General features: G+C 65.8%; 399 protein-coding genes, 1 tRNA gene, 1 other RNA gene, 1 pseudogene and 3 riboswitches (2 of these 405 only partly in view). Of the genes and pseudogenes, 175 read left to right on the forward strand and 227 right to left on the reverse strand.

Translation table 11 applies throughout. From position 1 onward, the window contains the following. From ssrS to PDM29_RS03275, 6 genes are all read left to right on the forward strand, one after another. A non-coding RNA gene (gene ssrS / locus PDM29_RS03250) (6S RNA) lies at positions 1–68 on the forward strand; it begins 117 nt to the left of the window's first position. Between the two features lie 81 nt (positions 69–149). Further along, on the forward strand, positions 150–725 hold the full coding sequence (locus PDM29_RS03255) for a 5-formyltetrahydrofolate cyclo-ligase (protein WP_311192461.1): 576 nt from the start codon (positions 150–152) through the stop codon (positions 723–725). Between the two features lie 7 nt (positions 726–732). After that, positions 733–1,209: an EVE domain-containing protein gene (locus PDM29_RS03260; protein WP_311192462.1), complete on the forward strand. Its 477-nt coding sequence runs from the start codon at positions 733–735 to the stop codon at positions 1,207–1,209. A 34-nt stretch (positions 1,210–1,243) separates the two neighbouring features. Beyond that, positions 1,244–1,891, forward strand: a complete 648-nt coding sequence (gene rpiA, locus PDM29_RS03265) for a ribose-5-phosphate isomerase RpiA (RefSeq protein ID WP_311192463.1) — start codon at positions 1,244–1,246, stop codon at positions 1,889–1,891. Positions 1,892–1,913: 22 nt separating this feature from the next. After that, positions 1,914–2,375: a DUF192 domain-containing protein gene (locus tag PDM29_RS03270; protein WP_311192464.1), complete on the forward strand. Its 462-nt coding sequence runs from the start codon at positions 1,914–1,916 to the stop codon at positions 2,373–2,375. 85 nt (positions 2,376–2,460) lie between these two features. Then, positions 2,461–3,306, forward strand: coding sequence for a SirB1 family protein (locus tag PDM29_RS03275; RefSeq protein ID WP_311192465.1), 846 nt, complete (start codon positions 2,461–2,463; stop codon positions 3,304–3,306). Here the strand turns inward: PDM29_RS03275 and PDM29_RS03280 are convergent. Next, positions 3,303–3,494, reverse strand: coding sequence for a rubredoxin (locus PDM29_RS03280; RefSeq protein ID WP_282296754.1), 192 nt, complete (start codon positions 3,492–3,494; stop codon positions 3,303–3,305). The genes PDM29_RS03275 and PDM29_RS03280 overlap by 4 nt on opposite strands. 72 nt (positions 3,495–3,566) lie before the next feature. On the opposite strand from PDM29_RS03280, the gene thiE reads away from it, so the two are divergent. Both thiE and hemL read left to right on the forward strand, forming a co-directional pair. Next, entirely contained in the window at positions 3,567–4,214 is a 648-nt protein-coding gene (gene thiE, locus PDM29_RS03285) for a thiamine phosphate synthase (RefSeq protein ID WP_311192466.1), read from the forward strand. Further along, positions 4,211–5,500: a glutamate-1-semialdehyde 2,1-aminomutase gene (gene hemL, locus PDM29_RS03290; protein ID WP_311192467.1), complete on the forward strand. Its 1,290-nt coding sequence runs from the start codon at positions 4,211–4,213 to the stop codon at positions 5,498–5,500. Before thiE ends, hemL begins: the two co-directional genes overlap by 4 nt. A gap of 43 nt (positions 5,501–5,543) precedes the next feature. Here the strand turns inward: hemL and azu are convergent, their stop codons facing one another. Both azu and PDM29_RS03300 read right to left on the reverse strand, forming a co-directional pair. Next, positions 5,544–5,990, reverse strand: coding sequence for an azurin (azu, locus tag PDM29_RS03295; RefSeq protein ID WP_311192468.1), 447 nt, complete (start codon positions 5,988–5,990; stop codon positions 5,544–5,546). A gap of 112 nt (positions 5,991–6,102) precedes the next feature. Further along, on the reverse strand, positions 6,103–7,332 hold the full coding sequence (locus tag PDM29_RS03300; RefSeq protein ID WP_311192469.1) for an acetylornithine transaminase: 1,230 nt from the start codon (positions 7,330–7,332) through the stop codon (positions 6,103–6,105). Between the two features lie 65 nt (positions 7,333–7,397). Here PDM29_RS03300 and PDM29_RS03305 point away from each other — a divergent pair, with 65 nt between their 5' ends. Continuing rightward, positions 7,398–8,270, forward strand: a complete 873-nt coding sequence (locus PDM29_RS03305) for an ion transporter (protein WP_311192470.1) — start codon at positions 7,398–7,400, stop codon at positions 8,268–8,270. Between the two features lie 824 nt (positions 8,271–9,094). Continuing rightward, positions 9,095–9,442 (forward strand): SymE family type I addiction module toxin, encoded by a 348-nt coding sequence (locus PDM29_RS03310; protein WP_311192471.1) that lies wholly within the window; start codon positions 9,095–9,097, stop codon positions 9,440–9,442. 286 nt (positions 9,443–9,728) lie between these two features. Here PDM29_RS03310 and PDM29_RS03315 read toward each other — a convergent pair whose 3' ends face one another. Continuing rightward, positions 9,729–10,703, reverse strand: coding sequence for a YiiG family protein (locus tag PDM29_RS03315; protein ID WP_311192472.1), 975 nt, complete (start codon positions 10,701–10,703; stop codon positions 9,729–9,731). Positions 10,704–10,857: 154 nt separating this feature from the next. On the opposite strand from PDM29_RS03315, the gene PDM29_RS03320 reads away from it, so the two are divergent. Next, entirely contained in the window at positions 10,858–11,181 is a 324-nt protein-coding gene (locus PDM29_RS03320; protein WP_311192473.1) for a hypothetical protein, read from the forward strand. Positions 11,182–11,461: 280 nt separating this feature from the next. Here PDM29_RS03320 and PDM29_RS03325 read toward each other — a convergent pair whose 3' ends face one another. Then, positions 11,462–12,280 (reverse strand): SDR family oxidoreductase, encoded by an 819-nt coding sequence (locus PDM29_RS03325; protein ID WP_311192474.1) that lies wholly within the window; start codon positions 12,278–12,280, stop codon positions 11,462–11,464. Between the two features lie 200 nt (positions 12,281–12,480). Here PDM29_RS03325 and PDM29_RS03330 point away from each other — a divergent pair, with 200 nt between their 5' ends. Then, a complete protein-coding gene (locus PDM29_RS03330; RefSeq protein ID WP_311192475.1) occupies positions 12,481–12,663 on the forward strand; it encodes a hypothetical protein in 183 nt (60 codons plus the stop codon). 320 nt (positions 12,664–12,983) lie between these two features. On the opposite strand, the gene PDM29_RS03335 is transcribed toward PDM29_RS03330, so the two are convergent. Further along, the gene (locus tag PDM29_RS03335) at positions 12,984–13,646 is read right to left on the reverse strand and encodes a serine/threonine-protein kinase (RefSeq protein WP_311192476.1); all 663 of its coding nucleotides are present in this window, start codon (positions 13,644–13,646) and stop codon (positions 12,984–12,986) included. A gap of 99 nt (positions 13,647–13,745) precedes the next feature. Here PDM29_RS03335 and PDM29_RS03340 point away from each other — a divergent pair, with 99 nt between their 5' ends. After that, positions 13,746–15,752: a bifunctional DedA family/phosphatase PAP2 family protein gene (locus PDM29_RS03340; protein ID WP_311192477.1), complete on the forward strand. Its 2,007-nt coding sequence runs from the start codon at positions 13,746–13,748 to the stop codon at positions 15,750–15,752. Between the two features lie 39 nt (positions 15,753–15,791). Here the strand turns inward: PDM29_RS03340 and PDM29_RS03345 are convergent, their stop codons facing one another. From PDM29_RS03345 to PDM29_RS03355, 3 genes are all read right to left on the reverse strand, one after another. Next, positions 15,792–16,370, reverse strand: a complete 579-nt coding sequence (locus PDM29_RS03345) for an LON peptidase substrate-binding domain-containing protein (RefSeq protein WP_311192478.1) — start codon at positions 16,368–16,370, stop codon at positions 15,792–15,794. 5 nt (positions 16,371–16,375) lie between these two features. After that, positions 16,376–17,740, reverse strand: coding sequence for a UDP-N-acetylmuramate:L-alanyl-gamma-D-glutamyl-meso-diaminopimelate ligase (gene mpl / locus PDM29_RS03350; protein ID WP_311192479.1), 1,365 nt, complete (start codon positions 17,738–17,740; stop codon positions 16,376–16,378). Positions 17,741–18,028: 288 nt separating this feature from the next. Beyond that, positions 18,029–18,592 carry an adenylate kinase gene (locus PDM29_RS03355; protein ID WP_125359806.1) on the reverse strand — a complete coding sequence of 188 codons (564 nt, stop codon included), beginning with the start codon at positions 18,590–18,592 and terminating at the stop codon, positions 18,029–18,031. Between the two features lie 142 nt (positions 18,593–18,734). On the opposite strand from PDM29_RS03355, the gene PDM29_RS03360 reads away from it, so the two are divergent. Then, positions 18,735–19,991 carry a 6-phosphofructokinase gene (locus PDM29_RS03360; protein ID WP_311192480.1) on the forward strand — a complete coding sequence of 419 codons (1,257 nt, stop codon included), beginning with the start codon at positions 18,735–18,737 and terminating at the stop codon, positions 19,989–19,991. An 80-nt stretch (positions 19,992–20,071) separates the two neighbouring features. Here PDM29_RS03360 and PDM29_RS03365 read toward each other — a convergent pair whose 3' ends face one another. After that, the gene (locus PDM29_RS03365) at positions 20,072–20,578 is read right to left on the reverse strand and encodes a hypothetical protein (RefSeq protein WP_311192481.1); all 507 of its coding nucleotides are present in this window, start codon (positions 20,576–20,578) and stop codon (positions 20,072–20,074) included. Between the two features lie 227 nt (positions 20,579–20,805). Between PDM29_RS03365 and PDM29_RS03370 the strand changes: the two genes are divergently transcribed. Then, positions 20,806–22,833 carry a sodium-translocating pyrophosphatase gene (locus tag PDM29_RS03370; protein WP_311192482.1) on the forward strand — a complete coding sequence of 676 codons (2,028 nt, stop codon included), beginning with the start codon at positions 20,806–20,808 and terminating at the stop codon, positions 22,831–22,833. A gap of 3 nt (positions 22,834–22,836) precedes the next feature. Here the strand turns inward: PDM29_RS03370 and PDM29_RS03375 are convergent, their stop codons facing one another. Beyond that, positions 22,837–23,199 carry a YbaN family protein gene (locus PDM29_RS03375; protein ID WP_311192483.1) on the reverse strand — a complete coding sequence of 121 codons (363 nt, stop codon included), beginning with the start codon at positions 23,197–23,199 and terminating at the stop codon, positions 22,837–22,839. A gap of 16 nt (positions 23,200–23,215) precedes the next feature. Next, positions 23,216–23,806, reverse strand: coding sequence for a biliverdin-producing heme oxygenase (locus tag PDM29_RS03380; protein ID WP_311192484.1), 591 nt, complete (start codon positions 23,804–23,806; stop codon positions 23,216–23,218). Between the two features lie 162 nt (positions 23,807–23,968). On the opposite strand from PDM29_RS03380, the gene PDM29_RS03385 reads away from it, so the two are divergent. Continuing rightward, positions 23,969–24,214, forward strand: a complete 246-nt coding sequence (locus PDM29_RS03385; RefSeq protein ID WP_311192485.1) for a DUF2789 domain-containing protein — start codon at positions 23,969–23,971, stop codon at positions 24,212–24,214. Positions 24,215–24,301: 87 nt separating this feature from the next. On the opposite strand, the gene PDM29_RS03390 is transcribed toward PDM29_RS03385, so the two are convergent. The 6 genes from PDM29_RS03390 to PDM29_RS03415 form a co-directional block, all read right to left on the reverse strand. After that, positions 24,302–27,226, reverse strand: coding sequence for a TonB-dependent receptor (locus PDM29_RS03390; protein ID WP_311192486.1), 2,925 nt, complete (start codon positions 27,224–27,226; stop codon positions 24,302–24,304). Between the two features lie 156 nt (positions 27,227–27,382). Further along, positions 27,383–28,357, reverse strand: a complete 975-nt coding sequence (locus PDM29_RS03395; RefSeq protein ID WP_311192487.1) for a FecR family protein — start codon at positions 28,355–28,357, stop codon at positions 27,383–27,385. Between the two features lie 105 nt (positions 28,358–28,462). After that, positions 28,463–28,963 (reverse strand): RNA polymerase sigma factor, encoded by a 501-nt coding sequence (locus PDM29_RS03400; RefSeq protein ID WP_311192488.1) that lies wholly within the window; start codon positions 28,961–28,963, stop codon positions 28,463–28,465. Positions 28,964–28,998: 35 nt separating this feature from the next. After that, positions 28,999–29,658: an NHL repeat-containing protein gene (locus PDM29_RS03405; RefSeq protein WP_311192489.1), complete on the reverse strand. Its 660-nt coding sequence runs from the start codon at positions 29,656–29,658 to the stop codon at positions 28,999–29,001. Between the two features lie 43 nt (positions 29,659–29,701). Beyond that, on the reverse strand, positions 29,702–30,910 hold the full coding sequence (locus PDM29_RS03410; RefSeq protein WP_311192490.1) for a helix-turn-helix domain-containing protein: 1,209 nt from the start codon (positions 30,908–30,910) through the stop codon (positions 29,702–29,704). A 24-nt stretch (positions 30,911–30,934) separates the two neighbouring features. Next, positions 30,935–31,471 carry a hypothetical protein gene (locus PDM29_RS03415; protein ID WP_311192491.1) on the reverse strand — a complete coding sequence of 179 codons (537 nt, stop codon included), beginning with the start codon at positions 31,469–31,471 and terminating at the stop codon, positions 30,935–30,937. Positions 31,472–31,673: 202 nt separating this feature from the next. Here PDM29_RS03415 and ppa point away from each other — a divergent pair, with 202 nt between their 5' ends. Then, positions 31,674–32,210 carry an inorganic diphosphatase gene (ppa, locus tag PDM29_RS03420; RefSeq protein WP_311192492.1) on the forward strand — a complete coding sequence of 179 codons (537 nt, stop codon included), beginning with the start codon at positions 31,674–31,676 and terminating at the stop codon, positions 32,208–32,210. A gap of 152 nt (positions 32,211–32,362) precedes the next feature. Beyond that, entirely contained in the window at positions 32,363–33,484 is a 1,122-nt protein-coding gene (locus PDM29_RS03425) for an HDOD domain-containing protein (protein WP_311192493.1), read from the forward strand. A gap of 232 nt (positions 33,485–33,716) precedes the next feature. Here the strand turns inward: PDM29_RS03425 and PDM29_RS03430 are convergent, their stop codons facing one another. The 5 genes and pseudogenes from PDM29_RS03430 to thiC form a co-directional block, all read right to left on the reverse strand. Then, positions 33,717–36,593, reverse strand: a complete 2,877-nt coding sequence (locus PDM29_RS03430; protein ID WP_311192494.1) for a TonB-dependent receptor plug domain-containing protein — start codon at positions 36,591–36,593, stop codon at positions 33,717–33,719. Positions 36,594–36,661: 68 nt separating this feature from the next. Beyond that, the gene (locus PDM29_RS03435; protein WP_311192495.1) at positions 36,662–37,543 is read right to left on the reverse strand and encodes a helix-turn-helix transcriptional regulator; all 882 of its coding nucleotides are present in this window, start codon (positions 37,541–37,543) and stop codon (positions 36,662–36,664) included. Positions 37,544–37,666: 123 nt separating this feature from the next. Continuing rightward, positions 37,667–39,949 carry a winged helix-turn-helix domain-containing protein gene (locus tag PDM29_RS03440; protein ID WP_311192496.1) on the reverse strand — a complete coding sequence of 761 codons (2,283 nt, stop codon included), beginning with the start codon at positions 39,947–39,949 and terminating at the stop codon, positions 37,667–37,669. A 272-nt stretch (positions 39,950–40,221) separates the two neighbouring features. Further along, positions 40,222–40,899, reverse strand: coding sequence for an ion channel (locus PDM29_RS03445; protein WP_311192497.1), 678 nt, complete (start codon positions 40,897–40,899; stop codon positions 40,222–40,224). A 66-nt stretch (positions 40,900–40,965) separates the two neighbouring features. Next, positions 40,966–42,741: pseudogene (gene thiC, locus PDM29_RS03450) on the reverse strand (phosphomethylpyrimidine synthase ThiC); the annotation flags it as partial. 113 nt (positions 42,742–42,854) lie between these two features. After that, positions 42,855–42,956: riboswitch (TPP riboswitch) on the reverse strand. 111 nt (positions 42,957–43,067) lie between these two features. Between thiC and PDM29_RS03455 the strand changes: the two are divergent. Further along, the gene (locus PDM29_RS03455; protein WP_311192498.1) at positions 43,068–44,639 is read left to right on the forward strand and encodes a BCCT family transporter; all 1,572 of its coding nucleotides are present in this window, start codon (positions 43,068–43,070) and stop codon (positions 44,637–44,639) included. A 184-nt stretch (positions 44,640–44,823) separates the two neighbouring features. On the opposite strand, the gene ggt is transcribed toward PDM29_RS03455, so the two are convergent. After that, a complete protein-coding gene (ggt, locus tag PDM29_RS03460; RefSeq protein WP_311192499.1) occupies positions 44,824–46,542 on the reverse strand; it encodes a gamma-glutamyltransferase in 1,719 nt (572 codons plus the stop codon). A 495-nt stretch (positions 46,543–47,037) separates the two neighbouring features. Here ggt and ilvC point away from each other — a divergent pair, with 495 nt between their 5' ends. The 8 genes from ilvC to leuB are packed head-to-tail and all read left to right on the forward strand — an operon-like array spanning position 47,038 to position 55,776. Then, the gene (ilvC, locus tag PDM29_RS03465) at positions 47,038–48,012 is read left to right on the forward strand and encodes a ketol-acid reductoisomerase (protein WP_311192500.1); all 975 of its coding nucleotides are present in this window, start codon (positions 47,038–47,040) and stop codon (positions 48,010–48,012) included. Positions 48,013–48,051: 39 nt separating this feature from the next. After that, positions 48,052–49,788 carry an acetolactate synthase 2 catalytic subunit gene (ilvG, locus tag PDM29_RS03470; RefSeq protein ID WP_311192501.1) on the forward strand — a complete coding sequence of 579 codons (1,737 nt, stop codon included), beginning with the start codon at positions 48,052–48,054 and terminating at the stop codon, positions 49,786–49,788. Beyond that, positions 49,772–50,026: an ACT domain-containing protein gene (locus tag PDM29_RS03475; protein WP_125360476.1), complete on the forward strand. Its 255-nt coding sequence runs from the start codon at positions 49,772–49,774 to the stop codon at positions 50,024–50,026. Before ilvG ends, PDM29_RS03475 begins: the two co-directional genes overlap by 17 nt. Next, positions 50,016–51,137, forward strand: coding sequence for a threonine dehydratase (locus PDM29_RS03480; protein WP_311192502.1), 1,122 nt, complete (start codon positions 50,016–50,018; stop codon positions 51,135–51,137). The genes PDM29_RS03475 and PDM29_RS03480 overlap by 11 nt, the downstream gene beginning before the upstream one ends. After that, the gene (locus tag PDM29_RS03485; protein WP_425508711.1) at positions 51,134–52,687 is read left to right on the forward strand and encodes a 2-isopropylmalate synthase; all 1,554 of its coding nucleotides are present in this window, start codon (positions 51,134–51,136) and stop codon (positions 52,685–52,687) included. Before PDM29_RS03480 ends, PDM29_RS03485 begins: the two co-directional genes overlap by 4 nt. Positions 52,688–52,728: 41 nt before the next feature. Beyond that, positions 52,729–54,147, forward strand: coding sequence for a 3-isopropylmalate dehydratase large subunit (gene leuC / locus PDM29_RS03490; RefSeq protein ID WP_311192503.1), 1,419 nt, complete (start codon positions 52,729–52,731; stop codon positions 54,145–54,147). Then, a complete protein-coding gene (gene leuD / locus PDM29_RS03495; RefSeq protein WP_311192504.1) occupies positions 54,147–54,725 on the forward strand; it encodes a 3-isopropylmalate dehydratase small subunit in 579 nt (192 codons plus the stop codon). The genes leuC and leuD overlap by 1 nt, the downstream gene beginning before the upstream one ends. Next, positions 54,715–55,776 carry a 3-isopropylmalate dehydrogenase gene (leuB, locus tag PDM29_RS03500; protein WP_311192505.1) on the forward strand — a complete coding sequence of 354 codons (1,062 nt, stop codon included), beginning with the start codon at positions 54,715–54,717 and terminating at the stop codon, positions 55,774–55,776. The genes leuD and leuB overlap by 11 nt, the downstream gene beginning before the upstream one ends. 70 nt (positions 55,777–55,846) lie before the next feature. Here the strand turns inward: leuB and PDM29_RS03505 are convergent, their stop codons facing one another. Both PDM29_RS03505 and PDM29_RS03510 read right to left on the reverse strand, forming a co-directional pair. Then, positions 55,847–59,005 carry an efflux RND transporter permease subunit gene (locus PDM29_RS03505; protein WP_311192506.1) on the reverse strand — a complete coding sequence of 1,053 codons (3,159 nt, stop codon included), beginning with the start codon at positions 59,003–59,005 and terminating at the stop codon, positions 55,847–55,849. A 4-nt stretch (positions 59,006–59,009) separates the two neighbouring features. Next, a complete protein-coding gene (locus PDM29_RS03510; RefSeq protein ID WP_311192507.1) occupies positions 59,010–60,143 on the reverse strand; it encodes an efflux RND transporter periplasmic adaptor subunit in 1,134 nt (377 codons plus the stop codon). Between the two features lie 125 nt (positions 60,144–60,268). On the opposite strand from PDM29_RS03510, the gene PDM29_RS03515 reads away from it, so the two are divergent. The 3 genes from PDM29_RS03515 (at position 60,269) to PDM29_RS03525 (ending at position 63,107) form a co-directional block, all read left to right on the forward strand. Beyond that, entirely contained in the window at positions 60,269–60,934 is a 666-nt protein-coding gene (locus PDM29_RS03515; protein ID WP_311192508.1) for a TetR/AcrR family transcriptional regulator, read from the forward strand. 144 nt (positions 60,935–61,078) lie between these two features. Continuing rightward, the gene (locus PDM29_RS03520; protein ID WP_311192509.1) at positions 61,079–61,726 is read left to right on the forward strand and encodes a protein-L-isoaspartate O-methyltransferase family protein; all 648 of its coding nucleotides are present in this window, start codon (positions 61,079–61,081) and stop codon (positions 61,724–61,726) included. Between the two features lie 16 nt (positions 61,727–61,742). Further along, positions 61,743–63,107 carry a TolC family outer membrane protein gene (locus PDM29_RS03525; RefSeq protein ID WP_311192510.1) on the forward strand — a complete coding sequence of 455 codons (1,365 nt, stop codon included), beginning with the start codon at positions 61,743–61,745 and terminating at the stop codon, positions 63,105–63,107. 58 nt (positions 63,108–63,165) lie between these two features. Here PDM29_RS03525 and PDM29_RS03530 read toward each other — a convergent pair whose 3' ends face one another. Next, the gene (locus PDM29_RS03530) at positions 63,166–64,086 is read right to left on the reverse strand and encodes an LpxL/LpxP family Kdo(2)-lipid IV(A) lauroyl/palmitoleoyl acyltransferase (protein ID WP_311192511.1); all 921 of its coding nucleotides are present in this window, start codon (positions 64,084–64,086) and stop codon (positions 63,166–63,168) included. Positions 64,087–64,160: 74 nt separating this feature from the next. Between PDM29_RS03530 and waaA the strand changes: the two genes are divergently transcribed. After that, positions 64,161–65,459 (forward strand): lipid IV(A) 3-deoxy-D-manno-octulosonic acid transferase, encoded by a 1,299-nt coding sequence (waaA, locus tag PDM29_RS03535; protein ID WP_311192512.1) that lies wholly within the window; start codon positions 64,161–64,163, stop codon positions 65,457–65,459. A gap of 107 nt (positions 65,460–65,566) precedes the next feature. Here waaA and PDM29_RS03540 read toward each other — a convergent pair whose 3' ends face one another. The 4 genes from PDM29_RS03540 to PDM29_RS03555 all read right to left on the reverse strand — a co-directional run bounded on the left by PDM29_RS03540 (position 65,567) and on the right by PDM29_RS03555 (position 68,842). Beyond that, complete coding sequence (locus PDM29_RS03540) at positions 65,567–66,001, reverse strand: REP-associated tyrosine transposase (RefSeq protein ID WP_311192513.1); 435 nt, start codon at positions 65,999–66,001, stop codon at positions 65,567–65,569. A gap of 208 nt (positions 66,002–66,209) precedes the next feature. Then, positions 66,210–67,535, reverse strand: a complete 1,326-nt coding sequence (locus PDM29_RS03545) for an O-antigen ligase family protein (RefSeq protein WP_425508742.1) — start codon at positions 67,533–67,535, stop codon at positions 66,210–66,212. Continuing rightward, positions 67,516–68,628, reverse strand: coding sequence for a glycosyltransferase (locus tag PDM29_RS03550; RefSeq protein WP_311192514.1), 1,113 nt, complete (start codon positions 68,626–68,628; stop codon positions 67,516–67,518). Before PDM29_RS03550 ends, PDM29_RS03545 begins: the two co-directional genes overlap by 20 nt. A 16-nt stretch (positions 68,629–68,644) precedes the next feature. Then, positions 68,645–68,842, reverse strand: coding sequence for a zinc-finger domain-containing protein (locus PDM29_RS03555; RefSeq protein WP_057497568.1), 198 nt, complete (start codon positions 68,840–68,842; stop codon positions 68,645–68,647). A gap of 326 nt (positions 68,843–69,168) precedes the next feature. On the opposite strand from PDM29_RS03555, the gene PDM29_RS03560 reads away from it, so the two are divergent. Continuing rightward, on the forward strand, positions 69,169–72,522 hold the full coding sequence (locus PDM29_RS03560) for a GH92 family glycosyl hydrolase (RefSeq protein WP_311192515.1): 3,354 nt from the start codon (positions 69,169–69,171) through the stop codon (positions 72,520–72,522). Between the two features lie 314 nt (positions 72,523–72,836). Here PDM29_RS03560 and PDM29_RS03565 read toward each other — a convergent pair whose 3' ends face one another. Together PDM29_RS03565 and PDM29_RS03570 are read right to left on the reverse strand one after the other, a co-directional pair. Next, positions 72,837–75,131, reverse strand: coding sequence for an NADP-dependent malic enzyme (locus tag PDM29_RS03565; protein WP_311192516.1), 2,295 nt, complete (start codon positions 75,129–75,131; stop codon positions 72,837–72,839). Positions 75,132–75,358: 227 nt separating this feature from the next. After that, positions 75,359–76,708: a dicarboxylate/amino acid:cation symporter gene (locus PDM29_RS03570; RefSeq protein WP_311192517.1), complete on the reverse strand. Its 1,350-nt coding sequence runs from the start codon at positions 76,706–76,708 to the stop codon at positions 75,359–75,361. A gap of 263 nt (positions 76,709–76,971) precedes the next feature. On the opposite strand from PDM29_RS03570, the gene PDM29_RS03575 reads away from it, so the two are divergent. Both PDM29_RS03575 and PDM29_RS03580 read left to right on the forward strand, forming a co-directional pair. Further along, a complete protein-coding gene (locus tag PDM29_RS03575) occupies positions 76,972–78,144 on the forward strand; it encodes an OprO/OprP family phosphate-selective porin (RefSeq protein ID WP_311192518.1) in 1,173 nt (390 codons plus the stop codon). Positions 78,145–78,202: 58 nt separating this feature from the next. Further along, positions 78,203–80,857: a hybrid sensor histidine kinase/response regulator gene (locus PDM29_RS03580; protein WP_311192519.1), complete on the forward strand. Its 2,655-nt coding sequence runs from the start codon at positions 78,203–78,205 to the stop codon at positions 80,855–80,857. A 91-nt stretch (positions 80,858–80,948) separates the two neighbouring features. Here PDM29_RS03580 and PDM29_RS03585 read toward each other — a convergent pair whose 3' ends face one another. Then, positions 80,949–81,416 (reverse strand): hypothetical protein, encoded by a 468-nt coding sequence (locus PDM29_RS03585; protein ID WP_311192520.1) that lies wholly within the window; start codon positions 81,414–81,416, stop codon positions 80,949–80,951. A 221-nt stretch (positions 81,417–81,637) separates the two neighbouring features. Between PDM29_RS03585 and PDM29_RS03590 the strand changes: the two genes are divergently transcribed. After that, on the forward strand, positions 81,638–82,114 hold the full coding sequence (locus PDM29_RS03590) for an HIT family protein (RefSeq protein ID WP_311192521.1): 477 nt from the start codon (positions 81,638–81,640) through the stop codon (positions 82,112–82,114). 151 nt (positions 82,115–82,265) lie between these two features. Here PDM29_RS03590 and PDM29_RS03595 read toward each other — a convergent pair whose 3' ends face one another. Further along, entirely contained in the window at positions 82,266–82,811 is a 546-nt protein-coding gene (locus PDM29_RS03595; protein ID WP_311192522.1) for a SymE family type I addiction module toxin, read from the reverse strand. A 297-nt stretch (positions 82,812–83,108) separates the two neighbouring features. Continuing rightward, the gene (locus tag PDM29_RS03600; RefSeq protein WP_311190592.1) at positions 83,109–84,368 is read right to left on the reverse strand and encodes an IS256 family transposase; all 1,260 of its coding nucleotides are present in this window, start codon (positions 84,366–84,368) and stop codon (positions 83,109–83,111) included. A gap of 158 nt (positions 84,369–84,526) precedes the next feature. On the opposite strand from PDM29_RS03600, the gene PDM29_RS03605 reads away from it, so the two are divergent. Continuing rightward, on the forward strand, positions 84,527–84,859 hold the full coding sequence (locus PDM29_RS03605; RefSeq protein WP_311192523.1) for a hypothetical protein: 333 nt from the start codon (positions 84,527–84,529) through the stop codon (positions 84,857–84,859). A 55-nt stretch (positions 84,860–84,914) separates the two neighbouring features. Here PDM29_RS03605 and PDM29_RS03610 read toward each other — a convergent pair whose 3' ends face one another. From PDM29_RS03610 to PDM29_RS03625, 4 genes are all read right to left on the reverse strand, one after another. Continuing rightward, positions 84,915–85,568, reverse strand: coding sequence for a LuxR C-terminal-related transcriptional regulator (locus tag PDM29_RS03610; protein ID WP_311192524.1), 654 nt, complete (start codon positions 85,566–85,568; stop codon positions 84,915–84,917). A 153-nt stretch (positions 85,569–85,721) separates the two neighbouring features. Further along, positions 85,722–86,780, reverse strand: a complete 1,059-nt coding sequence (locus PDM29_RS03615) for an ABC transporter substrate-binding protein (RefSeq protein ID WP_311192525.1) — start codon at positions 86,778–86,780, stop codon at positions 85,722–85,724. Beyond that, on the reverse strand, positions 86,777–88,159 hold the full coding sequence (locus PDM29_RS03620) for a sensor histidine kinase N-terminal domain-containing protein (RefSeq protein WP_311192526.1): 1,383 nt from the start codon (positions 88,157–88,159) through the stop codon (positions 86,777–86,779). Before PDM29_RS03620 ends, PDM29_RS03615 begins: the two co-directional genes overlap by 4 nt. Continuing rightward, positions 88,146–88,835, reverse strand: coding sequence for a response regulator (locus PDM29_RS03625; protein WP_311192527.1), 690 nt, complete (start codon positions 88,833–88,835; stop codon positions 88,146–88,148). The genes PDM29_RS03620 and PDM29_RS03625 overlap by 14 nt, the downstream gene beginning before the upstream one ends. 173 nt (positions 88,836–89,008) lie before the next feature. Here PDM29_RS03625 and PDM29_RS03630 point away from each other — a divergent pair, with 173 nt between their 5' ends. From PDM29_RS03630 to phbB, 3 genes are read left to right on the forward strand one after another with little or no spacing between them, the layout of a single operon-like run. Next, positions 89,009–90,190 (forward strand): OprO/OprP family phosphate-selective porin, encoded by a 1,182-nt coding sequence (locus tag PDM29_RS03630; RefSeq protein ID WP_425508712.1) that lies wholly within the window; start codon positions 89,009–89,011, stop codon positions 90,188–90,190. A gap of 27 nt (positions 90,191–90,217) precedes the next feature. Beyond that, complete coding sequence (locus PDM29_RS03635) at positions 90,218–91,543, forward strand: CitMHS family transporter (RefSeq protein ID WP_311193715.1); 1,326 nt, start codon at positions 90,218–90,220, stop codon at positions 91,541–91,543. Between the two features lie 19 nt (positions 91,544–91,562). Further along, the gene (gene phbB / locus PDM29_RS03640) at positions 91,563–92,303 is read left to right on the forward strand and encodes an acetoacetyl-CoA reductase (RefSeq protein ID WP_311192528.1); all 741 of its coding nucleotides are present in this window, start codon (positions 91,563–91,565) and stop codon (positions 92,301–92,303) included. 92 nt (positions 92,304–92,395) lie between these two features. Here the strand turns inward: phbB and PDM29_RS03645 are convergent, their stop codons facing one another. Beyond that, positions 92,396–93,652 (reverse strand): flavohemoglobin expression-modulating QEGLA motif protein, encoded by a 1,257-nt coding sequence (locus PDM29_RS03645; RefSeq protein WP_311192529.1) that lies wholly within the window; start codon positions 93,650–93,652, stop codon positions 92,396–92,398. 112 nt (positions 93,653–93,764) lie between these two features. Here PDM29_RS03645 and PDM29_RS03650 point away from each other — a divergent pair, with 112 nt between their 5' ends. Then, positions 93,765–94,217, forward strand: a complete 453-nt coding sequence (locus PDM29_RS03650; RefSeq protein ID WP_311192530.1) for an antitoxin Xre/MbcA/ParS toxin-binding domain-containing protein — start codon at positions 93,765–93,767, stop codon at positions 94,215–94,217. Beyond that, entirely contained in the window at positions 94,214–94,690 is a 477-nt protein-coding gene (locus PDM29_RS03655) for an RES family NAD+ phosphorylase (RefSeq protein ID WP_311192531.1), read from the forward strand. The genes PDM29_RS03650 and PDM29_RS03655 overlap by 4 nt, the downstream gene beginning before the upstream one ends. Here the strand turns inward: PDM29_RS03655 and rsgA are convergent, their stop codons facing one another. Further along, positions 94,691–95,785: a ribosome small subunit-dependent GTPase A gene (gene rsgA / locus PDM29_RS03660; RefSeq protein WP_425508713.1), complete on the reverse strand. Its 1,095-nt coding sequence runs from the start codon at positions 95,783–95,785 to the stop codon at positions 94,691–94,693. A 131-nt stretch (positions 95,786–95,916) separates the two neighbouring features. On the opposite strand from rsgA, the gene PDM29_RS03665 reads away from it, so the two are divergent. Genes PDM29_RS03665 through PDM29_RS03675 form a run of 3 tightly spaced genes read left to right on the forward strand, consistent with a single transcriptional unit; the run spans position 95,917 to position 98,504 of the window. After that, complete coding sequence (locus PDM29_RS03665; protein WP_311192533.1) at positions 95,917–97,188, forward strand: pyridoxal phosphate-dependent aminotransferase; 1,272 nt, start codon at positions 95,917–95,919, stop codon at positions 97,186–97,188. A 3-nt stretch (positions 97,189–97,191) separates the two neighbouring features. Next, positions 97,192–97,815: an SGNH/GDSL hydrolase family protein gene (locus PDM29_RS03670; RefSeq protein WP_311192534.1), complete on the forward strand. Its 624-nt coding sequence runs from the start codon at positions 97,192–97,194 to the stop codon at positions 97,813–97,815. A gap of 56 nt (positions 97,816–97,871) precedes the next feature. Continuing rightward, a complete protein-coding gene (locus PDM29_RS03675) occupies positions 97,872–98,504 on the forward strand; it encodes a methyltransferase domain-containing protein (protein WP_311192535.1) in 633 nt (210 codons plus the stop codon). A 261-nt stretch (positions 98,505–98,765) separates the two neighbouring features. Here PDM29_RS03675 and PDM29_RS03680 read toward each other — a convergent pair whose 3' ends face one another. Next, a complete protein-coding gene (locus PDM29_RS03680) occupies positions 98,766–99,602 on the reverse strand; it encodes a polysaccharide deacetylase family protein (RefSeq protein ID WP_311192536.1) in 837 nt (278 codons plus the stop codon). 57 nt (positions 99,603–99,659) lie between these two features. On the opposite strand from PDM29_RS03680, the gene grxD reads away from it, so the two are divergent. Beyond that, a complete protein-coding gene (gene grxD, locus PDM29_RS03685; RefSeq protein WP_311192537.1) occupies positions 99,660–100,586 on the forward strand; it encodes a Grx4 family monothiol glutaredoxin in 927 nt (308 codons plus the stop codon). A 71-nt stretch (positions 100,587–100,657) separates the two neighbouring features. Here the strand turns inward: grxD and PDM29_RS03690 are convergent, their stop codons facing one another. The 3 genes from PDM29_RS03690 to PDM29_RS03700 all read right to left on the reverse strand — a co-directional run bounded on the left by PDM29_RS03690 (position 100,658) and on the right by PDM29_RS03700 (position 105,515). Then, positions 100,658–101,197, reverse strand: a complete 540-nt coding sequence (locus PDM29_RS03690) for a DUF924 family protein (RefSeq protein ID WP_311192538.1) — start codon at positions 101,195–101,197, stop codon at positions 100,658–100,660. Positions 101,198–101,250: 53 nt separating this feature from the next. Then, entirely contained in the window at positions 101,251–102,027 is a 777-nt protein-coding gene (locus tag PDM29_RS03695) for an AMP nucleosidase (protein WP_311192539.1), read from the reverse strand. Positions 102,028–102,137: 110 nt separating this feature from the next. Continuing rightward, positions 102,138–105,515 carry an autotransporter domain-containing protein gene (locus PDM29_RS03700; protein WP_311192540.1) on the reverse strand — a complete coding sequence of 1,126 codons (3,378 nt, stop codon included), beginning with the start codon at positions 105,513–105,515 and terminating at the stop codon, positions 102,138–102,140. Between the two features lie 280 nt (positions 105,516–105,795). Between PDM29_RS03700 and PDM29_RS03705 the strand changes: the two genes are divergently transcribed. The 7 genes from PDM29_RS03705 to PDM29_RS03735 all read left to right on the forward strand — a co-directional run bounded on the left by PDM29_RS03705 (position 105,796) and on the right by PDM29_RS03735 (position 111,522). Next, on the forward strand, positions 105,796–107,205 hold the full coding sequence (locus tag PDM29_RS03705) for an amidohydrolase (RefSeq protein WP_311192541.1): 1,410 nt from the start codon (positions 105,796–105,798) through the stop codon (positions 107,203–107,205). Further along, positions 107,202–108,461, forward strand: a complete 1,260-nt coding sequence (locus tag PDM29_RS03710) for an amidohydrolase family protein (protein WP_311192542.1) — start codon at positions 107,202–107,204, stop codon at positions 108,459–108,461. Before PDM29_RS03705 ends, PDM29_RS03710 begins: the two co-directional genes overlap by 4 nt. 183 nt (positions 108,462–108,644) lie before the next feature. Next, positions 108,645–109,589 carry a DegV family protein gene (locus tag PDM29_RS03715; RefSeq protein WP_311192543.1) on the forward strand — a complete coding sequence of 315 codons (945 nt, stop codon included), beginning with the start codon at positions 108,645–108,647 and terminating at the stop codon, positions 109,587–109,589. A gap of 63 nt (positions 109,590–109,652) precedes the next feature. Beyond that, positions 109,653–109,997: a hypothetical protein gene (locus PDM29_RS03720; RefSeq protein WP_311192544.1), complete on the forward strand. Its 345-nt coding sequence runs from the start codon at positions 109,653–109,655 to the stop codon at positions 109,995–109,997. A 27-nt stretch (positions 109,998–110,024) separates the two neighbouring features. Beyond that, complete coding sequence (locus PDM29_RS03725; protein ID WP_311192545.1) at positions 110,025–110,435, forward strand: hypothetical protein; 411 nt, start codon at positions 110,025–110,027, stop codon at positions 110,433–110,435. 5 nt (positions 110,436–110,440) lie between these two features. Beyond that, entirely contained in the window at positions 110,441–110,932 is a 492-nt protein-coding gene (locus PDM29_RS03730; RefSeq protein ID WP_311192546.1) for a GNAT family N-acetyltransferase, read from the forward strand. 5 nt (positions 110,933–110,937) lie between these two features. Next, on the forward strand, positions 110,938–111,522 hold the full coding sequence (locus tag PDM29_RS03735) for a DUF3916 domain-containing protein (protein ID WP_311192547.1): 585 nt from the start codon (positions 110,938–110,940) through the stop codon (positions 111,520–111,522). A 32-nt stretch (positions 111,523–111,554) separates the two neighbouring features. On the opposite strand, the gene PDM29_RS03740 is transcribed toward PDM29_RS03735, so the two are convergent. Continuing rightward, positions 111,555–112,985: a GGDEF domain-containing protein gene (locus PDM29_RS03740; RefSeq protein WP_311192548.1), complete on the reverse strand. Its 1,431-nt coding sequence runs from the start codon at positions 112,983–112,985 to the stop codon at positions 111,555–111,557. A gap of 181 nt (positions 112,986–113,166) precedes the next feature. On the opposite strand from PDM29_RS03740, the gene PDM29_RS03745 reads away from it, so the two are divergent. The 3 genes from PDM29_RS03745 to PDM29_RS03755 are packed head-to-tail and all read left to right on the forward strand — an operon-like array spanning position 113,167 to position 115,670. Beyond that, entirely contained in the window at positions 113,167–114,141 is a 975-nt protein-coding gene (locus PDM29_RS03745; RefSeq protein WP_311192549.1) for a L,D-transpeptidase family protein, read from the forward strand. Positions 114,142–114,145: 4 nt separating this feature from the next. Then, entirely contained in the window at positions 114,146–114,805 is a 660-nt protein-coding gene (locus PDM29_RS03750) for a M23 family metallopeptidase (RefSeq protein WP_311192550.1), read from the forward strand. Positions 114,806–114,809: 4 nt separating this feature from the next. Beyond that, complete coding sequence (locus tag PDM29_RS03755) at positions 114,810–115,670, forward strand: PA4780 family RIO1-like protein kinase (RefSeq protein ID WP_311192551.1); 861 nt, start codon at positions 114,810–114,812, stop codon at positions 115,668–115,670. Between the two features lie 97 nt (positions 115,671–115,767). On the opposite strand, the gene fghA is transcribed toward PDM29_RS03755, so the two are convergent. From fghA to PDM29_RS03770, 3 genes are read right to left on the reverse strand one after another with little or no spacing between them, the layout of a single operon-like run. Then, the gene (fghA, locus tag PDM29_RS03760; protein WP_311192552.1) at positions 115,768–116,598 is read right to left on the reverse strand and encodes an S-formylglutathione hydrolase; all 831 of its coding nucleotides are present in this window, start codon (positions 116,596–116,598) and stop codon (positions 115,768–115,770) included. 1 nt (position 116,599) lies between these two features. Continuing rightward, positions 116,600–117,709, reverse strand: a complete 1,110-nt coding sequence (locus tag PDM29_RS03765; RefSeq protein ID WP_311192553.1) for an S-(hydroxymethyl)glutathione dehydrogenase/class III alcohol dehydrogenase — start codon at positions 117,707–117,709, stop codon at positions 116,600–116,602. 53 nt (positions 117,710–117,762) lie between these two features. Further along, positions 117,763–118,038 (reverse strand): metal/formaldehyde-sensitive transcriptional repressor, encoded by a 276-nt coding sequence (locus tag PDM29_RS03770; protein WP_311192554.1) that lies wholly within the window; start codon positions 118,036–118,038, stop codon positions 117,763–117,765. A gap of 154 nt (positions 118,039–118,192) precedes the next feature. Between PDM29_RS03770 and PDM29_RS03775 the strand changes: the two genes are divergently transcribed. From PDM29_RS03775 to PDM29_RS03795, 5 genes are read left to right on the forward strand one after another with little or no spacing between them, the layout of a single operon-like run. Next, positions 118,193–118,753, forward strand: a complete 561-nt coding sequence (locus PDM29_RS03775) for a hypothetical protein (protein WP_311192555.1) — start codon at positions 118,193–118,195, stop codon at positions 118,751–118,753. A gap of 9 nt (positions 118,754–118,762) precedes the next feature. Further along, positions 118,763–120,142: an Nramp family divalent metal transporter gene (locus tag PDM29_RS03780; RefSeq protein WP_311192556.1), complete on the forward strand. Its 1,380-nt coding sequence runs from the start codon at positions 118,763–118,765 to the stop codon at positions 120,140–120,142. Then, entirely contained in the window at positions 120,139–120,525 is a 387-nt protein-coding gene (locus PDM29_RS03785; protein WP_311192557.1) for a cupin domain-containing protein, read from the forward strand. Before PDM29_RS03780 ends, PDM29_RS03785 begins: the two co-directional genes overlap by 4 nt. 5 nt (positions 120,526–120,530) lie before the next feature. Further along, the gene (gene mqo, locus PDM29_RS03790; RefSeq protein WP_311192558.1) at positions 120,531–122,027 is read left to right on the forward strand and encodes a malate dehydrogenase (quinone); all 1,497 of its coding nucleotides are present in this window, start codon (positions 120,531–120,533) and stop codon (positions 122,025–122,027) included. Next, positions 122,020–123,270, forward strand: a complete 1,251-nt coding sequence (locus PDM29_RS03795) for a threonine/serine exporter family protein (RefSeq protein WP_311192559.1) — start codon at positions 122,020–122,022, stop codon at positions 123,268–123,270. Before mqo ends, PDM29_RS03795 begins: the two co-directional genes overlap by 8 nt. 14 nt (positions 123,271–123,284) lie before the next feature. Here the strand turns inward: PDM29_RS03795 and PDM29_RS03800 are convergent, their stop codons facing one another. The 3 genes from PDM29_RS03800 to PDM29_RS03810 all read right to left on the reverse strand — a co-directional run bounded on the left by PDM29_RS03800 (position 123,285) and on the right by PDM29_RS03810 (position 124,307). Beyond that, positions 123,285–123,536 carry a hypothetical protein gene (locus PDM29_RS03800; protein ID WP_311192560.1) on the reverse strand — a complete coding sequence of 84 codons (252 nt, stop codon included), beginning with the start codon at positions 123,534–123,536 and terminating at the stop codon, positions 123,285–123,287. Between the two features lie 10 nt (positions 123,537–123,546). Then, positions 123,547–123,816, reverse strand: coding sequence for a DUF2845 domain-containing protein (locus tag PDM29_RS03805; RefSeq protein WP_311192561.1), 270 nt, complete (start codon positions 123,814–123,816; stop codon positions 123,547–123,549). A gap of 74 nt (positions 123,817–123,890) precedes the next feature. After that, entirely contained in the window at positions 123,891–124,307 is a 417-nt protein-coding gene (locus PDM29_RS03810) for a hypothetical protein (RefSeq protein WP_311192562.1), read from the reverse strand. Between the two features lie 84 nt (positions 124,308–124,391). Here PDM29_RS03810 and PDM29_RS03815 point away from each other — a divergent pair, with 84 nt between their 5' ends. Then, positions 124,392–124,799 (forward strand): VOC family protein, encoded by a 408-nt coding sequence (locus PDM29_RS03815; RefSeq protein WP_311192563.1) that lies wholly within the window; start codon positions 124,392–124,394, stop codon positions 124,797–124,799. A gap of 60 nt (positions 124,800–124,859) precedes the next feature. Continuing rightward, positions 124,860–125,720 (forward strand): DUF3658 domain-containing protein, encoded by an 861-nt coding sequence (locus PDM29_RS03820; RefSeq protein WP_311192564.1) that lies wholly within the window; start codon positions 124,860–124,862, stop codon positions 125,718–125,720. Here PDM29_RS03820 and PDM29_RS03825 read toward each other — a convergent pair. Together PDM29_RS03825 and PDM29_RS03830 are read right to left on the reverse strand one after the other, a co-directional pair. Continuing rightward, positions 125,669–126,073 carry a glutaredoxin family protein gene (locus tag PDM29_RS03825; RefSeq protein WP_311192565.1) on the reverse strand — a complete coding sequence of 135 codons (405 nt, stop codon included), beginning with the start codon at positions 126,071–126,073 and terminating at the stop codon, positions 125,669–125,671. The two genes, PDM29_RS03820 and PDM29_RS03825, sit on opposite strands and share 52 nt — an antisense overlap. A gap of 61 nt (positions 126,074–126,134) precedes the next feature. Further along, positions 126,135–127,019: an AraC family transcriptional regulator gene (locus tag PDM29_RS03830; protein WP_311192566.1), complete on the reverse strand. Its 885-nt coding sequence runs from the start codon at positions 127,017–127,019 to the stop codon at positions 126,135–126,137. 117 nt (positions 127,020–127,136) lie between these two features. Between PDM29_RS03830 and PDM29_RS03835 the strand changes: the two genes are divergently transcribed. Next, entirely contained in the window at positions 127,137–128,210 is a 1,074-nt protein-coding gene (locus PDM29_RS03835; protein ID WP_311192567.1) for an aldo/keto reductase, read from the forward strand. Positions 128,211–128,225: 15 nt separating this feature from the next. Here the strand turns inward: PDM29_RS03835 and PDM29_RS03840 are convergent, their stop codons facing one another. Both PDM29_RS03840 and PDM29_RS03845 read right to left on the reverse strand, forming a co-directional pair. Beyond that, entirely contained in the window at positions 128,226–128,870 is a 645-nt protein-coding gene (locus PDM29_RS03840; protein ID WP_311192568.1) for a hypothetical protein, read from the reverse strand. Positions 128,871–128,887: 17 nt separating this feature from the next. Next, positions 128,888–129,778: a LysR family transcriptional regulator gene (locus PDM29_RS03845; protein WP_311192569.1), complete on the reverse strand. Its 891-nt coding sequence runs from the start codon at positions 129,776–129,778 to the stop codon at positions 128,888–128,890. Between the two features lie 104 nt (positions 129,779–129,882). On the opposite strand from PDM29_RS03845, the gene PDM29_RS03850 reads away from it, so the two are divergent. Then, positions 129,883–130,935: an NAD(P)-dependent alcohol dehydrogenase gene (locus tag PDM29_RS03850; RefSeq protein WP_311192570.1), complete on the forward strand. Its 1,053-nt coding sequence runs from the start codon at positions 129,883–129,885 to the stop codon at positions 130,933–130,935. Positions 130,936–131,330: 395 nt separating this feature from the next. Here PDM29_RS03850 and PDM29_RS03855 read toward each other — a convergent pair whose 3' ends face one another. Continuing rightward, a complete protein-coding gene (locus PDM29_RS03855) occupies positions 131,331–132,695 on the reverse strand; it encodes a glutamate--cysteine ligase (RefSeq protein WP_311192571.1) in 1,365 nt (454 codons plus the stop codon). Between the two features lie 178 nt (positions 132,696–132,873). Here PDM29_RS03855 and PDM29_RS03860 point away from each other — a divergent pair, with 178 nt between their 5' ends. Beyond that, entirely contained in the window at positions 132,874–133,710 is an 837-nt protein-coding gene (locus PDM29_RS03860; protein ID WP_311192572.1) for a helix-turn-helix transcriptional regulator, read from the forward strand. Between the two features lie 99 nt (positions 133,711–133,809). Continuing rightward, complete coding sequence (locus PDM29_RS03865) at positions 133,810–134,796, forward strand: MBL fold metallo-hydrolase (RefSeq protein ID WP_311192573.1); 987 nt, start codon at positions 133,810–133,812, stop codon at positions 134,794–134,796. Between the two features lie 70 nt (positions 134,797–134,866). Here the strand turns inward: PDM29_RS03865 and yihA are convergent, their stop codons facing one another. After that, positions 134,867–135,490 (reverse strand): ribosome biogenesis GTP-binding protein YihA/YsxC, encoded by a 624-nt coding sequence (gene yihA / locus PDM29_RS03870; protein WP_311192574.1) that lies wholly within the window; start codon positions 135,488–135,490, stop codon positions 134,867–134,869. Positions 135,491–135,644: 154 nt separating this feature from the next. On the opposite strand from yihA, the gene PDM29_RS03875 reads away from it, so the two are divergent. The 4 genes from PDM29_RS03875 to PDM29_RS03890 all read left to right on the forward strand — a co-directional run bounded on the left by PDM29_RS03875 (position 135,645) and on the right by PDM29_RS03890 (position 138,915). Beyond that, complete coding sequence (locus tag PDM29_RS03875) at positions 135,645–136,427, forward strand: c-type cytochrome (protein WP_311192575.1); 783 nt, start codon at positions 135,645–135,647, stop codon at positions 136,425–136,427. 103 nt (positions 136,428–136,530) lie between these two features. Then, positions 136,531–137,181 carry a thiol:disulfide interchange protein DsbA/DsbL gene (locus PDM29_RS03880; protein WP_311192576.1) on the forward strand — a complete coding sequence of 217 codons (651 nt, stop codon included), beginning with the start codon at positions 136,531–136,533 and terminating at the stop codon, positions 137,179–137,181. 109 nt (positions 137,182–137,290) lie between these two features. Continuing rightward, positions 137,291–138,121 carry a thiol:disulfide interchange protein DsbA/DsbL gene (locus PDM29_RS03885; protein WP_311192577.1) on the forward strand — a complete coding sequence of 277 codons (831 nt, stop codon included), beginning with the start codon at positions 137,291–137,293 and terminating at the stop codon, positions 138,119–138,121. A 26-nt stretch (positions 138,122–138,147) separates the two neighbouring features. Beyond that, the gene (locus PDM29_RS03890) at positions 138,148–138,915 is read left to right on the forward strand and encodes an endonuclease/exonuclease/phosphatase family protein (RefSeq protein ID WP_311192578.1); all 768 of its coding nucleotides are present in this window, start codon (positions 138,148–138,150) and stop codon (positions 138,913–138,915) included. Between the two features lie 28 nt (positions 138,916–138,943). Here the strand turns inward: PDM29_RS03890 and PDM29_RS03895 are convergent, their stop codons facing one another. Both PDM29_RS03895 and PDM29_RS03900 read right to left on the reverse strand, forming a co-directional pair. Further along, positions 138,944–139,813 carry an EamA family transporter gene (locus PDM29_RS03895; RefSeq protein ID WP_311192579.1) on the reverse strand — a complete coding sequence of 290 codons (870 nt, stop codon included), beginning with the start codon at positions 139,811–139,813 and terminating at the stop codon, positions 138,944–138,946. A gap of 120 nt (positions 139,814–139,933) precedes the next feature. After that, positions 139,934–140,416, reverse strand: coding sequence for a VOC family protein (locus tag PDM29_RS03900; RefSeq protein WP_311192580.1), 483 nt, complete (start codon positions 140,414–140,416; stop codon positions 139,934–139,936). Positions 140,417–140,688: 272 nt separating this feature from the next. On the opposite strand from PDM29_RS03900, the gene fhuE reads away from it, so the two are divergent. After that, positions 140,689–142,860: a ferric-rhodotorulic acid/ferric-coprogen receptor FhuE gene (fhuE, locus tag PDM29_RS03905; protein ID WP_311192581.1), complete on the forward strand. Its 2,172-nt coding sequence runs from the start codon at positions 140,689–140,691 to the stop codon at positions 142,858–142,860. A 206-nt stretch (positions 142,861–143,066) separates the two neighbouring features. Further along, positions 143,067–144,575, forward strand: a complete 1,509-nt coding sequence (locus tag PDM29_RS03910; RefSeq protein WP_311192582.1) for an arylsulfatase — start codon at positions 143,067–143,069, stop codon at positions 144,573–144,575. A gap of 38 nt (positions 144,576–144,613) precedes the next feature. On the opposite strand, the gene PDM29_RS03915 is transcribed toward PDM29_RS03910, so the two are convergent. Beyond that, positions 144,614–147,484, reverse strand: coding sequence for a TonB-dependent receptor plug domain-containing protein (locus tag PDM29_RS03915; protein WP_311192583.1), 2,871 nt, complete (start codon positions 147,482–147,484; stop codon positions 144,614–144,616). Between the two features lie 196 nt (positions 147,485–147,680). Further along, positions 147,681–148,091 carry an ExbD/TolR family protein gene (locus tag PDM29_RS03920; RefSeq protein WP_311192584.1) on the reverse strand — a complete coding sequence of 137 codons (411 nt, stop codon included), beginning with the start codon at positions 148,089–148,091 and terminating at the stop codon, positions 147,681–147,683. Positions 148,092–148,265: 174 nt separating this feature from the next. Here PDM29_RS03920 and PDM29_RS03925 point away from each other — a divergent pair, with 174 nt between their 5' ends. Together PDM29_RS03925 and PDM29_RS03930 are read left to right on the forward strand one after the other, a co-directional pair. Further along, complete coding sequence (locus PDM29_RS03925; protein ID WP_311192585.1) at positions 148,266–150,239, forward strand: transglycosylase SLT domain-containing protein; 1,974 nt, start codon at positions 148,266–148,268, stop codon at positions 150,237–150,239. Between the two features lie 34 nt (positions 150,240–150,273). Next, positions 150,274–151,503, forward strand: a complete 1,230-nt coding sequence (locus PDM29_RS03930; protein WP_311192586.1) for a multifunctional CCA addition/repair protein — start codon at positions 150,274–150,276, stop codon at positions 151,501–151,503. On the opposite strand, the gene PDM29_RS03935 is transcribed toward PDM29_RS03930, so the two are convergent. The 6 genes from PDM29_RS03935 to PDM29_RS03960 form a co-directional block, all read right to left on the reverse strand. Next, positions 151,491–154,469 (reverse strand): autotransporter family protein, encoded by a 2,979-nt coding sequence (locus PDM29_RS03935; protein ID WP_311192587.1) that lies wholly within the window; start codon positions 154,467–154,469, stop codon positions 151,491–151,493. The genes PDM29_RS03930 and PDM29_RS03935 overlap by 13 nt on opposite strands. A 130-nt stretch (positions 154,470–154,599) precedes the next feature. Continuing rightward, positions 154,600–155,676 (reverse strand): acyltransferase family protein, encoded by a 1,077-nt coding sequence (locus tag PDM29_RS03940; protein ID WP_311192588.1) that lies wholly within the window; start codon positions 155,674–155,676, stop codon positions 154,600–154,602. Then, positions 155,673–156,821, reverse strand: a complete 1,149-nt coding sequence (nagA, locus tag PDM29_RS03945) for an N-acetylglucosamine-6-phosphate deacetylase (RefSeq protein ID WP_311192589.1) — start codon at positions 156,819–156,821, stop codon at positions 155,673–155,675. The genes PDM29_RS03940 and nagA overlap by 4 nt, the downstream gene beginning before the upstream one ends. Further along, complete coding sequence (locus PDM29_RS03950; RefSeq protein WP_311192590.1) at positions 156,821–157,849, reverse strand: SIS domain-containing protein; 1,029 nt, start codon at positions 157,847–157,849, stop codon at positions 156,821–156,823. Before PDM29_RS03950 ends, nagA begins: the two co-directional genes overlap by 1 nt. 7 nt (positions 157,850–157,856) lie before the next feature. Further along, positions 157,857–158,924 (reverse strand): LacI family DNA-binding transcriptional regulator, encoded by a 1,068-nt coding sequence (locus PDM29_RS03955; RefSeq protein ID WP_311192591.1) that lies wholly within the window; start codon positions 158,922–158,924, stop codon positions 157,857–157,859. A 42-nt stretch (positions 158,925–158,966) separates the two neighbouring features. Further along, complete coding sequence (locus PDM29_RS03960; protein ID WP_311192592.1) at positions 158,967–160,259, reverse strand: sugar MFS transporter; 1,293 nt, start codon at positions 160,257–160,259, stop codon at positions 158,967–158,969. 270 nt (positions 160,260–160,529) lie between these two features. On the opposite strand from PDM29_RS03960, the gene PDM29_RS03965 reads away from it, so the two are divergent. The 6 genes from PDM29_RS03965 (at position 160,530) to PDM29_RS03990 (ending at position 169,223) form a co-directional block, all read left to right on the forward strand. Continuing rightward, positions 160,530–161,549 (forward strand): glucokinase family protein, encoded by a 1,020-nt coding sequence (locus PDM29_RS03965; RefSeq protein WP_311192593.1) that lies wholly within the window; start codon positions 160,530–160,532, stop codon positions 161,547–161,549. 119 nt (positions 161,550–161,668) lie between these two features. Continuing rightward, on the forward strand, positions 161,669–164,332 hold the full coding sequence (locus tag PDM29_RS03970; protein WP_311192594.1) for a TonB-dependent receptor: 2,664 nt from the start codon (positions 161,669–161,671) through the stop codon (positions 164,330–164,332). Positions 164,333–164,426: 94 nt separating this feature from the next. Then, positions 164,427–166,763, forward strand: coding sequence for a family 20 glycosylhydrolase (locus PDM29_RS03975; RefSeq protein ID WP_311192595.1), 2,337 nt, complete (start codon positions 164,427–164,429; stop codon positions 166,761–166,763). Positions 166,764–167,832: 1,069 nt separating this feature from the next. Continuing rightward, entirely contained in the window at positions 167,833–168,186 is a 354-nt protein-coding gene (locus PDM29_RS03980) for a HigA family addiction module antitoxin (RefSeq protein ID WP_311192596.1), read from the forward strand. After that, a complete protein-coding gene (locus PDM29_RS03985) occupies positions 168,180–168,572 on the forward strand; it encodes a hypothetical protein (protein ID WP_311192597.1) in 393 nt (130 codons plus the stop codon). The genes PDM29_RS03980 and PDM29_RS03985 overlap by 7 nt, the downstream gene beginning before the upstream one ends. Before the next feature lie 321 nt (positions 168,573–168,893). Further along, the gene (locus PDM29_RS03990) at positions 168,894–169,223 is read left to right on the forward strand and encodes a hypothetical protein (protein ID WP_311192598.1); all 330 of its coding nucleotides are present in this window, start codon (positions 168,894–168,896) and stop codon (positions 169,221–169,223) included. Positions 169,224–169,434: 211 nt separating this feature from the next. On the opposite strand, the gene PDM29_RS03995 is transcribed toward PDM29_RS03990, so the two are convergent. After that, on the reverse strand, positions 169,435–169,821 hold the full coding sequence (locus PDM29_RS03995) for a VanZ family protein (RefSeq protein ID WP_311192599.1): 387 nt from the start codon (positions 169,819–169,821) through the stop codon (positions 169,435–169,437). A gap of 7 nt (positions 169,822–169,828) precedes the next feature. Next, on the reverse strand, positions 169,829–171,013 hold the full coding sequence (locus tag PDM29_RS04000) for a class I SAM-dependent methyltransferase (RefSeq protein WP_311192600.1): 1,185 nt from the start codon (positions 171,011–171,013) through the stop codon (positions 169,829–169,831). Between the two features lie 54 nt (positions 171,014–171,067). On the opposite strand from PDM29_RS04000, the gene PDM29_RS04005 reads away from it, so the two are divergent. Then, a complete protein-coding gene (locus PDM29_RS04005; protein ID WP_311192601.1) occupies positions 171,068–171,805 on the forward strand; it encodes a pteridine reductase in 738 nt (245 codons plus the stop codon). A gap of 79 nt (positions 171,806–171,884) precedes the next feature. Here the strand turns inward: PDM29_RS04005 and folK are convergent, their stop codons facing one another. Beyond that, a complete protein-coding gene (folK, locus tag PDM29_RS04010) occupies positions 171,885–172,400 on the reverse strand; it encodes a 2-amino-4-hydroxy-6-hydroxymethyldihydropteridine diphosphokinase (protein ID WP_311192602.1) in 516 nt (171 codons plus the stop codon). An 84-nt stretch (positions 172,401–172,484) separates the two neighbouring features. On the opposite strand from folK, the gene PDM29_RS04015 reads away from it, so the two are divergent. After that, entirely contained in the window at positions 172,485–173,240 is a 756-nt protein-coding gene (locus tag PDM29_RS04015) for a proteasome-type protease (RefSeq protein ID WP_311192603.1), read from the forward strand. 60 nt (positions 173,241–173,300) lie between these two features. On the opposite strand, the gene PDM29_RS04020 is transcribed toward PDM29_RS04015, so the two are convergent. The 3 genes from PDM29_RS04020 to PDM29_RS04030 all read right to left on the reverse strand — a co-directional run bounded on the left by PDM29_RS04020 (position 173,301) and on the right by PDM29_RS04030 (position 176,034). Then, entirely contained in the window at positions 173,301–174,812 is a 1,512-nt protein-coding gene (locus PDM29_RS04020) for an ATP-binding response regulator (protein ID WP_311192604.1), read from the reverse strand. 264 nt (positions 174,813–175,076) lie between these two features. Next, a complete protein-coding gene (locus PDM29_RS04025; RefSeq protein WP_311192605.1) occupies positions 175,077–175,295 on the reverse strand; it encodes a hypothetical protein in 219 nt (72 codons plus the stop codon). Positions 175,296–175,644: 349 nt separating this feature from the next. Beyond that, entirely contained in the window at positions 175,645–176,034 is a 390-nt protein-coding gene (locus tag PDM29_RS04030) for a BON domain-containing protein (protein ID WP_311192606.1), read from the reverse strand. 168 nt (positions 176,035–176,202) lie between these two features. On the opposite strand from PDM29_RS04030, the gene PDM29_RS04035 reads away from it, so the two are divergent. Beyond that, positions 176,203–177,243, forward strand: coding sequence for an oxidoreductase (locus tag PDM29_RS04035; RefSeq protein WP_311192607.1), 1,041 nt, complete (start codon positions 176,203–176,205; stop codon positions 177,241–177,243). A 41-nt stretch (positions 177,244–177,284) separates the two neighbouring features. Here PDM29_RS04035 and gnd read toward each other — a convergent pair whose 3' ends face one another. The 7 genes from gnd to PDM29_RS04070 all read right to left on the reverse strand — a co-directional run bounded on the left by gnd (position 177,285) and on the right by PDM29_RS04070 (position 184,685). Continuing rightward, the gene (gene gnd, locus PDM29_RS04040) at positions 177,285–178,190 is read right to left on the reverse strand and encodes a phosphogluconate dehydrogenase (NAD(+)-dependent, decarboxylating) (RefSeq protein WP_311192608.1); all 906 of its coding nucleotides are present in this window, start codon (positions 178,188–178,190) and stop codon (positions 177,285–177,287) included. A 3-nt stretch (positions 178,191–178,193) separates the two neighbouring features. Next, positions 178,194–179,399 carry a hypothetical protein gene (locus tag PDM29_RS04045; protein WP_311193716.1) on the reverse strand — a complete coding sequence of 402 codons (1,206 nt, stop codon included), beginning with the start codon at positions 179,397–179,399 and terminating at the stop codon, positions 178,194–178,196. Positions 179,400–179,460: 61 nt separating this feature from the next. Beyond that, positions 179,461–180,132, reverse strand: a complete 672-nt coding sequence (locus tag PDM29_RS04050; RefSeq protein WP_311192609.1) for a DUF2242 domain-containing protein — start codon at positions 180,130–180,132, stop codon at positions 179,461–179,463. 183 nt (positions 180,133–180,315) lie between these two features. Next, positions 180,316–182,493 carry a carboxy terminal-processing peptidase gene (locus PDM29_RS04055; RefSeq protein ID WP_311192610.1) on the reverse strand — a complete coding sequence of 726 codons (2,178 nt, stop codon included), beginning with the start codon at positions 182,491–182,493 and terminating at the stop codon, positions 180,316–180,318. Positions 182,494–182,679: 186 nt separating this feature from the next. Continuing rightward, complete coding sequence (gene lipA, locus PDM29_RS04060) at positions 182,680–183,690, reverse strand: lipoyl synthase (RefSeq protein WP_311192611.1); 1,011 nt, start codon at positions 183,688–183,690, stop codon at positions 182,680–182,682. Positions 183,691–183,708: 18 nt separating this feature from the next. Next, positions 183,709–184,419, reverse strand: coding sequence for a lipoyl(octanoyl) transferase LipB (gene lipB / locus PDM29_RS04065; RefSeq protein WP_311192612.1), 711 nt, complete (start codon positions 184,417–184,419; stop codon positions 183,709–183,711). Then, positions 184,407–184,685 (reverse strand): DUF493 family protein, encoded by a 279-nt coding sequence (locus tag PDM29_RS04070; RefSeq protein WP_311192613.1) that lies wholly within the window; start codon positions 184,683–184,685, stop codon positions 184,407–184,409. Before PDM29_RS04070 ends, lipB begins: the two co-directional genes overlap by 13 nt. Positions 184,686–184,877: 192 nt before the next feature. On the opposite strand from PDM29_RS04070, the gene PDM29_RS04075 reads away from it, so the two are divergent. Next, a complete protein-coding gene (locus PDM29_RS04075) occupies positions 184,878–185,942 on the forward strand; it encodes a lipid A deacylase LpxR family protein (protein ID WP_311192614.1) in 1,065 nt (354 codons plus the stop codon). A gap of 92 nt (positions 185,943–186,034) precedes the next feature. On the opposite strand, the gene PDM29_RS04080 is transcribed toward PDM29_RS04075, so the two are convergent. The 8 genes from PDM29_RS04080 to PDM29_RS04115 all read right to left on the reverse strand — a co-directional run bounded on the left by PDM29_RS04080 (position 186,035) and on the right by PDM29_RS04115 (position 196,176). Beyond that, positions 186,035–187,246 carry a D-alanyl-D-alanine carboxypeptidase family protein gene (locus PDM29_RS04080; protein WP_311192615.1) on the reverse strand — a complete coding sequence of 404 codons (1,212 nt, stop codon included), beginning with the start codon at positions 187,244–187,246 and terminating at the stop codon, positions 186,035–186,037. Between the two features lie 112 nt (positions 187,247–187,358). Then, positions 187,359–188,567 (reverse strand): septal ring lytic transglycosylase RlpA family protein, encoded by a 1,209-nt coding sequence (locus tag PDM29_RS04085; protein WP_311192616.1) that lies wholly within the window; start codon positions 188,565–188,567, stop codon positions 187,359–187,361. Then, positions 188,564–189,709, reverse strand: coding sequence for a lytic murein transglycosylase B (mltB, locus tag PDM29_RS04090; protein WP_311192617.1), 1,146 nt, complete (start codon positions 189,707–189,709; stop codon positions 188,564–188,566). Before mltB ends, PDM29_RS04085 begins: the two co-directional genes overlap by 4 nt. Positions 189,710–190,435: 726 nt before the next feature. Then, positions 190,436–191,548 (reverse strand): rod shape-determining protein RodA, encoded by a 1,113-nt coding sequence (rodA, locus tag PDM29_RS04095; protein ID WP_311192618.1) that lies wholly within the window; start codon positions 191,546–191,548, stop codon positions 190,436–190,438. Next, positions 191,545–193,620: a penicillin-binding protein 2 gene (mrdA, locus tag PDM29_RS04100; RefSeq protein ID WP_311192619.1), complete on the reverse strand. Its 2,076-nt coding sequence runs from the start codon at positions 193,618–193,620 to the stop codon at positions 191,545–191,547. The genes rodA and mrdA overlap by 4 nt, the downstream gene beginning before the upstream one ends. A gap of 1 nt (position 193,621) precedes the next feature. Continuing rightward, positions 193,622–194,107, reverse strand: coding sequence for a rod shape-determining protein MreD (mreD, locus tag PDM29_RS04105; protein ID WP_311192620.1), 486 nt, complete (start codon positions 194,105–194,107; stop codon positions 193,622–193,624). Beyond that, positions 194,104–195,117 (reverse strand): rod shape-determining protein MreC, encoded by a 1,014-nt coding sequence (gene mreC, locus PDM29_RS04110; RefSeq protein ID WP_311192621.1) that lies wholly within the window; start codon positions 195,115–195,117, stop codon positions 194,104–194,106. The genes mreD and mreC overlap by 4 nt, the downstream gene beginning before the upstream one ends. Before the next feature lie 12 nt (positions 195,118–195,129). Then, complete coding sequence (locus PDM29_RS04115; RefSeq protein ID WP_102947251.1) at positions 195,130–196,176, reverse strand: rod shape-determining protein; 1,047 nt, start codon at positions 196,174–196,176, stop codon at positions 195,130–195,132. A gap of 275 nt (positions 196,177–196,451) precedes the next feature. Between PDM29_RS04115 and PDM29_RS04120 the strand changes: the two genes are divergently transcribed. Next, complete coding sequence (locus PDM29_RS04120) at positions 196,452–197,390, forward strand: carbohydrate kinase family protein (protein ID WP_125359906.1); 939 nt, start codon at positions 196,452–196,454, stop codon at positions 197,388–197,390. Between the two features lie 137 nt (positions 197,391–197,527). On the opposite strand, the gene PDM29_RS04125 is transcribed toward PDM29_RS04120, so the two are convergent. The 4 genes from PDM29_RS04125 to ubiE all read right to left on the reverse strand — a co-directional run bounded on the left by PDM29_RS04125 (position 197,528) and on the right by ubiE (position 201,872). Further along, positions 197,528–198,193: a hypothetical protein gene (locus PDM29_RS04125; RefSeq protein WP_311192622.1), complete on the reverse strand. Its 666-nt coding sequence runs from the start codon at positions 198,191–198,193 to the stop codon at positions 197,528–197,530. Beyond that, entirely contained in the window at positions 198,190–198,921 is a 732-nt protein-coding gene (locus tag PDM29_RS04130) for a hypothetical protein (protein WP_311192623.1), read from the reverse strand. The genes PDM29_RS04125 and PDM29_RS04130 overlap by 4 nt, the downstream gene beginning before the upstream one ends. 94 nt (positions 198,922–199,015) lie before the next feature. Then, complete coding sequence (locus PDM29_RS04135; RefSeq protein ID WP_311192624.1) at positions 199,016–200,971, reverse strand: M1 family metallopeptidase; 1,956 nt, start codon at positions 200,969–200,971, stop codon at positions 199,016–199,018. Positions 200,972–201,110: 139 nt separating this feature from the next. Further along, positions 201,111–201,872 carry a bifunctional demethylmenaquinone methyltransferase/2-methoxy-6-polyprenyl-1,4-benzoquinol methylase UbiE gene (ubiE, locus tag PDM29_RS04140; protein ID WP_311192625.1) on the reverse strand — a complete coding sequence of 254 codons (762 nt, stop codon included), beginning with the start codon at positions 201,870–201,872 and terminating at the stop codon, positions 201,111–201,113. 97 nt (positions 201,873–201,969) lie between these two features. Here ubiE and PDM29_RS04145 point away from each other — a divergent pair, with 97 nt between their 5' ends. The 3 genes from PDM29_RS04145 to PDM29_RS04155 all read left to right on the forward strand — a co-directional run bounded on the left by PDM29_RS04145 (position 201,970) and on the right by PDM29_RS04155 (position 203,456). Next, positions 201,970–202,422 carry a nucleoside deaminase gene (locus PDM29_RS04145; protein ID WP_311192626.1) on the forward strand — a complete coding sequence of 151 codons (453 nt, stop codon included), beginning with the start codon at positions 201,970–201,972 and terminating at the stop codon, positions 202,420–202,422. Positions 202,423–202,562: 140 nt separating this feature from the next. Continuing rightward, positions 202,563–202,997 carry a hypothetical protein gene (locus tag PDM29_RS04150; RefSeq protein WP_311192627.1) on the forward strand — a complete coding sequence of 145 codons (435 nt, stop codon included), beginning with the start codon at positions 202,563–202,565 and terminating at the stop codon, positions 202,995–202,997. 69 nt (positions 202,998–203,066) lie between these two features. Next, positions 203,067–203,456, forward strand: coding sequence for a low affinity iron permease family protein (locus PDM29_RS04155; protein ID WP_311192628.1), 390 nt, complete (start codon positions 203,067–203,069; stop codon positions 203,454–203,456). A 68-nt stretch (positions 203,457–203,524) separates the two neighbouring features. On the opposite strand, the gene PDM29_RS04160 is transcribed toward PDM29_RS04155, so the two are convergent. From PDM29_RS04160 to smeD, 3 genes are all read right to left on the reverse strand, one after another. Beyond that, positions 203,525–204,913: an efflux transporter outer membrane subunit gene (locus PDM29_RS04160; RefSeq protein ID WP_311192629.1), complete on the reverse strand. Its 1,389-nt coding sequence runs from the start codon at positions 204,911–204,913 to the stop codon at positions 203,525–203,527. Positions 204,914–205,016: 103 nt separating this feature from the next. Further along, positions 205,017–208,142, reverse strand: a complete 3,126-nt coding sequence (smeE, locus tag PDM29_RS04165) for a multidrug efflux RND transporter permease subunit SmeE (RefSeq protein ID WP_311192630.1) — start codon at positions 208,140–208,142, stop codon at positions 205,017–205,019. Positions 208,143–208,154: 12 nt separating this feature from the next. Then, positions 208,155–209,324, reverse strand: coding sequence for a multidrug efflux RND transporter periplasmic adaptor subunit SmeD (gene smeD, locus PDM29_RS04170; protein ID WP_311192631.1), 1,170 nt, complete (start codon positions 209,322–209,324; stop codon positions 208,155–208,157). A gap of 233 nt (positions 209,325–209,557) precedes the next feature. Between smeD and PDM29_RS04175 the strand changes: the two genes are divergently transcribed. Beyond that, on the forward strand, positions 209,558–210,226 hold the full coding sequence (locus PDM29_RS04175; protein WP_311192632.1) for a TetR family transcriptional regulator: 669 nt from the start codon (positions 209,558–209,560) through the stop codon (positions 210,224–210,226). Positions 210,227–210,809: 583 nt separating this feature from the next. On the opposite strand, the gene hslU is transcribed toward PDM29_RS04175, so the two are convergent. The 7 genes from hslU to PDM29_RS04210 form a co-directional block, all read right to left on the reverse strand. After that, positions 210,810–212,150, reverse strand: coding sequence for an ATP-dependent protease ATPase subunit HslU (hslU, locus tag PDM29_RS04180; protein WP_425508743.1), 1,341 nt, complete (start codon positions 212,148–212,150; stop codon positions 210,810–210,812). 35 nt (positions 212,151–212,185) lie between these two features. Then, positions 212,186–212,737 carry an ATP-dependent protease subunit HslV gene (gene hslV, locus PDM29_RS04185; protein WP_311192634.1) on the reverse strand — a complete coding sequence of 184 codons (552 nt, stop codon included), beginning with the start codon at positions 212,735–212,737 and terminating at the stop codon, positions 212,186–212,188. A 61-nt stretch (positions 212,738–212,798) separates the two neighbouring features. Then, positions 212,799–213,689, reverse strand: coding sequence for a tyrosine recombinase XerC (xerC, locus tag PDM29_RS04190; RefSeq protein ID WP_311192635.1), 891 nt, complete (start codon positions 213,687–213,689; stop codon positions 212,799–212,801). 19 nt (positions 213,690–213,708) lie between these two features. Then, positions 213,709–214,386: a DUF484 family protein gene (locus PDM29_RS04195; protein ID WP_311192636.1), complete on the reverse strand. Its 678-nt coding sequence runs from the start codon at positions 214,384–214,386 to the stop codon at positions 213,709–213,711. After that, positions 214,383–215,234 (reverse strand): diaminopimelate epimerase, encoded by an 852-nt coding sequence (gene dapF, locus PDM29_RS04200; protein ID WP_311192637.1) that lies wholly within the window; start codon positions 215,232–215,234, stop codon positions 214,383–214,385. Before dapF ends, PDM29_RS04195 begins: the two co-directional genes overlap by 4 nt. Then, positions 215,227–215,466, reverse strand: a complete 240-nt coding sequence (gene lptM, locus PDM29_RS04205) for an LPS translocon maturation chaperone LptM (RefSeq protein ID WP_311192638.1) — start codon at positions 215,464–215,466, stop codon at positions 215,227–215,229. Before lptM ends, dapF begins: the two co-directional genes overlap by 8 nt. Before the next feature lie 85 nt (positions 215,467–215,551). After that, the gene (locus PDM29_RS04210; RefSeq protein ID WP_311192639.1) at positions 215,552–217,675 is read right to left on the reverse strand and encodes a S9 family peptidase; all 2,124 of its coding nucleotides are present in this window, start codon (positions 217,673–217,675) and stop codon (positions 215,552–215,554) included. 110 nt (positions 217,676–217,785) lie between these two features. Here PDM29_RS04210 and PDM29_RS04215 point away from each other — a divergent pair, with 110 nt between their 5' ends. Next, entirely contained in the window at positions 217,786–218,973 is a 1,188-nt protein-coding gene (locus PDM29_RS04215) for a pyridoxal phosphate-dependent aminotransferase (protein ID WP_311192640.1), read from the forward strand. Positions 218,974–219,117: 144 nt separating this feature from the next. Here the strand turns inward: PDM29_RS04215 and PDM29_RS04220 are convergent, their stop codons facing one another. Together PDM29_RS04220 and PDM29_RS04225 are read right to left on the reverse strand one after the other, a co-directional pair. Further along, entirely contained in the window at positions 219,118–221,211 is a 2,094-nt protein-coding gene (locus PDM29_RS04220; protein WP_311192641.1) for a prolyl oligopeptidase family serine peptidase, read from the reverse strand. A 33-nt stretch (positions 221,212–221,244) separates the two neighbouring features. Beyond that, positions 221,245–221,601, reverse strand: coding sequence for a hypothetical protein (locus PDM29_RS04225; protein WP_311192642.1), 357 nt, complete (start codon positions 221,599–221,601; stop codon positions 221,245–221,247). A 161-nt stretch (positions 221,602–221,762) separates the two neighbouring features. On the opposite strand from PDM29_RS04225, the gene PDM29_RS04230 reads away from it, so the two are divergent. Then, positions 221,763–222,368: a lipocalin family protein gene (locus PDM29_RS04230; protein WP_311192643.1), complete on the forward strand. Its 606-nt coding sequence runs from the start codon at positions 221,763–221,765 to the stop codon at positions 222,366–222,368. Positions 222,369–222,372: 4 nt separating this feature from the next. Here PDM29_RS04230 and PDM29_RS04235 read toward each other — a convergent pair whose 3' ends face one another. The 5 genes from PDM29_RS04235 to PDM29_RS04255 form a co-directional block, all read right to left on the reverse strand. Then, a complete protein-coding gene (locus PDM29_RS04235) occupies positions 222,373–222,675 on the reverse strand; it encodes a HigA family addiction module antitoxin (protein WP_311192644.1) in 303 nt (100 codons plus the stop codon). A 10-nt stretch (positions 222,676–222,685) separates the two neighbouring features. Next, complete coding sequence (locus tag PDM29_RS04240; protein ID WP_311192645.1) at positions 222,686–222,964, reverse strand: type II toxin-antitoxin system RelE/ParE family toxin; 279 nt, start codon at positions 222,962–222,964, stop codon at positions 222,686–222,688. A gap of 137 nt (positions 222,965–223,101) precedes the next feature. Next, complete coding sequence (locus tag PDM29_RS04245) at positions 223,102–223,794, reverse strand: methionine ABC transporter permease (protein ID WP_311192646.1); 693 nt, start codon at positions 223,792–223,794, stop codon at positions 223,102–223,104. Beyond that, a complete protein-coding gene (locus tag PDM29_RS04250; protein WP_311192647.1) occupies positions 223,791–224,798 on the reverse strand; it encodes a methionine ABC transporter ATP-binding protein in 1,008 nt (335 codons plus the stop codon). The genes PDM29_RS04245 and PDM29_RS04250 overlap by 4 nt, the downstream gene beginning before the upstream one ends. A 132-nt stretch (positions 224,799–224,930) precedes the next feature. Continuing rightward, positions 224,931–225,827 (reverse strand): DMT family transporter, encoded by an 897-nt coding sequence (locus PDM29_RS04255; RefSeq protein WP_311192648.1) that lies wholly within the window; start codon positions 225,825–225,827, stop codon positions 224,931–224,933. Between the two features lie 78 nt (positions 225,828–225,905). Here PDM29_RS04255 and PDM29_RS04260 point away from each other — a divergent pair, with 78 nt between their 5' ends. The 3 genes from PDM29_RS04260 to PDM29_RS04270 are packed head-to-tail and all read left to right on the forward strand — an operon-like array spanning position 225,906 to position 227,744. Next, the gene (locus tag PDM29_RS04260; RefSeq protein ID WP_125360636.1) at positions 225,906–226,388 is read left to right on the forward strand and encodes a YajQ family cyclic di-GMP-binding protein; all 483 of its coding nucleotides are present in this window, start codon (positions 225,906–225,908) and stop codon (positions 226,386–226,388) included. Between the two features lies 1 nt (position 226,389). Then, a complete protein-coding gene (locus PDM29_RS04265) occupies positions 226,390–226,953 on the forward strand; it encodes a DUF1415 domain-containing protein (RefSeq protein ID WP_311192649.1) in 564 nt (187 codons plus the stop codon). Then, positions 226,944–227,744, forward strand: a complete 801-nt coding sequence (locus PDM29_RS04270) for an SDR family oxidoreductase (RefSeq protein ID WP_311192650.1) — start codon at positions 226,944–226,946, stop codon at positions 227,742–227,744. Before PDM29_RS04265 ends, PDM29_RS04270 begins: the two co-directional genes overlap by 10 nt. A gap of 79 nt (positions 227,745–227,823) precedes the next feature. Here PDM29_RS04270 and PDM29_RS04275 read toward each other — a convergent pair whose 3' ends face one another. Further along, complete coding sequence (locus PDM29_RS04275; RefSeq protein ID WP_311192651.1) at positions 227,824–229,854, reverse strand: M3 family metallopeptidase; 2,031 nt, start codon at positions 229,852–229,854, stop codon at positions 227,824–227,826. A gap of 154 nt (positions 229,855–230,008) precedes the next feature. On the opposite strand from PDM29_RS04275, the gene PDM29_RS04280 reads away from it, so the two are divergent. Beyond that, positions 230,009–230,404: a hypothetical protein gene (locus PDM29_RS04280; RefSeq protein WP_311192652.1), complete on the forward strand. Its 396-nt coding sequence runs from the start codon at positions 230,009–230,011 to the stop codon at positions 230,402–230,404. Positions 230,405–230,470: 66 nt separating this feature from the next. Here the strand turns inward: PDM29_RS04280 and PDM29_RS04285 are convergent, their stop codons facing one another. After that, positions 230,471–231,586 (reverse strand): PLP-dependent cysteine synthase family protein, encoded by a 1,116-nt coding sequence (locus tag PDM29_RS04285; protein ID WP_311192653.1) that lies wholly within the window; start codon positions 231,584–231,586, stop codon positions 230,471–230,473. A 102-nt stretch (positions 231,587–231,688) separates the two neighbouring features. On the opposite strand from PDM29_RS04285, the gene gloA reads away from it, so the two are divergent. The 5 genes from gloA (at position 231,689) to PDM29_RS04310 (ending at position 236,664) form a co-directional block, all read left to right on the forward strand. Continuing rightward, positions 231,689–232,213, forward strand: coding sequence for a lactoylglutathione lyase (gloA, locus tag PDM29_RS04290; protein ID WP_311192654.1), 525 nt, complete (start codon positions 231,689–231,691; stop codon positions 232,211–232,213). A 145-nt stretch (positions 232,214–232,358) separates the two neighbouring features. Next, a complete protein-coding gene (locus PDM29_RS04295) occupies positions 232,359–232,787 on the forward strand; it encodes a VOC family protein (protein WP_311192655.1) in 429 nt (142 codons plus the stop codon). Positions 232,788–232,856: 69 nt separating this feature from the next. Continuing rightward, positions 232,857–234,155, forward strand: a complete 1,299-nt coding sequence (locus PDM29_RS04300; RefSeq protein ID WP_311192656.1) for a putative DNA modification/repair radical SAM protein — start codon at positions 232,857–232,859, stop codon at positions 234,153–234,155. 1 nt (position 234,156) lies between these two features. Further along, a complete protein-coding gene (locus PDM29_RS04305) occupies positions 234,157–235,590 on the forward strand; it encodes a UdgX family uracil-DNA binding protein (RefSeq protein WP_311192657.1) in 1,434 nt (477 codons plus the stop codon). A gap of 384 nt (positions 235,591–235,974) precedes the next feature. Then, positions 235,975–236,664, forward strand: coding sequence for a hypothetical protein (locus PDM29_RS04310; protein ID WP_311192658.1), 690 nt, complete (start codon positions 235,975–235,977; stop codon positions 236,662–236,664). Positions 236,665–236,745: 81 nt separating this feature from the next. On the opposite strand, the gene PDM29_RS04315 is transcribed toward PDM29_RS04310, so the two are convergent. The 3 genes from PDM29_RS04315 to PDM29_RS04325 form a co-directional block, all read right to left on the reverse strand. Next, positions 236,746–238,968: a TonB-dependent siderophore receptor gene (locus PDM29_RS04315; protein ID WP_311192659.1), complete on the reverse strand. Its 2,223-nt coding sequence runs from the start codon at positions 238,966–238,968 to the stop codon at positions 236,746–236,748. A gap of 785 nt (positions 238,969–239,753) precedes the next feature. After that, positions 239,754–240,671: a hypothetical protein gene (locus PDM29_RS04320; RefSeq protein ID WP_311192660.1), complete on the reverse strand. Its 918-nt coding sequence runs from the start codon at positions 240,669–240,671 to the stop codon at positions 239,754–239,756. A 225-nt stretch (positions 240,672–240,896) separates the two neighbouring features. Continuing rightward, a complete protein-coding gene (locus PDM29_RS04325; protein ID WP_282297064.1) occupies positions 240,897–241,328 on the reverse strand; it encodes a CBS domain-containing protein in 432 nt (143 codons plus the stop codon). 229 nt (positions 241,329–241,557) lie between these two features. Here PDM29_RS04325 and PDM29_RS04330 point away from each other — a divergent pair, with 229 nt between their 5' ends. Together PDM29_RS04330 and PDM29_RS04335 are read left to right on the forward strand one after the other, a co-directional pair. Then, positions 241,558–242,238 carry a hypothetical protein gene (locus PDM29_RS04330; protein ID WP_311192661.1) on the forward strand — a complete coding sequence of 227 codons (681 nt, stop codon included), beginning with the start codon at positions 241,558–241,560 and terminating at the stop codon, positions 242,236–242,238. 450 nt (positions 242,239–242,688) lie between these two features. Beyond that, complete coding sequence (locus PDM29_RS04335; protein WP_311192662.1) at positions 242,689–243,006, forward strand: hypothetical protein; 318 nt, start codon at positions 242,689–242,691, stop codon at positions 243,004–243,006. Between the two features lie 179 nt (positions 243,007–243,185). On the opposite strand, the gene glmS is transcribed toward PDM29_RS04335, so the two are convergent. Further along, positions 243,186–245,027: a glutamine--fructose-6-phosphate transaminase (isomerizing) gene (gene glmS, locus PDM29_RS04340; protein WP_311192663.1), complete on the reverse strand. Its 1,842-nt coding sequence runs from the start codon at positions 245,025–245,027 to the stop codon at positions 243,186–243,188. 205 nt (positions 245,028–245,232) lie between these two features. Here glmS and PDM29_RS04345 point away from each other — a divergent pair, with 205 nt between their 5' ends. From PDM29_RS04345 to PDM29_RS04370, 6 genes are all read left to right on the forward strand, one after another. Beyond that, on the forward strand, positions 245,233–246,501 hold the full coding sequence (locus PDM29_RS04345; protein ID WP_311192664.1) for an efflux RND transporter periplasmic adaptor subunit: 1,269 nt from the start codon (positions 245,233–245,235) through the stop codon (positions 246,499–246,501). Positions 246,502–246,532: 31 nt separating this feature from the next. Beyond that, positions 246,533–247,252, forward strand: a complete 720-nt coding sequence (locus PDM29_RS04350) for an ABC transporter ATP-binding protein (protein ID WP_311192665.1) — start codon at positions 246,533–246,535, stop codon at positions 247,250–247,252. 8 nt (positions 247,253–247,260) lie between these two features. Then, on the forward strand, positions 247,261–248,562 hold the full coding sequence (locus tag PDM29_RS04355) for an ABC transporter permease (RefSeq protein WP_311192666.1): 1,302 nt from the start codon (positions 247,261–247,263) through the stop codon (positions 248,560–248,562). A 16-nt stretch (positions 248,563–248,578) separates the two neighbouring features. After that, on the forward strand, positions 248,579–249,799 hold the full coding sequence (locus PDM29_RS04360; protein ID WP_311192667.1) for an ABC transporter permease: 1,221 nt from the start codon (positions 248,579–248,581) through the stop codon (positions 249,797–249,799). A gap of 122 nt (positions 249,800–249,921) precedes the next feature. Continuing rightward, on the forward strand, positions 249,922–251,265 hold the full coding sequence (locus tag PDM29_RS04365; RefSeq protein ID WP_311192668.1) for a sigma-54-dependent transcriptional regulator: 1,344 nt from the start codon (positions 249,922–249,924) through the stop codon (positions 251,263–251,265). After that, entirely contained in the window at positions 251,262–252,617 is a 1,356-nt protein-coding gene (locus tag PDM29_RS04370; protein ID WP_311192669.1) for a sensor histidine kinase, read from the forward strand. Before PDM29_RS04365 ends, PDM29_RS04370 begins: the two co-directional genes overlap by 4 nt. Positions 252,618–252,861: 244 nt before the next feature. Here PDM29_RS04370 and glmU read toward each other — a convergent pair whose 3' ends face one another. From glmU to PDM29_RS04420, 10 genes are all read right to left on the reverse strand, one after another. Continuing rightward, complete coding sequence (gene glmU / locus PDM29_RS04375; RefSeq protein ID WP_311192670.1) at positions 252,862–254,226, reverse strand: bifunctional UDP-N-acetylglucosamine diphosphorylase/glucosamine-1-phosphate N-acetyltransferase GlmU; 1,365 nt, start codon at positions 254,224–254,226, stop codon at positions 252,862–252,864. Between the two features lie 119 nt (positions 254,227–254,345). After that, positions 254,346–254,768 carry a F0F1 ATP synthase subunit epsilon gene (locus PDM29_RS04380; RefSeq protein WP_311192671.1) on the reverse strand — a complete coding sequence of 141 codons (423 nt, stop codon included), beginning with the start codon at positions 254,766–254,768 and terminating at the stop codon, positions 254,346–254,348. A 2-nt stretch (positions 254,769–254,770) separates the two neighbouring features. Next, on the reverse strand, positions 254,771–256,177 hold the full coding sequence (gene atpD, locus PDM29_RS04385) for a F0F1 ATP synthase subunit beta (RefSeq protein ID WP_311192672.1): 1,407 nt from the start codon (positions 256,175–256,177) through the stop codon (positions 254,771–254,773). 38 nt (positions 256,178–256,215) lie between these two features. Further along, positions 256,216–257,079, reverse strand: coding sequence for a F0F1 ATP synthase subunit gamma (gene atpG, locus PDM29_RS04390; RefSeq protein ID WP_311192673.1), 864 nt, complete (start codon positions 257,077–257,079; stop codon positions 256,216–256,218). A gap of 76 nt (positions 257,080–257,155) precedes the next feature. Continuing rightward, complete coding sequence (gene atpA, locus PDM29_RS04395; RefSeq protein WP_311192674.1) at positions 257,156–258,703, reverse strand: F0F1 ATP synthase subunit alpha; 1,548 nt, start codon at positions 258,701–258,703, stop codon at positions 257,156–257,158. 44 nt (positions 258,704–258,747) lie between these two features. Beyond that, entirely contained in the window at positions 258,748–259,275 is a 528-nt protein-coding gene (locus PDM29_RS04400; protein WP_311192675.1) for a F0F1 ATP synthase subunit delta, read from the reverse strand. Between the two features lie 3 nt (positions 259,276–259,278). Next, positions 259,279–259,749, reverse strand: a complete 471-nt coding sequence (locus tag PDM29_RS04405) for a F0F1 ATP synthase subunit B (protein ID WP_125361394.1) — start codon at positions 259,747–259,749, stop codon at positions 259,279–259,281. Between the two features lie 111 nt (positions 259,750–259,860). After that, positions 259,861–260,169: a F0F1 ATP synthase subunit C gene (atpE, locus tag PDM29_RS04410; protein WP_311192676.1), complete on the reverse strand. Its 309-nt coding sequence runs from the start codon at positions 260,167–260,169 to the stop codon at positions 259,861–259,863. A gap of 63 nt (positions 260,170–260,232) precedes the next feature. After that, positions 260,233–261,027, reverse strand: coding sequence for a F0F1 ATP synthase subunit A (atpB, locus tag PDM29_RS04415; RefSeq protein ID WP_311192677.1), 795 nt, complete (start codon positions 261,025–261,027; stop codon positions 260,233–260,235). 36 nt (positions 261,028–261,063) lie between these two features. After that, complete coding sequence (locus tag PDM29_RS04420) at positions 261,064–261,432, reverse strand: hypothetical protein (protein WP_311192678.1); 369 nt, start codon at positions 261,430–261,432, stop codon at positions 261,064–261,066. Positions 261,433–261,907: 475 nt separating this feature from the next. Here PDM29_RS04420 and PDM29_RS04425 point away from each other — a divergent pair, with 475 nt between their 5' ends. Then, positions 261,908–262,726 (forward strand): hypothetical protein, encoded by an 819-nt coding sequence (locus tag PDM29_RS04425; protein ID WP_311192679.1) that lies wholly within the window; start codon positions 261,908–261,910, stop codon positions 262,724–262,726. Positions 262,727–262,804: 78 nt separating this feature from the next. Here PDM29_RS04425 and lpdA read toward each other — a convergent pair whose 3' ends face one another. From lpdA to PDM29_RS04445, 4 genes are all read right to left on the reverse strand, one after another. After that, on the reverse strand, positions 262,805–264,604 hold the full coding sequence (gene lpdA, locus PDM29_RS04430; RefSeq protein WP_311192680.1) for a dihydrolipoyl dehydrogenase: 1,800 nt from the start codon (positions 264,602–264,604) through the stop codon (positions 262,805–262,807). Positions 264,605–264,621: 17 nt separating this feature from the next. Beyond that, positions 264,622–265,230, reverse strand: a complete 609-nt coding sequence (locus tag PDM29_RS04435) for a hypothetical protein (protein ID WP_311192681.1) — start codon at positions 265,228–265,230, stop codon at positions 264,622–264,624. Between the two features lie 35 nt (positions 265,231–265,265). Beyond that, positions 265,266–266,990, reverse strand: coding sequence for a dihydrolipoyllysine-residue acetyltransferase (gene aceF, locus PDM29_RS04440; RefSeq protein ID WP_311192682.1), 1,725 nt, complete (start codon positions 266,988–266,990; stop codon positions 265,266–265,268). Between the two features lie 200 nt (positions 266,991–267,190). Beyond that, positions 267,191–267,712, reverse strand: coding sequence for a DNA-deoxyinosine glycosylase (locus PDM29_RS04445; protein ID WP_311192683.1), 522 nt, complete (start codon positions 267,710–267,712; stop codon positions 267,191–267,193). Positions 267,713–267,903: 191 nt separating this feature from the next. Here PDM29_RS04445 and PDM29_RS04450 point away from each other — a divergent pair, with 191 nt between their 5' ends. From PDM29_RS04450 to glpK, 3 genes are all read left to right on the forward strand, one after another. After that, positions 267,904–268,536, forward strand: coding sequence for an OmpW/AlkL family protein (locus PDM29_RS04450; RefSeq protein ID WP_311192684.1), 633 nt, complete (start codon positions 267,904–267,906; stop codon positions 268,534–268,536). 128 nt (positions 268,537–268,664) lie between these two features. Further along, complete coding sequence (gene glpD, locus PDM29_RS04455) at positions 268,665–270,143, forward strand: glycerol-3-phosphate dehydrogenase (RefSeq protein ID WP_311192685.1); 1,479 nt, start codon at positions 268,665–268,667, stop codon at positions 270,141–270,143. Between the two features lie 13 nt (positions 270,144–270,156). Beyond that, complete coding sequence (glpK, locus tag PDM29_RS04460; RefSeq protein WP_311192686.1) at positions 270,157–271,656, forward strand: glycerol kinase GlpK; 1,500 nt, start codon at positions 270,157–270,159, stop codon at positions 271,654–271,656. Here glpK and PDM29_RS04465 read toward each other — a convergent pair whose 3' ends face one another. After that, positions 271,657–272,451 carry a MetQ/NlpA family ABC transporter substrate-binding protein gene (locus tag PDM29_RS04465; protein ID WP_311192687.1) on the reverse strand — a complete coding sequence of 265 codons (795 nt, stop codon included), beginning with the start codon at positions 272,449–272,451 and terminating at the stop codon, positions 271,657–271,659. Between the two features lie 78 nt (positions 272,452–272,529). Next, positions 272,530–273,495 carry a helix-turn-helix transcriptional regulator gene (locus tag PDM29_RS04470; RefSeq protein ID WP_311192688.1) on the reverse strand — a complete coding sequence of 322 codons (966 nt, stop codon included), beginning with the start codon at positions 273,493–273,495 and terminating at the stop codon, positions 272,530–272,532. Between the two features lie 95 nt (positions 273,496–273,590). On the opposite strand from PDM29_RS04470, the gene PDM29_RS04475 reads away from it, so the two are divergent. Further along, positions 273,591–274,196, forward strand: a complete 606-nt coding sequence (locus PDM29_RS04475) for a hypothetical protein (RefSeq protein ID WP_311192689.1) — start codon at positions 273,591–273,593, stop codon at positions 274,194–274,196. Positions 274,197–274,310: 114 nt separating this feature from the next. Then, the gene (locus PDM29_RS04480; protein WP_311192690.1) at positions 274,311–275,087 is read left to right on the forward strand and encodes a DUF481 domain-containing protein; all 777 of its coding nucleotides are present in this window, start codon (positions 274,311–274,313) and stop codon (positions 275,085–275,087) included. Positions 275,088–275,170: 83 nt separating this feature from the next. Here PDM29_RS04480 and hemC read toward each other — a convergent pair whose 3' ends face one another. From hemC to PDM29_RS04565, 17 genes are all read right to left on the reverse strand, one after another. Beyond that, positions 275,171–276,082 carry a hydroxymethylbilane synthase gene (gene hemC / locus PDM29_RS04485; RefSeq protein WP_311192691.1) on the reverse strand — a complete coding sequence of 304 codons (912 nt, stop codon included), beginning with the start codon at positions 276,080–276,082 and terminating at the stop codon, positions 275,171–275,173. Positions 276,083–276,173: 91 nt separating this feature from the next. Then, the gene (locus PDM29_RS04490; RefSeq protein ID WP_311192692.1) at positions 276,174–276,902 is read right to left on the reverse strand and encodes a LytR/AlgR family response regulator transcription factor; all 729 of its coding nucleotides are present in this window, start codon (positions 276,900–276,902) and stop codon (positions 276,174–276,176) included. A 10-nt stretch (positions 276,903–276,912) separates the two neighbouring features. After that, positions 276,913–277,959 (reverse strand): sensor histidine kinase, encoded by a 1,047-nt coding sequence (locus PDM29_RS04495; RefSeq protein ID WP_311192693.1) that lies wholly within the window; start codon positions 277,957–277,959, stop codon positions 276,913–276,915. Beyond that, positions 277,956–278,624: an alpha/beta hydrolase gene (locus PDM29_RS04500; protein WP_311192694.1), complete on the reverse strand. Its 669-nt coding sequence runs from the start codon at positions 278,622–278,624 to the stop codon at positions 277,956–277,958. The genes PDM29_RS04495 and PDM29_RS04500 overlap by 4 nt, the downstream gene beginning before the upstream one ends. A gap of 61 nt (positions 278,625–278,685) precedes the next feature. Continuing rightward, positions 278,686–278,994 (reverse strand): hypothetical protein, encoded by a 309-nt coding sequence (locus PDM29_RS04505; protein ID WP_311192695.1) that lies wholly within the window; start codon positions 278,992–278,994, stop codon positions 278,686–278,688. Then, entirely contained in the window at positions 278,991–279,353 is a 363-nt protein-coding gene (locus PDM29_RS04510; RefSeq protein WP_311192696.1) for a hypothetical protein, read from the reverse strand. The genes PDM29_RS04505 and PDM29_RS04510 overlap by 4 nt, the downstream gene beginning before the upstream one ends. A gap of 705 nt (positions 279,354–280,058) precedes the next feature. Then, positions 280,059–281,966: a glucans biosynthesis glucosyltransferase MdoH gene (gene mdoH, locus PDM29_RS04515; RefSeq protein WP_311192697.1), complete on the reverse strand. Its 1,908-nt coding sequence runs from the start codon at positions 281,964–281,966 to the stop codon at positions 280,059–280,061. Between the two features lie 248 nt (positions 281,967–282,214). Continuing rightward, positions 282,215–282,394: a hypothetical protein gene (locus tag PDM29_RS04520; protein ID WP_311192698.1), complete on the reverse strand. Its 180-nt coding sequence runs from the start codon at positions 282,392–282,394 to the stop codon at positions 282,215–282,217. A 134-nt stretch (positions 282,395–282,528) separates the two neighbouring features. Further along, positions 282,529–283,995: a SulP family inorganic anion transporter gene (locus tag PDM29_RS04525; protein ID WP_311192699.1), complete on the reverse strand. Its 1,467-nt coding sequence runs from the start codon at positions 283,993–283,995 to the stop codon at positions 282,529–282,531. 219 nt (positions 283,996–284,214) lie between these two features. Beyond that, positions 284,215–286,158 (reverse strand): response regulator, encoded by a 1,944-nt coding sequence (locus PDM29_RS04530; RefSeq protein WP_311192700.1) that lies wholly within the window; start codon positions 286,156–286,158, stop codon positions 284,215–284,217. Next, positions 286,145–287,011, reverse strand: a complete 867-nt coding sequence (locus tag PDM29_RS04535; protein ID WP_311192701.1) for a sensor histidine kinase — start codon at positions 287,009–287,011, stop codon at positions 286,145–286,147. Before PDM29_RS04535 ends, PDM29_RS04530 begins: the two co-directional genes overlap by 14 nt. Next, positions 287,008–288,024 (reverse strand): ATP-binding protein, encoded by a 1,017-nt coding sequence (locus PDM29_RS04540; protein ID WP_311192702.1) that lies wholly within the window; start codon positions 288,022–288,024, stop codon positions 287,008–287,010. Before PDM29_RS04540 ends, PDM29_RS04535 begins: the two co-directional genes overlap by 4 nt. Next, a complete protein-coding gene (locus PDM29_RS04545) occupies positions 288,015–288,416 on the reverse strand; it encodes an anti-sigma regulatory factor (RefSeq protein ID WP_311192703.1) in 402 nt (133 codons plus the stop codon). The genes PDM29_RS04540 and PDM29_RS04545 overlap by 10 nt, the downstream gene beginning before the upstream one ends. Beyond that, positions 288,413–288,781, reverse strand: coding sequence for an STAS domain-containing protein (locus PDM29_RS04550; protein ID WP_311192704.1), 369 nt, complete (start codon positions 288,779–288,781; stop codon positions 288,413–288,415). The genes PDM29_RS04545 and PDM29_RS04550 overlap by 4 nt, the downstream gene beginning before the upstream one ends. A 1-nt stretch (position 288,782) precedes the next feature. Beyond that, a complete protein-coding gene (locus PDM29_RS04555) occupies positions 288,783–289,637 on the reverse strand; it encodes an STAS domain-containing protein (RefSeq protein WP_311192705.1) in 855 nt (284 codons plus the stop codon). A 142-nt stretch (positions 289,638–289,779) separates the two neighbouring features. Then, positions 289,780–290,760 carry a glycoside hydrolase family 43 protein gene (locus tag PDM29_RS04560; protein WP_311192706.1) on the reverse strand — a complete coding sequence of 327 codons (981 nt, stop codon included), beginning with the start codon at positions 290,758–290,760 and terminating at the stop codon, positions 289,780–289,782. A 158-nt stretch (positions 290,761–290,918) separates the two neighbouring features. Further along, the gene (locus tag PDM29_RS04565; RefSeq protein WP_311192707.1) at positions 290,919–291,872 is read right to left on the reverse strand and encodes an alpha/beta fold hydrolase; all 954 of its coding nucleotides are present in this window, start codon (positions 291,870–291,872) and stop codon (positions 290,919–290,921) included. Positions 291,873–292,130: 258 nt separating this feature from the next. Between PDM29_RS04565 and PDM29_RS04570 the strand changes: the two genes are divergently transcribed. Both PDM29_RS04570 and PDM29_RS04575 read left to right on the forward strand, forming a co-directional pair. Beyond that, the gene (locus PDM29_RS04570) at positions 292,131–292,403 is read left to right on the forward strand and encodes a type II toxin-antitoxin system RelE/ParE family toxin (protein ID WP_311192708.1); all 273 of its coding nucleotides are present in this window, start codon (positions 292,131–292,133) and stop codon (positions 292,401–292,403) included. Then, positions 292,400–292,738: a helix-turn-helix domain-containing protein gene (locus PDM29_RS04575; protein WP_311192709.1), complete on the forward strand. Its 339-nt coding sequence runs from the start codon at positions 292,400–292,402 to the stop codon at positions 292,736–292,738. The genes PDM29_RS04570 and PDM29_RS04575 overlap by 4 nt, the downstream gene beginning before the upstream one ends. Positions 292,739–292,767: 29 nt before the next feature. Here the strand turns inward: PDM29_RS04575 and PDM29_RS04580 are convergent, their stop codons facing one another. From PDM29_RS04580 to dtd, 4 genes are all read right to left on the reverse strand, one after another. Further along, entirely contained in the window at positions 292,768–292,968 is a 201-nt protein-coding gene (locus tag PDM29_RS04580; RefSeq protein WP_311192710.1) for a type II toxin-antitoxin system Phd/YefM family antitoxin, read from the reverse strand. A 132-nt stretch (positions 292,969–293,100) separates the two neighbouring features. Further along, a tRNA-Ile gene (locus PDM29_RS04585) sits at positions 293,101–293,176 on the reverse strand. 235 nt (positions 293,177–293,411) lie between these two features. Continuing rightward, entirely contained in the window at positions 293,412–295,268 is a 1,857-nt protein-coding gene (gene rpoD / locus PDM29_RS04590) for an RNA polymerase sigma factor RpoD (protein ID WP_311192711.1), read from the reverse strand. 91 nt (positions 295,269–295,359) lie between these two features. Continuing rightward, complete coding sequence (dtd, locus tag PDM29_RS04595; RefSeq protein ID WP_311192712.1) at positions 295,360–295,800, reverse strand: D-aminoacyl-tRNA deacylase; 441 nt, start codon at positions 295,798–295,800, stop codon at positions 295,360–295,362. 96 nt (positions 295,801–295,896) lie between these two features. On the opposite strand from dtd, the gene PDM29_RS04600 reads away from it, so the two are divergent. The 4 genes from PDM29_RS04600 to PDM29_RS04615 all read left to right on the forward strand — a co-directional run bounded on the left by PDM29_RS04600 (position 295,897) and on the right by PDM29_RS04615 (position 300,201). Continuing rightward, on the forward strand, positions 295,897–296,814 hold the full coding sequence (locus PDM29_RS04600) for a lauroyl acyltransferase (RefSeq protein WP_311192713.1): 918 nt from the start codon (positions 295,897–295,899) through the stop codon (positions 296,812–296,814). 87 nt (positions 296,815–296,901) lie between these two features. After that, a complete protein-coding gene (ribA, locus tag PDM29_RS04605; protein ID WP_311192714.1) occupies positions 296,902–298,017 on the forward strand; it encodes a GTP cyclohydrolase II RibA in 1,116 nt (371 codons plus the stop codon). A gap of 88 nt (positions 298,018–298,105) precedes the next feature. Further along, entirely contained in the window at positions 298,106–298,645 is a 540-nt protein-coding gene (locus PDM29_RS04610) for a PH domain-containing protein (protein WP_425508714.1), read from the forward strand. Further along, positions 298,642–300,201, forward strand: a complete 1,560-nt coding sequence (locus PDM29_RS04615) for a PH domain-containing protein (protein WP_425508715.1) — start codon at positions 298,642–298,644, stop codon at positions 300,199–300,201. The genes PDM29_RS04610 and PDM29_RS04615 overlap by 4 nt, the downstream gene beginning before the upstream one ends. A gap of 87 nt (positions 300,202–300,288) precedes the next feature. Here the strand turns inward: PDM29_RS04615 and PDM29_RS04620 are convergent, their stop codons facing one another. Next, positions 300,289–301,347 carry a CDP-glycerol glycerophosphotransferase family protein gene (locus PDM29_RS04620; protein ID WP_311193719.1) on the reverse strand — a complete coding sequence of 353 codons (1,059 nt, stop codon included), beginning with the start codon at positions 301,345–301,347 and terminating at the stop codon, positions 300,289–300,291. Between PDM29_RS04620 and PDM29_RS04625 the strand changes: the two genes are divergently transcribed. After that, positions 301,346–302,164 (forward strand): glycosyltransferase family 2 protein, encoded by an 819-nt coding sequence (locus PDM29_RS04625; protein ID WP_311192715.1) that lies wholly within the window; start codon positions 301,346–301,348, stop codon positions 302,162–302,164. The genes PDM29_RS04620 and PDM29_RS04625 overlap by 2 nt on opposite strands. Positions 302,165–302,208: 44 nt before the next feature. Next, entirely contained in the window at positions 302,209–303,330 is a 1,122-nt protein-coding gene (locus PDM29_RS04630) for a glycosyltransferase (protein WP_311192716.1), read from the forward strand. Between the two features lie 2 nt (positions 303,331–303,332). Here PDM29_RS04630 and PDM29_RS04635 read toward each other — a convergent pair whose 3' ends face one another. From PDM29_RS04635 to def, 5 genes are all read right to left on the reverse strand, one after another. Continuing rightward, positions 303,333–304,538, reverse strand: a complete 1,206-nt coding sequence (locus PDM29_RS04635) for an O-antigen ligase family protein (protein WP_311192717.1) — start codon at positions 304,536–304,538, stop codon at positions 303,333–303,335. Between the two features lie 183 nt (positions 304,539–304,721). Beyond that, the gene (locus tag PDM29_RS04640) at positions 304,722–306,446 is read right to left on the reverse strand and encodes an ArnT family glycosyltransferase (RefSeq protein WP_311192718.1); all 1,725 of its coding nucleotides are present in this window, start codon (positions 306,444–306,446) and stop codon (positions 304,722–304,724) included. Positions 306,447–306,470: 24 nt separating this feature from the next. Next, positions 306,471–307,811, reverse strand: coding sequence for a 16S rRNA (cytosine(967)-C(5))-methyltransferase RsmB (gene rsmB, locus PDM29_RS04645; protein WP_311192719.1), 1,341 nt, complete (start codon positions 307,809–307,811; stop codon positions 306,471–306,473). Further along, entirely contained in the window at positions 307,811–308,734 is a 924-nt protein-coding gene (fmt, locus tag PDM29_RS04650) for a methionyl-tRNA formyltransferase (RefSeq protein ID WP_311192720.1), read from the reverse strand. Before fmt ends, rsmB begins: the two co-directional genes overlap by 1 nt. An 11-nt stretch (positions 308,735–308,745) precedes the next feature. Then, positions 308,746–309,258, reverse strand: coding sequence for a peptide deformylase (gene def, locus PDM29_RS04655; protein ID WP_282296991.1), 513 nt, complete (start codon positions 309,256–309,258; stop codon positions 308,746–308,748). Between the two features lie 126 nt (positions 309,259–309,384). On the opposite strand from def, the gene PDM29_RS04660 reads away from it, so the two are divergent. The 9 genes from PDM29_RS04660 to PDM29_RS04700 all read left to right on the forward strand — a co-directional run bounded on the left by PDM29_RS04660 (position 309,385) and on the right by PDM29_RS04700 (position 319,020). After that, a complete protein-coding gene (locus tag PDM29_RS04660; RefSeq protein ID WP_311192721.1) occupies positions 309,385–310,515 on the forward strand; it encodes a LysM peptidoglycan-binding domain-containing protein in 1,131 nt (376 codons plus the stop codon). A gap of 105 nt (positions 310,516–310,620) precedes the next feature. Further along, positions 310,621–311,760 (forward strand): DNA-processing protein DprA, encoded by a 1,140-nt coding sequence (gene dprA, locus PDM29_RS04665; protein ID WP_311192722.1) that lies wholly within the window; start codon positions 310,621–310,623, stop codon positions 311,758–311,760. 42 nt (positions 311,761–311,802) lie between these two features. Beyond that, positions 311,803–312,276 carry a DUF494 family protein gene (locus PDM29_RS04670; RefSeq protein ID WP_311192723.1) on the forward strand — a complete coding sequence of 158 codons (474 nt, stop codon included), beginning with the start codon at positions 311,803–311,805 and terminating at the stop codon, positions 312,274–312,276. Between the two features lie 39 nt (positions 312,277–312,315). Beyond that, entirely contained in the window at positions 312,316–313,098 is a 783-nt protein-coding gene (locus PDM29_RS04675) for a pilin (RefSeq protein ID WP_311192724.1), read from the forward strand. A 34-nt stretch (positions 313,099–313,132) separates the two neighbouring features. Next, on the forward strand, positions 313,133–314,038 hold the full coding sequence (locus PDM29_RS04680; RefSeq protein ID WP_311193720.1) for an RDD family protein: 906 nt from the start codon (positions 313,133–313,135) through the stop codon (positions 314,036–314,038). A 192-nt stretch (positions 314,039–314,230) separates the two neighbouring features. Then, positions 314,231–316,720 carry a DNA topoisomerase I gene (locus tag PDM29_RS04685; RefSeq protein ID WP_311192725.1) on the forward strand — a complete coding sequence of 830 codons (2,490 nt, stop codon included), beginning with the start codon at positions 314,231–314,233 and terminating at the stop codon, positions 316,718–316,720. 151 nt (positions 316,721–316,871) lie between these two features. Beyond that, positions 316,872–317,432, forward strand: a complete 561-nt coding sequence (gene tsaC, locus PDM29_RS04690) for an L-threonylcarbamoyladenylate synthase type 1 TsaC (RefSeq protein ID WP_311193721.1) — start codon at positions 316,872–316,874, stop codon at positions 317,430–317,432. Between the two features lie 49 nt (positions 317,433–317,481). Further along, positions 317,482–318,267: a DUF4124 domain-containing protein gene (locus PDM29_RS04695; RefSeq protein WP_311192726.1), complete on the forward strand. Its 786-nt coding sequence runs from the start codon at positions 317,482–317,484 to the stop codon at positions 318,265–318,267. 24 nt (positions 318,268–318,291) lie between these two features. Beyond that, entirely contained in the window at positions 318,292–319,020 is a 729-nt protein-coding gene (locus PDM29_RS04700; protein ID WP_311192727.1) for a hypothetical protein, read from the forward strand. Here PDM29_RS04700 and PDM29_RS04705 read toward each other — a convergent pair. Further along, positions 319,017–319,793, reverse strand: a complete 777-nt coding sequence (locus tag PDM29_RS04705) for an SDR family oxidoreductase (RefSeq protein ID WP_311192728.1) — start codon at positions 319,791–319,793, stop codon at positions 319,017–319,019. The genes PDM29_RS04700 and PDM29_RS04705 overlap by 4 nt on opposite strands. 128 nt (positions 319,794–319,921) lie before the next feature. On the opposite strand from PDM29_RS04705, the gene PDM29_RS04710 reads away from it, so the two are divergent. Next, positions 319,922–320,140 (forward strand): hypothetical protein, encoded by a 219-nt coding sequence (locus PDM29_RS04710; RefSeq protein WP_311192729.1) that lies wholly within the window; start codon positions 319,922–319,924, stop codon positions 320,138–320,140. A gap of 107 nt (positions 320,141–320,247) precedes the next feature. On the opposite strand, the gene sppA is transcribed toward PDM29_RS04710, so the two are convergent. The 4 genes from sppA to PDM29_RS04730 form a co-directional block, all read right to left on the reverse strand. Next, on the reverse strand, positions 320,248–322,152 hold the full coding sequence (sppA, locus tag PDM29_RS04715) for a signal peptide peptidase SppA (RefSeq protein ID WP_311192730.1): 1,905 nt from the start codon (positions 322,150–322,152) through the stop codon (positions 320,248–320,250). Between the two features lie 98 nt (positions 322,153–322,250). Continuing rightward, positions 322,251–323,621: an MATE family efflux transporter gene (locus PDM29_RS04720; protein WP_311192731.1), complete on the reverse strand. Its 1,371-nt coding sequence runs from the start codon at positions 323,619–323,621 to the stop codon at positions 322,251–322,253. Positions 323,622–323,729: 108 nt separating this feature from the next. Further along, positions 323,730–324,272, reverse strand: coding sequence for a DUF3106 domain-containing protein (locus tag PDM29_RS04725; protein WP_311192732.1), 543 nt, complete (start codon positions 324,270–324,272; stop codon positions 323,730–323,732). Next, complete coding sequence (locus PDM29_RS04730; RefSeq protein ID WP_311192733.1) at positions 324,259–325,260, reverse strand: hypothetical protein; 1,002 nt, start codon at positions 325,258–325,260, stop codon at positions 324,259–324,261. Before PDM29_RS04730 ends, PDM29_RS04725 begins: the two co-directional genes overlap by 14 nt. 436 nt (positions 325,261–325,696) lie before the next feature. Between PDM29_RS04730 and PDM29_RS04735 the strand changes: the two genes are divergently transcribed. Then, on the forward strand, positions 325,697–327,943 hold the full coding sequence (locus tag PDM29_RS04735) for a primosomal protein N' (protein ID WP_311192734.1): 2,247 nt from the start codon (positions 325,697–325,699) through the stop codon (positions 327,941–327,943). Between the two features lie 87 nt (positions 327,944–328,030). Here PDM29_RS04735 and PDM29_RS04740 read toward each other — a convergent pair whose 3' ends face one another. Together PDM29_RS04740 and PDM29_RS04745 are read right to left on the reverse strand one after the other, a co-directional pair. Beyond that, the gene (locus PDM29_RS04740) at positions 328,031–328,651 is read right to left on the reverse strand and encodes a glutathione S-transferase family protein (protein ID WP_311192735.1); all 621 of its coding nucleotides are present in this window, start codon (positions 328,649–328,651) and stop codon (positions 328,031–328,033) included. Between the two features lie 25 nt (positions 328,652–328,676). Then, complete coding sequence (locus PDM29_RS04745) at positions 328,677–329,438, reverse strand: NYN domain-containing protein (protein WP_311192736.1); 762 nt, start codon at positions 329,436–329,438, stop codon at positions 328,677–328,679. A 164-nt stretch (positions 329,439–329,602) separates the two neighbouring features. Here PDM29_RS04745 and PDM29_RS04750 point away from each other — a divergent pair, with 164 nt between their 5' ends. Further along, positions 329,603–330,877 carry an NAD(P)/FAD-dependent oxidoreductase gene (locus tag PDM29_RS04750; RefSeq protein WP_311192737.1) on the forward strand — a complete coding sequence of 425 codons (1,275 nt, stop codon included), beginning with the start codon at positions 329,603–329,605 and terminating at the stop codon, positions 330,875–330,877. 66 nt (positions 330,878–330,943) lie between these two features. After that, positions 330,944–331,714: a hypothetical protein gene (locus PDM29_RS04755; protein ID WP_311192738.1), complete on the forward strand. Its 771-nt coding sequence runs from the start codon at positions 330,944–330,946 to the stop codon at positions 331,712–331,714. A 134-nt stretch (positions 331,715–331,848) separates the two neighbouring features. Here the strand turns inward: PDM29_RS04755 and PDM29_RS04760 are convergent, their stop codons facing one another. From PDM29_RS04760 to PDM29_RS04785, 6 genes are read right to left on the reverse strand one after another with little or no spacing between them, the layout of a single operon-like run. Beyond that, entirely contained in the window at positions 331,849–332,178 is a 330-nt protein-coding gene (locus PDM29_RS04760) for a hypothetical protein (protein WP_311192739.1), read from the reverse strand. A gap of 39 nt (positions 332,179–332,217) precedes the next feature. Further along, the gene (locus PDM29_RS04765; protein ID WP_311192740.1) at positions 332,218–332,649 is read right to left on the reverse strand and encodes a nuclear transport factor 2 family protein; all 432 of its coding nucleotides are present in this window, start codon (positions 332,647–332,649) and stop codon (positions 332,218–332,220) included. A 56-nt stretch (positions 332,650–332,705) separates the two neighbouring features. Then, positions 332,706–333,125, reverse strand: coding sequence for a hypothetical protein (locus tag PDM29_RS04770; protein WP_311192741.1), 420 nt, complete (start codon positions 333,123–333,125; stop codon positions 332,706–332,708). Between the two features lie 29 nt (positions 333,126–333,154). Next, entirely contained in the window at positions 333,155–333,553 is a 399-nt protein-coding gene (locus PDM29_RS04775) for a DUF2750 domain-containing protein (protein WP_311192742.1), read from the reverse strand. Continuing rightward, positions 333,546–333,995 (reverse strand): hypothetical protein, encoded by a 450-nt coding sequence (locus PDM29_RS04780; protein WP_311192743.1) that lies wholly within the window; start codon positions 333,993–333,995, stop codon positions 333,546–333,548. The genes PDM29_RS04775 and PDM29_RS04780 overlap by 8 nt, the downstream gene beginning before the upstream one ends. Positions 333,996–334,038: 43 nt before the next feature. Beyond that, entirely contained in the window at positions 334,039–334,335 is a 297-nt protein-coding gene (locus PDM29_RS04785) for a GIY-YIG nuclease family protein (protein WP_311192744.1), read from the reverse strand. Positions 334,336–334,361: 26 nt separating this feature from the next. Further along, positions 334,362–334,456: riboswitch (glycine riboswitch) on the forward strand. Positions 334,457–334,464: 8 nt separating this feature from the next. Further along, positions 334,465–334,555, forward strand: a riboswitch (glycine riboswitch). 84 nt (positions 334,556–334,639) lie between these two features. Here PDM29_RS04785 and PDM29_RS04790 point away from each other — a divergent pair. The 4 genes from PDM29_RS04790 (at position 334,640) to PDM29_RS04805 (ending at position 342,762) form a co-directional block, all read left to right on the forward strand. Continuing rightward, positions 334,640–335,257, forward strand: a complete 618-nt coding sequence (locus tag PDM29_RS04790; RefSeq protein ID WP_125359370.1) for a trimeric intracellular cation channel family protein — start codon at positions 334,640–334,642, stop codon at positions 335,255–335,257. Positions 335,258–335,456: 199 nt separating this feature from the next. Next, complete coding sequence (locus PDM29_RS04795; RefSeq protein WP_311192745.1) at positions 335,457–336,605, forward strand: MdtA/MuxA family multidrug efflux RND transporter periplasmic adaptor subunit; 1,149 nt, start codon at positions 335,457–335,459, stop codon at positions 336,603–336,605. Continuing rightward, positions 336,602–339,706 carry an MdtB/MuxB family multidrug efflux RND transporter permease subunit gene (locus PDM29_RS04800; RefSeq protein WP_311192746.1) on the forward strand — a complete coding sequence of 1,035 codons (3,105 nt, stop codon included), beginning with the start codon at positions 336,602–336,604 and terminating at the stop codon, positions 339,704–339,706. Before PDM29_RS04795 ends, PDM29_RS04800 begins: the two co-directional genes overlap by 4 nt. Then, positions 339,703–342,762, forward strand: a complete 3,060-nt coding sequence (locus PDM29_RS04805; RefSeq protein WP_311192747.1) for an efflux RND transporter permease subunit — start codon at positions 339,703–339,705, stop codon at positions 342,760–342,762. Before PDM29_RS04800 ends, PDM29_RS04805 begins: the two co-directional genes overlap by 4 nt. Positions 342,763–342,811: 49 nt before the next feature. Here PDM29_RS04805 and aroG read toward each other — a convergent pair whose 3' ends face one another. Then, positions 342,812–343,885 (reverse strand): 3-deoxy-7-phosphoheptulonate synthase AroG, encoded by a 1,074-nt coding sequence (aroG, locus tag PDM29_RS04810; RefSeq protein WP_311192748.1) that lies wholly within the window; start codon positions 343,883–343,885, stop codon positions 342,812–342,814. A gap of 344 nt (positions 343,886–344,229) precedes the next feature. Between aroG and PDM29_RS04815 the strand changes: the two genes are divergently transcribed. After that, positions 344,230–345,381 (forward strand): serine hydrolase domain-containing protein, encoded by a 1,152-nt coding sequence (locus tag PDM29_RS04815; RefSeq protein ID WP_311192749.1) that lies wholly within the window; start codon positions 344,230–344,232, stop codon positions 345,379–345,381. Positions 345,382–345,489: 108 nt separating this feature from the next. On the opposite strand, the gene groL is transcribed toward PDM29_RS04815, so the two are convergent. Both groL and PDM29_RS04825 read right to left on the reverse strand, forming a co-directional pair. Continuing rightward, positions 345,490–347,136, reverse strand: a complete 1,647-nt coding sequence (gene groL / locus PDM29_RS04820; protein WP_311192750.1) for a chaperonin GroEL — start codon at positions 347,134–347,136, stop codon at positions 345,490–345,492. A 34-nt stretch (positions 347,137–347,170) separates the two neighbouring features. Then, positions 347,171–347,458 carry a co-chaperone GroES gene (locus PDM29_RS04825; RefSeq protein WP_125359377.1) on the reverse strand — a complete coding sequence of 96 codons (288 nt, stop codon included), beginning with the start codon at positions 347,456–347,458 and terminating at the stop codon, positions 347,171–347,173. A gap of 317 nt (positions 347,459–347,775) precedes the next feature. Here PDM29_RS04825 and PDM29_RS04830 point away from each other — a divergent pair, with 317 nt between their 5' ends. The 6 genes from PDM29_RS04830 to PDM29_RS04855 all read left to right on the forward strand — a co-directional run bounded on the left by PDM29_RS04830 (position 347,776) and on the right by PDM29_RS04855 (position 357,606). Then, the gene (locus tag PDM29_RS04830; protein ID WP_311192751.1) at positions 347,776–349,572 is read left to right on the forward strand and encodes an endonuclease; all 1,797 of its coding nucleotides are present in this window, start codon (positions 347,776–347,778) and stop codon (positions 349,570–349,572) included. 95 nt (positions 349,573–349,667) lie between these two features. Beyond that, positions 349,668–350,006: a divalent-cation tolerance protein CutA gene (gene cutA, locus PDM29_RS04835; protein WP_311192752.1), complete on the forward strand. Its 339-nt coding sequence runs from the start codon at positions 349,668–349,670 to the stop codon at positions 350,004–350,006. Then, complete coding sequence (locus PDM29_RS04840; protein ID WP_311192753.1) at positions 350,006–352,372, forward strand: protein-disulfide reductase DsbD domain-containing protein; 2,367 nt, start codon at positions 350,006–350,008, stop codon at positions 352,370–352,372. The genes cutA and PDM29_RS04840 overlap by 1 nt, the downstream gene beginning before the upstream one ends. A gap of 29 nt (positions 352,373–352,401) precedes the next feature. Next, positions 352,402–352,935, forward strand: a complete 534-nt coding sequence (locus PDM29_RS04845) for a TlpA family protein disulfide reductase (protein WP_311192754.1) — start codon at positions 352,402–352,404, stop codon at positions 352,933–352,935. 130 nt (positions 352,936–353,065) lie between these two features. Further along, entirely contained in the window at positions 353,066–355,165 is a 2,100-nt protein-coding gene (locus PDM29_RS04850; protein ID WP_311192755.1) for a TonB-dependent receptor, read from the forward strand. Between the two features lie 83 nt (positions 355,166–355,248). Beyond that, on the forward strand, positions 355,249–357,606 hold the full coding sequence (locus tag PDM29_RS04855; protein ID WP_311192756.1) for a PepSY domain-containing protein: 2,358 nt from the start codon (positions 355,249–355,251) through the stop codon (positions 357,604–357,606). A 24-nt stretch (positions 357,607–357,630) separates the two neighbouring features. Here PDM29_RS04855 and PDM29_RS04860 read toward each other — a convergent pair whose 3' ends face one another. The 7 genes from PDM29_RS04860 to PDM29_RS04890 form a co-directional block, all read right to left on the reverse strand. After that, a complete protein-coding gene (locus PDM29_RS04860; protein ID WP_425508744.1) occupies positions 357,631–360,198 on the reverse strand; it encodes a methyl-accepting chemotaxis protein in 2,568 nt (855 codons plus the stop codon). A 138-nt stretch (positions 360,199–360,336) separates the two neighbouring features. Then, positions 360,337–361,125 carry an SDR family oxidoreductase gene (locus PDM29_RS04865; RefSeq protein WP_311192757.1) on the reverse strand — a complete coding sequence of 263 codons (789 nt, stop codon included), beginning with the start codon at positions 361,123–361,125 and terminating at the stop codon, positions 360,337–360,339. Between the two features lie 20 nt (positions 361,126–361,145). Continuing rightward, positions 361,146–362,153, reverse strand: coding sequence for a bestrophin family protein (locus PDM29_RS04870; protein ID WP_311192758.1), 1,008 nt, complete (start codon positions 362,151–362,153; stop codon positions 361,146–361,148). Positions 362,154–362,167: 14 nt separating this feature from the next. Continuing rightward, entirely contained in the window at positions 362,168–362,707 is a 540-nt protein-coding gene (locus PDM29_RS04875; RefSeq protein ID WP_311192759.1) for an Ohr family peroxiredoxin, read from the reverse strand. Continuing rightward, the gene (locus tag PDM29_RS04880) at positions 362,700–363,455 is read right to left on the reverse strand and encodes an SDR family oxidoreductase (RefSeq protein ID WP_311192760.1); all 756 of its coding nucleotides are present in this window, start codon (positions 363,453–363,455) and stop codon (positions 362,700–362,702) included. Before PDM29_RS04880 ends, PDM29_RS04875 begins: the two co-directional genes overlap by 8 nt. Positions 363,456–363,567: 112 nt before the next feature. Then, entirely contained in the window at positions 363,568–364,602 is a 1,035-nt protein-coding gene (locus tag PDM29_RS04885; protein WP_311192761.1) for a LysR family transcriptional regulator, read from the reverse strand. Beyond that, complete coding sequence (locus PDM29_RS04890; RefSeq protein ID WP_311192762.1) at positions 364,593–364,796, reverse strand: hypothetical protein; 204 nt, start codon at positions 364,794–364,796, stop codon at positions 364,593–364,595. The genes PDM29_RS04885 and PDM29_RS04890 overlap by 10 nt, the downstream gene beginning before the upstream one ends. A 262-nt stretch (positions 364,797–365,058) precedes the next feature. On the opposite strand from PDM29_RS04890, the gene PDM29_RS04895 reads away from it, so the two are divergent. Together PDM29_RS04895 and PDM29_RS04900 are read left to right on the forward strand one after the other, a co-directional pair. Further along, positions 365,059–365,463 (forward strand): cupin domain-containing protein, encoded by a 405-nt coding sequence (locus tag PDM29_RS04895; protein WP_311192763.1) that lies wholly within the window; start codon positions 365,059–365,061, stop codon positions 365,461–365,463. Between the two features lie 33 nt (positions 365,464–365,496). Next, complete coding sequence (locus PDM29_RS04900) at positions 365,497–366,414, forward strand: RNA polymerase sigma-70 factor (RefSeq protein WP_311192764.1); 918 nt, start codon at positions 365,497–365,499, stop codon at positions 366,412–366,414. Here the strand turns inward: PDM29_RS04900 and PDM29_RS04905 are convergent. After that, positions 366,400–366,975 carry a M23 family metallopeptidase gene (locus tag PDM29_RS04905; protein WP_311192765.1) on the reverse strand — a complete coding sequence of 192 codons (576 nt, stop codon included), beginning with the start codon at positions 366,973–366,975 and terminating at the stop codon, positions 366,400–366,402. The two genes, PDM29_RS04900 and PDM29_RS04905, sit on opposite strands and share 15 nt — an antisense overlap. After that, on the reverse strand, positions 366,972–369,206 hold the full coding sequence (locus tag PDM29_RS04910) for a CocE/NonD family hydrolase (RefSeq protein WP_311192766.1): 2,235 nt from the start codon (positions 369,204–369,206) through the stop codon (positions 366,972–366,974). The genes PDM29_RS04905 and PDM29_RS04910 overlap by 4 nt, the downstream gene beginning before the upstream one ends. 176 nt (positions 369,207–369,382) lie before the next feature. On the opposite strand from PDM29_RS04910, the gene PDM29_RS04915 reads away from it, so the two are divergent. Continuing rightward, positions 369,383–369,646, forward strand: coding sequence for a hypothetical protein (locus tag PDM29_RS04915; protein ID WP_311192767.1), 264 nt, complete (start codon positions 369,383–369,385; stop codon positions 369,644–369,646). Here PDM29_RS04915 and PDM29_RS04920 read toward each other — a convergent pair whose 3' ends face one another. Both PDM29_RS04920 and PDM29_RS04925 read right to left on the reverse strand, forming a co-directional pair. Further along, complete coding sequence (locus PDM29_RS04920; RefSeq protein ID WP_311192768.1) at positions 369,647–370,549, reverse strand: LysR family transcriptional regulator; 903 nt, start codon at positions 370,547–370,549, stop codon at positions 369,647–369,649. Positions 370,550–370,693: 144 nt separating this feature from the next. Beyond that, entirely contained in the window at positions 370,694–371,611 is a 918-nt protein-coding gene (locus PDM29_RS04925; RefSeq protein WP_311192769.1) for a bifunctional helix-turn-helix transcriptional regulator/GNAT family N-acetyltransferase, read from the reverse strand. A gap of 231 nt (positions 371,612–371,842) precedes the next feature. Between PDM29_RS04925 and PDM29_RS04930 the strand changes: the two genes are divergently transcribed. Next, a complete protein-coding gene (locus PDM29_RS04930; RefSeq protein WP_311192770.1) occupies positions 371,843–374,446 on the forward strand; it encodes a TonB-dependent receptor plug domain-containing protein in 2,604 nt (867 codons plus the stop codon). A 627-nt stretch (positions 374,447–375,073) separates the two neighbouring features. Here the strand turns inward: PDM29_RS04930 and PDM29_RS04935 are convergent. Next, positions 375,074–376,201, reverse strand: a complete 1,128-nt coding sequence (locus PDM29_RS04935) for a Fic family protein (protein WP_311192771.1) — start codon at positions 376,199–376,201, stop codon at positions 375,074–375,076. A gap of 177 nt (positions 376,202–376,378) precedes the next feature. Between PDM29_RS04935 and PDM29_RS04940 the strand changes: the two genes are divergently transcribed. Continuing rightward, positions 376,379–377,443, forward strand: a complete 1,065-nt coding sequence (locus tag PDM29_RS04940) for a hypothetical protein (RefSeq protein WP_311192772.1) — start codon at positions 376,379–376,381, stop codon at positions 377,441–377,443. 22 nt (positions 377,444–377,465) lie between these two features. Here the strand turns inward: PDM29_RS04940 and PDM29_RS04945 are convergent, their stop codons facing one another. From PDM29_RS04945 to PDM29_RS04960, 4 genes are all read right to left on the reverse strand, one after another. Next, complete coding sequence (locus PDM29_RS04945; RefSeq protein ID WP_311192773.1) at positions 377,466–378,146, reverse strand: type 1 glutamine amidotransferase domain-containing protein; 681 nt, start codon at positions 378,144–378,146, stop codon at positions 377,466–377,468. Positions 378,147–378,223: 77 nt separating this feature from the next. Next, entirely contained in the window at positions 378,224–379,456 is a 1,233-nt protein-coding gene (locus tag PDM29_RS04950; RefSeq protein WP_311192774.1) for an NHL repeat-containing protein, read from the reverse strand. 103 nt (positions 379,457–379,559) lie between these two features. Further along, on the reverse strand, positions 379,560–380,795 hold the full coding sequence (locus tag PDM29_RS04955; protein ID WP_311192775.1) for an NHL repeat-containing protein: 1,236 nt from the start codon (positions 380,793–380,795) through the stop codon (positions 379,560–379,562). A gap of 91 nt (positions 380,796–380,886) precedes the next feature. Next, positions 380,887–385,515 (reverse strand): ATP-dependent helicase, encoded by a 4,629-nt coding sequence (locus PDM29_RS04960; RefSeq protein WP_311192776.1) that lies wholly within the window; start codon positions 385,513–385,515, stop codon positions 380,887–380,889. 158 nt (positions 385,516–385,673) lie between these two features. Here PDM29_RS04960 and PDM29_RS04965 point away from each other — a divergent pair, with 158 nt between their 5' ends. Beyond that, positions 385,674–386,249: a metal-dependent hydrolase gene (locus PDM29_RS04965; RefSeq protein ID WP_311192777.1), complete on the forward strand. Its 576-nt coding sequence runs from the start codon at positions 385,674–385,676 to the stop codon at positions 386,247–386,249. A 28-nt stretch (positions 386,250–386,277) separates the two neighbouring features. On the opposite strand, the gene PDM29_RS04970 is transcribed toward PDM29_RS04965, so the two are convergent. After that, a complete protein-coding gene (locus tag PDM29_RS04970) occupies positions 386,278–386,769 on the reverse strand; it encodes a GNAT family N-acetyltransferase (RefSeq protein WP_311192778.1) in 492 nt (163 codons plus the stop codon). 120 nt (positions 386,770–386,889) lie between these two features. On the opposite strand from PDM29_RS04970, the gene PDM29_RS04975 reads away from it, so the two are divergent. Then, positions 386,890–387,546: a hypothetical protein gene (locus tag PDM29_RS04975; protein ID WP_311192779.1), complete on the forward strand. Its 657-nt coding sequence runs from the start codon at positions 386,890–386,892 to the stop codon at positions 387,544–387,546. A gap of 676 nt (positions 387,547–388,222) precedes the next feature. Continuing rightward, positions 388,223–388,507, forward strand: a complete 285-nt coding sequence (locus tag PDM29_RS21030) for an XVIPCD domain-containing protein (RefSeq protein ID WP_484606903.1) — start codon at positions 388,223–388,225, stop codon at positions 388,505–388,507. A 19-nt stretch (positions 388,508–388,526) separates the two neighbouring features. Here PDM29_RS21030 and PDM29_RS04985 read toward each other — a convergent pair whose 3' ends face one another. Then, positions 388,527–389,396, reverse strand: a complete 870-nt coding sequence (locus PDM29_RS04985) for an SDR family oxidoreductase (protein WP_311192781.1) — start codon at positions 389,394–389,396, stop codon at positions 388,527–388,529. 100 nt (positions 389,397–389,496) lie between these two features. Here PDM29_RS04985 and PDM29_RS04990 point away from each other — a divergent pair, with 100 nt between their 5' ends. Next, positions 389,497–390,387 (forward strand): LysR family transcriptional regulator, encoded by an 891-nt coding sequence (locus PDM29_RS04990; RefSeq protein WP_311192782.1) that lies wholly within the window; start codon positions 389,497–389,499, stop codon positions 390,385–390,387. 472 nt (positions 390,388–390,859) lie between these two features. On the opposite strand, the gene PDM29_RS04995 is transcribed toward PDM29_RS04990, so the two are convergent. After that, positions 390,860–392,032 carry an ATP-binding protein gene (locus PDM29_RS04995; RefSeq protein WP_311192783.1) on the reverse strand — a complete coding sequence of 391 codons (1,173 nt, stop codon included), beginning with the start codon at positions 392,030–392,032 and terminating at the stop codon, positions 390,860–390,862. A 295-nt stretch (positions 392,033–392,327) separates the two neighbouring features. Here PDM29_RS04995 and aroQ point away from each other — a divergent pair, with 295 nt between their 5' ends. The 3 genes from aroQ to accC are packed head-to-tail and all read left to right on the forward strand — an operon-like array spanning position 392,328 to position 394,667. After that, positions 392,328–392,765: a type II 3-dehydroquinate dehydratase gene (gene aroQ, locus PDM29_RS05000; protein ID WP_311192784.1), complete on the forward strand. Its 438-nt coding sequence runs from the start codon at positions 392,328–392,330 to the stop codon at positions 392,763–392,765. Positions 392,766–392,809: 44 nt separating this feature from the next. After that, positions 392,810–393,289, forward strand: a complete 480-nt coding sequence (gene accB, locus PDM29_RS05005; RefSeq protein WP_311192785.1) for an acetyl-CoA carboxylase biotin carboxyl carrier protein — start codon at positions 392,810–392,812, stop codon at positions 393,287–393,289. Between the two features lie 10 nt (positions 393,290–393,299). Then, on the forward strand, positions 393,300–394,667 hold the full coding sequence (accC, locus tag PDM29_RS05010; RefSeq protein ID WP_311192786.1) for an acetyl-CoA carboxylase biotin carboxylase subunit: 1,368 nt from the start codon (positions 393,300–393,302) through the stop codon (positions 394,665–394,667). Positions 394,668–394,713: 46 nt separating this feature from the next. Here accC and PDM29_RS05015 read toward each other — a convergent pair whose 3' ends face one another. The 4 genes from PDM29_RS05015 to PDM29_RS05030 all read right to left on the reverse strand — a co-directional run bounded on the left by PDM29_RS05015 (position 394,714) and on the right by PDM29_RS05030 (position 398,067). After that, positions 394,714–395,901 (reverse strand): hypothetical protein, encoded by a 1,188-nt coding sequence (locus PDM29_RS05015; protein WP_311192787.1) that lies wholly within the window; start codon positions 395,899–395,901, stop codon positions 394,714–394,716. Next, positions 395,813–396,628, reverse strand: coding sequence for a hypothetical protein (locus tag PDM29_RS05020; RefSeq protein ID WP_311192788.1), 816 nt, complete (start codon positions 396,626–396,628; stop codon positions 395,813–395,815). The genes PDM29_RS05015 and PDM29_RS05020 overlap by 89 nt, the downstream gene beginning before the upstream one ends. 81 nt (positions 396,629–396,709) lie before the next feature. Beyond that, a complete protein-coding gene (locus PDM29_RS05025) occupies positions 396,710–397,108 on the reverse strand; it encodes a hypothetical protein (RefSeq protein ID WP_311192789.1) in 399 nt (132 codons plus the stop codon). After that, positions 397,105–398,067: a hypothetical protein gene (locus tag PDM29_RS05030; RefSeq protein ID WP_311192790.1), complete on the reverse strand. Its 963-nt coding sequence runs from the start codon at positions 398,065–398,067 to the stop codon at positions 397,105–397,107. The genes PDM29_RS05025 and PDM29_RS05030 overlap by 4 nt, the downstream gene beginning before the upstream one ends. 174 nt (positions 398,068–398,241) lie before the next feature. Here PDM29_RS05030 and prmA point away from each other — a divergent pair, with 174 nt between their 5' ends. The 3 genes from prmA to fis all read left to right on the forward strand — a co-directional run bounded on the left by prmA (position 398,242) and on the right by fis (position 400,380). Next, positions 398,242–399,162: a 50S ribosomal protein L11 methyltransferase gene (gene prmA / locus PDM29_RS05035; RefSeq protein ID WP_311192791.1), complete on the forward strand. Its 921-nt coding sequence runs from the start codon at positions 398,242–398,244 to the stop codon at positions 399,160–399,162. 29 nt (positions 399,163–399,191) lie between these two features. Continuing rightward, complete coding sequence (locus PDM29_RS05040; protein ID WP_311192792.1) at positions 399,192–399,974, forward strand: DUF3426 domain-containing protein; 783 nt, start codon at positions 399,192–399,194, stop codon at positions 399,972–399,974. A gap of 130 nt (positions 399,975–400,104) precedes the next feature. Beyond that, positions 400,105–400,380: a DNA-binding transcriptional regulator Fis gene (gene fis, locus PDM29_RS05045; protein WP_311192793.1), complete on the forward strand. Its 276-nt coding sequence runs from the start codon at positions 400,105–400,107 to the stop codon at positions 400,378–400,380. 116 nt (positions 400,381–400,496) lie between these two features. Here the strand turns inward: fis and PDM29_RS05050 are convergent, their stop codons facing one another. From PDM29_RS05050 to PDM29_RS05075, 6 genes are read right to left on the reverse strand one after another with little or no spacing between them, the layout of a single operon-like run. After that, positions 400,497–401,474 (reverse strand): phosphatidate cytidylyltransferase, encoded by a 978-nt coding sequence (locus PDM29_RS05050; RefSeq protein ID WP_311193723.1) that lies wholly within the window; start codon positions 401,472–401,474, stop codon positions 400,497–400,499. After that, positions 401,474–402,106 carry a lysophospholipid acyltransferase family protein gene (locus PDM29_RS05055; protein ID WP_311192794.1) on the reverse strand — a complete coding sequence of 211 codons (633 nt, stop codon included), beginning with the start codon at positions 402,104–402,106 and terminating at the stop codon, positions 401,474–401,476. Before PDM29_RS05055 ends, PDM29_RS05050 begins: the two co-directional genes overlap by 1 nt. A 39-nt stretch (positions 402,107–402,145) precedes the next feature. Beyond that, positions 402,146–402,565 carry a hypothetical protein gene (locus tag PDM29_RS05060; RefSeq protein WP_311192795.1) on the reverse strand — a complete coding sequence of 140 codons (420 nt, stop codon included), beginning with the start codon at positions 402,563–402,565 and terminating at the stop codon, positions 402,146–402,148. Beyond that, positions 402,562–403,893, reverse strand: coding sequence for a phosphatase PAP2/dual specificity phosphatase family protein (locus tag PDM29_RS05065; protein ID WP_311192796.1), 1,332 nt, complete (start codon positions 403,891–403,893; stop codon positions 402,562–402,564). Before PDM29_RS05065 ends, PDM29_RS05060 begins: the two co-directional genes overlap by 4 nt. Continuing rightward, a complete protein-coding gene (locus tag PDM29_RS05070; protein WP_311192797.1) occupies positions 403,886–405,643 on the reverse strand; it encodes a bifunctional alpha/beta hydrolase/class I SAM-dependent methyltransferase in 1,758 nt (585 codons plus the stop codon). The genes PDM29_RS05065 and PDM29_RS05070 overlap by 8 nt, the downstream gene beginning before the upstream one ends. 37 nt (positions 405,644–405,680) lie before the next feature. Beyond that, positions 405,681–406,286, reverse strand: coding sequence for a CDP-alcohol phosphatidyltransferase family protein (locus PDM29_RS05075; protein WP_311192798.1), 606 nt, complete (start codon positions 406,284–406,286; stop codon positions 405,681–405,683). Positions 406,287–406,363: 77 nt separating this feature from the next. Here PDM29_RS05075 and purH point away from each other — a divergent pair, with 77 nt between their 5' ends. From purH to purD, 3 genes are all read left to right on the forward strand, one after another. After that, positions 406,364–407,947, forward strand: coding sequence for a bifunctional phosphoribosylaminoimidazolecarboxamide formyltransferase/IMP cyclohydrolase (gene purH, locus PDM29_RS05080; RefSeq protein WP_311192799.1), 1,584 nt, complete (start codon positions 406,364–406,366; stop codon positions 407,945–407,947). A gap of 77 nt (positions 407,948–408,024) precedes the next feature. After that, positions 408,025–409,062, forward strand: coding sequence for a RhuM family protein (rhuM, locus tag PDM29_RS05085; protein ID WP_311192800.1), 1,038 nt, complete (start codon positions 408,025–408,027; stop codon positions 409,060–409,062). A gap of 42 nt (positions 409,063–409,104) precedes the next feature. Beyond that, on the forward strand, positions 409,105–410,391 hold the full coding sequence (purD, locus tag PDM29_RS05090; RefSeq protein WP_311192801.1) for a phosphoribosylamine--glycine ligase: 1,287 nt from the start codon (positions 409,105–409,107) through the stop codon (positions 410,389–410,391). 132 nt (positions 410,392–410,523) lie between these two features. Here the strand turns inward: purD and rpoH are convergent, their stop codons facing one another. From rpoH to PDM29_RS05120, 6 genes are all read right to left on the reverse strand, one after another. Next, the gene (gene rpoH, locus PDM29_RS05095) at positions 410,524–411,399 is read right to left on the reverse strand and encodes an RNA polymerase sigma factor RpoH (protein ID WP_125360172.1); all 876 of its coding nucleotides are present in this window, start codon (positions 411,397–411,399) and stop codon (positions 410,524–410,526) included. 315 nt (positions 411,400–411,714) lie between these two features. Continuing rightward, entirely contained in the window at positions 411,715–412,020 is a 306-nt protein-coding gene (locus PDM29_RS05100; RefSeq protein ID WP_311192802.1) for a hypothetical protein, read from the reverse strand. After that, complete coding sequence (locus tag PDM29_RS05105; RefSeq protein ID WP_311192803.1) at positions 412,017–412,361, reverse strand: hypothetical protein; 345 nt, start codon at positions 412,359–412,361, stop codon at positions 412,017–412,019. Before PDM29_RS05105 ends, PDM29_RS05100 begins: the two co-directional genes overlap by 4 nt. A 949-nt stretch (positions 412,362–413,310) precedes the next feature. Beyond that, positions 413,311–416,937: a TonB-dependent receptor gene (locus tag PDM29_RS05110; protein ID WP_311192804.1), complete on the reverse strand. Its 3,627-nt coding sequence runs from the start codon at positions 416,935–416,937 to the stop codon at positions 413,311–413,313. A 10-nt stretch (positions 416,938–416,947) separates the two neighbouring features. Further along, positions 416,948–427,963, reverse strand: coding sequence for an Ig-like domain-containing protein (locus tag PDM29_RS05115; RefSeq protein ID WP_311192805.1), 11,016 nt, complete (start codon positions 427,961–427,963; stop codon positions 416,948–416,950). Between the two features lie 108 nt (positions 427,964–428,071). Beyond that, positions 428,072–430,057 carry a hypothetical protein gene (locus tag PDM29_RS05120; RefSeq protein ID WP_311192806.1) on the reverse strand — a complete coding sequence of 662 codons (1,986 nt, stop codon included), beginning with the start codon at positions 430,055–430,057 and terminating at the stop codon, positions 428,072–428,074. A gap of 532 nt (positions 430,058–430,589) precedes the next feature. Between PDM29_RS05120 and PDM29_RS05125 the strand changes: the two genes are divergently transcribed. Next, positions 430,590–430,940, forward strand: a complete 351-nt coding sequence (locus tag PDM29_RS05125; protein WP_311192807.1) for a helix-turn-helix transcriptional regulator — start codon at positions 430,590–430,592, stop codon at positions 430,938–430,940. An 80-nt stretch (positions 430,941–431,020) separates the two neighbouring features. On the opposite strand, the gene ung is transcribed toward PDM29_RS05125, so the two are convergent. The 5 genes from ung to rhlB form a co-directional block, all read right to left on the reverse strand. Continuing rightward, on the reverse strand, positions 431,021–431,725 hold the full coding sequence (gene ung, locus PDM29_RS05130; RefSeq protein ID WP_311192808.1) for a uracil-DNA glycosylase: 705 nt from the start codon (positions 431,723–431,725) through the stop codon (positions 431,021–431,023). Next, positions 431,722–432,564 (reverse strand): response regulator, encoded by an 843-nt coding sequence (locus PDM29_RS05135; RefSeq protein WP_260341658.1) that lies wholly within the window; start codon positions 432,562–432,564, stop codon positions 431,722–431,724. The genes ung and PDM29_RS05135 overlap by 4 nt, the downstream gene beginning before the upstream one ends. A 7-nt stretch (positions 432,565–432,571) precedes the next feature. Further along, on the reverse strand, positions 432,572–433,522 hold the full coding sequence (gene ftsX, locus PDM29_RS05140) for a permease-like cell division protein FtsX (protein ID WP_311192809.1): 951 nt from the start codon (positions 433,520–433,522) through the stop codon (positions 432,572–432,574). Beyond that, positions 433,519–434,205: a cell division ATP-binding protein FtsE gene (gene ftsE / locus PDM29_RS05145; protein WP_260341656.1), complete on the reverse strand. Its 687-nt coding sequence runs from the start codon at positions 434,203–434,205 to the stop codon at positions 433,519–433,521. The genes ftsX and ftsE overlap by 4 nt, the downstream gene beginning before the upstream one ends. A gap of 92 nt (positions 434,206–434,297) precedes the next feature. Beyond that, positions 434,298–435,992: an ATP-dependent RNA helicase RhlB gene (gene rhlB / locus PDM29_RS05150; protein ID WP_311192810.1), complete on the reverse strand. Its 1,695-nt coding sequence runs from the start codon at positions 435,990–435,992 to the stop codon at positions 434,298–434,300. Between the two features lie 527 nt (positions 435,993–436,519). Between rhlB and trxA the strand changes: the two genes are divergently transcribed. The 5 genes from trxA (at position 436,520) to PDM29_RS21035 (ending at position 440,396) form a co-directional block, all read left to right on the forward strand. Then, positions 436,520–436,849, forward strand: a complete 330-nt coding sequence (trxA, locus tag PDM29_RS05155; RefSeq protein ID WP_311192811.1) for a thioredoxin — start codon at positions 436,520–436,522, stop codon at positions 436,847–436,849. A gap of 225 nt (positions 436,850–437,074) precedes the next feature. After that, positions 437,075–438,829 (forward strand): transcription termination factor Rho, encoded by a 1,755-nt coding sequence (gene rho / locus PDM29_RS05160; RefSeq protein WP_311192812.1) that lies wholly within the window; start codon positions 437,075–437,077, stop codon positions 438,827–438,829. A gap of 470 nt (positions 438,830–439,299) precedes the next feature. Next, complete coding sequence (locus PDM29_RS05165; protein ID WP_311192813.1) at positions 439,300–439,848, forward strand: hypothetical protein; 549 nt, start codon at positions 439,300–439,302, stop codon at positions 439,846–439,848. Further along, positions 439,826–440,191 carry a DUF6036 family nucleotidyltransferase gene (locus tag PDM29_RS05170; protein WP_311192814.1) on the forward strand — a complete coding sequence of 122 codons (366 nt, stop codon included), beginning with the start codon at positions 439,826–439,828 and terminating at the stop codon, positions 440,189–440,191. Before PDM29_RS05165 ends, PDM29_RS05170 begins: the two co-directional genes overlap by 23 nt. Next, positions 440,094–440,396 carry a DUF6036 family nucleotidyltransferase gene (locus PDM29_RS21035; RefSeq protein WP_425508718.1) on the forward strand — a complete coding sequence of 101 codons (303 nt, stop codon included), beginning with the start codon at positions 440,094–440,096 and terminating at the stop codon, positions 440,394–440,396. Before PDM29_RS05170 ends, PDM29_RS21035 begins: the two co-directional genes overlap by 98 nt. A 75-nt stretch (positions 440,397–440,471) precedes the next feature. Here the strand turns inward: PDM29_RS21035 and PDM29_RS05175 are convergent, their stop codons facing one another. Then, the gene (locus PDM29_RS05175; RefSeq protein WP_311192815.1) at positions 440,472–442,994 is read right to left on the reverse strand and encodes a glycoside hydrolase family 3 protein; all 2,523 of its coding nucleotides are present in this window, start codon (positions 442,992–442,994) and stop codon (positions 440,472–440,474) included. A gap of 313 nt (positions 442,995–443,307) precedes the next feature. Between PDM29_RS05175 and PDM29_RS05180 the strand changes: the two genes are divergently transcribed. Beyond that, positions 443,308–444,315 carry a LacI family DNA-binding transcriptional regulator gene (locus PDM29_RS05180; RefSeq protein ID WP_311192816.1) on the forward strand — a complete coding sequence of 336 codons (1,008 nt, stop codon included), beginning with the start codon at positions 443,308–443,310 and terminating at the stop codon, positions 444,313–444,315. A gap of 4 nt (positions 444,316–444,319) precedes the next feature. Here PDM29_RS05180 and PDM29_RS05185 read toward each other — a convergent pair whose 3' ends face one another. After that, entirely contained in the window at positions 444,320–445,591 is a 1,272-nt protein-coding gene (locus PDM29_RS05185) for a sugar MFS transporter (RefSeq protein ID WP_311192817.1), read from the reverse strand. Positions 445,592–446,022: 431 nt separating this feature from the next. On the opposite strand from PDM29_RS05185, the gene PDM29_RS05190 reads away from it, so the two are divergent. The 3 genes from PDM29_RS05190 to PDM29_RS05200 all read left to right on the forward strand — a co-directional run bounded on the left by PDM29_RS05190 (position 446,023) and on the right by PDM29_RS05200 (position 451,783). Then, positions 446,023–449,034, forward strand: coding sequence for a TonB-dependent receptor (locus tag PDM29_RS05190; protein WP_311192818.1), 3,012 nt, complete (start codon positions 446,023–446,025; stop codon positions 449,032–449,034). Between the two features lie 80 nt (positions 449,035–449,114). Further along, a complete protein-coding gene (locus tag PDM29_RS05195; RefSeq protein WP_311192819.1) occupies positions 449,115–450,131 on the forward strand; it encodes a cupin-like domain-containing protein in 1,017 nt (338 codons plus the stop codon). 68 nt (positions 450,132–450,199) lie between these two features. Then, positions 450,200–451,783: a sensor domain-containing diguanylate cyclase gene (locus tag PDM29_RS05200; protein ID WP_311192820.1), complete on the forward strand. Its 1,584-nt coding sequence runs from the start codon at positions 450,200–450,202 to the stop codon at positions 451,781–451,783. Between the two features lie 46 nt (positions 451,784–451,829). Here the strand turns inward: PDM29_RS05200 and PDM29_RS05205 are convergent, their stop codons facing one another. The 9 genes from PDM29_RS05205 to PDM29_RS05245 form a co-directional block, all read right to left on the reverse strand. Next, entirely contained in the window at positions 451,830–452,699 is an 870-nt protein-coding gene (locus PDM29_RS05205; protein ID WP_311192821.1) for an energy transducer TonB, read from the reverse strand. A 60-nt stretch (positions 452,700–452,759) separates the two neighbouring features. Continuing rightward, the gene (gene aceK / locus PDM29_RS05210; RefSeq protein ID WP_311192822.1) at positions 452,760–454,484 is read right to left on the reverse strand and encodes a bifunctional isocitrate dehydrogenase kinase/phosphatase; all 1,725 of its coding nucleotides are present in this window, start codon (positions 454,482–454,484) and stop codon (positions 452,760–452,762) included. A gap of 91 nt (positions 454,485–454,575) precedes the next feature. Beyond that, positions 454,576–454,935 (reverse strand): hypothetical protein, encoded by a 360-nt coding sequence (locus tag PDM29_RS05215; RefSeq protein WP_311192823.1) that lies wholly within the window; start codon positions 454,933–454,935, stop codon positions 454,576–454,578. Positions 454,936–454,967: 32 nt separating this feature from the next. Then, positions 454,968–455,402 carry a roadblock/LC7 domain-containing protein gene (locus tag PDM29_RS05220; protein ID WP_425508719.1) on the reverse strand — a complete coding sequence of 145 codons (435 nt, stop codon included), beginning with the start codon at positions 455,400–455,402 and terminating at the stop codon, positions 454,968–454,970. After that, the gene (locus PDM29_RS05225) at positions 455,395–455,943 is read right to left on the reverse strand and encodes a GTP-binding protein (RefSeq protein WP_311192824.1); all 549 of its coding nucleotides are present in this window, start codon (positions 455,941–455,943) and stop codon (positions 455,395–455,397) included. The genes PDM29_RS05220 and PDM29_RS05225 overlap by 8 nt, the downstream gene beginning before the upstream one ends. A 2-nt stretch (positions 455,944–455,945) precedes the next feature. Further along, complete coding sequence (locus PDM29_RS05230; protein ID WP_311192825.1) at positions 455,946–456,911, reverse strand: hypothetical protein; 966 nt, start codon at positions 456,909–456,911, stop codon at positions 455,946–455,948. A gap of 293 nt (positions 456,912–457,204) precedes the next feature. Next, a complete protein-coding gene (locus PDM29_RS05235; RefSeq protein WP_311192826.1) occupies positions 457,205–459,436 on the reverse strand; it encodes an NADP-dependent isocitrate dehydrogenase in 2,232 nt (743 codons plus the stop codon). Between the two features lie 159 nt (positions 459,437–459,595). Beyond that, a complete protein-coding gene (locus tag PDM29_RS05240; RefSeq protein WP_311192827.1) occupies positions 459,596–460,093 on the reverse strand; it encodes a hypothetical protein in 498 nt (165 codons plus the stop codon). 39 nt (positions 460,094–460,132) lie between these two features. Then, positions 460,133–460,429: a LysM peptidoglycan-binding domain-containing protein gene (locus PDM29_RS05245; protein ID WP_311192828.1), complete on the reverse strand. Its 297-nt coding sequence runs from the start codon at positions 460,427–460,429 to the stop codon at positions 460,133–460,135. Between the two features lie 154 nt (positions 460,430–460,583). On the opposite strand from PDM29_RS05245, the gene queF reads away from it, so the two are divergent. Then, on the forward strand, positions 460,584–461,373 hold the 5' portion of the coding sequence (gene queF, locus PDM29_RS05250; protein WP_311192829.1) for an NADPH-dependent 7-cyano-7-deazaguanine reductase QueF. The gene runs 29 nt beyond the window's last position; the window shows 790 of its 819 coding nt (coding positions 1–790); the start codon lies at positions 460,584–460,586; the stop codon falls past the right edge of the window.

Below are 461,373 nucleotides of genomic sequence, written 5' to 3' on the forward strand. Positions count from 1 at the left end.
GTCCCAGCGTACCCACTTGAACCCCGGGTTCAAGGTCGTTTCGCACGCATCGTCACCGCGGAGAATGCAGTATTCCTGCAAGAGCGACGTTCCACCGGAGCGTCGCTCTTGTTTTATCCGCCGCCCTGCACCGCTGCCCGGACCCTGGCATGACCGACCCGCGCTCCGCACTGCGCCAGCAGCTGCGCCAACGCCGCCGCGACATTCCCGCCGCACAGCGCATTGAAGCGGCCGAACAGCTCGCCGATGCCCTGTTCGCCCTGCCCTTCGCCCCCCCCCATGGACCGGTCGCCGGCTATTGGGCGCTGGATGGCGAAATCGCCCTGCACCGCTGGCAGATGCGCCTGCCCGATGCCCTGACCTACTGCCTGCCCGTGCTCAGCGGCGAGGTGCTGCGCTTCGCGCCATGGCGGCCGGGCCAACCGCTGACCGCCAACCGCTACGGCATTCCCGAACCCGATGTGGCTGCCGGCGACACCCTGGCTGCCGAGCAGATGGCACTGGTGGTCGCTCCGCTGGTGGGCTTTGACGCGCAGTGCCGGCGGCTGGGCATGGGGGGCGGCTGGTATGATCGCAGCTTCGCATTCCGTCAGGCCCGCCCGGCTCCGCCGTGGCTGGTCGGCGTCGGCTTCGCGGCCCAGCAGGTCGAAGACCTGCCGGTGCAGGCCTGGGACGTCGGCGTGGATGCGATCTGCACCGAAACCACCACGTTCATTCCCCGATAGACACCGCATGACCTCACGCAAGCGCTACTGGCTGATGAAGTCCGAACCGGACGCCTTTTCCATCGATGACCTGCAGCGCGTGGGCCAGGAGCCCTGGAACGGCGTCCGCAACTACCAGGCGCGCAATTTCATGCGCGACGGCATGAAGGTCGGCGACGGCGTGCTGTTCTACCACTCCAATACCAAGGTGCCCGGCATCGTCGGCACCGCCACGGTGGCCACCGAAGCCTACCCGGACGAGACCCAGTTCGACCCGAAGTCGGATTACTACGACCCCAAGGCCACCCGCGAAGAACCGCGCTGGCTGCTGGTCGATGTGGCCTTCGATCGCAAGCTGCGCGACACCATTTCGCTGGACGAGATCAAGCTGCACGCCGACGCGCTGGGCGAGGGTTTTCCCTTGATCGCGCGGGGCAACCGGCTGTCGATCCTGCCGGTGACCGCTGCGCAGTGGAAGCTGCTGCTGTCGCTGGAAAAGCACTGACCCCTTTCCTTCTGTCTTTCACGAGTACTGCCCCATGTCCGAAGCCAAGCGCCTGGCCGCCGAAAAAGCCCTGGAATACGTTCAAGACGGCATGATCGTCGGGGTCGGCACCGGTTCCACCGTGGCCTACTTCATCGACGGCCTGGCCCGCATCAAGCACCGCATCAAGGGAGCCGTGTCCAGCTCCGAGCAGAGCACCGCGCGGCTGAAGGAACACGGCATCGAGGTGATGGAGCTCAACCACACCGGCACGCTGTCGCTTTATGTGGACGGGGCCGACGAATGCGACGTCAACAAGTGCCTGATCAAGGGCGGCGGTGCCGCGCTGACCCGCGAGAAGATCATTGCCGAAGCCAGCAAGCAGTTCGTCTGCATCGTCGACCCGAGCAAGCAGGTGCCGGTGCTGGGCAAGTTCCCGCTGCCGGTGGAAGTGATTCCGATGGCGCGCAGCCTGGTCGCCCGCCAGATCATGGACATGACCGGCGGTCAGCCGGCCTGGCGCGAGGGCGTGGTGACCGACAACGGTAACCAGATCCTGGATATCCACCACCTGCAGATCACCGACCCGGTGAAGCTGGAGCGCGACCTCAACCAGCTGCCCGGCGTGGTCTGCGTGGGCCTGTTCGCGCGCCGCCCGGCGGACGTGGTGATTGTCGGCGGCGAGCCGCCGCAGGTTCTGTAACTTCCCCCTGAGGACACCCGGTATGCGCTCTTCGTCGTTGCTGCGTCTGTTGTTGCCGTTGTTGCTGCTGGTCTCGCTGAGCGCCTGTGCCAGCAGCGGTACCCGCCATTGGGTCGAACTGGCCGGTACCCGTTACCAGGTGGAGCTGGCCACCGATGACGCCAGCCGCGCGCGCGGGCTGATGTTCCGCGACCAGATGGCCGAGGACCACGGCATGCTGTTCATCCACGACCGTCAGGAACTGCAGGCGTACTGGATGAAGAACACCCGCATCGCGCTGGACATTCTGTACTTCGACGCGGAGCGCAAACTGGTCAGCCAGCAGCGCGACGTGCCGCCGTGCTCTGCCGGCGACCGCTGCCCGCCCTACCCCAGCAGCGGCCCGGCCAAGTACGTGCTGGAGCTCAACGCCGGCCAGGCGCAGAAGCTGGGCCTGCAGGATGGCGCGCTGCTGACCTTCGGGCCGGGCATCGAATCCAACTGAACGCGGCCACGCCGGGCCCGCCCCGGCGTTGCGTTTTCACAGCGCGGCGCTTGAATCGTGGCGCGTTTGTCGCCAGTCTGTGGTCATGCAGGGGAAGATCACATTGCCGGCGTGGGACAGCCTGGCCGAGCTGGACGACGAGGCGCTGCCGCTGTTGCCCACCGCCCTGCTGATCGCACGCGACGAATACCCTGATCTGGACCCGGCCGCGTACGACGCCCTGGTGCAGAGCCACGCCGACCACCTGCGCACCGAGGTGGACACCCTGGACCACTTCCCGCTGAAGATTGCCGCGGTGAACCGGCACCTGTTCGATGAACTGGGCTACGGCGGCGACCACGGCGAGTATTACGACCCGCGCAACAGCTACCTCAACCAGGTGCTGGACCGCCGCCTGGGCAACCCGATCTCGCTGGCCCTGGTGCAGATGGAGGTCGCGCGCCGGTTGGGTATTCCGCTGGACGGTGTTTCCTTCCCCGGGCACTTCCTGGTGCGGTTGCCGGTGGACGACGGCATGCTGGTGATGGACCCCTTCAACGGCGGCCGCCCGCTGGATGTGGACGAACTGCGCGAACGCGCGCGTTCGCACCTGGGCGGCGAAGTACCCGATGACCAGGTGCTGGCGCAGATTCTGGACGCCGCACCCACCCGGGCCATTCTGATGCGGATGCTGCGCAACCTGCACGGCGTGTATGCCGAGCGCGGCGAATGGGACCGCGCTGCACGCAGTGCCGATCGGTTGCTGAAACTGGCCCCGGAACAGGAAGACGCATTGCGCGACCGGGGCTTGGCCTACTTACAGCTGGACCATCTGGCCGGGGCGCGGCATGACCTGGGGCTGTATCTCAAGCGCAATGCGCAGGCCAGTGATGCGCAATGGGTGCGCGAGAAGTTGATCGAGTTAGGCGCGGGCGCGCCGCGGTTGCATTAATCGATCTCAACCATCTCAAAATCATCCTTGGTCACCCCACAATCCGGGCACGTCCAGGTATCGGGCACGTCTTCCCACGCGGTGCCGGGCGCAATGCCCTCTTCCGGCAGGCCATCAACCTCCTTGTAGATGAAACCGCAGACAACGCACATCCAGGTGCGGAAGGTGGTGGCAGCAGTGTCGCTCATTGGATAATCAGGGGCTGGGCAGTACGGTTGACCGGCATTGTCCCACTCCCGTCGCGCTGCTGGTAGCCATTGATGAACACCCCTGTTGCCCCGACCACGCCCCCGCGTGGCGTCTATCTGATCACGCCCGACGAAAGCGACACCGCGCGCCTGCTGGCCCGCGTGGAGCCGTTGCTGGCCAACGGTGCCACCTGCCTGCAATACCGCAACAAGACCGCCAGCCCCGCCCTGCGCCAGGCCCAGGCGGCGGCGCTGCAGCCGCTGTGCGCCGCCCACGGCGTGCCGCTGATCATCAACGACGACGTCGCCCTGGCCCAGGAGGTGGGCGCGGCCGGTGTGCACCTGGGCGCGGAGGACGGCGACATCGCCGCCGCCCGCGCCCTGCTCGGCGCGCAGGCCATCATCGGCACCTCCTGCTACGACAGCCTCGAGCGCGCCCAGGCCGGAGCCGCCGCCGGGGCCAGCTACGTGGCCTTTGGGGCCTTCTTCCCCACCACCACCAAGGTCACCAAGAGCCGCGCCAGCGTCGACCTGCTGCGGCAAAGCGCCGCACTGGGTGTGCCGCGGGTGGCGATTGGCGGCCTGACCCCGGACAATGTGGGCCCGATCATCGCCGCCGGGGCCGACCTGGTCGCCGTGGTCAGCGGCATCTTCGCCGCCCCCGACCCGGTCGCCGCCCTGCGCGCCTGCCTTGCCCGTTTCCAGGACCCCATCGCATGAACCACGACAATTCCCACGCCCTGTTCACCCGCGCCCAGGCGCTGCTGCCCGGCGGCGTCAATTCGCCGGTGCGCGCGTTCAAGTCAGTCGGCGGCGAGCCGTTCTTCGTGGAGCGCGCCGATGGTGCGTACCTGTATGACGTGGACGGCAACCAGTACATCGACTACGTCGGTTCCTGGGGCCCCATGATCGTCGGCCACAACCACCCGGCGGTGCGCCAGGCGGTGAAGCACGCGATCAACAACGGGCTGTCGTTCGGTGCGCCGTGCGCCGCCGAAGTGACCATGGCCGAAACCATCACCCGGCTGGTGCCGTCGTGCGAAATGGTGCGCATGGTCAACTCCGGCACCGAGGCCACGCTGTCGGCGATCCGCCTTGCCCGCGGCGCGACCGGCCGCAGCCGCATCGTGAAGTTCGAGGGCTGCTACCACGGCCATGGCGACTCGTTCCTGGTCAAGGCCGGCAGCGGCATGCTGACCCTGGGCGTGCCGACCTCACCGGGCGTGCCGGCCGGCCTGAGCGAACTCACCCTCACCCTGCCCTACAACGACTTCGACGCCGCCACCGCGCTGTTCGCCGAACAGGGCGAGCACATTGCCGGCCTGATCATTGAACCGGTGGTGGGCAATGCCAACTGCATTCCGCCGCGCGAGGGCTACCTGCAGCACCTGCGTGCGCTGTGCACCCAGTACGGCGCGTTGCTGATCTTCGACGAAGTAATGACCGGCTTCCGCGTCGCCCTCGGCGGTGCGCAGGCGCACTACGGCATCACCCCGGACCTGACCACCTTCGGCAAGATCATCGGTGGTGGCATGCCGGTGGGGGCTTATGGTGGCCGTCGCGACCTGCTGTCGCAGATTGCCCCGGCCGGCCCGATCTACCAGGCCGGCACGCTCAGCGGCAATCCGGTGGCGATGGCCGCGGGCTTGGCGATGCTGGAGCTGGTGCAGGAGCCGGGCTTCCATGAGCGCCTCTCGGCCGCGACCGCGCGTTTGTGTGCGGGGCTGGAAGCCGCTGCCGCTGAAGCCGGTGTGGCGGTGACCACCAATCAGGTGGGTGCGATGTTCGGGCTGTTCTTCACTGATCAGAAGGTGGAGACGTATGCGCAGGCGACTGCGTGCGATACGGCGGCGTTCAATCGCTTCTTCCATGCGATGTTGGAGCGTGGCGTGTTCCTGGCACCGTCGGCGTATGAGGCCGGATTCCTGTCGAGTGCGCACGATGATGCAGTGATTGATGCCACGATTGCGGCCGCGCGTGAAGCGTTTGTGGTGGCGCGCGGGTAACGACCAACGGTCGTTACCTACCCGGCCGTTTGGTTTTCGGTTTTCAACCGAAAATCAAACGGCCTTTCATCATGGCGAAATGCCCGGGGAACGAACAGAAAAACGTGTAATCCCCACCCTTCACCAGCTTCGCGGTGCTGAACGTCACCGACGTACTCTGCCCACCGCCAATTACCGCCGTATGCGCCAACACCCGCGCATCACCCTTCGGCACATACGCGTCGGCCAGCTTCATCCGCATCCCCGCCATCGCCACCGGCTGGTAATCCGCCGTTTTGGTCAGCACCCAGTTGTGCCCCATCGCGGTGGCCGCCAGCTTGCCGGTGTGGCGCAGGGTCAGCTTCACCTGGGTGCAGTCGCCGGCCACTTTGATGTCCTTCTGGGTGAAGGTCATCTGGTCGGTGCTGTCCACGTTGACCGCGCAGACGCGGGCGTAGGCGGACGGGGCGAAGGCCAGTGCGGCCAGGAACAGGGGGGCGAGCAGTTTCACGGTGATCTCCTTGCGGGTACACCGTGAATTCTAGAGAGCATGCTGCGATGGCACCTGCGACGGGGTGTCGCAGGTGTGCGCCAAAAGCAGCCGGGCAAGCCCGGCTCTACGGTCAGCGCGTGGCGATGAACGATTGGATCGCCGCCCGCAACCGCTTCAACCCCTCGGCCACTTCCTCATCGCTGATGTTCAACGACGGCACGAACCGAAGCACATCGGGCCCGGCCTGCAAGGTCAACAGACCATGCTCGGCGGCGTGATCCAGAATCGGCCCCGCCTGCCCGGCAAAATCCTTGTCCAGCACCGCGCCCAGCATCAGGCCGCGACCGCGCACCTGGCTGAACACCTTGAACTCGTCGTTGATCTTCCCCAGCCCCTCGCGCAGCGCCTGCGACTGCCGGCCCACGTTATGCGCGATTTCCGGCGACGACAGCTTGCGCAGCGCGACCCGGGCCACTGCAGCGGCCAGCGGATTGCCACCAAAGGTGGTGCCATGTGCGCCGAACTGCATCGCCTCGGCCACCTTCGGGCCGGCCAGCATCGCGCCGATCGGGAAACCGCCGCCCAGCGCCTTGGCCAGGGTCACGATGTCCGGCTTGATGCCGTCCTGCCAGTGCGCGAACAGGGTGCCGGTGCGGCCCATGCCGGCCTGGATTTCATCCAGCACCACCAGCGCGTTGTGCTGGTCGCACAGCTCGCGCACGCGCTGCAGGAAGCCGGACTTGGCCGGCATCACGCCGCCCTCGCCCTGGATCGGCTCCAGCATCACCGCGGCGACGTCGCCGGCGGCCATCGCCGTTTCCAGCTGTACCTCGTCGTTGAAGTCCACGTAGCGGAAACCACCGGGCAGCGGCTCGTAGCCTTCCTGGTACTTCGGCTGGGCGGTGGCGGTCACCGCGGCCAGGGTGCGGCCGTGGAAGCTGCCACGGAAGGTCACGATGACCCGCTTGTCGGCCGGGCGGCCCTGCGAGGACGCCCACTTGCGCACCAGCTTGATCGCCACTTCATTGGCTTCCGCGCCGGAATTGCACAGGAACACCCGCTCGGCGAAGCGCGACGCGGTGACCAGCTCTTCGGCCAGGCGCAGCGGCGGCTCGCTGTAGAACACGTTGCTGGTGTGCCACAGCTTGCCGGCCTGCTCGATCAGGGCGGCCTTCAGGTCCGGGTCGTTATGGCCCAGGCCACACACCGCGATGCCGGCGGCCAGGTCGATGAACTCGCGGCCGTGGTTGTCCCATACGCGCGCGCCCTGGCCGCGTTCCAGCACCACCTGGCGCGGCTTGTACACCGGCAGGTAGTAGTGCGACAGGGACAGAAGCGGGTCGGTGGCAGCGGCGGTCATGGCGGTCAAGGGTTCCGGGAAAGGTCTCATTCTCCCCCTACCCCGGCTGGGGCACAATGCGCCGCATGCGACCCTTCAGTGCCCCCCAGCTCAACCCCGCAACCGAATCCGGCTGGCGCCGGACCTGGTTCGACATCATCTACCGCCACGACACCCGGCCCTCGCGCAATTTCGACCTGCTGCTGGTCTACGCCATCATCGCCAGCGTGCTGGTGGTCATGTTCGACAGCGTGCAGCGCTTCCACCTGGCCCATGCCAGCTGGCTGTACGTGGTCGAATGGGGCTTCACCATTCTGTTCACCGCCGAGTACCTGCTGCGGCTGGTGGTGGTGAAGCGGCCCCTGCGCTATGCGTTCAGCATCTGGGGCATCATCGACCTGGCCTCGATCCTGCCCACCTATCTGTCGCTGTTCATCCCTGGCGCACAGAGCCTGCTGGTGGTGCGCGCGCTGCGCATCCTGCGCGTGTTCCGCATTCTCAAGCTGACCCGCTACATCGAAGAAAGCGGCGTGCTGATGGAATCGCTGTGGCGCAGCCGGCGCAAGATCCTGCTGTTCCTGTTCACGGTGATCACCATCACCATCATCGCCGGCACCATGATGTATGTGATCGAGGGGCCGAATCATGGCTTCACCAGCATTCCCAGTGCGATGTACTGGGCGGTGGTGACCATGGCCACGGTCGGATTTGGCGACATCGTGCCGCAGACGGTGCTGGGGCGGTTTGTGACCTCTGTTTTGATTCTGATTGGTTACAGCATCATTGCGGTGCCTACCGGGATCTATACCGCCGAGCTCGCCAACACCATGCGCGACGCCGAGCGGGCGTCGCGGCGCGATGCGCGCGGGTGCCCGCATTGCGGGCTGGAGGGGCATGAGACGGATGCGCGGCATTGCCGGGGGTGTGGGGAGAAGTTGCCTGAGGTGTTCAATCAATGAATTCCCGCGTGGAGACACGTGTGGGACGGGCTCGGCCATCGGGTGTGGGGACGGGCCATGCCCGTCCGCTCTTCGTTCCGGGGTCATGAACGCCTGATGCGTTTCTTCGGCTGGCTCTAAACATCGGCCACGCACCGCCGCCGTGTTGCCCCGCCTTCGGATGCTTGCGCCGCGCTGCGCGCGGTTGACGCGCATGACGTGTCGCTACAGGCATCCCGCGTAGGGACGGGCCATGCCCGTCCGCTCTTCGTTCCGGGGTCATGAACGCCTGATGCGTTTCTTCGGCTGGCTCTAAACATCGGCCACGCACCGCCGCCGTGTTGCCCCGCCTTCGGATGCTTGCGCCGCGCTGCGCGCGGTTGACGCGCATGGCGCGTCACTACGAATTGCTACGTGCGCAGGACGATTGCGCTGTTCGCCGGGCGCACGCCCGGCGGAGCTCCGGTTGGCATTTGCGTCATCCACCAGAAAAACGCGCGGCATAGGAATCTGTGCAATCACGGATTCCAGAACGCCCATTCTGCGTACCAAGTCTCAAAAATCCCGGGCTGAAAACGTCATTCCGTCAGTGAAACCGCATGACGGCGAAAACACGTCGGAAATGGCTCTATCCATTCGAAGGCGATCGGCGCATTGTCCGCCCCGGGTGTAGCAACCCGCTCGTTGATAGTAAATTTTTGTGCGTCCCTTAGTCGGGAGGGTGGTTAATACAACACCCTCGTGAGGGGGAAATATGCCACACCGTCTAATCAACGAGCGGTTGCTAACCTCCCGACCCCCTCGCCCTTCCGGCGAGGGGCATTCCCCGATGCTGGAGACTTAGCATGAGTAAGCGCAAGGCCAACAGGCCGCACCGTAGTGCCCACACCTCTGCAGTCCAACCGATGTATCAACGCTGCCAGTGCTGCAACAGCGTCCTGCAGCCGCCGGTGCTCAATCACCACCCCGTTCCTTTCATCATCCTGCATGGCACGTGGCTGCGTGAGATGGGCATGGACGTGGGCGATCGCCTGATCGTCGAGGCCGGTCGCGGCCTGCTCACCGTTGCCCTGGTCGGCCCGCGTGATCGCGTGGATGCGGTCATGCCGAATGGACCGGACGGCGTGATTCACCAGATGCATTTCACCGAGGTGCATGCAGACCCGATCCGGCAGATGTCGGCGGTAGCGTAAGGCCCCGCGTCCGACCGGCCGGCGGACGCCCTCCCCTTCGCAAAACCGTAGAGCCACGCCCTGCGTGGCGGCTCTCCGCTCCGACGTCATGAACGCCTGACGCGCATCTTCGGCCGCCTCTAAACGTCGGCCAAGTCCAGGCACCGTATTGCATCGCCTTCGGACGCTTGTGCCGCGCTGCGCGCGGGTACCACGCATGGCGTGGTACCTACGAATTGTTACGTGCGCAGGTCGATTGCGCTGTAAAGCGCGGCGGTCGTTGTTCCGCCGCGCCTGGGACCGCTGTTTACATCCGGTTGCTGCGCTGGACCAGATCGTTGTATTTCGCCAACAGCTTGGTCGACGAACCGCTTGGGGCCAGCGTCGGGTCGTTCATCCACTGGATTTCCAGCTTGCTGTAAGGCTTCTTGTCGCGCACACGGGCCACGCGTTCCTTGCTCTCGCGGCGGAACGCTTCGGCCGACATCTCGAACGTGCTCCACTTGGTGTCGCCCTGCGTCGGCTTGACCTTGGCGTGCGCCTCGTCCGACAACGCATTGAAGGCCGCCACGCGCTTTTCGCCTTCGGCGATGTCAAAGCCATCCTCGCCCATGAAATCCACCAGGCTTTTGGCTTCCAGCATCAGCGACAGACGATAGAACTCCATCGTGCGGCCTTCAGCCTTCTCCAGCGCGGCCAGCTGCTCACGCTGGGCCTGGTCGTTCTGCTTTTCCAGCTCGTCGCTGAAGGTCTCGCTGGCGTCGACAAACCCGCCCCAGGCCGCCATGAACGGCGCATGCAGCTGCTTGCCCTTGGCGAAGTTGTCGTCTTCATAGTCTTCGCGGGTGTAGTAGTCGCTGGCTTCCTTGGCCAGCGGCTCCAGTGCGTGCAGCTGCGCCAGATAGTTCTTGGCGGCGGCATCCAGCGCCGGCAGCTTCGGCTCGGCGGCCAGCGCGCGGTTGACCGTCTCGTCGCACTTCTTCAGACCGTAGCCATCCACCGTCCGGGGGCCGATGGGACGCGATTCCTTGCCGGTCGGGCCCGCTTCCGGATCCTTGATCCAGCTCAGGTAGTTGTCGATGCCCCGGTGCTGGTCCGAATCGATGGCGTTGTAGCAGTCAATGTAGTCATTGAGCTTGACGGTCAGCGCTTCCTGCGCGTCCAGCTGTTCGCTGGCGGCCGCCGCCTCGGCCTTGGCCGGATCGGCCGACTTGTTGCCACAGGCACTCAGGGCCAGGGCGATCGAAACGGCCATCGTGGCCGTGCGTACTGCATGCTTCATCCAACCTCTCCGTGTTGAAAACGTTTCCAGAGAGGGGATTCTAGCAAACAGGAAGGTGGGGAGCAGCAGTTGGTACAGGTCGGGATCGAATCATGAAAGCCGTGGAGGGCGATTTACACCACGCTTCTGCGCTCCTCACAGAGTAACCCCACTCATGATTCCCAACGGCCTTCCGCCCGCGTCCTCCATCTCCACCACTTTCAAAGCACCGTCGACCACTCCCGCTTCAAACGAGAACCGTGGTCCGGACGGCGTCACCAATGCCTACATCAGTTTCGGCTTGCAGGAATACCATGCACCTGCATGTGCAAGGCTGGCAGGTATTGACCACGAAGCCGAGCAGACGCGGCAGAAGCAAGAGGTATCTGCGCAGGCGCACGACCAGTTGGTGAACTTCGCTACGAACTTCTTCACGATCAAGAACACGTTGGCGCAGAAAGCTGTCGATGCCGACAAGCCCTTCATCACGGGCTTGTGATGACGGCTCCCGCTCAGCTCCGAATGATTGACCTGAGCGGGAACTGACACATCTGCAGGGTTCAGAGCCCATAGAGTGAATCGCAGAACTCCCTCCAAAGCCGCGTCGCGCGTTCACGTGCCCCTCGCCCGAGGAGAGCCGCCACGGTTGCAGCCAACGCACACGCCAGCACTACCCCGCCGACCAACAGGCCGGTCCATCCCGGCAATGCGTAGCAACTCCACACGCCAAGTGCGGTCACGATCACGACCAGCAGCACAGAGCGGATGGGGCCCATGCCTCAATCCAGGAACAGATCCGGCAGCAGCGGCCGCGAGGGATCCACCGCATACCCGCTGAGATCGGTAACACCGGCTTCGGCCAACACTTCATCGTCCAGCAGGAAGTTGCCGTGGAAGCCAGCCGCTTCGCGGGTCAGCACCGCATACGCAGCATCCGCCATGACCTGCGGCGTACGGCAACCGGCGGCGTCCACGCCTGGAATCATGTTGATCGCATCGGTGGCGATGACCGTGCGCGGCCACAGTGCATTCACCGCCACGCCCTGCGGGCCGAACTCGGCGGCCAGCCCCAAGGTGACGAAGCTCATGCCCATCTTGGCCAGGGTGTAGCCGGTGTGCGGGCCCCACCACTTCGGGTTGAGGCTGGGCGGCGGAGCCAGGGTGAGAATGTGCGGGTTGGCGGCCTGCAACAGGTGCGGCAAGCAGGCCTGCGCGCACAGGAAGCTGCCACGTGAATTGACCTGCTGCATCAGGTCGAAGCGCTTCATCGGCGTATCCAGCGTGCCACGCAGCCAGATCGCGCTGGCGTTGTTGACCAGGATGTCGATGCCGCCAAAGGTGTCGACGGTGGCGGCGACTGCTGCATGCACCTGGTCTTCTTCGCGGATGTCGCACTTCAGGGCCAGCCCTTGGCCGCCCACAGCGTTCACGGCTTCGGCAGCGCTGTGGATGGTGCCGGGCAGCTTGGGGTTCGGGACCGACGATTTGGCCGCGATGGCCACGTTGGCCCCTTCGCGCGCGGCGCGCAGGGCGGTGGCCAGGCCGATGCCGCGCGAGGCACCGGTGATGAACAGGGTTTTACCTTGCAGGCTCGTCATAGCAGGGGCCGAAGAGCGAATGTAGAACTGGATTATGCGCGCTACGTGCGTGAATTCGACAGATCCCGATGCTGCGCTGCTTGCCGACGAAACACGACATTAGCGACATTTCCGAGGTCATGCTCGGTGGAATAACGCGACACGACACCCGGAGCCCTGCGCTACAGTGCACTAATCATGTAACACATATGAGCAGCGTCATGATGCGCAAGTTCGTGCAACAACAGAAGGAGGCCACCAAGCATGACGCCGCGTTCCGCCGCCAAGTGAAGATCGGCCTGGATTCGGCCAACGCCGGCAATCTGATCCCAGCGGCCGAAGTCAAAGCAAGGTTCGCAGCCAAGCGGGGAGCAACACGCCGTAAGCTTGAAGCCTCTGAATGAGGGAGCTGTTCTGGACGCCAGAGGCGATACAGGACCGCGACGAAATCCATGCCTTCATCGAGGCCGATTGGCTTGTTTGAATCCTCGAGCGCGCCTTCGTTTTGGGTCATGCCCTAATGGGGTGATCGCCGTTATCGGCGGTCGACTGTCGTGCGACCCTACCGAGCCCATCCAAGTCCCCATCCGATCCAACATCCAAGTCCCCGCCCAGGATCCCGTTCCCGTTCCCATCAAGCACCGCACACCCCGAATCGCGCATCAAGCGTCACGCATCTCGTAGCGGCATCGGCGACGGCGACGGCATCCAACGGTTTGCCCTCTCAGGGCTTCGGCCCCTGACCTTCGTTGTCTTCCCAGTGCAGGATCTTGCGGGTGACGAAGCGGTACACCGGCTTGCCGGTGCGGAACCACAAATCGCGCACCCACGAGTGACGCTTGAGCAATCTCTTCTCCACCGGAGTGAGGTACTCACGGCAATACATGCGCTTGTGTTTGAGCAGGTGGCGCAGGTCTTCGCGGGCGAGCAGGCGCATCCAGCGTGAGCGCGGGTTACCTATCACGGCCAGCTGGAAGTCGATCAAGGCCGGGCGGCCGTCTTCGCGGACCAGCCAGTTGGCTTCCTTTGCCAGGTCGTTGTGGGCGATGCCGTGGCGGTGCACCTGCTGCAGCAGCCGGCGCGCGGCGCGGAAGTAGGCCAGGTCGCCGCGCGGGGGGCGCTGGTACATGGCGTCGCCTTCCATGAAACTGCGGTCCAGCCAGTGGCCGTCCCAGGCCAGCAGCCGGGGGGTGTCGGGCATGCCGTCCAGATGGGCCAGCGCGCGGGCTTCGCGGCGGGCCAACCACCACGCGGGCAGGCGCAGCCACCAGGGGGTGGCCCCGAGGTCACGGCGCACGAAGCGCTGGCCGTCCTGCTCGATCAGCAGGATGCGGCCGAAGCTGTCGGCCTTGAGGGCGTGCGGGGCGGTGGGCGGCGATGACGTCATGCCGCCATTCTAGGCGGTTCACGTTCATTGCCGGCAGATGACGTCGTTTCGGAGCACAGCGGTGGCAGCCAGTCAGTGTTGGCCCCCTATAATCCGACGATGGACTCTTCATGGATCGATGCCACGCTTGCGTGGATCGCAGCTCACCCCGTGCTTGCCGGCGCGGTCGTCTTCCTCATCGCCTTCTGCGATGCGGTCATCATTCTGGGCGCGATCGTGCCGGCGTTGCCGTTGCTGTTCGCGGTGGGTGTGCTGATCGGCCTGGGCCAGATCTCCGGCCCGTATGCAGTGGCCTGCACCGCGCTGGGTGCGCTGGCGGGCGATGCGTTGAGTTACTGGATCGGCCGCCGCTGGGGTGACCGGCTGCGCGGCATCTGGCCGTTCAGCCGTTACCCGCAGCTGCTGGACCGCGGCGAAATCATGTTCCGCCGCAATGCGTTCAAGAGCATCCTGGTGGCCCGCTATGTAGGTGCGATCCGCCCGTTCGTGCCGGCCATTGCCGGCATGATGAAGATGCCGGTCCCGCGCTACCTGCAGGCCAGCAGCATCGCGGCCATCAGCTGGGCGCTGCTGTTCCTGGCCCCGGGCTGGGTGCTCGGCGAAGCCTATGACGCAGTGGCGGCCGTGGCCGGCCGGCTGGTGATGGTGCTGGCGCTGGTCGGCGTGGTGCTGGGCGTGGTCTGGGCGATCGTGCTGTACGGCTACCGCTGGTCGGCTGCGCGCATGGATTCGTGGCTGGCCGGGTTGCTGCGCTGGTACCAGCGCCACCCGACGCTGGGCCGCTATTCGGTGGCGGTGTTCGACCCGAGCCGCCGTGAATCGGTGCCGCTGGCAATGCTGGCGCTGATGCTGCTGTTGCTGGGCTGGTGCTGGTTCGCGCTAATGATGGTGGTGGTGGCGCACGGCGAGCCGCTGGCATTGGATCTGGCGGTGCACGAAGCCATGCTGGCGCTGCGCAACCCGCTGGCCGACTACCCGATGGCGGCGCTGGCCTCGCTGGGCGCGTGGCAGGTGCTGATGCCGGCCACGGCGGCGGGCATGGCCTATCTGATCTGGCGGCGGCGCTGGATGGCGGCCGGGCACTGGCTGGCGGCGCTGGCGTTCGGCTACGCGCTGACCGAACTGCTGGGTACCACCGTGGACGTAGTGCGCCCGCCGAATGCCAGCAGTGGCTTCGGCTTCCCGTCGGTGTCGGTGACCATGGCCACCATCACCTTCGGTTTCTTCGCAGTGCTGATCGGGCGTGAGCTGCCCGGCCGCACGCGGGTATGGCCTTACCTGCTGTCGGGCATCATCGTCAGCCTGATCGGCTTCGCCCGCATCTATCTGGGCGCGCATTGGCTCAGCGACGTGATCGGCGGCATGTTGTTCGGCATCTTCTGGCTGCTGGTGCTGGGCATCGCCTACCGCCGCCGCTTCAACCGCTCGTTCTGGGTCAAGCCGGTATCGTGGCTGTTCTACGGCACCTTCGCGGTGACGGCGCTGTGGTACGGGCCGCGCAACATCCCGGTGAAGCTGGAGCGGTTCGAACCGGCGCAGCCGGCCCCGGTCACCCTGACCGTGCAGGCGTGGTGGGATGGCAGCTGGCGCGACCAGCCGGCGCGCCGCAATGAATTCGATGACGACCAGCGCTGGCCGCTGGACGTGCAGGTGGCTGGGCCGTTGGACCCGCTGCGCGAGCGCCTGGAGGCGCAGGGCTGGCATGTGCAGTCGCAGGCGGGCTGGGAACAGGCGCTGTTGATGCTGGACAAATCCGCCGCGCCGGAAGAAGTGCCGGTGCTGCCGGCGACGCTGGACACCAAGGTGGAGTCGCTGCTGATGATCCGGGCCGGGAATGCGCCCGAGGAAATCTATGCGCTGCGCCTGTGGCCGGCGCAGGCGGTGTTGATGCCGGGGCAGCAGCCGCTGTGGCTGGGCAGTGCGCAGACGCTGCGCTACGAACAGCACTTCAGCCTGATCGGCATGTGGCACCCGATGCGCGGGATTGATCCGTCGTTGAATGCGGTGCGTGAGGCGGTGGACGGATTGCCGCATGCGGTTGAACAGCATCCGGAATCGAAGACGCCGGTGTTGCGCGTGCGCACTGATCACGACCAACGGTCGTGATCTACCGGTAGTGTCACGACCGTTGGTCGTGACACGGGCTCAGGGAATCCACCCCAGAAGATCATCCAGCCGCTGATGCGGATCATCGCGCTGCAATAACTGCAGCCGCTGCGATTCCTCCAACGGCATCAGCTCGGCCAGCTTCCAACCGACCCAGGCGGCCTGGTCGAGCAGCATCGGCACCTTGGGCGCATACGGATTGCCGGCCTGCTCGATGATGTGTTCCAGCACGGTAGACAGCAGCGCATGCTCGGGCCGCAGCTCGTCGTCGCTGTCCGGTTCGGCCCACTGCACCTCGGCCACGATCAGACCGTTGTCGCGTACGCGCACCTGCTCCACGTGGAAGCGATCGTAGCCGCGCAGGGTCAGCACCAGAATGCCGTCCGGCCCCACATCGAAATCGACGATGCGCGCTTCCACACCGTGTGCGGCCGGCGTCGCCGGAGCCCCCACTTCCTCGCCCTGCAGGATCAGGCAGATGCCGAAGCCGGTTCCATTGCGGCTGCATTCGCGCACCATGTCCAGATAACGCGGCTCGAACACCCGCAGGGTCAACGACGCACCGGGCAGCAGCACCGAATGCAGCGGAAACAATGGCAGCGTAGTGATCTCGCTCATACCGCTCAATCCTGCTGCAGCTGGGCCAGGAAGCGACGCGGTGCGCCGTCGAAGCCGCCGTTGGACATGAACACCACATGGTCACCGGGTCGGGCGATAGCACCCAACTGCGTCAGCAGCGCATCCGTGTCCGGCACCGCATGGGCTTCACCCTGCACAGCACCGATCACCTTGGCGGCATCCCAGGCCAGTTCCGGCCGGTGCAGGAACACCACCGCATCGGCCCCGTCCAGCGAAGGAGCCAGCGCGTCGGCGTGCGCGCCCAGGCGCATGGAATTGCTGCGCGGCTCCATCGCCACCACGATGCGGGCGGTGCCGACCTTGGCGCGCAGCCCTTCCAGCGTGGTGCGGATGGCGGTCGGATGATGGGCGAAATCGTCGTACACGGTGATGTCGCCAGCGTTGCCGATCACTTCCAGGCGGCGCTTCACGCTGCGGAACTGCGCCAGCGCGGGGATCACGGTGACCGGATCCACACCCACCGCATGTGCGGCGGCCAGTGCCGCCAGCCCGTTGAGCACATTGTGCCGGCCCAGCAGCGGCCAGTTCACCTGGCCCACGGCCACGCCACGGTGGTGGACGATGAAGGCGCTGCCGTCGGCATGCACCAGTTCGGCGTGCCACTCCAGCGCCGGGTCGAAGCCGAAGCGCTCCACCGGGGTCCAGCAGCCCATCGCCAGCACTTCGGCCAGATAGGCGTCTTCACCGTTGACGATCAGGCGGCCACGCGCCGGCACCGTGCGCACCAGATGGTGGAACTGGCGCTGGATTGCGGCCACGTCCGGGAAGATGTCGGCGTGGTCATACTCCAGGTTGTTCAGGATGGCCACCAGCGGCCGGTAATGCACGAACTTGCTGCGCTTGTCGAAGAAGGCGGTGTCGTACTCGTCGGCCTCGACCACGAACTCCCGGCCCTGCCCGGCCCGGGCAGACACGCCGAAGTCCTCAGCGACGCCGCCAATCAGGAAGCCCGGTTCGCGACCGGCGGCCTGCAGCAGCCAGGTCAAGATGGTGGTGGTGGTGGTTTTGCCATGGGTGCCGGCCACGGCCAGGGTGTCGCGGCCCGGCAGCACCTGCTCGGCCAGCCACTGCGCCCCGGAAATGTAGCGCTGGCCGGCATCCAGCACCGCTTCCACGGCCGGGTTGCCACGCGAAAGCGCATTGCCGATCACCACCTCGTCGCAGTCAGCGGCCACGCTGTCGGCGCGGTAGCCGGGGTCGAGGGTGATGCCCAGCTGTTCAAGCTGAGTGGACATCGGCGGGTAGATCGCCTGGTCGCTGCCACGGACCGTATGGCCCAGTTCCCGCGCCAGCGCGGCCACGCCGCCCATGAAGGTGCCGGCAATTCCAAGGATATGAATCGTGCTCATCAGCCGATTGTCGCCGATCATCAGCGCGGATGGTGGCTGCGTAAGGGAATTCTGACTCGTGTCAGGGAATCCCCTATACCGCTGTACTGTGAAGACGGACACAATTCACGTCGCCAGCCGCAATACCCCCATCGGTCCTACTCCCCAAGAGGCCAATCCCCAGGGGGGCTCATGTTGTGGGGCCCTGAGCAAGCCCGCTCGCTGGTTCTACACCGCACGCCCGGCTCTTCCCCGAGCTGGGCGTGCAGGTGTAGGACGTTGGCGCTGCCGAAGCAGCGCCCCGTCGCATCAAGCCTTGATGGCCTTGTGAATGCGCGCTTCCACTTCGTCCAGCTCACCCACGCCGTCCACACGCTCCAGCGTGCCGCGACCGGCATAGAAGTCCACCACCGGCGCGGTCTGCTCGTTATAGACGTTCAGACGGTTGCGCACCGATTCCGGATTGTCATCGGCGCGGCCCTGTTCGGCGGCACGGCCGGCAATGCGCTGCACCAGCAGGTCGGTGGCCACATCCAACTGCACCACGGCATCCAGCGGCTGGCCGATCTTGGCCAGCAGGGCGTCCAGCGCGTTGGCCTGGGCCACGTTGCGCGGGTAACCGTCGAGAATGAAGCCCTTGGCCACATCGGCCTGGGACAGGCGCGATTCCAGCATGCCCAGCAGAATCTCGTCGGAAACGAGATTACCCGCGTCCATCACGGCCTTGGCCTGCTTGCCCAGTTCCGAACCCGCCGAAATTTCCGCGCGCAGCATGTCGCCGGTGGAAATATGGGCCAGGCCCAGCTTGTCCTTCAGGCGCGTCGCCTGTGTCCCCTTGCCCGAACCGGGCGGTCCCAACAGAACCAATCGCATCAACCTGACTCCAACTTGGTAAAAAAGGAAGGGTAAGCGCGCCGTGGGAAAGCCCACGTTCACGCTGCACCGCAATACACGCACTTTACCTCATCCGGGTAATGTCCCTGCAATGTCCTCCTCCCCCGACCAAGGTCGCACCATGTCCAAAGGCACCCTGCTGTACGCCCAGTCCGGCGGCGTCACCGCCGTCATCAACGCCACCGCCTCGGCGGTGATCAGCACCGCAAGAGCCAAGGGAATCAAGGTCTTGGCCGCGCGCAACGGTATTCTGGGCGCGCTGCGCGAAGAGCTGATCGACACCTCGAAGGAATCGGCGGCGGCTATTGCTGCGCTGGCCCACACCCCGGGCGGGGCATTTGGCTCCTGCCGCTACAAACTGAAGTCGCTGGACGCCGACCGGGCCCGCTACGAGCGCCTGCTGGCGGTGCTGCAGGCCCATGACGTGCGCTGGTTCCTCTATAACGGCGGCAACGATTCCGCCGACACCGCATGGAAGGTGTCGCAGCTGGCCAAGGCGTTCAACTACGACCTGACCTGCATCGGGGTACCCAAGACCATCGACAACGACCTGGCGGTGACCGACACCTGCCCGGGCTTCGGTTCGGCGGCCAAGTACACCGCCGTCTCCGTGCGCGAAGCGGCGCTGGACGTGGCGGCCATGGCGGAAACCTCGACCAAGGTGTTCGTCTACGAGGCCATGGGCCGGCACGCGGGCTGGCTGGCCGCGGCGGCCGGGCTGGCCGGTGAAGGTCCTGACGATGCCCCGCACATCATCCTGCTCCCGGAGCGCGCCTATGACGAGGCGGCCTTCCTGGCCAAGGTGAAGCAGGTGGTGGAGCGCGTGGGCCATTGCGTGGTGGTGGCGTCGGAAGGCATCCAGACCGCGGATGGCACCTTCGTCGCCGATGCCGGCGGCGGCAAGGACGCGTTCGGGCACTCGCAGCTGGGTGGCGTGGCCTCGCTGCTGGCTGGACGGGTGAAAGATGCGCTGGGCTACAAGGTGCACTGGACCCTGCCGGATTACCTGCAGCGTTCGGCACGGCACATTGCCTCGAAGACCGACTGGGAACAGGCCCAGGCGGTGGGCAAGGCGGCCGTGCAGTACGCGTTGAAGGGGCACAACGCGGTGATGCCCGTGATCGTGCGCAGCAGCGACAAACCGTATCGATGGAAGATCGAACCGGCACCGCTGCACAAGGTGGCCAACCATGAGAAAAAGATGCCGGCCGGATTCATTCGTCGTGATGGTTTCGGCATCACCGAAAAGGCGCGTGCGTATCTGTCGCCGTTGATCAAGGGTGAAGCGCCGTTGCCCTATGGGGCGGATGGTTTGCCGAAATACGTCACGCTGAAAAATGTGGCGGTGAAGAAGAAATTGCCGGCGTTCGAGGCCTGACGCGCGACCTGGCACCTCGTGGACGCGCATGGCGCGTCCCTACGGGGTGTTTGCGATCACGTCCGGCGTGGCGGGGGCGGTTACCGGCAGGCTTTTCCCTGCACCTCCGCCTTTGCCGCAAACATCGGCACCTGCGCGGTTTTGCCGGCGGCGGCCTGCTTCTTCGCATCTTCCAGGTAGATCCGCGACTGGCCCTGCCCGTCCAGCTCGGGCTTCTTGTCCACCGGCAGCCGCCACACGCTGACCACCGCCTGCTGCGAGGGGCAGGCCGCGCTGGGCACGCGGATCACGTCATTGAGCTTCCAGCCCTTGGCAGCGCTGGGTTGCGCCTTGTCAAAGTCTACGAAGCCCGAGCGCGGCTGGCATTGCTCGCTGGTGCGCACGACATTGAAGCGATACGGCTGTGCGGCATCGCCGCTGAAGGTGCCCTCCAGCCGCGCACAGGCTTCGGGAATCTGACGGAGGGTGTGGGTGGCACCGTTGGCCTGCGGGCTGCCGGTGGGGCGATTGATCTCGGGCGCATCGGCGGCGGATGCGGCGAAGGTGGTGGCCAGCAGGGCCAACGGAACAAGGTAGCGCGGGAGCATGAACGCCTCCGATGGGACTTGGGATGGACGGAGGCTGGCAGGAAAGTGATGAACGGGGTGGGAAGGTGGGGCATACTCGTAGCCGCACCAGGATTGCTGAACAAAGCCACACGCAGGAGGACCGGGCACGGTCTGATCGGGTTGGTCCATCGTTGCAGCCCGTTGTGCCCTTTACGTGGTGAGGTTCGTCCATCCGCTGGATGCCAATCCATCACCCGGGAGGGGACATGCTGGAACGTTACGGGCTTTCTCTGGCGCTGCTCTGCGCCATTCTCGCGATTCTCTTCGGCATCATTTCAGCGCGCTGGATCCTGCGGCAACCCGCCGGCAATGCCCGCATGCAGGAAATCGCCGCCGCCATCCAGGAAGGCGCGCGCGCCTACCTCAACCGTCAATACCTGACCATCGGCATCGCCGGCGCAGTGCTGTTCGTGCTGGTCGGCATCTTCCTCAGCTGGTACACCGCGATCGGCTTTGCGATCGGCGCGGTGCTGTCCGGTGCGGCCGGCTACATCGGCATGAACGTGTCGGTGCGCGCCAACGTACGCACCGCCGAAGCGGCCCGCAACGGCCTCAGCGCGGCGATGGACGTGGCGTTCCGCGGCGGCGCGATCACCGGCATGCTGGTGGTGGGCCTCGGTCTGTTGGGCGTGGCCGGCTACTACGCGCTGCTGCTGCGGTTGGGGCTGGCCCAGGACCAGGCTCTGCACGCACTGGTCGGACTGGCGTTCGGCTCCTCGCTGATCTCGATCTTCGCCCGGCTGGGCGGCGGCATCTTCACCAAGGGGGCTGACGTCGGCGCGGATCTGGTCGGCAAGGTCGAAGCCGGCATTCCCGAGGACGACCCGCGCAACCCGGCGGTGATCGCCGACAACGTCGGCGACAACGTGGGCGACTGCGCCGGCATGGCGGCCGACCTGTTTGAAACCTACGCGGTCACCGTCATCGCCACCATGCTGCTGGGCAGCCTGATGCTGGCCGAGGCTGGACGCAACGCGATCCTGTACCCGTTGGTGCTGGGCGGCGTGTCGATCATCGCGTCCATCATTGGCGCGCTGTTCGTCAAGGTGAAGCCCGGCGGCTCGATCATGGGCGCGCTGTACAAGGGCGTGATCGTGTCCGGCGTGCTGGCCGCGATAGCGTTCTACCCGATCACCCAGCAGCTGATGCCGGACAACGCACACGGGTCGTTCAACCTGTACATCTGCGCGCTGATCGGCCTGATTCTGACCGGGTTGATCGTGTGGATCACCGAGTACTACACCGGCACCCAGTACAAGCCGGTGCAGCACGTGGCGCAGGCCTCGACCACCGGGCATGGCACCAACATCATCGCCGGGCTGGGGGTTTCGATGAAATCCACGGCGCTGCCGGTGATCGCCGTGTGTGCTGCCATCTGGCTGGCGCATCTGCACGGCGGCCTGTACGGCATTGCGATTGCAGCCACCTCGATGCTGTCGATGGCGGGCATGATCGTGGCGCTGGACGCCTACGGCCCGATCACCGACAACGCCGGCGGTATTGCCGAGATGGCGGAACTGCCGTCGGAAATCCGCGACATCACCGACCCGCTGGATGCGGTGGGCAACACCACCAAGGCGGTGACCAAGGGCTATGCAATCGGCTCGGCGGCGTTGGCCGCGCTGGTGCTGTTTGCCGACTACACGCACAACCTGCAGGCGGCGCACCCGGGCGAGGTGTTCACCTTCGATCTGTCCGACCACACGGTGATCATCGGCCTGCTGATTGGTGGCCTGATCCCCTACCTGTTCGGCGCGATGGCGATGGAGGCGGTCGGCCGTGCCGCCGGTGCGGTGGTGGAAGAAGTGCGCCGCCAGTTCCGCGAGATCGCCGGCATCATGCAGGGCACCGGCAAGCCGCAGTACGACCGGGCGGTGGACATGCTGACCCGCTCGGCGATCCGCGAGATGATCGTGCCTTCGCTGCTGCCAGTGGCGGTACCGGTGGTGGTGGGCCTGCTGCTGGGGCCACGCGCGCTGGGCGGGCTGCTGATCGGCACCATCGTCACCGGGTTGTTCGTGGCCATTTCGATGACCACCGGCGGCGGAGCCTGGGACAACGCCAAGAAGTACATCGAGGATGGGCACTTCGGCGGCAAGGGCAGCGAAGCGCACAAGGCGGCGGTGACCGGCGATACGGTGGGTGATCCGTACAAGGACACCGCCGGCCCGGCGATCAATCCGTTGATCAAGATCATCAACATCGTGGCGTTGTTGATGGTGCCGTTGTTGTAGGGGTTACGGCACGGGTGTGGGGCGTGACAGCACGTAAATCGCGCTGGCCAGGAAAAACGCCCCCACCCCCAACAGCAACGGCCACGACGGCCGCGCGCCCCAGCAGAACATCACGAACCCGAACGCCATGCCGCCCGCCGCAAAGGCCTTGCCTTTGCGGCTCACCGCGCCCTGCTCACGCCAGGCCCGCAGCGACGGGCCGTACTTCGGGTGCTCCAGCAGCTTGCGTTCGAACTTCGGCGAACTACGCGCGAAGCAGCCCACCGCCAGAATCAGGAAGATGGTGGTTGGCATCACCGGCAACAGCGCGCCGATGACGCCCAGCGCCACCATCACCCAGCCCAGTGCGAACCACATCCAGCGCATCAGCGGCCCCTTTCCCTCATCGCCCGAATTCCTGTTCCACGTGCCCATGCACGCTGCGGAACGCGGCGTCGGCGGCGTCGATCACCTGCTGCTCCTGTTCGGCGGTCAGCGCCACGCTGTCCAGCGCGGCGGTGAACGCGCGCCAGTGGCGCGCGGCCCCGTCCGGATGCGCGGCAAGATGACGGGCACCGAAGTCGGCATCCAGCCCCAGTTTAGCCGCCATCTTGTACAGCACGGTACCGCCCAGGTTGGAGCCCTCGGCCACGTACAGCCAGCCCAGCGCGGCAGCCAGCGGCAGGTCGGACGGCAACGGCGCGGACAGCGCTGCCGGAAGTGTCTGCTCCAGGTCCTGCAGGTCCTGGGTGACCTGGTTCAGGCGGCGACGCTCGGCCAGGTCGGGCAACAGCGCATCAAGCGCGGTGCTGGCATACAGTGCGTCCACGTCGCGGTGGAAGCGGTACTGCACACGCAGGAAACGTGCGAAATGGTCGCGGCTGGCGAAGATGTCGCCGGCCATGATGCGCGCATCCAGTGCGCCGTGGCTGTCACGGGTGGCGGCCTTGAGGCGCTGGCTGCGGGTGGCGTCGGGGGAGTCGAAAGCAAGCATGCGGTTCAATTCTGAGTGGGCATTACCTGGGTTAGGACGTACGAGGGGCCGCGACCCCCAAAGCCAATTGCAGCACAGCGGGCGGCTCCCCCATTCCGGCGATGCCATCCTCACCTGCTGTTGTCGATAATGCCAGCCTGACCGCCCCACGAGGACATCCCTATGGACACCACAGAATCCCGCATGACCACCCTGTTCGAGCAGTTGGGGCTGGATGCGAGCAAGGACGGCATTGCCGCGTTCATTCTCAAGCACCAGCTGCCGGCCGACGTGGCGGTGGCCGAGGCACCGTTCTGGAACGATGGCCAGCGCCAGTTCCTGTCCGAGCAGCTGAAGTCGGATGCGGACTGGGCGATCATCGTGGATGAGCTCAACGAGGCATTGCACGCGGATGCGATGGCGCGCTGAAACGCGCGCAGCCGGGCAAGCCCGTCTCTACAGGACACCCCGCGTAGTGACGGGCCATGCCCGTCACGGCAGGCCCGTCACCCCGGTTCAATACCGGTACGTCAACGCCAACCGCATCACCCGCCCCGGTGCGGGCATCACACCCAGCGCCAGCGGATCCAGGTAATACCGATCTGTCAGGTTGTCCACGTTGAAGTCCAGCGCCAGTTTCTGACTGGCCTGCCAGCTGGCAAACACGTCCACGATCGTCGCTGGCTGATACAGCTGCTGGATCGCCGACAACCCCACGTTCCATTCCTTGTCCAGCTTGCTGATCGGACCGGCGTTGTGCACCACGCGGGTACCGAAGCTCAACCGTTCGTCGAACAGGCGCGAGCCCAGGGTGAAGTTCACCGTGTACTTCGGCGGGTTCTGGGTGTTGCTGTACGACCCCTCGAAACCACCGTCCACGCAGTCCGGGGTCGCCGCCAGCTCGGCGATCTTGCGCTGCACGCCATAGGCACGGCGCTCGGCGGCGATGTCCGGCGCGCAGGTCTTGGCTTCGAAGTAGTAGTGGCCTGACAGGTCGGCAAACACCTTGCCGGCGTCGTAGGTGCTCTGGAATTCCAGCCCCGACACCTTGAAGCGGTCGATGTTGCGGATATATCCGGCCGACAGCGTGCGGTAATCGCGGGTGATCAGGTCATCGATTCGGGTGTTGAAGTACGCCAGCTTGAATGCAGCATGGTCGCCATCCGCGAACACCCCGTGCAGCACCGTGCTCGCCCCCACTTCCCAGGTGGCGGCGCGTTCGGGCTTTAGCTCGCCGTCCACCGGCTTGGCCGCGGTGAACAGGCCCAGCGTGCTTTCAAACAGACTGGGCAGCTTCACGCCTTCGGCGTACTTCACGTACACCAAGGTGTCCTCGTTGAAACGATAGGTCACGCTGGCGGTCGGCATGAAGGCGTTGTCGGTGCGCTTGATCGGCTGCGACCAGCTCCACGCGGTGGGCACGATAAGGTCTTCGGTGTCCGGGTTGTCGTGGAAGTTCCAGCCGGTGATGTCGGCCACGGTGCCCTTTTCGTAGGGTGAGGCCAGCAGCGAGGCTTCGGTGAACTGCCCGTTCGCATCCGGATACCAGTTGAGCATGGCAATGCGCTTGGCGCGCCACGCCGGCAGTGCCGGGTTGCCGTTGAGCAGCTGGGTGTAGCGGTACTCACCGATCACCGATTCCTCGGTCACCGTGGCCAGGCGATTGCGGTCGTAGATGCTCACACGGTTGAAGCGCCCGCCCAGCAGCACGTCCCAGTGGTCGTCCGGCTGCCAGCGCATCGAGGCCACCGCGCTGTACTCCTTGCGCTGCGCATTGCGCAGGAAGCGGTTGTTGATCAGGTCATCGAACATGATCGGCGCATTCTTGCCCGGGCCCACGTCCTCATTGCTGAAGGACAGCCCGTAGTCGAAGGTGAACAACCCGGCGGCGTCGGTCAGCAGCAGCGTGGTGTTGGACACGTCCAGGCCGAACCGCTCCTGGTTCATGCTGTTGCGATACGCGTCCTTGTAGCCCGGGTTTTCATTGAAGGTCGGGCCGTCATACCACTCGGTGCGACGGTCGAAGTACCACGGGGTGATGCCGGTCAGCCCGTTGTACATCAGGCTGTCGGCATTGGTGTACCAGAGGTTGGCTTTCAGATCGACGGCGTCATTGCCCGGGGCGAAGCGGTAACGCAGGTTGTAGGCATCCAGGTCCACGCTGCCCGGCTCCCACTGCGGCACGCGGTCGCGGTTCACGCGGATGACCTGCGAGGCCATGATTTCGCCCTGGCGGCCGCTGTAGTTGCGGTAGCCCATTTCCAGGGTCTGCGCGTCATCGATGCGCCAGGTGCCTTTCAGCAGCACCGAATTGGACTTGGATGAGGTGTTGAAGACTTCGGTGTTCGGCGGATTCAGCGGGGCCAGCGTGCGCCGGGTCTGCGGGAAATCGTCATAACCGTGCTTGCCGGCGTAGTAATTGCCGGTGTCGCGCCAGGCGTAGGCGGCCACCAGGTCGAAACTGTCCCAGTGCTTCGCACCGGCGATGTTGAAGAACTGCCCACCCAGGCTGTTGCGGTTGGTGCCCGGCTCGCCTTCATAGGCCGGCAGATCGCGCGCGCTGCCGCTGGAGATGCCGCTGCGCACGCGCAGGCCGCTGTCCTGGCCTTCGCGCACCACGTCGTCCAGTTTCAGCGTATCCATTTCCACCACGCCGCCAATGCCGCCAGAGGCATTCGCGCCGAGACTGGGGCCCTTGGTGACGGTGAAGCTGCTGATCAGGTCCGGGTCCAGGTAGGTGCGCTGCGACTGCCCGGCGTAGCCACGGTAGGTATCCATGGTGGACTGGCCGCCATCGATGATCACTGGAATGCGGCTCTGGCCCTGGATGCCGCGGATGTTCAGATCCAGCGCATTGGCGGTACGCGGATCACCGGCGGTCACGCCGACCACGCCCTTGACGATATCGGCGGTGGAAGTGCCACGGAAGCGTTCGATGGTGGCACGCGGCACGTATACGCTGGAACCGGTGGCGCGATAGGTGTCCAGCGTGCGCGCCGTGTCCAGCGCACTGCCGGCCGGCAGGGTGTCGCCGGCCACGCGCAGCGGCTGGGTCACGGTCACGCCGTCGGTGCGGGTGGCCTGCGGTGCGCGTTCGAGCGTGACCGCACCTGCGCCAACCGAACGCGGAGCCAGCCCGCTGCCCAGCAACAGCTGCGCAAGCGCCGACTGCGCATCCAGCTCGGCGTTGACCGCGTTCGAGGTGATGCCATTGGCCAGCGCGGCCGGGTAAGCCACCTGCACGCCGGACTGGCGCATGTAGCTGCGCAGCGCGTCCGCGAGCGGCTGGGCCGGAATGTCGAAGCGGTGGGTGGCGGTCAACGCGGACGTGTCAGACGACTGCGCCAGAGCCGGGTATGCCACGGTGGTGATCAAGCCGGCGGCAAGCAACGCACTGCAGAGTCGGGACGGACGCAGGCCCCGGCGGGAAACAAGAGACATGTTGAAACCTGTAAATGAGACAAGCCGCTCAGGCGGCATTCCCGCAGGAAGGGCGGGCGCTGCGAAGTACGTGGCGGCGGCGGGTACGTTCGGGAGGTAAGACGCACGACGATGCAGGTTCCCCAAGGGGAATCGCGCCCGATGCGCGCGGTGGGCTCACTGCGCCGGTTTTTCAGCCGGCGTGCCCACCCGCACGATCACCGCGCCCAGCGGCAACCGGGTCAGCTGCAATCCGGCTGTCGCGGCCAGCGCGTCCAGCGCCTGCTCAGGCTGGTCCACGCGCAGCGCGGCGTTCACCGCAGGCAAGGCGGAAAGATCGCCCTGCACAAAGGTGGCCCCGTCGCGGTAGCGCGCAATCTGCGTGACCGCTTCGGCCACCGGCGTGGCATCGAGCAGCAGTTCGCCCTCGCGCCAGGCGGCGATGCGGTCCGGTGCCAGGTCCGGCTGCCGCTGCACCACGCCGCCACGGGTAAAACCGGCACGCTGTCCGGCCAACAGGTAGGTCCATCCCGCGTCGGTCTGCGCGGCCACTCTTACCTGGCCCTGCTCCACTTCGGTGTGCACGCCGCCGGCACCCGTGGTGACCGCGAACGCAGTAGAGATGTCTTCCACCACGCCGCCCTGGGCCAGCACACGGAACGGCTGCGGATGACCGGGAGCCACCTTGAACCAGACCCGCCCGCGCAGCAGGCGCACGGCGCGCTGGCTGTCGCTGTAGTCCACGGCAATGGCCGAATCGGCGTCGAGCACGGCCGCACTGCCATCAGGCAACGCCACCGTGGCAATCGTGGTGTCGGTACGGTGGTCGGCGCGCAGGCGCAACCAGGCTTCCGGCGACACCCACAGCAGCGCCAGCGCAGCTGCGGCGGCCATCGCCCAGCGCGCGCGACGGCGGCCCGGGCGTGCAGCGGCGTGTGTGTCTTCCGCAGCAGGCGGCCCCAGCACCCGCCACAACTGGCGTTCGTATTCAAACGCACGCCGGTGCCCGGGTACCGCCAGCCAGCGTTCGAAGTCCTCCATCCGCGGCGCGTCCACCGCGCCGGACGCCAGCCACGCAATCCAGGCCCGCGCCTGTTCGGCAGGCGGGTCGGAGGCAAGCGGCGGTGCGGCTGTCGGTTCGGGCGGGCGCATGGCTGGCAGTAGCGGCGGTGTCAGTCGCGATCCGGCATGGTAGCCGGCACGCGGGCTCTCGTCTCATGACGTTTGCGCCGGCGCATTCCCCAAGGGGACATCGGCTCAGCGCCCTTGCCGCGCCCAGGCCAGCCGCTGCAGCGCCGCGCGCACATGGTTCTCGACGGTGGTGACCGACACCCCCTGCCGCCGTGCGATCTCCGCCTGGGTCAGGCCCTGCAGGCGGTTGAGACGGAAAATGGTGCGGGTGGGTTCGGGAAGGTGTTCGGCCGCTGCCAACACCCGCTGCAGTTCGTCCTGGGCCATGGCCTGCTCCTCCGTGGAGAGCACTTCGTCGGGCCCCCACAGATGCTGCTCGGCCAGCAGCCGCGCGCGCCGGGTGCGCTCGCGGCCGTGATCAGTGGCCAGGTTGCTGGCCAGCCGGTACAGGTAGGCACGCGGGTTGTCGATGCAGAGGTCGTTGCCGACCCCGCGCGCCTTGAACCACACCGACTGGATCACGTCCTCGGCGCTGCCATCACCGCCGAGGATCCGCTGTACCAGACGCAGCAGCGCGGGCCGTTCGCGGATCAGCAGTTCGGTCAGGGTCGAGGCATTGGAAGACATGCCGCATGGTAGCGTCCAAATGCGAATGCGTCACGTTAAGCGCCCGGGCGACGCACCGCACGCACTTTGCCACTGCGCCCGCCGCCAGCGTAGAACACCTGCCCGCCATCCGACTCCAGCCCGCTGACATGCATGCCGTCCGGCATCACCAGCCGCTCCAGCACCGCGCCACTGGCCGGGTCGATGCGGCGGATGTCGCTGCGTTCGCCGTCGTCGGTGCCGTGCCAGAGCTCACCGTCCACCCAGGTGACGCCAGTGACGAAGCGGTCGGACGCGATGGCGCGCAGCACCTGGCCGGTGGCCGGGTCGACCTGGTGGATGCGGCGCTCGCGGTACTGCCCCACCCACAGGTAGCCTTCGGCCCAGGCCATGCCCGAATCGGTGCCGCCGCCCGGTGCAGGGATGGAGGCCAGCACCTGGCCGCTGTGCGGGTCGATCTTGTCGATGCGGGCTTCGGCAATCTGGTACAGGTGGGTGCCATCGAAGGCGGTACCGGCGTCGCAGGGCACCGGCAGCGAGCGCACCGGGGTACCACTGGCCGGGTCGAAGGCCACCAGCGCCGGGCCGGTGGCGGCCCACACCTGTTGACCGTCGAAGCTCACGCCGTGGATGGCGTCGGCACCGTCGAAGGGGCCGTACTGGCGAAGCACTTCAGCGTCATGCACGGCGGTGGCGGATGGGGTGGCACGGTTCATGGCATCGCTCCTGGTCCCTCGGAATGGGGGCCTGCTGCGGACACTAGTCCCCTGGCAGCAGCCTGGGGAGTAACAAGATCGTCGTGAATCCGGTCAGCGGCATCGCTCGCCAGCGTTGCGTGCGGCCCTGTCCGCTGGGGCGTACCCGCCCCTGCGCCTGCAGGTCGGCCAGCGCCCGCTGCACACCGCGCTGGCTGATACCCAGCGCCAACGCCAATGCCGAGCTGGACCAACCCGCGCCGTCAGACAGCAGTGCCGCCACCGTAGCGGATGCATCGTCAAAGGGGGGATCCAGCACCGACACGCGCCTGCCTTCACCCACCTCCAGCCGGTAGCCTTCGCGCGTGCTGGCCACGGTCACGCCCTCAGGCAGCAGCTTCCGCAGCCGCCCGATCTCAACCCGCAGGCGTACGCGATGGGTGTCATCTCCATGGCGGGTGCAGAACACCGACGCGATGAGCGCATCGCGTGACAGATCCTCGGGCCATGCCGTCCCCAGCGCGCACAGCAATGTAAAGAGCAGTGGTCGGCGCGCCAGCGATTGCCAGCGTCCGGCGTTCCACACGCCTCGGCGGCAGCCGTCCACCACACAGTGCGGCCCATCCAGCAGCACGCGCACCTGCTGCAGGTCCAGCGCTTTCCCAGCGCAGCGCGCGGCAGGCTTGCGCAGTTCGGCGCTGGCCTGCGACACCTCTTCCTGCAGGGCAGCGATGCCCGACTGCTGCGCTGCCTGCGTGGCCTCCTGCAACGCCTGCTCCGCCAAGGGAATCTGCAGGGCCCGCGCCGCCAGCGTGGTCCGGGTCAGCGCCGCCATGGCGGCCAACGCGGGCGGCAGTGGCTGGCCCTGCACACGGTCCAAGGCGACCGTTGCGTCCGCGCCGCGCCCCAGCAGCAGGGCCCGTCGCGCAAGGATCAGCCACGCCTGCAACGCGTTGGCGCTGTCCTGCGCGGCCTCCAGCCGTCGGGCAGCGGCCAGCAGCGCAGCGGATGACCCGCTCAGCTCGCGCAGGGCCAATCCAATCTCGGCGTCGGCGACCACGCAGCGGGCACGGGCGACTCCCTCGGTGCGGGCAAACGCCGCGTGTGCCTGCCGCAGCAGCACGCGGGCACGGGCCAGCTCGCCCAGCTGGGCCATGGCGATACCGCGCAGCGCCAGCGCCGGTGGGTCCGAACGCAGGGACACCTTGCCCAGGGCGGCCAGTACATCGCCAGCCGCCAGGTTCCGCGCCGCAGCAGTCAACAAGGCATCCATGCCGACAGGCTAACCGGCCTGCCCCTACTCTGCCGCGCGGCTGCGATCGCCCGTCCCACCCAGGCATTCGGAAACCGACTCAAACACGGACTGCGACGCCCCGGGCAGCTGCTGGAAGATGGCCCGCGGGCCCGCCAGCGCCGCGAAGAACGCCGGTACCGTGGTGCCGGCCGGAATCGGCAGCGCGCAGAGCCAGCGCGGCTGTTGGCCGCCCACCCGCCCATTGGTCGGGTCCACCTCCAGCTCGCTGGCGGCGAACGCCCAGCGGCACTCGGTCACCATGCCGCTGGCCGTCTCCACCGCACAGCGCATTTTCAGGGCCTGGTAGTCGGTGAATTCGCCCTCGCAGATGGTGTCCATGCAGACATCGTCGAAGCCGGCGCGCAGCCGCCGGCGCAGGTCATGGAACGCGGCCCCCTGGGCGTAGTAGGTCGGGTAGTCGACCAGGTCGACGAACGCCGGACCGGAGTGGCCCTCGGCCGCCGTGGCGTGGCCCGCCAGCAGCGGGGACAGCAGCAGGCCAGCAGCAACAGCAAGCAGCGGGTGGTGGAATCGGGTCATGACAGGCTCCTTGGCCATCCGGCGCATCAGTGCGCCCGCGCTCAGGGTGCGCGCCCGGGCTGCCCCGGCGCGATCAGAGCAGGCCGAATTCGCGCCCCGGGAAAATCCGGAGCGGCGGGTCGGCCGGGGCCTACCTGCACGGCGGCCGGCAAAGGCATAAAATGGGCGGTCTTACGCCAACATCCCCCTCTCGGAGCACACCATGGGTCTGGAACTCGTCTCGCCCGGCAAGAACCCGCCGGAAGAAATCAACGTCATCATCGAGATCCCGAAGGATTCCGAGCCGGTGAAGTACGAAGTGGACAAGGAAACCGGCGCGATCTTCGTCGACCGCATCCTCTCCACCCCGATGCGCTACCCCTGCAACTACGGCTATGTGCCGAGCACCCTGTGCGGCGACGGCGACCCGGCCGACGTGCTGGTGGTGCTGCCGCTGCCGCTGGTTCCGGGTTCGGTGGTGCGTTGCCGTCCGGTTGGCGTGCTGAAGATGAGCGACGAAGCCGGCAGTGACGAGAAGATCCTGGCCGTGCCGGTCGCAAAGATCTTCAGCGGCTACGCCCACGTGGAAGACATCGAGCAGGTGTCCAGCCACTGGCTGGAGCGCATCGGCCACTTCTTCGAGCACTACAAGGACCTGGAAAAGGGCAAGTGGGTCAAGCTGGATGGCTGGGGCGGCGCGGCCGAAGCCAAGCAGATCCTGATCGAGGCCCACCAGCGTTACCTCGACGGCCAGGCCTGAGCCTGAACAGCCACGCTCCGGTGTCCGTCACCGGAGCGATGGCCATCACGTTTTCTGCATGCGGCACATCACTATTTGCGCCGGATTAGGTACATTGCGTCAGATACACCGTCCACGGTGCGTTTCACCGTGGTCAATCAGGGGATTGTGTCGTGCGTATTCTGCTTGTTGGGGACGAAGCCAGCCTGTCGGCTGAGCTGACCGAATTCATTGCCGATCTTGGGGAAGAATGGCAGCCGGTGACCGCGGCCGACGGCCAGTCGGCCATGAGCATCGTGGCCTCCACGGCGGTGGACGCTGTGATTGCCTGCCCGGCCCTGCCCGACCTCACCGCCACCACGCTGCTGGGCCAGATCCGCACGCTGCGACCGGAAACCATCCGCATCGCGCTGGTGGAAGCGCCCCAGGGCAACCGCCCGCCGCCGGCCCGCCTGATCGGCGTGGCACATCGCTTCCTGCCGCTGCCGCTGGCCCCGGAAGTGCTGCTGGAGGCACTGACCAGCCTGGAAGAACTGCGTGAACTGCTGGACAGCGAGCGCCTGCGCAGCGCCATTGGCCGGATCGAAAAGCTGCCGTCGCCGCCGCACCTGTACCTGAGCCTGACCCAGGCGCTGGAACACGACGACGACACCGATACCGCAGACATCGCCAAGCTGGTGTCGGCCGACCCGGCCATCGCCGCCAAGGTGCTGCAGCTGTCCAATTCGGCGTTCTACAACAGCGGCCGCACCATTTCCGACCTGCGCTCGGCGGTGAACCGTCTGGGGCTGTCGACCCTGCGCGACCTGGTGCTGGCCAGCGAGGTGTTCTCGGCCTCGCCGCTGTCGGTGGGCGAACGCAACTCGCTGCAGCAGCGCGCGCTGATGGCCTCGCGCCTGGCCGCCAAGCTGCTGCCTGAATCCAGCGCCGAACTCGGTGCCACCGCGGCGCTGCTGGCCGACATCGGCCTGCTGCTGCCGGGCGTGCGCAATGAGCGTACCGAACCGGCCAGCGACGGCGACCTGCGCCCGGGCCATGCCGAAGCCGGTGCCTACCTGCTGGGCCTGTGGGGCCTGCCGATGCCGATCATCGAAGCGGTGGCCTTCCACCTGCAGCCGCAGCGCTCCAACACCCGCAGCTTCTGGGTGACCGGCGCGGTGCACGTGGCGCTGGCGCTGGTCAACGGCGACCCGGTGGACGAGGAATACCTGCAGCGTGCCGGCGTGCTGGCCAAGCTGCCGCAGTGGCGCGACCACGCCAACGGCCTGATGGGCCTGGTGGCGGCGGAAGCGTAATCGCACCGCGATCAGGCGGGTAGGTGCCGACCGTTGGTCGGCACTCATCAGCGATTACGCGGGCAGGTACCGACCGTTGGTGGGTACACCTTGATTGAAAATGGCGTGCCGCAAGGCGCGCTTTTTTTGTTTGTGGCGTCCGCAAAGAGCAGCCGGGCAAGCCCGGCTCTACGAAAAAAGGGCGGACCTCGCGGCCCGCCCTTCTCTTTCAACTTACCAAAGCTTCAAAGGATCAGAAGCGCTGGGTGTACTTCATGTACAGGAAGCGGCCGATATCGAAACCGCCGTAGTAGGCGAAGCTCGAGTTCTGCTGCGAGTACATCAGCGGACCCTTGTGGTCGAACACGTTGTTCGCGCCCAGGGCGATGGTGGCATCCCACGGAGCCTTGTAGCTGACCTGCAGGTCGTGGAAGGTGTTGGCACCGGTCTTGCGGAGCGGAGCCTTCTCACCGTACGCGTAGCGATCCGGATCGGTGCAGCCGATCGAGATGCAGTCTTCGTTCAGACCCGAGTAGTAACGGGCGGTGTAGTTGACCGAGAAGTCACCCAGTGCCCAGTTGACGTTGAAGTTCGAACGCACGCGGAACAGCGCATCCTGACCGACCATGCCCATCATGATGTTGTCGCCGGCAGAGTTCTGGTTCTGCTCGTCGTACTTGGACAGGTAGCTGGTCTGCCAGTCGATGTTGAACTGACCGATGGCCAGCTCCGGCAGACGGTACTTGATGCCCAGGTCGTAACCTTCGGTTTCCATCTTGCCGAGGTTGGCGGTGCCGTAGGTGATGGCGCTGATGTGGCCGTCGGCGGCACGGGTCACGCTGCTGCAACGGTCGGTGTTACCCAGCACGTAGCAATCACGCAGGATGCGATCGACGGAGTCGTCGATGATCATGTCGCTGATTTCGTAGCGGTACCAGTCCAGCGAGACGTCCAGACCCTGCACCCAGCGCGGGCTCCAGACCAGACCGAAGGTCGTGCTCTTGGAGGTTTCCGGCGACAGGTCCGGGTTCGCACCCGAGATGAACTGGTCGCCCGACTGGCACGGCAGGGTGCCGCAGACGGCACCGGCCTGACCCAGCTGGGTGTAGTTGGCCGGCGCGCCGCCGTTGATGCAGGCGGCATTGCCTGCCACGCTGCCCGGAGCGGTGATGCCGCACGGATCGATGTAGGACTCGAAGCTCGAGCTCAGGCCACCGTACAGGTCAGCGATGGTCGGAGCGCGGAAGCCCTCGGCATAGGTGCCGCGGACCAGCAGCTCGTCCATCGGACGCCAGGTCAGACCGAACTTGCTGTTGGTGGTGCCACCGAAGTTGCTGTAGTCCGAATAACGGCTGGCAACGTTCAGGGTCAGTTCCTTGGCGAACGCCATGTCGGCCAGGATCGGCACGTTCAGTTCGAGGTAGACCTCGTTCAGATCGTACTCACCACGGGTCGGCTTCTGGCCCAGGCCGGTGGACATGCCCGACTGTGCGAAGGCGTCCGGCACGTAGCTGCCTTCTTCCTTGCGGTGCTCCACGCCCACGGCGAAGCCGAGGTCGCCGGCCGGCAGGGTCACGATGGAACCGGCCAGGTTGGCGGTGAAGCTGGTGGTCTTGGTCACGCCGCGGGTGGTGTAGACCGGGAACAGGAAGTCCTGCAGGTCCTGGTCAGCCAGCGAACCGGCACCGGCAACGCCGTACGGCAGCAGCGGGTTCCACGGACGGCAGTCACCCAGCGCGACCGGGTTGGCAGCGGTACCGCACTGTGCCACGCCGTTGGCGTTGATGAACGATGCGCCCAGCGCCTGCTCGGCGGCGATCAGGCTCATGTCGCCGTGATTGGACTTGATCGACTCGTTGCGGTTCCACAGCGCGCCGACGTCCCAATCGAAGGTCTTGCCAGCGAACTCGAAGTAGCCGCTGACGGTCGGCGCAAAGCGCAGGGTCTTCAGCTGGCTTTCGGTGGTGCGCGGCACTTCCCACAGACGACGACGGAACTGCACGTCGCTGCCACCCACGCCATTGACGGCGGTCGGGTTGAAGGCGCTGTCAGCCGACAGCGGGGTGCTGAACGACGAGGACTGGAACGGGTAACCGGCAATCTGCTGATCCGTGTTGCGCTCGTTGTAGAGCACGTCGGTGTTCAGGCTGATGGTGTCGGTGAAGTCGTAGGTGCCGTTGACGTACAGCGACTTGCGCTCGGTACCGGTCAGCACGCTCATCTGCTCGTTCGAGTTGGCGTACTCGGCCGGGGTCAGCAGGTGGTAATCGGCCGGGTTGTTCGGGTTGCCACCTTCATTGAGGGTCTTCCACTCCGGCTGGGCCTGGCCCTGCGGACGCGCCTTGCAGTCGCCCCACACGCGCGGGTCGCACCAGGTGCTGTTCTGGCTGACAGCGCTCCAGTCAGCAGTGGTCGAATTCGGACCCTTGCCGCCGTCACGGCTGAACCAACGATCCTTCGCCCACACCGGATCCTGCTTGGAGTATTCGGCCGACAGGGTCAGGCTGCCGCGTTCGCCGGTAGCACCCAGGGTCATCGAGTACTGCTGGTTTTCGCCGTCGCCCTGGTCGTACTGACCGAAGTAGACGTTGACTTCGCCGCCGTCGATGTTCTTGCGGGTGATCACGTTGACCACGCCGGCAATGGCGTCGGAACCGTAGATCGAGGAAGCGCCGTCCTTCAGGACTTCAATGCGCTCGATGGCCGACATCGGGATCTGGCCCAGATCCTGGTAACCGGCAGTGGTGGCGCCCAGGCGCTTGCCGTTCATCAGGACCAGGGTGCGCTGTGCGCCCAGGTTGCGCAGGTCGACGTAGTAGCCGCCCACGTTTTCGCCCGAGGACAGCGAGTCCGAACGCGAGATGGCCGGCGAGCCGGCCGAGGTCAGGTTGTTCAGCACGTCGGCGACGCTCGAGAAGCCCTGCTTTTCCAGGGATTCACGGGTCATCGTCAGGATCGGCTGCTGGGTCTCCATGTTGGCACCGCGAATACGCGAGCCGGTGACCGAGATGCGATCCAGGTCAGTGGTGCCCGCTGCAGCTTCCTGCGCCGAGGCAAAGCTCGGCGCGAGCGCCAGGGCAATGCCGGCCGGCAGCAGGCCGAGGCGCACTGCGGGAGTACGGAAATTCATTCTTCTCTCCAAGGTACGTTAGTAGCGTGTTAAACCGCCTCGGAAAGTTACGATTGCGTTGCCGTTAATTATTTGCGCGATGCCACCGAAGACTTTGCTGACTTTGGCGGGACAATTCCGCCGGTCTCGCGAAAGCCGGACGCGGACTGGCCATAACGCGCGCGGAAAGCGCGTGCGAAGCTGCAGCAGTTGTCGAAACCGCTGGCCGCAGCGACTTCGCCGATCATCATGTCGGTATCACGCAGCAGGTCAGCGGCACGCTCCAGGCGCAGCCGCGCCGACAGCGACTGCGGGCTTTCCTCGTACAGGCTCTGGAAGGTCTTGGACAGATACCAGCTGCTGAAGTTGGTCAGCTCGGCCAGCTCGCCGATGCGCACCACGCGGTGGCTGTTGCCTTCCAGGTACAGGCGCGCGCGCTGCATGCGGCCGAACACCTGGCGCTTGCGGATGCGCGAGCGCCCCGGGCAACGCTGCACACCATTGGCCAGCGCGCGCTGCAGCGACGCCAGGTGCAGCAGCACCGGGCGCAGCGCCTGCGCCGGCTGGCCGCTGGCCAGGGCGTCGCGCCACAGGCGCAGGGCCACGCGCACTTCGCTGCGGCTCATGCTGCCGCGGCCGGCATACAGGCTGCAGTCGGCCAGTTCACCCAGCGCGCGCAGTGCGTCCGGAGTCAGGCTGAGACCGATGCACAGGCCATCGCGGCCGGCCTGGATCATCGGCTTGGATTCCTTCTCGAAGGCGATCCACTCACGCTGGCGCAGACGGAACTTGCCTTCCTTCGATTCCACCCAGGCGCTGCCACGCAGCTGCATCCACACGGTGAAGGTGGTGCCGGCGGTCTGCAGGCTGCCCAGCCGGGCCACGCCCAGGCAGGTCGGCAGCGGACCGTCGTCGACGATCTTGTCCAGGTTGAGCGATTGGCCTCGATCGGCCAGGGAAAGCTGACGCATGACTGCACCGGGGGTTTGCCGTTACGGGGCCACCGTTTTGCCAAGTCAGGCGCTTTGCGTCAGGAAGGATCAACGAGTTTCATCCGAAATCGTCACGACGCCCTCACGAAAGAACTACGAAAGCTACTTTCCCTTCCAGAACAACAGGTTGGAAACCGAGAGGAACATCGGCCTGGGGCTTTCCGGCAGTGTCATCACCCCGATATCGGCCCCATCGGCGACCGCCAGCGGCAGGTACAGCGCGCTGCCATCGGGCTGCGCACTGAAGCCGTTGCTGGTGCTCAGCCGGTCGGGGTCCAGGCAGTACTCCTTGCCTGGACCATTGCCAGTGATACGGGCGAAGCCGGTCGCGCAGTCGGCGCGGTTGGACAGGTAATCCAGGCTGCCATCACGCGCCACGGCCCAGGCGCGGTAGCGCCAACGGGTGGGCCGGTCTTCACTGACCTGGCGAATGCTGTCCGGGGTCAGCCGGCTGTCGGCCGACCAGAGGCCGCCGGCCGACAGCCGGGTGAACAGCACCCGTTGCCCGGCCGGGTCGAAGCGCGCCTGTGACACGCCGTCAATCTGCCCCAGCAATCGCCACGGCGTTGGACGCCGGTCGAACAATGAAAGCCGCAGCTGCTCGTCGCGGTCGCGCTCGACCACCAGCACATGGTCGCTGTCGTCGGCGTACAACGCCTGCAGCGGCTGCGCGACCGGCACTGGTAGCGCCACCACCTGCTCGTCGCGCGGTGACACCTCGTAGATCACCGGCCGCGCCTGGGCATCGCGGCCCGACACCAGCAAGCGGGTGCTGTCGGGCGACCAGTCGGGGGCTTGACGGGTTTCCGGGCGCAGCCCATCCACCGGCCGCAGCGAATCCGGCCGGGTCAGGTCGGCCCACCACAGGCCGAAGCTGCCGGAGCGATCCGAGGTAAACACCAGTTGCTTGCCGTCCGGAGCCAGCATCGGCTGGGCATCGCGCCCGCTGGACGGGAACAGGCGTTCCGGGGTTCCCGGCTTGCCGTTCGCGATCGGCACGCGGAACAGACCAAACTGCGGTCGGCGGTGCACGAACGCCAGCATGTTGGTGTGCCGGGCCAAGGCAGGCGATTCGGCATCGTCCACGCCCACATCGCGCAGCGTGCGGGTCTGGGTATCCAGTTCGTACAGGCGCGATTCGCTGTCCACGCGGCGCCCGAACACGATGTGCCGGCTGTCGCCGCGCCACGCCCAGCCCCGGATCTCGGCCAGGTCATTGGTGAGCTGCTCCGGCGTGCCGCCAGTGGCGGGCATGCGCCATAGGTCGCCGATCTGAGGGTTGCGAACGAACACGATCCAGCGCCCATCGGGCGAGAAGCGCGGCGCGTAATCGAAGCTGTCGGCAGCGACGGGGTACTGCAGGGCCGTCCATTGCCCGCTGGCGATATCCAGCACACGGATGCCGCGATGGGCATAGCGACCCGCCATCGAGCCGAACACCATGCCGCGCCCGTTCGGGGTCCAGTCAAAACTCAGCAGCTCGGTGCCGTCGCAACGGGTCAGGTGCCGGATTGCGCCGCCGGTGGCGCTGGCCAGCAGCACCTCGCAGCTGCCCGCCGGGCCAAACCGCGCGAAGGCAATCTCACGGCCATCCGGCGACCAGTTGGGGAAGCGGTCGGCATGACCGGCGGGGGTCTCGGTCAGCAGGCGTGCGGGCGCGTTGCCCGAGGTCTGCAGGCGGATGTTGCTGCCATCCTGGTTCGCATTCTCGGCCTCGTAGGCCACCTGCGAACCGTCCGGGGAGACCGTGGGATAGGTTTCAAAGCCCGCGGTGGCAGTGATCAGGCGGTACGGGCGCGGCGGGCTGCCGACCACGCGGCTGCCATCCTCCAGCACGCCGCCGCTGGCCGTCGGCGCGCTGCGCTGACTGAGCAGTGCAGCCATGACCATCATTGCGATGAACATCGCCAGGCCGATCGCCAGATAGACATAGCGCCGGGTGCGCCGCCACAGGCTGCGCGGGCGCGGCACCCAGGCCGACGCCGGGGCCGCATCGGACGTCGTAGCATCGCTTTCGTCCGCCGCCACCGGCAGCACGTCGCTGACCGGCTGCACCAGCCGATAGCCGGTCTTGGCAATGGTTTCGATGTAGACCGTGCCACCCTCGTCATCACCCGAGAAGGCCTTGCGCAGCTGGGTGACCGCCTGGGTCAGCACGTCGTTGGTCGGTAACGTATCCGGCCATACCTCGGCGAACAGTTCGTCGCGGCTGACCACTGCGCCAGGGACCCGCATCAATGCCTTGAGTACGCCCAGCGCCTTCGGCGTGAGACGGCGCGGACGTCGCGCGCCGGGCACGACCACTTCACGCAGCGACAGCGTGACCGTGCAGTCGCCGATCAGGATCACATCGGCAGGGGTTGTCTCACTCGCGGGGCTGATCATTCCAGTAGTACGCAAAACAACTGTGACAACAGGAACGCAGCCTTCATTCAATCATGTGCTGATCAACGAACCGCCAGATTCCGCAAACGGCATAGCTGCATCACGCAAATACACCGAAGGGCGCGAATACTAGCCTATGCCGGTTAACTGCGCCTGTGCGTGCGGACAACATCAGGCTCTCTCTCGCCGACGAAAATCCATAATTTGCTGCACTATTCGCGCCTTCGGGCGCGAAATTTTTATGTGGCATTCAGTTTGTTATTAACGTGGATTCAGCTTCGTGCACGCCGAAGCATGGTCAAACCGACCAGCCGCGAGACCACCAGCGCTACGTACATCACGCCTGCGAACTGTTCCAGCATCACCAGTGCACGCGCCTGCGGATGTACCGGCACCACGTCACTCAAGCCTACCCCTGACAACAAGCTGAAGCTCAGATAAAGCAGCTCCATCCAGGTGCGCAGTTCGCTTTCGCTGGTGGCGAGAAAGCTGCCAGGGAACCACTGCTGGCAGACCGCAAATGCGAAAGCGAAACCCCACGCGAGCAAGGTGAAGGTGGCACCGGCTGCGAACAGCTCGTCGCGGGTCACCTTATGGTCCTGCAGCATGTAGGCGATCAGGCTGCCGGCGGTATAGAAGTACAGCAGCGACTCCAGCAGCTGTGCAGTGGTGACCAGCGCAGGTCGCCCCAGCAGCGCACCGGTGACCGAGAAGATCACCGATGGAACGGCAAGCAGCAGCGCCAGCCACATGCCGAGCGGGCTGCGCCGCACGACCCACAGGGCCAGCCCCAACACGGCGATCCCGAACGCACCGAACAGCGCGCGACTGGCACCGGACTCGTCCATGGCTGGATACAGCAGCACCCCGAGCAGCTGCACGGCGAGCAGCCAGGCGGAGGGGTGCCGGCGGGCGATGGCCAGCCATTTGGTGGTCCGTGCAATGCCCATCGCCCCTCCGCCCCGGTGTGTATGGGCCGGAGATTAGCCCGGAACCAGCCCCGGTGGCATGACGGCCGCGTGGTCGCGCACATCCTGGCTGATCTTCATCGAGCAGAAGTGCGGCCCGCACATGGAGCAGAAGTGCGCCTCCTTGTGCGCGTCCTTGGGCAGGGTCTCGTCATGAAATTCGCGGGCCTTGTCCGGGTCCAGCCCCAGATTGAACTGGTCTTCCCAGCGGAACTCAAAGCGCGCCTTGCTCAGTGCGTTGTCGCGCACCTGCGCACCGGGGTGACCCTTGGCCAGATCGGCGGCGTGGGCGGCGATCTTGTACGCCATCATGCCGTCGCGTACGTCCTCGCGGTTGGGTAGCCCGAGGTGTTCCTTGGGTGTCACATAGCAGAGCATGGCGGTGCCGTACCAGCCGATCATGGCCGCACCAATCGCACTGGTGATGTGGTCGTAACCTGGCGCGATGTCGGTGGTGAGCGGCCCCAGTGTGTAGAACGGGGCCTCACCGCATTCGCGCAGCTGCTTGTCCATGTTTTCCCTGATCAGGTGCATCGGCACATGGCCTGGCCCTTCGATGATCGTCTGCACGTCGTGTTTCCAGGCGATCCTTGTCAGCTCACCCAGTGCTTCCAGCTCACCGAACTGGGCAGCGTCATTGGCGTCGGCAAGGCAGCCCGGGCGCAGGCCATCACCGAGCGAGAAGCTGACATCGTACGCCTTCATGATCTCGCAGATCTCTTCGAAGTGCGTGTACAGGAAGTTCTCACGCTGATGCGCCAGACACCACCTGGCCATGATGGAACCGCCGCGCGACACGATGCCGGTCACACGCTGCGCGGTGAGCGGCACCAGATCCTTGAGCACACCGGCATGGATGGTGAAGTAGTCCACGCCCTGCTCGGCCTGTTCGATCAGCGTGTCGCGGAACACCGCCCAGTTCAGTTCCTCGGCGCGGCCGTCCACCTTCTCCAGTGCCTGGTAGATCGGCACCGTACCAATCGGCACCGGCGAATTGCGGATGATCCACTCGCGGGTCTCGTGGATGTGCTTGCCAGTGGACAGGTCCATCACGGTGTCCGCGCCCCAGCGGATGGCCCATACCAACTTCTCTACTTCCTCCGCAATACCAGAAGACACCGCGCTGTTGCCGATGTTGGCATTGACCTTGGTCAGGAAGTTGCGCCCGATGATCATTGGCTCGAGTTCGGGATGGTTGATGTTGCACGGTAGAACAGCACGACCACGCGCGATCTCCTCGCGTACGAATTCCGGCGTGATCCGCGGCGGCAGCGACGCGCCGAATGACTGCCCCGGATGCTGGCGGCGCAGCGCCGCATCGGTCACCGCTTCCAGCCGCTGGTTCTCACGGATGGCAACAAACTCCATTTCCGGCGTGATGATGCCGCGTCGCGCGTAGTGCATCTGGGTGACGTTCATGCCGGGCAGTGCGCGCCGCGGCGTAGTGCGGGCCGGGAAGCGCACCGCGTCCAGACGCGCATCCAGCGCGCGCGACTGGCCGAAGGCCGAGCTCAGCCGGTCCAGCGTCGCGCTGTCGCCCCGCTCCGCCACCCAGCCGGCGCGCAGCGCGGCCAGTCCGCTGGACAGGTCGATATGTGCGTGCGGGTCGGTATATGGCCCGGAGGTGTCATACACCGTGAGTGGCGCGTTCTCTCCGCCGCCAAAGCTCGTGGGCGTGCAGGCCTGCGCGATCTCGCGCATCGGTACCTGCAGGTCCGGCCGCGAGCCGGCTACGTGGACCTTGCGCGAGCCGGAGATCGGCTGGGTGACCGATTCGGAAAGCGCCTGGGTCTGCTGCTGAAGGGGGGATGGTTGTGCGTTCATGGGCCTCGTCCGGATCTGTTTCCGCGCGGGAATGCGCGGAAAGGACGAAGCGGCGGCGCACGGCCGACGCAACGCGGATGGTCTTCGGGTGCGGGGACCCTACGGCGCGATGCATCGGCAGATACGAAGCTTCCCTACGCCGGTATGAGCCGGATCAGGTTCGATGGGACTGTCTCAACCGTGGCCGGATGGCCGCGGTACCCCCGCTTCAGGGCGTATTGGACCACACCTGCCCGGCGGCGTGAACAGGCCGCTGACGTGGGGCTGGCTAGACTGCCTGCGCCCGCCCGGACACGGCGGCTCGCCTTCTGTACGGAGATTCCGCCATGGTGTTCCGCATCTCCATCGCCCTGGTGCTTGCCCTCGTCCTGCTCGCCGGCCTCCTGCCCGGTCCTTTCAACGACGTGGTGCAGGGCGGCGTCGCGCAGATCATCAAGAGCGCCGGCTGGCTGTATCTGCTGATCGTGTTCATCACCCTGTCCTTCCTCATGTATCTGGCGTTCGGACGGCTCGGCTCGCTGCGCATTGGCGGTGAGGATGCCGAACCCGAGTTCTCCAACGCCAGCTGGATGTCGATGCTGTTTGCCGCCGGCATGGGTATCGGCCTGGTGTTCTGGGGTGCGGCCGAGCCGATCTCACATTTCGTCAAACCGCCCGAGGGCTTGCCGCCGCAGAGCATGGAATCGGCGCGCGCCTCGATGCGCTACGCGTTCTTCCACTGGGGTCTGCATCCGTGGGCAATCTATGCGCTGATCGGGCTGGCGATGGCGTGGTTCCAGTTCAACCGTAATGGCCGCGGCCGCATCAGCGATCTGCTGCAGCCGCTGATAGGCGCACACCATCGTGGCTGGATCGGCACCGTGGTCGATGTGGCGGCGGTGGTGGCAACGGCGATTGGCGTGGCCACCACGCTGGGCTTCGGCACCGTGCAGATCGCCGCCGGGCTGGAGCGCGTCTTCGGCATCCAGGCCTCACCCGCCGTGCAGTTGACCGTGATCGCGGTGGCGTTCGTGCTGTACATGGCGTCCACCACCACCGGCGTGCATCGTGGCATCAAGTGGCTGTCCAACATCAACCTGGGGCTGGCGGCACTACTGCTGGCACTGGTGCTGGTGTTGGGGCCCACCGGTTTCATCTTCGATACCTTCACCACCACGGTGGGTTCCTATCTGAACCAGCTGGTGACCATGAGCCTGCGCATGTCGCCGTTCTCCGGCAGCACCTGGGTGGCGGACTGGACCATCTTCTACTGGGCCTGGTGGATCGCCTGGGCTCCGTTCGTGGGATCGTTCATCGCGCGCGTGTCGCTCGGTCGCAGCATCCGCGAGTTCGTACTGGGCGTGGTGATCGCGCCGAGCATTCTGGGTTTCCTGTGGTTCTCGGTGTTCGGCGGCACCGCACTGTGGTCGCAGATATTCGGCCATGTAGATCTGGCGCAGGCGTTGAGCAACGGCTATGAAACCGTGTTGTTCACCATGTTCGACAGCCTGCCGATGCCCGCGGTGCTCTCGGTGGTGGCGCTGATCCTACTGATGATTTTCTTTGTGACGTCGGCCGACTCGGCGGTGCTGGTGCTGGCGACGTTGTCCACGGATGAGGCGGGTGACCCGCCGTTGTCGCGCAAGGTGACCTGGGGTGTGTGCATCGCGCTGATTGCCGGCGCACTTCTGTTGGCAGGTGGACTGGATGCATTGCAGGGGATGATCACCATCAGCGCCCTGCCCTTTGCAATCCTGATGCTGCTGGTGATGGTGTCGCTGTATCGCGTGTTGGATATGGAATACAACCTGCAGCGGCGCCGGGCGCAGCGTGCACGGCGGATGATGGATGCGTGGATCGAGCGGGAGATTGCCGCGCAGGAAGAGACGAGGGATGAGGCGGCGCGGGCGGATTCGTGAGGGTTTTTTGGGTCCGCATCACGCGATCCATCGGGGAAGGGGCCGGATGTCCTCCGGAGGGACACTCCACGGCATGGATGCCGTGGAGTAGCCTACATGGACGTACTTGCGGCGTGTCCCGGAGCGAGGGCATCCGGCCCCTTCCCGCACGTAGCATTCGAGACGCTGCTGTACGCGCTGTCGATCAGTACCCCGCAGCCTGACCGTCCTTGCGGCTTTCGGACGCGCCGTAGTACACGCCGGTTTCCGGGTCGCGCAGGATGGCCTGGTAGCCGCCGTACGGGCCGTCGGCGAAGGTGACCTTGTGGCCCTTGCGCATCAGTGCGCGCACGGTTTCATACGGGAAGCCGGTTTCCAGGTTGATCTCGCCGCCATCGCTCATTGCCGTCGCCTGGCCGGTCGGCTCGGTGGAACCTTCGTGCTGGATGCGCGGTGCGTCACCCGCTTCCTGCAGGTTCATGCCGAAGTCGACCATGTTCATCACGATCTGCGCGTGACCCTGCGGCTGCATTGCACCGCCCATCACGCCGAAACTCATCCACGGCTTGCCATCCTTGGTCACGAAGCCCGGAATGATGGTCTGGAACGGACGTTTGCCCGGTGCATAACCGTTCGGATGATCCTTCTGAAGCACGAACATCTCGCCGCGGTCCTGCAGGATGAAGCCCAGCCCCGGCGGAGCCATGCCGCTGCCCATGCCGCGATAGTTCGACTGGATCAGCGACACCATCATGCCGTCCGCGTCGGCCACCGTCATGTAGATGGTGTCACCTTCCTGCAACTGCTTCGGCGTGCCCGGCTGCACTTCCTTCAGCGCCTTGTCCATCGAGATCAGCTTGCGACGCTCGGCCGCATATTCTTTCGACACCAGCTTGGCCACCGGCGCCGGGTGGAAGGCCGGGTCGGTGTAGAAGCGCGCGCGGTCGGCAAACGCCAGCTTCTTCGCCTCGGTGAACAGATGCACATGTTCAGGCGAGCCGAAGGCGATCTTCGAGAAATCGTAGCCTTCCAGCACATTGAGGATCTGCAGCGCGGCAATGCCCTGGCTGTTCGGCGGCAGCTCCCACACGTCGTAGCCGCGGTAATTGCTGCTGACCGGCTCCACCCACTCGCCATGGTGGCTGGCCATGTCGTCGTAGCTCAGGTAACCACCATTGGCCTTGAAGTAGCTGCCGATGGTGCGGGCGATATCCCCCTTGTAGAACGCGTCGCGACCGCCCTGGGCAATCTGCTCCAGCGTGTTGGCCAGGTTCGGGTTCTTCCACAGCTCGCCCTTGCGCGGGGCATGCCCGTTGATCGTGAACTGCTCGCCGAATCCCGGGTACTTCGACAGGCGCGGCACGGAGCGATCCCAGTAATAGGCGATGACTTCCGCCACCGGATGGCCTTCGCGCGCGTAGCGGATCGCCGGCGCGAGATTCTCGGCCATCGGCTTGCGGCCAAAGCGCTCGTGCAGCGCGAACCAGCCATCCACCGCACCCGGCACCGACACCGGCAGCGGACCGGTCGCCGGAATCTCCTTCAGGCCACGGCGCTGGAACTCAGCCAAGGTCAGCGACTTCGGCGAGCGGCCCGAGCCGTTGTAGCCGTACAGCTTCTGCGTCTTCGGGTCCCAGACGATCGCAAACAGGTCACCGCCGATACCATTGCCGGTCGGCTCCATCAGCCCCAGCGCCGCATTGGCGGCAATGGCGGCGTCCATGGCCGAGCCACCGCCCTTCATCACGTCCAGCGCGATCTGGGTCGCCAAGGGCTGCGAGGTCGCGGCCATCGCATGTGGGGCGATCACTTCGGAACGGGTGGCGAAGTCGCGGCCGGTGACGCGGTCAGCGGCAGTAGACAACGTGGGCAGGGCGCACAGCAGGGCAGCGGCCAACAGGCCGCGGGCAAGAGGTCGGGACACAAGAGATTCCTGAGGGTGGTTGCCCCTGAATAGTCGCCGCAGCGTGCCCGTACGCACATCCGACAATGGTCATGTACGAAACGCGCGATGCGTCCAAATCCGCGCGGAAACCCACCTTCAATACTTGAATCTGCATTCACCGGAACACTTTCACCCGCAACCATCGTTACGCAACAAGGGTTTGCGCTGGATACAGGCGAAACTGTTGGAAATTGCGTCACCACGGTTGACACCGCCAAAACCGCTGTGGTTTTCTCGATCACATGTTGCGACGCCACACGCCCATCCGCGAATCCATCGAGCACGCCAGCCCTGGCGCGGCCTCGATCCGTTCGCTCCTTGTACTCGTACTTATTACCCAGCCCACAGGTGCGGGACGGATCGGCGTGTAAGCAGTACTGCCAGCAATCCATCAAAACCCGCACCGGTCCCGGCGCGGGTTTTTTCGTTTCAGAACCCTTCGTTTTTGTTTCCCCCTCCCAAAGGACCACCCCGATGAGCACCAACGACCTGCCCCAGATCAAGATCGCTGTAGTCGGCTACGGCAGCCAGGGCCGCGCCCACGCACTGAACCTGCGTGAATCCGGCTTCGACGTGGTGATTGGCCTGCGTCCGGGCGGTCCGACCGAGGTCAAGGCGCAGGCCGACGGCTTTACCGTGAAGGCCCCGGCCGAGGCCGTGAAGGACGCCGACCTGGTTGCCGTGCTGACCCCGGACATGGTGCAGAAGAAGCTCTACGAAGAGGTGCTGGCCCCGAACATGAAACAGGGCGCAGTGCTGCTGTTCGCGCACGGCTTGAACGTGCACTTCAACATGATCGCCCCGCGCGAAGACCTGGACGTGGTGCTGGTTGCGCCCAAGGGCCCGGGCGCGCTGGTGCGCCGCGAGTACGAGATCGGCCGTGGTGTGCCGTGCATCTGGGCGGTGTACCAGGACAAGAGCGGCAAGGCCGCCGAGTATGCGCTGGCCTATGCGGCGGGCCTGGGCGGCGCACGCGCCAACCTGATCCAGACCACCTTCAAGGAAGAAACCGAAACCGATCTGTTCGGCGAGCAGGCCGTGCTGTGCGGCGGTGCCTCGGCGCTGGTCCAGGCCGGCTTTGAAACCCTGGTGGAAGCCGGGTACCAGCCGGAAATCGCCTATTACGAAGTGCTGCACGAACTGAAGCTGATCGTCGACCTGTTCTACGAAGGCGGCATCACCCGCATGCTGGAATTCATCTCCGAAACCGCGCAGTACGGCGATTACGTGAGCGGCCCGCGGGTGATCGATGCCGGTACCAAGGAGCGCATGAAGGCGGTGCTGGCCGACATCCAGGACGGTACCTTCACCAAGAACTGGGTCGCCGAGTACGAAGCGGGCCTGCCGAACTACAACAAGTTCAAGCAGGCCGATCTGGAACACCCGATTGAAAAGGTAGGCAAGGAACTGCGCGCCAAGATGGTCTGGTTGCAAAGTCAAGCCGCGTAACCGCGCGGCTTCCCCCACCGCTTCAGAAAGGTTCCCCGCATGAACACCTCCGCACACAGCAGCGCGCCCCGCAACGGCGCACGCTGGTTGACGCAGGCCCTGGAAGCCGAAGGCGTGGACACGCTGTTCGGCTATCCGGGCGGCACCATCATGCCCTTCTACGACGCCCTGGTGGATTCCAGGCTCAAGCACATTCTGGTCCGCCATGAGCAGGGCGCGGCGCTGGCCGCCAACGGCTACGCCCGCGCCAGCGGCAAGGTCGGCGTGTGCGTGGCCACCTCCGGCCCGGGTGCGTCCAACCTGGTTACCGGCATTGCCGACGCCATGCTCGACTCGGTGCCGATGGTCTGCATCACCGGTCAGGTCGCCACCCCGCTGCTGGGCACCGACGCGTTCCAGGAACTGGACGTGTTCGGCCTGACCCTGCCGATCGTCAAACACAGCTGGCTGGTGCGCTCGGTCGATGACCTGCCGCGCGTGGTCCGCGAAGCTTTCCGCATTGCCCGCGAAGGCCGTCCCGGCCCGGTGCTGATCGATCTGCCCAAGGACGTGCAGGTGGCCGATGCCAGCCACCTGCCGGTGCATGTTCCCGAAACGGTGAACCCGCCGGCAGCGCCGCGCAACGAGGCCCTGGCCGAGGCGTTGGCCGCCATTGCCGCGGCCGAGAAGCCGGTGATCTATGGCGGCGGCGGCATCGCCCTGGGGGATGCGGTCGAGGACTTCCGCACCTTCGTCGACACCACTGCCATTCCCACCGTGCTGACCCTGCGCGGCCTGGGCGCGCTGCCGGCGCAGCATCCGCATTACCTGGGCATGCTGGGCATGCACGGCACCCGCGCCGCCAACATGGCGGTGCAGGAAAGCGACCTGCTGGTCGTGGTCGGTGCGCGCTTCGACGATCGCGCCACCGGCAAGCTGGCCGAGTTCGCACCGTTCGCACGCGTGATCCACATCGACGCCGACGCGTATGAGATTTCCAAGTTACGCAGCGCTGACGTCGCCGTCCCGGGCAATGTCGGCACCGCCCTGCGCACGCTGACCGCCGGCGTGGAAAGCACACCGACCAGCCAGCAGGCGTGGCGCAAGCGCTGCGCGGGCAACCGCGAACGCTTCGCCGCCCGCTACGATGCACCGGGCAACCATATCTACGCCCCGGCCCTGCTGAAGCGCCTGAGCGAAGTGGCACCGGCCAACGCGATCATCGCCTGCGATGTCGGCCAGCATCAGATGTGGGTGGCCCAGCACTGTCGTTTCAATCACCCGCGCAATCACCTGACCAGTGGTGCGCTGGGCACCATGGGCTTCGGTCTGCCGGCGGCGATGGGGGCACAGTTCGCCTGCCCCGACCGCACCGTGGTGCTGGTGTCCGGTGATGGCAGCTTCATGATGAACGTGCAGGAGCTGGCCACCATTGCGCGCTGCCGGCTGCCGGTGAAGATCGTGCTGCTGGACAACAGTTCGCTGGGCATGGTGCGGCAGTGGCAGGAACTGTTCTTCGCTGAGCGTTACAGCGAGATCGACCTGTCCGACAACCCCGACTTCGCAGCGCTGGCCAAGGTATTCGGTATTCCGGCCACCCGCATCGAAGCGCGCGACGACGTCGAAGGTGGCCTGGCCGCACTGCTGGCCGAGCCGGGCCCGGCCCTGCTGCACGTGGCCATTGATGCCCGCGCCAATGTCTGGCCGCTGGTTCCGCCGAACAATGCCAACAGCACCATGCTGGACAGCAACCCTGCTCACCAGACCCAGGAGATTCCCAATGCAATACCGGCTTGACCTGGTGCTGGTTCCCGCCGAGGGCGCGCTGCTGCGCGTGATCGGCATGGCCGAACGCCGCGGCTTTGCGCCGCGCGCGATCGCTGGCGCGCCCAATGCCGCCGACGATGGCCGCTGGCACCTGCAGCTGGTGGTGGACGGCAGCCGTCCGCCGGAAACGCTGTGCCGCCAGATCGAGAAGATCTACGACTGTGTTTCGGTGCGGATCAGTGCGCTGGGGGAGAGCAATGCGGGCTAGCCGCGCCCCGCAGGAACCGGATGTAGGCGACGTAAGCGTCGCCGATGTGCTGGCCGCGCAGGCGCGGCTGCGTCGATTCCTGCCGCCTACGCCGCTGCATTATGCCGAGCGGTTTGGTACCTGGCTGAAGCTGGAGAACCTGCAGCGCACCGGTTCCTACAAGGTGCGCGGTGCGTTGAACGCGCTGCTGGCCGGGCGCGAGCGCGGCGACGAGCGGCCGGTGATCTGCGCCTCGGCCGGCAATCATGCGCAGGGCGTGGCGTGGTCGGCCTATCGCCTGAATATTCCGGCGATCACGGTGATGCCGCATGGCGCGCCGGCGACCAAGATCGCAGGCGTTGCGCACTGGGGGGCTACGGTCCGCCAGCATGGCAACAGCTATGACGAAGCGTATGCCTTTGCCCGGCAGCTGGCCGAACAGAACGACTACCGCTTCCTGTCTGCGTTTGACGATGCCGACGTGATCGCCGGCCAGGGCACGCTGGGCATCGAACTGGCCGCGCATGCGCCGGATGTGGTGATCGTGCCGATTGGCGGCGGTGGCCTGGCCTCGGGCGTGGCACTGGCGCTGAAATCCCAGGGCGTGCGCATTGTCGGGGCCCAGGTCGAAGGCGTGGACTCCATGGCCCGTGCCATCCGGGGCGACGTGCGCGAGATTGCCCCCGTGGCCACCCTGGCTGACGGCGTGAAAGTAAAGATTCCTGGTTTCCTGACCCGTCGTCTGTGCAGCGCGCTGCTGGATGACGTGGTGATAGTGCGCGAGGCCGAGCTGCGCGAAACCCTGGTGCGGTTGGCACTGGAAGAGCATGTCATTGCCGAAGGTGCCGGTGCGTTGGCGCTGGCCGCCGGCCGCCGCGTGGCCGGCAAGCGCAAGTGCGCGGTGGTGTCCGGCGGCAACATTGATGCAGCTGTGCTCGCACAACTGCTTTGCGACGTGCGCCCGCGCGCGCCGCGCAAGCCGCGACGGCGCAGCGCCGAGCGCCCCCGACTATCGACGGGGTCGGACCGCGAGACCGTGTTGGCCGGCCAACGGCCGGCGCTACCGACCCCCACCCCTTCTTCTTCCCTTCCTACCCATTCCGGCACCCCCGTCGAGGAGACTTCCTGGTGACTACGCCCAACTCCCCCCGCATTCGAATTTTTGACACCACCCTGCGCGACGGCGAGCAATCGCCCGGCTGCAGCATGAGCCCGCAGCAGAAGCTGGTGATGGCCCGCGCCCTGGACGAACTGGGCGTGGACGTCATTGAAACCGGCTTCCCGGCCAGCTCGCAGTCCGACCGTGACGCGATGGCACTGATCGGCCGCGAAGTGCGTCGCCCGACCCTGGCGGTGCTGTCGCGCTGCCTGCAGGCCGACATCGAAACCTCGGCCAAGGCGCTGGAAGCAGCCGCCAATGCGCGCCTGCACGTATTTCTGTCGACCAGCCCGCTGCACCGCGAGCACAAGCTGCGCATGACCCGCGAGCAGGTGCTGGAGTCGGTACACCGCCACGTCAGCCTGGCCCGCAGCTATGTGGACGATGTCGAGTTTTCCGCCGAAGACGCGACCCGCACCGAAGAAGACTTCCTGATCGAGGTCGCTCGCGTGGCCGCCGCCGCCGGTGCCACCACCATCAACCTGCCGGATACGGTCGGCTTCACCACCCCGGAAGAGATCCGCGGCATGTTCCAGCGGGTGATCGCCGGCGTGCCGGACAGCGACCGCATCATCTTCAGCGCGCACTGTCACAATGACCTGGGCCTGGCCGTGGCGAATTCGCTGGCCGCCATCGAAGGCGGTGCCCGCCAGGTGGAATGCACCATCAATGGCATCGGCGAGCGCGCCGGCAACTGCTCGCTGGAAGAGCTGGCGATGGTGCTGAAGGTCCGCAACGCCTTCTACGAAGAAGACACCCGCATCAACACCCCGCGCATCGTGTCCACCTCGCAGCTGCTGCAGCGTCTGGTCGGGATGCCGGTGCAACGCAACAAGGCGATTGTGGGTGCCAACGCATTTGCGCACGAATCCGGCATCCACCAGCACGGCATGCTGCGCCACCGTGGCACCTACGAGATCATGCGTCCGGAAGACGTGGGCTGGGAGAACTCGCAGATGGTGCTGGGCCGACACAGTGGTCGCGCCGCCGTGGAAGCCCGCCTGCGTGCACTGGGCTTCTGGCTGGAAGAGGAAGAGCTGAAGCTGGTGTTCGAGCAGTTCAAGGCGCTGTGCGAGCAGCAGCGGGTGGTGACCGATGCCGACCTGCAGGCGCTGATGCAGGGCAGCAGCACCCAGAACGGCTACCGCCTGGCCTCGATGACCATCAGCGATGTCGGCAGCCGCGCCAACGCGCTGGTCGAACTGTCCGACCCGGATGGAAACCGCGTGGCCGAAACCGCGCAGGGCGACGGCCCGGTGGATGCGCTGTTCGGGGCGCTGTCGGCGGCGACCGGCGTGCAGCTGCACCTGGACAGCTACCACGTGCACAGCGTGGGCATCGGCGCCGATGCGCGCGGCGAAGCCAACCTGAGCGTGCGCCATGAGGGTGTGGAGTACGAAGGCACCGGCACCAGCCGTGACATCATCGAGGCCTCGGCACTGGCCTGGCTGGACGTGGCCAACCGCCTGCTGCGTCAGCGCCAGGCCACGGCCGAACAGCCCGCCGCCACCGCTGTTGCCTGACCCCCAATTTCTGCAAGGCCACGCTCCAGATGAACGAGCCCATGAACCCAGCACCCCGCACCCTGTACGACAAACTGTGGGACGCCCACGTGGTCGTACCCGAATCGGACAGCGCGCCCGCCGTGCTGTACATCGACCTGCACCTGATCCATGAAGTGACCTCGCCGCAGGCCTTCACCGAGCTGCGCGAGCGCGGTCTCTCGCCGCGTCGCCCGGACCGTACCAAGGCCACCATGGATCACTCCACCCCGACCCTGCCGGCCCGCAGCGACGGCAGCCTGCCGTACGCCAGCGCTGCCTCCGAGGCGCAGGTGGAAACCCTGGCGCGCAACTGCGCCGAGTACGGCATCGAGCTGTTCGACATGCAGTCGGCCAACCGCGGCATCGTGCATGTGATCGCTCCGGAACAGGGCTTCACCCAGCCGGGCATGACCATTGTCTGCGGCGACAGCCACACCTCCACCCACGGCGCATTCGGCTCATTGGCGTTCGGCATCGGCACCAGTGAAGTCGGCCATGTGCTGGCCACCCAGTGCCTGCTGCAGCGGAAAGCGAAAACCATGGCCATCACCGTGGACGGCCCGCTGCCGCGCGGCGTAGGAGCCAAGGACGTGGTGCTGCACATCATCGGCGTGATCGGCGTCAACGGTGGCACCGGTCACGTACTGGAGTTCCGTGGCAGCACCATCGAGGCGATGGACATGGAACAGCGCATGACCCTTTGCAATATGTCGATCGAGGCCGGCGCACGCGCCGGCATGGTCGCGCCCGACCAGGTCACCTTCGACTGGGTCGCCGCCACTCCGCGTGGACCGAAGGGTGCCGAATTCGACGCCGCCGTGGCCGCCTGGTCGCAGCTGCGCAGCGATGTCGGCGCCCGCTTCGACAGCGAAGTGCAGATCAGTGCCGCCGACATCCGCCCCACCTTGACCTGGGGCACCCACCCCGGCACCGCGCTGGCGGTGGACCGGCCGATCCCGGCCGCCAACGACGCGGCTGACCAGAAGGGCCTGGACTACATGCAGTTCCATGCCGGCCAGACCCTCGCCGGCACGCCGGTCGACGTGGTCTTCGTCGGCTCCTGCACCAACGGCCGCCTGAGCGACATGCGTGAAGTGGCAGAGGTGTTGCGCGGTCGCCATGTCGCCAGCGGCGTGCGCATGCTGGTGGTGCCCGGCTCGGAGATCGTCAAGCGCGAGGCCGAAGCCGAAGGCATCGACGTGATCGTGCGCGAGGCTGGCGCGGAATGGCGCGAACCCGGCTGCTCGATGTGCATTGCCATGAACGGCGACCTGGTCGCCCCCGGCCAGCTGGCGGTGAGCACCAGCAACCGCAACTTCGAAGGTCGCCAGGGCCCCGGTTCGCGCACCCTGCTGGCCTCGCCGATGACCGCCGCCTGGGCCGCTGTGAACGGCAAGGTCGCCGATACCCGCGAGCTGTTCGCGCAGGAGGTCGCGTAATGAGCGGCTTCCGTACCCTGACCTCGGCCAGCGTGGTGCTGCGCCAGACCAACATCGACACCGACCAGATCATTCCGGCGCGGTTCCTGTCCACCACCGAACGCGCCGGCCTCGGCCGCAATGCCTTCAATGACTGGCGCTGGCAGGCCGACGGCAGCCCGGTCGCCGACTTCCCGTTCAACCAGCCGCACAATGCCGGCCGCAGCATCCTGCTGGCCGGGCGCAACTTCGGCTGCGGCTCCTCGCGCGAGCACGCGCCGTGGGCGCTGACCGACCTCGGTCTGCGCGCCATTGTCAGCAGCGAGATCGCCGACATCTTCCGCGGCAATTCGCTGAAGAATGGTCTGCTGCCGATCGTGCTCGCCGAAGCCGATGTACAGTCGCTGATGCAACGCCCCGACGACGAGCTGACGATCGATGTGGCCGCGCGCGAACTGCGCACCCCCGATGGCCGGGTCTTCTCTTTCCCGCTGGACGGCTTCTCGCAGACCTGCCTGCTGGAAGGCGTGGACCAGTTGGGGTATCTGTTGGGCCGTGTCCCTGAAATCGAACGTTACGAGAGTGAGCATGCACGCTGAGATTGTTGTACTGCCCGGTGATGGCATCGGCCCGGAAGTTGCCGCCGCCGCTGTTGCCGTTCTGAAGTCCATTGCCGAGCGCTTCAACCACAGCTTCACCTTCAGCGAGCACGACATCGGCGGCATTGCCATCGACCGTCACGGTGAGCCACTGCCGGCCAGCACCCTGGCCGCCTGCCAGTCCGCCCAGGCCGTGCTGCTCGGCGCGGTCGGCGGACCAAAGTGGTCGGACCCGAATGCAAAGGTGCGTCCGGAGCAGGGCCTGCTGGCCATCCGCAAGGCGCTGGGCCTGTACGCCAACCTGCGCCCGGTGCGCACCCATGAGGCCGCCCTCGGTGCCTCTCCGATCAAGGCCGAGCTGCTCAAAGGCGTGGACTTCGTGGTAGTGCGCGAACTCACCGGCGGCATCTATTTCGGCGACAAGACCCGCGACGCCGACAGCGCCAGCGACCTGTGCCGTTACACCGTCACCGAGATCGAACGCGTGCTGCGCAGCGCCTTCACCCTCGCCCGCCAGCGCCGCGGCAAGGTCACCTCGGTGGACAAGGCCAATGTGCTGGAAACCTCGCGCCTGTGGCGCGATGTCGCCGCGCGGATCGGCCGCGAAGAATTCCCGGATGTTGCGCTGGAGCACCAGCTGGTGGATTCGATGGCCATGCACCTGCTGGCCAAGCCGCGCGAGTACGACGTGATCGTGACCGAAAACATGTTCGGCGACATTCTGACCGACGAGGCCTCGATGCTGGCCGGGTCGTTGGGGTTGTTGCCGTCGGCGTCGCTGGGTGCGCCGGGTGCCGTGGGCATTTACGAGCCGATTCACGGGTCTGCGCCGGATATCGCCGGCAAGGGCATTGCCAATCCGTACGCCACCATTTTCAGTGCCGCGATGTTGTTGCGGCATTCGTTGGGGTTGGAGGCAGAGGCGGCCGCGGTTGAGGCCGCGGTGCATGCGGCGTTGGATGATGGGGTGTTTACCGCGGATCTGGCTGCGAAGGGCCAGGCCGTGAGTACTGCGCAGGCGACCGAGGCCGTGTTGGCGCGATTGGGATGACATGAGGTACCGACCAACGGTCGGTACCTACCGGTAGGTCACGACCGTTGGTCGTGACCTGGGCGCGTCATCATTCCGCCTCGCTGGGTTTCACCCGGAACCAGGCCGCGTACAGCGCTGGCAGGAACACCAGGGTCAGCACGGTGCCGACGATCAGGCCGCCCATGATCGAGATCGCCATCGAGCCGTAGAACGCGCTGCGCGACAGCGGAATCATCGCCAGCACCGCCGCCAGCGCGGTCAGCACGATCGGGCGGAAGCGGCGCACCGTGGCGTCGATGATCGCGTGCCAGCGGTCATGCCCCGCATCGATATCCTGCTGGATCTGGTCGATCAGGATCACCGAGTTGCGCATGATCATGCCCGCCAGCGCGATCGTGCCCAGCAACGCCACGAACCCGAATGGTGCGCGGAACAGCAGCAGGAACAGGGTTGCCCCGATGATCCCCAACGGGGCCGTCACCAGCACCATCGCCGCCCGCGAGAAGCTGCGCAGCTGCAGCATCAACAAGGTCGCCACCACGATCAGGAACAGCGGCATGCCCGCCTTGATCGAATCCTGGCCGCGTGCCGAATCCTCCACTGTGCCGCCCGTCTCCAGCAGATAGCCGTGCGGCAGTTCCGCGCGGATGCCGTCCAGCGTCGGCAGGATCTGCTGCACCACGTCCAGCGCCTGGCTGCCATCGCCGATGTCCGCGCGCACCGTCACCGTCGGCAGACGATTGCGGTGCCAGATGATGCCGTCCTCGAACACGTACTCCAGGCGCGCCACCTGTGACAGCGTCACCGAGGTGCCGCTCTGGGTGGGAATCGCCAGGCTGCCCAGCATGTCCAACCGGATGCGCTCGTTATCCGGCCCGCGCAGCAGCATCTCGATCAGGCGGTTGCCCTCACGGTAGGTGCTCACGCTGGTGCCCGACAGCGACGTGCCCAGCAGCTGGCTCACCTGCGCACTGGTCACCCCCAGCGCGCGCGCACGGTCCTGGTCGATCACCAGCCGCACCACCTTGCTCGGCTCGCTCCAGTCCAGGTTGACGTTCATCACGTGCGGGTTCTCGCGGACCTTGGCTTCCACCTTGCGCGCAATCGCCTGCACCTGCGCGATGTGTTCGCCGGAAACACGCAGCTGCACCGGGTAGCCCACCGGCGGCCCGTTCTCCAGCCGGGTCACGCGCATCTGCACGTCCGGGAACTGCGGAATGACCTCTTTCAGCAGCCAGTCGCGGGTTGCTTCACGTGCTTCCGCGTTCTCCGTCAGCACCACGAACTGCGAGAAGTTGGTCGCCGGCAGTTGCTGGTCCAGCGGCAGGTAGAAGCGCGGGGAGCCGGTGCCCACGTAGGCCACATAGTTCTGGATGCCCTCGCGGCCTTTCAGCAGCTTCTCCAGCTTGCTCGCCTGTGCCTGGGTCGCCTGCAGCGATGCGCCCTCGGCCAGTTCGATGTCCACCATCAGTTCCGGCCGGGTCGAATCCGGGAAGAACTGCTGCGGCACGAAGCGGAAGATCAACAGCGAGAACACGAACAGCGCGGCGGTCGCCGCAATCACCCACCAGCGATGACGCAGGCACATGTCCAGGAACCGGCGGAAGCGCGTGTAGAACGGCCGCTGGTACGGATCGTGGTCGTGCCCGTGCTGCTTGGGCACGATGAAGCGGCCCAGCGCCGGGTGACGGTCCGCCCACGCCTGACGGCGCGCCAGCCAGCGCCCGGCCAGGCTGTCGGGCCTCGGCGGTTGCGGGTTGAACAGGTCCGGCAGCATCTTGTCGCCGAGGTACGGAATGAACAGCACGGCGGCAATCCACGACACCACCAGCGCGATGGTCACCACCTGGAACAGCGAACGGGTGTATTCGCCCGTGCTCGACGCCGCGGTGGCAATCGGCAGGAAGCCGGCGGCGGTGATCAACGTGCCGGTCAACATCGGGAACGCGGTCGATTCCCAGGCGAAGCTGGCGGCGCGCAGGCGGTCGTAGCCCTGCTCCATCTTGGTGGCCATCATCTCCACCGCGATGATCGCATCGTCCACCAGCAGGCCCAGCGCCAGCACCAGCGCGCCGAGCGATATCTTGTGCAGGCCGATGTCGAAGTAATGCATGACGAAGAAGGTCATCGCCAGCACCAGCGGAATGGTCACGCCCACCACCAGGCCCGTACGCAGGCCCAGCGAGAAAAAGCTGACCAGCAGCACGATCACCACGGCCTCGGTGAGCACCTGCACGAACTCGCCCACCGATTCTTCCACCGCATGCGGCTGGTCGGAGACCTTGCGCAGCTGCATGCCCACCGGCAGGGTCTTCTGCAGGCGTTTGAACTCGGCATCCAGCGTGGACCCAAGCTTGAGGATGTCGCCGCCGTCCTTCATCGCCACCGCGATGCCGATGGCGTCCTCGCCCATGAAGCGCATCTTCGGCGACGCCGGGTCGGCAAAGCCACGCTTCACCTCGGCGATATCGCCCAGGTGGATCGTGCGTTCGCCGGCCTGGATCGGGAAACGACGGATGTCGTCCACGCTCTGGAACTGACCGGTCACGCGCAGCTGCACGCGGTCGGTGGGGGTTTCAAAGAAGCTGGTCGCCGCCATCACGTTCTGGTCGGCCAGCGACTGCTGCACCTGCTGCAGGGAAACACCCAGCGTGGCCAACTTGGTGTTGGACAGTTCGATCCAGATCTTTTCGTCCTGCAGACCTTCCAGCTCGATCTTGCCCACATCGGGCACCCGCTGCAGCTCCAGCTGGATGCGGTCGGCGTAGTCGCGCATCACCGCGTAATCGAAGCCTTCGCCGGTCAGTGCGTAGATGTTGCCGAAGGTGTCGCCAAATTCGTCGTTGAAGAACGGCCCGACAATCTCACGCGGCAGGGTCGGCTTGATGTCGCCCACCCGCTTGCGTACCTGGTACCACAGGTCCGGAATGGCCTTGGAGCGCAGGCTGTCCTTGGCCGCGAAGATCACCTGCGACTCGCCGGGGCGAGAGTACGAGCGGATGAACTCGTACTGCCCGGTGTTGAGCAGGGCCTTCTCGATCGGCTCGGTCACCTGGCGCGAGACCTGTTCGGCGGTGGCACCGGGCCACTGCGTGCGCACCACCATCACCTTGAAGGTGAACGGCGGGTCCTCGGACTGCCCCAGGTGCTTGTACGACCACGCACCGATGATGGCGAAGGCGAGCATCGCGAACAGCACCAGTGGCCGGTTGCCCAGCGCCCATTCGGAAAGATTGAAGCGGCGCACGGGCTCAGTTCCCCTTGGCCGCAGCGGGTGCCGGCTTCGCCGCCGGGTTCAGCAGCGGACGGTTCTGGCGATCCACCGGAGCCACCACCTGGCCTTCACGCAGCAGATGCCCACCGGCGGCCACCACCCAATCCTGCGCGGACACGCCGCTCAGCACCGGCACCGCATCCGGTCCGTACGCGCCCACCGTCACCGGGGTCGCCTTCAGCGCGCCGTTGGCCGGGTTGACCACCCACACGCTGGCCTTGCCGTCCGCCCCGCGCAGCACTGCGCCCAGCGGCAGCTGCAGGATGCCGCTGCGGCCTGCGCCGGCGAACACGCGTGCGCTCTGGCCCAGCTCCACATCTTTCAAGGCTTCCTCGGCCAGGCTGACCCGCGCCGCATAGGTGCGGGTCTGAGCATCGGCGGCCGGTGCAATTTCGCGGATGGAACCCGGCAGCAGCTGGCCCGGCGTGTTCCACAGTTCCACCTGAACCTCCTGGCCGACCTTGTAGTCGCGGATATGGCTTTCCGGCAGCGCGATGAGCACCTCGCGGCCGCCGTCGGCGGCCAGGGTGAAGATGGTCTGGCCGGCACTGACCACCTGCCCGGCTTCAGCCTGACGGCTGGCGATCACGCCGTCGGCGGGTGCGCGCAACTGCGCATACGCCGCCTGGTTGCGGGCCACGGCCAGGTTGGCGCGGGCGGCATTGGCCTGGCCCTGCGCGGCCTTGAACGCCGCGGTCTGCGCATCCAGCGTGGACTGACTGACAAGCTGCTGTTCGGCCAGCTTGGCGTAGCGCTTCTGGTCGTCGCGGGCGCGCACCAGGTCGGCTTCGGCGGCGGCCAGCTGGGCCTGGCTGGCACTGGCCTGGGCGGCATAGTCGGACACGTCCAGTTCGGCCAGCACATCGCCCTTGCGCACGCGCTGGCCGGCATCGACATGGCGGCGGATCAGGTGCCCGCCGACCTGGAACGACAGCGTGCTTTCCTCGCGCGCATGCACCTCACCCGGATAGGCCGCCACTTCCTGGCCGGCCACCGTGCCCGGCTGCACCACCAGCACCGGTAACGGCGCTGCCGGCTCTGCGTCCTGCTTGCCACACGCTGCCAGCATCAACGCCAGCAGCCCACCGCCCATCCATCGCATGTTGTTCATGAGGTCCTGGACCTTGAAGAAACCGGGGGAAGACGACACCGACGAGACACTCTATATCGGCATCGAAATTATTGAACCGACCGGTATAGTATAAATATCGAACCGATTGGTCTAGTATTCAATCAATGACCGATCCGACCACTTCCTCTGCGCCGCCCAAGCCCTCTGCCAAGGCCGCCGGACCCGGGCGTCCGAAGGACCTGGGCAAGCGGGCCGCGATCCTCGACGCCGCCAAGGCGCTGTTCGTCGAGCAGGGCTACACCGGCGTCAGCATGGACAGCATTGCCGCCCAGGCCGGTGTGTCCAAGCTGACCGTTTACAGCCATTTCGGCGACAAAGAGACGCTTTTCACCGAAGCTGTGCAGTCCACCTGCATGGAAATGCTGCCCGACGCCCTGTTTGTAACGGATGCGGAAGGGCCGCTGCGTGAACAGCTGCTGGGCATTGGCCGGGCGTTCTTCGCGATGATCACCTCGCCGGCCGCGGTCGCGGTGCAGCGGGTGATGATGGCCCCGGATACCGACGACCGTATCCGCGAGATGTTCTGGGTGGCCGGCCCGCAGCGCACCAGCGCGGCCCTGGCCGAGTTCCTGCGGGGCCGTACCGCCGCCGGTGAACTGGAGATTTCGGACTTCCAGACCGCGGCCCTGCAGTTCTTCACCCTGATCAAGGGCGAGCTGCATACGCATATGATGTGCGGCATGCGCCCGGCCCCGGCCGAGTGCGATGCCGATGCCCATGTGCACGCCAGCGTCGACTTCTTCCTGAGGGCGTACGCTACCCGCCCCTAGGCTCGTTTTCACAACCTGAATGGACCGGAGGTCGCGGTGACTTCCGGCACTGCGTCTCCCACATGTCGGCAGCGATGCTTTGATCGCGCCGCCGGCTCCCGGCACCGGTAAAATGGCCGGCCCACTGCGCTGGATTAGAACCTCATGACGATCGATTACGCCCACGCCCGCGAACTGATGGTTGAACAGCAGATCCGTCCCTGGGACGTGCTGGACATCCGTGTGCTCGATGTTCTGGCAAAACTGCCGCGGGAGGCGTTCGTCGCTGAAGCGCACCAGAAGCTGGCCTACACCGACGTGGAACTGCCGCTCGGTTTCGGCCACAAGATGATGAAGCCGGTGATTGAAGGCCGCACCCTGCAGGCCCTGGATCTGCAGCCGGGTGACGAAGTGCTGGAAATCGGCACCGGCAGCGGCTACCTCAGCGCCTGCATCGGCGCGCTGGCCCGTGAAGTGCTGAGCCTGGAGATCCAGCCGGAGCTGGCCACCAGCGCGCGCGCCAACCTCGACCGTACCGGCCTGGGCACCAACGTGCGCATTGAAACCGCCGATGCCCTGAGCTGGTCGAGCGAGCGTCGTTTTGATGTCGTCGTGGTGACTGCGGCAGTCGATACCATCCCGTCACATTTCGTCTCGCTGCTGCGTCCGGGTGGTCGTCTGTTCGTCATCCGCGGTACCTCGCCGGTGATGGAAGCGGTGCTGGTGAAGGCCGATGGCAGCATCGAATCGCTGTTTGAAACCGATATTGAATACCTGCGCGGTGCCGCCCCGGCACCCCAGTTCCAACTCTGAGTCCAAGGAAGCCGCAATGATCCGCCGATCCCTCGCACTTGCGCTGGCCGCCGCACTGCTGCCGATGACCGCCTCTGCCGCCGACCTGCTGCAGGTCTATGAAATGGCGCGCAACGGCGATCCGCAGCTGGCCGCGGCAGAGTCCACCCGTCTGTTCGACAAGGAAGGTGCCGTCCAGGCCCGCGCCGCGCTGCTGCCGCAGATCAACGGCCAGGCTACGCTGGGTCGCAACCGCACCACGCCGAACCACGACGTGGACACCACCTCGTTCACCACCAAGAGCCGCAACTACACGGTGGATGGTTCGCAGACCCTGTTCAACTGGACCCAGTTCTCGAACCTGCGTTCGCAGCGCGAGCTGAGCAAGGCGGCGGATTTCACCCTGGATTCGGCCAACGACGATCTGATCGTGCGCACCTCGGCCGCGTACTTCAACGTGCTGGTGGGCATCGAGTCGCTGTCGGCCGCGCAGACCAACGAAGCCGCTGCCAAGAAGCAGTTCGACTTCGCTGACAAGCGCCTGGAAGTGGGCCTGGCCCCGATCACCGACGTGCACGAAGCCCGCGCGCAGTACGACCAGGCCCGTGCCAACACGATCATTGCGCAGAACACCCTGGCCGACGCCTACCAGGCGCTGACCGAATTGACCGGCCAGCCGGTCACCGACCTGAAGGCACTGCCGGAAGATTTCCGTCCGGAACTGCCGGCCCAGTACGCCACCGTGGATGCACTTGTGACCAAGGCGGTGGAACAGAATCCGGCGCTGAAGGCCTCGGAGCTGAAGGTCAGCGCAGCCGAGTCGTCCGTGTCTGCCGCACGCGGCGCGCACTACCCGACCCTGTCGCTGGGTGCCAGTGCCGGCAAGTCGGCCAGCTGGGGTGACGTGGTGGGTTCGGGCAGCAACTTCAGCCCGGACCAGCGCACCAACAGCATCGGCCTGACCCTGAGCGTGCCGATCTTCTCCGGCGGTGCCACCCAGTCCGGCGTGCGCCAGGCCCTGGCCCAGCGCGACATCGCCCAGGACGGCTACGAGCAGCAGAAGCGCGCCCTCGACCGCAACACCCGCAACGCCTACCAGTCGCTGGTGGCCGGCATCAGCGAGGTGGAAGCACGTCGTCTGGCCGTGGTCTCCGCGCAGAGCGCGTACGACGCTTCGCAGGTCGGCCTGGAAGTGGGTACCCGCACCGTGCTGGACGTGATCCAGAACCAGCGCATCCTGTTCTCGGCGCAGCTGGAATACGCCAACGCCCGCTACACCTTCCTGCAGCGTCGCCTGCAGCTGGGCCAGGCGGTCGGCGTGCTCGACATCGCCGAACTGCAGGACATCAACCGCCTGCTGACCCAGCAGGCCGCCACGCCGAGCACCACGGTCAACAACTGATCGCGGTGTAACGCTGGAACGAAAACGCCACCCGAGAGGGTGGCTTTTTTTGTGCCCATCATTTGTAAAACGTGCTGCGACCACCCGGCTGGCGCTTGAAGCGCCGGTGTATCCACAGATACTGATCCGGTGCCTCACGCACCATCGCTTCAATCGCCTGATTCACCCGCGCGGTATCGGCTTCCACGTCTTCGCTGGGGAAATTCTCCAGCGGCGCGCCGATCTTCAGGAAGTACTTCCCGCCTTCGCGACGGTGGAAATACGGGATCACCGCACAGCCGGTCATGCGTGCCAGCTGGTGCGTGGCGGTGATGGTGGACGCGGTGTGGCCGAAGAACGGCACGAACACGGTGTCCTTGCCGCGCATGTCCTGGTCGGGTGCATACCAGAGGAAGCCGCCCTTCTTCAGATGCCGCACGGTGGCACGGATATCCTCATTGGCGTACATCGCCTTGGCATAGCGCAGCCGGCCGAACTTCACGGCCCATTCGTACACCGGGTTGCGATGCTTGCGATACATGCCGGACAGATCGACGTGGTCGCACAGCAGGCGACCGCACATCTCCAGCGTCATGAAGTGCCCGGACACCAGCAGCACGCCGCGGCCCTCGGCCTGCATGCGGTGCAGGTGTTCCAACCCTTCGATCTGCACCTTGGGGCGGATGCTGTCGATGCTGCCCCACCACGCGCGGGCGAACTCGAAGATGCCCACGCCCAATGCATCGAAGCTGTCACGCAGCAGGCGCTGCCGCCAGGCCTCGTCCTGTTCAGGGAAGCACAGCTTGAGGTTCACTTCGGCCGCCTTGCGGCGGCTGCTGGCCAGCCGGTACGCCACCGTGCCCACGCCCCGGCCCAGCGCCCGTTGCAGGCCCCAGGGCAGCCGCGCGACCGCGAAGGCCCCCAGCATGAAGGCGAACATCGGCCAGTGCCGGGGATTGCGCAGCGACGGACGGGTCGCGGTGGAAGCGTTATCGGACATGGTCTGATTCTAATGGATGCGCCCCGTGCCTGCGGCGCATGTCTTTCCCGGGCCGGCTCCCGTATCCTCTGCCCATGCGTAATCGCCCTGTTGAGTGGATCCTGCGCGGCCTGTACTCGGCCGTGCTGTACATACTGCTGCCCATCACCGTGTACCACCTGGTGTGGCGGGGTTTCCGGGTGCGCCAGTACTTCCAGCGCTGGGACGAGCGTTATGCCTCCTATCCGCAATCCAGCCTGCACCCACGGGTGTGGCTGCATGCGGTGTCGGTGGGTGAGGTCAATGCGGCGGCCCCGCTGGTCAATGCGCTGCGCGCACAACGCCCGGACATCCGCTGGGTGATCACCACCATCACCCCCACCGGCTCGGAGCGGGTGCGCTCGCTGTGGGGCGATGCGGTCGACCACGTCTACCTGCCTTACGACGTGCCCGGCAGCGTCGGTCGCTTCCTGGGCCACTTCAAACCCAGCCTGGCACTGATCCTGGAAACCGAGCTGTGGCCGAACCTGCTGTTCGGCTGCCGCGACCGCGGCATTCCGGTGTACATCCTCAATGCGCGGCTGTCGGCGCGTTCGCTGCGTGGCTACCGGCTGCTGGCCCCGCTGATCGCACGGGCGTTGCGCACGGTGACCTGCGTGGCCGCGCAATCGCAGGACGACGCGGAGCGCTTCATCCAGCTGGGTGCCGAACCCGAGCAGGTGCGTGCGTTGGGCAACCTGAAGTTCGAGATTGCCACGCCGAATGTGCGTGAGTTCATGGCGAACTTCCACGCGGCTGTGCCGCCAGCGCGGCCGGTGTGGATCGCCGCCAGCACCCATGAGGGCGAAGAACAGGCAACGCTGGACCTGCACCGCCGGCTACGCGCCGAGATTCCCGATCTGCTGTTGCTGTGGGCACCGCGCCACCCGGAGCGTTTCCCGCGCGTGGAAGCATTGGCCCGCGAACAGGGCTGGAAGGTTGCCACCCGCCGCCAGGAGCAGTGGCCGCAGGCCGACACCGACGTGTTCGTGATCGATACGCTGGGTGAGCTGATGTCGTTCTACAGCTGCGCCGATGTAGCGTTCGTCGGCGGCAGCCTGCAACCGATTGGCGGGCACAACCTGCTGGAGCCTGCCGCCATGGGCACCGCCTCGGTGACCGGCCCGCACCTGCACAACTTCTCGGAGATTTCGCGACGCATGCGTGAAGCAGGGGCCGTGTTGATCGCAGACGACGTGGAAGGTGTGTATGTCGCCCTGCTGATGCTGCTGCGCGATCCGCAGGCACGCGAGGACATGGCGCGTGCGGGCTGCACGCTGGTGAGCACAGGGCGTGGGGCGTTGCAGCGCACCGTGGACCTGGTGACGCCGCAGCTGCCGCCACCGGTGGCGTGACTGGCTAGGCATATCGCCCCAATGGCTACGGATGGCAACCCTGTAGGGACGCGCCATGCGCGTCCGCGGGGTACCTCGGCATCTCGATGGACACGCATGGCGTGTCCCTACAGGGCTCCGCAGCACCACGCGTAGGGGTACTCGCCAGCGTTTCGGGTCAAACCCGCGCGTATAGGATTTCCGACGATGTAACGCGCGACATGCTCCAGCGATTCCTCCTTGCGCAACGCATGGTCGTGATACCCGGATTGCCACACCCGCCCGGCTCCCATCAACCGACTGCTGCGTGACTTGAACAGGTTCATGCAACCGGCCAGCGTCCCCGACTTCAGTTCCATCACCCAGTGCACGTGATCGGGCATCACCACCCAAGCGTATGTGCGACTGCGGCCACTGCGCTCCATGTGGCGCAGTGTCTCGATCACGATCTCTGCGTTACGGGAATGTTCGAACAGAGGCCGACGGCAGTGAACCACGGTGGTCAGAATGTAGATGCCACCGATGGCCGACTGTCGGCCCCGCTGCAGGCTTGAGCTGGACATGGGACCAAGGTCGCGCAACAGGCTCCCCTTCTGTATCGGTGATTGCGCGATTGGCGTGTAGGGACACGCCATGCGTGTCCGAGCATCCACCGTGCCCAGGCATCCCGCCGACGCGCATGGCGCGTCGCTACATCCCAGTCATGCGCGTCCATATCCCACCGCGTCCGGGCGTCCCGCTGACGCGCATGGCGCGTCGCTACACGGGCAATCAGGATTCTTCGTCCCGCGCCAGCAGGCTGCCGGCGTACAGCGCGGCCAGCAGCAGGGTGAGGCCACCCCAGAACGTGGAATAGAACGCGAGGTGGGTGTTCAACGGGAACACCGTGACCGCCAACGCCAACGCCGCCGGGCGTGCGCGATCGCGGGCAGCCAACGGCGCAAACCGCCATGCACGCCATGCCTGTGCGGCAGCAGCCAGCCACAACAACAATCCCAGCACACCGGTTTCAGCCAGAATTTCCAGCACAATCTGATGCGCGTGCAACGCGGGACCCTCGCCCCAAACATCCTGCTGCTGTGGTGATGGGTGACAGGCGGGATACGCATCGCGGAAACCGCGCGCGCCAACGCCATTGATGGGGTGCTCCTGGATCATGCAACCCGCCGCGGCCCAGATCTGCGCGCGACCGGACAAGGCCTGGTTCACGCCATCGCTTTCGCCATCCCATGCCATCGCCGTGCGCGCGATACGCTCACGCACCTGTGTTGAACCCAGCGAAAGCCCGACCGCCACCGCCCCTCCCAATGCCGCGCAGATCAGCAGGCCACGCGTACCCAGCAGCCGCCAGCCCGAGAACGCCAGCACCAGCGCGAACGTGATCCACGAGGCGCGCGAGCCGGCCAGCACCAGCACCACGCCCACGGCGGCAGCCGACACAACCCAGCCCCACGTGCCCAGGCGGCGTGCGGCGGCAAACAGGAGGAACGGCGACAGGCTGGCCAGCACCTGGCCGAACTTCAGATTGCACGGCCCCAGCACACCACTGAGTCGATCCGCAGCGGCGGCCTCGGCCGGCGTGCACAGCCCATGCCCGCTCACCGCCCACTTCAGCTGGTCCAGTGACCAGAACAATGGACTGGTGCCGAACGCGGCCTGGGCCAGTGCGTCCAGGGTCCACACGCCGGTGATGACCGCAAGGCCACCGAGAGTGAGCGCGCGCCGCTGCGGCGTGGCGACTGCGATGGCCACCAGCCACATGAAGGGTAGATAGCGCAGGCCGGCAGCCGTCTTGCGCCACGCTTCGGAAGGGTCAATCGCATCGAAAGCGGAAAACGCCTGCGGCAACCAGTAGCCCAGGAACAGGATGCTGGTCAGCGCCCACGCCGGGCTGCTCAGCAGGCGCTGCTTGCCTCGCAGACGCAGCTGCACCATGCGCACGGCGGCGTACAGCGCGCCCAGCACCAGCACGGTTTCGGCAATGCCGGGCAACGGCCACAGGGCGACGAAGGCGATGACCCACCACGGGGCCCAACGCCCGGCGCGCGCGCCCGGGGAGCCCGGTGCGCGCAGCGGCTCAGCCAGCGAGTTGGGAATAGAGCTGGAGGGTGTCACGTTGCATGGCCTGCAGGGTAAACGGAATACGCGTCGGCAGCGCTGGCGGCTGCGCCAGCAACTGCTGCGCGCGCGCCAGCAGCGCCGGTGCATCGCCCAAGGGTACCGCGCCGGAGGGTTGCAGTTGTGTCAGCAGTTCGCCAACACCGCCGTGGTTCCAGCCCAGTACAGGTCGGCCCACCGACACCGCTTCCACCACGGTGCGGCCAAAAGCTTCCGGTTTGTCGGACAGCTGCAGCACCAGATCGCTGGCCGCATAGGCCTCAGCAATGCGCGAGGTAGGTGCCGTCATCAGCACGTTCTGCGCCACGCCCAGCCGCTGCGCCTGCGCCTCCAGTTCGGCCACATAACGCTCGCGGCCGGGTTCGCGCGTGCCTGGCATCCACAGCCGCGCCGGTACGCCCGCCGCATGCAGCCCGGCCAGCAGCGCCAGCGCATGGTGATGTCCCTTCAGGCGCGTGCCGCGCCCCGGCAGCAGCAGCAGCGGCGCATCACCGTCCAGCGCCGGATGCTGCGCGGCCACGGCCAGGCGCGCACGCCGGTCCTGCCGGCCCACGCGCGGAAATTGGGCGATGTCCACGCCGCGCGGAATCACCTGCAGGCGTTCAGCGGCAACCGACGGATAGTGCTGCCGTACGAAGTCACGCACGGTGTTGGACACACAGATGACCCGCTCGCCACTGGTCATCACCGCGCTGTAGCGGCCCGGGGAGTTCAGTCCGTGCACCGTGGTCACCCAATGCGGGCGACGATCAGCCGGCAGGTTGCGCACCGCATACAGGCCCAGCCAGGCCGGCAGGCGCGAGCGCGCATGCACGATGTCGGCCCCGGTCTGCGCGAACAGGTCGCGCAGCGCGCGTACATGGCGCAGCGTCCACAGCGACTTGCGGCCGATATCCAGGGTGAGATGTTCAGCGCCGCTGGCCAGCAGCGGCTCGACCAGACGGCCACCGGCGGACACCACGATGGCGCGGTGCCCGGCCGCGACCAGCGCGGCGGCAATTTCAAGAGTGGAACGTTCCACCCCGCCGGAGTGCAGCGCCGGCAGCAGCTGCACCACGGTCAACCGGCGCACGATCGGGGAAGCCTTCTCAGTCGGCCAGCACAAACACCGAACCGCAGTACGGGCACTGCGCTTCGCCGTTGGGCTCGTCTTCGATCGGCAGGTACACGCGCGGGTGCGAGTTCCACAGCGCCATTTCCGGCGTCGGGCAGCTCAGCGGCAGTTCGCTGCGGTGCACGGTGTAGCGCTTCTCGGCATTGGCGGGCGCAGTGGCGGTATGGCTCATGGCGGAATACGGAAGTGGAGGTGCGAGGACCGCGATTCTAGCACCCAGGGCCGCCGCCCCGGCGTATCAGGGCGTGGACCGGGGCCCGTACGGATTTCACTGTTTTGCGTTTTTCCCGGGTTTAGATCGAACTAATTTCACTTGCGGCGAGGCTCAGGGTGTTGCAGGATCGGTCCCGTTCCGATCACAACCCGATCGCACGGCCCGACCCCCACCGGACCGGCCCCGCTTCACCGACCGCCTGCTGGCGGCCGGATGGGTGCCGTCTGCCTCAGGTCGCCGATGCGGGCTTTGCCCTGCTGCCTGTCCCACCGGGAGAACCCTGCATGACCCTGCCCCGCCGTCCCCTCGCCCGCCACGCCGTGCTGCCGCTTGCGCTGGCCTTCGCCTGCGCCGCCACCGCCCTGCCCGCTCTGGCGCAGGACTTCAGCACCTCGTTTGAAGCTGGCCAGCCGGCACCCAAGGCCGCTACGGGCGGTCTGCAGGTGAAGGTGGGCAACGGTCCGGCCACGCCTTATGCCGCCAAGTCCAACGCCGGCTACAGCGGCGTGCGTGCGCTGGGTTACCGCAGCAGCGGCGGGTCCGCGCGCACTGCGCTGTTCAGCACCGATGTGACCATTGGGGCCGACACCACGCTGAGCTGGATGGTGCTGCCGGAGATCGTGGGCGGCGATACCGTGGCCAGCACCTATGTCTCGCTGGACCTGGTGCTGGATGACGGCAGCCGGGTTTCCGCCAGCAGCGCCCGCGACCACCACGGCGTGGCGCTGGGCGCGCAGGCACAGGGCGACTCGAAGACGCTGTACCCGCAGCAGTGGGCGCACAAGCAGGTGCGTCTGGGTGACGTCCCGGCCCTGCGCGGTCGCCGCGTGGTGGCAGTGGAACTGGAGGTGGACAGCGCCGCACAGGCCCCGACCGCCGGCTGGATTGACGACATCCGTCTGGGCGACAGCGCCCGCAACAGCGCGCAGCGCCCGTCCGACTGGGTACTCACCACCCGCGGCACACAGTCCAACGGCACGTTCTCGCGCGGCAACAACTTCCCGGCCACCGCCGTGCCGCATGGCTTCAACTTCTGGACCCCGGTGACCGATGCCGGCTCGCTCAGCTGGCTGTACCGCTGGAACGAGCAGAACGACGCTGCCAACCGGCCGCGCCTGCAGGCACTGGCGCTGAGCCATGAGCCCAGCCCGTGGATGGGCGACCGCCAGACCTTCCAGGTGATGCCGTCGAACACGCGTGGCGTGCCGGAAGCCGACCGCAGCAAGCGCGCGCTCACCTTCTCGCGCGACAACGAAACAGCCCGCCCGCACCGCTATGGCGTGCGCTTCGACAACGGCATTGCCGCCACCATCGCGCCCACCGACCACGCCGCGCTGTTCCGCTTCGACTTCCCCAAGGGCAGCGATGCCAACCTGCTGTTCGACAATGTCGACGCGCGCGGCGGGCTGACCCTGGATCCTGCCACGCAGACCCTTACCGGCTACACCGACACCCGCAGCGGTCTGTCCAACGGGGCCACGCGCATGTTCATCGTGGCCAGCTTCGACCGCCCCTGGCGCAGCAGCGGGACGATCAAGACCGGCCGCCCGACTGGCTACGTCAAGTTCGATCCGGGCACCGAAGGCACGGTGCACATGCGCATCGCCACATCGCTGATCTCGCTGGAGCAGGCGCGGCACAACCTGGCATTGGAACTGGCCAGCGACGATGACATCGCGCGCGTGGCCGGTCGTGCCCAGGATGCCTGGGACGCGCGCCTGGGACGCTTCGACATCGGTGCGGCCAGCGACGACGAGAAGACCACGCTGTACTCCAACGTCTACCGCCTGTACCTGTACCCCAACTCCGCGCACGAGAACGTCGGCACCGCGGCCGCACCGGACTGGCGTTACGCCAGCCAGGCCAGCGCCGGCGAGGACGCCCGCGACGATGCCAGCGCCAGCCGCAGCTTCGCCCCGATCCGCGACGGCAAGGTGTACGTAAACAACGGTTTCTGGGACACCTTCCGCACCACCTGGCCGGCCTATGCGCTGTTCACCCCGGACGACGCCGGCACCCTGGTGCAGGGCTTCCTGGAGCAGTACCGCGCCGGTGGCTGGGTGGCTCGCTGGTCCTCGCCCGGCTATGCCGACCTGATGGTGGGCACCAGTTCCGATGTGGCCTTCGCCGATGCCTGGCTGAAGGGCATCCAGGGCTTCGATGCCGCCGAGGCGTACCAGGCCGCGCTGCGCAACGCCAGCGTGGTGCCGCCGGACCGGCATGTGGGCCGCAAGGGCATGCGCCAGTCCAGCTTCCGTGGCTACGCCAGCACCGACACCCATGAGGGCATGTCGTGGACCATGGAAGGGGCCTTGAACGACTTCGGCATTGCCAACATGGCCACCGAGCTCGCCAAGCGGGCCGACAGCGCCGCCGAGCGCGAGCGCTACAGCACCGAGGCCGACTACTTCCGCAACCGCGCCGGCACCTACGCCACCCTGTTCGACCCGGCCGCCGGCTTCTTCCAGGGCCGTACCGAAGAAGGAACGTGGCGGGTGGAGTCGGCGAAGTACGATCCGCGCGTGTGGGGTCATGACTACACCGAATCCAATGGCTGGACGTTTGCGTTCACCGCCCCGCACGACGGCGAAGGCCTCGCCGCGCTGTACGGCGGCCGCGAGGCACTGGGCAAGAAGCTGGATGCGTTCTTCAGCACCCCGGAAACCGCTGATACGTCACTGGTGGGCTCCTACGGCGGCGTGATCCATGAAATGACCGAAGCGCGCGATGTGCGTCTGGGCATGTATGCGCACAGCAATCAGCCGGCGCACCACATTCCGTGGATGTACCTGTACGCCGGGCAGCCGTGGAAGACCCAGGACCATGTGCGCACCATTCTGGAGCGCCTGTATCTGGGCAGCGAGATCGGCCAGGGCTACCCGGGCGACGAGGACAACGGCGAAACCTCGGCGTGGTACCTGTTCGCCTCGCTGGGCATCTACCCGCTGCGCATGGGCGCGCCGGAGTATGTGATCGGCTCGCCGCTGTTCAAGCAGGCCCGCGTGCAGCTGGGCGACGGCAAGGTGCTGACCGTGAACGCACCGGCCAACTCGCGTGAGAACCGCTACGTGCAGTCGCTGAAGATCAACGGCAAGCCGTGGACGAAGACCTGGGTGCCGCATGAGCTCATTGCCGCCGGGGCCACGCTGGACTTCGAGATGGGGCCACAGCCGTCGCGCTGGGGCACCGGCCCAGATGATGCGCCGCGTTCGCTCACTGCACCGGGTCAGCGACCGGCGGGGCTGCATGACCTGCTGGGCAGTGGTGCGAAGGCTACGCTGGCCGATGGTTCGGTGGCCGCAGATCTGATCGACAACGATGCCGATTCCGCGCTGGGCATGGGGGATGTCGGCACGGTGACGTTTACCGGGCTGACCGATGGCCAGGCCACGCTGTACACGCTGACCAGCGGTGAGAGTTCGATCCGCGCGGCGGAGTGGGTGCTGGAGGCACGTGCGGCCGGTGGCAGCTGGAAGACAGTGGACCAGCGCAAGGGCGAGGCATTCCAGTGGGCGCAGCAGACGCGGCCGTTCAAGATTGCGCAGCCGGGGAAATATGCCGAGTACCGGCTGCGGATCAAGGCGCAGGGACGTGCGGAGTTGGCCGAGGTGGAGTTGTTGGCACCCGGAGCGCATTAATGATGCAAAGCGGTGCCCCGATTGGCGCGGCGACACATGGGCGCGTGAGGACGCGTTGATCGCAATGGTGCCCCATGGATCGCCTGGCCTGGTCGGGCCCGGGGTGGCCGCGCTTTTTCAAGCGCCGCCAAGCCGGGCCACGTGGGCATATTGAGCCACTGCCGCGTTGCAGGGCGGTTACTGCTGTGCTGCGGGGACATTACCCGGTAGCTGCCGACCGTTGGTCGGCAGACCTCTGAAAAGCGAAAGGGACCGGTGCTTCGCACCGATCCCTTTCAACGCCTGACGACCAACGGTCGTCAGCTACCGGCCCATCAATTGCCGGCGTTCTTTTCTTCTTCCAGCTGTTTCCGGATTTGAGCATCCACCGCCGCAATCGCGGTCATGTTCAGAATGCGGCGCGAGGTCGCGCTGGTGGTCAGGATGTGCACCGGCTTGGCCACGCCCATCAGAATCGGACCAATCGCCACACCATCGGTGAACACGCGCACCAGGTTGTAGGCGATGTTGGCCGCTTCCAGGTTCGGCAGCACGAACAGGTTGGCACGGCCCTTCAGCGTGCTGTCCGGCAGCAGCTTCTGGCGCAGCGCTTCGTCCCACGCGGTGTCGCCCTGCATTTCGCCATCCACGTTCAGACGCGGATTGCGCTTGAGCAGCAGCGAACGCACCTGACGCATCTTCAGCGCGTCCTTGGAATCGTGGCTGCCGAAGTTGGAGTGCGACAGCAGCGCCACCTTCGGCTCGATCCCGAACAGCTTCATGCGGTACGCCGCCTGCAGGGTGGCCTCGCAGATCTGTTCGGCAGTGGGGTCTTCCTGCACGTGGGTGTCCACGAAGAAGAACACACCCTGCTGGTTGATCACACCGGTCATCGCCGAGGTCGAGGTGACCTTCGGCTCCAGCGGCAGCACGCTGCGCACATAACCGAGCTTCTTGTGGAAGCGGCCGACCACGCCGGTCAGCATGGCATCGGCTTCACCGCGTGCCACCATCACCGCCGCGATCAGGGTCGGGCGCGAGCGCATCAGGTTCTTGGCGGCAGCCACAGTGACACCACGACGGCCGGTCAGGCTGTGGTAGTACTGCCAGTAGTCATTGAAGCGCGGGTCGTCATTGATGTTGGTGACGTCGAAGTCTTCGCCGGCCTTCAGGCGCAGGCCCAGGCGTTCGATGCGCGATTCAATGACGTCCGGGCGGCCGATCAGGATCGGACGGGCAATGCCTTCGTCGACCACGTTCTGCACCGCGCGCAGCACCACTTCTTCTTCGCCTTCGGCGTACACCACGCGCTGCTTGTCAGCGCGCGCACGGTCGTACACCGGCTTCATCATCAGGCTGGTGCGGTACACGAACTGCGCCAGCTTTTCGCGGTACGCGCCCATGTCGGCCACCGGACGCGTGGCCACGCCAGAATCCATCGCGGCCTGGGCCACGGCGGCGGACAGTTCCACCAGCAGGCGGCGGTCGAACGGACGCGGAATCAGGTAATCACGGCCGAAGCTCGGGGTGTCGCCGTAAGCGGAACCCAGGTCGCTGGCCTCACGGCGTGCCATCGCCGCAATGGCGTGCACGCAGGCGATCTTCATTTCTTCGTTGATCGCGGTCGCGCCCACGTCCAGCGCACCGCGGAACAGGTACGGGAAGCACAGCACGTTGTTGATCTGGTTCGGGTAGTCCGAACGGCCGGTGCCGATCAGGGCGTCCGGGCGCACGCTGCGCGCCACTTCCGGCATGATTTCCGGGGTCGGGTTGGCCAGCGCGAAGATCACCGGGTCCTTCGCCATGGTCTTGACCATGTCGGCGGTGAGGATGCCCGGGGCCGACAGGCCCAGGAAGATGTCTGCGCCATCGACGATTTCAGCCAGGGTGCGCTTGTCGGTGTCGCGCGCGTAGCGGGCCTTTTCCGGGTCCAGGTCGGTGCGACCGGTGTGGATCACGCCTTCGCGGTCGAAGGCCAGGATGTTTTCCTTCTTCACACCGAGTGACACCAGCATGTTCACGCAGGAAATGCCTGCAGCGCCCATGCCGGTGGTGGCCAGCTTCACGTCTTCGATCTTCTTGCCGGTGACGACCATGGCGTTCAGCACGGCCGCGCCCACGATGATCGCGGTGCCGTGCTGGTCATCGTGGAACACCGGAATGTTCATGCGTTCGCGCAGCTTGCGCTCAACGATGAAGCACTCCGGAGCCTTGATGTCTTCCAGATTGATGCCGCCGAAGGTCGGCTCCAGCGAGGCAATGATGTCGACCAGCTTGTCCGGGTCGTTCTCATTGATTTCGATGTCGAACACATCGATGCCGGCGAACTTCTGGAACAGCACGCCCTTGCCTTCCATCACCGGCTTGCCGGCCAGCGGGCCAATGTTGCCCAAGCCGAGCACGGCGGTGCCGTTGGAAATGACCGCGACCAGATTGCCGCGTGCGGTGAGCTCGCTGGCCTGCTGCGGGTCGGCCATGATGGCCTCGCAGGCATGCGCCACGCCCGGCGAATAGGCCAACGACAGGTCACGCTGGGTCAGCATCGGCTTGGTCGCCGAGACCTTGATCTTGCCCGGCGGCGACATGCGGTGGTAATCGAGGGCGGCCTGCTTGAAGTCTTCGTTGGACATCGCTGTGTGTGGACGTGAATGGGCAAGAGGAACAGGGGATCATACCCCCGTTGACGGGATGAGACCTGTCGGCAGGCTGTCGCGGGGGTGCTGCGACTGCACATCGATCAGGCCGTGCGCTGGCGTATGCCAACGCAGAATGCCGGCCGCAGATGACAAAAAAGCAGGGTTACGCCGCCCAAGGGGGGAACGGCGCAACCCTGCAACGCATCACCTGCGGGGGGTAATCAGCGGGCCGGAGCCGGCAGCGGAGCCGGAGCGTCATCGGTGACCAGCGGCGGCAACTCGGCTTCGCGGCCATCCAGCGCCAGGGCCAGGCGGTCGCGGTCCAGGGCGTTTTCCCAGCGCGACACCACCACGGTGGCCACGGCATTGCCGATGAAGTTGGTCAGCGAGCGGCATTCGCTCATGAAGCGGTCCACGCCCAGAATCAGCGCCATGCCGGCCACCGGCACTTCCGGCACCACGGCCAGGGTGGCGGCCAGGGTGATGAAGCCGGCACCGGTGACGCCGGCCGCGCCCTTGGAGCTGAGCATGGCGACCAGCAGCAGGGCGATCTGGTGGCCCAGGGTCAGTTCGGTATTGGTGGCCTGGGCGATGAACAGCGCCGCCAGGGTCATGTAGATGTTGGTGCCGTCCAGGTTGAACGAGTAGCCGGTCGGAACCACCAGGCCCACCACCGACTTGCTGCAGCCGGCTTTTTCCATCTTCTCCATCAGCGACGGCAGCGCCGATTCCGAGGACGAAGTGCCCAGCACCAGCAGCAGCTCGGCCTTCAGGTAACGGGCCAGCTTGAACACCGAGAAGCCGCACAGACGGCACACGATGCCCAGAATCACTGCCACGAACAGGAACGAAGTGATGTAGAACGAACCCACCAGCCAGGCCAGGTTGACCAGCGAACCCACGCCGTACTTGCCGATGGTGAAGGCGATGGCACCGAAAGCACCGATCGGGGCCGCCTTCATCAGGATGTGCACCAGGCGGAACACCGGGGCGGTCAGGGCTTCCAGGAAGGTCAGCACCGGACGGCCCTTCTCGCCGGTCAAGGCCAGCGCGATGCCGAACAGCACGGCCACGAACAGCACCTGCAGGATGTTGCCATCCACGAAGGCGCTGACCAGGGTGGCCGGGATGATGTCCATGACGAAGCCGGTGAGGGTCAGCTCATGCGACTTTTCCACGTAGCTGTGGACCGCGGTCTGGTCCAGGTCGGCGGGGTTGATGTTCATCCCCGCGCCCGGCTGCACCACGTGCGCCACGATCATGCCCACGATCAGGGCCAGGGTGGAGAAGAACAGGAAGTAGGTCATCGACTTGGCGAAGACCCGGCCCACGGTGCGCAGGTGGGTCATGCCGGCAATGCCGGTGACGATGGTCAGGAAGATGACCGGCGCGATGATCATCTTCACCAGCTTGATGAAGGCATCGCCCAGCGGCTTCAGCGATTCAGCGAAGGCCGGCTCGTAATGGCCGAGGATCGCACCCAGGACGATGGCCACCACCACCTGGAAATAGAGCTGGCGGTAGAACGGCAGCGGCTTGGCCGCAACGGGGGCTGTGGTGGGGACGTGCATGGGAAACTCCGGCAGTGTCACGAGGGATGCCGGCCGCGGACGGCGGCATCGGGCGAGCACTTTTTACGCCCCGCGCCGCCGAACGCAGATAACCTATTGGTACTAACCCCCCGGTTCAGCTACCGCCAGTGCCTACACTGGCCCGGCACCGCGCCCCCACGGCGGCGGGTTGCCGCGCCGGCCGGGGCCTAGTGCCCCAACAGTTTTGCCGCTTGCGGCCGTTGTTGTACTGCCCATATTTTTCCAGAAGCACACTTATTCCCATGCGCCTGACCCCCCTGTTTCTTGCCCTGACCGCTCTTTCCGCCCCTGTGGCCGCCTCTGCTGCCGGCTACGACTGGGACAACTGGCCGACCAAGGTCGCCTTCAGCGACGGCACCGAACTGGCCGCCACCGGCAACATTGCCTACGACTGGAACCGCTTCTCCGACAGCAGCGGCATTGAAGATGCCGACGCCGTGCGCCGCAAGGAATTCGGTGCCACCCTGAAGAAGAAGGGCGTGTACGACGCCATGGTGTACTACGACTTCCAGTCGGACACCTGGCTGGACGTGTTCGTGCGCTTTGAAAGCAAGGCGTTCTTCGGCAAGGACGTGGGCCGCTTCCGCTTCGGCTACATGAAGACCCCGGTCGGCCTGGACGCCAACACCTCCTCGCGCGCCGGCAGCTTCGTCGAAACCGCGCTGCCCGTGCAGGCCTTCTACGAAGGCCGCCGCACCGGTGCCGAGTGGGTGCTGGAACGCCCGCAGTACCTGCTGCAGGTAGGCGCTTACGGTGGCAAGGACCTGCAGGGTGACAACCCCGGCACCACCCAGGCCGTGCGCGCCGCCTGGACCCCGTTCAAGGCCGCCGGCGACGTGCTGCACCTGGGCGTGGCCTACTCGGAAGAAAACCCGCGCGGTTACCGCGACGGCCGTGACGTGCACCACGAAGCCAGCGCCCGCCTGCGCGCGCGCCCGGAAGCCGGCCTGACCGACATCCGCCTGGTCGACTCCGGTGCCCTGGTGACCGCCGACAAGATCAAGCGCACCGGTCTGGAAGGCATCTGGATCAAGGGCCCGTTCTCGGTGCAGGCCGAAGCCCTGCAGACCACCGTCACCCGCGACGGCAAGCCGGATTACACCGGTGACGGCCAGTACGCCGCCGTGAGCTACTTCCTGACCGGCGAATCGCGCCCGTACAACGCCGGTGCCGTGGCCAACGTGAAGCCCGCCCATGCCTACGGCGCGGTGGAACTGCTGGCCCGTTACAGCCGCATCGACCTGGACGACGCCGACGTGTTCGGCGGCCGCCAGCACGACCTGACCATCGGCGCGAACTGGTACCTCACCAGCCACTTCAAGTTCCAGGCGAACTATGTGAAGGCTGATGCGAGCCGTCGTGGCGTGCACACCACGCCGGAGATGTTTGAAGTCCGCGCGCAGATGCATTTCTGATGTACCCCGGCGGGTGCGCGCAACGCGCACCCGCCAGTTCGCCGCGTAAACTTCCGGCATGTACAGCACCTCCCGCAAACGTGCCCTGCTGTTGACCCTGCTGGTCATGGTCGGCGGCACCCTGCTGTCTGCCCTGGTCGCCGGTCGCTATGCCCAGCAGCGCGCACTGGACACGGAGAGCGCCCAGGTGCGCCGCCAGCTGGATCTCTATGCACAGACCCTGCAGCAGCGCATCGACCGTTTCGGCACGCTGCCGCAGGTGATGGCGCTGGACCCGGACCTGCAGGATTCGCTGAGCCGCCCGCTGACCGAAGCCGAGCGCCAGCGTCTGAACCTGAAACTACAGCGCGCCAATAGCGTCACCCGCACCTCCACCCTGACCCTCATTGATCACCGCGGCGTAGCCGTAGCGGCCAGCAACTGGGACCAGCCGGCCAGCAACGTCGGCGAGGACTACAGCTATCGCCCGTACTACCAGCAGGCCATGGCCAAGGGCACCGGCCGCTTCTACGGCATCGGCATGACCACGGCCGTGCCGGGATACTTCCTGTCGCAGGCGATCTACGATGCCGACGGCAAACCGATCGGCGTGATCGCGATCAAAATCGAGCTGCGGGCACTGGAGCAGGAATGGCTGCAGAGCACCGACATCGTGATGGCCAGCGATGCCCACGACGTGGTGTTCCTGGCCAACGGCGACGAATGGCGTTACCGCCTGCTGCGCCCGCTGGCCCCGAATGAGCGCGCTGAGATGCTGGCAACCCGGCAGTACGCCGACCGCTCGCTGCAGCCACTGCGCAGCCGCACCCTGGACGTGCTGGCCGACGGCGGCCGCATGGTCCGGGTGGAGCAACCCGCCCTGCCCCGCCCGATGCTGTGGCAGACCTATACGCTGGAAGGCCCGAACTGGAAGCTGCACCTGCTGCACGACGCCAGCGCCAGCGGTGCCGTTGGACGCAGTACCGCGCTGGCCGCTGGCGGCATCTGGCTGGCGTTGTGCTTCCTGTCGTTGTTCATCCAGCAGCGCCGCCGTCTGGCCGCGCACCGCCAGCGCAGCCGCCGCGAACTGGAAAGCGTGCTGCAGCAGCACGCCGAAGAACTCCGCACCGCGCAGGACGGCATTCTGCAGGCGGCCCAGCAGGCGGATAGCGGGTTGAGTCGGAGCTTGGCCCACCTGCCGCAGGGCGTGGTGGTCATCGACAACGAACAGAAGCTGGTGGCGTGGAATGCGCGCTATCTGGAACTGTTCCGTTTCCCGTCTGATCTGGTGAAGGTCGGTCGCCCGATTGAGGAGATCTTCCGCTTCAATGCCCGGCGCGGCCTGCTCGGTCCCGGACCGATTGATGAAGCCATCGAACGCCGCCTCAACCACCTGCGCAGCGGACGCCCGCATATGCGCGAGAGTGAGAAAGACGACGGCACAGTGCTGGAGATTCGCGGCAACCCGTTGCCGGACGGCGGCTTCGTCACCAGCTACGCCGACATCACAGCCTACAAGAACACTGCACGCGAACTGCGTTCACTGGCTGATGCGCTGGAGCATCGCGTGGCCGAGCGCACCCGTGATCTGGACGAAGCGCGGCGTGAGGCCGAGCGGGCGAACCGCTACAAGACCCGCTTTGTGGCTTCAGCCGTGCACGATCTGCTGCAGCCGTTGAATGCGGCGCGCATGTTCGTTTCGGTGCTGCGCGGAAAGCTGCAGGGCGATGCGCGCGAGCTGAGTGAGCATGTGGATGCCGCGCTGGCGGCGCAGGATGCGATTCTTAACAGCCTGCTGGATATCTCGCGCTTGGAATCGGGCACCCTGCAGACCAACGTGCGCGCGTTTGCCTTGTCGCCGCTGCTGGAAACCTTGGCCCGCGAGTTCGGCATTGCCGCGCAGAGCCGTGGACTGAAGCTGGAGTGGGTGGACACCACGGCAGTGGTGGTCAGCGATGAAGCCCTGCTGCGCCGCATCCTGCAGAACTTCCTGTCCAATGCCCTGCGGTATACCCCGCGTGGCCGAGTGCTGATCGGCTGCCGCCGTGATGGCGACCAGTTGCGTATTGAAGTGCACGACCAGGGTCCGGGCATTCCGGAGAGCCTGCAAGGCGAGATCTTTGAAGAGTTCCGCCGGCTCAACGATGGTGTGGAACAGGAACGTGGTGCAGGGTTGGGCCTGGCGATTGTGGAGCGCATTGGTCGGCTGCTGGGCCATCGCATAGGCCTGCGCTCTACGCTCGGCAAAGGCAGCGTGTTCTGCGTGACCGTGGCACTGGGCAAGGCCGAAGCCGTGGTTACGCCGGTACCGGTGGTTGCGCCTGCCGACCCGGGCGATGAAAGCCCCCTGCGCCAGTGCCGGGTGTGGAGCATCGACGACGACCCGCGCGTGTGCGCCGCGACCCGGGCCTTGCTGGAACGCTGGGGCTGCAATGTGGAGCTGGCCGATGGGCCGCAGGCCGCGCTGGAGATTGCCTCGGCGTTCAACGTGCCGCAATTGCTGCTGCTTGATGTGCGCATGGGCGAATGGCGTGGGCCGGATCTGTATGAAGAGCTATGCGTGCTGTGGCAGGCGTGGCCGCCGGTGATTCTGGTGACGGCTGAGCGCGATGATGCGTTGAAGGCGCATGCGGCGGAACAGGGTTGGGGGTTCTTGCCGAAGCCGGTCAGGCCGCCTGCGCTGCGGGCGCTGATGACGCAGTTGCTGGTGCGGCATCGCGGGCCGGGCGGGTGATACGGGTGCGGCGTGACGGGCGTGGCCCGTCACTACACGGGACGCACCTGTAGGGACGCGCCATGCGCGTCCGCACGTGGAACGTGAACCCTCATTGCCGTAGAGCCGGGCTCTGCCCGGCTGCTCTCGATCGGAAACGCTCCTCGTGAACCTCGCATCGAATCTCATGACCCGACCACAGCTCACCACCCATCGCCTCCTCGAAGTACCCCGCACCGCCAGAGTACTCAATGCAGAAAACCTGCCCATCAACAAGCCAGACCTCCGCCGTCAGTACCCTTGAGCACAACGTCAACGTCAGTGTCGCCAGAAGCAGCTCTTCGGCACAGTCTGGAAAGGCGATCTCCGGATCGCGGAACGGCTTCCCGCTCCTGATCCGGTAAAAATCTGACTCCACACCCTTCGGCAGTCGATTCACCCGGTTGATGGATGAGACCTGCTCGTCCCACAGCCCGTGCAGCTCCGGATCCAGGCGCGACCTCACCGAATCGAGGATCAGCACCTCGAGCTCGTTGAGCTTTCTGTTTCGCCAGAGCAGATTGGAAAGAAAACGCATCATCCTTGGTTTCCGCCGTCATTGAGTTCCGGGCCGCAATGGCCGAGGACATACAGATCGTCGCAACTGCCTCTGGCCCCGGCATCGATGTCGCGACACCATCTGGGTCATCGCCGTTCGATCATACAAGCCGCCGGACCTTCCCATCATGGCAAGCCCGGAATCCCGTAGAGCCGGGCTTGCCCGGCTGCGAGCGGAGCCAGCCAACTCAAGGGCCAGATTCAATGACCAATACATGCATTGCCTGCGCCATAGCCACAGGCCAATCCCCAGCCCACATCATTCACCAGAACGACCGCATCATCTGCTTCCTCGACCACGCGCCCATCAACCCGGGCCACATTCTGATTTGTCCGCGTGCGCATCTGGCTGACCTCACTGACCTACCCGATGACCTGCTCGCCGAGATCGCCACAACAGCAAAGGCTATGGCACAGCTGCTCAAGGACAAGCTAGGCTGCGATGGTGTATCGCTGTTGCAGAACAATGGAGCGTTCAACGATCTGGGCCATTTCCATCTGCATGTCTTCCCGCGATATGCGGGTGACGGCTTCGGCTGGACGAATGCTCAGCTGAAAGCCGTCCAACCTACCAGCAAGGAGGCACTTGCGCTCCTTGCACTGATCAGACTTGGAAGGAAGGAACTTGTAGATGGCAAGTCCGCCGACGGCATCAAATTCCTGGACGAGATGGACGACTGAAGCGCCGCGCCAGACAGATCCTGAGGCCGGACGCGCCAACGCGCGTCCGGATTGTCTTAGTCGGCGCTTCTGACGGGCATGGCCCGTCACTACTTGGTTAAGCAGTTGCGCGGTCGGTTCGTGTCAATGCCTTTCATGCTCAGCGCCTACATCAGGCACAGACCCAGCGCATCGCGGCTTGCGCCCAGCGGCGAACCATGCCCGGGCCGCGCGTCCGCTGTTTCGGCGGATCAATCAACGTCAACACAATGCGCCGGTGGTTGACCCTCACCCGCACCCGGCATCCCGCGCGGTAGCCCCACTGAACCAGCCACATACCACGCAGCAGCAGCGACGGTATGGACTCGTTATCGGGAAGGAGCTGGCCAGAGGATAGCCTGACCTTTGAGATCCTGATCGTCTCTGGCGGAGCCCAGGCGAACCCATACTGCTTCTGCGTTGAATCGTCTGACTTGCAATCGCACATAAGTGATTTCTCCATCATTTTGACTTCGCCGAAACGACTGAGATTTTGTGATAGAGAGTTTTCAAGCTCCGCGCTGCCATCATGCAGCAACGGGTGCAAAAGTGCTGACTGCCCGGCCGGATGACGCCGCAGATACTGATTGAACTCATCAATGATGTGCAGGTATCGACATGCGATGTCGGTTCTGGCGCGGAATCGCGAGGTCGATGCGCCATGTGTGACGTGGTGCACTCTTTGGAACGATGCGGTGACGCGTGGTGGTTGGAGTCGCGAATGGACCGGGTCGCGGTCGACACGCTGTGGGGGATGAGGGGAGGTGGTCGGCGGGTCCGGCTTGTCGTGGCGGCTGTGGTCGGGTGCGCTGCGTTACTGGGCCGACAGGTGATATCGGCCGTCGTCTTGCGACCGACGCTACCACTCATGCGCACTTCCAGATGGAGGCTTGACTGAACGCGTCGCATGCTTTGCTGAGAGTGTCCGTATTTTTGTGTTCGGGCGACGTGGGCTGCCCTGTGACAGCCCGGCTTCTTAGTACGGGCTCCGGATAAATCGGTCCCCGTAAAGTACGGCAAATTGGTTCATCGCGTTCTTCCAGCCGTGGCTGGTGCCTCCCCAGTTGGCCGTGATGTTGCGCAGCCCCAGCCAGATCAGCTTGATCGCCGCCTCGTCAGTTGGAAAATGCCCTCGGGTTTTGATGACCTTCCGCAGCTGCGCATTAACGCTCTCGATGGCGTTGGTGGTGTAGATGACACGACGGATCTCAGGTGGAAACGCGAAGAAGGGTATGACGCGGTCCCATGACCGTCGCCATGCCTGGGGCGCCGAGGGGTAGCGTTTGCCCAGCGGCGAGGCCTCCAGCGCTTCCAGGGCCTGTTCGGCGGACTCTGCATTGATGGCCTGGTAGATGGGCTTCAGCTCGGCTGCGAGAGCCCTTCGATCCTTCCAGCCGGCGTAGTCCAAGCTGTTGCGGATGAGATGCACGATGCAGGTCTGGAGAGTGGTCGCTGGGTAGACCGCCGCCAGCGCCTCGGGCATGCCTTTAAGGCCATCGGTCACCGCTATCAGTACGTCCTCCACGCCGCGCGTCTTGAGGTCGTTGAAGACCTTCATCCAGAACTTGGCCCCTTCTGTGTTCTCGATCCAGATGCCCAGGATGTCGCGACTTCCATCAGGTAGAACGCCTAATGCCAGATAGATCGCTTTGTTGCGCACTACGCCCTCGTCACGCACCTTGACGCGCAGGGCATCAAAGAACACCACCGGATACATCAGCTCCAGCGGACGCGTCTGCCACGCCGAAATCTCTTCCAGAACCTCGTCGGTCACCGAGCTGATGAAGTCCGCCGACACGTCTGTTCCATACTGTTCAGACAGAAACGCGCGGATGTCGCGGACGCTCATTCCGCGCGCGTACATCGCGACGATCTTGTCGTCAAAACCAGTGAAACGCCGCTCGTGCTTGGGAATCAGGATGGGCTGGAAGCTGCCATCCCGGTCCCGGGGAACGTCCAGTCGCAGGGGGCCATCCTCAGTCAGAACGGTTTTGCTGGACGTTCCATTTCGCTGATTGCCGGTCGATTCCGGTCGCTCGCTTCCGGGTGGGTACCCCAGGTGATGGCCCAGCTCGCCCTTCAGTGCCCGCTCAATCAAGGCCTTTTTCAGGGCTGTGGTGATGTCCAGGATCTCGCCCGCGGTCGTCGCTCCGTTGGCAAGCTGCTCAACGAGCTCGGCAGGCAGGGTAGGCAGCTGACGGGCAGCGGCCTTGGCGGTCATTTTCTTGGGTGGCATACATGATCCTTTTCAACATGTTATGCCCGAACACAAAATTCCTGACAGTCCCGCTTTGCTTGCAAGTTTCTTCATGGATCGAAGCGCTCTGAGGGCCGTAGAGTCAGTGCGCCTGCTTGTGGGCACGTTACTCAAATCTCAACTTCGCTTGGATGCTCATGAACCTCTCGCGCAACATACTTCAGCTGTGTATCGCCGCTTCGCTTGCCTTGACACTCGGCGGCTGCTCTTCCCTGGCCTCAAAGACAAACACGCTCTCCGACGACAAGATCAGATCTCAAACCTCGGCAGCTCTGGGGTTGCAGCCTGACGAATTGACGATTGTCAGCCGCAGGACGGAAGGCACGAGTACGTACGTCAATCTGAAGACGTCCGATGGCAAGGAATTCACCTGCATGATCAGCGGTGGAAATATTCTCACGCTCGGTATAGCCAGCTCGCCCGTGTGTGGGAAAAAGGGCGAACCTCTAAGGGGCTTCTTGGGAATGTGAGCCGTTGTCCGACCAAGGGCAACGTGCACTGCGAGTAGCCGGGCACGGCCCGGCTCTACTTCAGGTCTGCACCCGCATCACCTTCCGGCTCCAGCGCCTTCACCAGCACAGCAGCCTGGGTGCGGCTGTGGCATTCGAGCTTTTTGAGGATGGCCGTGACGTGCACCTTCACGGTGTTTTCGGCCAATCCCAGTTCGTAGGCGATCTGCTTGTTGAGCAGGCCGTCGGCGAGGCACAGCAGCACGCGGAACTGCTGCGGGGTGAGCTGGGCGAGGCGTGCGGCGAGCAGGGCGTCGGATTCGCTGCGCTCCGGGGCCATGGCAGGGAACCACAGGCCACCGTCGAGAACGGCTTCCACGGCTTGGCCGATAGTTTCGGCCGGGGCGGATTTTGGAATGAAGCCGGCGGCACCGAACTGCTGGGCGCGGCGGATGACGCGGGGGTGGTCGTTGGAGGACACGATGACCACCGGGATGTCCGGGTGTGAGCCGCGTACGTGCAGCAGGGAGGAGAAGCCGCGGGCACCGGGCATGGTGAGGTCGAGTAGGACCAGTTCGATTTCGGGGTTCTGGTCGAGCGCGGTTTCGAGGGCGGAGGCGCTGGCGACTTCGATGACCCGTGCACCGGGGAGTGATTGGTGCAGGGAGTGGACGACGGCGGCACGGAGGAGCGGGTGGTCGTCGGCGACTAGCAGGGTCAGGGCATCCATGGGGGGATTGTACGGGGATGGGGGCATTTGGGTTGCCGCCGGGCAAGAGCGCGGATTCGTTTTGGGGTCATGCGTTAATGGGCCGATGGGCGTTGGCCGTCGTCTTGCGACCGACGCCACCAAAGCCCTCCACAGTTGACTCTCCTAAGCGGATTACGGGTTTGGCGGGAGCATGCTGCCGCGCCAGGCGTCGAGGAACTGGCGGCGTTTGAGGGCGTCGAGGTAGACCAGCAGGCCGGGGCCGAGCTGGATGGGGCGGTAGCTGCGTTCGGGCGCGCCGCCGGGTTGCTGGGGGCGCTGGGCGGGCAGGATCGGCATCAGGCGGGCTTCGCGGGAGAGCACCTGCTGGCCGCGGGGCGAAAGCACGTAGTCGAGGAAGCGGCGGGCTTCGTCGGGGTGGCGGCTGCTGCGCGGGATGATCGCGGTGCGCAGCACGACGAGGGTGTAGTCCTCGGGTTCGATGATGCCCAGCGGTTCGCCAGCATCAATGCGGGCCTGGGCATAGGAGCCGAGCACGTTGTACACCAATGACAGGCGGCCGCTGCTTACCGCGTCCAGCAGCACGCCGGTGCGTTCCTCCAGTTCCACCTGGTTGTCGCCGAGTGCGCCCAGCAATGCGCCAGCCATGCTGCCGCGCTGGGTGTCCTGGGTGGCCAGCAGATAGCCGACGCTGCTGCGCTGCACGTCGTAAGTACCGACCTTGCCGGCCAGCGGCGCGTCCGGGGCGCGCAGCAGTTCCAGCAGCTGGCGACGGGTATGGGGTACGCGTGCCTTGGGCAGCTGACGGGTGTTGTAGACCATGGCCACCGGCTCGTAACTGATCCCGAACGCTTCATGCCGCCATTGCGCCCAGTCCGGCAGCGCCTCGGTCTGCGCGGAGCGGTGAGCGAGCGCATAGCCGTCGTTGACCAGCTTGGTCTGCAGGTCCATGCCGCTGCTGATCAGCATGTCCGGGCCGTTGGGGCCGTTACGCTCGTTCAAGTAACGCGCGTACATGTCCTGGGTGATGATGTCTTCGTAGACGATCTCAGTGCCGGGATACAGGCGCTGGTAGTCGGCAATGACGGTGCCGAACACCTCGATGTCGGTGGACCCGTGGATGCGCAGCTGGGCCAGCACCGGGCCTTTGGCAGGAAAACGTTGAACGTCGCCGGGGGCCGCCAGCGCGGTGCCGGCGCACAGAGCCAGCAACAGGGAAACCAGAAACTTCATGTGTTTCTTCCGGGAAGTGTCAGCGTAGCCACCAGCCCACCGCCGGGCCGGTTGCTCAGGTCGATATGGCCGCCGTGGCTGTCCACCACGCGTTTGACGATGGCCAGCCCCAGCCCTGCCCCACCGGCGGCCGCGCCTTCGCCACGCGCGAAACGCTCGAACACGCGCTCGGCATCGGCGGGCGCAATGCCCGGGCCGTGGTCGGCAATGGTGAGCACGAAACACTTGCGGTCGGCGGTGAGCGCAACCTGCAGGTCGCCGGGGCCGCCGTACTTGAGCGCGTTGTCGATCAGGTTCTTGATCGCCTCGCGCAGCAGCAGCGCATCACCGTTGACGCTGGCGGCAGTGACGCCCACCGCCAACTGCACACGCGGGGCCGGACCCGCCTGCGGCAGCGCTTCGTGCAAGGCCTGATGTACCGTTTCCACCAGGTCCACCGGGGCGAAGCGCTGCAGGTTGGAGCGATGAATGACGCTGGCGTCGCTGAGCAGCTGGTTGAGCAGGCGGCTCATATGGGTGGCATTGCGCTCGATGGCGACCAGGCTGCGGCGCATGTCCTCGGGGTCGTCGTCGTCCAGCGCCAGCTGCGCCTGCGCGCGCAGCGCGGCCAGCGGGGTGCGCATCTGGTGCGCAGCCTCAGCCATGAACGCACGCAGGGTTTCGTTGCTGCTGGAAAGCCGGCCCATGAAGCGGTTCAGTGCGGCCACCATCTGGTCCATTTCGCGCGGCACGCGTGCGTCCAGTGGACTCAGGTCGGACGGCTCGCGGCGTGACAGCTCGCGCTCCACTTTCACCAGCGGCCGGAACGCGCGGTGCACGCCGAACGCAACCAGCGCCAACGACAGCAGCGAAAGCACGCCAATGGCGATCAGCGAGCGGTTGACCATGTCCTGCGCCAAGGCCTCGCGTGCGCGCCGGGTCTGGCCGACCTGCACGCGCACTTCCACCTGGGTGGATGGCGAGGACACACGACGCGACACCACCACGAAGCGCACGGTTTCACCGCTGTACTGAGCATCGAACAGCTGCGGCTGGTCCGTCGGTTCACGCGGCGGCGCAGGCAGGTCCTCGTAGCCGGTCACGGTCTGGTTGTGGGCGTCAAACACCCGGTAGAACACGCGGTCTTCCGGAGCCATCGACAGCAGATCAAGCGAGGCGTACGGCAGATCCACCTGCCACTGCGCCTCCACCAGCGCAACCGAGTCGATGATGGACAGCGCGGACGACACCAGCAGGTGATCGTAGGAACGGTTGGCGGCACGCTGGCCGTAGTCGCGCGCGGCGAACAGCAGCGCCACCGCGAACACCGCCAGCAGCGCGCCCAGATACAGCGTGAGCGTGCGGCGCAGGGAACCGGGCGCGGCCTCAGCGGCTGCCATCGCTGCCCTCTTCCGCCGCTTCCAACATGTAGCCACTACCACGCACGGTGACGATGCGGACCGGCGCATCGGCCAGCTTGCGACGCAGACGGCCCACATAGAGCTCGATGGCATTGGGACCGGCTTCATCGTCGAAGCCGAACAGGCCGTTGGCGATTTCATCTTTGCCGACGACCTGCCCCAGCCGCCCCATCAGGATTTCCAGCAGGCGGAACTCGCGGTTGGGCAATTCAATCGGCGTGCCATCCAGCGACACACGGTGCGAAGCGTTGTCGAACTGGAAGCCGCCAATCTGCACGACTTCGCTGGCCTGCCCGCGCGCACGCCGCAGCAGCACGCGACAGCGCGCCTCGAATTCGCGGAAATCGAACGGCTTGCCCAGGTAATCATCCGCGCCCACGTCGAGCGCCTGCACGCGGTCTTCAATGCCGTCGCGCGCGGTCAGCATCAACACCGGCGTGGCATCGCCGCGCTCGCGCATGCCGGCCAGCACGCGCAGGCCATCCAGCTTGGGCAGGCCGATATCCAGCACCACCAGGTCGAAGCTCTGGTAGCGCAGCACGCTGGCGGCGGCGAGGCCGTCGTTCTGCCAGTCCACCGCGTGGCCGCTGCGGCGCATGCGGCGGACGATGGCGTCGGCCAGGTCCGGGTTGTCTTCCACCAGCAGAATGCGCATCGGGTACGAACGTTCAAAGGTGCCCAGATGCTAGCGCGTAGCGGGCCTTCCGTGGTTACGCTGCGCCGCAACAATGGCTGACAGGTGGATGACAGCTTCCCGGTACTAGGCTGCGCCATCCCACCTCCCCCACGGTGCGGATGTTTCGACCTACAACGTACCTGGGAGGGTGCATGTCTCTTGATTTCCTGCGCTGGCGCGGGCTGGCCGCCTGCACCCTGATGATTCCCATGGCTCCGCTGTGGGCTGCCGAAACGGCCGATGACGTCCGCCCGGTCACCGCCACCTTTGGCGGCCGCCTGCACCTTGACTTCGCCGACTTCGACAACGACAGCCGCGGCACCCCGAACAAGGATGACACCGAGGTCCGCCGTGCCTGGCTGGATATGTCCGGCAGGTTCTTCGTGGTCGACTACAAGCTGGAAGCCGACTTCTCCGGCGACCGTGTTGAGGCCAAAGACGTCTACGTCAGCCGCGACTTCAGCGGCGGCAAGCTCACCGTGGGCCAGTTCAAGCAGTACTTCTCGCTGGATGACCGCACCGGCTCCAACTACGGCAGCTTCCTGGAACGCGGCAACGCCGGCACCACGCTGGCCCCGCTGTACCGGCTGGGTGCGTCCTGGCAGGCGGCCCGCAACGACATGACCTGGGCGGCCAGCGCCTACAGTCTGGAGAGCATTGATGCCTGGCAGGTGAAGGGCCGCGCGGCCGGTGGCCGTGTGACCTGGGCTCCCGGGGCCACTGCAGGCGACGTGCTGCACCTGGGCCTGTCGCTGGCGCACGAGCGCTACGATAACCCGGGCGGAAATGGCGTGCCGGGCCTGAAGATCCGTCCGCGCCCGGCCGGACACCTGAGCGACAACAGCCGCCTGACCCTGGTTGATTTTTCGGCCGGTCGCGACACCGACGTCAACAAGTGGTCGATGGAATACGCGCAGGTGCGCGGCCCGATCTCCTGGCAGGGCGAGTTCAGCGGGGCGTCCTTCGACGACGGCCTGCAGCGCGGCAAAGTGTTGGCCGGCTACGGCATGCTCAGCTGGTTCGTCACCGGCGAATCGCGCGCGTACGACAGCAAGACCGGGCGCTTTGCACGGGTGAAGAACATCCAGCACAAGGCCGGTGCCTTCGAACTGGCGCTGCGCTACGACCAGATGCGCGGCGACCAGCACCTGATCGGCCAGCCCGACCTGCGCGACGGCCGCACCGAAGCCTGGACCTTGGGCGGCAACTGGTACATGCGCCCGAACCTTCGCTTCATGTTGAACCTGATTGACAGCCGTAACCGCGACCAGCTTGCGGGCGCCACGGTTGACCACACCCGCGCGGTCACCGGCCGCCTGCAGTTCGATTTCTAACCCCTCGTTACAAGGAGTCCGCAGATGATGCTCAGCATCCTCGGCTTTGGCATGGTCATTACGTTCATGTACTTGATCATGAGCAAGCGAATGTCGCCGCTGGTGGCACTGATCACCATTCCGATCATCTTCGCCCTGATTGGCGGCTTCGCCACCGGGCTGGACGAGATGATGCTGGATGGCATCAAGAAGATCGCGCCGACCGGCGTGATGCTGATGTTCGCCATTCTGTACTTCGGCGTGATGATCGACGCCGGCCTGTTTGACCCGCTGGTGCGGATCATCCTGCGCCTGGTGAAAGGCGACCCGATGAAGATCGTGCTCGGCACCGCTGCGCTGGCCATGCTGATCTCACTGGATGGCGATGGTTCGACCACCTACATGATCACGGTGTCGGCCATGTTGCCGCTGTACCAGCGCCTGGGCATGAGCGCGCTGAACATGACCTGCGTGACCATCCTCGCCGGCGGCGTGATGAACCTCACCCCGTGGGGCGGCCCGACCGCACGTGCGGCCACTGCCCTGCACGTGGACCCGGCCGATGTGTTCGTGCCGCTGATTCCGGCCATGGTGCTGGCCTGCGCCTCGGTGCTGCTGCTGGCGTGGTACCTGGGCCTGAAGGAGCGTCGTCGCCTGGGTGTGGTCACCCTGCCAAGCGGCGGCACCTGGATGGATGCCAGCGTGTCGGATGACGGCGCCCTGCCCACCGTTGAAGACGCCGAGGACACCAAGCGACCGAAGCTGCTGTGGGTGAACTTCGCGCTGACCTTGGCACTGATGGTGGCGCTGGTGATGGGCGTGCTGCCGATGCCGGTGCTGTTCATGGTCGGCTTCGCCATTGCGCTGGTGATCAACTACCCGAACCTGGCCGAGCAGCGCCGCCGCGTGGTCAACCACGCCGGCAACGTGCTGTCGGTGGTGTCGCTGATCTTCGCCGCCGGCATCTTCACCGGCATCCTCAACAATACCGGCATGGTGGAGGCGATGTCGCGCAGTTTCCTGGCGGTGATTCCGGATGCCTGGGGCCCGTACCTCGCGGTGATCACCGCGATTGCGTCGATGCCGTTCACCTTCTTCATGTCCAACGACGCGTTCTACTTTGGCGTGCTGCCGATCCTGTCCGAAGCGGCAGGCAACTACGGCATCACCCCGGTGGAAATGGCGCGCGCCTCACTGGCCGGCCAGCCGGTGCATCTGCTCAGTCCGCTGGTGCCGTCGACCTACCTGCTGGTCGGATTGGCCAAGGTGGATTTTGCCGACCACCAGAAGTTCACCCTGAAATGGGCGGTGATGGTGTCGCTGGTGCTGATGGTCGGCAGCCTGATCTGCGGCCTGTATCCCTTTGCTTCCTGATTGCTGACAGGAGATTCGCATGACGCTTCGCATCGCATATGTAACCAGTGGCATGGGCAGCGTGGGCACCGCCATCTGCCAGAAACTGGCCCGCAACGGCCACACCGTGGTCGCAGGCTGCGCCCCGAATTCACCGCGCAAGGCTGCCTGGTTGCGCGAGCAGCGCGAGCTGGGCTTCGACTTCATCGCCTCCGAAGGCAACGCCGCCGACTGGCAGTCCACGGTGGCCGCCTTCACCAAGGTCAAGGCCGAAGTGGGCGAGATCGACGTGCTGGTCAACAATGCCGGTGGCAGTCGCGACGTGCTGTTCCGGCAGATGAGCCAGGACGACTGGAACGCGGTGATGGGCTCGAACCTGCATGCGCTGTTCAACATCACCAAGCAGGTAATCGACGGCATGGCCGCGCGCGGTTGGGGACGCATCGTCAACATCGGCTCGGTGAGCGCGCACAAAGGCCAGATCGGGCAGGTCAACTTCGCCACCGCCAAGGCGGCGATGCATGGGTTCAGCCGGGCGCTGGCCAATGAAGTGGCCACGCGCGGAGTGACGGTGAACACGATCTCGCCGGGATACATCGCCAGCCAGTCGATCAGCAGCTTCCCGCCGGATGTGCTGGATCGGTTGGCAGGTTCGGTGCCGATCCGCCGCTTGGGCAAGCCGGAGGAAGTGGCCAGCCTGTGTGCGTGGCTGGCGTCGGATGATGCGGCGTATGTGACCGGGGCGGATTACGCGGTGAACGGCGGATTGCATATGTTCTAAGTCGTACCGACCAACGGTCGGTACCTACCGGGGAATGTTATCGGCGCGCGCATCGGTAGCGCCCGACCGTTGGTCGGGCGGCGCGCAGCGCACTACTCCGCCGCCAACTGGTCCATGCGGATCCGATTGGCAAACAGCGAAAACGCCAGCATTCCCGCCAACCCGTTGGCGCGGCTGACCCAATGCGGCAGCCAGCGCGGTGGACGCAGAATGCCCTCTTCGAACAAGGGGGCGAACTCAATCGCGTCGGTCAACGACATCTTGCCGGCAAACAGCCAGCGGCAGATCTGCAGCCGGTCTTCGGCCAGCATGTGGCGGAAGAACGTGTGCACCGACACCAGTCCGCGCAGATACACGGTGTCCTTGGTAAACGCCGCCCCCCCCACCGTGGGCACCCCACGGAACACCCGCTGTGCTGAGGCGAAACTCTCTTCGTGGTTCTGCCCGGCATCGCAGAAGTAGCGGAACACCTGGATGAAATCAGCACCTTCGCGGGCCATGGCAATCGCTTCGGTGCGCAGGCTGATGCGCTTCAGCCGCTCGATATCGATGCTGCCGGTGATCTGCTCGGCAAACGTGGCCAACCCTTCCTGGGTCGCGGTCACACGGGGTGAGGACAATGCCAGGCTGGGCAGGTGCGGCTGCTCGCGGCCGTTCAGCGCGGTCAGCGAATGCACCAACGCTTCATGGTGGAACAACTGCGCGCGGTCATAGGCGCTGAAGCGCGCACTGGTACGCAGGCGGATGCGGGTGGGCCCAGCGGCCGCCTTTGAAATCAGGTCCGGATCCAGCTGCACTTGGATGATGCGCGACTCGAAGAACGCGTCCAGGTCACTCTGCAGCTGCAGCATCAGCGCGGTGGCGGACACCGGCACCTGTTCTTCCGGAGCCAGCAGCTCGTGGTCGAGCTCCTGCGCGATCTGGATGAAATGGCGCGCCGCTTCACGTGTGCTGGGCCCATGACCGGGCAACGGCTGTTCCGGCGCGCCATACAGCTGCACGGAGTACCCATCGACGGCCGCCGTTCCCAAGGATTCCAGTAGACCGGCCGCCAGGTCCCAGCTCTGCGCGGAGCGTTGCACGTACTGGCCCAGCGGATGGCTGGGGTCGCACCGGTCGCTGATTTTTGCCAGCGCCTGCCGGGTGTCGCCAAAGTCCAGCTTCGGATAGTCCACCTGCGGCAGCACCGGCTGCCCACGCGCCACGCTCGCCAGGAACGGGGCCTGCAGCGCGGCCGGCCAGCTGGTCAGCCCCAGCAGCTTGATGTCACCCACGGCCTCCACCAGCTGCGTATCCAGCTGGGTGTGGTAGGCCACGTCACGGTCCGCGGTGATCGGAGCGGTGTTCATGGGCGGACATTAACAGGATCAATGACTTCGGTGGGCAAAGGCGACAGCTTCACTTGTGCAAGGCTATTTTTGTCCTATATTCAGAACACACTTAGCCACATTGAGCCACACCATGTCCTCTACCGCCAACAGCTTTCGTGTGCAGTTGCGCACCGCCCCGCTGACAGAACGCGTCCGGATCGAACGCGAGGGCGTCCCCTATCTGGTGGTGAAGGGGCTGATCGACGACGTGTTTGAAAGCAGCGCCGATTTCCAGGTGTTCGTGCGCATACCCAAGGCCACCTTCACCAAGAAGATGCGTGACAAGGCGCTGTTCGGTGGCACACCCGGGCAGTCGGTGGTCGGCCTGATGGAGCTCATCAACAAGGTCGAAGACATGCTGGCGGCTGAAACCGACAACGCCGAGGCGCGCAACTTCGATGTGCAGAAGTGGGTGGGCGAGTGGATCCAGCGGCCGCAACCCGCCCTGGGCGGGCTGGCACCGGCGGAACTCATGGACACGCCCAGCGGGCGCGCTTCGGTGATGCGGGTACTGGGGGCCATCCAGAGCGGTGCGTATCAGTGAAGCTGGCCCGGATTGGCTCGACGGGTCCTACCTGGCGGCCGGAGGACATGAGTGGCGTGGGTGCTGCTTATTCACCTGGTCGCTGGAACAAGCAAGGGCAGGCCGTGGTGTACGCCGCACCCACGCTGGCGATGGCGGTGCTGGAAACGGCTGCGCACATCGATGACAGCGGCTTGCCGTTGAACAAGTATGTGATCGAGATCGACGTGCCGGACGATGTATGGGCGGCGCGGCGGATCATAAGCGCCGATGCCCTGCCGAGTGGGTGGGATGCCATTCCGCATGGCGTGGTGTCGGTGGAGGCCGGTTCGGCGTGGTATCTGGCGCAGGGTCAGGCGCTGGTGGTGTTGCCGTCGGTGATCGTGCCGGAGGAGACGGTAGTGCTGATCAATGCGCAGCATGCGGACGTGCAACGGATCACCGCGCGGGCGACGCGGCGATTGAAGTACAACCTGTTGTTCCGGGCCCGCTGATCAGCGACGGCGTGGCTTGCCGGCCGGGCGGAACTGCTGGCCCCTGCCCTTGCCGCGCTCCTGAGCGGTCTCAGCCTGGCGCACGGCCAGCTTGGCGGCAGCGGCAGCCACTTCTTCTTTCAGCTTGAAGTAGTTGAGCAGGCGTTCTTCGTCCAGTTCACCGGCGTCAATGGCGGCACGCACGGCGCAGCCGGGCTCACTCTGATGCGCACAGTCGCGGAAGCGGCACTGCGCGGCCAGTGCTTCGACATCGGCAAAGCCGCTTTCGCTCAGCGCCTCTTCCCCGGTGGGCTTGAGTTCGCGCATGCCGGGGGTGTCGATCAGACAGGCCCCGGCCGGCAACGGCATCAGTGCGCGGTGGGTCGTGGTGTGGCGGCCCTTGGAATCATTGCCACGCACGTCAGCGGTCTTCATCCGCTGCTCGCCGAGCAGGGTGTTGGTCAACGTGCTTTTGCCCGCTCCAGACGAACCGACCAGTACCACGGTCTGGCCCGCGCCCAGCCACGGCAGCAGCGCACCGGCACTTTCCGGGTCCTTGCCATTGATCGCCAGCAGCGGAATATCCTGCGCAGCCAATTCCTCCAGCACATCCAACGCATCCTGGCTGTACTCAGTCTGGTCGGCCTTGGTCAGCACCACGACCGGCTGCGCACCGCCACCGCCGACCAGCAGCAGGTAGCGCTCGATGCGACGCGGATTGAAGTCCGCATCCAGCCCACAGACGATGAACACGGTATCAATGTTGGCCGCGATCACCTGCTGGTGGTAATGCTCACCGGCCGCGCCGCGCTTGATCGCGGTGCGCCGGGGCAGCAGCGCGACAATCTTGATGCCGTCCAGCAGCACCCAGTCGCCGACCGCAGCACGCTCGTGGCTGGGAAAGCGCGGGCGCTGCCATTCGGCCGGGGATTCGGTCTTGAGGCCTGCTTCCGGGGCGTCGGCTACCACGTAACCGGTACGGTGCTGCTCGATCACCCGGCCTGGGCGGGCCTGCGGGTGCGCCTCGAACAAGGCCTGCCAGGCAGGCAGTTCAGGGGCCCCCGGCCAGGGCCAGCCAATGGTCTGCAGGGCGCGGTAATCGATCGGGTCGGTCATCCTGCGCATTCTACCCTTGAGGCATGGCCGACAACTGCCCGCCAATGCTGAAGATTTCCCCCCGGAGGGGCTTGCCCTGCGTCGCACCATTTCCGCTACCATGCGATTTCCATGCCCAACCTGGCCCAGCCATGTCAACGCCACCGCTGAAGCCGCTCGCCACCCGCGAGCGCCTGTCCGAAGTCCGCTACGAGATCCGGGGCGAACTGGCACGACGAGCGCGTGAGCTGGAAGCCCAGGGCCGCACCCTGATCAAGCTGAACATCGGTAACCCGGGCAACTTCGGCTTCCGCGCGCCGGAACACCTGCAGCGCGCGATTGCCGACGACATGGGCCGCACCGATCCCTATACCCACCAGCAGGGCCTGCCGGTCGCACGCGAGGCGATTGCCGCTGCGTATGCCCGCCGCGGCGCGCCAGACGCACACCCGGACCGGGTGTTCATCGGCAATGGCGTCAGCGAGCTGATCGACCTGTCGCTGCGCGCCCTGCTCAACCCGGGCGATGAAGTGCTGGTGCCCTCGCCGGACTACCCGCTGTGGTCGGCCGCCACCATCCTCAATGACGGCCGCCCGGTGTATTACCGCTGCGCCCCGGAGAACGGCTTCCAGCCCGACCCGAGCGAGATTGAAACGCTGGTGTCTTCGCGCACCCGCGCCATCGTGCTGATCAATCCGAACAACCCCAGTGGCGCAAGCTACCCGCGCGAGCTGCTGGAGCGCATTGTTGAGATCGCCCGCAAGCACAACCTGCTGCTGATGGTCGATGAAATCTACGACCAGATCCTCTACGACGGCGCGCAGTTCCAGCCGGTGGCACCGCTGGCCGGCGATCATCCCTGCATCACCTTCAGCGGCCTGAGCAAGGTGCACCGCGCCTGCGGCTGGCGCGTGGGCTGGGCGATGCTGTCCGGTGCCGCCGAACAGCTGGGCGAGTTCCGCGCGGCGATGGACCTGCTGAGCGCGCTGCGCCTGTGCGCGAACGTGCCGGGCCAGTACGCCATCGACGCGGCGGTGAACGGACCGGACACCGTTTCCGAACTGTGCGCCCCAGGCGGCCGCCTGTATGAAACCCGCCGCGCCGTGATTGAAGCCTGCAACGCCAGCGAGCACCTGTCGCTGGTGGCTCCGGCCGGCGCGCTGTACGCCTTCCCGGCAGTGGTGGGTGCGGCGGCGAAAGCCTTCGACGACCACGACTTCGCGCTGGAACTGATGAACGAGGAAGGCGTGCTGGTGGTGCCGGGCTCGAGCTTCAACGTGCCCTACCGCCACCACTTCCGCGTGACCCTGCTGCCGGAAGCAAGTGTGATGCGCGACGTGTTCGCCCGCATCGACCGCGCCCTGGCGCGCCGTGCCGAGGCCAACACCAAGGTGGTGCCACTCAAGCCGCGCAGCGTGGCCTGAACGATGGCGCTGCGTTACCTGGCGCTGGGCGATTCGTACACCATTGGTGAGGGCGTCGCGGTCGAAGGCCGCTGGCCGATGCAGCTGGCCGCCGCCTTGCGCGCGAACGGTGTGGACATCGCGGACCCGCAGATCATCGCCACGACCGGCTGGACCACCGACGAGCTCGACGCCGGCATTGACGCGGCCGCACCGCAAGGGCTGTTTGACCTGGTCACCCTGCTGATCGGGGTGAACAACCAGTATCGCGGGCGCTCGGTTGACGAGTACCGCAGCGAATTCACCGCACTGCTCGAACGCGCGATTGGCTTCGCCGGTCAGCGCGCGAAGCGGGTGCTGGTACTGGCGATTCCGGATTGGGGCGTGACCCCGTTTGCCGCCGGTTCCGGGCGTGACGTGGCGCAGATCGCGCGCGAGCTGGACAGCTACAACGCGGCGGCAGCCGCCGTCTGCGCCGAACACGACGTTGCCTTCATTGACACCGCACCGGTCAGCCGCGCACGCGGTGGCGAGGCGGCCATGCTGGCCGACGACGGCCTGCATCCTTCCGCCGCGCTGTATACCCACTGGTTCCAGCAGGCGTATCCGGTCGCGTACCGGCACTTGAACGATGAGGTACTCCCCTGAGCACGGACGCCCTACCACTGGCCAGGGAACAGGCCCGCCGCATCGCTGACGCCTTCATGCCGGCGCAGCGCTTCGGCAACCGCCGCGATTACTACTACACGCGCGGCAAGCTCGGCAGCGACCCGCTGTTCCCGGGCGTGCTGACCGCCCTGCGCGGCGACACCCAACCGCTGCTCGACATCGGCTGCGGGCTGGGCCTGCTGGCGCATGTGCTGCGTCAGGACGGCCAGAGCATGCCCTACCTGGGCGTGGACGTGGATGCCGACAAGATCGCCCGCGCGGTCCGCGCCGACCGCCGCGCCGGTTTGGCTGACACTGGCTTTGACGTGGTGGACGCCAGTGCAGCACTGCCGGCACACCAGGGCAGCGTGGCGCTGCTCGACGTGCTGCAGTACCTGCCGGCCCAGGCCCAGCCGCAGCTGCTGACCGACGCTGCCGCGCGCGTGGCACCGGGCGGTCGGTTGGTGATCCGTACGGTGCTGGCCGACAACAGCGGACGCGACCGCACCACCCGCATCACCGACATGCTGGCGCATCTGGTCGGCTGGATGGGCACTCGCCCCCGCCATTATCCGGACGCGGCCAGTGTGCGTGCGCCGCTGGAAGCGGCCGGGCTGCAACTGCAGATGACCCCGCTATACGGCAACACCCCGTTCAACAACTGGCTGTTCACCGCCACGCGCGGTTGAGCATGCAGACCGGCCCCCGACATTCCGCGCTGGGCATCACCGCACTGGTGGTGAGTCTGTGCGCGCTGGTGGTGTTCGCGGTCACCGCACAGGTGGCGCACCGCCCCGCTTACGAAGACATGCAGCAGGTGCCGGTGGCACTGCTCGTGCTGCTGTTTGTTGGCCTGGGCCTGAGCGTGCTGGCGCTGCTGCTGGGCATTGGCAGCGCGTTGCAGCACCAGCGCCGCCGCGTCACCGGGGTGCTGGCGCTGGGGCTGTCGCTCACGCTGCTGTGGGCGCAGGCCTCACTGGGGAGCTGGGCGCATCAGCAATGGGAGCGGGCGCATCCGGCAGTTCCGCCCGCAGCCCCTTCACCTGCAGCTCCTGCAGCACCGCCTCGATAATCGCCAGGTTGTGGCCGTGCGCGGCCCCTTCGTGCAGCAGCACGATGGCACCAGGCTGCAGGGCGGGACGCAGGCGTTCCAGCACCGACTGCGGGGTGCAGTTCACACCGTCGAAGCCGCGCGCGCTCCAGCCCACCCGGGTCAGGCCCAGGCGCTTGAGGGCGGGGGCCACGAACGGGTTGGTCATGCCGACCACCGAGCGATACCAGCGCGGCGGCGCGCCGCTCACCTCGGTCAGGGCCTGCTGGCAGGCGCTGATTTCCGCCCCCATGGTGGCCGGACCCAGCCGCCAGAAGCGGGTCTGCGGGTGGCTGTGGCTGTGGTTGCCGAGGTCATGCCCGCGTGCGAGTACCCGGTGAACCAGGTCAGGGCGGGCCAGGGCGCGTTCGCCGACCATGAAGAAGGTGGCTTTGGCCTGGTAGCGGTCGAGCAGATCCAGCACGGCTGGGGTCTCGTCCGACGGGCCGTCGTCGATGGTCAGCCACACCCGAGGAGCCGTGCCGGGCAGGCGGCTGAGCACCGGGGCGTAGAAGCGGCTGTTGGGCAGGAACACCGGCACCATGAACAGGGCGTGCGACGCCACCATCAGGGGCAGGCCCAGCAGCCAGCCGGCCTTCCACCAGGCCAGCACCACCAGCAGCTGGGAGGCCACCAGCCAGGGCAGCCAGCGCCACGGGCGGCGGGGAATGCGATGCAACGTTTCCGGTACGGTCATGCCCCATGATGCCATGCCGCGTAGAATGACGGGTTCGAATATCCCGGACCTACCGTCATGTCCCTTGATCCCGCCCTGCGCTCGCGCATCGAATCCATTCTCAACGCCAACCGCGTCGTGCTGTTCATGAAGGGCCAGCCGACCATGCCCCAGTGCGGGTTCTCGGCCAAGGCCGTGGGCGCGCTGCAGGATCTGGGCGTGGAGTTTGCCCACGTCAACGTGCTGGCCGACGCGGAAATCCGCGAAGGCATCAAGGTCTACGGCGAATGGCCGACCATCCCGCAGCTGTATATCGAAGGCGAACTGGTGGGCGGCAGCGACATCATTCTGCAGATGGCCAGCAGCGGCGAACTGAGCAGCGTGCTGGGCCTGGCTGCGCCGGACCGCACCCCGCCGCGCATCACGGTGACCCCGGCGGCAGTGGAAATGCTGCGTGGTGCGCTGGCCGATGCGCCGGGCGCTTCGCTGCAGCTGAGCATCGACGCTGGCTTCCAGCCGAACTTCCAGCTGGTGCCGCACGACGACAACGCCATCGCCGCCGAGTCCAACGGCCTGCGCGTGCAGTTTGACGTGTCCAGCGCGCGTCGCGCCGAAGGCATCACCATTGACTGGGTGGACGACATCCGCGGCAAGGGCCTGGCGATCGACAACCCGAACGCCCCGAAGCCGGTGCAGGAACTGAGCGTGCGTGACGCAGACGACCGTCTGCGCGCAGGCACGATCACGGTGGTGGACGTGCGCCCGGCCGACGAGCGCGCGATTGCCTCGATCAACACGGCGTTCGAGACCTTCGACGGTGACAACCGTGCGCGTCTGGAAGCGCTGCCGAAGGACACTGCGCTGGCCTTCCTGTGCCACCGCGGTGGCCGCAGCGCACAGGCCGCCGAGCAGTTCCGCGCCAAGGGCTTCACCAACGTCCACAACATCACCGGCGGCATCGACGCGTGGTCGGAAGAGGTGGACAACGCGGTGCCGAAGTATTGATTGGCGCTGCGTGACACGCATGGCGTGTCACCTACGAAAACGCCGGCATTGCCGGCGTTTTTTTTGCGTGTTTACCCGGAAAATCCACCTTCGGCCAGATAGTCCAGCTCCTCGGGCGTCGGCATGCGGCCGAGCACGGCGTTGCGGTGCGGGAAGCGGCCGAAACGGCGGATGATGTCGCGGTGAAGTTCGGCGTACTGCAGGTATTCCTTGTCGCCCAGCGCGTCGAACATCGCCACCGAACGTTCCTGGTCCTGCGGGTCTTCGGAATGCTCGAACGGCAGGTAGATGAAGGCGCGCAGCTTCGGCACCAGCTGCAGGTCCAGGCCCTCTTCCACCGCGCGCATCGCGTAGTGCCGCGCCAGCCCGTCGGTCGCGTAGGAATGGGCCGTATCGCGGAAGCAGTTACGCGGGAACTGGTCGAGCAGGATCATCAGCGCCAGGGCGCCTTCGGCGCTGACCAGCCAATGCTCGCGCGCACGCCTGGCCGCTGCGTAGTGCTCATCCAGGAACAGTTCGCGGAACTGCGCGTCGAACGCAGCATCGCGCGTGAACCACTTCTGTGGTCCCGCGTTTGTCCAGAATTCGACTACCTTCGTCGCCACGTCCATTCCATACCCCTGCAGGCAGGCCGTCCCGGTGACGCCTGCCCTGGCTGTCTGCATCATTCGTCAAAGCGCAGGTGGCGGACCGACTTGCCGTTGCGCCGGATAAGCTTAAGCGCCTCGATGCCGATCTGGATATGGTTCTGCACGAACTGGGAGCTGACCTTGGCGTCCGAGGCCTCGGTTTTGACCCCGTCCGGGATCATCGGCTGGTCCGAGACCAGCAGCAGCGCCCCGCTGGGGATGTGGTTGGCAAACCCGGCCGCGAACAGGGTGGCGGTTTCCATGTCGATGGCCATGCAGCGCATCTGGCGCAGTTTTTCCTTGAACGCCTCATCGTGCTCCCAGACCCGGCGGTTGGTGGTGTACACCGTGCCGGTCCAGTAATCGTGACCCAGGTCGCGGATCGTGGTGGACACCGCACGCTGCAGCGCGAACGCCGGCAGCGCCGGCACTTCCGGCGGCAGGTAATCGCTCGAGGTGCCCTCGCCGCGGATCGCCGCGATCGGCAGGATCAGGTCGCCCAGCTGGTTCTTGCGCTTGAGCCCGCCACACTTGCCCAGGAACAGCACCGCCTTGGGCATCACCGCTGACAGCAGGTCCATCACGATGGCGGCATTGGGGCTGCCCATGCCGAAGTTGATCAGGGTGATGCCGTCGTGGGTCACGCTGGCCATCGGCCGGTCCAGGCCCACGATGGGCGCACCGGTCAGCTCTGAAAAGGTGTGCAGGTAGCCACCAAAGTTGGTCAGCAGCACATGCTCGCCAAACTGGTCCAGGGCCACGCCGGTATAGCGCGGCAGCCAGTTCTCCACGATTTCCTGTTTGTTCTTCATTGCCCGTTCTTCTTGTTTTTATGATGTGCGGCAATTGTCCGGCTGGCGGGGAAAATGGCAAGAAAAAAGGCGGCCAGGGCCGCCTTCTTTCCCCTACCGGACGGGCCGGATCAGAACTGCAGCGACCAGCGCGCGTTGATGCTGTGATCGCGACCTTCGCTGCCGAACTGGCCACCGTAGCCCAGCTCCAGCTGCTGGCGCGGGCTCAGCCAGGCCGAAAGGCCCAGTTCGGCCACGACCGCATTGTCGGCGATGGCCGCACCGGTCACCCGGAAGGCGTCGCCGCCCGCCAGGGCCAGATCGGCCACCTGTTCGCGGTCGCCAAACGCCTTGCGGTAGCCCACACCGCCCGTGACGTGCAGCCAGGCATCCTGCTGCCCCGCGGCCTTCAGGCCACGGTCAAAGCGCAGGCCAGCGGTCGCCAGCGTGGTGCGGGTATCGGCGGCCTGCCCGTTCAGCGCGGCGGCACCGCCCTGCTCGTCAATGCCGTCCACGTCCACTTCCACGCGCGCCACCTGCAGGTAGGGCTCCAGCCCGCCCTGCACGCCGCCGAAGCGGTAGCCGCCCTCGATGAAGAGCTGACGCGTGGTGGCGTCGTAGCTGGCCGACAGCGTGTCCTGGTAACCGGCGAAGGCAAGGCTGCGCTGGCTGTCCACGTCGTGGCGGGAGTAGCCCAGACCGGCCTTCAGGCCGAAACCGCCCCACTGGTGGCCGACATAGGCGCCGAAGTGGGTGTTGTCGATTTCGGACTTGGCCCGGCGGCCCTGACCCTGCTTGAGGTCAGTGCGGCCGGTGCCCAGCAGCGCGCCCACCTGCCAGCCACCGAACTGGTGATCGGCACCGACCAGCAGACCGTTGCTGTTGCCTTCGGTGCGTGCCGCATTGGTGTCGCCATCCAGACGCGTGCTGCCGCCGATGGCCTGCACCCAGGCTCCGGTTGCGCCGCCCTCGGCGTCGCCCGGTGCGCGCTGTGCCAGCGAACGGCCCAGCGCGGCGTCGCGCAGGTAACGGCTGCTTTCCACCAGCAGCATCGGCGTGGCCGCATGCAGTTCGCCGCTCAGGCTGTCCAGCGCCGCACCGACCTGTTCGGGGAACAGCTGGGTCAGCGGCTGCGGCAGGCCCTGGGTGACCGCCAGACCGTCGATCTGCGTGGCAACGGCCAGCTGGTTGGCGGTGGTCGCTGCCGACGCCAACGCGCTGCCGCGGGTCACGTCGATGCGCATGCGCTGCGCGTCGTAGGTCAGGCTGAACTGCAGGAACGGCGAGAAGGCCGAGAAGTCGGTGGTGGCGAACTGTCCGTTCACGCCGCCATCGGCCACCAGGAAGTTGAACTGCTCACCCAGGTAGTAAACGCCGGCTTCCGGCAGTGCCACCAGGGCACCGTCCAGGCTGGCGGTGCCGGTCACGTGCAGCTGGTCGCTGCGGCTGCCAGGCGCGAGTTCGGCCTGGTAGACACCAGTGGCGGTCTGCACGTAGTCGCCATCAATGGTCAGGGTGCCGATGGAATTGCCCGGGGCGATGGTGCCTTCCACGCGGGTATCACCCAACCGGCCGACGCCCTTCAACGTGCCGTTGACACCGACCAGGGTGCTGCCCCCGGTCTGCACGCCGTTGAACGACACCACGCCACCGCTGATGGCCAGATTGGTGTTGTCGAGCACGCCGCTGGCGCTGACCACGCTGCTGCCAGCGCTGCTGTTGAAGGTCATGTTGCGCAGGGTGCCATTGAGCAGGAACTGCCCGCCGGCCACATCCAGCGAACCGGTGAGCGTGTTCACGCCATCCAGTTCCAGCACGCCTTCGCGCACGGTGGCCCCGTTGAAGCTGTTGTCACCGCTCAGGCGCAGCCAGCCGGCACCGGACTTGGTCAGGCGGCCGGGACCGCCGATGTCGTTGGTCCAGTCGTCCCAGGCGTCGCCTTCCCACACCTTCAGGCCGCCGGCTTTCTGGTTCATCACCACGTCGGTGTCCACGCGCAGCTGGCCGTAGCCTTCGATGGCCGATGCCAGGTTCAGCAGGCCCCAGCCGTAGACGTCGTCCACGCCTTCGGCACCGAGGTCGGTCGCAGTGGTCAGCAGAACGTCGCGCACCTGCGCGCTGGTCAGATACGGGAAGCGCTCGAACAGCAGGCCCAGCGCGCCGGTGACGTGCGGGGTCGCCATCGAGGTGCCGGTCATGGTGTCGTACGCATAGGTCGGCATGCGGCTCGTGACATCGAACACGACCTCACCGTTGACGACATCCAGCGAACCATTGAGCGCGGAGTCCGAGCCGTACACGGTGGAGTTGATGTCCGTGCCCGGTGCGGCAATGCACCAGTTGGCGGTCGGGCCGCAACGCATGGAACTGTCGGCCAGCACATCGTTCTGGTCGACGTTGACCACGCTCAGCCAGTACGGCTCGATGTCCTGGTAGGCACGCGGCAACGAGGCGTGCACACCGGCAATCGGTGCCGCTTCCGGCGAGGTGTTGGCCGGGTAGGTGTTACCGGCTGCCCACACCTGGATCAGGCCGGCCGCGCGCGAGCCATCGGCGATGATGGAGAAGTAGTCGGCCAGGCCGGCATCGGTGAAGTACAGGTCCTGCTGCGCGGTGGTGGTCGGCTCGTTGCTGAAGCCCCAGCTGTGATTGACCGCACGCACCTGCTGCGCGTTCAACTGGTCGTAAAGATCGGCAAACACCGCGTCGGATGGGCCCACGCCGCCCACCGCGTACTGGCCCAGCCCTTCGACCGGATCACGCTCGATGATGCTGGCGCTGTTGAAGAACAACCGCGCGACCGTCAGGTTGGCACCATACGCCACGCCGTGGGTGCCGTTGCCGTCACGGTTGGCGGCGATGGTGCCGGCAACATGCGTACCGTGGGTGTTGTAGGTCAGGCCCTCATAGAGACCCAGACCGTTGACGAGATCGGTGTCGGCCTGATCGAGGTAGAGCAGCAGTGCATCGACGGCCACATCATTGCCATCGCTGCTGAAGCAGGCATCAGCCCCCGTCAGCATCGATACGTTGGTGCAGGCACTGCCATCGGCCAGGCGATCGGCCAGGTGGATGCTACGGTGGTCCTTTCCGGCGAACTCCGTGTGATCCAGGCCGGTGCCGCTGTCGAACACGCCCAGGCGGATGCCCTGGCCACTCAAGCCACGTGCATAGGCGGCATCGGCGTTGATGCGGGCCAGGCCCCAGTCGGCGTTGAACTCGGCGCTGCGCCAGCTGGCGGCGTCGCCGGGCGTGCCGTTGACCGGACCATTGTCGACCGGCACGGCAGCGGGCTGGTAGCGGGCGGCTGCCGGCGCGGCGACGCCACGCTCAACAAAGGCAGCGCGCTGCAGCAGGCGCTGCTGCTGGTAACCGGCCACGGTGTCGGCCGAGGTAGCAGCCATGGCGGGAACCGCCAGCGCGGCCAGCAAGGTACCGGTGATGGCGGAGGCAAGCAGACTGGGAGAGGGACGACGGAGGGTGTTGCGGATCTTCGAAGACGGGTTCATCAAAAACAACTTCCTTGAGTGTGAATCAAACCGGGCCCCGAACGGATGTCGGTCGCCGCGGCGCGAAATACATGCCAATCCGAGGCATGCGGCTGCGCGTGGCGCAGCGCCCAGCGCGTACTGCCGGGCAGTGCCCGCAATTGCGGACGACATCACAATAACGGCGATTGCCGGGAACCAACATAGGGAAATCCCCTACGTGTCGCACCAGATGGCACTTGGCAATGCCCCCACCAAGCGGCTAGCGTCGCCTTCTGCACTGATGCACGTCGGGGACTACATGCGTACGCACTTGAGCGCCGGGCTGGGCCTGGCACTGTTGACACTGGCCGCGCCTGCGGCGAACTCCGCTTCGCGGTTTACCCAGGATCCCTACCCCAGCACCTATGCGCCGATAGCCTCGGCCCCGGTCCTTCTGCGCAATGCCACCGTGCTGACCGGCACCGGCGCGCGCCTGGAGAAGACTGACGTGCTGCTGCGCGATGGCCGCGTGGCTGCCGTGGGCAGCGCGCTGCAGGTTCCGGCGGATGCGGTGCAGGTGGATGCCAGCGGCAAATGGGTGACGCCGGGCATCATCGACGTGCACTCCCACCTGGGCGTGTACCCCAGCCCCGGCGTGGGCGCGCACAGCGACGGCAACGAGATGACCGCACCGGTTACCGCCAACGTCTGGGCCGAGCACTCCGTGTGGCCGCAGGATCCGGGCTTTGCGACCGCATTGGCCGGCGGTGTCACTTCGATGCAGGTGCTGCCGGGCTCGGCCAATCTGGTCGGTGGGCGCGGCGTCACCTTGAAGAACGTGCCCGCCACCACCTACCAGGCCATGAAGTTCCCCGGCGCGCCGTGGGGCCTGAAGATGGCCTGCGGTGAGAACCCCAAGCGCGTGTATGGCGGCGGCAAGGGCGTGGCCCCGGGCACCCGCATGGGCAATGTGGCCGGCTACCGCGCCGCCTTCATTGACGCCAGCGAGTACCTGGCCAAGAACAGCCCGAAGAAAGTGAAGAAGAAGCGCTGGTTCAGCGGTGACGAGAAAGGCGACAGCGCGGGTGATGCCGGCGGCAAGCGCGATCTGAAGCTGGACACGCTTGCGGGTGCGATCAACGGTGACATCCGTGTGCATATCCATTGCTACCGCGCCGACGAGATGGCGACGATGCTGGACCTGTCCAAGGAGTTCGGCTTCAAGATCGCCGCCTTCCACCATGGCGTGGAAGCCTACAAGCTGGCCGACCGCCTCGCCGCCGAAGGCGTGTGCGGCGCGCTGTGGGCCGACTGGTGGGGCTTCAAGATGGAAGCTTTCGACGGCATCCAGGAGAACATCGCGCTGGTGGATCGCCCGGCCAACAGCTGCGCCATCGTGCATTCCGATTCGCCCGAAGGCATCCAACGACTCAACCAGGAAGCCGCCAAGGTGATGGCCAACGCACGCCGTGCCGGCATGCAGATCGCACCGGAGCGCGCGATCATGTGGCTGACCCATAACGCCGCCCGTTCGCTGGGTGTGGAACAGCAGACCGGCAGCCTGGAGGTGGGCAAGATGGGCGACGTGGTGGTGTGGAACGGCAGCCCCTTCAGTTCCTATGCGCAGGCCGAGAAGGTCTTCATCGACGGCCACCAGGTTTACGACCGCGCGGATGTACGCCGGCAGCCGCTGTCGGACTTCATGCTCGGTCAGGAGGCACGCCCATGAGCCGACTTGCCCTGACTGCGGCGCTGGCCGCCCTGCTGGCCAGCGCGCCGGCCTTCGCCCAGGACGTGCTGATCCGCAACGCCACCGTGCATACCGCCAGCGCGCGCGGCACGCTGGAACATGCCGACGTGCTGGTGCAGGGCGGCGTGATCCGCGCCGTCGGTGCCGGCTTGACCGCGCCGGCGGGTGCAAGCGTGGTGGAGGCCGCGGGTAAGCCGCTGACCCCCGCCCTGTTTGGCGGCATCACCGATATCGGCATCGACGAGGTGTCGGGTGAGTCCTCCACCGTGCACAGCACGCTGAAGCTGGAAGACCAGCCGCTGCGGCCGGAGTTCGACGTCAGCCTGGCCTACAACCCGGCCTCGGTGCTGATTCCGGTGGCACGCCTGGACGGCATCGGCTTCACCGCGCTGGGAGCCAACACCGGTGGATCCTTCATCGCCGGCCAGGGCGGCGTGATGCGGCTGGACGGCAGCGCCGATCCGATCGGTCCGCTGGCGCTGTACATCCGTCTGGGTGCTTCGGGCGCTGAACTCACCGGCAGCTCGCGGGCGGCGCAGTGGATGCTCCTGGAGCAGATGGTCAGCGAAGCCCGCGGCCGGGTCCCGGCCGATTCGCCGCATGCCCTGCTCACGCCTGCGGGCCGCGCCACGCTGGCGCGCTATCTGGCCGGCCAGGGCCGGCTGGTGGTCGAAGTCGACCGTGCCGCCGACATCCGCCAGCTGCTGCGCTGGGCCGCGCGCGAAAAGGTGAAGATCGCCATTGCCGGCGGTGCCGAAGCGTGGCGGATCGCCCCGCAGCTGGCGCAGGCCAACGTACCGGTGTTCGTGGATGCGCTGGGTAATCTGCCGACCAGTTTCGACCAGCTGGGGGCCACGCTGGAGAACGCCGCGCGACTGCGCAAGGCCGGCGTGGAGGTCAGCTTCGCCCAGCGCGACGACGCCTCGCACAACGCCCGCAAGATGCGCCAGCTGGCCGGCAATGCGGTGGCCAATGGCCTGCCATGGCAGGACGGCCTGGCCGGCCTGACCCGGGTACCGGCACAGGTGCTGGGGGTGGGTGACCGGATCGGCAGCATCGAGCCGGGCAAGCTGGCCGACCTGGTGCTGTGGGAAGGCGACCCGCTGGATGTGGCGCACTATGCCGAGCAGGTGTGGCTGGGCGGCAAGGCGGTGCCGATGCGTTCGCGGCAGACCGAGCTGCGGGATCGGTACGCGGCTCCTGCTGGCAGCGAACCGCGAGCGTATTCGTGGTGAATGTAGAGCCGGGCTTGCCCGGCTGTACGCGGAACGGCAGCCGGGCAAGCCCGGCTCTACGCAGAACAGCGCATCCGGTAACCGATTACATCCGAATGCGTGAATCCCCGGTCAGGTACGTGAGTCCATTTTGAGATAGCTTTCACATTTTCGAACCGACACCTGCCTGGAGGGGGTAACAGGATGCGCATCGGAATTGTCGTGGACTCGGCCTGCGATCTGCCGCAGGACTTCATTGAAAAGAACAACCTGGTGCTGCTGCCGATCACGGTGCGCATTGGCGAAGCCGTGCTTGCCGACCACCGCGACGAGCAGGCCACCCTGAGCTTCCTGCACGCCCACGTGGCCGAGAACGGGGCCGAGGCGGAAACCATTCCCTTCAGCGTGGTGCAGATCCGCGATCTGTTCCTGGGCAAGCTGGTGATCGACTACGACCATGTGTTCTGCATGACGATCACCAAGACCCGCAGCCCGATCTACGACAACGCGATGCAGGCCAGCTTCGCGATCCTCAACGACTACAAGCCGGTGCGTCAGGCGGCGGGCTTCAACTCGCCGTTCGCGCTGCGCGTGCTGGACACCCAGAACCTGTTCGCCGCCCAGGGCGTGACCGCAGTGGAAGCGGTGCGCCTGCGCGACAGCGGGGCCAGCGTGCAGCAGATCCGCGAAAAACTGGAGACCCTGGCGCATAACGTGCACGGCTACATGGTCACCCGCGACCTGTACTACATGCGCGCCCGCGCCCGCCACAAGGGCGACCGCAGCGTCGGCCTGATCAGCGCCGCGCTGGGCAGCGCGCTGGACATCAAGCCGGTGCTGCATGGCTACCGGGGCGAAACCGGCCCGGTGGCCAAGATCAAGGGTTTCGACAACGCCGTGCAGAAGCTGTTCGACTTCGTCGGCCAGCGGGTCAAGGCCGGGCTGATGACCCCCACCGTCTGCGTCAGCTACGGCGGCGAGCTTGAAGACCTGCGGGCCCTGCCCGGCTACGCCGCGCTGGGCCAGACCTGCGAGGCGCACGGGGTGCAGCTGTTCGAGTCGGTGATGAGCCTGACCGGCATGGTCAACGTCGGCAAGGGCGCGGTGACGGTCGGCTTTGCCGACGGCCCGCACACCTTCAGCGGCTGACCGGTTCTGCACGCCGGTTGCACCGGGTTTCTGGCAGTCTGCGCGCATTCAATGGAGACCACCATGTCGTCAGTCGTCAAGTACACCATCAGCCTGCCGGACCCGGAAAAGGCCCGTGGCAGTGACCCGGACCTGTCGTTCAAGTCGCACGGAGCCAGTGGCTTCGCCGAGGAACTGCAGGACGCCCTGCGCAGCACCGCCCTGTTCGAAAAGTGGAAGGCCAAGCAGCCCGACCCGGACGCGGTGGAACCGCAGTGGGGCGTGACCGATCCCGAAGCCACCGTGACCGGGGAACAGAAGGACCTGCGCATCAACCTGACCGTCAATACGAAGATCGACAGCGACGTGTTCAAGCAGCGCCTGCGCCTGCTGGCCGGCCATCATTGGGAAATGCGCGACGTGCAATAATCCGTGCAACCACGCACGGACCGCACGATGGACCCCAAGCTCAAGGACCTGATCGCCCAGACCAATCTGGGCGATCTGCTGCAACCTGCCAATCCGCAGCAGGACTACCAGCAACCGGTGGCTCCACCGGCTCCGACAACGCCCGAACCAGCCCGTTCCACCACCGACCCGCTGCAGGTGCATTTTGGCGATGTCAGTGTCGTTGGAGCCCTGCGCAGCGACAGCCCGGTGAGCGGCCGCCTTCGGCTGTTCGCGCTGTTTTTCCTCGGCGGCCCGACCATCATCACCGGCCTGGTGCTGCTGGATGTCGTCCTGCGCAACGATAACGCCACGCTGTTCGGCAAGGCCGTGGGTGCCGTGTTCTGCCTGGGAATGATCGCCTTCTGGCCACTGATCATCTATGCCAAGCGGCGGAAAGCATCCGACCTCGCCCCGTGACATCCATGCAGATCCGTCCCTACCGGACCGGCGAAGAAGCCGAGCTTCACCAGTTGTTCCATGCCGCCGTGCATGAGACGGCCTCTCGCCATTACTCGCCGCAACAGTGTGCGGCCTGGGCACCAGACAGCTACGACATCGCTGCGTGGGCCGAGCGGATCCGATCCGTGAATCCGTTCGTGGTGGTGGTGGGCGATCAACTCGCAGGATTCGCGGACCTTCAGGAGTCAGGCTACATCGACCTGTTCTTCGTTCACCCCCGGTGGACTGGTAAAGGCGTTGGCCGTTCACTGATGCAGCACCTGATGAGTGAGGCGGCCCATCGTGGCATCATCGAACTCACCGCCGACGTCAGCCTTGCCGCGGAAAAATTCTTTGCTTCGAATGGGTTTGCAGTGGTAGACCGGCAGGTGGTTGAGCTACGCGGGCAATTGCTGCCCAATGCACGCATGCGATACGTGGCCCAAGCTGCGGAACCGGGCAGGGATCCGTTATGAGGGCGATGAGTCCGGGCCGCTCGGCCAAGGCCAGACGCGAGGCATTACTTCGACCCGCCGAGCGCGGACAAGGGAAGCTGCGGTTTGCACCGCGTGGATTGCGTTACCTGCAGCGCTGGTCGGAGGGGTTCGCCGGAAGGTTTCCCTCCGCGGAAGAGATTGCCGAACACCCCCGCTACTGGAACAACAAGATTCCCGTCGAGTCGCGATTGGTAGAAGCGCCGACCACCAATCCTCAATTGCAGCGGGAATGCGCGCAGTACTTGATCAATGCCTGCGCGCACCTGATCGCGGCAAAGCCAGCTGAACTCGCCCACGTGCGGGTTACGTGCCTCATCACCCTGCCACACATGTTTGGCAGCGAGATATGCCTGTACCTCGATGAAGATTACTACCGCGGCCACACCGTACCCGGTCCCTACGACCATGGCCGACTGCGGTCTCTGCAGCCGCGTAGCTTGGCGCGCGAATGGAACCTGACGTTGCCGCCCGGCGTGGGCGAATGGGGCGTTGCCGCCGAGTATCCGGCAGTTGAAGGGTACGACGAGTGGTACAGCGATCTGTGGTATTTCGGCGAGGTGGGTGCGTAACCTTGACCGGCATGGACACGCATGGCGTGTCCCTACGGCACCTGTCCTTCTACCACCCGGTTGCGGCCCTCGTGTTTGGCCGCATACAGCGCTGCATCGGCGGCTTTCAGCAACGGCGTGGGATCGGCTGCTTCCATCGTCGCCACCACCACAGCCCCTACACTGATCGTCACCCCGATCTGCCCCACCCCGTCCGGTGAGGCCAGCCGGATGCGCTCCACCGCGCCGCGCAGCGTATCGGCCAGCGCCAGCACGCCCGCACGCGGCGTGGCCGGCACCACCACCGCAAACTCTTCGCCGCCGTAGCGCGCCACCACATCGGTGCCACGCGTGGCGCAGTGATTCAATGTGTTTGCCACTGCGCGCAGACACGCATCCCCCATCGGATGGCCGAAGCGGTCGTTGAACTGCTTGAAGTGATCGATGTCGATCATCAGCAGGGCGAGCGGCTGCCCGCTGCGTCGCGCCCGGCTCCATTCGGCCAGCAGCACCTGGTCGAACTCGCGCCGGTTGGCCACACCGGTCAGCGCGTCCACGCGCGCCAGCCGATCCAGCTGGTCCCGGCCCTCCATGGCCCGCACCTGCATCACCACGCCACGCAGGCCCGCCCCGAGCGTGGCAAAGATGAAGCCAAACGCAGCCAGGTGCGGATGCGGGTCCACCAACAAGGCCGACACCACCAGCAGCGCCGCCGGCAGGATCAGCGGCGCGCCGGCACGTACCGCCAGGGTCAGCCGGCGCGGCGTCTGCCGGGCCGGCTCTTCGCCGTGCTGGAACGCCAGCACGGCCAGCAGCAGGAACGGGAGATCGATCAGCAGGTCCGGCAGCGCGCCATAACCGGTGTCGGTGGCGACGTGGTTGATGTAGGCGGCCATCACCAGATACACCCAGGCAAACACCGTCAGTGCGCGGAACAACCCGCGCCGGGTGCCGTCTTCGCTGGTCACATAGCGCAGCAGCGCGAACACCGCGATGAAGATGTTCTCGATGTCGAACATCAGGCGCAGGCTGCCTACGCCCGGATCCGGCGCATCGCTGGGCGTGGCGTAGGAAAAGGTGTGAACGAAGAACAGGTAGCCCAGCAGCAGGGCCAGCGCACCGTCGATGGCGATCAGGTACCAGCGTTCGTGGCGCGGGTGTGCCATCGCAAAGGTGAGTGGCACGCCGTACAGCACGTACAACAGCATGGCAAAGCCCGGTATTGCATCGACATGGCCGAGCGCCACTTCCTGGTACATGTTCAGCGCCATGCCCCCCGCCCACAGCAGCATGCCGACAGCCAGCGCCAGCCAGCCGATGCGCACGTCGCTGTGCCAGCTGCGCACCATGCGCCGGATGCAGGCTGCGGCGGCCAGCACCGGTGCACCGATCAGAAACAGGAATGACGCCAGCGTGGCATGGCCCGGCAGCCACAGGGCCATCGCATGCGCCAGCATGTACAACGCGGCCGCCAACCACGCCATCCTGCTCTCCCCCTTGGAAGCGGTGTGCCACTACCTTAGCGCCTGGCTGTGCAAAGTGCTTCACACCCCGCCCACGACGTAATCATCTGCATGACGGCCCGCCCAGCGCGGCACCGCCATTTCACGGACCGTGTGCGCTCGTATGCGGCATGGTCGGGGCAGATGTGAAACGGAGTGCCCGATGCTGCTGAAACGCCCTGCTTCCCTGACCCTGCTCGCCTTGGCGCTGGCCGCGACCAGTGCGCCTGCCCTCGCGCAGGCCCCTGCCCCCACCGCGCTGCCCGCGCCGATTGCCGAAGCGGAGACCTTGCAGACGGGAACGCGTTCGAACCTGCACGCCCAGGTACTGCTGGACCGGGCCAACTTCTCGCCCGGCCAGATCGATGGTGAGATCGGCTCCAACCAGCGCCGCGCCGTAGCTGGCTTCCAGGCCGCCCGTGGCCTGAAGGTGACCGGCGAGCTGGATGACGCCACCTGGCAGGCGCTGCAGGCAGACGCCACACCGGTACTGGCCCGCTATACGCTGACCGCCGAGGATGTCGCCGGTCCGTTCCGTCCGGTGCCGAAGAAGCCGGCCGACCAGGCCAAGCTCGACGCGCTGGGGTATGCCTCGGTGGCCGAAGCCCTGGGTGAGCGCTTCCACGCCGACCCGAAGCTGCTGCAGGCGCTGAACCCCGGTGTGGACCTGGGCAAGGCGGGCAGCCAGATCCAGGTGCCGAACATTGCGCCGGCCGCCTTGCCCAAGGCGGCGAAGCTGGTGATCGACAAGTCCGATTCGACGCTGCGCCTGTACGACGCTGCGGGCAAAGTCTATGCCCAGGTTCCGGTGTCCTCGGGCAGCCAGCATGACCCGCTGCCGATCGGCGAGTGGAAGATTCTGGGGATCTCGCGCGACCCGCCGTTCCACTACAACCCGAAGCTGTTCTGGGATGCAAAGAAGGGCGACCGCAAGGCGACGATCCCGCCGGGGCCCAACAATCCGGTCGGGCCGGTCTGGATCGATATCTCCAAGCCGCATTACGGCCTGCATGGCACGCCGGAGCCCGGGCACGTGGGCAAGACCGAATCGCACGGCTGCGTGCGGATGACCAACTGGGATGCGTTGCGGGTGGCTGACGCGGTGGATGCGTCGGTGCCGGTGATCATGCAGGAGTGAGCATATGACCTTGATGCGGCTGCTGGCGTTGGGTGTGGTGATCGGCGCCGCCGGGTGGTGGCTGCTGGGCGGTTCGCGGGTGGGGCCGGAGGTCGTGTCCGTGCCGGCGGCGGTTGATGCGCCTGCGGAGGGTTTATCGGGGAGCCGGCCAGCGGCCGGCACTACCGGAATCCCGGCGGCCAAAGCTCCTGCGGCGGTACCCGACGCGACCGGGGAGGTTCCGCCGGGGCTGCTGGTGCCGGTGCAGGGGGTGCTGCCGAGCCAACTGCAGGACACCTTCACCGATGCGCGCAGTGAGGGGCGGGTGCATGACGCCATCGACATCATGGCCGCGGCGGGCACCCCGGTGGTGGCGGTGGCTGATGGCACCATCGAGAAGCTGTTCACAAGTGAGCGCGGTGGGCTGACGGTGTACCAGTTCGAGCCGGACGGGGTGTACTGCTATTACTACGCGCACCTGGACCGGTATGCCGATGGGCTGGCCGAAAAACAGGTGGTCAAGCGCGGGGATGTGATCGGGTATGTCGGGAGCACTGGTAATGCCAGCCCGGACGCGCCGCACCTGCATTTCGAGATTCACCGGCTGGGGCCGGAGAAGCAGTGGTGGAAGGGGGAGGCGTTGAACCCCTATCCAGTGCTGAGGGGGGCGGCTGTGCGAAAATGACCCCATGAGAACCCCCGAAAGCCTGCAGGCGCTGATTGACGACGGCGTTATCGATGAAGTGCTGCGCCCGCTGAAGAGCGGCAAGGAAGCGGCCGTGTACGTAGTGCGCAGCGGCGATGACGTGCGCTGCGCCAAGGTCTACAAGGACATGGCCCAGCGCAGCTTCCAGCAGCGCGTGCAGTACCAGGAAGGCCGCAAGGTGCGCGGCAGCCGTGAGGCCCGTGCCCAGGCCAAGTCCAGCAAGTACGGCCGAAAGCAGCAGGAAACCGCCTGGAAGAACACCGAGGTGGACGCGCTGTACCAACTGCGCGACGCCGGTGTGCGGGTACCGGAGCCCTACGGCTATTACCACGGCGTGCTGGTGATGGAGCTGGTCACCGACGCCGAAGGCTACTCCGCTGCGCGCCTGGGCGAAGTGGAACTGAGCGCCCAGCAGGCGCGCGCCTTCCATCAGGTGCTGGTGCGCCAGGTGGTGCTGATGCTGTGTTGTGGCCTGATCCACGGCGACCTGTCGCCCTACAACGTGCTGGTGGGGCCGGACGGTCCGGTGGTGATCGACTTTCCGCAGGTGGTCAGCGCCGGCGGCAACAACAGCGCCCGCACGATGCTGCTTCGCGACGTGAACAACCTCACCGCCTATCTGGGGCGTTCTGCACCGGAGCTGTTCGACACCTGGTACGGCGAGGAAATGTGGGCGCTGTTCGAGGCCGGCGAACTGCTGCCGGACAGCGTGCTGACTGGAACCTTCGTGCACGACGAATCGGACGTGGACCTGGACAGCGTGCGCCACGCCATCAACGATGCGCGCGAGGAAGCGTTGATCCGGCAGCAGGGCCGTGAGGCGGCCGAGGCAATGGACGACTGAAGCGGGGTTGCAATCACCGGGACCGCGACGACACGCATGGCGTGTCGCTACGGGGTGCCGGTGATGCGTAGGGACGCGCCATGCGCGTCCGCGGGAATCAAGCCTTCAGCGCCTCGGCGTGATATGCGATGTGCTCGCCGATGAAGCTGCTGATGAAGTAATAGCTGTGGTCATACCCGGGCTGCATCCGCAGCTGCAGCGGATGGCCCGCTGCCGTGCACGCGGCCTGCAGCCACTGCGGCTGCAGTTGGCTGTCGAGGAATTCATCACCACCGCCCTGGTCCACCAGCAGCGGCAGCTTTTCTTCGGCGACGGCCACCAGTTCGCTGGCATCCCACTGCGCCCAGCTGGCACGATCCTCACCCAGGTACGCGGCAAACGCCTTCTGCCCCCACGGCACCCGCGTGGGGGCGACGATCGGCGAGAACGCCGAGACGCTGCGATAGCGCCCCGGGTTGCGCAGCGCGATCACCAGCGCACCGTGGCCACCCATCGAATGACCGCTGATACTGCGTGCATCAGAGGCCGGCAGGTGCGCTTCGATCAACGCCGGCAGCTCCTGCACGATGTAGTCATACATGCGGTAGTGCGTCGCCCACGGTTCCTGGGTGGCATTTAGATAGAACCCCGCGCCTTTGCCGAGGTCGTAGCCCTCGGCATCGGCCACGTCGTCACCGCGCGGACTGGTGTCCGGGGCCACGATGATCACGCCGTGCTCGGCGGCGTAGCGCTGCGCACCGGCCTTGGTGATGAAGTTCTGCTCGGTACAGGTGAGCCCGCTCAGCCAGTACAGCACCGGCAGCTTCTGGGTGGCGGCCTGGGGCGGCAGGTACACCGCCACGTTCATGTCGCAGCCCAGCACCTGCGAACGGTGCCGGTATACGTCCTGCCAGCCGCCGAAGGCGGCGCGATGTTCAATGCGTTCCATGTCAGTAGTGCACCACCGAACGGATCGACTTGCCTTCATGCATCAGCTCGAAGGCGTCGTTGATCTGCTCCAGGTCCATGGTGTGGGTGACGAACGGAGCCAGCTCGATGGTGCCCTTCATCGCATCTTCGACCATGCCCGGCAACTGGCTGCGGCCCTTGACCCCGCCGAACGCGGTGCCCATCCACTTGCGGCCGGTGACCAGCTGGAACGGACGGGTGGAGATTTCCTGGCCGGCACCGGCCACGCCGATGATCACCGACTGCCCCCATCCCCGGTGCGCGCATTCCAGCGCCGCGCGCATGACCTGGGTGTTGCCGATGCACTCGAAGCTGTGGTCCACGCCCCAGCCGGTCATTTCCACGATGACCTGCTGGATCGGCTTGTCGTGATCCTTCGGGTTCACGCAGTCGGTGGCCCCGAACTGCTGGGCGAGGTCGAACTTGGTCGGGTTGGTGTCCACGGCGATGATGCGGCCGGCCTTGGCCTGGCGCGCGCCCTGGATCACCGCCAGACCGATGCCGCCGAGGCCGAACACGGCCACGCTGTCGCCTTCCTGCACCTTGGCGGTGTTGTGCACCGCGCCGATGCCGGTGGTGACGCCGCAGCCCAGCAGGCACACGTGCTCCGGGTTGGCTTCCGGGTTGATCTTCGCCAGCGACACCTCAGCCACCACGGTGTACTCACTGAAGGTAGAGCAGCCCATGTAGTGGTAGATCGGTTCGCCGTTGTAGCTGAAGCGGGTGGTGCCGTCGGGCATCACGCCCTTGCCCTGGGTGGCACGCACGGAGACACACAGGTTGGTCTTGCCCGAGGTACAGAACAGGCACTCGCCGCATTCGGCGGTGTACAGCGGAATGACGTGGTCGCCCGGCTTCACGCTGGTGACGCCCTCGCCCACTTCGACCACGATGCCGGCACCTTCGTGGCCGAGCACCGCCGGGAACAGCCCTTCCGGGTCATCGCCGCTCAGGGTGAAGGCATCGGTGTGGCACACACCGGTGTGCGTGATTTTGACCAGCACTTCGCCCTTCTTCGGCGGGGCGACATCGATCTCGACGATCTTCAACGGCTGACCGGGACCAAACGCTACAGCGGCACGGGATTTCATCACCAACACTCCAGAACAGGAAAAGAGGGAACAGCGGCGCGGCAGTGCCGCGCTTACTTCAGATAGGAACGAATCAGCGCGCTCATGTCGCGCACGCGTTCGGCACGCTGCGCATCGGACTGCGCAGGCTGGCCGAACTCCTCGCGCAGGTGCGCTTCCATCACCTCGGACATCAGCCCGTTGACCGCACCGCGGATGGCGGCGATCTGCTGCAGCACCGGGCCGCAGTCAGCCCCGGTTTCCAGCGCCCGATCCAGCGCATCGCACTGGCCCCGGATGCGGCGCACGCGGGCAAGCACCTTTTTCTTCTCTTCGGGGGAATGGGGCATGGGCAGATCGGACCGGAACTATACTGGGGGATAGTATACACCCGGGTAAACCTTGGTATGCAAACAGCCCCGTTCACGCATACCAAGAGATAGCTCCGTTGGGCCAGGTGGCAACGCGATAGTGAAGCCACCCCCACCCCACAGGAGACACCCGATGTCCGACGTCATCATCACCGACAAGCAGCTGTCCTCGTCCGCCTTCAGCGCGGTCATCAACGCGCCGATCGAACAGGTGGACATTGCCGACTGGCTGTTCAACCTGCCTGAAGCCGAATACCAGCGCTGCTGCCCGCCGGACCACATTTCGGCCGGCACCACCAGCACCGACGACGGCAAGCGCATGTCGATCAACGTCGAAATGATCGGCAAGACCCTGATGGTCCAGCACTACGTGGCAGAGGTCGCGACGCCCGGCCTGTGCCGCATGGTGTCCACGTCCGATGCCTTCACCCCCAATGGCCGCACCCGTGTACAGGTGATCTGGACCCTGAGCGTGAAGAAGATCGACGCCAACACCTGCGAATACACCAACAGCGTGGTGGCCCACCCGACCCAGGAGTTCCTGGACTTCATCGCCGTGCACGGCACCCCGTTTGAAGACGCCGCGGCGGCCCGCCAGCGCGACGGCGGCGACCACAACAGCCGCGAAACCCCGCTGTTCGCCGCCAGCATCGAGCGCCGTGCGCTGGCCCGCCGCGTGGCCGGGGCTGCCTGATCCACGGTCATGTCACAACCGCTCACACTACCGCAGCGGCCACTCCTCGCGTTCAGTCCGACCGGCATCGTCGAACTGCTGCGGCGCTGCCGGCCCTTCGCCGGGCCGGCACTGCTGGTCAGCGTCGGCTACATGGACCCGGGCAACTGGGCCACCGACCTGCAGGCCGGCGCGCTGTATCACTACGACCTGCTGTGGGTGGTGGTGCTGGCCAGCGCGATGGCGATGGTGCTGCAGTTGCTGGCGGCGCGGCTGGGCATGGTGTCCGGACGCGACCTGGCCCAGGCCTGTCGCGAGCACTACCCGGCGTGGTGTGCAGTTCCGTTGTGGCTTCTGTGCGAGATCGCCATCGGTGCCTGCGACCTGGCCGAAGTGCTGGGCTCCGCAGTGGCGATCAACCTGCTGTTCGGCACGCCGCTGATGATGGCGGTGCTGATGACCGCTGGCGATGTGTTCCTGCTGCTTCTGCTGCAACGTCATGGCATGCGCGCGATCGAAGCCGTGGTGCTGGTGCTGGTAGCCACCATCGCCGGCGCGTTCTTCATGGAGTTGTTCGTGCTGCCGGCCACGCGGCCGGACCTGCTGGAACTGGGCAGGGCCGTGGTGCACCCCACCCTGTCCAGCGCCGGCATGGCCAGCATTGCGGTGGCCATCATCGGTGCCACGGTGATGCCACACAACCTGTACCTGCATTCGGCCCTGGTCAGCGGAGATCCGCAGGCGGCCGCACCGCGTCCGGCTGCACTGAAGCGGGCACTGCGGATGAGCACGTGGGCCACCGTGGTGTCCCTGAGCCTGGCCTGCCTGGTCAACGCCGCCATCCTGGTGCTGGCCGCACAGGTGTTCCATGGGCAACAGCAGATCAGCATCGGCGGCCAGCACTACGTGCTGGGCGACCAGACCGACTGGATTCAGCTCGCCTATCTGACCTTCACGCCGGTGGTGGGCTCGGCACTGGCCAGCGCACTGTTTGCCATTGCCCTGCTGGCATCCGGTCAGTCCAGCACGTTGACTGGCACCCTGGCCGGCCAGGTGGTGATGGAAGGGTTCACCCGCTGGCACCTTGATCCCTGGAAGCGCCGCATGCTCACGCGCGCCCTGGCCATCGCACCGGCGGTGGTGATCATCGGGCTGCGCGGCGACAGCAGCGTCAATGACCTGCTGATCCTGAGCCAGGTGGTTCTCGCCCTGCAGTTGCCGTTCGCCATGTTTCCGCTGCTGCACTTCGTCAGCACCCGCCGCCACATGGGGGCTTTGCCGACGCCGCGCCTGCTGCTGGCACTGGGCTGGCTCAGTGCCGCCGCGATCACCGCCTTCGATCTGGTCGGCCTTCCCGGCAGCGTGGCAGACGTCCTGCGCATTTTGACCCGTTCAGGAGTTCACCCATGATTCGATGCATTCGACTGTGGACCGGTGCTGACGGCCACTCCCATTTTGAAGAGGGTCAGCTGCAGCTTGGCCCAGGCCAGCACGGCAAGGCCTCCGGCCTGCCGATCGCCGCACTGGAACTCTCGTTCCAGGAAACACCATCCCCGGCATCCGGCGACTGGCACCAGGACCCGATTCCGCAGTTTGTGCTGACGCTCTCCGGCACGGTCGAGTTCGAAGTGCACTCAGGCGCAACCTTCATCATCCAGCCCGGAGATGTGCTGATCGCGCAGGACCACAGTGGCAGTGGTCACCGTTGGCGGCTGCTGGACGACGCGCCGTGGCGACGCGCCTACGTCATCTACAGCACCAATGCGACGCTGCACTTCGTCGGCGCGGGATAACAGTCATGAACCGTCTCGCCGATGACTCCTTCGATGTCGTGCTGGTGGGTGCGGGCATCATGAGCGCGACCACCGCCACGTTGCTGCAACTGCTGGCACCCCAGCTGCGCATCGCCGTGGTCGAGCGACTGCAGGACTGTGCGCAGGAAAGCTCTATGGCCTGGAACAACGCGGGCACGGGCCATGCCGCCAACTGCGAGCTTAACTACACCCCGCAGCGCGACGATGGCTCGGTGGACATCGACGAAGCCTTGAAGGTGAATACCGAGTTCGATGTGTCGCGCGAACTGTGGACCTACCTGGTGCAGCACGGCACGATCACCGACCCACGCTCCTTCCTGCACCCCTGCCCGCACATCAGCTTCGTCACCGGCCTGGAAAATGTCGCTTTCCTGCGCGTGCGCTTCGAGGCCATGCAGCGGCATCACTGCTATCGCGGCATGGAGTACAGCGAGGACCCTGCCGTGATCGCACAGTGGGCGCCGCTGGTAATGGAGGGGCGTGACCCGATCCAAACAGTGGCCGCCACGCGCATGGTCAGCGGGACCGATGTCGATTACGGAGCACTGACCCATCAGTTGATGGCGGGGCTGCAGCACCGCGGCGCAGAAGTGCGCTATGACACCGAAGTCGTCGACCTCATCCGGACGGACGATGGCTGGCATCTCACGACGCGGGACGGCACCGGCCGCGACGACACGATTCGCGCCCGGTTCGTATTTCTTGGCGCAGGCGGCGCTTCGTTGAAGCTGCTTCAGAAGTCCAACATTCCCGAGGGCCGGGGCTATGCGGGATTCCCGGTCAGCGGCGTCTGGCTGCGTTGTGATGCGCCGGAGCTGGCCGTGCGCCACACCGCCAAGGTCTACAGCAAGGCCGCATCGGGTTCACCGCCGATGTCCGTACCCCATCTGGATCTGCGCATGGTGGAGGGCAAGGCCTCGCTACTGTTCGGACCTTATGCGGGCGTTTCCACCCGCCTGCTGAAGCATGGTTCGGCGCTGGACCTGTTCGACACCCTGTCGGCCGACAACCTGCTGCCGATGTTGGACGTGGCCGGGCACAACCTGCGGCTGGAGGAATATCTGCTCGGGCAGGTGCTCCAGTCCCATCACGCGCAGTTCAAGGTGCTGCAGCAGCTGTTTCCCCAGGCCCGCCCTGAGGACTGGCGGCTGGAAGTAGCTGGGCAACGCGTCCAGATCATCAAGCCCAATCCGACCGGCTACGGCGGCGCATTGAGGTTCGGCACCGAACTGGTGGCGGCAGACGACAAAAGCCTGGTGGCGCTTCTGGGTGCTTCGCCCGGTGCGTCGACCGCTGCCGCCATTGCGGTAGAGGTGCTGCGGACCTGTTTTACCGAACAACTGACCGAGCAGGCCTGGCTGCCGCAACTGCGCGCGATCCTGCCCAGCTATGGCATTGATCTGCGCGAGGATGCGCAGGCCTGCCGCGCAAGCCGTTCCCGCACTGCGGCGGTGCTGGGCATCGGGGAACCGCATGACTGAGCCGCGCACACGTCAGATGGACGATGCCGCGCGCGTGCTGCTGCGTCTTGCCAGGCTGCAGCTGGCCGCCGGGTCGGACAGCTGCCATGTGCAGGAGCGCATCAGCTCACTGGCCTCCACATGGGACATGACCGCATCGTTGTTCGTGAACGGAGAGCGGCTGCTGATCATGCTTGACGACGGAGGCACTTATCGCACGCGGATCGGCCATCGCGTCTCCGGGATCGGCATGGATGCTGATCGACTTTTTGCGCTGGATGAACTGTCCCGCAGGATGGAAGGCGAACCACATTGCCCGCGCGATATGTCCGCCGCCCTTGACGCTATTGAGTCACGACCACAACGCTACCCTGCGACCTGGGTCACTTTATGTGTTGGAATCACCGCCGCCGCACTCGCTCGCCTGTTCGGTGCGGAGTGGTGCGTAGTGGCCGCCGCGCTCCCGGCGGGGGTCATCAACAGAATGGTCCAACACCGGCTGCTGTCGGCCCGGTTCGCCCCGCTGCTGGCCGCCGGTTCTGCCGCGCTGGTCAGCAGCCTGTTGGCGAAGCTGTTGCTGCACGACACCCATGCAGATGCTTCGCTGGCGATGGTGGCGATGGGCATGGTGTTGGTGCCTGGCATTGCGCTGCTCAACGGCTTTCGGGACCTCGTCCAAGGCGCGGCGTCGCTTGCGATCTCCAGGCTGGCAGATGCGTCCAGTGTGGTGGTGGGCATTGCGGCCGGGCTGGCCGTGGCAGGCTCGCTGGCGGGCATCACCGTGACTCCTTACGCTCCACCTGTACAACTGGGGCTGCTGGAAGACGTTGCAATGTCGGCGGCCGCCGCGTGGGGGTTTGCGGCGATGTTCAATGCGCCTTTGCGGGCCACCGTGCCGATCGTGGTGTGCGGCGCGCTGGCGCATGGACTGCGGTCCACGCTGATGTACACCGGGCTGGACCTTGGAATGAGCACGTTCACTGCGGCGCTGGTAGCAGGACAGATCGCGATCTGGATGGCGCGCGTAATGCACGCGCCATGGATCGCGTTCGCGTTTCCGGCCGTGGTTGCGCTGATTCCCGGGTCGTACGCCTTCCGTGGCCTGATCGGTTCGCTGGCCATCATGAACAGCGGAGGCACGCTGCCGCCGTATCAGCTGGGTGCCACCCAGGCGGACCTGATCACCTTCGTGCTGCTGACCTGCGCGATTGGCAGCGCGCTGCTGGTAGTAGCCTCGTTGGCTCGAACGACTCCGCGCCGGTAGTGGCGACGCTCCGCTCAATGCCCGGTAAACAGGCTCCGTATCCGACTGCAGAGCGGATGCAGCACCCAGGTATCAAACGCCGCCCAATGCTGGCGAAACTGGATGACCAGTAGCAGCACGAACACATCGATGCCGATCATATCGACCAGCAGAATCCCGGACAGCAGTTCGGGGTTCAGCACGAACAGCAGCAGCACTCCGAATCCAAGCAGTGCTGCCCACCGCTTCGCGACGGGCGAGTTCAGCCTGGCAAGCAGGAAACGCATCGCGCCGTTATCAGTTGAACATCTCGCGGATGCCGGTCACCTTGCCATCCTCGAAGGTGATGAGAATGGTCTTGCTGGACTTGTAGTACTCCCAGCGCTCACCCGTATTGGCACCAAACCGGTTCTCCAGCTGGACAACCCGGTCCGGCTTGCCGGCGACCTGGTTCACCTTGCCTGCGGTATCACCGCTGGACACCAGCCGACCGCCGAACTCCACACTGCTGGCCACGGCAGTGCCTGCAAGCAGGCAGAGGGCCAACGACAGAATAATCCTGTTCATTTTGCTTCTCCTTGAAGCGTCGCGGGTAATGTCTGACGCTACTCTGCCACACTGCGAGCGACTCAGCATCCTCCCTAGATCGCGTAGCCCAGGGTGCGCAGATACGACTCAAAGTAGTGCGCGAAAGCAAACCCGGCACCCGCCCCCGCCAGCACGAACAGCCATCCCCACAAGGAGGGCCGGGTAGTAGGCCCCAGCACCCGGGAGGTCTTTCCGCCGAACACGGTGTAGGTGATGCCAGTCAGCAGGAAGAGCGGCAGAAGAAAGACAAACTTGCTGTCATAGGCCACGCGCTCGGCACCTGCACGTGCGTCCGTCAGCGGCAGGTAGACGTCCATGATGAATATAACAAGCGCTGCCACCAGCGCGACCAGGCCGTAACCTCTGCTGGCAAAATCCAGCGGCCCCTCCTTGCCCTTCAATGACGGATCCTTTCGCCGGGCTTCCATCGCCTGCAAAAACGCGTCCGGTCGCTCCTGTTCAGCCGCCATGCCTGCACTCCCCCTTGTATGCTTGGTTGCCGATAGTAGGCAGCTGAATGGCGCGATTCAAGAGACTTCAGGGTGAGGAGCGCGATGGATTTTCTGGTCAACATCGACGTGGACAATCTGGCCTCGGCAGAGGCGTTCTACACACGTGCCTTCGGGCTGACCCCGGGCCGCCGGTTCGCTGCCGATGGTGTGGAACTGCTGGGCGGCCCTGCCCCCATCTACCTGCTGGTGAAGCCGTCTGGCACGTCAGCCACGCCGCAGGTGCGGGATCGCCGCGACTACCGTCAGCACTGGACGCCGGTGCATCTGGACTGGGTGGTTGACGATCTGGACGCCGCACTGGACCGGGCCGTGGCCGCCGGGGCGCGGGTGGAACAGGCACCGGCGACCCATGCCTGGGGCCGGATCGCACTATTGGCCGATCCCTTCGGGCATGGCTTCTGCCTGCTGCAGTTCCTCGGCCGGGGCTACGACGAGATCGCCGATACCTAACGACGGGTGTAGGATCGACGGCAGGGAGACATCCTGCTTACCGCTGGCGGAGGCAGGTACATGCAGGACCTTCATATCGTCGACGGCGACAGCGCAGCGGCCTGTCTCAGGCATGCCATCGTCACTGGCCAGATGTCCGGCGAGGTATTCGCGCTCAACGACTGGCTGTCGGTTGGCCCGCTGGGAAGCGCCGCCGAACGCAACGCCTTTCTGAGTACGCTCTACTTGCCGCCACCCTCCGCTGCCGGCGAGTTCGATGATCTCGAGCCAGGCGAAGACGCGTTCGCACGCTGGGTTGCGTTGAAGGCGCGCTTCCAGATTCCGGGCAGGGCAATCCTGTGGATCAGTGGAAACGCGTCGGATCATGTCCTGTTGCGAATGGCCTGCCACATGCTGAAGGCAACTCGCGCCATGCTCTGGCAGGTATCGGTTCCCGCATTCGAGGGCTGGTTCGAATCAGTGGCCGCGCATCCGCCTGAGGCGCTGGCGCGCTTCGCGCCATCTGCCCGACCCTTGAGCTCAGCCACAGCTGCGGCGTTGGCACGGGAATTCATCGCCATCGCCGCCCATCCAGAACCCGTACGCCACCTGGATGGCGACGGCACGCTTCGCTACCGCCCGATCGACCTGCACGATGCGCTGCTGCTGACCTGCTGTCCCTATCAGTGGACGCCAGCCAACTACGTGGCCGGCAATGCCATGTCACGCTGCGAACGGCGCAACGGTCTGAGTGACCACTTCTTCGCAGCGCGGTTGCGTGCACTGATCAAGAGCGGGCAGGTTGAGAGCCACATGCCGTTGTCGGATGCGGCGTGGGACTGGCGAATCAACGTGCGCCGCGTGGGCGGCACGGACCTGCCCAAAGTCAATCAGCGATTGCGGAACCGGTATGCCACCGATTCCGACGACGGACGTGCATAAGAGCGCCCGCCCACTTCCACCACGGGCAACTCATACATGCCATTGCGCAGCAACCCGGCGTGTCGGAACCGGCTGTCGAACTGCGCCTCAATCGCCGGCACATCGATGTCGTAGTAGCGCACCGGAATACCATCGCTCTGCAGGTCGGCCAGCATGCGGCGGGTGAAGCCGCAACCGGTGCGTCCGTAAACATCGACGGCGGGGCCGGTCACCTGGTCCGCAGGCGTTGCCGGGATAGGATTGGCCATCAGCGCTTCGGCCTGCTGCGCACGGCTCGGGAAGAAGGTGCGCTTCGCGTGCAGCACGCCGCCCAGCAGGCTGAGAATCATCAGCAGAACAAACACGCGGTTCATGGACATCCCTGTCAGACGGGCGTTGTGCCCGCGCGCACGCTACCACGCCGCCTTGCAGCACTCAATCGGGCTGACGCAGTCGCTGCGCGTCGCGAGCCGGCGGCAGCCCAAACAGGCGCGCGTACTCGCGGCTGAACTGCGAAGGACTGTCATAGCCCACCCGGTGCCCCGCCGTCGCGGCATCCAGGCCCTCGCCCACCATCAGCCGACGCGCTTCCTGCATGCGCAGCTGGCCACGGAAATCCAGTGGACTCATGGCGGTGACCGCCTTGAAGTGCGCGTGAAAGCTGGAACGGCTCATGCCCGCCACCTCGGCCAGCATCTCGATGCGGCTGGCATCGCGATAGTTCGCACGCAACCACAGGATGGCGCGGGCGATCTGTGCCTGGCGGGTATCGGTGCGCGCCATGAGGTGGAACACTTCACCGTGTTCGCTGCTGATCAGGCGGTAGAGCAGTTCGCGCAGCGCCAGTGGTGCCAGCGGGGCGATGTCCTGTGGCGTGTCGAGCAGCTTCAACAAGCGGGTCGCTGCCTCAAGCAGCGGGGAAGTCATTGCACCGAGCGTCAGCCCGGCGCTGTCATCCATCGCCGCGGGCAGCGGGCGTGGATGCTGCAGCGTCAGCTCACCCAGCAGGGCCGGATCCAGATCCAGCTGCATGCACAGGTACGGGGCGGCTTCGCTGGCCTCCACCACCGCGCCCATCACCGGCAACCCCACCGTGGCCACCAGGTAACTGGCCGGATCGTAGTGAAACACCCGTTCGCCCAAGGCCGCGCGCTTGCGGCCCTGCGCCACGAAGCACACCGTGGGTTCGTAGATCACCGGCATCGGCAGCGTCGGACTGGCGCAGCGGATCAGGGTCACGCCCGGCAACGCGGTGGCGAAAGTGCCGTCACCGTGCGCATGGCGGGCAATGGCATCGCGGAAGGTAAGCAGCGCGGTCATGTCCGCATCATCGACCACCTTTGGACAATCGTGCAAGCATGCCGGCGAGGTGTTCTACCGCCTGCCGTGGATGGCTGCCGAGAATGTCCCCCATCACCTGACGATGGGAACTGCGCCATGCACACCGCCACATCACTGGACCACTACCGCCTGCTCGGCCGCTCCGGCCTGCGCGTTTCGCCGCTGTCGCTGGGCACCATGACCTTCGGTGCTGACTGGGGCTGGGGCGCGGACGAAAGCGAGGCCCGCCGCATCTTTGATGCCTACGTGGATCGCGGCGGCAACTTCATCGACACCTCGGTGAACTACACCAACGGGGCAGCCGAACAGATCCTGGGCCGCTTCGCCAAGGCCAAGCGCGACCAGCTGGTGCTGGCGACGAAGTACACCATGGCGCGCGATGCGGCCAACATCAATTCCGGCGGCAACCACCGCTACAACCTGGTGCGCTCGGTGGATACCAGCCTGCGTCAGCTGGATACCGACCGTATCGACCTGATGTACGTGCACGCCTGGGATTTCACCACCCAGCCGGAGGAAGTGATGCGCGCCCTGGACGATCTCGTCCGCGCCGGCAAGCTGCTGTACCTGGGCATCTGCAATACCCCCGCGTGGCGGGTGGCGCAGATGCAGACCCTGGCCGACCTGCGCGGCTGGTCGCCGCTGGTGGCACTGCAGATCGAGTACAGCCTGGTCGAGCGCACGGTGGAACACGAGCTGCTGCCGATGGCGCAGGCGTTGGGCCTCGGCGTATTGCCTTGGTCGCCGCTGGGCGGCGGCATTCTCACCGGCAAGTACAGCACCGCGGATCTGTCCGATGACAACAGCGCGGAAGTGTCGGGTGACCGCAAGGGCGTGATCGCCTCCATCGGTCACCTCAACACGCGTTCGCTGGCGATTGCGGACGTGGTCGGCAACGTTGCTGACGAGCTGGGGGCTTCGCGCGCGCAGGTGGCGCTGGCATGGACACTGGCACAGGCTGGCGTGGTGTCGCCGATCATCGGCGCGCGCACGCTGGCACAGGCCGAGGACAATCTGGGCGCGCTCGCGGTATCACTGAGCACCGACCAGCTGCATCGCCTGCAAGCCGTCAGCGCCCCTGCACCGATCTTCCCGGAGCGCTTCATCGGCCGCCCGATGGCGCAGCAGCTGATCTTTGGTACCGCCACGCTCGGCGGCAGGCACGGATGAGCGTGCGCCTCGCGGTCAGTTCGACAGGTACTGCTCGGCGTAGAAGCTTTGCAGGAATTCGTCGGCCCGCTGCGCAGACAACCCCTGCTCGCGCGCCTTCGCCAGCTCCCGCTGATAGTCAGGGGTCTGCCGGTACGCATCGAACTGCTTCTTTTTATAGGCAGCGAACGCCTCGGCATCCAGTGCGAGGTGTTCAGTGACCTTGCCTGCCTTGACCTTGATCAGCTGGTAGTGGTCGTACATGGAGCCATAGCCCATGTGAACGTACTCGGTCATGCGACCGTCCGGTATCACCAGGGCACCGGTGTACCACCGCGCGGCCACCGGTGATGATGCATCGGGGAAGATCGTCGACATCACGCTCTTGACCTCCGGTTCAGCGCTGTTTCGCTGATAGATGTCGATGGTCACGTCGGCCAGCACCAGTTCGCCGTTCTCGATCCGCCAGTGCGCCACATAGCCGCGCCAGCTGGCCGTGGACTGGCCTTCTGCCGGCGAGCGCGAGCCGATCTTGTCGAGATGCGAGGCCAAAGGGTTCGTGTTCAGCGACAGCGTCTTGCCGTCGATCTCGATCCGATCCGGGATCTGCGCCGTGGCCGAGGCCATCCGAGGCAGGCACACGGCCAACAGGCCAATCAACAGGAAGTTCAGGTAGCGCATGCGATCTCCTTTCGCCCTCACACCGGTTCGTGAAGCATGTCGACGAACGCGCGCAGGGCCGAGGACATCTGCCGCTGGCGGGGGTAGTACAGCACGAAACCGGGAAACGGTTCACTCCACTCCTCCAGCACGGCCTGCATCTGGCCGGCATCGAGCCAGGGGCGGGCTGCGTCTTCCAGCACGTACGCCAGCCCGAAGCCATCCAGCACGGCGCGGATGATCGTGGTCTGCTCACTCAAGGTCAGCCGGCCCTGCACGTCCAGTTCCAGCGACTGCCCGTCGCGGTCGAACTGCCACTTGTACAGATGCCCACTGGCAAACCGGAAGCGGATGCACTCGTGCTGCAGCAGGTCGCGCGGATGCTGCGGAGCCGGGTGGCGTTCCAGATACGCCGGCGAGGCCACGATCATCCCGCGCAGTGGCCGCCCCAGCGGTACTGCCACCATGTCCTCGGGCACAAACTCATGTAGCCGCACCCCGGCGTCGAACCCTTCGGAGACGATGTCGACCAGACCGTCGTTCTCGGTTAGCTCCAGGCGCACGTCCGGGTGGGCATGCAGAAAGCGGGTCAGGCGCGGGCCCAGCTGGGTCGGCACGGCGGCGCGCGCCGCGTTGATCCGCAGCAGCCCGGCCGGGGCGGCGCGGAAGTGATTCATTTCTTCCAGCGCGTCGCTCACCTGGTTCAGTGCCGGCTGCAGCCGGTCCAGCAGCCGTTGGCCGGCCTCGGTCAGCGCCACGCTGCGGGTGGTGCGGTGGAACAGCCCCACCCCCAGGCGTTCCTCCAGCGCGCGGATCGCGTAGCTCACGGCCGACGTGGACAGGGTCAGCTCGGCCCCGGCCTTGCGGAAGCTGCGATGGCGGGCCACGGCGGCAAAGGCGGCGAGGTGGGTGAGATTGTCAGTGGCCATGATTGTGCAGTCCGCCTTGATGACACATGCCGATATCGGGACTCCCGGTGGCCCGGGTGCGGGGGTATTGTAAAGCGCCTTTCCACAAACCCCAGGAGACCCCCATGTCACTTGCCCATGGCTATGCCGTGCATGACAACCAGGCCCCGCTGGTGCCGTTCACCTTCGAACGCCGCGCGGTCGGTGCCGATGACGTGCGCATCCAGATCCTCTACAGCGGCATCTGCCACTCCGACCTGCACCAGGCCCGCGACGACTGGGGCGGCGCGCTGTTCCCGATGGTCCCGGGCCACGAGATCATCGGCCGGGTCACCGAGGTCGGTGCAAACGTCACCCGCTTCAAGGTCGGCGATTTCGCCGGCGTGGGGTGCATGGTCGACTCGTGCCGTCACTGCGATGCGTGCGAACACGACCTGGAGCAGTACTGCGAAAAGGGCCCGACCTACACCTACAACAGCAAGGAACGCGGCGCCGACCAGCTGACCTACGGCGGCTATTCCGACCACGTGGTGGTGGAACAGCGCTTCGTGGTGAAGGTCTCTGAAAAGCTCGACCTGAAGGCCGCTGCACCGCTGCTGTGTGCGGGCATCACCACCTACTCGCCGCTGCGTCACTGGAAGGTCGGTCCCGGCCAGAAGGTCGGCGTGATCGGTCTGGGTGGCCTTGGCCACATGGGCGTGAAGTTCGCCAAGGCGATGGGTGCGACCGTGGTGATGATCACCACCACCCCGGAAAAGGGTGCGGACGCCAAGCGTCTTGGCGCGGATGAAGTCCTGGTCTCGCGCGACCCGGCGCAGATGAAGGCACACGCGGGCAGCTTCGATTTCCTGCTCAACACCATCCCGGTCAGCCACGACACCAACCCGTACATGTCGCTGCTCAAGCGTGACGCCACCATGTGCCTGGTCGGCGTGATCACCGAACTGGACCCGCCGCTGTACGGCTCCAGCGTGATCTTCGGCCGCAAGCACGTGACCGGCTCGGCGATCGGCGGCATGGCCGAAACCCAGGAAATGATGGACTTCTGTGCCGAACACAACATCGTCAGCGACGTGGAAGTGATCGACATCAAGACCGTCAACGAAGCCTGGGCGCGCATGGCGAAGAACGACGTGCGTTATCGCTTCGTGATCGATATGGCGACATTGGCGGCATGAAGCGCAAGGCGTAGAAGCCTTCGTCTGCTGTTCTACGTGCTTGGGGCGGCGGGCACGGGGGTACGGGACACGCCGTGAACCCATCCATGGGGGCTCGTCGAAAACATCCATGTTTTCAACGGTCCCGTACCCCCGCACCCGCCACCCCGAGAGAGTTGGTCGGTAGCCTAAGAACAGCAAAAAGCCGGCCATTGGCCGGCTTTTTTTTGCAATTCGATCCGCATTGCGCGATCCATCGGGGGAGGCCATCGGGTAGCCCCCGGAGAGACACTCCACGGCATGGATGCCGTGGAGTAGCCTACATGGACGTACTTGCGGCGTGTCTCGGAGCGGGGCTGCCCGATGGCCTCCCCACACTGAACAATGAAAACGCTGCTTTTGTTGCAGAGACCAAATCAGTACGCGAACTGCGAGAACACCGGGTCCACGTTCTGGTTCCACTCGCCGTGGTACAGCGCCAGCTTGCGTTCGGCCGGGGTCAGGCCGGACTCGACGATTTCCTGCAGGACGTCGAGGAAATGGCTCTCATCCTGGCCGTCGGCATTGCGTGCGGCGCGGCGCTGCAGGCCGGCCACTGCGATCTTCACTGCCTCGCGGGCCAGGTCGCGCACGGTGCCGTTGCGGAACGGCAGGTTCATGGCCTGGCGCGGCACGCCGTCGCGTAGCGCATGACGCTCGAGCAGACTGAAGTCCTTGACCAGATCCCACGCCGCGTCCAATGCAGTCTCGTCGTACAGCAGGCCCACCCAGAACGCCGGCAACGCACACAGGCGGCTCCACGGGCCGGCGTCGGCACCGCGCATTTCCAGGTACTTCTTCAGGCGCACTTCCGGGAACGCGGTGGTCATGTGGTCGGACCAGTCGCGCAGCGTCGGCAGCGCACCCGGCAGCACCGGCAGCTTGCCCTGCATGAAGTCGCGGAAGCTCTGTCCACTGGCATCGTGATAGACGCCATCGCGGTAGGAGAAGTACATCGGCACGTCGAGCAGGTAGTCCACATAGCGCTCGTAACCGAAACCGTCTTCGAACACGAAGTCCAGCATGCCGGTGCGGTCGGCGTCGGTGTCGGTCCAGATGTGCGAACGGTAGCTGAGGTAACCGTTCGGCTTGCCCTCGGTGAACGGCGAATCGGCGAACAGCGCCGTGGCAATCGGCTGCAACGCCAGCGACACGCGGAACTTCTTCACCATGTCCGCTTCGGTGGCGTAATCCAGGTTGACCTGCACCGTGCAGGTGCGGGTCATCATGTCCAGGCCCAGCTGGCCCACCTTCGGCATGTACTCGCGCATGATCCGGTAGCGGCCCTTCGGCATCCACGGCATGTCCGCACGCGACCACTTCGGCTGGAAGCCCATGCCCAGGAAGCCCAACTGCAGTTCCGCCGCCACCTGTGCCACCTCGTTGAGGTGGGTGCCGGTTTCCACGCAGGTCTGGTGGATGCTTTCCAGTGCCGCGCCAGACAGCTCCAGCTGGCCTGCCGGTTCCAGCGTCACCGATGCGCCGTCACGGACCAGCGCGATGGTGCGGCCGCCTTCCTGCACGGGCTCCCAGTTGAAGCGGGTCAGCCCGTTGAGCAGCGCCTCGATGCCGCGGTCGCCGTCGAACGTCGGCGGACGCAGGTCATCCAGGCGGAAGCCGAACTTCTCGTGTTCGGTGCCGATGCGCCAGTGCGCCTTGGGCTTCTCGCCGGAGGCCAACGTGGCGACCAGTTCATTGCGGTCGGTGATCGGCGTCTCGGCGACGTGGCTGGGGCTCGACAAGGGCAGGCTCGCAGAATTCGGGGCGGGGGAACGGGATGTGGGGCTGGGGGCCCGGCATCGCAAGGGCGCACTATATCGTGGTGCCCGCGTGCATCGTGTCACCGTGGCGGGTTGCTGCATTCCACCGGATGCCCCTTGACGCTGCCCCGGGCCGCGCCGGGCCGCCTACACTGTGGGCATGGCACTCACTCCCACCCTGCCCGACCCCGGCCTGCTGGCCGAGATTGCCACCCTGGCCGACTGCCAGCGTGCCGAGGGCTATGCCTGCATCACCGCCCGGCGCGAACACGGCGCGTCATCGGTGGAGATTCCACAGCCGCAGTTCGCCATTCTGCTGCAGGGGCGCAAACAGGTCAGTACCGCGCAGCAGTCAATGACCTTCGTGCCCGGCGATCTGTTCCTGATCACCCAGCGCTGCCGTATCGATGTGGTCAACATCCCCGACCCGGCCAGCGGCCTTTACCTGAGCGCGATTGTGCCGCTGTGCAGTGAAGCGCTGAGCGCGGCGCGCACGCTCTGGAACGAACCGCTGCCCGCTGCCGGCCTGCCGCTGGCACAACTGGCGCTGGATGCACATGCCGACACCCTGCGACAGTGGCGTGCGGCACTGGAACGTGGCCACTACACCGAAGCACGGCTGGCCTTGGCTACCTTGATCGTGGCGTTCTGCCGCGGTGGCCACGGCAGCCTGCTGCTGGCCCCGGAGCCGAGCCTGGGCGAACGCCTGCGTGATCTGATCGCTGCCCAGCCCGAGCGCGACTGGCAGTCGCATGACTTTGAAAGTCACCTCGGCATGAGCGGGGCCACCCTGCGCCGACGCCTGGCCAGCGAGCAGCTGAGCGTGCGTGAACTCATTGCCGACGCGCGCCTGGCCTATGCCATGCAACTGCTCTACACCACCCGCCTGCCGCTGAAGACGGTGGCCGCGCGCGTAGGGTATCGCTCGCTGGGCAGTTTCAACCGGCGCTTCGCTGCCCGCTATGGACTGGACCCGGCGGAGATTGGCAACAGCTGAGGTCGGCGAGCAGTTTGCGCGGCATTGTGAGCGCATCACGCGAAAGGATGCCGGCAGCATGGGGCTGTCGCGGCGGTGCCGCATTGCCAGGAGGCTTTCATGGCCGGTTTTTCAATTCGTGGGTTGGTCTGCTTTGTTGCCGGGCATGGCCCGGCACTACTGTTGGCGGGGGTGGCACAGGCTGCGACAGGCCATGTGGTCGAACAGCAGGTGCCAGGTGTTTACCACCAGCAGATCGGCACCTTGCAGGTCACGGCCCTGTTCGATGGCACCGTGGCGCTGGGCCGGCAGGAACTGGTCGGCATTGAACCCGGCGCGGTGACCCGCCTGCTCGATCACCGCTACGTGCCCGAAGACGGCAAGGGCCTGCAGACCGCGGTCAATGCCTATCTGGTGCAAAGCGGCCGGCATCTGACCCTGGTCGATACGGGCACAGCACAGTGCTTCGGTCCCGGCCTGGGCCAGGTGCTGGGCAATCTACGCGCGGCCGGTTATGACCCGGCCGAGGTCGACGATGTGCTGCTGACCCACGCCCACCCGGACCACCTGTGTGGCCTGCTCGATGCCAATGGCAAAGCGGCCTACCCCAACGCCACGGTGTGGCTGTCGCAAACCGACGCGGACTATTGGTTGAACCCGGCCAGCGAGGCGACCGCACCGCAAGGGGTGCGCTTCGCCTTCGCCCTGGCCCGCAAAGCCGTCGCGCCGTATGACGCCGCCGGCAAGGTCAGGCGCTTCAGCGCAGGGCAGGCACTGCCTACCGGTGTGACCGCACTGGACAGCCAGGGCCACACCCCCGGCCATGTGTCCTGGCAGCTGGACGGCGGCAGCCAGCAGCTGCTGGTGTGGGGCGACATCGTGCACTTCCACGCGGTGCAGTTCGCGCAGCCAACGGCCAGCTATGAGGCTGATAGCGACAGGACTGCGGCGATTGCCAGCCGCCGCGCGATGATGACGCAGGCGGCCGACCACGGCTGGTGGGTGGCGGGTGCGCACCTGCCCTTCCCGGGATTGGGTCATGTGCGACACGAAGGCGACGCCTTCGCGTGGGTCCCGGGCGAATTCGCGCCGTTGCCGGCGCGGTGATTGCGAGGGTATCGACCAACGGTCGATACCTACCGGTGGTAGCGCCCGACCGTTGGTCGGGCGGTCACGGTCATGCGGCCTCGGGGGCCGGCTTGTTCAAACCCAGCCAGCCACCGATGATGCCGCGCGCCTCGTCCACGCCCTGGCGGGCCGGGCCGGAGAAGGTCTGCACGCTCACGGTGTCGCCGAACGAGGACTGCAGGTCCTTGCGGACCTTCTGCAGGGCAATGCCCTGCTGGCCACGGCCGAGCTTGTCGGCCTTGGTCAGCAGCGCGTGCGCCGGCAGGCCGCGCTGCACGGCATAGCCCAGCATCTGCCGGTCGTAGTCCTTCAGCGGGTGACGGATGTCCATCACCACCACCAGCCCGCGCAGGGCCTCGCGGGTGCGGAAGTACTGGTCGATGAAGGCCTGCCAATGCGCCTGCAGGTCCAACGGCACCTTGGCATAGCCGTAACCGGGAAGATCGACCAGCTTGGCCTCCGGGGTGACCTCGAAGAACACCAGCTGCTGGGTGCGGCCGGGGGTCTTGGAGACCCGGGCCAGGCTGTTCTGGCGGGTCAGGGCATTGAGGGCGCTGGACTTGCCAGCATTGGAGCGACCGGCAAAAGCCACTTCGGCCCCGACGTCGTCCGGCAATTGCCGGATGTTGTGGGCCGAAAGCAGGTAATGGGCGCGTTCTAGGAGCAGTGACATGTGCATAGGATCGCATGTCCGGGCCGGATGCGCCGCTGCCGGGCGGTTTTTGCCGCACTGCCGCGTTGACCCCGGCGCAAACCGGCATGGATAATCGGCCGATCCCCGCGGGTGCACCCTGTACCTGCCAGGCCGGTCCACACGGAGCTTCCGCATGCGCCATGCTCGCGTTCTTGCCGTTTCCGCTGTTGCTGTATCGCTGTTGGCCGCTGTTGCGGTCGCCCAGACCTCGATCACCCCGTTGCCCGACAACGCGCCGGTGAAGACCGCCTCGCTCGAGGTTGATTTCAGCAAGACCACCTGGGGTGACCCCAAGGCCGGCCAGACCAAGGCCGCGGCCTGTGCGGCCTGTCATTCGGCCGACGGCAACTCCACGGTGGAGATGTACCCCAGCATTGCCGGCCAGAGCGAACGCTACGTGGCCCAGCAGATCGCGCTGATCGCCAACGGCCAGCGCAGTTCCGGTGCCGCGGCAGCGATGGTGCCGTTCGTGCAGGACCTCACCCCGCAGGACATGCGCGACATTGGTGCCTTTTTCTCCACGCAGAAGGCCAGCGCCGGGCTCGCCGACGACGGCGTGGTCGCCGAAGGCCCCTACAAGGGCCTGAAGTTCTACGAGATCGGCCAGCAGCTCTATCGCGGCGGCGACGCCCAGCGCGGCATTCCGGCCTGCATGGCCTGCCACGGGCCCACCGGGGCCGGTAATCCGGGCCCGGCCTACCCGCACATTGGCGGCCAGCACGCCAGTTATGTGGCGCGCCGGCTGCAGGAGTACCAGGCCGGGGTGACCCAGGAAACCGACAAGGCCCACTTCCAGATCATGGCCAGCATTGCCAAGTCGTTGACCGAACAGGAAATCCAGGCACTGGGCAGCTACCTGCAGGGGCTGCACAACCGTGCCGACGACGTCGCTGGCGTGCCTGCCCGCGCGCCCTGAACCGTTCGCCCGCGACCGACGGCAGGTGCGCCTGCCGCTTCGGCAGGGTATGTTCCCCTTCACGCCGGCATCAGGCCGGCGTTGTTTTTTCCGATGGAGATGGATGTTGAAGACGTTGATCCCGCGCCTGATGCTGTTGCTGCTGGCTGTGACCCCGCTGGCCGCACTGGCCACCCCCGCCGCGCCGCTGGTCGAAGGCACCGACTACAAGGTGCTGGCCCAGCCCGGCACGTTCGCCCCCGCTGCGGGCAAGATCGAAGTAGTGGAGGTGTTCGGCTATACCTGCCCGCATTGCGCGCATTTCGAACCGAAGCTGGAAGCCTGGGCGAAGAAGCTGCCCAAGGACGTCCGCTTCACTCCGGTGCCGGCCGCGTTCGGCGGGCCGTGGGATTCGTTCGCCCGTGCCTACTACGCCGCCGAAGAGATGGGCGTGGCCCAGCGCAGTCATGCGGCCATGTTCAAGGCACTGCACGAGCAGGGTTCGCTGCCGATGCAGAACATCGCGCCGGACGAACTGGCGACGTTCTACCAGGCGTATGGCGTTGAACCGGAGAAGTACATCGCAGCGCTGAAGAGCGATGCGGTGGAACAGAAGCTGGCCGCTGCACGCGCCTTCGCCCGCCGCACCCAGATTCCCGGCACGCCGTCGATGATCGTCAACGGCAAGTACCTGGTTACCGGTGATACCTTCGACGACCAGCTGCGCATCGCCAGCGCCCTGATCGCCCGCGAACGCGCCGGCAAGGCTCGCTGAACCGTCACACCTCCTGCACGCGGCGGTGCGCCGACCGCGTGTCATCATTTCCCCCTGGCCGGCGCATGACGCACCGGCCTTCCCCTGCTCAATTGCTGGAGATGCTTCCATGAAGACCCGTTTCGCCCTCGCCCTGATGGCTCTGCTGCCGATCCTGGCCGCCTGCCAGGCCAAGGACGGCACCGAGAACACCGCCACCCCGGCAGCCCCGGCCACCACCGAGGCCCCGGCGGAAGCCACCCCGGACACCACCGCGGCCAGCGGCGAGACGGCAGCAGCGGAAACCGCAGCGGCCGAAGCGGGCGCACAGGCTGAGACCACCGCGCCGGCAGCGGCACCGGCAGCGTCCAAGCCGGTCGGCCCGGAGCCGGTGGAAGGCACCGACTACGTGGCACTAAAAGCGGGCGCGCCGTTCGCCCCGGCCACCGGCAAGATTGAAGTCGCCGAGATCTTCGGCTTCGTCTGCCCGGCCTGCAATGCGTTCCAGCCGAAGATCGCGGCGTGGAAGGCCGGCCTGCCGAGCGACGTCAACTTCGTCTATGTGCCGGCCATGTTCGGCGGCACCTGGGACAACTACGCCAAGGCCTTCTACGCTGCGCAGAACCTGGGCGTTGAAGAAAAGACCCACGACGCGCTGTACGCCGCGATCCACGTCACCCAGGAGCTGAAGGGCGAACGCGGTCGTGATTCCGTGGAAGACATCGCCGCCTTCTACGCCAAGCACGGCGTGGACGCGAAGAAGTTCCTGGCCGAAATGAACGGCTTCTCGGTCAACGGCCAGACCAACAAGGCCAAGCAGTTCGCGCAGCGCAGCGAGATCACCGGCACCCCGTCGGTCATCGTCAATGGCAAGTACCTGGTCAAGGGCAAGAGCTTTGACGACATGCTGCGCATTGCCGACCACCTGATCGCCCGCGAGCGCGCTGCCAAGGGCGGCTGAGTTCGAACGCAACAAGAGAAACCGTGGTGACAACCCCCAACACCCGGACCCTGCGTCTGCTGACGGCCAACATCCAGGCCGGCTCCAGTACCCGCCGGTACAGCGACTACGTGACCCGCAGCTGGTCACATGCGCTGCCGGCGGGACGCAAACGGTCCAGCCTGGATGCAATTGCCCAGCTGGCCCGTGGTCATGACATCGTCGGCCTGCAGGAGGCCGACCCCGGCAGCCTGCGCTCGGGCTTCACCAACCAGACCCACTACCTGGCCGAGCGCGCCGGCTTCAACTACTGGAGCCACCAGCCGAACCGCCGCATGGGCGGGGTGGCCTCCAGTGCCAATGGCCTGCTCAGCAAGCTGGAGCCGGTCGAAGTCCAGGACCACGCCCTGCCCGGCCGCATTGGCGGGCGCGGCGTGTTGCTGGCCAAGTTCGGCGAAGGCAACGAAGGCCTGCTGGTGGCCGTGGCGCACCTGTCACTGGGCACGAATTCTCGGATGTCGCAGTTGGCTTTCATCGGCGAGCTGTTGAGCGACCATCCCAATGCCGTGCTGATGGGCGACTTCAACTGCCTGGCCGACCGTCCGGAAATGCAGGCGCTGTACCAGAAGACCACCCTGCAGCCCCCGGGCTGCGCGGTGCCGACCTTCCCCAGCTGGCGGCCGGATCGGGCGATTGACCATATCCTGCTGAGCAGCAATCTGCAGCAGCGCAGCGCAGAAGCGGTACCGGCGGCGTATTCGGATCACCTGGCGCTGGCGATGGAGATTGAAGTGCCAGCGCACGTGGTGCGCTAGGCAACGCCTGGATCTGGCATCGCGGCGGTCAGGTATTGATCGGCATCTGCGTCGGCTTTGCGGTCAACGTGCTGCCCACCGACGCCATGACCGTGCACCCAATCGCTGCCCACTGCAGCGCGGTCAGATGCTCGGCGAGCAACCCCATCGCCAGCAACGCGGCCACCGCCGGCTCCATGCTGATCAGAATGCCGAACGTCTCCTTCGGCAGCCGCTTGAGCGCCATCATCTCCAGCCACATCGGAATCGCGCTGGAGACAATCGCCACGCCGAGCCCGAACAGCAGGATCCTCGGGTCCAGCAACGCCGCACCCGCATGCGCCACGCCGACCGGCACCACCACCAGCGCGGCAGCACACATGCCCAGTGACACGGTGTGCCCGGCCGGCAGATGCCCGGCGCGCTTGCCGAAGATGATGTACATCGCCCAGCACGCCGCCGCGCCCAGCGCGAACATCACCCCGGTGGGGTCCAGCGGCTCGCCGTGACCCAGTGGCAGCAACAGCAGCAGCCCGGCCACCGCGCAAGCCACCCACACAAAATCGATCGGCCGGCGCGATGACCACATCGCCACCGCCAGCGGACCGCAGAATTCAATCGCCACCGCGATCCCGAACGGGATCGTACGCAGGGCCATGTAGAACAGCAGGTTCATCGCGCCGAGGGTCAGGCCATAGCGCAGAATCGCGCCGCCATCGGTGCGGCTGGTGGTCCAGCGCCACGGTCGGAATACCGCCAGCAGGACCAGTGCGGAGAAGCCGACGCGCAGCGCGCTGGTGCCTTGGGCACCGATCAAGGGAAACAGTTGTTTGGCGAACGAGGTGCCGACCGCGAGTGCGGTGACGGAGCCCAGGACGGCCAGAACGGGAAGCAGGGAGGCGTGGCGGGAGGTCGACATCGCGGGAGGATAGAGCCGAATGGGTGGCTCGACCACATCTGGTGTCGGATCTGCCGTAGTGACACGCCATGCGTGTCATCGCGGTGCCAGATACCACGCGGTGACACGCATGGCGTGTCACTACGGGCCTTTTACCGCCGCTTCGATGCCAGCCACATCAATCTTCGTCATTGTCATCATCGCCTCGAACGCGCGCTTGGCCACCGCCGGATCGCTGCTGGTAAACGCCTCGGTCAGCGCTCGCGGGGTGATCTGCCAGGACAGCCCCCACTTGTCGCGGCACCAGCCACAGGCACTTTCCTGCCCACCGTTGCCGACAATGGCATCCCAGTAGCGGTCAGTCTCGGCCTGATCATCGGTGGCGACCTGGAACGAGAACGCCTCGCTGTGCTTGAACGCAGGCCCGCCGTTCAAGCCGATGCAGGGAATGCCCAGCACGGTGAAATCCACGGTCAGCACATCCCCCGCCTTGCCGGCCGGGTAATCCGACGGGGCGCGGTGTACCGCGTTGACCGCGCTGTCCGGGAAGGTGGCTGCATAGAAAGTGGCCGCGTCCAGCGCGGTGCCGTCGTACCAGAGACAGATCGTGTTCTTGGCAATCATCAGGGCGCTCCCGCCGGTGGAATGCCCGCCATCCTGCCCCCCAGGATGTTAAGACCGGGCCAGAAGCGCGACTGGGTGTCGCATTGCGCCTGACAATGATTCGCATTAACATAGTGTGATCCCGTTCGCACCAGGAAGGCGCGGCGGCGATCAGTAGCGAGCCCGGTGCTTTGGATTCAAGGCCCAGCCACGACCTGCCCCCACCTATTTCGCGCACCGCCTGGCTCAGCGTGGAGAGTTGCCTGGCGCGCGCCGCTGCCCAGGAACCGCTGATGACCCGTCGCACCGCTGTGCTGTCCCGCCGCCTGCCCCACCACCGCCTGCCGCAGGCGCTGCTGGTCGCGCTGGCCACCTTCGCTGCTGCCCCGGCCTTTGCCCAGGACAGCACCGACGCCACCACCCTGGACAAGATCGTGGTCAAGGGCGAGCGCGCGGAAGGCTTCTCGGTTCGCCGCACCTCGGCCGGCACCCGCTTCAATCTCGCCCCGCGCGAGATTCCGCAGTCGATCAGCATCATCAGCCACCAGCGCATCGAGGACCAGAACCTCGACGACATCCTGGACGTCCTCAGCAACACCACCGGCGTGAGCAGCACCCAGTCCGACACCGAGCGCACCGAGTTCTACGCGCGCGGCTTCTACATCGACAGCTACCAGTTCGACAACCTGCCGACCCAGATGGTGCAGAACTGGAGCTACGGCGATTCCGGCCTGGATCTGGCCATCTATGACCGCGTGGAAATCGTGCGCGGCTCCACCGGCCTGCTGACCGGCGCGGGCAACCCGTCGGCCTCGGTCAACCTGATCCGCAAGCACGCCGACAGCGCCGAGCTGACCGGCAGCGTGTCGGTCAACGTGGGCAGCTGGGGCCGCACCCGCAGCACCGTTGACGTGACCACCCCGCTGAACAAGAGCGGCTCGGTGCGCGCGCGCGTGATCGGCAGCTACCTGGACACCGAATCGCAGATGGACCGCTACGACCAGCACAAGACGCTGGGCTATGCGGTGATCGACGCCGACCTGACCCCGGACACCCAGCTGAGCGTGGGCTACGACTACCAGCAGAAGCGCGCCAACGGTGCCACCTGGGGCGGCTTCCCGATGCTGTACTCCGACGGCAGCTCGACCGGTTACGACGAATCGTTCAATTCGGCCGCCAAGTGGACCTACTGGGACACCACCAGCAAGCGCGCGTTCGCCACGTTGGAGCACGACTTCAATGAGGACTGGATGGTCCGCATCGGCGCGACCCACGACGAAACCAAGGCCGACGACAAGCTGTTCTACCCGGCCTACAACGACTGGGTCACCGGTGCCTCGCTGTTCGACAAGAACACCGGTGCCGGCATCTCGCCGTCGGCGGGCTTCTACAACACCGAGCGCAAGGTCAGCGCGGTGGACGGCTACTTCAGTGGCGCGTTCGAGCTGTTCGGCCTGAAGCATGAAGTCATGGGTGGCCTGAGCTACAACAAGCGCGACTACGCCAACTACGGCGACTACCAGATCGATGGCGCGGGCCTGACCTGGGACCCGTTCTCCAGCTACCTGAACTGGAACGGCGACATCAGCGAGCCGAACTGGAACCCCCTGGCGCTGGCCAGCGAGGGCACCATCACCCAGAAGGCCGCCTACGCCGCGACCCGCCTGTCGCTGGCTGAGCCGCTGAAGCTGATCCTGGGCGCGCGCTACACCGATTGGAAGAGCGAAGGTGAAGGTGCGGACCGTTCGCACAAGGTCACCACCCCGTATGCCGGCCTGGTGTACGAGATCAATGACACCTGGAGCACCTACGGTTCGTACACCGAGATATTCCAGCCGCAGATGCTGAAGAACCAGCAGGGCGGTTTCCTGGATCCAGTGGATGGCAAGAGCTACGAAGTCGGCGTCAAGGCCGCGTGGTTCGACGATCGCCTGAATGCCTCGGCCGCCGTGTTCCGCATCGAGCAGGACAACGTCGGTCAGGCCACCAACATTCCGGTCAATGGCAGCTTGAATGAGTTCGCCTACATCGGCGCACGTGGCACCGTCAGCCGCGGCTTCGAAGTGGAAGTGAACGGTGAGCTGGCCCCGGGCTGGAACGCCAGCTTCGGTGCATCGCGTTACGTGGCCAAGGACATCAACGGCACCGACATCAACACCCGTCTGCCGCAGACTGCGATCAAACTGTTCACCAGCTACACCCCGCAGTCGATGACCGACCTGACCATCGGTGGTGGTGCCAACTGGCAGAACCGCATCTACTACCCGGTGCCGGCGTACGGCCAGATCGAACAGGGTGGCTATGCGTTGGTGAATGCCTTCGTGCGTTACCGCCTGGCTCCCCAGTTCAGCGTGCAGGCCAATCTGAACAACCTGCTGGACAAGAAGTACCTGTCGCAGGTGAATGGCTATGGTGCCTACGGCGACGAGCGTAACGGTTCGATCACGTTCACCTGGTCGTTCTGATTCGTGGTTGCCGGGCACGGCCCGGCACTACGGAACGATCCACATGGTTGCCGGGCAAGCCCGGCACTACGCAAGGCCGGGGACTTACCCGGCCTTGTGCATTTTCGGGCCGGTATTCTTACCGTCCCGGTGACAGCACTTCTTCGGATGCCTCCGGCATGCCCGCGCCCTACCCTGCCCGGACCTTCCCGCGCAGGATGATTCACATGGCCGCCCAGAAACCGAACATTCTGTTCGTGATGGCCGATGACATCGGCTGGTTCAACATCAGCTGCAACAACAACGGCGTGATGGGTTACCGCACGCCCAACATTGACCGCATCGCGCGCGAGGGGGCCAATTTCACCGACTTCTACGGGCAGCAGAGCTGCACCGCCGGGCGCGCCGCTTTCATCACCGGGCAGTCGCCGATCCGGACCGGGCTGACCAAGGTCGGGATGCCCGGTGCCACCCTGGGACTCAGCTTTGAAGACCCCTCCATCGGCGAGGTCATGAAGCACTTCGGCTATGCCACCGGGCAGTTCGGCAAGAACCACCTGGGCGACCGCAACGAACACCTGCCCACCGTGCACGGGTTCGATGAGTTCTTCGGCAACCTGTACCACCTCAATGCCGAAGAAGAGCCTGAGTATCCGAACTATCCCAAGGACCCTGCGTTCCGCAAGAAGTACGGTCCGCGCGGCGTGCTCAAGTGCAAGGCCATCGACAAGGACGACGCCACTGTCGAAGAACAGTTCGGCAAGGTCGGCCGGCAGCAGATCGAGAACACCGGCCCACTCACCCGCAAGCGCATGGAGAACGTGGATGAGGAGTTTCTGGAATCGGCGCTGGACTTCATCACGCGCAAGTCGACCGCCAACGAGCCGTGGTTCTGCTACTTCAATCCCACTCGCATGCACGTTTTCACGCACCTCAAGCCGTCGTCTGTCGGAGTGACCGGTCTGGGCACTTATCCGGACGGCATGGTCGAGCTGGATGGCTATGTGGGTCAGCTGCTGGACAAGCTGGAGGAACTGAAGGTCGCCGACAACACCATTGTGGTGTTCACCACCGACAATGGTGCGGAGGTCATGACCTGGCCCGACGGTGGCACCACCCCGTTCCGTGGCGAGAAAGACACCAACTGGGAAGGTGGCTGGCGCGTGCCGTGCGTGATGCGTTGGCCAGGCGTGATTGAACCCGGCCGCGTGATCAATGACATTGCCTCATTGCAGGACTTCATCCCGACCTTCGCCGCGGCCAATGGCGAACCCGAACTGGTGGAAAAGCTCAAGAAAGGCTTCAACATCGGCGGGCGCGCCTACAAGGTCCACCTGGATGGCTACAACCTGGTCCCGTTCCTTTCGGGCAAGGCCGAGGAATCTCCGCGCCAGGGCTTCATCTACTGGAGCGACGACGGCGAATGCATGGCAGTGCGTCTGGGACGCTGGAAGGTCGTGTTCTCCGAGCAGCGCAGCGAAGGCATCCATGTGTGGCGCGAGCCGCTGTCGGAAATGCGCATTCCCAAATTCTTCGACCTGCGCGCCGATCCTTTTGAACGGGGTGAAGTCAGCATCAAGTACTACGACTGGTTCATGGAGCAGAACTTCCTGCTCTATGCAGCGCCGCCGATCCTTGCGCAGTGGCTGGAGAGCTTCAAGGAGTTTCCGCCGCGCGCGCGTGCAGCCAGTTTCAGCATCGACCGCGTAATGGACGCGATGCTTCCGAAGGCGTGAAACGCGGGGCACCGGGCATGGCCCGGTGCCCCGTTGCATCAGAACCGCAGGTCCGCGCGCAGGTACCAGTAACGCCCACGCGGAATGTCATACGTGGACGCGTCATACCCGTTCAACGAGCACGACAGGCAGATCGGCGGATCCTTGTCGAAGGCGTTGTTCAGACCCGCACTCAGCTGCAGCCCCTTCATCCAGTCGATCTTATAGCCGACCTGGAAGTCGTGATACGTGGTGGCCGACAACGTGTTGGTGCCTGCCGCCTGGTCACTGCAAACGTCGAAGGTCGACGCATCGCCGCACTGTTCCTTCAGCTCGGAAATGTGCCGCACTGTCCACGATGCATTCCAAGCGCCCAGGCTCCAGCCCAGCGTTGCGTTGCTGGTCCATTCCGGAATCGAGCTGTTCACCACCTCGATACCCGGTTCCTGCGGCTGCCGTTGCCCGGCCGCACCCAGCGCCTCATAGCGGCCCACGAACGTGTTCTGCCAGCCGATCTTGAACTGGCCGATGTCGCTCTGCGGCAGCGTCCAGAACAGGTCCACATCCCAGCCGTCGGTCTTGATCGAACCGAGGTTGGTCAGGCGGTTGTTGAAGGCGCTGACCGCGCCGGTGCTGGCGCGGCTGATGCCATCGCAGTACACCGAATCCAGCGTGTCCACGCACAGATCCAGCTGGGTCTGTGCGTCGATGGCCTGGATCGCCCCTTCAATGTGGTGGCGATAGAAAGTCACTTCCACATCGAAGCGCTCGGACCATGTGGTGTTGCTGCCGAACCACGGGCTCCACACGAAGCCGGCACTGAAGCTGCGCGAACGCTCCGGGTCCAGTTCGGGGTTGCCACCGGTGGTGACCGAGATCTGCGAGTTCGCTTGCTGGAAGCCGGTCGGCACACCCAGCGCGGCGCAGTTGGCCGCGCTGCCACGCGGCGGTGTCCCGCCCAGGCCCACCGAGCAGGGATCGAACAGCTGCAGGTCGGCACGCGCCGCCGAGCCGTACAGCTCACCGATGGACGGTGCACGGAAGCCTTCCGCATAGCTGGTGCGCAGCACGAAGTCGTTGGTCACCTGCCAACGCAGGCCGTACTTGGGCGTGAACTCGCCACCAAAGGTGGAGTAGTCCGAGTAGCGTCCGGCCAGGCTCAGGTCCATCTTCGAGCCGATCTCGGTGTTGGCGAAGATCGGAACGCTCAACTCCAGGTAGGCCTCGTTGACGTCATACGAACCAGAGGTCGGCAGTGAGGGCACGCCGTTGTAGTGGCCGATCACCGTGAGCGGATCGGGGTTGTAGGAGCCTTCGTACTTGCGGTACTCGTAGCCGGTAGCGAACGACACCGGGCCGGCCGGCAGGTTGAACAGGTCGCTGCTGAGGTTGGCGGTGAACAGGCTCAGCTCGTTCTCGCTGCGGTCACGCACCACCGGCTGGATCCACTGCAGCATCGCCGGGGTGATCGTGCCCGGGCCACCGAAGATGTTCAGCGGCACGCAGCCCGGCGTGGCCGCGCATACAGCGGGGTCGCCCAGCGCCATGTTCACCTTGTAGATGTCATAGCTGCCGTAGTTGGTCTGCTCGGCCTTGTTCTTGCTGTACATGCCGTTGACGTCCCAGTACCAGCTGCGGCTGGCCGCCTCGAAATTGCCGACCAGGCCGGTAGCGAAGTACTGGGTGTTCACTTCCTGCTCGAACACGCGCGCGCCGCCTTCAACCGGGCGGCGGCCGACCATGCTCAAGTTGCTGGACGAATCCAGGTCGAAGCCGAACGGGTTGTACGGGTTCAGTGCGGAAATGACGATGTTGTCAGCCAGTGGGTTGCCGGTGGCACCGTCCGGCCCGAAGAACAGCGGTTCTGGTGCGGCCTGGTTGGTCGACTCGCGGCGGTTGCCCAGTGCCTTGATGTACCACTGCACGTTGTCGGTGATGTCAAAGCGGAACTGACCGAAGAGGCCCTTGCGCTCGGACGGGGTCAGCAGCAGGTTGTACTCGGCGAAGTTGAAGCGGTCCGCGGTGGCGAAGCAATGGTAGTCGTCGGTGCGATCACAGCCGCCCACGCCATTGAAGGTGGGGTTGGTGACCCCGCTGTTAGGCGTGATGTTGTAGGCGATGCCGGTGTTGGGATCGGTGAACATGAAACGCCCGGTGGGCGTGGCCGAACTGCCGAAGGTCAGTCCGGTGCCGGGAATCGGCACGCGTGACTGCTCACGGGTGCTGGCATACACCGGGTCCTGCTTGGTCCAGCTGGCACCGAGGAACAGGCTGTAGCGGTCGCCGCTGGTGCCCCAGGCGAGGTCAACGCCCTTCTGGGTGCCGTCGCCCTTGCTGTACTCGCCGTAATTCACGGTCACCTGGCCGCCGTCAAACTCGCGACGGGTGATGATGTTGACCACGCCACCAATGGCGTCAGACCCGTACAGCGAGGATGCGCCGTCTTCAAGCACTTCGATGCGCTCGACGATGGCCAGGGGGATGGTGTTGAGGTCGGTGGCCGCGCCCACGCCGGAGGCGGAGGACTCGTTGACCCAGCGGATGCCGTCCACCAGCACCAGCGTGCGCTTGGCCCCGAGGTGACGCAGGTCAACCTGGGCCGAACCCGCACCCACGCCGCTGCCGTCGGGGGGGAAGCCGAAGTTGCCGGAAGAGTTGAACTTGGCATTCAGGGCCGAGCCGGAACCGGTCAGCTGCTGCAGCACTTCACCGATGGAGTTCAGGCCGGTCTGCTCGATCTGCTCGCGGCTGAGGGTCTGGATCGGCACCTGGCCTTCGACTTCGGCGCGCTTGATGCGGGTGCCGGTGACGTCAACCCGGTCCAGTTCGGTGGTGGGGCGGGGTGATTCCTGGGCGCTGCCAAGCGCGGGTACAACCAACAGGCACAACGCGACAGCAACCGCCAAGGGGCGGTGATGCAGGGTGTTCATTCGCTCTCTCTCCAAAGGAATGTTGGTTTTGGTGCTGGCCTGCTCCCCCTTAGAGTCGGCCAACCCTTCCTTTGTAAACAACCTGTAAAGATGAAGGCGTGATGAAAGCCCGCTTTCACGCGGGCTTTACAAAAAAGAGCCGACCAATGGTCGGCTCCCGGTAGCGCCGGCCGTTGGCCGGCCCACGCAATGCCCTCTACCTCACGAACGTGATGCGGTCCAAATGGGTGTTGCTCGCCGCTGCCAGCACCTTGGCCATGACGTCGTATTCGGCATCCGCGCTGGTGTCGATACGCAGTACCGGCACGTTGCCAGCATTGGCCTGCGCGACGTCCTGCATGCGCGCCTGCAGTGAAGACACGGCGACCGCCTGCCCGTTCCAGAACACCTGGTTGCTGGCATCCACCCGCAGCTCGATCGGCAGGGGTGGTTCGATGGGCGGCGCAATGTCGGTACGTTGCGGGAGATTGACAGGGATCGGGCGGGCGATCATCGGTGCGGTCACGATGAAGATGATCAACAACACCAGCATGACGTCGACCAGCGGGGTGACGTTGATGTCGGCCAAGGGGCCGGAAGAGGTGGAGCCTGCTGCACTGAATGCCATGGTGAAATCCCCTTTTGTCGAACGATATGGATTCCCGGTAGCGCACGACCGTTGGTCGTGCGTCCCCGACATTACGCCTGGGCCAGTCACCTGTTCAGGGCGCGCTGAAGTTACGTTCATCCACCGGTAGGTTTACCTACGCCGGCCTTCACCCCGGCCCGCTATCCTTTCCGCATGAATCGACTTTCCCCGCTCCTGCTCAGCGCAGCCGCCGTCGCCCTGGCCGGCTCCCTTCCGGCCGCCGCACAGAACCTGGACGCGCAGCGCGCGCAGATCAAAGCCGCCATCGACAACGCCGAGCGCGGCCAGTTCGATGCCGGGCAGGCCCGCACCCTCAGCCAGCACCCGCTGTATGGCTGGCTGGAATACGCGAACCTGCGCCGCAACATCGACAGCGTGACCAGCGCACAGGCCCAGGACTTCCTGAAGCGCTACGACGGCCAAGCCGTGGCCGGCAGCTTCCGTAGTGTGTGGCTGCCTGCGGTAGCGCGCCGCCAGGACTGGCCGACCCTGCTGGCCAACTGGGCCCCCACCGACAACGTCGGTCTGCGCTGCGCGCGGCTCAACGCCCTGCAGGCGACCGGCAAGGCCGATGCCCAGTGGGTCAACGATGCCCAGGCACTCTGGAAGAGCACCGGCAAGTCGTTGCCCGATGCCTGCGACCCGGTGTTCGCGGTACTGGATGCCAAGGGGGGGCTGAGCGCGGAACTGCGCTGGGCGCGCATCGACGCCGCCGCCGACGAGCAGCAGCCGGCGGTGATGCGCAGCGCCGCGCGCGGGCTGCCGGCTGCCGACCTGGCGCTGGCCAACACCTATGCAGCCTTCGTCGACAAGCCCAACGCCAGCGCACTGAACTGGCCGCGCAACGAGCGTAGCCGGCGCATTGCCACCGATGGCCTGGCCAAACTGGCCAAGGCCGACCCGGATGCCACCGAGCAGCAGCTGCCGCAGTACGCCAACGCGCTGCAGCTGAGCCCGGCCCAGCAGGCCCAGGTGCGCTACCAGATTGCGTTGTGGACGGTGGCTTCGTATGGCCCTGAGTCCGCACGTCGGCTCAACGCCGTGCCCGATTCGGCCTATGACGAGCGCCTGCACGAATGGCGCGCCCGCGAAGCGCTGTCACGCGGCGACTGGCCGGCGGCGCTTACCGCGATCCGCAAGATGGGTCCGACCCAGCGCAACGACTCGCGCTGGCGTTACTTCGAGGCGCGCATGCTGGACAAGACCGGCAAGCGCGCCGAAGCGCAACCGCTGTTCCGCGAAGCGGCGCGCTCGGCCACCTTCCACGGCTTCCTGGCCGCAGACCAGCTGGGCTTGAACAGCTACACCCTGTGCCCGCTGGAGCCGAACGACAGCGCACAGGCACAGGCTGCCATCGCCCGTGATCCGGCCATCGTGCGCGCCATGGAGCTGTTCAAGATCGAACGCAACGGCTGGGCCGTGGCCGAGTGGAACGACGCGCTCAGCCGCTTCGACACCACCCAGCGCCGCATCGCGGTGGAGGTGGCACGCGACAACGGCTGGTTCGACCGCGCGGTGTTCTCGCTGGGCAAGACCCCGGACGAGCAGCGCCTGTACAGCCTGCGCTTCCCGCTGCATCACGACGCGGCGATCCGCCGCGAATCGGCCAAGCATGCCATCGACCCGGCCTGGGTGGCCGCTGAGATCCGCGCCGAGAGCATCTTCAATCCGAAGGCACGCTCGCCAGCCAATGCGATGGGCCTGATGCAGGTGCTGCCTGCTACCGGGGCCAGCGTGGCCAAGTCGATCGGGCTGGTGAACTACGGCGGCGCGGCCAGCCTGTACGACCCGGACACCAACATCGCGCTGGGCACCGCGTATCTGCGCCAGCTGATGAACAAGTACGACGGCCTGCCCTACGTCACCATTGCCGCCTACAACGCGGGCCCGACCCCGACCGCACGCTGGCAGTCGCAGCGCCCGGGCTTCGACCCGGACATCTGGATCGAGACCATCAGCTACAAGGAAACCCGCGAGTACGTGGCACGCATCCTGGCCTTCAGCGTGATCTACGACTGGCGCTTGAACGGCAACGCGCTGCCGGTGACCGACCGCATGAACGGCCGCCTGCAGGCCAAGCGCAAGCAGCTGACCTGCCCGACCAACGCCGAAAAAGCCGCCGATTGAGGGCACATCGGCGCGATTCGGGCAGAATGGCCGCATGAAGATCTATCTTGTCGGCGGCGCGGTGCGTGACCGCCTGCTCAATCGCACGCCCGGCGACCACGACTGGGTCGTGGTCGGTGCCACCCAGGCGCAGATGGAGGCGCAGGGCTACAAGGCCGTGGGCAAGGACTTCCCGGTATTCCTGCACCCGAAAACGGGCGAGGAATACGCACTGGCCCGCACCGAGCGCAAGTCCGGCCGTGGCTATCGCGGTTTCGTGGTCGACGCTGATCCATCGGTGACGCTGGAAGACGATCTGCTGCGCCGCGATTTCACCATCAACGCCATCGCCTGCGACGAAGCCACCGGTGCACTGGTGGACCCGTATGGCGGCACGCGTGACATCGAACAACGCGTGTTGCGTCATGTCGGCCCCGCCTTCGTCGAAGACCCCCTGCGCGTGCTGCGCGCGGCCCGCTTCATGGCGCGGTTCGCACCGCTGGGCTTTACCGTGGCTCCGGAAACCATGGACCTGATGCGCCAGATCGCCGCCAGCGGCGAACTGGATGCCCTGGTGCCCGAACGGGTCTGGCAGGAACTGCGGCGCGCCCTCACCTGCGCTCAGCCGTCGGCCTTCCTGCGCACCCTGCATGAGGCCAACGCGCTGGGTGCAGTGCTGCCGGAACTGGAAGCCCTGTATGGCGTGCCGCAGCGCGCGGAGTTCCACCCCGAAGTGGATACGGGTGTACACCAGGAAATGGTCAGCGACATGGCCGCGCAATTGGCACCGGGCGACGATCTGGTCGGCTTCGCCGCGCTCACCCACGACCTGGGCAAGGGGCTCACCCCCGAAGCGGAGTGGCCACGCCACCTGATGCACGAGCAGCGGGGTCTGGAGCCGCTGCAGGCGCTCTGCGAACGACTGAAAGTGCCGCTGGAACACCGCCAACTGGCTGAAGCGGTGTGCCGCGACCACCTCAACGTGCACCGCATCGACGAGCTGCGCGACGCCACGATTCTGGAACTGCTGGGCCGTTTCGACGCGTTCCGCCGACCCGAACGCGTCGCCCGCATCGCACTGTGCTGCGAAGCCGACAAGCGCGGCCGGCTTGGCTTTGAGGACAGCGACTACCCGCAGGGCGAAACGCTCAAGCGCGTGCATGCTGCTGCGCTGGCGGTGCAGACGCGCGACCTCGACCTGACTCATCTGAAAGGGCCGGCCATTGGCGACGCGCTGAAGCGCGCCCGCGTGCAGGCCATCAAAGCCGCGCGTCAGAAGTCGTAGCGCAGCCCGATGTTGCCTTCGATCACCTTGCGCTCCTTCTGTGCGTCACTTTCCAGATCGCGGGTGTAGTCGGCCACGGCAAACGCACTGACGTTGGCGTTGAAGCGCGCCACCACGCCCAGCCCGATCTCCAGCGCGCGCGAATCCTGATCGTTGCGGATCACGTCGCCACCAAAGTCGATGCGATCCTGGCCATCCAGTACCTGCCAGTAATTGAGTTTGAAGTAAGGCTGCCAACCGTAGCCTGCAATGTCATAGTCTCCAGACAAGCGCACGCCCAGTCGCCCGGTCCACGCGTTGTCACTTGAGAAACGCAGGGGTGACACCCGGTCCTGTGCATCGTCCAGCGAGCTGCGCTGCCAGATCACCTGCGCCTGCGGCTCCAACCACCAGGCGGATTCGCCGAACTGCAGCATCGGCTTTCCCACTTCAAGCGATGCGGTGGTGCCATCACCTTCAAAATCAATGCCCAATCCGCGTGACGACGTGGCGTCGCCATCGTAACGGCTCTGCATCACCACCACGTCCAGGTAACCGCCCGCACTGCCGACACTCGTCCAGTATGCGCCCAGATGCTTGTCATCCAGACGCGTGCGGCCAACGGCAACATTCTCCCAACCGATGGCAAGGCCAGTGACGTTGCCCTGGGCACGGGTGCGACCGACGAACAGCCCGAACTGATCGCGATGGCTGTCATCGGCATTGGCATACAGATCCAGTCCTGCCTGGATTCCCACCAGATCGCCATCGAAACCGGGGTGTGCGTCGCCTTTCCAATGCTGCTGATGACTTTGGCCAACCAGTCGCGCCCACGTGGCGCGGATCCCGCCCTGCCCAGCCAGAATGCGCTGTTCACCGTGCCGCTCATGGAACGTACCCAGGCTGGCCGTACCCATCTCGCGCAGCAGCGGCGGCAACACGGAATAGAGCCCGGTTTCCAGGCGGTAGAGGGGAATGATGTCACCCTCAGCTGGGCGCGCACCCGGGGTGGGCGGTGCGGCCAACGGTCCAGGCAGGGCGGCTGCAATGGTCGGCACCGGCGGGGGCGGCTCTTCGGCAGCGGGAGGCACGTCCGGTGGTGCTGCCGGTTCCGGGGGCGGTGCCGGTTCGGCGGCCAGCGGGTCTGGATTCTCGGGTAGGTCTGGTGACGGGGGTGGGGCCAGGTCCGGCGGCGGCGTACCCAGCGCGTCCGGTGCGGGGGGTGCCGGCGTCACCGAGCCCAGACCGAGCGGCGGGGCCGCTGCGGCGGCGGCCCCTCCGTTGACCAGCGTCGAACGCAGGTACCAGTTCTCGCCGCTGCCTGCGCTCACGCCCCCTTTGAACAGGAAATACTCGAATGCGCCGGCCGCAACCGGGTTGTACAGCGCAAAGGCATTGGCCGTGGTACTGCCACCGTTCAACGCCTGCACCACCATAATGCCGTCCGCCGTGGTGGCTGCACCCGCCCCGCCCACGTTGAGGATGCCAATGCCGGTCGTGCCGCTGGCCACGCCGTTGCTGATCACCAGCCGGTCCGAGGCTGAACTGTCGTCGCCCAGTACGGTCTGCAGGTACAACGCGCCGCCATTGCCGACGTAGTTCCCCGCTATCGTAAAGCGGTCTCCGGTGCTGCTTCCGCCGTTGCTCAGGTCGATCCGGCCTGCGCTGGCAACATTGACGGGCAATGCGGCGTTGAACGCCTCAATGCCGTTGCTGCCACCGCCCCCGTAAAGGACGCTGGTGGCATCCACGTCCAGGCGGCCGGATCCTGTGCCGGTATCGCCCAGCTTCAATGTCCCGTCGAACGTCATCTGGCTGTCGTTGGTCAGCGCCACCGACTCCCATCCGGAGAACCGCGCCACGCCGTTCGTCTTTACGTTATTCATCACCAGCGTGTCGGTGCCCAGCCCGGCATCGAAACCGGGCAGCGCGCCCAGATGCGACACATTGAGGCTGGTGAGCGTCGCGATGTCGTCGCCCTCGCCAAAGTCGACGAGACCGTGCACAACACCGCCACCGTCCCAGTCCAGACGGTCATTGCCGAAACTCAGCCGGATTTCTCCGCGCACGGTGCCACCGGTGATGGTGACCTTGTCGTCCCCGCCGCTCACACTGATGTTGCCGCCGATGTAACCGTCGGACAGCACGATCGTGTCGTTGCCGAACCCGGTGACCAGATTCCCATCAATGGTTCCACCGGACATCAGGAAGGTATTGTCTTCCAGCTTCATGTTGACGCGACCGATCCGTCCTGCGGTCATCTCAGCGTAATCACCGTCATCGAAGGCGCCGACGATACGTCCGCCGGTCATCCGGAACGTATCCAGTCCGTCGCCCTGCAGCAGCGCACCGATGGTGCCGCCCGTCATCACGAAACTGTCGATGCCAGCCCCCTGCTGCACCGTGCCGGCGATGGTGCCACCGCTGACGCTGAGCGCGTCCTGCCCATCGCCCTGATCGAGGCTGGTCATGGTGCCGTCGCGTATGGTGGCCACGTCGTCGCCGCCGCCCTGCAGTACTGCACCGGTGATGGTGCCGCCCAGCATCTCCAGCTGGTCAGCCCCGGCCCCGGTGATGATGGCTCCGGTGGTACCGCTGATCGTGCCGCGGTTGACCACGCGGGTGGCCTGGTTGGACACGATCGCAATGCCCGCAGCGGTGCTGATGGTGCCGTCGTTGGTGATCACATGTCCGCCACCGCCGTCGAACAGCACCGCGCCGCCGGTGGGCACCGCCAGCTGTGCGCCGGACTGCACGTTCAGGGTGATCGTGGCCGACCCCACCACGCTCACCACGGGAGTGGTCTGCGGGTTGGGCGCACCGGGGGTGCAGGTGACGGTCTGGCCGGCGGTGGGGGCGCTGTTGTTGTCGCAGCCTGCCCAGACCGGCGCGCTGGCGGCGATCAAGGCGGCACTGCAGACCATTCGAAGGGCGTGGCCGGTACTGATGGCCAACGGGTGCCGCTGCAACGCGATCCTGGAGCACATAACCCGATCCTTGTTCCATAGGTGGGAATACGGCTGACGCGCGGTGCCGCAGTAAAACTACGCAGCACTGGTGCGTACTTTTACTGGCGTTGTGTGATGGACTGGTGGAGGAACTGTGAGGCTCGGGGCGCTAAATCTTCACGTAGATGCGACGGTGGTCCAGCCACGCCACCACGCCCCACCAGAACAGAACGAAGCCGGAAGCGCACAGCAGCGAGGCCAGGCTGGGATGCGCCGGCATCAGGCCGACCAGCCCGCCATTGCAGGCCGCCCACGCGCCGCTGGCGATCATCACCAGCGCCATCACGCTCGAGCCGAGGTAGGCCGCAATCGCATTCACACCAAAACGCCGGCCCAGTGCCGGCCAGCCCTGCCGGTCCACCAGTTGATGCGCCAGCAACAAGCCGGCAACCGAGAGCCCGCCAGTGACCAGTACGTAGGTGGGCGTCCACAGGTTCTTGTTCAAGGGCAGCCCGCCAGGAACACATGCGGCAACCACGCCCAGCACCAAGCAGCCCGCCCCCATCGCTGCCAGTGGGCCCAGCCTTCCCGCACGCAGCCAGCGGCCGGCGATCAGCCCCAGCAACGTGGTCGCCAATGCACCCAGCGTGCTGAGCAGGCCTTCGGGGTCGTGGCCCAGCCCGGTGACCGGGTTGTACTTGTACAGGTAGGGCGCAAACAGCGCGGTGTCCAGTCGGCTGACCGGGTTGCGCCACGGTTCCAGCGTGTCGGCGGCCAGCAATATGGCCGCATATCCCAGCAGCAGCGCCGTCAGCACCGCCCACTGCGCGCGCGGCCGCAGGTAGATGGCCAGCAGCCCCACCCCACCCACGCACAATGCGATCCGTTGCAGCACACCCCATGGCCGGTACGCCGGCAGCGCGAACAGCCACCACGCCAGCACATGCAGCAGCAGCCCCGCCACCAGAATGCGCAACGCACGCTTCAACAGCGCAGCGCGCAGCACAGGGCGAACCGATACGTCCTGCGCACGCGGCTCCACGCTGAAGGCCAGCGAGACCCCGGCAATGAACAGGAACAGCGGGAAGATCAGGTCGGTTGGGGTAAAGCCATGCCAGTCGGCATGCAGCAGGGGCGCATACACGTGCGCCCAATCGCCGGGATTGTTGACCAGCAGCATCGCCGCCACGGTCAAGCCGCGCAGGGCATCAATCGAGCCCATGCGCGAGGTGGCGGGGGCGTTCATGCGTCCTCGCGCTGGCCGGCAATCCAGGTCGTGCGCACCTGCAGCGCGTCATCCAGCAGCACCAGATCCGCCTGGTAGCCTTCGGCAATTTCGCCCAGGCGGTCATCCAGGTTGAGGAACTGCGCCGGATAACGTGCGGCCATGCGCGCGGCTTCTTCCAGCGGCAGGCCGAGCTGCTGCACGGCATTGCGCACCGCAGTGGCCATGTCCAGCGCGGAGCCCGCCAGCGAGCCGGCCGCATTGCGCACCACCCCGTCCACCGCGGTGATCACCTCACCGTAGAGTTCATAGCTGGGGTCGTCCGCACCCACCGGCGGCATCGCGTCGGTGACCAGCATCACCTTGCCGCGCGGCTTGGCCGCCAGCGCCACGCGCAGGCTGGCCGGATGCACGTGCACGCCGTCGGCAATGATGCCAACCCAGCTGTCGCGGTCTTCCAGCGCCGCGCCCACCGCGCCCGGCTCACGTCCGGTGAGCGGCGACATCGCGTTGTACAGGTGGGTGAAGCCGCGGATGCCGGCGTCCAGCCCCGCCCTCGCCTCTTCATAAGTAGCTGCGGTGTGTCCGGCCGCGACAATCACGCCGCGCTCAACCAGCGCACGGATGCTTTCCAGCGGCACCCGCTCCGGGGCCAGGGTCAGCAAGGTCACACCGTTGTCCAGCGACGCCGCCATTGCGATCTCATCTGCGTCAGGCGCCCGGAACTTGTCCGGGTTGTGCGTGCCTTTGCGCGCCGGGGCAATATACGGCCCCTCCAGATGGATGCCGAGCACACCCGGCACCTTGGTCTCGATGGCTTCGCGGGTCGCGGCAATCGCCGTGCGCATCACCTCGACGTCGTCGCTGATCAGCGTCGGCAGCAGACCCGTCGTGCCAAAGCGCCGGTGCGCGGCCGCCAGCGTACGCAGGCTTTCCACATCGGGCGTGTTGTTGAACAGCACGCCACCGCCACCGTTGACCTGCGCGTCGATGAAACCCGGCAGCAGCCAGCCACCGCCCAGATCGACCTGTTCGTCTGCGCTGCCCAGCTGCGGCGCGGCGTCACTGACCAGTGCGGTGATCACACCGTCTTCGATCACCACAGCCAGGTCATCGCGGAACTCATCGCCAGCCAGAATGCGGGCATTGCGCAGTACGGTTTTCATCAAACGGTTTCCGTAACCTTGTTCAGATGCGGCGGCAGATCTGGATTATGCCCGCGCCGCAGCGCCAACGCGTTGATCGCGCGGTAGAAGCTCTGCACCACCAGCAGCGGCGCACACGCCGGGTGCGGGGCCTGCGGCTGGGCCAGGTCGCCATCGGGCGCGGCCAGCCACACCTGCGCGTTGCGATTGGCAAACTCGGCCGCCACCGCGCGGGTGCCGGCACCGGTTTCATCGGGCTGGGCAAAGGCCAACACCGGGAAGCCCGGGCCCACCAGCGCCATCGGGCCGTGCTTGACCTCGGCCGAACTGTACGCCTCGGCGTGCAGGCCGCAGGTTTCCTTGAACTTCAGTGCCGCTTCCTGGGCGGCACCCAGGCCCAGCCCACGGCTGATCACGAACAGGTTATGTGCCGGAACCAGACCTTCGGTCAGCGCGCTCCAGTCGCTGCTCCAAGCCTCGCGCAGGGCGGCCGGCAGCGCATCCAGCGCGGCAACCAGCGCCTTGTCATCGCTCCAGTACGCCACCAGCTGCAGGATCGCCGACAGCGAAGCCAGGTAACTCTTGGTCGCAGCCACGCTGCGTTCGGCACCCGCACCCAGCGGAATCACGGTTTCAGCCAGCTGCGCCAGCGGCGAGTCTTCCACGTTCACCAGCGCCACCACACGCGCACCAGCGGCACGCGCCGCTTCAGCGTTGCGCAGCAGGTCCGGGCTTTTGCCCGACTGCGAGATCACGATGTACAGCGCACCACGCAGCTGCAGCGGCGCTTCGTACACCGAGCCCACCGACGGCGATGCCGAAGCAGTCACCAGCCCCAGCCGGGTTTCCAGCAGGTACTTGGCATAGGTGGCCGCGTGGTCGGAACTGCCGCGTGCACAGGTCACCACGAACGGCGGCGGGGCCGCGCGCAGGCTGGCGGCCAGGGTCTGTACCGCCTGCTGGTTGCGCGCGAACTGCGCGGCGATCACGTCGGCCGCTTCAGCGGCTTCGCGGAACATCAGGGTGTCGTGGGGAGCAGGCAGTGACATGCAGGTCTCAGGGAATATCGGGCGTGGGAGGCCGTGCGCCGGCCGGGCGCATCGGGGCAGTGGAACCGCGCACCACCAGTTGCGGCACGAAGCCCTGGTTGTGCAGCGGCGAAGCATTTTCGTCGTAAGCGTCACTGCGCAGCTGCGCGATCAGCAGACGCGCCGCGTGGCGGGCGATGTCTTCGGTGGCCTGTTTGGCGGTGGTCAGCGGCGGCCACGACTGGCGCGAGAACGGGCTGTCCTCGAATCCGGCAATGGAGAGGTCATATGGCACGTTCATGCCGGCCGACTTGGCCGCCGCCAGCACGCCGGCGGCGATTTCGTCATTGGAGCCGAAGATTGCGGTGGGCGGCTCGCGCAGCGCCAACAGCCGGCGCGCACCACGGAAGCCATCGTCGAAGGTGTAGTCGCCCGGCACCACCAGGTGCTTGTCCACGGTCATGCCGTAGTCCTTCAGTGCCGCCTCGTAGCCCGCGTAGCGCTCGCCCGAGGAGCGGTGCGAGGTGCCGCCCCACAGGAAACCGATGCGCTGGTGGCCGAGCTGGATCAGGTGTTCGGTGATTTCATAGGCGGCTTCACGGTCGTCCACGAACACGCAGGCTCCGTCGGCCGGGTCTTCGGTAGCGGCGATGATGCGCACCAGCTTGATCCCACGCGCAGTGAGCGCGGCAACCAGGTCGCGGCGCTCGGACATCGGCGCGGTCAGCACCAGCCCGGCCAGCCGCGAACGCTGCACCCAGTCAGCCAGTTCTTCGGCCAGCATCGGTGAACTGGAATCACACGGGTGGATCTGCAGGCCGAAGCCGGTTTCGCGGCACGCCGCCAACACCCCGTTCTGCACCCCGATGATGTGGTACGGGTTCGGGTTGTCGTAGACCAGCCCCACCACCAGGGTGGTGCCAGTGCGCAGATTGCGCGCGGCCGGATCCGGTTCGTAGTCCAGCTCGGCAATGGCACGCAGCACGCGCGCACGCGTGGCCTGCATCACCGAGGGTTCATTGTTGATGACCCGGGATACCGTCTTCAACGACACTTTGGCCCGTTCGGCGACATCCTTGATGGTCGCTCTGCGCATTGGGGTTTCCTGCGGGTTCCGTGGAGCGTCCATGATCGCCGATCAGGCCGCGTCGCGGGGCAGGCCAATCCGATAGCCGCGCAGCGAATAGAACAGGATGTACAGGTAGCAGGGCACCATCAGCCCGGCGAACACCCATTGGAAGTCGAAGTGCTGCTTCAGCACCGCGAACGCCTGCGGAATGATCGCGCCTCCGGCGATGGCCATCACCAGCAGCGCCGAGCCGGTCTCGGTGAAGCGCCCGAGCCCACGGATCGCCAGCGGGAAGATCGCCGGCCACATCATCGCGTTGGCAAAGCCCAGTGCGGCCACGAAGCCCACCGACACATAGCCGTGGGTGAACAGCGCGCCAATGCAGAACAGCACGCCCAGCGTGGCGGAAATGCTCAGGTACTTCGACTGCGAGACCAGGTGCGGAATCACCAGCAGGCCGACAATGTAACCGGCCAGCATCGCCGCCAGGGTGATCGAGGTGAACAGCTTGGTCTGGTCCAGCGGCAGGTCGAAACCATGCCCGTAGGTGCCGATCGCATCACCGGCCATCACCTCTACGCCGACGTAGACGAACAGGCACATTACGCCCAGCCACAGGTGCGGGAACTGGAAGATGCTGGTGCGCTCACGCGTGCCCGGTGCCGCCGGCGGGGTGGCATTGGCTTCAGAGGTCTTCAGTTCCGGCAGCGGCGAAAACAGCACCGCCACCGCCAGCACCACCAGCAGCCCGGCCATGCCCATGTACGGGGCCTGGATCTTGCTGGCAAAGCCGTCCAGCAGGGTGGCGCGGGTGGCGGCGTCGGCCGCGGCGACCTGGTCGGCCAGATCGCCGATGCCGTGCAGCACCAGCGAGCCGATCAGCAGCGGAGCCAGAATGCCGGCGATCTTGTTGCAGATGCCCATCAGCGCGATGCGGCGCGCGGCGGTTTCAATCGGGCCGAGAATGCTGATGTACGGGTTCACCGCGGTCTGCAGCAGGGCGAGGCCACTGCCGATGACGAACAGCCCGCTGAGCGCGCCCGGGTACCAGCGCTGCTGTGCGTAGTGCGCGAACAGCACCGCGCCGACCGCCATCACCAGCAGGCTCAGGCTCAATCCCTTCTTCATGCCGGTTCGCTTGAGGATCCACGCGGCCGGCAGGGCCAGGAAGAAGTAGGACAGGTAAAACACCATCAACACCAGGAACGCGCCCACCTCGTCCAGCTCGAAGGCCAGCTTGACGAAGGTGATCAGCGGCCCGTTGAGCCAGGTGAAGAAGCCGATCAGGAAGAACAACACCCCGATGATGAGGATCGAGGTGGTAACGCTCGAACGCGCGGAAGCGGCAGGCACGGCAGACATCGGAAGGGCTCCTGCATCGACGGTGCGCGAAGGCGGCGTCGGAAGAGTGGCTGGGAACAACGTTGTCACATTTATTCGACGGGGCACCCAGGTTTGTCAACAAGCGCCGCAACACGCCACACATGTAATCGATTTCACAAGGGCTCGGGCGTTGCACTGCACAATCGAAAGTGAGAGGTTATCGTTGACATCGTTGTCAGAACGATTACAGACTCCGCCTCAATCGCCGGGTTTGTTACCTGGTCGTTACGAACCCTCAAGGGAGCCCGTGTGACCGCAGCCGCCCCAGCCGTACCGGCCAGTGCCGCCGCCCCTGCCCCGGTGCCGTTCCTGGCCGCCGACGTGGGCGGCACCCATGTGCGCGTGGCCCGCGTGCAGGCCAGCACCGACCCGGCCCATCCGGTGCAGGTGCTGGAGTACCGCAAGTTCCGCAACGCCGAGTACCCCGGCCTGAGTGCCATCCTCGATACCTTCCTGGCCGACGGCCCGCGCCCCGCGCACTGCGTGGTGGCCACCGCCGGCGTGGCGCGCGAGGACGGCACCGTGATCACCGCCAACGTGCCGTGGCCGCTGTCGGCTCGCCGCATCGAGCAGGACGTTGGCCTGGACCACGTATTCATCGTCAACGACTTCGAGGCCGTGGCCTACGCCGCCGCCCAGGTCGATGCCAGCGGCGTGCTGCAGTTGACCGGCCCGGCCACCGCCCCGCGCGGCCCGACCCTGGTGGTCGGCCCCGGCACCGGCCTGGGTGCGGCGGTGTGGATCCCCACCGCGCACGGCCCGGTGGTGTTGGCCACCGAAGCCGGCCAGCCGACCCTGGCGGTCAGTACCGAACTGGAAATGGCGATCGTGCGGCAGATGCAGCGCGAGCACGCGCATGTGTCGGTTGAGCACGCGCTGTCCGGACCCGGGCTGATGAATCTGTATCGCGCTCTGTGCGCGTTGAACGACCAGACCTCCACCCTGGCCAGCCCGGATGCGATCACCGCCGCCGCCATGGCCAATACCGATGCAATGGCGCGCGAAAGCCTGCAGGTGTTCTGCGGGTTGCTCGGCAGCACCATTGGCGACATGGCCCTGCAGTACGGCGCGTCCGGCGGCGTCTACCTGGCCGGCGGCATCCTGCCGCAGATCCGCGAATTCCTGTTGAACAGCACCTTCGTTGCCCGGTACCTCAACAAAGGACCGATGCGCGAGGCGCTGGAACGCATTCCCGTGAAGGTGGTCGAGCACGGGCAACTGGGCGTCATCGGCGCCGCCAGCTGGTACCTCGGCCGCAGCAACGCCTGAGCGCGCCTTACGGCGCACGGGACCTGCAACACGCTCCACGCAATGCCTGTTCGAACCACCACCACAGCTGCACACCGCACGCCGTCGCTGGCGCACATAGATTGATGAGGAGAGACATCATGAACCACCGCAAGAGCCTGCTTTCGGCAGCCATCTTCAGCTGTATCGCATTCAGCGCGCACGCGCAGGACGCCGCCCAGACCAGCCCGACCGACCTGGACACCATCCAGGTGACCGGTATCCGCGGCTCGATGGAAAAGTCGCTGGACACCAAGCGTGAGGCCAATGCCCGCCTGGAAGTGGTCACCGCCGAAGACGTGGGCAAGCTGCCCGCGCACAATGTGGCCGATACCCTGCAGCGCCTGCCCGGCGTGAACATCAGCTCGGCCAGCGCCGACGAAGGCGGCTTCGACGAAGCCGACCGCGTCAGCCTGCGCGGCACCAGCCCCAGCCTGACCCAGACCCTGATCAACGGCCACACCGTCGGCTCGGCCGACTGGTTCGTGCTCAGCCAGGGCAACAACGTGGGCCGCAGCGTCAGCTACTCGCTGCTGCCGTCCGAGCTGGTCAGCTCGGTGGAAGTGAACAAGTCCTCGCAGGCCAAGCTGCAGGACGGTGGCACCACCGGTACCGTCAACATCATCACCCGCACCCCGCTGCAGTTCTCCAAGCAGTTCAGCGCTGAGGCCTCGGTGGGTGCGGTGCGTTCGGACCAGGCTGAATCGACCGACCCGCAGTACTCGGCGCTGTTCAACTACAAGAACGACGAAGGCAACTTCGGCGTACTGCTGCAGGCGTTCTACCAGAAGCGCGAACTGCGCCGTGAAGCGCAGGAAATTCCGGGCGGCTTCACCAAGATCGCCGCGACCGATCCGGTGGCCGCCACCAATCCGGACCTGATCGGCGTCAGCGTGCCTGGCCTGCTGGGTTCGACCCTGTTCGAGCAGACCCGCGAGCGCAAGGGCGGCCTGCTGACCATCCAGTTCAAGCCGACCGATGCGCTTAACCTGTCGTTGAGCGGCTTCACCTCCGAGCTGGAAGCCAACAACTACAACCGCAACTTCATGCTGTGGGGCGGCAACTTCGCCAAGTCGCAGGCACCGAACCCGGGCTACACCGTGGTGGACGGCGTGCTGACCAACGCGACCTACGCCGGCGTGCCGGGCACCAACTACGGTGTCTACGACATGATCTACCGCGAAGCCACCGCCAAGACCAGCTACGTCACCTTTGATGCCGACTGGCAGATCAACGACACCCTGGATGCCAAGTTCCAGGCCGGTACCACCAAGGGCACCGGCGAGACCCCGCGCCAGTTCATCGCTGAAGTCACCCTGGGCCAGGGCGGCGGTGCCAGCTGGGCCACCCACGGTGCGGGTTCGCCTGTGGACTGGAACATCGGCGGCGACATCAGCCCGAACGGCGTGACCAGCTTCGGCACCTGGGGCAACCAGCTGGTGAAGGCCGAGGACAAGGAAGACTGGGCCACCCTGGACTTCAGCCAGTACTTCAGCGCCGGCACCCTGAGCTCCATCGATTTCGGCGTGCGCTTCGCCGACCACGAACGCGAAGCACTGTCGCCGGAAGGTGCCACCCCGGGCGACATCTGGGCCGCACTGGAAGGCAGCGCCACCGGCAACTACCCGAGCGGCTTCGCCGGCGATGTGGGCGGCACCTTCCCGCGCAACATCTGGTACTACACCCCGGATGCGCTGAAGACCGCCATCATCAACAACTCCACCTGGCTGGCCGGCAATGACGGCCCGACCGGTCGTCACAACTACGGTGCCGAGTGGAAGGTGAAGGAAAAGAACTTTGCCGGCTATGTGCAGGCCAACTTCAGCGGCGACTGGTGGGCCGGTAACGTGGGCCTGCGCTATGTGAACATCAAGCAGGATATCAACAGCTACAACGCCGTGGCCAACGCCGCCGACGCTGATGTGAGCAGCCTGTTCGGCATGTGGGAGCGCACCGCGTTCGAAAACAAGCACGACCGCGTACTGCCTAGCGCCAACATCAAGTTCGACCTGGACGATGACCTGGTCCTGCGCGTAGCTGCTTCGCAGACCCAGACCCTGCCGGACTACTCGGCACTGGGCGCATCCTCGTGGGGTTCGGACCTGAACCGCACCGGCGGCGGCGGCAACCCGAACCTGAAGCCCACCCTGTCGACCAACCTGGACGCCAACCTGGAGTGGTACTTCATGCCGCGCGGCCTGCTGTCGGTCGGTGCGTACCACATGGACATGAAGGACTACATTGCCTTCGACGTGGTCAAGCGCCAGCTGTACAGCGAGCTGACCAACCAGCTGGAAACGTATGACATCTCCACCCCGATCAATGCCGACGGCAAGGTCACCGGTGTGGAAGTGGCCTACGAACAGCCGATTGGCGACTACTTCGGCTTCAACGCCAACTACACCTATGCTGACGGCAACACCGACCACACCTGGTCGGACGGAACCCACAACCTGCTCGGCACCTCGAAGAACACCTACAACGTGGGCGCGTACTTCGAAAACGAGCGCTTCGGCGCACGCGTCAGCTACACCCACCGTTCGTCGTTCCTGATCAGCCTGTCCGGTACCAACCCGTACTACCAGGATGATTTCGGCACGCTGTCGGCGTCGCTGAACTTCAAGGCCACCGACTGGCTGAGCATCAGCCTGGACGGCCTGAACCTCAACAACCCGACCTACAAGTACTACCAGAGTGCGGCGATTCCGACCTCGTTCTACTCCAACGGCCGCCAGTACTACCTGAACTTCCGCTTCAAGTACTGATCGCCGCATAACCCGCTGCACCCCGAAAACGGGCCCGGACCTCCGGGCCCGTTTTCACAGGTAAGATCAAAACCGCACCAAAAGGAATGACCCGATGCACACCCGCACCCGTCGTACCTCGCTGTCGCTGCTGTCGTTCGCACTGGCACTCTCTCTCGCCCCGCTGGCTCACGCCACCGACGCCCAGGCCCCGGAAGGCCCGCGCGCCCTGCCCGGCTCACTGCCGCTGCTGCCGGCACCGGCGCACCTGGAGAAACTGGCGGGAGCGGGCTACACCGTCACTGCTGCCACCCCGTTGCACGCCCAAGGCGACGCCGCGCAGCGCGTGGCCGGCCTGTTCGCCACGCAGCTGAAGAACAGCGGCGGCCCTGCGTTGACCGTATCGTCGGCGCGCGGCAAGGACGGCATCCGCCTGGTGCTGGACACCACCCTCAAGACCGGTACGGAGGGCTACCAGCTGCGCAGCGATGCGCGCGGAGTCACCGTGCAGGCCGCCACCGAAGCCGGCCTGTTCTACGGCGCGGCCACCCTTTCGCAGCTGCTCACCAGCGGCACCAGCGGCCAGCTGCCCGCGCTGAAGATCGACGACGCACCTCGCTTCAGCTGGCGCGGCCTGATGCTGGATTCGGCCCGCCATTTCCAGAGCCTGGACGAGATCAAGCGCGTGCTCGACGCAATGGCCGAGCAGAAGCTCAACACCTTCCACTGGCATCTGACCGATGACCAGGGCTGGCGCATGGAGATCAAGCGCTACCCGAAGCTGACCGAAGTGGGCAGCTGCCGTCTGCCGGCCGGGGATGGCGGCCGCGACCCGGCCACCGGCACAGAGCGCCCGTACTGCGGTTTCTACACGCAGGACCAGATCCGCGAAGTCATTGCTTACGCAGCGGCCCGCCACATCCAGGTGATCCCGGAGATCGACGTACCGGGCCACGCCACCGCAGCGATTGCGGCGTACCCGGAGCTGGGCACGATTGACACGCCGCTGAAGCCGATCAGCGAATGGGGCGTGTTCCCGAACCTGTTCAACACGGAAGAAAGCACGTTCCAGTTCCTGGAGAACGTGCTGGAGGAAGTGATTGAACTGTTCCCGGCCAAGTACGTCCACGTGGGTGGCGACGAGGCAGTGAAGGACCAGTGGGAAGCCTCTGCGCGCGTGCAGGCGCGGATGAAGGAAGTGGGTGCGGGCAACGAGAATGAAATGCAGGCCCACCTGATCAAGCGGCTGGAAAAGTACCTGGAACAGCACGACCGTCGTTTGATCGGCTGGGACGAGATTCTGGAAGGCGGCCTGCCGCCGGAAGCAACGGTGATGTCGTGGCGCGGCACCGAGGGCGGCCTGAAGGCGGCCAGCGAGGGGCATGACGTGATCATGTCGCCGGTGACCGACATGTACATGGACTACCTGCAGACGAACTCGGAGAACGAACCGCCGGGTCGCCCGCTGAGCACGCCGCTGGGCCGGGTGTACGGTTTCGAGCCGGTGCCGGACGCGCTGGCGCGCGACAAGCAGCAGCACATCCTCGGCCTGCAGGCGAACATGTTCACCGAGCACACGCGCAGCTATGCGCGCCTGCAGCACAACCTGCTCCCGCGCCTTGCAGCGGTGGCGGAAACCGGCTGGTCGCCGCGCGAGCGCCGCGACTTCGCCGACTTCCTGGCCCGCCTGCCGACCCAGCTGCAGCGCTGGCAGGCGATGGGCATTGCGTACGCACAGACGCCGTTCGAGGTGGAAGCGGATGTCACCGACGACCGCAAGGCAGGCACGGCGACGTTGGCATTGCGCACGCCGCTGAACTACGAGATCCGTTACAGCGTGGACGGCAGCCCGGTGACAGCGCAGTCGCCGCGCTACACGGCTCCGCTGACCCAGCCGCTGCCGGTCGGCGTGCAGGCAGCCACCTTCTTCGACGGCAAGGCGCTGGCGAAGGCGGCGAGCCGCTTCGACATCACGGCCAGCTCGCTGCTGACCCGAAATGACGAGCATCTGGACCTCTGCCCGGCCGAGGGCAAGCTGCTGCTGCGACTGGAAGATGATGGTCCGGCGAACGGCCCGCGCGCGGTGTTCAACGTGAACATATTCAACCCGTGCTGGTACTGGCAGAACGCGAATGTGGACGGCATCGGCAAGGTGCGGGTGCGTGCAGGCAACATTCCGTACTACTTCCAGCTGGCCCACGACGAGCCGCAGCGCCGGTTCGAGAAGGCACGCAGCGCACATGGCGAGATGGACATCCTGAGCGGCCAGTGCGATGGCAAGCCGCTGGCAACGGTGCCGCTGCCGGCCAAGCCCGATGCGGACGGCTTCATCACGCTGGAAGCCGCCCTGCCGCGTTCGCTGAACGGCACACAGAACCTGTGCGTCCGCTTCACCGGCGACACCCGCCCGACGATGTGGGTCTTGGACGAGCTCACCTTGCTGCCGCGCTGATCGCGCCGCTAACAACCCGCCGCCCACGCCCTCCCGGCTGGGCGGCCATGGGAACAACGATGTGCCGGCACCCTGGACGCCATGGGGCTGCTTGCGCTTTGGTGGGATCGGTCGACAGACGATCGCCGTGAATTGGTCAACGTCCTTTAACGCATGGACCCCCAACCGAAATCGCGTCTCTCCGGGCCCAAATGTCGCCTCCGGCCCGTTCACGCGCCACCGCCACCCACCCAACGATCCGCTTCACAACACACGCCCCAAATCGGAACCACCCATCTTCTGGTGTCATCCACGACACCTCGCTACGCATTCAACTCTTCCGCAAATCGCCACGCGCCAATTACGTCGCACGATTTGCGCATCCAGCACACAGCCGCGACGATGCGTAGGAATTATCTGATGTGCACCGCCCCTCATCTGCTGCAGTGTTGTCCCCGGAGCGTAGAAACTCCTAAGAGTTAGCAGTTGATGCCCTGCGTGGGAGATGTCGTGTCCTACGTCGGGAGGGTGGCTAATAAAACACCCCCGTAAGGGGGGAATACGCCCGCCGGCTTTTGCTGACTCTACGGTTTCTAACCTCCCGACCCCTCGTCGCCCTGACGGGGGTCGCATCTCACAGGAGGCATGCCATGCAGACACACTGGCCAGACACACCCGCGAACGATGACGTCGCACCTGCGCGACCTGAAGCCACCACTGGTGCCGGCGAATCATCGCCAAATACCTGCGTACGCCACGTTGAAATCCTGCTCATGCGCATAGGTTTCTGTAGCGACGCGCCATGCGCGTCGGCATGAAGCCAGCATCGTTCGCAATGCCCGCGTGTGCGGGGCACCGCGTACGTAAACGAGAACAACCATGAACAACAACATCCCCCGGCGCAGTGCCCGGGCAGGTCGCCCGTGCGCGTTTAGATCGCGCCTATCCGTCAACGGTCATGCGTTACCGTGCCGATTACCGTTATCGGCGGTCGTCTGTCGACCGACCCTACCGATTTTCAGGCATTTCGTGCGCGTCGTTTACACCGCCCGAGGCGTGCGCTCCCCAACGGTACATCGCAGAGATTCCCATGAACACTTCGCCACATCCGCGCGCAAAACGCCACAACCCAAAGACCTCACCCCGTAGCGAACAGCTTCCACCGCTACACCCCGGCGACATCCTCACCGAAGACTTCATGCGTCCACTGAAGCTCTCCGGTCGCGCCCTCGCCTGCGCCATTGGCGTCTCCCACTCCCGCATCGCCACCATCGCCTCACGCAAGGCCGCCATCACCGCGGACACCGCGATCCGTCTTGGCCAGTACTTCGACACTTCGCCGTGGTTCTGGATGAACCTGCAGGTCAGGTTTGATCTTGAAACCGCGCAGGTACCGGCAGGCCGCATCGTGCCGCACAGCTGCGAGGAGGTGCGCACATGGTGATCAAGCGCTTTCGTCATATTCTTCCCGGCTACACGCGCCCCGCAACCACGCGGCCACGCCCGCCGCTTCCCCCGGTGCCGCGCAGCCTACGCTCCGCGCTGAAGAACCACCCAGATCACATCGAGCGCCTGCAGATGGCCCTGCATGGAGTGAGCGTGGCACCCACCACGCGCCTGCCGCGCATCGAAATGGCGGTATGGGCGATTGAGGATCGCCTGTCGCGATTTCTGGCCGAAGCCAAACAGGAGTTGGATTCCGCCCGCTGCAGCGGCGATGCCGAGCGTTTCGCACGCGCGGAGGAGGTCGAAGCATTGATGACACACCTGTGTCGCAAGAACACATGGATGGGCGACGAAGTCTTCGCCGCCTGGTTCCGCAGCCTGTAGAGACGCGCCATGCGCGTCTGGCGGCACCATGCCCATTGACGACCGGATCGCACTCAACTGACCGCCTCCAACGCGCCATGCTCCGGTAGGGTCGGTCGATAGACGACCGCCGATAACGGTGATCCGCGCGGTAACGCATGACCTTGAACGTAGAAGCGCGCCTGCGTTCGATGGTCATGCGTTTTAGCAGCGATGACTGGTAGCAGCGGTCGTCTATCGACCGACCCTACCGCACCTTCCGCATGGATCACGTGTCATTAACGCGCCCTGGGCGCAGCATCGGCGTGCGGGGGCGCGCGCAATAGTAAGCGGGGACTTGATATGCCAACCACTTTCGAAGGACTGGACATCCAGCCGGCTTACCAACCGTCAGAGGACACAACCGTCGGCGAGCTGCAAGATCGCGAGATCAGCCGAAGGTTTTCACAGATGCTTGTAGAGCAGCTCATAGAAAGGTGGCAGACGGGTGATTGCATTGCACTGAAGGTTGAAACGACTCGCCGCATCATTCGCGTTACAGGTGCCGTTCGATCCCAAGCCCTGTATGACCAGATCCACGAGGTCATCAATCCCATCAATCAAGCCCAGGCGGGAGCTGTCGACAGTTCGGGAGTCAAGATCGATTCCGCACTGGCGCCCCGAGCGCGCTGAACGCGTAATGGTAGCGTCGGTCGACAGACGACGGCCGACATCAATCGTGCGCACGGTAACGCATGACCTCCAACGTAGAAGCGCCTCTGCGTTCGATGGTCATGCGTTATGGCAGTGATGATTGTTGTCGGCGGTCGTCTGTCGACCGACCCTACCCGACCTCACAGTACAAGTGGTGCGGGAATTCCGCGCGCCTCCAATCGGCGTGCGATTACCCCTTCAACCGCACCAGCAGATCCCGCAACGGGGTAAATCGGATCGCCATTCCAGCAATCACCCCAAGCGTATTAGCCACCGCGTCCGCCGGATCCGCACTGCGATTATCCGTCAACGCCCCCTGCGCAAACTCAACTCCAATTCCCATCAACACCAACCCGACCGCAGCCAACCACAACGCCGCACGCGTGCGATAGATCTGCACAGCAGACCCTGCCAGCAGGAAGTACGCCAGGAAATGCTCCACCTTGTCGCTGTTCTTCGGCAGGTCCGGCAGCGGCGGCGGTGGAATCAGGCAGACCACGATCACGCTGATCACCGCCAGCCACCACACCCCCAGCCAGAACCGCGGCCGCCGCAGCGGCTTCAACATCCCTGTCATGGTCATCTCACAGTCGCCAGGTCAGATCGCCGAGCAGGAACGAGGCATCCATGCTCACGTCACGCTGGAAACCCATCACCTGGAAGCGCTCGCCCATCTCGGTGGGCAGAGTCAGCTTTTTCACCTGATCGCGCAGACGCAGCTTGCCGACCTCATCGGTACGCTCTTCAGCCAGCGCCAGCAGCCGGTCAAGCCCGTTGCCGAGCAGGAAGCTGGACTGGGTGCAGTAACCGGCCAGCTCGAACCCTGCACCGGTGCCGGCCTCGGCCAAGGCGGTGAAATCCACCGAGGCGGTGATGTCCTGCAGGCCCGGCCACTTGTAGACGTCGTTGTGCACATGGTGGCGATAGAACGCACGCACCGTGCCGTCGTCGCGCTCGGGCTGGTAATACTCGTGGCGCGGGTAGCCGTAATCGACAAACAGCATGGCCCCGCGCTTCAGACCACCCGCCACCGCCTGGATCCAGTACGGCAGCTGCGGCAGCAATTCGGAACGGTAGCCATCGGCAAACGGCTGGCCGAGGTAACGCTCGACATGGCGCACGGCGGCGCTGAGCAGCGCATCGGCCGGCTGCGCGCCACGCATGAAGGCCCCTTCGGCATCCAGTTCCACGGTTTCCTCGTGGACCATGCCATCCTTGGCCAGGAAGCGCGGCGTGGGCAGGGCGTCAATCACTTCATTGGCGAACACCATGCCGTCCCAGTCGTCATCGAACGGACGGTCCAGCCATTCCACCAGTGCGAACACCGGCGGAATCAGCGCCTTCTCCAGCCGCTCGCGCTGGCGTTCACGCAGGTCGGCGCTGGGCTCCAGAATGGCGTAGCGCTCGGGCAGCGCATCCAGCTCCAGCAGGCGCTTGAGCATGATCTCGGCAAATGCACCGCTGCCGCCGCCCAGTTCCAGGAAGCGCGCCTGCGGGCCCAGCTGCTGCATCACCGGGGCCACAGCATTGGCCAGCGTGGCGGTGAACAGAGGGCCCATTTCCGGGGCGGTGGTGAAGTCGCCGGCCGGGCCGAACTTGCTGGCACCGGCGCTGTAATAGCCCCAGCCCGGCGCGTACAGACTCAGTTCCATGAAGCGCGAAAACGGCATCACCCCGCCATTGGCAAGGATTTCAGCGCGCAGCGCTTCGCTGAGCTGGTCGCTGTGGGCCAGTGCGTCGGAGTCGGGAAGAGGCAGGGAAGAATGCATGGCGCGGTCGATTGCGGTGACAATGCACAGCATAGCCGAGCAGGGAGACCCCCGATGACCGAAAGCGCACCCGTGGTGCTGATCACCGGCAGCGCGCGCCGGATTGGCGCGGCCATTGCCCGCCAGTTCCATGCCTGCGGCTGGTCGGTGGTGCTGCATGCCAATACCTCAACCGCCGAACTGCAGCAGGCCGCGTTCGACCTGGACATGGTGCGGCCGGGCAGCGTGCTGGCGCTGCAGGCCGACCTGCGCGACACCGCCGCCCTGCCCGACCTGGTGGAACAGGCGGTGGGCCAGTTCGGGCGGCTGGACGCGCTGGTGAACAATGCCTCCAACTTCTACCCCACCCTGCTGGGCCAGATCACCGCCGAGCACTGGGACGACCTGTTCGCAGTGAACGCCCGCGCGCCGCTGCTGCTGGCCCAGGCGGCCGCGCCGCACCTGCGCCGCCAGCAGGGCTGCATCGTCAACCTGACCGACCTGCACGGCACCGACCCGATGCGCGACCACGCGGTGTACAGCGCGGCCAAGGCGGCGCTGGAGATGATCACCCGCTCATTGGCGCTGGAGCTGGCCCCCAAGGTGCGGGTGAACGCGGTGGCCCCGGGCGCGATTCTGTGGCCGGAACAGGGCAAGGATGATTTCGCTCGCCAGGCACTGTTGGCGCGCACGCCGTTGGGGCGGATCGGCACGGTGGAGGAGATCGCCGAGGCGGTGTACTGGCTGGCCAGTGATGCGCCGTTTGTGACCGGGCATACGTTGCGGGTGGATGGGGGGCGGCAGCTGTCGTAAGCCCGGTATCGACCAACGGTCGATACCTACCGAGGCATGCCACATTCAACGGGTTCCGGGCGCGGCATCCGCCGGTAGGTCACGACCGTTGGTCGTGACCGCCGTCCGCCGGCACCAACTCCACCACCTCAAACACCTCATCCCACTGCGCATGCGCCCGCCACAGCGCCGCCAAGGTCAACCCACTCACCGGATCCACAAATTCCGGCGCGATATCCGCCAACGGCTTGATCACAAACGCATGCTTCAGCTCGGGGCGCGGAATGCGCAGGTGTCCCGGGCCTTCCACGATCAGGTCCCCGTAGAACACCACGTCGATGTCCAGGGTGCGATCCGAGAAGCGCGGCCCGCTGCGGTCGCGCCCATGGGCATCCTCCAGCGCGTGAAGCCACGTATCCAGTGCCTCGAGCGGGACGTCGGTCTCGATCGCCACGGCGTTGTTCAGGAAGGCGGGGCCGTCAAAGCCCACCGCCGCCGTACGGTAGGCCGGCGAGACCTTGATCGCGCCAAACCGCGCGCGCAGGGCCTCCACCGCGGCGTGAAGATACTGTTGCGGCTGCAGGTTGCTGCCCAGGCTCAGAAGCACAGTGGTCATGGTGTTCAGCGTACGTGGGGCGAATCCACATGGTGCCGTCACGGCCACCGCATAGAATCGGGGTGCACATCATAGAGGGTTGTCATGACCTATTGCGTCGGCATCGAGGTGGACGAGGGCTTGGTCTTCGCCGCCGATACCCGGACCAACGCCTCCCTGGACGATGTCCGCGTGCACCGCAAGCTGCACGAGTTCGAGTTTCCGGGCCAGGCCGTGTTCGTACTCATGGCGGCGGGCAACCTCGCCACCACCCAGCTGCTGGTGTCGCGGCTGCGCCGCGATGCCGAGGAACAGCGTCCTGAAAGCCTTGTCGGCTACCGCTACCTGTTCGAGGTGGCCGAATACGTGGGCCGGGTGCTGGTGGACAGCCAGGTCAAGAGCAACACCCCCGAGCACGGCCACGACGGGGTGAATACCCAGGCCACGCTGATCCTGGGCGGCCAGGTCGGCAACGAGCGACCGGGCCTGTACATGATCTACCCGCTGGGCAACGCCATTGCCGCGTCGCCGGAAACCCCGTTCCTGCAGATCGGCGAGTCCAAGTACGGCAAGCCGATCCTGGACCGCATCATCCGTTCGCACACGCGCCTGGACGATGCGGCGCGCACGGCGGTGGTGTCGCTGGATTCCACCGTGCGCTCCAATCTTTCGGTGGGCCTGCCGTTCGACCTGGTGCTGCTGCGCGCCGGCGACCTGCACATCACCCAGCGCATGCGCCTGGCCGCCGACAGCCCGTTGTACGCGGATATTCACGGCAACTGGTCGCGGCGGCTGGAGCAGGCGGTGGCGGCGTTGCCAAGGTTTCCGTGGGAATCAGGCGATCACGACCAACGGTCGTGATCTACCGGACCACAGATTCACGCGATCATCGGGTAGCTCACGACCGTTGGTCGTGAGTGGTTACCCCAACGCCTCAGCCACCGAACGGAATACCTGCTGCATCTCCAGCGGCTTGCGCAGCACATGAACAGGAATTCCTGCGGGGAAGCGCCCCCGCCGTACCGGCACGTCCTCGCTTTCCAACACCAGCACCGGGCCGTGATAACCCAACGCGGCCATTTCGCGCAGTAGCGAACTGGCCGACAGCAGTTTGGAACCGGCATCGGCAATCACCAGCGCCGGCATGGCCTCCTGCTGCATCCAGCGCAACGCCGCCGCGCCATCGCACGCCAACTGCAGGTGGTAGCCTTGGCTGGACAGTGCATTGCCCAGCAGCGACAGCCGCGTGGCTTCGCCGTCCACCACCAGAATGGACTGGCCGCTGCCGGGTGCCACCGGCGCTTCGGCGACCGGAGCGTCGGCAGGCACTTCATACGCCGGCAGCAACAGATCGAAACGGGTGCCCTCGCCCGGCGCGCTCTGCACCTGGATCCTGCCCTGCGCACCTTCAATGATGCGCTTGCACGACATCAGCCCCAGTCCGGTGCCGTTGGGCTTGGTGGTGAAGAACGGATTGAACAGGTTCGACAGCACTTCCTGGCTCATGCCAGTGCCCTGGTCTGACACCGCGATGCGCAGCCACGAGAGGCCTTGAGCATCGCTGTCGGCCTGCGCCAGCAGGGTCAGCTTCCCGCCATCCGGCATCGCTTGAATGGCGTTCAAGGCCAGGTTCAACAGCACCTGCTGCAGCTCGGTGTAATTGGCATGCACGGTGAGATCCGGGTCGGCCACTTCCAGCTCCAGCTCAACCTCCGGCGGCAGATTGCTGCGCAACAGCAACGCCACCGCTTCGAACAGCATGGCCATCCGGATCGGCTCGCTGGGCGTGCGTGACCCACGCACAAACGACAGCATGGACTCGGCCATCTCGTGCCCGCGCCGCCCGCACTCGGCGATCACGTCGGCCAAGTGTCGCAACTGCGGATCGTCGGTACGGGCCTTGAGCAGGTCCGGCATGATCAGCAGCGGCTGCAGAATGTTGCGCAGGTCGTGGCTGAGGCCGGCGGCCAGCAGCGACAGGCTTTCCAGCCGCTGCGCGCGCATCAGCTCGGCCTCCACCCGGGCGCGGTCCAGCGCCCCGCGCGCATCGCGTACCGCTCGTGCCACCGCCGACGGCAGGCGCGCCGGCTGGTGCTTGATGATGTAGTCGTTGGCCCCCTCGCGTAGCGCGGCCACCGCCGGCTCTTCACCCAGGGTGCCGGAGACGAAGATGAACGGCATGTCCGGATGGCTGTCGCGGACGATGCGCAGCGCGTCCAAGCCCGAAAAGCCCGGCAGGCTGAGGTCCGAGAGGACGATATCCGGGGTGCTGCGCGCCAGCGCTTCGCGCAGCTCGGCCGCGCTTTCCGCGCGCTCGAAACTGGCATCCAGACCAGCGGCCAGAATCTGCCCGCTCAGCAGTTCCGCGTCGCCGGGGGAATCTTCCACCAGCAGGATGCGCAGGTGCCCCAGAACCGGGCCGTTACGAGGCATGGAGGCTCCTCTTCCTGCCGTCGGGGCCTTGCCCTGTATTGAGACCGTCACTGAACCACAGCGCCATAACCCCTCGTCAGTGTGCCCGCATCCCCTGCCTTCCACCCCTGTGGAAAGCGAAGCGGTGAATATACTCCACACCAACGTGAATGGGACTCCATTCAGGACAAATTAAGAAAAGAAAAAGGCGCGCCGGGTGGCGCGCCTTGGTTTCAATGGAGGAAACCGGTGGTCAGTTGAATATCGGCAGCGCGATGTCGGCGCTCACTTCTGGGTCTTCTTGTTCTTCGGAAGTGCACGCGCCGCCTTTGGCGTAGGTGCCCTTCCGATCGTGAAGCCTGTACCCACGCCGATCGTGCCCTCTCCCGTGCCACCAGGGCGGCCTCCAACGTAAATAAGGCCTCCCGCGCCGTGAGCTTCACCAAGATCCCCACCCACGAGTCCGGCGAAATCGTCTTCGCGCGTACGCGGCGACTTGTTCATTTCACACCTCCTGTTTGCAAGCAACGCTGAAACAAGCCCCCGCCGTCGCATGGTAGATTTCGCCCCCTTATGTAGGCGTCAACGCGCGGAAGTTCCGAGCGGCACCGCCACACTCACATGAGTGACTGTCTGCCTACGGCTTGCGAACCCCGCTGATGTCGACACTCTTTACTCCGGTGATCGCCTTCCCTTCCCCTGCCAACCCAACCACGGACCTGAAGCCATCGGATGATCGCGCTCCTGAAGCCAACCGCAGCCGGGCAAGCCCGGCTCTACGCTTGGCGGGTCCTTACTAGAAAAGGGCGCGCCCGCAGGCGCGCCCTTTCTATCGAATCGCTACAGCGTTGGATCAGCGCTTGGCCGCCGCCGCCGACACCTTCAGCATGCTGGCATCAACACTCTTCACGCCCTTGATGCCCTTGGCGGTGGTGATCGCCTTGTCGTGCTCGGCCTTGGTGGCCACGTTACCCTTCAAGGTAACAACGCCGTTCACTGTTTCAACTTCCACTTTGGTGCCCGGCACGTTGCTGCTGGTCATCATGTCTGCCTTCACCTTGGTGGTGATCCAGCTGTCAGACACCGGCTCGTTGGAATCGTGGGTATCAGCATGGGTCATGGCGCTGTGGTCCATGGCCTTGTCACCCGTCTTCGGCGGGTCCTTGGCCATCACCGCAGTGCTGGCGAACACCATACCGAGGGCGAGCGAAGCGGCAAGCAGATTGCGGGTCTTGTTGGTCATGCGGATGTCTCCCGTGTTTGTGATTCCACTATGGGAGGTCATGCGTGGAAGCCACGTCGGTTTGGAATAACGCTGCCGTGAATCGTAGGAATTGATTCAGAACGGTTCATATTTCCGCACCGCACCAACCGGGTTTACGATGGCGGCGACATTCTCAGGGTTAGTCCGATGAACACGGCAACGCAGGTGGGTTTGATTGGCTATGGGCTGGCTGGAAGCGTTTTCCATGCGCCGTTGCTGCAGCACACACCCGGTTTGGCCTTGCACAGCATCGTGAGTTCGCAGCGCGACACGCTGATGCGGCGATTCACCGACGTGCACATTCATGCGGATGTTGAGCCGTTGCTTGCCGACCCGGCGGTCGATGCCGTGGTGATCGCCACGCCGAATGCGCAGCATGCGCCGTTGGCAATTGCGGCGCTGCGTGCAGGCAAGCATGTGCTGGTGGACAAGCCATTTGCATTGAGCGTGGCCGAAGCCGAGGCCGTGATCGCGGCGGCACGCGAAGCGGATCGTGTGGTGACGGTGTTCCAGAACCGGCGTTTCGATGCGGACTTTCTAACCCTACAGCGGTTGATCGCCGATGGAACGCTGGGCGGGATTTCAGAATGCCATTCGCACTTTGATCGCTTCCGCCCACAGGTACGCGAGCGCTGGCGCGAAAGTGATGTACCGGGTGCGGGTTTGTGGATGGACCTGGGGCCGCATCTGCTTGATCAGATGCTGGTGCTGTTTGGTTGGCCGCAGGCGATTACCGCCGATATTGTTTCGCAGCGCGAGGGGGCTTTGAGTAACGACTACTTCCATGCGGTGCTGCATTACCCGAGGATGCGCGCGATCGTGCATGCGGGGTCTTTGGTGAGTGCATCTGCACCGCGCTTTGCGGTGCATGGCACGCGCGGCAGCTACCTCAAGGAAGGGCTGGATGTGCAGGAGGAGCAGCTGCGTGCCGGGGTTGCGCCGGGTGCGCCGGGGTATGGGGTGGACCCGGTGCATGGGGTTGTGGTGCGGCAGGATGCGGAGGGGCGTGTCAGCCGGAGTACGGTGGATAGTGAGGTGGGGGATTACCGGCGTTTGTATGCGGCGTTTGCGTCTGCGGTGCGTTGTGAGGGGGAGGCCACGGTGAGTGCGGCGCAGGCGATGCAGGTGATGCGGTTGTTGGAGGCGGGGGTTTGCAGTTCGGCCGACGGGCGGCGGGTGGATTTTTAGGCGACACGCCTTGCGTGTCGCCGTGCATCCGGATGCGCGGGTCAGTCGGTTTTCATCTGGTGGCCGCCGAACTGGTTGCGCAGGGCGGACAGCATGCGGTCGCTGTAGGAATTGCCTTCGCGTGAACGCAGGCGCTCGAGCAGCGAGAGCGTGATCACCGGAGCGGACACATCGAGGTCGATGGCCTCGGCGACGGTCCAGCGGCCTTCGCCGGAATCGGGAACGTAAGGCGCAATGCCGTCCAGCTGCGGGTTCTTTTCCAGCGCTTCCACGCTCAGGTCGAGCAGCCAGGAACGCACCACGCTGCCGTGCTGCCAGGTGCGTGCCACTTCGGCCAGATCCAGATTGAACTCGGCCTTGCGCTGCATCAGCGCGAAGCCTTCGGCATACGCCTGCATCATGCCGTACTCGATGCCGTTGTGAATCATCTTGCAGTAATGCCCTGCCCCGCTCGGGCCCACATGCGACCAACCGCGATCGGCCGCCGGGGCCAGGGTGCGGAAGATGTCGCCGATGCGCTCGACCGTGGCTTTGTCACCGCCGATCATCAGGCTGTAACCCTCCTGCAGGCCCCACACGCCACCGCTGGTGCCGCAGTCCAGGTAGGTGATGTCGTCCTGCAGCAGCTGTGCGGAGCGGCGGACGCTGTCCTTGTAGTACGAGTTGCCGCCGTCGATGACCACGTCGCCCTCTGACAGGTGCGGAGCCAGCGCGGCCAGGGTCTGGTCGACCACCTCACCGGCCGGCACCATCAGCCACACCACGCGCGGCACCGGCAGTTTGGCCAGCGCGTCGGCCAGCGAGGCACTGACCTCGAAGCCGCGTGCGGCGGCGGCGTTGCGCGCCGCCTCGCCCGGGTCCACACCGATCACGCGGTGGCCGCCGCGGTGCAGGCGCTCGGCCATGTTGGCGCCCATGCGCCCCAGTCCAATCATTGCAATGTCCATCAATCACCTATGCTCGGGTTGCGAATGCGATGCCGACCCCGCCGCGCACTGGCGCAGGCGGGCGTCGATCCAACGGCGGTACAGCGTGGTATGCAGATTGTGCAGCCCCAGCTCGAAGGCGAATGGCGTCCGCGGATTGCGGTCGAGCAGGCGCACCACGTGGTAGCCCACAGGACGTATACCGCGTGGGTGCACATAAATCAGGAACCCCTGATAGAACGGATCGTCCAGCAAGGCGTCCAGTTCAGCAAGCACTGGCTGCTGGGCGGCCGGCAGCGCCCGCCTCAGCCCCGCGTCGCGCTCGAACAGCAGCCGCTCGAAGCGGCGGGCGCTGTGGCCGGGAAGCTGCGCGGCCAGCTCCCAGATGCGCCGGTTGATGCGGTCGTAATGGGCGAAGCCACCGTGCTCGCGCAGCGCCTGCGCGGCGGCGGCGCTGACATCGACGATCACGAAGTTCTCAGCCTGGTTGTTGATGTCGTCCAGGTAGGTCTTGTCGAATACATGCTCGATGAAGCCCGGTGCGCCGACGAAGGCCTGGCGGCCGCGCTGCGAGGTGCGCACCGCCTTGCCGTCGGCGAGGAACGTGCCGGCGTGATGCCCGAGCAGGATGCTGTCGGTGTCGTGCAGGCTCAGGAAGGTGCCGATGGACAGCTCGCGGGGGCTGAACTCCGCATCAAAGGCGGCGTCGCCGTACAACTCGCGCTGGGTGGCCAGTTGGGCCACCTGTCGCCCTACCCCGCATTCGCTGCGTACGTTGCCGTTGTAGAAGGCGTCCAGCGCAGTGCTGTTTCTTCCTGCCGGCTGGTAGCCGCGCCCGAAGCTTCGAAAGCCCTTCCAGCCTTGCGCACGACTACCGCCGATACCGAAGCCGATCCATCCCAGCTGCAGCGCGGAGAAGCGATAGCCGGGGTTGTCCTGCAGTTTTGTGGCAGCGCGGTGCGTCGCCTTGCCCAGTTCAAAAGCATAGGCGCACACCGTGGCCGGATCATCGAACAGCGTCTGCAGGAAGGCCTGCCGTTGCGGCGCATTCCACTGCTGCGGCAACTGCACCCGCAGGTCGCCGGCAGCGCGCGCCTCGTCCAGGCCAGCGCGCTCGCAGACTGCGCCGCCGTGCACCTCGGGTGTCGAAGTGGAGGTGGATCCTATCTGCCAGCCCAGCTCATGCAGCAATGCTTCGGTGCAGTCGGCTGCCGAGGCTGCGGGCACCATAGTGCCCAGCGCCACGGTGACGAGCAGCCGACGCAGACGTTGCACGGCGATGCGCGACCGTTCAGGCCTGCGGCGCAGGAACGTCAGTGGTGGGGGTGGCCTCCGGGACCGGCTCTGGCGGGGTCGGTACCGCCGCGGGGGCCGGAGGGGCCGGCGGCGTGGCCGGAATGGCGTCTGACGGCACCTCAGCGGGTGTGGGCGGCGGCGGCGTGCCGGCAGCGGCCGCCGGCAGGTACTGCTGCAGGCGCGCGAAGAAGCGGCGATAGAAGTCCGCATCCTGCACGGTGCTGCTGGCCACTTTCACTAGCGAATCGTCATTGCTGCCGAACGGCAGCGACACCGAACCCAAGGCCCCGACACCGACACTGGCCGAGGTGGGGCTCTTTTTCAGCGCATAGCGGTCCTGCACCGCGCTGATGAACACCAGCGCCTCGTCACCGCGCGGCGCGCAGGAAATGCGCAGTACCAGTTGTTCGTGCTCGTCATCGCGCGGCTGGAAGTTCTTGTTGGCTTCAACAGCATCGCTGCCGTAGCGGGCAATCGCGTAGCCCTGGCTGAGCAGGGTGCGGCGCGCGGCTTCGCACGCCGTCGCCGGCGAACCGGGTACGGTGCGCGAATAGGTATCGCCAGAGTCGAACGATTCGCGCAGCAGCGTGCTGTCGGCGGCGCGTCCGCCGCAGGCGCTGAGTGACACGGCCAGCAGGCCGGCCGGAAGTGCGTGGGACAGCCGCATGGGCGCTCCTGCAATAACGGGATCGTCCCAGCTTAGTGAGCCAGGCGTATGCGCAGGGTCTAAATAGCAAAGGGCCGGCGCATGGCCGGCCCTTCGTTATCGGTTGGTTCACCCCCGGTCACGACCAACGGTCGTGACCTACCGGCTGGTAGCGCACGACCGTTGGTCGTGCGTGATCCGTGATCAATCGGCCCAGCGGCCTGCGGCGGTGGACTGCGGCAGCACCTGCGCCGACAGCGGACGGTCCTCGGCCAGCAGGTTCACCGCATCGGCCAGAATCGAGGCCGATTCACGCAGCAGCGGGTCCGGGCGTTTTTCAGCGGCCTTTTCACGGGCGGCGTCCTTCACGATGTCGCGCTCGTTGCCGGTCAGGCCGTCGTCATTACTGTCGTCGGCCAGCGGGTCCAGGTCCAGGCCCAGTTCCTTGCGGATGGCCTGGCGGTCCTTGCGCTGCTTTTCCTGGCGCTCACGCTCGGCACGACGCTCGCCTTCATTGAGCGAGATGTACTTCTTCGCGGCTTCGGTGCGGAACTGCTGCACGTCCTCGTTCCACCACTGGAATTCCTTGTCGGCGGCAATACGCGCGGCATGGCGGGTTTCCAGCTTGGGCAGCAGCGGGCCGAAGTTGCCGTACTGGGTGTGCGGCACGGCGGCGATGCGGGTCCACGGCAGGGCGTTGTCGTAGGTGCTTTCGCCGTACTCGGTGGCGTCCACGCTGGCCGGGAAGGCCAGGTCGGGGACCACGCCCTTGTGCTGGGTGCTGCTGCCGCTGACGCGGAAGAACTGGGCGATGGTCAGCTTCACCTGGCCGAAGCGCTGGGTCTCACCGCTGGGCCAACGGTCCAGATCGACGATGTTCTGCACGGTGCCCTTGCCGAAGGTGGTTTCACCAATGACCAGGCCACGGCCGTAGTCCTGGATGGCACCGGCGAAGATTTCCGAGGCCGAGGCCGAGCCACGGTTGATCAGCACCGCCAGCGGACCGTCCCACGCGACCGCTTCGCTGCGGTCGTTGTTGACGGTGACGCGGCCGCCGGATTCACGCACCTGCACCACCGGGCCCTGCTCGATGAACAGGCCGGTGAGTTCAATGGCTTCGTCCAGCGAACCACCGCCGTTGTTGCGCAGGTCCAGCACCACACCGTCGAGCTTGTCGTTCTTGAAGCCAGCCAGCAGCTTGGCCACGTCGCGGGTGGCCGAGGCGTAGTCGGTGGCGTTGCGGCGGCGGCCTTCGAAGTCCTGGTAGAAGGTGGGCAGCTTGATCACGCCGACCTTGCGCTCCGGTTCGCCTTCCTTGCCGGGAATGGTGAGGGTTTCGCCCTTGGCGGCCTGTTCGGCCAGACGCACCTTCTGGCGGGTCAGCACCAGCATGTGGTGCTTGCCGTCGACACCTTCCTCGGCCGGGATGAACTCCAGGCGCACCTGGGTGTCCTTCTTGCCGCGGATCTTGGCGACCACGTCGTCAATGCGCCAGCCGATCACGTCTTCGACCGGGCCAGACTTGCCCTGGCCCACGCCGACGATGCGGTCACCGGGCTTGAGCGTGCCGTTCACCGCAGCCGGACCACCGGCGATGATCTCGCGGATCACCACCATGTCGTCCTGGCGCTGCAGCTGCGCGCCGATGCCTTCCAGCGACAGCGACATCGCCTGGTTGAAGTTCTCGGCGGTACGCGGGGTGAAGTAATCGGTGTGCGGATCGACCGCGCTGGTGTAGGCGTTGAGGAAGAACTGGAAGACGTCTTCGCCCTTCAGTTCATTGACCGACTTTTCCAGCGTGGCGTAACGCTTGTCCAGCGTCTTGCGGATGTCGGCCGGCTGCTTGCCGGCCAGCTTCAGACGCAGCCAGTCGTTCTTGACCGACTTGCGCCACAGGTCGTCCAGTTCGGCGGTGCTGGCCGCCCACGGCACGTCCTTGCGGTCGTAATCGAAGCGCTCGTCACTGCTGAAGTCGAAATCCTGCTTGAGCAGCTTGCGCGCGTAGCCGACACGCTCGCCCACGCGCTGCTTGTACACCGCGAACACCTGGAAGGCCGGTTCGAGCTCGCCGCCACGGATGGCATTGGCGATGTTGGCCTCGAACGGGGCGAACTTGGCGATGTCGGCCTGGGTGAAGAACTGCTTGCTGCCGTCCAGCGACTCCAGGTAGCGCTTGAACACGTCCTTGGAGGTGGCGGCATCCAGCGCGCGCGGCCGGTAGGCGTAGCGGCTGTCCGAAAGCAGGCCATACACCAGCTTGGAGGTGGTGGCCTGGTCGGCGGTGGCGGCCGAGGGCAGCGCCGGCGAATCGGCATAGGCGGCCAGGGCCAGCGGCGCGGTCAGCGCCAGGGCCATCAGGAATGCGGGAACTTTAAGTTTCATCAACTTGCTCATGGCACCTTGCCAAGGGGGAGACTGCGTGCAGATCAGACAACACGACAGTGCCGAAAGTTGCGGCGGATTTCCAGCCTAAACCGAGGTCCGTATCGATTTGTGAACGGCGATGCGCCGTATCGACCAACGGTCGATACCTGCCGGGTAGCCGCCGACCGTTGGTCGGCGGTAGCTTCAGGCGACGCCTGCCCCTTTTGCCTGAACGTCGGCGTGGTACGAGGAGCGCACCATCGGGCCGGAGGCCACGTGGCTGAAGCCCAGCTCGTAGCCGTACTCCTCCAGCGCCTTGTATTCCTCGGGGGTCCAGTAGCGCAGCACCGGGTGGTGGTGGGCGGTCGGCTGCAGGTACTGGCCGATGGTGATCATGTCCACATCGTGGGCACGCAGGTCACGCATGGTGGCGCGCACCTGGTCCATGTCCTCGCCCAGGCCCAGCATGATGCCGGACTTGGTGGCGATGGCCGGGTGCTGGGCCTTGAAGTTCTTCAGCAGGGTCAGCGACCACTGGTAGTCCGCGCCCGGGCGTACGTTGCGGTACAGGTCCGGCACGGTTTCGATGTTGTGGTTGAACACGTCCGGCGGGTTGGTCGCCAGGATGTCCAGCGCGCGCTCCATGCGGCCCTTGCCACGGAAGTCCGGGGTGAGCACTTCAATGCGGGTGTTCGGCGACTTGGCGCGGATCGCGCCGATGCAGTCGGCGAAGTGCTGGGCACCGCCGTCACGCAGGTCGTCGCGGTCGACGCTGGTGACCACGACGTACTTCAGGCCCATGTCGGCCACGGTCTGGGCCAGGCTGGCCGGTTCGCCGGCGTCCGGCGGCTTGGGCCGGCCGTGGGCGACGTCGCAGAACGAGCAGCGGCGGGTGCAGACCTCGCCCAGGATCATGAAGGTGGCGGTGCCGTGGCTGAAGCACTCGTGGATGTTCGGGCAGCTGGCTTCCTCGCAGACCGTGACCAGGCGGTTTTCGCGCAGCTTGGCCTTCAGGGTCTGCACGGCATTGCCCGAGGGAATGCGCACGCGGATCCAGGAGGGCTTGCGCAGCACCGGCGCGTCGGCGAACTGCACCGGCGAGCGGCCGATCTTGTCACCGCCCAGCTGTTTGACGCCCGCCTGCAGCGGGGCGGCGGACGGCGTGTCACCCTGCACAACCTGCAGGGGAATGATGCGAGCGGTGGTTTCAGTCATGGCCTTGGTCGGCGGCGGTCAGGCCGCGTCAGTCAGATCGGGCAGTTCAGAGGTGGGCTGGAGGTCCAGGCCGAACTGGCGGGCCAGATGGCCCAGCAGTACCGGCTTCACGGCCGCCATGCCGGACGGTCCCCCCAAGTCTACCACCGAGGTCACCTGCAGCCCTTGGTAGCCACAGGGGTTGATGCGGCGGAACGGCTCCAGGTCCATGGCCACGTTGAAGGCCAGGCCGTGGAAGGTGCAGCCACGACGGACGCGGATGCCCAGTGCGGCGATCTTGGCCCCGGCCACATACACGCCGGGCGCGCCGTCCTGTCGTTCAGCGCCGATATTCCATTCGTCCAGGGTGTCGATGATGGCCTGTTCGATCCGGCAGACGTAATCGCGCACGCCAATGCCCAGCCGGCGCACCTGCAACAGCGGGTAGATCACGATCTGGCCCGGGCCGTGGTAGGTCACCTGGCCGCCGCGGTCGACGTGCAGCACCGGAATGTCGCCGGGGGCGAGCACGTGCTCTTCCTTGCCGGCCTGACCCAGGGTGAAGACCGGATCGTGCTCGACCACCCACAGCTCGTCAGCGCTGTCGTCGGTGCGCGCATCGGTGAAACGCTGCATTGCATGCCAGACCGGGGCGTAGGGCTGGCGGCCCAGGTCACGCACCACGGCCGGGCGGGCGACGCGCTGCCCGGGGGCAGCGGCTTCGAGGGAGCAGTCGCTTACAGCGTCCACTTCACTTCCGGGTGGTCGCGCAGGGCCTCGTGGGCGCTGTCGTACTGTTCGCGGCTGTCGGCCTTGAACACCAGCCGTACGGACACGTATTTGCCATTGGACGAGGTCTTCCAGCTGATGCGCTCTTTCAGCACATCGACGCCGGCGGCCTGCAGCAGGCGGGGAAGTTCATGCTCCAGCCCGATGTTGGCCGCGCCCATGGCGCTGAGCTCGAACTGACCGGGGAACTGGAAGCCGTGTTCAGGGTTGTCAGACTTGATTTCCATGGCGCGATTATGGGGACGAAAACGACGAAACCCAAGCAGGGCGGGATCATGTGCACAGCGTCGCCCAACCGGACATGAAAATCCGGCTTCATTCACAGCACAGTCCAGTGCATGCGCGGCGTTGAGGCCGCCTCACGTCTTCACTACGCTGTCTGCGCATAAAAAGAAGCCAATTCAGTCAGCGGATCAATCATGCGTTTGAAGCCTTTTGCGTTGCCGGCCGCGCTTGCCGGTGTGCTTGCCGTGGCCGCGCCTGTCGCACGGGCGGCCGAACAATGTGGTCCTGACGCCATGCGCGACCACCCGCCCCAGGTCAACTTCCGCGTCGACAACGACCTGTTCGGGGGGGCCGACCAGGACCAGGGCTACACCAACGGGGCCCAGATCACCCTGGTGTCGCCGAACCTGGTGGACTACACCGACGACCCCTGCCTGCCGCGCCTGGCGCGCTGGGTGAACCGCCATCTGGAACGGCTGGCTCCGGGCGAGTTCGAGCAGCAGAACATGATCTTCAGCTTCGGCCAGGCGATCTACACGCCGAAGGACTTCACCCGCAAGGACCTGATCGAGGACGACCGCCCCTACGCCGGCGTGCTGGTTGGCAGCTTCGGCTATAACGCCCGGCGGGGCGACCGCCTGCAGACCACCCAGCTGACCCTGGGCGTGGTCGGACCGTGGGCGCTGGGCGAAGAGGTCCAGGACGCGGTACATGACGCGCTGGGCGACGAGAAATTCCAGGGCTGGGACAACCAGCTGCACAACGAGCCGGTAATCATGCTGACCCACGAGCGCATGCGCCGCTGGCCGGCCGATGCCAGCGAGAATCTGGGTGGCTGGGGCTGGGATGCGATCAGCCACTACGGCGGTGCCGTCGGCAACCTGGCCACCCACCTCAATGGCGGCGGCGAAGTACGCTTTGGCTGGAAACTACCGGACGACTTCGGCAGCACCCCGCTGCGCCCGGCCGGCGAAAACACCGCGCCGACCCGTGGCGGCAAGCCCAGCGGCTGGTCATTCCACCTGTTTGCCACCACCGACGCCGCCTGGGTGATCCGCGACATCACCCTGGATGGCAACACCTTCCGCAACAGCCACAGCGTGGACAAGCGTCCGTTCGTGGCCCAGGCCGGTTACGGCCTGGCGATCATGTACAACCGCTGGAAGTTCGCCCTTGCCCGCTACCACAGCACCCGCGAGTTTGATGGGCAGGAGCAGTCGCCGATCTATGGGTCGTTTACGATTTCCAGGTCGCTGTAGAGACGCGCCATGCGCGTCTTCGCGGTACCCGGACGTTCGCGGACACGCATGGCGTGTCCCTACAAAAAAGGCCCGCATCGCGGGCCTTTTTCTTACTCCGATTCCCACCACATCAGGAAGCTGTGCCACAGGCGCTTGAAGAAGCCAGCTTCTTCCACCGCAGCCACGGCCACCAGCGGAGCTTCCGCCACCACCTTGCCGTCCAGGGTCACCTTCAGCGTGCCGATCGGCTGACCCGCAGTGAACGGCGCTTCCAGGGTCTTGGGCACGTCGATGGTCGGCTTGAGATCGTTGTAGCGACCGCGCGGCACGCTCACCAGCAGCGGCTGGGCCACGCCCAGCTGCACGTTGTCGGCCTGCCCCTTCCACACCTTGTGTTCGGCCACGGCCTTGCCCGGCTCGTACATGCGGTGGGTTTCGAAGAAGCGGAAGCCCCAGTTGAGCAGGGCGAGGCTGTCATCGGCACGCTGCTTCTCCGAAGCACCGCCCAGCACGACGGCGATCAGGCGCTGGTCACCGCGCTGGGCCGAGCTCATCAGGCAGTAGCCGGCTTCCGAGGTGTGGCCGGTCTTGATGCCGTCAACGCTGGCGTCGCGCCACAGCAGCAGGTTGCGGTTGGGCTGGGTGATGCTGCCCACGGTGAATTCCTTCACCTTGTTGTAGGCATAGGTTTCCGGGTAGTCACGCACCATCGCCCGGCCCAGCAGTGCCAGGTCGTAAGCGGTGGTCTGGTGTCCCGGCGCGCTGAGGCCGTGGGCGTTGACGAAGTGCGAGTCCTTCATGCCGATCTTGGCGGCATAGCTGTTCATCAGCGACGCGAAGGCTTCTTCGCTGCCCGCCACGTGTTCGGCCAGCGCGATGGCGGCGTCGTTGCCGGACTGGATCGCCATGCCCTTTTCCATGTCTTCCAGACGCGCGGTCTGGTTGACCGGGAAGCCGCTGTAGCTGCCATCGGTGCCGGCACCGCCTTCGCGCCAGGCACGTTCGCTCATCATCACCTGGTCGTCCGGACGCACCTTGCCGTTCTTCACTTCGGCGGCGATCACGTACGAGGTCATCACCTTGGTGATGCTGGCGGGCGCGAGCTGTGCATGGATGTTCTCACCTGCCAGTACCTGGCCGGTGGCGTAGTCCATCAGGATCCAGGCCTTGGACACGCTGGGCACCGGGGCCGGCGGCGTCGCGACAGTGGCCGGTGCGGTGGCCGCCGGCGCGGGAGCGGGGACGGGCTGCGGGGTCTGGGCGGAAACCATGCCCACGACCAGCGTCGTGGCCAGGGCGGCAGCGGCAAAGCGGAATTTCATCGGACAACAAGCTCCAGGGGCGCCAAGGGGGATGACAAAGGGGTGATACGGGGCGGGCCATTGTAGGCCCATGCACTGCCGGCACGCGGTCAGGCGCGCCGGGTCTGGCCATTCATTCTTTTACGATCTGCGGTGAGCCAAAGCCCAGACCCACGATGCGGCCGGCAAGTTCCGCCGCGCTGGCATGGTCGGATGCAGGAACCCGCAGGCGCCACAGGGTGCGGCCGCCGCTGACGATGTCACTGATGCTGGCCCCGACAATGCCCGCGGTGGACAGCTGGCCCAGTGCACGCGTCGCGTTGTCACGGCTGGCGAAGCTGGCCACCTGCAGCAGCACGGTGCCCATCTGCTGGGACAGCGTGGGGTTGGCCGCAGGCGCGGTCGCCACCACGGGTGCCGGGCGTACCGGCGCAGCCGGTGGCAGCTCGCTGACACTGACCGGCCCGGTATCCAGGGAGGCCGCCTGGGTCGCCGCAGACGGGCGATTGCCGGTGGCCGGCGATGCCGCCGGCAACGCGCCAACCAGCCGGTCCATGTCGCTGGGCCGGGCCGGTGCGGGCGCTGCGGCAGTGGCAGCCTGTGCCGCGCGTTGCTCGCGGCGCGACGGTTTGGCTGCCAGCAGCGGCTCTTCCCCGGGCTGTAACGCGCGCACTTCGACGTTGCCGGTACCGCGCTGGGTGATGCCCAGGCGCACGGCGGCGGCGTAGCTGAGGTCGATTACCCGGCCGTCATGGAACGGGCCACGGTCATTCACCCGCACCACCACCGACTCGCCATTGTCCAGGTTGGTGACCCGGGCAAAGCTGGGCAGCGGCAGGGTTTTGTGCGCGGCGGTGAAGGCGTACATGTCGTACACCTCCCGGTTGGAGGTCAGGCGGCCGTGGAATTTCGAGCCGTAGTACGAGGCGGTGCCCTTCTCGGCATAGCCCTTGGTCTTGTCCATCACCTGGTACTGCTTGCCGAGCACCACGTAGGGCGACTTGTTGCCCACCGCCGAGCGCGGCAGATCGACCACGTCCGGCTCGGGAATGCAGGCCACGTCCGGCACGTACGTGGGGGTGCTGTCATTGACGCCGGGCTTGTACAGGCCGCCGGCACGGTAGTTGCCGCGCGTGTTGGGATCTTCAGTGGCCGCCTGGTAGGGCGAGCCCTCTGGGCAATGGCTGGGCCGGTTGCTGCCGCCCTTGCCCTGCACCAGCGCGCCGCTGCTCTTGCCGCTGCCACCGGCGCTGGCCGGCTTTTTCGGTGCGCTGCTGCATGCGGCCAGTGCCAGTACCAGCACACCGACCATCAGTCCCCTGCACTGCGCGAAGGTGTTCATGCCGGCGGCAGCTCCTGACCGGCGATGGCCTGTGACAGCTGATACACCGCCATCGCGTACATCTTGGAAAGGTTGTAACGGGTGATCGCGTAGTAGTTCTGGAAGCCCAGCCAGTACTGCTTGCCGGTGCTCGCTTCCAGCGTGACCGGGGTGGCGGTCAGACCGGCCGGCACGCTGCCGATGGGCTGGTAGCCGCGCTGGGCCAGATCGGACAGCGTCCAGGTCGGGGTCCAGTCGGTGGGGTCGAAGGATTCGCGTCCCGGGGTCAGGGTGGCCTGCACCGCGACCGGACCGCCACGCACCCATCCACCCTTCTTGACGAAGTAGTTGGCGATCGACGAGAACACGTCGTCGTAGCTGTTGAACAGATCGCGGCGGCCATCGCCGTTGCCATCCACGGCGAAGTCCTGGTAGCTCGACGGCATGAACTGACCCATGCCCATCGCGCCGGCATAGCTACCCTTGATCGCGGTGATGTCCAGCTGTTCGTCGCGGGTGAGTGCAAACAGGCGCGACAGTTCATCGCGGAAGTACAGTTCGCGGCGCACCTCGCGCTCCAGCTTGGCCGGGTCGCCGCTGCGCGGATAGTTGAAGGCCAGCGTGTACAGCGCATCGAGCACGCGGTAGCTGCCGGTGTTGGCCCCGTAGCTGGTTTCCACGCCGATGATGGCCACGATCACTTCCGCCGGGACGCCGGTGCGTTCCTGCACGCGCATCAGCTCATCGCGGTGCTGGGCGAGGAACTTCTTCCCGCCGTCGATCCGCGCCTGGCTGATGAACATCGGCCGGTATTCGTTCCACGGCTTGACCCTCTCGGCCGGCCGCGACATCGCGTTGATGATCGGCTGGCGCACTTGTGCCTGGGCCAGGGTGGCTTCGATCTGCGCAGCGGGAATGTTGTAGCGGGCGGCGGTATCGCGCACGAAGTTGGCGCGGGCCACTTCGAACGGCACCGGGGTCAGATCCACCGGCGGCGCGGTAGCGGCCGCCGCTTCCGGCGCGGCTTCAGCCGGCCCTTTGTGCCCCACCCCCGGCTTATTGGGAGCACCCGACGCCTGTGGCGGCGGTGGCGGAGAAGACGGTTGGGTCGCGCAGGCAACCAAACCGAGCGTGAGCATGCAGGCCAGAGTGCGTCGAATCATCGCCGCAGGTTAGCAGGTCAAAGATGAAATAAAACCCCTAACACCATGAATCCCAACGAATTGCGTAGACAACCGCCAATTCATGAACCCAGCGTGTAGATCATTGCCCCGTCAGCCGGGCAAGCCCGGCTCTACGTCAGCATCCCAGGATGCAGGCAATCGCCAATCCGAACGATAGAGCCATCATGGTCCGTCTGGTGAAGAGCCCCCCTTTGTTAAGGGGGGCGCGGCAACGCCGCGGGGGATAGGAAGAATGCGCGGACGTAGTCCGGCTCACCTTACCGGCCTCCGGCCGATAAGGTGCGCCGGCTACGTCCCCATCCCCAACGGACGTAACCGGCGTACCGACCCGGTTGATACCGGCGCGACGTGCAACTCCCCAGCGCACGTCTCACCCCCTGTATCGGTTGAGTCAACTGCTATCCCGTTCGGCTCCCCTTCGCGCTTCGCTTGGCTCGATGCGCGGCTGCTGAACGGGCCGCCATTGTGCGTGCCATTTGCGACATGTCCATTGATCCGGATCAAGCGAATTCATTTTTGTGCACTTCATCGCACTTTATTGCCACTTTGTTGACGCGACATGCACCAAAAGCGACGGTTTGGAGGCGTCCAAACGGGGCCGAATGTTAATTTTGCGCAAATCACACTAAATCACAGGCCCGGAAAGGCAGTGATTTGACGCGAGGCTGTGTAACTGTCGGAAAGCCGCCAGCACTGCGTTTCCGGCTAGCTGTAGCCGCCGTGGACCGGTTGATGCGCGCGTGCGGCCATGACCAGGCCGAAGCCGGCCAGCAGCGAAACCGCCGAGGTGCCCCCGTAGCTGATCAAGGGCATGGGCACGCCCACCACCGGCAGCAGGCCGGAGATCATGCCGCCATTGACCAGCACATAGACGAAGAAGGCCAGGCCGGTGGCTCCGGCGAGCAGGCGGGAGTACGAATCACGCGACTGCGAGGCGATCCACAGGCAGCGCCCGATAACCACGAGGTACAGGGTCAGCACCACCGCGACGCCGATCCAGCCGAACTCCTCGCTGAGCACGGAGAACGCAAAATCGGTGGTCTGTTCGGGAATGAAGTTCAGGTGCGACTGTGAGCCCTGCCCCCAGCCCTTGCCATCGAGGCCGCCCGAGCCGATCGCGATCTTGCTCTGGATGATGTTCCAGCCGGCCCCGAGCGCGTCGCTCTCCGGGTCCAGGAACATCATGATGCGGTCTTTCTGATAGGGCCGCAGCAGCCATATCCAGGCCACCGGTGCCGCGGCGGCCACGCCGCCGACCGCCACGCCGACCCACCACCACGGCAGGCCGGCCAGCAGCAGCACGAAGGCACCGCTGGCAGCGATCAGCACGCCGGTACCGAAGTCCGGCTGCAGCATCACCAGGCCGGTGGGCACGCCGATGATCACCGCGCTGACCAGCACGGTGTTGAAGCGCGGCGGCAGCGGCATGCGGTGCAGGTACCAGGCCACCATCATCGGAAGGCTGACCTTGAGCAGTTCGGCCGGCTGCAGGTAGAACAGCTTCAGGTCCAGCCACTGTCGCCCGTACTTGCCGGTGCCGAGCACGAACACGGCCAACAGCGGAATCATCGAAATGGCGTAAATGAGCGGCGTGGCCGAGCGGATGCGCAGGATCGATATCCGCGAGATCGCCCACATCGCGCCCAGGCCCACCACAAAACGCGCGCCCTGAGCGAACACCAGGCCGTCGCCCCCCGCGCTCTTCAGCACGGCCAGGCCAATCAGCATCAGACTGCCCAGGGCCAGGCACAGCACCCAGTCGAGGGTGCTGACAAAGCGCACGACCATGTCGGTCGCCCAGCGCAGAAACTCTTTCATCGGCTGCGCTCCGGTGCGGGTGCGGTCGGGGTCGGTACCACCGCAGCAGGCGACGGCGCGCCGGGATCGGGCGGGGGCGGTGCAACCGGCAGCTGTGTGCCAACCATCACCGGCAGGATCTCCAGCGCGAGCGCGGCCACGTCACCGGCCTCACGCGCCGCGCTGTCGCCACCGTCAAAGGCGGTCAGGCCGATGGCGGTGGTGCCGCGCTCGCTGTCCAGCGGCTCCATGCCCTCGGGCATTTTGCCAAGCAGCCACGCGTCGAACAGCTTGCGCGCGATCGGAGCCGCCGCCGAGCCACCATAACCACCGCCTTCCACCGCGATGGCCACCGCGATCACCGGGTTCTCGGCCGGTGCGAAGCCGACGAACAGCGAACGGTGGCGCAGGTGCATGGGCAGGCTCTTGGGGTTCACGGCTGCGGTGCCGCGGCGACTGATCACCTGCGCGGTGCCGGTCTTGCCGGCAATCGTGTACGGCGCGCCCGCTGCGGCGCGTGCGCCACTGCCGCCCGGACGCATCGTGCCCATCATGCCCTCGCGCACCGCCTGCAGGTTGCTGGCAACAGGGCTGATCGGCTTGCTCTTGCCGGCGGCCATCGGCACCCAGTCGGCATCGAAACCTTCGCGCGTCTGCATCACCAGATGCGGCGTGCGCAGCTGGCCATCGGCAATGCCGCCGACGCCGTGCACCAGCTGCAGCGGGGTGACCTTCCAGTCGCCCTGGCCAATGCTCACATTGACCGTGTCACCGGGGTACCAGCGTTCTTTGCGCGATTTGGCCTTGTTCTGCGGCGACGGCAGGATGCCGCCGATCTCGCCGGTCAGGTCGATGCCGGTCGGCTCGCCAAAACCGTAGTAGCCCATGTAGTGATCGAACTTCTCGATGCCCATGTCCAGGGCAAGCTTGTAGTAATACGTGTTGACCGACTGGGTGATCGACTTGCGCAGGTCGGTCCAGCCATGTCCGCCACGGTTGGCATCACCCCAGCCACGCGAGGTGCCGGGCAGGTAAAACATGCCGGTGGAGAGAATCTTGTCTTCCGGCTTGCGCACGCCGCTGTCCAGGCCGGCCAGGCCGATCAGCGGCTTGATCGTGGAACCGGGGGCCACGCCGCCCAGCACCAGGCGGTTGAACTGGGGCCGCGAGGGGTTTTCGTTCAGGGCCTTGAAGTCGGCATGCGAGATGCCGTTGACGAACAGGTTGGGGTCGTACGACGGCAGGCTGACCATGGCCAGGATCTCGCCGGTGCGCGGATCCATCGCCACCGCCGAGCCTTCGAATTCGCCAAAGGCGGCGACCATGGCGCGCTGCAGGTCGGCATCGATGGACAGGCGCAGGTCGCTGCCGGACTGCGCGGCCACCCGCCCGATGGTGCGGATGGCGCGGCCCTGCACATTGGTTTCGACCTGCTCGTAGCCGACCTTGCCGCGCAGTTGCTGCTCGTAATAGCGCTCCAGCCCGGACTTGCCGATGTGAGTCAGCGCCGCGTTGCCTTCGCCCAGCATCTCCAGGTCTTTGTCGTCGACCCGGCCGACGTAGCCGATGATGTGGGTGAACAGGTCGCCGTACGGGTATCGACGGGTCAGGTAGGGCTCCAGCTCGACCCCGGGGTAGCGCCAGCGGTCGACCGCGAAACGGGCCATCTCTTCGTCGCTGACGCGCAGCTTCAGCGTGACCGGCAGGAAGCTGCGGCGCGCCTTGCGCGATTTGTTGAAGGTCTCGATCTCTTCCGGACTGATATCCAGGATCTTCGCCAGCCCGGCCAGGGTGGCGTCCATGTCCTTGACCTTGTCCGGGGTAATGTCGAGCCGGAACGCGGGCACGTTCTCGGCCAGCAGGCGGCCGTTGCGGTCGTAGATCATGCCGCGCCCGGGCACCACCGGCCGGGGTTTGATGCGGTTGGCTTCCGAGCGCGTGGCGTAGACGTCGTGGTCGAGCACCTGCAGCTTGAAGTACCAGCCGCCCAGGCCGAGCAGGCAGACCAGCACGCCGAGGAAGCCCAGCGCGGCGCGGCGCCGGAACTGCTCAGCTTCGGCGTGCGGGTTCTTGGCCGGACGGCGCATGTACATGTCAGCGCCCGCGACGTCCGAAGCGCACGGCGTCGAGCAGCACGAACGCCAGCGGCCACAGCGCCATGCCCAGCAACGGCGCCCACCAGTACGACCACGGCAGGGTCGGTTCGCCCACGGCGATGTGGACCACGGCGCTGACGATGCGGTCATTGAACAGCAGGCCGCCGATGGCCAGCATCTGCTGCGACATCGGGAAAAAGCGGATGCGCGCGCGGAACCGCTGCAGGATGAAGGTCAGCATCACCAGCCGCAGCGCCTGTTCGCCCAGCACGCCGCCGTACAGCAGGTCGGCAATGACGCCGCAGCTGAAGGCTACGCCGAGGCCGACGCGTTCGGGGGCTTCGATCACCCAGTACGCCAGCACCAGCGCCAGCCAGTAGGGGCGCAGCGGTTGCAGCAGTTCGGGCAGCGGCAGCAGGCCCAGCAGCAGCGCCAGGATGATGCTGACCGGCAGGACCCAGCCTTTGTCGCGCAGGCGGCTCATCGGTTGGGTTCCTGGGGTTGCCGGCCAGCTGCCGGCACTACCGGCGGTGCAGCGGCAGGCGTTACCGAAGCTGCTTCCGGAGAGGTAGGCGGCGCGACCGCAGGCGCAATCGGCGGTTCGGCGGGGCCGCCTGGCGCGTCGGTGGGGAGGCGCAGGTTCGGCGGAATTCGGATCGCAGCACCGGGCCTGAGCAACAACACATCGCGGCCGCGGTCGAGCTTGGCAGCCGGTTCCAGCGAGCCGACCAGGAAGGCGTGGGTGTCGTCAGGGCGCAGGGCGGTGATTTTGCCGACCGGGAAGCCGGCCGGGAAACGACCGCCAAGGCCCGAGGTGACGATCTCATCGCCCACTTCCACGCCGGCACTGAGCGGAATATCGCGCAGCTCCAGGCTGTCGCCCCGCCCGTATACGATCAGGCGCACACCATTGCGCGCCACGGTGACCGGCACGGCGTGGTCGGGGTCGGTCAGCAGCAGCACGGTGGCGGTACTTCCGGTGGTCGCGATCACCTGCCCCATCAGCCCGCCGGCGTCGATCACGGCCTGGCCCATGTGCACGCCGTCGCGGCTGCCAGCCGCCAGCACCAGACGCTGCTTCACCGGATCCAGGTCGATGTCCAGGATCGGAGCCAGCTGCACGTCCAGGCCGCTGCGCTCGGCCACGTTGAGCAGCTCGCGCAGCTGGGCGTTGTCCAACGCGGCGGTCTGCAGGCGGGTCAGGCGGGCATTGGCGATCAGCAGCTGATTGCGCAGCTCGCGGTTCTCGGCGACCAGCTGGCCGTGGCTGGCGGCGTTGTCCTTGACCTGGGTGCCGAGGCGGCCGGGCAGCCCGGCCAGGGCCCACACCGGCTGCACCAGCACGTTGGCCTGCGCGCGCGCGCGCGCCAGCCAGCCGGCCTGGTCGTCCAGCACGATCAAGATGATGGCCAGGGCCAGGTAGGCCAACAACCGCAGGGGGCTGCTGGCGTCTCCCTGGCGGGAGGCTACGGGAGGTCCGGCATAAGGCGGCACAGTGGGAACCGCTTATTCCGGCGCAAAGAACTCATTGCCATGCATGTCCACCAGCTCCAGCGCGCGGCCACCGCCACGTGCCACGCAGGTGAGCGGGTCGTCGGCCACCTGCACGTGCAAGCCGGTTTCCTCCGAGATCAGGCGGTCCAGGTCACGCAGCAGCGCGCCGCCACCGGTGAGCACGATGCCGCGCTCGGCGACGTCGGCGCACAGCTCCGGCGGGGTCTGCTCCAGCGCCAGCTTGACCGCGCTGACGATGCCCGACAGCGGCTCGTGCAGGGCTTCCAGCACCTCGTTGGAGTTGATCTTGATCATCTTCGGCACGCCCTCGGCGAGGTTGCGGCCGGAGATTTCCATCTCGATGACCTCGGCCTGCGGGTAGGCGCAGCCCAGCTCGACCTTGATGCGCTCGGCGGTGGCTTCACCGATCAGCATGCCGTGGTTGCGGCGCACGTAGTTGGTGATCGACTCGTCGAAGCGGTCGCCACCGATGCGGACCGAGGCCGAATAGACAATGCCGTTCAGCGAGATCACCGCGACCTCGGTGGTGCCGCCGCCGATGTCGATGACCATCGAACCGCGTGCTTCGGTCACCGGCATGCCGGCACCGATGGCCGCAGCCATGGGTTCTTCGATCAGGAACACGTCGCGGGCACCGGCCTCTTCGGCCGATTCCTTGATCGCGCGGCGCTCGACCTGGGTCGAGCCGGCCGGCACGCAGACCAGCACGCGCGGGCTCGGGCGCAGCACGCGCGACTTGTGCACCTTTTTGATGAAGTGCTTGAGCATCGCCTCGGTGTACGTGAAATCGGCGATGACGCCGTCCTTCATCGGGCGGATGGTGGTGATGTGGCCCGGGGTACGGCCCAGCATCTGCTTGGCCTCGGCACCCACCGCGGCGACCGAACGGGTGCCGCCGATGGCGCGGTCCTGGCGCACGGCCACGACCGACGGCTCGTTCAGCACGATCCCCTGCCCGCGCACGTAGATGAGGGTGTTGGCCGTGCCCAGGTCGATGGACAGGTCATTGGAGAACATGCCACGCAGTTTCTTGAACATCTGAGGAAGGAGTCCTGAGGGGTGTCGTGCCCGCCGCGGGATGGCGAAAAAATGGGCAGAAATCGAGGTGGACAAGCCTAGCAATCCGCCTGTGCGCGAGCAAGGAGAAATCTGGCTGAAAGCTTGTCTTCACGGCCATTCAGCCGATCCGGGTCACCCGGGGTTCTGGCCCTGAGGCCATTCACCCGTTAACCTTTGCGCCATTGGGTGCCGGACGGCGCCGTTTTGATGCCCGGCTGCCGGGCCCCCAGACCCCTTTCGCATAGGCTTATTCGATGTCCGCTTTGATCTGTGGTTCTCTTGCCTTCGACACCATCATGGTGTTCCCGGACCAGTTCAAGAATCACATCCTGCCGGACAAGGTGCACATCCTGAACGTGTCGTTCCTGGTGCCGCGCATGCGCCGCGAGTTCGGCGGCTGCGCCGGCAACATTGCCTACAACCTGCACCTGCTGGGCGGTTCGCCGATCCCGATGGGCACGGTGGGTTCGGACTTCGGCCCGTACCGCGAGTACTTCCAGGGCCTGGGCATCGACCTCAGCCGGGTCAAGGTGATCGACGAGCTGTTCACCCCGCAGGCGTTCATCACCACCGACCACGACAACAACCAGATCACCGCCTTCCATCCCGGCGCGATGATGCGTTCGTACGAGAACCACGTGAAGGACGTGCCGGGCGTGACCCTGGGCTTGGTGGGCCCGGACGGCCGCGAAGGCATGATCCAGAACGCCGAGGAGTTCTCCGCCGGCGGCGTGCCGTTCATCTTCGACCCGGGCCAGGCCATGCCGCTGTTCAACGGCCCGGAGCTGCGCACCTTCATCGAGCAGGCCGACTACGTGGTGGTCAACGACTATGAGTCGAACCTGCTGCAGGAACGCACCGGCTGGGACGAAAAAGAGATCGTGAGCCGGGTCAAGGCCTACATCACCACCCGTGGCCCGAAGGGCGCGGTGATCCATACCCCGGAAAAGACCTACGACATTCCGCCGGCGCACGAACGCCGCGTGGTCGACCCGACCGGCTGTGGCGACGCGTTCCGCGCCGGCCTGATCTACGGCATCGAGAAGGGCTACGACTGGCTGACCATCGGCCGCATGGGCAACCTGATGGGCGCGCTGAAGGTGGAGCACCCGGGCACGCAGAACCAGCGCTTTACCTTTGACGAGTTCAACGAGCAATTCAAGCAGCAGTTCGGTTACGCGCTTAACGCGTAACCGAAGCTGCTGCTTCAATTGCTCGCCCACGATTCGCGATGCGAATCGTGGGCCCCGAAGCATTCCTCCTATCCCCGCGCCTGTCGGCGCACCCCCTTAACAAAAGGGGGCTGTTCCTCCAGACGCATGGCGTGTCCCTACGGTGTTTTGCAGGGGACCTGCGCTGTTCCGCAGAGCGGCGTGGCCTTGATCGCGTCGATCCACGCCTGCTGCTGGGCGGGATGGACGCGGGTGGGGAGATGGGCGTTGCGCTCGCCTTCGCTGGCGGGTCGCCAGTGGTACTCGATGCGGTGCACGTACTGCTTGCCCTGCAGATAGCCGATCAGGGCTCCTTCGCCGAACGGCGCAGCGGGACCGAAGCGATCGCAGAAACCACCGGAGATGGTGGACTCACCCGCAGCGGCCGCGCCGCTCCACGGTTCGATCTCGGTGAAGGTGCCGCCACACGCCTTACGGGCCTCCTGCTGGCTCACCATCGAGACCATCTGCGGCAAGGTCTTGCCCATGGCAGCCACCTCCTTTGACACCTCGGCCGGCGGCAGCGGAACGCGTCCGACCAGCAGATACTGGCCACGCCAGTTCTTGATGTTCTGGTCGGCCGGAATGTACTCCTGCATCACATCGCCATTGCCGCTGCGGTCGCCGGCCATCCAGGCCAGCTTCCAGCCTGACGGCACGGCCACCTGCAGCTGCTCGCCGTGCACGGCGAACGGCGTGCCGTCGCCGTCGGCGCTGCGGGCCAGGCCGGGGGCCGCAAGCGCGACCATCCCTGCGGCCAGCAGGAACCACCCTGGTGCGCTCAATTCCACCACCCCGGCATGCGGCTGGCGTCTACGCCGCCGGTTTCGAAGACGGCCGTACGGGTGCCGCCGGCCTTGACCGGGAATTCGATGCTGATCGACTTACCCTTGCGGGCCAGCTTCCACAGCGCCTTCTGGTCGGTGATGAACATGGCGATGGCCTCGTCGGTCTTGGGCCGCCAGGCGGCCATGTTGACCGGCTTGCCGTCGTCCACGGTGACCTTGACCGTGCACTGCGGGCACCGGAAATCACCGGCCTGCAGCACCAGGTAGGCGTGGCGCTTCCATTCGGGGTGGTCGCGGAACACCAGTTGCACCGGCTTGGGGCCGCTGCCGTCCACGTCCACCCGCTCCTTGCTGTAGATCGACGCGGAGATCTGACTGCCCTTGGTGCCCACGGGCACCGTGTTGTACTGCCACAGGCCCTGCATGCGACGCAGGTCGCGCGCGGCCTCGGCCTTGGCCTTGACCTCGGCGAAGCCCGGCTCGATGCGCGCGGCCACGTCGGTGTCCTTGTAGATATCCAGCAGCGAGCCACCGTGAATGCGGGCCTTTTCCCAATCCTGAGCGGCCACCGCCATGTCGTACTGCTTGGCCACGCCCTCAGCCTTCTCCTCCTTCGCGGCCTTGGCCGCTGCGGCCGCGGCTTCCTGGGCCTGGCGCTCCTTTTCCGGGTCGGTGCAGGCGGCCAGCGCCAAGGTGCAGGCGGCGATGAGGATCAGTTTTTTCATGGGCAGGTCCGGATTCAAGACGTCGATGGAGTGTACCGAAACGAAAAACGGCGGGGTTTCCCCCGCCGTCTTCTTTTGCGCGCTACCGGTGTTGTTACGGTGCCGGTGCAGGAGCCGCTGCCGGAGCCGGCGACGCCTTGTCCAGCATGTCCTGTACCGACGCGGTGGTGATCGGGTGGTAGCCCGGCTTGGCCTTCTCGAACGCGGCCTTGGCGAATGCCAGGCCTTCCGGCGTCTTCACCAGCTCGGCGTAGATCGGCAGGATCAGCTTGCGACGACCCACGCGTTCGATGAACGCGCCGGCAGCTTCATTGGCTTCGGCATAACCGCTGCGGATGGCCAGCGGGTACCAGCGCATGGCGATTTCACCGTTGGCGGTGCCGGTGAAGTGGTAGGCACGGTCCAGCGCCGCCAGCTGTTCAACCGGCAGGGTCTTGCCCATGCCGTCGATGAAGTGGACCCATTCCTGGGTGCCCCACTCGCTGGTGATCTGCGGGCTGGGCAGCTTCTTGCTGCCTTCCCAGCTGATGCGGGCGGTGTCGACGATGGTGAAGTTGCGCGAACGGGCCTTGGTGGCGAAGGCCGGAATGCCCGGCTCGTCCAGCCATGCCTTCAGCTCGGCATCGGTCACCGCGCCGGGCTTCTTCGACAGCAGGTTCTTCTTCAGGTACTCGACGAACTGGTCGGTGTTGGCACTCTGGAAGGCGTGGTCATCGAACCAGCTGCGCAGGAACGGATCGAACACTTCGCGGCCGAAGCGCTGTTCCAGGAACTGCAGGAACCACGAGCCCTTGACGTAGGCAACGTTGCTCAGCGCCTCGTCCGGGTCACGCTCGGTCAGCGGCGGCAGGGCCAGGGCCTGGTCGGCCGGGCTCATGTCCTTGACCTCGGCCAGCAGGTCGTTCTGGTCGATCTCCCGCTCCATCTCGGCCATTTCCTGGCCGTACAGCGCCTCGGTGATGCGGCCCTGCACGTAGGTGGTGAAGCCTTCGTTGAGCCAGATGTCCTTCCAGCTGGAGTTGGTCACCAGGTTGCCCGACCAGCTGTGCGCCAGTTCATGGGCGACCAGCGAGACCAGCGACTTGTCGCCGACGATCACGGTCGGGGTGGCGAAGGTCAGGCGCGGGTTTTCCATGCCGCCGAACGGGAACGACGGCGGCAGCACCAGCATGTCGTAGCGACCCCAGCGGTATTCGCCGTACAGCTTCTCTGCGGCACCGATCATCTTCTCGGTGTCTTCGAATTCCTTGGCGGCCTTGCCGACCATGGTCGGTTCAGCCCACACGCCGGAACGGCCGGAGATCGGCTCGAACACCAGGTCGCCCGCGGCGATGGCCAGCAGGTACGACGGGATCGGCTGCGGCATCTTGAAGGTGTAGTCACCGTCACGCGCGGCCTTGGGATCGTTGTCGGCGCTCATCAGCACCATCACGTCCGGACGCGAGGTCACGTGCGCGCTGTAGGTGAAGCGCACGCTCGGGGTGTCCTGCAGCGGCACCCAGGAGCGGGCGTGGATGGCCTGCGACTGGCTGAACATGAAGGGCAGCTGCTTGCCCTCGGTCATCGACGGCTCCAGCCACTGCAGGCCCGAGGCGGTCGGGGCGGTGTGGTAGGTGATCGCGACCTTGGCCGGCTGCTCCGGGGTTTCGATGGTCAGCTTGCTGCCGAACACTTTGTCGGCGGCCGCCAGCGCGAACTGCAAAGGTGCGGTCTTGCCATCGGCACCGACGGCCTCGACCTTTTCAATGGTCAGCTCGCGGGTGTCCAGCACCAGCTGCTTGGCGGCCTTGTCCTTCCAGTCCAACGTATAGGTGGCGGTGCCACCGATCTGCTTGTTGTCGAAGTCCAGCTTCAGGTCCAGCGCCAGGTCCTTGATGACGACCTTGTCCGGCTGGGCGTACGAGCTTTCGTCATGGTTGCGGTTTTCAGCTTTCACGGCGTTGGCAGCGGCAGGTTGGGCGGCGGGCGCAGCGGTGGGCGCGGCCGGCTCTTTCGAGCAACCGGCGGCCAGGGCAACGGCCAGAGGAATCAACAGGAACGGGGATCGCATGAATCGGGACCGGTCTGGGTGAAACCGCCAGTTTACCCCTGTCGCAAGCTGAATACGGAAAGCCACACCGGCTACCGTAGTGCCGGGTCTTGCCCGGCACGACCTTTCACGCAGCGGGGCAAGCCCCGCTCTACGGCGGTTACACCTTGTAACCGGAGTGGATCGAGACGATGCCCCCGGTCAGGTTCTTGTAATGGCAGCGGGCAAAGCCGGCCTCGCCCATCATGGTCTTGAGCTGTTCCTGCGGCGGGTGCTTGCGGATGCTCTCGGCCAGGTACTGGTAGCTGTCGGCGTCGCGCGCGAACAGCTGGCCCAGCTTGGGCAGGATCTTGAACGAGTGGAAGTCGTAGATCGGCTTGAACCAGTCGGCGGTGACTTCCGAGAACTCCAGCACCCGCGCCTGGCCGCCCACCTTCAGCACACGGTATATCTCGCGCAGGCCGGCGTCCTTGTCAGTGACGTTGCGCAGGCCGAAGGCAATGGTGACCAGGTCGAAACTGTTGTCCGGGAACGGCAGCGCCTCAGCGTTGCACTGCACGTACTGCAGGCCCGACACCAGGCCGCGGTTGGTCAGGCGGTCGCGGCCGACCGAGAGCATGCCGGCATTGATGTCGCCCAGCACCACTTCGCCTTCGTCCCCTACCCGTTCCTTGATCAGCGCGGCGATATCGCCGGTGCCGCCAGCCAGGTCGAGCACGCGGTCGCCGGGCTTCACATGCGCGGTCGCCACGTAGTAGCGCTTCCACGCCCGGTGGATGCCCATGCTCATCAGGTCGTTCATCAGGTCGTAGTTGCGCGCGACCGAGGTGAACACTTCGCCCACCAGCTTCTGCTTGTCCTTGGCGGCAACGTCGCGGAAGCCGAAATGGGTGGTGCCAGTCTTGTAGGGGGATTCGCTCATGCCCCGATTATCGCACTGCCGGGGCATTCGCGGCACCCGGGGCAGCCAACCCGGGCGGTGCCGCCTATCATGGCGGTCACTTTGGACAGGAATTGCCATGATCACCACGCCTGACTACGCCGCCCTGCTGCAGACCGCCATCGCCGAAGCCCGCCAGGGCCTGGCTGAAGGCGGCATTCCGATCGGCGCGGCGCTGTACCACAACGACGGCCGCCTGCTCGGCTGCGGCCACAACCGCCGCGTCCAGGAAGGCGATCCGTCGGTGCACGGCGAAACCGACGCCTTCCGCAAGGCCGGCCGCCAGCGTGGCTACCGCAATACCATCATGGTCACCACGCTGGCCCCGTGCTGGTACTGCAGCGGGCTGGTGCGCCAGTTCAACATCGGCACCGTGGTGGTCGGCGAGTCGGTCACCTTCCGCGGCGGCATCGACTGGCTGCGTGAGAACGGTGTGCAGGTGATCGACCTGCAGAACCAGGAATGCATCGACCTGCTCGGCGGATTCATCTCCGCGCATCCGGAAGTGTGGGACGAAGACATCGGCGAGTAAGCGTCGGCGTGCAGCTTGCGACATCTTGTCGCAGCCGAAAGCACGCAGTCATGAATCCTTCAGAGACGCGTAGTACCGCCGAACCGCTGGGAAACAAGGGCATTCCGCGTTGACGTCGCTGTGCAGACGGCGTCAACGCGATGTCGCCACGCGCGCTGCACATCGCCGTTACGTTGCATGCACTGATCGTTACGCATGCTTGGCACGCGCCCCTCTCCCTTTGCCGAATCGACGCGACCATGCCCTCAGCACCGTTTTCCGTTCCTGCCGTGATCAATGTGGATGCCGAAGTGAACTACTGGCGGCAGCGTCATGCCGACGGTCTCATGGGAGAAAGATCGTTCGGCCAGTACATCACGTGGATCAAATTCGCCTGCGACTCGCTGATCTCGCATCCGCGGCACAGCGACAGAGAGCGTATGGAGGCCTTCCAGACGTTCTACGCACTGCAGATCATGCCGCGCCTTACCGAGGCTGAGGCGAGCGCTTTTGTGGACCAGGTCTGGGACCACGTGTACATGAGCAGCCGTAGTGATCGCGCCGAACGTCCGCGACTGGTGGCCGCCAGCGTCTGAACGCGGCTGCACGGGTCCTACACATTGCGCTGCTGAAGATGCCCGCCATTCTGGCCAGTGGTGCGAGCGATGAATCTGCGTGATCTGTTCAACACGGTGGCGAAGAGGGCCGCGCGGGCAACCGGGCGGCCGTGGACGTTTCTGGCCGCCGTTGCCATCGTGGTGATCTGGGGCGTGACCGGTCCCGTATTCCAGTTCAACGACACCTGGCAGCTGGTCATCAATACCGGCACCACCATCATTACCTTTTTGATGGTGTTCCTCATCCAGCACACCCAGAACGCGGATGCCGCAGCCGTGCAGATCAAGCTGGATGAGCTGATCCGCGCGGTGGCTGAGGCCAACAATGAGCTGCTGGATCTGGAAGAGCTGGATGAGGACCGGCTGGAGCAGATCCGTCGCGAGTATGAGCAGATGGCGCAGGCGGCGCGCACGGCGCTGGAGAAGAAACGGACCTGACACCGGTAGTGACACGCCATGCGTGTCATCGCGGTGCCGGGTTCACCGAGGACACGCATGGCGTGTCCCTACACCCCTCGCTCATGCCAACCACCGCCCAGCACCTTGTACAGCGCCACCTGGTTGGACTGCTGTGCCAGCTGCGTGCTGACCAGCGACTGCCGCGCGCTGTACGCGGTACGACGCGCATCCAGCAGTGTCAGGAAGCTGTCCAACCCTGCGTCATAACGGGCCTGCGACAGGGTCTGCGCCTGCTCGGCCGCCGTCACCAGTGCCTGCTGCGCCTCCAACTGGTCATCCAGACTGTCATTGAGGGCCAGCGCGTCGGCCGCTTCGCGGAAGCCAGACTGGATCGCCTTCTCATACTGGGCCAGCGCGATATCGCGATTGGCATTGGCCACACCCAGACCTGCGCGCAGCTTGCCGCCCTGGAAGATCGGGATGCTGATCTGCGGCATGAAGCTCCACACCCGGGTACCGCTGTCGAACAGGCCGGACAGCTCGTCCGACGCCGACCCGATGCTCCCGGTCAGGCGGATGGACGGGAAGAACGCCGCACGCGCCGCACCGATGTTGGCATTGGCCGCCAGCAGCAGGTGCTCGGCCGACATCACGTCGGGGCGGCGCAGCAGCACCTCGCCCGGAACGCCGGCCGGAATGGCGCGTACAGCGGCCACGTCGAGCACCGCGCCGTCAGGCAAGGCACTGTCATCGACCGGCCCACCGGCCAACAGGGTCAGCGCGTTGCGGTCCTGCGCCACCTGCCCCTGGTAACGGGCCACATCGGTTCGTGCGGTTTCAACCAGCGTCCGGGTCTGGCTGAGTTCCAGCGCCGACGCACCTCCCAGTTGGTGGCGCGCCTCGGTCAGACGCAGCGAGTCCTGGTGCGCGGCCAGGGTGTCCTGGGCGATGCGCAGCTGCTCGCGGTCCGCGCCCAGGGTCAGCCAGGCATTGGCCACTTCGGCCACCAGCGACAGCTGCGCGCTGCGGCGATTGGCGGCTTCAGCGAAATACTGCTGCAGGGCCGCCTCACTCAGATTGCGCACGCGACCGAACAGGTCCAGCTCGAATTCGGCCACGCCCAGGTTGGCCGTGAACTGCTCGGCTACCGGTGCGTCGCCACCGGTGCGGGTCATCTGCCCCTGTGCGGCAATGGCCGGCACGCGGTCAGCACGCTGGATGCGGTACTGGGCGCGGGCCTTTTCAACGTTGAGCACGGCCACGCGCAGGTCACGGTTGTTGTCCAGCGCCTGGTCGATGACGGTCTGCAGGCGTGCGTCGACGAAGTAGTCGCGCCAGCCGATGGCGTCGACCTCGACCGCCGGGGCGGTGGATGCGGTCGCCGGCCACTGCGACGGGATCGCCGGGGCGACCTCGGTGCTGCGTGGCTGCAACATGCTGCAGCCGGAGGCGAGCAGAACAGCAAGAAGTGAAGTAGAAAGCATTGAAGACTTCATTGTGCTTTTCCATCCCGAAAAGGGCACGTAGCCCGTCTGGAGAAGAGCCCCCTTCATGTTGAAGGGGGCGCGCCGAAGGCGGGGGATTAGGTGGAATGCGTGGTCAACCGGCGCGCAGACGCCGGTTGAAGAGCTTCTGCACGACTACGAAGAACAAGGGAATGAAGAACACACCGAGCAGCGTGCCCACCACCATGCCACCCAGCACACCGGTACCGATCGCACGCTGTGCGCCGGAACCCGCACCCGAGGCAATCGCCAACGGCAGCACGCCCAGGCCGAACGCCAGCGAGGTCATGATGATCGGGCGCAGACGGTCGCGAACTGCATGCATGGTGGCCTCGATCAGGCCGACGCCCTTCTCCAGGTTCTCCTTGGCGAACTCCACGATCAGGATCGCGTTCTTGCTGGTCAGGCCCACCGTGGTCAGCATCGCCACCTGGAAGTAGATGTCGCGCTCCATGCCGCGGAAGGTGTTGGCCAGCACCGCGCCGAGAATGCCCAGCGGAGCCACCAGCAGCACCGAGGTTGGCACGCTCCAGCTTTCATACAGCGCAGCAAGACACAGGAACACAATCAGCAGCGACAAGGTGTACAGCAGCGGGGTCTGCGAACCGGCCTGGCGTTCCTGGTAGGACAGCGCGGTCCACTCGATCTCGAAGCCCGGCGGCAGGTCCTTGGCGATGCGCTCGATCTCGTTCATCGCATCGCCCGAGGCCACGCCGGACGCGGGCTCGCCCTGGATTTCCATCGCCGACACACCGTTGTAGCGTTCCAGACGCGGCGAACCGTAATCCCAGCGCTTGGAGGCGAAGGCACTGAACGGCACCATCTCACCGGCAGTGTTCTTCACCGACCAGACGTTGAAGTCGTCCGGGTTCATACGGAAATCGGCATCGGACTGCACATACACGCGCTTGACCCGGCCACGGTCGATGAAGTCATCGATGTAGCTGCTGCCCCATGCGGTGGCCAGGGTGTTGTTGATCGAGCTGATCGACAGCCCCAGTGCATTGGCCTTCTCGACGTCCACGTCGATGCGCAGCTGCGGCGTATCTTCCTGGCCGTTCGGACGCACGTTGGCCAGCAGCTTGCTCTGGCCGGCGGCCCCGAGCAGCTGGTTACGCGCGTTCAACAACGCCTCGTGACCCTGCCCGCTGTTGTCCTTCAGGAAGAAGGTGTAACCCGAACCGATACCCAGCTCCGGCATCGCCGGCGGCGGGAAGGCGAAGATGAAGGCGTCCTTGATCCCGCCCAGTGCGGCCATGGCACGGCCGGTGATCGGACCCACACCCTGGTCGGCGTCACGGTCCTTCCAGTCCTTGAGCTTGACGAAGGCCATGCCGGCGTTCTGACCCATACCGGCAAAACTGAAGCCCTGCACCGCGAAGATCGACTCGACGGCTTCGGTTTCATTCTTCAGGAAGTGATCTTCCAGCTTGCTCATCGCCTCCAGCGTGCGTTCCTGGGTGGCACCGACCGGGGTCTGTACCAGCGCCATCAGGATGCCCTGGTCTTCATTGGGCAGGAACGAACTGGGCAGACGGGCAAACAGCACGCCCATCACCAGCGCCAGTGCGGCGAACACGGCCATGAAGCGGCCCGGACGCGCAATGATGCCCTTGACGCCGCGCTGGTAGGTTTCGCTGGAGCGGTCGAAGCCACGGTTGAAACCATTGAAGAAGCGACCGGCCCAGCCCTTGTGCGCGACGTGATGTTCGCCCTTCTTCAGCGGCTTGAGCATGGTGGCGCACAGCGCCGGAGTCAGCACGATGGCGACCAGCACCGACAGCGCCATGGCTGACACAATCGTGGCCGAGAACTGCCGGTAGATCACGCCGGTGGAGCCGGTCATGAAGGCCATCGGCACGAACACCGCCGACAGCACCAGGCCGATACCGACCAGCGCGCCGGTGATCTGGCTCATCGACTTGCGGGTGGCCTCCAGCGGCGACAGCCCCTCTTCGGACATGATGCGCTCGACGTTCTCCACCACCACGATGGCATCGTCGACCAGCAGGCCGATTGCCAGCACCATGGCGAACATGGTCAGCATGTTGATCGAGAAGCCCAGCGCGGCCAGCACACCGAAGGTACCCAACAGCACCACCGGCACTGCGATGGTCGGAATCAGGGTGGCGCGGAAGTTCTGCAGGAACAGATACATCACCACGAACACCAGCACGATCGCTTCGATCAGGGTCTTGATCACGCCCTTGATCGAGACCTGCACGAACGGGGTGGTGTCATACGGCACCACGGTTTCCAGCCCGGCCGGGAAGTTCGCCTTCATGTCGTCCAGCGCCGCCCGCACGCCATTGGCGGTATCCAGCGCATTCGCGCCGGTGGCCAGGGTGATCGCGATACCAGTGGACGGCTTGCCGTTGTAACGGGTGACGAAGTCGTAGCTTTCCGCACCCAGCTCGACCCGGGCGACGTCGCCCAGGCGCAGTTCGCTGCCGTCGGTGCCCCCGCGGACCAGGATGTTGCGGAACTGTTCCGGGGTCTGCAGGCGGTCCTGTGCGTTGATGGTGGCGTTGAGCTGCTGGCCCTTCACCGACGGTGCACCGCCCAGCTGGCCGATGGCCACCTGTGCGTTCTGTGCGGTGATCGCGGCGGTGACTTCATCCACCGACAGCTTGTAGGTGTGCAGCTTGTTCGGGTCCAGCCAGATGCGCATGGCGTACTTGCCACCGAACACCTGGATGTTGCCCACGCCCGGCACGCGGCTGAGCGTATCGACGATGTTGGAGCCCACGTAGTCGGCGATGTCATTGGCGTCCATGCTGCCGTCGTTGGACACGAAGCCGATCACCTGCAGGAAGCCGCTGCTCGACTTGGCCACGTTGATGCCCTGCCGCTGGACTTCCTGCGGCAGCAGCGGCATGGCCAGCTGCAGCTTGTTCTGCACCTGCACCTGGGCGATATCCGGGTCGGTGCCGGCCTCGAAGGTCAGGGTGATGGTGGCCATGCCATTGGCCGAACTGTTGGACGAGAAGTAGATCAGGCCATCGATGCCCTTCATGTTCTGCTCGATGATCTGGGTCACCGAGTCTTCCACCACCTTGGCCGACGCACCCGGGTAGGTGGCGCTGATCTCGACGGCAGGGGGTGCCACTTCCGGGTACATCGACACGGGCAGCTTCACCACCGCCAGCGCACCGGCCAGCATGATGATGATCGCGATCACCCACGCGAAGATGGGTCGATCAATGAAAAAACGAGCCATGGAATTCTCCGCTTACTGCTTGCCGGCGGCGGCAGCTGCCGGCGCAGCCGGAGCTGCGCCCTTCTCGGTGGCCTGCACGGGCATGCCCGGCTGGATCTTCTGCAGGCCTTCGACGATGACCTTGTCGCCTGGCTGCAGGCCGTCTTCGACCAGCCACTTGTCGGCCAGTGCACGGCTGACCTTGACCGGGCGGACTTCCACCTTGTTGTCCTTGCCGACCACCATGGCGGTGGTGTCGCCCTTGGCATCGCGGGCAATGCCCTGCATCGGCACCAGCAGCGCGTTTTCACGCACGCCACTGCCGACCACGGCACGCACGTACATGCCCGGCATCAGCACCTGGTCGGGGTTGTCGACCTTCACCCGCAGCGCGTAGCTGCCGGTGCTGGGATCAACGCTGACTTCGGAGAACTCCAGCGTGCCCTTGTGCGAGAACTCGCTGCCGTCTTCGAGCAGGATGGTCACCGGCAGGGTCTGGTTGTCCTTGAGGCGACCGGCGGCCAGCTCACGGCGCAGTTCCAGCAGTTCGGCGGCGGACTGGGTCAGGTCGACGTAGATCGGATCGAGCTGCTGCACAGTGGCCAGCGCGTCAGCCTGACCGGCGCTGACCAGCGCGCCCTGGGTGACACTGGACTTGCCGATGCGGCCGGCGATCGGCGCGGTGATCCGGGCATAGCCGAGGGTGACATTGGCGGCGTCCAGCGAGGCCTTGGCAGCACCGACGTCAGCGTCGGCCTGCTTCTGCGCGGCGACGGCGTTTTCCAGGTCCTGCTGGCTGACCGCATCGACCTTGGCCAGCTCGGTGATGCGCTTGGCGCTCAGGCGCGCGGCGTTGGCGGTGGCCTCGGCACGGACCAACTGGGCGCGGGCGCTGTTGGCCTGGGCGCGGTAGCTGGCGTCATCGATCTGGTACAGGGGCTGGCCGGCCGTGACCAGGCCGCCTTCGGTGAACAGGCGCTTGGCCACGATACCGCTGACCTGGGGGCGCACTTCGGCGACCAGGAAGGCGTTGGTGCGGCCGGGCAGTTCGCGGGTCAGGCCGACCTGCTCGCTCTTGAGGGTGGCAACGGTGACCTGGCCGGGGCCGCCCTGCTGGCCTTCCTGCTCACCGCCGCCACAGGCGGACAGACTCAGGGCGACCGCCAGGGACAGCGCGACGTAACGATAACGGGTGGATGACATGGTGGGGGCTCGCAGCAATCAGAAAAGGAAGGGGCCGGTCTGGGCTCGACGTGCCAGGGCGCGTCAGAACGACAGCTGGACCGCAAAAGGTTCGAATCACCCGCCGGGCCCGCTCTCGTGAAAACGGGCAGACCTCACCGAGGATCAGTGGGGCGTAAATATACATACATGCATGTTTGTTTGTAAACGGGTACAATTCAGGCCGGTTTCATCCAGCACGTGCACAGAGCGCAATGGCCAGAAAAACCAAAGAAGAGGCCATGGCCACCCGCGAGGGCATCCTCGACGCGGCCCAGGCCTGTTTCCATGAGTTCGGGGTTGCCGGCACCAGCCTGGCGATGATCGGCGAGCGTGCGGGTTACACCCGGGGCGCGGTGTACTGGCACTTCAAGAACAAGACCGAAGTGCTGACGGCGATGATCGACCGCGAGCGCATTCCGTTCATCGAGCGTCTGCGCCGCACGGCGTCCTCCAAGCGCACGACGCCGGTACTGGACCTGCGCTCGGCGCTGCTGGTGTCGTTCCAGGAGATTTCCGAAGACGAGCGCCTGCGCAACATGCTGGAAATCATGCTGCGCAACGATCTTTCGGTGGAAAGCCAGGCCATGCAGGAGATGCAGCGGGAGATGTCGCGCGAGGAGCTGGCGATCATCGGCGCGGCGATGCAGCGCGCGCGCGACCTGGGACAGTTGCGTCCGAACGCGGACGTGGACACGGTGGCGCGCATCATCAGCACCAGCCTGACCGGCGTACTGTACAGCGCGATGCTGGAACCAGAGCTGTTCGACCTGCAGCGCGATGGTGCCGAAACACTCGATGCGATCTTCAGCGCCTTCGTGCTGCCGGGCGTGTTCGTACCGGGCTCGCCGCCGGAAGCCTTGCCGACTGAGGACGAGGCGTAACACCCTCTTCTCCTGCTGCTGGTTGCGATTGCAATCACTGCGCGTCGCCGGGCTTTGCCCGGCTGCTGTTGGTTTTGGGCGAACAGCCGGTGGTTCATGGTATCTCTGGTCTGGCGGTTCGGGATGGGCGTTCCGGGGGACGGCGCAAGTACGTCCATGTAGCCTCGATCGCCGCATCCATGCGGCTCACGCCCCCTCCAGCCCACCCCGAACCGCCATCGACAGTGCGTCGGTGGCCATCGAAGATCAAAACCCGTTCGCGGTCCCGGTGGGACCGGTCGACAGACGATCGCCGTGATATTCCCAACATCCGGGAACGCATAGTCCCAAATCGACATCGCCGTTGATCTGGCATTTCCCATTGGCCACCGACCAACTGTCTGGGGCGTGCCGGGGTGGGTTTGCGGGACCGTCAAAAACATGGATGTTTTTGACGAGCCTCCAAGGATGGATTCACGGCGTGTCCCGCAAACCCACCCCGGCACGCCCAAACACGGAAACCAGTGACCCCCGGCTGTTCGCCAAAATGCATGAAGCCGGGCATAGCCCGGCTCCACGCAACAAGCGCAATTGCAGCTGTCAGTTACAGGATGTACCGGCTCAGGTCCGGGTCCTTGACCAGCTCGCCCAGGTGCTTGTCCACGTAGGCGGCATCGATGGCGATGGTTTCGCCGTCGCGGTCCGGAGCCTCGTAGCTCAGCGAATCCAGCAGGCGCTCGAGTACCGTGTGTAAACGGCGGGCACCGATGTTTTCCTGGCGCTCGTTGACCTGGAAGGCAATCTCGGCCAGACGATCGACCGCATCGGTAGTGAAGTTCACCGACACGCCTTCAGTCTGCAGCAGTGCTTCGTACTGCTTGGTCAGTGCCGCCTTCGGCTCGGTCAGGATGCGGACGAAATCCTGCTTGCTCAGTGCACCCAGCTCCACCCGGATCGGGAAACGACCCTGCAGTTCCGGAATCAGGTCGCTCGGCTTGGCCAGGTGGAACGCGCCCGAGGCAATGAACAGGATATGGTCGGTCTTGATCGTGCCGTACTTGGTCGATACGTTCGAACCCTCCACCAGCGGCAGCAGATCGCGCTGCACGCCTTCGCGCGAGACATCGCCGCCACCGACGTTGTCGCCGCGCTTGGCCACCTTGTCGATTTCGTCGATGAACACGATACCGTGCTGCTCGCACGCTTCAATCGCGGCGGTACGGATGTCGTCTTCATTGACCAGCTTGCCGGCCTCTTCTTCCACCAGCAGCGGGCGCGCGGCCTTGATCGTCAGCGTGCGCTTCTGTGCCTTGCCACCGCCCAGGTTGGAGAACATCTGGCGCAGCTGCTGGCCCATTTCCTCCATGCCCGGCGGGGTCATGATGTCCATGCTCACGTTCGCGGCCAGGTCCAGCTCGATCTCGCGCTCGTCCAGCTCGCCATTGCGCAGCATGCGGCGGAACTTGATGCGGGTCTCGTTGTCCTGCGACGACGGCTCGTTACGTGCGGCTTCCGGATCGAAGCCGATGCCACCGCTGCGGCGTGGCAGCAGCGCGTCCAGGATGCGGTCTTCGGCGCGCTCTTCAGCCTGGGTACGCACGCGGACCTTGGCCTGCTCGCGGTACAGCTTGACCGCGGTGTCGGCGAGGTCTCGGATGATCTGCTCGACGTCCTTGCCCACGTAGCCCACTTCGGTGAAGCGGGTGGCTTCCACTTTTACAAACGGCGCGTTGGCCAGCGTAGCCAGACGACGTGCGATCTCGGTCTTGCCGACGCCGGTGGGGCCGATCATCAGGATGTTCTTCGGCATCACTTCATTGCGCAGCGCATCCGCGAGCTGCATGCGCCGCCAGCGGTTGCGCAGCGCGATCGCGACCGCACGCTTGGCGTCGTGCTGGCCGACGATGTGACGATCCAGTTCCTGCACGATTTCGCGCGGGGTCATGGTCGACGAGGAGGAATCATGGGAATGCGGCATGCTCAAAGCTCCTCAACGACAACGTTGCGGTTGGTGTAGATGCAGATGTCGCCCGCGATATTGATCGCCTCGCTGGCAATCGTGCGTGCGTCCAGTTCGGTATGCGCCATCAGCGCACGTGCAGCCGACAACGCGTACGAACCGCCGGAGCCGATCGCGATGATGCCGTCTTCCGGCTCGATCACATCGCCGGTGCCGCTGATGATCAGCGAGGTTTCCTTGTCGGCCACGGCCAGCAGCGCCTCGAGCTTGCCGAGGCGGCGCTCGGTGCGCCAGTCCTTGGCCAGCTCCACCGCCGCGCGGGTCAGCTGACCATGCTTCTCCAGCTTGGCTTCAAACAACTCGAACAGGGTGAAGGCGTCGGCGGCAGCGCCGGCGAAACCTGCCAGCACCTGGCCGTCACGGCCGAGGCGGCGCACCTTGCGCGCGTTGCTCTTCATCACGGTGTGGCCCAGCGTGACCTGGCCGTCGCCGGCAATGGCCACGTGCTCGCCGCGACGGACGCAGACGATGGTGGTGGCGTGGAATACGGTGGGGTTCTGACTGGGGTCCATGGAGCCTCCGGGGTGACAAAGACTGAGGTGGGGTCGTTGCCGGGGGCTTCAAGCGGTCGGTTCAGCTTTCGTTGCCACCGCTGCGCCGCTTGGCGCGGGGATGAGCGGCGTCGTACACCTTGGCCAGGTGCTGGAAATCCAGATGGGTGTAGATCTGGGTGGTGGCGATGTCGGCATGCCCCAGCAGTTCCTGCACGCCGCGCAGATCGCCTGACGATTCCAGGATATGGCTGGCAAAACTGTGCCGCAGCATGTGCGGGTGGACATGTTTGAACAGGCCTTGGCGCTGGGCCAGTTGGCGGATGCGGATCTGCACCGCACGCTGGGTGATCGGACCGCCCTTGCGCCCCGGGAACACCGGCTGCGCCTCGCCTGCCCCGCTCTCCGCGCGCCAGCCCAGCAGCGCCTCGCGCGCGTGACGGCCGAACGGCACCCGGCGCTGGCGGTTGCCCTTGCCGAGTACATTGACCAGACCGGTGGCGAAATCGAGGTCGCGCCACACCAGCGCGCACAATTCACTCAGTCGCAGGCCGGAGGAATAAAACAGCTCCAGCAGCGCGCGATCACGCAGCCCCAATGGCGCATCGGTGGGTAGTTCCACCAGCTGCACGGCTTCATCAGCGTCGAGCACCTGCGGCAGCTTGCGCGGAGCCTTGGGGGCCTTCAGCGTGGCCGCCGGGCTGACGTCAATGCGGTGGTGCTTGAGCAGCCAGGCATAGAAACTGCGGCAGGCCGACAACCGCCGCTGCAGCGACTTCGGGGCCAGCCCGCGTCGATGCTCTGCCGCTATGAACTGGCGCAGATGCTCGGCGTCCAGGCCCTCGGGCTGTGAACCCTGCGCGTCCGCCCACCCACCCAGGGCGTCCAGATCGCGGCGGTAGGCATCCAGGGTGTGCGCCGAGGCACGGCGCTCCACCTGCAGATGCCCCAGGAACTCCTGCACCGCGCCCATGACGGCTGCTCCGCGACGATCAGGCCGGGTCGAAGCGCGACAGCGCCACGGCCAGCGCCTCGCCCATCATGCGCAGGAACAGCGTGCCCATGCCGGGATAGAAGCGATTGCCGTCATGGCTACCGACCGCGATCAGGCCGATGCCCGGCAGCGGCAGCAACGCGCTGGACTGCACTTCGTCCACGCGTTCGCCATACAGCACCGCGTTCTTTTCCGGATGCAGGCGGCCGCAGATCGGTTCGCCATCCTTGAGGCAGTCGCGGAATGCCGCCAGTTTCGGGCTGTCTTCCGCCAGCACCTGCAGCCACGGAGCCTGCTCCAGGCCCTCCACCGGGCGCAGCACCACCAGTCGCACCAGATCGCCTGCGAAATCTTCTTCCAGCGATGCGGCCATCGCCCGCAGCGTGTCAGCCGCCGTCCGCTGCTTCATCAGGGCGAGGGTCAATTGATGGGTGCGCACCGCCAGCCGCTCGTTGATCTGCGCATTGGCAGCAAGGTCGGCAAGCCGCCGCGACAGCTCGCGGTTCTTGTCGCGCAGCACTTCCAGCTGGTAGCTGGCCAGCGACGCGGTAGGGCCGTCGTCACGCGGCACCACCAGGGTCAGCGACAGGTCGGGAAACTGCTTGAGGAACGTCGGGTGCCGGCGCAGCCAGGAGGCCACTTCATGCGCACCGATCTTCTCGGCGGTGTCACTCATGCGATCCACTCCCCTTCAAAGACGAATGCAGCCGGACCGGACATCACCACAGGGGCGTCGTCAGCGGGCCAGCGCAGGCGCAGGTCACCGCCGGGCAGCGACATCACCGCATCGCGCTGCAGACGGCCGCGCTGCATCATCACCACCGCCGCAGCGCAGGCACCGCTGCCACAGGCCAGGGTCTCGCCTACGCCTCGCTCATACACGCGCAGACGGGCATGCTGCGGGTCCAGCACCTGCACGAAGCCCACGTTGACCGACTGCGGGAAGCTGGCATGCTGCTGCAGCAGCGGCCCGAGCCGTTCGACCGGAGCGGCGTCTACCAGGCCGACCTCGACCACCGCGTGCGGGTTGCCCATCGAGACCGCGCCGAAACGCACCTGATCGCCCTGCAGCGGCAGCAGGTATTCCTCGCGCGCACGGGCGAAGCCGAGCAGCGGCACCTGGGCCGGCTCAAAGCGCGGCACGCCCATGGCCACCGCGTACTGGTCATCGCCAATGCGCTCGATGGCGTGGGTGGTCAGCGGGCTGTCAATGTTGAAGGTACTGCCTTCGGCGGCACCGTCGCGGACCAGCCACGCCGCGATGCAGCGCGCGCCGTTGCCGCACTGTTCGGACTGCGAACCGTCCGAATTCCAGATGCGGTAAGCGGCCACCGAACCGGCTTCACGCGGCGGTTCAATGGTCAGAATCTGGTCGCAGCCAACGCCGGTGTGGCGGTTGGCCAGCTGAGCGGCCAGCGCCGGAGTCGGCGCGGGGGTGCCATCGCGCAGGTCCAGCACGACGAAATCGTTGCCGGCACCGTGCATCTTGGTGAAGCGCAGGGCGGAGGACGCGGACTTACTCATTGCCGTCATCGTCATCCAGCTGCGGTTCGACCGGGTCCGGTACCACCGGCGGGTCCTGGGTGGCGTCGGTGTCGGCTGGCACGGCTTCTTCGGTCGGATCGACCGCCTGCTCTTCCACCGGTACCGGCTTCTGCGGCATGACCAGCGGGCCCTTGTTGCCGCAGGCCGAAAGGGACAGCAGCGCAAGCGCTGCCAGCGGGATCAGGACGATTCTGCGATGGGGGATGCTCATGCCCCCGAGTATAACGAGGGGCCGCCGAACCGGTGTGCCGATTGCATGAACGGGCGGTGCCGGCCAGCGGCCGGCACTACCGTCGTCAGTCGGCCGCGGGCGCGGTCACGCCCAGCTGGTCCAGCACAAAGGCATATGACTCGGCCAGCTCGTGATAGCGCTGGAAGCGCCCGGACTTGCCACCATGCCCCGCCTCCATGTTGGTGCGGAACACGATGGGGTGACTGCCGGTGTTGTCGTCACGCAGCCTGGCCACCCACTTGGCCGGTTCCCAATACTGCACCTGCGAATCCCACAGCCCGGTGCCGATGAACATGGCCGGGTATGCCTGGCGGCTGACGTTGTCGTAGGGCGAGTACTTCAGCATGTAGTCGTAGTATTCGCGCTGCTCCGGGTTGCCCCACTCGTCGTACTCGTTGGTGGTGAGCGGAATGCTGGCGTCAAGCATGGTGGTGACCACGTCCACGAACGGCACCTGCGCCACCATCACCCGATAGTCCTGCGCGGCCTGGTTGGCCACCGCACCCATCAGCAGGCCGCCGGCGCTGCCGCCGGAGGCAGCGACACGATCGTTGGCCGCATATCCCTGGCGGACCAGTTCACGGGTGACATCGACAAAGTCGTTGAAGGTGTTCTGCTTGTGCAGCAGCTTGCCGTTCTCGTACCACGCGCGGCCCATCTCCTCACCGCCGCGGATGTGCGCGATGGCGTACACGACGCCGCGGTCAAGCAGGCTGACCACGCTGGAGCTGAAGCCCGGGTCCATCGACATGCCATAGCTGCCGTAGGCGTACTGGTACAGCGCAGCGGTGCCGTCTTTCTTGAAGCCGTTCCGGTAAACGAGCGACACCGGCACCTTGGCACCGTCACGCGCGGTCACCCAGACGCGTTCGGTGGTGTACTGCGACGGGTCGTAGCCCAGCACCGGCTGCTGCTTGAGCTGGCGACGCTCACCGGTGGCGGTGTTGAGCTCGTAGGTGGTGGTGGGCGTGGTCATCGAATCGTAGGCGTAACGCAGCCACACGCTGTCCGGTTCCGGATTGGCAGCGATGCCCATGGAGTACGCCGGCTCGTCGGCCTTCACGTACTCCTGGCGGCCGTCGGCGAACAACAGTTTGATGCGCTCCAGTCCGTTGGAGCGTTCGGCAATGGCGCTGAAGGTGTCGAACAGCTCGAAGCCCTCCACCAGCACGCTGTCGTCGTGCGCCACCCAGTCGGTCCACTGGCTGCGGGCAGTACTGTCGGTCGGCGCGGTGACGACCTTGAAGTTCTTCGCGCCGGCATCATTGGTGCGGATCACCCAGCGGCCACCGAAATGATCGGCGCTGTATTCCACGTCGCGTGCGCGCGGTGCCAGCACCTTGAAGGTCTGCGGGTCGGCAGCGGGGGCGAAGCGGGTTTCCGAGCTGACCGTGCTGTCCAGTTCGATGGTCAGGAAGCGGTCGTCGCGGGTGCGGCCGATGCCCATGTAGAAGCTGTCGTCTTTTTCTTCGTACACCAGCACGTCGCTGCTGGTCGGCGTACCGAGCACGTGCTTCTTCACCCGCACGGTGAGCAGGGTTTCCGGGTCGTTCTCCACGTAGAACAGGGTGCGGTTGTCATCGGCCCAGACCACGTTGGGGGACACATTCTCGATCCGGTCCGGCAGTACCTCGCCGGTACGCAGGTCCTTGAAGCGGATCACGTACTGGCGGCGGCCGACGTCATCTTCGGCCCAGGCCAGCAGGTGGTTGTCCTGGCTGACGTCGGCGTCGCCGACATTGAAGTAGTTCTTGCCTTCAGCCATCTGGTTGACGTCCAGCAGGATCTCTTCCGGTGCGTCCATGCTGCCCTTGCGGCGCGCCTGGATGGGATAGTCCTTGCCGGTCTCGAAACGCGTGTAGTACCAGTAGCCGCGATCACGCGCCGGCACGCTGGAATCATCCTGCTTGATGCGCGCGACGATTTCCTTGTACAGCGTGTCTTCCATCGGCTTGAGCGGTGCCATCACCTGGTCGGTGTAGGCGTTTTCCGCATTCAGATAGGCCAGCATCGCCTTGTCTTCGCGCTTGTCGTCACGCAGCCAGTAGTAGTCATCGCTGCGGGTCGCCCCGAAGGGGGCCTTCACCGTATGCGGGCGCTTCTCGGCGTCAGGTGGGGTCAGCACGGGGGCAGCGTTCGCGGTGGAGGTCATCAGACTGGCTACCAGTAAGCAGAGGGCAGGTTTCACAAGATTGGGTCCTTTCGGGTGATTGCAATGGCATCCCTGTCCCCTGAGTGTGGTTGCACGGACAGCGCGGGGCAAGCCGTGGGCGACGGCATGCGCCTATCATCAGCGGCATGAGCACCTCTTTGCCTCCGGCAGGCTACAGCCGACGCAGCCACGACATCGCGCCGTTCCACGTCATGTCCCTGCTGGCCCGCGCGCAGGCGCTGGAACAGGCCGGCCACGATGTGATCCATCTGGAAATTGGCGAACCGGACTTCACCACCGCTGACCCGATCGTGCGCGCCGGCCAGGCCGCACTGGCCGCCGGGCACACCCGATACACCGCCGCGCGCGGCCTGCCGGCATTGCGCGCAGCCATCGCCGGTTTCTACCGCCAACGCTACAACGTGGACCTGGACCCGGAACGTGTGCTGGTCACGCCCGGCGGCTCCGGCGCACTGCTGCTGGCCAGCAGCCTGCTGGTGGACCCCGACCGGCACTGGCTGCTGGCCGACCCGGGCTACCCATGCAACCGGCATTTCCTGCGTCTGGTGGAAGGTGCGGCGCAGCTGGTGCCAGTGGGCCCGCAGACCGCCTATCAGTTGACCCCGGAGCTGGTCGAAACGCACTGGAACGCGGCCAGCGTCGGCGCACTGGTGGCATCGCCGGCCAACCCGACCGGCACCGTGCTCGATGCCGGGCAGCTGGCCGGGCTGTCGCAGGCGTTGAAGGCACGCGCCGGGCATCTGGTGGTGGATGAGATCTATCACGGGCTTACCTACGGCATGGACGCACCGAGCGTGCTGCAGGTGGACGACGACGCCTTCGTGCTGAATAGTTTCTCCAAGTATTTCGGCATGACCGGCTGGCGGCTGGGCTGGCTGGTGGCTCCGCCGAAGGCGGTGCCGGAACTGGAGAAGCTGGCGCAGAATCTTTATATCAGCGCGTCCAGCATCGCCCAGCATGCGGCCCTTGCCTGCTTCGAGCCGGAAACGATGGTGATCTTCGAGCAGCGCCGGCATGCCTTCCAGGCGCGGCGCGATTACCTGCTGCCGGCGTTGCGGGAGCTGGGCTTCCGCATCGAAGTCGAGCCGCAGGGCGCGTTCTATCTGTACTGCGACGTCAGTGCGTTCACGGACGACGCGCAGGCGTTCTGTGCGCACTTCCTGGAAACCGAGCACGTGGCGTTTACGCCAGGGCTGGATTTCGGGCATTACCGCGCGAACCAGCATGTGCGGTTGGCGTACACGCAGGAGATTCCGCGGCTGCAGGAAGCGGTGACGCGTATTCGACGTGGTTTGGAGCGTTGGGTGCGCTGAGCGGACAAAAAAACGCCGCGCATCGCTGCGCGGCGTTCAAAATGGGGTGGAGCCAACGAAACGCCCCACCACCCGGAGATGTCCACCGACCAACGGTCGGTGGCTACCCGCCGGTAGGTGCCAACCGTTGGTTGGCACGCGGGTTTATTTCAGACGTTCCCACAGGAAGCTGTATGCCAGCGCCGACATGTGCGCGGCCTGCGCGTTGTTCGCCGCACCACCGTGACCGCCCTCGATGTTCTCGTAGTAGGTCACGTCCTTGTTCGCCTCGATCATCTTCGCCGCCATCTTGCGGGCATGGCCCGGGTGGACGCGGTCGTCACGGGTCGAGGTGGTGAACAGCACCGGCGGGTACGACTTCTTCGGGTCAAACAGGTGATACGGCGAGAAGGTCTGGATGTAGGACCAGTCCGCCGTGTCCGGGTTCCCGTACTCGGCCATCCACGAGGCACCGGCCAGCAGGTGGCTGTAGCGCTTCATGTCCAGCAGCGGCACCTGGATCACCACCGCGCCAAACAGTTCCGGGTACTGGGTGAGCATGTTGCCGGTGAGCAGGCCACCGTTGCTGCCACCCTGCACGCCCAGGTGCTTCGGCGAGGTGATCTTGCGCGTGACCAGGTCACGGGCGACCGCGGCCATGTCTTCGTACGCCTTGTGGCGGTTCTGCTTCAGCGCCGCCTGGTGCCAGCGCGGGCCGTACTCGCCGCCGCCACGGATGTTGGCGACGACGTATACACCGCCCTTTTCCAGCCAGGCCCGGCCCATGCCGCCGGAGTACGACGGGGTCAGCGAGATCTCAAAGCCGCCGTAGCCGTACAGCAGGGTCGGGTTGGAGCCGTCCAGCTTCATGTCCTTGGCATGCACCACGAAGTACGGCACGCGGGTGCCGTCCTTGCTGGTGGCGAAGTGCTGCTCGATCACCTTGCCCTCGGCATCGAAGAACGCCGGCATGGTCTTGAGCACTTCCGGCTGCTTGCCGATGTCGGCCAGCGCCAGCGTGGTCGGGGTCAGGTAGTCGGTGACGGTCATCCACACCGCATCGCTTTCGTCAGCGTCGACCGCACCCACGGCCACGGTGCCAAACGACGGCGCGCCCACGAAATCGCTCTTCTCCCAGCCGGTGGCGGTTGGGGTGAGCACCTGCAGGCGGCTCTTGACGTCGTCCAGCACGTTCAGCACCAGGTGGTTCTTGGTCCAGCTTGAACCGGCCAGCGAGGTGGTGTCGGTCGGGGCAAACAGGACCTCAAAGTCGCGCTTGCCGGCAATGAAGTCGTCCAGCTTGGTGATCAGCAGCGAACCGGCGGTGTAGGTCTTGCCCCCCACGGTCCACGGCTCGCGCAGCTCCAGGGTGAGCCACTGCTTGCGCAGGCCCTTTTCCGCCGAGTTCGGCGCGTCGATCTTGGTGAGCTTGCCGTCGTCACCACGCAGGAACAGCTCGTTGTTGTAGAAGGCCAGGGTGCGGCTGACCAGGTTGCGCTCAAAGCCCGGCGTGTCGTCATGCAGGGCGGCGATGTACATGTCGTCGGCCTTGCCTTCGTACACCACGCTGGCGCTGCTCATCGGCGTGCCGCGCTTCCACAGCTTGGCCACGCGGGGGTAGCCGGAGGTGGTCATGCTGCCGTCGCCGAAATCGGTGTAGACGAACACCGTGTCGCGATCGATCCAGCCCAGCCCGCCCTTGGATTCGGGACGGAAGAAGCCGTCCTTGATCCAGGTCTTGCTGGTCAGGTCGAACTCGCGGGTGACGTCGGCATCGGCCCCGCCGCGCGACAGCGCGATCAGGCAGCGGCTGTAGTCCGGACGCAGGCACTCAGCGCCGTGCCACACCCAGTTTTCGTTCTCGGCCTTGTTCAGCGCGTCCAGGTCCAGCACGGTTTCCCACTTCGGGGCCGGCTTGCGGTACTCGTCCAGCGTGGTGCGCCGCCACAGGCCGCGCTCATGCTGCTTGTCCTTCCAGAAGTTGTAGTAGTAGTCGCCGATCTTCTGCACGCCCGGAATCTTGGCGTCCGAATCGAGCACCTCGCGGATGCTGGCTTCCATCTGCTTGAACGCCGGGGTCTGGGCCAGCCGCCCTTCGGACTTGGCGTTCTGCTGCTTCACCCAGTCCAGTGACTTCTCGCCAGTGACGTCTTCCAGCCAGGCGTACGGGTCGGCGGGGGATTCAGCGGCCATGGCGGCTCCTGCCGCACCAGCGGACATCAGACCTGCCACCAGGCAGGCGGAAGCGAATCGGGACATTGCGGCTCCAGGCGGTCATATCCCCCGACGCTATCACACCGCCTGCCCGGCTCCCCCCTGTCGAAGGTCAGGGCGGGTCCGTCGCACCCGCGCACTGCTGCGACGGCGGGCCTGGGGGCCGCGGCGGCGCGTGTGCTGCCGGGCCAGCAGCGCGGCCGGCAGGCGGAACCGGTACAAGGCCCACCAGGCCAGAAGCGGCATGCCGACCAGCCACATCGGCAGCCAGCCCAACCACTGGCTGTAGCCGCGCGCGGCCGGCCACACCAGCACCAGCGCCAGCCCGGCCAGCGCGACCTGCTGGACTGCCCGCAGGACCTGGGGGTGCGGTGCGTCGAGAAGACGCGGGGAAGCAGGTGAACGCGGGGAACGACGCGAAGAAGACAGGGACATGACACAGCTCCGTGCGAAAGTGATGCGTCACCTTGCCCTGCCCCGATCTCACAGACTGCGACCTTTTTGCGCAATCGGCCACATTGATGCAACAACCGCCATTGACGTTCTTCGCTGTCTTACCCACCATGCCCCTGCACGCCTCTGGAGCCCGCCACCGCATGTCCTCGAACCGCCCGCTTCGCGCTGTCCTGCTGATCTCGCTGGTGTCGCTGTTGTCCGCCTGCGCGTTCGGCGACGCCAAGCCGACGCCGCCGGCGGAGGTCGCCACCACCGGGCCCGGTGCGCCGATCGACCTGCAGCGCTTCATGGGTACGTGGTATGTGATCGGGCGGGTGCCTAACCCGGTCGAGCGCGGTCATGTGGCCAGCGTCAACGAATACTCACTGCGCGGCGACCAGAAGGTCTCGATCACCTACCGCTATCGCGACGGCTTCTCGCAGCCACTGCAGGAACTGACCGTGCGCGCCTCGGTAGATGAGAAGAGCGGCAACCATAACTGGCGGACCTGGTTCTACAAGGTGGTGCCGACTCACACCCGCGTGCTTGAAGTGGCCCCGGACTACTCCTGGGCGATGCTCGGCTACCCCGGCCGCGAGATGGCCTGGATCTTCGCCCGCCAGCCAGACATGGACAAAGAGCTTTACAAGGAACTGGCCACCCGCCTGCGTGACCAGTACGGGGTCAACACCGACAAGCTCAAGCGCGTGCCGCAGCACAAGGAACAGGTGGACCGGCTGGGCTTCGAGGTTCCGAACGTCCGTTGAGGGGTCAAGCCGCCACGCGCGGCTGTACGCGGCTTTCGATTTCGGACCAGGTGGCCAGCGTCTTCAGGTCGTACTCGGCCTGCAGCGCCAGCCAGGACGCCGCGTCACCGCCAAAATGACGCGCAAGGCGGGCCGCCGTATCGGCGGTGATGCCCCGGGTCTCATGCACGATGGCGTGCAGACGCGTGGCGGGCACATCCAGCGCCCTTGCCAGCGCATTGATGCTCAACTCCAGCGGCAGCAGGAACTCTTCCCGCAGCACCTCGCCCGGATGAATGGCCCGTAGCTTGTTGGTAGGACGGCTCATGGTGGGCACCTCAGTGGCAGTCAACGATCTCGACATCGCAGGCACCGGCATCGGTCCATACGCAACACACCCGCCATTGCGCATTGATGCGGATGCTGTGCTGTCCGCGCCGGTTCCCTGCCAACGCCTCCAGCCGGTTTCCGGGCGGGCTTCGCAGAAAGTCCAGTGTCTGCGCCGAATCGAGCATCTGCAGCTTGCGCTCGGCCGCCGCACGGAAGTTGCGGAACGGCCGAGGGCATTGGCCTTCGAACAAGGATTGCGTACGGCGGCAGCGGAACGACTGGATCATTCCGAATAGCGTATTACGCAGAACGGAATATAACACGGACGGTGGTCACGGTACAGGCAATATCAATCGCCTATCCCGGTAGGGCCGGCCGCTGGCCGGCATATCCACAACAGCCACGCAGGGCGTGGCTCTACGGGTCACTTCCGGGTGTAACGCGTCACCAGCCAGTCGCCCAGCATCTGCAGCACCTGCACCAGCACCAGCAGCAGGACTACGGTGACCAGGGCCACGTCGGTGTGCGAACGCTGGTAGCCGTCGCGGAAGGCCAGGTCGCCCAGGCCGCCGGAGCCGATTGCACCGCCCATGGCGGTGAAGCCGATCAGGGCGATCACGGTCACCGTGGCACCCGCGATCAGACCGGGCCGGGCTTCGGGAAGCAGGACACGGGTCACCAGTTGCCAGGTCGTCGCACCCATCGCCTGGCTGGCCTCGATCACGCCGCGATCCACTTCACGCAGCGCGGTTTCAACCAGACGGGCGTAGAACGGTGCCGCACCGATCACCAGCGGCACAATCGCACCGCGCACGCCCAGCGAGGTGCCCATCATCCACAAGGTGATCGGAATCAGCACGATCATCAGGATGATGAAAGGCACCGAGCGCAGCAGGTTCACCACCAGCGCCAGGGCACCGTACAGCACCGGCTTGCGGTGCAGCTGCGGCGACCCGGTGAGGAACAGCAGCACGCCCAGCGGCAGGCCGATCAGCAGGGTCAACGGCAGCGAGCCGCCCAGCATCAGCAGGGTGTCGATCGTGGCCTGGCCGATGTCGCCCCACTTGGCGGCATCGAGGTGACGGAAGAAGCCGTCGGCAGCAGCAACAAGGTTCATCGGCGCAGCTCCTCCACGTGAACGCCCGCAGCCACGAAACCGGCCTGCGCGGCCTGCACGTCACCACCGACCAGCGACACCGTGAGCTGGCCGTAAGGGGTGTCCTTGATGCGGTCGATGCGCCCGGACAGGATGTTGTAGTCCACGCCAGTGTCGCGCGCGATGCGCCCCAGCAGCGGTTCGTAGGTGTCGCCGCCGAGGAAGGTCAGGCGCACGATGCGCCCGGCCACGGCTTCGAAGTCCTTGTGCAGCACGCCTTCGTCGATGTGTTCGGACTCGCTGACGAAACGCCGCGTGGTCGGGTGCTGCGGGTGCAGGAACACCTCGGTGACCGGACCGGTTTCCACCAGCGCGCCCGCGTCGAGCACGGCCACGCGGTCGCAGACGCGGCGGATCACGTCCATCTCATGGGTGATCAGCACGATGGTCAGGCCCAGCTCGCGGTTGATCTGACCCAGCAGGTTCAGCACCGACGCGGTGGTCTGCGGGTCCAGCGCGCTGGTGGCCTCGTCGCACAACAGGATCTGCGGGCGGGTGGCCAGAGCACGGGCGATGCCGACGCGCTGCTTCTGGCCGCCGCTCAGCTGCGCCGGGTACTTGTTGGCATGCGCTTCCAGGCCCACGGTGTGCAGCAGTTCGGCCACGCGGGCGTCGATCTCCGCGCGCGGGGTACCGGCCAGTTCCAGCGGGAAGGCCACGTTGGCCGCCACCGTGCACGAAGAAAGCAGATTGAAGTGCTGGAAGATCATGCCGATGCGCCGGCGCAGCGCGCGCAGCCCGTCGGCGTCGAGCGCGGTGACATCTTCGCCATTGATCAGCAGACGGCCGCCACTGGGTTCTTCCAGGCGGTTGATCAGGCGGATCAGGGTCGACTTGCCTGCCCCGGAATGGCCAATGATGCCGAACACCTCGCCGGCCTCGATGGTCAGGTCCAGCGGCTGCAGCGCGGCGATCGCGCGTCCGCCGACGGCATAGGATTTGTGCAGGCGCTGGAACTCGATCACGTGGCGATCAACCGGGCATCGATGGGAGGGGGCGTGCAGCCTACCAGCGCGGGACGGCCCTGGCCCGCGCGGCACGGAGGAATGATATTCCGTTTGCTTATAAGGTGACGTCTTCGTCCCGTCCGGCGGGGCCTATGGGTGGTCCAGCGGGGCCGGAGCAGCCACCTTGCGGACCCGCTCCCGGTGCAGCAGGTACAGCCCGGAGGCGACGATGATGGCCCCGCCCAGCCAGGTATAGCCATCGGGCAGCACGCCCCAGAACAGCACGTCCCAGCCGATCACCCAGACCAGCCCGGTGTACTCCAGCGGCGCGATCAACGAGGCTTCGCCCAGCTGGAAGGCCCGGGTCAGCGCCACCTGCCCGGCCGCGCCGGCCAGGCCCATGCCCGCGATCAGACCGGCGTGACCCCACTGCAGCGGCTGCCAGTCCGGGATCGCCAACAGGCCGGCCCCCAGCGCCAGCAGGGCCAGGAACCAGACCACCATCGACTGCGGGGTATCGGTGCGGGTCAGCATGCTGACCGTGATCGCGGCCACGGCGTAGGCGGTGGCCGCCAGCAGCACCATCAGCCCCGGTACGGAAATGAACCCGTCCACGCCCGGGCGCAGCACCACCAGCACCCCGACCAGACCGATGCCGATGGCCACCCAGCGACGCGGGCCGACGGTTTCACCCAGCAGCGGCACCGACAGTGCCGCAATCAGCAGCGGAGCCACGAAGTAAATGGTGTAGGCGGTGGACAGCGGCAGGCTGCGCAGCGCGAACACGAAGCAGCCGATCATGGTCATGCCAAGCAGGCCGCGCAGCAGGTGCAGGCCCCAGCGCACCGGAATGAGCGAGCGTGGGCCGGCCGTGGCCAGCACCCACACCAGCACGAACGGCAGCGAGGCAGCCCCGCGCAGGAAAGTGACCTGCAAGGTGGCGTAGCTGCCGGAGAGCTGCTTCATGCCGGCGTCCATCAGGGAAAAGCAGGCTACCGCGGCCAGCATCCAGAAGACGGCCCGGGTCGGGGATTTGAGCGTGTTCATGGCCCATTATCGCCGGCCTTGGCGGGCCGTCCATGCCCGGGCGGTTAGAATGACCGCTTCTTCTGCTGGAGTATGCCCATGCCGTCATTTGACGTCGTTTCCGAAGTCGACACCCACGAGCTGACCAATGCCGTCGACCAGGCCAACCGCGAGCTGTCCACCCGCTTCGACTTCAAGGGCGTGGACGCCAAGTTCGTACTGGAAGACAGCGTGATCAAGCAGAGCGCCCCCAGCGAGTTCCAGCTGGAGCAGATGACGGTGATCCTGCGTCAGCGCCTCACTGCCCGCAAGATCGATGCCGGCTGCCTGGAGTTCGGCGACATCCTCACCAACCTCGGCGGCGCGCGCCAGGACGTCACCGTCAAGCAGGGCATCGAACAGAAGATCGCCAAGAAGATCGCGGCCAAGCTGAAGGAAGCCAAGCTCAAGGTGGAAAGCCAGATCAACGGCGACAAGCTGCGCGTGACCGGCAAGAAGCGCGATGACCTGCAGGATGCGATCGCGCTGCTGAAGAAGGAAAACTTCGAGATCCCGCTGCAGTTCGACAATTTCCGTGATTGAGATGAACGACGCCTCCGATCCCATTGCCGACACCCGCAAGTGGCTGGAGAACATTGTGATCGGGCTGAACCTGTGCCCGTTCGCCAAGGCGGTGTACGTGAAGGAACAGGTGCGTTTCGTGCTCAGCGACGCCACCACGCCCGAAGCACTGCTGGAAGAGCTGGCCGAGGAGCTGGTACTGCTGCGCGACACCCCGGCCGAGCAGATCGACACCACGCTGATTGTGCATCCGGAGGTCCTGACCGACTTCCTGGACTACAACGACTTCCTGGATAACGCCGACGCGGCCATCGAGGCGCTGGACCTGCAGGGCATCCTGCAGGTGGCCAGCTTCCACCCGCAGTACCAATTTGCCGGTGTGGCAGCGGACGATGTGAGCAATTACACCAACCGCGCGCCCTACCCCACCCTGCATCTGCTGCGCGAGGACAGCGTGGAGCGTGCGGTGGCAGCGTTCCCGGACCCGGATGTGATCGTGGAGCGCAACATCGCCACGCTCGACAAGCTGGGCGTGGAGGGCTGGACCCGCCTGCTCGGCCGCAAGGACACCCCGCCATGCCACTGACCCCGTCCGTTGCCGACTGGCCTGCACAACCGCTGCGCGACCGCGTGGTGGTGGTCACCGGCGGCGCGCAGGGCGTGGGCCGTGGCATTGCGCAGGCCGTGCTGGGTGCAGGCGGCAGCGTGATGATTGCCGACCTGGATGCCGATGCCGGCAAGGCCTGCCTGAAGGAGTGGAACCTGCCCGAACGCGCCGCATTCCAGCGCGCGGACGTGGCCAGCGAGCGCAGCGTGCAGGCGTTGATCAAAGCGACGCTGAAGCGATTCGGTCGCATTGACGGCCTGGTCAACAACGCCGGGATCGCCAGCGCGCATGGCACGCCACTGGCCGGGATGAGCATGACCGAATGGCAGCGTCGCCTGTCCAGCCTGCACGGCGCGTTCCTGTGCAGCAAGCACGCCCTGCCCGCCTTGAACGCGCAGGGCGGTGCGATCATCAACATCGCTTCGACCCGCGCATGGCAGTCTGAAGCGAACAGTGAAGCCTATGCTGCCGCCAAAGGTGGGCTGGTGGCGTTCACGCACGCGCTGGCAATCAGTGCCGGGCCGAAGGTGCGGGTGAACAGTATCAGCCCCGGCTGGATCACCACCGATGCATGGCAGGCACCGTCACGCCGGCGTACGCCGAAGCTGTCGCGGCGTGATCATGCGCAGCATGCGGTGGGGCGGGTTGGGCAGCCGGAGGATATCGGTGCTTTGGCGGTGTTTCTGCTGTCGGACCTGGCGGGCTTCATCACCGGCCAGGACCATATCGTCGATGGCGGCATGAGCCGCACGATGATTTACGCCGATTGATCCAACCATGTATCGACCAACGGTCGATACCTACCATGCATTCCGGTAGGTACCGACCGTTGGTCGGTACCGTGCGATATCACCCGGCCATGCCGTTGTGACGCAGAAGTGCATCCACCGTCGGCGCACGCCCACGGAAGGCGGCAAAATTCTCCGCCGCGCTCCGGCTGCCACCGCGCGACAGCACCTCGTCGCGGAATCGCTTGCCGGTCTCTGCCACCTTGCCGGGCGCTTCCTCGAACGCAGCATAGGCATCGGCACTCAGCACTTCAGCCCACTTGTAGCTGTAATACCCCGCCGCATAACCGCCGGCGAAGATATGGCTGAACTGATGCGGGAAGCGATTCCATGCTGGCGGCCGGTTCACCGCCACCTCGTCACGCACGCGCTCCAGCAGCTGCAGCACGCTGTCCTGCGCGGGCGCATAGTCGCTATGCAGCTGCATGTCGAACAATGCGAATTCCAGCTGGCGCACGGTGAACATGCCGCTCTGGAAGTTGCGCGCGGCCAGCATGCGGTCAAACAGCGCGCGCGGCAGCGGTTCGCCGCTGTCCACGTGCGCGGTCATTGCCTGCACGCGGTCCCACTCCCAGCAGAAATTCTCCATGAACTGGCTGGGCAGCTCGACCGCATCCCATTCCACGCCATTGATGCCGGCCACACCCAGTTCGCCCACGCGGGTCAGCAGCTGGTGCAGGCCGTGGCCCATTTCATGGAACAGCGTGGTCACTTCATCGTGACTGAAGGTGGCCGGCTTGCCATCACTGCCACGCCCGAAGTTGCAGACCAGATACACCAGCGGGGTCTGCACGCCGTGCGCGGTGTCGCGGCGGTTGCGGCAGTCGTCCATCCAGGCCCCGCCACGCTTTCCTTCGCGTGAGTACAGATCCAGATAGAACTGACCAACCAGCCCGCCCTGCGCATCCACCACGCGATAGAAGCGCACGTCCGGATGCCACACCGGTGCCACGTCCGGCTGCACCTCCAGCCCGTACAGGCCGCAGATGACGCTGAACAACCCCTCCAGCACCTTGGGCTCGGTGAAGTACTGTTTCACTTCCTGAGCGGAATAGCTGTAGCGGGCCTGCTTCAGCTTTTCGCTGGCATAGGCCAGGTCCCAGGCCTCCAGCGTTTCCAACCCCAGTTCTTCACGGGCGAAGGCTTCCAGTTCCGCGCGGTCGCGTTGTGCATAGGGCTTGGCGCGCGCGGCCAGGTCGCGCAGGAAGGCCAGCACCTGGGCCGCGTCGTCGGCCATCTTGGTAGCAATGGAGTACTCGGCATAGTTGGCAAAGCCGAGCAGTGTTGCCAGCTCGGCGCGCAGCGCCAGCACGCGGTCGATGTTGCCGCTGTTGTCCAGTGCACTGTCGCCGAACTCGGAGGCACGCAGCGCGTTGGCGCGGTACAGCGCCTCACGCAGCGGGCGATGCGACGCATAGGTCTGCACCGGCAGGTAGCACGGCATCTGCAGGGTGAGCTTCCACCCGGCCTTGCCGTCCTTTTCCGCGCCCGCACGGGCCGCGGCCACCACGTCCTCCGGCAGGCCCGCCAGCTCGGCGGCGTCTTCGACGATCAGCGACCACGCATCGGTGGCATCCAGCACATTCTGTGAGAACTTCGCCGACAGCGCCGACAGTTCCTCGCGGATGGCGCTGTAACGGGCCTTGCCGGCGTCATCCAGTTCGGCACCGCCCAGACGGAAATCGCGCAGCGCGTTGTCCAGCACCTTGCGCTGGGCAACGTCGAATTGCGCGGCTTCGGCACTGGCCGCCAGCGCGCGGTACTGCTCGAACAGCTTCAGGTTCTGGCCCAGCGCGCTGCCGAAGCGGGTCACCTTGGGCAGATTGGCGTTATAGGCTTCACGCAGTTCCGGCGTATTCACCACGCCCTGCAGATGCCCCACCTGGCCCCAGGCCCGCCACAGGCGCTCGGTGGCATCGTCCAGCGGCACCACGAACGTCTCCCAGGTGACCGGGCTCACCGTTTCGGCCTGCTTCACTGCCGCTTCGGCCTGCTCCAGCAGGGCATCGATCGCCGGGCCAACGTGCGCGGGCTGGATGGCATCGAAACGCGGCAGGCCCGAGAAGTCGAGCAGCGGATTGGCAGGGGTCACAGGGCATCTCCAGACAGCGGGTCAATGCACACGATATGGCACTGGGTGCGGGCAGGCACAAGGCCCGGATGCATCCTTTTCACATTCATTCACGCCCGGACCACGTCGCGCGGACGACGCTGGAGGCCCAACGAACGCTTTCCTCGGAGGGTTCATGGACGCGGTTCAGGCCATTGCACCGCCTTTCGCCCTGCTTGCCACCGCCAGCCCGCGCGAGCTGGACTGGATTGCCGCCCTCGGCAGAACCGCCGAGCACGCGCGACACCGCGAGGCACTGGAACAGGTGGTGGGTGCGCAGCACGGCAGGTTGCACGAGGACCAGATGTGGTTCCCCTACGAGGTGATCGAACTCGGTGCCATGCAGTGCGAGAAGGGGCACGAGCGCGAGTTCGTGCTGTGCACGCTGCTGGTGTTCATCGCCGCCCAGGCGGACCAGGCAGAAGTGAATCTGGACCTGCACTTCGACGATCACGCGACGGCCTATGAGGATCTGCCGCCGGTGCTGCGGGATGTGGTGCTGGATGCGTACGAGGCCAGTCGCGCCGCGTAGAGCCGGGCTTGCCCGGCTGCCTTTGGCGCAGCGGGGCAAGCCCCGCTCTACGGAATCACTGGCACATCAATACAGCGGCTCCAGCGACGCCTGCGCCAGCACGGGCAGCGCCGCCTGCCCGTTGACTGCGGCGGCCAGCACGGCATCCGGTGCATCCACATCGATGCCCTGCCGCGAATACCACTCCGGGTTGTAATAGCTGTGCGCATAGCGCTCGCCGCTGTCGCACAGAATCGTCACGATCGATCCGCTGCGCCCGGCCCGACGCATCTGCTGCGCCGCATGCAGCACGCCGATGAAGTTGGTGCCGGTGGACCCGCCCACGCGGCGGCCGAGCTGACGGCTGACATGGCGCATGGCCGCCAGGCTCAGCGCGTCCGGCACCTTCACCATGGCATCCACGCAGGTCGGGATGAAGCTGGATTCCACGCGCGGGCGGCCAATGCCCTCCACCCGCGAACCGCCGGCACAGGTGAGCTCGCGCCACGGTTCGCCGGCGAGTGCCGCACAGTAGCCGTCGTAGAACACCGATATTTCCGGGTCCGCACACAGGATGCGGGTGTCATGCCGGCGGTAGCTCACGTAACGACCCAGCGTCGCCGCCGTACCGCCGGTGCCGGGGCTGCAGACGATCCATTCCGGCACCGGGTGTGGCTCCTCGGCCATCTGCTTGAAGATGGACTCGGCGATATTGTTGTTGGCGCGCCAGTCGGTGGCCCGCTCGGCGTAGGTGAACTGGTCCATGAAGTGGCCGCCGGTTTCGCGTGCCAGCCGCTCCGATTCGCAGTTCAGATCGCAGGCGCGTTCCACCAGATGGCAGCGGCCACCGTGGAACTCGATGGCGGCGATCTTTTCCGGCGAGGTGCTGGCCGGGATCACCGCGATGAACGGCACCCCCAGCAGGCGGGCGAAATACGCTTCGGACACCGCCGTGGAGCCGCTGGAGGCCTCGATGACCGGCCGCCCCTCGCGCAGCCAACCGTTGGCCAGCGCGTACAGGAACAGCGAGCGCGCCAGGCGGTGCTTCAGGCTGCCGGTGGGGTGGCTGGATTCGTCTTTGAAGTACAGCTCGATGCCCGGGTAGCCCGGCAGGTCCATCGGGATCAGATGGGTGTCCGCGGAGCGGTTGAAATCGGCTTCGATCTTGCGGATGGCCGCGGCCACCCATTCACGCTGCGACATGTCGACGAACAGTCAAGGAGATGCTGCATTCTACGTCGCCTTGCCACCGGGCCGCTAAACTGAACGGCCTGACGTTCCGTTTTCATGCACCCGAGGACCCCCATGACCCTTGCCTTCCAGTCCCAGCCCGGCGTGGCCGCCCAGCCGCCGGCTGAAACCACCGGTTTCGTTTTCAACCACACCATGCTGCGGGTGAAGGACATCACCGCCTCGCTGGACTTCTACACCCGGGTGCTGGGGTTCCAGCTGCTGGACCAGCGCGACTTCCCGGAAGCGCAGTTCAGCCTGTACTTCCTGGCCCTGCTGCCCGCGGGCACCGCCATTCCGGAGGGCGATGACGCCCGCCGCGTGTGGATGGCCGGCATTCCCGGCGTGCTGGAGCTCACCCACAACCACGGTACCGAGAAGCAGGACGGCCCGGTGTACCACGACGGCAATTCCGACCCGCGCGGCTTCGGCCACATCTGCGTGTCCGTGCCGGACATCAAGGCCGCCTGCAAGCGCTTTGACGACCTGCAGGTGCCCTACCAGAAGCGCCTGGAAGACGGCCGCATGAAGCATCTGGCCTTCATCAAGGACCCGGACGGCTACTGGGTGGAGATCATCTCCAACACCCCGGTCGCCTGATTGGCAATGGGGCGACGACCAACGGTCGTCGCCTACCGGGCACCGCGATGCCGGTAGATGACGACCGTTGGTCGTCATCCGAACCGCACGTCGCCACAACTCGCCCAGTGTTATACATGCCCCTCCTCATCACGAAGGACCCGGCATGGAAACCATGGAACTGCATCGCGGCCGCCTGATCGACCATATCCAGCTGGTGGTGCGTGACTTGCCCGCCAGCCGCCGCTTCTACCAGGCGGTGTTCGACACCATCGGCATTCCGGTGGCCGGCGAAGGTGAGGATTACTTCTGGGCCGATGAACTGTTCATCTCCACCGCCAGCAGCGAGGCGGCCGCCGGCGAGCTGACCGGGCGGCATCATCTGGCATTCCAGGCGCGCGATGCGGCCACGGTGGATGCGTTTCACAAGGCAGCGATTGCAGCTGGCGGGAAGGACAATGGTGCGCCCGGTGAGCGGCCGTATCATCCCGGGTATTACGGCGCGTTCGTGCTGGACCCGGATGGAAACAACATTGAAGTGGTGTACCACGGGCCGGCGACCTATAGCGCCGATTCGGTGAAGGTCACGTTCTGACCCTGAACTCTTCAGCGACGCGGACTCCCAATCTCACACATTGAGACCGAACGCCCCTACCGTTTCCGCATGGAAACGCTGCGCAAACTCGCCATCCTCGCCGACGCCGCCAAATACGATGCTTCCTGCGCCTCCAGCGGCGCAGGCAAGCGCGACTCGCGCGCCAGCGGCGGCATCGGCAGCACCGACGGCCCCGGCATCTGCCACAGCTACACCCCGGATGGTCGCTGTGTTTCCCTGCTGAAGATCCTGCTCACCAACTTCTGCATCTACGACTGCGCGTACTGCGTGAACCGCGTCTCCAGCAACGTGCAGCGCGCCCGCTTCACGGTCGAAGAGGTGGTCGCCCTGACCATGGACTTCTACAAGCGCAACTACATCGAAGGCCTGTTCCTTTCCAGCGGCATCATCCGCAACGCCGACTACACGATGGAGCAGATGGTCGAAGTGGCACGCCAGCTGCGCGAGGAGCACCGCTTCAACGGCTACATCCACCTCAAGACCATTCCAGAAGCCTCCCCGGAGCTTCTGGCTGCGGCCGGCCGTCATGCCGATCGCCTGTCGATCAATGTGGAGCTTCCGACCGAAGCGGGTCTGGCCAACTTTGCACCAGAGAAGTCGATGCCCTCGATCCGCAGCGCGATGGGTGAATTGCGTTGGCGCATCGAGGAAGCCAAGGAGGCGAAGGCCGCGCCCGCCGCCACCGTCGCACCGAGCGCCACGCAGACCGCAAAAGCCCCCCGACGCCGCCCCCGCGCTCCGCGCTTCGCCCCGGCCGGCCAAAGCACGCAGATGATCGTCGGGGCCGACGGAGCCAGCGACCAGCAGATCCTCACCGCTGCCGACAGCCTGTATGGCAACTACCGCATGCGGCGTGTGTACTACTCCGCGTTCAGCCCGATTCCCGATGCCAGCCGCATCCTTCCCGTGCAGGCCCCACCGCTCGCACGCGAGCATCGGCTGTACCAGGCGGACTGGCTGCTGCGCTTCTATGGCTACGACGTGGAAGAGATCACCGACACCACCCAGGGCGGCATGCTCGATCTGGACATCGACCCGAAGATGGCATGGGCGATCCGCCATCCCGAGCGCTTTCCGGTGGACCTCAACCGCGCGCCGAAGGAAATGCTGCTGCGGGTGCCGGGGCTGGGCGTACGCAACGTGAAGCGTGTACTAATGGCGCGTCGTCACGGCCGCCTGCGCGTGGCCGACGTGGCCCGCCTGCGCGCTCCCATGAGCAAACTGCTGCCGTTCGTGCAGCTGGCCGACCATCATCCACGCAACGCGCTGGACAACCCCGGTGCACTGCGCGCCCGCCTCGCCCCGCCGCCGAAGCAGGCGTCTCTGTTCGACGCGGTGGCCGGCTGAGATGGACCGCTGGAGTGTGCGGGTCGATCCGCCGTGGTCGCTGGAGGCGTGGCGTGGTGCCGCGCGTGTCGCGTTACAGTGCGACGTGGCTCCCGAACAATTGGATTGGTTGCAGGGCGATGCCGGTGGGTTGCTGGACGCACCTTCGCTGACCCAGGCCATGCCTTCCCCATCGTCCCCCACCGTCGCCGTGCCGAAAGACTTCGTCGAACTGGCCGCCACCTGCCTGTGCCATCGCGACCCGCAGCGCATGCCGCTGCTGTACCGCATGCTGTGGCGCATCACCCATGGCGAACGCGCCCTGCTCTCCAATCCCGCTGACCCGGACGTGATCCGCGCGATGGCGTTGGCGCAGGCGGTTCGCCGCGACAGCCACAAGATGAAGGCGTTCGTGCGCTTCCGCGAGGTGCCCGGCGCGCCGGACGCGTTCATTGCCTGGTTCGAGCCGGACCACCACATCGTGGATCGGGTGGCCCCGTTCTTCCAGCGTCGTTTCACCGGCATGCGCTGGTCGATTCTCACGCCCTATCGCAGCGTGCACTGGGATGGGCAGCAGCTCGCTTTCGGCCAGGGCGCTCAGCGCAGTGATGCGCCTGCCGAAGACGCGCGCGAGGAACTCTGGCGCACGTACTACGCGCACATCTTCAACCCCGCGCGCTTGAACACCCGGATGATGCAGCAGGAGATGCCGGCGAAGTACTGGAAGCACCTTCCGGAAGCGTCGTTGTTGCCCACACTGGTACGCGACGCCGGTGACCGCGTGCAGGAGATGCATGACCGCCAGGCGCAGGCACCGCAGCGCCGCATTCCCGAGCGCCCTATTCCCCTGCGCCAGCCGGCCACGGCGCGCGGTGATGATCTGGACGGACTGCGCACCGCAGCAGCAAGCTGCCGCCAATGCCCGTTATGGGAACCCGCCACCCAGACCGTGTTCGGCGAAGGCCCGCATGATGCGCAGATCATGTTGGTGGGCGAGCAGCCCGGCGATGCGGAGGATCTAAGTGGCCATCCCTTCGTCGGGCCGGCCGGGCAGCTGCTCAATCGGGCTCTCTTGGAGCTTGGAATTGATCGCAGGACGCTTTACCTCACCAACGCGGTGAAGCACTTCCGCTTTGAGCGGCGTGGCAAGAAGCGTATCCATTCGAAGCCCCAGGTGACCCACATCAATGCCTGCCGACCGTGGTTGCTGGCCGAGATCGAGCAGGTGAGTCCGAAGGTGATCGTGTGCCTGGGCGCGAGTGCTGCGCGGGCGGTGTTTGGCAGCGGATTCAACCTGAGCCGTGATCGGGGGCGTTGGCACACGCTGGAAGATGGCACGCGCGGGTTTGGTACGGTGCATCCGTCGTGGGTTCTGCGTCAGGAGGTTGGGAAGCGAGAGGCGGCGTATCGGCTGCTGGTGGATGACCTGATGGCCTTGCGTACGCATTCGACCTAGCCATCGCCTTGTAATTCGCGACATTACCTGCCCGCTGATTACGGCCCCTGCGCATCATCAGAAATAGTTGTTTGCGTCATCATCCATCGCCTTTCACACGAAACGGGCTGTAGCGCGTGGACACGGGATTCCGAAGACGAATCTGGTCGTCCGACTCCCGTATGCTCAGTCCATGACTACTCGAAAGCCAACTTCAAAAGAACGCGCCAGCGAGAAGCTGGAAAGCCCTCGGCCTAAGCTCCAGCCACACATCGGAAAGTTTAATACTGAAACACCGGAAGAGGAGATTCGGCGGATATACACCATGACGCCCGAGGAAGTAGACGAGATCATACGCATGTCTGGAATCCTCACTTATGCCGGCAATCTGAAGCGCAGCTACCGATGAATGACGGCCACCTGCAGATCGGCTATCACGGCTGCGACGTCACAGTGCGGGATGCCCTGGTCGCAGGACGGCTGATACCTGCATCAAGCGACAACCAGTACGACTGGCTTGGTCCCGGCTTCTACATGTTCGAAGGGGACCACGACCGTGCCATGGCGTTCGCCGAAGCCGCTGCCAACCAACCACAGCGAAGGCTGACGGCGCGGCCGATTGCCACACCTGCCGTTGTTGGCTGCATATTCAGCGTCCATCGATGCTTGGATATGACCACTAAAGCTGGACGACTGGAATTCGAGAACGCGTATCTCCTACTTCACGCGCGCCGCATAGTCTCTGGGGATCAGCTTCCTGTGAATTCCGCTGCCAACGCAGGTGACGAGGAGATGTTGCTGCGAGGATTGGATCGCGCTGTATTTCAGTTCATCCACGCAAAGCGGGTACGCACCCATCGCGACGACCATTTCCAGGCTGTCCGAGGCGCATTCCGACAAGGTCCCGAGATTGCCCCCAGCTCTGGCTTCCACAGAGACAGCCACGTCCAGATCGCGCTTCGCGACTTCACCTGCATCAAGGGCTGGTTCCTGCCGGAGGGCGAGCAGCTGCTGGATCAGGCTCAAATGACCGAAGCGCGTGCCGCGCTCCATGCCGCACGCCTGAACTACGCAAAGGTACGCCGGCGAGCGTAGCGTCACGCTTCCACCATCACCGGAGCAGAAGAAAGAACGCCGGACAGATGCCCGGCGATTTGATCCCTTCTGACGCCCCGATCAGAACCGGGCGCGCACGCTGAACATCACGTTGCGGGGATCCGCATAGTAGGTGTTGAACGTGTTCGGACCGTACTTGCGGAAGTAGCTCTTGTCGAACAGGTTGTTGACGTTGAGCTGCAGGCTGATCGCTTCGGACAGGTCATAGCCCGCCATCACGCCATAGACCGCGTAGCCACCCTGGCGCGAGGTCACCCCACGTGAGGTCACGTAGGTATCGCTCTGCGCCTGCACCGATGCGCCTGCGCGGAGCTTGTTGAGCACACCCGGGAACCGGTAGCTGGTGGACAGGCGCAGCAGGTGGCGCGGATCGGCCGAACGCAGCGGCTGGCCGAGATTGGCGGCGCTGGGGTCCCGCAGGTACTCGGTGCGGGTATTGGTGTAGCCGGCCATCATCTGCCAGCCCTCGGTCAGCTGGCCGCTGACTTCCGCTTCCCAGCCCTGGCTGCGGGTCTTGCCACCGTCGACCTTGCAGTAGCCGGTGGTGTAGTACGGCAGGCAAGGGTTGGCACTGGACGCGTCGTCCATCGCGCGACCGACGTTGTTGATGCGGAACGCCGACAGCGCCGCATTCAACCGTCCGGCGAAGAATTCGCCCTTGATACCCGCCTCGTAGTCCTGGCCGGTGATCGGCTTCAGCAACTGGCCGTCGGCCTGGTAGGCATTCTGCGGGACGAAGATCTCGCTGTAGCTGGCATACAGGCTCAGGGTCGAGCTCAGGTCGTAGACCAGGCCCGCATACGGCATGAACTCACGGTCCACGCTGTAGTTGCTGGCCGGATTGGTCGGCACGCTGTATTCCCACCAGTTCAGACGGGCACCAACGAGCGCGGTCAGCGGATCGGTGATCGAGATACGCGCCACCGCGAACACGCCCTTCTGCTGCGTCTCGTTGTTGATGCCACCGTAGTAGGTGCCGACGTCGCCTTCCTGCGGCGGTGCGTAGCTGGTGTACGGGTCCCAGGTGCGTGCGTCGACGTTGCGGATGCGGTTGATGCCCCAGTAGCCCGACGAGTTGGCGGTCTTCACGTTGCGGCCTTCCGCGCCCACGGTCAGCTGATGCGTGCGTTCGAACAGCTCGACCGGGCCTTCGGCGACGAAGTTGACCGCATTCTGGTGGCTGCCCGCAGGACCGTAGATGGCCGTATCAACGTCGACCAGGTACGGATTGCTGGTGTTCGAACGCGAGAACGAGGTCTGGATGAACGGACCGTTGTAGCCGAAGCGGGTGAACGCATAGCTGAGCGCGGTGCGCCAGCCATTGCCGAAGCGGTGCTCCAGCGACAGGAATGCCTGCTGGTTGTAACGGTTCCACTGGTTCCACGAGGCACCCAGGTAGGTGCTGCGCGGCAGGTCCAGCGCGCGCCCGTCGAAGTCACTGGGCATGCCGCCCCAGGAGCCGGTGGCGTCCAGGTCGGTCTGCTGCAGGCTGGCGGTGAGCAGCGTGGCGTCGGTCAGATCGGCCTCGATCACGCCGTACACGGTGCGCTTCTCTTCCTCGCGCGCCTTCTGGAAGAAGTCTTTCTCGTCATAGGCGGCCACCAGGCGGCCACGCACCGTGCCGGCACTGTTGAGCGGGCCGGACACATCGGCCTCGGCGCGGCGACGGTCCCAGCTGCCCAGGCTCAGCGCGCCGCTGGCCTGGAAGGTTTCGGTCGGACGCTTGCGCGCGATGTTGACCGTCGCCGACGGGTTGCCCGCCCCCTTCAGCAGGCCAGCGGCACCGCGCAGGATTTCCACGCGGTCCAGCACAGCGGTATCAGGCTGGATGAACACCGAGCCGGACTGGTCGATCGACAGGCCATCCATCTGCAGCGCGTCGATGGAGAAGCCACGCGAGAAGTAGGTCACGCGCTCGCTGTCGACATAGTCGACGGTGACGCCGGGGGTGTTCTGCAGCACGTCGTGCAGGTCCAGCAGCGCACGATCATCCAGCAACTGGCGGGAGATCACGGTGACCGGCTGCGGGGTCTGGCGGATGCTCTGCACGCCCTTGAACAGCGTGGTGGCCTTGGCACCATAGTTGCCTGAGCCTTCCGTATTGGCATCGCGGCTGGCGCGGACGTTCAACGTGTCCAGCGTCTGCGCCTGATCCGCGTCGGCGGCCAGGCCATCGGCGAACGCCGGAGTCGCGGCAAGCAGAGCCAAGGACAGCGCGCTCATGCGCAGGGCCGGCAGACGCGTGAAGGGCACGCGGGCCGGGTTTAACGTGAGGGAAGGCATCGAACGTAACTCCTGACGGGAAAGCGGTGACCGCATTGGCCAGCGCTGCGTCAGTCGGACGGCCACCAATGCAAATGAGTTGCAATTGCAGCCATTATCGGGTTGCCTTCAGGATTGTGCAAGTTTTGTTAAGGCTTCAAAGTGCTGGTTGGCCGGCTATTCGAACTGTTCAAATTGTCCGAATGCTGTCCGAATCCCTGATCCCGTCAGTCGCATCGCCGCGCCTTGCTACGCGTTCGCGCGAGCTGTCCAAGTAGAGCGGGGCTCTGTCCCGCTCCCCGCAATCTAGAAGTCGCAGCCGCCTACAGGCACCCATCGAATGGCATCACCAAACCTGCAGGGCTCCATCGGCAACGCCACCGGAGTATCGGGCCCAACCGTTACCACACCGGTTGAACCTCCTCCGCCTCCTCCCCCACCTCCACCCACGCCCCCACCCGGTCCACCGCCGCCACCAATCGGTGACGCATTGCTCATTGTCCCGCCACCCCAGAAGTCGTCTGTTTCAGTGATCGTGTAGGTCGTGCAGAAGCCACGGCTGCAAACGCTAATGCTGTCGCCAGTGAACAACCGATCCCGGTTCTGCGCCATCTTCCGCCGGTACTCATTCAGGAATGCCAATGTAGAAGGGTCGGGCATGCGTGGCGCGACCAAACATGCACCGCAGTAGTAAGGACCAAAGTGGCGCGGCGGTATGACGTTGGTTGCGGCCGCAATCCCTATGCCAAGCGCGGCAATGCCGACGAAAATTATGATTCCATTCCTTTTGACCATTTTTTCTCTCTTCAAGGTTCGCAACAGGACGAGTAGATCTGGCGCGACAGGGCGACCGCCGATTCCCGTTGCTTGATTGATAGCCCTTCTTCAAGGTCCCGCATCGTGATTGGCGCGGACAAACCGGTTTGAATCCTGTTTGCAGCTAACGCATACGCGTAGGCCATTTCCCGGTTCTTCTGGACGATCAAGCCTCTGTCATAGGCATCGGACAGCCGCAGAACGGCGTCGAGATTGCCGGTTGCAGCAACGTCATGAAGGTAGGTCGCGGCGTTCTCCTTCCACGCGATGATCGACTCGGGGTTGTTCAACCTCTCGAAAGGGTCGCCAAGCACCATTGCTGTATCGATCGTGTAATAGAGCTTTGCTTCGATGGAGCCTTGTTGTGCGGCGAGCGCCAGCCATTTCCCCTCCATGAACCCGGCGTCGCCATAGAGCTCGCTGCACTCTCGAAGTTTTCGCTCCATGGTCTGCAGCTCCACCATGCCAACTGGTGGTGTCCCAACTCCAGCTGGCCCGTGGGTTGATTTGCCGAGTTGATTCCTGCAATCCATGACGGCCAGGTAGATGTCGAAGGTCGCCAGTGCGTCTCCACTCTCCGACATGGCAAGACGTTCCTTCACGTATGCCAACGCGTCTCCAGGAGGGCGGATATCCCCCACCCTGGCAATCTGATATGACCGGGCTCCCAGGCTCTGGAATACCTCAGGATGGATCCGTTCCCGAACCTCCTCCATCGAAAGCCGGCGGCCTGGCAGCTGACGGCCTGGGCTAGGAGGTATTGCCGCGAGGCGTGACCGAGCATCGTCCCTGCAACCCTCGTCATGGCAGGCCGCCTCATCGGTTGTCCTCATCAGCGCAGGTAGCGCTGCTGTAACGATGAATGCGACAGCCAGCGCTGTTGCTACGATGGTCTTGCGGTGCTGCATCCGTGCACTTCCTCTCCGGGATTCGAAACAGCGCTCGTTCGCCGAGAGCCGATCCTCATCCTGCCGGGAAGACCGTCGCACCACTTCAAGAAATCAATCAGATCCGCCAGGATTCAATGCCACGCACCCGTCGCGGGTGCTGACGCATCGACGTGCCTTGAGAAGAAACGCAGACTGACGGAGTCGTAGAGCGGGGCTTGCCCCGCTCTACGACCGAAGACAGCGTCAGTGAGCCGCCATGTAAATATCCTGGAGAACCGCCTTCTCCAGCTCCAACTCCCCAAGCAGGTTCTTGACAATATCGCCCAGGCTGAGGATGCCAACAAGACGATCACCCTCGGTCACCATCAAGTGCCGATGCCGCGAGTACGTCATCAACGCCATCGCCTGCTTCAGCGTGGCCTCGGGCGAGATGCCTTCCAACCCGGCAGAGGGTAACGAGGAGATGACCCGCCGACCGGCCTGCGGGCCATCGTCGGCAAGGCTGCGCACGATGTCTTTCTCGGAAATGATCCGGACCGGCACATCGTCGCGGGTGACCACCAGCGCGGCGATCTTGTTCGCACTCATCTTGTGCGCTGCGGCACCGATGGTGTCTTCCACGTCGATGGTGATGACGGCTTGTTTCTTCAGCTGCAGAAGTTCACGAACGTTCATTCTGGTTCCTGTTGCAGGGTACTGAGTGAGTCAAGTGACAGTTCGTCGCAGAACCGGTTGACGACTCTGAGCATCGCACCGGGCGTAGAACCGGCGCTGAATGTTCCGGGCAGCGGAGGCTAAAGTTTTTCGAGCAGCCAGCTTTGGCACAGGAGATGCCTATTCATCATTTCCCGGAATGCTTGACCTGCCTCGATCAGACGGGAAATGATCCAGTACCGTCCCGTCAATGGAACTGACCGTGTACCTTCGTGATGTCATGGTGTTACCTACCGAACACAGCAGAGAAGGCAACCTCCGCCTTCGCGCCGCCAGTGACCACGTACTGAATACCCTTCGCCATTACCTGCCGAAGAAGTACGACTTCAACGGCATGTGGCGACTGGTCATTTACCTAGGCCCGAACACGGACGGCAAGCGGTTTTGGTCGCCAGAGGCCACCGGTGGTGTCGGCGAGTTTCTCGCTGACAGCTTCGATCTGGATGGCTGGTTCGATGCCCCGCAGGACAAGCAGGACGTGCGCATACTGCAGTGCGTGGAAGACGCATTGGTCGAACGCGCCGTTGAGTTTGGTACCGATGCAGAGCCACTACGCACGGCAGTACAGAGCGTCCGCGACGCAGGCTATCGCCTGGACACCGAACTGCCCTGCTCCCGCACCCACCCCAGCCGGAAGTTCCGGGTACGACTGATCCGTCGCTTTGCACCGGGCGGTACGTTTGTCATTGTCCGGGTGACCACGCCGAAGGGCGAAGTCCTGCACGAAGAGGAACTACTTGCCGGAGCATGGGTGGTCACGGTGGGGGACGACTATCGCGGCGGCCGTTGGAACGGCGATGCACTGGAAATACTGGACGTATCAGGAAGAATGACCACTACAGTCTCGTGCACCCCTTATCTATCCGTCTGATTCCGACTGTTTCGTCACCTCACGTAGGCGCCGCTGCGCACGAGCCATGTCGTCTAGAGCGGCGGTTATGAACGTAGCGTCGCCACGGCTTTCCGCAATGCATGCGTCAAGGTATGCGAGCATTTCCTCCCGCGTATGCAGATGCTCGGCCACGTCGAACCTGGTCAGCAAGGGGCTTCCTTCGGTTTCCACTGATGCCATGCCCTGTCTTCTCGGAGGATGGCGAGCATCTTGTCACCTTGCGATCCAGTAGAGCCAATCAAGACATCCAATGTCGTGAATGACTTGAGTTTGCAGTCTTTGAACCGTTATGAATTAGTCTTGGCAATGAGCACCGCTACTTGTGGCCTTGGCCACCAGTGCAGGCTCTGGAGCCTGAACTCTCCTTGGACGCCGTTTTAATCAACTTCCCGCCCCATTGGCAGGAAGCAATCCAAGAGGAGATTGTGAATGTGCAAGAAGACCGACAGCTCGCTCAGTGCTGACGCAGCAGACGAGGCAGAATCCAAGGCCACCAAGAAGCCCAGCGCCGGCTGGTACCGCCCCCGATATGTGCGCGTCGGCGTACTGAATGGCCCAGACGGTCGCCCCGTCATCGTGGATGGCGTCGAGGTTCCCTACTTCAAGATGCGTGGGATGTGGATACATCGGATGGGTGGCACGGCGCGTAGTCGGCTTCGTATCGATGAAGAGCCAGGGCGGATCATTCTGTCGGTGGACACGCCAGTGGTTAAGGTGAAGAAGGCACGGGGGAAGGTCCCGGCGTAGCCGGCGATGCGCGGGCCGGAACGGAGAGCGGACACGCATGGCGTGTCCCTACGGGTTGGAATGCGAAAAGGCCGGTTTTGGCCGGCCTTTTCGGGGAAGAGCAGCGGGGCAAGCCCCGCTCTACGGGATTCCCATCAGTGTCGGCGTTCCCGACGGCGGTGGGATCGTCGAAGAGAGCCTTATTCGACGGTGACGCTCTTTGCCAGGTTACGCGGCTTGTCCACGTCGGTGCCGCGTGCCAGCGCGGTGTGGTACGCCAGCAGCTGTACCGGGATGGTATGCACCACCGGGCTGAGCACGCCGGCGTGGCGCGGGGTGCGGATGACGTGCACGCCTTCGCTTTCGGCGAAGTTGCTGTCCTGGTCGGCGAACACAAACAGCTCGCCGCCACGGGCACGCACTTCCTGCATGTTCGACTTCACCTTTTCCAGCAGGCTGTCGTTGGGGGCGATCACCACCACCGGCATGTCTTCGTCCACCAGCGCCAGCGGGCCATGCTTGAGCTCACCGGCCGGGTAGGCTTCCGCGTGGATGTAGGTAATTTCCTTCAGCTTGAGCGCGCCTTCCAGTGCGATCGGGTAATGCAGGCCACGGCCGAGGAACAGGGCGCTGCTCTTGCGTGCGAAGCGCTCAGCCCACGCGGCAATCTGCGGCTCCATGTTCAGCGCGTGCTGCACGCTGCCCGGCAGGAAGCGCAGCTGCTCGAGGTAGTCGGCTTCCTGCGCGGCATCTACGCGGCCGTGCAGCTTGCCCAGCACCACGGTCAGCTGGAACAGCGCGGCGAGCTGGGTGGTGAAGGCTTTGGTCGAGGCCACGCCGATCTCAGCACCGGCGCGGGTGTAGCAGACCAGCTCGCTGGCGCGCGGAATGGCGCTCTCCGGCACGTTGCAGATCGACAGCGTGTGCTTGTGGCCCAGGCTCTTGGCGTACTTCAACGCCTCCATCGTGTCCAGGGTTTCGCCAGACTGCGAGATGGTGACGATCAGGTGCTTGGGGTTGGCATAGGCGGCGCGGTAGCGGTACTCGCTGGCGATCTCCACGCTGCACGGCAGGCCTGCAATGGCCTCGATCCAGTAGCGCGCGGTCAGGCCGGAGTAATAGCTGGTGCCGCAGGCGAGAATCTGCACGCCTTCGATGCCGGCCAGCACGCTTTCAGCGTTCTTGCCGAACAGCTCGGCCGGGAAGCCACCGGCGTCGATCGCCGCTTCGATGGTGTCACCCAGCGCGCGCGGCTGCTCGTGGATTTCCTTCTGCATGAAGTGGCGGTACGGGCCGAGTTCCAGCGAGGCCAGCGACACATCCGACAGGTGCACGTTGCGGGTGACCGGCTGGTCGTGCTCGTCGTACACCTGCACGCCGTCACGGCTGACTTCGGCGGTGTCGCCCTCTTCCAGGAAGATCACCTTGCGGGTGGCCGAGACGATGGCCGACACGTCCGAGGCGACGAAGTTCTCGCCCTCGCCCAGGCCGACCAGCAGCGGGCAACCCATGCGGGCGCACACGAAATGGTTGGGTTCGGCGCGGCTCATCACCGCCAGCGCGTAGGCACCGGTGAGCTCCTTCACCGTGCGCTGCAGCGCCGTGAGCAGTGAATCGCCGCCCTTGAGGTGGTAGTGCATCAGGTGGGCGATCACCTCGGTGTCGGTCTGCGACTCGAACACGTAGCCGAGCGCGCGCAGCTTCTCGCGCTGTTCTTCATGGTTTTCGATGATGCCGTTGTGCACCAGCGCCACGCCGTGGCTGATGTGCGGGTGGGCATTGGCTTCGGTCACGCCGCCGTGGGTCGCCCAGCGGGTGTGGCCGATGCCCAGCTGGGCGTCGAAGCCTTCGCTGGCGGCGGCCTTTTCCATTTCGGCCACGCGGCCGGTGCGGCGCACACGGCGCACGTCGGGCTGGGCCTGGGTCTTGTCGATGACGGCAATGCCGGAGGAGTCGTAGCCGCGGTATTCCAGGCGCTTGAGGCCTTCGATCAGAACTGGAACCACATCGCGATCGGCGATCGCACCCACAATGCCGCACATAGCGTCGTATCCCTGCTGTAGAGGCCCGCATTCTAACGTGGCCGCCCGGAAGGCTAGGTGCGTGTCCGCTTAACAAAAGTGTCCGGCACACTGTCCGCGGACACCCGGACAACCTTGAGGGTTACGCAAGCCATTGTTTTCCAAGGGCTGAAAGTTGGCACGAAGTCTGCTTTGTATTCACGCAGACCCAACGCGAACGAGCCCGATGATCCGCGACACTTCCGCCCAGGACCAATCCTTCGCCCCGACGGCCACCGCCGCCCCCTGGAAACGCTGGCTATGGCCGGGCCTGGCGGCACTGGTGGTGCTGCTGGCCATCGGCTTCGCGGTGCGGGCCTGGCTGGGTGCCAGCCGATCGGTGGACAGCAGTCGCGTCCGCATTGCCGAGGTGACCAAGGGCGACCTGGTCCGCGACATCGCCGCCGACGGCCGGGTGATCGCCGCCAACAGCCCGGTGCTGTATGCGATCTCGGCCGGCACGGTGGACCTGAAGGTAGTCGCCGGCGACGTGGTGAAGAAGGGCCAGGAACTGGCGGTGATCGACAGCCCGGAGCTGCGCAGCAAGCTGGCCCAGGAACAGGCCACCCTGGCCGGTCTGGAAGCCGAAGCCAGCCGCGCCCAGCTCGACGCCACCCTGGCCCGCGCCAAGGCACGCAAGGACACCGACCAGGCCAGCATCGAACGGCAGGCCGCCGAACGCGACCTGCAGCGCTACCAGCGCGGCTATGACGGCGGCGCAGTGCCGCAGATCGACCTGGCCAAGGCCAACGACACGCTGAAGAAGGCCGACATCTCGCTGGCCAACGCCCAGACCGACGCGCGCCTGCAGGGCCAGGGTGCCGACCTGGACGCCCGCAACAAGCGCCTGCTGGCTGACCGCCAGCGCGCGGTGGTGGACGAAGTGCAACGCCAGGTGGACGCACTGACCCTGCGCGCCCCGTTCGATGGCCAGGTCGGCCAGGTCCAGGCCACCCAGCACACCCAGGTGCCGGCCAACGCCCCGGTGCTGGGCGTGGTCGACCTGTCGCGCTTCGAGATCGAGATCAAGGTGCCGGAAAGCTTCGCCCGCGACCTGAGCATCGGCATTCCGGCCCAGCTCACCAGCGGCAACGGCCAGCCCTTCCCGGGCGAAATCAGCGCGGTGTCGCCGGAAGTGGTGGCCGGCGAGGTGAACGCCCGCATCCGCTTCAGCGACAAGCAGCCGCAGGGCCTGCGCCAGAGCCAGCGCATGCAGGCCCGGGTGGTGCTGGATACCCGCCGCAACGTACTCAAGGTGGAACGCGGCCCGTTCGTCGAACAGGGCAACGGCCAGGCATACGTCATGAATGGCAGCACTGCGGTGCGCCGCCCGGTCCAGCTCGGCGTGAGCAGCCTGGGTGAAGTGGAAATCCTCTCTGGCCTGCAGCCCGGCGACCGCGTCGTGGTGTCTGGCAGCGACCTGTTCGGCGACGCCGAACAGGTGTCCATCAATTGATTCATTCCCACGAACTGAAAAGGAAATAGCCATGCTTGAGATGCGCGCGGTTGCCAAGGTGTTCCGTACCGAACAGGTGGAAACCCATGCCCTTCGTTCGTTGGACCTGCACGTCCGCGAAGGTGAATTCGTCGCGGTCACCGGCCCGTCGGGTTCGGGCAAGACCACCTTCCTCAATATCGCCGGCCTGCTGGAAACCTTCACCAGCGGCACCTACCTGCTCGACGGCCAGGACGTGAGCAAGCTCGGCGACGACGCCCGCAGCAAGCTGCGCAACCAGAAGATCGGCTTCATCTTCCAGGGCTTCAACCTCATTTCGGATCTGAACCTGTTCGACAACGTCGACGTACCGCTGCGATACCGCGGCATGCCGGCGGCCGAACGTCGCCAGCGCATCGAACACGCGCTCAAGCAGGTCGGTCTGGGTTCGCGCATGAAGCACTACCCGTCCGAACTGTCCGGCGGTCAGCAGCAGCGCGCAGCGATTGCCCGCGCCCTGGCCGGTAGCCCGCGCCTGCTGCTGGCCGACGAACCGACCGGCAACCTGGACAGCCAGATGGCCCGCGGCGTGATGGAGCTGCTGGAAGAGATCAACGCGGCCGGCACCACCATCGTGATGGTCACCCATGACCCGGAACTGGCCGCACGTGCGCAGCGCAACGTGCACATCGTCGATGGCCAGGCCACTGACCTGGTGCGCGAACCGGTGCTGGCCACGCCGCGCCCCGTTGTCGCCACCGTCAACGAGTGAGGCCCGCCATGATCGCCTACTACTTCCGACTGGCACTGCGCAGCTTCCGGCGCAACAAGGTGCTGACCGCGCTGATGGTGGTTGCCATCGCGCTGGGCATCGGTGCCTCGATGACCACGCTGACCGTGTTCCACGTGCTTTCCGGCGACCCGATCCCGAGCAAGAGCGACCGCCTGTTCGCGGTGCAGGTCGACCCGCGTCCGCTGCCCGGCTATCAGCCCGGCGAGGAGCCTGAGGACCAGGTGACCCGCTTCGACGGCGAAACCCTGCTGCGGGAAAAAAAGGCCACGCACCAGGTCCTGATGACCGGAGGCGGCCTGACCGTGGAGCCGGAGAACAGTGCACTGCGTCCGTTCGACACCGATGCGCGCTATACGTCTTCGGATTTCTTCGCGATGTTTGAAACGCCATTCCTGTATGGCCAGGGCTGGAAGGCCGACCAGGACGAAGGCCGTGGCCGCGTGGCGGTGATTTCCAAGACCCTCAACGAGAAGCTGTTCAATGGCCAGAACAGTGTCGGCCGCACCCTGCGCATCGACGGCCATGGCTTCAACATCATCGGGGTGATGGACGCATGGAACCCGAACCCGCACTTCTACGACCTGGAAACCGGCCGTTACGGTGACAGCGAAGACATCTTTGTGCCCTTCTCCACCGCCATTGACCTGAAGTTCGGCCGCAACGGCAACATGAACTGCTGGGACAACACCAACGGCGAAGAAACCGCATTGAACGCACCCTGCACCTGGCTGCAGTACTGGGTGGAGCTGGCCAGCCCCGGTGATGCCGCCGGCTACAAGGCTTACCTGGAGAACTACTCGGCGCAGCAGAAGGCGGCGGGCCGTTTCCAGCGCCCGGCCAATGTGCGCCTGCGCAACGTCATGGATTGGCTGGACTACAAGAAGGTAGTGCCGAGCGACGTGCGCCTGCAGCTGTGGCTGGCACTGGGCTTCCTGCTGGTGTGCCTGATCAATACGGTCGGTCTGCTGCTGGCCAAGTTCCTGCGCCGCAGTGGTGAGATCGGCGTGCGTCGCGCGCTCGGTGCCAGCCGTGGACAGATTTTCCTGCAGTCGCTGATCGAAGCCGGCACGGTGGGCCTGGCGGGCGGCGTGCTGGGTCTGGGACTGGCGATGCTGGGACTGTATGCGGTGCGCCAGCAGCCGGTCGACTACGCCAAGCTGGCGCAGCTGGATGGCCAGATGCTGCTGCTCACCTTCGGCCTGACCCTGTTCGCCAGCCTGCTGGCGGGCTTCCTGCCGGCGCTGCGCGCCATGCAGGTGACCCCGGCCATTCAACTCAAGTCGCAGTAAGGATCCGGAGAACACCATGGATATTCGTCCCATCCTGACCACGCTGCGCCGGCACAAGACCGCGGCCGCGCTGATCGTGCTGGAAATCGCGCTGACCTGCGCGATCGTCTGCAACGCGCTGTTCCTGATCGGCCAGCGCATCGAGAAGATCAATCAACCCAGCGGCATTGCCGAACAGGAACTGTTGGAAGTGCGGCTGGGCGGCATTGGCACCCAGGTGAACGCGACCGCCCGCACCCGTGAGGACCTCGCCGCGCTACGGGGGCTGCCGGGGGTGAAGAGCGCGGTGGCGATCAACCAGCTGCCGTTCCGCCGCAATTCCTGGAACACCAGCCTGCAGCTCACGCCGGACCAGGAACGCCCCACCCTCAACGCGGCGCAATACTTCGGCGGCGAAGGCGCACTGGCCACGCTGGGCGTGCAGCTGATTGCCGGTCGCGATTTCCAGGGCGACGAGATCCGCGACCTGGAAGAAGTGATGAAGGACGAGGAGATGGAAGCCCGGGGCTCGGTCGTCATTGTGAGTGAGGCCACCGCACGCAAGATGTTCCCGAATGGCGATGCACTGGGCAAGACCATCTATACCGGTCGCATGCCGCTGCGCGTGGTCGGAGTGATCAAGGAACTGGCGCGTCCGGTCACGGTGGAATCCAACACCACCTACTCGATGATCCTGCCGGTGCGGGTCAACTATGACCTCGGCTTCTACCTGATCCGTGTCACCGATCCGGCGCGCCGCGACGAGGTTCTGGCCGCTGCGGTCAGCGCACTGGACAAGGTGGATTCCAGCCGCCTGGTGCGGGCCAAGAAGACCTACACCGAGCAACGCGAGAAGTACTTCCAGAACGACCGCGCCATGGTCGGCCTGCTGATCACGGTGTGCGTGGCCCTGCTGGTGGTGACTGCACTGGGCATCGTCGGCCTGGCCAGCTTCTGGGTGCAGCAGCGCACCAAGCAGATCGGCATCCGCCGGGCGCTGGGAGCGACCCGCGGGCAGATCCTGCGCTACTTCCAGACCGAGAACTTCCTGCTGGCCACGGTGGGCATCGTGCTGGGCATGCTGCTGGCCTACTCGATCAACCTGTGGCTGATGAGTGCGTATGAATTGCCGCGCATGCCGGCCAGCTACCTGCCCATTGGTGCGGCCCTGCTGTGGCTGCTGGGCCAGGTGGCGGTGTTCGGCCCGGCCCATCGCGCCGCAGCGGTTCCCCCCGCCGTTGCCACCCGTAGCGCCTGACCCTGCTGGCCGGTGCAGCGCCTTTCGAGGCGCTGCACCCCGGCTGCTGCACTGCACTGCCGCCAGGGCCGGCGCTCCGGTACTCTCTGCATACTTTCCCGTGACCCGCTGCCTGCTGCCGCATGCCTTCGATCCTGATCATTGACGACAACGCCAGCGTAGCCACGGCATTGGACGTGCTGTTTTCGCTGCACGACATCGATACCGCGCATGCGCTGTCGCCGGAAGCGGGCCTGGCCCTGCTGGAAGAGCAGCCGGTAGATCTGGTGATCCAGGACATGAATTTCACCGAAGACACCACGTCTGGTGAAGAAGGCGAGGCGCTGTTCCAGCAGATCCGCGCGCGCCACCCGGACTTGCCGGTGATTCTGCTGACCGCATGGACGCACCTGAGCAGCGCGGTGGACCTGGTCAAGGCCGGTGCGGCCGATTACCTGGCCAAGCCGTGGGACGACCGCAAGCTGCTGACCACGGTCAACAACCTGCTGGAGCTTTCCGAGACCCGGCGCGAACTGGATCGTCGCCGCGAGCGTGAGCAGCGCGCACGCAGCCAATTGGAATCGCGCTATGACCTGCGCGGAGCCGTGGTGGCGGACGCGGCCAGCGAGCGCGTGGTCAGCCTGGCCTGCCAGGTGGCACGCTCGGAGCTGCCGGTTCTGATCACCGGACCCAACGGTGCCGGCAAGGAGAAGATTGCCGAGATCATCCAGGCCAATTCGCTGGTCGCCAAAGGCGCGTTTGTTGCACTGAACTGCGGCGCAATTCCGGCTGAGCTGATCGAGGCGGAATTGTTCGGCAGCGAGGCCGGTGCCTATACCGGCGCGAACAAGGCCCGCGAAGGCAAGTTCGAGGCGGCCGACGGTGGCACCTTGTTCCTGGACGAGATCGGCAACCTGTCGCTGGGCGGACAGATGAAGCTGCTGCGCGTGCTGGAGACCGGTCGCTTCGAGCGGCTGGGCTCCAACCGCGAACGACAGGTCAAGGTCCGCGTCATCAGCGCAACCAACGCCGACCTGCCAGCAATGATTCGCGACGGCCAGTTCCGCGAAGACCTGTATTACCGCCTGAACACGGTGGAGCTTGCGCTGCCTCCGCTGGCCGATCGCCCCGGTGACATCCTGCCGCTGGCCGAGCGCTTTCTGGGTGACGGCAAGCCGCTGTCCAGCGCGGCCGCTGCGGCACTGCAGCGGCACCCCTGGCCGGGCAACGTGCGCGAATTGCGCAACGTGATCCAGCGGGCCGGGTTGCTGGCGCAGGGCGAACGAATCGAGGTGAGCGACCTGAATCTGCCGCGTGTGGCAGCGACTCCGCGTGCAGCCTCCCCCGCCGTCGACCCGGACCGCAGCCGCATCGAATCCGCACTGGCCCACAGCCACGGCATCATTGCCCAGGCGGCGGCAGAGCTCGGGCTGAGCCGACAGGCGCTCTACCGGCGCATGGACCGTTACGGTATACCCCGCGAATGAGCCGGCGCTCGTTCACCTTGCGGTTGTTCCTGCGGCTGCTGCCGGTGCTGGCGCTGGCCGCTGCCGGGCCGTGGCTGCTGGCCTACTGGATGGACCACGGCTGGGCAGTGACGTTGATCTCCACGGTGCTGCTGCTGGCGCTGATGTGGTGGACGCTGCGTCGGGCCACCGCACCGGTGCGCTCATTGCTGCGCGCCCTGTCGGGCACCACCAGCAGCTATCGCGACGGCGAGTACAACTTCAGCGTGTACTGGCCTGGCGATGATGAACTGGGCGACCTGGTGAAAGCGCACCGCGAGCTCGGAGACGTGCTGCGCGAGCAGCGGCAGGGCCTGGTGCAGCGCGAGCTGCTGCTGGACACCATGGTGCAGAACACCCCTGTTTCGATGCTGTTGCTGGCCAATGGCGGCGACGGCATCCAGCGCGTGGTGTTCTCCAACCTGGCCGCACGCAAGCTGCTGCACAACGGCTGGAAGCTGGAGGGCCAGCGCATGGACGACGTGCTGGAGACCATGCCGGTGGAGCTGCGCGATGCCATCATGCGCGGTGGCGACAGTCTGTTTGCGGTTCGCATGGCCGAGGAAGATGGGCAGGAGCCAGACGAAGACGACGAGCAGGTGTATCACCTGTCACGGCGCAACTTCCATTTGAACGGCCGCCCGCATGATCTGCTGCTGGTGCGCCTGCTGACCGCCGAGCTGCGCCGCCAGGAGGTGCAGACCTGGAAGAAAGTGATCCGGGTGATCAGCCATGAGTTGAACAACTCGCTGGCCCCTATTGCGTCGCTGGCGCACTCTGGCGGAGAGCTGGTCCGCCGGGGCAAGTCCGAGCGACTCGAGAACGTGTTCGCCACCATTGAAGAGCGTGCACGCCATCTGGAAGGCTTCATTCGCGGCTACGCGCGGTTTGCCAAGCTGCCGCAGCCGCAGCTGCAAAATGTGCAGTGGGCGCAGTTCCTGGGTGGGCTGCAGCTGCAGATTCCGTTCCGTATGGCGGACGTGCCGGAAGACCTGCAGGGTCGTATCGACATTGCGCAGATGGGCCAGGCGTTGCTGAACCTGCTCAAGAATGCACATGAGGCGTGTGGTGAGGCCGACCCGCCGAATGACGACGTGGAGTTGCGGGTGACGCGGCTGCCTCAGTGGTTGCGCATTGAAGTGCTGGATCGTGGCAAAGGCATGAACGAGGCCGTGCTGCAGAATGCCTTGATGCCGTTTTATTCGACCAAGCGCAATGGCACTGGGCTGGGCCTGGCGCTGACGCGCGAGATCGTCGAGGCGCATGGTGGCCGGGTGGGATTGCAGAACCGCCGCGAAGGCGGCTTGTGCGTGTCGATTCTGCTGCCGGCGTAACTGCGGCTATCGCCGGGGTATTCGATCCTGCATTCGTTCGCTGAGGTCTGGTAGGGTCGGTCGACAGACGACCGCCGATGAAAATGATCGGCACGGAGACGAGTGACCTTTGAACGGAGAAGCGCATTACCCCAGCCGGGGTCATGCGTCCCAGCGCTGACCATTGATATCGGCAGTCGTCTGTCGACCGACTCTACCGCTCCCAGACATTGCCGTCGTTCCAGCAATGCCCAGGCCGCCTACATCACTTCTTGACCGGGCGGTGCCAGCCTTCAATGACCTGCTGGCGTGCGCGCGCGACCGTCAGCTGTCCTTCCGGTGCGTTGCGGGTAATCACCGAGCCCGCGGCGATGGTAGCCCCTGCCCCCACCGTGACCGGTGCCACCAGCGAACTGTTGGATCCCACGAACGCATTGTCGCCGATGGTGGTCTGCGACTTGTTCACGCCGTCATAGTTGCAGGTGATGGTGCCGGCCCCAATGTTGACCTTGCTGCCGATCACGGCGTCACCGAGATAGGTGAGGTGATTGGCCTTGCTGCCGGCACCCAGCGTGACCTTCTTGGTTTCAACGAAGTTGCCCACGTGTGAGCCATCACCGAGCACGGTTCCAGGACGCAGCCGCGAGAACGGGCCGATGTCCGCCGCACCTTCACTGACCACGCCATCCAGGTCACAGTGCGGCTTCACCACCGTACCAGCGGCCAGCTTCACGTCCTTCAGGCGGGTGAACGCACCAATGCTGACGCCGTCGCCCAGTTCCACCTCACCTTCCAGGATGACGTTGACGTCGATCTGCACGTCACGGCCGACGCGCACCGTACCTCGAATGTCCAGGCGCGCTGGATCGAGCACGCGTGCGCCCTGCGCGCACAGTGCGCGCACCTCGCGCAGCTGCCAGGCCCTCTCAAGCTGTGACAGCTGCCAGGGATCGTTGGCTCCTTCGGCTTCCTGCGCGTCGTCCACAAAGGCCATGTCGGCCGGGGTGTATTCGGCGGCTGCGGAAGCAAACACGTCGGTGAGGTAGTACTCCCCTTGGGCATTGCTGTTGGACAGCTGCGACAGCCACGTCCGCAGCGCAGTGCCGTCGGCGCTGATGATGCCGGTGTTGATGGTACGGATGGTGCGCTGTTCATCGGTGGCATCTTTCTGCTCGACGATGGCGGCCACGCGACCCTCTGCATTGCGCACGATGCGGCCGTAACCGGTGGGATTGGCGACTTCGGCCACCAGCACCGCCAATCGCCCGGGCTGGGACAGCAGATGGCGCAGCGTGTCGGCGCGGATCAGCGGCACGTCCCCGTACAACACCAACACCTTGGCATCGTCTGGCACCTGAGGCATGGCCTGTTGCACCGCATGACCGGTGCCCAGCTGCTCGCGCTGCTCGGCCCACTGCAGGTCGGGCTGGTCTGCGAAGGCCGCGCGCACCGCTTCGCCGCCGTGGCCGTACACCACATGGATGGCGGCGGGCTGCAGGGCACGCGCGGCATCGATCACGTGCGCCAGCATCGGGCGGCCCGCGATGGGTTGCAGTACCTTGGGCAGATCCGACTTCATGCGCTTGCCAGCGCCGGCGGCGAGGATGATGACGTGCAGGGCTTGGGTCATGTCGGCGACAGCAGATCGAGGGTGTTGAGAGAATAGTAGAACGTCGGACGTCAATGTGTTGCGGAAACAACAACGCCGGCACAAGGCCGGCGTTGTCGGGTACACGGTGGTGTTGAAGCTCAGTGCTTGAGGGTCTTGCGCAGGCGCTCCAGCGCCTGCAGCTGGACCACGGCCTCAGCCAGCTTCTGCTGCGCTTCGGCCACGTCCATGGCTTCGCCACGGTTGGCCAGCATGCGCTCGGCTTCTTCCTTGGCACTGCGGACCTTGGCTTCGTCGATGTCCTCGGCACGGATGGCGGTGTCAGCCAGCACGGTCACGACCTGCGGCTGCACTTCCAGAATGCCGCCGGAGATGGCGAAATCCAGCTGCTCGCCACTCGGCGTGGTGACCACGACCTTGCCGGGCTTGAGTCGGGTGATCAGCGGGGCGTGCTTGGGCGCAATGCCCAGCTCGCCCAGCTCACCGGTCGCCACGACCAGGGTCGCTTCGCCACGGAAGATTTCCTGTTCAGCGCTGACGATGTCGCAACGAATGGTGCTCATGATCAGGCCTTCTCAGCCATCTTCTTGGCCTTCTCAACCGCTTCTTCGATGCTGCCGACCATGTAGAACGCCTGTTCCGGCAGGTGGTCGAACTCACCGTCGACAATGGCCTTGAAGCCACGGATGGTGTCCTTCAGCGACACGTACTTGCCCGGCGAACCGGTGAACACTTCGGCCACGTGGAACGGCTGGCTGAAGAAGCGCTCGATCTTACGGGCGCGCGACACGGCCTGCTTGTCTTCTTCGGACAGTTCGTCCATGCCCAGGATGGCGATGATGTCCTTCAGTTCCTTGTACTTCTGCAGGGTCTGCTGGACGCGCTGGGCGGTGTCGTAGTGCTCGTGGCCGATGACCAGCGGGTCCATCTGACGGCTGGTGGAGTCCAGCGGATCGACCGCCGGGTAGATACCCAGCGAGGCGATCGAACGCGACAGGGTCACGGTCGAGTCAAGGTGGGCGAAGGTGGTCGCCGGCGACGGGTCGGTCAAGTCATCCGCGGGCACGTACACGGCCTGGATCGAGGTGATCGAACCGTTCTTGGTCGAGGTGATGCGTTCCTGCAGAACGCCCATTTCCTCGGCCAGGGTCGGCTGGTAGCCCACGGCCGACGGCATACGACCCAGCAGTGCCGACACTTCGGTACCGGCCAGGGTGTAGCGGTAGATGTTGTCGACGAACAGCAGCACGTCCTTGCCCTTGCCGTTTTCGTCCTTCTCATCGCGGAAGTATTCCGCCATGGTCAGGCCGGTCAGTGCGACGCGCAGACGGTTGCCCGGCGGCTCGTTCATCTGGCCGTAGACCATCGCCACCTTGTCGAGGACGTTGGAGTCCTTCATTTCGTGGTAGAAGTCGTTGCCTTCACGGGTACGCTCACCCACGCCGGCGAACACGGACAGACCGCTGTGCGCCTTGGCGATGTTGTTGATCAGTTCCATCATGTTGACGGTCTTGCCGACGCCGGCACCGCCGAACAGGCCGACCTTGCCGCCCTTGGCGAACGGGCACATCAGGTCGATGACCTTGATGCCGGTTTCCAGCAGTTCGGTGGCCGGGGACTGGTCTTCGTACGACGGGGCTTCGCGGTGGATTTCCCAGCTGTCGCTGGCGGCCACCGGGCCGGCTTCGTCGATCGGACGGCCGAGCACGTCCATGATGCGGCCCAGGGTGCCGGCACCGACCGGCACCGAGATGGCGCGGTTGGTGTTGGTGGCAACCAGGTTGCGCTTCAGGCCGTCGGTGGAGCCCAGCGCGATGCAGCGGACCACGCCGTCACCCAGCTGCTGCTGCACTTCCAGCGTGATTTCGGTGTTGTCCACCTTCAGTGCGTCATACACCTTCGGCACGGATTCGCGGGGGAATTCCACGTCGACGACGGCGCCGATGATCTGAACGATCTTGCCCTGACTCATTGCTGCATCCTCTAATTAAATGCTTTTGACTGTGCGCGTCAGACTGCTGCCGCGCCGCCGACGATTTCGGAGATTTCCTGGGTGATCGCTGCCTGGCGGGCCTTGTTGTAGACCAGCTGCAGGGTTCCGATCAGCTTGTTCGCGTTGTCACTGGCCGACTTCATCGCCACCATGCGCGCTGCATGCTCGGAGGCCACGTTTTCCAGCACGGCCTGGTACACCAGCGACTCCACGTAGCGCGTCATCACGTGCTCGAGCACGGTGGCGGCGTCGGGTTCGTACAGGTAGTCCCAGTCATGGTGGGCCACCTGCTTTTCAGCCGGCGGCAGCGGCAGCAGCTGATCAAAGCTGGCCTTCTGCACCATCGTGTTGATGAAGCGGTTGTAGACCAGATAGACGCGGTCGACCTTGCCTTCGGTGAAAGCATCGAGCATCACCTTGATCACGCCGATCAGCTGTTCCAGGTGCGGCACGTCGCCCATGTGGGTCACGCTGCCAACCATGTTGACCTTGATGCGGCGGAAGAAGGTCGATGCCTTCTGGCCGATGGTCACCACGTCGATCTCGGCACCATTTTCCTGGTACTGGCGGACTTCGCCCAGCATCTTGCGGAACAGGTTGTTGTTCAGGCCGCCAGCGAGGCCGCGGTCGGAGGAGATCACGATGTAGCCGACCCGCTTGACCTCGTCACGCTGGACCAGGAACGGGTGCTGGTAATCGGTGCTGGCCTGGGCCAGGTGACCGATCACCTGCTTCATCGCCTGCGCATACGGACGCGAGGTCTTCATGCGATCCTGCGCCTTGCGGATCTTGGAGGCCGACACCATCTCCAGCGCGCGGGTCACCTTGCGGGTGTTCTGCACGCTTTTGATCTTGGTTTTGATTTCGCGACCGCTTGCCATCTCTTATTCCCGTATCGCGGGGCGAACCCCGCGGTTGTCGGTGAAGCGGGGCATGACCCCGCTCTACGTCAGCTACTTACCAGCTGCCGGTGGTCTTGAACTCGGCGATGCCCTTCTTGAAGGCACCTTCGATGTCGTTGTCCCAACCGCCAGTGGCGTTGACCTTGCCGATCAGCTCGCCCTGGGTGTTGGCGAAGTGCGCGTGCAGGCCTTCTTCGAAGGCCAGCAGCTTGGCGACCGGCACGTCGTCGAGATAACCCTCGTTGACGGCGTAGATCGACAGCGCCTGGTTGGCGATCGACATCGGGGCGTACTGCTTCTGCTTCATCAGCTCGGTGACGCGCTGACCGCGTTCCAGCTGCTTGCGGGTGGCTTCGTCCAGGTCCGAGGCGAACTGCGCGAACGCCGCCAGCTCACGGTACTGGGCCAACGAGATACGAATACCGCCGGACAGCTTCTTGATGATCTTGGTCTGGGCCGCACCACCAACGCGCGACACCGAGATACCGGCGTTCACGGCCGGACGGATGCCCGAGTTGAACAGGTCGGTTTCCAGGAAGATCTGGCCGTCGGTGATCGAAATCACGTTGGTCGGCACGAACGCGGAAACGTCGCCGGCCTGGGTTTCGATGATCGGCAGCGCGGTCAGCGAACCGGTCTTGCCCTTCACTTCACCCTTGGTGAACTGCTCGACGTACTCTTCCGAGACGCGGGCCGCACGTTCCAGCAGGCGGGAGTGCAGGTAGAAGACGTCACCCGGGTAGGCTTCACGGCCCGGCGGACGCTTCAGCAGCAGCGAGATCTGGCGGTAGGCCACGGCCTGCTTGGACAGATCGTCGTACACGATCAGGGCGTCCTGGCCACGGTCCATGAAGTACTCACCCATGGTGCAGCCCGAGTAGGCGCTGATGTACTGCATGGCAGCCGATTCGGAAGCGGTGGCGGCCACGACCACGGTGTGGGCCAGGGCGCCGTTCTCTTCCAGCTTGCGCACGATGTTGGCGACGGTCGAAGCCTTCTGGCCGATCGCAACGTACACGCACTTGATGCCGGTGTTCTTCTGGTTGATCACCGCGTCGATGGCCAGGGCGGTCTTGCCGGTCTGGCGGTCACCGATGACCAGCTCGCGCTGGCCGCGGCCGATCGGAATCATGGCGTCGACGGACTTGTAACCGGTCTGCACCGGCTCGTCGACCGACTTGCGCCAGATCACGCCCGGAGCCACGCGCTCCACCGGCGCGGTCAGCTGGGCCGCGATCGGACCCTTGCCGTCGATCGGTTCGCCGAGCGCGTTCACAACGCGACCCAGCATTTCCGGACCAACCGGCACTTCCAGAATGCGACCGGTGGTCTTGGCCACGTCGCCTTCGCGCAGGTGCTCGTAACCACCCAGGACCACGGCGCCGACCGAGTCGCGCTCCAGGTTCAGGGCCAGGGCAAAGGTGTTGTTCGGCAGTTCGATCATTTCGCCCTGCATCACGTCGGCCAGACCGAAGATGCGCACGATGCCGTCGGACACGCTGGTCACGGTGCCTTCGTTGCGCGATTCCGCGGCCAGCTTGACCTTCTCGATGCGGTTCTTGATCAGTTCGCTGATTTCGGAGGGGTTGAGCGTGGTTGCCATCGTCAAGTCCTAGTGCCGGCGATCAAGCCGGACGTTAAATGAATTCAGTTAGCGAGCGCGGTCTGCAGGCGCGACAGCTTGCCCTTGAGCGAGCCATCAATCACCACGTCGCCGGCGTCGATCACGGCACCGCCGATCAGCGAAGCGTCGACCGCCGTGGTGACGTCCACTTCAGAGCCAAAGCGCTTGCGCAGCGCGGCCTTGATGGCGTCCAGTTCAGCGGAGGACAGCTCGGCAGCCGAGGTCACGGTGGCCTTGACCACGTGTTCGGCTTCGGCGCGGAGCTGGTCGTACATGCCTGCGATTTCCGGCAGCAGCGGCAGACGGTGCGCTTCAGCCAGCAGGCTCAGGAAGCGACCGAAGGATTCGCTGGCCGATTCCGGTGCAAGCAGCGCGACGGCTTCGCCGCGGCCCAGCTCCGGGTTCGACAGCAGGGCCGACACGCGCGGATCGGCGGCCACGTGGGCGGAGAACGCAAGTGCGTCCGACCACGGCGCGAACGTGCCTTCGTCGCGCGCGGTCGCGAACGCGGCGCGGGCATACGGGCGTGCAAGCGTGAGGGCCTGGCTCATCGTTTAGATCTCCGAGGCCAGCTCGTCGAGCAGCGCCTTGTGGGCGTTGGCGTCGATTTCGCGCTTGAGCAGCTTTTCAGCGCCGGTCACGGCCAGAGCGGACACCTGCTTGCGCAGATCTTCGCGGGCACGATTGGCAGCAGCATCAATCTCGGCCTGGGCCAGTTCTTTCTGGCGGGTGGCTTCGACGATGGCTTCGTTCTTGGCGGCTTCAACGATCTGGTTGGCGCGCGCGTGGGCCTGATCGATGATCTCGTTGGCCTTGGTGCGGGCGTCCTTCAGTGCTTCGTTGACCTTTTCCTGTGCCTGGGCCAGATCCTTCTGGCTGCGGTCAGCAGCGGCGAGGCCTTCAGCGATCTTCTGCTGGCGCTCTTCGATGGCATTCATCAGCGGCGGCCAGATCTTGGTCGCGATGATCCAGATCAGACCGGCGAACGCCAGTGCCTGGGCAACGAGGGTAAAACCGATTTCCATGGGGTTCGCTCAATCTGGGGTGACGGGGTGGATGCGCCGCCAAAGCGGCGCATCCGGTCCTTCATCCGCGAGCGGGTGCCGTGTGGCACCCGTTCGTTTCAATCCGCTGGATCAGCCGGCCAGAGCCTTGGTCACGGCTTCGGCGAAGACCGAGCTCAGCGGGTTGGCGAAGGCCAGCAGCAGGCCGACGGCGACCGAGATGATGAACGCGGCGTCGATCAGGCCAGCGGTGATGAACATGCGGACCTGCAGCACCGGGATCAGTTCCGGCTGGCGGGCGGCCGACTCCAGGAACTTACCGGCCATGATGGCCAGGCCCAGACCGGCACCCAGCGCGGCCAGGCCGATCATGATGCCGACGGCGAGGGCGGTGGAGCTCTGAATCTGCGCGAAGTTGGTCAGGACGGCGGCAAAGTACATGGTTATCTCCTGGAACTATTAGTAGCTAAGGGTAATGAAACGGATGAAGGGTGAAGCGAAAACTCAGTGAGCGTCTTCCGACAGGCTCAGGTACACGATGGACAGCATCATGAAGATGAACGCCTGCAGCGGAATCACCAGCAGGTGGAACAGCATCCAGCCCAGGCCGAATGCACCGCCAGCGATGGCGCCGACGATACCTGCACTGCCCAGCACCCAGATCAGCAGGAAGACGATTTCGCCGCCGAACATGTTGCCGAACAGTCGCATCGCCAGCGAAATCGGCTTGCTCAGCCACTCGACGATGTTGAGGATCAGGTTGAACGGCATCATCCACTTGCCGAACGGCGCGGTCAGGAATTCCTTGGTGAAACCACCAATACCCTTGGCGCGCAGCGAGAAGAACAGCATCAGGAAGAACACGCTGATCGACATGCCCAGGGTGGCATTGACGTCAGCGGTGGGCACCGGCTTCCAGTACGGGATGCCCAGGGCTTCCAGCGGCAGCGCGATGAAATCGGCCGGAATCATCTTGACGAGGTTCATCAAGAGGATCCAGAAGAAGATGGTGATGGCGATCGGGGTCACCAGCTTGCTGGTGCCGTGGTAGGTGTCCTTGGCCTGGCGGTCAACGAACTCCAGGCAGATTTCCACGAACGCCTGCCACTTGCCCGGCACGCCGGCGGTGGCCTTGCGGGTGGCCAGCCAGAAGCCGAACACCATCAGCAGACCCAGCGCGACCGAGGTCACGATGGTGTCCACGTGGATCGCCCAGAAACCGCCTTCCTGCATGTGGAAGGTCAGGTTGTGCAGGTGATGTTGGATGTAGGAGGTGGGTGTAAGCGCCTCGCCTGCCATGTGTCCGGAACCTTGAGTTAAATAAATAAAGAGGGATCAGAGCCTGGCCATTGCCAGGGCCTGGAACATCAGTCCGACGGCGACTCCGGCCAGCAGCGCCAGTGCAGGCAGCTTGAAGACCACGAAACACACCGCCAGGACACCAAAAACCAAAACCAGCTTCACCACCATGCCCAGGATCAGGCGCAGCAGCGCCGAACCGGCCGCCTGCACACCGCCCGTGAGCGCCATCCGCGCTGCGATCGAGCCACCAATGGCGATCGCAACACCCGGTGCCAGCGCTCCAAGCGCGGCTTTCGGGCCTGCCAGCAGCAGGAAGATCAGCGCCAGGACAGCCACTGCGGCCAGCGGGTAGACCGCAGCGCGCAGCATCAGTCGCCGACCCGCATCAACGGAGTTCAGCACACGAAGTCCTGCATGTTTGTGAGAAGGATGACCGGGGCCAGAACAAGTGCCCCGTCGAGCCGCCAAATTATAGCAACGGGACAATTTGCGAGACAACCGCCCCCTGTTCATCCCGGAAGGGCGCAAGTTGCTGCATCGCCACAGGTTTTGGCCCTTCTGGCGGGCCAATCCCGTCATCCGGTGACGCTTCTGATGCCGCATCGCAACATATTGAACTTTGGTCGCAGGCAGCGGTCTGTTCAATCGGCCTGTCGCTTCATCCTCGTCGACGCCCTGTTGCAGGCCGCACGGGTGGCCCCGAAGCTCTCTCCGGGGCCACCTTTTTCACGAAGGCACCGAAACGTGGACCCGGTCACATCCCGGCCGCCTGCGGCTGAACGGTACACGTGCCGTCCACCATACGTTCACGAATGGTGGACGCCGTCGCAGCGCACAGTGATTCCACTTCTTCGAATCACTGCAAGGATCCTTCCTCATGCGCCTGTCGCTCTCGCTGCTTGCCCTTCCCCTCGCCCTGGCCACGCTGGCACACGCCGGCGACGCGCACGCCGCTGAAGGCGATGACCGTTTCGCGCTGCGCCTGGGTGCGATGAACATCGACTCGGACAACACGATCCGCGGCAGCACCACCATCGCCGGACAGGACCTGAGCTTCTCGGAAGACTTCAAGCTGGGCGGCAAGGAATGGGAGCCGCGAGTCGACGGCCTGTTCCGGATCAGCGACCGTCAGCGCCTGATCTTCAACTACTTCAAGTACGACAAGGATCGCCGCGAGACCCTGGATGAAGGCATCAGCTTCGGCGATGAAAGCGTGCCGGCGGGCAGCTTCATCAAGGGCGAACTGAAGTACCAGGTGGCCAGCCTGGTGTACGACTACTCGGTGGTCGACACCGACACCTTCGATCTGGGCCTGCAGCTCGGTGCCGAGTACGCCAAGGTCAGCACCAAGGGCTACGCCTCGGTGGGTACGCTGTATGAAGGCCAGTTCCTAGACGAAAGCACTGACGGTGTGGCACCGGTGGTGGGCGCACGCTTCACCATCACCCCGTCGGAGAAGTGGATGATCACCGCGCAGGGCCAGTACCTGAACACCGACTGGGGCAACTTCGATGACTACGAAGGTGACCTCACCCGCGCCAACGTGATTGTCGACTACCGCATGACCAAGAACTTCGGCCTGTTCGCTGGCTATGACTGGTTCCGCCTGGACGTGGACCAGAAGGGCAGCGATGGCATCATTGGCCTGAAGCAGGAGTTCAAGGGCCCGGTGGCGGGTATCAGCGTGATGTTCTGATCGCGCGCGTAGTGACGCGCCATGCGCGTCATACGTAGACCAACAAAAAACCCGGCATTGCCGGGTTTTTTGTGTGCGTCATTTCTTCTTCGGAATGTACAGATCGGTGATCGTGCCGTCGTAGATTTCCGCCGACATCGCCACCGACTCGCTCAGGGTCGGATGCGCATGGATGGTGTGGCCGATGTCTTCGGCCTCCGCACCCATTTCAATGGCCAGACCGATTTCCGCCAGCAGATCACCGGCATGCACGCCGACGATGGCACCGCCGATGATGCGATGGGTTTCTTCGTCGAAGATCAGCTTGGTGAAACCTTCGGTGCGGCCAATGCCGATGGCGCGACCGCTGGCCGCCCACGGGAACTTGGCCACGCCGACCTTCAGGCCCTTGGCCTTGGCTTCGGTTTCGGTCACGCCGACCCAGGCGATTTCCGGGTTGGTGTAGGCCACCGACGGAATCACGCGGGCCACCCACTCCTTCTTCTCGCCGGCGGCCACTTCGGCAGCCAGCTTGCCTTCGTGCGTGGCCTTGTGGGCCAGCATCGGGTTGCCGACGATGTCGCCGATGGCAAAGATGTGCGGCACATTGGTGCGCATCTGGCGGTCGACCGGGATGAAGCCACGATCGGTGACCTGCACGCCGGCCGTTTCAGCCGCGATCTTCTTGCCGTTCGGCGAGCGGCCCACGGCCACCAGCACGCGGTCGAAGGTGCCCTGGGCGAGCGCCGGGGTTTCGCCTTCGGCGGCGGCTTCGAAGGTCACGGTGATGCCCTTCTTTTCAGCGCTAACGCCAGCTGCCTTGGTCTTCAGGTGCACTTCGATGCCCTGCTTCTTCAGGCGGTCAGCCAGCGGCTTCACCAGGTCCTTGTCGGCACCCGGCATCAGCTGGTCCATGAACTCGACCACGGTCACCTTGCTGCCCAGCGCACCATACACGGTGGCCATTTCCAGACCGATGATGCCCCCGCCCACGACCAGCAGCGAACCCGGCACTTCGGCCAGTTCGAGCGCATCGGTGGAATCCATCACGCGCGGGTCGTCCCACGGGAAGTTCGGCAGCTTCACCGCCTGCGAACCGGCGGCGATGATGCATTGCTCAAAGCGCAGCAGCTGGGTCTTGCCGTCGTCGCCGACGATCTCCAACTCGTTGGCCGACACGAAGGTGGCCACGCCCTGTACGGTGCGTACCTTGCGCTGCTTGGCCATGCCAGCCAGGCCCTTGGTCAGCTGGGTGACCACCTTTTCCTTGTAGCCGCGCAGTTTGTCCAGGGTGATGGTCGGCTTGCCGAACTCAACGCCGAAGTCGCCCGCATGGGCCACTTCGTCAATGACGGCAGCCGCGTGCAGCAGCGCCTTGGACGGAATGCAGCCGACGTTGAGGCAGACGCCGCCGAGGCTGGCGTAGCGCTCGATAAGCACCGTGTCCACGCCCAGGTCGGCCGAGCGGAACGCGGCGGTGTAACCGCCCGGACCGGCACCCAGCACGACCATCTTGCATTCAATATCCGCCGGCTTGCCCGACGACAGCGCCGGCTTCGGCGCGACCGGTTCGGCCGGGGCGCGGTGCGACGGGGTCACCGGCGGCTTGCTGGCCGGCGCGGCGGCCTTCGGCGCTTCGGCAGCCGGAGCCGCGGCAGCGCCTTCGGCTTCCAGCACCACCACCACGTCGCCTTCAGACAGCGTGTCGCCCAGCTTGACCTTCAGTTCCTTGACCACACCGGCGGCCGAGGACGGCACTTCCAGGGTGGCCTTGTCGGACTCCAGCGTGACCAGGCCCTGGTCCTTCTTCACCGTGTCGCCCACGGCAACCAGCAGCTCGATGACCGGCACGTCGCTGTAATCGCCGATGTCGGGAACCTTGATTTCAATAGTGGCCATTCGTCTTCTCCTGGTGCTCAGCCGGCCTTGCCGGCGAGCAGTTCCTGCAGTTCGTCGAGCGACTCGTCCAGATCATTCCAGCGACGGTCGAGCTTCTTTTCCTTGGTGTCGCTGGCTTCGATCAGCAGCGCCACCTGTTTCATCATCAGCTTGCCGGCCCCGCACTCCCAGCGCGAACCGCTGTAGCGCTGGCCATCCACCTGGAACGACAGCACTTCGCCTTCGCTGACCGGAGCCTTGCGTTCGGCCGGCACCGCTGAATCCAGCGCGGCGCGCCAGCTCTTGACCAGGCGCTGCGCCAGCGCGGCCGGGATGCTGACCTGGTACTGGTCCGGCTCCTGATCCACGCGCAGCTCAAGGCCGCCGCTGCGGGCGTTGTTGTTCCAGTTGTAGACGCGCTTGTCGGCCTTGCTGTAACGCAGGGTCCATTCCTTATCCTGGGTACCGGGCAGCAGCGCTACGCCGGTCTCCACGCCGCTCTTGGGCAGGGTGACCAGCGACAGCATCGGCTGGGCCTGGCCTTCGAACAGGCCTTCCACGGCCTCGCCATAGTTGCTCACCGCCGGCGGCCAGCCATGGCCGAGGTCGGTGGTGCATGCCGCCCATGCCGAAGGCATGAACGACATGGCCAGCAACGCCAATGTCAACGGTGCGCGCTGCCTCACAGCAGCACGCGCCGCATGTCGGCCAGCACCTGCGACAGGTAGGTGGTGAAGCGTGCCGCCAGCGCGCCGTCGATGACGCGGTGGTCGTAGCTCAGCGACAGCGGCAGCATCAGCTTGGGTTCGAATTCCTTGCCATTCCAGACCGGCTGGATCGACGACTTGGAGACGCCCAGGATGGCCACTTCCGGCGCATTCACGATCGGGGTGAACGCAGTGCCGCCAATGCCGCCCAGCGAGCTGATCGAGAAGCAGCCGCCGCTCATGTCAGCCGGACCCAGCTTGCCGTCGCGCGCCTTCTTGGCCAGTTCGCCGGTTTCCTGCGCGATCTGCACCACGCCCTTCTTGTCGACATCGCGGATCACCGGAACGACCAGGCCGTTCGGGGTATCGGCGGCGAAGCCGATGTTGAAGTACTTCTTCAGGGTGAGGTTCTCGCCAGCCGCATCGAGCGAGGCGTTGAACTCGGGGAACTTCTTCAGTGCCGCGGCGCTGGCCTTGATCAGGAAGGCGAGCATGGTCAGCTTGATGCCGGCCTTCTCGTTTTCCTTGTTCAGGGCCACGCGCAGGGCTTCCAGGTCGCTGATGTCGGCCTGTTCGAACTGGGTGACGTGCGGAATCATGGCCCAGTTGCGGGCCAGGTTGGCACCGGAAATCTTCTTGATGCGCGACAGCGGCTGGGTTTCCACTTCACCGAACTTGCTGAAGTCGACCTTCGGCCACGGCAGCAGGTTGAGGCCGCCGCCAGCGGCCACCGGGCCGGCACCGGTGGCAGCGCCACCGCCGGTCAGCACCGACTTGACGAACTTCTGCACGTCGGACTTGGTGATGCGACCGCCCTTCTCGGTGCCGGTCAGCTGGTTCAGGTCCACGCCAAGCTCACGCGCGAACACGCGCACCGCCGGGGTGGCATACGGCACCTTCGACGGCAGGACGCTGTCGGCGTTGAACTGCACCGGCGGGGTGGCGGGGGTGCCGGCCGACGGGGCGGCGGCGATCTCGCGCGCAGCCAGCTTGTCCGGCTGGGCCGGGACGGCGACCGGTTCGACCTTGGTGGCGGTTTCGGCGGCAGCCGGCGCAGCAGCCGCTGCGGCCTGGGTCGGCGCAGCAGCGCCTTCGGCCTCGATGATGGCCACGACCTTGCCCTGCGACAGGGTGTCGCCGACCTTGACCTTGATTTCCTTGACCACGCCGGCAACCGACGACGGCACTTCCATCGTGGCCTTGTCCGACTCCAGGGTCACCAGGCCCTGGTCCTTCTTGACCGTGTCGCCCACGGCAACCAGCACTTCGATCACCGGAATGTCGGTGTAATCGCCGATATCCGGCACAGTGGCTTCCACCGGACCTGCCGAGGCAACCGGGGCAGCGGCCGGAGCCGGAGCGGCGGCGGGCGCAGTCTGGGTCGCCGGGGCCGGGGCGGCCGCCGCAGCGGCCTTGGCCGGCGCGGGGGCCGGGGCCGGGGCCGGCGCAGCTGCGCCTTCGGCGACCTCGATCAGCGCCACGACCTTGCCCTCGGACAGGGTGTCGCCGACCTTGACCTTGATTTCCTTGACCACGCCGGCAACCGACGACGGCACTTCCATCGTGGCCTTGTCCGACTCCAGGGTCACCAGGCCCTGATCCTTCTTGACGGTATCACCAACGGCGACAAGCACCTCGATTACCGGGATATCGCTGTAGTCACCGATATCGGGGACAAGTGCTTCCTTGATTTCGGCCATGGGGATAACTCCGGCAATCTGGTGTAGGGAATCGCCTATTGTGGGGGCAGGAGGCGTCAGCGCCAACCGGCTGCGGCAATTTTCAATGCCGCTGACCCGGGACAGGCTGTTGCAGGTGCCGCCATCCTTCGATTTTGCGCTGAAATGCTGCCCTGCCGCGATTTTCCAGTCGGTACCGTATTGTCCCGCGCCGATCCGGGTCACTGCGCCAGCGCGACCGCCACGGGTTGCCAGGCGGCGGTCAACCGCTCCAGCGACCAGCCGGCATTGGCCGGGCTGGTGGAGGGCAACGACCACACCGGCAGCGCGGCCGCACGGGGGTCCAGCAGCGGCCGCACATGCCGTGTCCACGCCGCGAACGCGGTGCCGCCGTTGCAGGCGATGCCGCGCAGCTGGGGCAACTGTCGGATCAGCGCCGGCAGTGGATTGACCACCTCGCTGCCGCGCACGATGTCCGCATCCAGGCTGCCGCGACGGTCGCACTGACCGATCACGTCCCAGAGGCCGATACCGTGTTCGCGCAGCGACTGCAGCCGCTGCAGGTAAGGCAATGCGGGATCCAGTCCAGTCAGGGCCCCCATCAATGGCCAGAAGCGGTTCCGTGGATGCGCGTAATACTGCGCTGCCTGCAGCGATGCCACGCCCGGCATGGACCCCAGCACCAGCACACGACACTGCGTGCCGGTCTGCGCAGGCAATCCGATGCAGCGGGTGGTTTCCATCACATCTTCTCCAGCTGCGTGAACGTCGCTGCAGGCGCGAACACGCGCCACGGCAAGGGCTGTGAACTGCTCGCTGAACAATCACAACTATTTTTTAACGCGCGTCGGATTCGATTCATGTTGCGGGGAATACGTTTGCCTCACCCCGAACCACGGGGCCAAGAACAGAAAATACCTGAGGAGATTCCCCCATGCGCTCCATCCGCACTCTGACTCTGGCTACGCTGACTGCCCTCGCCTTCGCCCCGGCCGCATTCGCGCAGGATTCCACCACTGACGACACCGCTTCGGGCAAGCATTTTTCCGTGGTGGGCGGCGTGTCGCTGCTGCAGCCGAAGAATGATCCGATCGACGGCATCAAGAAGGTCGATGGTGGCCCGGCTCCGACCGTGAGCTTCAGCTACTACATCAACGACAACTGGGCGGTGGAGTTGTGGGGTGCGGCCGACAAGTTCGATCACCGCGTGCGCGGCAATGCCGGCAACCTGGGCACCGTGGAACAGCAGCCGATCGCACTGAGTGGCCAGTATCACTTCGGCCAGGCTGACAACGTGTTCCGTCCGTTCGTCGGCGTGGGCTACTACGAGTCGAACTTCAGCAACGAGAACCTGGCCAGCGATGTCGGCCACGTCGGCCTTGAAACCGCCAAGGGCGCGATCGGCACCGTGGGTGTGGACATGAACATCAACAGCACCTGGTTCGCCCGTGCCGATGCGCGTTACATGCATTCGCGTCCTGACCTGACCGTCAACGGCCGCAGCACCGGCGAAGAAGCCAAGCTCGACCCGTGGACCGTGGGCTTCGGTATCGGCGCTCGCTTCTGATCCAACGCGCTTGCGCGCACAACGGGCTCCTTCGGGAGCCCGTTGTCGTTTGGGCGGTCTTCATTTGCCCTTGCCTCACCGCCCCGCATAGTGACTGCAACGACCCCACCGCACCCGGGGAGGTGCCGATGGAAGACATGCTGGACCTGCTGGTAGTGGGGGGAGGCATCAATGGGGCGGGCATTGCCCGCGATGCGGCCGGACGGGGCTGGTCGGTATGCCTGTGCGAACAGGACGATCTGGCCGCGCATACGTCCAGCGCCAGCACCAAGCTGATTCACGGCGGTTTGCGCTATCTGCAGTACGGACAGTTCGCGCTGGTGCGAAAGGCGCTGCGCGAGCGCGATGTGCTGCACCGGTTGGCCCCGCATCTGGTGACCCCCACGTCCTTCATCGTGCCGCAGGCATCGCCGGGACGACCGGCATGGATGGTCCGCGCCGGACTATGGCTGTATGACCATCTGGCCGCCGCAGGCCCGGCGTTCCCGCATGCGCGGCGACTGGACCTGCGCCGCGATCCGCGCGGTGCGGTGTTGCGGCAGCCACTACGCACCGCCTTCAGCTACAGCGATGCGCGCGTTGATGACGCACGGCTGGTGCTGTTGAACGCGCTGGATGCACAGGAACGCGGCGCACAGATCCGCACCCGCACCCGCTGCGAACAGCTTATCCGCCATCGTGACCACTGGTATGCGGTGCTTCGGCAGCAGGACGGCCAGATGGTCCGGCTGCGCGCCCGTGCGGTCGCCAACGCCACCGGACCCTGGGCTGGCAATCTGATCGAGCGCGCGGGCATGGACGCGCCCATCGGCCTGCGCCTGGTCCAGGGCAGTCACATCGTGGTGCCGCGCCTGTACGACCATGACAGCGCCTACCTGCTGCAGCAGCCGGACAAGCGCGTGGTGTTCGTGCTGCCGTTTGAGGACGACTACAGCCTGATCGGCACCACCGACGTCGACTATGACGGCGATCCGGCCGAGGTGCGCGCCAGCGCGGAAGACGTGGACTACCTGTGCGCGGCGGCCAGCCGGTGGCTGCGCAGGCCGGTGACACCGGCGCAGGTGATCTGGCAGTTCAGCGGCGTACGTCCGCTGCTGGCCGACCACCACCAGGACGCCGCAGCGGTCACCCGCGATTACCGGTTGCAACTGGACGCCCAGCAGGCTCCCATCCTCAACGTGCTGGGTGGCAAGCTCACCACGTTCCGGGTGCTGGCCGAGGAAGCGGTGGGACAGCTTGCCACGACGCTGGGTCGCACTGAGCCGGCGTGGACCGCGCAGGGTGCGGTGTTGCCAGGTGGAGAGGACGGTAACTTCGACACGGCGCTGGCCGCGCTGCAGTTGCGTTATCCACAACTGCCGCTCGCGCTGCTGCGCGGGTTGGCGCATCGGCATGGCAGCCGGGCGGCATCACTGCTGGGCGATGCGCAAAGCGTTGATGCGTTGGGTGCGCACTTTGGGGCGCAGCTGTACCAGCGCGAGGTGGACCACATGGTGGCGCATGAGTGGGTACGCGAGGCGGATGACCTGCTGTGGCGGCGCAGTCACCTGGGGTTGAAGCTGGATACTGCGCAGCAGGCGGCGTTGGCCGCGTACCTGCAACGGTAGTGCCGGAGTCACCATGGACAAAAAATTCATCCTCGCCATCGACCAGGGGACTACCAGTTCCCGCGCGATCCTGTTTGATCGCGCCGGCCACATCGTCGGCAGCGCGCAACGCGAGTTCACCCAGATCTTCCCGCAACCGGGCTGGGTGGAACACGATCCACGCGAGATCCTCACCAGCGTCTACACCACGATCACCGAACTGCTCAACCGCGAGCAGATCGATGCGCGCCAGATTGCCGCGATCGGCATCACCAACCAGCGCGAGACCACCGTGGTGTGGGACAAGGCCACCGGCCAGCCGATCCACAACGCGCTGGTCTGGCAGTCGCGGCAGAGCCACGCGATCTGCGAACAGCTCAAGGCGGACGGCAATGAAGCGCTGATCCGCGAGCGCACCGGCCTGCTGGTGGATGCCTACTTCTCGGCCACCAAGATCCGCTGGATTCTTGATCACGTGGATGGCGCACAAGCCCGCGCCGAACGCGGTGAGCTGCTGTTCGGCACCATCGACAGCTGGCTGGTGTGGAACCTGACCGGCGGCGCGGCGCATGTCACTGACATCAGCAACGCCGCCCGCACCCTGCTGTTCAACATCCATACCCGGCAGTGGGACCCGGAGCTGCTGGCGCTGCTGGACATCCCTGCGGCGATGCTGCCGGAGGTGCGCAGCTGCAGCGAGGTGTACGGCACCACGCGCGCGCAGTTTTTCTTCGACCAGCACATTCCCATCGCCGGCATGGCCGGCGACCAGCAGGCCGCGCTGTTCGGCCAGGCCTGCTTTGCCCCGGGCATGGCCAAGAACACCTATGGCACCGGCTGTTTCATGCTGATGAACACCGGTGCGCAGGCGGTGACCTCACGCAACGGCCTGCTCACCACGGTGGCCTGGGAGGTGGACGGCCAGGTCGAGTACGCACTGGAAGGGTCGATCTTCGTTGCCGGGTCGGTGGTGCAGTGGCTGCGCGACGGCCTGCGCCTGTTCTCCCGTTCCAGCGAGTGCGAGGCGTACGCCGAGCGCGTGCCTGATACCGGCGGCGTGTACCTGGTGCCGGCGTTCGTCGGGCTGGGTGCACCCTACTGGCGCAGCGATGTGCGCGGGGCGATGTTTGGCCTGAGCCGGGGCACCACCCGCGAACACTTCATCCGCGCGGCGGTGGAATCGATGGCCTTTCAGACCCGCGACGTGCTGGCAGCGATGCAGGCGGATGCCGGCATTGAACTGACCGAACTGCGCGCCGATGGCGGGGCCATGGCCAATGACTTCATGGCCCAGTTCCAGAGCGACCTGCTGGGCGTGCCGGTGCTGCGCCCGCAGGTGGCCGAAACCACCGCCCTCGGCGCGGCCTACCTGGCCGGGTTGGCGGTGGGTTTCTGGGAAAGCCGCGAGGAGATCGCGCGGCAGTGGGCGATAGACCGCCGCTTCATTCCGAAGATGGAGGCCAGCCGGCGTGAAGCGTTGTATGCCGGCTGGCAGCAGGCGGTGGAAGCCACCATGGGGTTCCGGGTGCCGTGATCAGAACGCCGGCAACACCGCGCCCTTGTATTTTTCCTGGATGAAAGCCTTCACTTCCGGGCCGGTCAGGGCCTTGGCCAGCTTCTGCACGCGGGCATCGTCCTTGTTGTCCGGGCGCGCGACCAGGAAGTTCACGTACGGCGAGTCCTTGCTTTCAATCGCCAGCGCGTCCTGGGTCGGATTGAGCCCGGCATCCAGCGCGTAGTTGGTGTTGATCAGGGCGAGGTCGACCTGGTCGAGCACGCGCGGCAGCATGGCCGAATCCAGCTCGCGGAACTTGAGCCGCTTGGGGTTGGCGGTGATGTCGCGCTGGGTGGCCAGGGCGTTGGTCGGGTCTTTCAGCGTGATCACGCCGGCCTTGTGCAGCAGGATCAGCGCGCGGCTGTTGTTGCTGGGGTCGTTGGGAATGACCACGTCCGCGCCGGTGGGCAGCTCGTCGAGCGACTTGATGCGGCGCGAGTACGCACCGAACGGTTCGATGTGCACGCCGGTGACGGTGACCAGGTCGGTCTTGCGGTCGCGGTTGTAGGCGTCCAGGTAGGGTTCGGTCTGGAAGTAGTTCACGTCGACCTGCTTCTGCACCAGCTGGTCGTTGGGCTGCACGTAGTCGTTGAACACGCGCACGTCCAGTTCCACGCCTTCCTTCTCGAGGATCGGCTTGACCACCTGCAGGATCTCAGCGTGCGGCACGGCGGTGGCGGCCACCACCAGCTTCTGCGAATCGGCGGAGGGCTTGCCGCAGGCGGCCAGGGCCAGGGTGGCAGCCAGCAGCGGGAGCAACAGGGTCTTTTTCATGGGGGAGGGTCCGAGGGAGGGCCAATAGCCCTAAACCTTACCGCACGCACCGCCCCATGCGGTATCAGGTGCCCATGATCATTCGTAATTGCTCAATGCCAGCTCCAGCAGCGCCTTGGCCTGCTCGCGCAGCACCGCCGGCTCGATGATCTCGGCGTCCGAACCATAGTGCAGCACGTCCATCAGCAGTTCGCGCGAGACGCTGTAGGGCACCTTCAGCTCATAACGGCCGTCAGGCAGGAAACGCCCCTGCTGGCGCGAATGCCAGTGCTCATCGGCCACCCAGCGCGCGGCCTTGGCGCTGAACACAATGGTGGCCCAGCCCTTCGGCGGCCCTGAGAAGATGCCGTAGCTGGCCCCCAGCTGCTCTTCAACCTCGCTGTCGTCCACGTCGCGGGCTGGGGTGTCCACCACCCGCGCCTTGTAGATGCGGTCCACGGCAAAGCTGCGCAGCCCTTCCCGACCATGGTCCCAGGCATCCAGGTACCAGTTGTCGCGATAGTGGGTCATGCGCTGCGGCGACACCGTGCGCTTGGTGGCTTCGTCGGTGGAACGGGCGCGGTATTCAAAGGCCAGCTGCTTGCGCTCCAGCACCGCCGAGGCGACGGCGCGGAAGCTGGCTTCGTCGAACTTGCGGCCGCGGTGCGGAATGACCCGGACCCGGTCGACCGGCCAGCTGGAGACGCCGGCCTGGGCCGCCAACAGGCCTTCAATGCGCTGCTGCAGCGGGGCCAGCACCGACGACAGCACGCCGCCGCCGGTTCGCGACAGCAGGTGCTGGGAGGCCAGCAAGGCATACAGCTCTTCCGAACTGAGCCACAGGCCCGGCAGCTCGAACCGGTCGCTTTCGTCTTCCTGGTAGCGGAAGCCAGCTTCGCCATCGCCTTCCACCGGGGCCATCAGCGCATCGCGCAGGAAGGCCAGGTCGCGATAGACGGTGGCGCGGGAACACTCCAGTTTTTCCTGCAGGGTACCGACCGTCACCGGGTAGCGGGCGGACTTCAGCAGACGATGCAGGGCGTTGATGCGTTCATATCGGTCCATGCCCCCGATTATGTCCGAGTCGCCGCCGTTGTGGCGGTCCTGGCCCGCATCTTGGGCTAAGGTGGGGCCCCTGCCCCGCCCGCCACCGCTCTGCCATGCGCCTGTTACCTGCCTCCGCCCTCCTCTGCCTGCTGTTGTCCGCCTGTTCGCAACCCAGCGAGCCCACTGCGGCCACGCCGGCCATCCCTGCGGCGGCGGCCAGCCCGGCCCAGGCGGTGCTCGAGGCCAGCCAGCGCTTCGGCCAGCTGCGCAGCTTCCAGGCCCATCTGCAGCTGCGCGGTCCGCGCACGGTGGAGGCCGGCATGACCTTCGTCGCCCCGGACCGCTACCGGCTGGAGACCGAGGCCGGCGCGCAGACCATCATCAACGGCACCTTCTTCCTGCAGCAGGCCGGTGAAGTCCGCCAGGTGCCGGTGCCGCCGGAACTGCTGGCGCAGTGGCGCAGCCCGATTCCCGCCGACACCGCTGCTGCGGAGCTGCAGGTGGAAGACCTGGGCGCGGAGACCGTTGGCGGCCAGGCGACCCGCAAGTACCGTGTGCGCCACGCCAGCGCCGCACCGGACGGGATGCTGTACTGGATCAACGCCGCCGGCCTGCCGGTGCGTATTGAGCGGCAGGGCCAGAGCAACGGCCAGCCCTTCCAGGCCACGGTGACCTACACCCGGTTCGACGACCCCACCCTGCAGGTCGCGCTTCCCTGAACAGGGGAAAGCCCAAACCCCTGCTAAAGCGGGGCCTGGGAAATGCAAAAAGCGCGTGAAGGCTTCCAGTATCATCGGGCGTTGCTCCTCCCCCGCTGATCTGGAGAACTGTTGATGTCTTTGCGTGTGACGCTGCTTGCCACCTTGTTACTCAGTGCCCCGGCCGCCTTTGCCCAGGACACCTCTGAACTGGCCGCCATGACCTCGCCGTGGAGCGGAAGCGGCGGCGAACTGGGCTTCGCCTCGGCGCGCGGCAACAGCAACACCGAAAGCGCCAACGGTCGCCTGCGCCTGCGCTACACCGATGACGACTGGGTGCACAGCATGGACCTGTTCGGCCTGCGCTCGCGCTCGGAATACACCGAAACCGCGGAAGATGGCACCACCACGCGCAAGCGCAACACCACCGCCAACCGCTACACCGGCAGCGCCGGCAGCGCGCTGCAGCTGGGCGAGCACCGCCAGCTGACCGCCACGGTGCGTTACGAGCGCGATGATTTCGCCACCTACGACCGCCAGAGCTCGTTCGGTCTGGGTTACGGCACCCGGCTGATCGACGGCGACCGCTTCTACATGGACGCGCAGATCGGTCCCGGTGTGCGCCGCACCCACAACACTGAAGACGACGAAACCCGCACCGGCCTGATCGGCCGTGGCCTGTTCGACGTGAAGTACTCGCTGACCCCGAATACCGACCTGATCAACACCCTGCTGGTGGAATCGGGTTCGTATAACACCTTCGGCCAGAACGACTTCGGCGTGTCGGTGAGCATGAACGAGCACCTGGCGCTGAAGGCTGCCTGGCAGGCGCGTTACAACAGTGACGTGGCGGTGGACAAGCGCAAGACCGACACCCTGACCACCATGAACGTGGTCTACAAGTTCAAATAAGGGTTCGCGCGGGTACCGACCAACGGTCGGTACCTACCGGATCACCCATGCGGTAGGTGCCGACCGTTGGTCGGCACAATGGGTCAAACCGCCAACATCTCCGCCGCGCCGCCGTCCAGCAACGCCCGCGCCACCGCCTGCCCCAGGCCCTCCGGATCACGTCCCGGCCCACGCGCCTCAGCACGCACCAGCCGCCCATCGGCCACGCTGCCGACCAGGCCCTGCAGGAACAGATCCTCCCCTTCCCACTGCGCGAACCCGGCCACCGGCACGTGGCAGCTGCCATGCAGCGCGCGGTTCATCGCACGCTCGGCTTCCACGCAGGTTCGCGTCGGGGCATGGTCCAGCGCCGCAAACAGCGCCATCACCTGCGCATTGCTGCCATCGCACTCCACCGCCACCGCGCCCTGCGCAGGTGCCGGCAACCATTCCGGGGCCCGCAGCCGGGCGACGATGCGCTCGCCCAGCCCCAACCGCTCCAGCCCGGCCACCGCCAACACGATGGCGTCATAGCCGCCGTTGTCGAGCTTGGCCAGCCGCGTGTTGACGTTGCCACGCAGGTCGAGCAGCTGCAGGTCCGGCCGCAGTGCGCGCAGCTGGGCCTGCCGCCGCAGCGACGAGGTGCCTACGCGCGCGCCGATCGGCAACGCGTCCAGCGAGGCATACAGATTGGAGATGAAGCCATCGGCCGGATCGTGGCGCAGCAGCATCGCCGGCAGCGCGAACGGGGCATCCAGCTCCATCGGCACGTCCTTGAGCGAGTGCACCGCGCAGTCGGCCTCACCCCGCAGCATTGCCAGCTCCAGCTCTTTCAGGAACAGGCCCTTGCCGCCGATGGCGGCCAGCGAGCGGTCCAGCACTTCGTCACCGCGGGTGCTCATCGGCACCAGCACCACGTTCAGGCCGGGATGCGCCTGGCGCAGGCGTTCGGCAACGTGTTCGCTCTGCCACAGGGCAAGCGGGCTCTTTCGGGTGGCGATGCGCAGGGTGTCCATGTCGCCATTATCGCCGCAACGGGTGTCACGACCAACGGTCGTGACCTACCGGGTGGCACGCAGGGGTAGGTCACGACCGTTGGTCGTGACCTCACAGATGCTTCAGTTCCTGCTTCAGGCTGGCCACGCAGCGCCGGCTGACCTCCAGCGGTGCCTTGCCATGGCGCAGCACCGCCTGCACCTGGCCACCGCCATTGCGGCGCAGTTCCACCAGTTCATGCCGGGCGACCAGACAGTTGCGGTGGATGCGCACGAAGCGGCTGGCGAACTCTTCTTCCAGCGACTTCAGCGATTCCTCGATCAGGTCTTCGCCGCGTGCGTGGTGCACCACCACGTACTTTTCCTCGGCCTGCAGGTAGTGGATGTCTTCCACTGGAATCAGCCGCAGGCTGCCGCGCAGGCGCGCGCATAACAGCGTGCGGGCCTGCTGGCTGGGCGTGCTCGGCTGTCCGTTGCGCCCGGCCAGGAAGGTGCGCGCGCGTTCAAGTGCAGCGGCCAGCCGTTCGGCGCGCACCGGCTTCATCAGGTAATCGATGGCCGCCGCTTCGAACGCCGACAAGGCGTGTGCGTCGTAGGCGGTGCAGAACACCACCGCCGGGCGCGGATCGAATGTGGCCAGATGGCGCGCGGCCTCCAGCCCGTCCAGCCCCGGCATGGCGATATCGAGCAGCACCAGGTCCGGCTGCAGCTCGGCGCAGGCATGCAGGGCCTGTTCGCCGTTTTCCGCTTCGGCCACGACCTCCACTCCCGGCAGTTCACCCAGCAGGCTGCGCAACCGCTCGCGCGCCAGCGGCTCATCGTCGGCAATCACCACTCTCAAGCAGTCTTCCTCACGGCAGGGGCACTGTGATGTCACAGGCATAGTAGCCGTCGTTCCAGTCCCCCGTCATCCGCGCGCCGGGGCCATAGCGCCAGGCCAGGCGGTGCGCGATGTTGCGCTGCGCGTGGCCGGCCCCATGCGCCAGCGGCAAGGCCCGCGCCTGCGGGTCCGGGGCCGGATTGCGCACAGTGATGCGCAGCTGGTTGTTCTCGCAGCGCAGCGAGATGACGATGGTGCCCCCGGCCGGCAGACGTGAAATGCCATGCAGCACGGCATTTTCCACCAACGGCTGCAGCACCAGCCGCGGCATCGGCAGCGACCACGGCAAAGGCTCTTCGCGCTGCCACTGCACCTGCAGGCGTTCGCCCACACGCAACGATTCAATTGAAAGATAGGCTTCGGCCAGCTCGCATTCGGCCTGCAGGGTGGAGTCACCCTCGCCCGCCCCCAGTGCCGCACGGAACAGATCGGACAGGTCCAGCACCGCGCGCTCGGCCACCACCGGGTCGCGCCGAACCAGGCTGGCGATGAGGTTCATGCTGTTGAACAGGAAGTGCGGGCGGATGCGCGCCTGCAGGGCATCGGCCTGCGCACGGGCATTGGCCACGGTCTGCGCGCTCCAGCGGTCGGCGACGTAGAAGTAGCGCAACGCCAGCGCCACGATCAGCGCGGTGACCGTGGCACAGCCCAGGGTGAAGCGCCAGAAACCCACATCGTGGGTGAAGCCCGACGTGCCCAGCGCGTCGTACAGCGCATGCACGATGCCCGTGCAGATCGCCGCGATCAGTGCCGCGGCCGCCACCACCACCACGGTGCCCAGTGCTTCGGGTAATCGCGAAAGCGGCTGGCGTGCCGCACACAACGTGACCGTGACCGCCAATGCCAGCCACAAGGCCAGGCCGCTGGCAGACAGGAAGTCCGACAACCCCCACTGGCGGCTGCCATCCGGTGCCAGCGCCACCACCACCACCACCAGTTCGGACAGCCCCAGCATCGCGCCCAGCCGCGGCAGGCGGCACAGGTCAGGAAGCCAGGACTGCTGGCGCGGATCGCTCATCGGAAGCGCGCGTCCAACCAGTCGCCCAGCGCCTGGATTTCTTCGGCGCAGACCTGATGGACCATGAAATAGGAATGCCATTCCACCGGGAAGCCGAGCTCCTTGAGCGCCTTGGCGCTGTGCACGGCCACGTCCTGCGGAATCACCGGATCCTTCTGCCCGTGCGCCATGAACACCGGCGGCAGCGGACCTTCCGCGGCAGCCGAGGCGGCAGCGGCCTCGGCATCGGGCAGGTAGGTGGATAGGGCAATCAAGCCCGCCACCGGCCAGCGACGGCGCAACGCACTGCTGAGCACGACAGCCCCACCCTGCGAGAAGCCGGCCAGCAGGATGCGTTCGACCGGAACGCCGCGCGCGATCTCTGCCTCGATCAGGCCGTCGAGCAGCTGCACCGAAGCCGCCACGCCGGCACTGTCGGCGCGCGAGCGGAAGTCCATACCCACGATGTCGTACCACGCGCGCATCGGCAGGCCGTTGTTGATGGTGATCGGCTGCACCGGCGCATGCGGGAACACGAAGCGGATCGCCGGCCAGTGCTCACGCACCAGTTCGGGCACGATGGGGGCGAAGTCATGGCCGTCGGCCCCCAGGCCGTGCAGCCAGATCACCGACCACTGCGGATCGGCACCGGTTTCGTTCACCACGGTTTCCAACGCTTGCGACATCGTGCGGCTCCAGGGGGGATGGGACCATTATGCGGGAACCTCGTTGTGCATGTCCCAACCGTCAGTCACGACCAAACCCCGGGCTGGCCCAGCCCTCTCTTCGCGCCCGCTGCACCTCATCCTCTTCGCCGTACGGCGGCTCCGGCTGACCGATGCACATGTCATCCGCCACATCGTCGGCCGCATCGCGAACCGCGTTGCTCCACAGCGTGAGGTCGACTCGGCTCCGGTTCTCACTGCGTTCCACCACGCGCTCCATGAACATGCGGATGGCTTCCGCCGGCGCGTAATCCTCCTCCATCACCGCGCCTTTGAATCGGCAGCGCAGGTCGTCTTCCACTTTTGTCTTTATCCAGACCGGCTTTCTCATCGCCGCACCCTCCGCCGCCGGCCCGGCCGCGGGTTGTGACGGTGCTCACGTACCTGCGTGTAGTGCACCTCGCGCAGCACTTCGGTGGGCATGTGCAGCATGCGGAAACCGGGTGGATACACCGGCGTTGAAATGATGCGCGTACCGTCGAATTCCACTTTGAACCACGTGCCTTTGCCCAGCCCCATGTAACGCAGCCAGCGGCCGCGCATCATCAGATATTCAACGCCGCCGAGGTCATCGTCTTCAGGCGGCGGAAACGGGGGCGGCGGTGCAGGGGCACCGCATACTGCGCAGCAATGCGCGGGTGCTGCGTTGTTGAACGCTTCTTCGAGTATGTCCGACCGTTGCGGTTTCATTGCAAACCTCCTGCAGAGTGCGACCCCTGCCGGAATGGCGAGGGGTCGGGAGGTTAGAACCGCACAACGAATGCAGAAACGGCGGGCGTATTCCCCCTTTGCAGAGGTGTTTTATTAGCCACCCTCCCGACGCAGGACGTACGATTCCCACGCAGGACAACATGTTGCAATCGCTGTGGAGATTCTACGCTCCGGGGCCTACCCTGCAGGAATCGAACGGCAACTGACATAGCCAATTGCGGCACAAGCGTGGCGGGTTTTGCACGCGCGGGCAAATGGTGCGACGCAATTGGCGCGGTTGTTTTGCGGAGGGCTTGTGGCAGTAGTGGCATGCGCATGAAGGTGAAACAGGTGGCGCGTGTGGCCGATGTTTCAATGTGTGACGTGCGTGCGTGTTTCTGAGGCCGTGCGGTTACGAGCCAATCGTTGTGTTTGGGTCGCGTGCGTCAGTTGGGTGATGCGAAGGGCGCGCCGGTGATGCCAGCTGTTGATGTTGATTTCCTGTGGCCACCGACCCTGTATCGAGGGGCCATCGGATGGGGGGTACGGGACCGTTGAAAACATGGATGTTTTCGACGAGCCCCCATGGATGGGTTAACGGCGTGTCCCGTACCCCCCACCCGATGGCCCCAGGCACGTAGACCGGCAGCCGAGGGTTGTTCGCCCAAATCCAACAGCAGCCGGGCAGCGCCCGGCGATACGTAGTCAGTGCGACGACGGGCGTTCTGCGGCGGCGCGGCGCAATTCGGCCGCGCGTACGAGGATGGTTGGCGGGTTGATCTCTTCGGGGATATCCATCAGACCCAAGCGGCGCAGGAACGTGCCCGCGCGGCGGTCCGAGGTCAGCGCCACCACCGGGATGGCCAGCACCATGCCCACGACTACCGGGGCCATCCACGCCGCCAGCGACGGCGACACCGCGTAGGCCAGCACACCCATGAACAAACCGAACACACTCAACCCGCCGTAACCGCGAATCAGCGCCGGCCAGGAAATGCCGCCGTCGTCGCGCTGCTGTGCATCCCAGCCCGAGTCTTTGCCCGCCAGCACTTCGGCCACACCGCGCGACTGCACGTACATCACCACCGGTGCCATCAGCGCCGCCAGCAGCGTTTCCAGCAACATCGAGATGAACGCTCGGATCGCGCCACCGCAGCCCCGGCGTTCCACCGGATCCAGCAGCATCGCCAGATAGCCCAGCACCTTCGGCAGCAGCAGCACCGCCATGGTGATCGCGAACATGCGGATCACCTTTTCCTCATCCTGCGCACGCCAGTACAACTGCGGTGAGATGTGCAACACCTCGTTGAAATCGATGCCGCCCTGGAAAAGCGGAATGGCGATGCCGATCAGCATCAACATGCCCCACATCGGCGCGGTGAAGTAATGCCCGATGCCGATCATCATGTGCATGCGGCTGACCCAGTGCAGCCCCTTCGAGGCCACCACCTTGGCATGCTGCAGGTTGCCCTGGCACCAGCGACGGTCGCGCACCAGCATGTCGGTCAGCGTCGGCGGACCTTCCTCATAGCTCCCCTTCAGATACGGCACCATGTGCGTCGCCCAGCCGCCGCGCCGCATCAGCGCCGCCTCGACAAAGTCATGGCTCAGCACGTGGCCGCCGAACGGCTGCCGGCCCGGTAACGGCGGCAGACCCGCGTTCTCGGCGAAGGCCTGGGTGCGGATCACCGCGTTGTGGCCCCAGTAATTGCTTTCCGCACCATGCCACCACGCCACGCCACGGCCGATCACCGGGCCATACACGCGGCCACCAAACTGCTGCATGCGCGCGAACAGGGTGCGCCCACCGATCACCGCCGGCAGCGTCTGGATCAGACCCACGTCCGGGTTGTGCTCCATACCGGCCACCAGCCGCACGATGGTGTCGCCGGTCATCAGACTGTCGGCGTCCAGGATCAGCATCTGCGGGTAGCCGCCACCAAAGCGGCGCACCCAGTCGGCGATGTTGCCGGCCTTGCGCCCGCTGTTGTCACCACGGCGGCGGTAGAACAGGCGGTCGTGCCCGTTGACCGCGTCGCACAGTTCGGCGAACGCCTGCTCCTCGGCCGCGCCGATGTCCTCGCGACGGGTATCGCTGAGCACGTAGAAATCGAATTGTTCCAGCTGCCCGGTTTCCGCCACCGACTCATAGATGGCCTGCAGGCCAGCCAGCAGCCGGCGCGGGTCTTCGTTGTAGGTGGGCATCAGCAGCGCGGTGCGGGTATGCACCTGCGGCAGCGGTTCGTCCGGGTCGATGCCCAGCTTGTAACCCCGGTCGAACACGGCGGTGAGGAAGCCGGCCAGCGCGCCGGCGAAGGACAGCGCGATCCAGGCAAACAGGGCCACGAACAGCACCAGCAGGCAGGCTTCCAGCACGCTGATGCCATTGCTGGCCAGCACCTTCCACATCATCGCGGTCGCCGCTGCGGTCATCGCGGCGGTGCCACCCAGAATGTAAAAGCGGCGCAGCGCCATCATGCGCGGCGCGGTGCGCTGTTTCGGCACCTGCAGGCGGCCTTCGCGGAAGCTCTGCTCGGGCATGGCCATCGGCACTTCGGCCGGCAGCACGGAGCGGCCCGCGTCGATGACGACGTTGACGGTCTGCACACTCATGCGCGGCTACCCTGCGCGGGTTCTGTCAGGTCGCTGCCGGAAACGGCACGCCGTTTGTGTCTGTCACTACCGGAACCCACGTACTCTCCACGCCACTGAGCCGAAAAATGCGGCCCAGCATAGGGGGGCAAATGTAAGGTGGGCGCGAAGAGGCGCGGGCGGCCTTGCCGCCCATTCAGGTTTGAAAGCGGCCTGTGGCCGTCAGCCCTTGTGGCACAAGGGCTGCCTATTCAGGATGAGGCCGCCGATCAGGCGGCCGGGCGCGCCACGGCGACGTCGGTCGGAACCGGCGGGCGCGCCAATGCGCGCGAAGCGGCCAGGGAAAACTGCTGCTGGGCCAGCAGATGCTGGGCCTGGGTGGCAACCGGACAAGGGGCGATGCACGGACCGGCCTGGGGCCGTTCGGGCGACGTCACTACGCTGGACATGGTCTGACTCTCGTTTCCTTTCAATGTGCAGCCGCCGGGCTCCCCGCCCGACGGAATGCGCACCCTATAGGAAATTCGGGACGAATGTGTGACGACGGCGGCGTTGCCAGCGCCGCCGCATCCTGTAAGCGCTTTCAGTGCAGGCTGGCACTGCCGCTGGGCCGTCCCACGCGGTCGATCAGGGTCTGGCTGGCCTCGTTGAGGCCAATGACCTCCACGTGGGCCCCATGCCGGCGCAGCTTTTCTGTCACCTGCTCCAGCGCGCCCACCGCGCTGAGGTCCCAGAAGTGCGCGTGGGTGAGGTCAATCAACACCTGGGGCGCGGCGTGCTGCAGATCGAAGCTGGCGGCGAACTGCCCTGCCGAGGCGAAGAACACCTGGCCGCGGACGGTGTAGACCTGGGTGCCGTCACCGCGCGCTTCTTCGTCGACCTGCAGCATGCGCCCCACCTTGCGCGCAAAGAACAGCGCCGACAACAGCACGCCGGTGAGCACGCCCTTGGCCAGATCGTGCGTGGCGACCGTGACCACCACAGTGGCCAGCATCACCATCGACGAGCTCTTCGGATGCGTGTGCATCTCAGCGAATGAACGCCAATGGAAGGTGCCGATGCTGACCATGATCATCACCGCGACCAGCGCCGCCATCGGGATCTGCCGCACCCATTCGGAGCCATAGACCACCAGCAACAGCAGCAGCACTCCGGCGACCAGGCACGACAGCCGCCCGCGCCCACCGGAGGAGACGTTGATGACCGACTGACCGATCATCGCGCAGCCGCCCATGCCGCCAAAGAAGCCCGCCGTGATGTTGGCCAGCCCCTGCCCGGCGCACTCGCGGTTGCGCTGGCTGGGAGTGTCGGTCATGTCCTCGACGATCTGCGCGGTCATCATCGACTCCAGCAGTCCCACCACGGCCAGCGTGGCCGACACCGGCAGCAGCAGGCGCAGGGTGTCCCAAGTCCACGGCACGTCAGGCAGGAAGAACGTGGGCAGACTGTCAGGCAGCGCGCCCATGTCCCCCACCGTTCGGATGTCCCAGTGCAGCCCGATCGACAGCGCGGTGAGCACCACGATGGCGACCAGCGCCGACGGCACCGCCCGGGTGACGCGCGGCAGCAGGTAGATGATGGCTAGACCGGCGGCGCACACCGCCCACACCTGCCACGAACGTCCGATCAGCTCGGGCATCTGCGCCAGAAAGATGAGAATGGCCAGCGCATTGACGAAGCCGGTGATGACCGAGCGCGATACGAAGCGCATCAGCGCGCCCAGCTTCAGCGCGCCGGCGATCACCTGCAGCACGCCGGCGAGGATCGTCCCCGCCAGCAGGTACTGCAGGCCATGGTCCTTGACCAGGTCCACCATCACCAGCGCCATGGCCCCGGTGGCGGCCGAGATCATGCCTGGTCGGCCACCGGCAATGGCGGTGACCACGGCGATGCAGAACGAGGCGTACAGCCCGACCTTGGGATCGACCCCGGCGATGATCGAGAACGCGATGGCTTCTGGAATCAGCGCCAGCGCGACAACCGCGCCGGACAGCAGATCACCGCGGACATTGCCGAGCCATTGCTGGCGCAGCGGATAGGAAACAGACATGTGAAAACTCCCGCGCCGGCGTCACGCACGGCGCTTGTGTGATGGAAACAACCCTTTCCTGCCAAGTGGCTGGTGGTTTCAGGGTGGGGTCATCACAGAGTTCCGAAGGGCGACGGGAGGCCGCGCAGAATACCGCAGCCCGTAGTGACACGCCATGCGTGTCATCGCGGTGCTGCAACGTTCACGCATGACACGCATGGCGTGTCACTACGGGCAAGGTCAATGCACGGGCCCGAACATCGCGCCGACGCTGCGCAGCAGCTCATGCACGTTGAAGGGTTTGGGCAGCAGTGCCATGCCCGGGCCCAGGAACGCACCGCGCTCGGCCGCCTGCTCGGTGTAACCGGTGACGAACAGCACCGGCAGGTCCGGGCGCAGCGCGCGCGCCGCATCGGCCAGGTCACGCCCGTTCATGCCGGGCAGGCCGACGTCAGACAACAGCAGGTCCACGCCACGTGGCGAATGCAGTTCGAGCAGCGCCTGCTGTGCGTCTTTCGCCTCGACCACCTCGTAGCCGGCTTCGGTGAGCATTTCCCGAACCATCATCCGCACCGCCTCGGTGTCGTCCACCAGCAGGATGCGCTGCGCGCTGCCCAGCTGGGTAGGCTCGTGCTGCCCGGCCCGTGGCTGCGCCGACGCGACGCCCTGCGGCAGCAGCAGTTCAATTTCCGTGCCCTCGCCGGCCTCGCTGGCAATGCGTGCCACGCCGCCCGACTGACGTGCGAAGCCGTAGGTCATCGACAGACCCAGGCCGGTGCCCTCGCCCTGCGGCTTGGTAGTGAAGAACGGCTCGAACACCTTGGTCAGCAGTTCGGGCGCGATGCCAGTGCCGTTGTCGAGCACCTTCACGCTGATGTAAGCGCCCGGAGCCAGCTCGTGATCGCGCTCGATCTGCACCGGGTTGGCGCGGATGCGGATCAGGCCGCTGCCGGCCAGCGCATCGCGCGCATTGATGACCAGATTGAGGATCACGTTCTCGAACTGGTTCGGATCGGCCACCGCCACCAGCGGGGTGTCTCCCAGCTCCAGTTCCAGTTCAATGTTTTCGCCAATCGAACGACGCAGCATGTCCTCCAGCGAATTCACCCGCGCCACGATATCGAAGGTCTGCGGATCCAGCGGCTGCTTGCGCGCGAAGGCAAGCATGCGCTGGGTCAGGGCCGCGGCGCGATGCGCTGATGCGGTGGCCAGTTCGGCGTAGCGCGATGCCTTGTCCCAGCGCCCGCTGCCTGCAGCGATCTCGATCATGTCCAGCCCGGAAATGATCGTGGTCAGCAGGTTGTTGAAATCGTGCGCGATGCCGCCGGTAAGCTGGCCCAGCGCATCCATCTTCTGCGCCTGGAGCAGCTCCCGCTCGGTGCGCTCGCGCTCGGAGATCTGGAATGCCAGTTCGGTGTTCGCGCTTTCCAGTTCCTGCCGCTGCTCGCTTTCGCGTACGTGATGCGCGGTGATGTCTTCGACCAGCACCAGGCCCGTGCCGACCGGGCGATAGGGCGTGACCCGCCATTCGGTCATCCGTGGCAGACCCTGTACCTGCACGGTGAACGTGCCTTGCCAACGCTCGCCGGCGGCCAGCGCTGCCTGCAGCGCCGCCAGCGGTTCGGCCTGGATGCCCAGCAGCTGGCGTACCCGGCCGGGAGCACTGACGTCGCCCAGCAATCGCAGAAAGGCGGCGTTCGCGTCCTGTATCCGCAGGTCGCCGTCGAGCACGGCAATGGGGGCATTGATCTGCCGGAATATCTCGCCGAAACGCGCCTCCGCCTCGCGCAGGGCTTCTTCAGCGCGACGGGCACGCAGCAGGCTGCGCAGCGTCGCCAGCAGTACATCCGGATCCACCGGATGAATCAGATAGCCATCCGCACCGGCGTTGAGCCCGGTGATCAGATCGCCACTGGCTACGGCAGCGGCCGACACGTGGACCACCGGCAACAGTTGCGTGCGGGGCTCGGCACGGAGATGCCGCACCACGTCGAACCCGCTCATGTCGGGAAGATTGACGTCCAGTACCAGCGCCCCGTACTCGGTGGTCTGCAGCCGTACCAAACCTTCGCTGCCGGTGCCGGCTTCGTCCACAGAAAACCCGTGGTGCTCCAGCACCCGGCGCACGGAGTAGCGGGTGGCGGCGTTGTCGTCCACCACCAGAATGCGGTCACGGGCGGGCATCGGCGCTCTCCCGTTCCGGATCCAGCTTGAGCGGCAAGGTCACATGGAACTCCGAGCCCTCGCCCGGCGTGCTGTGCACGCCCACTTTGCCGCCCAGCAGCTCGGCAAACCGCTTGCACAGCGACAGGCCCAGACCGGTGCCGCGAAGGCCGCGCTGCAGGGGGGTATCCACCTGCACGAAGTCCTTGAACAGGGTGGACAGCACTTCGGCGGGAATGCCAATGCCGGTGTCACGCACGCTGAAGCGCACGCATTCCTCGCTCTCCAGATGTGCCGACACGACCACCCGGCCATTCGGAGTGAACTTGAGCGCGTTGGAAATGAAGTTGCGCAGGATCTGCGCCAGCTTCTTGTCATCGGTGTACAGCATCGGCAGCGGCGGCGGGTCTTCGAAAACGAGATCCACCTGGTTGCCATCCACCAGCGGACGGAACATGCCGCGCAGCGCCGAGAACAGATCCATCAGGTCGAACCAGGCCGGCGAAATGGTGATGCGCCCCGCTTCGATCTTGGCCAGGTCCAGCAGGTCGTCGACCATCTCGCGCAGTTCCGAGGTGGACGCGCTGATGAAGCGCACCTGGCGCATCTGTTCGTCGTTGAGCTGACCGTCCATGCCGTCTTCCAGCAGGCGGGTCATGCTCAGGATCGAGCCCAGCGGGGTGCGGAACTCATGGCTCATGTAGGACAGGAAGCGGCTCTTGAGATCAGAGACCTCGCGCAGCTGTTCGGCCTGCTGGTCCAGCTCGGCATACAACGCCAACACACCCTGGTTGGTTTCCTCCAGCTCCGCACGCAGCGATGCGGCCTGCTCGCGCAGCTGCTGGATTTCCTGTTCGGGGGGCAAGGCGTTCAATGCAGGTCTCCGAGGCGCAGGGCCACAATGCTGGCGTCATCACGACCCCGGTCAAAATCGCGCTGCAGCACCGCCACCACCAGTGCCGGGTGACGGTGCTGAAGACCGGGGTAGTCGCGCAGGTTCCAGCGCGCCTGCAGACCATCGCTGTGCATGACCAGAAGCGTGCCTGCGGCCGCGTGAAAATGGAATGGTTGCGCCTTGCGGTACTGCACACCGACGATGCCCGGAAGCGAGGCCATGCCCCGGTTGCTGGTGGGCTCGCACAGCGTGGCGGCGATGTTGCCGACCCCGGCAAACGACACGTTGCCCGACTCCACCTCGACGCTGGCCACGGCAACCGCCCCGCCGCGGGTGCCGGACATGCCGGCGTGCAATGCGGTGATGACCTCGACCGGTCCGGCCGCGCCGCGCTGTGCAGCGGCTGCCACGCCGGCCTGGGCGGCGTCGGACGCGGGCAGACCGTGCCCCAGCCCGTCGATCAGGGTGAGGGTGACCTGTCTGGCATCGGCGTGCAGGTGCCAGGCGTCGCCGCACACCGGCTCATCATGCAGCGCCAGACGCAGCGCCCCATAGGGCATGTCCACGTTGCGTGCCGCGCGACTGGCATAGACGCGCGCGACCATCACCGCGCCCTTTGCATCGGCCCACACCTCCAGCACCGCAGCCTGGCGCTGGATCGCGCCCATGCCCAGGCCCTGGGTGCCGCCCGTTGAGTAGCCGTCCGGCATGGCCTGCGCCAGCGAAAAACCAGGGCCGTTGTCGAGCGTGCACAGTTCCACGCCGAGGCCCCCTCGACCGCAGGCAATGGAGAGGTGCATGCGCCCACCACGGCCGTGCTTGATCACGTTGGTCGCCATTTCGGTGGCGGCCAGCGCCACCCGGCCGGCGTCGATCTCGTCAAAGCCGATGTGATGGGCAAGCGCCAACGCTTCGCGCCGCGCCTGCCCGACCTGGGAAGCTTCCTCCACGGCCACGACCCGGGTTACGTGGCCGGAGAAATTCAGATCCATTTGACGAGCGTGACCCGCGTGCCGTTGCCGGGCGCGCTCTCCAGTTCGAAGACATCCACCAGCCGACGTGAGCCGGACAACCCGAGGCCCATGCCGGTGCCTGACGACCAGCCGTCGGTCAGCGCCTGGGCCACATCGGGAATGCCGGGGCCGTTGTCGCTGAATACCAGTCTCAGGCCACGACGCAGGCCGTTGTCGACCACGTCCCAGGTCATCTCGCCGCCGCCACCGTAGATGACGGCATTTCGGGCGAGCTCGCTGGCTGCGGTGACCAGCTTGGTCTGGTTGATAAGGCTCAGCTTGCAGGCAACGGCGACCTGACGCGCGGTCTGGCGGGCCAGCACGACGTCCTGTTCAATGCGGATCGGCAGGGATCCACTGAGGTCGGTCATGGGGCCTCTGCGTTGTGGCTCTGACGCAGCAGCTGCATGCCACGCTCGACGTTGAGCGCGGTGCGCACGCCGTCGAGCGTGAGGCCCAGTTCAACCAGGGTGATCGCCACGGCGGGCTGCATGCCGACGACCACCGTGGCGGCGTCCATGATCCGTCCCATCGAGGAGATGGTGGAGATCATGCGACCGATGAACGAGTCGACGATATCCAGCGCGGAGATGTCGATCAGCACGCCACGCGCCGACGTACGCTGGATGCGTTCGCTCAGGTCGTCCTGCAGAGCCAGCGCGAGCTGGTCGTGCATGTCGACCTGGATGGTGACCAGCAGCAGGTCACCCATCTGCAGAATGGGAATGCGCTCCATCTCAGCGCGCCGCCTGGGTCACCACCTGGCCGGTGCGCTTCAGCGCCAGCGCCAGCGCGTCGGCCAGGTTGGCCTTGGTGACGATGCCCTGCAGGTCCAGCCCCAGGTGCACGATGGTCTGGGCGATCTGCGGACGCACGCCGCTGATGATGGCGTCCGCGCCCATCAGGCGGATGGCGGTGACCGTCTTGAGCAGGTGCTGCGCGACCAGGGTGTCCACGGTGGGCACGCCGGTGATGTCGATGATGGCGATTTCCGACCCGGTATCGACAATGCGCTGCAGCAGCGATTCCATCACCACCTGGGTGCGCTGCGAATCCAGCGTGCCGATCATCGGCAGGGCCAGCACGCCGTCCCACAGCTTCACCACCGGAGTGGACAGTTCCAGCATTTCTTCCTGCTGGCGCTGGATCACGTCCTCGCGGGTCTTCTGGTAAACCTTGACGCTGTGCAGGCCCAGGGTGTCGATCACTTCGGTGATCGCCCACAGCTGGTTGCCGAGCAGTTGGGGATCATCGGCCAGGCCCTGCTGGATCAGCTCGAACAACGGACGCTTGAGCGAGAACAGGAAGCTGGCGGTTTCCGAGGAGCTGAAGCCCTTCAGTACGCGGTCGCGCGAGAGCTGCTCGAGGAAGCTGCGGATTTCCTGCCATTCACTGCTGCCGATCCCGGCAGCGCTGGAGGCGGCCAGGGTGTCCAGGAACAGACGCCAGAACTCGCGCAGCTGGGCGTCCTGCTCGCGCGGCGAGATGCGTGCGTCCTGGGTGCCTGTGTTGAGATTCTCGGCCCACTGGGTGACCACCTGATCCTGATGGGCACGGATGAGGTCGATGGTGCGCTGCTGCAAAGCCGCCATGGCGTGGTTCCTGCTTGAAGGGAGCCAACCCCGCCGGGTGGCGGGGTCATGAGCGACCGAGCATAAATGAATTCAGGTATAGGGAATCATCACACCCTCACCCTCCGGGCACGGCAGGGTGTAATTGCTGAATAGTTCAGAATCAGCGCCCTCCGAGGCGATGCTCCGGTACCCCTTCCTGGGTGATCTGGATCGGAAGGATGCGACCCTGATCATCGAAGTACATGCGGTCGATGGCCGTCGCCCGATGGTGCCGGCTGGTCTCGCCCAGCGGGCGGCGGTGGTAGACGATGTACCACTGGTCATCCGGCGTGCGGATCAGCGAGTGGTGCCCGGCGCTGGTGGCGACCTTCGGGTCGGACTGCAGCACCTTGCCGATGCGCTTGAACGGACCCAGCGGCGACTCAGCGATAGCGTAAGCCACCGAGTAGTCCGGCTCACCCCAGCCGCCTTCGCTCCACATGTAGTAGTAGCGGCCGTTGCGCTTGAACATCAGCGAGCCTTCCACGTATTCCGGGGCTGGCGTGATTTCTTTGTACAGCGTGCCGTCGGGCAGCGGTTCGATACCAGTGAAGTCAGGCTTGAGCTTGACGATGTTGGCGTGCTTCCAGCCGCCATAGATCATGTACCAGGTGCCGTCGTCGTCCTGGAACAGGGTCTGGTCGATCGGCTGGGCCCCGTTGTGGAACGTGCCGATGAGCGGCTTGCCGAGCAGGTCGCGGTAAGGGCCTTCGGGCTTGTCCGCCACGGCCACGCCAATGCCGCCGACCTCGTTGTCGTTCTTGATGTCATTGGCGGAGAAGAAGAAGTAGTACTTGCCGCCGCTCTCCACCACCGAAGGTGCCCACAGCGCTTCCTTGGCCCAGGTGATGGCTTCGATCTTCAGCACGCTGGGGTGCTTCTCCCAGTGCACCAGGTCCTTGGACGAGAACGCGTCGAAGTAGCGCTGCTCCGCGTAGGGCTTGGAGGTGGTCGGATAGATCCAGTAGGTGTCCCCGAACACGGCCGCTTCCGGGTCCGCGTACCAGCCGGGAAGGATGGGGTTGCCGGACGTCGCCGGTTTGGCCGCCGGGGCTGCCTGCGCAGCGAGTGCGCCGAATGAGATGACTGCCGCCAGTGCCACTGCTCGAATCCCGACCTGCCGCATGCGCTGTGCCTTCGTGCTGGTTGATTTCGCTCGATCTTAGATCGATTTAAATCGGCTTGCGGGTGCAGCGCAGCAAACGGACGGACGCAACAGAACAGGCGGGCCACGCGTGCCCGCCTGTTCTGCCGATGCGCTTACTTCTGCTGCAGGAAGGCGAGCAGGTCGGTGTTGACCCGATCCTTGTGGGTGTCGGTGAGGCCGTGCGGCGCACCCGGATAGACCAGCAGCTTCGCACCCGGGATCAGCTTGGCCGACATACGGCCGGCCACGTCGATCGGAACGATCTGGTCGTCGTCCCCGTGGATGACCAGGGTGGGCACGTTGAACTTCTTCAGATCGGCGCGGAAGTCGGTGGCCGAGAACGCGGCAATCGAGTCGTAGGTATTCTTGGCACCCGCCTGCATGCCCTGCGCCCACCACGCGTCCACCAGCGGCTGGGAGACCTTCGCTCCCGGGCGGTTGAAGCCGTAGAACGGGCCCGAGGCGATGTCGCGGTACAGCTGCGCGCGGTTCTCCAGCTGGCCTTTGCGCAGGCCATCGAACACTGCGATAGGCACGCCGCCCGGGTTGTCGGCGGTCTTCAGCATCAGCGGCGGCACGGCGCTTATCAGCACGGCCTTCTTCACCCGCCCGGTGCCGTGGCGGCCGATGTAGCGCGCCACTTCACCGCCGCCAGTGGAGAAGCCCACCAGGGTCACGTCGTGCAGATCCAGCGTGTTGATCACCGTGGCCAGGTCGTCGGCGTAGTGGTCCATGTCATTGCCGTCCCACGGCTGGCTGGAGCGGCCATGTCCGCGACGGTCATGCGCAATGACGCGATAGCCGTGGTCGGCCAGGAACATCATCTGCGATTCCCAGCTGTCCGAGTTCAGCGGCCAGCCGTGGCTGAAGGTCACCACCGGGCCGTTCTTCGGGCCCCAGTCCTTGTAGTACAGCTGCACGCCGTCGGCGGTGGTGATGGTGCTGGCGGTCTGGCTGACGGCGGTGGGGGTGGCGCGCGGTGCCGGCTCGGCGGCGCTGGCGGAGAGGCCGGCCTGGATGGAGAGCGCGAGTGCGGCGATGGCGACAGTGCGGGTGAGGGTGTTCATGGGGGTAGCTCCTGTTGGGTGGTGTTGCGACAGGGGCTACTTTGCGCGCATTCAGAGGACTTTCGGTCACATTTAGTCCATACAACTTGATTCGGCGTACATATATCCCAGAGGCCGCACCGACTACGCCAAAGTACATGCGTACTTATTTATGTACACATTTCGACAATGTATGCGTATAGTCGACCCATGAAGACAGTCTTGGACGTCCGGTTTTACCGATCCGCCTCGGCAGACGAACCGGTAAGACGATGGCTCATGGAAGAGGTCTCCGTCGACGCTCGTCGAGCAATCGGCGGTGATGTCAAAACCGTCCAGCTTGGCTGGCCCTTGGGTATGCCACTGGTGCGAAAGATGGATGACCGGCTCTGGGAAGTACGAAGCACAATTCCTGAGGGAACTGCACGAATTCTGTTCACCACCGTGTTGCGAGACATGGTGTTGCTGCACGGATTCGTAAAGAAGTCCCAGAAGACACCCAAAGTTGACCTTGAACTGGCCAAGAAGCGTAGAAATGAGGTGATCAAGTGAGCAAGAACAAGCATATCGGCTCGAGCTTTGACGAATTCCTGGACTCGGAAGGCCTTCTTGAAACATCTGCTGCTGTTGCCGTCAAACGTGTGATTGCCTGGCAGGTCGCCGAAGCAATGAAAGCGGCAAAGGTCAGCAAATCGGCACTCGCCAAGCGCATGCAGACCAGTCGATCTCAGTTAGATCGAGTGCTGGATGAAACGGACACCGGGCTGACGCTTGATACTTTAAGTCGTGCAGCAACCGCCTTGGGCTACAGGGTTCAGATTGATCTTGTCGCTCCAAAAGCGCCAGCCAGGAAGACACGCAAGGAAACAAGCGATTCTCACGCCTGAACCGCTGAGCCTTAGTTCGATGAGTTGCCTCACTCGAACTCGACGGATGCAAGTGTGATGCTTATTCGAGGTGGCTCGAACTCAATGTCAGCCGCTTCAGGCATCGCAAGCGATTCGGCAATGCAGCGTCGTGCAGCCTTTGAGCTACTGGCGTTCTGACCACCCAATTGCGCGCGCTGCTCCTTTCCACGGATCGTGTAAGCAAGCTCACGGGTCTTTGTCGTCTTCATGAATCCTCCATCCTGCTGGAGGGTAGGAAGCTCGACCGTGAAGTGACTACCAGATTCGCATCAGACCGGTCGCATGAGCTTGAAGCGTCAAGCGCGACCCTGCGGGCCGCTCGCGGTCTGGTTGTTCCGCTTTGGTGGGCCCACCAGGATTCGAACCTGGAACCAAAGGATTATGAGTCCTCTGCTCTAACCGTTGAGCTATAGGCCCTTGCAGCGTGAAAGTGTAGTGGAGACAGGCCAGCTCCGGCTACTGGGCGTGCCGTAAGCGGACAGCTTTGGTAGCGCCGGCCGTTGGCCGGCCTCGGCATTGCGTGGGCCGACCAACGGTCGGCGCTACCGAGATACCCAGATTCCCGGTGGTATCGGGGTATTCGGATCACTGCCACCCCAAAAGAAAAACCCCGCCGAAGCGGGGTCTTCCATTCACCACACACCCACTGGAATCAATCGATATCCAGGAAGCTGCGCAGCTGTTCCGAGCGGCTCGGGTGACGCAGCTTGCGCAGGGCCTTGGCTTCGATCTGGCGGATGCGCTCGCGGGTGACGTCGAACTGCTTGCCCACTTCCTCAAGGGTGTGGTCGGTGTTCATGTCGATGCCGAAGCGCATGCGCAGCACCTTGGCTTCCCTCGGGGTGAGGCCAGCCAGCACGTCGCGGACGGTTTCCGACAGGTTGATGTTGGTGGTGTTCTCGATCGGGGACTCCACATTGGTGTCCTCGATGAAGTCGCCCAGATGGGAATCCTCGTCGTCGCCGATCGGGGTTTCCATCGAGATCGGCTCCTTGGCGATCTTCATCACCTTGCGGATCTTGTCTTCCGGCATGTCCATTTCCTTGGCCAGCTCCTCCGGCGTGGCCTCGCGGCCGTACTGCTGGAGCATCTGGCGGGAAATGCGGTTCAACTTGTTGATCGTTTCGATCATGTGCACCGGAATACGGATGGTGCGCGCCTGATCGGCGATCGAACGGGTAATGGCCTGGCGGATCCACCAGGTCGCATAGGTCGAGAACTTGTAACCGCGGCGGTACTCGAACTTGTCCACGGCCTTCATCAGGCCGATGTTGCCTTCCTGGATCAGGTCGAGGAACTGCAGACCACGGTTGGTGTACTTCTTGGCGATGGAGATGACCAGGCGCAGGTTGGCCTCGACCATTTCCTTCTTGGCCTTGCGCGCCTTGGCTTCGCCATAGGCCATCGCACGGCTGATTTCCTTCAGCTCTTCCAGCTCCAGCGAGGTGGCCTTCTCGATGTCGATGGTGGCCTGCTGTTCGGCAATGATCTGGTCCTTGACGTCACGCAGGGCCGACGACCACTTCTGCTTGCGCTTCAGTGCGTCTTCCACCCATTCCAGGTTGGTCTGGTTGCCTTCCCAGGAACGGATGAAGTCCTTGCGCGGCATGCGCGCGGTCACCGTGGCCAGGTTCAGCACGCGGCGCTCGTGGCCCTTGATGTCGGCCATGACGTCGCGCAGCTGCTTCACCAGCACGTCGGTCAGCGGCAGCGGCAGCTTCAGGGTGACGAAAACGGCGGCCATGCCGTCGCGCAGCTTGGCCAGCGGCTTGCGGTCGGCCTTGGTCGACGCCTTCTTGAAGGCGGCGTAGGCAGCACCCAGCTCGCCCATGCGGCGAGCGACTTCTTCGGGATCCGGACCGGTCGGGCCGGTGTCCTCGTCGCCGCCGACGTCATCGTCGTCCTCGTCCTCGTCGCCTTCGGCGTCGCTGTCGTCACCGCTGGTGTCTTCAGCCACGGCCGGAGCCGGTTCTTCTTCGACCAGGTCGTTGAAGCCGACGATCACTTCGGCCAGGCGCTTCTTGCCTTCCTTGTGGGCTTCGTAATCGGACAGCAGGGTTTCCACCGACACCGGGAAGGTGCCGAGGGCAGCCTGGACCTGGCCCAGGCCTTCTTCGATGCGCTTGGCGATGGCGATTTCGCCTTCGCGGGTCAGCAGCTCGACGGTACCCATTTCGCGCATGTACATGCGCACCGGGTCGGTGGTGCGGCCACCTTCGGTGTCGAGCGCGCTCAGCGCGGCAGCGGCTTCTTCAGCGGCGGTGTCATCCACCTCGCGGTTGCCGGTGTTGCCGTCGTTGAGCAGCAGGGTTTCAGCATCGGGCGCGACTTCATGGACATCAATGCCCATGCCGTTGATCATGCCGATGATGTCTTCAATCTGTTCCGGGTCGACAATGTCGTCCGGCAGGTGGTCATTGACTTCGGCGTAGGTCAGGTAGCCCTGTTCCAGGCCCTTGCTGATCAGAAGCTTGATGTCGTTTTGCTGGGCAGGACGTTCGTTGGCCATGTAGTGCTCGCGCCACCGGCTGGGAGAGAGGAATAGAACCTAGCATTATACCAGCCCAGACCCGTGCCTGCCCGGGCGGTGGTCCCGGAGGCTACGGTCTGAGCAGGAAGGTCACCGGTCCATCGTTGACCAGGCTGACTACCATATGGGCACCAAAACGCCCCGTTTCCACCCCTGAAGCGTGCTTTTGTCGGCAGATTTCCACCAATCGGTTGAATCCACGTTCAGCCTCGGCCGGCGGAGCCGCCGTACTGAACCCTGGCCGCGTGCCGCTGCGGGTGTCGGCCGCCAGCGTGAACTGGCTCACCAGCAGCAGTCCGCCCCCTGTATCCCCCAATGAGCGGTTCATTTTTCCGTCCTCATCGGCAAACACACGGTAACCAAGGAGGCGATCGGCCATACGGCTGATCTGGGCCTCGGTGTCGCCCGGCTCCATGCCCACCAGGGCCAGCAGGCCCGGGCCGATCTGGCCGACCACGGCATCGTCGACGGTGACGCTGGCCTGGGTGACACGCTGGATGAGGACAAGCATGGCGGGCTTCTGCAGCAGGAAGGGCCGCCTACCTTAGTAGCTGGCAGCCGTGCCGCCCAGCCCGGCTGTCGCCTTCACCGGCTAGACTCTGCCCCGATGAAACCGCAAACCACCGCCCGCCTGGCCTATCGCGCCGCCGCCCTGTTCACCCGCCTGCCCTGGTCCTGGCTGCGCGCCTTCGCCCATGCCCTGGCCTGGCTGTGGATCCGCCTGAACGCCCGTGAGAGCCGGGTCACCCGCCGCAACCTGGAGCTGGCCTACCCGGAGCTGGGCGAGGCCGAACGCAGCGTGCTGCACCGCGACCTGCTGCGCTCCACCGCGCTGCAGGCGGTGGAAACCCTGCGGCTGTGGACCCGGCCGCGCGAGCAGAACCTGGCGCTGCTGCGCGAGCGCCACGGCGAGGCGCTGTACGACGCGGCCCTGGCCAGCGGCAAGGGCGTGATCGTGGCGGCCCCGCACTACGGCAACTGGGAGCTGCTGAACCAGTGGCTGGCCTCGCGCGGGCCGATCGCCATTGTCTACAAGGCTCCGGAAGAGGCGGTGGGCGATGCCTTCCTGCAGCTGGTCCGCGGCGGCAGCAACGTGCAGCAGGTCCGTGCCGAAGGCCCGGCCGTGCGGCAACTGTTCAAGGTGCTCAAGGATGGCGGGGCCACCGGCATCCTGCCCGACCAGCAGCCCAAGGCCGGCGACGGGGTGTTCGCGCCGTTCTTCGGGGTCGAGGCGCTGACCATGACCCTGGTCAACCGGCTGGCCGAGCGCACCGGGGCCACCGTGCTGTACGGCTGGTGCGAGCGTATCGGCCCGGACATGCAGTTCGCCCTGCACATCGAGCCGGCAGCCCCCGGCGTGGCCGATCCGGACCCGCGCACGGCCGCCAGTGTGCTCAACGCCGGTATCGAGCGGATTGCCCGCCGCGACCCGGCGCAGTACCAGTGGACCTACAAGCGCTACACCCTGCGCCCGCCGGAGTCCGGCGAGGACAACCCCTATGCCACCGAGCAGCACCCGCACTGAGCGCGACACTGTGTCACGCCGCGTTTGATTGAATCAGGGCGATCCGGCCCCACTGTGAACACCACGATGTCCCCCACGGCCCCCGTCATGTCTTCAGCTGCTTCTTCTCCCTTTGGCGACCCCTCGGCGATCCGCTGCGAGCGCGCGGTGGCCGAACTGCGCGCCGGTCGCCCGGTGGTGATCGACGACAGCCAGGGCCAGCGATTGGCGTTCATTGCGCTGGACAGCAGCACCCGCAGCAGCTTCCGCACCTTCGCTGATGTGGCCGCCGGGCAGCACTACCTGTTTCTCACCGCCACCCGCGCGCGGGTGCTGGGCGTGCAGGCCGAACACGGCGCGCGCGTGCCGCTGGCCGGGGTCGACTTCGATGCCCTGCCCTCGCTGAGCTACCTGCGCGAGGCGGTGCCGATGCCGGCCGGCTGGAGCGCCGGTCAGGCGCTGGATGCCGGTGCGGTGGAGGTGGCCCGGCTGGGCCTGCTGCTGCCGGCCATGGTCGGCGTGCTGCTGGCCCCGGACGACACCCGTTTTGACAGCTGCGCGCAGGTCTCGCTGTGCGACCTGCAGCAGGGGGCCGAACAGGCCGCGCATGCCTACGAACTGGTGGCGCGCTCGCCGGTGCCGCTGCGCGACGTGGGCATGACCGAGTTCGCGGTGTTCCGCGGCGGCGTGGCCCAGCGCGACCAGGTCGCGATCATCGTCGGCAATCCGGACTTCAACGCGGTGGTACCGGTGCGGGTGCACTCCTCCTGCCTCACCGGCGACCTGTTCGGCTCGCTCAAATGCGACTGCGGCGACCAGCTGCGGCGCGGGCTGCGCAAGCTCAAGGAACTCGGCGGCGGCATCCTGCTGTACCTGGACCAGGAAGGTCGCGGCACCGGTATTGCCGCCAAGATGCGCGCTTACGGCTACCAGCACGACGGCCTGGACACCATCGACGCCGATGCCCAGCTCGGCTTCGGCGCTGACGAACGCCGTTACGGCAGTGCCGTGGCGATGCTGCAGGGGTTGGGCGTGACCCGCGTGCAGCTGCTCAGCAACAACCCGACCAAGGCCCAGCGCCTGCGCCATGCTGGGATCGACGTGGTGGAATGCGTGCCGGTGACCGGCGACATCACCGCCGAAAACGAGCACTACCTGCGCACCAAGGCCGAACGCGCTGGCCACCTGCTGGATGTGGACGCGCTGATTCAGGCCGCGCAATAGCGCGGCGCAACCTGCTACCGTCTGCGCCACGGGTGCGGCGCTGCTTTCGACCGGGCCCGGCCTGATCCATCTGCTGCCGAGCTCCGCCGTGATCGACGACGTCTCCACCGCCCCGCCCCTTCCCGCTGCGCCTGAACTGCCGCCCGCGCTGCCGCCGGATGCCGGCTGGCAACGGCTGCCGTTGCGTGCGGCCAGCATGGCCGCCGTGGGCAGCGGCATCACCGCCCTGGTGATGGTGGGCGGAGCCCTGGGCGTGCCGTGGGTGATGCTGCGCCTGCCCCTGCCCGGCTGGGCGGTGATCGCCATCGTGGCGGTTGCGGTGGTGCTCGGAGCCGGCTTCGGCTTCCGCCGCCAGCGCCGTACCTGGTGGCGGCTGGATGCGCAGGGCCTGGGCGTGCGCCGCGACCTGATGTGGCAACTGGACACCCGTGTGCCGCTCTCACGCGTGCAGCACCTGGACCTGCGTCGCGGCCCGATCGAGCGTGCCGCGCAGCTGGCCACGCTGGTGGTGCACACCGCCGGCAGCCGCTTCAGCGCGGTAACGCTCAGCGGGCTGGACCACGCCGACGCCGAGCGCCTGCGCGATACCCTGGGCCGCCAGCTGGACCAGGACGACGACGCCCTGTGAGCACCCTGCCCCAGGACACCGCGCCGCCGGTGGCACCGGCACCGGCTCCAGACCAGCGCCTGCATCCCTGGTCGTGGCTGTTCGTGATGCTGATGCAGCTGCGCCAGTTCCTGCTGCCGCTGGTGGCGCTGCTGGTGTTCGGCGGGCGCGGCGACCGCGACGAGATGTGGACCTACCTGACCACACTGATCGTGATCGCGGTGCTGGTCGCGATCTCGATCCTGCAGTACCTGACCTACCGCTACCACATCGGTCACGATGCGATCAGCGTGCGCAGCGGGATCATCGCGCGCAACCGCCGCGAGATTCCGTTCGCGCGCATCCACAACGTGGTGGTCCACCAGAATCCGCTGCACCGCCTGTTCGGGGTGGCGGAGCTGCGTCTGGAATCGGCCGGTGGACACCGCCCGGAAGCGGAAATGCGCGTGCTCAAACTGTCCCAGGCGCTGGCGCTGGAACAGCTGGTGCGGCAGCGTGGGCAGCAACCGCCACCACTGCCCGATGCGGGCGATGCAGCGGCTGTGCTGCATTCCGCCCCGTCGACAGCCGCCCCTGCCGCAGTGCTGCTGCAGCTGGGCAATCGCGACGTGCTGCGGATCGGACTGCTGTCCAACCGCGGCTGGGTAGCGGTGCTGGCGGCCTGGGGCGCGTCGTATCAGTTCTTCCCGCGCGGCTATGTCAGCGATGCGGTGGAACATCATGGCCGCGAGGTATTCGGCTATGCCAGTCACCTGCACCCTGCCACCTGGGTCTGGGTAGTGGCCGCCGTGTTTACGGTGGGCGGCTTCTGGTTGTTGCTGCGCCTGCTGTCGGTGGTGCTGGCGCTGCTGCGCTACCACGGCTTCCAGCTCACCGAGCAGGAGCGCAGGCTCACGGTGACGAGCGGGCTGCTGACCCGCATGCGCACCAGCGTGGCACGCCGGCGCATCCAGGCTTGGACGCTGCGCGAAACCGCGCTGCAGCGCTGGGTGGGCCGCCGTCAGCTGCGCATCGACAATGCAGCCGGGGTGGGCTCGGACGACGACGGCCGCGATCTGCGCGAGCTGGCCCCATTGGCGACACCCGCCGCCTGCGATGACCTGCTGCGCCACCTGCTGCCCCGGCTGCAGTGGCCACCGCCGCGTTGGCAGGGCGTAGCGCGGCGTGGCTGGTGGCGGCTGTGCCTGCCGGCGCTGGTGGTCGTGCCGCTGCTGAGTGTGGGTGCCGTGTTCGAGGTCGGCCCGTGGGGCGCGGTGCTGCTGGCCTGGCTGCCGTGGTCGGCGTTCCGCGCCTCGCGCGAGATCGCGCGCATGGGGTACTACCTGGACGGGGACTATGTGGCCGTGCGCGGTGGCTGGTGGACGCGCTGGTGGCGGCTGGCCGAGCTGGACAAGCTGCAGTCGCTGCGCTTGTCGCGCTCGCCGTTGGACCGGATGTTGGGAACGGCGAGTGTGTGGCTGGATACGGCCGGTGCCGGTGGGAGCATTGCGTTGCGGTTGCGGTTTTTGCCGGAATCGGAGGCGCGAGGGGTGCTGAAGACGTTGAATCAGGCGTTGGCGCGGCGGCGGTTGCGGTGATGCGCGTGTGGCGGGCAATACCGCTTGACGCGCATGGCGCGTCACTACGCGCCCTGTAGCGACGCGCCATGCGCGTCGTGCAGCGGCTCAGCGCCGTGATGGCCCCCAGTAACCGAGATCCTTGCGGATCTGCAGCCCGCGCGTCCACGCGCCGAACGGCTTGCGCTTGAGCGTCCCCAGCTTGCCCGCCAGGAAGTCCTCGGTGGCAGCCATCACCCGCTCGCTGGAACGCCCGTCGCGGTACGGATGGATGTCATCGGCATAACGGCGGATCTCGGCCATCAGCGCCGGTTCCGGGTCCAGCGCGCGCGCCAGCATCGCCGGCAGCGCCTCGGGCACGTCGAAATCGATCATGTGCGGCTGCGGCACGCGGTTGCGGAAGGTCACCACCGGTTTGTGCTGCACCACGAACTCGGACACGATCGAGGAGGTGTCCGATACCAGCACGTCGGCGGCGCGTTGTGCGGCCATCACCTGCTCGGGCTCGATGAAGGCGGCATTGGCTCCGGCCAGCGCGCGGTACTGCGCGAACAGCTCCTCGCTGCACTTGGGGTGCAGGGTCAACAGCCAGTAACGGTCACCACGGGCGATGTCCGCGGCGATCTGCGCATGCAGATGCGGGGCGGCACTCAGGCGTTCGGTAAAGGTGGAGCCGAACAGGATCACCGGCCGCCCGGCTGCCGGCGCCCGCAACGCCGCGCTGGCCCCGCCATCGTCGCGGAACAGCGGGTCCAGCTTCGGCCAGCCAGTCTGGGCCACCGCAAAGTGCCCCTCACGCGCAGCCAGCTCCTGGAACGGGGCGGTCGTGGCCGGCCCCTGGGTGCAATACAGATCGAACAGCCCGCGCACGCGGAAATGACCGCGGGCGCTGTCGCGCTTCTGCACATTGAAGCCATGGAAGACCTGCACCTTGGCCCCGGCGATGAACGGCGGCACCCAGTTGGCGGCACTGAACACCGCCCGCGGACGCAGCGCCAGCGCCTGCTTCAGACCCACATTGGGCACGCCCGGCAGCTGCGCACCGGCCGCGCCGTCTTCGAACCAGGCGGACACCGAATGCCCGGACGCGTGCAACGCCTGCGCCAGTGGGGCGAGAATAGGCAGCGCATAGCGCTCCGTCGCAAACAGCAGGTACTCAGCCATCATGTCCTCCACGACCGCTCCCACTGAACGGCCTCGCATCTCCGCCTGCATTATCGCGTTCAATGAAGCCGACCGCATCGGTGACTGCCTGGCCTCGCTGGCCTTCTGCGACGAGATCATCGTGGTGGACTCGCATTCGACCGATGCCACGGTGGCCATCGCCAACGCCGCCGGGGCGCGGGTGCTGCAGCGGGCCTTCGATGGCTTCCGCAGCCAGAAGGCGTTCTGTGTCGAACAGGCACAGTACGACTGGGTGCTGTGCCTGGACGCGGACGAACGGGTCAGCCCGGCGCTGCGCGAGGCGATCCTGGTGGCGCAGGCGGGTGGGTTCGCCGGGCACCACGGCTACCGCTTTGCGCGCCTGTCGGAGTACTTCGGCAAGTTCCTGCGCCATGGCAATGCCTATCCCGACCGTGTGCTGCGCCTGTTTGATCGCCGCCACGGCGGCTGGCGCGGCACCCGCGAGATCCACGAAGCGGCCAGCGTGGATGGCAGCGTGGGCCTGTTGCAGGGCGACCTGATCCACTATCCCTACCGTTCGCTGGAGCAGCAGCTCAGCAAGACCCAGCGTTACGCGCGGATGATGGCCGAGCATGAGTTCGCGCGTGGCAAGCGCGCCACCCTGGCCAAACTGGTGCTGGCCCCGGCATGGCGGTTCTGGCGCGGGCTGCTGTTCCGTGGCGGCTTCCGCGATGGCTGGCATGGCCTAGTCTATGCCTACGTGCGCGCCAATTACGTGCGGCAGAAGACCATCATGCTGTGGATGCTGCAGAACGGGCAGCCGGTGAGCGACCCGCCGCGCCGCACTGACGCCAGCTGAATGCGTCTGTGGCAGACTGCCGGGGCGTTCCTGTCAGGCCCCCCATGAAGATTCTCTATACCAATTTCCACTCCGGCGATGGCGGTGGTCACACCACCTACCTGGCCTCGCTGGCCCGCGCGCTGTCCGGTCGCCATCAACTGTTCATGGCCGCCCCGGGCAACAGCCGGGTGATCCGGGTCATGCGGAGCGAAGGCATTGCCGAGCCGGTGGAGATCGCCTTCAGCAGCGGATTGAGCACGCTGGGCCAGCAATGGGCCGACCTGCGCCGGCTGCGCGGGCTGATCGAGCACCACCAGATCGACATCGTGCATGCCAATGGCGCGCGTGATCACCGGGTGGCGATGGAGGCGGTGGCAGGGCTGCGCCGGCGGCCGAAACTGGTATTCACCAAGCACAACAGCAAGTCGGCCAATACCTTTGGCAACGCCATGCGCGCCCGCTGGGGCACCGACCGGGTCATAGCGGTGTCGGCACATACCCGGCAGATGCTGCTGGAGAGCCCCTACCGGCGTTGCCCGATCGACGTGATCCGCAACGGCGTTGATCTGACCCGCTTCTCGCCAGCGGACCCGGCCGAAGCCGCAGCGCTGCGCGCGCGCTGGACCACCGACCCGGACGCGCTGGTGCTGGTCAGCAATGCCGGTACCGACAACCACAAGGGCTGGATCGACCTGGTCCGTGCCATGGCCACCCTGCCCGAGCCGCTGCGCGGCAAGCTGCACGTGGCCATTGCCGGGCGTACCCCGGATCCAAAGGCCGTGGCCGAAGTGGCCCAGCTGGGCCTGGCGCAACAGGTGCACTTCGCCGGACTGCTCGACGACATCCGACCCTTCGTGGCCAGCGGCGACGCCGGTTTCGTGCTGTCCTACGACGTGGAGACCATCTCGTTTGCCTGCCGCGAAATGATGGCGATGGGTAAACCGGTGATGGTCAGCGACTACGCCGGCCTGCCGGAGAACATCGAGCAAGGGCAGAACGGCTGGATCGTGCCGGTGCGCGATGTGGCGGCTATTGCGGCACAGGTCAGTGCGCTGTACGAACAGCGCGCGGAGTTGCCGCGCCTGGGGGTTGCCGCGCGGGAGCATGCATTGCAGAACTTCGGGCTGGATACGTTCAGCGAGTTGACCGAAGCCAGCTACGTGGCGGTGCTGGAGGGGCGCTGATTTCAGCGGGACGTGGGATCACGCAGCCTGAGCGGGTCTGACAGCGCCAGGAACAGCGCCATCCAGGTCGCGTAGAACGACGCGCTGCGCATGTCGCGGAACATCATCTCGGTCAGGCCAAACACCACGTAGCCGACGCAGATCATCAAGCCCGCGCCGGCGAACAGGCGCGTGGTGCGGTCGGTCATCGACAGCCGCAGGCGGCGCGCGAACACCCAGCCGGGGGCGAAGTACAGCAGCAGCAGGCCCAATCCGCCCAGCACCCCATAGGTGGCCAGGAAGTACAGCAGGTCGTTGTGGGTCTCGCCAAAGTCGCGGGCGACCATCGGCGTGACCTGGCCTTCAGTGGCCAACTGCGCCAGTTCTTCGCGGAAACGGTCGCCACCGCCCACGCCGAATACCGGCTCGCTGTGGATCATGTGCCCGGCCGCACGCCACAACTGCAGCCGGATGCACACCGAGGTATCGGCCAGGTGCGCGACCTGGCACTGGTCGAATTCGTTCACGCCCAACTCGATGCGCTCGCGCATCGACGCATCGCTGGCCACGATCGCACCGGCGGTGCCCAGCAGCAGCACCGAAGCCAGTACCTTGAAGCGGTTCATGCGCCGGCCCTGGATCAGTAGTCCGACGAACAGGAAGAATGGAATGGCCAGCAGCCCGCCGCGGGTCTGTGTGGCCACAAAGCCGGCTACACCCGCGATACCGGTAATGAGCTTGAAGGCGAACTCGGTGCGACGGAAACGGGTGATGCGCACGCCCATCATCACGAAGGCCAGCACCGAGAACAGCAGGGTCAGGTCGCCATAGGTGACCGTATTGAACTGGGTGGTGGCCGGTCGCGCACCACCGGATTTCACCACCAGCCAGCCCAGATTGATCACCGCGTACCAGATGCCCAGCATCAGCCCGAACACGGCATGCGCCAACACCGCACGCGGAATGCGCAGGGCGGCCGCGAGAATCAGGCCGACGCTGAAGAAGCGGACGGCCTTTTCTACTTCCGAGCCCTTCCATAGCCCATGTACCAGCAGGCTGGTGAGCACGCCCACCAGCATCACGCCCATGGCCGCCTCCATCCACACATACTCGCGACGGTTGTCGCACCAGCGCTGGCCGACCTGCGTGGGGCGCACTACTGCCAGCACGATCATGCTCAGCAGCACCAGCAGGTAGTACCCCGCGCTGCCGCCGTCGGTAGTCGACATCAGCAGCACCGGCGTAACGCCCAATGCCAGCGTGAATGCCCACGCCAACAGGGGTGGGATGCCGGCGGAGGGGGAAAGCGGGTGGGTCACGTTCAGAGCAGCTCAGGCGGCAGAAGGACGGAAGGAATCGACAAGCGGCCCGCATTGTGGCCGAACGAAAGGTAATGATCCATGAGCCTGCGATTACTCGTCATTGTCGTACCTGGACTGTTCACGGCGGATGCGCGCCAGTTCGGCCGCGCTGGGCCGGCACTCGCCGGAGAATGCCTGTGCCGGCACCAGCCACCAGCCACGGCGGTTGGCCACGCCGACATGTTCGGCCTGCTGCCGGTCCACACAATTGAGCATCACCGGATCCTGCACCAGCAGCCAGCGCTGCCCGGGGGCTTGCGCCTGCCACTCGCGCCCGTCCTGCAGCTGCCGGTACCAGCGCTGCTTGAAGCCAAAGGTGGCCACCTCACGGTCAGCCATCAGCAGGTTCTGTTCCTTCCAACCGACCAACCCGAGCTCCGCGTCCGGGCCGATCCGGCGGCCGGCATCCAGCATCAGGCCGCGCGCCGAACTGGAGTCGTTGAACAGCGGGTAGCCCACCAGACCGTAGGTCACCCAGACCATGGCCAGGGTGGAGACCACCGCCAGATGGAAACGCCGACGTCCACTGAACACCAGGCTGACGATTGCCCAGCTGCCCAGCGCGATACCGACCCAACCCAGCGCCGCGGTGACCGAACGGTCGATGCCACGCTCGATGATCAGCTTCTGCTCGAACGCCGGCTCGCTGCCCAGCATGGCGACGCCCGCCACCAGCAACAGCACGCCCAACACGGCGGTGAACCCGCCCAGCACCCATTGCACGTCGCGCCGGCGCAGCAGCCCGGGCAGCAGCGGGGCCAGCGCCAGGCAGAACATCGGCAGCGCCGGCAGGATGTAGACATCGCGCTTGCCGTGCGGGATGGAGAAGAACAGCACGATCAGCAGCCACCAGCCGAGCAGCAGCAGGTAACGCGGATCACGCCGGCGCAGCCGCCGCCACCAGGCCGGGATGGCCCACGGCACCAGCAGGAAGGCCGGGATCCACATCGACGGCATGGTGGCCAGGAAGTACCACCATGATTGGTGGTGATCCCACGACTGCGCGTAGCGCTTGGCGGTCTGCCGGAACAGGATGTCGTTCATGTACGCGTGGTACTCGGCAGACCCGGTGGCCAGCGCGGTGGCCACCATCGGCACCAGCCAGAGCAGGATCGCCGCCACGAAGGCCAACGGAGCCACCCACAGCCGCCAGCCATGCGAATGCAGGCGGATGCGCGGCCACTGCAGCCAGCCGGCCACAAACGCCGGCACCAGCATGAACAGCGCCAGCACCCCAACGCCCTTGGTGATCACACCCAGACCGGCGGCAAACCAGCCCAACCACCACCAGCGCCAGGCCGGCCCGCACAGCAGGTGGCGCAGCAGGCCATAGTTGGCCAGGGTAACGAAGAACACCACCAACGGGTCGATCTGCGCCTTTTTGGCCTGGAAGGTGAAGTGCACCGCGAACAGCAGCGCCCAGGCCGCATACAGCCCCACCTTGCGGGTCCACAGGCGACGCCCCAGGTCATAGACGCACGCCAATGTCCCCAATGCCGCCAGCAGCGAAGGCAGCAGGAAGGCCAGCCGCCAGTCACCCAGCAGGGTGTAGAACGCGGCCTGCAGCCACATCAGCATCGGCGGCTTGTCCGAGTACAGCTCGGTCCCGCGGTGCGGGAACAGCCAGTCCCCGCTCGTCACCATCTGCTTGGCCACCAGGGTGAACCGGGGCTCGTCGGACGGCCACGGGTCACGCAGCCCCAGACCGGCCCCCAGCACCAGCAGGGCCATCACAGCAAGCAACCAGAACTCTCGGGACGCGCGTGTTTTCAGCATGCGCTGGAGTTTACCGGTTGCGGGCTATCCCTTTCTCAGCAACCGCGCATAGAAGAAGCCGTCAGCGCCGTTCTCGCCAGGCAGACGCTGGCGTCCTGCCCAGCAGTCGTGACCAAAGCGCTCATCCAGCGGCAGGAATCCGGCGCGCGGCGTGCGCTGCAGGAAGGCTTCGATCTGGAACTGGTTTTCCTCGCGCAGGATCGAGCACGTCGCATACAGCATCGTGCCGCCCGGTGCGAGCACGCCAAAGCAGGCGTCCAGCAGCCGTGCCTGCAGCGCTACCAGTGCCTCGACGTCGGCCGGCCGCCGGTGCAGCAGCACGTCGGGCTGGCGGCGAATGATGCCGGTCGCCGAGCACGGTGCATCCAGCAGGATCGCGTCGAACGGCTGCCCATCCCACCAGCTGTCCGGTGCACTGGCATCGGCAGCGCGGACCTGGGCGTTGGCCCCCACTCCGGTGCGCGCAAAGGTCTCGCCGATGCGCTTGAGCCGGCGGGCGTCGATATCCAGCGCCAGCAGTTGCAGGGTCGGGTCGCGCTCAAGCAGATGCGCGGACTTGCCGCCCGGCGCGGCACAGGCGTCCAACACCCGCGCCCCCTTGCGCAGCGACAGTGCGTCGGCCACCTGCTGCGCCGACAGGTCCTGCACCGACAACGCGCCCTGTGCGAACCCGGGCAGCGATGCCACCGGCACCGGCTGCGGCAGGCAGACCGCATCGGCCGCCAGGGCCGACGGTTCGGCCGCGATGCCGGCGCCCTGCAACTGCGTCAGCACGGTGCCGCGATCCGTCTGCTGCCCGTTCACCCGCAACCACAGCGGGGCCGGCTGCAGGCTGGCCTCGAACACCGCCGCGGCCTGCTCGGGCCAGTCCAGTTCAATCTTCTTCGCCAGCCAGTTCGGGAACGCGGCGCGCGCGGGCTGATCGGCGAATCCATCGCGCTGGGCACGGCGCAGCAGCGCGTTGACCATGCCGGCCTGGCGCTCGAAGCCCAGCGCGCGGGCGGCATCCACCGTGGCAGACAACGCCGCGTGGGCGGGCAGTTCCAAAGCGTCCAGCTGCGCAAACCCGACCTGCAGCAATGCGCGCAGTTCGGCATCGCGCGCGCCCAGCGGGCGCTGCATCCAACCCGCCAGCGCGGCGTCGTACGCCGCACGTCGGCGCAGCACGGCAAAGCACAGCGCCTCCAGCAGCGCGCGGTCGCGGGCGTCGTCCAGTTGCGGCAGCGCCGTGGTCAGCTCACCCTTCAGCGAGCGGCCACGACCGATGACCTGGGCCAGCACGCGGGCCGCCAGCACCCGGGTCGGCACCCCGGGGGCCAGTACGGCACGGGACGCCGGGCGTGGGACTGGGCGCGAGCCCGCCATCAGCGGCCTACCACCAGGTCACGGCGCGCGTTGAGGTAGTCGGCCGCAGTGATCGCCTTGCCGCCTTCGCGCTGCAGCACGCGCAGGCGCAGTGCGCCCTGCCCGCAGGCGATATCGATGCCGTCGCGACTGGCGGCCAGCAGCGTACCCGGAGCCTGGCCCTGGTTGTCCGGCAGCGCCACTGCACCGTGGATGCGCACGCGCTCCCCGGCCAGCTGGGCTTCGGCAATCGGCCACGGATTGAAGGCCCGCACGGTGCGCTCCAGCGACACCGCATCGGCGCTCCAGTCCAGACGGGCTTCGGCTTTGTCCAGCTTGTGCGCGTAGGTCACGCCTTCGGCGGGCTGCGGCTGCGCCACCGGCTTCAGGCCGGCGCGCAGCAGGCCCAGGCCGTCGGCCAGCACCTGTGCCCCCAGGTCGGCCAGGCGGTCATGTAGCTGGCCACCCAGTTCGGCCGGCTGGATCGGGGTGTGCTGGCGCAGCAGCACCGGTCCGGTATCCAACCCGGCTTCCATCTGCATCAGGCACACGCCGGTCTCGGCATCACCGGCCTGGATGGCACGCTGGATCGGGGCCGCACCGCGCCAGCGCGGCAGCAGCGAGGCATGCACGTTCCAGCAGCCGTGGGTAGGAATGGCCAGCACCGCCTTGGGCAGGATCAGCCCATAGGCGACCACCACCATCAGGTCCGGCTGCAGGTCACGCAGCTGCTGCTGGGCGGCCTCGTCCTTCAGCGACTCCGGCTGGAACACCGGGATACCGCGCGCAATGGCCTCCAGCTTCACCGGGGACGGGGCCAGGCCGCGCCCGCGGCCGGCGGGCCGGTCCGGCTGGGTGTAGACCGCCACGACTTCGTGGTGGCGTGCAGCGGCGCGCAGCGAGGCGACCGCGAACTCCGGCGTACCGGCAAAGACGATTTTCATGGCGACCCCGGTCAGGCGACGTGCTTGCGCTGCTTGGCCAGCTTCTTGCGGACCATCTCGCGCTTGAGCGGCGACAGATAGTCGATGAACAGCTTGCCGTCCAGGTGGTCCATTTCATGCTGCACGCACACGGCCAGCAGGCCGTCGGTGGTCAGCTCCTGGGCCACGCCCTGGCGATCCAGGAAGCGCACGGTGATGCTGTCGGCGCGGGTCACGTCGGCAAAGATGCCGGGGACCGACAGGCAGCCTTCCTGGTACACCTGACCACCCTGCTGGGTGACGATTTCGGGGTTGATGAACACCATCGGGGTGTCCTTGCCCTCGCTGACGTCGATTACCATGAAGCGCTTATGAACGTCGACCTGGCTGGCGGCCAGCCCGATGCCGGGAGCCTCGTACATGGTCTGGAACATGTCGTCGACCAGCGTCTGGAAGGCCGGCGTGGTCACCTCGGCGGCGTCGATCAACGCAGCCTTGGTGCGCAGGCGCGGGTCGGGGAACTCGAGAATGGGCAGGAGAGCCATGGCAAATACCGGTTGGGGGCGCCCATAAAAGCGGCGTAGGTCGCAATTCTATCGCCAACGCTTGCCTTGCGCCCCGGTTTCTGGACTATAGTGGTCAAACCTGTTGGGGAATCAGGCACCACTCCTATGTTTGAACGTACTCGTACGGTTCTCGCCGTCGCGATGTTGACCGTCGCTACCTATGCTACTGCCGTTGAAGTGAACGGCGGTCACCCGGATACCTACGTCGTCCAGAAGGGCGATACGTTGTGGGACATTTCCGCGCGCTTCCTGAAGAAGCCGTGGTTGTGGCCCGAAATCTGGCAAGCCAATCCGCAGGTCAAGAACCCGCACCTGATCTACCCGGGTGACGTGCTCAGCCTGGCCTACCTGGACCGCGTCGTGGCCCAGCCCGGTCCGCGCCAGGAAGCCCCGCTGAACGCCATTCCATTGGCCCAGGTGGAACCCTTCCTGAAGGAAATGAGCGTGGTGGACGAGGTCAAGTCCCTGCCGCACGTCGTGGCCCTGGAAGACAACCGCCTGCGCGCCACGGCCGGCCAGGTGGCCTACGTGATGAACCTGCAGGGCGCCGAGGTTGGCCAGCGCTGGGCCGTGGTCCGCCCGACCGTGCGCTTCGCCCTGCCCAAGCCGTCCGAGGACCTGACCGCCAATGGCGACGTCACCCCGGGCAGCGGCAATGTCTGGAAGTCGTTCATTGCGCCGAGCAAGCGCAAGGAGACCCTGGGCTATGAACTGGCCAAGGTAAACGTCGGCACCATCGTCAAGCTGCCGGACGGCCAGTCCGATGTCGCCACGCTCGCCCTGCAGGACCTGGGCGGCGGACGCGAGGTCCGCCCCGGCGATCGCCTGGTGCCGGTCGAAGCCAATCCGTATGACCTGCAGTTCTTCCCGCATGTGCCGGCTGCCCAGACCGAAGGCCTGGAAATCCGCGTGCTGGCGGTGACAGACATGTTCACGGCCGGCGGTCCGCGTGACGTCATCGCCCTGTCCGCCGGCAGCGCCGACGGCATCGACAACGGCACCGTGGTCTCGCTGTGGCGTAACAGCCGCCATGTGGCAAACAAGATGAAGTTCCCGGGCTCCTCGCGCATGGATGATTCCTTGACCGACGGTGCGGGCCGGGTCAGCCTGCCGGAAGAGTACGCCGCCCATGCGATGGTGTTCCGCACCTTCGACAAGGTCAGCTATGCGCTGGTCATGGAAAGCAAGAAGCCGGTCCATGTGGGCTACAACGCCCATCATCCGGACAAGCAGTAACCGGCCACACCCGGTAAGCACCGACCGTTGGTCGGTGCAAAACCTGACGCAACACAGCGACGGCACCTGAGGGTGCCGTCGTCGTATCCGCACTAGCCTGTCGGGATGCCCAGCGACCTGCCCCCTGACACCGACGCCCTGTTGCATCTGGTCCTGGCCGGCGGCGCACCCGAACCGCGCCAAGGCCTGCTGACCGCTCACGGGTCCGCCGACGCCGCGCTGCGCGCGGGGCCCACCGCCTGGCGGGTCGCTGGTTGCTCGGCCGAACAGCGCGCGCGGTTGCTGCGCCCCGAACCCGCGTCACTGGCGCTGGGCAGGCAATGGCTGTCGGCGGCCGGCCGGCATCTGCTGCCGATCACCGGCGACGACTATCCCGACCTGCTGCGCGAGATCCCGCGTGCGCCGCTGGCCTTGTTCGTCCACGGGGATCCCTCGGCGCTGTGGCACCCTGGCGTGGCGGTGGTCGGCAGCCGCACCCCCTCGCCCAGCGGTGGCGAACTCGCCGCGGAATTTGCTGCAGCCTTTGCGCGCGGGGGGCTGGCGGTGTTCAGCGGGCTGGCCGCAGGTGTCGACGCCCGCGCCCATCAGGCCACCCTGGCCGTTCCCGGCGGGCGCACGGTGGCAGTGGTGGCCACGGGTCTGGACCAGAGCTACCCGCCGCGCCATGCCGCCCTGCAGGCGCGCATCGCCGAGCAGGGTGCGGTGGTCAGCGAGTACCCACCCGGCACCGACGCGCGGCCGGGCCAGTTCCCCGCGCGCAACCGCATCGTCGCCGGGCTGTCACTGGGCACGGTGGTAATCGAGGCAGCGCTGCGCTCCGGCGCATTGATCACCGCCCGGCTGGCGGCCGAAGCCGGCCGCGAAGTCTTTGCCCTGCCCGGCTCGGTGCGCAACCCGCGCGCACGTGGCTGCCACCGGCTCATCCGCGACGGCGTCCGACTGGTGGAGCACCCCGACGAAGTCATCGAACCGCTGGCGGCGGTCGCTACGCGGCTGGGCCAGGCCTTGCGAACCCGCCTCGGTGCCCCCACTGAACAGGCAGGTCCGCCGCCGCCGGGCCCCTCCTTCCGTTCCGACCCGGACTACCAGCGCTTGTGGCGAGCCCTGGATGAAAACCCAATCCCTATGGATTCATTGGTCCTGCGCAGTGGATTGACGGCGGCCCGGCTGTCGGCCATGCTGCAACTCATGGAACTGGATGGAAAGGTGGTTGCCGTACATGGCTGCTACTGCCGAAAACCCTAGTTTCTTCACCTCCACAGCGTCGAAGACGCAGGCCGAGGGGCAATGAAAGAGAGCATTCTGGATGTCCTGCTGTACCTATTTGAACACTACTTCAGCGAAGATGCGGACATCGTCCGCGATCGCGACTCCCTCCAGAACGGTCTGATACAGGCCGGTTTCAGCCCCGCAGAAATCAACAAGGCGTTCGACTGGCTCGATGCCCTGGCCGAACAGCGCCCGGCGGTCACCCAGGCCCGGGTGGACGGCCCGGTGCGGGTCTATCACGGCCCCGAACTGGACAAGCTGGACGTGGAAGGGCGGGGTTTCCTGCTGTTCCTGGAGCAGCACGGCATTCTGGACGCCAACCAGCGCGAGCTGGTGCTCGACCGCGCCATGGCCCTGGACCAGGACGAACTGGACCTGGACGACCTGAAGTGGGTGGTGCTGATGGTGTTGTTCAACCAGCCGGGGGCGGAAGCGGCCTACGCCTGGATGGAAACCCAGATGTTCGTGGACGAGCCAGAACCCCTTCACTGACCGTACACTGGGTGCCTTGCGCATTCAGGGGAATGGAACGTGGGCCAGTGGTTCTATGCAGAAGGAAATCGCCAGCAGCGCGGGCCGCTGGCGTCTGAAGAGTTGATCGCGCTGTACACCTCCAGCCGGATCGGGCTGGACACGCTGGTATGGCGCGATGGCCTGGCGCAGTGGCTGCCGCTGCGCGAGGTGGCCGACGAGATCGGCCTGGTGATTGCGCCGGCCGCGCCGGCGGAGCCGTTACCCCCCGAACCGCTGCCCGAGCCCCCCGCACCGGTGCCGCCGCGCATTCCGGCCACGTTCGAGGTGGACACCCGCACACGTACGGCACCGCCGCCGCCCCAGCAACCGGTTCACGCCCGCCCGGCGGCACCGCCGCCGAAGAAATCCGGCTGTGGCCCGGTGGCGATCGTGCTGGCCGTGGTCGGCGTGGTGCTGGTGGCGATCATCGCCATCCTCGCCGCAATCGCGCTGCCGGCGTACAACGACTATGTGACCCGCGCCAAGACCACCCAGGCGGTGGCGCAGCTCACCCCGCTGAAATTCCAGGTCGCCGAGTTCGTCAGCATCCATGACCGCTGTCCGGTCAATGGTGACGAAGGCTTCGGCTCGCCCGCCAGCTATGCCAGCGAAAGCGTCGGCCAGGTCCGTATCGGGCGCTTCGGTGAAGGCCGCTGCGGCGTGGAGATCGAGTTCTCGGTGCCCGGCAAGCGCGCATTGGATGGCAAGATGCTGTGGTTCGAGTACAACACCGCACAGCAGGAATGGAGTTGCAGCAGCGACGCCGAGGCGCGCTATCTGCCGATGGACTGCCGCAACTGATTTTTAAGGACGAATCACAATGGGGATCGATGCAATGACCGAGTGGTATTACGCAGATGGCCAGGACCGCCAGGGTCCGCTGATGACCGAAGTGCTGCGCCAGCGCTTCCAGCGCGGAGAAATCAGCCTGACCACCCTGGTCTGGCGCGAAGGCTATTCGGAGTGGAAGCCGCTGTCCGAGGCGGTGGAGGAACTGCAGCTGCAGAACCTGACCAGTGCCTCCAGCAACCTGGGCTCCGGGTTCGACCTGCGTGGCGACTACACTGCCATCGACAACGGCACTGCCCCCCTGCCCGGCACCGGCGGTGGCACCCGCTCGCCGTACGACGCGCCGGCGGCGGCGACCGGCTACGGCTCGACCGTGGTCAGCGGCGGCGAGGTGGTCTATGCCGGCTTCTGGAAGCGCTACGCCGCCTACTTCCTCGACTCGTTCCTGGTCGGCATCATCAACTTCCCGGTCAGCCTGGTCTTCAACGGCATTGGCGCGGTCAGCGGTGATACCACCGTGATGGGCGTGATGTACGTGCTGGGCATCCTGGCCAGCTTCGTGGTCGGCATCGCCTACTACGCCTGGTTCCATTCCTCGCGTGGCGGGGCCACCCTGGGCAAGATGGCGGTGGGCATCAAGGTGGTGCGCAGCGATGGCGAGCGACTGACCTTCATGCGCGCCTTCGGTCGTTACTGGGGCTTCATCCTGAGCAGCCTGACCCTGTTCATCGGCTTCATCATGGCTGCCTTCACCGAGCGCAAGCAGGCGCTGCACGACATGCTCTGCGACACCGTGGTGGTGGACAAGTGGGCCTTCACCGAGAACGCCGAGTTCCAGGAGCGCGGCCTCGGAACTGTGACGATCATCATCCTGGTGCTGAATGGCCTCCTGCTGCTGGGCCTGCTCGCCGTGCTGGTGTTTGCGGGTATTGCCGCTTCTTCCATGTCCTGATCCGACATCCTCACACCGGGCCGCTTGACACAGGCGGCTCCGGCGTGATTCCACTAATAGGCGCAAACCTGAACGCCCGGCGCATAACCGGGCGTTCAGCTTGTATATCTCGACGGCTGCCCTTCACTAATGCGGCCATTTGCTCCACCCTAGCGGCCCTCCCCGGGTCCTCCGCCCTCAGAATTCATTGCCATGCCCAAGCACCTGCTCATCGTCGAATCGCCCGCCAAGGCCAAGACGATCAACAAATACCTCGGCAAGGACTTCACTGTCCTGGCCTCGTATGGGCATGTGCGTGACCTGGTTCCCAAGGAAGGTGCGGTCGACCCCGACAACAACTTCGCGATGCGCTACGACCTGATCGACAAGAACGAGAAGCATGTCGACGCCATCGCCAAGGCTGCCAAGGGGGCTGACGACATCTTTCTGGCGACCGACCCGGATCGCGAGGGTGAGGCGATCAGCTGGCATATTGCCGAGATCCTGAAAGAACGCGGCCTGCTCAAGGACAAGCCGATGCAGCGTGTGGTCTTCACCGAGATCACCCCGCGCGCCATCAAGGAGGCGATGAGCCAGCCGCGCCCGATCGCCAGCGACCTGGTCGACGCCCAGCAGGCGCGTCGCGCACTGGACTACCTGGTCGGCTTCAATCTTTCGCCGGTGCTGTGGCGCAAGGTCCAGCGCGGCCTGTCCGCCGGCCGCGTGCAGAGCCCGGCGCTGCGCATGATCGTCGAGCGCGAGGAAGAGATTGAAGCCTTCATCGCCCGCGAATACTGGAGCATTGAAGCGGCCTGTGCGCATCCCTCGCAGGCATTCAATGCCCGCCTGATCAAGCTGGACGGGCAGAAGTTCGAGCAGTTCACGGTCACCGACGGCGACACCGCCGAGGCCGCCCGCCTGCGCATCCAGCAGGCCGCGCAGGGCTCGCTGCACGTCACCGACGTGGCCAGCAAGGAGCGCAAGCGCCGCCCGGCCCCGCCGTTCACCACCTCGACCCTGCAGCAGGAAGCATCGCGCAAGCTGGGCTTCACTACCCGCAAGACCATGCAGGTGGCGCAGAAGCTGTACGAAGGCGTGGCGATCGGCGACGAAGGCACGGTGGGCCTGATCTCGTACATGCGTACCGACTCGGTGAACCTGTCGCAGGACGCCCTGGCCGAGATCCGCGACGTAATCGCCCGCGATTACGGCATTGCCGCCCTGCCCGACAAGCCGAATACCTATCAGACCAAGTCCAAGAACGCCCAGGAGGCGCACGAAGCGGTGCGCCCGACCTCGGCGTTGCGCACCCCGGCCCAGGTGTCGCGTTACCTGACCGACGACGAGCGCAAGCTGTACGAGCTGATCTGGAAGCGGGCCGTGGCCTGCCAGATGATTCCGGCCACGCTCAACACGGTCAGCGTAGACCTGGCTGCCGGCAGCGAACATGTGTTCCGCGCCAGCGGTACCACGGTGGTGGTGCCCGGCTTCCTGGCCGTGTACGAGGAAGGCAAGGACAACAAGAGCGCCGACGACGAGGACGAAGGCCGCAAGCTGCCGGCGATGAAGACCGGCGACCGCGTGCCGCTGGACCGCATCCTGGCCGAGCAGCACTTCACCCAGCCGCCGCCGCGCTTCACTGAAGCGGCGCTGGTGAAGGCGCTGGAAGAGTACGGTATCGGCCGTCCGTCGACCTATTCGTCGATCATCCAGACCCTGCTGTTCCGCAAGTACGTGGAAATGGAAGGCCGCAGCTTCCGTCCCTCCGACGTCGGCCGCGCTGTCTCCAAGTTCCTCTCCAGCCACTTCACCCAGTACGTCGATTACGACTTCACCGCCAAGCTTGAAGACGAGCTGGACGCGGTGTCGCGCGGCGAGGAGGAGTGGATTCCGTTGATGGCCCGCTTCTGGGACCCGTTCAACAAGCTGGTGGAGGAAAAGAAGGAATCCGTCGACCGCGCCGAGGCCAGCGGTGCGCGCGAGCTCGGCACCGATCCGAAGACCGGCAAGCCGGTCAGCGTGCGCCTGGGCCGCTTCGGGCCCTACGCCGCCATCGGCAGCACCGCCGAAGATGCCGAGGAGAAGCCCAAGTTCGCCTCGCTGCGCCCGGGCCAGTCGATGCACACCATCAGCCTGGAGGACGCGCTGGAGCTGTTCCTGATGCCGCGTGCGCTGGGTGAGGACAAGGGGGAGCCGGTCAGCGTGGGCATCGGCCGCTTCGGCCCATTCGCCAAGCGCGGCAGCACCTACGCCTCGCTGAAGAAGGAAGACGACCCCTACACCATCGACCTGGCCCGCGCCGTGTTCCTGGTGGAGGAAAAGGAAGAGATCGCGCGCAACCGGATCATCAAGGAATTCGAGGGCAGCGACATCCAGGTGCTGAACGGTCGCTTCGGTCCGTACCTGAGTGACGGCAAGTTCAACGGCAAGATTCCCAAGGACCGTGAGCCCGCCTCGCTGACCCTGGCCGAAGCCCAGCAGCTGATGGAAGAAACCGGCAAGCCGGTGCGCAAGGGCTTTGGTGCCAAGAAGGCTGCCGCGAAGAAGGCTCCAGCCAAGAAGGCGGCGGTGAAGAAGGCTCCGGCGGCGAAGAAGGCTCCGGTGAAGAAGGCGGCGACCAAGAAGGCCGCTGCGAAGAAGGCACCGGCCAAGAAGGCGACCAAGAAAGCCGCCACCAAGAAGGCCGTGAAGAAGGCCACGTAGTGCCGGGCTTGCCCGGCACCGGGTTGGATGGCAGCGGGGCAAGCCCCGCTCTACATGGCACCGGGTTGCACGATAGCGGGGCAAGCCCCGCTCTACCCTGGGTGCACGCGGCGGGAGGATAATCATGACTCCTGCCGTACCGGTCGCCGCCATGAACGAACTCACCCTGGACTCCGCCGTCACCGCGCTGCGCGCTGGCGGTGTGATTGCTTACCCCACCGAAGCGGTGTGGGGCCTGGGCTGTGATCCCAGCCATGAGATGGCGGTGCGCAAGCTGCTGCGCCTGAAGCAGCGGCCGGTGGAGAAAGGCATGATCCTGGTCGCCGCCGAGCTGGCCCAGCTGGAAGGCTGGGTCAAGCTGGATGAATTGTCGAAGTCCCGCCAGGCGGCGGTGCTGGCCACCTGGCCCGGCGCGCATACCTGGATCCTGCCGGCCGGGCCTGATGCCCCCAAGTGGATCACCGGCGAACACACCGGCATTGCGGTGCGGATCAGTGCCCACCCGCTGGTGGCCGAGCTGAGCCGCCGCTGGGGCGGTCCGCTGGTCTCGACCAGCGCCAATCTGGCCACATACCCGCCGGCCCGCACCCGGGCGGAACTCGACCCGGCCCTGCTGCCGCTGCTGGACGGCGTGCTGGATGGCCAAACCGGCGGCCTGGCCCAGCCGACCCCGATCCGGGATGCGAAGACGGGCGACGTCCTTCGCACCTGACGCTGGAGCGTTCTTTGCGCGTACACGCATCAGCCCCCACACTGCAGGCATGCGCCCCCTGACCGCCCTGTGCCTGCCCCTGCTGCTGGTCGCCACCGCCCCCGCGCTGGCCGCCCAGGATGGCAGCAGCGTGCGCGTGTATCGCTGCGTAGGCAGCAATGGTGCCGTGTCGCTGCAGGATGCTCCCTGCCGCGATGGTCGCCAGGAAGTGCGCGAGATGCAGCGGCCGCGCGATCCGCCGCCGCGCACCGTGCGCAGCGACCAGCCCGCCCCCGCACCAGCCACTCCCGCGCCGCAGCGGGAGGTTCGCTATGTACACGTGCAGCCCCCTCAGCCGATGTACGAGTGCTTCCGCGACGACGGCAGCCGCTATGTCAGCGAAACCAACGAAGGCAATCCGCGCTGGGTGCCGGTGTGGACCAGTGCTTACCTGCCTTACCGCGGCGGCGGCGTGCGACCCGGGCCCGGACCGCGCCCACTGCCACCGGTGATGCCGATGGGCAGCGGCTCGGTCAGCAGCAGTGGCGGCTCGCTATCCGTGTCCGGTGGCGGCTCCGGCGTGCGCGGCAGCGTCAACATCGGTAGTGGCAGCACTTCATGGCACCGCGAAAGCTCGGGCTACCCCGGCACTTACACCGACGTGGTGGTTCCCGGCGGCAACGTGCTGGTGCGCGACCAGTGCCACGCGCTGCCGACCGGTGAGGTGTGTTCCATCCTGCGTGACCGGCGCTGGGAGTTGGATCGCCGCTACAACAGCGCATTGCAGAGCGAGCGCGCGGAAATCACCCGCGAGCAGCGTGGCATTGATGCGCGGCTGGAGCGGGATTGCCGGTAGGTTCAGCACCTGTATCCTCCGGGGATGAACTACACGCGCCTCCTGTTGCTGCTCTCCCTGGCGTCGCCGGCGCTGGCCGACGACAGCATCGTGTTCCGTTGCACCGATGCTGACGACAACGTCAGCATGCAGAGCACGCCCTGCCCCAAAGGCAGCCATCAAGTCATGCAACGCATGAGCGCCGGGCGTTCGCGCGCGGAGACATCGGTGTCCACCAGCGCCGCACCACCTGCGCCGGCCCCCTCCGCGCCATCGCCAACGCCCGCAGCAGCCCCGGCAACGGCCGGCGTACCGTTGATTCCGGGCACTCAGATTCCGATGGAGCGCACCATCTCCGAGGCCTACCAGGTCGAACGCGGCAACGCGATCCTGGACAGCGCCAACCTGCCGCGACCGGGTGACGCGAAGGAAGAAGCGGATGCGGGCAAGCCACCGTTGCCGGCGATCTTCCAGTGCCAGCGCGCCGATGGCGGGCGCTACCTGCATGAGCTGGAACCGTCACCGGCGCATTGCGAACTGTTGAATGTGACCGGGCTGGGCGGTGCCACCCCGGTCAACGCGGCCAGTTGCGAGGTGGTCCGCGATGAGTGTCAGGAGATTGCTGAGGCGGACCGCTGTGGGGCGTGGCAGCAGCGGTTCCGCAACGCGCGGGGGCAGGAGAGCTTTGCTTCCGCCGACCGGAAGGCGGCCGCCAGCGCCGAGCGTGCGCGGCTGCAGGCGGTGCTGGAAGCGAGCAACTGCCCGGTTCCCTAAAACCCGTAACGCAGGAAGCCGCCGTCCACCGCGATGCATTCGCCGGTGACATAGCTGGCTGCGGGCAGACACAGGAACGCAACGGCGGCCGCCACCTCGTCCGGCTCACCGATGCGTCGCATCGGCGTCCGGTCGATCACCTGATCGTAGTAGTCCGGGTCGGACAGCGGCCCGGAGGTGCGGCGCGTGCGGATGTACCACGGAGCCACCGCATTGACCCGGATGCCGTCTTCGGCCCATTCCACCGCGAGGTTGCGGGTCATCTGGTGCATCGCCGCCTTGGTCATGCCGTACACCGCGCCGCTTCGCACATGGGTCAGGCCCGAAACGCTGCCGACATTGACGATGGCCGAGGCCGCGTGGCGGGTCAGCAGCGGATGCGCATAGCGGGAAAGCTCAAAGGCCGAGAACAGATTGGTCTCGAAGATGCCGCGCCATTCGTCCTCGGTGTACTCGGTGGCCGGCTTGGTGATGTTGCCACCCGCATTGTTGATCAGCAGGTGCAGGCCATCGCTGTGATCTTCCACCCAGTCCAGGATCTGACGGCGGTCATCGTCGTCCGACACGTCGGCCGACAGACCATGAATCTCACGCTCGGGGAACGCATCAGCCAGTTCGTCGCGCGCCACTTCCAGCGCATCGGCGTCGCGGCCGACGATCAGCAGGTCCGCGCCGAGCCCGGCCAGTTCATGCGCGATCGCCAGGCCAATGCCGGCACTGGCACCGGTGATCAAAGCGGTCTGTCCATCCAGTCGCCAACGCTGCGCGCTCACGGTTTTCTCCAGCCATGTTCGTGGTGCGGCAGGATAGCCCGCATGCGCTGGCAGCGCACCCCGTCACACACGCCGTGGCGGAGCGGTGCGACACTGCACGCCATCCGAATCAACGCGCCGAGGTTGCCATGCTGATCCGCCTCACCCTGCCGCTGGCCGCCGTGCTGGCCCTGGCCGGCTGCAACCGCCCGCCGGCCGCACCGTCGCCGGAAAAACCGCCCGAGCCCCAGGCCACTGCTTTGCGCGACGCCATGCAGCAGCCGCTGGACAAGGCCAAGGCCGCGCGTGAAACGCTGGAGAAAGCGCCGGATACCCGCGCAGCGGGCGACGCCGAAAGCGAGCTGTGAGGTCACGACCAACGGTCGTGACCTACCTCAGGCAGACCGGTAGGGCACAACCGTTGGTCGTGCCTTGAGCACCGGTAGGGCACGACCGTTGGTCGTGCCACCACAGATCAGAATCCGCAGAAGCAATACGCGAGCGCCTTCACCGGCGCGCTGCCACGCGGGTCGCGCGCAGCGTTCTCGACGAAGCGCAGCTGGGTGTCCAGCTCCGGCATCGAACGCGCCAGCATCATGCGCGCCATGCCCGACTCGCCCAGCATCCAGGCCCCGGCACGGGTGCCGGCAAAGCCGCTGATGAACTGGGCCAGCGGGGTCGCCGGCTTCTCGATGTAGCGCACGCGCACCTTGTCCAGGCTGCCCAGCTTGGCGCGGGCGGCGGCATCGGTCAGCGCCACACGCAGGCCACCGAAGTCGTCGACCAGGCCGCGCTCCTTGGCCTGTGCGCCACTCCAGACGCGGCCGCGGGCCACTTCATCCACGGCCTCGACCGGCTTGTTGCGCGCATCGGCGACCTTGCCGGTGAAGTCGGCGTAGCCCTTGTTGATCACCGACTGGATCACCTGGCCCACGGCCGGGTCCATCGGACGGGTGATGTCGAACGCACCGGCAAAGCGGGTGGTACCCACGCCGTCGGTGTGCACGCCGATCTTGTCCAGCGAGCGCGCCAGGTTCGGAATCATGCCGAAGATGCCGATCGAACCGGTGATGGTCGACGGGTCGGCGTAGATCTTGTCGGCATTCATGCTGATCCAGTAACCGCCGGAGGCAGCCAGGTCACCCATGGATACCACCACCGGCTTGCCAGCCGCCTTCAGCGCGACCACCTCGCGGCGGATCTGCTCGGAGGCGAACACTTCGCCACCCGGCGAGTCCACACGCAGCACGACGGCCTTCACGTCTTTGTCTTCGCGGGCTTCGCGCAGCAGGGCCGAGGTCGATTCACCACCCACGCGCCCGGCCGGCAGGTCGCCGCCAGCGATTTCACCGGCCGCCACCACCACCGCCACCTGCGGACGCGAGTCCACCGGCGAACGACGCAGGTCCAGCTGGGTCAGGTAGTCGCCCAGGGTGATGTTGCGGAAACCGCCATCGGCGTCTTCGTCGGCCACGCCGCGATCGGCCAGCAGGTCTTCCACTTCCTCACGGGTCTTCAGACCGTCCACCAGCTTCTGCTGCAGGGCGAACTTGGCGAGGTCACCACCCGCTGCAGCGACGCCTTCGGGCAGCGTGTCGATGCCGGCGGCCAGCTGCGCGGCGTCGAGCTTGCGCGCCTTGGCCACGTCGGCCAGGTAGCGCTGCCACACGTCGTTCATCCAGAACAGGTCGGCTTCCTTGGCCTGCGGCGAGGCGGCATCCAGCACGTAGGGTTCGGCGGCGGACTTGTACTCACCCACCTTGAACAGGTGCACGTCCACGCCCAGCTTGTCCTGCAGGCCGGCGCGGAAGTACTGGCGGTAACGTCCCAGGCCTTCCAGCACCAGTCCGCCCATCGGATCCAGATAGACCTCGTTGGCCTGCGCAGCCAGCAGGTACTGCCATTGGCTCATGCCATCGCTGTAGGCCACGATCTGCTTGCCCGAGCCGCGCAGTTCCTGCAGCGCGGCGGCGACTTCACGCATGGACGCAAAGCCGCTCGGCTGCAGCTTGTCCAGCTGCAGGACGACGCGTTCGATGTTCTTGTCCTGGCGTGCGGCATCGATGCCACGCACCAGGTCGCGCAGCTGGATTTCCTCGGCGGCATTGTCGCCAACCGCCTTGGCCAGCGCGCGACTGAGCGGGTCGGCCGTGTACTGCTCGACCAGCTTGCCTTCCGGCGCGATCACCAGCGTGGTGCGGTCCTGCAGGCCACGGTTGGAACCGGCGCTCTTGCCGGCCGCCACGACGAACATGACAAGCACCAGCAGCAGCAGACCGAAGAACACCAGGTTCAGGATCAGCCGGCGGGTAAAGTTCATCACATCCCACAGCCCGATGAAGAAGCTGGCTACGGGGTTGCGACGCACAGGTTGGTTCATGGGGAAACTCCAGTTGGCTTCTTGCCGTGGTACCAGCATAGCCGGTGCCGGTCAGACCGGCATCGGACACAAGTCAGGGTGTCCTGTGTGGGGGCGGATCACACCGTTGCAACAGGGCCGTTTCCGACACGACGACTGCTGACCCGCAGTCTCCACGCCATCAGGATCGCGGCGGCAGTCAGGCCCAGGATCAAGCCGAGCCACATACCCTGCGGTCCCATGCCCAGCCCCAGCCCCAATCCGGCCCCGAGCGGCATGCCCAGGCCCCAGTAGGAAAACATGGCGATGAACATCGGCACCCGGGTGTCCTTCAGGCCGCGCAGCGCGCCGGCCGACAGCACCTGGATGCCATCCGGGAACTGGAACGCCGCCGCATACAGCAGCAGCGTGGAGGCCAGCGCCGCCACGCCCAGGTCCGCGGTATAGACGCCGACAATGGCGTCATGCCCGAACAGCAGCACCAGTGCCGACAGCGTCTGCGTGCCCAGAATGATCACCAGCCCTGCGTTGGCCGCGCGGCGCACGCCCGAACCATCGTTGCTGCCGACCGCGTAGCCCACCCGCACCGTCGTGGCTTCCGCCACCCCCATGGGAATCATGAAGCACAGCTGGGCCACGTTGATGGCGATCTGGTGCGACGCCGCCTCGGTGGCACCCAGACGCCCGATCAGCAGCGCGGTGACGATGAACAGACCGCCTTCCATCAGCACGGTGATGCCGATCGGCAGGCCGGTGCGCAGCAGGTCCCAGATCGCCCGCCAGCGCGGCAGTTCGAAATGCGAGAACAGTTCCAGGTGCGCGAAGCGCCTGGTCTTCCACAGATAGCCGGCAAAGCACAGGGCCTGGATCCACATCATGGTGGCCGAGGCGATGCCCAGCCCTTCCGCGCCCAGCTCGGGGAAGCCCAGCTTGCCGTAACACAGCACATAGCCCAGCGGAGCCAGCACAAGCAGGCCGCCGAAACCCAGCAGCATGGTCGGCAGGGTCCAGTGCATGCCTTCGCTCAGGTAACGCATGCAGAAGTAGAGGGTCAGCGCCGGGCCACCCCAGCGCACCGCATGCAGGAACGCGGTCGCGCCGGGCACGATGTCCGGAGCGATGCCGAATGCCGGTAACAGCGGCGGCACTACCGTCAGGAAGGTGAACATGATCAGGCCCAGGCCCAGCGCAAGCCACAGCGCCTGGCGGAACAGCGGACCGATCTCACGTTCGCGTCCGGCACCATGCAGCTGCGAGACCGAAGCGGTCAGCGAAATCAGGGTGCCGATCGGAATCAGCATCGGCAGCCACAGCAGCGCGGTGCCGATGGTGACCGCCGCCAGGGTCTGGGTGCCGTGATGGCCGGCAATGACGTTGTCGACGAAGGAGATCAGGCCAGTGGAGACATGGCCCAGGACCAGCGGCAGCGCGAGCAGGCCGGTGGCGCGCACTTCAGTGGAAAGGCGCGGAGCAGGGATAACGGTAGACATGGAGATACAGACGTCAACTGCGGTCGCGCGCGGAAGGCACAGGCACCGGGTTGCGGGCCGCCATCTTACGCGCGCCCGCGGTCAAAACCCATGACCGGCAGTAAACGGTCAGCGCACCACGTGGGCGTGCAGCCAGCGGTCGCGGTCGGCCGGTGCCAAGGCCAGGAACGCCGCACGCACGGTGTCACGTTCCTGCGGCGGGGTGCGTTGGGCGATCAGGGTCAGCTGCGCCAGCTGGTCGGCATTGAGCTGGCGCAGCACGCTCAGCGCGGTGTCGCGCTGTTCCACCGGCAGGAAGCCGAACAGGCCTTCGAGCTTGGGGAACTGCGCGCCCAGCGTCGGCCCCAGCCGCCAACCGTCGCGGAAGCGCGCGTCCTGCGCGGCAAAGGTGGCGCGCAGGCTCTGCTGCTGTTCCGGGGGCAGCGCGGCCAGACGTCGCGCGGCGTCACGGATGCGGCTGCGCTCTGACTCCGGCAGGGCCTGCCACTGGGCCTGTTGGCTGCGCAGTTCGCGCAACTGGGCCGGGGTTGCCGCGCCCTGCGCAGGAGCCGATACCGCCTGGGGCAGAGCGACGGGCTGCGGAGCTGCACTGGCGGCGAGCGGGGCCAGCGCCAGCAGGCACAGCAGGTAGGCGGGCTTACTCGTCGGCATCGGTCGTCTCCAAGCCGGCGGAGGCCGGTTCCGGGCGGCTGGGCTGGGCCTGGGATTCATCCACCGGCACCGGGCCGCCGGCCGCGAACCAGGCATACAGGTCGGCGTCGCGGATCACCGCCAGATCCGGATCGGACAGCAGCGATGCATCGCCGGCGGCATCGAGGTGGATCGTCGCGGCGGCCTCCGGCAGGTCTTCTGCCGGCAGCTCCTCACTCTGCACCGGGTTGTCGATGCTCACCGCCCCTTCGGGCACGCTGGCTTCCGGCAGCGGGGCCTGACGGTGGTGCTTCCACCAGTACGCGCCGCCCAGCAGCGCGCCGGTGGTCAGCGCAAGAATCAGCAGACCGCGCCACAGCGGACGCGCTCCGCGTCGTGTCGGGCGGCGGCGTGGAGTCGGTTCCTCCTTGGCGGGCGCGCGCCAAGACGGCGACGACCGCGTGCCGTCGGCCGCGGCGGGCGCGGGCTGATGCAGCCGCTGCAGGCGTTCCAGCGGCAGCTCACGCAGCCGTTGCTGCACCTGCTCAGCCAAGGCACGCCAGCCTTGGGCGTCCGGATGCCCCTGGCGGTCACGCGGACAGGCTTCGGCCAGCGCCCGCTGATAGTCGGCCACCGGCAGGTCCAGAATCTGGGCGGCGGCGGCTTCGTCCAGCCCACCGCCAATACGCAGCAGCAGCGCCAACCGAGCCGGTGGCGACAAGGTCGGCAGGTGCGCCAACGCCGGCTCCCAGTGTCCACCTTCGGCAGGCACGCGAATCGGATGGCGGTGTGCCAGCAGGATCCAGAAGCGGTCGGGCCATTGCGCCATCGGCACGTCGCTGGCGATACCGGTGAACGCCCGCATCACCGACACCAGGGCCTGCTCGGCCACGGTCGGGTTGCCGCACTGCAGTTCAGCCACTACCAGGGCGCGGCGCTCGACGCCGCGAAGGAAAGCCGGAAGCGCGCCGGCTGCGTTGGAAGACATCGAGGCGTTCGCAGCCGTCATAGCAACTCCATCATGAGCCGGAATGATAGCGACTGCGCCGGAATTCAGGCGTGCCGATACGGGCAGCATGTGAAGACCGGCAAGGCCGGCACTGCGTCTTCCCGACGCAGGTTGTGCACAGCACCACCAAAAACCGCGGAAAAACGCAAGGTGAAGGCGGCATCAGTCGTGTGTCAGCTTTGTTTCACACCCAAGCCATTGATTATTAAATCATTTTGCATGTGGCGATTTTTTGACCAACCTGAGCCACACAGCAGAACCCCCGCAGGAAACTCCTACGCTTCAGCGCTCGCACACAGGCTTATCCACAGAAGATGTGGATAAGACTGAATCTCCAATAGCCACCGATATTTAGGTGATGTTTAGTCTTGCTGGACAGGGCGGTTGACCCGCCGGGCGCCCTGAACAGGGCGGCCGTGCCCGGTACACTGCGTCGATGTCTTCTGCACCTGCGGCCCCTGTCCTGTCCCTGGAAAGCGCCCCGGCCCCCGCGCCTGGGGCGCCAACCGTGCAGGTCGCCCTGCCGCTGCCGCTGCCCCAGCTGTTCGACTATGCACCGCCCCCCGGCTCCCTGGCCGGAGCGGACAGCATCGGCCGCCGGGTGCGGGTGCCGTTCGGCTCGCGCGAACTGGTCGGGGTGGTGGCCGGTGTGGGCTGCGCTGATGCCGATACCCTCCTGCGCGACGCCCGCGAATGGCTGGACCCGGTGCCGCTGCTCGACGGCGAGGTGTGGCGGTCGCTGCAGTGGCTGGCGCGCTACACCCACGCGCCGCTGGGCGAGGTGGTGAGCACGGCGCTGCCGGCCCCCCTGCGCCGCGGCGAGCCGGTGCCCGACACCCACCGCTGGGGCTGGCGGCTGACCGCCGACGGCGACGCGCAACGGGTGCGCCAGCGCGCCGGCACCCGGCCGCAGCGCCTGTGCCAGTTGCTGGCCGACGCCGCCGGTCGCGGTACCGCGCTGGATGAGGACCAGCTGGACGACCTGATGGATGACTGGCGCAGCGCCGCGCGCGCGCTGGCCAAACGCGGGCTGGTCGAACGGATGGCACAGGTCCATGTCGCCCCGGTGCCGATGCTGGGCGCTGGCCCGGTGCCCAATGCCGAGCAGGCCGATGCTGTCGCCGCCATTACCGGTGGCACCGGTTTTGGCACGTTCCTGCTGGACGGTGTCACCGGCAGCGGCAAGACCGAGGTTTACCTGCAGGCCATCGCCGCCTGCCTGGCGCGCGGACGACAGGCGCTGGTGCTGGTGCCGGAGATCGGGCTCACGCCGCAGACGCTGGCGCGCTTCCGCACCCGGCTGGGCATTCCCGTGCATGTGCTGCATTCGGGCCTGAATGACAACGAGCGTGCCCGGGTCTGGGCCGCGGCAACGCGCGGCGAGGCCCAGGTGATTGTCGGCACACGCTCAGCGGTGTTCACCCCGCTGCCCAATGCCGGCCTGATCGTGGTCGACGAGGAGCACGACGGCAGCTACAAGCAGCAGGACGGTATCCGCTACCACGCCCGCGATTTCGCCCTGGTCCGGGCGAAGGCGCTGGACATCCCGGTGGTGCTGGGCAGTGCCACGCCGTCACTGGAGTCGCTGCACAACGCGCGCAGCGGTCGGTACGTGCATCTGCGGCTGAAGCAACGTGCCGGCGAGGCCCGCCCGCCGCGTGTGCGCGTGCTCGATGTGCGCAAGCGTCCGCTGCGCGATGGCCTGTCGCCGGAAGTGCTGGAAGGCATTGCCGAACATCTGCAGCGTGGCCATCAGGTGCTGGTGTTCAAGAACCGACGTGGCTACGCACCGGTGCTGCTGTGCCATGACTGTGGCTGGACCGCGCCCTGCCGGCGCTGCGACGCGCCGATGACAGTGCACGCCGGCGGCCGGCGGCTGCAGTGTCACCACTGCGGCGCGCGCCAGCCGGCCCCGTTGGCCTGCCCGGATTGCGGCAGCCTGGCGCTGCAACCGCAGGGCATCGGCACCGAGCGCCTGGAAGAACACCTGGGCGAGGCCTTCGCAGACTACCCGGTGATCCGGATCGATCGTGGCACCACGAACCGTCGGGATGCGCTGGAATCGCAACTGGCGCGGCTGGGCGACCAGCCGGGCATTCTGGTCGGCACGCAGATCCTCGCCAAAGGTCACGACCTCCCCAGGCTCACTCTGGTGGTGGTGGTGGGCATCGACGAAGGACTGTTCTCGGCCGACTTCCGCGCCAGCGAGAAACTGGCCCAGCAACTGATCCAGGTGGCGGGCCGCGCTGGCCGCGCCACCGACCCCGGCGAGGTCTGGCTGCAGACCCACCACCCCGGGCACCCCTTGCTGGAAACGCTGGTGCACGGCGGCTACCACGCCTTTGCCGATGCCGAGCTGCAGCAGCGCGATGCCGCCGGCTTCCCGCCGTTCGCGTATCTGGCCCTGCTGCGCGCGGAGGCGCAGCAGGTAGAGCATGCCAATGCCATGCTCACCGCCGTGCGCGGCTTGATTGCCGAAGATGCGCCAGTGGAGCGGTTCGGACCGATGCCCGCGCCGATGCCGCGCCGGGCGGGGTATCAGCGCACCCAGTTGCTGTTGTCCGCGCCCAGACGGCAGCCATTGCATGCAGTGCTGGATGCGATGGTGCCGCGGATTCATGGGTTGCCGGAGGCACGGAAGGTGCGGTGGTCTCTTGATGTCGATCCGATGGATCTGTATTGACGGCGTGCGGACCAACGGTCCGCACCTACCTGATGCACGTACCCGGTAGGTACCGACCGTTGGTCGGTACGCTCCGTAAGACGTGGCTCAGGTCAACGGCGTCATCACCGCTTTCACATACGCCGGCCGCTGCTGCAACCGCTCGTACCACGCCTCAAGATGCGGCAGGTGCGGACGCTGGATCGGCAGGTTGAACCACGCATACACCAGCGCGCCGAGCGGAATGTCGCCCATGCCGAACTGCTCACCCGACAGCCACGGCTGCGTGGCCAGCGTGGCATCGGCCATGGCCAGGTAATCACCGGCCTTGACCACGGCGGCATTGATGCGGGTTTCATCGCGGTCGGCGGGCGCGGTGCGCATGATCCCCCAGATCAGCTCGCTGTACAGCGGAGCCATGCGCGAGGTACTCCAGTCCATCCATTTTTCGCACTGCGCCCGCGCCATCACGTCTTCTGGATACAGCGTGCCCAGCGCATAACGGGCGCTCAGGTAGCGCACGATGGTGTTGGACTCCCACAGCGGCAGGCCGTGGTCTTCGATCACCGGTACCAGCCCGTTCGGGTTCATCGCCACGTATTCCGGCGTCTGCGTGCCGCCGAAGCTGCCGCCCACTTCGATGGACTCGTACGGCACGCCGATTTCCTCGGCGCACCACAACACCTTGCGCACGTTGCTGGAATTGCGCCGGCCCCAGATCTTCAGCATGTTGGTTTTCCTGGTGGGAGTGCGCTTATTTTGCCGGTTTCGCTGCACCTTTTTTCGGCAGCGCGCGCACATAGGTCGACTTTCCGTCCTTCTTCATCTCGAACAGGCCAATCGCCGCGAGCAGCTCGCTGAGTTTGGCGTACCCGTAGTTGCGCGAATCGAACGATGCCTGGTTGCCGATCTGGCTGCCCACCGGCCCCAGATGCGACCAGCCGTCCTCGCCCTCGGCCGATGCCACCGCGCGCCGCAACATCTGCACCAGACGGGTGTCGCTGCGCAGCTCCGCACCGCTCTTGCGCGGGCGGGTTTCCTCGTTGTCCTGCTCCACCTCCGGGTCGGCGGCATGGCCCTGGCCCAGCGCTTCCAGGTAGGTGAACTTCGAACAGGCGTTGACGAACGGTTCCGGTGTTTTCTTCTCACCAAAACCATAGACCTTGACCCCATCGGTGAGCAGGCGCATCACCAACGGGGTGAAATCCGCATCACTGGACACAATCGCAAACCCGTCCAGATTGCGCGCGTAGAGCATGTCCATGGCGTCGATCACCATGGCCATGTCCGAGGCATTCTTGCCCCGGCTGTAGGCAAACTGCTGGATCGGGCGGATGGCGTATTCGTGCAGCACGGATTCCCAGCCTTTCAGACGCGGGCTCTTCCAGTTGCCATAGGCACGCCGTACGTTGGCCACGCCATAGCGCGCGACCTCCGCCAGCACCACGTCGATCTTGGACGAAGGCGCGTTGTCGGCATCGATCAACAGGGCGATGCGCTTTTCCGGTTCGGTCATCGGAGCACTCCATCAATGGAACATGGGGCCGCCAGCAAGCGCGACGGCTGCTGAATCCAGTATCGGCCATGCACGTGAAGTTTGCGCGTTGCATGCGACCATCTGTCGCGACGACAACGTTTCCACGGGGACCGGAGCGCCGGCCCCAGCCAAGGAGCAAGTGCATGACCCGTGACCCCCTGCCCCACCTGGTCATCATCGGCGGCGGTTTTGCCGGCCTGTGGGCGACCCGCGCGCTGGCCAGCAGCCGCATCCGCATCACACTCGTGGACCGGCGCAACCACCACCTTTTCCAGCCGCTGCTGTACCAGGTGGCCACCGCCGGCTTGTCGGCCCCGGACATCGCCGCGCCGCTGCGCCACATCCTGGGCCACCAGCGCAATGTCGAAGTGCGCCTGGGCGAAGTGACCTCGATCGACAAGCAGGCCCGGGACATCACCCTGGCCGACGGCAGCCAGATTCCCTACGACACCCTGCTGCTGTGCACCGGAGCCACGCACGCGTACTTCGGTCACGACGAGTGGGCCGCCGATGCACCTGGCCTGAAGACGCTGGATGACGCCATCGCGCTGCGCCGCAAGCTGCTGCTGGCATTCGAGCGCGCCGAGGCCGAACCGGACCCGGCGCGCAAGGCGGCATGGCTGAGCTTCGCCGTGGTCGGCGGCGGCCCTACCGGCGTTGAACTGGCCGGCACACTGGCCGAGATTGCCCGGCATACCCTGCGCAACGAGTTCCGACATATCGACCCGGCCAGCGCCAAAGTGCGGCTGGTCGAAGCCGGCCCACGCGTACTGTCCAGCTTCCCTGAGGTGCTGTCGCTGAAGGCGCGCCGGCAGCTGGAGAAGCTGGGTGTGGAGGTGCTCACCGGCACCCCGGTCAGCGACATCAATGGCGAAGGCTTCCAGCTGGGCGAACAGTTCATCCCCGCCCGCACTGTGGTGTGGGCCGCCGGCGTGGCCGCCTCACCGCTGGCGCGCACCTTGGACGTGCCGCTGGACCGCGCCGGGCGGGTACCGGTGCAGCCCGACCTGACCCTGGCCGGGCACCCGGAGATCTTCGTCGCCGGCGATCTGGCAGCCTTGAGCCAGGCCGATGGCAAGCCGGTGCCGGGCGTGGCCCCGGCCGCCAAGCAGATGGGCAAGCATGTCGCCAGCACGATCCGCGCGCGGCTGGAAGGTAAAGCCGCACCGGGGCCGTTCAAGTACGCAGACTACGGCAACCTCGCCACCATCGGTCGCATGGCCGCCATCGTGCACCTGGGCAAGCTGCAGCTGTCCGGCGTGCTGGCCTGGTGGTTCTGGCTGGCCGCACACGTGTTCTTCCTGATCGGCTTCCGCAACCGCATCGTGGTGCTGCTCAACTGGGCGGTCGCGTACTGGAGCTACCAGCGCAGCGCGCGGATCATTTTTGGTGATGATCAGCAGGATCGGCGTCCCTGACGCAGACCGCTTGCCGCTCCCGATTGTTTGCTAGATTCCGGCACAGGTTCACAGGGAAGGTGCCGCATGGGAACGATCAGATTCACAACAGCGCTGTTGGCTATTGCGGCCGCCACGAGCTGTGCCCCAAACCCCACACAAGCAGAGGGACTGACTGGCGCTTCGTCTCGCAGCACTGGCGAGACGACCCACGTCTACGTCACCCAAGGGGGCTGGGGAGAACTGCTGCTGTCCGAGACCCGCAAGAATGACCTGCTGCGCTTCGAACTGCACAGCAATTCCTCGGGCTACGAATGCAGAATGAGTGGAACCACCAACAGGAGCCTCCAATCCACACACGTCGACCCGGCTCCAGGAACCAGTCACTGCCCATTGACCATGCATCGAACAGAACGAGGCATTGAACTGGACACATCCACGCCTGACGCATGCGCTGCTTATTGCGGACACAATGGATCATTCAAGGGCCTGTATCTTTCCGTCGACCCGATGTGTACAGAGGGCAGTATCCAGAAGACTCTTGAACGGGCCGGCACGGGCAAGGGGCAGCTTGGCACCATCAGAACGATGACCGAGAGGTGCGTGGAAACCCTGCCGTACTCATCGGTTGCCGCTCTTCGCCTGGAACTTGCCGCGGCCCATGACCGCGAGGGGGACCAGGCGAATTGTCTGGCTGCCCTTTCCCCCTATGCTGCTGACGTCGCCAAGTCGAATGATGAACTCACCCAAGGCATGGCGGGTGCAGCGGCGGAGGAAATCACCGGCATCATGGATGTCGTTCGAAAGATGATGGATCGCTGCGAACGCAAACTGCCTCCTGGTAGCGTCGGTCGATAGACGACGGCCGATGACACCTGATCGGCCGTTTGACGCATGGGGTCTGCCGGGAAGCGCCTTCGTTTACCGGTCATGCGTCCCCGGACGTAGCACCCGTATCGGCGGTCGTCTATCGACCGACCCTACCCCAGCGGTCAGGTCGCGTCCGGATCATCATTGCCATGCGCAAGATGCACATCCCAGGTGCACAGGTAGTCCGGGTCGGTCACGGTGAAGTCGATGGAACGCAACGTGTAGTCGCCCGGCTCGGCCACCTTGTAATGATCCAGATGCGGCGGCAGGAACAGTTCCTCGCCGTCGATCAGGCTGGCCAGCACCACGCCCTCTTCTTCATTGATGCGCAGTATCTCGCCGGCGTACTGTTTCTGTTCGAGGGCGTTGCCGTCCGCATCCAGATAGGTGATGCCGGCGAGGACGATCTTGCCGAACATGTTGTTGGCTTTGTGTTGATCGATGGTGCTCATGGGATTTCCGGGTCGGCGTAAGACGCGCATGGCGCGTCTCTACGGTTTGGGTTTGGGGTACCAGAGGGCGTTGACGATGATCCAGCGCTGGTCGAAACGGCCCATGTGGAAGTAGTCGACGAACCATGGGGTCTCGAGGCGCACGGAGGCGGTGTTCCCGGTGACGTCCAGCACCCGGCAACTACGATTCCACTCAGCCTTGGGAGTTTTCAGCGCGCCCTGCTTGGTCAACGCCACCAGCTCATCTTTGGACATGCGGCGCAGGCCCAACCGCTCGTCCGGTGTGTCACCGAGAACAGCGCGCTTGGCCAGGTCCGGATGCAGCGAACGGGCCACCCGCGCTGGATCTGCTTCCAACTGACCATCCACGTAGTCCAGACAGGTGGCCTCAATGGCGGCCAGGGTTGCGGGATCTGCGACCGGCGCGGCGGCAACCGGAGCCAGCGCAAGCAGCAGGGAAAGCGTGGACATCGTTTCCTCCATTGGCGGCGCAAGGGTTCAGGCCGATCTTCGCATGCCGGCGGGTGTCAGCGGAGACTTCGCCGAGCGCGACATGCTCCTCCAAGCCGCGCGGTTTCGGTGATCTGCAGCGGCGTCCATTGCCGGACGATCCAAACGTGCAGCGCCGCACTCTGGAAATGCCATCGCAGCATGCCGGTCCGCGGCAACTGTGAGAGATGGCGTCGTGCTGCCCATGCGGCTTCCTCATGCCCGGGCGCAAGGGTGACGTGCCCGGTTTCGGATTCCCGGACCCAGAACGCATCAACCACACGCATGCGCGTGACGATCTGGTTCCGGCAGCTGACAGCGGGCCCAGCGTCTACATGCACAGGGGCTGGGCGACCCTCGATCATGCCCAGTGCGACCACATACCCCAGCACCGGGATGCCAGCCACCAAGGCCCACAGCAGCAGCATGGCAACGAGCGCTTTCGAGAGGGCGGTCATGGCCCCCCCCTGCTGCTGCACCAGCGCGACTATTCCAGTCGATCCAGTTCATCCTGGATATCGTCCTTGAGCATCAGAGGCTCCACCGTTGGCCCACGGCCATTCAACCCGGGAAACACGCAGGCGAGCCGCCCGTCGTTGGCAAGACCTGGCAACCAGCGCTCCATGAAAGACTCGAGAGGAATTGGTGTAGGCTCCGCGTCCGCCCATTGCGCAACAGCCGCTCGCTGAGCGAACGCCTGGAAGGGCCAGAAGGGTGCCACCTGCCGCCCGTCATCCGTTGCCGCCAACACCCAGCCGTCCACATTACGCAAACTCCATACCTGCTCCCAGTCTGCAGTTCGCTTGATGAAATAGCGGTAACGCGTTTCAGCGTCGGTCGCCAGCACCGCTTCGATTTCGCCGTTGCCGAATCGATACTCATCCATCGTGTGGCTCCATGGGATACAAGTCCATTTCCGTCAATGCCGACTGCATGAACATGAAGGCGGCGGCCTCATCGCTCATCTGTCCATCATTAGGCAGAGAATTCAGCCAGGCATCGATCTCCTTCAGATGGGGAATGACTTTGTCGGCAAATGCCGCCTTCTGTCCCTCGCTGGACTGCGCCTGCATGGCGTCCCGGACGGCGTCGTCTGCTATGCCCCACTGCTGCGCCAGCGGGGTCAACGAGCGCAGACCCACGGGCACCTTGGCCGGATCCAACGGTATCTGCGCCGCACGGATGTCGGCGGGCGTGACGGTGGCCGTCAGTTCGGCCGAAGAACCGATGTCGCCATGCTGGGGACCTGCATGCGTATTGCTCATGCAGGCAGACAGATACAGAAAGCCGAGAACGAACAACGGCATCCGGATCGCATGCGTGTTCATCAGGACCACTCCATGGGTTTGATCGGATTGTGGCCGAGCCGCCCTACCCTGGCAACACAGTTTCCGCCGCCAGCAACCACGCCAATTTGCGTGCCCGCGGCTGGCGCTTGAGCTGCCATTCGGCTTTCGAAGCCGCCGCCCGGTCCGGGTAGGCGCGGCTGGCCAGCAGCTTTACCAGCGGGTTGGCGCGGGTATAGCGCGCGCCCTTCCCCGCCAGATGGGCTTGGTAGCGGGCCTCCACGTCATTGCTGATGCCGGCGTAATAGCTGCCGTTGCGGCATTCCAGCAGGTACACGTACCAAGGGGCGGGTTCAGCAACCATGGGGGGATTATCGGGCATTGACCGGCCCCTGGCTGCTAGAATCGCCCCCGGATGCAGGAGAGAGGTGCCACGCTGGCACCCGCCGAAGGCGCAGGCTCCCATAATCGCTCAGGCCGGTGGCTCGATACGCCACCAACCATGCATCCAGCACGCCGATCTGGAGAGAGGTCTTCACTGACCCGCCGAAGGGGCACGTGGCCTGGCCACCGAACTCTCAGGCAAAAGGACAGCGGGAGCGGCAACCGACGTTGAACCCCACCTGTGCCCGCGCATGGGCGGGGCGCGCGTTCGTGTTCCTGCCTGCCGTACCGGAGCCTCCCCCATGCTGCTCTCCATCATCTATCTCATCGCCATTTCGGCTGAAGCCATGACCGGCGCGCTGTCGGCCGGCCGCCGCCGCATGGACCTGTTCGGCGTGATCATCATTGCCTGTGTCACCGCGTTGGGCGGCGGGTCGCTGCGTGACATCGTGCTCGGGCATTACCCGCTGGGCTGGGTGAAGCATCCGGAGTACCTGGGCTTCACCATCTGTGCGGCGCTGATCGCGACCTGGCTGGCGCGCTGGATGCACCACTTCCGCCGCACCTTTCTGGTGCTGGATGGGCTGGGGCTGGTGGCGTTCACCCTGATTGGCTGTGCGGTGGCGCGTGAGGCCGGCCATGCTGCGCCGATCGTGCTGATAGCGGGGATGTTGACCGGCGCGTTTGGCGGCGTGCTGCGCGATGTGTTGTGCAACGAGGTGCCGCTGATTTTCCAGAAGGAGCTGTATGCGGTGGTGACGTTGCTGACCGGTGCGGCGTATCTGGGGTTGCTGGAACTGGGGGTGTCGTTGAATGCCGCTACGTTGTGGTGTTTGGGCGGCGGTTTTGCGTTCCGGCTGCTGGCGATTCATTTCCGGTGGGAGATGCCGAAGTTCGTGTACCGGGATGAGGTGCATTGACCCATCGCCCATGACCATTGTCATGTGAGACATAAGCGGGCCATCTGTATCATGGGTGGCCCGTTCTTCTGAACGGCATCCAGCCAATGGCCGTGGCATGCCCGCGGTCTGCCAGACACCCTCCCCCGTTGCTCCGATCTGCCGCTTGCGGCCGGTCCCCATGGACGCACTGCTCTGCCCGAGGGTGCGCAGGATGCGTATGTCTTCACCTCGCCTGACCAAGTCCCTGCTGATCGCCGCCGCCGTCGGCCTTGCTGCCGTTGCCGGCTGGAAGCTGCTCGCACCAGGCAGCGCCGCGCCGACCGAACGGCCGCCGCAGGCCACCCCGGTGCGGGTCGCCACGGCGAGCCAGGAAGACCTGGTGGTGCGACTCAAGGCCCTTGGCACCGTCACCCCGTTGAACACGGTCAGTCTGCGCAGCCGCGTGGATGGGGAACTGCTGCGGCTGACATTCACCGAAGGCCAGCACGTCAAGGCCGGCGACCTGATCGCCGAGATCGACCCGCGCCCGTTCCAGGTACAGCTGACGCGGGCGCTGGGCACCCAGCAGCAGAACCTGGCCGAACTGGACAACGCACGCAGCCAGCTCAAGCGCTTCGAGGAACTGCAGCGGCAGAGCTTCGTCTCGGCGCAGGATCTGAACGACCAGCGCAGCAAGGTGCGCCAGCTGGAAGGCCGCCGCCAGACCGACCAGGCCGCCGTGGATGAAGCCCGCCTGCAGCTGCAGTACACCCGCATCACCGCGCCGGTGGCCGGACGCATGGGCCTGCGCAACGTGGATGTGGGCAACCTGGTCCGCAGTGGCGACACCGATGCGCTGGCCACCATCACCCAGACCACGCCGATCAGCGTGCTGTTCACCGTGCCCGAACCCGACCTGCCGGCAGTGGTCAGCGCCGCGCGCGCCAACCCGCAGCTCACCGTGGAAGCCTGGGACCGTGAGGAGCGCCAGGCGCTGGGCAACGGCGTGCTGTCCAGCCTCGACAATCGCATCGATACCGCCACCGGTACGCTGAAGCTGCGCGCGCAGTTTGCCAATGCCGACGAGGCGTTGTTCCCGAACCAGTTCGTCAACGTGCGCCTGCAGGTCAGCAGCGCCGACAGCGTGGTCATTCCCAATGCCGCCGTGCAGTTCGGCAGCAAGGGCAGCTACGTGTACGTGATTGCGCCGGACAACACCTCGCACCTGCGCAATGTGGTGCTCGGCCCTGCCGATGGCGAGCGCGTGGCGGTACGCGAAGGATTGAAGGCCGGCGAGAACGTGGTGGTGGAAGGCATCGATGGCCTGCGCGACGGTGCCCCTGTGTTGATCGTGACCGAGGCGGACAGCGCGCGGAAAGGCGCATGAACCTCTCGCGCCCGTTCATTGAGCGCCCGGTAGCGACCACGCTGCTGATGGTGGCGCTGCTGCTGTCTGGCGTGCTGGCGTATCGGCTGCTGCCGGTGGCCGCCCTGCCGCAGGTGGACTACCCGATCATCCAGGTGACCACGCTGTATCCCGGTGCCAGCCCAGGCGTGACCACCAGTGCAGTGACCGCGCCGCTGGAGCGGCAGCTGGGGCAGATTCCCGGTCTGAAGCAGATGTCGTCCACCAGCTCCGGTGGTGCTTCGGTGATCACCCTGCAGTTCACCCTGGACGTGGCGCTGGGTGTGGCCGAACAGGAAGTGCAGGCGGCGATCAATGCCGCCGACAGCTTCCTGCCCGACGACCTGCCGGTGCCGCCGGTGTACCGCAAGGTCAATCCCGCCGACACGCCGATTCTGACCCTGGCAGTGACCTCGCAGAGCCTGGCCCTGCCGCAGGTGTATGACCTGGTCGACACGCGCATGGCGCAACGTCTGTCGCAGCTGCCGGGCGTGGGCCTGGTCAGTCTGGCCGGTGGGCAGCGTCCGGCGGTTCGCATCCAGGTCAACCCGACCGCCCTGGCGGCCAACGGATTGAGCATGGGCCACATCCGCGATGCGATCGGTGCGGCCAACGTCAACATGCCCAAGGGCAGCTTCGATGGTCCCACCCGCGCGATCATGCTTGATGCCAACGACCAGATGCGCTCGGTACGGGAGTACCAGCAGCTGATCCTGGCCTACCGCGATGGCGCGCCGCTGCGCCTGGGCGACGTGGCCACTGTGGAAGACGGAGCCGAGAACCGTGAGCTGGCGGCATGGTCCGGTACCACGCCGGCGGTGCTGATCAACATCCAGCGCCAGCCCGGTGCCAACGTGATCGCGGTGGTGGACCGGGTGCGTGAGCTGCTGCCGCAGTTGCAGGCGTCGCTGCCCAAGGGTGTGGACGTGGTGGTGCTGAGTGACCGTACCGAGTCGATCCGTGCGTCCATCCGCGGCGTGCGGCACGAACTGGTGATCGCCATCGCGCTGGTGGTGATGGTCACCTTCGTGTTCCTGCGCAACATCCCGGCCACGATCATTCCCAGCATCGCGGTGCCGCTGTCGCTGGTGGGCACGTTTGGGGTGATGCTGCTGGCCGGGTTCTCGCTCAACAATCTGACGCTGATGGCGCTGACCATCGCCACCGGCTTCGTGGTCGACGATGCGATCGTGATGCTGGAGAACATCGCGCGTCATCTGGAGCGCGGAGAGACGCCGCGCCAGGCGGCGCTGAAGGGCGCGAAGCAGATCGGCTTCACCCTGATCTCGCTGACACTTTCGCTGATCGCCGTGCTGATCCCGCTGCTGTTCATGGCCGACGTGGTCGGCAAGCTGTTCCATGAATTTGCGATCACCCTGGCGGTGGCCATCGGCATCTCGCTGCTGGTGTCGCTGACCCTCACCCCGATGATGTGCGCTCGCCTGCTCAAGGCCGGTCATGCCACCCGCCGCGATCCGGACGGGCAGGAATCGGCCCAGCAGGGTGACCCGTTCGACCGTGTGGTGGCGATGTACGACCGCCAGCTGCACTGGGTGCTGCAGCGCCAGCCGCTGATGCTGGGGGCCACCGTGGCCACGCTGCTGCTGACCGCGCTGCTGTATCTGTGGGTGCCCAAGGGCTTCTTCCCGGTGCAGGACGCCGGGCTGATCCAGGGCATCAGCGAGGCACCGCAGTCGATCTCGTTCCAGGCCATGGCCCAGCGCCAGCAGGCACTGGCCGATGCCCTGCTGCAGGACGAGGACGTGGCCAGCCTGTCGTCCTACATCGGCGTGGACGCCAGCAACGCCACGCTCAACAGCGGTCGCCTGCTGATCGAGCTGAAGCCACACGCACAGCGCGACGCCGGCGCAGCGGCCATCATCGAACGCCTGCAGCAGCGGGTGGCGCAGGTGCCGGGCATCCGCCTGTACCTGCAGCCGGTGCAGGAGCTGGGCATCGAAGACCGGATCAGCCGCACCCAGTATCAGTTCACCCTGACCAGCCCCGACAACGCCGAGCTGGCGCAGTGGACGCCCAAGCTGCTGGCGCACCTGCAACAGCAGGCCGCCCTGAGGGACGTGGCCAGCGATCTGCAGGATCGCGGCCTGCAGGCCCACGTGTTGATCGACCGGGTTGCGGCGGCACGTCTGGGCATCAGCGTGGATGCGGTGGCCGACGCGCTGTACGACGCGTTCGGGCAGCGCCAGATCTCCACCATCTTCACCCAGGCCAACCAGTACCGCGTGGTACTGGAGGCGCGTCCGGATGCCGCGTTTGGTCCGGATGCGATCGAGCGCATCCATGTGGCCGGTGTCGATGGCCGGCCCGTGCCGCTGAGTGGCATCGCCCGCATCGAACAGCGTCCGGCGCATCTGCTGATCAATCACGTGGGGCAGTTCCCGGCGGTGACGTTCTCGTTCAACCTCGCACCCGACGCGTCACTGGGCGAGGCGGTGGCCAGCATCGAAGGCGCACGCAATGCCATCGGCCTGCCGGCCAGCGTGGAGCTGCGCCTGCAGGGTGCCGCCGATGCGTTCCGTGCTTCTCTGTCGAGCACGCTGTGGCTGGTGCTGGCCGCTGTGGTCGTGATGTACCTGGTGCTGGGCGTGCTGTATGAGAGCTTCATCCATCCCATCACCATTCTGTCCACCCTGCCCTCGGCCACCGTGGGCGCACTGCTGGCACTGCTGCTGAGTGGTCGCAGCCTGGACCTGATCGCAGTGATCGGCATCGTGCTGCTGATCGGCCTGGTGAAGAAGAACGCGATCATGATGATCGACTTCGCGCTGGAAGCCGAACGCGAGCACGGTCTTGATCCGCGCCGGGCGATCCACCAGGCGGCGCTGTTGCGCTTCCGCCCGATTCTGATGACCACGCTGGCGGCGCTGTTCGGCGCGATTCCGCTGATGTTCGCCAGCGGCTCCGGCGCGGAACTACGCCAGCCGCTGGGACTGGTGATGGTGGGTGGCCTGATTGTCAGCCAGGTGTTGACCCTGTTCACCACCCCGGTGATCTACCTGTTCTTCGACCGCTTCCGCCGCCGCGCGGAGGCCGATGAGCACGTGGCCGAGGCCAACGCGTGAGCCCCCTATCGCGGGTGATCGGCTGGTTCGTACTGCACCCGGTGGCGACCACGCTGCTGGCAGTGGCCGTGGTGCTGGCCGGACTGCTAGGTCTGCGCCTGCTGCCAGTCGCTCCGCTGCCGCAGGTGGACTACCCGGCGATCAATGTGCGCGCCAGTCTGCCCGGGGCCAGCCCGGAGTCGATGGCGGCCAACGTGGCCACCCCGCTGGAGCGCGCACTGGGCACCCTGCCCGGCCTGACCCGGATCGATTCGGCCAGCACCCAGGGCTCCACCCAGGTGGAGCTGCAGTTCGAACTGGGCGTTGACGTCGACAGCGCAGCACGCGAAGTGCAGGCCGCCATCAACGCCTCGCGTGCGCAGCTGCCCAGCGGCATGCCGGGCATGCCGCAGTATCACAAGGTGAACCCGTCGCAGGCACCGATCCTGGCGCTGGCGTTGAGCTCGGACAGCCTCTCGCCGGGACAGGTGTACGACGTGGCTTCGACGGTGATCGCACAGAAGCTGGCGCAGATTCCGGGGGTGGGCGAGGTCCAGGTGGGCGGCAGCTCGCTGCCGGCAGTGCGGGTGTCACTGGACCCGAATGCACTGAACCAGTACCGGATCGCACTGGACGACGTGGCGGCTGCGATCCGCAATGCCAATGCGCTCAAACCCCTGGGCAGTGTGGCCAGCGTATCGCAGCAGTGGCAGCTGGATGCCACCCTGCAGCTGCGCACCGCCGCCGAGTACCGCGACCTCATCGTCGCCCTGCGCGACGGGCGTCCGGTGTTCCTGCGCGATGTGGCCACGGTCGGCGAAGGCGTGGAGGACCGCTACGCCAGTGGCTTCCACAACGAACGCCCCGCAGTGCTGGTGATTGTCAGCCGACAGCCCGACGCCAACATCATCGAAACGGTGGACGCCATCACCGCGCAGATGGACACGTTGCAGGCACTGCTGCCGACCAGCGTGGACATGCACCTGGTGATGGACCGCTCGCCGGTGATCCGCGCCACCCTGCGCGAAGCCGAACTCACCTTGGTGCTGGCCATCGCACTGGTGGTGCTGGTGGTACTCGGTTTCCTGGGTCACTGGCGTGCGGCGCTGATTCCCAGCGCGGCGATTCCGGTATCGCTGCTCGGCGCGCTGGCGGTGATCGCCCTGCTGGGCTTTTCGCTCAATACGCTGTCGCTGATGGCGCTGATCGTGGCCGCGGTGCTGGTGGTGGATGACGCCATCGTGGTGCTGGAGAACATCGCCCGCCATCGTGAGCTGGGGGCATCGCCGCTGCAGGCCGCGCTGCGTGGTGCGGGCGAAGTGGGTGCGACCCTGCTGTCGATGAACATCGCGTTGGCAGTGGTGTTTGTGTCGATCCTGTTCCTGGACGATTTTGTCGAGCGCCTGTTCCGTGAGTTCTCGCTGACCCTGGTCGCGGCCATGGGCATGTCACTGCTGGTGTCACTGAGCCTCACCCCGATGCTGTGTGCCCGCCTGCTGGGTGCGCCGCGCAGCGGGCCGGGCAACCGGCTGCAGCGTGCCGGCACGGCGCTGTTCGAGCGCCTGCGCAATGCCTATGTCCGCGGGTTGGCGCGCATGCTGCGTTGTCTGGCGGTACCACTGCTGCTGTTCGTGGCGGTGATCGGCTTGAACGTGTGGCTGTTCCAGCAGGTCCCCAAGGGCATCGTGCCCAAGCAGGACACCGCCCAGCTGCGCGGCTTCGCCCGCGGTGACGATGGGCTGAGCTTCCAGGTGATGCAGCCCAAGATCGACGCCTACCGCAAACTGCTGCTGGCCGACCCCGCCATCAGCGACATCATCGGCTATGTCGGGGGTCGCAACGGGGTCAACAACGCCTTCATCATGATCAAGATGAAGCCGCTGTCCGAGCGTCGCGTCTCCAGCCAGCAGGTGATCGATCGTCTGCGCGCGAACCTGCCGAAGATTCCCGGCGGCGGCCTGTTCCTGTGGGTCGATCAGGACATCAAGCTGGAAGGCGGCGGCGACAGCGGACAGTACGAGTTCCAGCTGCTCTCGGCCGACCTCGAACCACTGCGTGAGTGGGCACCGAAGGTAAGCGAGGCACTGCGCGCCCTGCCCGAACTGGTGGATGTGGAATCACAGGGCGACCAGGGCATGCGCCAGGTGGTGCTGGACATCGACCGTGACGCCGCCGCGCGGCTGGGGGTGGACATGCGCATGATCGCCTCGGTGCTCAACAACGCCTTCAGCCAGCGCCAGGTCGCCACGCTGTACGACACGCTCAACCAGTACCGGGTGGTGATGGAACTGGACCCGCGTTATACCCAGGACCCGACCACACTGGATCAGATTCATGTCATCGGCAAGGATGGTCAGCGCCTGCCGCTGTCAGCCGTGGCGAGCTGGCGCTATGGCATGGCCCCGGATCGGATCTACCACAGCCAGCAGTTCGCCTCGATCTGGATCGAGTTCGCGCTGGCCCCGGGGGTCAGTCTGGACCAGGCGGTGCAGGCGATTGACCGTGCCATGGCGGGCATCATGCTGCCCACGCATGTGCAGGCACGCCTGAGTGGCGAAGCGGGCGGACTGGAGCAGCTGCGCAGCCGTCAGCTGTGGCTGGTACTCGGCGCGATGCTGGCGGTGTATCTGGTGCTGGGCATTCTGTATGAAAGCGCGGTGCTGCCGCTGGCGATTCTGTCCACGCTGCCTTCGGCAGGTGTTGGCGCGCTGTTGGCACTGATGGCGTTCGGCAACGAGTTGAATCTGATCTCGCTGCTTGGCCTGTTCCTGCTGGTGGGGGTGGTGATGAAGAACACCATTCTGATCATCGACTTCGCGCTGTCGGCTGAGCGCGGTCGTGGGCTGTCGCCGCATGACGCGGTGCTGGAAGCGGCGCGGCTGCGCTTCCGCCCGATCCTGATGACCAGCGTGGCCGCACTGCTGGGTTGCCTGCCACTGATGCTGGCGACGGGCGAGGGCTGGGAGATGCGCCAGCCACTCGGCATCGCGATCGTCGGCGGGTTGCTGGTCAGCCAGTGGCTGACCTTGTACACCACGCCGGCGATCTATCTGGCCTTGGCGAAAGTGCGGCGGTAGTGCCGGGCTTGCCCGGCACTCGTGGCCCGGCAGCGGGGCACGCCCCGCTTTACGCCGCCTCGCTCAACCGTGCCGCACGCCGCGCACGCACCGCCTGCGCCAGCGACTCCAGCACCTCTACACTCGCATCCCATCCGATGCAGCCATCGGTGATGCTCTGCCCGTACACCAGCGGCTGCCCTTCCACCAGATCCTGGCGGCCGGCCACCAAGTGGCTTTCCACCATCACACCTACGATGCGCTGCTCACCGGCGGCCAGCTGCGCATTGATATCGGCAATCACCTTCGGCTGGTTTTCCGGGTTCTTGCTGCTGTTGGCGTGGCTGGCATCGATCATCAGGCGTGCGGGCAGCTTGGCCTTGCCCAGCACCTGGCTGGCCGCTTCGACGTTCTCTGCATCGTAGTTCGGCACCTTGCCGCCGCGCAGGATCACATGGCAATCCGGGTTGCCGGCGGTGGCCACGATGGCGGTGTCGCCCTGCTTGGTCACCGACAGGAAGTGGTGCGGATTGGACGCCGCGCCTACCGCATCAGCGGCGATCTTGATATTGCCGTCGGTGCCGTTCTTGAAGCCCACCGGGCACGACAGCCCCGAGGCCAGCTCACGGTGCACCTGGCTTTCGGTGGTGCGCGCACCAATCGCGCCCCAGGCCACCAGATCGGCGATGTACTGCGGCGAGATCACGTCGAGGAACTCAACGCCCGCCGGCAGGCCTAGCTTGTTGATGTCACGCAGCAGACCGCGGGCAATGCGCAGGCCCTTGTTGATCTGGAAGCTGCCATCCAGGTCCGGATCATTGATCAGCCCCTTCCAGCCCACCGTGGTGCGCGGCTTCTCGAAGTACACGCGCATGACGATTTCCAGGTCGTCGGCGTAGGCATCGCGCAGCGGCTTCAAGCGCTGGGCGTACTCGATGGCGGCCACGGGGTCGTGGATCGAGCACGGCCCGATCACCACGGCCAGGCGGTCGTCACGGCCTTGCAGGATCTCGTGCAGGCGGGCGCGCGAGGCGCTGACCGTGTCGGACGCTTCATCGTCACAGGGCAGCATGGACAGCAGTTGCGCCGGCGGGGTGAGCGGTTCGATTTTTCGGATGCGAAGGTCGTCGGTGTGCGGGGGCATGGGGGTGTCTCCTTGAAGGTGGGGGTCCCCAGCGCGGCGGCAACAAAAAAGCCGCCAGGTGCGCTGGCGGCTTTCGGGAATGCGTCTGAAGTTTCTTCAGGGTGAGCGCAGTCCTTCCTCCGCCAGCGGCTTCGGAAAGTAATACCAAAAGTAAAAGCTGGCGCGGGCTGCGTTCATTGGAGGCTATTGATAGCACAGGGTTTCGGGGCTGCCAACTGTTACATACGCAACTGCAGCATGCCGTTCACCCACGCCCGCAGCCGGGCGGCAGGATGACTTCCGGCGGTGGATTACCGGCACCCAGCCCCTCAGGATGCGTTCAAACCCCGCCAGGAGTGCCGTGCATGCGCCCGTTCGCCCTGCTGCTCTCGCTGTTGCTGCCCGGCCCGCTGCTGGCCGCTGATGCCCTCCCCTCTGCTGCGACAGTCGATGCAGAAATGCAGCGCCTGATGCGCGCCACCCACGCCGAAGGTCTGGCGCTCGCGATCATTGATGACGGACAGGTGGTGCAGGTGCACGCACTTGGCAAGCGTAATGCCGCAGGTGAGCCGCTGACCCCGGACACGGTGATGTACGCCGCGTCGCTGACCAAGGCGGCATTCGCCTACATGGTGCTGCAGCTGGTCGACGAAGGCGTGATCGACCTGGATCGCCCGATTGCGGCGTATCTGGATCGCCCACTGCCGGACTATCCGGACGAGAAGAAGTACGCACCGTGGTCCACGCTGAAGGATGACCCGCGCTGGCGGCAGCTCACCGCGCGCATGCTGCTCAGCCATCGCAGTGGCTTCTCCAACTTCGCGTTCCTGGAGCCGGAAGGAAAGCTGCGCATCCACTTCGATCCCGGCACGCGATACGCCTATTCCGGCGAAGGGCTGATCCTGCTGCAGTTCGTACTGGAACGCGGGCTCGGATTGGACGTGGGCACGGAGATGCAACGCCGCGTGTTCGACCGGTTCGGAATGACCCGTACCAGCATGATGTGGCGGGAAGATTTTGCCGGCAATCTGGCCGATGGCTGGGCCGCGGACGGCAGCACCGAGCCGCATGATGAGCGCAGCCGCGTGCGCGCGGCCGGTTCGATGGATACCACACCGAACGACATTGCGCGGCTGGCGGCCGGGTTGGTGCGTGGCGAGGGTCTCTCGCCGGCCTCACGCAGGGAAATGGTGCGCGCGCAGTGGCCGATCACAACGGCCTCGCAGTTCCCCACCCTGCAGAACGAACTACCGCCGGCGCAGCGCCGCAAGGACCTGGCCGCCGGTTTGGGCGTGGTGGTGTTCGATGGGCCGCAGGGGCATGGGTTCTACAAGGGCGGTCACGACGACGCGGTGGGCAACACAATGGTGTGTGTTGAGCGCGGACGGCGATGCGTGGTGATTCTGGGCAATGACGTGCGTGCGGAGGCCGCGTTTCCCGCGCTGGTGCGGTTTGTATTGGGGCAAACCGGGGCACCGTGGAACTGGGAATACGGAAAGAAGGAATTCGCCCGGTAGTGCCGGCCGCTGGCCGGCAACCACGCATACCCATCCCAACAAAAGAAAAACCCCGCCATTGGCGGGGTTCTTCAATGCATCACGACAGGCGTCGCGGGTGCGTGGACCTTAGAAGTCCATGCCGCCCATGCCACCCATGCCGCCCATGCCGCCGCCGCCCAGGGCCGGCTCGTCCTTCTTCGGGGACTCGGCGACCATGGCTTCGGTGGTGATCATCAGGCCAGCAATCGAAGCGGCGTTCTGCAGGGCCGAACGGGTCACCTTGGTCGGGTCCAGGATGCCGAAGGCCAGCATGTCGCCGAACTCGCCGGTGGCGGCGTTGTAGCCGAAGCTGCCCTTGCCTTCCTTGACCTTGTTGACGATCACGGAGGGCTCTTCGCCGGCATTGGCGACGATTTCGCGCAGCGGGGCTTCCATCGCGCGCAGGGCGATCTGGATGCCGTGGTTCTGGTCTTCGTTGTTGCCCTTCAGGCCGGCCAGGGCGCTGACGGCACGCACCAGGGCCACACCGCCGCCCGGCACCACGCCTTCTTCAACGGCTGCACGGGTGGCGTGCAGGGCGTCGTCGACGCGGTCCTTCTTTTCCTTCATTTCGATTTCGGTCGAGGCACCGACCTTGATCACGGCCACGCCGCCGGCCAGCTTGGCCACGCGTTCCTGCAGCTTTTCGCGGTCGTAGTCCGAGGAGGTGTCTTCGATCTGGGTCTTGATGCGGGCCACGCGTGCTTCCACGGCAGCCTTGTCGCCCAGACCATCGACGATGGTGGTGTTTTCCTTGGAAACCTGCACCTTCTTGGCGCGGCCCAGGTCGTTGATGGTGGCCTTTTCCAGCGACAGGCCCACTTCTTCGGAAATCACCACGCCGCCGGTCAGCACGGCCATGTCTTCCAGCATCGCCTTGCGACGGTCGCCGAAGCCCGGAGCCTTGACGGCCACAACCTTGACGATGCCACGGATGGTGTTGACCACCAGGGTGGCCAGCGCTTCGCCTTCGACTTCTTCAGCGACGATCAGCAGCGGCTTGCCGGCCTTGGCGACGCCTTCCAGCACCGGCAGCAGGTCGCGCACGCTGGAGATCTTCTTGTCGTACAGCAGGATGAACGGGTCATCCAGGTCGGCGGTCTGCGACTGCTGGTTGTTGATGAAGTACGGCGACAGGTAGCCGCGGTCGAACTGCATGCCCTTGACCACGTCCAGCTCGTTTTCCAGACCCGAGCCTTCTTCAACAGTGATCACGCCTTCCTTGCCGACTTCCTTCATGGCTTCGGCAATGATGTTGCCGATCGACTCGTCGGAGTTGGCCGAGATGGTGCCGACCTGGGCAATGGCCTTGTCGTCAGCGGTCGGCTGGGAAATGCTCTTCAGCTCGGCAACGGCGGCCACAACGGCCTTGTCGATACCGCGCTTGAGGTCCATCGGGTTCATGCCGGCGGCCACGGCCTTGGCACCTTCGCGGATCAGGGCCTGGGCCAGCACGGTGGCGGTGGTGGTACCGTCGCCGGCGTCGTCGTTGGTACGCGACGCGACTTCCTTCACCATCTGCGCGCCCATGTTCTCGAACTTGTCAGCCAGTTCGATTTCCTTGGCGACGGAGACGCCGTCCTTGGTGATGGTCGGGGCGCCGAAGCTCTTTTCCAGCACGACGTTGCGGCCCTTCGGGCCCAGGGTGGCCTTGACGGCATTGGCGAGCACGTTGACGCCGCGCACCATGCGCGAGCGAGCGTCTTCACCGAAACGAATATCTTTGGCAGCCATTGCGATTACCTTCTATGTGTATTTGGAAACGGGATCAGCCGATGACGGCCAGCACGTCGTCTTCGCGCAGCACCTTGTACTCGATGCCGTCTGCCTTGTAGGTGCTGCCGGCGTACTGGCCGTAGATCACCTTGTCGCCCACCTTCAGGGCCGGCGCGCGCACGCTGCCGTTGTCCAGCGGCTTGCCCGGGCCCACGGCCACGACTTCACCCTTGGTGGACTTTTCCTTGGCCGAATCCGGGATCACGATGCCACCGGCCGAAATTTCGTCGGCTTCGATCGGCTTGACCACGACGCGGTCGTGAAGCGGCTTGATGCTCATGAGTGACCTCTTAAGTTATTGATTGGTCTGAAAAAGTCTGGCGATGTTAGCACTCGCCCCAGGCGACTGCCAGCACCGCTCGCAAAAAAGCCCGGCGATCCGGGACAGGGCAGAGATGGTGCTGTCCCCCACCCTTTCAAGGGTCGATTACGAACTTTTTTGCCGCAAGCAGCCCGATCCGGCGCGTTCGGCAGCACTCCGATCAAATAAACCGCCAATTTCTTGACGCAGGTCGCAGTGTGTAGTGCCGATTGCGACATTCCGTCATCTGGATTGGCTAGATTCGCCCGGCACAACCCAATCACAAGGAGTGGTAGATGAGGTTATCGAGCCCGCTTTACCTGGCCTGCCTGCTGGCCCTGACCGCCGCCGGCCCTGCCAATGCCGACGTATTCATCAATGAACTGCATTACGACGACAGCACCCCGGCCGGGGATGTCGGCGAAGCCATCGAGGTGGTCGCCACCGGCGGCGAGGATCTCAGCACCTACCGGCTGTACCTTTACAACGGCAGCACCCCCTCGGCCGCGACCGTCTACGCCAACAACCCGGTACCGGCCGGCACCGCCGCCAGCTGCGGCAGCGCCCGCATCGCCACGGTGACCTACCCCACCAACGGCCTCCAGAACGGCTCCAACGACGGCATTGCCCTGGTCGACGCCAGTGGCACCGTGGTCCAGTTCATCAGCTACGAAGGCACCATCACCGCCTCCGGCGGCCCGGCCGCCGGCCTGACCAGCCAGAACATTCCGGTCAGCGAAAGCAACAGCACCGCCCCCGGCACCTCGCTACAGCTCACCGGCAGCGGCAGCCAGTACAGCCACTTCACCTGGGCTCCCTCGGCCGCGCAGACCTTCGGCGCCTGCAACAATGGCCAGACCTTCAGCGGCAGCGGTGGTGGCACCGGGCCAAATACCCCGCCGTCGGTGAAAACGACGACGCCGGAACAGGGTTCGACCAGCTTCCCGGCCGCCGCCGACCTGGTGGTGACCTTCAGTGAGTCGGTCACCGTCAGCAGCGGGGCGTTCACGCTCAGCTGCGGCACCTCCGGCACGGTCCCCCTCACCCACCCCAGCAGCGGCACCACCTTCACGCTGTCCACCAACACCGCGCTGGAAGCGGGGGAAGCCTGCCGCTTCGACATCCGCGCGGCCCGCATCAAGGACGCGCAGGGCGCCCGCCCGGCCGCCGACACCCGCATCGCCTTCACTGTCGCCAGCGGTGGCGGTGGTGGTGACCCGGGCCCCGATCCGGATCCGGGCAGCTACTACTCGAAGGTGAACACCTCCAGCCCGAGCCAGCTGCGCTGCTCGCTGCACGAGACCATCAAGGGGCATACCGCCTACCCGTACAGCGGCTCGGGCACCAGCACCTGGACGATTCTGGAAATTGCCGACGAGGATCCCAACAACAGCGGCAAGATCCTCGACGTGTACCGCAACCGCAGCTACACCAAGGGCAGTGATCGCGCGGGCACCGGCAGCGGGCTTACCTACAACCGCGAGCACACCTGGCCGAACTCGCTGGGCTTTGCCAGCACCACCGGCGACAAGGGCCTGCCGTATGCGCCCTATACCGACACCCACATGCTTTACCTGAGTGACGCGCAGTGGAACGCCGACCGTGGCAACAAGCCGTTCGCCAAGTGCGACGCCAACTGCGGCGAGCGCGCGACCGAAAACAACAACGGTCAGGGCGGTGGCAGCGGCGGCTACCCGGGCAACTCCAACTGGGTGCGCACTCCCGATGGCAACACCGGCACGTTCGAGGTGTGGGGCCAGCGCAAGGGCGATATGGCGCGTGCGGTGATGTACATGGCGATCCGTTATGAAGGCGGCAAGGACGCGGCCACCGGGCAGAGCGAGCCGGACCTGGAGCTGACCGACGACCGCAGCAAAATCGTCAAGACCTCGTCCTCGCCGGCCTACATGGGCCTGCTGTCGACGCTGATCGACTGGCACTTGGCAGACCCGCCGACTGCCGCCGAAAAGGCCCGAAATGAAGTGATCTTCAGCTTCCAGGGCAACCGCAATCCGTTCATCGATCATCCTGAATGGGCGACGCCCGCGTTGTTCACGTCGGCCAAGCCGGCGACCTGCCAGCTGGCTGAGTGAGGCGTGACGTGGTGCCGGGTGGAGCCCGGTGCCGCGGATTTCCGCGGTAGCCGGGCAAGCCCGGCTCTACCGGTTCGGCATTACAATCGGCGGTCATGTCGACCGCCGATTCCGTATTCATCCTGATGACCACCTGCCCTGACGCGGAAACCGCCGCGCGGCTGGCTACGGCATTGGTGGAGGAGCGGCTGGCGGCCTGTGTCACCCGGTTGGACGGGGCGCAGTCGACGTACCGCTGGCAAGGCGAGGTCACCGAGGATCGCGAGATCCAGCTGCTGATCAAGACCACCGGCGGCCGCCTGGACGCGGCCATCGCGCGCGTATGCGCGCTGCATCCGTATGAACTCCCCGAGTGCATCGCGGTCGAAAGCCACGCCGGCCTGCCGGCGTACCTGGATTGGATTCGGGCACAGACCCGAGAGGACACTGATTGATGACGCTGTTGGGTCGTTTTGCCGCGCTGTGTGCGTTGGCCGTGATGTCGTTGCCTGCCTGGGCAGTGAGCGAAAAAGATCTGCTCCCGGTGGACCAGGCCTTCGCGTTGACCGCGCAGGCGCGCGACCGCGAGCACATCGAGGTGCGATTCGATATCGCCCCGGGCTACTACCTGTACCGGCATCGCACTTCGGTGAAAGCCGATGCGGCGTTCACCGCCGAAGCGCTGCAGATGCCGGCGGGCAAGAAACACCACGACGACTTCTTCGGCGAAGTGGAAACCTATCGCGAACGGCTGACCGCCGTGCTGCCGGGCAAGGCCGCCGACGGCGCTGACAGCGTGACTCTGGAAGTTCGCTTCCAGGGCTGCGCCGATGCCGGGGTGTGCTACCCGCCGCAGAAGCGCAGCGTGCAGGTGCGTCTGCCGGGCGGTTCCGGCAAGGCTACCGACGACGCGGCGTCTCCGTCGATCAGCACCGGCAATGGCCTGCCGGTGAGCAACCTGCTGTCAGGCAACAGTGGCGGTGGTCTGCGCCTGCCAGGCACCGGTGCCACCCAGGCACTGCCGCTGCCGTCCGAACGCGCATTCGGCTTTGAAGCCATTGTCGGCGACGGCAACACCCTGCTGCTGCGCTTCAGCCCTGCAGCCGGCTACTACCTGTACCGCGACCGCACGTCGCTGAAGCTGGAAGGCGCGTCCGGAATCGTCGCCGACAAGCCGCAATGGCCAGCGGCGAAGGCACACCGCGACGAGCACTTCGGCGACGTGGCGGTGTACTTCGACCAGGTTGACGTGAAGCTGCCGCTGCGGCGCAGCCGTGCCGAAGCAACGCCGGCGACGCTGGTGATTACTTTCCAGGGCTGCCAGACCGACGGCATCTGCTACCCGCCGATGACCCGGCGGGTGAAGCTGGCGCTCCCCGCCGGCAAGGTCAACGCCCGCGCCGACGACGCTGGTCATCGCAACGAGGTGATCACCCCGCTGCCGACCCGTGAGAAGCGCGCGCAGGAGCGCGACGGCAACGGCATCGCCACCCAGCCACTGCTGATCCGCCCGAACGAGCCGGTCACGCCGGACGCGGCGGTCGGCAGCCCCGACGCGAGCAGCGACAACGCACAGCGCACGCGGCCACCGGCCACTGGCGACAGCACCCCGACCACCTTGATCGCCGCGCTGCTGCTGGCGCTGGTGGGCGGGCTGGTGTTGAACCTGATGCCGTGCGTGCTGCCGATTCTGTCGCTGAAGGTGCTGGGCGTGGCGCAGAGCGGTGAAAGCCGCCAGCGCGCGCGCAGCCATGCGCTGTGGTACACCGCCGGCGTGCTGGTGGCGTTCGCCATCATTGGCGCGCTGGTGCTGGCACTGCGGGCCGCCGGCCAGGCAGCAGGCTGGGGCTTCCAGCTGCAGCACCCGTGGTTCATTGCCGCGCTGGTGTACCTGATGTTCGCGGTGGGCCTGAGTCTGTCGGGGGTGTTCACCCTCGGCGGCGGGCTGGGTGGCGTGGGCCAGTCGCTTGCCTCGCGTACCGGCCCCATGGGTGACTTCTTCACCGGCGTGCTGGCCTGCGTGGTGGCCAGCCCCTGCGTGGCCCCCTTCATGGGCGCGCCGCTGGCCTATGCGTTCACCGCACCGCCGGCCTCCGCCATGCTGGTGTTCATCGTGCTGGGCCTGGGCCTGGCCCTGCCGTTCCTGCTGATCGGCTTCATTCCGTCGCTGGCTCGACGCCTGCCGCGCCCAGGCGCGTGGATGGAGACACTGAAGCAGGTGCTGGCCTTCCCGATGTATGCCACCGCACTGTGGCTGCTGTGGGTGCTGGGCAAGCAGCGCGGCGTGGATGCGATGGCGCTGGTGCTGGGCGGGCTGATCGTGGCCGGGCTGGCGCTGTGGTGGTTCGAGCGCAGCCGCTGGCGCAGCCAGCGCGTGGGCAGCGCACTGGCCGCGGTGCTGCTGCTGGCCGCGCTGGTGCCGGTGTGGGCGGTCAACCGCATTGAAGCGCCCGGCAAGCAGACCGCCGCCACGGCTGACAACGTGGTGGACTACTCGCCGCAGATGCTCGACCGCCTGCGCCAGGACAACCGCGTGGTGTTCGTCAACATGACCGCCGACTGGTGCGTCACCTGCAAGGCCAACGAACGCGCGGTGCTGGGTACGCATGAGTTCCAGGACACCCTGCGGCGTACCAATGCCGTGTACATGCGTGGTGATTACACCAACGTGGATCCGGAGATCACCGCCTTCCTCGACGAGCACAAAGCGGTCGGCGTGCCGCTGTACGTGGTGTACGGCCCGGGCGCACCGCCCACGGTGTTGCCGACGGTGCTGACCCAGGCCATCGTTGAAGAAGCGCTGCTGCGCACGGCGCGTTGAGCAGCCCGCCGCCACGCCGGTCATTGAGGGTGGCGGCCGCGATTGCCGCCCTCCTGGGCCTGGTCGTCGGGGTGAGTTACTTCGGTGTGCCGCCCGCGCCGGTGGCACAGCCGCCGAAGGCGGCCCGTCCCACGGCGGTGTCGGCACGCCCCGGCGAAACCCTGCCGGCAATCACCCTGCCTGATCTGGACGGGCACCCGGTCGACCTGGCCACGTTCCGTGGTCGGCCCCTGCTGATCAACGTGTGGGCCAGCTGGTGCGGCCCCTGCGTGGAAGAAATGCCCGCGCTGCAGGCGTTTGCCGCCGCGCAGCCTGCCGACGGCGTGCAGGTGCTGGGGCTGGCCATCGACACGCCCGAAGGCGTGCGTGAGTTCCTGGCCCGCGTGCCGGTCAGTTACCCGATCGTGCTGGAACAACCGGCCCCCGACGATGCCAGCGTGAAGCTGGGCAATGCACAGGGACTGCTCCCTTACACCGTGCTGGTCGACGCACAGGGCCGCATCGTCAAGCAGAAGCTCGGGCCCTTCGCGCATGGCGAGATCGAGCACTGGGCCCAGCCCTGACGGCGACGGCACTGCCACCCTGACCCGATCGGGTGTTGACCGCGTCGCCAGCAGCCTGAACAATGACGATATCCATTCTCATTAGCTTTTGGGCTGGTATCGCCACGTCCAATGCTCCAAGGACGTGCCTGTGCGCTTTTCACCGTTGTTCGTCGCCCTGACCGCGCTGCTGTCAGCCCCTGCCGTTGCCCAGTCCACGGACGCCCGCACCCTGGATGCGGTCACCGTCACCGCCTCGCGCACCGGGCAGAGCGCGGACACCGCACCGCAGACCATTGTGGTAATCGAGCGCGAGGCCATCGAGCGTCAGCTGCGCATCAGTGGCAACTCATCCGATGTACTGGCCAACCTGCTGCCGTCCTACACGCCCAGCCGCGGCAAGATGAACGGCAGCGGTGAAACCCTGCGCGGGCGCACGCCGTTGATTCTGGTCGACGGCATTCCGCAGTCGAATCCGCTCCGCCCCACCGGCCGCGAAACCCACACCATCGACTACGCCATGGTGGAGCGGATTGAAGTGATCCAGGGTGCCAACGCGATGAACGGTCTGGGTGCCACCGGCGGCACCATCAATCTGATCACCCGCAAGCCGGAGCCCGGTCAGATCAACCAGCATGTGGGTGTGCAGACGACGGTGCCGACCACCGACGTCAGCGCCGAAACCACCAGCTACCGCGCCGACTACCGCATCAGCGGCAGCAAGGGGCGTTGGGACTACCTGTTCGGCGCAGGCTACGAAGACCAGGGGCTGTGGCTGGACGGTGACGGCACCGCCATCGGCACCGACACCACCCAGGGCGACCTGATGGCCACGCGCGCTTACGACCTGCATGCCAAGCTCGGCTACTGGATCGACGACAACCAGGAACTGCAGTTCAGTTCCAACCGCTACCGGATCAAGTCCAAGGCCGAGTACCTCACGGTGTCGGGTAACCGCAACACCGGCCTGCCGACCACCTCGGTGCGCGGTACGCCGCCGGGCACCCCGCCGTGGAACGACGTGTGGACGACCGGCCTGGCCTACACCCACCACGATCTGGCCGGCATGGAACTGCGTGCGATGGTGTTCAACCAGGAATTCGAGGGCCTGTTCGGCGGCGATCGTTCGTCCACGTTCCAGGATCCGTTGATTGCGCCAGTCGGCACGCTGTACGACCAGTCGCGTTCGGTGGCGTCCAAGTGGGGGGCCAAGACCAGCCTGGGGCGCGATGACCTGTTTGACGGCACGCTGAAACTGACCGGTGGCGTCGACCTGCTGCAGGACAGCGGCAAGCAGGACCTGTACGGCACCGGCCGCACCTATGTGCCGAACTCCGAGTTCCGCAATGCCGCCGGCTTCCTGCAGGCCGAATACAAGCTGCTGCCGACGCTGACCGCGCAGGGCGGCATCCGCCGCGAAGAAGCCACGCTGCGCATCGACAGCTACCAGACGCTGTACCGCTACAACCGCGTCAATGTGCAGGGCGGCAAGCTGCGCTTCGGCGAGACCTTGTACAACGCCGGACTGGTGTTCGCGCCGACGGAAACCTTCAACGTCTTCGGCAGCTATTCCGAAGGGTTCGGGATGCCGGACGTGGGCCGCGTGCTGCGCTCGATCAACACGCCCGGCACGTCAGTGGCCGACCTCGATGCGCTGGAGCCGGTGCTGACCCGCAACACCGAACTGGGCGCGCGCGTGCGCACCGGTGCATGGCAGGCCGACGTGGCGGTGTTCCAGTCACGTTCGGATCTGGGCACGCGCATCATCTCGGTCGACGGCGCATTCCAGATGGCCCGCGAAAAGACCCGCATTGAAGGCCTGGATGCCAGCGTGCGCTACCAGCTCAATGACGTCCATGCGCTGGGCCTGTCCTATGCCTGGACGCGCGGCCGTTACGACAGCGATGCCGATGGCCGCCTGGATGCCCGGCTGGACGGACTGAACATCGCCCCCAACCGCGCCATCGCCACGTGGTCGGCGCAGTGGAAGCCGAAGCTGTCCACCTTCGTGCAGGGCCAATACGCGTTCAACCGCAACTTCGATGAAGCCGCCAAGCAGTTCCAGGGCTATGCGCTGTTTGACCTGGCAGCCGAGTACAAGCTCAGCAAGGGCAGCGTGCAACTGGGCGTGGCCAATCTGTTTGATCGCCAGTACATCACGTATTACTCGCAGAGCGCGTTGATTGAGCCGGACCGGTATTTCGCGGGCCGCGGGCGTACTGTGACCGTGGGTTATCAACTCGACTTCTGACGTGATGCCGGGCATGGCCCGGCACTACATCCGTCATTCCGTAGTGCCGGGCCATGCCCGGCAATTGCCCCACCGGATTCCACATGTTCAAAACCGTCCTGTTCCAGCTGCACTGGCTGCTCGGCATCACCGCAGGGACGGTGCTGGCGATCATGGGCTTGAGCGGTGCAGCGCTCTCGTTTGAAGACGAGATCGTGCGCGCGCTTAACGCGGATGTTGCCGACGTCGCACAACGCCATGCCGCCGGCGAGCAGCCGCTGGCCCTGAGCGAACTGCTGCCGCGCCTGCAGGAAGGCACCGACCGTCCGCTGCAGCGCCTGCGCGTGGATGCCACCGGACAACGCCTGTCGGTCGCCCGTTTCGAGGGCGGCAAGCAGCACTGGCGCTACTTCAACCCCTACACCGGACAGGCGCTGGATGACCTGCGCGGGCTGGCCTTCTTCGATTTCACCGAAGACCTGCATCGGCACCTGGTGGCCGGCGACCGGGGCAAGCTGATCACCGGCATCTGTGCCATCACCCTGGTGTTCTTCGCGCTCTCCGGCCTGTACCTGCGTTGGCCGCGACAGTGGTGGCACTGGCGGACCTGGATGGCAGTGGAATGGTCGCGCAGCGGACGCAGCTTCCTGTGGAGCCTGCACTCGGTGGTGGGCACCTGGGTGCTGGTGGTCTACCTGCTGCTGGCACTGACCGGCCTGTGGTGGTCGTTCGACTGGTATCGCACGGGCGCGACCCAGCTGCTGGGCGGGCCCAGTCGCGAGGAACCCGCCCTGCGCGCCAGCAACGGCGCGCTGGACATGAAGCGTGTCGAGCACACGCTGTACGCCCTGCCCGGCGTTCGCCGCGGTTACATCGACCTGCGCTTCCCCAACAAGCCCGGCCGCCCGTTGACCGGTCGTGTGCAGTCCACCGAGGCGGCCCACGACCGGGCCCAGGACAACGTGCAGCTGGACCCGGCTACCGGTGACCTGCTGCAACACGAGCCGTACCGGCAGATGAGCGCCGGGCGCAAAACCATGACCAGCATGTTCGCCCTGCACTCCGGCAGTTTCTTCGGGCTGCCGGGCCGGGTCATCATCATGCTTTCCAGCCTGGCGATGCTGCTGTTCTTCATCACCGGCTGGATGCTGTATCTGGATCGCCGCCGGCGCAAGCGCGACGTACGCGCCGCGCGGCAGCCGATGACCGCCCCTCACGTCGAGGGACAGGCTCCATGGCTGGTCGCCTTTGCCAGCCAGAGCGGATTCGCTGAGCAACTGGCGTGGCGCGCTGCCGCCCAACTGCAGGGGGCCGGCATGCCGGTGCAGGTGAAGCCATTGGGTCAGCTGGATGCGACCACCCTGCAGCAGACACGCAATGCCCTGTTTGTGATCAGTACCTTCGGCGACGGCGAGGCACCCGACGCCGCGCGGGTGTTCGAGCGCCGCCTGCTGCCGCAGGAACTGCCGCTGGCAGACCTGCAGTACGCAGTGCTGGGGCTGGGCGATCACGAGTACGCGCGCTACTGCGGTTTCTCACGTGCGGTCGACGCGTGGCTGGCCACGCAAGGTGCCCGGCCGTTGTTCCCCACCGTGGAGGTCAACCGCGATGATGGCGCTGCGTTGGCGCAGTGGCAGAACCAGCTGGCCGCGCTCACCGGTTTCAGCGACCCGGTTCCACTGCCGGCGGCGGAACCGCTGCAGGACTGGATACTGCAACGCCGCACCCTGCTCAATGCGGGCAGCGCCGCCGGCGCGATCTGGCAGGTGGAACTGACCCCACCCGAACATGCCAGCTGGCAGGCGGGTGACATACTGGAGATCCTTCCGGGTCAGCAGACCGGTAACGCCGACACGTTGCCTGCCCACCGCGAATACTCGATTGCCTCGATCATGCAGGACGACAGCCTGCAGCTGGTGGTGCGGCTCACGTGGCTGCCCGACGGCCGGCCCGGACTCGGTTCCGGCTGGCTGTGCCTGCACGCAGCCGAGGGCACCCCCATCCAGGCGCGGGTCCGCCGCAACAGTGGTTTCCACCGTTACCCGGAGCACGCGCCGATGCTGCTGATCGGCAACGGCACCGGCGTCGCCGGTCTGCGCAGCCTGCTGCGTGAGGCCGCTGCACATGGCGACGGCGGGCATTGGCTGATATTCGGCGAACGCACCGCAGCGCATGACAGCCTGTATCTGGACGAGATGGAGCGGTGGCAGCAGCAGGGCCATCTGCGGCGACTGGACCGCGTGTTCTCCCGCGATCCGGACGGCGGCGGCTACGTGCAGCACCGACTGCGTGATCAGGCCCAGGCCGTGCACGACTGGGTGGCCATGGGCGGCAGCATCTACGTCTGCGGTTCACTGCATGGCATGGCCGAAGGCGTGGACCAGGTGCTGCGTGAGATCCTCGGTGAAGGCAGCCTGGATACCTTGCTGGCTGAAGGCCGCTACCGACGCGACGTCTACTGACGTCGCGCCAGGTTCCCCGTGCGCTCAGGCGTGCGCGGTACGCTCCGCCTGGCGGGGTGCCGGCGTGGCGAGCGCGAAGGCGGCGACCGCATCTCCCAGCAGTTCGGCCTGGCGCTGCATCGACTGCGCCGAGGCCGAGGCTTCTTCCACCATGGCGGCATTCTGCTGGGTGCTGCCATCCATCTGCAGCAGCGTTTTTCCGACCTGTTCAATGCCCGCGCTCTGCTGCTGTGATGCAGCGGAAATGCCCGCCATGATCGCGGTCACCTGCTCGACGCTGCGCACGATGCCGTCCATGGTGGCACCGGTCTGGTCGACCTGGCGCGAGCCGGCGTTGACCCTGTCCACGGACGCCTCGATCAGATCCTTGATCTGCTTGGCGGCATCGGCGCTGCGCTGGGCCAGCAGACGGACTTCACCGGCGACCACGGCGAAGCTGCGCCCCTGTTCGCCCGCGCGCGCGGCCTCAACTGCCGCATTCAACGCCAGAATCTTGGTCTGGAAGGCGATGCCATCGATGACGCCGATGATGTCGGCGATGCGGCGGGACGAATCGGCAATTCCGGCCATCGTGGCCACCACCTGCGCCACCGATGCGCCGCCTTCAGCAGCAATACGCGCTGCGTCAATCGCCAGCTGATTGGCCTGCCGCGCCGAATCGGCATTCTGGCGCACGGTCGCAGTCAGCTCTTCCATCGAAGACGCCGTTTCTTCCAGATGGGCTGCCTGCCGTTCGGTTCGCACCGCCAGGTCATGGTTGCCGGCGACGATCTCCCCCGCTGCACCGTTGATCGCCTGTGACGCATGCTGGATACGAGTGACAATGTCGGTCAGCTGCTGGACGCTGGCATTGGCGTCGTCGCGCATGTCAGCGAACACGCCCTGGAACTCACCCTGCATGCGCGCGCCCAGATCGCCTCGCGCCAGCGCGGCAAGCAGATCCTGCACACTGCGCAGATTGCCCTGGAAAGTGTCGAGCAAGCCATTGATGCTGACCGCCAGGGTTCGCAGGAAGCCTTGCTTGTCATGCACGGCCAGACGCACATCCAGCTCGCCGTGCGCGGCGGCGTCCACCAAGGCGGCCACTTCCGTTTCCACGGTGGTTTCCAGCGCACGGCTGCGCCACTCCACCGCCGCCCCGAGCAGTTGCCCGTCGTGCTGCATCGGGTTGACCACCAGCTGGTAACGCACCTGCTGGTGCTCGATCTCATGGGTACCCGGCTCGGCACGCTGCAGCTGGGCCACCACCCCAGCCAGTGCAGGATGCAGCGCGAGCGCAGGACGACCACGCCACGATGCCTCATCCAGCTTCAACGCCGCACACAGCGCCTGGTTGAGAAGCGCAATGGAGCCGTCCGCCTCCAGCACCATCATCCCGGTCTGCGCACTGTCCAGTGCCTGTCGTGCGCGGGCATTGTCGCGGGCGGCCGCGCGCTCGGACTCGATGCGGGCGCGCAGGCGCTGCTGCATGTGGGTGAGGCGCTGCGCGAGCTGGCCGATCTCATCGTGCGGGTTGCGCACTTCCAGCACGGTATCCAACCGGTCTTCGGCAATATCCTCGGCAAAGCGCAGGGTGTCGGAGATCGGCCGGCGTACCGAGCCCAGCACCAGCAGCAGCGTGGCGATCAACATGCCAGCCACCACCAGCAGGGTCAGCACGAACAGCACGGTCATCGCCAGCGCCTGGGCCTTCAGACTGTCACGTGCGCCGGCCAGCGATGCCGCCTGGCTGCTTTCCAGCTGCTGCAGCGCCGGACCGATCTGTTCAGCGGTATCGGCCAGCGACATCGCCTCCACGTCCAGCCCGACACGCGCGGCGGTATAGGCCAGCAGCGCGCCCTGGTAAGCGTCCATGGCCGCACGCAGCGCGTCCTGCTCAGCCGGGGACAACCGGGATTCGCCCAGCGCCAGCTCAAAGGGCAGTTTGGCTTCGCTGGCACGGTCGCTGTGCTGGCTGTCACCGCTCAACAGCAGCAACGCCTCCTGCCGGCGCATGGCCTGTCCCTGGGCACTCAGCGCCGGGCGCTGCGCGCTTTCCAGCAATCCATCCAGCGTGGTGCCCGCCGATTCGAGCTGCGCGCGAAGCCCCTCCTCGCCCCGCCCCATCTCGTCAACGCGCTGGTTCAGCGCGCCGATGCCCTCGGCAAATGCGGTGATACGCTCACCGAGCGTCTTCAGTGCCGTTGCGCTGCCCGCCGTATCGGCCCCCTCGGACGGCAGCTGCCCCAGCGTGGCCTGCAGCCGGTCACGGGCAGCCAACAGCGCCGCGCGATCCTGGTCATCGAAGCTGACCGCGTAGCGGGTCTGCAGCCGGCGTGCATCGGCCACCTGCGCACTCAATGCAGCCGCCAGCGCGGTATGCTGCTGGTGTCGGGCGAACGTATCCGCCGCCCGCTCACTGTTGTGCCGGGTCCAGCCATATACGGCGGCCACCACCAGCAGGCCGGAGCCACACACCACCAGGCTCGCCTTGAGCTTGTTGGCGATACTCATCCGGCGCAGCGCCATCACCTTGGGTGACAGCGCGCGCCAGAGCGGCAACGCGTCCATGCGTTGGGTAAAGGACAACAGGCGACGGGACACGGCGTGCATCGCGCACTCCAGGCAGAAGGACGCATCGGTATCGGCCGCGCTTCCATCAACTTTAGTGCGCATTGCGCGCGCGTTGCCGCGCGACAGCGCACGTTTTAGCGCACGTAGACGACCGCACGATGACGCTGTCGCGTCCGATCAACGCAAGGGGTCGGGCTGGTTCACCTGCGGCAGCTGGCCGGCCGTATGGCGGCCCAGCCAGTCCGCGAATCGCGTCGTGCCGGTGATGGCCTGGGCTCCGGGCGTCAGGGTCAGTTCCTTGAGTGCCGCACCGTAGTAACGCGCCTCCCGGTCGCCGACGACCGGGCGGTCGTCCTGGTGGAAATACATCACCCACTCCACCAGCTCGAACAGGCGATGCCGTTGCGGTCCGCCGATCTCCACCACGCCACCCGGCAACGGCCCGGTCGCCAGACGACCCAGGGCCTCGCCCAGGTCATCGGCGGCCAGCGGCTGTACCAGCGCGACCGGCAGGCGCACCGGCTCACGCTCTGCACCCGGCGGAATCAGCTGTGCCATGAACTCGAAACACTGGGTGGCCCGCACCAGCGTCGCGGGCAGACGGGCATGCAGGACCAGCTGCTCCTGCACGGCCTTCGCACGGAAGTAGTCACTGCCCTGCAGGTAGGGGGTGCCGACCACCGAAAGCGCAATGAAGTGTCTGACGCCCGCCTGGGCACAGGCGGCCAGCAGGTTGGCAGTGCTGCGCTGGAAGAAGTCACCAACCGCCGGCGCGTCGAAGGAAGGCGCGTTGGACGCATCCACTACGACCTCCGCCCCCGCCAGTGTTTCCGCCAGTCCCACGCCGGTCAGGGTATCCACCCCAGTACGTCGTGACGCCGCCGTTACCTGGTGGCCCGCGTCGCGCAGCCGCTCCACCACCCGGCTTCCAATCAGTCCATGACCGCCTATGACGACGATGTTCATGTGGATGCTCCGTGGTTGCGCTACAGCAGGATGGGACTGGCGGAGACCGGTGCCACCGGCACGTCGCGCTCGTCCAGCAGCTGGCGCAGATCCATCTCGAGGGATACGCAGATCTGCGAGATGGGGATGTCGTTGGCCCCACCCTCGAACGGATTGGCACTGTTCTCACCCACCTGGTCCAGCGACGCGTACATCCACGACACCAGCACGCTCAGCGGCACCGCCAGCCACACCATGTGACCCACCATGGCGCCGCCGACAACATCATCCAGCGGGGCGAACAGATCAATCATGCCCAACGGCAGCAGCACACACAGAATGCGCACGAAGATGACGTTGATGATCGCGTACTGCCGTGGGTAGGGGTAATTCTTCAGGCGCTCGCTGCGCGCCTGCTGATCGTGCAGGTCGCGCAGCACACGCTGCAGCTCGGCAAAAGCACCGGTACTGATCTGCCCGGCGTCCAGCATCTGCTTCAGATCCGCGCCCTGCAGGTTGAGCACCTCGGTGGCGCGACTCCCTGCACCGAGGATGCGCGCACGCTCCGGCCCGGCAACGTATTTGTTCAACTCCATGTCGAGGGCACGTGCCTTTTCGGGCACTTCATAGTGTTTCCGATACTCGACGTTGGGCGCAGCCTGGGTGGTCTCCCATGCCTTGCTGTCACGCATCTGGTAGCGCAGCACGGTCAACCAGGCCACATGCCGGTAGGCGAGCCGCCGGGTGAGTTCGGCGATGCCGACGTAGTCGCGGGTCATCGCGCCCCAGACCCGGCTGGCTGAGGTGATCGATGCCCACACCTGCTGCGCCTCCCACAACCGGTTGTACGTCTGGGTGTTCTTGAACCCCACGATCAACGCCACCGTGGTACCCAGCATGAAGATCACATTCCAGGGCACTGCCAGCCAATGCCATCCGGCCAGCTGATACAACGCGACCAGCGCGAGATCGAGCAGGATCAACGCGTACAACGGGCGGCGGGTCCAGCGCAGGAATTCGAGAAACGTGTATGAGCGTCCGGCGTGCATGGCCAGGGTCTCCATCAAGGGGATGACGGCGCGGTGGTCGGTACCACCGACACCACATGGGTGATGCCGTTGCGGAACATCTTTGCGTAGGGGCAGACGCGTTCGGTGTTGCGGACCAGCTCGGCCGCGACCGCCGCCTCCATGCCGGGCAGATAGGCCTCCACTTCCGCTGAAAGCAGGTACAGCCCATCAATGGGGTCGCGCGAGAAGGTCACACCGACATCGATGCAGGCATCCACCAGCATCAGACCGGCACGCGCGGCCAGCAGCATCATGGCTCCGTGGAAGCAGGCGGCATAACCGGCGGCCAGCAGCTGTTCGGGATTGCTGCCGCCACCGGGACCACCCAGCGCCGGCGGCAACCGCAGGTCCAGTGCCAAGGCACCATCGTCGGACACCACGACTCCCGACGCCCGCCCATGACCGGCCGTGCCTCCGCTGACCCGCACGCGCCCGGTGTAAAGCGGACGCACCTCATCGCCGTGGTACTTGTCGAGCACCCCTGGCGAGGGCGGCTTCAACGGCGGGCCAGCGTCGTCGGGTACGTCAGGCATGGCGCGCGAAATCCGAGCCCTGCAGCCAGCCATCGAAGTTCTGCGCGCCCAGCCACGCCTCACCCACCGGCACCAGGGTGTCGTCCTGCAGCTGGGCACCAAAGTAAGGTGCCTCGGCGTCGCCGGTTACCCGGCGTGCATCCTGGGTTCGGTCCAGGAACCGCTGCGCCAGCTCGGCCATGGGCGCCCGCTCCGGGCCGGCGATTTCAACCACGCCGTTGATGGCGGGCTGCACGCTGATGCGGGCCACCGCATCGGCCACGTCCTCGGCCGCGATCGGTTGCACCAGCGCCGTGGGCAGGTGCAGCGCATCACCCGCCGACTGGATGATGCCCGGCAGGAACTCGAAGAACTGGGTGGAGTGGATGATGGTGTAGGCGATGCCGGATTCGCGGATCAGGCGCTCCTGCACGATCTTGCCTCGGAAGTAGCCACTTGCCGCCAGCTTGTCGGTGCCCACCACCGACAGCGCCACGTGGTGGCCAACGCCGGCGCGCGCTTCAGCCGAGAGAATGTTGTGGCCGGCGGTCTGGAAGAATTCCAGCACGGCGGCGTCTTCGAACGACGGTGAATTGGCCAGGTCCACCACCACGTCGGTGCCTGCCATTGCCGCATCCAGTCCTTCGCCACTGATGATGTCGATACCGGTGGACGGTGCGGCGATGACGATCTCGTGTCCGGCCGCACGCAGGCGGTCGACGACCTTGCTGCCGATGCGGCCAGTGCCGCCGATGACCAGAATCTTCATGTTCATGCTCCAGGGCTGGGTAGAGGTACAGCACAGATGCTAGGCAGCCGCGGTGTGCCTCAGTAGATCCCTGGCAGGACGCGCGTTGTTGCCCGCCACGCACCAATGACCGTCATCGCCAGGCGGCCGGATCCGGCACTGACGCGGGGACCGGTGTGCGCAGGGTGTTTTCCCAGTGCGTCACCACGTCCAGGTCCAGCGCGCGCACCTCGGCAGTGATGAAATCGATGAATGCGCGGATGCGTTTGGGCAGCTGGCGGCGGCTGAGGTAGCACAGATAGTGCCCCCGGTCGTCGGCGGCATAGCGGTCCAGGCAGCGCACCAGCTCGCCGGCATCCAGCGCGGCCCGCACCTGGTAGTTGGGCAGCTGTGCCAGCCCCTGCCCCTGCATCACCGCCTGCAGCGCCAGGTCTGCGTCATTGAATACCAGCGTCGCGTCCGGCTCTACGGCCAGCGCTCGCCCGTCCACGCGGAACTCCCAGGGCTGCAGCCGGCCATTGGCCTGGCGCTGGCTGATGCAGGCGTGCGCACCCAGCTCCTCCACCCGCTCAGGCAAGCCGTGCGCTGCGACATAGTCCGGGGCGGCACACACCAGCAGTTGCATCGGAATCAGGTGTTTGGCAATCACGTCGCTGTCCTCAAGCACGCCGTCCCGGAACGCCACGTCAATGCGGTCGGCGGCGAGATCCAACGCGCGCTCCTCCAGCAGCAACTCCAGGGTGACGTCGGGAAAGCGGGCGCGGAAGGGGGCCAGCAACGGCGCAATCACCTTGCGTCCGAATCCTCCGGTAGCGCTGATGCGCAGATGACCCCGCGGGGGACCATCACGCAGGTCGCGCATTTCTTCCAACGCCTGCAGTATGCGGTCCACGCCCGGTCGGCAGCCTTCATGGAACAGCTCACCTTCCCGCGTGAGCGAAGTGGAGCGCGTTGTGCGCAGGAACAGACGCACGCCGAGCTGGCCTTCCAGCTTCTGCACGCTGCGGCTTACTGCGGAGCGGCCGATGCCAAGCCGGTCGGCCGCACGCGAGAAGCTGCCCTCATGCGCGACCGCGATGAAGGCCATCACCCCGGCGTAGCTGGCGGAGAACCCGGTGGTGAGCGCATCGCTGCCTTCGTCAGCAGCCAGTGTTTCGGTCAGGGACATGGCGGGGTCGCTCCAAGGTGACGGGCGTGGTCCTGCAGACAGGCGTGGGCCACTTCCAGGTGCTGCCGACAGCGTTCGGCGGGCAGCCCCAACAGCGAGATCAGCGATTCGATGGGAATCCCCGCGATGTCATGCAGCAGCAGGGTCAGCCTCACATCGGCAGGCAGGCTGTCCAGCGCCTGCAGAAAGGTCATCCACACCTGCTCGGCGGGACGAGGCGGGCCTGCTTGGGTGGCAGCGTTGTCGGGGCTCATGCAAGGCAGACGGGCCAGCATCCGGCCCTGTGACACCCCCCGAGAAAAGGATTGGTGCCTGCCGCTCAACACCCTGAGTCCGCATCGCCGGCTACCGCCCGCGTGAGCACTTGCCTAGCCTGCGAACTGGAGCCAACAAGGCCCATCTGTCCTGGACTACCGGGTGCCGGCATACGGCACGCCGCCCACTGGAGGAACTGCCATGCGCGTCATGTTGTCATCCCTGATGCTGGTGCTTTGCGGAGGAGCGAGCGCCGCCCCTGCCCCAAGCCCGCCGCCGGAACCGGTCGTCACCACCGTGATGACCCAGCCCTTGCCGGACTACCCCGGCAAGGAAGCGCTGATCCTGACAGTGGAGTACCCGCCCGGCGGAGCCGACCCGGTGCACCGGCATGACGCGCACGGCTTTGTGTATGTGCTCGAAGGCAGGATCGTGATGGGTGTCGCGGGGGGCCGGGAGGTCACGCTCGGGCCCGGCGAAGCCTTCCACGAAGGTCCCGACGACCTGCACACGGTCGGGCGCAATGCGAGCCAGACTGAACCGGCACGGTTCGTGGTGTTCCTGCTCAAGGACGCCGGCAAGCCTGCCGTGTTGCCGCCGCATTGAACCTTCTTGCGGTAATCACGGCCGGCACTTCCCGTGCCGGCCGAGCTCGTGTTGAATGCCGCCATGGATGACGCCACCGCCCGCTTTCAGCAGTACCGCCCGCGCGTTATCGGCGTGGCGTATCGCATGCTCGGTTCGCTGGCCGAGGCGGAGGATATCGCCCAGGAAACCTGGCTGCGCTGGAACGGCACCGACCGCGACGTGATCGAGAACGACGAGGCCTGGCTGGTCGCTACGTCGACCCGCCTGGCCATCGACGAGCTGCGCCTGGCGCGGCGCACACGCGAGCAATACGTCGGCATCTGGCTGCCCGAACCGGTGCTCACGGATGAGAGCGCCACCCCGGAACATCTGCATGAAACGGCCAGCGATCTTTCGGTGGCGTTCCTTGCCGTGCTGGAGCGGCTGGCACCGGAAGCGCGGGCGGCATTCCTGCTGCACGACGTGTTCGAGCGCGAGTACCCGGAGATCGCGCGCATCCTGGAGAAGAGCGAAGCCAGCTGCCGGCAGATCGTGCACCGCGCGCGCCAACGCCTGCGCGAGGAACGCCGCCTGCATGAAGTGCCGCATGAAATCCACCGCCAACTGCTGCAGTCGTTCACCGCCGCACTGGACCGCGGTGACCTGAAGGCGATGATGGCACTGATGGACCGCGATGCGCAGTTGATGGGCGACGGCGGCGGCATTGTCAGCAGCTTCCCCAAGCCCATGCTCGGCGGCGCGCGCATCGCCCAGCTGCTGTTCGCGCCCACCCTGCGTCGGCGCGCCGAGCTGCGCATGGTGCCGGCGGTGTTCAACGGCCGCGTCGGCGTGCTGCGTTTTTTCGGCACGCAGCTGGAGTCGGCGATGGCGTTCGATACAGACGGCGAACACATTGTGCAGATTCTGGTACAGCGCAACCCGCACAAGCTGGCACAGATTCAGGCGCAGCAGGCGCTAGCGCTGCGCTGAAGGTTTCCAGGCCTTCAGCAGCGGCAGCGGGTCGTAGGCACCCTCCGCCCCGTAGATGCCCCAATGCAGATGCGGCGGCGTACCGGCGGCATTGCCGGTGGTGCCGACATAGCCCAGCAGATCGCCCTGGGCGACCACCTCGCCTTCGCGCAGGCCCGCCCGCCAGTCCTCCAGGTGCGCGTAGTAGTACCGCTCACGCGCCGGTCCCACCACCCAGACCTGGCGTCCGCCCAGGCCGGTATCGCGCACAGCGACCACCACGCCGCGCGTGACGCTGCGCACTGGCGTGCCGCGTTTGGCAAAGATGTCCACGCCGGCATGGGTGCGGTCACGTCCGCGCGGCGCACCGAAGGTGTCGGCGATGCGGCGCGCCGCCACGCCCTCCACCGGGACCGGCAGCGCGTCAGGCGGCGGCAGGCGCGACAGCTCCCACAGCGCGCGCGGTGCCTTCAGCCACTCGCTGTTCCACAACGTCATGGCCGACACGCCCAGTACTGCCAGGATCAGCAGCCCCACAACCCAGCTACGCAGGCGGCGCGCCAGCGAACGCTCAGCAGTCATTCCACGACCGCCGCACGCAATGGCACACCCAGCATGCTTTCAGCACTCCACTCAATGCGTAGCGGCTCACCCGCATCGGCGATCGACTCATCGCTGACATCCTTGCCGGTACCGTGGTTGACCTGGTGTTCGGCGTCCTTTAGAACGTCCATCACCACCAGCAGGCGACTGCCCTCAGCGAGGCGACGGCCGGTCATGCGCGTGCGCTGCAACGGCACGTGGGTCCACTGACCCGGGGTAAGCAGGTGGCGGGTGGTCATGTCCGCAGCATAGCTGGCCCGGCCGACGTAGTACGAGAGCTGCATCACCTTGCCGTCCTTCTGCCATTCATACAGCGTCACTGTCAGGTCGACATCGCGCTTGTTGATGCGGATCTTCAAGTCGCCGGTGAACGGGCCGACCATGTCCATGGGCTGGTCAAACGGTGCGCTGACAAATGTCAGTCCACCGTCATCCGGCGGCCCGTCGCGCAGGATGGGCCAGGGGTAGTAATTGTGGCGACTGCTGTTGCGGTCAGCGAAGTCGACGGTCTGGGTCACCATGCCAGCTGGCGGAGCAGCAGTCTGAATCAACCGGTATCCCGTGCCCGCGCGCTCGCTGGAAAGATGGAAGGTCGTCATGCCACCGCCCGCCGCCTGCAGCGATGGCGCATGCTCCCATCGGTTGGCACCCATCAACTGGTAGTTGACCCGGTCAGCCAGCAACGGCGGCAGGGGTGCGCCTTTCAATACATGGTCGAACCACTGGAAGGTGATGGCATCGGTATCGAACTGAGCCACCGGGTCCACGCTGTAGCCGCGCAGCTCCATCGCCTTGACGTTGGCCTGCGTGCCGAAATGGTCGTACGGTCCGATCAGCAACCGGTGATCGGCATCGGGCAGATGCCGGGTGTGTTCGCGAAAATACTGCAGCGCCGAGATCTGGCCATCATCGTAGTAGCCGGTGATCGACAGCACCGGAATGCGGATGCGGGCGAAGTCTTCGCCGTACGGGACCATCGCCTGCCAGTAGGCATCGTAGGCGGGGTGCGCCAGCCAGCGCTGCAACCAGGGGTTGGGTGTACCGTCGACCTGGTCGATCTGACGGTAGGGACGACCCGAGGCGTACCAGCGCACCGTCAGGGCGTCCCAACGCTCACGCTGGTTGTAGGTGTCGTTGTCGAGCAGACGGTTGTTGGCCACGTAGAACGGCCACGCGTAGTTGGCCGACAGGAAGACATTGTTCTCCATCGGCAGCCCCAGGCCCGGGATTGCCGCAACATAGGGTGCGATGGCCTTCAATGCGGGCGGTGCATGCTTGGCGGCGGCCCATGCGGCGAAGCCGGAGTAGCTGCCACCGTACATCACCACGCGCCCGTCGGTCCACGGCTGCTGGCTGATCCAGTCAATGGCGGCAGCCGCATCCACGCCTTCGGTTTCATAGGGTGCGGCAGTGCCCGTACCCAGTCGCTTGCCGCGCGCATCGACGACGACGCCCACATAGCCGTGCGCCGCGGCCAGCGCGGCCTGGGTACGGTTGCGCGCCGGGTCGGTGTAGATGGTGAACAGCATCGCGGCCGGAGGCGGCGAAGCGGACCTGCGCGGACGGGCCACGTGCGCCGACAGCACAACGCCCTCCGCATCCGGAATGCGGACCGCATCATCGATCTCGAAGCGCCGGTCCTCATCGGCCCGGATCAGATCTGGTGCAAGCCGGGCAGCCACTTGGAAGGTTTCAACGAAGGCGGCCTGCCGGATCAGATCCAAAGCCTGCTCGCGGGTGAGACTCGCGCTGCCGGCGTGCGTGGCCAGGGCAGCATCCAGCTTCGCCTGCGCCGCCGGCAGGTTGGTGGTGAACCAGTAGTGCGTCTTCAGCGCGGACACATCGTCGAGTGCGGCAAATCGGGCAGCGAATGCTGCCGCATACGCGCGATCGAACTCGCGCTCTGCCGGGTTGCCGGCTTGCGCCATCAGCAGGTAGGGGGCCCACCGCTGCGCCTGGCTTTCATTACCCTTTGAACGCAGCGACTGCATCAGGGCGGCGATGCCCACGGACGCCTGCGCGTGCTGTCCCGCCACCAGCAGCGATTGGCTGCGCTGCACGGCCGTCAAGTGGTCAGCGTCACCCCCCTCCAGCAGCTGCTGTGCCAACCCGACCAGGGCCGCATCGTTGTGTCTGACCGACGAACCCGCAGGAGCATCCCAATGCAGGAATTGCTGCGCGCCCGCTGCAGGGGCAAGCAACAGGAGCACGGACAACTGGACGGCACGAAGTAAGCGCCGCCAGCTCGGGCGGATGCGGCCGGGTAGATCGTCCTGCGTCATGGGACTGCCTTGTCATCGGTGGCTGCCGGCACACTACGGCAGTGCTGACCGGCCTGCCAGTCCCGCATGGCATACTCAGGCGATACCTGGGGAGGATCTGCAAAATGGCCAAGCTCACCACCTGCAGTGGTTGCTCTACTCGCTTTGATGCACGCAAGGCGCTGGTCTCAGCTGGCGGCCTGCGCACGACCAACGCCATGTACCAGCGCGATGTCGCGTTGCAGGTGCGGTGTCCGAACTGCCGCCGCGAGTTCACCACCACCGAGGTGTCACTGTTCGGGTTCCTGTCGCCCAATGGGTACCGCTGGGTGGTGGTCGCGCTGCTGGTGGTGATCGTTGCCCTGATGTTCTGGCTGCCTCCTCGCTGATCAGCCCAGTCGCTGCTGGAACGCCCCCACCACCCATTCCACGAAAACCCGCAGCCGGTGCGTCATCTGCCGCGTCTGTGGGTAGACCAGCAGCAGCGGCAGCGCAGCGGGCCGCCATTCGGGAAGCACTTCCACCAGCGCACCCGACTGCAGTGCAGGACGGGCGGTATGCAGGAAGGTCTGGATCACGCCCAGCCCGGCGACTGCCGCCGCCAGATGTGCATTGCTTTCGTTGATGCCCAGCTGGTTCTCGGCAATGATTTCCACGCGATCCTCGCCCTGTTCAAAGCGGAACGGGAACGGCCGTCCGCTCATCGGCGAGAGGAAGTTCAGCAGGCGGTGGCCCTGGCGCAGCGCATCCGGGTGTTCCGGGGTGCCATGCCACCCCAGGTAGGTCGGGCTGGCGCAGGTCACCGCACTCGCATAACCCAGCAGATGGGTGACCATCGAGGCATCGGCCAGCGCGCCGATGCGGATCACGCAGTCCACGTGCTCGCTGATCTGACTCAGCGGCCGGTCGGAAACGCCCAATTCGAGTCGGATGTCGGGAAATCGTTCGAGGAAGTCCGGCAGTGCCGGCACCAGCACGTCGCGTGCCGTCGCTCCGCCGACATCGACGCGAAGCATTCCACGAGGGGCATCACTCACCGCGCCGAATGAGGCGTCAATGTCCTCCAGGTCATGCAGGATGCGTCCGGCCTTCTCGTAATACAGCACGCCTTCGGCGGTCACCGAGACGCGGCGGGTGGTCCGCTCCAGCAGGCGCACGCCCAGATGCGCCTCCAGTTCACGCACCGTCTTGCTCAGCGTCGCAGCAGGCATCTCCAGCGCTTCGGCAGCGCGCGTGAAACTGCCCGTCTCCACAACGCGGGCGAACGCCCGGATGGCGATCAACTGATTCACGTATTGTCTTCCTTACTGACGAGTCCGCCAGATGGTCGGGGAAGTGGACCTCCGTCCACAGCGTCCTGCGCGATACCGACGTGCAGGAGCGTAACAAGCTGACTTGTTCAGCAATACCGTATTTTTACTGCAGTATGTCCATGGTTACAGTGCGCGCGCCCACAGTTGCGACACTTGGGGCATGCCGAACAGCTGTTCATGCTGCTCGGTGAGCAATTCGAAGCCGGCGCGTTCGTACAGACGTCGCGCGTCAGTCAGCGCCGCGTTGGTCCACAGCACCATGCGCTTGTAGCCCACCGCTCGCGCAAAGGTCATGGCTTCTTCCACCAGCCGCTGCCCGATGCCGAGGCCGCGGGCGCTGGCATCCACATGCAGCAGGCGCAGCTTGGCGTTCTGCGCGTCATGACGGACCACGAACACCGACCCCACCGGGGTGCCGTCCAGTTCCGCAATCCAGCAGCGCTCGGTCTGCGGGTCGTGCTCGCGCAGGTAGCGGGTGACGATGTCGGCAACCAGCGCTTCGAACTCGGCATTCCAGCCGAACTCGCGCGCATACAAGGTGCCATGTTTGTGGATCACCCAGCCCATGTCGCCGGGGCGGGGATCACGCAATACGTACTGGGCCGCAGTGTCCCCCAGCAGGGTTTGAATCTGTGCCATGGACTCGACCAGCCGCTGCTGGCCCGGTTCGCTCAGGGCCTGCACCATGGCCCCGATGCTGTCGTTGGACGCGGCGTCGAGCTGGGCAAAGACCGCCCGCCCCGCGTCGGTCAGCACCAGCCGGTTCGCACGCCCATCCATGGCCGAGGGCTCGCGGCGCAGCAGACCGCGCGTCTGCAGCCCACTCAACAGCCGGCTGAGATACCCGGCGTTGAGGCCAAGGCGCTGGCCCAGCTGCGCGGCGCTGATGCCCTGCCCTTCGGCAAGCTCGAACAGCACGCGTACTTCCGTCAGGGTGAGGTCGCTGTGCAGCAGGTGCTCCTCGAGCACGCCGATCTGCCGCGTATAGAACCGATTGAAGGCACGCACCCGTGCCACTGCTGCGATGTGCTGATCAGACATGACGCCATCCATAACTTGCCTTAAGCAAGTATTACATGCTTAACGCACGTATATCGCGCGGTTATGTGATCCATTTCGCGGGTTATATGGCCTAAACGAAAGATTCGTTGCAGTACGGTTTACGTTCTGTTAATTCTGCGTGTAGCGACCAGGGCCCTGGCCGCAGGGAGAACCAACTGGATGAAGCACTGACAGAACGACCACCCAAAAAACTGACTGCAAGGTGCATGCATGAACTACCGTATTGGCAGTAGTGTTCAGGCCCCAAAAGCGATAACGCCATTGGCATCTGCAGTGATGGTGGCCCTGGCCACCGCGCTGCTGGCCGCCAGCCCCGGCGCGGCGGCACAGGACAGCAGCACACAGGGAAGCTCGGCCACCACGCTGGACACCGTTTCAGTGCTGGGCAGCCGCACCAAACCCCGTACCGTCTCGTCGTCGGCCGTGCCGATCGACATCATCAGCGGAGAGGAATTCCGCAACCAGGGCGCCACCGATGCGCTGGACCAGCTGAAAGTGCTGGTGCCCTCCTTTAATGTCAGCACCATTCCCATCGATGACGCCGCCAGCCTGGTGCGTCCGGCCAACCTGCGTGGCCTGCCGCCGGATAACACTCTGCTGCTGGTCAACGGCAAGCGCTTCCATCGCTCCGCGGTGATCACCTTCCTCGGTCATGGCCTGTCCGACGGTGCGCAGGGGCCGGACCTGTCAGTGTTCCCGTCACTGGCACTGGAGCAGGTGGATGTGCTCCGTGATGGCGCAGCGGCGCAGTACGGCTCGGATGCCATCGCCGGCGTGCTCAACTTCGGTTTGAAGAAGCTGCGCGAAGGCGGTACCGCCGAAGTCTTCACCGGCAAATACTACGAAGGCGACGGCCTGACCACCCAGTACTCGGCGCAGATCGGCCTGCCGCTCACCGAGCATGGCTTTGCGACCTTCACCGCCGAGTGGCGCAAGGCCGACGACACCTCGCGCAGCGTGCAGCGCGATGATGCCGCCGCGACTGCCGCTGCCGGCTATCCGGAAGTGAATGACCCGGCGCAGATCTGGGGTTCGCCGAAGGTGGACGACGACTTCAAGTTCGTCGCCAACCTGGGCCTGACCACCGAGAGCGTGGACTTCTATCTGTTCGGCAACTACGCCAAGCGCGAAGTCGACGGCGGCTTCTACTACCGCGACCCGACCTCGCGCTCGGGCGTTTACTCCAACGACGGTGGCGAGACCCTGCTGGTCGGCAATCTGACCGGCGCGGGCACCTGCCCGACCATCGCCCTGCGCGATCCGTCCGGCAATCTCCTGCCTTACGCTGGCGTCGCCGCCGCTGTGGGCGCACTGCCGGCCAACTGCTTCACCTTCCTCTCCAGCCTGCCGGGCGGCTTCACCCCACGCTTTGGCGGCGAACTCGAGGATATGTCGGTGGTCGCCGGTGCCAAGGGCACGCTCGGTGAGTGGTACTGGGACGTCAGCGGGTCCTACGGCCGCAACGACATCGACTTCACAATCTACAACACGGTCAACGCCTCACTGGGCCCTGACCAGCCGGCCAACCTGTACTTCAAACCGGGCGGCAACACCCAGACCGAGAAGAACTTCAACGTCGATGTGAGCCGCGACATCCCGGTAACCTTCAGCAGTCAGCCGCTGCGCCTGGCACTGGGTGCGGAATGGCGCGAAGAGAGCTTCAAGATCAGCCAGGGTGACGGCCCGTCCACCGCGATCGGTCCGCTCACCGAGCAGGGCTTCGCGCTGGGTTCGAACGGCTTCAACGGCTTCAGCCCGCGTACTGCCGGCACCTTTGACCGTCGTAACTGGGCAGCGTACGCCGACCTGGAAGCCCAGCTCACCGAGAAGTTCCTGCTGGCCGGTGCACTGCGCTTTGAGGATTACGACTCGTTCGGCAGCACCACCACCGGCAAGCTGACCGGGCGTTTTGACTTCACCCCGAACTTCGCCATCCGCGGTGCCTACAACACCGGCTTCCGTGCACCGACCCCGGGCCAGGCCAACATCAGCCAGATCAGCACCGTGTTCGGCGGTACCGCGCTGGAGGACATCGCCACCCTGCCGCCCACCAACCCGATCGCGCAGATCAAGGGTGCGCGTCCGCTGACCCCGGAAGAGTCGAAGAACTTCTCGCTCGGCGCGGTATGGACCGAGGGCGACTGGCTGGTCACCCTGGATGGCTACCGCATCGAAGTGGAAGACCGCATTGCGCTGAGCACCAGCTTCACCATCACCGACGCCGAGCGCGCCGCGCTGGTGGCCGGCGGCAACCCCGAGGCCGCCTCTATTTCGCAGGTGACCTACTTCGGCAATGCGTTCGACACCACCACCACTGGTGTGGACCTGGTCACCAGCTACAAGAGTGACCACTTTGGCGGCGATACGACCTATTCGCTGGCGGCAAACTGGAACAAGACCAAGGTGGACCGCTTCGACACCGACTTCATCGACGAAGCGCGCGTGTACAAGCTGGAAAAGTCGCTGCCCAAGACCAAGGGCTACTTCAGCATCCACCACCAGCGCCAGATCTTCCACGCCAACCTGCGCTTCAACTACTACAGCTCCTGGTATGAAGATCACCTGGACAGTGGCGTGATCTCGGCCGCGGACGGCGGCTTGCCGATCTATGGCGGCAGCGCGGTAATCGTGGATGCCGAGGTGGGCTGGAAGTTCGACTCCGGCCTGTACTTCAGCCTGGGCGCGCAGAACCTGTTCGACCGCACCCCGGCCAAAAATCCGTGGAGTGGCGTGGCGGGTGCGGAATATCCGGTGCATTCGCCGTACGGATTCAACGGTGGGTTCTACTACGCGCGGGTGGGCTGGAAGTTCTAGGTCCAGGCGCGCAGGATGGTGGGGCCAGGGACGGCCCGCCTTCTCCGTCCAGCATTTCAGGGATGTCATGCAGATGCTTACCGTTGCAGGTCGCCGCTCCACCGGAATCGCTGTCTCCCTGGCTCTATTCTTTGCGCACCCTGCGTGCGCTGACGAGCCACCGGCCCGCAGCGCCGCCTATGCATGTGGAGACGATTCAAGCCTGATCATCGTCGCAGCTGACGCTGGTGCCGCCCCGCCTGCCGGTTATCGAGCGGCCCGTACTGGTGCTCAGACTCTTCGCTGCGGCAAGCACGTGAGCGCCGTGCTGAATGTCGTCCCCCCGCAGGAACGGGGGGAATGCGCCGGCGCAGGACGGGTGATCATTACTGATATCTCCGTTTCTGGCTGGCCTCGCTATGGTCGTCTCATCGAATTCAACAAGGAATGCGTCTTTAGTGACTTCATCACGCGAGTGACGATACGTCGTGCGAAGTCGTCCTATTCTGTTGAGAGCTGCTCGGTTGCCAGCCGGACCAACAAAAAGGCGCGCATTGGATGCGCCACTGACACTACGCGAAAGGAAGCGACGGGATAGCGAAGCCGAACCCAAGACCAAGACGGACCCGCCTTGTCCAGCAGGCACCTTTAGACATTGATCTCGTATCGGGTGCTCCTGCCACTCCCCGGCAGTCGGCGCAGGCAGCCCTTCTCCAACAGCTCCGCAAGATGGCGTGTCGCCGTTGCCTTGGACACCTTGGCGACCGCTTGGTACTGGCGGGCACTGATGCCCTGTTCAAAGCCTCTATCACCGCCGTCGAGCATCCGGTTGAGGACTTTGATCTGCTCGGCAGCCAGATCGTTCGTTCGGTGCAACTGCCAGAACCGTGCCTTGGCCAGTACGATGTCGATCCGCTTGATCGCCTGCAGCAGACTCTTGTGCAAGGTCAGCAGGAACCACTGCAGCCACACGGTGATATCCAGATCCGCCTTCTGGCTGCTCTCCAGCACGCGGTAGTAACCCGCCCGATCTTCCAGAATGCTGGCTGACATGGCGTGGAACCGAATTGCCTGTGGCTGACCTTGCGCCAGCGCGAGGTCAGTGAGGGCGCGGGTCAGACGACCATTGCCATCATCAAACGGATGCAGCGTGACGAACCAGAAGTGTGCGATGCCCGCGCGCAGCAGGGGATCCAGCCCGGCGTCCTTGCGGGAGGCTGCAAACCAGTCCAGGAACGCATCCACCTGCTGCTCGAGTCCCTCGCGTGGGGGGGCTTCGAAGTGCACCGTGGGACGATCTATCCGCCCCGATACCACCTGCATGGGTTCATCGCCCCGCAACGCGCCCACTCTGATGCGCAGAGGCAGAAGGTCATCTTGTGCAGAAAACAGCCATCGGTGCCATTGCATCAGCCGGGTACTGTCCAAGGGCCGCTCGGGGTGCCCAGTCGCATCCAGCATGAGCTCCGCCAGCCCTTCACTCCGCGCATTGGTGCGCCCGGTGGCTTCAGCATCCATGCCCAAGCGGCGGGCCAATGAGGACCGCACCGAACCCACATTCAATGTCTCGCCTTCGATCGCGGACGAGGTCACGATGTTGGCCAGGAGCGTGTCCAGTGTGTCTTCAGCCTGCCCGGCCGAGTCGGTCGCGCCCGCCATCCCCAGCAGTCGCCCCTGTGCTTCCACACATTGGCGAAGGACAGGTGCCAGCGCGTCTGACTGCCACCGGAAACCCGGCCAGTCGGGACGCTCCCAGATCCACAATGGACCAGACATGAACACTCCATTCAGGCAAATGAGCCGATTAGACACTCTAATCGGCTCACCAGATGAGCCGATTATGCCCATTAATCGGCTCATTGACCACTTCGCCCGCTAAAGAATGCGGCAATGCGGCCGCTACTCCCTGCCTGATGGTGCATGAGGCACCTGTACCGACACGGAGATCCGCTGATGAAACTCCCCCTTTCCCTGCTGGGCCTTGCCCTGGTTCTGGCACTTCCGGCCCATGCCGATGACGCTGTCAGCGACCCGTCGCCGGACAAGCCCGCCCGCATCCGCCTGTTCGGCAGCAACCAGCACAACCTGTCGCTGTATGCCCGCGCTGCAGACGGGGAGACCTCCACGCGCGTGGCCGTGGAAGGTGCCGGAGCCGGCAGCGTCACCCCGATTGGCGCGTTGTTCTCGATGGCACGCAAGAATGAGAACGTGTCCATCGGCATGCCCGCGTCGTTCGCCACCCGCACGTTGAACGAGAACACCCGTTTTGGTGCCAAGCCCTTCTTCCATGAGGTGGAACTGGTGCCCGGCCGGCGCATCACCGTGTTCGCCAACTTCGAGGGCTACAACCGGCGCTGCGTGCCGCGCGAAGAGATTGGCAAGTCACGCGACTCGGTGCGCTTCGTGCTGGGTCCGTCACTGTCGATCACACCCGAGCCCGGGGTGGACTACGAAATGTCGTTCGGTACCGATGGGCAGAGCTGCGGCATCACCGCGCGCCAACTGCTGCCGAACGGCAGCTCGGTGCCGCTGCGTACCGAGCGGCAACGTCAGCGTTCACCGCAGACCCACAAAGTGGAAGGCACCCATCTGTACACGTTCCTGTTCCGTCCCGGTAGCGTCTACTACCGCGTGGTGGGCGAGGACGACAATCTGACCCTGCTGTCCGACGCCCCGGAGCAGGCCGATGCGTTTGAAGCTGCTGTTCGCGAGATCGCGGCCAAGCCCGGCACGCAGATGTGCATCGCACTGCCGGACTACGGCTACGAAAGCCCGCTGATGGAACGCCTCAGCCGCGTTCTGAAGGCGCAGGATGACGCGTTCCCGGCCATCTACGAACGCATCGACGGCCTGCGCGGGGTGCTGCAGCTGGACGATCATGTGCCCACCACCTTCCTCGCCGCTGCCGAGTACTGTCAGCTGGCCGGCATGGTGGCGTTCGCACGCCAGCCGTCTGCAGAAGAAGCGGAGGCCGCGGGTGCAGCCGCCGCAGCAGCGGCTGCACCCGCGGCCGAGTGAGATCGAGAGGTGCCGGCCTGAGTCAGCGCGCCGCCACCCGCAGCAGTTCCCGTGCCGCCTCCTCGGAGCTGGCCGGGTTCTGCCCGGTGACCAGCTTGCCGTCGGTGACCACGTACTGGCCCCAGTCCGCGCCCTTCTCGTAAAGGCCGCCCAGCGCGTCCAGTTCGTTCTCCAGCAGGAACGGCACGATGTCGGTGAGTCCGACGGCGGCCTCTTCGCTGTTGCTGAAGCCGGTGACATGAAGGCCCTTCACCAGGGGCGTGTCGTGCCCGACCTTCACGTGGCGCAGCACGCCGGGAGCGTGGCAGACGAAACCCATCGGCTTGTGCGCGCGTGCGAACGCCTGGATCAGGTCAATGGAGTCCTTCGACTCAGCCAGGTCCCACAGTGGACCGTGCCCACCGGGATAGAACACCGCATCGAAGTCGGCCGGGTCGATATGCGAGAGCTGAACCGTGTTCGCAAGCGCCTTCTGCGCGGCGGGGTCCTGCTTGAACCGCCCGGTCAATGCCGTCTGCGAATCCGGCTCATCGCTCTTCGGGTCCAGCGGCGGCTGTCCGCCGGCCGGCGACGCCAGCGTGACCTGCACGCCGGCGTCGGTGAATACGTAATAGGGGGCGGCAAACTCTTCCAGCCAGAAGCCGGTCTTCTTTCCGGTGTTGCCGAGCTGGTCGTGCGAGGTGAGCACCATCAGGACTTTCATGGCGGGCTCCGTCTGTAGGGGAGCCCAGCATGAAGGATCGCGGGTAAAGGCGGTGTCCAGCCCATCTGGGATCAGAATCAGATGATCAGCCGGGCCAGAATTGGCGAAACAATTCCATCTTCCGGTGCCGCCGTGCAACAACCAATCAGCAGCCTGGTTGACGTCTGCACCAGCAGATCGTCCAAGAACGCCCTTGTCGGCGAACCGGTTTCGGTGGGTAGTTCGACAATCACGTGGCCCTGATTGCCGAAGGTGAAGTCGGGCCTGCCGTCAGGCAGCCAGCACCCAACCCCTGCGTGTTCCTCACCAAGGGTGCTCATGCTCAGCGTAATGATCCGGCCGTCCGCAAGAACCTGCACATCCCTGCAGCCAGCAAGCGGCTTGGGCAGAATCACTTCACCACCATTGAACGCTGAATCGATTTGTCCCGTTTTGTCTACGCGCACCATGATGCCCATGAAAGCGGCGGGTTCCTCCTCCCTGGCGTCACCCGCCACCACCACGGAGCCGTCCGGCTGCAAGGTGATGGCACTGAAGTCGGCGTAACGGCCTGGCTTGTAAGGAATGGTGGTAATTCCATCGTTGTTGAACCCTTCGTCCGGCATGCCATTGGAGGTGTAACTCAGTACGCTGGCCCCTCCGACGGCAAAGCCGCAGACCAGAATATTGCTGTCCTGCCCAAGCAGCAGGTCGTAGAACGTGGTGTTGCCGCGCTTCTCAAGCGCAATGCCGTTACGGCGCTCACCAAATCCCGCGTCGCGGTGTCCATCAGCTTCCAGTCGAATCAGCGCACTCATTTCTTCGTGATCGGGGGTGAATCCCGAACTGGCCGCGACGATCTTTCCATCAACCTGGATCGCCACTCCGGCATTTTGGACCATACGCCCCCACAGGTCAGGGATCACCACCACACCCCCCTCGCCAAATGACACGTCCAGTTCACCATTGGCCGCGATACGGGCAAAGAATGGGTGCGAATCTGCAAACGATCCATACCCGCCGAAAGCAACGATCTTGCCATCGGGCTGCATCGCACAGCGCACGTTGCTTAAGGTTTGTCCGGGCACCAGCGTATGCCGCGCGCACTCGCGAAGGGCGGAACCTGCTGGGATGCCGCCGTCCGCGTCGAGGCGTCCGTGAATCAGCGCCGTCGGATCGATGTCCGACGTTCCGACAAGATGAATCTCACCTCCTGGCCCGAGTACGGCACGGGCGTGATAGTCGGCTGGGAGGAGTGTGTAGCGGGCAAGACCGCCGTCGCCAAAGCTGGTATCGATATCGCCGGGCACGGCGCGGGCTGCAGGTTGCATGGTGGTTCCCCTTCCTGATCTGGAACATCCTGTGCGCCCCCGCCTCCCTCTCAACGACGCTTCGTGCGATGAGCGGCCATCCCCCACTACACACCGCATCGGTTCAGATGAGGATGCGTGCGATGAGTGGTCCGATGCGGGCATCTATCGGGGGCGCGCTGTAGCTGATGACCAGCGCCTTGCCGGGCGATTGAATCAGCAGGTCCTGCATCAGTACAGTGGCGGGCGGCTCGATTGCCGGGGGAATGTGAAAGATGAAGACGCCTGCGTCGCCGAAGCTGGCGTCAAGGGATCCATCGGCCAGCAAACGGCAGATAGCGACTGCCTTGCTGTCCGATTTGACACGCCCAAGGGTAATGAGGCGACCTTCTCCATCGATGGCAATATCCATGCATTGATCCATCCGTTCGGGGAGGTGCAGAAGTTCACCACCATTGAAAGCCGGATCAAGCTGCCCCGCCGGTGTCGCCCGAACCACGATACCGTCACTGATCAACGATTCAACGACGAAGATTCCTGCACCCACAACGTGAGCGCCTGGTTGCATTGCTATGCAATTGAAATGCATGGTGGGCGGCCCATTATCCGGCATCCGCAGCATGCCGTCCTCGGCAAAGCCGGGATCCGGTGATCCATCAGTTCGATAGCAGAAGATCGCTGCAACGCCTACGTTGTAGCCGCCCACCAGAATGTGCCCGTCCTGGCGTATTTCGACGTCGTTGAAATTGGTGAAGCCGCGCAGTTCCCGTACCACACCGCCCTGTCCAAAGCCCGCATCAAAGCCGCCAGAGGGCAGAAAGCAGAGAACGATGTTGATGCCCGTTGCGCCACCGCCTCCCCAACCGGCAACAACGATTTTTCCGTCCGGCTGCACGGTCACACCCCCATTGTTCTGAGCGCTGGTCCACTCCCCCCGCCACAGCTTGAAGCCGCCATCTCCAAAACCCAGGTCCAGCCTGCCATCCGCCATACAGCGAACTACCAGCAGCCCCGCTGTGGTGGCTTGACCAGGTTCCGGAGTACACAGGCACGTCGCCAGGATTCGACCATCAGGTTGGATGGTCCCGCGCACGTCGGAAACCATATAGCCCTCAACGACGCGGTGCATCACCATGCCACCGGTTCCAAACGATGTATCCAGCCGTCCTTCGGCATCCAGTTTCAGTATCGTCAAAGCCGCGGGCTCGGAACTGACGACGCCCAGCAGGTAGATGGCCTGCGCTGCGTCAAGTACCCCTCGCGCACGGAAATCACCGGAAGGAATCTCAACCTTCAACAGGCCGCCGTGGCCGAACTGCGGATCCAGCTGGCCCGACTGGGTAGATGCCGGGGTCTTCATCGGTGTACTCCTGTCGTTGGGCGCAGCAGCGCCTCAACCCCCGCACCGCATAGACGCGGCCAGCCGGGAAAACCGGCCATCGATGAAGGATTCAGCCCTCCCAGTTCAATCCGCGTGGCGCATTGCGGAACCCCGCCTTGCGTAGCGCCTCTGTGACAGGCCCTTTCCCCGGCGGGGCATCATCGATCAACGCGAGGGTGAAGCGCAGGCGGGGCGTGCGGCGCAGGGCGGTCACCAACGCGGTTGCCGCCGACGCCAGAATGTCAGCCGCAACCGGTGCATCGGCCAGCACGTAGTTGAGCAACGAGCGCCCGCCTTGGGTCAGATAGAACAGCAGCCTTCCATTTCCGATCACCACGATCCCGCCGGGGCGACGCAGCGGACGCACGCCTGCCGCATGTGCGGGCCAGGGCAGCGTCGTACCATACGGATTGGCCGGGTCGACCGCAGACAGCGCCACGGGGGCCACGCCCCCCACGTCTGCTGCCTCGGCCAGCTCACGCAACCGATCCACATCGCCGCGGTCCGCGAACTGCGCCCCGCCCAGGCCTTCCACGAATCGCCCGCGCAGGACCCGCCCGGCATCCTCCATGCGCCGGTACACCTGCTGGATCGCCGCAAAGCCGCCGGCCACGCCTTCGGCCATCGCCGCGCCGCGGGTGACAACACCTTGCCGATCCAACAGGCCCTCGGCCAATGCAACGGCGCGCACGGTATCGGGCGTGGTCTCACGCTGCAACAAAGACCATCGGCCAGCAAGGCTCGGCGCATCCAGATGGGCAACGCCCAATGCGGGACGAGTCGCAGCGCTGCTCGCATCCGGCATCGGCGCGCCCACAAAGCCACGGCGGCGGCGCGCGGCAGCCAGCACCCGCGCGCGCGGCACGCGGACGCCGGTCAGTGCGCGCAGCGGTGACCACAGGTCGCAGGTCACGCGGCCGTCCCATACGAGCGCCCACAACGCCGCGTGCAGATCCTCCACCGGCGGCATCGGCCCATCGGTCCAGCGCGCCTGTACCTGCTGCGCAAGCTGGCGCACGAACCACGCGCCGCCCTCGGCCAATACCTCCAGCAGTACCGCCTGCAGCGGTGACACCGGCTCTGTCGAAAGTGGCGGCAGCGTTTCTGCAGCGATCTCCTGCAGATGCAGTGACGCCAGGCCGTCGTCCTCGCCGAGCCGGCCGTGGCCCGCCCACACCACCGTACCGGTGGCCAGCAGCTCGTCCAGCAGCGCTGGTTGATAGTCACGCACGCGCGCGGGCAACACCTGCTGTTCCCAGGCCGACACCGGCAACGGCACGCCAGCAAGCTGCTCGATCACCCGCGCCACGCCCTCTATGCCTTCCAGCCCTCCGGCAGCGGCACCAGCCACACCATGACGCTCAAGCAGCAGCCGCACATAGGCATCGGCGGGCACGGGACGGGTGGCATCCCGCGCCGCCTGCAGCGAGCGCAGGCGCAACCGCCTGAACACGTCATCGGCCACCCAGGTGTGCTCGGCCACCTTGAGCACCCTGCCCTGACCGGCCAGCTGTTCCAGCGCCGCCTCGACCACGGCCACCCCCAGGCCGAACGGTGCAGCTGCCTCTTGTGTGGTGAAGGGTGGATGGGTTCGGGCGAAGCGCATCAACAGCTCCCCCAGAGGATCCGCCGTTCGCTTCAGAAACGCAGCCGGAATCCGCGCGGGCAACGACACGCCCAGCGCGTCGCGAAGCCGCGCCGCGTCTTCAATCGCCGCCCACTGCATGTGGCCCGCCAGTGACACACGGATGACGCGCTGCTGGCGTTTCAGTTCTGCCAGTGCAGCAGCCGCATCGCCCTCCCCTATGCGCGCCGTCACCGCATCCAGGGTCATCGGGCCCAGCTCGCGCAGCAGATCCGCCACGCCCTCCACCTGCCTCGCCCTACGTGCGGGAGCGAGCCGCTGCAGCGACGCGCCCACCTCGGCCACCACCTGCGGGTCGAGCAGCTCGCCTAGCGCCACCTCACCCAGCAGATCGCCCAGCAGGCCACTGTCGAGCGACAGGATCGAGGCACGACGCTCGGCCTGCGGCACGTCGCTGGCGTAAAGAAACTCGGCCACGTAGCCGAACAGCAGGTCGGCCGCGAAGGGGGACGGTACCTCCGTCTGCACGTCCACCAGCTGCACCGCGCCGCTGCCGATGCGCTGCATCAGCTGGTCGAGGGCATCGAGGTCGTACACGTCCTGCAGGCATTCTCGGGCTGCCTCGACCACGATCGGAAAGTCCGGATGCTGCTGCGCAACGGCCAGCAACTGGCCGGCCCGCAGCCGCTGCTGCCACAGCGGGGAGCGCTTGCCCGGCTGACGGCGCGGCAATAGCAGCGCGCGCGAAGCGCATTCGCGGAAGCGGGCTGCGAACAGCGCCGAACTGTCCACGGCCTGGATCACCGCCCGGCGCAGCCGTTCCGGTTCGAACACGAACAGCTCCGCGCCGGGCACACGGCCGGTGGTGTCGGGAATGCGCGCGACGATGCCTTCATCACTGGAGACGACGTTCGGGTCCACCTGCCACTGCGCGCGCAGGCGCGCGGCAAGCGCCAGCGCCCAGGGATCGTGGACCCGGCGTCCGTAGGGCGAATGCAGCATCAGCCGCCAGTCGCCGTTTTCGTCGCGGCAGCGCTCGACCACCAGTTGCCGGTCAGTGGGCAGGACGCCGGTGGCGGCGTGCTGTTCCTTCACGAGAGCCAGCAGATTGGCGACGGCATTGTCTTCCAGACCGCAGTGCCGAAGGCGCTCGCGCAGTGCTGCCGGCAGCGCATCCACGCTCGCCGCCTCGGCCACCCCATCCAGCGCTCCGAGCATCTCACCCAGCGCCTGTCCCAGCTCCGCCGGTCGCCCCACGCCCTCGCCACGCCAGAACGGCAGGCGCGCCGAGCGCCCCGGTGCGGGACTGACGATGACCTGATCGTGGGTGATCTGGTCAATCCGCCACGAGGTCGCGCCGAGCGTGATCACGTCGTTGACCCGCGATTCGTGGACCATCTCCTCGTCCAGCTCCCCGACCCGCCGCGAGCCTGCGCGCTCCATGCCTTCGGGCAGCAGCACGCTGTACAGGCCCCGGTCTGGAATGGTGCCGCCGCTGGTCAATGCCAGCTGCCGCGCGCCCGGTCGGGCGGTCAGCAGGCCGGTCTCGCGGTTCCAGACCAGGCGCGGGCGGAAGCTGGCGAAGTCATCCGAGGAATAGCGCCCGGCCAGCATGTCCAGCGTCGAATCAAAGGCGCTGCGCGGCAGCGTGCGATACGGGGCCGCACGACGCACCCGCGCATACCAGTCGTCCACCTGCAGCGGCTCCATCGCCACCGCAGCGACGGTCTGTTGGGCCAGCACGTCCAGCGGGTTGAGCGGTGGCTCCAGCGCCTCGATGCGTCCCGCCAGCATGCTGTCCACCACCACGGCGGCATCGACCAGATCACGGCGCGTTCGCGGATAGACCCGCCCACTCGACAGCCCGCCCACCTGATGCCCGGCGCGACCCACGCGCTGCAGCGCGCTGGCCACCGACAGCGGAGCCGCCACCTGGATCACCAGGTCGACCTCGCCCATGTCGATGCCCAGTTCCAGGCTGGAGGTCGCCACCACGCAACGCAGCGCACCGTCCTTCAGCGCCTGCTCGATCTGCGCCCGTTGCTCCTTCGACACCGAGCCATGATGCGACCGCGCTATCAGCTCACCGGCATTCTCAACGCGCCCCGAGGTACTACCGGTAAACGACCCGAGCGCCTCCGGACGTAGAGCCGGGTCTTGCCCGGCTGCGAGCCCCCCAACCCGCTCCGCATACAACGCATTCAAGCGCGCGGTAAGCCGCTCCGCCACCCCACGCGAGTTCGCGAACACAATCGTCGAACGCCGCTGCAGCACTTCATCCAGAATGCTGGCCTCCACATGCGGCCAGATCGACCCGGCACGCCCGCCGCTGGCGTCGCCCGCATGCGTGGGAATATCAGCCATGTCCTCCACCGGCACCACGATCTTCATGTCCAGATGACGTGGCGACGGCGGATTGACCACGGTCACCGGACGATCGCCGCCCAGGAAGCCAGCCACCACCTGCTCCGGACGCACCGTGGCCGACAGCCCGATACGCTGCGCCGGGCGCTCCAGCAGCGCGTCCAGCCGCTCCAGACTGAGCGCCAGATGCGTACCGCGCTTGGTCCCGGCCACCGCGTGGATCTCGTCGATGATGATCGTATCCACCCCGCGCAGCGTCTCGCGCGCGTTGGACGTGAGCATCAGGAACAGCGACTCCGGCGTGGTGATCAGGATGTCCGGCGGTTTTCGCACCAGCCGTGCACGTTCCGCCGGCGTGGTGTCGCCGCTGCGGATGGCGACGCGGATGTCCACGGCCGCTTCGCCGCGCTGCTGGCGTTGGGTGTGCACGCCCTGCAGTGGGCGCTGCAGATTGCGCTGCACGTCCGCCGCCAGCGCCTTGATCGGGGAGATGTAGAGCACGCGCGTGCGAGCCGCGGCGTCGCCACTCTCCTTCTCGGCGAACAGCTGGTCGATGGCATGCAGGAACGCCGCCAGGGTTTTGCCCGATCCGGTCGGGGCGATGACCAGGGTGTGCTGCCCGCTGCGGATCGACGTCCATGACGCCTGCTGCACCGGAGTGGCCTCAGGGAACGCCGAGGCAAACCACGCGCGTGTGGCCGGACTGAAGGCGGACAAGGCGTCTGCGGCGGGTAGAAGCGGCGGGCTCAAGACGTCGGGTCTCCGGGCAATGTTCCGTGTCGTCAGTATGCCCTTCGCTGGATCAACGCACTTCATGCAGCGACTTCACCCTCGCCACACAGTCTGCCCCTCGCCCCCTCACGGAAAGGTGTGAGGATGCACGCCCACGTCCAGAAGCGACAGCCGTCATGTCCTCCATCGTAGGCCACACCGCCACGGGGATAACCGCCTTTCTTGCCTGCAGTCCGCGGCACCAGCCACTTCCCCGATGGTCGGTTTTGCCGTTTGTCGTCCTGGCAGTATGCCCGGACGTGGACTATTTCGCAGTCTGGCTGTTCGGCTACGCCGCTAACCCCCGGATCACCCACAGCCTGCTTTTCTCGATGGTCGCAACGCTGCTGGTATGGCGGGCATTGAAGCGAACCACCCCCCTTCGGTTTCCCTTGCCCGCGTTGCTGGCCGCCAGCGTTTCGCACCCGGTGCTGGACCTGTTGGTCGGTGCCCACCCGGTCCCTTTGCTGTGGCCTTTTTGCATGACGGTGTCCGCACCCATCGGATTACTTCCCAGCGCGGGCGCACTGTCACCAGGCAACTACTATCTGTGGAGAAACCTGATCATTGAACTGGGGGTTCTGGTTCCTGTTCTAGCCTTGATCGTGGCGGGTCGCAGAGGGTGCCCCGCCGAGCACATTCGCGCTTGGGCACTGCGACTGCTTGTGCCGTGGATGGCGTTTCTCATCTGGTCAATGAGTCTCACACGCTAACAACAGGTGAGGCAGCTCTCCAACGGCGTCACGGGAGGTATCGCATGGCCACATCGCAGCGCTGGTAGCGTGCGCCATAGGTCGCCATGATCTCCGCGTCGTGTCGGAAACCGGCCTTCTCATACAAGTGGATGGCAGCCGCGCACTTGGCATTGCTGAGCAGGTACAGCGGTGAGGCCTGCAGTTCTGCTGCACGATCGATCATCGCCGCCAGCAGAAACTCGCCCACCTTCAGACCACGTGCGCGCTCGAGGACGCCCATCTTGGTCAGCTCGTAGCCGTTGCCGTTCGACTTCTGCAGTGCGCACGTGCCGACGATGCCCAGTCCTTCCGCCTCAACAAACAGTATCACCCCGCCCTTGTCGATGATGCTGCGGCGGGGATGCTGGAGCACTTCGCGATCGGCGTCCTCCAACCGGAACATGGCATTGATCCACTCTGCATTGATGTCATGGAAGTGGTGGGCCAGGTCATCGCTGAACTCGTGGAGGGTCAGGGTGGCGGCGGTGTGGTGGGTCATGGGCATCCACGTGAGCGTGAGGGGGTGAGTGGATCAATACTACGGCGGTGAAATCAGAAAATCCCTATTCACTTCTGTGCCGATCTACGGCATACAGGGGATCTCTCCCATGAACGCGCCATGTGCCAGATGCGTCCAACACTTCGTTCACCGATGCTGCTCTTGCTTGGAATAGGCCTTGCCGTCGTGCTATCCGGCTGCGAAGCCCGGGATGAGTCGGCTGCGCCCGCCCAGGTTCGTCCGATCCGCAGCGATCTGGTTCCGATCGTCCGCGACCTTCCGCTGGTTCCAATGGAGGAGCCGCTGGTGGTGGAGTTCGATGTCCCCCCTCCTGGGAGGAACTCTTCCCGCATACTGATTATCGGACTCCGTGTGAGCGGGAAAGATGGTCGACCGTCTTTCGAGGCTCGGGACGACGTCATCTCGTCCAACATCAAGTCGATCGTGATACTGGAAGGCCCAGGCATCGCATCCGGCAAGCAGTTCCCATTGATGCGCTACGCGCGAAATGCGACCAAGTTTGAGCCGGATATCGAGGTTTCAATAGGCGCTGATGGGAAAACGGAGGGAACATGGCCTGTCGGCATTGATGATACGGCAATGGAAACTGCGGGCTTGATGCAACCTGAAAGTGACGAGCGCTACCTCGCGTTTGCATCGGCTCTCAACCCCCCTCCCGGACGATACCGCCTCACTTTCAAGCTGACTCACACCGATACTGACGTTTCCCTGCTGGCTTCCGAGTTGCTCGTAGCCTACCTCCACAAATCGAAGTGAGATTGGTTCATGACCAAGCGCTACACCTTGACCATGTATGTCGCCGCGCCGGGGACTCCGCTGAAGTCGGAACATCCCGATGCAACCGGCGGCACCAGTGTTGCGGGACACGTTTACTACGTAATATCAGATGGAGAGCAAAGAGCCAGCTATGGCTTTGCTCCGTCAGAGCATGGCGCATCGTCTGGGCCTGGAAAGGTGTACCCGAACGATGAGAAAACTTATCTCAACCCGTTCTATCAGAGAAAGCTGGAAATCACCGAGTCTCAATACGAAAAACTCAGAGAGTTTGGGGAGAACCCACAGCAGAACGGCTTCAGCATGCAGTACCAAGGTGCCACGAACAGCTGCATCGACTTCATGTGGAGCGGATTGAATCACGCTGGCATCCATCGCAACAACCTGCTGCAGAGGCCGGACACGAATTACGACGGCGAGTTGAAGCCGCTGGATAACATCAAGCCGATCCAGAGCATCCCTGCTCCGGTCCCCGGAAGCCCGGAGAACACCGAGGAAAAGGGCACCATGCCCAAGCGCACGATCCTGCAGCGCCTGATCAGCGAGGAGACGCTGCCCGAGGGCCATCGGGACATGCTGAACGCCATCCGCGATCAGGTGGCCGACATCGACCAGAAGCCGGGTCTACGACCCCACCAGCGAGCGGATTTCCGTCGGCCTGCTCGCATCTGCCAGGGAACGCGGCATGGAACGTGTCGACCATGTCGTCCTTGGCAATGCGCCCACCGATGGGTCCAGTCAACGCATGTTTGCTGTCCAGGGGGCGTTGAACGATACCGCGCATTGCCGCGCCTCGGTTTCGATCAATGAAGCGGTGCAGACGCCTGTTGAACGCTCCTTCGAGCGCCTGCAGGCAGCGGAACAGGCGCATCAGCAACGCGAATCCCTCGCCATGAGCGACGTTCAACAGACGCAGAGCCCGTCCGGCATGCGAATGGGCTAACGTCGCGAACCGGGCTGACTCAGCCCGCTGCGGCGATCTCGGTCGCAAATCCCCGATACGACCGCAGCGGCCGTCCCAGCAACTGCATCAGGCGCTCCACATCGCCTGCCGCCGGCAGCATGCCGTCGCTGATGAAACGTTCTGCCATCTGGCGCATGTCGTAGGCCATCCACGGCGGCATGAACTGGCGCATGTTCTGTTCGAAGCCGGCGGTGTCGTCGCCGCCGTAGGCGATAGAGCGGCCGAGCACTTCGCTCCAGATGCCGGCCACGTCCGTGCCGGTAAGCGCCTCCGGCCCGACCAGGTTCAAGCGCGTCACGGCGCTGTCCTCCGCCGCCTTATCGCGGGCGATCAGCTCCAGCGCAGCGATCTCGGCGATGTCGCGGGTGTCGATCATCGCCAGCCCTTTGCTGCCGATCGGCATCGGATATACGCCATAGCCCTGCACCACGTCCTTGACCGTCACGTCGTTATCCATGAAGTAGGCCGGGCGCAGGATCGTGGCGCTGAAGCCCATCTGCTCGATCATGCGCTCCACCCCGTACTTGCCGGCAAAGTGCGGGACATTGACGTAGCGGTCGCTGTGGATCACCGACAGGTACACCACCCGCTTCACCCCGGCCTCGCGGGCCACATTGAGGGTGATCAGCGCCTGGGTGAACTCGTCGGCCACCACGGCATTGAGCAGGAACAGGGTGGAGACGCCGTCGAAGGCGGTGCGCAGCGCATCGACATCCAGCTGATCGCCCTGGTGCAGTTCCACACCGGCGGGCAGGTTGGCATCAGCCGGTGTGCGGACCAGCGCGCGAACCGTGGCACCGCGCTGAAGCAGGTGCTCGACGACCTGGCGGCCGACGGTGCCGGTGGCTCCGGTAACAAGAATGGTCATGAGGTGACTCCGTGGTTGAGTTGGGAGGCCTCATGGTTGTTGATCCATCATCGGACCGATAGCCCATATAATTGGACAACCTGTCTCACCGCCGGAACACATGGACCTGCTTGCTCTGGCCGACTTCACCCTGGTGGCCCGCCACGGCGGCTTCGGCCGCGCCGCGCGTGCGGCCAAGCGGCCCAAGGCCACTCTGTCGCGCCGGGTCGGCGAGTTGGAGGCCAGTCTCGGCGTACGCCTGTTCGAGCGCGGCTCGCACGCGCTGAAGCTCACCGAGGAAGGACGCGCCCTGTATGCGCGCACCGAGTCCCTGCTTACCGAGCTGGATGAGGCCACCAGTGCCGTCGCCAGCGGTGGCGACGTTCCGCGTGGGCGACTGCGCGTGAGTGCGCCGCTGCTGTTTTCGCAGATGGCACTGGGAAAGATCGCAGCGCAGTTCGTGCTGCGCCATCCACAGGTGCAGCTGGAAATCACCACCGAGGACCGCGCCGTGGACATGGTCGAGGAGGGCTACGACCTGGTGATCCGGGTGAATCCGAAGGTGGATGAGCGGCTGGTCGGGCGGGTCCTGCTGCGCGACCGGCTGGTGGTGGTGGCGCATCCAGAGCTCAAGCTCCCGGCGGGCAACGAGGCTGTACCGGCCGTCGTTCGACCCGCCAACGACGGCACCGCGTGGGAGCTGGCCACACCACGTGGCGACCGCCGTGTTTCGATTACTCCGGTACTGAAACTGGCCTCGTTGATCATGATCCGCGACGCCACGCGTGCCGGCGTCGGTGCCGCGCTGCTGCCCTACTCACTGGTGGCCTCCGATCTGCAGACTGGAGGCCTGGTCGCATGGGGCGACGCCAAAGGCTCGCCGATCGAGATATGGGCGCTGTACCCCTCGCGCCGCCTGCTCAGCGCGCGCGTATCGGCCTTCCTTGAATATCTGAAGGCCAGCTTCCCGACGGGTCTGGCGGAAGAACTTGCGGCTATTGGCGCAGCTTGAGCAGCTCCCCCTTTTGCAGGACAGCCCTCCCCATTCGGCTGACTCTTGAACTAGTCCCAAGGAAGCTTGGGTAACGCCTGCAATGCACGTACGTATCCGACCTCATCGAACACGCGTTTCTCGACTTGAATCCCATGTGCCTCAGCCGCTATCACGCAGGCAATCAGGTTCCGCGCCTCATCATCCGAGTACCCCGCCGCATGCAAACGCTTCAGAGTCAAACGCGTCTCTGGCGGATCGTTACTTGAAACCTGATTTTCAACTACTTCAAGAAAGGCGAGGCGGAGTTCTTCTCGATCATTTGTCATAACGGCGACCCTGCAGATACGAGTACGGAGTTCACTGGCCCAGCCAACTCATACTACTGCCCAGTTGCCCGCTCAGGCAGCCCTGAAGAACTGGCGAACTTCGTTGTAGGTGCGGACTGAACCCGTTCCGCATTGGCAGTGGCCTGCCGGGTACAGGACCCGCCTTAGGCGGGCGGCCACTTCCCAGACGCTTTTGCCTCCTGGTACCACTCGATCATGCCCAGGTCATCGAGCGCGTACTCGCCTCGATTCGACTTCCAGACCATCGGCGGGTCCAGCTTCCTCAGCGCTTCAAGTGCACTCTGCACGGAGGTGGTCGATGCAGTCTTTCCAAATACCGCTCCAATCGACTTCAGTGTCACTGCGCCATAAGGACTGAAGGTGTCAGCGCTCTCCATCAGCACCGTCAGGACGGCTTTCTGCATCGATGAGCGGCTCGAGTACAGATCGGTATAGCGCTCGCGCTCTGAAGACCTGATGGCATCGGCGTGTTCCAGCACGGCAGCTTCAAAGCTGGCGTCCCCACGGGTTACGGGGTTCAAGGCATTTCCGATGGCACGATCCATCATCTGCGGACGGTGGCCCAGCATGGCGAAGGCACTGCCCATCGCCTGGGTATCGATGCGTCCTAGATTAGGATTGCTCTGGGCCAGCAACCCCCCCAGCCAGGCAACGTAGTCTTCCCCGAGCAATGGCAACGTCTTGACCATGGACCCATAGAAGGCTGCGGCTTTGGAATTGGTCAACCGCCCCAACTTGTCCCGATCAGAGCCGGACATGATCAGCATCAGGCGCACGTCATCCGGTTGATTGAGGGTGTCGCGAGCGGCCTTCAGTTCCTTCAGGACATCCTCACCCCGAGGGCTGACCGTCAGCTGCTGTGCCTCATCCAGAATCAGTGCAATGGGTTTGCTGGTGGCAGCGTAAAGCTCACGCAATGCGGCAGTGAGCGACGACCCGGGAGAGGTGCCGATCTGGGTTGGATCGAACGCCAACGAGGTGCCGGCTGCTCCGATCTGAACCTTGGTCAGCTTCGCACGCTCGGCCATTCGGGCGACGAAGCCCGCGTTTTCCAGCAGTGCACGGCTGATCTCCGCATACAGCAACGCCGCCGGGTCGACGTTGAGGTTCGCCCAGAAATCCACGTACAGAACTTCTGCGCCCAGCTCGAGCAGGGCCGGTCCGAGGTCACCTTTGAGGAAGGTCGACTTTCCGGTCCGCCGGGGAGCCGCCAGGAACAGCCCGTCCGCATCATTGGTCCATTTCTGGCGGCCCGACACCGACGCCGCCAATTGGGCAGCAAGTTCGGGGCGCTCTAATCGAAGTTTTCCTGTCATTACCCAGCTCCTACCTTCAGTCTGGGTATATTACCTAACACATAGGTAAACGCACCGTAATCGGGCAGGGTCCATGAGTAATTCTGATCCGGATAGAAGAAAAGACGCGATCACCGGTGAACGCCCGCTAAGGGCGACGCGCATGGCGCGTCTCTACGACGGAAGGCCGTGACGCTGTTGGCCCAAGGCATGCGGCGATTTTTCAAACGACCGCTTGAAACACGCGTAACTTCGCCGAACTGGACACCATCCACCGCATCCGCCAGACTTCGCCCTTTCCGATTCCGTGGTCCCCATGGCGAAACTGCTGGTCCTGCATGGCCCCAACCTCAACCTGCTCGGCACCCGCGAGCCGGGGGTCTATGGGCACACCACGCTGGCGCAGATCGACCAGGCCCTGCTGGCCCAGGCGCAGGCCGCCGGCCACGCGCTGGAAAGCCTGCAGTCCAACGCCGAGCACATCCTGGTGGACCGCGTGCAGGCCGCCCGTGAAGACGGCACCGCGTTCATCCTGATCAACCCGGCCGCGTTCACCCACACCTCGGTCGCCCTGCGCGACGCGCTGGCGGCGGTGGACCTGCCCTTCATCGAAATCCACCTGTCCAACCCGCACAGCCGCGAACCCTTCCGCCAGCACAGCTATTTCAGCGACAAGGCGGTGGGCGTGATCTGTGGCTTCGGGGCTGACAGCTACCGCTATGCAATGGACGCCGCGCTGACGCGGCTTGCCTGAGCGTTCCTTCTTACCGACCCCCATACACGACCAACGAGGCCTCCATGGACCTGCGCAAAATCAAGAAGCTGATCGACCTGCTGGAAGAGTCGAACCTGGCTGAAATCGAAATCAAGGAAGGCGAAGAGTCGGTGCGCCTGTCACGCGCCCCGGTCGCCGGTTACGCCCCGGCTCCGGTGCAGATGATTGCCCCGGCCCCGCAGATGGCTGCCGCTCCGGCCATGCCGATGCAGTCGCCGACCGAAGCCTCCACCGGCGGCACCGCCAAGCCGGGCCCGGCCCTGCCGGAAGGCCACGTGCTGCGCTCTCCGATGGTCGGCACCTTCTACGCGTCCGCCGCCCCGGACAAGCCGGCCTTCGTGTCGGTCGGCCAGCAGGTGAAGGCAGGCGAAACCCTGGCCATCATCGAAGCGATGAAGATGTTCAACCCGATCGAAGCTGACGTCGCCGGCACCATCGTCGCCATCCTGGGCGAAAACGGCCAGCCGGTCGAATTCGACCAGCCGCTGTTCGTGATCGGCTAAGGACGCGTCCATGCTCGACAAAGTCGTTATTGCCAACCGAGGGGAGATCGCGCTGCGCATTCTGCGCGCGTGTCACACCCTGGGCATCCGCACGGTGGCCGTGCACTCCACGGTCGACCGCAACCTCAAGCACGTGGCCATGGCCGACGAGTCGGTCTGCATTGGCCCGGCCCCGTCGCCGGAAAGCTATCTGAACATCCCGGCGCTGATCGCAGCGGCCGAAGTGACCGATGCGCAGGCCATCCACCCGGGCTACGGCTTCCTGTCGGAAAACGCCGACTTTGCCGAGCGCGTGGAAGAGTCCGGCTTCATCTTCATCGGCCCCAAGGCTGACACCATCCGCATGATGGGCGACAAGGTCGAAGCCATCCGCGCGATGAAGTCCGCTGGCGTGCCGTGCGTGCCCGGCTCGGGCGGCCCGCTGGGCGAAGACATCGTCGCCAACACCAAGATCGCCCGTGAGATCGGCTACCCGGTCATCATCAAGGCGGCTGGCGGTGGCGGTGGTCGCGGCATGCGCGTGGTGCACGCCGAAGCCTCGCTGAAGACCTCCATTGAAACCACCAAGAGCGAAGCCAAGGCCGCGTTCGGCAATGGCGAGGTGTACATGGAGAAGTTCCTGGAGAATCCGCGCCACGTGGAAATCCAGGTGCTGGCCGACGGCCAGGGCAATGCCATCCACCTCGGCGAGCGCGACTGCTCGATGCAGCGCCGTCACCAGAAGGTGGTGGAAGAGGCGCCTGCTCCGGGCATCAGCCAGGAACAGCGCGAAGCCATCGGCAAGGTCTGCGTGGAAGCCTGCATCCGCATCGGCTACCGCGGCGCGGGCACCTTCGAGTTCCTGTACGAAGACGGCCGTTTCTACTTCATCGAAATGAACACCCGTATCCAGGTGGAACATCCGGTGACGGAAATGGTGACCGGTATCGACCTGGTCGCCGAGCAGCTGAAGATCGCCGCTGGCCAGAAGCTCAGCATCAAGCAGAGCGACATCGTGCTGACCGGCCACGCCATCGAGTGCCGCATCAACGCTGAAGACGCCGAAACCTTCGTGCCCAGCCCAGGCACCATCACCGGCTTCCATCCGCCGGGCGGTCCAGGCGTGCGCGTGGATACGCACATCTACAGCGGCTACCGCGTGCCGTCGAACTACGACTCGATGATCGGCAAGCTGATCGTGCACGGTCCGGACCGCGAAACCGCGATTGCGCGCATGCGCGTTGCATTGAGCGAAATGGTGGTGGACGGCATCAAGACCAACGTCGCCCTGCAGCAGCGCATCATGCGCGACAAGGGCTTCCAGGCCGGTGGACAGAACATCCACTACCTGGAAAAGCGTCTGGCCGAACGCAAGACCAAGCCGATCGCACTGACCTGATCGGCTGCACTTCCGGTAGCGCCGGCCGTTGGCCGGCGCTGCTGTTTCAGCCCAACCGCAGGTTCACCGCACCGCCGGGGCCAAACGCCTGCCGGGCCCGCCCGGCCTCCTGCAACCCCAGCACGCCGTTGTCATTGCGGACCACCTTGAAGACGCGTCCGCGCTGGACGATGACCTCGGATTCGTCACGCAGCGTCTGCAGCCCCACCGGATGTGCGCCACCGCGCATCTGCAGTTCCAGTATCACCGGCGTCTGCCCGGCGGGCACCTCGCGACCTTCGAGCTGATGCAGACCGATGGCCCGTTCGCCACTGGCCCGCACGAAACCCGGAATGCGCACCATCTGCCCGACCTCCAGACTGTCGAGCACGTCGCTCGGCAGCATCGCACCGCGATACACACGCCCGGCATATCCCGGCACCCGCAGCAGCGCGCGATCCAGCTCTGCCGCATACGCACCCAGTTCCTGACGGCGGTACGGCGGCTGCTCATCACCGTGAAGATAGGCGTCGAGCGACGTTTCCCCCTCACCGTAGTAGCGCAGGATCGCCGCGCGCTCGGGCTGGCTCAAGTTAACATTCGGCGCTGCACGGATGGCGTGTTCGTAAACGTGCGACGCATCTGCACTGGCAAAGCTGCGAAACTGGATGTTGAACTCGCCCTGCGTCATCAGATCCGGGCCGCTGGTGGCGGGTGACCGCACGATATCCACTACCGCAGGACCGCGGTGCGGCAGGTGCACGCTGAGACGAGTGCAGCCACCCAGGCGGTGCAGTTTGACCGGGAAGTAGCGCACCGTGACATGCTCCCCGATGGGCTGCTCGAAGCGGAGATAGTGGCGACGCCGGTTGCCAGTGACGCGCACGAACCAGCCATGCCGCAGCTGGTCTCGCACGATGCCTCTCTGGCGTGCCGCAGCTTCGGTCAGGCCTCGCGCATGATGGCCGCGCATCGCCTCGGTGAGCGCCGGGGAATACTCCATGCTGCGGCTGCAGCCGGCACCTGGCGCACGGCGACAACGCACCTGCGCACTCAGCCCCGGCTCGTCGCTCTGCACCGGCCCTTCCTCCACCGGGTCGTCCACGCGCAGACGGTAATGCCCGTCGTGGAAGACCAGCGGCACACCCTCGACCACCGCGCCATCGTCAGTGAAGGCGTGCAGACGGAAGTACTCGCCATTCACCTGCACCGCGCGTCCTTCGCGACCGCTGATGGTATCGCGGTAGGGATACACGCCCTCGTGGTTGACCGGCGCTGGACCCCACCCGGGTGGGGTCCAGCGCCGGGCGACGCGTGATTGCCTGCGCGGCGCGGCCGAAGATGGGAATGGAGGTACTGCGTGGTTCGAACGGCGGTAGCTGCGAAAGCGTGGGCGGCTTTATCGCTGGCGGTTCCAGACGCCCGGTCTTGAGGCCCACCAGCGAAAGCAGCAGATTCTGCAGCGCCGTGCGCGGCGGCTTGTGTTCCATCTCGTCCGCAACGAAGTTCAATCCGCTGGCCACCGAGTCTTTCACGACGGTTGCCTCGGGCCCCAGCAATGCGGCCTCGAGCATCCCTACACCGATATCGGCGGCCTGTAGGATGCCCTCCTCCGTCGGCGATTCCGGCGGATTGCAGCCATCGCCCTCGATGCGGTAGTAGATCTGGCGGGCCAGCTCCAGCGGCCTGACCAGGAAGTCGGAGATATCCCGGACCACGACCGAACCCGACAGCGGCGGGAAGGTAACGCATGGAGTGGTACTGGGGACCGGCGAGGTCGCGTGCTGCGCGGAATGTGCACGTGCGGGCGCGTTGTGCGCGCTGGCCGCATTGCTGATCACCAGCAGCACCAGCGCGAGTTTCCATGGGGTATCGACATCGAAACCTTGCGGGCAACTGCGTGCGGCGACCCGCGGCCTGTTGTTCAACCGATTGACATGCTCACCCGCAATGCGGCGCGCCTCGGCGGCGTATATCTGCAAAACCATCTCCTGGATATGAATTGATTCCGAGATTGAGAATCCCCGGAACCGCTCCTGTCCAATCGATGGTCGTTTCCAGCCTCAGCGGGACGCGTCGGCCGAGGTCACCGGAGCCTGCACCTGCGCCGCGCTCACCTGGGTGTCCTTCACCGGAGCCACGCCCAGCGTGGAGGTCGGATCGACGATCACCATGGTTTCGGTGGAACCATCCGGCCACACCACCTGGAAGGTGCTTCCGGCTGGTAACGACGCGAACGGCATGCCGCTCTGCGCGCGGTACACCGCGGCCACCTGGCTGGCACCGGCGCGACGCACATCTTCCTGCGCCTTCACCGTGGTCAGTTTCACCTTGGACAGATGCCGGTAGCGGTCATCGTAGGTGTCGATCAGCACCAGGCCCACCGCACCCGCCGAGTAGGCCACGAACAGCGCCACCCAGAACCAGAATTTCGCACCATGCAGGAATCGACGGTAATTCATCGCCCGTTTCTCCGCTTGATCAGCTGTTCGACCAACGTTTTCATCTTCCCCGCACCTTGCCGCGATACCGCAGCGTCATACACGAAACTGGAAAAATCCTGTCCACCGTCCTGCGAGCAGATCCCTCCGTTCGCACAGAAATTGTTCATCAGCACACTGTCCGGCCCGCAGGCCATGCCCAGTTCGCAGGCCGCCAGCCGCCACGCCAGTTCGCTGAACTGATCGCCGGCCACCAGCCCCTGCAGCGCGGTATCACCGGCCGCACGCTGGCCCATCGCCGGCGACAGCGCCATGTAGGCTTCCGGATCGCGCGAATCGAGCACGCGCTCGACCAGGTCGCGTCGATACTCAGACGTCTGCTGCAGCGGCTGGCCGTCAGCCATCAGCGCTGCTTCGGCGGCGATGTTGCCTGCGTGCGCTGCCTGCAGGCGCTGGGTCAGGATCAGCTTGCGACCCAGCCCGTCGCTGGCCACGAACCCGCCGCAGCGACGCGCGACGCGCTCACGCGCCTGGACGATCGGCGCAGAGCCACTCATGCCCATGCTGGTCAGCAGGGTGTTGTCGAGCTGGTAGCCGCCCGGATCCATCGCATACAGCGCGCAGTAGTCGTAGACGCGGCTGACCATCCAGCGCGCCTCGGTGTTGCCGGCGGCGGCCTGTTGCTGCAGACGCTGGGCGTAGGCGAACAGGTCGGTCTCGCCTTCCATGTCGGCACGGATATCCAGCGGCAGGCCCGACGGCACGCTGCCGGTCCGCTCGGTGGCAAGCAGCTGACGCGCCAGTTGTTGCGCCCGTAACGGCGTCTCCAGCGTCACCTCGGCCGGTGCCTCGCTGACCATGCCGGTCGCATGATCGGTCGCCGGCAGCGCGCGGCCGCCTGCGCGGTAACCCACCACCCCCAGCAAGGCCAGGGCCGGAACCACCAGCAGCCAGGTTTTGAGGGTGGGCACAAACGTCATGTTCGAGGGGCGAGAACAGCGCACAGACAGCAGAACCGCCAGTTTATCAAGCTGTCGCCGCCCTGCCTGAACATGACGACGGCTGAATTCTCACCAAATACTGAGATCGTCCGGGCAAGGCCGGGCGCAATCGTCTAGCATGCTCGCTTTCCTGCTGACTGCCGTCTTTAGCCCATGCCGTATCTGGAACTCACCCTGCACTGCACCGAAGCCACCCAGCCCCGCTATGAGAACGCGCTGGATGATGTGGGCGCGTTGGCGGTGACCCTGCTGGATGCGGACGCCGACACCAGCAACGAGCGCGCGATCCTCGAACCGGGCGTGGGCGAAACCCCGCTGTGGAACGACCTGGTGTTGACCGCGCTGTTCCCTGCCGACACCAATGCGCTGGCCCTGCTGGCCGCGCTGGAAGCGTTCGACCCGGGCCTGCAGTGGGAAAGCGCCAGTTTCCGCGGTGTGGAGGACGAAGACTGGGAACGCGCGTGGCTGGACCAGTTCCAGCCGATGGCATTCGGGTCGCGCACCTGGATCGTGCCGTGGAACCATGAACTGCCCGAGGCCGCGCAGCGCGATGACGCTGCGGTCGTACGGCTGGATCCGGGCCTGGCCTTCGGCTCGGGCACCCACCCGACCACCGCGCTGTGCCTGCGCTGGCTGGATGGCCTGGCCGCCGAAGGCCTACTGGACGGACGTACCGTGCTCGACTTCGGTTGCGGCTCGGGCATCCTGGCCCTGGCCGCATTGAAGCTGGGCGCGGCGCAGGCGGTGGGCGTGGACAACGACCCGCAGGCGGTGATCGCCACCGGCGACAACGCCGAGCGCAATGGCGAGCAGGACCGCCTGCAGGTGTACCTGCCCGCAGACGAACCGCAGGCCACCTATCCGGTGGTGGTGGCCAACATCCTGGCCTCGGCGCTGGATGCGCTGGCCGAGGTGCTCGCCGCACGCGTGGCACCGAACGGCCGCATCGCGTTGTCCGGCATCCTGCATGGCCAGGAAGACGAACTGCTGCAGCGCTACGCCGCGTGGTTCGACCAGCTGGAAGCCACCCGCGAGGACGACTGGATGCGCATCACCGGCGTCCGTCGTGCTTGAATAGCAGCACCTTCGCCCGGCCCTGACGCATGACCGAGCCTACGCCGCCGCCACGCCGCCCATTGGCCACGTTCCTGCGTGCCACGCCGGGTACTGCCACCGATCCCGATGTTCCGGCGGCAAGTGAGTCCGTTGACACCACGCCCGACGCGGACGCGCCGTGCATGGATGCGCAGACCCCAGCGGCCGAAAGCGCGGACATCCCCGCCGACGACACGCAGGCGTCCGCTGATGCCCCAGAGGTCGAGCCTGACCTGGCGGAGCCGGAGCCTGCAGCACCACCTGCGTCGGAACCACCGGTCGCCGCGGCCCCCAGCTTTACCCGCGCTCCGTTGCCTGCCCCGCGCACCCCGCGCTGGCAATGGGGTTTGGTCGGCGGGCTGGTCGTCCTGCTGGTGCTGCAGATCATGGTCGCCGACCGCGCGAATCTGGCTGCGGATGCGGGCAGCCGGCCGTGGGTGGCCGGGCTGTGCAGCGTGCTGCGTTGCAGCCTGCCGGCCTGGCATGAACCCAGCGCTTTCAGCATGATCAGCCGCGACGTGCGGCCGGTCCCGACCCAGCCCGGCGCACTGCAGGTGCAGGCCAGTTTCCGCAACGATGCGCGCTGGGCGCAGGCGTGGCCGCAGCTGCGGCTGTCGCTTTCTGACGCCGATGGCCGGGTGATCGGCACCGGCGTGTTCGCGCCGCAGGACTACCTCGGGCCCAACGGCGACGCGCATTCCGTACTTGAACCGGGGCAGAGCGCACAGATCGCGTTCCGGGTCCGCGAGCCTGCCGCCTCCACGGTCGCGTTCACCTTCGAGTTCCTGTAAGCGTTCACTGCAGCAATCCTTTATTGCACGTTCCGGCATGGCGGGGGGAGCCGGCACGCGCTAGACTGGTCGCCTTCGTCTTTCCGTCCGGGGCTGCGGTTCGCCCCGGCTTTCGCATCCGGGATTCTTCTTGAACGCAGTCTTTTCACGTCCTGACAGTAGTCGTGGCGCGGCCAAGCCACCGCTGCGCGAACACGTGGCCCAGTCGGTCCGGCGCTACCTGCGCGACCTGGATGGCTGCGATGCGGACGATGTGTACGAGATCGTGCTGCGCGAGATGGAAATTCCGCTTTTCGTGGAAGTGCTGAACCACTGCGAAGGCAACCAAAGCCGCGCCGCGGCCATGCTGGGCATCCACCGCGCCACGTTGCGCAAGAAGCTGAAGGAATACGGCATCGCCACTTGATGCCCGGGTACCGACCAACGGTCGGTACCTACCGGTTGGACCGGTCCACGTAGGTGCCGACCGTTTGGAGCGGTCAATGCGTGGCGGTAGGTGCCGACCGTTGGTCGGCACGCACTTCAACCCCAGAAATACCGCACCAGGTGGAAGAACACCGGTGCCGCGAAGCACACCGAATCCAACCGATCGAGCATGCCGCCATGGCCCTCGATCATGTGGCCCCAGTCCTTGATGCCGCGATCCCGCTTGATCGCCGACATCACCAGGCCACCCCAGAACCCCATCAGGTTGATCGCCAGAGACATGCCGAACGCCTGCCATGGCGTGAACGGCGTCAGCCACCACAGCGCCGCGCCGAGCGCGCTGGCCGACAGAACGCCGCCGATGAAACCCTCGACCGTTTTCGACGGTGACAGTTTCGGTGCGATCAGGTGCCGCCCCAGCAGCTTGCCCCAGATGTACTGCAGCACGTCCGAGGACTGCACCACGATCACCAGGAACGCGAACAGCAGCAGGTTGCGCGCCGGCTCCACCCCCTCCAGGCGCAGATTCAGCAGAGCCGGTACGTGCGAAATGCAGAACACGCAGATCATCAGGCCCCACTGCACCTTGGAGGTACGCTCCAGGTAGTTCGTGGTATCGCCCCCGATGGTGGCCAGGATCGGCAGGAACAGGAACGCATAGACCGGAATGAGCAGCGTGTACATGCCATACCAGTCGGTCCACACCAGCCAGTACTGCCAAGGCAGCACCACATAGAACGCAGCCAGCAATGCGTAGTAATCGCCTGCGCGGGTCGGGGTGAGCGTGATGAACTCGCGCAGCGCGAACAGCGACACGATGGCGAACAGCACGATCACGCCGGTGCGCCCGAAGAAGAACGCCAGCGCCACCACCGCCGCCATCACCCACCACGCGCGGATGCGTGAGACCAGGTTGGCAACCACACTGCTAGGCGCGTGACGGGTGCGCCAGCGCAGGGTCTCGGCGATCACCGTGGCCACCACCAGCACGGCCGCGATGCCGGCGAACAGCAGACGCGTCTGCGCGTGGGTGGAAAGCTGGGCGACCTGCGTGGCGATATCCTGCGGAGCCATCATGCGCTACTCCGTGCCAGCTGTGGATCCAGTGACATCAGGGCATCGCGTGCCCGGTCAAGGAACTGCTGCTTGTCCTCGCCGGCATTCAGCCGCAATGGCTCGCCGAACGTGGTGGTGCACAGCAGCGGCAACGGCAGCCAGCGCCCCTTCGGCATCACCCGCTTGAGGTTGTCGATCCACACCGGCACGAACTCCAGTTCGGGCCGTTGCCGGGCCAGATGGTAGATACCACTCTTGAACGGCAGCACGCCTTCCTCCGGGTTGCGCGTGCCCTCCGGGAACAGAATCAGCGAATTGCCCTCATCCACCGCCTGGCAGAGGCATGCAATGGGATCCTGCTGCCTCGCCGTGCGTTCGCGCTCGATCAATACGCCGTTGAACACCGCGTGGATCAGATAGCGGCGCAGACCATCGCGCTGCCAGTACTCCGCCGCGGCAACCGGACGCACCTGTCGGCGCAGCTGCACCGGCAGCGACGACCAGATCAGCACGAAGTCGCCATGGCTGGCATGGTTGCCGTAGTAAACGCGATGGTCGCTGGAGGGCGCGCAGCCCTGCCACAGCGCGCGTGCCCCGGTCAGGGTGCGGATCGCACCACTGCAGCCACGTGCCACCAGATCAGCCAGCATCCGTGATCTCCCGCATATCTTGCTTCTCCATGCGCCGGTTCATCCGCGCAGCCAGATCGCGCAGAGCAGCAGCAGCACCTGCACCATCAGCGCGATGCATTGACCTCGCAGCAGGGCGCGCATGCCCTGCCAGCGGTCCGCCCAGACGCGTGGCGTCTGCGGCGTGGCGCGCAGCCCCAGCGCGGCCAGCGCCGCATCCAGGCGCGCCGGGTCGTCATCGCTTCCGCTGGCCGCAAAACCTTCGAGCAGCGCGTGATCAAAGTTCACCCGTACGGCGTAAGCCGCCTGCACCGCCCCCGCCATCAACGAGCACAGTGCCGCCGCGCTGGACAGCGTGGTCAACGGGCCCAGGCACAACACGGCCAACCCCGCCGCTGCGCACAACCAGGCGACCGAGGCCAGCCCACGTCCCTGCCGAAGCACCGCCGCCATGGTGTGGATCTGCATCATGTCGCTCATGCATTCACCTGCAACGGGCCGGGGGTTTCCGGCAGCCGGACCGCCTGATCGATGGCGCGCCGGTGACGCGGGGCCAGAACGATCCAGGGGCAATCCTGGGCCAGCAGCGCCACTGCCTTGTCGGCACTGTCGGCGCGCCCGCTCAGGCACAACCAGGTGGCCAGTGCGGCCGCGCTGCGCGAGTAGCCCAGTGCGCAGCACACCAGCACGCTGCCGCGTCGGTGGCCATGGCCAATGGCCTCGGCGGCCCGGCGCAGCGCTTCAGGTGTGGGCGTTGCCAGATCCAGCATCGGCACATGACGGTAATGGCGAACCCGACCGCGGAACGGCAGTTCGGCGCAGACGTCGACCACGGTCACCGGCTGCAACGTGGAAGCCGCTTCCGGCAGGCGGCCGAGCCACACTCCGTCCACTACCTGCTGCGGCTGCGGCCTGCGCCGCGTCCACCAGCGCGAATTGCACCACGCCGCGAGCAGATACGGGGCCAGCAGCCAGCTGGCCGCCATGCTTAGACGGCCATCTTCCTGCTTCTGGAACACGGCAGTGCCCAAGCCCGCATAGGCCAGCGCCACCAGCGCCAGCGACAGCGCCGGCCAGCCCAGCCACAGCGCCCAACCGCCCAACTGCAGCGCCAACGCTGCGCATCCTGCACTGCCAAGCGCGTACAGCAGCGTCAGCTTCCAGCGCACCGGATCCCGCGCTGTCTGCCATGCGGCCAGCGGCGAGCGCGCTTCAATTGGCCACATCCACACGCACAGCCACCCCACCGCCACGCCGGTGGGCACGTCGATGAAATGGTGCTGCCAGGTGGTCAGCACCGACAGACCGATCAGCCCGAACCACACATGCAGCGCCACCCGCCACCAGCCCTGCAGATGCTGCTGGTAGCGCACCCACAGCACCACCAGCAGCACGATGTGCAGCGAAGGTGCCTGATTGAACGGTTTGTCGAAGCCCAGCAGCACGTCGAACAGCCAGCCGAACACGCCGCCGGTTTCCGGCCGTTCCAAGCTGAAGCGCAGCGGCCACAGCAGGAAACACGTCACCGACAGCAGCTGCGCCGTCAGCAGCCGCCGCGCGTGCGCATCCAGCTCGGCGCGGTAGGTGCAGATGAAGAACGAGGCTACGTAGAACAGGTCGATGGACCAGTACGGCACGATGGTCCAGGCCTGGAACGGGATGCGCGCTTCCCAATCGAATACGATCGATGGCACGAACGCCTGCAGCGAGGCCATGTGATTGGCGAAGCCGTAGCTGAGGAAGAAGAACGGCCCCAGCACGGCCAGCCACAGCAGCGCGCGTCGCCACGGGCGCGCGCCCTCAGCCATGGGTCACCCGGCGTGCCAGTGAGACGGTGAAGATGCCGAACGCATCGATGCGCTGTTCGACCTTTTCAAAGCCGGCCAGCCGCACCAGCTCGTCCATTTCCTGCTGGGTCCGCCGGCGCATCACCCATGCCGCACCTTCGCGGTGGCTGGTGAGTGCGCGCGCGATGAACTCCAGCTGCGGGTGCCACGGTTGGCCGGTGTAGACCAGGTAGCCGCCGTCGCGCATCGCGGCGGCAATGCCCTGCAGCGAACGGGACACCGCATCGTTGTCGGCGAACAGTTCATACAGGCCCGACACAATCGACAACGTCGGTGCTACCGGCAACGCGGCGAGCGATGGCGCATCGAAGGCGTCGCCCTGTTCGAAGGTGGCGATGTCGTCCGCCTTGAACTGGCGGATCAGCGCCCTGCCCTGCTCCACGTTGAGTGGACTGAAGTCGCGTAGCTGGATGGCGTCCGCGCGTTGCTCGCCCTGGGCCAGGTCATCGAGCGCGTAGCGGCCATGACCGGCGGCCACGTCCAGCACCCGCACCGGCAGACCCTCGGCGCGCAGACGCTGTGCCCCCGACTGCAGCAGTTCGCGCACATGGCTGCGACGGATGCGGATACCGCGCCAGCCGATGGCGTCCAGATAGTTGCGGTCAACCAACCGACCCAGCGGACCGCCGCCGCGCGCCTCATTGCGGTAAATGTAATCCAGCGTGCTGCCCGAATCGAAACCGGTCTGCAGCCCCAGCGCGATGCCTTCGGAGAGATTGCCGCCGAAGCGCAGCCCCGCGCGGGTGAAGCGCCAGTACAGGTCGTGCAGGCTGTTGCGCTGTGGCGGCCAGGCCAGCACCTCGGCCTCGTTGAAGGTCGGGCCCTGCCGATGCGCATCGCGCAGGCTCGGGCGTACCAGCGGTGCGGCGAAGCGTTCGCCGAGGAAGCGGCGGATGGCGGCGATGGCGGGTGCGCGATCGCGCTCTCCCAGCGTATCGTGGAAGAAGCCGGGCAGCAGGTGACGTTCCTTCACCGGGCTGGACAGGCGCTCGTAAAAGCGGTCCTGGGGTGCGCGATGCACCACGAAGTCCGAGCCCGACACCAGCAGCTGGGTCGGCACGGTGATCGCCTGCGCATCGCCGACCACGCGCTCGGCGGCCTCGTACAGGCCCAGCAGCACGCGCACCGAGATCGGCCGGGTGATCAGCGGATCAATGCGGTAGCTCTCCACGCGGGCCGGGTCATGGGTCAGCCACTGCGGCTTGACGTAGCTGTTGACGAAGAAGTTGCCGCGCAGCTTCTGCATCAACTTCAGCCCCGGCACCGCCAGCGGCACGTACAGCTTCACCTTGAATGCCGGCGACGCCAGCACCAGCGCCCGCAATGGCGGCGCGTAATCGTGCACCCAGGTGGCCGCCACCACGGCACCGACGCTCTGCGCGACGATGGCGATGTCTTCCACCGCGATGCCATGCTGCTCGCCGATCAGTGCGATGAAACGGTCCAAGTCGCGCACCAGGGCGTCAAAGCCCGGCGCATCGCCGCGGACCCCGGGCGAACGGCCATTGCCGCGCGCATCCCAGGCGAACACCGCCGCATCCGGCATGTCGAGTTCATCCACGAGGTGGACCACCCGGCCCGAGTGCTCATGGCCCCGGTGCAGCAGGACCACGGCCTTGGCGGGGGTGCTTCCGGTGGTGGCCGGCCAATACCGGTAAAACAGTTCCTGGCCATCAAAACTGTGAAACGTCAGCTGTTGCTCTACGCGCATGCATCACTCCGTTGTGCAGCCAGCGGTATGGGGCCGGTCAGCCCGCTTCCGCCAATCCATTGCGTACCCGTCGCCAGGTGGTCAGCGCACACAGTGCGGCTGCCGCCCAGGCCACGTAGCTCACCCAGGCCCCGTCCAGCCAGCCCAGGGCCAGGCCACATCCTGTCACGCCGATCACAAAAGCACGATCACTTTTGCCCATCGGGCCGTCGTATCGCCGGCTGGCCCCGACCATCAGGCCCAGCACCCCAGCGTACTCGCACAGCGCGGCCGCCCATGTCAGGGCCCACAGGGCGGTGACCGACACGCCGGGCACGCTGAGCGGACTGAGGTAGAGGGCCGCGTCGGCGATGACGTCGCACAGCTCGTTGAGATAGGCCCCGAGCCGGGATTGCTGGCCGAACTCCCGCGCCAGCATGCCGTCCACGGCGTTCAGGGCCATGCGCAGCAGCATCCAGCCGGGCAGCAGCAGATACAGCAGCGGATGCGCCGGAGCCATGACGTAAACGGCCCAAGCCACCCCCAGCGAGACCAACGCGGCGGCCACGGTGACGGCATTGGCGGTCACCCCGGCTTTGTACAAGGCCCCCACGGCCGGCCGCAGCAGGTCCTGAAAACGTCCTTTCAATGCATAGATCGACACGAATCCTTTCCCGCGGTCGAAGGCAGATGCCGCACAGCCTACAATATGGGCCCGCTCCGCTTCGAACTGCCGCCCCCATGAGTTCCGATCTGCTGCCCGTGCGCCGGGCCCTGCTGTCTGTTTCCGACAAAACCGGTCTGATCGACCTGGCCCGTGCCCTGGCCGCCCGCAACGTGGAGCTGTTGTCCACCGGCGGCACCGCCAAGGCGATCCGCGATGCCGGCCTGCCGGTCAAGGACGTGGCCGATGTCACCGGCTTCCCGGAAATGATGGACGGTCGGGTCAAGACCCTGCACCCGGTGGTGCACGGCGGCCTGCTGGGTCGCGCCGGCCAGGATGAAGCGGTGATGGCCGAGCATGGCATCGCCCCGATCGACCTGCTGGTGCTGAACCTGTACCCGTTCGAATCGGTCACCGCCAAGGCCGACTGCACCCTCGCCGACGCCGTTGAGAACATCGACATCGGCGGCCCGGCCATGCTGCGCTCGGCGGCCAAGAACTTTGCCCGCGTCGCCGTGGCCACCGACCCGGCGCAGTACGCCGAGCTGCTGGCCGAGCTGGACGCCAACGACGGTCAGCTGTCTGCCGCCAAGCGCTTTGCGTTCTCGGTCGCCGCGTTCAACCGCGTCGCCCAATACGACGCCGCGATCAGCAACTACCTGTCCTCGGTCACCGCCACCGACGCCGCCGTGCCGGTGCGCACCGAGTTCCCGGCGCAGATGAACTCCAACTTCCTCAAGGTGATGGACCTGCGTTACGGCGAGAATCCGCACCAGGCCGGCGCGTTCTATCGCGACCTGTACCCGGTGCCGGGCACGCTGGCCACGTTCCAGCAGCTGCAGGGCAAGGAACTGAGCTACAACAACCTGGCCGACGCCGATGCGGCGTGGGAATGCGTGCGTCAGTTCGACGCCCCGGCCTGCGTCATCGTCAAACACGCCAACCCGTGCGGCGTGGCGGTGGGCGTGGCCAATGGCGATGCCTATGAGCTGGCCTACGCCACCGACCCGACCAGCGCCTTCGGCGGCATCATCGCCTTCAACAAGCCGCTCGACGCCGCGACCGCGCAGGCCATCCTCGACCGCCAGTTCGTTGAAGTGCTGATCGCCCCCGACTACGAGCCGGCCGCGCTGGAATACGCACAGAAGAAGGCCAACGTGCGCGTGCTGCGCATTCCGCACGGCGACGGCCGCAACAACTACGACACCAAGCGCATCGGTTCGGGCCTGCTGGTGCAGAGCGCCGACAACCGCGGCATGAGCCGTGACGAGCTGAAGGTGGTGAGCAAGCTCGCTCCGACTGAGAAGCAGTTCGCCGACCTGCTGTTTGCCTGGAACGTGGCCAAGTTCGTGAAGTCCAATGCCATCGTGTATGCCAAGGACAACCGCACCATCGGTGTCGGTGCCGGCCAGATGAGCCGCGTGTATTCCGCGCGCATTGCCGGCATCAAGGCCGGTGATGCAAATCTGGTGGTGGAAGGTTCGGTGATGGCGTCTGATGCCTTCTTCCCGTTCCGCGACGGTATCGATGCGGCGGCTGCGGCCGGCATCAAGGCGGTGATCCAGCCGGGTGGCTCGATGCGCGACGCTGAGGTGATTGCGGCGGCCGATGAGCATGGGATCGCGATGGTATTTACCGGCGTGCGTCATTTCCGGCATTGATTGACCGGAGCAAGGGTTGGTGCCGACAGCATGTCGGCACCGGCTGACGGGGCCTGATCAATTCGAGGGGTAACCGCATGACCGACAACCATGGCGAGCTGATTCTGTACCGCACCGAGGACGGTCGGACGGAGGTTCATCTGCGCGCCGAGGGCGGGACGGTCTGGCTGACCCAGAACGAGCTGGCCGAGCTGTTCGACACCACCAAACAGAACATCAGCCTTCACATCCGGAACATACTGGAAGACGGCGAGTTGGCAGCCGAGGGAACTGTCAAGGATTACTTGACAGTTCAAACTGAGGGAACCCGCAAGGTCAGCCGCTCCATTCAGCTTTATCGGCTGGAAATGATTCTCGCGGTCGGTTTCCGGGTCCGCTCACCAAGGGGCAGCCAGTTCCGCCGCTGGGCCGGCCACGCCTTGTCCGAGTATCTGGTCAAAGGCTTCCTGCTCAACGACGAGCGGCTCAAGGACGCCGAGCGCACGGACTATTTCAAGGACCTGCTGAACCGCATCCGCGATATCCGCAGTTCCGAGAAGCGCTTCTACCAAACCCTGAGAGACCTGTTCAAAGTCAGCAGCACCGATTACGACGGTAGCGCGTCCACGGCCAAGACGTTCTTCGCAACCATCCAGAATAAGCTCGTCTACGCCATCACTGGATGCACGGCAGCTCAGCTGATCGTGGAGCGCGCCGATCCAGAGGCCCCCTTCATGGGCCTTACCAACTGGACGGGCGACAAACCTCGCAAATCTGACACTGTCGTCTCAAAGAACTACCTTGACCAACAGGAACTCGAGCAGCTCAATCGGCTGGTCACGATGTTCCTGGACTTTGCTGAAGACCGCGCCGAGCGGCGGATCGAAACCCGCATGGCCGACTGGATCAAGCAGACAGACCGTTTCCTGGACTTCAACGAACGCGCCATTCTGGCTGATGCCGGACGCGTGTCGAATCATCAGATGGAAGCCATCATCACCGAGCGCTACGCCGCGTTCGACGCGACACGACGTGCGGCTGCAGCGCTAGCTGCGGAGCAGGAAGCCGACCTAGAGCTTGAGCAACTCAAAGCAGAAGCAAAGCGCTTGGTCGCAAGCAAAAAGAAACCCAACTGACCTCCTTACCCCTTTCACCATGTTTTGCAGGACTCCCTTCCAATGAAAATCCTCGTCATCGGCTCTGGCGGCCGTGAACATGCCCTGGCCTGGAAGCTGGCCCAGTCCGCCCGCGTCAGCGAAGTGCTGGTGGCCCCCGGCAACGCCGGCACCGCGACTGAAGCCAGGTGCCGCAACGTGGCCGTCAAGGTCACCGATCTGGACGGGCTGCTGGCGCTGGTGCAGGCCGAAGGTGTTGAGCTGACCGTGGTTGGTCCGGAGGTTCCGCTGGTCGCTGGCGTGGTGGATCGCTTCCGCGCGGCCGGCCACCGCATTTTCGGGCCGACCGCCAAGGCGGCGCAGCTGGAAGGCAGCAAGGCCTACGCCAAGGACTTCCTGGCCCGCCACAACATCCCGACTGCGTTCTATGCGGTGCACACCGACGTGGACGCCGCGCTGCAGTACGTGCGCGAGAAGGGCGCGCCGATCGTGATCAAGGCCGACGGTCTGGCCGCCGGCAAGGGCGTGATCGTGGCGATGACGCTCGAGGAAGCTGAAGCCGCCGTGCGCGACATGCTGTCAGGCAACGCCTTTGGTGATGCCGGCGCGCGCGTGGTGATCGAGGAGTTTCTGGACGGCGAAGAAGCCAGCTTCATCTCGATGGTGGACGGTAAGACCGCGCTGCCGATGGCGACCTCGCAGGACCACAAGCGCGTGGGCGACGGCGACACCGGCCCGAACACCGGCGGCATGGGCGCGTACTCGCCTGCACCGGTGGTCACCGATGACGTGCATGCCCGCGTGATGCGCGAAGTGGTGAACCCCACCGTGCAGGGCATGATTGCCGACGGTATTCCGTTCACCGGCTTCCTGTACGCCGGGCTGATGATCGACGCCAGCGGCGCACCGAAGGTGATCGAGTTCAACGTGCGCTTCGGCGACCCGGAAACCCAGCCGGTGATGCTGCGCCTGCAGTCGGACCTGGTGGAACTGGTGGAAGCCGCGATTGATGAGCGCCTGCATGAGACGACCGCCCAGTGGGACCCGCGTCCGTCGCTGGGCGTGGTGATGGCGGCTTCGCCGTATCCAGAAACGCCGATCACCGGTGATGTGATCACTGGCTTGGACCAGGTGCCGGTCAGTGCCAAGGTGTTCCATGCCGGCACCACGCTGGACGGGCAGGGCCAGGTGCTCAGCGCCGGTGGCCGCGTGCTGTGTGTCGCCGCGCTGGGTAGCAGCGTCGGTGAGGCGCAGGCCAATGCGTATGCCGGCGTGGCCAAGGTCACGTGGGAACATGAGTTCCATCGTGGTGATATTGGTTGGCGTGCGATTGCGCGCGAGCAGGCGTAACGTACGACGACGCCCGACCAACGGTCGGGCGCTACCGTGGCCGGTAGGTGCCGACCGTTGGTCGGCACACGCACGCAGACAACAAAAAACCCGGCAAGGCCGGGCTTTTTGTTTGATGCTTTTGCCGCAGGATCAGGCCGCGAACAACGCCTTCATCTTCTTCAGGGCGTTGGCTTCGACCTGACGGATGCGCTCGGCGGAGACGCCGTACTCATCGGCCAGTTCCTGCAGGGTGACCTTGCTGTCGGCGTCCAGCCAGCGGCGACGGATGATGTCGCGCGAGCGGGCGTCGAGCTCGGCCAGGCCTTCGCGCAGCAGCTGCAGCTGGTTGTCTTCGCTGTCGGCGCGCTCGTAGGCCATCGACGGGTCTTCGTCGTTGGCAACCAGGAACGCGGCCGGCGACGGCGGGGCGTTGTCGTTGTCTTCGTCGGTCGGTGCGTCGAAACCGATATCGCGACCGGACAGGCGCGATTCCATTTCCAGCACTTCACGCTCGGAGACGTTGAGGTCCTTGGCCACGGCGCTGACTTCGGCCGCGTTCATCCAGCCCAGGCGGGTCTTGGACTTGCGCAGGTTGAAGAACAGCTTGCGCTGCGCCTTGGTGGTGGCGACCTTCACGATGCGCCAGTTCTTCAGAATGAACTCGTGCATTTCGGCACGGATCCAGTGCACCGCGAAGGAGACCAGGCGAACGCCCATGTCCGGGTCGAAGCGCTTCACCGCCTTCATCAGGCCGATGTTGCCTTCCTGGATGAGGTCGCCCAGGGCGAGGCCGTAGCCGTTATAGCCACGGGCCACGTGCACCACGAAGCGCAGGTGGGAATGGACCAGCTCGCGCGCGGCGTCCAGGTCCTGCTCGTCGCGGAAGCGGCGGGCCAGGTCCTGCTCGTCATCGACCGACAGCACCGGGATCTGGTGCACGGCACCGATGTAGGCGTCCAGCGAACCGAGCGCACTGGGAATCGGGAGATTGTTTGCCACAAGGGCAGTAGAGGTGTTCTGGCTCATGGTCGTCATTTTAGCAGTCCGGTATTTGGACTGCTGGGGGGTTAAAAAGTTCCAGTGTTCCGCAGGCGAAACGCTGGCTCAGATCACCCGTCTAACGTACAGGGAAATGGTGACAGTGGCGAGTGGTCCCCACTCTACCTGAAACGTATATTTTTCAACGACATAGAGCCAAAAGCGTCATGGATGCGTCGTTTTGGGCCGGATAATCCCAACCCGTTCAGCCTATTCAGGATGAAAACGTTGCCATGGATTCAGGCCAGGGCGGTGGATGGGAAGGGTTTCAGGGGGACGGGCATGGCCCGTCCCTACCCTTGCTTACCGGCGGCCGAACTTCGGGCTCGCCCAGCCTTCCCGCCGCGCCCGGTCCACTTCGTCCTCTTCGCCGTGTGCCGGCTCGGTCAACGGCTTGGTCGCCTTGCTGGTCGCCATGGCGGCCTTGTTGACCGTGTTGCTCCACACGGTGAGGTCGACGACGTGCGGGTCGTTCTCGTGGGCGATCAGGCGATCTACCAGCAGCCGCACCAGATCGGGGGCGTGGTACTTGCGACGCTTGGCGATGCCTTTGAGGCGGCAGCGCATTTCGTCTTCCATCTTGAACTTGAACCACTTCGGATTCTTCATCGACGGTTCCTCAGATGGGGCGGGATGTGGCTGTAGGGCAGCACTTCGGTGTAGCGCACGGTGCGGTCCAGAATTTTGGGAACGTGCAAGGCTACCGGGCCATGCGGGCCGATCACGCGGTAGAGCAGGAAGCCTTCGCCGTACTCAGTGCGGATGCGGGTGCCGGAGCCCATGCCGACTTCGCTGAGCCAATGGCCGCGTGACATGAGGAACGGGGTGGTGGGATCGTCGTAGATGTCCCAGGGGATGCCGTGTCCGGCGGTGGGGGCGACGTTGTCGTGTTGGGGATCGGGTTGCGCGGATGATTCAACTGCTGGGGTTTTGGCCCTTCGCGTCTGCATCGTATGTCCTCGACAGCTGTGTGCCCCCTCGCCGGCTGGCGAGGGGAGGTCGGGAGGCTAGAAGCCGTACGAAACAGACGGTGGGCATATTTCCCCGGAGGAGGGTGTTGTATTAGCCACCCTCCCGACCAGGCACGTTTGAACACTACAGTTTTCGTAGGAGCTTCTAGACTCCGTCCGCACACCATGCCCCTCTGAAAATGGCAAAGAAATAGGCAAAAACGACGTGTTTCGGTGAATTTCGATGTCAATACAACTTGATGGCGCATCCGCCCCGGTTTGGTGAGAACTGCGTTCCAGTATTGAAGAAATCAATCGGCACAGATGCCCGTTTCGCGTCCGCGTGGTTTGGCGACCGAACGTTTCGCACGACGTCAGGCGTGCTGGGTGCGTCAATCTGCGCGCGGTGCGGCGTTGCGCCATGTATCCGAAGCCCCGCCGGGCGAGCGCCCGGCGAACGGCGCGATCGTCCTGCGCACGTAGCAATTCGTAGGTACCACGCCATGCGTGGTACACGCGCGCAGCGCGTCACAAGCGTCCGAAGACCGCATCCACGGAATTGCGAACCATCGTCCGACGTTTAGAGGTGGCCGAAGACGTGTGTCAGGCGTTCATGACGCCGGAACGAAGAGCGGACGGGCATGGCCCGTCCCCACGCGATCCCGCCGAAGCCCCGCCGGGCGGGTGCCCGGCGAACAGCGCGATCGTCCTGTGCACGTAGCAATTCGTAGGTACCACGCCATGCGTGGTACACGCGCGCAGCGCGTCACAAGCGTCCGAAGCCCGTATCCACCACGTTGCGATCCACGAACCGACGTTTAGAGGTGGCCGAAGACGTGGGTCAGGCGTTCATGACCACCGAACGAAGAGCGGACGGGCATGGCCCGTCCCTACGCAGCCCCCAGCTGTAGTGACGCGCCATGCGCGTCACCCGCAATCCCAACCCTCCTCAGTAATACCCCGAAAGATTCAAGAAGAACCCCTTGCTCTCATACCGCAGCTCGGTCAGGTCATCACTGAACTCGGTGAAGTTATACCCCGCGCCCACCTTGAAGTTCTGCCCGATCTGCCGGTCCACCCCCACCAGCCAACCCTGCTTGTCGCCGCCCTCACGCACATCCAGCCAGCGGTACTCGGCCAGGCCTTCCCACTGCGCCCACAACCGATACCGCAGCTGCAAGGCAGAGAAGTTGACCCGGCTATCCAGCCAGTCCCCAGTCCCTCGCCCGGTCCGGTAATCACCCCAGCGCGCAGCCAGCTTGCCCGCCACTTCCCAGCGCTCGCCAATCTGCCGCACGGCTTCAAACGACACGATCTGCGACTTCTGGTCATACACATTGCCGCCTTCCTGCCCCAGCGAGGCCACGTCATACAGATACGTGTACTTGCCGAACGCGGCCCAGCGGGTGTTGTCGTGCGGACGCCAGGCAAAGCCCAGATTGGATTCCACCAGCTTGGCATCGGCCAGCGCGTTGCGCTTGTCCTGCGTATCGGCATAGTTCGCACGCAACGCGATTCGCCAATCCTCATTGACTTTGTACAGCAGCCGGTTGGTGGTCACCCACTGCTCACGGTCTTCCGCACCCTGGTCGCGGCGATATTCCAGCTTGCTGGTCCACTGCGTACTGGCATCGGTTCGTCCACCGCTCACGCTGTAAGCCCGGCGGTCAACACGCCCGGTAGTGGCATCCAGCTTGCCGTCCATCACCGTGAAACCCAGGTTCCACCCCTGCGCGGGATAGAAGTCCATGCCGAAGGTGTTCACCAGCCCGGCGGTGTCCTCACGACGATCCTTCAAGTACTGGCTTTCATTGAACACATTGACCTGGTTGCTCAGCCGCCAGCGCTGGCCCAGCGTCCAGCCCGACTGCAGGCCGGTGTCGTACAGCGGATCCACCGTGGTGCTGTCGGTGCTGTAGCTGTAGTTGCCGTAGAAGCTGTGCTCCGGCGTCATCCAGTACTCGGCTTCGACCTTGCCGCCATCGCCACGGCTGCCGCTGCTCACTTCGGCACCCACGCTGGAACGGTCACCAAACAGATAGCGCGTACCCAACGTAACCAGGTTGTTGTCCTCGTACGCACCGCCGTCATCGTCCACGGTCAGCTGGCCCACGCCATACAGCTCCCACTTCGCACCGAAGCGCTGGCGGTAGCTCAACGCAGCCAGCGTGCCATCCACCTCCACCCCGGCACTTTCCTCGCGCACGCGGCGCAGTTCGCCACCCAGCTGACCGTTGTTGCCGAGCCGCCAGTCCAGGGTCAGCTGTGACTGCTCCACTGCCACGTCGCCGCGCTCGGCGCGGCTCTGCCGGCCATACAGGCTGAGGTTGTCGGTGAAGTAGCCCAGGAACTCCGCGCCGTACTCTTCCAGCGCCAGCCCGGTGTCGGTGCGCGATACCGAGAAGCCGGCGTCCACGTCGCGCCACCACGCCCCGAAGCTCCAGTCCTGCTTCGTCCAGCCGAGCTCGCGCAGGTTGGCCCTTGCTTCCACCGCACGGGCATCGCCCTTGCGCTCCTCGGTCAGCGGGTTGCGCTGGATGAAGCTCAGGCCGCCGTTGTCGGAATAGAAGATCGGGGCGGCGGTGGCCTCGGTGCGGGTCTGCTCCAGCTTCAGGTAGGTGCCACGTCCGGCCTGCAGGGTCAGGTCGGCTCCCATCAGACTGTAGTCGTCACCGCTGCGGTTCTCATCCACATAGGTACCACCCACGGCCACATGGTCACCGAACCACTGCTTGCCACGCAGACCGGCACTGACATCGTCGGTGCTGAAGCCCAGCGGCACGTATTCGTAATCCACCAGCAGGATCTGGTCGTAGCCATCCAGCGGAGTGTCACGGGTCAGCGTGCGCACGTTCTCGCGGGTGATCTGCGACAGCGCACGGGTCAGCAGGATGCGGCCCTGGATCTCATTCACCTCGTAGTCCACGCCGGCCTGCAGGGTGGTACGCACCTCGGTGCGGCCGGTGGTGCGGTCGCGCACTTCCAGCACCACCTGCTCCGAACCCGGCAGCAGGTCGGTGTGGCGCAGGTAGTACAGGCTGCCGCCCGTGCCCAGGAACTCGCTGTGGCCGAGTGCGGACTGCGCTTCAGAGCCAAACGCCTTCAGATACGAACGCGGGTCACCCAGCGGCGTGGTGGCACGCGAACGCCAGCTCAGCGCCGCGCCGTACAGCGAACGGACGTACTGGCCATATTCGGTCCCGGTGAAGCCGGTGGCGAAGTTGCCCCACAGTGCCTGGTTCTGGTCCCAGTCCACGCGCACGTACAGCTGGCCCTGGGTGTCGACGTCGCGATAGGTGGTGGAATCGTCGCCGTACACCGGGTAGTACTGATCCGGGTCCAGGCGACGGAACACGTCGCGTGCATCGGCATCAAGGAAGCCGCTGAACAGGTCCTTGAGCTCGCGGTCGTAGGTATCGGCCTGCGCGGTGATCAGATACTTGCCGCGCAGCTTGCTCTTCAGATAGAACGCCAGACGGCCCTCACTGAGGAAGCTGTCGTCACGGTCCTGGTCGGCCACCAGCGGATCAAGATTGCCGCTGGCGGTGTTCTTGGACATGGTCACGTCGGCCAGCGCCACCAGGAAGCGGTAGCTGCCGGTCACGTCCACATCCAGCGTACGCGACAACGGCGGTGCATCCAGCGCCTCCACCTGCACGTTGTAACGGTGCTGGCCGATCGGCTCCAGGAACTCGGCCGCGAACTTCTGCTCCAGATCCACTGGGAAGCTCTGGCCGTTGATCAGCACGCGGGCGTTCGGGGCCAGCCCGCGACCGTAGATGCGCACGCGCGAACCGTAGATGGGAATGTTCTGCTGGCGCAGCGCATTCTGGCCGTAGATCGCGTTGGTCAGCTGCTGGTCGCGGGCGTCCTCGCCATTGAGCACCTTGCCCAGGGTCTTCTGTACGTTGTCACGCACCTGCTGGGTGCCGCGTTCGTAGTCGGTGGGCAGCACCAGCTGGAAGCGCTGCGCGCTGGTTTCATCGAACGAGCCGTCCTTGCCGTACGCGCGGGCGATGTACTGCAGGTCATCCCCCTCGCGCAAGTTGAGGTCCGCCGGCAGCTGACCGTCCCACTCGGTGTTGGCGACGTAATCCACCGGCATGTCGATGCGTGCAAGCGGCGTGACCAGGTCGGTATCCGAACCGCGATACAGGGTGATCTCGATCCGCTCGATGAACGAAGCGTAGTTGTTGTAGCCATGGAAGCGCAGCGGCTTGGTCAGGCGGCCGTTCTCGAACGGGGCCATCGAACCGGTCTGCACGTTGAGCACCGGCGCGGACAGGGCCGGATCTTCCGTCGCCCAGACCACCGCGCCATCCGGCAGTTCGGTGACGAACTGACCGCCCGGTGCGGGCACGTTCGCCCCCACCGGCGTAACCGGTGCCGGTGACGGTGCCGCCATGGGCTCCTCCTGCACCTGCAGCAGCAGCTCATTGCCCCGCTTGCAGCCATCGGCTCCGCACAGCGTGCTGGGCACGTCCACCGCCTGCGGCGCGGTGGTCTGGGCCGAGGCCACCGGCAGGCCGAGTGCGAGGACGATGACCAGTGCCGTCATGAATGGTGTCTTGTTCATGGTCATCTCCTCAGCGCTCGGCGCGGTCGGCGGGGCGGGCCGGTGCAGTGGGCTGCACCTGGACCTGCACGCGGTCGGCGACGTCGGCCGGGAGGCGTGGCAACAACGCCTGTCGTAGTACTTCCACCCGCTCCAGTCCCAGCGCCTCCTGGCCGCTGGGTGTCTGCAGCAGCAGGCGGCCGCCACCGCCGGCCTGCAGTAGCCGTGCGGCGTGCGCCAGCACGGCCTCGCTGTCGGGCGACAGGCTCGCCGAGCCCGGTTCGAACACACCCTCCCCGATGTTCAAGGTCGGCGGTCGCACGGTTGCAGGAGCCGCCTCGAAGCGCGCATCCGGCAACTGCACACCGAAGTCGAAGCGCGCCGGCAGGCCCGGGGTGACCCGACGCAGCAGCGGATTGCGGGTGGTGAAGCGCGCATCGGCCGGCAGCGTGGTCGGATCCACCTTGAGGATGAAGTTGCGGCCACGTGCGCCGCCGCCATCGATGCCGACCAGGTGGTAGCGGCCGAACGCGTCGGTTTCCATCACCAGGCCTTCGACCGAGGCCACGCGCACGCCCGGAATGCCGCGCTCGTCGTCGTCCTGCACGCCGTTGCCGTTGCGGTCCTCGAACACACTGCCGATGATCAGGCTTTCATCCAGCAGCGGGTCGCCGACCACTTCCACGTCAGCCGAAGCCACGTTGCCGATGGTGGTGTTGACCGCATCCACCGCGGTGACCCGGTTGGTGTGGATGCCCTGGCCCACGCCCGCGCCCACCCGCAGGTAGTACACCAGCGTGGCCTGGCCACCGGCGGGAATGTCGATGCCATCCACCCGCAGCGGCGTGCGCGAAGTGACAAAGCCAGCGTTGTCGATGTCGCGGACCGCGAAGCCTTCCTGCACGAAGGTGAAGCCGGCCGGCAGCGTATCCAGCACGGTCACACCCAGTGCGTCGACCTCGCCCATGTTCTCCACGGTGACGGTGTAGCGCATCAGCTCCCCCACCTTTACCGTGCGCTGCGCGGCCTGCTTGCTCAGGCGCAGGAAGGTCTCGCCGGCGACCACGGTGATGTTGACCACGCCGTCCACGCACACCGGGGTGGGAACGGACATGTCGCAGATGTTGTAGGTGAAGCTGTCCGCACCGCTGTAGCCGACGAAGGCGGTGTAGACACAGATACCGTCGGTACAGGTCACCCGGCCATAGCGCGCCGCGAACAGGATCCGGAACGAACGCCAGTTGATCGGTGCGCCGGTGGTGCTGACGTTGTCCACGATGGAGAAGGTGGTCGGCTGCCCGTCCTCGGCGGTGATGTCCTCTTCCACCACTTCCACGTCGTTGGGCAGCACCTGCACGCTGACCGTGGCGATGCCGCAGTCAGCCGGCGTGGTCTGCGTGCACACGGTGTACGCGAACGTGTCGGTACCGCTGAACATGTCGTTCGGGGTGTAACGCAGGGTGCCGTCACCCAGCACCTCGACGCTGCCCGAGGTCGGCGCAGTGCTGACGGTGATCACCAGCCCCGCCGGTACCGCCGGGGCCCCACCGACCAGGTCGTTGGCCAGCACCGGAATCACCACGGCGGTGTCCTGCTGGGTGCTGGCGCTGTCGTCAGCCGGCTGCACCGGCGTACCCACCGGTGGGCTGGCCAGGGTGACGCTGACGGTGCCGATGTCGCACACGCTTGGCTGGGCTACGAGGCAGATCTGGTAGGTGGTGTTGTAGGTGGCACCGGCCACGCCGCCCGACACGTCCACGCTGCCGTTGGGCTGGATGGTGATGGCGGTGGTGTTGGTCGGGGTCAGCAGCACCGTGGTCGGGTCGAGCGCGCTGCCGTTGAAGGTGTCATTCACCAGCACGTTCAGCACCCCGTTGCCGCCGGTAACCGGCACATTGGTCACGGTGTCATCGACCGCATCCAGGGTGCCGCCCACTGCAGTCACGGTGATGCTCAACGTGGCGGTATCGCAGACCCCCGCATACGGAGCCGGCAGACACAGCTGGTAGATGAAGGTGTCGCTGCCGGTGAAGCCGGTGTTGGGCGTGTACGTGTAGCTGCCGTTGGCGTTGAGCACCACCGTGCCCTGCGCCGGTGCGGTGACCAGCGAGAACACCGAGCCGCCGCTGGCGTTGTCGTTGCTGGCCACACTGCCGCTCAGGGCCTGGCCGGTCGGGGTGGTCGCCACGTCGTTGACCGCATCCGGGCGCACCAGTACCAATGCGCTGGCCTGCGCACAGTTGCCCGAGTTGGCCGCTTCGCAGATCTGGTAGGTCAGTGTCAGCGCACCGGCGGCGGCACTGCCAGCGATGGTGATGATGCCGTTGGCATCGATGCTGACGCCGGCCGGCGGTGCGATCAGGGAAACGACCACCTGCGCCGGCTGCACCGGTACCCCGTTGATCAGGTCGTTGCCCAGCACCGACGGCGTGCTGCCGCCCGCACCCGGCAGCGTCGGCGTGCCGCTGAAGTTGTCGCTCACCGCCTGCAGCGTGGTGGCACTCACGGTCACGCTGACCGAAGCGGTGTCGCACACGTTGAGGTTGGGGGCCGGCAGGCACACCTGGTAGGTGAAGCTGTCGGTACCGGTGAAGCCCGGATTGGGCGTGTAGCTGATGGTGTTGTCGCCATTGACGACCGCCGTGCCGTTCAGCGGCGCGCCCACGACGGTAAACACCGGATTGAGCGGCAGGGTGTCGTTGGCCGCGACATTGAGCACGGTGGTGCCGGTACCTGCGCCCACCGTGTCATCGGCCGCGTTCGGACGCACCGCCACCAGTGCGGTGGCCTGGGCGCAGTTGGTCGGCACCGCGTTCTCGCAGACCTGGTAGGTCAAGGTGACTGCCACCGGAGTCAGCCCGGCGGCCACGGTGATCACGCCGTTGGCGGCCATGGTGTAGCCGGTGACCGGCGTGACCAGCGACGCCGTCACCGGCGTGGTGCCGGGCACGATGGTCGCGCCGTTGAAGCTGTCATTGAGCAGCACGCTGGCGGTGGTGCCGCCCGAGGCCGGCACGATCGGCGTCGAGCTGAAGTCGTCGTTGAGCGCGCTCAGGCTGGTGGTGCCCACGCTTACCGTGACCGTGGCGGTCGAGCACACCCCTGCCCCCGGGGCCGGCAGGCACACCTGGTAGGTGAAGGTGTCGGTGCCGGTGAAGCCGGCCGTCGGCGTGTAACTGATGGTGTTGTCACCATTGACGATGGCGGTGCCGTTGCCCGGAGCGACCAGCACGGTCAGGGTTGGGTTGGACGGCAGGGTGTCGTTGGCGGTGACGTTGAGCACCGTGGTGGTACCGGCGGTGGCGGTCAGCGTGTCATTGGCCGCGGCCGGGCTTACCGCAACGATGGCCGTGGCCTGCGCGCAGTTGGTCGGCACCGCGGTTTCGCAGACCTGGTAGGTCAGCGTGGTCGCGGCCGGCGTGGTTCCCGGAGCCACCGTGATCTGACCATTGGTCGCAACGCTGTAGCCGGTCGGCGGGGTGACCAGGGTGACAGTCACCGGCGTGCTGCCCGGTGCAATCGGCACACCGTTGAAGGTGTCGTTGAGCAGCACGCTGGCGGTGGTGCCACCAGCAGCCGGAGAGATCGGCGACGGGGTGAAATCATCTGCGGTCGCCACCAGGTTCGTGGCGGTGACGTTCAGGGTCACCGTGGCGGTGTCACAGACACCGGCACCCGGCGCAGGCAGACACAGCTGATAGGTGAAGCTGTCCGCACCGGTATAACCAGCGGTGGGCGTGTAGTTGATGCTTCCATCGCCATTGACCGTGGCGGTGCCGTTGGTGGGAGCCACGGAAACGGTCACCACCGGGTTCAGCGGCGCGGTGTCATTGGCCAGGACGTTGAGCAGGGTGGCGGTGCCGGCGGAGGCCAGCAAGGTGTCCGCGACCGCGTCCGGGCTCACCGCGACGACAGCGGTGGACTGCGCACAGTTGGTCGGCACGGCGGTTTCGCAGACCTGGTAGTTCAGGGTCACGGCAGCGGGCGTGGTTCCCGCAGCCACGGTGATCACACCGGTGGCGGCCATGGTGTAGCCGGTCACCGGGGTCACCAGCGAGGCGCTCACCGGCGTGGTACCCGGCACGATGGTGGACCCGTTGAAGGTGTCATTGAGCAGCACGCTGGCGGTGCTGCCACCGGCGGCCGGTGCAATCGGCGTGCCGGTGAAGTTGTCGGCCGCCGCCACGATGCTGGTTGCGCCCACGCTCAGCGTCACCGTGGCGGTATCGCAGACAGCCGCACCCGGTGCCGGCAGGCACAGCTGGTAGGTGAAGCTGTCGGCACCGGTGTAGCCCGGCGTCGGGGTGTAGCTGATGGTGCCGTTGCCATTGACCACGGCAGTGCCGTTGGTCGGTGCCACCGACACGACGACCACCGGATTGAGCGGCGCGGTGTCGTTGGCCAGCACATCGAGCACGGTGGTGGCACCGGCGGTGGCGGTGAGCGCATCTGCCACCGAATCCGGGCTGACCGCCACGACGGCCGAGGCACCCGCGCAGTTGGTCGGCACCGCGTTCTCGCAGACCTGGTAGTTCAAGGTGACCGCAGCCGGCGTGGTGCCGGGAGCCACGGTGATCACACCGCTGGCATTCATGCTGTAACCGGGCACCGTGGTCAGCAGCGACGCGGTGACCGGCGTGGTACCCGGCACGATGGCGGCCCCATTGAAGGTGTCGTTGAGCAGCACACTCGCGGTGCTGCCGCCGGCGGCCGGCGCAATCGGTGCGCCGGTGAAGTCATCGTTGAGCGCCGTCAGCGTGGTGGCGCTGACGGTCACGGTCACCGTGGCGGTGTCGCAGACGGTTGCCCCCGGGGCCGGCAGGCACAACTGGTAGGTGAAGGTGTCGGTGCCGGTGAACGCACCGGTCGGGGTGTAGCTGATGGTGCCGTCAGGGTTGACGACGGCGGCACCATTGGTCGGTGCCACCGAAACGGTCACGGTCGGGTTCAGCGGCGCGGCATCGTTGGCCAGCACGTTGAGCACGGTAGTGGTGCCGGCGGTCGCCGGCAGTGCGTCAACCACCGCATCCGGACTCACCGCGACCACGGCCGTAGCGGCGGCGCAGTTGGTCGGGAGCGCGTTCTCGCAGACCTGGTAGTTCAGCGCGACGGCCGCGGGCGTGGTGCCCGGGGCCACCGTAATCACACCGTTGGCGGTCATGCTGTAGCCGGTGGGCGGCGTCAGCAGCGACGCGGTCACTGCGGTCGTGCCCGGCACGATGGCCGCACCATTGAAGGTGTCGTTGAGCAGCACGCTGGTGGTGCTGCCACCGGCGACCGGCGCAATCGGGGCGGCGGTGAAGTCGTCGTTGGCTGCCACCAGCGAGGTGGCGCTGACCGTCAACGACACGGTTGCGGTATCGCAGACGGACGCCCCCGGTGACGGCAGGCAGACCTGGTAAGTGAAACTGTCCGCGCCGGTGAAGCCGGCGGTCGGCGTGTAGCTGATGGTGCCATCGCCATTGACGGTGGTGGTTCCGTTGGTCGGAGCCACCGACACCGTGATGGTCGGGTTGGCCGGCAGCGTGTCGTTGGCGGTGACGTTAAGCACGGTGGTGGAACCGGCCGTGGCCGGCAGGGCGTCGTCCACTGCCACCGGGCTGACCGCGACCACCGCACTGGCGGCAGCGCAATTGGTCGGCACTGCGTTTTCGCAGACCTGGTAGTTCAGCGTCACGGCAGCGGGTGTGGTGCCGGCGGCGACGGTGATCACGCCATCCGCGGCCATGCTGTAGCCGGTTTCGGCGGTCAGCAGCGTTGCGGTGACTGCCGTGGTGCCAGGCACGATGGGCGCGCCGTTGAAGGTGTCGTTGAGCAGCACGCTGGCGGTACTGCCGCCGGCAGCCGGTGCAATCGGCGTGGCGGTGAAGTCGTCATTGGCGGCCGCCAGGGTGGTGGCGGCCACAGTCACAGTGACCGTCGCGGTGTCGCAGACCGCAGCACCCGGTGCCGGCAGGCACAGCTGATACGTGAAGGTATCAGTGCCGGTGAATGCGCCGGTGGGGGTATAGCTGATGGTGCCATCGCCATTGATCACGGTCGTGCCATTGGTCGGCGCAGCCGACACGGTCACGGTCGGATTCAACGGCGCGGTGTCATTGGCCAGCACGTTGAGCACGGTGGTCGTGCCAGCAGCAGCGGGCAGCGCATCGGCCACCGCATCCGGGCTTACCGCGACCAGCGCGGTTGCGCCGGCGCAGTTGGTCGGCACCGCGTTCTCGCAGACCTGATAGTTGAGCGTAACCGCTGCCGGCGTCGTGCCTGGGGCGACGGTGATGACGCCGTTGGCGGTCATGCTGTAACCGGTGGGCGGCGTGATCAGCGATGCGGTCACCTCCGTGGTGCCCGGAATGATCGGCGCACCACTGAAGGTGTCATTGAGCAGCACGCTGGCGGTGCTGCCGCCGGCCGCCGGTGCAATCGGCGTGGCGGTGAAATCATCGTTGGTCGCGACCAGCGAGGTCGCACTGACGGTGACCGTCACGGTGGCGCTGTCGCACACGCTGCCGCCCGGTGCGGGCAGACACAGCTGGTAGGTGAAGGTATCGGTGCCGGTGAAGGCTCCGGTCGGGGTGTAGCTGATCGAGCCGTCACCGTTGGCCACTGCAGTGCCGTTGGCCGGGCCTGCGGTGATCGTGACCACCGGATTCAGCGGTGCGGTGTCGTTGGCCAGCACGTTGAGCACGCTGGTGGTGCCGGCGGTGGCCGGCAGTGCGTCGGCCACGGCTTCCGGGCTGACCGCGACCACCGCGGTGGCGGCGGCGCAGTTGGTCGGAACGAGGTTCTCGCAGACCTGGTAGCTGAGCGTGGTGGCGGCCGGCGTGGTGCCCGGTGCCACGGTGATCACGCCTGCGGTCGACATCGTGTAGCCGGTGACCGGGTTGAGCAGCGTCGCCGTGACCGGCGTGGTGCCCGGCACGATCGGGTTGCCGTTGAAGGTGTCGTTGAGCAGCACGCTGGCGGTGCTGCCACCAGCCGCCGGCGCGATCGGGGTCGTAAGGTAGCTGTCATTCACCGCCACCAGCGAGGTGGCGCTGACGGTCACCGCCACGGTCGCGGTGTCGCAGACGCTGCCATGCGGTGCTGGCAGGCAGAGCTGATAGGTGAAGGTATCCGGACCCACGAACGGACCGGTGGGCGTGTAGCTGATGGTGCCGTCGCCATTGACCACGGCGGTGCCGCTGACCGGCGCGACGCTGATGGTCACGACCGGCGTGGTCGGCGCGACGTCGTTGGCCAGCACATTGAGCACGGTGGTGGTGCCTGCAGTGGCCGGCAGCGCATCGTTGACCGCATCCGGGCTCATCACCACCACGGCGGTGGCGGTGGCACAGTTGCTCGGCAGCGCGGTTTCGCAGACCTGATAGTTCAATGCAATCGAACCCGGCGGCGTGCCGGCAGCGACGCTGATCACGCCATTGGCGGCCATGCTGTAGCCCGACTCCAGGGTCAGCAGCGATGCGGTTACAGGGGTGGTGCCCGGCACGATGGCGGCACCGTTGAAGGTGTCGTTGAGCAGCACGCTGGCGGTGCTGCCACCGCTGGGCGGAATCGGGCTGGCGCTGTAGTCGTCGTTCACCGCCACCAGTGCGGCGTTGGCCAGGGTTACGGTGACCTGCGCGGTGTCGCAGGTGGTGCCGTCCGGTGCCGGCAGGCAGACCTGATACGTCAAGGTATCGGTGCCGGTCTGCCCGGCAGTGGCGGTGTACTCCAGGCTGCCGGCGGTCGACAGCGCGGCGGTACCCTTGGTCGGCGCGGTGGTCACGGTGAAGGTGGAACCGACCGGCGCGTTGTCATTGGCGGCCAGGTTGAAGGTGCCGGTCTGGGTACCGGTGACGCTGGCGGTGTCGTCCTGTGCATCCGGTGCGATCAGCACCTGCACGGCGGCGGTGTCGCAGTTGGTGGTGGAACCCAGTTCGCACAGCGTGTAGGTCAGCGTGGTGGCACCGGCCGGGGCAAACCCGGACACGGTGATGACACCGGCGCTGTCGATGCTGAAACCGGCCGGCGGGCTGTCCAGGTTAACGGTGACCTGCAGCGGGCTGGCGGCCGCGCCGTTGAAGGTGTCGTTGCCGAGCACGCTGGGCGTGGTGCCGCCAGCACCCGGTGCGAACACCGGCGCGCGGAAGTTGTCGTCCACCGCGTTGAGCGTGTTGGCGATGACGTTGAAGGTGATCGTGCCGGTGGCGCAGGTCGCACCATCCGGGGCCGGCAGGCACACCTGGTACTGCGCGGTCTGGGTGCCTGCACCGGCCGGCGTGTAGGTGAACGCGCCATTGGGCTGCAGCGCCAGGCTGCCTGCAGCTGGTGCGCTGACCACGCTGAAGGTGGACCCGGCCGGTGCGTTGTCATTGATGCTCACATCACCCGCCAGCGGCTGCCCGGCCGGGGTGGTGTAGGTGTCATCCGCGGCATCGGGCGCGATCAGCAGCGCTACCTGCGCGGTGTCGCAGTTGGTCGTGGTGCCGGCTTCGCACAGTTCATAGGTGAGGCTGACCGCACCGGCAGCGGCGCCGGCCGGCACGTTGATCACGCCCGCGCTGGTGATGGTGTAACCCGGCGGCGGGGTGTTGATCAGGCTGACGGTCACCTGTGCTGCATTCACCGCCACGCCATTGAACAGATCGTTGCCAAGCACACTGGGGGTGCTGCCACCGGTCACCGGGGAAATCGCAGGCGCGGTGAACGGGTCGTCAACCGCGTCCACGGTGTTGGCGGCAATCACGAAGGCCGCGGTGGCGGTGGAGCAGACGCCACTGTTCGGAGCCGGCAAGCAGACCTGGTAGTCGAAACTGTCATTGCTGGTGGTGCCGGGATTGGCGGTATAGGTATAGCCACCATCAGCGGCGAAGGTCAGCACGCCCTGGGTGGGCTGCGTGAGCACCGTGAACACCGAGCCGACCGCGATGCTGTCGTTGGTGGCCACCGACTCGGTCACCGATTCGCCTGCGCGTAGCGCAACGCTGTCTGCCACCGCAGTGGGGCTGACCAGCACCTGCACGGCGGCAATGTCGCAGTTGCTCGGCGCGGCCACTTCGCACAACTGGTAGCTCAGCGAAACCGGACCCGGAGTGGTACCTGCTGCCACGGTGATCACGCCCGTGGTCGCATCCAGGGTGAAGCCTGCCACCGTGCCCTGCAGGGTGGCCGTAACGGTTCCCTGCGTGACCACGGCACCGTTGAGGGTGTCGTTGCCCAGCACGCTCGGCGTGGTGCCACCTGCAAGACCCGGCACCGGCGTACCGAACAGGTCATCGTTGGCCGCCAGTGCGTTCGCCCCCAGGTTCACGGTGACGGTTGCGGTGGCGCACACGCCTGCGTTCGGAGCGGGCAGGCACACCTGATAGCCGAAGCTGTCGGTGCCGGCACTGCCGGCGTTGGGCTGATAAGTGAAGCTGCCGTCGGCGTTGACGGTGACCGTGCCCTGGGTCGGCGTGGCCCCGGCGGCGGTGAACACCGAGCCGGCCGGCGTGTTGTCGTTGCTGCCGACGTTGGCGGACACCGGCTGGCCCGCACCCGGCGTGCTGACCGTATCGTTCAACGCGTTCGGGCCGACCACCAGCTGCACGCTGGCGGTGTCGCACAAGGTGGGTGCGGCGGTCAGACAAATGCGGTAGCCCAGCGTGACCGGACCGGCCACGGCATTGGCGGGCACGCTGATGAGGCCATCGGCATTGATCGTGTAGCCGGCCGGCGCGGTGATCAGCGTGGTGGTGATATCGCCCGGCACCACCGCCACGTTGTTGAAGGTGTCGTTGGTCAGCACACTGGCGGTGGTGCCGCCGGTCGCTGCCGGAATCGGTGTGGCGTTGAAGGGGTCATCCACCGCGTCGATGACGTTGGCGGTGAGATTGACGGTGACGACGGCGGTGTCGCAGACCGCGGCGTTCGGCGCGGGCAGGCACAACTGGTAGCTGAAGGTGTCGGTGCCGGTGGCACCGGCATTGGCGGTGTAGGTGAACGCACCGCTGGCCTGCAGCACGACGCTGCCCTGGGTGGGCGCGGCACCGGTCTGGACGAAGGTGGAACCGGCGAACAGATTGTCGTTGGTGCTGACGTTGCCGTTGACGGCCTGTCCGGCCTGCACCGCCACGCTGTCATCGACGGCGTTGGGGCTGACGATCAGCGCCACGTTGGCACTGGCGCAGTTGCTGGGCGATGCCGCCTCGCAGATCTGGTAGGTCAGCGTGACCGGGCCGGCCGCCGCCGTGGCCGGCACCACAACGGTGCCGTTGGCGTTGATGTCATAGCCGGACGGCGCATTGGTCAGTGTGGCCACCACCGCGGCGTCAACAAACGCAGCTCCGCCCAGGGTGTCATTGGCGAACACGCGCGGCGTGGTGCCGCCTGCGCCGGGCGGGAACGGGGTGGCGCTGTAATCATCATTGGTGGCGACAATCGCCGCCGCCTGCACGGTGATTGTCGGCGTGGTGGCGGTGTTGTCGCCCGGGGTTGGGTCGGTGGTGCCCGGCGGCGCGGTGATGGTGGCGGCGTTCGCCGAGATCGTGGCCGGGGTCACAGTGGGCGCGGTACCGCTGACCTGCACCACCAGGACGTCGCCCACGCCCACGTTGACGCCCACGTTGAGGCTGCCGCTGCCGCTGGCGGTAGCGCACGAGGTGGCCGCGGACACCACCGGGCAGCTCCAGGTCACGCCGGTCAGCTGCGCCGGCACCGAATCGGTCAGGGTGGCCCCCACTGCCCGTGACGGCCCGGTGTTGCGCACCTCGATGCGGTACTGCACCGCGCCGCCCGCCGGCACCGCAGCACCGCCCGCGGGACTGACAATGGTCTTGATCACGCTCAGCTGCGACGTCGCAGCCAGGGCGTTGCTGTCGCTGGCGGTGTTGTTGCCCGGGGTGGGGTCGGAGATATCGTTCGGTGCGGTGACGGTGGCGGTGTTCACCAGCGGGTTGCGGTAGGCCTGCGCGTGGGCGGTGGCCGTGACCAGCGTCATCAGCAGCGCCCCGGCCAGATGCAGCGCGCGGACGCGCAGGCGACTGACGGGGGTGTGGCAGGAGAAGCGACGGGCGCTGGCGGTTTGCATGCAGAAATCCTCGGAAGCACCGCGCGGCGACCAGAACGGGCGACCTGCGCGTCACGTATTGCGTCGTTTCTGCCGAAGGCCACCGCGGTGGCCTCCGGGTGGATGTGGCTAGTACGCGGCGGGGTCTGCGCTGAAGCTGACCGGCACGGTGATCGTGGCCTGCCCCCCGTTGATCAGATTCACCCCCAGGCTCACCCCGGTACCACCGGCAGCGCCGCCACTTGCCGCGCTGCAGACGCTGCCGGCCGATGCCGTACAGGTCCATGGCGCGCTCAGCGTGGCCCCTGCGGGCAAGGTGTCGGTGACCTGCGCGGCGGTCACCGGGTCCGGCCCGGCATTGCTGACGGTGATGACGTAGCTCGCCGTGCCGCCGGGCGTGTAGCTGCCGCTGCCGTCGCTCTTGGTGATCGACAGATCCGCCTGGCGCGTTCGGTTGGTGATGCGGCAGACCACGTTGAGGGGCTGCGCGGACAACGCAGGGGCGGTGAAGTTGAAGCTCTGCCCGGTGCCACTGGTAAGTACTGTCCCGGCCGCATCGCGGCAATCCCACGTGCTGGCGTAGCGCGCCAGTACGGTGGCGGTACCGGCGGTTTCGGCGAGCGTGTAGACCGTGCCGGGTGTGGTGACCACCGCTGTGGTGGCCCCGTTATTGCCCACGTTGGCCACGCTGGCCAGCACCGTGGCCCCCTGCGCGACACTGAGGTTGAACACACCGGTGTCGGTGGTCGGCGCGAGCGTTTTCACCAGCTGCACGGTCGCCGCGCAGCTCTGCGAAATGCTTTCCACGGTGAAGATCGCCTGGCCGATGCGGATGCCCAGCAGGCCCAGCAGGTTGTCGACTACGCCGCCCAGTACAGCAGTGAGCACCGGACCGACCAGCGCATTGGTGACCGTGCGCAGCGGCGGCAGCAATACGCCGACCACGGCGTTGACGATGGTGTTGACCGGCAGCGGCAGGGTGATCAGGTTGTTGACCAGACGCACGACCGGTGTGCCGCTGGTGATCTGCACGTCCAGCGAGTTGATCAACGTGGTCACCATCAGGCTGGCGCTGACCGTGCCGGTACTCAACGTACGCGTCTGTGGATAGGGCCCGGTGAAGGCCACGGACTGGAAGCCGGGGGTGCCGGTCGCTACCGCGCGCAGCGATACCGTGAGCGGCACATCGACGTCGGCAACCTTCAATGCACTGGACAGCAGGCTGACCGCCACGGTGACATTGAGCGTGGTGGCGTTGATCGGGGTGACGCTGGCCGGGGTGAGCACCGCGCTGCGGTTGAAGAACACCGCGTCGCTGATGGTGCCGATGTACAGATTCACCAGACCCGGACGCGCCTGCAGGGTGACGGCGTTGCTGGCCAGGTTGACCGCATTGATGGTGCCCTCGGCGCGCGCTACGTCCGCGTATACCGACAGATGCAGCAGCGACGCGGTGATGGCGGTGCCGGAAAGCGACACCAGCCCACCTACGTTGAGCCCGTTGACCGCGCTGATCAGCGGGGCCACGTTGAGGCCCTGGGCGATGTCGAAGTCGAACTTGATGCGGATGGCGGCGCTGTGGAACGCACTGCCGACCGGGCCGCAGTTGTACACCGGCGGCTCGACCACCTGGGCCCAGACGCGCACGTTGGCCAGCCCACCCAACCCCAGCGGGGCCAGCTGCGCGGTGGTCAGGGTGATCGGCGTGGGCGTGGTGACTACATTGCGGAAGTTGTAGAGCTGCACGCCGCCGGTGATCAGATCGAGCACGTCGAGATTGACGTTGGCCAGCGATCCTGGTGGCAGCGAGACCTGTAGCAGGTCGGCCAGGCGGATGGTGCCGGTGAGGCCACTCAGTGAAGGCGTGAGCAGGTTGAGCGAGTTGGCCGCCAGTGTCTGACCGTCGGCCTGCAGTACCGAGACCAGTGCCGCCTGCAGCTGGGCCAGGGTGATGTTGGCGTTGAGCACCTGGCTGGGGTCGCTGACCACCACGCCACCATTGAGCTGGGTCAGCAGCGCGTTGAGATTCACATCCGCGCCAGCGATGTTGTTCCAGTCCAGCGCGGTGATGTTGATATTGGTGCCGGGCAACAGAGTCGTGAACAGCAGGTTCAATACCGGGCTCTGGGTCGAATCCACCTGCACCAGGCGTGGCCCAGCAGAAACACACGCGCCGTTGGCGGTACAGGCGTCCTGCGCATTTACTTTCGGGACCGCAGAAAATAGTGCGAATAACGTCACAATTAATGCGATCGCATTAAGTTTGGTGAATCCCCATAACACCCGCTTCACATCTGAAACCTTATCCATCACCCATCCCCTGCGCCGTGGCCGCACCCCTCCTTCACACACCGGATTCCCGGTGATGAGGAGCAGCAAGCGCACTGCTTTCGACGTTCTGGTGTTTATTTCCGGCGATTCATGGCCGGTTTCAGGATTAATTACGTGGACGTGGCAAGGGGTCAAACAACGATTTGTGAAGACGGTAGTTAGTAACGCTGTCGCTCGGGGTGGTTATGATGGGATACCCATGAGGGGCAAGGGCAGTCAGTCATTCTGTACATGCAGGTAAAAGAATCACTGCCCGGGAAGTATCGATAACCACCCATCACTTAAGGACAGGGAAAGGGGGATTTTTATGTTGTCGATGTCGGATCGAATTCGCAGCGCGCGGACCGCTGCGGGGTTATCTCAGACGCAATTGGCCCAGGAAACCGGGGTCAAGCGCAGTGCGGTGGCACAGTGGGAGCGGCGCGGCGGCACCCATCCCAGTGTGTCGCATCTGGCACGGATTGCCGTGGTCACCCACGTGCGGTTCGAGTGGTTGGCGACCGGTCGTGGTTGCGGAAAACCGGACGGAGAAGAGCTGGAAACGACACAGCCGGCGGCGGATTACGTGCGTAACGACCTGGAGGGCAACATTCTGTCGCTGGTGCGGCGGTTGCCCCCACGCAAGCGGCAGGTGGCGCACGACATCATTGAGATGCTGGGCGCGTAGGAACGGTAGAGGCGTGACGACCAACGGTCGTCACCTGCCGCGCGGGCCACGCAATTCTGGTAGCTGACGACCGTTGGTCGTCAGAGCGCCGCGCGCGGCGGTAGCGACCAGTCGATCGGTGGCTGCCCGCGCTGCTGCAGGTAATCGTTGGCCATCGAAAAATGGCGGCAGCCCAGGAAGCCCCGATGCGCCGACAGCGGCGACGGGTGCGGAGCCTTGAGCACGCGGTGGCGGCGGGTGTCGATCACCTTGCCCTTCTGCTGGGCGTAGCTGCCCCAGAGCAGGAACACCAGGCCGTCGCGTTCGCGGTTGAGGGTTTCCACCACATGGTCGGTGAAGCCTTCCCAGCCGCGCTTCTGGTGTGCGCCGGCCTGCCCTTCCTCAACCGTGAGTACCGCGTTGAGCAGCAGCACGCCACGCTGCGCCCACGGCAGCAGGCAACCGTGATCCGGTCGCGCGATGCCCAGGTCGCTTTCAATTTCCTTGTACATGTTCAGCAGCGACGGCGGTACCGGCACGCCGGGCATCACCGAGAAGCTCAGGCCATGCGCCTGTCCGCGGCCGTGATACGGGTCCTGGCCCAGGATCACCACTTTCACCTGATCAAACGGCGTGGCGTCGAACGCGGCGAAGATCTGCGGGCCGGGCGGAAACACGTGTGCGCCCGCTGCCTTGCGCTCACGCAGGAAAGCCGACAGCTCACGCATCTCCGGGCGCAGCAGCCAGTCGCCCACATGCGCCTTCCAGCTGGGTTCCAGCTGGATGGCAGGCAATGCATCACTCATCGCAGCACGGGCTTGTCGTTGAGGCGGGCCAGACGCAGCTGGAACAGCACCTTGGTCACCAGCAGGCGCTCTTCGATCGGCTTCTGCACCAGGTCGTTCGCTCCGGACTGCAGCAGACCGGACTGATTGTGCGGATTCCCGTCGCCGGTCATCACCAGCACCGGCAGGCGGCGCTTGCCGTAACCGAAGTCCACGCGCACGCGCTCGACCACGTCGCGACCGCTGAGTTCGCCCTTCAGGGTGACGTCGGTCAGCACCAGGTCGATGCGGGTATTGCTGCGGCCCAGCGATTCGGCCGTGAGCAGGGCAAACGCCTCTTCGGCGGTCATCACGTGCAGCACGTTGAGGCTCTGCCGTTCCAGCATGCGCTTGGTGGCTTCCGCCACCACGCGGCTGTCTTCGATGTACAGGATGGTGGCCCCCGGAATGGTCTCCGGCTGCACGTAGCCCTTGATGAAGGACGCCAGCGCCTCGTGACCCAGCGCCTTGTCGAAGTAGTCGGTGACGTACTCGGTGAAGCGGCGCTGCTCCAGGTGCTGCTGGGCGTCGCCTGACACTACGATCACCGGCACATAGGCCTGCCCTGCCGCCTCGCGCACCATGCGCGCCAGCGCCAGGCCGTCGCCGTCGCTGAGGGTGAGCGAGGTGGTGACCAGATTGACCGGGCCGGCATCCAGCGCCTGGCGGGCGTCTTCGATGCAGGCGCAGCCCACCACTTCCACCTGCGGCAGCTCACGCTGCAGCACGTCGGCAATGAGCTTGCGGACCAGCTTGGAGCCGTCGACCACCATCACCCGGGGGGCGGCATCAACGAGGTGCTTGAGAGCTTGCGGACGCATGCGAACCTCAGGTTTCAGTCGGTCGGGTCTGGCGCAGGAAGTGCCCTGTGACCAGCCACGCGCCCAGCCAGCCCAGCACCACCGTGCCGACCAGGACGAGCGAGGAATGCAGAAGATCCAGCCCATGCAACACAAACGGGCTGCCATAGCTGCTGGAGAGTTCGGCCAGCGGCGGGCGCAGCGCCAGACCGGCCACGCCGATCAGGGCCAGTGCCAGCGCGCCGGCCCCCAGGCCATACCACGCGCCCAGATACAGGAACGGACGACGGATGAAACCGTCGCTGGCCCCGAGCAGCTGCAGCACGCCGATTTCATCCCGGCGCGACTGGATGTCCAGACGCACGGTGTTGCCGACCACCAGCACCGCGCCCAGCCCCAGCAGGGCCGAGAGCACCTGCACCAGCCGTGAGCCGAAGCCCAGCCACGCGTCCAGACGCTTGCGCCAGAGTGCATCGTGCTGGACCAGGTCGGCCTGCGGCAGACCCTGCAGTGACTGCGCAAGGCGCGCATCATCCGTGCCGTTGGCCGGGGTGATGATCAGCAATGAAGGCAGTGGATTGTCGTGCAGGGCATCAATGGCCTCGCCAAGGCCCGCGCTGTCGCGCAGTTCGGCCAGCCCCTCTTCCGGGGTGCGCACGGTGACCGCGCTGACATCGGCACGACCGCGCAGCGTCTCGGCGACCTGGGTCGCACCGGCGGCGTCCACGCTGGCCTTCAGGAACAGGTTGATGTCGCGCGACTGCTGCACGCTGCCGGCAAACAGCTTCACGTTGTCCAGCGCGATCGACAGACCCAGCGGCAACGCCAGGGCCACCGCCATGACCATGATGGTCAGCAGCGTCGCCCACGGCTTGCGCCAGGCGCGACCGAGGCTGAACACCACGCTGTGGCCATGATGATGCAGCCACACGCCCAGACGCGAAGGCGCTGCCGCTTCTTTGTTGGTCGCAGCGCTCATTCGGCCAGATCCTGCGGCGAGATGTCGTCGACCAGACGGCCGTGGTCAAGAATGAGCACGCGCTTGCGCATGCGGCGCAGCAGCGGCAGGTCATGGCTGACCACCAGCACGCTGGTGCCCCGCTCGGGCAGTTCGGCAAACAACGCCATGATCTCCGCGGCCAGGGTGGGGTCCAGGTTACCGGTCGGTTCGTCGGCCACCAGCAGGCGCGGTTCGCCGACGATGGCGCGGGCAATGCCCACGCGTTGTTGTTCGCCGGCCGACAGTTGCGAGGGCAGCGCCTTTTCCCGGTGGGCCAGGCCCATCCGTTCAAGCACCGAGCGCACCCGCTTGCCGATCTCTGCGCGACGCGTGCCACGCAGGATCAGTGGCAGGGCGACGTTCTCGCCAATGCTGCGATCCATCAGCAGGCGGTGGTCCTGGTAGACCGCACCCACCTCGCGGCGGTGACGCGGGATATCGCCGCCGCGCACCTTCAGCAGGTTGCGGTCGGCCAGCAGCACCGCGCCACGGCTGGGACGTTCGTCCAGATGGATCAGTTTCAGCAGGGTGCTCTTGCCGGCACCGGAGTGACCGGTGACAAACAGCATTTCCCCGGGCGCAACTTCGAAGCTGACGTCCACCAGTGCCTGGTGGCCGCCCGCATACTGTTTGCTGACATTGTCGAAACGCAGGACGCTCATCCCCCGATTATGCCGGAGGCGCGTTGCGAGGTGGGGGCGGGATGACACCCGACCAACGGTCGGGTGCTACCGTTGATCGGCACGCCCGCCGATCAACTGCCGGAGAGCATCCGGCGGATCTTGCGGCCGATGCGGGTCAGGAAACCGCCACTGGCATCGTCAGCCTTGGCCGCACGCATCGGCTTGGCCGCCACCTGCACCGGCGTGACCGGCTGGGAGGCGCCCTCGGCACCCTCAACCGGGCGACCGTGGCGACGACGGCGGCGCTTGCGCGGCTTGCGCTCGCCATCCACTGCGCCTTCCGGAGCACCTTCGGCACGCGGCGGACGCGGCGGGCGCGGAGCCTGCGTCGCGTCGGCCGGTGCAGCAGCACCGTCAGCGGCGGGCTTCTCGCCTTCCGGGCGCGGCTTGCGCGGACCGCGCGGCTTGCGGTCGCCATCGCGGCGTTCGCCACGACCGCTACCACTGCCAGAACGACCGCCACGGCCACCGCCGCGACGCTCTTCCTCGGCGGCGCGCGCCTCACGCGCTTCGCGGAAGATCTGGCCGACGCTTTCGTTGTCGTCGCCTTCCTCGCCCGGAGCCGCCGGTGCACGCTCAGGACGCGGCAGCGCGGTCAGCAGTTCCTTGGTGACCGGCTCGGATGGAATCTTCTGTTCAATGTAGGCCTCGATGTCCGGCAGGCCCATCGCATAGCGCTCGCAGGCGAAGCTGATGGCATCGCCTTCCTCGCCCAGGCGGGCGGTGCGCCCAATGCGGTGCACGTAGTCTTCGGCGTCGAACGGCAGGTCGTAGTTGTAGACGTACTTGATGCCGTCGATGTGCAGGCCGCGTGCGGCCACGTCGGTGGCGACCAGGATTTCCAGCTGACCCTTCTGGAAGCGGTTGAGCAGGCTCTCGCGCTTCTTCTGCGGCACATCGCCGGACAGCACGCCGACACGGTAGCCGGCCTTCTCCAGCGAACGCGCCACGCGCTCGACGAACACCTTGGTGTTGACGAACACCATGGTGCGCGCGCCTTCGCTGCGCGACAGCAGGCCCAGCAGCAGCGGGATCTTCTCTTCGTCAGCCGGGAAGTACAGCTTCTGGCGCACGCGCGCGGCGGTCACCGTTTCGGCTTCCACCACCAGCTTCTGAGGCTCGTTCATGTGCTCGTAGGCCAGCTCCAGCACGCGGTGGCTGAGGGTGGCGCTGAACAGCAGGGTCTGGCGGGTGGTGCGCTCGGGCATGCGGCGCAGCAGGAAGCGGATGTCCTTGATGAAGCCCAGGTCGAACATGCGGTCGGCTTCGTCCAGCACGCAGATCTCGCAGGCGTGCAGTGACACCACCTTGTGCTGCTTCACGTAGTCGATCAGGCGGCCCGGGGTGGCGATGATCACGTCCACACCCTGCTGCAGGATCTCGCGCTGCTTGTCATAGTCCACGCCGCCGTAGACCAGCGCGAAGCGCAGGCCCAGGTCGGAGCCGAACTTCACCGCGTCCTTGTGAATCTGGATGGCCAGTTCGCGGGTCGGAGCGAGGATCAGCGCGCGCGGATCTTCCGGCTTGCGGTCGGCCAGCGCCGGGCGGCTGAGCAGGCGGTTGACCACCGCCACCAGGAAGGCCAGCGTCTTGCCGGTACCGGTCTGGGCCTGGCCAGCCACATCGCCACCGGCCAGCGCGACCGGAAGGGTCAGCGCCTGGATCGGGGTGCAGCGGGTGAATCCGGCTCCTTCAAGACCGGCCTGCAGGGCCGGATGCAGATCAAAGGAGGAGAAAGTCAAATCGGTCAGCGGTTTGTCGCTCATGAGTCCGTCTTGGTAAGGCCGCGCCGGCACCGGGCCGGAAGGCTTGCAATCTTGGAGGGCAGCGTTGCCATACGGCCGTTGCGCCGGGAATGCCGGGGCCGGATCGATGGGACGCGGGCCGCTGCACAATGTCCCAGTTTAGCGCAATGTCGGAAGCAAACCGGGGGTGCCGTCGCGCCGGGGTCTGAGACGACATGCCGCCTGCCCGCCCTCGCGCGGATTTCACCGCGCCACACGCCAGTTGAACGGGCCGTAGGCAGGGGGTGGAAGCGCCCCATACCCGCCCGCACTTACTGGGACAGGCCCTGGCAAAGCGCGATACCTGTCACAGGATGTAGCGTTGCAGCCGGGGACTGTGCCCCGGGTTCGATAGGGGTACACTGCGCCCCGAGAGCGTCCAGGCATCCCACCGGACGCACCGCTGGTCGCCCAGGCGACCACGAGGCAGCAGACGCGGACACGCCGGAAGGCGGGTCCAGGTTCAACCCTCCGGCCTGGCCGGGTGCACTCCAAATCGAGAGACCAAGATGAGCGACAAGGTTGTACATGTCGGCGATGCCGACTTCGATAACACCGTACTGAACTCCAAGGAACCGGTGCTGGTGGACTTCTGGGCCGAATGGTGCGGTCCCTGCAAGATGATCGCCCCGGCGCTCGATGAGCTGGCCAACACCTATGACGGCCGCGCCAAGATCGTGAAGGTCAACGTGGACCACAGCCGCGCCCTGGCGGCCAAGTACCACGTCCGCTCCATTCCCTACCTGGTCGTCTTCAAGGACGGCGAGAAGGTTGGCGAACAGGTCGGCGCTGTCGGCAAGGCCCAGCTGGCTGGTCTGCTGGACAAGGCCCTGGCCTGAGCCACCTGCGGCAGCCGGGTCACCGGCTGCCCGGCGGGCCCCGCGCCCGCATGAATGATCCCGCCCTGCCCGGCTTGCGCCCTGCTGCAAGCCGGTGGTAGTGTCGGCATATCCGGCCGCGTTCGCGTGCCGTGTCTTCCGGTCGTATTCCCGCCCGGAATCCTTTTCCCAAACATCCTGACGCCCTTGCGGGGCGCTCGCACCTCTCAGCGAGGAATCCAGCTCTTGTCCGATATCACTACGACCGAAACCGGCAGCGCCGACGCGCCCGCCGAGAAGCGCGTGCGCAAGCCGCGCGTCGCCAAGGCCGCTCCGGCCGAATCCGCCGCTCCGCCGGCACAACCCGCCCTGCCCCTGGCTGCCGCGCCCGCCGCGCCGGCGCCGGCAGCGGCTCCCGCCCCGGCCGCCCCCGCGCCTGCTCCCGCTGCTCCTGCGGCCAGCGCATCGGGCGAAGGTTCCTCGGCCCCGAGCGGTGGCCAGGAAGGCGGCGAAGGTGGCCAGCGCCACCAGAACCAGAATGCACAGGGCGGGCAGAACCCGTACCAGCAGAATCAGGGCCAGGGTCAGGGCAACCGCCGTGACCGCTTCCGCAACCGCCGCGACCGCGACCGCAACAACCGCAACGACCGCTTCCGCGACGACGGCATGCCGCAGGACAACGGCGAGCAGCAGGCCTTCGTGCCTCGCCAGCAGCCGCAGGTACCGGAAGGCTTCCCGGTGTACTCGCTGAGCGACCTCAAGCGCATGCCGGCGCAGAAGCTGCTGGAAATTGCCGAGCAGCTGCAGATCTCCGAAGGCGTCGCCCGCGCCCGCAAGCAGGACGTGATCTTCGCGCTGCTGAAGGTACTGACCCGTCATGGTGACGGCGTGGCCGCCGACGGCGTGCTCGAAATCCTGCCGGACGGCTTCGGCTTCCTGCGTGCGGCCGAGGCCAGCTACCTGGCCGGCCCGGATGACACCTACATCTCGCCGAGCCAGATCCGTCGCTTCAACCTGCGCACCGGCGACCACCTGTCCGGCCGCATCCGCTTCCCGAAGGACGGCGAGCGCTACTTCGCGCTGTCGATCGTGGACACCATCAACGGTGAGCCGCTGGAAGCGTCGAAGAACAAGGTGCTGTTCGAGAACCTGACCCCGCTGTTCCCGCGCAAGCGCTTCACCCTGGAGCGCGGCAACGGCTCGTCGGAAGACATCACCGGCCGCATCCTCGACCTGATGGCCCCGCAGGGCAAGGGTCAGCGTGCGCTGATCGTGTCGCCGCCGAAGGCCGGTAAGACGATGATGATGCAGCAGATCGCCACGGCGATCACGACCAATCATCCGGAAGTGCACATGATTGTGCTGCTGATCGACGAGCGCCCGGAAGAAGTGACCGAAATGCAGCGCACGGTGCGCGGCGAAGTGATCAGCTCGACCTTCGACGAACCGGCTGCGCGCCACGTGCAGGTGGCCGAAATGGTCATCGAGCGCGCCAAGCGCCTGGTGGAACACAAGAAGGACGTGGTGATCCTGCTGGACTCGATCACCCGTCTGGCACGCGCCTACAACAACGTGGTGCCGAGCTCGGGCAAGGTGCTGACCGGTGGTGTCGACGCCAACGCGCTGCACCGCCCGAAGCGCTTCTTCGGTGCGGCACGTAACGTGGAAGAAGGCGGCAGCCTGACCATCATCGCCACGGCGCTGGTGGACACCGGCAGCAAGATGGACGAAGTGATCTACGAAGAATTCAAGGGCACCGGCAACAGCGAAGTGCACCTGAACCGTCGCATCACCGAAAAGCGCGTGTACCCGGCGATCGACATCAACCGTTCGGGCACGCGTCGCGAAGACCTGCTGATCGAGCCGGAGCTGCTGCAGAAGATCTGGATCCTGCGCAAGCTGCTGCACCCGATGGACGAAATCGCGGCGATGGAATTCCTGCTGGACAAGATGAAGAACACCAAGTCCAACGACGAGTTCTTCGGTTCGATGAAGCGCTGATCGGCTGCTACATCGCTTACGCAATAAGCCCCGCTTCGGCGGGGATTTTTGTTTCTGCGCGCGGATGGGGCGATTGCCGACACTCCATGCGCGACCCCGGTAGCGTCGGTCGACAGACGACGACCGTGGAACTGCCCACGCCCGGTAACGCACGACCGCGGAACGAAATCGGCTTTACCCGAATTCGACTCCCTCAAGGCCGCATGCGGTCCCGCAACGGCCCAAACGCTGCAGGCACCACGCCTTTCTCCCACGCCGACATCTGTATCTGGGAAACGACGGCTTCTTCACCTCCCGCGTCCACCGCCGTCGCGCGTTCGCCCACACGCGCGTCCAAACCCGCCCTCACCACCGACGACACTGCCACCACGACCACCAGCGACACCCCGCCCAGGACATGCACCGCTGTCATAGCTGACCTTCTCGTGCGCGATTGACAGGCACGATACCGGGCGGGTGGCGGACTTCCCTTGAAGATGGTCCTAAAACGACATCGCCGGGCGTTGCCCGGCGATGTGATGGATAGCGGGCACTTCAGCCGGGCAAGCCCGGCTCTACATTCATCCGGCTGGCAACTTGACCAAGCGGCGTCAGTCCTTATCCTGCAAGGCATGGCGAACTCCAAGCCCCTGCCGACTGTACCCGGCTCCGCCGACCCCGCGGCTGATCGCATTGCCGCACGGCAAGCGGCACTCAAGGAGGCCAAGGCCCGCTATGCCGCACTTCGCAAAGTGCATCGCGCACTTGCGGCCGATCTGGCCACGTTCGACGATGCCAAGACTACCCGATTGATCATTCGGGCACTGCGCAATGTGCAGGTGTGGGAATCGGGCGGCATCGCCAGCCCCTACTACGTCCGCGCCTGGCGAAGGATCCTGCTGGACCCGGCCAACAGCATTCCGAAGATGTTGCGTGGCCACAACGCCAATGCGTTGGTTCAGAACTCTCCTTTCGGCTTCGTCTACAAGGAACGCAGGTACCGCAAGGAACTGCAACATGGCGAAACCAACGCCTCCTGAGACACCTGCCGACATTGATCGCGTCGGAGAGTTGCTGGTCGAAGCCAGCAAGCTGAGCAACCACAAGGAATTCGTCATCATAGGAAGCCTGTCAGTACTGGCCTCCGAAATTTCCCCACCCGATGAGATGCTGATGTCCATCTACGTAGACTTTTATCCAAAACTGGACCCTGGTCGCGCAGGCGAGATTGCACGTCAACTGGGTCCAGAATCAGAGTTCGCCGAGCAAAAGGGCCTGTACGCCGATGCAGTCAGCCCCTTCCTGGCAGCGCTTCCCGACGGCTGGGAAGAACGCCTGCATCGGGTGGCACATCCTGAAGGCGTCATCGGGCTTTTACCTTGACCCCAATGACTGTGCGGTAGCGAAGCTGGCGCGTAACGAACGCCGCGACCAGCACTGGGTTCGCCAGGGTATCCGCGCAGGCATCATCAAGCCGGATGTCGTTGAGCGCCGCATGACCAGGGCTCCCTTTCTCGATGCCAAGGAGCGGAATCGGGCGGCCGCTAGCCTGGAGATCCAGGCCGCGTGGGCAACCGCGTTTCAGTAGAAAAGAAGATCGCCGGGCGTTGCCCGGCGATGTGATGGATAACGGGCGCTTCAGCCGGGCAAGCCCGGCTCTACGTCATGGGCAGGTGACGTTGCCCTTGGCCTTCGCCGCCAACTGCATCTGGGTGAACGCGGCGACCAGCGGCTTGTCGGCGGTCACCACGAACGGGGCTTCCACTGCACCGAGGGCGACGCCCTGTTTGGCGAAGCAGGCGAGCGGAATGCTGACGGTGTGCTTCTGTCCGGCTGAAAGTCCCGCCAGCACTGAGGTGATGTCCACCCCACCCTCGCAGCCAGTGCCGCACTGCATGGTCACCTTGACCGGCGTGGTAGGCCTGTTCTGCACCATCACGTCGAACTGCAGCGCGCCGTTGCTGCGCGCCAGCGCGCTCAGGTTGCGCCGCGAGGAACTGCGGGAGATCAGCTGCGCGGGCGCGAGCCAGGTCACTTCGCGTGCGTCCTGCTGGGTGTTGATCTGCACGGTGCGCACCTGTGCGACCGGTGCCGCCTGCGGCCAGCGCAGGGTGGCATTGAGATCGTTGCCGAGCGGCTGGGTAGCACCGTTGGCGGCGATGTGCAGCGAGAATGGCATGCTGTCCAGACGGTTGAAGATCGGCATGGTGGTGACTTCGCCGCAATGGTCCGGATTCGCTTCCGGCAAGCGCGCCACCGGTGCGGCCGAGGCATAGCGCAGGCCGTAGCCGAGCTTGAACAGCGCCGGGCGCTTGGGGTCGGGGCGGTCAATCGGAGCCGGGCACGGCACACCGGGCCAGGGGAAGCTGAGCGTGCCGGTGAAGTCGTGCGCGGGCTTTCCGTCCTTGCCCGCCACCAGCACATCGGTGATGCCTTTGCCTTCGCTGCCCGGCAGCCAAGCGGCGACGAACGCCTGCGACAGGTTGAGCAGATCGTTGGTGTACATCGGGCGGCCGGAGAAGTACACGGTGACCACCGGCTTGCCGGTGGCAGCGGCGGCCTTCAACACCGCGAGGTCCTGCGGCTGTGCACGGCTGTGGCTGACCGTGTCGGACGGCAGGATGTCACCGTTGGTCTCGGCGTACGGCGTTTCGCCAATCAGGGCGAGCACCACGTCGAAGGCGCTGGCATCCACACTGCTGGCGTCGGGGCTGTAGGTCACCTGATCCGTGCCCAGTTCGGCACGGAGCGCGCCCAGCACCGAATCGGCATTGAGGTAATCGGCGTTGGTGTTCTCGGTGCCCTGCCAGGTCAGCGACCAGCCGCCGGACTGGTCACTCAGGCTGTCAGCGCTTTTGCCCACCACCAGCACGCGTGCGTCGCGGCGCAGCGGCAGGGCGTTGTTCTGGTTCTTCAGCAGCACCAGCGACTCGCGCACCGCCTCACGCGCCAGTTCGCGGTGCTGCACGGCATTGGCATCGCCCGCGTAGCGGCTGTCGGAGGGCTTATGCTCGAACAGGCCGGCCCGCAGTTTCACGCGCAGGATGCGGGTCACCGCATCGTCGATGCGTGCCATCGGAATCTCACCGCTCTCCACCTGGACCATGGTGTTGGCAATGAAGGCCTTCCAGTCGTCCGGCACCATCACCATGTCGATGCCGGCGTTGATCGCCTGCGCACAACTGTCGTTGCGGCAGCCCGGCACCTGGGCGATGCCGTTCCAGTCAGAGACCACGAAGCCATCGAAGCCCATCTTGTTCTTCAACGCATCGGTGAGCAGCTCCTTGCTGCCATGCATCTTGCCGTAGTTCACGCCGCCGGCGCGGTCGTTCCAGCTGTTGAACGATGCCATTACCGTCTGCGCGCCTTCAGCCAGCGCACCGTAATAGCCCTGGCCGTGCACATTGACCATGGTGGCGTGGTCGACCAGCGCCTCGCCCTGGTCACGCCCGTTGTCGGTCGCGCCGTCGCCGATGTAGTGCTTGGCAGTGGTCACCACGTTGCCGTCGTCGTTGAAGCGCCCCTGAGCGCCCTTGACGTAGGCATGCGCGTACTCACGAATCAACGCCGGATCGGACGAGAAGCTCTCGTAGGTACGGCCCCAGCGCGGATCGTGGGCGACCGCCAGGGTCGGCGCAAACACCCAGTCGATGCCGGTGGCGCGGGTGGACTGTGCGGTAGCCTGACCGATGCGCTCGATCAACCCGGCATCGCGCGCGGCCCCGAGGCCGATGTTGTGCGGGAACAGCGTGGCTCCGTAGACGTTGTTGTGCCCGTGCACGGCATCGGTGCCCCAGATCACCGGCACCGGGGTGGCCGCATCGGTCTGCAACGATGCGGCGCGGTACGCGTCGGCCAGTTTCAGCCAATCCGTCACCGACGCATGCTTGTTCATGCCCGGCCAGGAGCCCCCGCCGTTGAGCACCGAGCCGATGTAGTACTCGCGCACCTGGTCAGGGGTAATGGACTTGATCTCGGGCTGGGTCATCTGCCCGATCTTCTGCGCCAGGGTCATCTTCGAAAGAATGGCCTGCACCCGGCTTTCGATCGCGGGGTCCTGGGCGATCGCGCTTTTCACCTGCGGCCAGTCCTGCAGTTGGCCGGCACTGGTCGGTGCAGCGGCGGCGTGGGCAGACAGGGCCAGCAACAGGCTGGCGGCGAGAAGAGACCGGTTGACGCTGATCACGGACGAAACCTCCGGGGTTGGGCGGATGAGGCACCGCACGCTCCCCGTGACGGACCTTCCTGACAGCGCTGTCATATAAGCCGGCCGAAACCGTGTCAACCACAGGAGCGCTTCGGCAACGTCATCGCACCGTGGGCTAAGGGATGCGCGCTCGCATGGGGCGGATGCGGCAGTCGCAACTGCTGCAACGCGTCAAGAATTTCCGCAGTACATTCCGCGCTCGTGACGTGGCACCATCCCGCCTGCATCGGCAATTCCACGATGCCCCAGGCGCTCTACCATCGGCAGCACTCTCCAGGAGATCCATCGCATCATGCGCAGTCGCATCGAGGATGTTGCCGCCGTCGCGGGCGTTTCGATCAAGACCGTGTCGCGCGTGCTCAATCATGAGCCGAACGTCCGCGCGGAGACGCGCGAGCGGGTGATGGCCGCGGTGACGCGGTTGGGCTACAAGCCCAACCTGTCCGCGCGCAGTCTGGCTGGCCAGCGCTCATATTCGTTGGCGCTGGTCTACAACAATCCCTCGCGCAATTACCTGATGGAAATCCAGAACGGCATGCTCGAGGCCTGCCATGCGCACCACTACAACCTGATCCTGGGCCCGGTGGGCATTGGCCGACATACCCTGCCTGACCTGTCCGCGCTGTTCGAGAACTCGCGCCCGGATGGCGTGGTGCTGATTCCGCCCCTGACTGACGACGCGGTGGTGCTGGACTGGCTGGAAGAACAGGAAATCCCCTATTCCAGCATCGCCCCGCGTGACCCGGACGGCCACATTGGTGTGCGCATGGATGAAACCACGGCCGTGGTGGAGTTGATCGCCCACCTGGTGGCGCAGGGGCACCGCCGCATCGCGCACATCAAGGGCCCACGCGCGCACGGGGCCTGCCAATGGCGCCATGCCGGTTATCGCCAGGCGCTGCGTGCGGCGGGCATCGACTACGACCCGGCGCTGGTGGTGAACGGTCAGTTCTCGTTCGAATCCGGCATCACTGCCGCCAATGCGCTGCTCGATCTACCCGAACCGCCCACCGCGATCTTCGCGGCCAACGACGACATGGCTGCGGCGGTCTACCGGGTGGCCGGCCAGCGTGGTCTGCGCATTCCGCGCGATCTTTCGGTATGCGGCTTCGACGATACGCCGATTGCCGGACACATCTTCCCGGCCCTCACCACGGTGCGCCAGCCGACCTCCAGCATGGGCACCATTGCCACCGAACAGCTGATCGAACGCATCCGCGCGGCCAAGGGCGGCCGCATGGTCACAGTGGACCATGCAGTGCTGGTGCGCGAATCGACCCAGGCTCCGCGCCGCCGCTGAGAATTCAGTTGCGACGTGCGCCGCGCCAAGCGTAGTGCAGGATGTAGGCGTAGCACAGCAGCGGCAGCAGGAACGAACCCTGCAGGCCGTAATGGTCGGCCAGCCAGCCCATCGCCAGCGGAATCACCGCGCCACCCACGATGGCCATCACCAGAAGGCTGGAGCCCTGCCCGGTAAGCGGCCCCAACCCGGCAATGGCCAGCGCGAAGATGGTTGGGAACATGATCGAATTGAACAGGCCAATGCTGACCACGCTCCACTTGGCCAGCCCGCCGGTGCCCAGCATGGTGACGGCCAGCATGCCCATCACGATGATTGCGAACCAGCCCAGCAGGCGGCGCGGGTCTACCTGCACCAGCAGCCAGGTGCCCAGCAGGCGACCCACCAGTGCCCCGCCCCAGTACAGCGACACATAGAACGTGGCCTGCTGTTCGGTCATCCCCTCGCCTATGCCTGGCATGGACAGGAAATTGACCAGCACGCTGCCGATCGACACTTCCGCACCGACGTAGAAGAAGATCGCCAGCACGCCATAGCGCAGGTGCGGGTGGCGCAGCGCGTCCTTCAGCCCGCCGGGCCGGGTCGGCTGGTCTTCCACCCCGGCAATGGCCGGGAGGCGGAACATCCAGATCGCCACCGCCAGCACGAACAGGGTGATGGCCAGGCCGAAGTACGGCAGTTGCACCGACTGCGCTTCAGCCACCCGGTAGGCCAGCGCTTCGGCCTGCGGCAGCGCCGCCAGCTCCTCTGCACTGCGCGGCTGTGCCGACAGGATCAGCAGGCCACCGAATAGCGGAGCCAGCGTGGTGCCCAGCGAGTTCATCGACTGCGCCAGCGTCAGCCGGCTGGAGCTGGTCTGTTCCGGCCCCAGCAGCGCCACGTAGGGGTTGGCGGCCACCTGCAGCACGGTGATGCCAGTGGCAAGCACGAACAGCGCACCCAGGAACAAGCCGTACACATGCAGATGCGCGGCGGGCCAGAACAGCAGCGCGCCGACGCCCGCAATCGCCAGCCCGGCCACGATGCCGCGTTTGTAGCCCACCGCTGCGACCAGCCGGCCTGCCGGCAGCGACATCAGGAAGTACGCACCGAAGAAGGTGAACTGGATCAGCATCGCCTGCACCCAGGTCAGCGAGAACGCGGCCTTCAGATGCGGAATGAGGATGTCGTTGAGGCAGGTGATGAAGCCCCACATGAAGAAGATGGCGGTGACCACCGCCAGCGCCACGCGGTTGCTCTGCACATGCTGCCCGCGCACCACGGTTGAAGTGTCCATTGCCTGTCCTTGCAGAAGGGAAAAGAGGCGCGGCGCGGTCAGACGAATCCCGACAAGCGGTCACGCAGCGGCCACACATAGAACCCGCTTCGTGTCCGGTTGTCCAGCGCTGTCAGACAATCGGTCAAACCCTTCCTAGTCCGGTTTGCGCAGTTTCGTTCTGCACTGCACAACGTATGGTGCCGACTGAATCTGCCGCACGAAGCCGGCTGAAATCTGCGGAAATCCTCGCTGCACCACATGTTTCCAACGGGATCAGCCGGTGATGCCCTGCACCATCGTGGACCTTGCAAGCGCGCACCGGAAACGGTTGCACATGGCAGTTTGTTGACAACGCTGTCAGGGGCCGGCCCAATCCGCCCCCATGAGCTGTTGAACCGATCAAACGCCGTCGCACCGTCACTACCGAATTCCCTGGGGAGGGAGCTTCCATGAAGACGTACAAGGCCGTACCCCGCAAGGCAATGCTCACTTCCGCGCTCTTGGCCGTTATGGCTGGCCCGGCCTGGGCGCAGGATCAAGCCACCGACAGCACTGCGCCTTCGTCGCAGACCGCTGACCCGACCACGCTGGATGCGGTGCAGGTCACCGGCATCCGCGCCAGCCTGGCGTCGTCGATGAACCTCAAGCGCGACAGCCAGGGCGTGGTCGACGGCATCGTTGCCGAAGACATCGGCAAGTTCCCGGACACCAACCTGGCCGAGTCGCTGCAGCGCATCAGTGGCGTGTCGATCGACCGCACCTCGAGCGGCGAAGGCTCGAAGGTCACCGTGCGCGGCATTGGCCCCGACTTCAACCTGGTGCTGCTCAACGGCCGCCAGATGCCGGCCTCGAACCTCGGCGACGGCGGCGCGGGCTTGTCCAGCTCGCGTTCGTTCGACTTCGCCAACATCGCGTCCGAATCGATCTCGGCGGTGGAGGTCTACAAGACCGTGCGTGCCGACAATCCTACCGGCGGCATCGGCGCGACCATCAACGTCAAGACGCTGCGCCCGCTGGAAGCCGAGCCGGTGATCAGCGTTGGCCTGAAGGCGGTCAACGACACCTCCAACGACAACCTGCCCAGCACCCTGCAGGGCAAGGACTTCACCGGCGAAATGTCGGGCATCTTCAGCCAGCAGTATGCGGACGGCCGCTTCGGCGTGATGCTCAGCGGCAGCTACCAGGAGCGTGATTCCGGATTCAACCAGGCCACCGTGGCCGAGGGCTGGGCCACCTTCTACGGCAACGAAACCGACGACTGGCGCGTGCTGCCTCAGCCGGGCCAGGGTTACGCCGACCGCATCACCAACCATCCGGGTCCGAACGACGTGTATGCGCGCCCGCAGAACACCGCCTACAACGTCAATGGCGTGCAGCGCCAGCGTACCAATGGTCAGGCCACCCTGCAGTGGAAGCCGGCTGACAACATCACCACCACGCTGGATTACACCTATGTGGAAAACAAGGTGCAGCAGCAGCGCAGCGAACTGTCGGTGTGGTTCAACTACGGCCCCGGTGACAGCACCTGGACCAATGGTCCGATTGCCGCGCCGATCATCTACAGCGAAGACATGACCAATTCGGACGTGTCGATGGGTGGTGCACAGCTGGCGACCAAGAACACCATGGACTCGCTGGGCTTCAACGTGGACTGGGAAGTCAACGACTCACTCGACCTCTCCTTCGACTTCCACAACTCCAGCGCCGAGTCGCAGCCGGACAGCAAGTACGGCTCTGCCGGCGTGCTCGGCGTGGCGGCCTTCGTGCGCGGCACCACCACGGTCGATTACAGCGGTGATCTGCCGATCATCAACATCGCGCTGCCGCCGGGTGGCGTGCAGGCCTCCGACGCGCTGGTCACCGGCTCGGTGTTCCAGAACAGCTACAACAAGTCGGAAGTGCAGCAGTACCAGGGCTCGGGTGTGTTCCGCTTCGCCGACTACTCGGCGCTGGACTTTGGCGTCGGCTACGCGGAAGTGAAGAACCGCTCTGCCTCGGCGATCATGCAGCGTGACTCCTGGGGTGGTGTCGGCACGCCCGCCGACTATGACGACAGCATCTGGTATGCCGACGACATGGCCAAGTACTTCGATGCGTTCTCCGGGCATGACGACCCGCGCCTGACCGGTCAGTTCCTGGTGTTCGACTTCGACCGCCTGATCGACCGCGCCGCCCAGGTGGGCACGGCGGGCAGCCCGGCCTGCCCCACCTGCTACTACGCGCCGACCGAGTACACCGACGACATCCGCACCACCGAAACCTCCAAGAGCGCGTACCTGCAGTACCGCACCACCTTCGATTGGTCGATGCCGTTCAGCGTCGCCGTGGGCGTACGCTATGAGCAGACCGAGGTGGAATCGCTGGCGATGGTGCGCGTGCCCGAGAGCATCACCTGGAACTCGGCCAACGAGCTCAACATCGACTACGCCGACGATCGCGCCTTTGTCGGCGGCAAAGGCAAGTACGACTATGTGCTGCCGAATCTGGACCTGAAGCTTGACGTCCTGGAAAACCTGGTGCTGCGCGGCAGCTACAGCCGCAGCTTGGGCCGTCCGGGCTGGAGCAAGATCCAGAGCGGGCAGACCCTGGCGGGCATCGTGCGTACCCAGGGCGGCACCGGCTCGCGCGGCAACCCCGGCCTGGAGCCGCTGATCTCGGACAACTTCGACCTGTCGCTGGAGTGGTACTACGGCGAGTCCAGCTACGCCTCGGTCGGCTTCTTCCGCAAGAACATCAAGAACTTCATCAGCGACACCATCGTGCGCGAGAACACCGGCGAACTGCACACGCCGGTGGGCGGTGCGTACTGGAATGCCGCGCTGGCCTCCGGCCTCTGTGCCGGCACCGACGGAGCCTGCATCCGCAACTACATCTTCAACAACTTTGACGGCCAGCCCGGCGTCACCGCCACCGGCACCAACTCGGCCGGTGAGCGCACCGGCACCATCGTCGGCCAGCCGGGCGACCCGGTCGCCGGGTTCGACATCACCCTGCCGGCCAACCAGCGTTCGGACCATCTTGATGGCTGGGAAATCGCGCTGCAGCACCTGTTCGGCCAATCCGGCTTCGGCGTGGCGGCAAACTACACCAAGGTCAAGTCGGGCCTCACCTTCGACAACTACAGCCTGGGTGACCAGTACCCGATGATCGGCCTGAGCGACTCCGCCAACGTGGTGGCGTTCTACGACAAGAACCGCTGGCAGGTGCGTGCGGCCTACAACTGGCGCGACAGCTTCCTCAGTGGCATCGGCGGCCAGGGCCCGAACCCGAACTACACCGACGACTACGGCCAGCTCGACCTCAACATCAGCTACGCCGCCACCGACAACCTGACCCTGAGCGTGGAAGCGATCAATCTCACCGACGAGACCATGCGCACCTACTCGCGCCACACCAACATGCTGCGCTATGCCACCCAGACCGGGCCGCGCTACATGTTCGGCGTGCGCTACAAGTTCTGACCTGCACGGGCCGCCCCAACCGGGGCGGCCCGACCGCTGCTGCCCTACACTGCGTCACGCCCCTGTCCCTGTGACCCGCCATGACCGCCCTGCCCGGCCCGATTGAGGAAGTCCGTGACCTCACGCCTGCGCAGCTGCAGGCGCTGCTTCCCAGCTGGACCACGCCCAAGGTGATCCGCGGGCTGGTCGCCGACTGGCCGCTGGTGCAGGCCGCACGCCGCTCGCCGGCCGACGCGGTGGCGCACCTCAAGCACTTTGACCACGGCACGATGCCGGTGACCGCCACCACCGCACCGCCGGAGGCGCACGGTCGCATCTTCTACAACGCGGACATGAGCGGCTTCAATTTCCGCCGCGAGCAGATTCCCTTGAAGGTGGTGCTCGACACCCTGCTCAAGTACCAGGGTCAGCCCGCGCCGCCGACCATCTATGTGGCCTCGACCACGCTGGACAGCTTTCTGCCCGGCTTCCGCCAGGACAACCCGCTGGCGCTGGGGATGGACGACCCGCTGGCCAGCATCTGGGTCGGCAACCGGTCACGTATTGCCGCACACCAGGACGTGCCGGACAACCTGGCCTGCGTGGCCGCCGGTCGCCGCCGGGTCACCCTGTTCCCGCCGGAGCAGATCGGAAACCTCTACATCGGCCCACTGGACTTCAATCCCGCCGGCCAGGCAGTCAGCCTGGTCGACTTCGCCGCACCCGATCTGGAGCGCTTCCCGCGCTTTGCCGACGCCTGGGCGCGGGCCCAGGTGGCCGAGCTGGGGCCGGGCGATGCGTTGTTCATTCCCTCGCTGTGGTGGCACCACATGGAGGGCCTGGACGACTTCAACGTGCTGGTGAACTACTGGTGGCGCGCCGTACCCGGGTGGATGGACACGCCGATGAACGCCTTGATGCTGGCCATTCTGGCCCTACGCGACCTGCCTCCGGCCGAGCGCGCGCATTGGCAGGCAATGTTCGACCATTACGTGTTCGAAGCCGGGGTGCAGACCAGCGGGCACATTCCCGATGCCGCGCGTGGGGTGCTGGGGCCGTTGGATGCAACGGCCGCCAGCAATGTGCGCAGCGTGCTGCGGCGGCGGTTGGACCGGTGACGCTTTACACACTTGACTTCTGAATACGCAATAATCCGCCCGTTCTCCGCCGTCTGGCCGTACCCCCCATGTCGCCGTTGCCGTCCCGTCTCACCCTGGGCAAGCTGATCCTTGGCCTGGCCCTGCTCAGTGCCATCGTCGCCCTGGCCAACACCCTGCACGCCAGCTACCGGGTGCAGCGCGAACAACTGATCGGCAATACGCTGGAAGCCAACCGCGTGTACGCGAGCAAGCTGGCCGAGACCACCCAGAACTTCCTGCTCGCCGCACAGCAGCAGCTGGCCTACTCCGCCAAGGGGCTGGGCAGCCGCGCGCACAGCGTGCAGGAACTGGAACGGGAAGCGGCCCGGCTGCAGCAGCAGACCAACGACTTCAACTCGGTGTTGATCGTGGATCGCGCCGGCACGGTGCTTGCCACCTCGCCGCAGAGCCTGGCGCTGCAGGGCGTGGTACTCAACAGCTCCGGTAACACCGAAGCCCTCAAGCGTCGCGAACCCTACATCAGCGACCCGTACCAGTCGGCCACCGGTCGCCTGCTGGTGGCGATAACCCAGCCCATCTTCAATACCGAGGGCCAGTACCAGGGGTATGTGAGCGGCACCATCTACCTGCGCCAGACCAGCATTCTGCAGACCCTGCTGGGCAAGCATTACTACCGCGACGGTTCCTACCTGTACGTGGTGGACCGCAACGCACGCATTCTGTATCACATCGAGCCGAACCGCATCGGCCAGTTCGCCAAGGACAACCCGGCGGTGCAGGCGGTGAGCAAGGGCCATTCCGGGGCGCAGGAAGTGCGCAACAGCCACGGCGTGCTGATGCTGGCCGGCTACGCGCCGGTGCCGGCGGTGGGCTGGGGCGTGGTCGCGCAGCGTCCCACCGAAGCCACGCTGGCGCAGCTGTCGAGTCTGATGTCGGCAGTGATCTGGAACGCCATTCCGCTGGGCATCGTCTCGCTGCTGCTCACCTGGTGGTTCGCCCGCCGCATTTCGCTGCCGCTGTGGCAGATGGCGCGCAACGTGCAGAACCGCGACACCGGCATTGCCATCCGCCATGTGGGGGCGACGCGCGCGTGGTACTACGAGGCCGCACACCTGAAGCAGGCGCTGCTGTACAGCTTCAACCTGCTGCAGGACCGCATAGGCAAGCTCAACCGGGCCAGCATGACCGACCCGCTGACCGGCCTGCAGAATCGTCGCGGGCTGCAGCAGGGGCTGGAGGACTGGCAGGCGCGCGGCCAGCCCTTCGGGATCATCGCGCTGGACATCGACCGCTTCAAATCGATCAACGACCGCTTCGGCCACCCGGTGGGTGACGCGGTGATCCTGCGCATCGCGCAGATCATGCGCGACGATTCACGCGACACCGACCTGCTGTGCCGCAACGGCGGCGAGGAGTTCCTGATCCTGCTGCCGGGCATTGATGTGGCCAACAGCGCGCTGATCGCCGAACGGTTGCGTGCACAGATTGCCGGCACAACCTTCGACGATGTCGGTGCTGTGACGGTATCGCTTGGCGTGGCGCACTACCCGTCATACCACGAAGACCCGCAGCAGGCCCTGCGCCTGGCCGACAAGGCGCTGTACATGGCAAAGGAACAGGGCCGCAACCGGACCGTGATCTATCCGCTGGAAGACACGTCACTGAGTTGATGGGAGGTCAGATCGGCAGTAGCCGCCGATCTGACGCAAGGCGAACTCAGCCGCCTAGCGGAGTGAGCAGGCGTGGGCCGTCTTTGGCATCGGCCATGTAGACCCCGCCGGTGGCGAGCAGACCCGCAAGGTCTTCTTCAATATTCTCCTGTTCGCGCCAAGGCGCACGCGCACGGGGCCCAGGAATATAGACGCTCCACTGGCCGTAGCCGGACTTCTCGTCCGTGTAGGCAAAGTCGACCGGCACTCGAACGGTCCAGTCCCCTGCATCGACGTAGTCGCCGGTAGTCGGCAGCCGGAAGGTCCAGTTGCGTGCGGCCGCGATACTCGCCTTGGCGAAACTGTCCCGCAACCGCCGCATCTGACTTTCATCGCCGACCACACGCAGGTTCACCTGTTCGGCCACCACATCGGTTACCGTGCCGGCACGTCCTACGTGGATCAGCAGCATCACTTCACCCGAACCGCGCATGTCGACCGCTCGCGACGGAAACACGGGCGGCTTCATATTGATCTTGGTGATGCTGTCAGTTGCTTCCGGGTTGTAGCGCTCAAAGCTGGCGGCCTGGATCCGGGCAACATCGCGCCCGTCCGGCCCTGCTTTGGCGACCAGCCGAATGCTCACATAGGTTCGGGCACGTACCTGTGCACCATCGCGAACAATCGGCTCGAAGCGCCAGCTGAGCACCTGGCCATTGACGAACGCTGCAAGGTCACTCGCGACCTTGCCTTCGTCATCAAGAACGAACCCCTCGACCTGACCTTCGGTTCCAATATCGATCTGACCGGTGAGCACCATGCTGCCCTCGGCGGTTTGCCTGACGGCACGCCGACTTTGCGCGTCCGCATCGGGAATTGCGGTGACCACACCAGCGCCCAGCGCCAAGGCTACTGCCAGGAAAAGCGAACCACGCATTGCACAACTCCTTGTGTGTAGTGATGCTGAGCGTAGCGCAGCTGCCCTCGTTCATGCCAATCAGGCCAGCCGATGACTGGCCGCGTACGGCGGCGTGTCAGGGTAGTCGCCCGCAACAAAACGCGCCTGCAGGCCTTGCCACCACGCCGGATCGAACAAGTGGCCGAAGTGCTCGCGCACGGCCGCCAGCTCCGTGGCAGGCAAACCCATAAAGGGCGCGAAGCGCTCCGGGAACACATCATGCGGGCCGACATGGAACCAGGGTTCGTCGGCCATCGCCTCTTCGGCGTTGCGCGGCTGCGGCCACGCCCGGAACACGCAGTCGGTGAGCAGGCTCAGTTCGTCGTAATCATAGAACACGGCACGCCCATGCCGGGATACACCGAAGTTCTTCGGCAGCATGTCGCCCGGGAAGATGTTGTTGCGCGCCATGTCGGTAATGGCCTGCGCGTAGTCCAGTGTGGCCGCACGGCGCGCTTCTGCGGTCTGTTCGCGCAGGTACAGATTGAGCGGACGGAAGCGGCGCTGCACATAGCAAAGATCGATGACCAGATCGTCGCCCTCCTCGTGCACGCTGCTGGCGCATTGCGTAAGCAGTTCCTCGCGCAATGCCGCTGAGAAGCGCGCGCGCGGGAAGCGCAGGTAGCGGTAGGGTTGCGCGTCCAGCAGGCGACCCACGCGGTCGAGGGTGAACACCAGCGCGTACTTCTCTTCCACGTCGCTGCGAGTCATCTTTTTGGGCCAGGCGAAGCGGTCGCGGATCAGCTTGAACACCAGTGGATAGCTGGGCAGGGTGAACACTGCCATGACCATGCCGGGCGTCCCGTCCGCATGGACCAGCTGCTCGTCCGGATGGGTCTGGAAGTGATGGAAGAAAGTGCGGTAGCGCTCGGTCTTGCCCTGCTTGGCCCGGCCGAGCACGGTATAGATCTCGTCGATCGGCTTGGCGGGCAGCAGACTGCGCAGGAACACCACGGCATCACCCACCGTGGTCAGATCGGCCTGGAAGTAGCTACGTGATACGCCGAACAGATGTGCTACATCGCGGCGGCGGGTCAGTACCGCGTCCGCACGCAGTCCCTTGTCGTCGTTGACCAGGGCGATCACGCAGGGTGAGAAGCGGTGCTCGCCGAACACCCGACCGACCAGATAGGCGCGGCGTTCGCGGTAGAACACGGTGTCGAGCAGTTCGATGCTGCGCACCGGGTGGTCGCCCCAGTGCTGCAGGTCGTCCTGCAGGCGCACAGCGATGGCGGCGGCACATCGCAGCTGGTATACATAGGGAACATCGAACTGGTAGTCGCCCAGCACCCGCATCAGTGCCTCGGCCGGGCGCGTGGCCGACACTGCATAGGTGTGCCGTGCCACCGGGTGGGTGATGGCGTCGGATGGGACCACGTCCATGGCCATGAACTCCACGTCGGCGTCGACGCCCTGGGTGGCAAACAGGCGCCGCGCCAGCGTGTTGTAGAAGGTCTTGTACAGTTCGGCGTCTATCAAGGGCTCGATCATCGCCGCATACGCACTGCGGATCTGCAGCCACAGGCCACGTTGGCCGATGGCCTCGCCGGCGCTGCGGCGCAGGGCATCCACGGTTTCGGCAATGCACGCGTCGTACAGGCCGATGCGTTCCACCGCGTCCTGTCGGGCGGCGGACCAGTCGCGGGTTTCAAAGCGGTTCCGTGCGCGCTGGGTAATGACGGCGAAGCGCGCGTGATAGTCCTCGAAGCCCTCGCGGATGCGCGCGGCCAGGAGCGTGGACAGCGGCAGGTCGGTGACACCCATGCAGGTTGATCCGGAAGACCGGATTTCACCCTATCAAATGGAGCGGCACCGGGCGACTACCCGGTGCCGTCGATTCATCCCCCCGGATGATTCAGAGCACCAGCGAGCCTTCCACGTCCTGCACCTTGCGCCGGGCCAGGGCCAGGTTGGCCTTGTCACGGTTCAGCACCAGGTACAGGAACAGGCCCTGCTTGTTCGCAACCGGCCGCATGATGTGATACGCCTTGCCCAGCGTGATCAGCATGTCCTCGATGGTGTCGTTGAGATTCAGCGCCTTGGCGGTCTTCATCTTGGCGCGGATCACTTCGGTATTGCCCGCCGCCGCTACTTCCATGTCCATGCCCGTGCCGGCTTCACCCAGCAGCATGCCGCTTTCATAGTCCACCAGCGCCACGGCCTGCGCGCCGTCGATGGTCATCAACGCACTCAAGGTTTCGTTCAGTCCTGCCATGTTGCACCCCTTTTGTTTGTATCGAGCCCCGGTTACTCCTGCGGATCGGCTCGTGATCCGCTGAGTTCGGCCATGATGTTGCGGCCACAATATTTGGCACTCCACAGCACCTTGCCCACGACGCAGCGCGTGTCGCAGGCGGTCATCAACAGCAGCGGGGCGGGCGTGCATGGCAGCGCCAGCATCAGCACCTTGCCCTCGCCTGCCTCCAGCATCAGCGTTTCCAGCTCGCCCAGCGCCAGTTCCCGGCCCACCGCAGCGGCCAGCGCCAGCATGGCGCTGGTCATCGCCGCCAGCCGCTCCCCGTTACCGTGCGTACCGGCAGCGGGCAGCAGCGCAAAGCCGTCGACCGTCGCCAACACCACGCTGCGCACGCCATCGATGTCGTCGACAAACGCGTTCAGATGTTTCGCCAGCCGCTCGCGCAGCGCCGGGTCCATGCGACGCGCGTCGTGTCCGTCAGCCATGCGCCATCACCAGTTCACCTGCTTCCATCTCGCTCATCAGTACGTCCATCAGCCACAAACCCTGTTCGCGATCACGCGCATCCACCGGCATCACCGGCAGCACCCGTGCGTCCCAGCCAGCCAGCGTGCTGCAGGCCTCCAGGTCAAACTGCGGAGCCAGGTCCAGGCGGGTAATGCCGACCACCGCCGGCACCAGCGCGGCGTGCTGTTTCAGCACGGTCAGGTAGGCCTCCAGCTCGGCCACGGCGGCGGCGCGGGTGGCATCCAGCAGCAGCACCACGCCGCTGGCCCCCTGCAGCAGGATCGGCCACAGGAAATCAAAGCGCTGCTGGCCGGGCGTGCCATACAGGCGCAGGCGATCACCGTTGGGCAGATCGATGTCGGCGTAGTCCATCGCTACCGTGGTGGAGGCCTTGTCCGCGCCCTCGCGGTCGCTGTTGAGCACGTCGGTGTCCACCACCGCACCGGTGGCGATGGCGCGCACCAGGGTGGATTTGCCGCAGCCCATGGTGCCCAGCACCACGATCTTGTGTTCGCGCATGCTCAGGCCCCGCTGCGCTGGCGCACGCTGCGCCACATCCGTGCCAGCAAAGTGCCACCGCCCGCCGCAGCGGTGCTGCGCACTGGTGCGACGTCCTGCGGCATGGCCTCCAGAGCGGCGTAGCCACAGAGGTACGCGGGGTGCACGAAGCTGCGCACTGCATCCGCGGGCACATCCAGCAGGGACGCACATTCGTCCACGCTGCAGGCGCGCTTGAGCAGCAGCGAACACAACCGGAAGCTGTCGTGCTGACGCCCCAGCACGCGGAAGTCCGGCCAGCGCAGCAGCTTTACCCGTGCGTGGCGCTGCAGGCGCGCGTCCAGGTCCTGCCAGTGGTCCGGGCGTTGGCCCCACTGCCACAGCAGCGGACGCAGCGGCTGGCGCGTGCGCTCCCCGGCCAGCTCCTGGTAGCGGCGTGCAGAGATGCCATGCAGGGTCAGCGACTCGAAGCTGTCAGAGAGGTCCTGGGCCAGATGCTCGGCCGGCACCCCGGCCGGCACCACCATCTGGTCCTGCACGAAGTCGATCAGCACCTGCGCGGCCCCGTCCAACGCCAGCACCGCGTGGCCCTGGCGGGCATTGAGGCTTTCCCGCAATGCACGGGTGATGGCCTTGGCACCGCGTGCGGTGCAGGGTTCGTCGATGCTCGAAGCCGGTGTGCTGTCCACCATGTGCCTCAGTGCGTGTTCAATGGCCGCGTCGTCCAGCACCGGTCCATTGCTGCGCTCGCCATCGCGCAGCTGGCCCTGCTGGTCCTCCACCCATAACTGGATGCGCGGGCGCTCGCGCACCATGCGCAGCGCCGCATTGCGCAGCGCCGGTGTGTCCCGGATCACCAGCAGGTCGCATTCGTCGAGGTCGCGACAGGTGCTGACCCCGTCGGCCGTCAAAGACGCAGCCGAACGCAAGCGCTGCAGCAGCGCACGCTCCCCCTGCATGTCCGACCCCACCACCAGCACCCTTGCCATCCGCGTTCCCCTGCCTTGTGAAAGATCACATCCCGTGCGGAATAGAGCCCGGTTAGCCTATGCCAACGCCGTCAGGGGCATAGGTGATGGATTTCTCATTTTTTGCAGGTAAATCTGGCCAAAAATCGGTTTCCGGATAGCTTGCAGGCAGGCAAGTTTCATGCCTTTTTCACGAATCCGACCTCGGTGTCCAGTCGTGAGCTGGACTGACGGAGTTCACAGTTTCTGCCGTCGCAAAAAAAAGAACCCGCGCCGAAGCGCGGGTTCCTCGTAGATCACACTGAAAAGGCAGATCAGCCCTTCAGCGCATCCAGTGCGGCGTTGAACGTGGCGCTCGGGCGCATCGCCTTCGACACCTTGCCCAGGTCCGGGCGGTAGTAGCCGCCGATGTCCACGGCCTTGCCCTGCACCGCGGCCAGCTCGGCCACGATGGCCTGCTCGTTGTCGGTGAGTGCCTTGGCCAACGGGGCGAACTTCGCCTTCAGCTTGGCATCTTCATCCTGCGCGGCCAGGGCCTGGGCCCAGTACAGCGCGATGTAGAAGTGGCTGCCGCGGTTGTCGATGCCACCCAGCTTGCGCGACGGCGACTTGTCGTTGTCCAGGAACTGGCCGTTGGCCTGGTCCAGGGTCTTGGCCAGCACCGCGGCGTCGGCGTTGTTGTAGCGCTCGCCCAGGTGTTCCAGCGACGCGGCCAGGGCCAGGAATTCACCCAGCGAATCCCAGCGCAGGTAGTCCTCTTCCACGAACTGCTGCACGTGCTTGGGGGCCGAACCACCGGCACCGGTTTCGAACAGACCACCACCGGCCATCAGCGGCACGATGGACAGCATCTTCGCGCTGGTGCCCAGTTCCATGATCGGGAACAGGTCGGTCAGGTAGTCGCGCAGCACATTGCCGGTCACCGAGATGGTGTCCTCACCCTTGCGGATGCGGTCCAGCGAGAAGGTGGTCGCTTCCACCGGGGCGAGGATGCGGATGTCCAGGCCAGCGGTGTCGTGGTCCTTCAGGTAGGTGTTGACCTTGGCGATCACCTGGGCGTCGTGGGCGCGCTTCTCGTCCAGCCAGAACACGGCCGGGGTGCTGCTCAGGCGGGCGCGGTTCACGGCCAGCTTGACCCAGTCCTGGATCGGCGCGTCCTTGGTCTGGCACATGCGCCAGATGTCACCGGTCTGCACGGCGTGTTCGAAGATCACGCTGCCGGCGTCGTCGGTGACGCGCACGGTGCCGTCGGCGGGAATCTGGAAGGTCTTGTCGTGCGAGCCGTACTCTTCGGCCTTCTGCGCCATCAGGCCGACGTTCGGCACCGAGCCCATGGTGGCCGGGTCGAACGCGCCGTGGGCGATGCAGTCGTCAATGACGGCCTGGTACACGCCGGCGTAGCAGCGGTCCGGAATGACGGCCTTGGCATCCTGCAGCTTGCCTTCGGCATTCCACATGCCGCCGGAGTCGCGGATCATGGCCGGCATCGAGGCGTCGACGATGACGTCGCTGGGCACGTGCAGGTTGGTGATGCCCTTGTCGGAGTTGACCATGGCCAGGCCCGGGCGCTTGCCGTACTCGGCAGCCAGGTCGGCCTTGATCGCTTCCTGGGTGGCTTCCGGCAGCTGCGGCAGGCGTGCGTACAGGTCGCCGATGCCGTTGTTGGCGTCGAAGCCGGCCTGCTTGAGCACGTCGGCGTGCTTGGCCAGCACGTCCTTGTAGAACTCTTCCACCACCAGGCCGAACATGATCGGGTCGGAGACCTTCATCATGGTGGCCTTCAGGTGCAGCGAGAACAGCACGCCCTTGGCCTTGGCGTCGGCAATCTGCGCCTGCACGAAGGCGGCCAGCGCGCTGCGGCTCATGACGGCGGCGTCGACGATTTCACCGGCCTTGACCGCGGTCTTTTCCTTCAGCACCACGGCGCTGCCGTCGGCCTTGACCAGTTCGATCTTGAGGTTGCCGGCGTTGGCCAGGGTGGCGGACTTTTCGCTGCCGTAGAAATCACCGGCGTCCATGTGCGAGACATGCGACTTGGAGTCCTTCGACCACTTGCCCATGCGGTGCGGGTGCTTGCGGGCGTAGTTCTTCACCGACAGCGGCGCGCGGCGGTCGGAATTGCCTTCGCGCAGCACCGGGTTCACCGCGCTGCCCTTGACCTTGTCGTAGCGGGACTTGATGTCGCGCGAGACATCGTCGGTGGGCGCATCCGGGTAGTTCGGCAGGGCGTAGCCCTGGTCCTGCAGTTCCTTGATGGCGGCTTTGAGCTGCGGCACCGAGGCGCTGATGTTGGGCAGCTTGATGATGTTGGCGTCCGGGGTGGTCGCCAGCTGGCCCAGTTCGGCCAGATCATCGGCCTGCTTCTGCTCGTCTTTGAGGTAATCCGGGAACAGCGCCAGGATGCGACCGGACAGCGAGATGTCGCGGGTCTCGACCGCGATGCCGGCGGTAGCGGTATAGGCCTCGACGATGGGCAGCAGCGACGCGGTCGCCAAGTAAGGAGCCTCATCGGTGAGGGTGTAGAGAATCTTGGGCGTGTTCGACATGGGGAACGGATACTCTGCGGGGAAACCCCCGCATTGTCGCGGTTTAGGCCCCCCGTAGCAAAGCCGCACCATACGCGGCGGTATTGGGTTGAATAAAAAAGACGCAGCCTCGCGGCTGCGTCCATCGTGAGCCCGTACCGGGAGAGAGTCGGCGTAGGCTTACTTGACCTCGAACTCCTGCGGCGTTCCAGCCGCTCTACCATCTACCGTGACTTCCGCGCGGTACTTGCCCGCCGGCCAGCCATTGGCATTCGTGAAGCTGATGTTGGTGGTTTCCGCACCGGTGGTGTTCAGCGCCTGGCTCTGTTCGCCGGCCACCTGGCCGTCCTGGTAGGTCAGCTTCGCGCCCACGTTGGTGTTGTTGGCGGTGCCGTCAGTACGGATCGAGACGATGATTACGTCCTTCGGCGCGAACAGCGCCGTCGGGGCCACCGACTTGTCCGCCGCTGCGGTCTTGCCCACCGATACTGCGGAGACGTTCACTGCCGCCGCCTGCGTCATCGGCTGTGGCGCGGCCGGTTCGGTCACCGGTGCCGGCGCGGTGGCCGCCGGTTGCGCGGTGGTGTCCACCGACTCTTCTTTCTTCTTGCAGCCGGTCACGGCGACAGTTGCCAGCAGGGCAGCTAGTACGGCGGTACTGATCGATGTCTTCTTCATGGAATTCCTCCCAGGGAATGGTTGGGCCAGACCGTCGGTTCAGGTCTTCGGCGGCAGTTTCAGGACCTGTCCCGGGAAGATCTTGTCCGGGTCGTCCAACACATCTTTATTGGCGTCGAAAATCTTCTTCCAGGCGTTGGCATCGCCCAGTTCCTGCTTGGCGATCCTCGACAGCGAATCGCCCTTCTGCACGGTGTAGGTGCCACCGCCTACCTTTTCGGCGGTGGTATCCACCGAGGCGGTCACGCCGGAAAAATCCGCCTTCTCCACCTTCTCTGCCGTGGTATCCACCTTGGCGGACACCCCGGAGAAATCGGCCTTCTTGTCGGTACTCATCCGCACGCTCCCTTCCACAAGTGGGGACATGGAACGCACGGTGTCACAGGGGTTGTTAATGGCGGATGGCGTAGGTGTGAAGGGTTTGGGCGGAATTCTGAACAGGGGGGACGGGAAGCCTTGAGGTGTCCCGGGGCGGGGTAAAATGGACGGCATGAATACCCCCCAGGACTCTAGCCTCGGTCGCGAGGTCGCCTACCCGTCGCAGTACGACCCCGGCCTGCTCTTCCCCATCCCCCGCCGCGCCGCCCGTGAGGAGATCGGTGTGGATGACGCGCACCTGCCCTTCGTCGGTCACGACCGCTGGCAGGCCTATGAGCTGAGCTGGCTGGACCGTCGCGGCAAGCCGCGAGTCGCGGTGGCCACGGTCAGCGTGCCCTGCACCTCGCCGAACCTGATCGAGTCCAAGTCGTTCAAGCTGTATCTCAACTCGCTCAACAGCACCCGCTTCGATGACGACCAGGCCGCCCGCCAATGCATCGCAGTCGACCTGTCGGCCTGCGCCGGGGCGGTGGTGAACGTGGTATTCGGGGTACCGCCGCTGGTGGAAGCCGCCGAGGGCGAGTCACTGGATGAGCTGGAGGTGACCATTGACCGCTATGGCCCGCCCGCGCCGGAGCTGCTGTCCGCCAATGACGGCCATGTAGTCACTGAGACGCTGAGCTCGGCCCTGCTCAAGTCCAACTGCCCGGTCACCGGCCAGCCCGACTGGGCGCACGTCAGCGTGCGCTACCACGGCCCGCGCATCGACCGCGAAGGCCTGCTGCGCTATCTGGTGAGCTACCGCGAGCACGCCGAGTTCCACGAGCAGTGCGTGGAACGCATTTTCAGCGAGGTGAGCCAGCGCTGCCGGCCGCAGTGGCTGGAAGTGGAGGCGCGGTATACCCGGCGTGGCGGGTTGGATATCAATCCGTGGCGGGCGAGTCCGGGGATTGAAGCCCCGG

Source organism: Stenotrophomonas oahuensis, assembly GCF_031834595.1.
In the GTDB taxonomy this organism is placed as follows: domain Bacteria; phylum Pseudomonadota; class Gammaproteobacteria; order Xanthomonadales; family Xanthomonadaceae; genus Stenotrophomonas; species Stenotrophomonas oahuensis.

Coding starts and splice junctions, on each gene's coding strand:
- PDM29_RS03255 (WP_311192461.1), top strand. CDS start 150: ATGACCGACCCGCGCTCCGCACTGCGCCAGCAGCTGCGCCAACGCCGC.
- PDM29_RS03260 (WP_311192462.1), top strand. CDS start 733: ATGACCTCACGCAAGCGCTACTGGCTGATGAAGTCCGAACCGGACGCC.
- rpiA (WP_311192463.1), top strand. CDS start 1,244: ATGTCCGAAGCCAAGCGCCTGGCCGCCGAAAAAGCCCTGGAATACGTT.
- PDM29_RS03270 (WP_311192464.1), top strand. CDS start 1,914: ATGCGCTCTTCGTCGTTGCTGCGTCTGTTGTTGCCGTTGTTGCTGCTG.
- PDM29_RS03275 (WP_311192465.1), top strand. CDS start 2,461: ATGCAGGGGAAGATCACATTGCCGGCGTGGGACAGCCTGGCCGAGCTG.
- PDM29_RS03280 (WP_282296754.1), bottom strand. CDS start 3,494: ATGAGCGACACTGCTGCCACCACCTTCCGCACCTGGATGTGCGTTGTC.
- thiE (WP_311192466.1), top strand. CDS start 3,567: ATGAACACCCCTGTTGCCCCGACCACGCCCCCGCGTGGCGTCTATCTG.
- hemL (WP_311192467.1), top strand. CDS start 4,211: ATGAACCACGACAATTCCCACGCCCTGTTCACCCGCGCCCAGGCGCTG.
- PDM29_RS03300 (WP_311192469.1), bottom strand. CDS start 7,332: ATGACCGCCGCTGCCACCGACCCGCTTCTGTCCCTGTCGCACTACTAC.
- PDM29_RS03305 (WP_311192470.1), top strand. CDS start 7,398: ATGCGACCCTTCAGTGCCCCCCAGCTCAACCCCGCAACCGAATCCGGC.
- PDM29_RS03310 (WP_311192471.1), top strand. CDS start 9,095: ATGAGTAAGCGCAAGGCCAACAGGCCGCACCGTAGTGCCCACACCTCT.
- PDM29_RS03315 (WP_311192472.1), bottom strand. CDS start 10,703: ATGAAGCATGCAGTACGCACGGCCACGATGGCCGTTTCGATCGCCCTG.
- PDM29_RS03320 (WP_311192473.1), top strand. CDS start 10,858: ATGATTCCCAACGGCCTTCCGCCCGCGTCCTCCATCTCCACCACTTTC.
- PDM29_RS03325 (WP_311192474.1), bottom strand. CDS start 12,280: ATGACGAGCCTGCAAGGTAAAACCCTGTTCATCACCGGTGCCTCGCGC.
- PDM29_RS03330 (WP_311192475.1), top strand. CDS start 12,481: ATGATGCGCAAGTTCGTGCAACAACAGAAGGAGGCCACCAAGCATGAC.
- PDM29_RS03335 (WP_311192476.1), bottom strand. CDS start 13,646: ATGACGTCATCGCCGCCCACCGCCCCGCACGCCCTCAAGGCCGACAGC.
- PDM29_RS03340 (WP_311192477.1), top strand. CDS start 13,746: ATGGACTCTTCATGGATCGATGCCACGCTTGCGTGGATCGCAGCTCAC.
- PDM29_RS03345 (WP_311192478.1), bottom strand. CDS start 16,370: ATGAGCGAGATCACTACGCTGCCATTGTTTCCGCTGCATTCGGTGCTG.
- mpl (WP_311192479.1), bottom strand. CDS start 17,740: ATGAGCACGATTCATATCCTTGGAATTGCCGGCACCTTCATGGGCGGC.
- PDM29_RS03355 (WP_125359806.1), bottom strand. CDS start 18,592: ATGCGATTGGTTCTGTTGGGACCGCCCGGTTCGGGCAAGGGGACACAG.
- PDM29_RS03360 (WP_311192480.1), top strand. CDS start 18,735: ATGTCCAAAGGCACCCTGCTGTACGCCCAGTCCGGCGGCGTCACCGCC.
- PDM29_RS03365 (WP_311192481.1), bottom strand. CDS start 20,578: ATGCTCCCGCGCTACCTTGTTCCGTTGGCCCTGCTGGCCACCACCTTC.
- PDM29_RS03370 (WP_311192482.1), top strand. CDS start 20,806: ATGCTGGAACGTTACGGGCTTTCTCTGGCGCTGCTCTGCGCCATTCTC.
- PDM29_RS03375 (WP_311192483.1), bottom strand. CDS start 23,199: ATGCGCTGGATGTGGTTCGCACTGGGCTGGGTGATGGTGGCGCTGGGC.
- PDM29_RS03380 (WP_311192484.1), bottom strand. CDS start 23,806: ATGCTTGCTTTCGACTCCCCCGACGCCACCCGCAGCCAGCGCCTCAAG.
- PDM29_RS03385 (WP_311192485.1), top strand. CDS start 23,969: ATGGACACCACAGAATCCCGCATGACCACCCTGTTCGAGCAGTTGGGG.
- PDM29_RS03390 (WP_311192486.1), bottom strand. CDS start 27,226: ATGTCTCTTGTTTCCCGCCGGGGCCTGCGTCCGTCCCGACTCTGCAGT.
- PDM29_RS03395 (WP_311192487.1), bottom strand. CDS start 28,357: ATGCGCCCGCCCGAACCGACAGCCGCACCGCCGCTTGCCTCCGACCCG.
- PDM29_RS03400 (WP_311192488.1), bottom strand. CDS start 28,963: ATGTCTTCCAATGCCTCGACCCTGACCGAACTGCTGATCCGCGAACGG.
- PDM29_RS03405 (WP_311192489.1), bottom strand. CDS start 29,658: ATGAACCGTGCCACCCCATCCGCCACCGCCGTGCATGACGCTGAAGTG.
- PDM29_RS03410 (WP_311192490.1), bottom strand. CDS start 30,910: ATGGATGCCTTGTTGACTGCTGCGGCGCGGAACCTGGCGGCTGGCGAT.
- PDM29_RS03415 (WP_311192491.1), bottom strand. CDS start 31,471: ATGACCCGATTCCACCACCCGCTGCTTGCTGTTGCTGCTGGCCTGCTG.
- ppa (WP_311192492.1), top strand. CDS start 31,674: ATGGGTCTGGAACTCGTCTCGCCCGGCAAGAACCCGCCGGAAGAAATC.
- PDM29_RS03430 (WP_311192494.1), bottom strand. CDS start 36,593: ATGAATTTCCGTACTCCCGCAGTGCGCCTCGGCCTGCTGCCGGCCGGC.
- PDM29_RS03435 (WP_311192495.1), bottom strand. CDS start 37,543: ATGCGTCAGCTTTCCCTGGCCGATCGAGGCCAATCGCTCAACCTGGAC.
- PDM29_RS03440 (WP_311192496.1), bottom strand. CDS start 39,949: ATGATCAGCCCCGCGAGTGAGACAACCCCTGCCGATGTGATCCTGATC.
- PDM29_RS03445 (WP_311192497.1), bottom strand. CDS start 40,899: ATGGGCATTGCACGGACCACCAAATGGCTGGCCATCGCCCGCCGGCAC.
- PDM29_RS03455 (WP_311192498.1), top strand. CDS start 43,068: ATGGTGTTCCGCATCTCCATCGCCCTGGTGCTTGCCCTCGTCCTGCTC.
- ilvC (WP_311192500.1), top strand. CDS start 47,038: ATGAGCACCAACGACCTGCCCCAGATCAAGATCGCTGTAGTCGGCTAC.
- ilvG (WP_311192501.1), top strand. CDS start 48,052: ATGAACACCTCCGCACACAGCAGCGCGCCCCGCAACGGCGCACGCTGG.
- PDM29_RS03475 (WP_125360476.1), top strand. CDS start 49,772: ATGCAATACCGGCTTGACCTGGTGCTGGTTCCCGCCGAGGGCGCGCTG.
- PDM29_RS03480 (WP_311192502.1), top strand. CDS start 50,016: ATGCGGGCTAGCCGCGCCCCGCAGGAACCGGATGTAGGCGACGTAAGC.
- leuC (WP_311192503.1), top strand. CDS start 52,729: ATGAACCCAGCACCCCGCACCCTGTACGACAAACTGTGGGACGCCCAC.
- leuD (WP_311192504.1), top strand. CDS start 54,147: ATGAGCGGCTTCCGTACCCTGACCTCGGCCAGCGTGGTGCTGCGCCAG.
- leuB (WP_311192505.1), top strand. CDS start 54,715: ATGCACGCTGAGATTGTTGTACTGCCCGGTGATGGCATCGGCCCGGAA.
- PDM29_RS03510 (WP_311192507.1), bottom strand. CDS start 60,143: ATGAACAACATGCGATGGATGGGCGGTGGGCTGCTGGCGTTGATGCTG.
- PDM29_RS03515 (WP_311192508.1), top strand. CDS start 60,269: ATGACCGATCCGACCACTTCCTCTGCGCCGCCCAAGCCCTCTGCCAAG.
- PDM29_RS03520 (WP_311192509.1), top strand. CDS start 61,079: ATGACGATCGATTACGCCCACGCCCGCGAACTGATGGTTGAACAGCAG.
- PDM29_RS03525 (WP_311192510.1), top strand. CDS start 61,743: ATGATCCGCCGATCCCTCGCACTTGCGCTGGCCGCCGCACTGCTGCCG.
- PDM29_RS03530 (WP_311192511.1), bottom strand. CDS start 64,086: ATGTCCGATAACGCTTCCACCGCGACCCGTCCGTCGCTGCGCAATCCC.
- waaA (WP_311192512.1), top strand. CDS start 64,161: ATGCGTAATCGCCCTGTTGAGTGGATCCTGCGCGGCCTGTACTCGGCC.
- PDM29_RS03540 (WP_311192513.1), bottom strand. CDS start 66,001: ATGTCCAGCTCAAGCCTGCAGCGGGGCCGACAGTCGGCCATCGGTGGC.
- PDM29_RS03555 (WP_057497568.1), bottom strand. CDS start 68,842: ATGAGCCATACCGCCACTGCGCCCGCCAATGCCGAGAAGCGCTACACC.
- PDM29_RS03560 (WP_311192515.1), top strand. CDS start 69,169: ATGACCCTGCCCCGCCGTCCCCTCGCCCGCCACGCCGTGCTGCCGCTT.
- PDM29_RS03565 (WP_311192516.1), bottom strand. CDS start 75,131: ATGTCCAACGAAGACTTCAAGCAGGCCGCCCTCGATTACCACCGCATG.
- PDM29_RS03570 (WP_311192517.1), bottom strand. CDS start 76,708: ATGCACGTCCCCACCACAGCCCCCGTTGCGGCCAAGCCGCTGCCGTTC.
- PDM29_RS03575 (WP_311192518.1), top strand. CDS start 76,972: ATGCGCCTGACCCCCCTGTTTCTTGCCCTGACCGCTCTTTCCGCCCCT.
- PDM29_RS03580 (WP_311192519.1), top strand. CDS start 78,203: ATGTACAGCACCTCCCGCAAACGTGCCCTGCTGTTGACCCTGCTGGTC.
- PDM29_RS03585 (WP_311192520.1), bottom strand. CDS start 81,416: ATGATGCGTTTTCTTTCCAATCTGCTCTGGCGAAACAGAAAGCTCAAC.
- PDM29_RS03590 (WP_311192521.1), top strand. CDS start 81,638: ATGACCAATACATGCATTGCCTGCGCCATAGCCACAGGCCAATCCCCA.
- PDM29_RS03600 (WP_311190592.1), bottom strand. CDS start 84,368: ATGCCACCCAAGAAAATGACCGCCAAGGCCGCTGCCCGTCAGCTGCCT.
- PDM29_RS03605 (WP_311192523.1), top strand. CDS start 84,527: ATGAACCTCTCGCGCAACATACTTCAGCTGTGTATCGCCGCTTCGCTT.
- PDM29_RS03610 (WP_311192524.1), bottom strand. CDS start 85,568: ATGGATGCCCTGACCCTGCTAGTCGCCGACGACCACCCGCTCCTCCGT.
- PDM29_RS03615 (WP_311192525.1), bottom strand. CDS start 86,780: ATGAAGTTTCTGGTTTCCCTGTTGCTGGCTCTGTGCGCCGGCACCGCG.
- PDM29_RS03620 (WP_311192526.1), bottom strand. CDS start 88,159: ATGGCAGCCGCTGAGGCCGCGCCCGGTTCCCTGCGCCGCACGCTCACG.
- PDM29_RS03625 (WP_311192527.1), bottom strand. CDS start 88,835: ATGCGCATTCTGCTGGTGGAAGACAACCCGGACCTGGCCGACGCCATC.
- PDM29_RS03630 (WP_425508712.1), top strand. CDS start 89,009: ATGTCTCTTGATTTCCTGCGCTGGCGCGGGCTGGCCGCCTGCACCCTG.
- PDM29_RS03635 (WP_311193715.1), top strand. CDS start 90,218: ATGCTCAGCATCCTCGGCTTTGGCATGGTCATTACGTTCATGTACTTG.
- phbB (WP_311192528.1), top strand. CDS start 91,563: ATGACGCTTCGCATCGCATATGTAACCAGTGGCATGGGCAGCGTGGGC.
- PDM29_RS03645 (WP_311192529.1), bottom strand. CDS start 93,652: ATGAACACCGCTCCGATCACCGCGGACCGTGACGTGGCCTACCACACC.
- PDM29_RS03650 (WP_311192530.1), top strand. CDS start 93,765: ATGTCCTCTACCGCCAACAGCTTTCGTGTGCAGTTGCGCACCGCCCCG.
- rsgA (WP_425508713.1), bottom strand. CDS start 95,785: ATGACCGACCCGATCGATTACCGCGCCCTGCAGACCATTGGCTGGCCC.
- PDM29_RS03665 (WP_311192533.1), top strand. CDS start 95,917: ATGTCAACGCCACCGCTGAAGCCGCTCGCCACCCGCGAGCGCCTGTCC.
- PDM29_RS03670 (WP_311192534.1), top strand. CDS start 97,192: ATGGCGCTGCGTTACCTGGCGCTGGGCGATTCGTACACCATTGGTGAG.
- PDM29_RS03675 (WP_311192535.1), top strand. CDS start 97,872: ATGCCGGCGCAGCGCTTCGGCAACCGCCGCGATTACTACTACACGCGC.
- PDM29_RS03680 (WP_311192536.1), bottom strand. CDS start 99,602: ATGACCGTACCGGAAACGTTGCATCGCATTCCCCGCCGCCCGTGGCGC.
- grxD (WP_311192537.1), top strand. CDS start 99,660: ATGTCCCTTGATCCCGCCCTGCGCTCGCGCATCGAATCCATTCTCAAC.
- PDM29_RS03690 (WP_311192538.1), bottom strand. CDS start 101,197: ATGGACGTGGCGACGAAGGTAGTCGAATTCTGGACAAACGCGGGACCA.
- PDM29_RS03695 (WP_311192539.1), bottom strand. CDS start 102,027: ATGAAGAACAAACAGGAAATCGTGGAGAACTGGCTGCCGCGCTATACC.
- PDM29_RS03700 (WP_311192540.1), bottom strand. CDS start 105,515: ATGAACCCGTCTTCGAAGATCCGCAACACCCTCCGTCGTCCCTCTCCC.
- PDM29_RS03705 (WP_311192541.1), top strand. CDS start 105,796: ATGCGTACGCACTTGAGCGCCGGGCTGGGCCTGGCACTGTTGACACTG.
- PDM29_RS03710 (WP_311192542.1), top strand. CDS start 107,202: ATGAGCCGACTTGCCCTGACTGCGGCGCTGGCCGCCCTGCTGGCCAGC.
- PDM29_RS03715 (WP_311192543.1), top strand. CDS start 108,645: ATGCGCATCGGAATTGTCGTGGACTCGGCCTGCGATCTGCCGCAGGAC.
- PDM29_RS03720 (WP_311192544.1), top strand. CDS start 109,653: ATGTCGTCAGTCGTCAAGTACACCATCAGCCTGCCGGACCCGGAAAAG.
- PDM29_RS03725 (WP_311192545.1), top strand. CDS start 110,025: ATGGACCCCAAGCTCAAGGACCTGATCGCCCAGACCAATCTGGGCGAT.
- PDM29_RS03730 (WP_311192546.1), top strand. CDS start 110,441: ATGCAGATCCGTCCCTACCGGACCGGCGAAGAAGCCGAGCTTCACCAG.
- PDM29_RS03735 (WP_311192547.1), top strand. CDS start 110,938: ATGAGTCCGGGCCGCTCGGCCAAGGCCAGACGCGAGGCATTACTTCGA.
- PDM29_RS03740 (WP_311192548.1), bottom strand. CDS start 112,985: ATGGCGTGGTTGGCGGCCGCGTTGTACATGCTGGCGCATGCGATGGCC.
- PDM29_RS03745 (WP_311192549.1), top strand. CDS start 113,167: ATGCTGCTGAAACGCCCTGCTTCCCTGACCCTGCTCGCCTTGGCGCTG.
- PDM29_RS03750 (WP_311192550.1), top strand. CDS start 114,146: ATGACCTTGATGCGGCTGCTGGCGTTGGGTGTGGTGATCGGCGCCGCC.
- PDM29_RS03755 (WP_311192551.1), top strand. CDS start 114,810: ATGAGAACCCCCGAAAGCCTGCAGGCGCTGATTGACGACGGCGTTATC.
- fghA (WP_311192552.1), bottom strand. CDS start 116,598: ATGGAACGCATTGAACATCGCGCCGCCTTCGGCGGCTGGCAGGACGTA.
- PDM29_RS03765 (WP_311192553.1), bottom strand. CDS start 117,709: ATGAAATCCCGTGCCGCTGTAGCGTTTGGTCCCGGTCAGCCGTTGAAG.
- PDM29_RS03770 (WP_311192554.1), bottom strand. CDS start 118,038: ATGCCCCATTCCCCCGAAGAGAAGAAAAAGGTGCTTGCCCGCGTGCGC.
- PDM29_RS03775 (WP_311192555.1), top strand. CDS start 118,193: ATGTCCGACGTCATCATCACCGACAAGCAGCTGTCCTCGTCCGCCTTC.
- PDM29_RS03780 (WP_311192556.1), top strand. CDS start 118,763: ATGTCACAACCGCTCACACTACCGCAGCGGCCACTCCTCGCGTTCAGT.
- PDM29_RS03785 (WP_311192557.1), top strand. CDS start 120,139: ATGATTCGATGCATTCGACTGTGGACCGGTGCTGACGGCCACTCCCAT.
- mqo (WP_311192558.1), top strand. CDS start 120,531: ATGAACCGTCTCGCCGATGACTCCTTCGATGTCGTGCTGGTGGGTGCG.
- PDM29_RS03795 (WP_311192559.1), top strand. CDS start 122,020: ATGACTGAGCCGCGCACACGTCAGATGGACGATGCCGCGCGCGTGCTG.
- PDM29_RS03800 (WP_311192560.1), bottom strand. CDS start 123,536: ATGCGTTTCCTGCTTGCCAGGCTGAACTCGCCCGTCGCGAAGCGGTGG.
- PDM29_RS03805 (WP_311192561.1), bottom strand. CDS start 123,816: ATGAACAGGATTATTCTGTCGTTGGCCCTCTGCCTGCTTGCAGGCACT.
- PDM29_RS03810 (WP_311192562.1), bottom strand. CDS start 124,307: ATGGCGGCTGAACAGGAGCGACCGGACGCGTTTTTGCAGGCGATGGAA.
- PDM29_RS03815 (WP_311192563.1), top strand. CDS start 124,392: ATGGATTTTCTGGTCAACATCGACGTGGACAATCTGGCCTCGGCAGAG.
- PDM29_RS03820 (WP_311192564.1), top strand. CDS start 124,860: ATGCAGGACCTTCATATCGTCGACGGCGACAGCGCAGCGGCCTGTCTC.
- PDM29_RS03825 (WP_311192565.1), bottom strand. CDS start 126,073: ATGAACCGCGTGTTTGTTCTGCTGATGATTCTCAGCCTGCTGGGCGGC.
- PDM29_RS03830 (WP_311192566.1), bottom strand. CDS start 127,019: ATGACCGCGCTGCTTACCTTCCGCGATGCCATTGCCCGCCATGCGCAC.
- PDM29_RS03835 (WP_311192567.1), top strand. CDS start 127,137: ATGCACACCGCCACATCACTGGACCACTACCGCCTGCTCGGCCGCTCC.
- PDM29_RS03840 (WP_311192568.1), bottom strand. CDS start 128,870: ATGCGCTACCTGAACTTCCTGTTGATTGGCCTGTTGGCCGTGTGCCTG.
- PDM29_RS03845 (WP_311192569.1), bottom strand. CDS start 129,778: ATGGCCACTGACAATCTCACCCACCTCGCCGCCTTTGCCGCCGTGGCC.
- PDM29_RS03850 (WP_311192570.1), top strand. CDS start 129,883: ATGTCACTTGCCCATGGCTATGCCGTGCATGACAACCAGGCCCCGCTG.
- PDM29_RS03860 (WP_311192572.1), top strand. CDS start 132,874: ATGGCACTCACTCCCACCCTGCCCGACCCCGGCCTGCTGGCCGAGATT.
- PDM29_RS03865 (WP_311192573.1), top strand. CDS start 133,810: ATGGCCGGTTTTTCAATTCGTGGGTTGGTCTGCTTTGTTGCCGGGCAT.
- yihA (WP_311192574.1), bottom strand. CDS start 135,490: ATGTCACTGCTCCTAGAACGCGCCCATTACCTGCTTTCGGCCCACAAC.
- PDM29_RS03875 (WP_311192575.1), top strand. CDS start 135,645: ATGCGCCATGCTCGCGTTCTTGCCGTTTCCGCTGTTGCTGTATCGCTG.
- PDM29_RS03880 (WP_311192576.1), top strand. CDS start 136,531: ATGTTGAAGACGTTGATCCCGCGCCTGATGCTGTTGCTGCTGGCTGTG.
- PDM29_RS03885 (WP_311192577.1), top strand. CDS start 137,291: ATGAAGACCCGTTTCGCCCTCGCCCTGATGGCTCTGCTGCCGATCCTG.
- PDM29_RS03895 (WP_311192579.1), bottom strand. CDS start 139,813: ATGTCGACCTCCCGCCACGCCTCCCTGCTTCCCGTTCTGGCCGTCCTG.
- PDM29_RS03900 (WP_311192580.1), bottom strand. CDS start 140,416: ATGATTGCCAAGAACACGATCTGTCTCTGGTACGACGGCACCGCGCTG.
- fhuE (WP_311192581.1), top strand. CDS start 140,689: ATGACCCGTCGCACCGCTGTGCTGTCCCGCCGCCTGCCCCACCACCGC.
- PDM29_RS03910 (WP_311192582.1), top strand. CDS start 143,067: ATGGCCGCCCAGAAACCGAACATTCTGTTCGTGATGGCCGATGACATC.
- PDM29_RS03915 (WP_311192583.1), bottom strand. CDS start 147,484: ATGAACACCCTGCATCACCGCCCCTTGGCGGTTGCTGTCGCGTTGTGC.
- PDM29_RS03920 (WP_311192584.1), bottom strand. CDS start 148,091: ATGGCATTCAGTGCAGCAGGCTCCACCTCTTCCGGCCCCTTGGCCGAC.
- PDM29_RS03925 (WP_311192585.1), top strand. CDS start 148,266: ATGAATCGACTTTCCCCGCTCCTGCTCAGCGCAGCCGCCGTCGCCCTG.
- PDM29_RS03930 (WP_311192586.1), top strand. CDS start 150,274: ATGAAGATCTATCTTGTCGGCGGCGCGGTGCGTGACCGCCTGCTCAAT.
- PDM29_RS03935 (WP_311192587.1), bottom strand. CDS start 154,469: ATGTGCTCCAGGATCGCGTTGCAGCGGCACCCGTTGGCCATCAGTACC.
- PDM29_RS03940 (WP_311192588.1), bottom strand. CDS start 155,676: ATGAACGCCCCCGCCACCTCGCGCATGGGCTCGATTGATGCCCTGCGC.
- nagA (WP_311192589.1), bottom strand. CDS start 156,821: ATGAAAACCGTACTGCGCAATGCCCGCATTCTGGCTGGCGATGAGTTC.
- PDM29_RS03950 (WP_311192590.1), bottom strand. CDS start 157,849: ATGTCACTGCCTGCTCCCCACGACACCCTGATGTTCCGCGAAGCCGCT.
- PDM29_RS03955 (WP_311192591.1), bottom strand. CDS start 158,924: ATGCGCAGAGCGACCATCAAGGATGTCGCCGAACGGGCCAAAGTGTCG.
- PDM29_RS03960 (WP_311192592.1), bottom strand. CDS start 160,259: ATGTCTGCCGTGCCTGCCGCTTCCGCGCGTTCGAGCGTTACCACCTCG.
- PDM29_RS03970 (WP_311192594.1), top strand. CDS start 161,669: ATGAACCACCGCAAGAGCCTGCTTTCGGCAGCCATCTTCAGCTGTATC.
- PDM29_RS03975 (WP_311192595.1), top strand. CDS start 164,427: ATGCACACCCGCACCCGTCGTACCTCGCTGTCGCTGCTGTCGTTCGCA.
- PDM29_RS03980 (WP_311192596.1), top strand. CDS start 167,833: ATGAACACTTCGCCACATCCGCGCGCAAAACGCCACAACCCAAAGACC.
- PDM29_RS03985 (WP_311192597.1), top strand. CDS start 168,180: ATGGTGATCAAGCGCTTTCGTCATATTCTTCCCGGCTACACGCGCCCC.
- PDM29_RS03990 (WP_311192598.1), top strand. CDS start 168,894: ATGCCAACCACTTTCGAAGGACTGGACATCCAGCCGGCTTACCAACCG.
- PDM29_RS03995 (WP_311192599.1), bottom strand. CDS start 169,821: ATGACAGGGATGTTGAAGCCGCTGCGGCGGCCGCGGTTCTGGCTGGGG.
- PDM29_RS04000 (WP_311192600.1), bottom strand. CDS start 171,013: ATGCATTCTTCCCTGCCTCTTCCCGACTCCGACGCACTGGCCCACAGC.
- PDM29_RS04005 (WP_311192601.1), top strand. CDS start 171,068: ATGACCGAAAGCGCACCCGTGGTGCTGATCACCGGCAGCGCGCGCCGG.
- folK (WP_311192602.1), bottom strand. CDS start 172,400: ATGACCACTGTGCTTCTGAGCCTGGGCAGCAACCTGCAGCCGCAACAG.
- PDM29_RS04015 (WP_311192603.1), top strand. CDS start 172,485: ATGACCTATTGCGTCGGCATCGAGGTGGACGAGGGCTTGGTCTTCGCC.
- PDM29_RS04020 (WP_311192604.1), bottom strand. CDS start 174,812: ATGCCTCGTAACGGCCCGGTTCTGGGGCACCTGCGCATCCTGCTGGTG.
- PDM29_RS04025 (WP_311192605.1), bottom strand. CDS start 175,295: ATGAACAAGTCGCCGCGTACGCGCGAAGACGATTTCGCCGGACTCGTG.
- PDM29_RS04030 (WP_311192606.1), bottom strand. CDS start 176,034: ATGACCAACAAGACCCGCAATCTGCTTGCCGCTTCGCTCGCCCTCGGT.
- PDM29_RS04035 (WP_311192607.1), top strand. CDS start 176,203: ATGAACACGGCAACGCAGGTGGGTTTGATTGGCTATGGGCTGGCTGGA.
- gnd (WP_311192608.1), bottom strand. CDS start 178,190: ATGGACATTGCAATGATTGGACTGGGGCGCATGGGCGCCAACATGGCC.
- PDM29_RS04045 (WP_311193716.1), bottom strand. CDS start 179,399: ATGGTGCCCGCAGCCTCGGCAGCCGACTGCACCGAAGCATTGCTGCAT.
- PDM29_RS04050 (WP_311192609.1), bottom strand. CDS start 180,132: ATGCGGCTGTCCCACGCACTTCCGGCCGGCCTGCTGGCCGTGTCACTC.
- PDM29_RS04055 (WP_311192610.1), bottom strand. CDS start 182,493: ATGAAACTTAAAGTTCCCGCATTCCTGATGGCCCTGGCGCTGACCGCG.
- lipA (WP_311192611.1), bottom strand. CDS start 183,690: ATGACTGAAACCACCGCTCGCATCATTCCCCTGCAGGTTGTGCAGGGT.
- PDM29_RS04070 (WP_311192613.1), bottom strand. CDS start 184,685: ATGGAAATCAAGTCTGACAACCCTGAACACGGCTTCCAGTTCCCCGGT.
- PDM29_RS04075 (WP_311192614.1), top strand. CDS start 184,878: ATGCGTTTGAAGCCTTTTGCGTTGCCGGCCGCGCTTGCCGGTGTGCTT.
- PDM29_RS04080 (WP_311192615.1), bottom strand. CDS start 187,246: ATGAAATTCCGCTTTGCCGCTGCCGCCCTGGCCACGACGCTGGTCGTG.
- PDM29_RS04085 (WP_311192616.1), bottom strand. CDS start 188,567: ATGAACACCTTCGCGCAGTGCAGGGGACTGATGGTCGGTGTGCTGGTA.
- mltB (WP_311192617.1), bottom strand. CDS start 189,709: ATGATTCGACGCACTCTGGCCTGCATGCTCACGCTCGGTTTGGTTGCC.
- rodA (WP_311192618.1), bottom strand. CDS start 191,548: ATGAAAGAGTTTCTGCGCTGGGCGACCGACATGGTCGTGCGCTTTGTC.
- mrdA (WP_311192619.1), bottom strand. CDS start 193,620: ATGTACATGCGCCGTCCGGCCAAGAACCCGCACGCCGAAGCTGAGCAG.
- mreD (WP_311192620.1), bottom strand. CDS start 194,107: ATGAGCCGCCTGCGCGACAAAGGCTGGGTCCTGCCGGTCAGCATCATC.
- PDM29_RS04115 (WP_102947251.1), bottom strand. CDS start 196,176: ATGTTCAAGAAACTGCGTGGCATGTTCTCCAATGACCTGTCCATCGAC.
- PDM29_RS04120 (WP_125359906.1), top strand. CDS start 196,452: ATGTCCGCTTTGATCTGTGGTTCTCTTGCCTTCGACACCATCATGGTG.
- PDM29_RS04130 (WP_311192623.1), bottom strand. CDS start 198,921: ATGAAAAAACTGATCCTCATCGCCGCCTGCACCTTGGCGCTGGCCGCC.
- PDM29_RS04135 (WP_311192624.1), bottom strand. CDS start 200,971: ATGCGATCCCCGTTCCTGTTGATTCCTCTGGCCGTTGCCCTGGCCGCC.
- ubiE (WP_311192625.1), bottom strand. CDS start 201,872: ATGAGCGAATCCCCCTACAAGACTGGCACCACCCATTTCGGCTTCCGC.
- PDM29_RS04145 (WP_311192626.1), top strand. CDS start 201,970: ATGATCACCACGCCTGACTACGCCGCCCTGCTGCAGACCGCCATCGCC.
- PDM29_RS04150 (WP_311192627.1), top strand. CDS start 202,563: ATGTCGCCACGCGCGCTGCACATCGCCGTTACGTTGCATGCACTGATC.
- PDM29_RS04155 (WP_311192628.1), top strand. CDS start 203,067: ATGAATCTGCGTGATCTGTTCAACACGGTGGCGAAGAGGGCCGCGCGG.
- PDM29_RS04160 (WP_311192629.1), bottom strand. CDS start 204,913: ATGAAGTCTTCAATGCTTTCTACTTCACTTCTTGCTGTTCTGCTCGCC.
- smeE (WP_311192630.1), bottom strand. CDS start 208,142: ATGGCTCGTTTTTTCATTGATCGACCCATCTTCGCGTGGGTGATCGCG.
- smeD (WP_311192631.1), bottom strand. CDS start 209,324: ATGTCATCCACCCGTTATCGTTACGTCGCGCTGTCCCTGGCGGTCGCC.
- PDM29_RS04175 (WP_311192632.1), top strand. CDS start 209,558: ATGGCCAGAAAAACCAAAGAAGAGGCCATGGCCACCCGCGAGGGCATC.
- hslU (WP_425508743.1), bottom strand. CDS start 212,150: ATGACCCCGCGCGAAATCGTGCAGGAACTGGATCGTCACATCGTCGGC.
- hslV (WP_311192634.1), bottom strand. CDS start 212,737: ATGGACCCCAGTCAGAACCCCACCGTATTCCACGCCACCACCATCGTC.
- xerC (WP_311192635.1), bottom strand. CDS start 213,689: ATGGGCGCGGTGCAGGAGTTCCTGGGGCATCTGCAGGTGGAGCGCCGT.
- PDM29_RS04195 (WP_311192636.1), bottom strand. CDS start 214,386: ATGAGTGACACCGCCGAGAAGATCGGTGCGCATGAAGTGGCCTCCTGG.
- dapF (WP_311192637.1), bottom strand. CDS start 215,234: ATGAGTAAGTCCGCGTCCTCCGCCCTGCGCTTCACCAAGATGCACGGT.
- lptM (WP_311192638.1), bottom strand. CDS start 215,466: ATGAGCATCCCCCATCGCAGAATCGTCCTGATCCCGCTGGCAGCGCTT.
- PDM29_RS04215 (WP_311192640.1), top strand. CDS start 217,786: ATGAGCACCTCTTTGCCTCCGGCAGGCTACAGCCGACGCAGCCACGAC.
- PDM29_RS04220 (WP_311192641.1), bottom strand. CDS start 221,211: ATGTCCCGATTCGCTTCCGCCTGCCTGGTGGCAGGTCTGATGTCCGCT.
- PDM29_RS04225 (WP_311192642.1), bottom strand. CDS start 221,601: ATGTCCCTGTCTTCTTCGCGTCGTTCCCCGCGTTCACCTGCTTCCCCG.
- PDM29_RS04230 (WP_311192643.1), top strand. CDS start 221,763: ATGTCCTCGAACCGCCCGCTTCGCGCTGTCCTGCTGATCTCGCTGGTG.
- PDM29_RS04235 (WP_311192644.1), bottom strand. CDS start 222,675: ATGAGCCGTCCTACCAACAAGCTACGGGCCATTCATCCGGGCGAGGTG.
- PDM29_RS04240 (WP_311192645.1), bottom strand. CDS start 222,964: ATGATCCAGTCGTTCCGCTGCCGCCGTACGCAATCCTTGTTCGAAGGC.
- PDM29_RS04245 (WP_311192646.1), bottom strand. CDS start 223,794: ATGAACCTTGTTGCTGCTGCCGACGGCTTCTTCCGTCACCTCGATGCC.
- PDM29_RS04255 (WP_311192648.1), bottom strand. CDS start 225,827: ATGAACACGCTCAAATCCCCGACCCGGGCCGTCTTCTGGATGCTGGCC.
- PDM29_RS04260 (WP_125360636.1), top strand. CDS start 225,906: ATGCCGTCATTTGACGTCGTTTCCGAAGTCGACACCCACGAGCTGACC.
- PDM29_RS04265 (WP_311192649.1), top strand. CDS start 226,390: ATGAACGACGCCTCCGATCCCATTGCCGACACCCGCAAGTGGCTGGAG.
- PDM29_RS04270 (WP_311192650.1), top strand. CDS start 226,944: ATGCCACTGACCCCGTCCGTTGCCGACTGGCCTGCACAACCGCTGCGC.
- PDM29_RS04280 (WP_311192652.1), top strand. CDS start 230,009: ATGGACGCGGTTCAGGCCATTGCACCGCCTTTCGCCCTGCTTGCCACC.
- PDM29_RS04285 (WP_311192653.1), bottom strand. CDS start 231,586: ATGTCGCAGCGTGAATGGGTGGCCGCGGCCATCCGCAAGATCGAAGCC.
- gloA (WP_311192654.1), top strand. CDS start 231,689: ATGACCCTTGCCTTCCAGTCCCAGCCCGGCGTGGCCGCCCAGCCGCCG.
- PDM29_RS04295 (WP_311192655.1), top strand. CDS start 232,359: ATGGAAACCATGGAACTGCATCGCGGCCGCCTGATCGACCATATCCAG.
- PDM29_RS04300 (WP_311192656.1), top strand. CDS start 232,857: ATGGAAACGCTGCGCAAACTCGCCATCCTCGCCGACGCCGCCAAATAC.
- PDM29_RS04305 (WP_311192657.1), top strand. CDS start 234,157: ATGGACCGCTGGAGTGTGCGGGTCGATCCGCCGTGGTCGCTGGAGGCG.
- PDM29_RS04310 (WP_311192658.1), top strand. CDS start 235,975: ATGAATGACGGCCACCTGCAGATCGGCTATCACGGCTGCGACGTCACA.
- PDM29_RS04315 (WP_311192659.1), bottom strand. CDS start 238,968: ATGCCTTCCCTCACGTTAAACCCGGCCCGCGTGCCCTTCACGCGTCTG.
- PDM29_RS04320 (WP_311192660.1), bottom strand. CDS start 240,671: ATGCAGCACCGCAAGACCATCGTAGCAACAGCGCTGGCTGTCGCATTC.
- PDM29_RS04325 (WP_282297064.1), bottom strand. CDS start 241,328: ATGAACGTTCGTGAACTTCTGCAGCTGAAGAAACAAGCCGTCATCACC.
- PDM29_RS04330 (WP_311192661.1), top strand. CDS start 241,558: ATGGAACTGACCGTGTACCTTCGTGATGTCATGGTGTTACCTACCGAA.
- PDM29_RS04335 (WP_311192662.1), top strand. CDS start 242,689: ATGTGCAAGAAGACCGACAGCTCGCTCAGTGCTGACGCAGCAGACGAG.
- glmS (WP_311192663.1), bottom strand. CDS start 245,027: ATGTGCGGCATTGTGGGTGCGATCGCCGATCGCGATGTGGTTCCAGTT.
- PDM29_RS04345 (WP_311192664.1), top strand. CDS start 245,233: ATGATCCGCGACACTTCCGCCCAGGACCAATCCTTCGCCCCGACGGCC.
- PDM29_RS04350 (WP_311192665.1), top strand. CDS start 246,533: ATGCTTGAGATGCGCGCGGTTGCCAAGGTGTTCCGTACCGAACAGGTG.
- PDM29_RS04355 (WP_311192666.1), top strand. CDS start 247,261: ATGATCGCCTACTACTTCCGACTGGCACTGCGCAGCTTCCGGCGCAAC.
- PDM29_RS04360 (WP_311192667.1), top strand. CDS start 248,579: ATGGATATTCGTCCCATCCTGACCACGCTGCGCCGGCACAAGACCGCG.
- PDM29_RS04365 (WP_311192668.1), top strand. CDS start 249,922: ATGCCTTCGATCCTGATCATTGACGACAACGCCAGCGTAGCCACGGCA.
- PDM29_RS04370 (WP_311192669.1), top strand. CDS start 251,262: ATGAGCCGGCGCTCGTTCACCTTGCGGTTGTTCCTGCGGCTGCTGCCG.
- glmU (WP_311192670.1), bottom strand. CDS start 254,226: ATGACCCAAGCCCTGCACGTCATCATCCTCGCCGCCGGCGCTGGCAAG.
- PDM29_RS04380 (WP_311192671.1), bottom strand. CDS start 254,768: ATGAGCACCATTCGTTGCGACATCGTCAGCGCTGAACAGGAAATCTTC.
- atpD (WP_311192672.1), bottom strand. CDS start 256,177: ATGAGTCAGGGCAAGATCGTTCAGATCATCGGCGCCGTCGTCGACGTG.
- atpG (WP_311192673.1), bottom strand. CDS start 257,079: ATGGCAAGCGGTCGCGAAATCAAAACCAAGATCAAAAGCGTGCAGAAC.
- atpA (WP_311192674.1), bottom strand. CDS start 258,703: ATGGCAACCACGCTCAACCCCTCCGAAATCAGCGAACTGATCAAGAAC.
- PDM29_RS04400 (WP_311192675.1), bottom strand. CDS start 259,275: ATGAGCCAGGCCCTCACGCTTGCACGCCCGTATGCCCGCGCCGCGTTC.
- PDM29_RS04405 (WP_125361394.1), bottom strand. CDS start 259,749: ATGGAAATCGGTTTTACCCTCGTTGCCCAGGCACTGGCGTTCGCCGGT.
- atpE (WP_311192676.1), bottom strand. CDS start 260,169: ATGTACTTTGCCGCCGTCCTGACCAACTTCGCGCAGATTCAGAGCTCC.
- atpB (WP_311192677.1), bottom strand. CDS start 261,027: ATGGCAGGCGAGGCGCTTACACCCACCTCCTACATCCAACATCACCTG.
- PDM29_RS04425 (WP_311192679.1), top strand. CDS start 261,908: ATGCGCCTGTCGCTCTCGCTGCTTGCCCTTCCCCTCGCCCTGGCCACG.
- lpdA (WP_311192680.1), bottom strand. CDS start 264,604: ATGGCCACTATTGAAATCAAGGTTCCCGACATCGGCGATTACAGCGAC.
- PDM29_RS04435 (WP_311192681.1), bottom strand. CDS start 265,230: ATGTCGTTCATGCCTTCGGCATGGGCGGCATGCACCACCGACCTCGGC.
- aceF (WP_311192682.1), bottom strand. CDS start 266,990: ATGGCCGAAATCAAGGAAGCACTTGTCCCCGATATCGGTGACTACAGC.
- PDM29_RS04445 (WP_311192683.1), bottom strand. CDS start 267,712: ATGGAAACCACCCGCTGCATCGGATTGCCTGCGCAGACCGGCACGCAG.
- PDM29_RS04450 (WP_311192684.1), top strand. CDS start 267,904: ATGCGCTCCATCCGCACTCTGACTCTGGCTACGCTGACTGCCCTCGCC.
- glpD (WP_311192685.1), top strand. CDS start 268,665: ATGGAAGACATGCTGGACCTGCTGGTAGTGGGGGGAGGCATCAATGGG.
- glpK (WP_311192686.1), top strand. CDS start 270,157: ATGGACAAAAAATTCATCCTCGCCATCGACCAGGGGACTACCAGTTCC.
- PDM29_RS04465 (WP_311192687.1), bottom strand. CDS start 272,451: ATGAAAAAGACCCTGTTGCTCCCGCTGCTGGCTGCCACCCTGGCCCTG.
- PDM29_RS04470 (WP_311192688.1), bottom strand. CDS start 273,495: ATGGACCGATATGAACGCATCAACGCCCTGCATCGTCTGCTGAAGTCC.
- PDM29_RS04475 (WP_311192689.1), top strand. CDS start 273,591: ATGCGCCTGTTACCTGCCTCCGCCCTCCTCTGCCTGCTGTTGTCCGCC.
- PDM29_RS04480 (WP_311192690.1), top strand. CDS start 274,311: ATGTCTTTGCGTGTGACGCTGCTTGCCACCTTGTTACTCAGTGCCCCG.
- hemC (WP_311192691.1), bottom strand. CDS start 276,082: ATGGACACCCTGCGCATCGCCACCCGAAAGAGCCCGCTTGCCCTGTGG.
- PDM29_RS04495 (WP_311192693.1), bottom strand. CDS start 277,959: ATGAGCGATCCGCGCCAGCAGTCCTGGCTTCCTGACCTGTGCCGCCTG.
- PDM29_RS04500 (WP_311192694.1), bottom strand. CDS start 278,624: ATGTCGCAAGCGTTGGAAACCGTGGTGAACGAAACCGGTGCCGATCCG.
- PDM29_RS04505 (WP_311192695.1), bottom strand. CDS start 278,994: ATGAGAAAGCCGGTCTGGATAAAGACAAAAGTGGAAGACGACCTGCGC.
- PDM29_RS04510 (WP_311192696.1), bottom strand. CDS start 279,353: ATGAAACCGCAACGGTCGGACATACTCGAAGAAGCGTTCAACAACGCA.
- mdoH (WP_311192697.1), bottom strand. CDS start 281,966: ATGAGTGTGCAGACCGTCAACGTCGTCATCGACGCGGGCCGCTCCGTG.
- PDM29_RS04520 (WP_311192698.1), bottom strand. CDS start 282,394: ATGTCCAGCGTAGTGACGTCGCCCGAACGGCCCCAGGCCGGTCCGTGC.
- PDM29_RS04525 (WP_311192699.1), bottom strand. CDS start 283,995: ATGTCTGTTTCCTATCCGCTGCGCCAGCAATGGCTCGGCAATGTCCGC.
- PDM29_RS04530 (WP_311192700.1), bottom strand. CDS start 286,158: ATGCCCGCCCGTGACCGCATTCTGGTGGTGGACGACAACGCCGCCACC.
- PDM29_RS04540 (WP_311192702.1), bottom strand. CDS start 288,024: ATGGATCTGAATTTCTCCGGCCACGTAACCCGGGTCGTGGCCGTGGAG.
- PDM29_RS04545 (WP_311192703.1), bottom strand. CDS start 288,416: ATGACCGACCTCAGTGGATCCCTGCCGATCCGCATTGAACAGGACGTC.
- PDM29_RS04550 (WP_311192704.1), bottom strand. CDS start 288,781: ATGGAGCGCATTCCCATTCTGCAGATGGGTGACCTGCTGCTGGTCACC.
- PDM29_RS04555 (WP_311192705.1), bottom strand. CDS start 289,637: ATGGCGGCTTTGCAGCAGCGCACCATCGACCTCATCCGTGCCCATCAG.
- PDM29_RS04565 (WP_311192707.1), bottom strand. CDS start 291,872: ATGAACACCCTCACCCGCACTGTCGCCATCGCCGCACTCGCGCTCTCC.
- PDM29_RS04570 (WP_311192708.1), top strand. CDS start 292,131: ATGGAAGAGGTCTCCGTCGACGCTCGTCGAGCAATCGGCGGTGATGTC.
- PDM29_RS04580 (WP_311192710.1), bottom strand. CDS start 292,968: ATGAAGACGACAAAGACCCGTGAGCTTGCTTACACGATCCGTGGAAAG.
- rpoD (WP_311192711.1), bottom strand. CDS start 295,268: ATGGCCAACGAACGTCCTGCCCAGCAAAACGACATCAAGCTTCTGATC.
- dtd (WP_311192712.1), bottom strand. CDS start 295,800: ATGCTTGTCCTCATCCAGCGTGTCACCCAGGCCAGCGTCACCGTCGAC.
- PDM29_RS04600 (WP_311192713.1), top strand. CDS start 295,897: ATGAAACCGCAAACCACCGCCCGCCTGGCCTATCGCGCCGCCGCCCTG.
- ribA (WP_311192714.1), top strand. CDS start 296,902: ATGTCTTCAGCTGCTTCTTCTCCCTTTGGCGACCCCTCGGCGATCCGC.
- PDM29_RS04625 (WP_311192715.1), top strand. CDS start 301,346: ATGTCCTCCACGACCGCTCCCACTGAACGGCCTCGCATCTCCGCCTGC.
- PDM29_RS04620 (WP_311193719.1), bottom strand. CDS start 301,347: ATGATGGCTGAGTACCTGCTGTTTGCGACGGAGCGCTATGCGCTGCCT.
- PDM29_RS04630 (WP_311192716.1), top strand. CDS start 302,209: ATGAAGATTCTCTATACCAATTTCCACTCCGGCGATGGCGGTGGTCAC.
- PDM29_RS04635 (WP_311192717.1), bottom strand. CDS start 304,538: ATGTCGACTACCGACGGCGGCAGCGCGGGGTACTACCTGCTGGTGCTG.
- PDM29_RS04640 (WP_311192718.1), bottom strand. CDS start 306,446: ATGCTGAAAACACGCGCGTCCCGAGAGTTCTGGTTGCTTGCTGTGATG.
- rsmB (WP_311192719.1), bottom strand. CDS start 307,811: ATGGCGGGCTCGCGCCCAGTCCCACGCCCGGCGTCCCGTGCCGTACTG.
- fmt (WP_311192720.1), bottom strand. CDS start 308,734: ATGAAAATCGTCTTTGCCGGTACGCCGGAGTTCGCGGTCGCCTCGCTG.
- def (WP_282296991.1), bottom strand. CDS start 309,258: ATGGCTCTCCTGCCCATTCTCGAGTTCCCCGACCCGCGCCTGCGCACC.
- PDM29_RS04660 (WP_311192721.1), top strand. CDS start 309,385: ATGTTTGAACGTACTCGTACGGTTCTCGCCGTCGCGATGTTGACCGTC.
- dprA (WP_311192722.1), top strand. CDS start 310,621: ATGCCCAGCGACCTGCCCCCTGACACCGACGCCCTGTTGCATCTGGTC.
- PDM29_RS04670 (WP_311192723.1), top strand. CDS start 311,803: ATGAAAGAGAGCATTCTGGATGTCCTGCTGTACCTATTTGAACACTAC.
- PDM29_RS04680 (WP_311193720.1), top strand. CDS start 313,133: ATGACCGAGTGGTATTACGCAGATGGCCAGGACCGCCAGGGTCCGCTG.
- PDM29_RS04685 (WP_311192725.1), top strand. CDS start 314,231: ATGCCCAAGCACCTGCTCATCGTCGAATCGCCCGCCAAGGCCAAGACG.
- tsaC (WP_311193721.1), top strand. CDS start 316,872: ATGAACGAACTCACCCTGGACTCCGCCGTCACCGCGCTGCGCGCTGGC.
- PDM29_RS04695 (WP_311192726.1), top strand. CDS start 317,482: ATGCGCCCCCTGACCGCCCTGTGCCTGCCCCTGCTGCTGGTCGCCACC.
- PDM29_RS04700 (WP_311192727.1), top strand. CDS start 318,292: ATGAACTACACGCGCCTCCTGTTGCTGCTCTCCCTGGCGTCGCCGGCG.
- PDM29_RS04710 (WP_311192729.1), top strand. CDS start 319,922: ATGCTGATCCGCCTCACCCTGCCGCTGGCCGCCGTGCTGGCCCTGGCC.
- sppA (WP_311192730.1), bottom strand. CDS start 322,152: ATGAACCAACCTGTGCGTCGCAACCCCGTAGCCAGCTTCTTCATCGGG.
- PDM29_RS04720 (WP_311192731.1), bottom strand. CDS start 323,621: ATGTCTACCGTTATCCCTGCTCCGCGCCTTTCCACTGAAGTGCGCGCC.
- PDM29_RS04725 (WP_311192732.1), bottom strand. CDS start 324,272: ATGCCGACGAGTAAGCCCGCCTACCTGCTGTGCCTGCTGGCGCTGGCC.
- PDM29_RS04730 (WP_311192733.1), bottom strand. CDS start 325,260: ATGACGGCTGCGAACGCCTCGATGTCTTCCAACGCAGCCGGCGCGCTT.
- PDM29_RS04735 (WP_311192734.1), top strand. CDS start 325,697: ATGTCTTCTGCACCTGCGGCCCCTGTCCTGTCCCTGGAAAGCGCCCCG.
- PDM29_RS04740 (WP_311192735.1), bottom strand. CDS start 328,651: ATGCTGAAGATCTGGGGCCGGCGCAATTCCAGCAACGTGCGCAAGGTG.
- PDM29_RS04745 (WP_311192736.1), bottom strand. CDS start 329,438: ATGACCGAACCGGAAAAGCGCATCGCCCTGTTGATCGATGCCGACAAC.
- PDM29_RS04750 (WP_311192737.1), top strand. CDS start 329,603: ATGACCCGTGACCCCCTGCCCCACCTGGTCATCATCGGCGGCGGTTTT.
- PDM29_RS04755 (WP_311192738.1), top strand. CDS start 330,944: ATGGGAACGATCAGATTCACAACAGCGCTGTTGGCTATTGCGGCCGCC.
- PDM29_RS04760 (WP_311192739.1), bottom strand. CDS start 332,178: ATGAGCACCATCGATCAACACAAAGCCAACAACATGTTCGGCAAGATC.
- PDM29_RS04765 (WP_311192740.1), bottom strand. CDS start 332,649: ATGTCCACGCTTTCCCTGCTGCTTGCGCTGGCTCCGGTTGCCGCCGCG.
- PDM29_RS04770 (WP_311192741.1), bottom strand. CDS start 333,125: ATGACCGCCCTCTCGAAAGCGCTCGTTGCCATGCTGCTGCTGTGGGCC.
- PDM29_RS04775 (WP_311192742.1), bottom strand. CDS start 333,553: ATGGATGAGTATCGATTCGGCAACGGCGAAATCGAAGCGGTGCTGGCG.
- PDM29_RS04780 (WP_311192743.1), bottom strand. CDS start 333,995: ATGAACACGCATGCGATCCGGATGCCGTTGTTCGTTCTCGGCTTTCTG.
- PDM29_RS04785 (WP_311192744.1), bottom strand. CDS start 334,335: ATGCCCGATAATCCCCCCATGGTTGCTGAACCCGCCCCTTGGTACGTG.
- PDM29_RS04790 (WP_125359370.1), top strand. CDS start 334,640: ATGCTGCTCTCCATCATCTATCTCATCGCCATTTCGGCTGAAGCCATG.
- PDM29_RS04795 (WP_311192745.1), top strand. CDS start 335,457: ATGTCTTCACCTCGCCTGACCAAGTCCCTGCTGATCGCCGCCGCCGTC.
- PDM29_RS04800 (WP_311192746.1), top strand. CDS start 336,602: ATGAACCTCTCGCGCCCGTTCATTGAGCGCCCGGTAGCGACCACGCTG.
- aroG (WP_311192748.1), bottom strand. CDS start 343,885: ATGCCCCCGCACACCGACGACCTTCGCATCCGAAAAATCGAACCGCTC.
- PDM29_RS04815 (WP_311192749.1), top strand. CDS start 344,230: ATGCGCCCGTTCGCCCTGCTGCTCTCGCTGTTGCTGCCCGGCCCGCTG.
- groL (WP_311192750.1), bottom strand. CDS start 347,136: ATGGCTGCCAAAGATATTCGTTTCGGTGAAGACGCTCGCTCGCGCATG.
- PDM29_RS04825 (WP_125359377.1), bottom strand. CDS start 347,458: ATGAGCATCAAGCCGCTTCACGACCGCGTCGTGGTCAAGCCGATCGAA.
- PDM29_RS04830 (WP_311192751.1), top strand. CDS start 347,776: ATGAGGTTATCGAGCCCGCTTTACCTGGCCTGCCTGCTGGCCCTGACC.
- cutA (WP_311192752.1), top strand. CDS start 349,668: ATGTCGACCGCCGATTCCGTATTCATCCTGATGACCACCTGCCCTGAC.
- PDM29_RS04840 (WP_311192753.1), top strand. CDS start 350,006: ATGACGCTGTTGGGTCGTTTTGCCGCGCTGTGTGCGTTGGCCGTGATG.
- PDM29_RS04855 (WP_311192756.1), top strand. CDS start 355,249: ATGTTCAAAACCGTCCTGTTCCAGCTGCACTGGCTGCTCGGCATCACC.
- PDM29_RS04860 (WP_425508744.1), bottom strand. CDS start 360,198: ATGCACGCCGTGTCCCGTCGCCTGTTGTCCTTTACCCAACGCATGGAC.
- PDM29_RS04865 (WP_311192757.1), bottom strand. CDS start 361,125: ATGAACATCGTCGTCATAGGCGGTCATGGACTGATTGGAAGCCGGGTG.
- PDM29_RS04870 (WP_311192758.1), bottom strand. CDS start 362,153: ATGCACGCCGGACGCTCATACACGTTTCTCGAATTCCTGCGCTGGACC.
- PDM29_RS04875 (WP_311192759.1), bottom strand. CDS start 362,707: ATGCCTGACGTACCCGACGACGCTGGCCCGCCGTTGAAGCCGCCCTCG.
- PDM29_RS04880 (WP_311192760.1), bottom strand. CDS start 363,455: ATGAAGATTCTGGTCATCGGCGGCACTGGCCGCATCGGCAGCAAGGTC.
- PDM29_RS04885 (WP_311192761.1), bottom strand. CDS start 364,602: ATGTCCCTGACCGAAACACTGGCTGCTGACGAAGGCAGCGATGCGCTC.
- PDM29_RS04890 (WP_311192762.1), bottom strand. CDS start 364,796: ATGACCTTTCTGCAGGCGCTGGACAGCCTGCCTGCCGATGTGAGGCTG.
- PDM29_RS04895 (WP_311192763.1), top strand. CDS start 365,059: ATGCGCGTCATGTTGTCATCCCTGATGCTGGTGCTTTGCGGAGGAGCG.
- PDM29_RS04905 (WP_311192765.1), bottom strand. CDS start 366,975: ATGACTGCTGAGCGTTCGCTGGCGCGCCGCCTGCGTAGCTGGGTTGTG.
- PDM29_RS04915 (WP_311192767.1), top strand. CDS start 369,383: ATGGCCAAGCTCACCACCTGCAGTGGTTGCTCTACTCGCTTTGATGCA.
- PDM29_RS04925 (WP_311192769.1), bottom strand. CDS start 371,611: ATGTCTGATCAGCACATCGCAGCAGTGGCACGGGTGCGTGCCTTCAAT.
- PDM29_RS04930 (WP_311192770.1), top strand. CDS start 371,843: ATGAACTACCGTATTGGCAGTAGTGTTCAGGCCCCAAAAGCGATAACG.
- PDM29_RS04935 (WP_311192771.1), bottom strand. CDS start 376,201: ATGTCTGGTCCATTGTGGATCTGGGAGCGTCCCGACTGGCCGGGTTTC.
- PDM29_RS04940 (WP_311192772.1), top strand. CDS start 376,379: ATGAAACTCCCCCTTTCCCTGCTGGGCCTTGCCCTGGTTCTGGCACTT.
- PDM29_RS04945 (WP_311192773.1), bottom strand. CDS start 378,146: ATGAAAGTCCTGATGGTGCTCACCTCGCACGACCAGCTCGGCAACACC.
- PDM29_RS04950 (WP_311192774.1), bottom strand. CDS start 379,456: ATGCAACCTGCAGCCCGCGCCGTGCCCGGCGATATCGATACCAGCTTT.
- PDM29_RS04955 (WP_311192775.1), bottom strand. CDS start 380,795: ATGAAGACCCCGGCATCTACCCAGTCGGGCCAGCTGGATCCGCAGTTC.
- PDM29_RS04965 (WP_311192777.1), top strand. CDS start 385,674: ATGTCCTCCATCGTAGGCCACACCGCCACGGGGATAACCGCCTTTCTT.
- PDM29_RS04970 (WP_311192778.1), bottom strand. CDS start 386,769: ATGACCCACCACACCGCCGCCACCCTGACCCTCCACGAGTTCAGCGAT.
- PDM29_RS04975 (WP_311192779.1), top strand. CDS start 386,890: ATGTGCCAGATGCGTCCAACACTTCGTTCACCGATGCTGCTCTTGCTT.
- PDM29_RS04985 (WP_311192781.1), bottom strand. CDS start 389,396: ATGACCATTCTTGTTACCGGAGCCACCGGCACCGTCGGCCGCCAGGTC.
- PDM29_RS04990 (WP_311192782.1), top strand. CDS start 389,497: ATGGACCTGCTTGCTCTGGCCGACTTCACCCTGGTGGCCCGCCACGGC.
- PDM29_RS04995 (WP_311192783.1), bottom strand. CDS start 392,032: ATGACAGGAAAACTTCGATTAGAGCGCCCCGAACTTGCTGCCCAATTG.
- aroQ (WP_311192784.1), top strand. CDS start 392,328: ATGGCGAAACTGCTGGTCCTGCATGGCCCCAACCTCAACCTGCTCGGC.
- accB (WP_311192785.1), top strand. CDS start 392,810: ATGGACCTGCGCAAAATCAAGAAGCTGATCGACCTGCTGGAAGAGTCG.
- accC (WP_311192786.1), top strand. CDS start 393,300: ATGCTCGACAAAGTCGTTATTGCCAACCGAGGGGAGATCGCGCTGCGC.
- PDM29_RS05025 (WP_311192789.1), bottom strand. CDS start 397,108: ATGAATTACCGTCGATTCCTGCATGGTGCGAAATTCTGGTTCTGGGTG.
- PDM29_RS05030 (WP_311192790.1), bottom strand. CDS start 398,067: ATGACGTTTGTGCCCACCCTCAAAACCTGGCTGCTGGTGGTTCCGGCC.
- prmA (WP_311192791.1), top strand. CDS start 398,242: ATGCCGTATCTGGAACTCACCCTGCACTGCACCGAAGCCACCCAGCCC.
- PDM29_RS05040 (WP_311192792.1), top strand. CDS start 399,192: ATGACCGAGCCTACGCCGCCGCCACGCCGCCCATTGGCCACGTTCCTG.
- PDM29_RS05050 (WP_311193723.1), bottom strand. CDS start 401,474: ATGGCTCCGCAGGATATCGCCACGCAGGTCGCCCAGCTTTCCACCCAC.
- PDM29_RS05055 (WP_311192794.1), bottom strand. CDS start 402,106: ATGCTGGCTGATCTGGTGGCACGTGGCTGCAGTGGTGCGATCCGCACC.
- PDM29_RS05060 (WP_311192795.1), bottom strand. CDS start 402,565: ATGAGCGACATGATGCAGATCCACACCATGGCGGCGGTGCTTCGGCAG.
- PDM29_RS05065 (WP_311192796.1), bottom strand. CDS start 403,893: ATGGCTGAGGGCGCGCGCCCGTGGCGACGCGCGCTGCTGTGGCTGGCC.
- PDM29_RS05070 (WP_311192797.1), bottom strand. CDS start 405,643: ATGCGCGTAGAGCAACAGCTGACGTTTCACAGTTTTGATGGCCAGGAA.
- purH (WP_311192799.1), top strand. CDS start 406,364: ATGAGTTCCGATCTGCTGCCCGTGCGCCGGGCCCTGCTGTCTGTTTCC.
- rhuM (WP_311192800.1), top strand. CDS start 408,025: ATGACCGACAACCATGGCGAGCTGATTCTGTACCGCACCGAGGACGGT.
- purD (WP_311192801.1), top strand. CDS start 409,105: ATGAAAATCCTCGTCATCGGCTCTGGCGGCCGTGAACATGCCCTGGCC.
- rpoH (WP_125360172.1), bottom strand. CDS start 411,399: ATGAGCCAGAACACCTCTACTGCCCTTGTGGCAAACAATCTCCCGATT.
- PDM29_RS05100 (WP_311192802.1), bottom strand. CDS start 412,020: ATGAAGAATCCGAAGTGGTTCAAGTTCAAGATGGAAGACGAAATGCGC.
- PDM29_RS05105 (WP_311192803.1), bottom strand. CDS start 412,361: ATGCAGACGCGAAGGGCCAAAACCCCAGCAGTTGAATCATCCGCGCAA.
- PDM29_RS05110 (WP_311192804.1), bottom strand. CDS start 416,937: ATGAACAAGACACCATTCATGACGGCACTGGTCATCGTCCTCGCACTC.
- PDM29_RS05115 (WP_311192805.1), bottom strand. CDS start 427,963: ATGCAAACCGCCAGCGCCCGTCGCTTCTCCTGCCACACCCCCGTCAGT.
- PDM29_RS05125 (WP_311192807.1), top strand. CDS start 430,590: ATGTCGGATCGAATTCGCAGCGCGCGGACCGCTGCGGGGTTATCTCAG.
- ung (WP_311192808.1), bottom strand. CDS start 431,725: ATGAGTGATGCATTGCCTGCCATCCAGCTGGAACCCAGCTGGAAGGCG.
- PDM29_RS05135 (WP_260341658.1), bottom strand. CDS start 432,564: ATGCGTCCGCAAGCTCTCAAGCACCTCGTTGATGCCGCCCCCCGGGTG.
- ftsX (WP_311192809.1), bottom strand. CDS start 433,522: ATGAGCGCTGCGACCAACAAAGAAGCGGCAGCGCCTTCGCGTCTGGGC.
- ftsE (WP_260341656.1), bottom strand. CDS start 434,205: ATGAGCGTCCTGCGTTTCGACAATGTCAGCAAACAGTATGCGGGCGGC.
- rhlB (WP_311192810.1), bottom strand. CDS start 435,992: ATGAGCGACAAACCGCTGACCGATTTGACTTTCTCCTCCTTTGATCTG.
- trxA (WP_311192811.1), top strand. CDS start 436,520: ATGAGCGACAAGGTTGTACATGTCGGCGATGCCGACTTCGATAACACC.
- PDM29_RS05170 (WP_311192814.1), top strand. CDS start 439,826: ATGGCGAAACCAACGCCTCCTGAGACACCTGCCGACATTGATCGCGTC.
- PDM29_RS21035 (WP_425508718.1), top strand. CDS start 440,094: ATGCAGTCAGCCCCTTCCTGGCAGCGCTTCCCGACGGCTGGGAAGAAC.
- PDM29_RS05180 (WP_311192816.1), top strand. CDS start 443,308: ATGCGCAGTCGCATCGAGGATGTTGCCGCCGTCGCGGGCGTTTCGATC.
- PDM29_RS05185 (WP_311192817.1), bottom strand. CDS start 445,591: ATGGACACTTCAACCGTGGTGCGCGGGCAGCATGTGCAGAGCAACCGC.
- PDM29_RS05190 (WP_311192818.1), top strand. CDS start 446,023: ATGAAGACGTACAAGGCCGTACCCCGCAAGGCAATGCTCACTTCCGCG.
- PDM29_RS05195 (WP_311192819.1), top strand. CDS start 449,115: ATGACCGCCCTGCCCGGCCCGATTGAGGAAGTCCGTGACCTCACGCCT.
- PDM29_RS05200 (WP_311192820.1), top strand. CDS start 450,200: ATGTCGCCGTTGCCGTCCCGTCTCACCCTGGGCAAGCTGATCCTTGGC.
- PDM29_RS05205 (WP_311192821.1), bottom strand. CDS start 452,699: ATGCGTGGTTCGCTTTTCCTGGCAGTAGCCTTGGCGCTGGGCGCTGGT.
- aceK (WP_311192822.1), bottom strand. CDS start 454,484: ATGGGTGTCACCGACCTGCCGCTGTCCACGCTCCTGGCCGCGCGCATC.
- PDM29_RS05215 (WP_311192823.1), bottom strand. CDS start 454,935: ATGGCAGGACTGAACGAAACCTTGAGTGCGTTGATGACCATCGACGGC.
- PDM29_RS05220 (WP_425508719.1), bottom strand. CDS start 455,402: ATGGCTGACGGACACGACGCGCGTCGCATGGACCCGGCGCTGCGCGAG.
- PDM29_RS05225 (WP_311192824.1), bottom strand. CDS start 455,943: ATGCGCGAACACAAGATCGTGGTGCTGGGCACCATGGGCTGCGGCAAA.
- PDM29_RS05230 (WP_311192825.1), bottom strand. CDS start 456,911: ATGGCAAGGGTGCTGGTGGTGGGGTCGGACATGCAGGGGGAGCGTGCG.
- PDM29_RS05235 (WP_311192826.1), bottom strand. CDS start 459,436: ATGTCGAACACGCCCAAGATTCTCTACACCCTCACCGATGAGGCTCCT.
- PDM29_RS05240 (WP_311192827.1), bottom strand. CDS start 460,093: ATGAAGAAGACATCGATCAGTACCGCCGTACTAGCTGCCCTGCTGGCA.
- PDM29_RS05245 (WP_311192828.1), bottom strand. CDS start 460,429: ATGAGTACCGACAAGAAGGCCGATTTCTCCGGGGTGTCCGCCAAGGTG.